Annotated in this window: 442 protein-coding genes, 9 tRNA genes, 2 other RNA genes and 1 pseudogene (2 of these 454 running past the window's edge); 182 read left to right on the top strand and 272 right to left on the bottom strand. The window is 65.1% G+C overall.

Going from position 1 to position 450,834, the window contains the following annotated elements; all coding sequences use genetic code 11:
- Window positions 1-263 carry the 5' end (the start) of a squalene/phytoene synthase family protein gene (locus NV382_RS02525; RefSeq protein WP_260598978.1) on the bottom strand. The gene continues 430 nt to the left of window position 1, outside the view, so the window shows 263 of its 693 coding nt (coding positions 1-263); its start codon is at window positions 261-263; the stop codon falls past the left edge of the window.
- A gap of 86 nt (window positions 264-349) precedes the next feature.
- On the opposite strand from NV382_RS02525, the gene NV382_RS02520 reads away from it, so the two are divergent.
- The 3 genes from NV382_RS02520 to NV382_RS02510 are packed head-to-tail and all read left to right on the top strand — an operon-like array spanning window position 350 to window position 3,716.
- On the top strand, window positions 350-2,446 hold the full coding sequence (locus NV382_RS02520) for a TadE/TadG family type IV pilus assembly protein (protein WP_260598977.1): 2,097 nt from the start codon (window positions 350-352) through the stop codon (window positions 2,444-2,446).
- The gene (locus NV382_RS02515; RefSeq protein WP_260598976.1) at window positions 2,446-3,036 is read left to right on the top strand and encodes a TadE/TadG family type IV pilus assembly protein; all 591 of its coding nucleotides are present in this window, start codon (window positions 2,446-2,448) and stop codon (window positions 3,034-3,036) included. The genes NV382_RS02520 and NV382_RS02515 overlap by 1 nt, the downstream gene beginning before the upstream one ends.
- Before the next feature lie 8 nt (window positions 3,037-3,044).
- On the top strand, window positions 3,045-3,716 hold the full coding sequence (locus NV382_RS02510; protein WP_260598975.1) for a TadE/TadG family type IV pilus assembly protein: 672 nt from the start codon (window positions 3,045-3,047) through the stop codon (window positions 3,714-3,716).
- Between the two features lie 55 nt (window positions 3,717-3,771).
- Here NV382_RS02510 and NV382_RS02505 read toward each other — a convergent pair whose 3' ends face one another.
- Both NV382_RS02505 and pdhA read right to left on the bottom strand, forming a co-directional pair.
- Window positions 3,772-5,223 (bottom strand): pyruvate dehydrogenase complex E1 component subunit beta, encoded by a 1,452-nt coding sequence (locus NV382_RS02505; protein ID WP_260598974.1) that lies wholly within the window; start codon window positions 5,221-5,223, stop codon window positions 3,772-3,774.
- Entirely contained in the window at window positions 5,223-6,278 is a 1,056-nt protein-coding gene (gene pdhA, locus NV382_RS02500) for a pyruvate dehydrogenase (acetyl-transferring) E1 component subunit alpha (protein WP_260598973.1), read from the bottom strand. Before pdhA ends, NV382_RS02505 begins: the two co-directional genes overlap by 1 nt.
- A gap of 149 nt (window positions 6,279-6,427) precedes the next feature.
- Here pdhA and NV382_RS02495 point away from each other — a divergent pair, with 149 nt between their 5' ends.
- The 3 genes from NV382_RS02495 to NV382_RS02485 all read left to right on the top strand — a co-directional run bounded on the left by NV382_RS02495 (window position 6,428) and on the right by NV382_RS02485 (window position 10,188).
- Entirely contained in the window at window positions 6,428-7,732 is a 1,305-nt protein-coding gene (locus tag NV382_RS02495) for an MFS transporter (protein ID WP_260598972.1), read from the top strand.
- Window positions 7,729-8,649 (top strand): cysteine synthase A, encoded by a 921-nt coding sequence (gene cysK / locus NV382_RS02490; protein ID WP_260598971.1) that lies wholly within the window; start codon window positions 7,729-7,731, stop codon window positions 8,647-8,649. The genes NV382_RS02495 and cysK overlap by 4 nt, the downstream gene beginning before the upstream one ends.
- 162 nt (window positions 8,650-8,811) lie before the next feature.
- Window positions 8,812-10,188 (top strand): cell wall hydrolase, encoded by a 1,377-nt coding sequence (locus tag NV382_RS02485; protein ID WP_260598970.1) that lies wholly within the window; start codon window positions 8,812-8,814, stop codon window positions 10,186-10,188.
- A 184-nt stretch (window positions 10,189-10,372) separates the two neighbouring features.
- On the opposite strand, the gene NV382_RS02480 is transcribed toward NV382_RS02485, so the two are convergent.
- The 5 genes from NV382_RS02480 to NV382_RS02460 all read right to left on the bottom strand — a co-directional run bounded on the left by NV382_RS02480 (window position 10,373) and on the right by NV382_RS02460 (window position 13,820).
- Window positions 10,373-12,175, bottom strand: a complete 1,803-nt coding sequence (locus NV382_RS02480; RefSeq protein ID WP_260598969.1) for an acyl-CoA dehydrogenase C-terminal domain-containing protein — start codon at window positions 12,173-12,175, stop codon at window positions 10,373-10,375.
- 21 nt (window positions 12,176-12,196) lie between these two features.
- Window positions 12,197-12,616: a MerR family transcriptional regulator gene (locus NV382_RS02475; RefSeq protein ID WP_418066746.1), complete on the bottom strand. Its 420-nt coding sequence runs from the start codon at window positions 12,614-12,616 to the stop codon at window positions 12,197-12,199.
- Window positions 12,617-12,637: 21 nt separating this feature from the next.
- Window positions 12,638-13,138, bottom strand: coding sequence for a hypothetical protein (locus tag NV382_RS02470; RefSeq protein ID WP_260598968.1), 501 nt, complete (start codon window positions 13,136-13,138; stop codon window positions 12,638-12,640).
- Window positions 13,135-13,497, bottom strand: a complete 363-nt coding sequence (gene hisI, locus NV382_RS02465) for a phosphoribosyl-AMP cyclohydrolase (RefSeq protein ID WP_260598967.1) — start codon at window positions 13,495-13,497, stop codon at window positions 13,135-13,137. Before hisI ends, NV382_RS02470 begins: the two co-directional genes overlap by 4 nt.
- Before the next feature lie 74 nt (window positions 13,498-13,571).
- Window positions 13,572-13,820, bottom strand: coding sequence for a DUF7218 family protein (locus tag NV382_RS02460; protein ID WP_260598966.1), 249 nt, complete (start codon window positions 13,818-13,820; stop codon window positions 13,572-13,574).
- Between the two features lie 133 nt (window positions 13,821-13,953).
- Between NV382_RS02460 and purF the strand changes: the two genes are divergently transcribed.
- Both purF and NV382_RS02450 read left to right on the top strand, forming a co-directional pair.
- Window positions 13,954-15,423 (top strand): amidophosphoribosyltransferase, encoded by a 1,470-nt coding sequence (gene purF / locus NV382_RS02455; protein ID WP_260600279.1) that lies wholly within the window; start codon window positions 13,954-13,956, stop codon window positions 15,421-15,423.
- Between the two features lie 135 nt (window positions 15,424-15,558).
- The gene (locus tag NV382_RS02450; RefSeq protein WP_260598965.1) at window positions 15,559-16,266 is read left to right on the top strand and encodes an SDR family NAD(P)-dependent oxidoreductase; all 708 of its coding nucleotides are present in this window, start codon (window positions 15,559-15,561) and stop codon (window positions 16,264-16,266) included.
- Window positions 16,267-16,389: 123 nt separating this feature from the next.
- Here NV382_RS02450 and NV382_RS02445 read toward each other — a convergent pair whose 3' ends face one another.
- The 3 genes from NV382_RS02445 to NV382_RS02435 form a co-directional block, all read right to left on the bottom strand.
- On the bottom strand, window positions 16,390-17,652 hold the full coding sequence (locus NV382_RS02445; RefSeq protein ID WP_260598964.1) for an SAM-dependent methyltransferase: 1,263 nt from the start codon (window positions 17,650-17,652) through the stop codon (window positions 16,390-16,392).
- Window positions 17,653-17,695: 43 nt separating this feature from the next.
- Window positions 17,696-19,069, bottom strand: a complete 1,374-nt coding sequence (locus NV382_RS02440) for a cryptochrome/photolyase family protein (RefSeq protein ID WP_260598963.1) — start codon at window positions 19,067-19,069, stop codon at window positions 17,696-17,698.
- 83 nt (window positions 19,070-19,152) lie between these two features.
- Complete coding sequence (locus NV382_RS02435) at window positions 19,153-20,046, bottom strand: histone deacetylase family protein (RefSeq protein ID WP_260598962.1); 894 nt, start codon at window positions 20,044-20,046, stop codon at window positions 19,153-19,155.
- Window positions 20,047-20,106: 60 nt separating this feature from the next.
- Here NV382_RS02435 and NV382_RS02430 point away from each other — a divergent pair, with 60 nt between their 5' ends.
- From NV382_RS02430 to corA, 8 genes are all read left to right on the top strand, one after another.
- Window positions 20,107-21,081: an alpha/beta hydrolase gene (locus NV382_RS02430; RefSeq protein ID WP_260598961.1), complete on the top strand. Its 975-nt coding sequence runs from the start codon at window positions 20,107-20,109 to the stop codon at window positions 21,079-21,081.
- A 114-nt stretch (window positions 21,082-21,195) separates the two neighbouring features.
- Window positions 21,196-21,678 carry an RNA pyrophosphohydrolase gene (locus NV382_RS02425; RefSeq protein ID WP_260598960.1) on the top strand — a complete coding sequence of 161 codons (483 nt, stop codon included), beginning with the start codon at window positions 21,196-21,198 and terminating at the stop codon, window positions 21,676-21,678.
- Between the two features lie 88 nt (window positions 21,679-21,766).
- Complete coding sequence (locus NV382_RS02420) at window positions 21,767-22,660, top strand: DUF481 domain-containing protein (RefSeq protein ID WP_260598959.1); 894 nt, start codon at window positions 21,767-21,769, stop codon at window positions 22,658-22,660.
- A 290-nt stretch (window positions 22,661-22,950) separates the two neighbouring features.
- Window positions 22,951-24,159 carry a hydrolase gene (locus NV382_RS02415; RefSeq protein ID WP_260598958.1) on the top strand — a complete coding sequence of 403 codons (1,209 nt, stop codon included), beginning with the start codon at window positions 22,951-22,953 and terminating at the stop codon, window positions 24,157-24,159.
- Window positions 24,156-25,178 carry an arginine N-succinyltransferase gene (locus NV382_RS02410; RefSeq protein ID WP_260598957.1) on the top strand — a complete coding sequence of 341 codons (1,023 nt, stop codon included), beginning with the start codon at window positions 24,156-24,158 and terminating at the stop codon, window positions 25,176-25,178. Before NV382_RS02415 ends, NV382_RS02410 begins: the two co-directional genes overlap by 4 nt.
- Window position 25,179: 1 nt before the next feature.
- The gene (locus tag NV382_RS02405; protein WP_260600278.1) at window positions 25,180-26,433 is read left to right on the top strand and encodes an N-succinylarginine dihydrolase; all 1,254 of its coding nucleotides are present in this window, start codon (window positions 25,180-25,182) and stop codon (window positions 26,431-26,433) included.
- Window positions 26,434-26,498: 65 nt separating this feature from the next.
- The gene (locus tag NV382_RS02400) at window positions 26,499-26,720 is read left to right on the top strand and encodes a hypothetical protein (protein WP_260598956.1); all 222 of its coding nucleotides are present in this window, start codon (window positions 26,499-26,501) and stop codon (window positions 26,718-26,720) included.
- A gap of 62 nt (window positions 26,721-26,782) precedes the next feature.
- Window positions 26,783-27,751 carry a magnesium/cobalt transporter CorA gene (gene corA / locus NV382_RS02395; protein WP_260598955.1) on the top strand — a complete coding sequence of 323 codons (969 nt, stop codon included), beginning with the start codon at window positions 26,783-26,785 and terminating at the stop codon, window positions 27,749-27,751.
- A 17-nt stretch (window positions 27,752-27,768) separates the two neighbouring features.
- On the opposite strand, the gene NV382_RS02390 is transcribed toward corA, so the two are convergent.
- The 7 genes from NV382_RS02390 to tssK all read right to left on the bottom strand — a co-directional run bounded on the left by NV382_RS02390 (window position 27,769) and on the right by tssK (window position 38,170).
- A complete protein-coding gene (locus tag NV382_RS02390) occupies window positions 27,769-28,626 on the bottom strand; it encodes an HpcH/HpaI aldolase/citrate lyase family protein (protein ID WP_260598954.1) in 858 nt (285 codons plus the stop codon).
- Window positions 28,627-28,791: 165 nt separating this feature from the next.
- The gene (locus tag NV382_RS02385) at window positions 28,792-30,621 is read right to left on the bottom strand and encodes a serine/threonine-protein kinase (RefSeq protein ID WP_260598953.1); all 1,830 of its coding nucleotides are present in this window, start codon (window positions 30,619-30,621) and stop codon (window positions 28,792-28,794) included.
- On the bottom strand, window positions 30,618-31,379 hold the full coding sequence (locus NV382_RS02380; RefSeq protein WP_260598952.1) for a PP2C family protein-serine/threonine phosphatase: 762 nt from the start codon (window positions 31,377-31,379) through the stop codon (window positions 30,618-30,620). Before NV382_RS02380 ends, NV382_RS02385 begins: the two co-directional genes overlap by 4 nt.
- A complete protein-coding gene (gene tagF, locus NV382_RS02375) occupies window positions 31,376-31,903 on the bottom strand; it encodes a type VI secretion system-associated protein TagF (RefSeq protein WP_260598951.1) in 528 nt (175 codons plus the stop codon). Before tagF ends, NV382_RS02380 begins: the two co-directional genes overlap by 4 nt.
- Complete coding sequence (gene tssM, locus NV382_RS02370) at window positions 31,873-35,409, bottom strand: type VI secretion system membrane subunit TssM (protein ID WP_260598950.1); 3,537 nt, start codon at window positions 35,407-35,409, stop codon at window positions 31,873-31,875. The genes tagF and tssM overlap by 31 nt, the downstream gene beginning before the upstream one ends.
- Before the next feature lie 2 nt (window positions 35,410-35,411).
- The gene (gene icmH / locus NV382_RS02365) at window positions 35,412-36,833 is read right to left on the bottom strand and encodes a type IVB secretion system protein IcmH/DotU (protein ID WP_260598949.1); all 1,422 of its coding nucleotides are present in this window, start codon (window positions 36,831-36,833) and stop codon (window positions 35,412-35,414) included.
- A complete protein-coding gene (gene tssK, locus NV382_RS02360) occupies window positions 36,830-38,170 on the bottom strand; it encodes a type VI secretion system baseplate subunit TssK (RefSeq protein WP_260598948.1) in 1,341 nt (446 codons plus the stop codon). Before tssK ends, icmH begins: the two co-directional genes overlap by 4 nt.
- A 135-nt stretch (window positions 38,171-38,305) precedes the next feature.
- Here tssK and NV382_RS02355 point away from each other — a divergent pair, with 135 nt between their 5' ends.
- The gene (locus tag NV382_RS02355) at window positions 38,306-39,748 is read left to right on the top strand and encodes a M23 family metallopeptidase (RefSeq protein WP_260598947.1); all 1,443 of its coding nucleotides are present in this window, start codon (window positions 38,306-38,308) and stop codon (window positions 39,746-39,748) included.
- A 235-nt stretch (window positions 39,749-39,983) separates the two neighbouring features.
- On the opposite strand, the gene NV382_RS02350 is transcribed toward NV382_RS02355, so the two are convergent.
- Genes NV382_RS02350 through NV382_RS02335 form a run of 4 tightly spaced genes read right to left on the bottom strand, consistent with a single transcriptional unit; the run spans window position 39,984 to window position 53,888 of the window.
- Entirely contained in the window at window positions 39,984-40,799 is an 816-nt protein-coding gene (locus NV382_RS02350) for a CPBP family intramembrane glutamic endopeptidase (RefSeq protein ID WP_260598946.1), read from the bottom strand.
- A gap of 41 nt (window positions 40,800-40,840) precedes the next feature.
- A complete protein-coding gene (locus NV382_RS02345) occupies window positions 40,841-43,969 on the bottom strand; it encodes a CHAT domain-containing protein (protein ID WP_260598945.1) in 3,129 nt (1,042 codons plus the stop codon).
- Window positions 43,966-52,080, bottom strand: a complete 8,115-nt coding sequence (locus NV382_RS02340) for a two-partner secretion domain-containing protein (RefSeq protein ID WP_260598944.1) — start codon at window positions 52,078-52,080, stop codon at window positions 43,966-43,968. Before NV382_RS02340 ends, NV382_RS02345 begins: the two co-directional genes overlap by 4 nt.
- 35 nt (window positions 52,081-52,115) lie before the next feature.
- Window positions 52,116-53,888, bottom strand: coding sequence for a ShlB/FhaC/HecB family hemolysin secretion/activation protein (locus NV382_RS02335; protein WP_260598943.1), 1,773 nt, complete (start codon window positions 53,886-53,888; stop codon window positions 52,116-52,118).
- A 362-nt stretch (window positions 53,889-54,250) separates the two neighbouring features.
- On the opposite strand from NV382_RS02335, the gene NV382_RS02330 reads away from it, so the two are divergent.
- The 3 genes from NV382_RS02330 (at window position 54,251) to NV382_RS02320 (ending at window position 56,342) form a co-directional block, all read left to right on the top strand.
- Window positions 54,251-55,225: a glycoside hydrolase family protein gene (locus tag NV382_RS02330; RefSeq protein ID WP_260598942.1), complete on the top strand. Its 975-nt coding sequence runs from the start codon at window positions 54,251-54,253 to the stop codon at window positions 55,223-55,225.
- Complete coding sequence (locus tag NV382_RS02325) at window positions 55,222-55,755, top strand: hypothetical protein (protein WP_260598941.1); 534 nt, start codon at window positions 55,222-55,224, stop codon at window positions 55,753-55,755. Before NV382_RS02330 ends, NV382_RS02325 begins: the two co-directional genes overlap by 4 nt.
- A gap of 98 nt (window positions 55,756-55,853) precedes the next feature.
- Window positions 55,854-56,342, top strand: a complete 489-nt coding sequence (locus tag NV382_RS02320; protein ID WP_260598940.1) for a hypothetical protein — start codon at window positions 55,854-55,856, stop codon at window positions 56,340-56,342.
- Between the two features lie 61 nt (window positions 56,343-56,403).
- On the opposite strand, the gene tssH is transcribed toward NV382_RS02320, so the two are convergent.
- From tssH to NV382_RS02270, 10 genes are all read right to left on the bottom strand, one after another.
- On the bottom strand, window positions 56,404-59,004 hold the full coding sequence (gene tssH, locus NV382_RS02315; RefSeq protein WP_260598939.1) for a type VI secretion system ATPase TssH: 2,601 nt from the start codon (window positions 59,002-59,004) through the stop codon (window positions 56,404-56,406).
- The gene (gene tssG, locus NV382_RS02310; RefSeq protein ID WP_260598938.1) at window positions 59,001-60,035 is read right to left on the bottom strand and encodes a type VI secretion system baseplate subunit TssG; all 1,035 of its coding nucleotides are present in this window, start codon (window positions 60,033-60,035) and stop codon (window positions 59,001-59,003) included. The genes tssH and tssG overlap by 4 nt, the downstream gene beginning before the upstream one ends.
- A complete protein-coding gene (gene tssF / locus NV382_RS02305) occupies window positions 59,999-61,876 on the bottom strand; it encodes a type VI secretion system baseplate subunit TssF (protein ID WP_260598937.1) in 1,878 nt (625 codons plus the stop codon). Before tssF ends, tssG begins: the two co-directional genes overlap by 37 nt.
- 15 nt (window positions 61,877-61,891) lie before the next feature.
- Complete coding sequence (tssE, locus tag NV382_RS02300; protein ID WP_260598936.1) at window positions 61,892-62,425, bottom strand: type VI secretion system baseplate subunit TssE; 534 nt, start codon at window positions 62,423-62,425, stop codon at window positions 61,892-61,894.
- A 3-nt stretch (window positions 62,426-62,428) separates the two neighbouring features.
- Window positions 62,429-63,214 carry a type VI secretion system accessory protein TagJ gene (locus tag NV382_RS02295; RefSeq protein ID WP_260598935.1) on the bottom strand — a complete coding sequence of 262 codons (786 nt, stop codon included), beginning with the start codon at window positions 63,212-63,214 and terminating at the stop codon, window positions 62,429-62,431.
- 26 nt (window positions 63,215-63,240) lie between these two features.
- The gene (locus NV382_RS02290; protein ID WP_260598934.1) at window positions 63,241-63,735 is read right to left on the bottom strand and encodes an Hcp family type VI secretion system effector; all 495 of its coding nucleotides are present in this window, start codon (window positions 63,733-63,735) and stop codon (window positions 63,241-63,243) included.
- Window positions 63,736-63,789: 54 nt separating this feature from the next.
- Window positions 63,790-65,283, bottom strand: a complete 1,494-nt coding sequence (gene tssC, locus NV382_RS02285) for a type VI secretion system contractile sheath large subunit (protein ID WP_260598933.1) — start codon at window positions 65,281-65,283, stop codon at window positions 63,790-63,792.
- A gap of 36 nt (window positions 65,284-65,319) precedes the next feature.
- Entirely contained in the window at window positions 65,320-65,862 is a 543-nt protein-coding gene (gene tssB / locus NV382_RS02280) for a type VI secretion system contractile sheath small subunit (protein ID WP_260598932.1), read from the bottom strand.
- Between the two features lie 85 nt (window positions 65,863-65,947).
- Window positions 65,948-66,961: a type VI secretion system protein TssA gene (tssA, locus tag NV382_RS02275; protein WP_260598931.1), complete on the bottom strand. Its 1,014-nt coding sequence runs from the start codon at window positions 66,959-66,961 to the stop codon at window positions 65,948-65,950.
- Window positions 66,962-66,992: 31 nt separating this feature from the next.
- Window positions 66,993-67,763 carry an OmpA family protein gene (locus NV382_RS02270; protein WP_260598930.1) on the bottom strand — a complete coding sequence of 257 codons (771 nt, stop codon included), beginning with the start codon at window positions 67,761-67,763 and terminating at the stop codon, window positions 66,993-66,995.
- A gap of 193 nt (window positions 67,764-67,956) precedes the next feature.
- Here NV382_RS02270 and NV382_RS02265 point away from each other — a divergent pair, with 193 nt between their 5' ends.
- From NV382_RS02265 to tagH, 3 genes are read left to right on the top strand one after another with little or no spacing between them, the layout of a single operon-like run.
- The gene (locus NV382_RS02265; protein WP_260598929.1) at window positions 67,957-69,915 is read left to right on the top strand and encodes a type VI secretion system Vgr family protein; all 1,959 of its coding nucleotides are present in this window, start codon (window positions 67,957-67,959) and stop codon (window positions 69,913-69,915) included.
- Window positions 69,912-70,490 carry a DUF6931 family protein gene (locus tag NV382_RS02260; protein ID WP_260598928.1) on the top strand — a complete coding sequence of 193 codons (579 nt, stop codon included), beginning with the start codon at window positions 69,912-69,914 and terminating at the stop codon, window positions 70,488-70,490. Before NV382_RS02265 ends, NV382_RS02260 begins: the two co-directional genes overlap by 4 nt.
- A complete protein-coding gene (tagH, locus tag NV382_RS02255) occupies window positions 70,487-71,983 on the top strand; it encodes a type VI secretion system-associated FHA domain protein TagH (RefSeq protein ID WP_260598927.1) in 1,497 nt (498 codons plus the stop codon). The genes NV382_RS02260 and tagH overlap by 4 nt, the downstream gene beginning before the upstream one ends.
- Window positions 71,984-72,080: 97 nt before the next feature.
- Here the strand turns inward: tagH and NV382_RS02250 are convergent, their stop codons facing one another.
- The gene (locus tag NV382_RS02250; protein WP_260598926.1) at window positions 72,081-72,713 is read right to left on the bottom strand and encodes a TetR/AcrR family transcriptional regulator; all 633 of its coding nucleotides are present in this window, start codon (window positions 72,711-72,713) and stop codon (window positions 72,081-72,083) included.
- Between NV382_RS02250 and NV382_RS02245 the strand changes: the two genes are divergently transcribed.
- Window positions 72,703-73,803 (top strand): alpha/beta hydrolase family protein, encoded by a 1,101-nt coding sequence (locus tag NV382_RS02245; protein WP_260598925.1) that lies wholly within the window; start codon window positions 72,703-72,705, stop codon window positions 73,801-73,803. The genes NV382_RS02250 and NV382_RS02245 overlap by 11 nt on opposite strands.
- 200 nt (window positions 73,804-74,003) lie before the next feature.
- Here the strand turns inward: NV382_RS02245 and NV382_RS02240 are convergent, their stop codons facing one another.
- The 7 genes from NV382_RS02240 to NV382_RS02210 all read right to left on the bottom strand — a co-directional run bounded on the left by NV382_RS02240 (window position 74,004) and on the right by NV382_RS02210 (window position 81,331).
- Entirely contained in the window at window positions 74,004-74,741 is a 738-nt protein-coding gene (locus NV382_RS02240) for an acid phosphatase (protein WP_260598924.1), read from the bottom strand.
- On the bottom strand, window positions 74,738-75,799 hold the full coding sequence (locus NV382_RS02235; protein ID WP_260598923.1) for a phosphatidylinositol-specific phospholipase C1-like protein: 1,062 nt from the start codon (window positions 75,797-75,799) through the stop codon (window positions 74,738-74,740). The genes NV382_RS02240 and NV382_RS02235 overlap by 4 nt, the downstream gene beginning before the upstream one ends.
- 70 nt (window positions 75,800-75,869) lie before the next feature.
- Window positions 75,870-78,875: a TonB-dependent receptor gene (locus NV382_RS02230; protein ID WP_260598922.1), complete on the bottom strand. Its 3,006-nt coding sequence runs from the start codon at window positions 78,873-78,875 to the stop codon at window positions 75,870-75,872.
- A gap of 90 nt (window positions 78,876-78,965) precedes the next feature.
- Window positions 78,966-79,859, bottom strand: a complete 894-nt coding sequence (locus NV382_RS02225) for a FecR family protein (protein WP_260598921.1) — start codon at window positions 79,857-79,859, stop codon at window positions 78,966-78,968.
- Entirely contained in the window at window positions 79,856-80,392 is a 537-nt protein-coding gene (locus NV382_RS02220; RefSeq protein WP_260598920.1) for an RNA polymerase sigma factor, read from the bottom strand. The genes NV382_RS02225 and NV382_RS02220 overlap by 4 nt, the downstream gene beginning before the upstream one ends.
- 206 nt (window positions 80,393-80,598) lie before the next feature.
- Window positions 80,599-80,991, bottom strand: coding sequence for a barstar family protein (locus tag NV382_RS02215; protein ID WP_260598919.1), 393 nt, complete (start codon window positions 80,989-80,991; stop codon window positions 80,599-80,601).
- A 263-nt stretch (window positions 80,992-81,254) separates the two neighbouring features.
- A tRNA-Arg gene (locus tag NV382_RS02210) sits at window positions 81,255-81,331 on the bottom strand.
- A gap of 80 nt (window positions 81,332-81,411) precedes the next feature.
- Between NV382_RS02210 and NV382_RS02205 the strand changes: the two genes are divergently transcribed.
- Window positions 81,412-81,930 (top strand): hypothetical protein, encoded by a 519-nt coding sequence (locus NV382_RS02205; RefSeq protein ID WP_260598918.1) that lies wholly within the window; start codon window positions 81,412-81,414, stop codon window positions 81,928-81,930.
- Between the two features lie 51 nt (window positions 81,931-81,981).
- Here the strand turns inward: NV382_RS02205 and NV382_RS02200 are convergent, their stop codons facing one another.
- Genes NV382_RS02200 through hemB form a run of 4 tightly spaced genes read right to left on the bottom strand, consistent with a single transcriptional unit; the run spans window position 81,982 to window position 86,250 of the window.
- Window positions 81,982-84,201 (bottom strand): fused MFS/spermidine synthase, encoded by a 2,220-nt coding sequence (locus tag NV382_RS02200; protein WP_260598917.1) that lies wholly within the window; start codon window positions 84,199-84,201, stop codon window positions 81,982-81,984.
- Window positions 84,198-84,734, bottom strand: a complete 537-nt coding sequence (locus NV382_RS02195) for a GNAT family N-acetyltransferase (RefSeq protein ID WP_260598916.1) — start codon at window positions 84,732-84,734, stop codon at window positions 84,198-84,200. Before NV382_RS02195 ends, NV382_RS02200 begins: the two co-directional genes overlap by 4 nt.
- On the bottom strand, window positions 84,731-85,261 hold the full coding sequence (locus NV382_RS02190) for a GNAT family N-acetyltransferase (protein ID WP_260598915.1): 531 nt from the start codon (window positions 85,259-85,261) through the stop codon (window positions 84,731-84,733). The genes NV382_RS02195 and NV382_RS02190 overlap by 4 nt, the downstream gene beginning before the upstream one ends.
- Window positions 85,258-86,250 carry a porphobilinogen synthase gene (gene hemB, locus NV382_RS02185; RefSeq protein ID WP_260598914.1) on the bottom strand — a complete coding sequence of 331 codons (993 nt, stop codon included), beginning with the start codon at window positions 86,248-86,250 and terminating at the stop codon, window positions 85,258-85,260. The genes NV382_RS02190 and hemB overlap by 4 nt, the downstream gene beginning before the upstream one ends.
- A gap of 76 nt (window positions 86,251-86,326) precedes the next feature.
- Between hemB and NV382_RS02180 the strand changes: the two genes are divergently transcribed.
- A complete protein-coding gene (locus NV382_RS02180) occupies window positions 86,327-87,220 on the top strand; it encodes a diacylglycerol/lipid kinase family protein (RefSeq protein ID WP_260598913.1) in 894 nt (297 codons plus the stop codon).
- A 128-nt stretch (window positions 87,221-87,348) separates the two neighbouring features.
- Here NV382_RS02180 and NV382_RS02175 read toward each other — a convergent pair whose 3' ends face one another.
- From NV382_RS02175 to NV382_RS02150, 6 genes are all read right to left on the bottom strand, one after another.
- On the bottom strand, window positions 87,349-88,806 hold the full coding sequence (locus tag NV382_RS02175; protein ID WP_260598912.1) for an MATE family efflux transporter: 1,458 nt from the start codon (window positions 88,804-88,806) through the stop codon (window positions 87,349-87,351).
- A gap of 123 nt (window positions 88,807-88,929) precedes the next feature.
- A complete protein-coding gene (locus tag NV382_RS02170) occupies window positions 88,930-91,620 on the bottom strand; it encodes a valine--tRNA ligase (RefSeq protein WP_260598911.1) in 2,691 nt (896 codons plus the stop codon).
- A 130-nt stretch (window positions 91,621-91,750) separates the two neighbouring features.
- Window positions 91,751-93,796, bottom strand: coding sequence for an alpha/beta hydrolase family protein (locus tag NV382_RS02165; RefSeq protein ID WP_260598910.1), 2,046 nt, complete (start codon window positions 93,794-93,796; stop codon window positions 91,751-91,753).
- Between the two features lie 168 nt (window positions 93,797-93,964).
- Window positions 93,965-94,489: a DUF2497 domain-containing protein gene (locus tag NV382_RS02160; RefSeq protein ID WP_260598909.1), complete on the bottom strand. Its 525-nt coding sequence runs from the start codon at window positions 94,487-94,489 to the stop codon at window positions 93,965-93,967.
- Between the two features lie 55 nt (window positions 94,490-94,544).
- The gene (locus tag NV382_RS02155; RefSeq protein WP_260598908.1) at window positions 94,545-96,053 is read right to left on the bottom strand and encodes a TolC family outer membrane protein; all 1,509 of its coding nucleotides are present in this window, start codon (window positions 96,051-96,053) and stop codon (window positions 94,545-94,547) included.
- Between the two features lie 9 nt (window positions 96,054-96,062).
- A complete protein-coding gene (locus NV382_RS02150) occupies window positions 96,063-96,728 on the bottom strand; it encodes a protein-L-isoaspartate O-methyltransferase family protein (protein ID WP_260600277.1) in 666 nt (221 codons plus the stop codon).
- 167 nt (window positions 96,729-96,895) lie between these two features.
- On the opposite strand from NV382_RS02150, the gene NV382_RS02145 reads away from it, so the two are divergent.
- Both NV382_RS02145 and NV382_RS02140 read left to right on the top strand, forming a co-directional pair.
- Window positions 96,896-96,969: transfer RNA gene (locus tag NV382_RS02145), tRNA-Cys, on the top strand.
- A gap of 68 nt (window positions 96,970-97,037) precedes the next feature.
- Window positions 97,038-97,781: a hypothetical protein gene (locus tag NV382_RS02140; protein WP_260598907.1), complete on the top strand. Its 744-nt coding sequence runs from the start codon at window positions 97,038-97,040 to the stop codon at window positions 97,779-97,781.
- A gap of 3 nt (window positions 97,782-97,784) precedes the next feature.
- Here NV382_RS02140 and NV382_RS02135 read toward each other — a convergent pair whose 3' ends face one another.
- Entirely contained in the window at window positions 97,785-98,198 is a 414-nt protein-coding gene (locus tag NV382_RS02135) for a (deoxy)nucleoside triphosphate pyrophosphohydrolase (protein WP_260598906.1), read from the bottom strand.
- Window positions 98,199-98,254: 56 nt separating this feature from the next.
- Between NV382_RS02135 and NV382_RS02130 the strand changes: the two genes are divergently transcribed.
- Both NV382_RS02130 and NV382_RS02125 read left to right on the top strand, forming a co-directional pair.
- On the top strand, window positions 98,255-98,440 hold the full coding sequence (locus NV382_RS02130; RefSeq protein WP_260598905.1) for a Flp family type IVb pilin: 186 nt from the start codon (window positions 98,255-98,257) through the stop codon (window positions 98,438-98,440).
- Window positions 98,441-98,552: 112 nt separating this feature from the next.
- Window positions 98,553-98,729 (top strand): Flp family type IVb pilin, encoded by a 177-nt coding sequence (locus NV382_RS02125; RefSeq protein ID WP_260598904.1) that lies wholly within the window; start codon window positions 98,553-98,555, stop codon window positions 98,727-98,729.
- Between the two features lie 98 nt (window positions 98,730-98,827).
- Here the strand turns inward: NV382_RS02125 and NV382_RS02120 are convergent, their stop codons facing one another.
- Genes NV382_RS02120 through NV382_RS02105 form a run of 4 tightly spaced genes read right to left on the bottom strand, consistent with a single transcriptional unit; the run spans window position 98,828 to window position 102,656 of the window.
- On the bottom strand, window positions 98,828-99,775 hold the full coding sequence (locus NV382_RS02120) for an acetyl-CoA carboxylase carboxyltransferase subunit alpha (RefSeq protein ID WP_260598903.1): 948 nt from the start codon (window positions 99,773-99,775) through the stop codon (window positions 98,828-98,830).
- Window positions 99,776-99,788: 13 nt separating this feature from the next.
- Window positions 99,789-100,673 (bottom strand): tyrosine-type recombinase/integrase, encoded by an 885-nt coding sequence (locus NV382_RS02115; protein WP_260600276.1) that lies wholly within the window; start codon window positions 100,671-100,673, stop codon window positions 99,789-99,791.
- A gap of 53 nt (window positions 100,674-100,726) precedes the next feature.
- Window positions 100,727-102,538 (bottom strand): hypothetical protein, encoded by a 1,812-nt coding sequence (locus tag NV382_RS02110; protein WP_260598902.1) that lies wholly within the window; start codon window positions 102,536-102,538, stop codon window positions 100,727-100,729.
- Entirely contained in the window at window positions 102,519-102,656 is a 138-nt protein-coding gene (locus NV382_RS02105) for a hypothetical protein (RefSeq protein WP_260598901.1), read from the bottom strand. The genes NV382_RS02110 and NV382_RS02105 overlap by 20 nt, the downstream gene beginning before the upstream one ends.
- A 121-nt stretch (window positions 102,657-102,777) precedes the next feature.
- On the opposite strand from NV382_RS02105, the gene NV382_RS02100 reads away from it, so the two are divergent.
- Genes NV382_RS02100 through NV382_RS02090 form a run of 3 tightly spaced genes read left to right on the top strand, consistent with a single transcriptional unit; the run spans window position 102,778 to window position 104,584 of the window.
- Complete coding sequence (locus NV382_RS02100) at window positions 102,778-103,329, top strand: shikimate kinase (RefSeq protein ID WP_260600275.1); 552 nt, start codon at window positions 102,778-102,780, stop codon at window positions 103,327-103,329.
- The gene (aroB, locus tag NV382_RS02095) at window positions 103,326-104,426 is read left to right on the top strand and encodes a 3-dehydroquinate synthase (RefSeq protein ID WP_260598900.1); all 1,101 of its coding nucleotides are present in this window, start codon (window positions 103,326-103,328) and stop codon (window positions 104,424-104,426) included. Before NV382_RS02100 ends, aroB begins: the two co-directional genes overlap by 4 nt.
- The gene (locus tag NV382_RS02090; RefSeq protein WP_260598899.1) at window positions 104,426-104,584 is read left to right on the top strand and encodes a DUF2256 domain-containing protein; all 159 of its coding nucleotides are present in this window, start codon (window positions 104,426-104,428) and stop codon (window positions 104,582-104,584) included. Before aroB ends, NV382_RS02090 begins: the two co-directional genes overlap by 1 nt.
- Before the next feature lie 43 nt (window positions 104,585-104,627).
- Here NV382_RS02090 and NV382_RS02085 read toward each other — a convergent pair whose 3' ends face one another.
- From NV382_RS02085 to radA, 5 genes are read right to left on the bottom strand one after another with little or no spacing between them, the layout of a single operon-like run.
- On the bottom strand, window positions 104,628-104,960 hold the full coding sequence (locus tag NV382_RS02085) for a DUF423 domain-containing protein (RefSeq protein ID WP_260598898.1): 333 nt from the start codon (window positions 104,958-104,960) through the stop codon (window positions 104,628-104,630).
- Window positions 104,957-106,726, bottom strand: coding sequence for a cation:proton antiporter domain-containing protein (locus NV382_RS02080; RefSeq protein ID WP_260598897.1), 1,770 nt, complete (start codon window positions 106,724-106,726; stop codon window positions 104,957-104,959). Before NV382_RS02080 ends, NV382_RS02085 begins: the two co-directional genes overlap by 4 nt.
- Window positions 106,726-107,163, bottom strand: coding sequence for an iron-sulfur cluster assembly scaffold protein (locus tag NV382_RS02075; protein WP_260598896.1), 438 nt, complete (start codon window positions 107,161-107,163; stop codon window positions 106,726-106,728). The genes NV382_RS02080 and NV382_RS02075 overlap by 1 nt, the downstream gene beginning before the upstream one ends.
- Window positions 107,160-107,726 carry a CvpA family protein gene (locus tag NV382_RS02070; RefSeq protein ID WP_260598895.1) on the bottom strand — a complete coding sequence of 189 codons (567 nt, stop codon included), beginning with the start codon at window positions 107,724-107,726 and terminating at the stop codon, window positions 107,160-107,162. Before NV382_RS02070 ends, NV382_RS02075 begins: the two co-directional genes overlap by 4 nt.
- A 60-nt stretch (window positions 107,727-107,786) precedes the next feature.
- Window positions 107,787-109,163 (bottom strand): DNA repair protein RadA, encoded by a 1,377-nt coding sequence (gene radA, locus NV382_RS02065; protein ID WP_260598894.1) that lies wholly within the window; start codon window positions 109,161-109,163, stop codon window positions 107,787-107,789.
- A 127-nt stretch (window positions 109,164-109,290) separates the two neighbouring features.
- On the opposite strand from radA, the gene NV382_RS02060 reads away from it, so the two are divergent.
- On the top strand, window positions 109,291-109,716 hold the full coding sequence (locus NV382_RS02060; protein ID WP_260598893.1) for an endonuclease domain-containing protein: 426 nt from the start codon (window positions 109,291-109,293) through the stop codon (window positions 109,714-109,716).
- A gap of 85 nt (window positions 109,717-109,801) precedes the next feature.
- On the opposite strand, the gene NV382_RS02055 is transcribed toward NV382_RS02060, so the two are convergent.
- Window positions 109,802-110,506: a glutathione S-transferase N-terminal domain-containing protein gene (locus NV382_RS02055; protein WP_260598892.1), complete on the bottom strand. Its 705-nt coding sequence runs from the start codon at window positions 110,504-110,506 to the stop codon at window positions 109,802-109,804.
- Window positions 110,507-110,575: 69 nt separating this feature from the next.
- Between NV382_RS02055 and NV382_RS02050 the strand changes: the two genes are divergently transcribed.
- Window positions 110,576-111,724, top strand: a complete 1,149-nt coding sequence (locus NV382_RS02050; protein ID WP_260600274.1) for a glycosyltransferase family 4 protein — start codon at window positions 110,576-110,578, stop codon at window positions 111,722-111,724.
- A 149-nt stretch (window positions 111,725-111,873) separates the two neighbouring features.
- On the opposite strand, the gene NV382_RS02045 is transcribed toward NV382_RS02050, so the two are convergent.
- The gene (locus NV382_RS02045; protein WP_260598891.1) at window positions 111,874-112,197 is read right to left on the bottom strand and encodes a DUF2218 domain-containing protein; all 324 of its coding nucleotides are present in this window, start codon (window positions 112,195-112,197) and stop codon (window positions 111,874-111,876) included.
- Window positions 112,194-112,820: a PadR family transcriptional regulator gene (locus NV382_RS02040; protein WP_418066745.1), complete on the bottom strand. Its 627-nt coding sequence runs from the start codon at window positions 112,818-112,820 to the stop codon at window positions 112,194-112,196. Before NV382_RS02040 ends, NV382_RS02045 begins: the two co-directional genes overlap by 4 nt.
- Before the next feature lie 146 nt (window positions 112,821-112,966).
- Here NV382_RS02040 and NV382_RS02035 point away from each other — a divergent pair, with 146 nt between their 5' ends.
- The 6 genes from NV382_RS02035 (at window position 112,967) to NV382_RS02010 (ending at window position 117,734) form a co-directional block, all read left to right on the top strand.
- Window positions 112,967-114,283 carry a replication-associated recombination protein A gene (locus NV382_RS02035; protein ID WP_260600272.1) on the top strand — a complete coding sequence of 439 codons (1,317 nt, stop codon included), beginning with the start codon at window positions 112,967-112,969 and terminating at the stop codon, window positions 114,281-114,283.
- On the top strand, window positions 114,267-115,631 hold the full coding sequence (locus NV382_RS02030) for a serine hydrolase domain-containing protein (protein ID WP_260598890.1): 1,365 nt from the start codon (window positions 114,267-114,269) through the stop codon (window positions 115,629-115,631). Before NV382_RS02035 ends, NV382_RS02030 begins: the two co-directional genes overlap by 17 nt.
- Window positions 115,628-115,969, top strand: coding sequence for an MmcQ/YjbR family DNA-binding protein (locus NV382_RS02025; protein WP_260598889.1), 342 nt, complete (start codon window positions 115,628-115,630; stop codon window positions 115,967-115,969). Before NV382_RS02030 ends, NV382_RS02025 begins: the two co-directional genes overlap by 4 nt.
- Window positions 115,918-116,826 (top strand): hypothetical protein, encoded by a 909-nt coding sequence (locus NV382_RS02020; RefSeq protein WP_260598888.1) that lies wholly within the window; start codon window positions 115,918-115,920, stop codon window positions 116,824-116,826. The genes NV382_RS02025 and NV382_RS02020 overlap by 52 nt, the downstream gene beginning before the upstream one ends.
- 123 nt (window positions 116,827-116,949) lie before the next feature.
- Window positions 116,950-117,513 (top strand): DUF3617 domain-containing protein, encoded by a 564-nt coding sequence (locus tag NV382_RS02015; protein WP_260598887.1) that lies wholly within the window; start codon window positions 116,950-116,952, stop codon window positions 117,511-117,513.
- Between the two features lie 145 nt (window positions 117,514-117,658).
- A tRNA-Thr gene (locus NV382_RS02010) sits at window positions 117,659-117,734 on the top strand.
- 113 nt (window positions 117,735-117,847) lie between these two features.
- On the opposite strand, the gene NV382_RS02005 is transcribed toward NV382_RS02010, so the two are convergent.
- On the bottom strand, window positions 117,848-118,273 hold the full coding sequence (locus tag NV382_RS02005) for a polyhydroxyalkanoic acid system family protein (RefSeq protein WP_260598886.1): 426 nt from the start codon (window positions 118,271-118,273) through the stop codon (window positions 117,848-117,850).
- A 298-nt stretch (window positions 118,274-118,571) separates the two neighbouring features.
- Between NV382_RS02005 and NV382_RS02000 the strand changes: the two genes are divergently transcribed.
- Window positions 118,572-118,757 carry a hypothetical protein gene (locus NV382_RS02000; protein ID WP_260598885.1) on the top strand — a complete coding sequence of 62 codons (186 nt, stop codon included), beginning with the start codon at window positions 118,572-118,574 and terminating at the stop codon, window positions 118,755-118,757.
- Here the strand turns inward: NV382_RS02000 and NV382_RS01995 are convergent.
- On the bottom strand, window positions 118,729-119,079 hold the full coding sequence (locus tag NV382_RS01995; protein WP_260598884.1) for a hypothetical protein: 351 nt from the start codon (window positions 119,077-119,079) through the stop codon (window positions 118,729-118,731). The genes NV382_RS02000 and NV382_RS01995 overlap by 29 nt on opposite strands.
- 38 nt (window positions 119,080-119,117) lie before the next feature.
- Between NV382_RS01995 and NV382_RS01990 the strand changes: the two genes are divergently transcribed.
- Window positions 119,118-119,423, top strand: coding sequence for a hypothetical protein (locus NV382_RS01990; RefSeq protein WP_260598883.1), 306 nt, complete (start codon window positions 119,118-119,120; stop codon window positions 119,421-119,423).
- Window positions 119,424-119,553: 130 nt separating this feature from the next.
- Here the strand turns inward: NV382_RS01990 and NV382_RS01985 are convergent, their stop codons facing one another.
- The 5 genes from NV382_RS01985 to NV382_RS01965 all read right to left on the bottom strand — a co-directional run bounded on the left by NV382_RS01985 (window position 119,554) and on the right by NV382_RS01965 (window position 121,801).
- Window positions 119,554-120,021 carry a hypothetical protein gene (locus NV382_RS01985; protein WP_260598882.1) on the bottom strand — a complete coding sequence of 156 codons (468 nt, stop codon included), beginning with the start codon at window positions 120,019-120,021 and terminating at the stop codon, window positions 119,554-119,556.
- 112 nt (window positions 120,022-120,133) lie between these two features.
- Window positions 120,134-120,298 carry a hypothetical protein gene (locus NV382_RS01980; RefSeq protein WP_260598881.1) on the bottom strand — a complete coding sequence of 55 codons (165 nt, stop codon included), beginning with the start codon at window positions 120,296-120,298 and terminating at the stop codon, window positions 120,134-120,136.
- Window positions 120,299-120,758: 460 nt separating this feature from the next.
- On the bottom strand, window positions 120,759-120,983 hold the full coding sequence (locus NV382_RS01975; RefSeq protein WP_260598880.1) for a hypothetical protein: 225 nt from the start codon (window positions 120,981-120,983) through the stop codon (window positions 120,759-120,761).
- A gap of 2 nt (window positions 120,984-120,985) precedes the next feature.
- The gene (locus NV382_RS01970; RefSeq protein WP_260598879.1) at window positions 120,986-121,360 is read right to left on the bottom strand and encodes a hypothetical protein; all 375 of its coding nucleotides are present in this window, start codon (window positions 121,358-121,360) and stop codon (window positions 120,986-120,988) included.
- Between the two features lie 3 nt (window positions 121,361-121,363).
- Complete coding sequence (locus tag NV382_RS01965) at window positions 121,364-121,801, bottom strand: hypothetical protein (RefSeq protein WP_260598878.1); 438 nt, start codon at window positions 121,799-121,801, stop codon at window positions 121,364-121,366.
- A 153-nt stretch (window positions 121,802-121,954) separates the two neighbouring features.
- Here NV382_RS01965 and NV382_RS01960 point away from each other — a divergent pair, with 153 nt between their 5' ends.
- Complete coding sequence (locus tag NV382_RS01960) at window positions 121,955-122,206, top strand: helix-turn-helix domain-containing protein (RefSeq protein WP_260598877.1); 252 nt, start codon at window positions 121,955-121,957, stop codon at window positions 122,204-122,206.
- Between the two features lie 95 nt (window positions 122,207-122,301).
- Here the strand turns inward: NV382_RS01960 and NV382_RS01955 are convergent, their stop codons facing one another.
- Both NV382_RS01955 and NV382_RS01950 read right to left on the bottom strand, forming a co-directional pair.
- Complete coding sequence (locus tag NV382_RS01955) at window positions 122,302-124,686, bottom strand: putative bifunctional diguanylate cyclase/phosphodiesterase (protein ID WP_260598876.1); 2,385 nt, start codon at window positions 124,684-124,686, stop codon at window positions 122,302-122,304.
- 4 nt (window positions 124,687-124,690) lie between these two features.
- Entirely contained in the window at window positions 124,691-126,355 is a 1,665-nt protein-coding gene (locus tag NV382_RS01950) for a ShlB/FhaC/HecB family hemolysin secretion/activation protein (protein ID WP_260598875.1), read from the bottom strand.
- Window positions 126,356-126,533: 178 nt separating this feature from the next.
- Here NV382_RS01950 and NV382_RS01945 point away from each other — a divergent pair, with 178 nt between their 5' ends.
- Window positions 126,534-128,618 carry a FecR family protein gene (locus NV382_RS01945; RefSeq protein ID WP_260598874.1) on the top strand — a complete coding sequence of 695 codons (2,085 nt, stop codon included), beginning with the start codon at window positions 126,534-126,536 and terminating at the stop codon, window positions 128,616-128,618.
- Window positions 128,619-128,745: 127 nt separating this feature from the next.
- Window positions 128,746-130,968: a putative bifunctional diguanylate cyclase/phosphodiesterase gene (locus NV382_RS01940; RefSeq protein ID WP_260598873.1), complete on the top strand. Its 2,223-nt coding sequence runs from the start codon at window positions 128,746-128,748 to the stop codon at window positions 130,966-130,968.
- Between the two features lie 71 nt (window positions 130,969-131,039).
- On the opposite strand, the gene NV382_RS01935 is transcribed toward NV382_RS01940, so the two are convergent.
- Window positions 131,040-131,171: a hypothetical protein gene (locus NV382_RS01935; RefSeq protein WP_260598872.1), complete on the bottom strand. Its 132-nt coding sequence runs from the start codon at window positions 131,169-131,171 to the stop codon at window positions 131,040-131,042.
- A 177-nt stretch (window positions 131,172-131,348) separates the two neighbouring features.
- Here NV382_RS01935 and NV382_RS01930 point away from each other — a divergent pair.
- Together NV382_RS01930 and NV382_RS01925 are read left to right on the top strand one after the other, a co-directional pair.
- Window positions 131,349-131,975 (top strand): annotated as a pseudogene (locus NV382_RS01930) (SOS response-associated peptidase).
- A gap of 130 nt (window positions 131,976-132,105) precedes the next feature.
- A complete protein-coding gene (locus NV382_RS01925) occupies window positions 132,106-132,918 on the top strand; it encodes a hypothetical protein (RefSeq protein ID WP_260598871.1) in 813 nt (270 codons plus the stop codon).
- Between the two features lie 40 nt (window positions 132,919-132,958).
- Here the strand turns inward: NV382_RS01925 and NV382_RS01920 are convergent, their stop codons facing one another.
- The 3 genes from NV382_RS01920 to NV382_RS01910 are packed head-to-tail and all read right to left on the bottom strand — an operon-like array spanning window position 132,959 to window position 134,905.
- Window positions 132,959-134,227 (bottom strand): Y-family DNA polymerase, encoded by a 1,269-nt coding sequence (locus NV382_RS01920; RefSeq protein ID WP_260598870.1) that lies wholly within the window; start codon window positions 134,225-134,227, stop codon window positions 132,959-132,961.
- Entirely contained in the window at window positions 134,224-134,652 is a 429-nt protein-coding gene (locus NV382_RS01915) for a LexA family protein (protein ID WP_260598869.1), read from the bottom strand. Before NV382_RS01915 ends, NV382_RS01920 begins: the two co-directional genes overlap by 4 nt.
- Window positions 134,653-134,701: 49 nt before the next feature.
- Window positions 134,702-134,905: a hypothetical protein gene (locus tag NV382_RS01910; protein WP_260598868.1), complete on the bottom strand. Its 204-nt coding sequence runs from the start codon at window positions 134,903-134,905 to the stop codon at window positions 134,702-134,704.
- A gap of 375 nt (window positions 134,906-135,280) precedes the next feature.
- On the opposite strand from NV382_RS01910, the gene NV382_RS01905 reads away from it, so the two are divergent.
- The 5 genes from NV382_RS01905 to NV382_RS01885 all read left to right on the top strand — a co-directional run bounded on the left by NV382_RS01905 (window position 135,281) and on the right by NV382_RS01885 (window position 137,630).
- Complete coding sequence (locus NV382_RS01905; protein WP_260598867.1) at window positions 135,281-135,433, top strand: hypothetical protein; 153 nt, start codon at window positions 135,281-135,283, stop codon at window positions 135,431-135,433.
- A 340-nt stretch (window positions 135,434-135,773) separates the two neighbouring features.
- Window positions 135,774-135,896, top strand: coding sequence for a hypothetical protein (locus tag NV382_RS01900; RefSeq protein WP_260598866.1), 123 nt, complete (start codon window positions 135,774-135,776; stop codon window positions 135,894-135,896).
- Window positions 135,893-136,135 (top strand): hypothetical protein, encoded by a 243-nt coding sequence (locus tag NV382_RS01895; protein WP_260598865.1) that lies wholly within the window; start codon window positions 135,893-135,895, stop codon window positions 136,133-136,135. The genes NV382_RS01900 and NV382_RS01895 overlap by 4 nt, the downstream gene beginning before the upstream one ends.
- 348 nt (window positions 136,136-136,483) lie before the next feature.
- Window positions 136,484-137,161, top strand: coding sequence for a PEPxxWA-CTERM sorting domain-containing protein (locus NV382_RS01890; protein WP_260598864.1), 678 nt, complete (start codon window positions 136,484-136,486; stop codon window positions 137,159-137,161).
- A 310-nt stretch (window positions 137,162-137,471) separates the two neighbouring features.
- Window positions 137,472-137,630: a hypothetical protein gene (locus tag NV382_RS01885; protein ID WP_260598863.1), complete on the top strand. Its 159-nt coding sequence runs from the start codon at window positions 137,472-137,474 to the stop codon at window positions 137,628-137,630.
- Window positions 137,631-138,402: 772 nt separating this feature from the next.
- Here the strand turns inward: NV382_RS01885 and NV382_RS01880 are convergent.
- The 4 genes from NV382_RS01880 to NV382_RS01865 all read right to left on the bottom strand — a co-directional run bounded on the left by NV382_RS01880 (window position 138,403) and on the right by NV382_RS01865 (window position 142,167).
- Window positions 138,403-139,524 (bottom strand): acyltransferase family protein, encoded by a 1,122-nt coding sequence (locus NV382_RS01880; RefSeq protein WP_260598862.1) that lies wholly within the window; start codon window positions 139,522-139,524, stop codon window positions 138,403-138,405.
- Window positions 139,525-139,641: 117 nt separating this feature from the next.
- Entirely contained in the window at window positions 139,642-140,337 is a 696-nt protein-coding gene (locus tag NV382_RS01875; RefSeq protein WP_260598861.1) for a DUF1996 domain-containing protein, read from the bottom strand.
- Window positions 140,338-140,404: 67 nt separating this feature from the next.
- Window positions 140,405-140,905 carry a DUF1996 domain-containing protein gene (locus NV382_RS01870; protein WP_260598860.1) on the bottom strand — a complete coding sequence of 167 codons (501 nt, stop codon included), beginning with the start codon at window positions 140,903-140,905 and terminating at the stop codon, window positions 140,405-140,407.
- A 2-nt stretch (window positions 140,906-140,907) separates the two neighbouring features.
- Complete coding sequence (locus NV382_RS01865) at window positions 140,908-142,167, bottom strand: hypothetical protein (RefSeq protein WP_260598859.1); 1,260 nt, start codon at window positions 142,165-142,167, stop codon at window positions 140,908-140,910.
- A gap of 350 nt (window positions 142,168-142,517) precedes the next feature.
- Here NV382_RS01865 and NV382_RS01860 point away from each other — a divergent pair, with 350 nt between their 5' ends.
- Window positions 142,518-142,946, top strand: a complete 429-nt coding sequence (locus tag NV382_RS01860; RefSeq protein WP_312026774.1) for a J domain-containing protein — start codon at window positions 142,518-142,520, stop codon at window positions 142,944-142,946.
- On the opposite strand, the gene NV382_RS01855 is transcribed toward NV382_RS01860, so the two are convergent.
- The 5 genes from NV382_RS01855 to NV382_RS01835 form a co-directional block, all read right to left on the bottom strand.
- Window positions 142,947-145,808: a hypothetical protein gene (locus NV382_RS01855; RefSeq protein WP_260598857.1), complete on the bottom strand. Its 2,862-nt coding sequence runs from the start codon at window positions 145,806-145,808 to the stop codon at window positions 142,947-142,949. It lies immediately after the preceding gene.
- An 89-nt stretch (window positions 145,809-145,897) separates the two neighbouring features.
- Window positions 145,898-146,197: a lysozyme family protein gene (locus NV382_RS01850; protein ID WP_260598856.1), complete on the bottom strand. Its 300-nt coding sequence runs from the start codon at window positions 146,195-146,197 to the stop codon at window positions 145,898-145,900.
- The gene (locus NV382_RS01845) at window positions 146,197-147,582 is read right to left on the bottom strand and encodes a hypothetical protein (protein ID WP_260598855.1); all 1,386 of its coding nucleotides are present in this window, start codon (window positions 147,580-147,582) and stop codon (window positions 146,197-146,199) included. Before NV382_RS01845 ends, NV382_RS01850 begins: the two co-directional genes overlap by 1 nt.
- Complete coding sequence (locus tag NV382_RS01840; RefSeq protein ID WP_260598854.1) at window positions 147,582-148,244, bottom strand: hypothetical protein; 663 nt, start codon at window positions 148,242-148,244, stop codon at window positions 147,582-147,584. Before NV382_RS01840 ends, NV382_RS01845 begins: the two co-directional genes overlap by 1 nt.
- Window positions 148,245-148,254: 10 nt before the next feature.
- Window positions 148,255-148,551 carry a hypothetical protein gene (locus tag NV382_RS01835; RefSeq protein WP_260598853.1) on the bottom strand — a complete coding sequence of 99 codons (297 nt, stop codon included), beginning with the start codon at window positions 148,549-148,551 and terminating at the stop codon, window positions 148,255-148,257.
- Window positions 148,552-148,870: 319 nt separating this feature from the next.
- Here NV382_RS01835 and NV382_RS01830 point away from each other — a divergent pair, with 319 nt between their 5' ends.
- Window positions 148,871-149,002: a hypothetical protein gene (locus NV382_RS01830; protein WP_260598852.1), complete on the top strand. Its 132-nt coding sequence runs from the start codon at window positions 148,871-148,873 to the stop codon at window positions 149,000-149,002.
- Window positions 149,003-149,048: 46 nt separating this feature from the next.
- On the opposite strand, the gene NV382_RS01825 is transcribed toward NV382_RS01830, so the two are convergent.
- From NV382_RS01825 to NV382_RS01775, 11 genes are all read right to left on the bottom strand, one after another.
- Entirely contained in the window at window positions 149,049-149,327 is a 279-nt protein-coding gene (locus tag NV382_RS01825) for a hypothetical protein (protein ID WP_260598851.1), read from the bottom strand.
- The gene (locus NV382_RS01820; RefSeq protein WP_260598850.1) at window positions 149,308-149,541 is read right to left on the bottom strand and encodes a hypothetical protein; all 234 of its coding nucleotides are present in this window, start codon (window positions 149,539-149,541) and stop codon (window positions 149,308-149,310) included. Before NV382_RS01820 ends, NV382_RS01825 begins: the two co-directional genes overlap by 20 nt.
- Window positions 149,538-149,792: a hypothetical protein gene (locus NV382_RS01815; RefSeq protein ID WP_260598849.1), complete on the bottom strand. Its 255-nt coding sequence runs from the start codon at window positions 149,790-149,792 to the stop codon at window positions 149,538-149,540. Before NV382_RS01815 ends, NV382_RS01820 begins: the two co-directional genes overlap by 4 nt.
- Window positions 149,792-150,217, bottom strand: a complete 426-nt coding sequence (locus tag NV382_RS01810; RefSeq protein ID WP_260598848.1) for a DUF5681 domain-containing protein — start codon at window positions 150,215-150,217, stop codon at window positions 149,792-149,794. Before NV382_RS01810 ends, NV382_RS01815 begins: the two co-directional genes overlap by 1 nt.
- Complete coding sequence (locus NV382_RS01805; protein ID WP_260598847.1) at window positions 150,214-151,713, bottom strand: AAA family ATPase; 1,500 nt, start codon at window positions 151,711-151,713, stop codon at window positions 150,214-150,216. Before NV382_RS01805 ends, NV382_RS01810 begins: the two co-directional genes overlap by 4 nt.
- Entirely contained in the window at window positions 151,710-152,675 is a 966-nt protein-coding gene (locus tag NV382_RS01800) for a DUF7146 domain-containing protein (RefSeq protein ID WP_260598846.1), read from the bottom strand. The genes NV382_RS01805 and NV382_RS01800 overlap by 4 nt, the downstream gene beginning before the upstream one ends.
- Window positions 152,675-152,959 carry a hypothetical protein gene (locus NV382_RS01795; protein ID WP_260598845.1) on the bottom strand — a complete coding sequence of 95 codons (285 nt, stop codon included), beginning with the start codon at window positions 152,957-152,959 and terminating at the stop codon, window positions 152,675-152,677. Before NV382_RS01795 ends, NV382_RS01800 begins: the two co-directional genes overlap by 1 nt.
- Window positions 152,956-153,216, bottom strand: coding sequence for a hypothetical protein (locus NV382_RS01790; RefSeq protein WP_260598844.1), 261 nt, complete (start codon window positions 153,214-153,216; stop codon window positions 152,956-152,958). Before NV382_RS01790 ends, NV382_RS01795 begins: the two co-directional genes overlap by 4 nt.
- On the bottom strand, window positions 153,216-153,407 hold the full coding sequence (locus NV382_RS01785; RefSeq protein ID WP_260598843.1) for a hypothetical protein: 192 nt from the start codon (window positions 153,405-153,407) through the stop codon (window positions 153,216-153,218). Before NV382_RS01785 ends, NV382_RS01790 begins: the two co-directional genes overlap by 1 nt.
- A gap of 202 nt (window positions 153,408-153,609) precedes the next feature.
- The gene (locus NV382_RS01780; protein ID WP_260598842.1) at window positions 153,610-153,777 is read right to left on the bottom strand and encodes a helix-turn-helix domain-containing protein; all 168 of its coding nucleotides are present in this window, start codon (window positions 153,775-153,777) and stop codon (window positions 153,610-153,612) included.
- Window positions 153,778-153,925: 148 nt separating this feature from the next.
- On the bottom strand, window positions 153,926-155,083 hold the full coding sequence (locus tag NV382_RS01775; RefSeq protein ID WP_260598841.1) for a tyrosine-type recombinase/integrase: 1,158 nt from the start codon (window positions 155,081-155,083) through the stop codon (window positions 153,926-153,928).
- 189 nt (window positions 155,084-155,272) lie between these two features.
- On the opposite strand from NV382_RS01775, the gene NV382_RS01770 reads away from it, so the two are divergent.
- The 13 genes from NV382_RS01770 to NV382_RS01710 all read left to right on the top strand — a co-directional run bounded on the left by NV382_RS01770 (window position 155,273) and on the right by NV382_RS01710 (window position 165,761).
- Window positions 155,273-155,968, top strand: coding sequence for an endonuclease/exonuclease/phosphatase family protein (locus tag NV382_RS01770; RefSeq protein WP_260598840.1), 696 nt, complete (start codon window positions 155,273-155,275; stop codon window positions 155,966-155,968).
- A complete protein-coding gene (locus NV382_RS01765; protein ID WP_260598839.1) occupies window positions 155,968-158,253 on the top strand; it encodes a patatin-like protein in 2,286 nt (761 codons plus the stop codon). The genes NV382_RS01770 and NV382_RS01765 overlap by 1 nt, the downstream gene beginning before the upstream one ends.
- A 144-nt stretch (window positions 158,254-158,397) precedes the next feature.
- Window positions 158,398-158,757: a hypothetical protein gene (locus NV382_RS01760; protein WP_260598838.1), complete on the top strand. Its 360-nt coding sequence runs from the start codon at window positions 158,398-158,400 to the stop codon at window positions 158,755-158,757.
- Entirely contained in the window at window positions 158,754-159,428 is a 675-nt protein-coding gene (gene pyrF, locus NV382_RS01755; protein WP_260598837.1) for an orotidine-5'-phosphate decarboxylase, read from the top strand. Before NV382_RS01760 ends, pyrF begins: the two co-directional genes overlap by 4 nt.
- 39 nt (window positions 159,429-159,467) lie before the next feature.
- On the top strand, window positions 159,468-159,677 hold the full coding sequence (locus NV382_RS01750) for a hypothetical protein (protein WP_260598836.1): 210 nt from the start codon (window positions 159,468-159,470) through the stop codon (window positions 159,675-159,677).
- Between the two features lie 40 nt (window positions 159,678-159,717).
- The gene (locus tag NV382_RS01745) at window positions 159,718-160,356 is read left to right on the top strand and encodes a phosphoribosylanthranilate isomerase (RefSeq protein WP_260598835.1); all 639 of its coding nucleotides are present in this window, start codon (window positions 159,718-159,720) and stop codon (window positions 160,354-160,356) included.
- Window positions 160,357-160,421: 65 nt separating this feature from the next.
- Entirely contained in the window at window positions 160,422-161,666 is a 1,245-nt protein-coding gene (trpB, locus tag NV382_RS01740) for a tryptophan synthase subunit beta (protein WP_260598834.1), read from the top strand.
- A complete protein-coding gene (locus NV382_RS01735) occupies window positions 161,663-161,860 on the top strand; it encodes a hypothetical protein (protein ID WP_260598833.1) in 198 nt (65 codons plus the stop codon). The genes trpB and NV382_RS01735 overlap by 4 nt, the downstream gene beginning before the upstream one ends.
- Complete coding sequence (trpA, locus tag NV382_RS01730; RefSeq protein ID WP_260598832.1) at window positions 161,857-162,657, top strand: tryptophan synthase subunit alpha; 801 nt, start codon at window positions 161,857-161,859, stop codon at window positions 162,655-162,657. The genes NV382_RS01735 and trpA overlap by 4 nt, the downstream gene beginning before the upstream one ends.
- Window positions 162,654-163,511: an acetyl-CoA carboxylase, carboxyltransferase subunit beta gene (gene accD, locus NV382_RS01725; RefSeq protein ID WP_260598831.1), complete on the top strand. Its 858-nt coding sequence runs from the start codon at window positions 162,654-162,656 to the stop codon at window positions 163,509-163,511. The genes trpA and accD overlap by 4 nt, the downstream gene beginning before the upstream one ends.
- 47 nt (window positions 163,512-163,558) lie before the next feature.
- Window positions 163,559-163,942, top strand: coding sequence for an endonuclease domain-containing protein (locus NV382_RS01720; RefSeq protein WP_260598830.1), 384 nt, complete (start codon window positions 163,559-163,561; stop codon window positions 163,940-163,942).
- Window position 163,943: 1 nt separating this feature from the next.
- Entirely contained in the window at window positions 163,944-165,251 is a 1,308-nt protein-coding gene (locus tag NV382_RS01715) for a bifunctional folylpolyglutamate synthase/dihydrofolate synthase (RefSeq protein ID WP_260598829.1), read from the top strand.
- Between the two features lie 72 nt (window positions 165,252-165,323).
- Window positions 165,324-165,761 carry a DUF6628 family protein gene (locus tag NV382_RS01710; protein WP_260598828.1) on the top strand — a complete coding sequence of 146 codons (438 nt, stop codon included), beginning with the start codon at window positions 165,324-165,326 and terminating at the stop codon, window positions 165,759-165,761.
- Between the two features lie 28 nt (window positions 165,762-165,789).
- Here NV382_RS01710 and NV382_RS01705 read toward each other — a convergent pair whose 3' ends face one another.
- The 4 genes from NV382_RS01705 to NV382_RS01690 all read right to left on the bottom strand — a co-directional run bounded on the left by NV382_RS01705 (window position 165,790) and on the right by NV382_RS01690 (window position 168,362).
- A complete protein-coding gene (locus NV382_RS01705) occupies window positions 165,790-166,179 on the bottom strand; it encodes a hypothetical protein (RefSeq protein WP_260598827.1) in 390 nt (129 codons plus the stop codon).
- 21 nt (window positions 166,180-166,200) lie between these two features.
- Entirely contained in the window at window positions 166,201-166,533 is a 333-nt protein-coding gene (locus tag NV382_RS01700) for a hypothetical protein (protein ID WP_260598826.1), read from the bottom strand.
- Window positions 166,534-167,868, bottom strand: a complete 1,335-nt coding sequence (locus tag NV382_RS01695; RefSeq protein WP_260598825.1) for an AmpG family muropeptide MFS transporter — start codon at window positions 167,866-167,868, stop codon at window positions 166,534-166,536.
- Window positions 167,869-167,933: 65 nt separating this feature from the next.
- Complete coding sequence (locus NV382_RS01690; protein WP_260598824.1) at window positions 167,934-168,362, bottom strand: response regulator; 429 nt, start codon at window positions 168,360-168,362, stop codon at window positions 167,934-167,936.
- Between the two features lie 273 nt (window positions 168,363-168,635).
- On the opposite strand from NV382_RS01690, the gene NV382_RS01685 reads away from it, so the two are divergent.
- A complete protein-coding gene (locus NV382_RS01685; RefSeq protein ID WP_418066784.1) occupies window positions 168,636-169,868 on the top strand; it encodes a pseudouridine synthase in 1,233 nt (410 codons plus the stop codon).
- A gap of 3 nt (window positions 169,869-169,871) precedes the next feature.
- The gene (gene rsmD / locus NV382_RS01680; protein WP_260598822.1) at window positions 169,872-170,408 is read left to right on the top strand and encodes a 16S rRNA (guanine(966)-N(2))-methyltransferase RsmD; all 537 of its coding nucleotides are present in this window, start codon (window positions 169,872-169,874) and stop codon (window positions 170,406-170,408) included.
- 1 nt (window position 170,409) lies between these two features.
- Here the strand turns inward: rsmD and NV382_RS01675 are convergent, their stop codons facing one another.
- From NV382_RS01675 to NV382_RS01650, 6 genes are all read right to left on the bottom strand, one after another.
- Window positions 170,410-171,762: an MFS transporter gene (locus tag NV382_RS01675; protein ID WP_260598821.1), complete on the bottom strand. Its 1,353-nt coding sequence runs from the start codon at window positions 171,760-171,762 to the stop codon at window positions 170,410-170,412.
- 175 nt (window positions 171,763-171,937) lie between these two features.
- Entirely contained in the window at window positions 171,938-173,590 is a 1,653-nt protein-coding gene (locus NV382_RS01670; RefSeq protein WP_260598820.1) for an inorganic phosphate transporter, read from the bottom strand.
- A 128-nt stretch (window positions 173,591-173,718) separates the two neighbouring features.
- Window positions 173,719-174,360, bottom strand: coding sequence for a class I SAM-dependent methyltransferase (locus NV382_RS01665; RefSeq protein ID WP_260600271.1), 642 nt, complete (start codon window positions 174,358-174,360; stop codon window positions 173,719-173,721).
- Between the two features lie 25 nt (window positions 174,361-174,385).
- Window positions 174,386-175,624, bottom strand: coding sequence for a BtaA family protein (locus NV382_RS01660; protein ID WP_260598819.1), 1,239 nt, complete (start codon window positions 175,622-175,624; stop codon window positions 174,386-174,388).
- 348 nt (window positions 175,625-175,972) lie between these two features.
- The gene (locus NV382_RS01655) at window positions 175,973-176,371 is read right to left on the bottom strand and encodes a GFA family protein (protein WP_260598818.1); all 399 of its coding nucleotides are present in this window, start codon (window positions 176,369-176,371) and stop codon (window positions 175,973-175,975) included.
- A gap of 97 nt (window positions 176,372-176,468) precedes the next feature.
- A complete protein-coding gene (locus NV382_RS01650; protein ID WP_260598817.1) occupies window positions 176,469-179,327 on the bottom strand; it encodes a TonB-dependent receptor domain-containing protein in 2,859 nt (952 codons plus the stop codon).
- Window positions 179,328-179,613: 286 nt separating this feature from the next.
- Here NV382_RS01650 and NV382_RS01645 point away from each other — a divergent pair, with 286 nt between their 5' ends.
- From NV382_RS01645 to NV382_RS01630, 4 genes are all read left to right on the top strand, one after another.
- A complete protein-coding gene (locus NV382_RS01645) occupies window positions 179,614-179,859 on the top strand; it encodes a hypothetical protein (protein ID WP_260598816.1) in 246 nt (81 codons plus the stop codon).
- 269 nt (window positions 179,860-180,128) lie between these two features.
- Window positions 180,129-182,450: an ATP-dependent helicase gene (locus NV382_RS01640; RefSeq protein ID WP_260598815.1), complete on the top strand. Its 2,322-nt coding sequence runs from the start codon at window positions 180,129-180,131 to the stop codon at window positions 182,448-182,450.
- Window positions 182,451-182,698: 248 nt separating this feature from the next.
- Window positions 182,699-182,977 (top strand): hypothetical protein, encoded by a 279-nt coding sequence (locus tag NV382_RS01635; protein ID WP_260598814.1) that lies wholly within the window; start codon window positions 182,699-182,701, stop codon window positions 182,975-182,977.
- A gap of 105 nt (window positions 182,978-183,082) precedes the next feature.
- Window positions 183,083-183,550 (top strand): acetylxylan esterase, encoded by a 468-nt coding sequence (locus NV382_RS01630; protein WP_260598813.1) that lies wholly within the window; start codon window positions 183,083-183,085, stop codon window positions 183,548-183,550.
- Between the two features lie 48 nt (window positions 183,551-183,598).
- On the opposite strand, the gene NV382_RS01625 is transcribed toward NV382_RS01630, so the two are convergent.
- Entirely contained in the window at window positions 183,599-183,946 is a 348-nt protein-coding gene (locus tag NV382_RS01625) for a hypothetical protein (RefSeq protein WP_260598812.1), read from the bottom strand.
- A gap of 296 nt (window positions 183,947-184,242) precedes the next feature.
- On the opposite strand from NV382_RS01625, the gene NV382_RS01620 reads away from it, so the two are divergent.
- The 3 genes from NV382_RS01620 to NV382_RS01610 all read left to right on the top strand — a co-directional run bounded on the left by NV382_RS01620 (window position 184,243) and on the right by NV382_RS01610 (window position 188,638).
- Window positions 184,243-185,511, top strand: a complete 1,269-nt coding sequence (locus NV382_RS01620; protein ID WP_260598811.1) for a ferritin-like domain-containing protein — start codon at window positions 184,243-184,245, stop codon at window positions 185,509-185,511.
- Between the two features lie 79 nt (window positions 185,512-185,590).
- On the top strand, window positions 185,591-188,149 hold the full coding sequence (locus tag NV382_RS01615; RefSeq protein WP_260598810.1) for a hybrid sensor histidine kinase/response regulator: 2,559 nt from the start codon (window positions 185,591-185,593) through the stop codon (window positions 188,147-188,149).
- A 66-nt stretch (window positions 188,150-188,215) separates the two neighbouring features.
- Window positions 188,216-188,638: a response regulator transcription factor gene (locus NV382_RS01610; RefSeq protein ID WP_260598809.1), complete on the top strand. Its 423-nt coding sequence runs from the start codon at window positions 188,216-188,218 to the stop codon at window positions 188,636-188,638.
- Between the two features lie 16 nt (window positions 188,639-188,654).
- Here the strand turns inward: NV382_RS01610 and NV382_RS01605 are convergent, their stop codons facing one another.
- Both NV382_RS01605 and NV382_RS01600 read right to left on the bottom strand, forming a co-directional pair.
- Complete coding sequence (locus tag NV382_RS01605) at window positions 188,655-189,050, bottom strand: response regulator transcription factor (protein ID WP_260598808.1); 396 nt, start codon at window positions 189,048-189,050, stop codon at window positions 188,655-188,657.
- Between the two features lie 99 nt (window positions 189,051-189,149).
- On the bottom strand, window positions 189,150-191,012 hold the full coding sequence (locus NV382_RS01600) for an ABC-F family ATP-binding cassette domain-containing protein (protein ID WP_260598807.1): 1,863 nt from the start codon (window positions 191,010-191,012) through the stop codon (window positions 189,150-189,152).
- 76 nt (window positions 191,013-191,088) lie between these two features.
- On the opposite strand from NV382_RS01600, the gene NV382_RS01595 reads away from it, so the two are divergent.
- The 9 genes from NV382_RS01595 to NV382_RS01555 all read left to right on the top strand — a co-directional run bounded on the left by NV382_RS01595 (window position 191,089) and on the right by NV382_RS01555 (window position 202,321).
- Complete coding sequence (locus NV382_RS01595) at window positions 191,089-191,547, top strand: GreA/GreB family elongation factor (protein WP_260598806.1); 459 nt, start codon at window positions 191,089-191,091, stop codon at window positions 191,545-191,547.
- 1 nt (window position 191,548) lies between these two features.
- Window positions 191,549-191,728 carry a hypothetical protein gene (locus tag NV382_RS01590; protein ID WP_260598805.1) on the top strand — a complete coding sequence of 60 codons (180 nt, stop codon included), beginning with the start codon at window positions 191,549-191,551 and terminating at the stop codon, window positions 191,726-191,728.
- Between the two features lie 188 nt (window positions 191,729-191,916).
- Complete coding sequence (locus NV382_RS01585; protein WP_260600270.1) at window positions 191,917-193,041, top strand: BaiN/RdsA family NAD(P)/FAD-dependent oxidoreductase; 1,125 nt, start codon at window positions 191,917-191,919, stop codon at window positions 193,039-193,041.
- Between the two features lie 130 nt (window positions 193,042-193,171).
- Entirely contained in the window at window positions 193,172-194,899 is a 1,728-nt protein-coding gene (locus NV382_RS01580) for a DEAD/DEAH box helicase (protein WP_260598804.1), read from the top strand.
- A gap of 135 nt (window positions 194,900-195,034) precedes the next feature.
- Window positions 195,035-195,502 carry a YaiI/YqxD family protein gene (locus NV382_RS01575; RefSeq protein ID WP_260598803.1) on the top strand — a complete coding sequence of 156 codons (468 nt, stop codon included), beginning with the start codon at window positions 195,035-195,037 and terminating at the stop codon, window positions 195,500-195,502.
- Window positions 195,503-195,609: 107 nt separating this feature from the next.
- Complete coding sequence (locus NV382_RS01570) at window positions 195,610-196,815, top strand: efflux RND transporter periplasmic adaptor subunit (protein ID WP_260598802.1); 1,206 nt, start codon at window positions 195,610-195,612, stop codon at window positions 196,813-196,815.
- Window positions 196,816-196,822: 7 nt separating this feature from the next.
- Window positions 196,823-200,014: an efflux RND transporter permease subunit gene (locus tag NV382_RS01565; protein WP_260598801.1), complete on the top strand. Its 3,192-nt coding sequence runs from the start codon at window positions 196,823-196,825 to the stop codon at window positions 200,012-200,014.
- Window positions 200,015-200,130: 116 nt separating this feature from the next.
- Window positions 200,131-201,654: an efflux transporter outer membrane subunit gene (locus tag NV382_RS01560; RefSeq protein ID WP_260598800.1), complete on the top strand. Its 1,524-nt coding sequence runs from the start codon at window positions 200,131-200,133 to the stop codon at window positions 201,652-201,654.
- Between the two features lie 10 nt (window positions 201,655-201,664).
- Window positions 201,665-202,321, top strand: coding sequence for a GNAT family N-acetyltransferase (locus tag NV382_RS01555; protein WP_260598799.1), 657 nt, complete (start codon window positions 201,665-201,667; stop codon window positions 202,319-202,321).
- A gap of 10 nt (window positions 202,322-202,331) precedes the next feature.
- On the opposite strand, the gene NV382_RS01550 is transcribed toward NV382_RS01555, so the two are convergent.
- The 9 genes from NV382_RS01550 to NV382_RS01510 form a co-directional block, all read right to left on the bottom strand.
- Entirely contained in the window at window positions 202,332-202,685 is a 354-nt protein-coding gene (locus NV382_RS01550; RefSeq protein ID WP_260598798.1) for a phasin family protein, read from the bottom strand.
- Window positions 202,686-202,758: 73 nt separating this feature from the next.
- Window positions 202,759-203,784 carry an alpha/beta fold hydrolase gene (locus NV382_RS01545; protein ID WP_260598797.1) on the bottom strand — a complete coding sequence of 342 codons (1,026 nt, stop codon included), beginning with the start codon at window positions 203,782-203,784 and terminating at the stop codon, window positions 202,759-202,761.
- Between the two features lie 92 nt (window positions 203,785-203,876).
- Window positions 203,877-205,154 carry a Xaa-Pro dipeptidase gene (locus NV382_RS01540; RefSeq protein ID WP_312026763.1) on the bottom strand — a complete coding sequence of 426 codons (1,278 nt, stop codon included), beginning with the start codon at window positions 205,152-205,154 and terminating at the stop codon, window positions 203,877-203,879.
- Window positions 205,155-205,458: 304 nt separating this feature from the next.
- Window positions 205,459-206,076: a DUF4142 domain-containing protein gene (locus NV382_RS01535; RefSeq protein ID WP_260598796.1), complete on the bottom strand. Its 618-nt coding sequence runs from the start codon at window positions 206,074-206,076 to the stop codon at window positions 205,459-205,461.
- Window positions 206,077-206,162: 86 nt separating this feature from the next.
- On the bottom strand, window positions 206,163-207,560 hold the full coding sequence (lpdA, locus tag NV382_RS01530) for a dihydrolipoyl dehydrogenase (protein ID WP_260598795.1): 1,398 nt from the start codon (window positions 207,558-207,560) through the stop codon (window positions 206,163-206,165).
- Window positions 207,553-207,816 carry a hypothetical protein gene (locus NV382_RS01525; RefSeq protein ID WP_260598794.1) on the bottom strand — a complete coding sequence of 88 codons (264 nt, stop codon included), beginning with the start codon at window positions 207,814-207,816 and terminating at the stop codon, window positions 207,553-207,555. The genes lpdA and NV382_RS01525 overlap by 8 nt, the downstream gene beginning before the upstream one ends.
- Complete coding sequence (locus NV382_RS01520) at window positions 207,813-208,202, bottom strand: acyl-CoA thioesterase (protein ID WP_260598793.1); 390 nt, start codon at window positions 208,200-208,202, stop codon at window positions 207,813-207,815. Before NV382_RS01520 ends, NV382_RS01525 begins: the two co-directional genes overlap by 4 nt.
- Window positions 208,195-208,437 carry a hypothetical protein gene (locus NV382_RS01515; RefSeq protein ID WP_260598792.1) on the bottom strand — a complete coding sequence of 81 codons (243 nt, stop codon included), beginning with the start codon at window positions 208,435-208,437 and terminating at the stop codon, window positions 208,195-208,197. Before NV382_RS01515 ends, NV382_RS01520 begins: the two co-directional genes overlap by 8 nt.
- A 1-nt stretch (window position 208,438) precedes the next feature.
- Window positions 208,439-209,749 (bottom strand): pyruvate dehydrogenase complex dihydrolipoamide acetyltransferase, encoded by a 1,311-nt coding sequence (locus tag NV382_RS01510; RefSeq protein ID WP_260598791.1) that lies wholly within the window; start codon window positions 209,747-209,749, stop codon window positions 208,439-208,441.
- A 140-nt stretch (window positions 209,750-209,889) separates the two neighbouring features.
- Between NV382_RS01510 and NV382_RS01505 the strand changes: the two genes are divergently transcribed.
- A complete protein-coding gene (locus NV382_RS01505; protein ID WP_260598790.1) occupies window positions 209,890-210,345 on the top strand; it encodes a universal stress protein in 456 nt (151 codons plus the stop codon).
- On the top strand, window positions 210,345-211,634 hold the full coding sequence (locus tag NV382_RS01500; protein ID WP_260598789.1) for a M28 family peptidase: 1,290 nt from the start codon (window positions 210,345-210,347) through the stop codon (window positions 211,632-211,634). The genes NV382_RS01505 and NV382_RS01500 overlap by 1 nt, the downstream gene beginning before the upstream one ends.
- A 244-nt stretch (window positions 211,635-211,878) precedes the next feature.
- On the opposite strand, the gene NV382_RS01495 is transcribed toward NV382_RS01500, so the two are convergent.
- The 4 genes from NV382_RS01495 to NV382_RS01480 all read right to left on the bottom strand — a co-directional run bounded on the left by NV382_RS01495 (window position 211,879) and on the right by NV382_RS01480 (window position 214,993).
- Window positions 211,879-213,105 (bottom strand): RcnB family protein, encoded by a 1,227-nt coding sequence (locus NV382_RS01495; protein ID WP_260598788.1) that lies wholly within the window; start codon window positions 213,103-213,105, stop codon window positions 211,879-211,881.
- 113 nt (window positions 213,106-213,218) lie between these two features.
- Window positions 213,219-213,701 carry a GAF domain-containing protein gene (locus NV382_RS01490; protein ID WP_260598787.1) on the bottom strand — a complete coding sequence of 161 codons (483 nt, stop codon included), beginning with the start codon at window positions 213,699-213,701 and terminating at the stop codon, window positions 213,219-213,221.
- Between the two features lie 189 nt (window positions 213,702-213,890).
- Window positions 213,891-214,316 carry an alternative ribosome rescue aminoacyl-tRNA hydrolase ArfB gene (gene arfB, locus NV382_RS01485; RefSeq protein WP_260598786.1) on the bottom strand — a complete coding sequence of 142 codons (426 nt, stop codon included), beginning with the start codon at window positions 214,314-214,316 and terminating at the stop codon, window positions 213,891-213,893.
- An 11-nt stretch (window positions 214,317-214,327) separates the two neighbouring features.
- The gene (locus NV382_RS01480) at window positions 214,328-214,993 is read right to left on the bottom strand and encodes an RluA family pseudouridine synthase (protein WP_260598785.1); all 666 of its coding nucleotides are present in this window, start codon (window positions 214,991-214,993) and stop codon (window positions 214,328-214,330) included.
- A 46-nt stretch (window positions 214,994-215,039) separates the two neighbouring features.
- Between NV382_RS01480 and NV382_RS01475 the strand changes: the two genes are divergently transcribed.
- Window positions 215,040-215,822 (top strand): M15 family metallopeptidase, encoded by a 783-nt coding sequence (locus tag NV382_RS01475; protein ID WP_260598784.1) that lies wholly within the window; start codon window positions 215,040-215,042, stop codon window positions 215,820-215,822.
- 53 nt (window positions 215,823-215,875) lie between these two features.
- Here the strand turns inward: NV382_RS01475 and wrbA are convergent, their stop codons facing one another.
- Together wrbA and NV382_RS01465 are read right to left on the bottom strand one after the other, a co-directional pair.
- Complete coding sequence (wrbA, locus tag NV382_RS01470; protein ID WP_260598783.1) at window positions 215,876-216,478, bottom strand: NAD(P)H:quinone oxidoreductase; 603 nt, start codon at window positions 216,476-216,478, stop codon at window positions 215,876-215,878.
- A 75-nt stretch (window positions 216,479-216,553) separates the two neighbouring features.
- On the bottom strand, window positions 216,554-217,270 hold the full coding sequence (locus tag NV382_RS01465) for a pirin family protein (RefSeq protein WP_260598782.1): 717 nt from the start codon (window positions 217,268-217,270) through the stop codon (window positions 216,554-216,556).
- A gap of 123 nt (window positions 217,271-217,393) precedes the next feature.
- Here NV382_RS01465 and NV382_RS01460 point away from each other — a divergent pair, with 123 nt between their 5' ends.
- Window positions 217,394-218,308, top strand: coding sequence for a LysR family transcriptional regulator (locus tag NV382_RS01460; protein WP_260598781.1), 915 nt, complete (start codon window positions 217,394-217,396; stop codon window positions 218,306-218,308).
- Window positions 218,309-218,523: 215 nt separating this feature from the next.
- Window positions 218,524-219,231: a response regulator transcription factor CtrA gene (gene ctrA, locus NV382_RS01455; RefSeq protein WP_260600268.1), complete on the top strand. Its 708-nt coding sequence runs from the start codon at window positions 218,524-218,526 to the stop codon at window positions 219,229-219,231.
- Window positions 219,232-219,436: 205 nt separating this feature from the next.
- On the opposite strand, the gene NV382_RS01450 is transcribed toward ctrA, so the two are convergent.
- The 3 genes from NV382_RS01450 to NV382_RS01440 all read right to left on the bottom strand — a co-directional run bounded on the left by NV382_RS01450 (window position 219,437) and on the right by NV382_RS01440 (window position 222,460).
- Window positions 219,437-219,760 (bottom strand): GIY-YIG nuclease family protein, encoded by a 324-nt coding sequence (locus NV382_RS01450; RefSeq protein ID WP_260598780.1) that lies wholly within the window; start codon window positions 219,758-219,760, stop codon window positions 219,437-219,439.
- A gap of 73 nt (window positions 219,761-219,833) precedes the next feature.
- A complete protein-coding gene (locus tag NV382_RS01445) occupies window positions 219,834-221,510 on the bottom strand; it encodes an amidohydrolase (RefSeq protein WP_260598779.1) in 1,677 nt (558 codons plus the stop codon).
- 95 nt (window positions 221,511-221,605) lie between these two features.
- A complete protein-coding gene (locus tag NV382_RS01440) occupies window positions 221,606-222,460 on the bottom strand; it encodes an NAD(P)-dependent oxidoreductase (protein ID WP_260598778.1) in 855 nt (284 codons plus the stop codon).
- A gap of 58 nt (window positions 222,461-222,518) precedes the next feature.
- On the opposite strand from NV382_RS01440, the gene NV382_RS01435 reads away from it, so the two are divergent.
- Complete coding sequence (locus NV382_RS01435; protein ID WP_260598777.1) at window positions 222,519-223,757, top strand: threonine ammonia-lyase; 1,239 nt, start codon at window positions 222,519-222,521, stop codon at window positions 223,755-223,757.
- Between the two features lie 113 nt (window positions 223,758-223,870).
- The gene (locus tag NV382_RS01430) at window positions 223,871-224,650 is read left to right on the top strand and encodes an arginyltransferase (protein WP_260598776.1); all 780 of its coding nucleotides are present in this window, start codon (window positions 223,871-223,873) and stop codon (window positions 224,648-224,650) included.
- Window positions 224,651-224,675: 25 nt separating this feature from the next.
- On the opposite strand, the gene NV382_RS01425 is transcribed toward NV382_RS01430, so the two are convergent.
- The 4 genes from NV382_RS01425 to NV382_RS01410 form a co-directional block, all read right to left on the bottom strand.
- On the bottom strand, window positions 224,676-225,488 hold the full coding sequence (locus NV382_RS01425; RefSeq protein ID WP_260598775.1) for a transglutaminase family protein: 813 nt from the start codon (window positions 225,486-225,488) through the stop codon (window positions 224,676-224,678).
- Window positions 225,488-226,423: an alpha-E domain-containing protein gene (locus NV382_RS01420; protein WP_260600267.1), complete on the bottom strand. Its 936-nt coding sequence runs from the start codon at window positions 226,421-226,423 to the stop codon at window positions 225,488-225,490. The genes NV382_RS01425 and NV382_RS01420 overlap by 1 nt, the downstream gene beginning before the upstream one ends.
- A gap of 16 nt (window positions 226,424-226,439) precedes the next feature.
- Window positions 226,440-227,939, bottom strand: coding sequence for a circularly permuted type 2 ATP-grasp protein (locus tag NV382_RS01415; protein ID WP_260598774.1), 1,500 nt, complete (start codon window positions 227,937-227,939; stop codon window positions 226,440-226,442).
- Between the two features lie 105 nt (window positions 227,940-228,044).
- Window positions 228,045-230,069, bottom strand: coding sequence for a protein-disulfide reductase DsbD family protein (locus tag NV382_RS01410; protein WP_260600266.1), 2,025 nt, complete (start codon window positions 230,067-230,069; stop codon window positions 228,045-228,047).
- 72 nt (window positions 230,070-230,141) lie between these two features.
- Between NV382_RS01410 and NV382_RS01405 the strand changes: the two genes are divergently transcribed.
- Window positions 230,142-231,812 (top strand): alkaline phosphatase family protein, encoded by a 1,671-nt coding sequence (locus tag NV382_RS01405; RefSeq protein ID WP_260598773.1) that lies wholly within the window; start codon window positions 230,142-230,144, stop codon window positions 231,810-231,812.
- A 9-nt stretch (window positions 231,813-231,821) separates the two neighbouring features.
- Here the strand turns inward: NV382_RS01405 and NV382_RS01400 are convergent, their stop codons facing one another.
- From NV382_RS01400 to NV382_RS01375, 6 genes are all read right to left on the bottom strand, one after another.
- A complete protein-coding gene (locus NV382_RS01400) occupies window positions 231,822-232,754 on the bottom strand; it encodes a polysaccharide lyase domain-containing protein (protein ID WP_260598772.1) in 933 nt (310 codons plus the stop codon).
- A gap of 185 nt (window positions 232,755-232,939) precedes the next feature.
- Window positions 232,940-235,072, bottom strand: a complete 2,133-nt coding sequence (locus NV382_RS01395) for a LamG-like jellyroll fold domain-containing protein (RefSeq protein ID WP_260598771.1) — start codon at window positions 235,070-235,072, stop codon at window positions 232,940-232,942.
- 116 nt (window positions 235,073-235,188) lie between these two features.
- Window positions 235,189-237,882, bottom strand: coding sequence for a methionine synthase (metH, locus tag NV382_RS01390; RefSeq protein ID WP_260598770.1), 2,694 nt, complete (start codon window positions 237,880-237,882; stop codon window positions 235,189-235,191).
- Between the two features lie 139 nt (window positions 237,883-238,021).
- A complete protein-coding gene (locus NV382_RS01385) occupies window positions 238,022-239,068 on the bottom strand; it encodes a homocysteine S-methyltransferase family protein (protein WP_260598769.1) in 1,047 nt (348 codons plus the stop codon).
- Between the two features lie 71 nt (window positions 239,069-239,139).
- On the bottom strand, window positions 239,140-240,081 hold the full coding sequence (gene metF / locus NV382_RS01380; RefSeq protein WP_260598768.1) for a methylenetetrahydrofolate reductase [NAD(P)H]: 942 nt from the start codon (window positions 240,079-240,081) through the stop codon (window positions 239,140-239,142).
- Entirely contained in the window at window positions 240,078-241,034 is a 957-nt protein-coding gene (locus NV382_RS01375; RefSeq protein WP_260598767.1) for an ArsR/SmtB family transcription factor, read from the bottom strand. Before NV382_RS01375 ends, metF begins: the two co-directional genes overlap by 4 nt.
- 128 nt (window positions 241,035-241,162) lie before the next feature.
- Between NV382_RS01375 and NV382_RS01370 the strand changes: the two genes are divergently transcribed.
- From NV382_RS01370 to NV382_RS01360, 3 genes are read left to right on the top strand one after another with little or no spacing between them, the layout of a single operon-like run.
- A complete protein-coding gene (locus tag NV382_RS01370; RefSeq protein WP_260598766.1) occupies window positions 241,163-241,453 on the top strand; it encodes a hypothetical protein in 291 nt (96 codons plus the stop codon).
- Between the two features lie 23 nt (window positions 241,454-241,476).
- Window positions 241,477-241,671, top strand: coding sequence for a hypothetical protein (locus NV382_RS01365; RefSeq protein WP_260598765.1), 195 nt, complete (start codon window positions 241,477-241,479; stop codon window positions 241,669-241,671).
- Window positions 241,668-242,609 carry an aldo/keto reductase gene (locus tag NV382_RS01360; protein WP_260598764.1) on the top strand — a complete coding sequence of 314 codons (942 nt, stop codon included), beginning with the start codon at window positions 241,668-241,670 and terminating at the stop codon, window positions 242,607-242,609. Before NV382_RS01365 ends, NV382_RS01360 begins: the two co-directional genes overlap by 4 nt.
- Window positions 242,610-242,659: 50 nt before the next feature.
- On the opposite strand, the gene NV382_RS01355 is transcribed toward NV382_RS01360, so the two are convergent.
- The 8 genes from NV382_RS01355 to NV382_RS01320 form a co-directional block, all read right to left on the bottom strand.
- On the bottom strand, window positions 242,660-244,882 hold the full coding sequence (locus tag NV382_RS01355) for a S9 family peptidase (protein WP_260598763.1): 2,223 nt from the start codon (window positions 244,880-244,882) through the stop codon (window positions 242,660-242,662).
- Window positions 244,883-244,909: 27 nt separating this feature from the next.
- Window positions 244,910-246,349, bottom strand: coding sequence for a DUF418 domain-containing protein (locus tag NV382_RS01350; RefSeq protein WP_260598762.1), 1,440 nt, complete (start codon window positions 246,347-246,349; stop codon window positions 244,910-244,912).
- A 50-nt stretch (window positions 246,350-246,399) separates the two neighbouring features.
- Window positions 246,400-246,963: a DNA-3-methyladenine glycosylase I gene (locus NV382_RS01345; RefSeq protein ID WP_260598761.1), complete on the bottom strand. Its 564-nt coding sequence runs from the start codon at window positions 246,961-246,963 to the stop codon at window positions 246,400-246,402.
- A 32-nt stretch (window positions 246,964-246,995) separates the two neighbouring features.
- Window positions 246,996-247,733, bottom strand: coding sequence for an energy transducer TonB (locus NV382_RS01340; protein ID WP_260598760.1), 738 nt, complete (start codon window positions 247,731-247,733; stop codon window positions 246,996-246,998).
- Between the two features lie 258 nt (window positions 247,734-247,991).
- On the bottom strand, window positions 247,992-248,381 hold the full coding sequence (gene rplS / locus NV382_RS01335; protein WP_260598759.1) for a 50S ribosomal protein L19: 390 nt from the start codon (window positions 248,379-248,381) through the stop codon (window positions 247,992-247,994).
- A gap of 1 nt (window position 248,382) precedes the next feature.
- A complete protein-coding gene (trmD, locus tag NV382_RS01330) occupies window positions 248,383-249,111 on the bottom strand; it encodes a tRNA (guanosine(37)-N1)-methyltransferase TrmD (RefSeq protein WP_260598758.1) in 729 nt (242 codons plus the stop codon).
- Entirely contained in the window at window positions 249,108-249,485 is a 378-nt protein-coding gene (locus tag NV382_RS01325; RefSeq protein ID WP_260598757.1) for a type II toxin-antitoxin system VapC family toxin, read from the bottom strand. The genes trmD and NV382_RS01325 overlap by 4 nt, the downstream gene beginning before the upstream one ends.
- On the bottom strand, window positions 249,482-249,757 hold the full coding sequence (locus tag NV382_RS01320; RefSeq protein ID WP_260598756.1) for an AbrB/MazE/SpoVT family DNA-binding domain-containing protein: 276 nt from the start codon (window positions 249,755-249,757) through the stop codon (window positions 249,482-249,484). Before NV382_RS01320 ends, NV382_RS01325 begins: the two co-directional genes overlap by 4 nt.
- Before the next feature lie 82 nt (window positions 249,758-249,839).
- Here NV382_RS01320 and NV382_RS01315 point away from each other — a divergent pair, with 82 nt between their 5' ends.
- Window positions 249,840-250,745 (top strand): NAD(P)/FAD-dependent oxidoreductase, encoded by a 906-nt coding sequence (locus NV382_RS01315; protein WP_260598755.1) that lies wholly within the window; start codon window positions 249,840-249,842, stop codon window positions 250,743-250,745.
- Here the strand turns inward: NV382_RS01315 and NV382_RS01310 are convergent.
- The 5 genes from NV382_RS01310 to ffh form a co-directional block, all read right to left on the bottom strand.
- On the bottom strand, window positions 250,742-251,065 hold the full coding sequence (locus NV382_RS01310) for a DMT family transporter (protein WP_260598754.1): 324 nt from the start codon (window positions 251,063-251,065) through the stop codon (window positions 250,742-250,744). The two genes, NV382_RS01315 and NV382_RS01310, sit on opposite strands and share 4 nt — an antisense overlap.
- A gap of 55 nt (window positions 251,066-251,120) precedes the next feature.
- Window positions 251,121-251,633 carry a ribosome maturation factor RimM gene (gene rimM / locus NV382_RS01305; RefSeq protein ID WP_260598753.1) on the bottom strand — a complete coding sequence of 171 codons (513 nt, stop codon included), beginning with the start codon at window positions 251,631-251,633 and terminating at the stop codon, window positions 251,121-251,123.
- Window positions 251,596-251,721 carry a hypothetical protein gene (locus NV382_RS01300; RefSeq protein ID WP_260598752.1) on the bottom strand — a complete coding sequence of 42 codons (126 nt, stop codon included), beginning with the start codon at window positions 251,719-251,721 and terminating at the stop codon, window positions 251,596-251,598. The genes rimM and NV382_RS01300 overlap by 38 nt, the downstream gene beginning before the upstream one ends.
- Window positions 251,722-251,778: 57 nt before the next feature.
- Window positions 251,779-252,288 (bottom strand): 30S ribosomal protein S16, encoded by a 510-nt coding sequence (gene rpsP, locus NV382_RS01295; RefSeq protein WP_260598751.1) that lies wholly within the window; start codon window positions 252,286-252,288, stop codon window positions 251,779-251,781.
- A 119-nt stretch (window positions 252,289-252,407) separates the two neighbouring features.
- Window positions 252,408-253,922, bottom strand: a complete 1,515-nt coding sequence (gene ffh, locus NV382_RS01290; protein ID WP_260598750.1) for a signal recognition particle protein — start codon at window positions 253,920-253,922, stop codon at window positions 252,408-252,410.
- A 338-nt stretch (window positions 253,923-254,260) separates the two neighbouring features.
- Here ffh and NV382_RS01285 point away from each other — a divergent pair, with 338 nt between their 5' ends.
- The 4 genes from NV382_RS01285 (at window position 254,261) to NV382_RS01270 (ending at window position 259,037) form a co-directional block, all read left to right on the top strand.
- Complete coding sequence (locus NV382_RS01285) at window positions 254,261-255,880, top strand: putative bifunctional diguanylate cyclase/phosphodiesterase (protein WP_260598749.1); 1,620 nt, start codon at window positions 254,261-254,263, stop codon at window positions 255,878-255,880.
- 73 nt (window positions 255,881-255,953) lie between these two features.
- Window positions 255,954-257,312, top strand: a complete 1,359-nt coding sequence (gene mtaB / locus NV382_RS01280) for a tRNA (N(6)-L-threonylcarbamoyladenosine(37)-C(2))-methylthiotransferase MtaB (protein WP_260598748.1) — start codon at window positions 255,954-255,956, stop codon at window positions 257,310-257,312.
- Window positions 257,309-258,238 (top strand): signal recognition particle-docking protein FtsY, encoded by a 930-nt coding sequence (gene ftsY, locus NV382_RS01275; protein ID WP_260598747.1) that lies wholly within the window; start codon window positions 257,309-257,311, stop codon window positions 258,236-258,238. Before mtaB ends, ftsY begins: the two co-directional genes overlap by 4 nt.
- Before the next feature lie 163 nt (window positions 258,239-258,401).
- A complete protein-coding gene (locus NV382_RS01270) occupies window positions 258,402-259,037 on the top strand; it encodes a septation protein A (RefSeq protein WP_260598746.1) in 636 nt (211 codons plus the stop codon).
- A 133-nt stretch (window positions 259,038-259,170) separates the two neighbouring features.
- On the opposite strand, the gene NV382_RS01265 is transcribed toward NV382_RS01270, so the two are convergent.
- Both NV382_RS01265 and pspF read right to left on the bottom strand, forming a co-directional pair.
- Window positions 259,171-259,782 (bottom strand): superoxide dismutase, encoded by a 612-nt coding sequence (locus tag NV382_RS01265; RefSeq protein ID WP_260598745.1) that lies wholly within the window; start codon window positions 259,780-259,782, stop codon window positions 259,171-259,173.
- A gap of 66 nt (window positions 259,783-259,848) precedes the next feature.
- Window positions 259,849-260,895 carry a phage shock protein operon transcriptional activator gene (gene pspF / locus NV382_RS01260; RefSeq protein ID WP_260598744.1) on the bottom strand — a complete coding sequence of 349 codons (1,047 nt, stop codon included), beginning with the start codon at window positions 260,893-260,895 and terminating at the stop codon, window positions 259,849-259,851.
- 168 nt (window positions 260,896-261,063) lie between these two features.
- Between pspF and NV382_RS01255 the strand changes: the two genes are divergently transcribed.
- The 9 genes from NV382_RS01255 to NV382_RS01215 all read left to right on the top strand — a co-directional run bounded on the left by NV382_RS01255 (window position 261,064) and on the right by NV382_RS01215 (window position 264,210).
- Complete coding sequence (locus NV382_RS01255; protein ID WP_260598743.1) at window positions 261,064-261,198, top strand: hypothetical protein; 135 nt, start codon at window positions 261,064-261,066, stop codon at window positions 261,196-261,198.
- A 78-nt stretch (window positions 261,199-261,276) separates the two neighbouring features.
- The gene (gene pspA / locus NV382_RS01250) at window positions 261,277-261,945 is read left to right on the top strand and encodes a phage shock protein PspA (protein ID WP_260598742.1); all 669 of its coding nucleotides are present in this window, start codon (window positions 261,277-261,279) and stop codon (window positions 261,943-261,945) included.
- Window position 261,946: 1 nt separating this feature from the next.
- Window positions 261,947-262,213 carry an envelope stress response membrane protein PspB gene (pspB, locus tag NV382_RS01245; RefSeq protein ID WP_260598741.1) on the top strand — a complete coding sequence of 89 codons (267 nt, stop codon included), beginning with the start codon at window positions 261,947-261,949 and terminating at the stop codon, window positions 262,211-262,213.
- Between the two features lies 1 nt (window position 262,214).
- Window positions 262,215-262,595, top strand: coding sequence for an envelope stress response membrane protein PspC (pspC, locus tag NV382_RS01240; protein ID WP_260598740.1), 381 nt, complete (start codon window positions 262,215-262,217; stop codon window positions 262,593-262,595).
- Between the two features lie 30 nt (window positions 262,596-262,625).
- Entirely contained in the window at window positions 262,626-262,922 is a 297-nt protein-coding gene (locus tag NV382_RS01235) for a hypothetical protein (RefSeq protein ID WP_260598739.1), read from the top strand.
- Between the two features lie 12 nt (window positions 262,923-262,934).
- On the top strand, window positions 262,935-263,231 hold the full coding sequence (locus tag NV382_RS01230; protein ID WP_260598738.1) for a hypothetical protein: 297 nt from the start codon (window positions 262,935-262,937) through the stop codon (window positions 263,229-263,231).
- 12 nt (window positions 263,232-263,243) lie between these two features.
- Window positions 263,244-263,516: a hypothetical protein gene (locus NV382_RS01225; protein ID WP_260598737.1), complete on the top strand. Its 273-nt coding sequence runs from the start codon at window positions 263,244-263,246 to the stop codon at window positions 263,514-263,516.
- 18 nt (window positions 263,517-263,534) lie between these two features.
- Window positions 263,535-263,777, top strand: coding sequence for a hypothetical protein (locus tag NV382_RS01220; protein WP_260598736.1), 243 nt, complete (start codon window positions 263,535-263,537; stop codon window positions 263,775-263,777).
- Window positions 263,778-263,802: 25 nt separating this feature from the next.
- A complete protein-coding gene (locus NV382_RS01215) occupies window positions 263,803-264,210 on the top strand; it encodes a SufE family protein (RefSeq protein WP_260598735.1) in 408 nt (135 codons plus the stop codon).
- A gap of 26 nt (window positions 264,211-264,236) precedes the next feature.
- On the opposite strand, the gene NV382_RS01210 is transcribed toward NV382_RS01215, so the two are convergent.
- The 13 genes from NV382_RS01210 to NV382_RS01150 all read right to left on the bottom strand — a co-directional run bounded on the left by NV382_RS01210 (window position 264,237) and on the right by NV382_RS01150 (window position 275,337).
- Entirely contained in the window at window positions 264,237-264,641 is a 405-nt protein-coding gene (locus NV382_RS01210) for a hypothetical protein (RefSeq protein WP_260598734.1), read from the bottom strand.
- 74 nt (window positions 264,642-264,715) lie between these two features.
- A complete protein-coding gene (locus NV382_RS01205) occupies window positions 264,716-265,033 on the bottom strand; it encodes a (2Fe-2S) ferredoxin domain-containing protein (RefSeq protein WP_260598733.1) in 318 nt (105 codons plus the stop codon).
- Entirely contained in the window at window positions 265,015-265,560 is a 546-nt protein-coding gene (locus tag NV382_RS01200) for a J domain-containing protein (protein ID WP_260598732.1), read from the bottom strand. The genes NV382_RS01205 and NV382_RS01200 overlap by 19 nt, the downstream gene beginning before the upstream one ends.
- A gap of 42 nt (window positions 265,561-265,602) precedes the next feature.
- On the bottom strand, window positions 265,603-267,576 hold the full coding sequence (locus NV382_RS01195) for a hypothetical protein (protein ID WP_260598731.1): 1,974 nt from the start codon (window positions 267,574-267,576) through the stop codon (window positions 265,603-265,605).
- A 52-nt stretch (window positions 267,577-267,628) separates the two neighbouring features.
- An RNA gene (rnpB, locus tag NV382_RS01190) (RNase P RNA component class A) lies at window positions 267,629-268,003 on the bottom strand.
- A gap of 200 nt (window positions 268,004-268,203) precedes the next feature.
- Window positions 268,204-268,890 (bottom strand): N-acetylmuramoyl-L-alanine amidase, encoded by a 687-nt coding sequence (locus NV382_RS01185; RefSeq protein ID WP_260598730.1) that lies wholly within the window; start codon window positions 268,888-268,890, stop codon window positions 268,204-268,206.
- Between the two features lie 120 nt (window positions 268,891-269,010).
- Complete coding sequence (locus NV382_RS01180; protein ID WP_260598729.1) at window positions 269,011-269,853, bottom strand: CheR family methyltransferase; 843 nt, start codon at window positions 269,851-269,853, stop codon at window positions 269,011-269,013.
- Window positions 269,850-270,926 (bottom strand): chemotaxis protein CheB, encoded by a 1,077-nt coding sequence (locus tag NV382_RS01175; protein WP_260598728.1) that lies wholly within the window; start codon window positions 270,924-270,926, stop codon window positions 269,850-269,852. The genes NV382_RS01180 and NV382_RS01175 overlap by 4 nt, the downstream gene beginning before the upstream one ends.
- 12 nt (window positions 270,927-270,938) lie before the next feature.
- The gene (locus tag NV382_RS01170; protein ID WP_260598727.1) at window positions 270,939-271,304 is read right to left on the bottom strand and encodes a response regulator; all 366 of its coding nucleotides are present in this window, start codon (window positions 271,302-271,304) and stop codon (window positions 270,939-270,941) included.
- 68 nt (window positions 271,305-271,372) lie between these two features.
- Window positions 271,373-271,804 (bottom strand): chemotaxis protein CheW, encoded by a 432-nt coding sequence (locus tag NV382_RS01165; RefSeq protein WP_260598726.1) that lies wholly within the window; start codon window positions 271,802-271,804, stop codon window positions 271,373-271,375.
- Window positions 271,801-274,110 (bottom strand): chemotaxis protein CheA, encoded by a 2,310-nt coding sequence (locus tag NV382_RS01160; RefSeq protein WP_260598725.1) that lies wholly within the window; start codon window positions 274,108-274,110, stop codon window positions 271,801-271,803. Before NV382_RS01160 ends, NV382_RS01165 begins: the two co-directional genes overlap by 4 nt.
- 66 nt (window positions 274,111-274,176) lie before the next feature.
- Window positions 274,177-274,818 (bottom strand): histidine phosphotransferase family protein, encoded by a 642-nt coding sequence (locus NV382_RS01155; protein ID WP_260600265.1) that lies wholly within the window; start codon window positions 274,816-274,818, stop codon window positions 274,177-274,179.
- A 114-nt stretch (window positions 274,819-274,932) separates the two neighbouring features.
- Window positions 274,933-275,337 (bottom strand): M67 family metallopeptidase, encoded by a 405-nt coding sequence (locus tag NV382_RS01150; protein WP_260598724.1) that lies wholly within the window; start codon window positions 275,335-275,337, stop codon window positions 274,933-274,935.
- Window positions 275,338-275,354: 17 nt separating this feature from the next.
- Here NV382_RS01150 and NV382_RS01145 point away from each other — a divergent pair, with 17 nt between their 5' ends.
- The 4 genes from NV382_RS01145 (at window position 275,355) to mtgA (ending at window position 279,644) form a co-directional block, all read left to right on the top strand.
- Complete coding sequence (locus tag NV382_RS01145) at window positions 275,355-276,305, top strand: RluA family pseudouridine synthase (RefSeq protein ID WP_260598723.1); 951 nt, start codon at window positions 275,355-275,357, stop codon at window positions 276,303-276,305.
- 53 nt (window positions 276,306-276,358) lie between these two features.
- Entirely contained in the window at window positions 276,359-277,261 is a 903-nt protein-coding gene (gene rpoH, locus NV382_RS01140; RefSeq protein ID WP_260598722.1) for an RNA polymerase sigma factor RpoH, read from the top strand.
- Between the two features lie 24 nt (window positions 277,262-277,285).
- A complete protein-coding gene (locus tag NV382_RS01135) occupies window positions 277,286-278,665 on the top strand; it encodes a flavin monoamine oxidase family protein (protein WP_260598721.1) in 1,380 nt (459 codons plus the stop codon).
- A gap of 217 nt (window positions 278,666-278,882) precedes the next feature.
- Window positions 278,883-279,644, top strand: coding sequence for a monofunctional biosynthetic peptidoglycan transglycosylase (gene mtgA / locus NV382_RS01130; protein ID WP_418066735.1), 762 nt, complete (start codon window positions 278,883-278,885; stop codon window positions 279,642-279,644).
- A gap of 133 nt (window positions 279,645-279,777) precedes the next feature.
- Here the strand turns inward: mtgA and NV382_RS01125 are convergent, their stop codons facing one another.
- The 7 genes from NV382_RS01125 to NV382_RS01095 form a co-directional block, all read right to left on the bottom strand.
- Window positions 279,778-280,101 (bottom strand): YbaB/EbfC family nucleoid-associated protein, encoded by a 324-nt coding sequence (locus tag NV382_RS01125; RefSeq protein ID WP_260598720.1) that lies wholly within the window; start codon window positions 280,099-280,101, stop codon window positions 279,778-279,780.
- Window positions 280,102-280,117: 16 nt separating this feature from the next.
- Window positions 280,118-281,788: a DNA polymerase III subunit gamma/tau gene (locus NV382_RS01120; RefSeq protein ID WP_260598719.1), complete on the bottom strand. Its 1,671-nt coding sequence runs from the start codon at window positions 281,786-281,788 to the stop codon at window positions 280,118-280,120.
- 226 nt (window positions 281,789-282,014) lie between these two features.
- Window positions 282,015-282,112: signal recognition particle sRNA small type (ffs, locus tag NV382_RS01115), an RNA gene on the bottom strand.
- A 42-nt stretch (window positions 282,113-282,154) separates the two neighbouring features.
- Window positions 282,155-282,445 (bottom strand): hypothetical protein, encoded by a 291-nt coding sequence (locus tag NV382_RS01110; RefSeq protein WP_260598718.1) that lies wholly within the window; start codon window positions 282,443-282,445, stop codon window positions 282,155-282,157.
- A gap of 121 nt (window positions 282,446-282,566) precedes the next feature.
- The gene (locus NV382_RS01105) at window positions 282,567-282,875 is read right to left on the bottom strand and encodes a 2Fe-2S iron-sulfur cluster-binding protein (RefSeq protein WP_260598717.1); all 309 of its coding nucleotides are present in this window, start codon (window positions 282,873-282,875) and stop codon (window positions 282,567-282,569) included.
- Window positions 282,872-283,981, bottom strand: a complete 1,110-nt coding sequence (locus tag NV382_RS01100) for a cysteine desulfurase family protein (RefSeq protein WP_260598716.1) — start codon at window positions 283,979-283,981, stop codon at window positions 282,872-282,874. Before NV382_RS01100 ends, NV382_RS01105 begins: the two co-directional genes overlap by 4 nt.
- Window positions 283,978-285,093: a cysteine desulfurase family protein gene (locus NV382_RS01095; RefSeq protein WP_260598715.1), complete on the bottom strand. Its 1,116-nt coding sequence runs from the start codon at window positions 285,091-285,093 to the stop codon at window positions 283,978-283,980. The genes NV382_RS01100 and NV382_RS01095 overlap by 4 nt, the downstream gene beginning before the upstream one ends.
- Window positions 285,094-285,161: 68 nt before the next feature.
- On the opposite strand from NV382_RS01095, the gene NV382_RS01090 reads away from it, so the two are divergent.
- Complete coding sequence (locus tag NV382_RS01090; RefSeq protein WP_260598714.1) at window positions 285,162-285,818, top strand: alpha/beta hydrolase; 657 nt, start codon at window positions 285,162-285,164, stop codon at window positions 285,816-285,818.
- 126 nt (window positions 285,819-285,944) lie between these two features.
- Here the strand turns inward: NV382_RS01090 and NV382_RS01085 are convergent, their stop codons facing one another.
- The 3 genes from NV382_RS01085 to NV382_RS01075 all read right to left on the bottom strand — a co-directional run bounded on the left by NV382_RS01085 (window position 285,945) and on the right by NV382_RS01075 (window position 288,796).
- Window positions 285,945-287,384, bottom strand: a complete 1,440-nt coding sequence (locus NV382_RS01085) for a carbohydrate porin (RefSeq protein ID WP_260598713.1) — start codon at window positions 287,382-287,384, stop codon at window positions 285,945-285,947.
- Between the two features lie 40 nt (window positions 287,385-287,424).
- Complete coding sequence (locus tag NV382_RS01080; RefSeq protein ID WP_260598712.1) at window positions 287,425-287,613, bottom strand: LPXTG cell wall anchor domain-containing protein; 189 nt, start codon at window positions 287,611-287,613, stop codon at window positions 287,425-287,427.
- Between the two features lie 214 nt (window positions 287,614-287,827).
- Window positions 287,828-288,796, bottom strand: a complete 969-nt coding sequence (locus NV382_RS01075; RefSeq protein WP_260598711.1) for a threonine ammonia-lyase — start codon at window positions 288,794-288,796, stop codon at window positions 287,828-287,830.
- 137 nt (window positions 288,797-288,933) lie between these two features.
- On the opposite strand from NV382_RS01075, the gene NV382_RS01070 reads away from it, so the two are divergent.
- Both NV382_RS01070 and NV382_RS01065 read left to right on the top strand, forming a co-directional pair.
- A complete protein-coding gene (locus NV382_RS01070; protein ID WP_260598710.1) occupies window positions 288,934-290,157 on the top strand; it encodes a type III PLP-dependent enzyme in 1,224 nt (407 codons plus the stop codon).
- Window positions 290,158-290,263: 106 nt separating this feature from the next.
- Window positions 290,264-291,313 (top strand): 1,9-bis(guanidino)-5-aza-nonane synthase, encoded by a 1,050-nt coding sequence (locus tag NV382_RS01065; protein WP_260598709.1) that lies wholly within the window; start codon window positions 290,264-290,266, stop codon window positions 291,311-291,313.
- Here the strand turns inward: NV382_RS01065 and NV382_RS01060 are convergent, their stop codons facing one another.
- Complete coding sequence (locus tag NV382_RS01060) at window positions 291,314-292,627, bottom strand: methyl-accepting chemotaxis protein (protein WP_260598708.1); 1,314 nt, start codon at window positions 292,625-292,627, stop codon at window positions 291,314-291,316.
- Window positions 292,628-292,763: 136 nt separating this feature from the next.
- Here NV382_RS01060 and NV382_RS01055 point away from each other — a divergent pair, with 136 nt between their 5' ends.
- Entirely contained in the window at window positions 292,764-293,189 is a 426-nt protein-coding gene (locus NV382_RS01055; protein ID WP_260598707.1) for an MAPEG family protein, read from the top strand.
- Between the two features lie 61 nt (window positions 293,190-293,250).
- On the opposite strand, the gene NV382_RS01050 is transcribed toward NV382_RS01055, so the two are convergent.
- From NV382_RS01050 to NV382_RS00995, 12 genes are all read right to left on the bottom strand, one after another.
- Complete coding sequence (locus NV382_RS01050; protein WP_260598706.1) at window positions 293,251-295,137, bottom strand: XrtA/PEP-CTERM system amidotransferase; 1,887 nt, start codon at window positions 295,135-295,137, stop codon at window positions 293,251-293,253.
- Window positions 295,138-295,280: 143 nt separating this feature from the next.
- On the bottom strand, window positions 295,281-296,819 hold the full coding sequence (xrtA, locus tag NV382_RS01045; protein WP_260598705.1) for an exosortase A: 1,539 nt from the start codon (window positions 296,817-296,819) through the stop codon (window positions 295,281-295,283).
- The gene (locus NV382_RS01040; RefSeq protein WP_260598704.1) at window positions 296,816-298,030 is read right to left on the bottom strand and encodes a TIGR03087 family PEP-CTERM/XrtA system glycosyltransferase; all 1,215 of its coding nucleotides are present in this window, start codon (window positions 298,028-298,030) and stop codon (window positions 296,816-296,818) included. The genes xrtA and NV382_RS01040 overlap by 4 nt, the downstream gene beginning before the upstream one ends.
- Entirely contained in the window at window positions 298,030-299,103 is a 1,074-nt protein-coding gene (locus NV382_RS01035) for a FemAB family XrtA/PEP-CTERM system-associated protein (RefSeq protein ID WP_260598703.1), read from the bottom strand. Before NV382_RS01035 ends, NV382_RS01040 begins: the two co-directional genes overlap by 1 nt.
- Window positions 299,100-299,981, bottom strand: coding sequence for an XrtA system polysaccharide deacetylase (locus NV382_RS01030; protein ID WP_260598702.1), 882 nt, complete (start codon window positions 299,979-299,981; stop codon window positions 299,100-299,102). The genes NV382_RS01035 and NV382_RS01030 overlap by 4 nt, the downstream gene beginning before the upstream one ends.
- 2 nt (window positions 299,982-299,983) lie before the next feature.
- The gene (locus NV382_RS01025) at window positions 299,984-301,318 is read right to left on the bottom strand and encodes an AAA family ATPase (RefSeq protein ID WP_260598701.1); all 1,335 of its coding nucleotides are present in this window, start codon (window positions 301,316-301,318) and stop codon (window positions 299,984-299,986) included.
- Window positions 301,319-301,431: 113 nt separating this feature from the next.
- Window positions 301,432-303,039: a hypothetical protein gene (locus NV382_RS01020; protein ID WP_260598700.1), complete on the bottom strand. Its 1,608-nt coding sequence runs from the start codon at window positions 303,037-303,039 to the stop codon at window positions 301,432-301,434.
- On the bottom strand, window positions 303,036-303,965 hold the full coding sequence (locus tag NV382_RS01015; RefSeq protein WP_260598699.1) for an AAA family ATPase: 930 nt from the start codon (window positions 303,963-303,965) through the stop codon (window positions 303,036-303,038). The genes NV382_RS01020 and NV382_RS01015 overlap by 4 nt, the downstream gene beginning before the upstream one ends.
- Window positions 303,962-305,482, bottom strand: coding sequence for an XrtA system polysaccharide chain length determinant (locus NV382_RS01010; protein WP_260598698.1), 1,521 nt, complete (start codon window positions 305,480-305,482; stop codon window positions 303,962-303,964). Before NV382_RS01010 ends, NV382_RS01015 begins: the two co-directional genes overlap by 4 nt.
- Window positions 305,483-306,124 (bottom strand): XrtA/PEP-CTERM system exopolysaccharide export protein, encoded by a 642-nt coding sequence (locus NV382_RS01005; RefSeq protein ID WP_418066733.1) that lies wholly within the window; start codon window positions 306,122-306,124, stop codon window positions 305,483-305,485.
- A gap of 90 nt (window positions 306,125-306,214) precedes the next feature.
- A complete protein-coding gene (locus NV382_RS01000; RefSeq protein ID WP_260600513.1) occupies window positions 306,215-307,459 on the bottom strand; it encodes a pyridoxal-dependent decarboxylase, exosortase A system-associated in 1,245 nt (414 codons plus the stop codon).
- Between the two features lie 11 nt (window positions 307,460-307,470).
- Window positions 307,471-308,967, bottom strand: a complete 1,497-nt coding sequence (locus tag NV382_RS00995; RefSeq protein ID WP_260598697.1) for an AMP-binding protein — start codon at window positions 308,965-308,967, stop codon at window positions 307,471-307,473.
- A gap of 131 nt (window positions 308,968-309,098) precedes the next feature.
- Here NV382_RS00995 and NV382_RS00990 point away from each other — a divergent pair, with 131 nt between their 5' ends.
- The 3 genes from NV382_RS00990 to NV382_RS00980 are packed head-to-tail and all read left to right on the top strand — an operon-like array spanning window position 309,099 to window position 310,869.
- Window positions 309,099-309,371, top strand: a complete 273-nt coding sequence (locus NV382_RS00990; RefSeq protein ID WP_260598696.1) for an acyl carrier protein — start codon at window positions 309,099-309,101, stop codon at window positions 309,369-309,371.
- Between the two features lie 23 nt (window positions 309,372-309,394).
- The gene (locus tag NV382_RS00985; protein WP_260598695.1) at window positions 309,395-310,105 is read left to right on the top strand and encodes a hypothetical protein; all 711 of its coding nucleotides are present in this window, start codon (window positions 309,395-309,397) and stop codon (window positions 310,103-310,105) included.
- Window positions 310,093-310,869 carry a hydrolase 1, exosortase A system-associated gene (locus NV382_RS00980; protein ID WP_260600512.1) on the top strand — a complete coding sequence of 259 codons (777 nt, stop codon included), beginning with the start codon at window positions 310,093-310,095 and terminating at the stop codon, window positions 310,867-310,869. Before NV382_RS00985 ends, NV382_RS00980 begins: the two co-directional genes overlap by 13 nt.
- Before the next feature lies 1 nt (window position 310,870).
- Here the strand turns inward: NV382_RS00980 and trxB are convergent, their stop codons facing one another.
- Window positions 310,871-311,836 (bottom strand): thioredoxin-disulfide reductase, encoded by a 966-nt coding sequence (gene trxB / locus NV382_RS00975; protein WP_260598694.1) that lies wholly within the window; start codon window positions 311,834-311,836, stop codon window positions 310,871-310,873.
- 493 nt (window positions 311,837-312,329) lie between these two features.
- Between trxB and NV382_RS00970 the strand changes: the two genes are divergently transcribed.
- The gene (locus NV382_RS00970) at window positions 312,330-312,941 is read left to right on the top strand and encodes a peptidylprolyl isomerase (protein WP_260600511.1); all 612 of its coding nucleotides are present in this window, start codon (window positions 312,330-312,332) and stop codon (window positions 312,939-312,941) included.
- Window positions 312,942-313,121: 180 nt separating this feature from the next.
- Here the strand turns inward: NV382_RS00970 and NV382_RS00965 are convergent.
- The 3 genes from NV382_RS00965 to NV382_RS00955 all read right to left on the bottom strand — a co-directional run bounded on the left by NV382_RS00965 (window position 313,122) and on the right by NV382_RS00955 (window position 315,676).
- A tRNA-Met gene (locus NV382_RS00965) sits at window positions 313,122-313,198 on the bottom strand.
- 55 nt (window positions 313,199-313,253) lie between these two features.
- Window positions 313,254-313,763 (bottom strand): 2'-5' RNA ligase family protein, encoded by a 510-nt coding sequence (locus tag NV382_RS00960; protein ID WP_260598693.1) that lies wholly within the window; start codon window positions 313,761-313,763, stop codon window positions 313,254-313,256.
- The gene (locus tag NV382_RS00955) at window positions 313,760-315,676 is read right to left on the bottom strand and encodes a potassium transporter Kup (protein ID WP_260600510.1); all 1,917 of its coding nucleotides are present in this window, start codon (window positions 315,674-315,676) and stop codon (window positions 313,760-313,762) included. The genes NV382_RS00960 and NV382_RS00955 overlap by 4 nt, the downstream gene beginning before the upstream one ends.
- Before the next feature lie 206 nt (window positions 315,677-315,882).
- Between NV382_RS00955 and ald the strand changes: the two genes are divergently transcribed.
- The 3 genes from ald to NV382_RS00940 all read left to right on the top strand — a co-directional run bounded on the left by ald (window position 315,883) and on the right by NV382_RS00940 (window position 318,231).
- Complete coding sequence (gene ald / locus NV382_RS00950) at window positions 315,883-316,992, top strand: alanine dehydrogenase (protein ID WP_260598692.1); 1,110 nt, start codon at window positions 315,883-315,885, stop codon at window positions 316,990-316,992.
- 68 nt (window positions 316,993-317,060) lie between these two features.
- Window positions 317,061-317,137 (top strand) — tRNA-His (locus NV382_RS00945).
- A gap of 41 nt (window positions 317,138-317,178) precedes the next feature.
- A complete protein-coding gene (locus NV382_RS00940) occupies window positions 317,179-318,231 on the top strand; it encodes a Glu/Leu/Phe/Val family dehydrogenase (protein ID WP_260598691.1) in 1,053 nt (350 codons plus the stop codon).
- A 184-nt stretch (window positions 318,232-318,415) separates the two neighbouring features.
- On the opposite strand, the gene NV382_RS00935 is transcribed toward NV382_RS00940, so the two are convergent.
- A complete protein-coding gene (locus tag NV382_RS00935) occupies window positions 318,416-319,165 on the bottom strand; it encodes an HAD-IIB family hydrolase (protein ID WP_260598690.1) in 750 nt (249 codons plus the stop codon).
- 105 nt (window positions 319,166-319,270) lie between these two features.
- Here NV382_RS00935 and ccmC point away from each other — a divergent pair, with 105 nt between their 5' ends.
- From ccmC to NV382_RS00905, 6 genes are all read left to right on the top strand, one after another.
- Window positions 319,271-319,993: a heme ABC transporter permease CcmC gene (gene ccmC / locus NV382_RS00930; RefSeq protein WP_260598689.1), complete on the top strand. Its 723-nt coding sequence runs from the start codon at window positions 319,271-319,273 to the stop codon at window positions 319,991-319,993.
- 100 nt (window positions 319,994-320,093) lie between these two features.
- Window positions 320,094-320,540 carry a cytochrome c maturation protein CcmE gene (gene ccmE / locus NV382_RS00925; RefSeq protein WP_260598688.1) on the top strand — a complete coding sequence of 149 codons (447 nt, stop codon included), beginning with the start codon at window positions 320,094-320,096 and terminating at the stop codon, window positions 320,538-320,540.
- Window positions 320,537-322,564, top strand: a complete 2,028-nt coding sequence (locus tag NV382_RS00920; RefSeq protein WP_260598687.1) for a heme lyase CcmF/NrfE family subunit — start codon at window positions 320,537-320,539, stop codon at window positions 322,562-322,564. The genes ccmE and NV382_RS00920 overlap by 4 nt, the downstream gene beginning before the upstream one ends.
- On the top strand, window positions 322,561-323,088 hold the full coding sequence (locus NV382_RS00915) for a redoxin family protein (RefSeq protein WP_260598686.1): 528 nt from the start codon (window positions 322,561-322,563) through the stop codon (window positions 323,086-323,088). Before NV382_RS00920 ends, NV382_RS00915 begins: the two co-directional genes overlap by 4 nt.
- Window positions 323,085-323,492 (top strand): cytochrome c-type biogenesis protein, encoded by a 408-nt coding sequence (locus NV382_RS00910; protein WP_260598685.1) that lies wholly within the window; start codon window positions 323,085-323,087, stop codon window positions 323,490-323,492. The genes NV382_RS00915 and NV382_RS00910 overlap by 4 nt, the downstream gene beginning before the upstream one ends.
- A complete protein-coding gene (locus tag NV382_RS00905; RefSeq protein ID WP_260598684.1) occupies window positions 323,453-324,121 on the top strand; it encodes a tetratricopeptide repeat protein in 669 nt (222 codons plus the stop codon). The genes NV382_RS00910 and NV382_RS00905 overlap by 40 nt, the downstream gene beginning before the upstream one ends.
- 130 nt (window positions 324,122-324,251) lie before the next feature.
- On the opposite strand, the gene NV382_RS00900 is transcribed toward NV382_RS00905, so the two are convergent.
- The 13 genes from NV382_RS00900 to NV382_RS00840 form a co-directional block, all read right to left on the bottom strand.
- Complete coding sequence (locus tag NV382_RS00900; protein WP_260598683.1) at window positions 324,252-324,476, bottom strand: DUF3072 domain-containing protein; 225 nt, start codon at window positions 324,474-324,476, stop codon at window positions 324,252-324,254.
- A gap of 59 nt (window positions 324,477-324,535) precedes the next feature.
- Window positions 324,536-325,255 (bottom strand): type II secretion system protein N, encoded by a 720-nt coding sequence (gene gspN / locus NV382_RS00895; protein WP_260598682.1) that lies wholly within the window; start codon window positions 325,253-325,255, stop codon window positions 324,536-324,538.
- Window positions 325,252-325,731, bottom strand: a complete 480-nt coding sequence (gene gspM, locus NV382_RS00890; protein ID WP_260598681.1) for a type II secretion system protein M — start codon at window positions 325,729-325,731, stop codon at window positions 325,252-325,254. The genes gspN and gspM overlap by 4 nt, the downstream gene beginning before the upstream one ends.
- Window positions 325,728-326,822 (bottom strand): type II secretion system protein GspL, encoded by a 1,095-nt coding sequence (gspL, locus tag NV382_RS00885; RefSeq protein ID WP_260598680.1) that lies wholly within the window; start codon window positions 326,820-326,822, stop codon window positions 325,728-325,730. The genes gspM and gspL overlap by 4 nt, the downstream gene beginning before the upstream one ends.
- The gene (gspK, locus tag NV382_RS00880; RefSeq protein ID WP_260598679.1) at window positions 326,819-327,799 is read right to left on the bottom strand and encodes a type II secretion system minor pseudopilin GspK; all 981 of its coding nucleotides are present in this window, start codon (window positions 327,797-327,799) and stop codon (window positions 326,819-326,821) included. Before gspK ends, gspL begins: the two co-directional genes overlap by 4 nt.
- The gene (gspJ, locus tag NV382_RS00875; protein ID WP_260598678.1) at window positions 327,783-328,409 is read right to left on the bottom strand and encodes a type II secretion system minor pseudopilin GspJ; all 627 of its coding nucleotides are present in this window, start codon (window positions 328,407-328,409) and stop codon (window positions 327,783-327,785) included. The genes gspK and gspJ overlap by 17 nt, the downstream gene beginning before the upstream one ends.
- Complete coding sequence (gene gspI / locus NV382_RS00870; protein WP_260598677.1) at window positions 328,406-328,750, bottom strand: type II secretion system minor pseudopilin GspI; 345 nt, start codon at window positions 328,748-328,750, stop codon at window positions 328,406-328,408. The genes gspJ and gspI overlap by 4 nt, the downstream gene beginning before the upstream one ends.
- A gap of 295 nt (window positions 328,751-329,045) precedes the next feature.
- Window positions 329,046-329,546: a GspH/FimT family pseudopilin gene (locus NV382_RS00865; RefSeq protein ID WP_312026761.1), complete on the bottom strand. Its 501-nt coding sequence runs from the start codon at window positions 329,544-329,546 to the stop codon at window positions 329,046-329,048.
- A 1-nt stretch (window position 329,547) separates the two neighbouring features.
- The gene (gspG, locus tag NV382_RS00860) at window positions 329,548-329,985 is read right to left on the bottom strand and encodes a type II secretion system major pseudopilin GspG (protein WP_260598676.1); all 438 of its coding nucleotides are present in this window, start codon (window positions 329,983-329,985) and stop codon (window positions 329,548-329,550) included.
- A gap of 113 nt (window positions 329,986-330,098) precedes the next feature.
- Entirely contained in the window at window positions 330,099-331,325 is a 1,227-nt protein-coding gene (gene gspF, locus NV382_RS00855; RefSeq protein ID WP_260598675.1) for a type II secretion system inner membrane protein GspF, read from the bottom strand.
- A gap of 77 nt (window positions 331,326-331,402) precedes the next feature.
- Window positions 331,403-332,911 carry a GspE/PulE family protein gene (locus NV382_RS00850; RefSeq protein ID WP_260600508.1) on the bottom strand — a complete coding sequence of 503 codons (1,509 nt, stop codon included), beginning with the start codon at window positions 332,909-332,911 and terminating at the stop codon, window positions 331,403-331,405.
- Between the two features lie 280 nt (window positions 332,912-333,191).
- A complete protein-coding gene (gene gspD, locus NV382_RS00845; RefSeq protein WP_260598674.1) occupies window positions 333,192-335,399 on the bottom strand; it encodes a type II secretion system secretin GspD in 2,208 nt (735 codons plus the stop codon).
- Window positions 335,396-336,226, bottom strand: coding sequence for a type II secretion system protein N (locus NV382_RS00840; protein WP_260598673.1), 831 nt, complete (start codon window positions 336,224-336,226; stop codon window positions 335,396-335,398). Before NV382_RS00840 ends, gspD begins: the two co-directional genes overlap by 4 nt.
- A gap of 151 nt (window positions 336,227-336,377) precedes the next feature.
- On the opposite strand from NV382_RS00840, the gene NV382_RS00835 reads away from it, so the two are divergent.
- Window positions 336,378-337,025, top strand: a complete 648-nt coding sequence (locus NV382_RS00835; RefSeq protein ID WP_260600507.1) for a prolyl hydroxylase family protein — start codon at window positions 336,378-336,380, stop codon at window positions 337,023-337,025.
- Window positions 337,026-337,071: 46 nt separating this feature from the next.
- On the opposite strand, the gene NV382_RS00830 is transcribed toward NV382_RS00835, so the two are convergent.
- The 5 genes from NV382_RS00830 to lon form a co-directional block, all read right to left on the bottom strand.
- The gene (locus NV382_RS00830) at window positions 337,072-339,861 is read right to left on the bottom strand and encodes a TonB-dependent receptor domain-containing protein (RefSeq protein ID WP_260600506.1); all 2,790 of its coding nucleotides are present in this window, start codon (window positions 339,859-339,861) and stop codon (window positions 337,072-337,074) included.
- Between the two features lie 94 nt (window positions 339,862-339,955).
- Window positions 339,956-341,581: a hypothetical protein gene (locus tag NV382_RS00825; protein WP_260598672.1), complete on the bottom strand. Its 1,626-nt coding sequence runs from the start codon at window positions 341,579-341,581 to the stop codon at window positions 339,956-339,958.
- 461 nt (window positions 341,582-342,042) lie between these two features.
- A tRNA-Val gene (locus NV382_RS00820) sits at window positions 342,043-342,117 on the bottom strand.
- A gap of 133 nt (window positions 342,118-342,250) precedes the next feature.
- Window positions 342,251-342,523 carry an HU family DNA-binding protein gene (locus tag NV382_RS00815; RefSeq protein WP_260598671.1) on the bottom strand — a complete coding sequence of 91 codons (273 nt, stop codon included), beginning with the start codon at window positions 342,521-342,523 and terminating at the stop codon, window positions 342,251-342,253.
- Window positions 342,524-342,683: 160 nt separating this feature from the next.
- Window positions 342,684-345,080, bottom strand: a complete 2,397-nt coding sequence (gene lon, locus NV382_RS00810) for an endopeptidase La (RefSeq protein WP_260598670.1) — start codon at window positions 345,078-345,080, stop codon at window positions 342,684-342,686.
- A gap of 100 nt (window positions 345,081-345,180) precedes the next feature.
- Between lon and NV382_RS00805 the strand changes: the two genes are divergently transcribed.
- From NV382_RS00805 to NV382_RS00790, 4 genes are all read left to right on the top strand, one after another.
- A complete protein-coding gene (locus NV382_RS00805) occupies window positions 345,181-346,866 on the top strand; it encodes a M1 family metallopeptidase (RefSeq protein WP_260598669.1) in 1,686 nt (561 codons plus the stop codon).
- On the top strand, window positions 346,839-347,099 hold the full coding sequence (locus tag NV382_RS00800) for a hypothetical protein (RefSeq protein ID WP_260598668.1): 261 nt from the start codon (window positions 346,839-346,841) through the stop codon (window positions 347,097-347,099). The genes NV382_RS00805 and NV382_RS00800 overlap by 28 nt, the downstream gene beginning before the upstream one ends.
- On the top strand, window positions 347,099-347,740 hold the full coding sequence (locus NV382_RS00795) for a hypothetical protein (RefSeq protein ID WP_260598667.1): 642 nt from the start codon (window positions 347,099-347,101) through the stop codon (window positions 347,738-347,740). Before NV382_RS00800 ends, NV382_RS00795 begins: the two co-directional genes overlap by 1 nt.
- 711 nt (window positions 347,741-348,451) lie before the next feature.
- Window positions 348,452-348,793, top strand: a complete 342-nt coding sequence (locus NV382_RS00790; RefSeq protein ID WP_260598666.1) for a hypothetical protein — start codon at window positions 348,452-348,454, stop codon at window positions 348,791-348,793.
- Between the two features lie 45 nt (window positions 348,794-348,838).
- Here NV382_RS00790 and NV382_RS19610 read toward each other — a convergent pair whose 3' ends face one another.
- The 6 genes from NV382_RS19610 to NV382_RS00760 all read right to left on the bottom strand — a co-directional run bounded on the left by NV382_RS19610 (window position 348,839) and on the right by NV382_RS00760 (window position 354,592).
- Window positions 348,839-349,210: a GNAT family N-acetyltransferase gene (locus tag NV382_RS19610; RefSeq protein WP_335342360.1), complete on the bottom strand. Its 372-nt coding sequence runs from the start codon at window positions 349,208-349,210 to the stop codon at window positions 348,839-348,841.
- A 340-nt stretch (window positions 349,211-349,550) separates the two neighbouring features.
- Window positions 349,551-350,813: an ATP-dependent Clp protease ATP-binding subunit ClpX gene (gene clpX, locus NV382_RS00780; RefSeq protein ID WP_260598664.1), complete on the bottom strand. Its 1,263-nt coding sequence runs from the start codon at window positions 350,811-350,813 to the stop codon at window positions 349,551-349,553.
- Window positions 350,814-350,900: 87 nt separating this feature from the next.
- Window positions 350,901-351,593 (bottom strand): ATP-dependent Clp protease proteolytic subunit, encoded by a 693-nt coding sequence (locus NV382_RS00775; protein ID WP_260598663.1) that lies wholly within the window; start codon window positions 351,591-351,593, stop codon window positions 350,901-350,903.
- A 99-nt stretch (window positions 351,594-351,692) separates the two neighbouring features.
- A complete protein-coding gene (locus tag NV382_RS00770; protein WP_260598662.1) occupies window positions 351,693-352,631 on the bottom strand; it encodes a glycosyltransferase family 2 protein in 939 nt (312 codons plus the stop codon).
- A 109-nt stretch (window positions 352,632-352,740) separates the two neighbouring features.
- Window positions 352,741-354,444, bottom strand: coding sequence for a trigger factor (gene tig, locus NV382_RS00765; protein WP_260598661.1), 1,704 nt, complete (start codon window positions 354,442-354,444; stop codon window positions 352,741-352,743).
- Between the two features lie 63 nt (window positions 354,445-354,507).
- Window positions 354,508-354,592: transfer RNA gene (locus NV382_RS00760), tRNA-Leu, on the bottom strand.
- A 160-nt stretch (window positions 354,593-354,752) separates the two neighbouring features.
- Between NV382_RS00760 and NV382_RS00755 the strand changes: the two genes are divergently transcribed.
- Together NV382_RS00755 and NV382_RS00750 are read left to right on the top strand one after the other, a co-directional pair.
- Window positions 354,753-354,926 (top strand): hypothetical protein, encoded by a 174-nt coding sequence (locus NV382_RS00755; RefSeq protein ID WP_260598660.1) that lies wholly within the window; start codon window positions 354,753-354,755, stop codon window positions 354,924-354,926.
- A 23-nt stretch (window positions 354,927-354,949) separates the two neighbouring features.
- A complete protein-coding gene (locus NV382_RS00750) occupies window positions 354,950-355,135 on the top strand; it encodes a hypothetical protein (RefSeq protein ID WP_260598659.1) in 186 nt (61 codons plus the stop codon).
- A 333-nt stretch (window positions 355,136-355,468) separates the two neighbouring features.
- Here the strand turns inward: NV382_RS00750 and NV382_RS00745 are convergent, their stop codons facing one another.
- From NV382_RS00745 to gatC, 7 genes are all read right to left on the bottom strand, one after another.
- Complete coding sequence (locus NV382_RS00745; protein ID WP_260598658.1) at window positions 355,469-356,020, bottom strand: hypothetical protein; 552 nt, start codon at window positions 356,018-356,020, stop codon at window positions 355,469-355,471.
- A gap of 152 nt (window positions 356,021-356,172) precedes the next feature.
- Window positions 356,173-356,460, bottom strand: a complete 288-nt coding sequence (locus NV382_RS00740; RefSeq protein WP_260598657.1) for a hypothetical protein — start codon at window positions 356,458-356,460, stop codon at window positions 356,173-356,175.
- An 80-nt stretch (window positions 356,461-356,540) separates the two neighbouring features.
- Window positions 356,541-357,140: a hypothetical protein gene (locus NV382_RS00735; protein WP_260598656.1), complete on the bottom strand. Its 600-nt coding sequence runs from the start codon at window positions 357,138-357,140 to the stop codon at window positions 356,541-356,543.
- A 105-nt stretch (window positions 357,141-357,245) separates the two neighbouring features.
- Entirely contained in the window at window positions 357,246-358,724 is a 1,479-nt protein-coding gene (gatB, locus tag NV382_RS00730; RefSeq protein WP_260598655.1) for an Asp-tRNA(Asn)/Glu-tRNA(Gln) amidotransferase subunit GatB, read from the bottom strand.
- On the bottom strand, window positions 358,721-359,131 hold the full coding sequence (locus NV382_RS00725) for a hypothetical protein (protein ID WP_260598654.1): 411 nt from the start codon (window positions 359,129-359,131) through the stop codon (window positions 358,721-358,723). Before NV382_RS00725 ends, gatB begins: the two co-directional genes overlap by 4 nt.
- A gap of 1 nt (window position 359,132) precedes the next feature.
- Window positions 359,133-360,617: an Asp-tRNA(Asn)/Glu-tRNA(Gln) amidotransferase subunit GatA gene (gene gatA / locus NV382_RS00720; RefSeq protein ID WP_260598653.1), complete on the bottom strand. Its 1,485-nt coding sequence runs from the start codon at window positions 360,615-360,617 to the stop codon at window positions 359,133-359,135.
- Window positions 360,618-360,732: 115 nt separating this feature from the next.
- Window positions 360,733-361,020: an Asp-tRNA(Asn)/Glu-tRNA(Gln) amidotransferase subunit GatC gene (gene gatC / locus NV382_RS00715; RefSeq protein ID WP_260598652.1), complete on the bottom strand. Its 288-nt coding sequence runs from the start codon at window positions 361,018-361,020 to the stop codon at window positions 360,733-360,735.
- A gap of 133 nt (window positions 361,021-361,153) precedes the next feature.
- Between gatC and NV382_RS00710 the strand changes: the two genes are divergently transcribed.
- The 4 genes from NV382_RS00710 to NV382_RS00695 all read left to right on the top strand — a co-directional run bounded on the left by NV382_RS00710 (window position 361,154) and on the right by NV382_RS00695 (window position 365,150).
- Complete coding sequence (locus NV382_RS00710; RefSeq protein WP_260598651.1) at window positions 361,154-362,257, top strand: DUF3089 domain-containing protein; 1,104 nt, start codon at window positions 361,154-361,156, stop codon at window positions 362,255-362,257.
- Window positions 362,254-362,718, top strand: a complete 465-nt coding sequence (gene ruvX, locus NV382_RS00705; protein WP_260598650.1) for a Holliday junction resolvase RuvX — start codon at window positions 362,254-362,256, stop codon at window positions 362,716-362,718. Before NV382_RS00710 ends, ruvX begins: the two co-directional genes overlap by 4 nt.
- A 225-nt stretch (window positions 362,719-362,943) precedes the next feature.
- On the top strand, window positions 362,944-363,933 hold the full coding sequence (locus NV382_RS00700; RefSeq protein WP_260598649.1) for an aspartate carbamoyltransferase catalytic subunit: 990 nt from the start codon (window positions 362,944-362,946) through the stop codon (window positions 363,931-363,933).
- Window positions 363,930-365,150 carry a dihydroorotase gene (locus NV382_RS00695; RefSeq protein ID WP_260598648.1) on the top strand — a complete coding sequence of 407 codons (1,221 nt, stop codon included), beginning with the start codon at window positions 363,930-363,932 and terminating at the stop codon, window positions 365,148-365,150. The genes NV382_RS00700 and NV382_RS00695 overlap by 4 nt, the downstream gene beginning before the upstream one ends.
- A gap of 36 nt (window positions 365,151-365,186) precedes the next feature.
- Here the strand turns inward: NV382_RS00695 and NV382_RS00690 are convergent, their stop codons facing one another.
- The 3 genes from NV382_RS00690 to NV382_RS00680 are packed head-to-tail and all read right to left on the bottom strand — an operon-like array spanning window position 365,187 to window position 367,841.
- Complete coding sequence (locus NV382_RS00690; RefSeq protein ID WP_260598647.1) at window positions 365,187-366,554, bottom strand: SPOR domain-containing protein; 1,368 nt, start codon at window positions 366,552-366,554, stop codon at window positions 365,187-365,189.
- Between the two features lie 16 nt (window positions 366,555-366,570).
- Window positions 366,571-367,116, bottom strand: coding sequence for a hypothetical protein (locus NV382_RS00685; RefSeq protein ID WP_260598646.1), 546 nt, complete (start codon window positions 367,114-367,116; stop codon window positions 366,571-366,573).
- An 11-nt stretch (window positions 367,117-367,127) separates the two neighbouring features.
- The gene (locus tag NV382_RS00680; protein WP_260598645.1) at window positions 367,128-367,841 is read right to left on the bottom strand and encodes a ParA family protein; all 714 of its coding nucleotides are present in this window, start codon (window positions 367,839-367,841) and stop codon (window positions 367,128-367,130) included.
- Window positions 367,842-368,016: 175 nt separating this feature from the next.
- Between NV382_RS00680 and NV382_RS00675 the strand changes: the two genes are divergently transcribed.
- Window positions 368,017-369,015 carry an SPOR domain-containing protein gene (locus tag NV382_RS00675; protein WP_260598644.1) on the top strand — a complete coding sequence of 333 codons (999 nt, stop codon included), beginning with the start codon at window positions 368,017-368,019 and terminating at the stop codon, window positions 369,013-369,015.
- A gap of 22 nt (window positions 369,016-369,037) precedes the next feature.
- On the opposite strand, the gene NV382_RS00670 is transcribed toward NV382_RS00675, so the two are convergent.
- Window positions 369,038-369,424 (bottom strand): lysozyme inhibitor LprI family protein, encoded by a 387-nt coding sequence (locus NV382_RS00670; RefSeq protein ID WP_260598643.1) that lies wholly within the window; start codon window positions 369,422-369,424, stop codon window positions 369,038-369,040.
- Window positions 369,425-369,555: 131 nt separating this feature from the next.
- Between NV382_RS00670 and NV382_RS00665 the strand changes: the two genes are divergently transcribed.
- Window positions 369,556-370,206 carry a DUF1287 domain-containing protein gene (locus tag NV382_RS00665; RefSeq protein ID WP_260598642.1) on the top strand — a complete coding sequence of 217 codons (651 nt, stop codon included), beginning with the start codon at window positions 369,556-369,558 and terminating at the stop codon, window positions 370,204-370,206.
- Window positions 370,207-370,489: 283 nt separating this feature from the next.
- Here NV382_RS00665 and serB read toward each other — a convergent pair whose 3' ends face one another.
- Window positions 370,490-371,371 carry a phosphoserine phosphatase SerB gene (serB, locus tag NV382_RS00660; RefSeq protein ID WP_260598641.1) on the bottom strand — a complete coding sequence of 294 codons (882 nt, stop codon included), beginning with the start codon at window positions 371,369-371,371 and terminating at the stop codon, window positions 370,490-370,492.
- Between serB and miaA the strand changes: the two genes are divergently transcribed.
- From miaA to NV382_RS00635, 5 genes are all read left to right on the top strand, one after another.
- A complete protein-coding gene (gene miaA / locus NV382_RS00655; protein WP_260598640.1) occupies window positions 371,364-372,296 on the top strand; it encodes a tRNA (adenosine(37)-N6)-dimethylallyltransferase MiaA in 933 nt (310 codons plus the stop codon). The genes serB and miaA overlap by 8 nt on opposite strands.
- Window positions 372,297-372,362: 66 nt before the next feature.
- Window positions 372,363-374,111 carry an acetolactate synthase 3 large subunit gene (locus NV382_RS00650; protein ID WP_260598639.1) on the top strand — a complete coding sequence of 583 codons (1,749 nt, stop codon included), beginning with the start codon at window positions 372,363-372,365 and terminating at the stop codon, window positions 374,109-374,111.
- Window positions 374,111-374,626 carry an acetolactate synthase small subunit gene (gene ilvN / locus NV382_RS00645; RefSeq protein WP_260598638.1) on the top strand — a complete coding sequence of 172 codons (516 nt, stop codon included), beginning with the start codon at window positions 374,111-374,113 and terminating at the stop codon, window positions 374,624-374,626. The genes NV382_RS00650 and ilvN overlap by 1 nt, the downstream gene beginning before the upstream one ends.
- Before the next feature lie 124 nt (window positions 374,627-374,750).
- Complete coding sequence (ilvC, locus tag NV382_RS00640) at window positions 374,751-375,770, top strand: ketol-acid reductoisomerase (protein ID WP_260598637.1); 1,020 nt, start codon at window positions 374,751-374,753, stop codon at window positions 375,768-375,770.
- Between the two features lie 80 nt (window positions 375,771-375,850).
- Entirely contained in the window at window positions 375,851-376,489 is a 639-nt protein-coding gene (locus tag NV382_RS00635) for a YceI family protein (protein WP_260598636.1), read from the top strand.
- A gap of 30 nt (window positions 376,490-376,519) precedes the next feature.
- Here NV382_RS00635 and NV382_RS00630 read toward each other — a convergent pair whose 3' ends face one another.
- The gene (locus NV382_RS00630; protein ID WP_260598635.1) at window positions 376,520-376,933 is read right to left on the bottom strand and encodes a BLUF domain-containing protein; all 414 of its coding nucleotides are present in this window, start codon (window positions 376,931-376,933) and stop codon (window positions 376,520-376,522) included.
- Window positions 376,934-377,209: 276 nt separating this feature from the next.
- Here NV382_RS00630 and leuA point away from each other — a divergent pair, with 276 nt between their 5' ends.
- Window positions 377,210-378,874 (top strand): 2-isopropylmalate synthase, encoded by a 1,665-nt coding sequence (gene leuA / locus NV382_RS00625; RefSeq protein WP_260598634.1) that lies wholly within the window; start codon window positions 377,210-377,212, stop codon window positions 378,872-378,874.
- 122 nt (window positions 378,875-378,996) lie between these two features.
- Here the strand turns inward: leuA and NV382_RS00620 are convergent, their stop codons facing one another.
- From NV382_RS00620 to folE, 3 genes are read right to left on the bottom strand one after another with little or no spacing between them, the layout of a single operon-like run.
- The gene (locus tag NV382_RS00620) at window positions 378,997-379,341 is read right to left on the bottom strand and encodes a dihydroneopterin aldolase (protein WP_418066806.1); all 345 of its coding nucleotides are present in this window, start codon (window positions 379,339-379,341) and stop codon (window positions 378,997-378,999) included.
- A 10-nt stretch (window positions 379,342-379,351) separates the two neighbouring features.
- Entirely contained in the window at window positions 379,352-380,101 is a 750-nt protein-coding gene (locus tag NV382_RS00615) for an SDR family oxidoreductase (protein ID WP_260598632.1), read from the bottom strand.
- Window positions 380,102-380,106: 5 nt separating this feature from the next.
- Window positions 380,107-380,727, bottom strand: coding sequence for a GTP cyclohydrolase I FolE (gene folE / locus NV382_RS00610; RefSeq protein ID WP_260598631.1), 621 nt, complete (start codon window positions 380,725-380,727; stop codon window positions 380,107-380,109).
- A 91-nt stretch (window positions 380,728-380,818) separates the two neighbouring features.
- Here folE and NV382_RS00605 point away from each other — a divergent pair, with 91 nt between their 5' ends.
- The 3 genes from NV382_RS00605 to NV382_RS00595 all read left to right on the top strand — a co-directional run bounded on the left by NV382_RS00605 (window position 380,819) and on the right by NV382_RS00595 (window position 384,251).
- On the top strand, window positions 380,819-383,593 hold the full coding sequence (locus NV382_RS00605; protein ID WP_260598630.1) for a TonB-dependent receptor: 2,775 nt from the start codon (window positions 380,819-380,821) through the stop codon (window positions 383,591-383,593).
- 86 nt (window positions 383,594-383,679) lie between these two features.
- Window positions 383,680-383,880, top strand: coding sequence for a hypervirulence associated TUDOR domain-containing protein (locus tag NV382_RS00600; RefSeq protein WP_260598629.1), 201 nt, complete (start codon window positions 383,680-383,682; stop codon window positions 383,878-383,880).
- Between the two features lie 41 nt (window positions 383,881-383,921).
- Entirely contained in the window at window positions 383,922-384,251 is a 330-nt protein-coding gene (locus tag NV382_RS00595) for an SWIB/MDM2 domain-containing protein (protein ID WP_418066724.1), read from the top strand.
- Between the two features lie 33 nt (window positions 384,252-384,284).
- Here NV382_RS00595 and NV382_RS00590 read toward each other — a convergent pair.
- From NV382_RS00590 to NV382_RS00570, 5 genes are all read right to left on the bottom strand, one after another.
- Window positions 384,285-384,361: transfer RNA gene (locus NV382_RS00590), tRNA-Arg, on the bottom strand.
- A gap of 344 nt (window positions 384,362-384,705) precedes the next feature.
- Entirely contained in the window at window positions 384,706-385,209 is a 504-nt protein-coding gene (locus NV382_RS00585) for a DUF1178 family protein (protein WP_260598628.1), read from the bottom strand.
- Complete coding sequence (locus NV382_RS00580; protein ID WP_260598627.1) at window positions 385,206-386,027, bottom strand: carbon-nitrogen hydrolase family protein; 822 nt, start codon at window positions 386,025-386,027, stop codon at window positions 385,206-385,208. Before NV382_RS00580 ends, NV382_RS00585 begins: the two co-directional genes overlap by 4 nt.
- The gene (gene grxC / locus NV382_RS00575; protein ID WP_260598626.1) at window positions 386,024-386,281 is read right to left on the bottom strand and encodes a glutaredoxin 3; all 258 of its coding nucleotides are present in this window, start codon (window positions 386,279-386,281) and stop codon (window positions 386,024-386,026) included. The genes NV382_RS00580 and grxC overlap by 4 nt, the downstream gene beginning before the upstream one ends.
- A gap of 31 nt (window positions 386,282-386,312) precedes the next feature.
- Window positions 386,313-387,041, bottom strand: coding sequence for a ComF family protein (locus tag NV382_RS00570; protein WP_260598625.1), 729 nt, complete (start codon window positions 387,039-387,041; stop codon window positions 386,313-386,315).
- Window positions 387,042-387,083: 42 nt separating this feature from the next.
- Here NV382_RS00570 and NV382_RS00565 point away from each other — a divergent pair, with 42 nt between their 5' ends.
- Window positions 387,084-387,920 carry a class I SAM-dependent methyltransferase gene (locus tag NV382_RS00565; protein WP_260598624.1) on the top strand — a complete coding sequence of 279 codons (837 nt, stop codon included), beginning with the start codon at window positions 387,084-387,086 and terminating at the stop codon, window positions 387,918-387,920.
- Window positions 387,921-388,109: 189 nt separating this feature from the next.
- Here NV382_RS00565 and NV382_RS00560 read toward each other — a convergent pair whose 3' ends face one another.
- From NV382_RS00560 to NV382_RS00525, 8 genes are all read right to left on the bottom strand, one after another.
- A complete protein-coding gene (locus NV382_RS00560; protein WP_260598623.1) occupies window positions 388,110-388,499 on the bottom strand; it encodes a response regulator in 390 nt (129 codons plus the stop codon).
- A gap of 55 nt (window positions 388,500-388,554) precedes the next feature.
- Window positions 388,555-390,873 carry an ATP-binding protein gene (locus tag NV382_RS00555; protein ID WP_260598622.1) on the bottom strand — a complete coding sequence of 773 codons (2,319 nt, stop codon included), beginning with the start codon at window positions 390,871-390,873 and terminating at the stop codon, window positions 388,555-388,557.
- Between the two features lie 197 nt (window positions 390,874-391,070).
- Window positions 391,071-392,483 carry an EAL domain-containing protein gene (locus NV382_RS00550; RefSeq protein ID WP_260598621.1) on the bottom strand — a complete coding sequence of 471 codons (1,413 nt, stop codon included), beginning with the start codon at window positions 392,481-392,483 and terminating at the stop codon, window positions 391,071-391,073.
- A 417-nt stretch (window positions 392,484-392,900) separates the two neighbouring features.
- Window positions 392,901-394,388 (bottom strand): flavin-containing monooxygenase, encoded by a 1,488-nt coding sequence (locus NV382_RS00545; protein WP_260598620.1) that lies wholly within the window; start codon window positions 394,386-394,388, stop codon window positions 392,901-392,903.
- An 84-nt stretch (window positions 394,389-394,472) separates the two neighbouring features.
- On the bottom strand, window positions 394,473-398,744 hold the full coding sequence (locus NV382_RS00540; RefSeq protein WP_260598619.1) for a translocation/assembly module TamB domain-containing protein: 4,272 nt from the start codon (window positions 398,742-398,744) through the stop codon (window positions 394,473-394,475).
- Entirely contained in the window at window positions 398,744-400,816 is a 2,073-nt protein-coding gene (locus NV382_RS00535; protein ID WP_260600504.1) for a BamA/TamA family outer membrane protein, read from the bottom strand. Before NV382_RS00535 ends, NV382_RS00540 begins: the two co-directional genes overlap by 1 nt.
- A gap of 111 nt (window positions 400,817-400,927) precedes the next feature.
- On the bottom strand, window positions 400,928-403,051 hold the full coding sequence (locus tag NV382_RS00530; RefSeq protein ID WP_260598618.1) for a malate synthase G: 2,124 nt from the start codon (window positions 403,049-403,051) through the stop codon (window positions 400,928-400,930).
- A gap of 220 nt (window positions 403,052-403,271) precedes the next feature.
- On the bottom strand, window positions 403,272-403,718 hold the full coding sequence (locus NV382_RS00525) for a MarR family winged helix-turn-helix transcriptional regulator (RefSeq protein ID WP_260598617.1): 447 nt from the start codon (window positions 403,716-403,718) through the stop codon (window positions 403,272-403,274).
- 194 nt (window positions 403,719-403,912) lie between these two features.
- Here NV382_RS00525 and hppD point away from each other — a divergent pair, with 194 nt between their 5' ends.
- The 4 genes from hppD to NV382_RS00505 all read left to right on the top strand — a co-directional run bounded on the left by hppD (window position 403,913) and on the right by NV382_RS00505 (window position 407,746).
- Window positions 403,913-404,974 (top strand): 4-hydroxyphenylpyruvate dioxygenase, encoded by a 1,062-nt coding sequence (gene hppD / locus NV382_RS00520; protein ID WP_260598616.1) that lies wholly within the window; start codon window positions 403,913-403,915, stop codon window positions 404,972-404,974.
- A 134-nt stretch (window positions 404,975-405,108) separates the two neighbouring features.
- Window positions 405,109-406,404 carry a homogentisate 1,2-dioxygenase gene (gene hmgA / locus NV382_RS00515; RefSeq protein WP_260598615.1) on the top strand — a complete coding sequence of 432 codons (1,296 nt, stop codon included), beginning with the start codon at window positions 405,109-405,111 and terminating at the stop codon, window positions 406,402-406,404.
- A 44-nt stretch (window positions 406,405-406,448) separates the two neighbouring features.
- Window positions 406,449-407,156 carry a guanitoxin biosynthesis heme-dependent pre-guanitoxin N-hydroxylase GntA gene (gene gntA / locus NV382_RS00510; RefSeq protein ID WP_260598614.1) on the top strand — a complete coding sequence of 236 codons (708 nt, stop codon included), beginning with the start codon at window positions 406,449-406,451 and terminating at the stop codon, window positions 407,154-407,156.
- Window positions 407,153-407,746, top strand: a complete 594-nt coding sequence (locus NV382_RS00505; RefSeq protein WP_260598613.1) for an urea carboxylase-associated family protein — start codon at window positions 407,153-407,155, stop codon at window positions 407,744-407,746. Before gntA ends, NV382_RS00505 begins: the two co-directional genes overlap by 4 nt.
- A gap of 138 nt (window positions 407,747-407,884) precedes the next feature.
- Here NV382_RS00505 and NV382_RS00500 read toward each other — a convergent pair whose 3' ends face one another.
- The 3 genes from NV382_RS00500 to NV382_RS00490 form a co-directional block, all read right to left on the bottom strand.
- Window positions 407,885-408,319, bottom strand: a complete 435-nt coding sequence (locus tag NV382_RS00500; protein WP_260598612.1) for a hypothetical protein — start codon at window positions 408,317-408,319, stop codon at window positions 407,885-407,887.
- Window positions 408,316-409,071 carry a prepilin peptidase gene (locus tag NV382_RS00495; RefSeq protein WP_260598611.1) on the bottom strand — a complete coding sequence of 252 codons (756 nt, stop codon included), beginning with the start codon at window positions 409,069-409,071 and terminating at the stop codon, window positions 408,316-408,318. The genes NV382_RS00500 and NV382_RS00495 overlap by 4 nt, the downstream gene beginning before the upstream one ends.
- Before the next feature lie 138 nt (window positions 409,072-409,209).
- Complete coding sequence (locus NV382_RS00490; RefSeq protein ID WP_260598610.1) at window positions 409,210-410,982, bottom strand: sensor domain-containing phosphodiesterase; 1,773 nt, start codon at window positions 410,980-410,982, stop codon at window positions 409,210-409,212.
- A gap of 173 nt (window positions 410,983-411,155) precedes the next feature.
- Here NV382_RS00490 and NV382_RS00485 point away from each other — a divergent pair, with 173 nt between their 5' ends.
- Complete coding sequence (locus NV382_RS00485; RefSeq protein ID WP_260598609.1) at window positions 411,156-412,349, top strand: acetyl-CoA C-acyltransferase; 1,194 nt, start codon at window positions 411,156-411,158, stop codon at window positions 412,347-412,349.
- A 264-nt stretch (window positions 412,350-412,613) separates the two neighbouring features.
- The gene (locus NV382_RS00480; RefSeq protein WP_260598608.1) at window positions 412,614-412,838 is read left to right on the top strand and encodes a hypothetical protein; all 225 of its coding nucleotides are present in this window, start codon (window positions 412,614-412,616) and stop codon (window positions 412,836-412,838) included.
- A 57-nt stretch (window positions 412,839-412,895) separates the two neighbouring features.
- Here NV382_RS00480 and NV382_RS00475 read toward each other — a convergent pair whose 3' ends face one another.
- The 4 genes from NV382_RS00475 to NV382_RS00460 form a co-directional block, all read right to left on the bottom strand.
- Window positions 412,896-413,276 carry a hypothetical protein gene (locus NV382_RS00475; protein WP_260598607.1) on the bottom strand — a complete coding sequence of 127 codons (381 nt, stop codon included), beginning with the start codon at window positions 413,274-413,276 and terminating at the stop codon, window positions 412,896-412,898.
- A 25-nt stretch (window positions 413,277-413,301) separates the two neighbouring features.
- Window positions 413,302-413,943, bottom strand: a complete 642-nt coding sequence (locus NV382_RS00470; protein ID WP_260598606.1) for a hypothetical protein — start codon at window positions 413,941-413,943, stop codon at window positions 413,302-413,304.
- Between the two features lie 95 nt (window positions 413,944-414,038).
- Window positions 414,039-414,497: a GNAT family N-acetyltransferase gene (locus tag NV382_RS00465; protein ID WP_260598605.1), complete on the bottom strand. Its 459-nt coding sequence runs from the start codon at window positions 414,495-414,497 to the stop codon at window positions 414,039-414,041.
- Between the two features lie 14 nt (window positions 414,498-414,511).
- Window positions 414,512-415,000 carry an SH3 domain-containing protein gene (locus NV382_RS00460; RefSeq protein ID WP_260598604.1) on the bottom strand — a complete coding sequence of 163 codons (489 nt, stop codon included), beginning with the start codon at window positions 414,998-415,000 and terminating at the stop codon, window positions 414,512-414,514.
- 100 nt (window positions 415,001-415,100) lie between these two features.
- On the opposite strand from NV382_RS00460, the gene NV382_RS00455 reads away from it, so the two are divergent.
- Both NV382_RS00455 and NV382_RS00450 read left to right on the top strand, forming a co-directional pair.
- A complete protein-coding gene (locus NV382_RS00455; RefSeq protein WP_260598603.1) occupies window positions 415,101-416,099 on the top strand; it encodes a 2-hydroxyacid dehydrogenase in 999 nt (332 codons plus the stop codon).
- 42 nt (window positions 416,100-416,141) lie between these two features.
- Window positions 416,142-416,540, top strand: coding sequence for a GFA family protein (locus NV382_RS00450; protein ID WP_260598602.1), 399 nt, complete (start codon window positions 416,142-416,144; stop codon window positions 416,538-416,540).
- Between the two features lie 6 nt (window positions 416,541-416,546).
- On the opposite strand, the gene NV382_RS00445 is transcribed toward NV382_RS00450, so the two are convergent.
- Both NV382_RS00445 and NV382_RS00440 read right to left on the bottom strand, forming a co-directional pair.
- Window positions 416,547-417,047: a DUF2243 domain-containing protein gene (locus NV382_RS00445; RefSeq protein ID WP_260598601.1), complete on the bottom strand. Its 501-nt coding sequence runs from the start codon at window positions 417,045-417,047 to the stop codon at window positions 416,547-416,549.
- A complete protein-coding gene (locus NV382_RS00440; RefSeq protein WP_260598600.1) occupies window positions 417,044-417,247 on the bottom strand; it encodes a hypothetical protein in 204 nt (67 codons plus the stop codon). The genes NV382_RS00445 and NV382_RS00440 overlap by 4 nt, the downstream gene beginning before the upstream one ends.
- 116 nt (window positions 417,248-417,363) lie before the next feature.
- On the opposite strand from NV382_RS00440, the gene NV382_RS00435 reads away from it, so the two are divergent.
- From NV382_RS00435 to acnA, 3 genes are all read left to right on the top strand, one after another.
- Window positions 417,364-417,540 (top strand): hypothetical protein, encoded by a 177-nt coding sequence (locus NV382_RS00435; RefSeq protein WP_260598599.1) that lies wholly within the window; start codon window positions 417,364-417,366, stop codon window positions 417,538-417,540.
- A gap of 1 nt (window position 417,541) precedes the next feature.
- Window positions 417,542-418,168 (top strand): nucleotide-binding protein, encoded by a 627-nt coding sequence (locus tag NV382_RS00430; RefSeq protein WP_260598598.1) that lies wholly within the window; start codon window positions 417,542-417,544, stop codon window positions 418,166-418,168.
- 228 nt (window positions 418,169-418,396) lie between these two features.
- Window positions 418,397-421,081 carry an aconitate hydratase AcnA gene (acnA, locus tag NV382_RS00425; RefSeq protein ID WP_260598597.1) on the top strand — a complete coding sequence of 895 codons (2,685 nt, stop codon included), beginning with the start codon at window positions 418,397-418,399 and terminating at the stop codon, window positions 421,079-421,081.
- A gap of 229 nt (window positions 421,082-421,310) precedes the next feature.
- On the opposite strand, the gene NV382_RS00420 is transcribed toward acnA, so the two are convergent.
- Window positions 421,311-422,717 carry an amino acid permease gene (locus tag NV382_RS00420; RefSeq protein ID WP_260598596.1) on the bottom strand — a complete coding sequence of 469 codons (1,407 nt, stop codon included), beginning with the start codon at window positions 422,715-422,717 and terminating at the stop codon, window positions 421,311-421,313.
- Between the two features lie 72 nt (window positions 422,718-422,789).
- Here NV382_RS00420 and NV382_RS00415 point away from each other — a divergent pair, with 72 nt between their 5' ends.
- The 4 genes from NV382_RS00415 to NV382_RS00400 all read left to right on the top strand — a co-directional run bounded on the left by NV382_RS00415 (window position 422,790) and on the right by NV382_RS00400 (window position 425,511).
- Entirely contained in the window at window positions 422,790-423,941 is a 1,152-nt protein-coding gene (locus NV382_RS00415; protein WP_260600503.1) for an isovaleryl-CoA dehydrogenase, read from the top strand.
- A gap of 11 nt (window positions 423,942-423,952) precedes the next feature.
- Window positions 423,953-424,501, top strand: coding sequence for a pseudouridine synthase (locus NV382_RS00410; protein ID WP_260598595.1), 549 nt, complete (start codon window positions 423,953-423,955; stop codon window positions 424,499-424,501).
- 133 nt (window positions 424,502-424,634) lie between these two features.
- Window positions 424,635-425,123, top strand: coding sequence for a ferritin-like domain-containing protein (locus NV382_RS00405; RefSeq protein WP_260598594.1), 489 nt, complete (start codon window positions 424,635-424,637; stop codon window positions 425,121-425,123).
- Between the two features lie 112 nt (window positions 425,124-425,235).
- Complete coding sequence (locus NV382_RS00400) at window positions 425,236-425,511, top strand: hypothetical protein (protein WP_260598593.1); 276 nt, start codon at window positions 425,236-425,238, stop codon at window positions 425,509-425,511.
- Window positions 425,512-425,632: 121 nt separating this feature from the next.
- On the opposite strand, the gene NV382_RS00395 is transcribed toward NV382_RS00400, so the two are convergent.
- The gene (locus NV382_RS00395) at window positions 425,633-426,916 is read right to left on the bottom strand and encodes a DEAD/DEAH box helicase (RefSeq protein WP_260598592.1); all 1,284 of its coding nucleotides are present in this window, start codon (window positions 426,914-426,916) and stop codon (window positions 425,633-425,635) included.
- Between the two features lie 196 nt (window positions 426,917-427,112).
- On the opposite strand from NV382_RS00395, the gene NV382_RS00390 reads away from it, so the two are divergent.
- Window positions 427,113-427,466 (top strand): hypothetical protein, encoded by a 354-nt coding sequence (locus NV382_RS00390; RefSeq protein WP_260598591.1) that lies wholly within the window; start codon window positions 427,113-427,115, stop codon window positions 427,464-427,466.
- A gap of 55 nt (window positions 427,467-427,521) precedes the next feature.
- Here the strand turns inward: NV382_RS00390 and NV382_RS00385 are convergent.
- Window positions 427,522-427,596, bottom strand: a tRNA-Gln gene (locus NV382_RS00385).
- Window positions 427,597-427,652: 56 nt separating this feature from the next.
- The gene (locus tag NV382_RS00380; RefSeq protein WP_260598590.1) at window positions 427,653-428,750 is read right to left on the bottom strand and encodes a branched-chain amino acid aminotransferase; all 1,098 of its coding nucleotides are present in this window, start codon (window positions 428,748-428,750) and stop codon (window positions 427,653-427,655) included.
- 101 nt (window positions 428,751-428,851) lie between these two features.
- Between NV382_RS00380 and NV382_RS00375 the strand changes: the two genes are divergently transcribed.
- Window positions 428,852-429,340: a MarR family winged helix-turn-helix transcriptional regulator gene (locus NV382_RS00375; RefSeq protein ID WP_260598589.1), complete on the top strand. Its 489-nt coding sequence runs from the start codon at window positions 428,852-428,854 to the stop codon at window positions 429,338-429,340.
- A gap of 259 nt (window positions 429,341-429,599) precedes the next feature.
- Here the strand turns inward: NV382_RS00375 and NV382_RS00370 are convergent, their stop codons facing one another.
- From NV382_RS00370 to NV382_RS00350, 5 genes are all read right to left on the bottom strand, one after another.
- Window positions 429,600-430,361, bottom strand: a complete 762-nt coding sequence (locus NV382_RS00370; protein WP_260600502.1) for a pyrroline-5-carboxylate reductase family protein — start codon at window positions 430,359-430,361, stop codon at window positions 429,600-429,602.
- A 35-nt stretch (window positions 430,362-430,396) separates the two neighbouring features.
- Window positions 430,397-430,900 (bottom strand): type III secretion system chaperone family protein, encoded by a 504-nt coding sequence (locus tag NV382_RS00365; protein ID WP_260598588.1) that lies wholly within the window; start codon window positions 430,898-430,900, stop codon window positions 430,397-430,399.
- A gap of 91 nt (window positions 430,901-430,991) precedes the next feature.
- Window positions 430,992-431,264, bottom strand: a complete 273-nt coding sequence (locus tag NV382_RS00360) for an accessory factor UbiK family protein (RefSeq protein WP_260598587.1) — start codon at window positions 431,262-431,264, stop codon at window positions 430,992-430,994.
- A 21-nt stretch (window positions 431,265-431,285) separates the two neighbouring features.
- Window positions 431,286-431,837, bottom strand: a complete 552-nt coding sequence (locus tag NV382_RS00355) for a TspO/MBR family protein (RefSeq protein ID WP_418066721.1) — start codon at window positions 431,835-431,837, stop codon at window positions 431,286-431,288.
- Window positions 431,838-431,947: 110 nt separating this feature from the next.
- Window positions 431,948-432,691 carry a TlyA family RNA methyltransferase gene (locus NV382_RS00350; RefSeq protein WP_260600501.1) on the bottom strand — a complete coding sequence of 248 codons (744 nt, stop codon included), beginning with the start codon at window positions 432,689-432,691 and terminating at the stop codon, window positions 431,948-431,950.
- A gap of 252 nt (window positions 432,692-432,943) precedes the next feature.
- On the opposite strand from NV382_RS00350, the gene NV382_RS00345 reads away from it, so the two are divergent.
- Entirely contained in the window at window positions 432,944-433,615 is a 672-nt protein-coding gene (locus NV382_RS00345) for an RBBP9/YdeN family alpha/beta hydrolase (RefSeq protein WP_260598585.1), read from the top strand.
- 19 nt (window positions 433,616-433,634) lie between these two features.
- Here NV382_RS00345 and NV382_RS00340 read toward each other — a convergent pair whose 3' ends face one another.
- From NV382_RS00340 to NV382_RS00320, 4 genes are all read right to left on the bottom strand, one after another.
- Window positions 433,635-434,339 carry a helix-turn-helix transcriptional regulator gene (locus tag NV382_RS00340; protein WP_260598584.1) on the bottom strand — a complete coding sequence of 235 codons (705 nt, stop codon included), beginning with the start codon at window positions 434,337-434,339 and terminating at the stop codon, window positions 433,635-433,637.
- Window position 434,340: 1 nt separating this feature from the next.
- Complete coding sequence (gene dxs, locus NV382_RS00335) at window positions 434,341-436,266, bottom strand: 1-deoxy-D-xylulose-5-phosphate synthase (protein WP_260598583.1); 1,926 nt, start codon at window positions 436,264-436,266, stop codon at window positions 434,341-434,343.
- Between the two features lie 631 nt (window positions 436,267-436,897).
- Entirely contained in the window at window positions 436,898-437,365 is a 468-nt protein-coding gene (locus tag NV382_RS00325) for a Fur family transcriptional regulator (protein ID WP_260598582.1), read from the bottom strand.
- Window positions 437,366-437,423: 58 nt separating this feature from the next.
- Window positions 437,424-437,813 (bottom strand): MerC domain-containing protein, encoded by a 390-nt coding sequence (locus tag NV382_RS00320; RefSeq protein WP_260598581.1) that lies wholly within the window; start codon window positions 437,811-437,813, stop codon window positions 437,424-437,426.
- A gap of 119 nt (window positions 437,814-437,932) precedes the next feature.
- Here NV382_RS00320 and NV382_RS00315 point away from each other — a divergent pair, with 119 nt between their 5' ends.
- The 4 genes from NV382_RS00315 (at window position 437,933) to NV382_RS00300 (ending at window position 441,503) form a co-directional block, all read left to right on the top strand.
- Window positions 437,933-438,970 (top strand): COX15/CtaA family protein, encoded by a 1,038-nt coding sequence (locus NV382_RS00315; RefSeq protein ID WP_260598580.1) that lies wholly within the window; start codon window positions 437,933-437,935, stop codon window positions 438,968-438,970.
- A gap of 277 nt (window positions 438,971-439,247) precedes the next feature.
- Window positions 439,248-439,727, top strand: coding sequence for a 50S ribosomal protein L13 (gene rplM, locus NV382_RS00310; RefSeq protein WP_260598579.1), 480 nt, complete (start codon window positions 439,248-439,250; stop codon window positions 439,725-439,727).
- Window positions 439,727-440,284 (top strand): 30S ribosomal protein S9, encoded by a 558-nt coding sequence (gene rpsI, locus NV382_RS00305; RefSeq protein WP_260598578.1) that lies wholly within the window; start codon window positions 439,727-439,729, stop codon window positions 440,282-440,284. Before rplM ends, rpsI begins: the two co-directional genes overlap by 1 nt.
- A 181-nt stretch (window positions 440,285-440,465) precedes the next feature.
- A complete protein-coding gene (locus NV382_RS00300; RefSeq protein ID WP_260598577.1) occupies window positions 440,466-441,503 on the top strand; it encodes a glycosyltransferase family 2 protein in 1,038 nt (345 codons plus the stop codon).
- Between the two features lie 268 nt (window positions 441,504-441,771).
- Here NV382_RS00300 and NV382_RS00295 read toward each other — a convergent pair whose 3' ends face one another.
- The 4 genes from NV382_RS00295 to NV382_RS00280 form a co-directional block, all read right to left on the bottom strand.
- Complete coding sequence (locus tag NV382_RS00295; RefSeq protein WP_260598576.1) at window positions 441,772-442,554, bottom strand: metallophosphoesterase family protein; 783 nt, start codon at window positions 442,552-442,554, stop codon at window positions 441,772-441,774.
- The gene (locus NV382_RS00290) at window positions 442,551-443,393 is read right to left on the bottom strand and encodes a diacylglycerol/lipid kinase family protein (protein WP_260598575.1); all 843 of its coding nucleotides are present in this window, start codon (window positions 443,391-443,393) and stop codon (window positions 442,551-442,553) included. Before NV382_RS00290 ends, NV382_RS00295 begins: the two co-directional genes overlap by 4 nt.
- Before the next feature lie 24 nt (window positions 443,394-443,417).
- Window positions 443,418-444,101: a Fe2+-dependent dioxygenase gene (locus NV382_RS00285; RefSeq protein WP_260598574.1), complete on the bottom strand. Its 684-nt coding sequence runs from the start codon at window positions 444,099-444,101 to the stop codon at window positions 443,418-443,420.
- 73 nt (window positions 444,102-444,174) lie between these two features.
- On the bottom strand, window positions 444,175-446,664 hold the full coding sequence (locus tag NV382_RS00280) for a TonB-dependent receptor (protein WP_260598573.1): 2,490 nt from the start codon (window positions 446,662-446,664) through the stop codon (window positions 444,175-444,177).
- A gap of 284 nt (window positions 446,665-446,948) precedes the next feature.
- Between NV382_RS00280 and NV382_RS00275 the strand changes: the two genes are divergently transcribed.
- The 5 genes in view from NV382_RS00275 to NV382_RS00255 are tightly spaced (at most 38 nt apart) and all read left to right on the top strand, a layout consistent with a single transcriptional unit that may run on beyond the window.
- Entirely contained in the window at window positions 446,949-447,398 is a 450-nt protein-coding gene (locus NV382_RS00275) for a MarR family winged helix-turn-helix transcriptional regulator (protein WP_260598572.1), read from the top strand.
- A complete protein-coding gene (locus tag NV382_RS00270) occupies window positions 447,391-448,467 on the top strand; it encodes an HlyD family secretion protein (protein ID WP_260598571.1) in 1,077 nt (358 codons plus the stop codon). The genes NV382_RS00275 and NV382_RS00270 overlap by 8 nt, the downstream gene beginning before the upstream one ends.
- Entirely contained in the window at window positions 448,454-450,073 is a 1,620-nt protein-coding gene (locus NV382_RS00265; RefSeq protein WP_260598570.1) for a DHA2 family efflux MFS transporter permease subunit, read from the top strand. The genes NV382_RS00270 and NV382_RS00265 overlap by 14 nt, the downstream gene beginning before the upstream one ends.
- Before the next feature lie 38 nt (window positions 450,074-450,111).
- Window positions 450,112-450,372, top strand: a complete 261-nt coding sequence (locus NV382_RS00260) for a hypothetical protein (protein WP_260598569.1) — start codon at window positions 450,112-450,114, stop codon at window positions 450,370-450,372.
- A 38-nt stretch (window positions 450,373-450,410) separates the two neighbouring features.
- A protein-coding gene (locus NV382_RS00255; protein WP_260598568.1) for a winged helix-turn-helix domain-containing protein crosses the window boundary here: on the top strand, window positions 450,411-450,834 show its beginning. Its footprint extends 701 nt past the window's final position; only the first 424 of its 1,125 coding nucleotides appear in the window; it begins with the start codon at window positions 450,411-450,413; its stop codon lies off the right edge, out of view.

Here is a 450,834-nt window from a genome sequence, read left to right as displayed (position 1 = left end):
AACACGTGCGCGGCCAGCGCCTGCAACACCGGCTCGGCCGGCGGCGGCGCACGATCGAGCCGCTCCAGCGCCTCGTACCACCACGTCAGCCGCATCTGCCCCACCATCGGCTCACGCGTCGTACGCAGGATGCGGCCCAGCACGTCGTCGAGCGCGAACAACGCGGCGACGGCGGGTCGGACGGAGGCGGGAGCGTAGGAGAGCGCCAGCAGCCGTTCGGGATCTGTTGCGCGCTCGTCGGCTGTGTTTCCAAGCGTCGTCAAGGCGATCTTAATCCTCTTGTTTGATAGCAGGTTATCCGGCTGCACTTAGATGGCGGCCGGTTACTCTATCGTACCTGGGATTGTGTATGCGGGATACCAACAGCCGGCGCTCGCCAACCACCTTTCTCGGCCGGCTGGCGCGTGACCGGCGCGGCAATACGCTGGCGCTCGCGGCAATGGCCGTCTTTCCGCTGCTCGGCATGATTGGCAGCGGGCTCGATATGGGCCGAGCGTATCTCGTCAAGGCGCGCCTGCAGCAGGCGTGCGACGCCGGCGTGCTTGCCGCGCGCAAATCGATGACCGGCACGACGCTGGACACGGCGGCGCGTACTCAGGCGACATCCTTCTTCAACATCAACCTGAACGCCGGGCCCTACCCCGCCAATGCCGACGGCACACCCGGCACCGGGCCGCACGGTTCGACTGTCCAGCCGATCGTGGTCTCGGATGTAATCGCGCATAACGCAGTGACTGGTACTGACATCCCCACTGGCACGGTGCACGGCGTTGCCGCCGCCACCGTGCCGATGACGATTATGAAGCTGTTCGGGACGGACAGCATCTCGCTCAACGTGACGTGCGAAGCCGAACTCAACGTTTCGAACCAGGACATCCTGTTCGTGCTCGATACGACAGGGTCCATGGCGTGTCTGCCGGGGGACAGCGTCTCCACGTGCGACAGCTACGTGGGGAGCAACACTACCCAAAGCAACGGAATTTGGCTGACGAGGGAGAAAGACAACTCTCGTATCGATGTACTGCGGGCTGCAGTGAAGAGCTTCTATGCTGCCGTCAACAATGCCAAGGCACCGGGCTCCCGACTCCGAATCGGGTTCCTCCCGTATTCGAGTGGCGTCAATGTCGGAGATGTCCTGCCCTCAGGTACGCTCGATAACGGTTTGATTACTTATGCGAGCCGTCTTGCCAACTTCTCCACGTCAAAGCACTCTCCCAGCGTGACATCGTACGGCAATTACGACACTGTCGAGACCTACAATAACGGTACGGCGCTCAACGCCGCCAATTGCACGAGTTACACGACCAACCAGGCTTTTTCAGGCTACAATCCAACCGCCGGACCGCCGACTTCGGTGATAACAGGCGGCAACACTCCTGCGAATGTCACGACCTACGAATACAAGTACAATTCCGGCAAAAAGAACAACGAGAGCGGAACTGCGACGTGCAAGCGTGACCGGCGGACTGTCACAACGACTTATACTACCCGCTGGGCGTTCACCAATTGGACATACACGTCCGCACGATCCATGCCGGTCGCGAATTACGTCGCTGGCTCGCAGATGATCGTGCCAGCGCTGACATCAACCTCGACCGTCCCATCGACTGGGTCTGGGACACCTCCGCCTTATTCCCCTCTTGAGTTAGCGGACATGACAGCGGCCGGATCGACCACCGGAATGACCGCCATCAGTTCCGCTTGGGACGGGTGCATCGAGGAACGGATTACCGGAAGCGCGGATATCAACGGCGCTGCCAATTCCGCGTCGACGCGCTGGCGTCCAGCCTGGCGCGACATTGAGTACAGCCGAACGGCCTTTACGGCCCAAACCACTTCATCTTCCGATTCGGGAGATTTTTACCGCGCTTCGCAAGACACAACGGGATTAAGCGAGACCTCATATTCTTGCCCGAAGGCAGCGGCACTGCCTGAGGAACTATCTGCCGCGCAGGTCGGCGCTTACGTCGATGCACCGGATTTCGTGGCGCATGGGCGTACCTATCACGATATCGGTATGATCTGGGCTGCGCGTATCATGTCGACCACCTCGGTCTTCTCAGCGCTGCATAGCGGCGCGCCCAACGGAAAGCCAATAAGTCGCAACATCATCTTCATGACCGACGGCGATATGAAGCCTACCGCGCAATCGTATAGCCCTTATGGCATCGAGAAGGTCGATCGGCGGGTTATGGGGCCAACAGCGACCCTGAATGATACGACACTCAAGACCGCGCACAATGCCCGCTTTCTTGCCGCCTGCCAAGCAGCGCAGGATAACGGCGTGAATGTCTGGGTGGTCGCCTTTGGACAGACGATGACCACCGAACTCAGAACCTGTGCGAGTAGCGATACGCAAGCCTATGAGGCGCTGAATGCCGCGAGCCTCAACTCTGCGTTGGCACAGATCGCTCAGCGTATCGCCGATCTCAGGCTTACATCGTGATGCTGCATCGGCTCGCCTTATTGGCCCGGGCGCGTCAGGGATCGGCTGCTACCGAATTCGCGATCGTGGCGCCGGTTTTGATGCTGATGATCATAGGGTTGTTCGATCTCGGGCACAGCATGTACGTCACCGCCGTGCTGCAGGGGGAACTCGAGCGCGCCGGCCGCTCCTCGTCGTTGCAGTCCGGAACGAGCAGCACGACTGCGATCGATAATTCGGTCAGCAGCATTGTACGCAACCTCATCGGCAGCGGTGCGACATTCGTATCGCAGCGGCTCAACTATTCGACCTTTGCTGCGGTAGGCACACCCGAAGTTTTCGTCGATAAAGTGCCGAAGAATAACAAGTACGATCCCGGCGAATGTTTCGAGGACGTCAACGGCAACGGGCAGTGGGACGCCGATAGTGGCAAAACCGGTCAGGGCGGCGCGAATGACGTCGTGGTCTACAAGATCACTGTGACGTACCCACGCATGTTTCCAATGGCCGGCCTTTTCGGCTGGAGCCCCAACCAATCGATCACGGCATCGACGGTGCTGCGCAATCAGCCGTACGCGACCCAGGCCATTCCCGTCGTTGCCAAGTGCTAGGAGGCACCGTGTCGCTACGTTTCATCATGCTACGCTCGCTGGCAGCTGAAAAAAGCGGGATCGCGCTGATAGAATTCGCTTTCGCCGCGCCATTGTTGATGGTGCTGGGCATGTACGGGCTTGAGACTGCGAACCTTGCCATCATGCGTATGCGAGTTAGTCAGGCGGCGGCGAACCTGGCGGACAACATCTCGCGGATGGGCGCTATGGACACGCTTGGTGTCAAATCGATCCGCGAAGTGGACATCAACGATAGCTTCGCCGCACTGCGCAGCCAGTCTTCAAGCTATAAGCTGACGACTTACGGCCGTGTGATCCTGTCGAGCCTGGAACGCAACAGCGCTGGCGGGCAGTGGATCCATTGGCAACGCTGCCTGGGCAAGAAGCAGTGGGCGTCTAGCTACGGCGTCGCCGGAAACGGGTCGAGCGGTACCGGATTTGCGGGCATGGGGCCTACTGGGCAGCCCAAGATAACGGCGCCCGATAAAAGCGGCGTGATGTTCGTCGAGATCGCTTTCGATTACCAGCCGCTCTTCAGCAACTCACTACTCGGCGAGCAGACGATCCAGACCAAATCGGCGTTCATTGTGCGCGACCAACGCGACTTTACCGACGCGAAGAACCCGTACAATCCCTCGCCGTCCGCCACCGCCGCATCGTGTACCTTGTACGAGGAATAAGGCCCCGGCTTGTGCTTACGGGGCCGGCATCCGCCAGCCCCGGATACCTTGCCACCTAGCGGTATGTCACCTTCTTCACCGCCTCGACGATCTTCGCCGAATTGAGCAACGCCAGCTTCTCCAGATTGGCCGCATACGGCAGCGGCACATCCTCGTTCGCCACGCGCAGCACGGGGGCGTCGAGATCGTCAAAGCCTTCTTCCATGCAGATCGACACGATCTCCGAGGCGATCGAACAGGTCGCCCAACCCTCTTCCGCGACGACCATCCGGTTTGTCTTCTTCAGGCTCTTGAGTACGGTCGCCTTGTCGAGCGGGCGCAGCGTGCGCAGGTCGATCACCTCGGCATCGATCCCCTCGCCGGCCAGCTCTTCCGCTGCTTCAAGCGCCAAGCCAACGCCGATCGAATAGCTCACGATCGTCACGTCGCTGCCTTCACGCATGATCCGCGCCTTGCCGATCGGCAGCACGTAATCGTCGAGCTTGGGCACTTCGAACGTGCGACCGTACAGCAATTCGTTCTCGAGGAACACGACCGGATCCTGGCTGCGGATCGCGGCCTTGAGCAGCCCCTTGGCATCCGCCGCATCATACGGCGCAATGACGATCAGGCCGGGAACGCTGGCATACCACGGGCCGTAATTCTGCGAATGCTGCGCGCCGACGCGGCTCGCCGCGCCGTTGGGGCCGCGGAACACGATCGGGCAGCGCATCTGCCCGCCGGACATATAGTTGGTCTTCGCCGCCGAGTTCACGATATGGTCGATCGCCTGCATCGCGAAGTTGAACGTCATGAACTCGACGATCGGGCGCAGTCCGCCCATCGCCGCGCCGGTGCCGACGCCGGCAAAGCCATATTCGGTGATCGGCGTGTCGATCACACGGCGGTCGCCGAATTCCTCGAGCAGCCCCTGCGTCACCTTGTACGCGCCCTGATATTCGGCGACTTCCTCGCCCATCACGAACACGCGGTCGTCGCTGCGCATTTCCTCGGCCATCGCATCACGCAGCGCTTCGCGCAGCGTGATCTTGACCATCTCGGTGCCCTCGGGGAGCGCGGGATCGGCGATCTCGGCGCCATGCTTGGACGCTTCGAACAATTGCTGCGCGCCGCTCTCGACCTTGGTCGGCGTGGTGCCTTCCGGCTGGTTGGCGGCCTGGTCGGCGGGCTGCGCTTCCTTGGGCTGCGCGTTGGCGGAGTCGCCGGCACGTTCCTCGGTCTTGGGCGCTTCGGCAGTCCTGGGCGCTTCGGCCGACGCATCCTCGCCCTCGGCCAACAACGTCGCGATGACGGTGCCGACCTTCACATTGTCGCTACCTTCAGCGATCAGGATCTTGCCGATCGTGCCTTCGTCGACCGCTTCGAATTCCATCGTCGCCTTGTCGGTCTCGATCTCGGCCATGATGTCGCCGGATTTGACGACGTCGCCTTCCTTGACCAGCCATTTGGCAAGCGTGCCTTCCTCCATCGTCGGGGAAAGCGCGGGCATTTTGATTTCGATCGCCATCAGTAGGTTTCCACCAGCACGTCGGTATACAGTTCAGCGGCATCCGGCTCGGGTGCGGCTTCGGCAAAGTCGGCAGCGTCGCTGACCTGACGACGGATTTCCGCGTCGATCGCCTTGAGATCGGCCTCGGTGACCCCCTCCCCTTCGAGCAGCTTCTTGCAATGCTCGATCGGATCGGATTTGTCGCGCACCGCCTGGACCTCTTCGCGCGACCGGTATTTGGCCGGATCGGACATCGAATGGCCGCGATAGCGATAGGTCTTCATCTCGAGCAGGATCGGCCCCTTGCCGGCGCGCACCCAGGCGAGCGCCTCTTCGGCCGCGCCGCGGCACGCCAGCACGTCCATGCCATCGACCTGGATGCCCGGAATGCGGAACGATTCACCGCGCTTGTACAGCTGGTCCTCGGCCGACGAGCGATTGACGCTGGTGCCCATGGCGTACTGGTTGTTCTCGATCACGAAGATGATCGGCAGCTTCCACAGCTCGGCCATGTTGAACGATTCATAGACCTGGCCCTGGTTCGACGCGCCATCGCCGAAATAGGCCATCGCGACCCCGCCATCATTGTTATACTTATGCGCGAAGGCCAGCCCGGTGCCGAGCGAGACCTGCGCGCCGACGATGCCGTGCCCGCCGTAAAACTTCTTCTCGGTCGAGAACATATGCATCGAGCCGCCCTTGCCGCGGCTGATGCCGGCCCCGCGCCCGGTCAATTCGGCCATGATCACCTTGGGATCGATACCGTAGGCCAGCATATGGCCATGGTCGCGATAGCCGGTGATCACGCTGTCCTTCTCGCCGTCGAGCGCCGACTGCAGGCCGACCGCGACCGCTTCCTGGCCGATATACAGGTGGCAGAAGCCGCCGATGAAGCCGAGGCCGTAGAGCTGGCCGGCCTTTTCCTCGAAGCGGCGGATCAGCAGCATCTGCTTGTAGAGTTCGAGCAGCTCGTCCTTCGACGCCTTGTACGGCTGCGGTTCGGCGGGTCGCTCGCGGTTGTGCGCGGGTGGTCCGGCGGTCAGGTCGGCTGGTCGGGCGGGGGCTTTGGCCACGTGTGGGAACCTCGTTTCCTTGGGGAGGAGGGGCGCGTATAAGCCCGTTCCTGTCGAGACATCAATCGTGCGCCTCGTTACAGAAGTTTTACCGCCCCAAGCAATCCGTGATTGCCGCGTCGTCGCCACCCCGCCTAAAGCCGGTAGCGATGGACACCGCCCCCCACCCGCTCCGCATCGCCAATTTCCGCGCCTATTGGGTCGCGCGCTTCACCATGACGATCGCGCAGAACGCGATGATCATCGTCGTCGGGTGGCAGGTCTACACGATCGCACGCGAAACGATGACGGTGCCGCAGGCCGCCGCACAGCTCGGGCTGATCGGCCTGCTGCAATTCCTGCCGCTGTTCCTCAGCACGCCGATCACCGGCTATGTCGCGGACCGCTTCGATCGCCGCTGGATCGCGCGGATCACCGTCGCCATGCAGTTAACCTGCGCGTTGATCCTAGCGATCGCCACCTATGAAGGGTGGATCTCGCTCCCCGTCTTGTTCTCGGTCGCGGTGCTACTCGGGCTGGCGCGCGCCTTTGCCGGGCCGGCGTTCGGCGCATTGGCCCCCAATCTGGTGCCGCGGGAAGTGCTGCCGACCGCAATCGCGTTGTCGTCGATCTCGTGGCAGGTCGGCACGATCATCGGGCCGGCGCTGGGCGGCTTTGCCTACGCGCACACGGCGACGCATTCGGGCGCCTATTGGCTGGCCGTCGCCTTGTTCGGCATCGCGCTCGCCTGCCTGCTGCTGATCGGCAAGGTGGCGCAGCCGCCGCGCTCCACCGCGCGCCCGATCAAGCAGATCATCGACGGCCTGAAATATGTCGGCCAGAACAAGCTGGTGCTCGGCACGATCACGCTCGACCTGTTCGCCGTGTTCCTCGCCGGCACCAATGCCTTGCTGCCGATCTACGCCAACGACATCTTCAAGGTCGGCGCGGCGGGCCTCAGCTGGCTGGCGGCGGCACCGGCGGCGGGCGCGGCATTGATCGCGATCTTCTTCTCGATCCGGCCGCTCAAGACCAATGTCGGGCCGAAGATGCTCGTGTCGGTGCTGATCTACGGCAGCGCCACGGTGCTGTTCGGCGTCGCGCACATCATCATCCCGGCCTACGACTTCCCGGTCGCCGTCGGCGCGCTGGCGGTCGCGGGTGGTGCGGACATGTTCTCGGTCTATATCCGCCAGTCGCTGATCCAGCTCTACACGCCGGACGAGATGCGCGGTCGCGTCGGCGCGGTCTCGCAGCTGACGATTTCGGCCTCCAACGAACTGGGCGAGGCCGAATCGGGCTTCCTCGCTTCGATGCTGGGCCCGGTCGGCGCGGTGCTGGTCGGCGGCGGCGGCGCGATTGTAGTGACCATCCTGTGGACCTATCTGTTCCCGAGCATCAGGCGCGCCAAGACGTTCGATCCCCCGACCACCCGGCAGGATGCCGCGGACAAAGAGATGGAGGCAGTATCATGAAGGCCAACACGATCCTCGATACGATCGGCAACACCCCGCACATCCGCATGCAACGGCTGTTCCCGGGTACCGAAGTGTGGATCAAGTCCGAGCGCTCCAATCCCGGCGCCTCGATCAAGGATCGCGTCGCGCTTGCCATGATCGAGGCGGCGGAACGGTCCGGCGACCTGCGGCCCGGCGGCACGATCATCGAGCCGACCTCGGGCAATACCGGTGTCGGCCTGGCGATGGTCGCGGCCGTCAAGGGCTACAAGCTCATCCTCGTCATGCCCGAAAGCATGTCGATCGAGCGCCGCCGCCTGATGCTTGCCTATGGCGCGACGTTCGATCTCACGCCGCGTGAGAAGGGCATGAAGGGCGCGATCGAGCGGGCGCTGGAATTGATCGAGCTGACGCCCAACAGCTGGATGCCGCAGCAATTCGAGAATCCCGCCAATATCGACGTGCACGTGCGCACCACCGCGCAGGAGATCCTGACCGACTTCGCCGAGACGCCGATCGACGTGATCATCACCGGGGTAGGCACCGGCGGCCATATCACTGCCGTCGCCGAAACGCTGAAGAAGGTCTGGCCGAACCTCAAGGTCTATGCGGTGGAACCCGCCGCTTCTCCGGTCATCTCGGGCGGACAGCCCGGGCCACACCCGATCCAGGGCATTGGCGCAGGCTTCGTGCCCGCCAACCTGCACACCCAGTCGATCGACGGCTCGATCCAGGTCGATGCCGTCGTGGCCAAGGACATGGCGCGCCGTGCCGCGACCGAGGAAGGCATGCTGGTCGGCATCAGTTCCGGTGCGACGCTGGCCGCCATCTTGCAGAAACTGCCCGATTTGCCCGATGACGTGCGCGTGCTCGGCTTCAACTACGATACTGGCGAGCGTTACCTCTCGGTACCGGATTTCCTGCCGGAGAGCTGATGCCGCGGCTCATTAGCTGAGTCCACTTACGGGACGTGGCCTGGGGGCCGCGTCCCGTTTTTACTTTGCGGCATTCTGGGGTAAGGGCCGTCGCCCGTTGTGGCAGGAGCCCGAATGTACCGTTTTCCGCTGATTTTCCGACCGCGCTGAAGCATCGTGCTCATGTCCCCGACTCCCGCGGCGGCGCCTGCCGTGTCCGCCCCGATGCGCGAGGCGCGGATTCTCCGCATCCTGCTGATCGTCGTCGCACTGCTCGCCGTGGCCGTTCCTGCGCTGATCGTGACGTTTGCCCCGCCGCTGCCGCCCAGGCGGCATGCCGTCGTTCGCGCGCCGCAGCGCGTCGTCCCGCAGGCGGAATTGCCCGCAGTGGAGCCGCTCAAATATCAGGATCTGGCGCCCGCGGACGCACGTAGCTTCAACGAAACGGTGCCGTTCTCGACCGATCCCAACCCGGCGGCACGGCCCTTCATCCTGTCGGGCACCCCGGATGACCGCGCACGCGCGATCGACTGCATGGCGGTGGCGATGCTCTACGAGGCCGGCGACGACACGTTGGGACAGCGCTCGGTCGGCCAAGTGATCATCAATCGCACGCGGCATCCCGCCTTCCCGAAGACGATCTGCGGCGTGGTGTTCCAGGGGTCGGAACGCTCGACCGGCTGCCAGTTCACCTTCACCTGCGACGGCGCGCTCGTCCGTCATGCCTGGTCCGACGCCGCGTGGCTGCGCGCGCGCGAAACGGCGACGCTGGCGCTGACCGGCAGCGTCTTCAAGGCGGTCGGCTATTCGACGCATTATCATACCGACTGGGTGGTGCCGTATTGGCAGTCGAGCCTGGACAAGGTCGCGCGTGTACGCACCCATCTGTTCTTCCGCTGGACCGGCTGGTGGGGCACCCCGCCCGCCTTCCGCCGAACCGTATCCTCGAGCGAGCCGGTGATCCCGGCGCTCGCCTTCTACTCGGAGGCCCATCGCCTGGCTGCCGGGCTGGGCGAAGCGGATACGCTGGCCGACGACGCGACGGTCACGGCCGGAGGGTTGCCGCCGGCCTTAGCGACAGACAATAACAGCTTCCTCGTCACGCTCGATCCCGACATGCCTGCCGACCTCTTTTCGCTCCTGGCGGCGCGGACGTGTGGCGTCCGGGATTATTGCAAGTTCATGGGCTGGCTCGACAAGGCCAAGACGCCGAGCACTCTGCCGCTACAGCCCACGCAGATCGCGTCGCTGACGTTCAGCTATCTGCGCGACCGGGCACGCGGCTATGACAAGGCGCTGTGGAACTGCGTGCAGCTGAAGCGCCCCGACAAGACCCAGTGCATGAAATTGCAGATGCTGCCCGCCGCACGCCAGACCGAGACGTTCAAGCTGGAGACCCTACCCGGCACCGGCATCGCCGTGCCGGTCGGCACCGCGCCAGCCAAGCCGGACGCGGGCGGGCTGACCGGTGTGCGGCGACGCGTCGAGATGACCGCCATGCCGCCGAAGCCGGCGCCCACGCCACGCCCAGTAGCGACGCCGGTGCCGGATAACCGTTGAGTTCAAATTGAAAGGGCCTCACCCCCGTTCGTCCTGAGTAGCCATCGAGTAGCGCGAAGCGCGTATCGAGAGGGCGTATCGAAGGACATGCGGCGTGCGCTCCGCTACGATCCCTCGATACGCCCTCTGACTTACTCGCCCTCCACTCCGCACGAACGGAAAGTGAGGTTATCCTATTTTACTCTCAGGCCGCCTGGAACATCTCCACCGGCAGCGCCATCAATGCCTCGCTGCCACCCTCGATCTTGCGACGCAGCGAGCCCGCATCCGGCAGGATACGCTCCGCAAAGAAGCGCGCGGTGACCAGCTTGGCGTCGAGGAATGCGGGATCGCCCTCGCCTGCCGCCTTCAGCTTGACCGCCGCACTCGCCATGCGCAGCCACATCAGGCCGGTCGCGACCAGCCCCATGATCTGCATATAGCTGTACGCGCCGGCGCCGACATTGTCGGGGTTCTGCATGCCGTTCTGCATGAACCACATCGTCGCCGCCTGGAGCTGGCCATTGGCCTTTTCCAGCTGCTCGGCGAACACCGCGGTCTCCGGCACGGCCTTGGCAGCGGCGACATCCTCCGCCACGACCTTGAAGAAGGCCTGCACCGCACGACCGCCGTTCAAGGCGAGCTTGCGGCCGACCAGATCCATCGCCTGCACGCCGTTGGTGCCCTCGTAGATCATCGCGATGCGGGCATCGCGGACATACTGCTCCATGCCCCATTCGGCGATATAGCCATGGCCGCCATATACCTGCTGCGCATTGGTGGCGATCTCATAGCCCTTGTCGGTGCCGTAGCCCTTGATAACCGGGGTCAGCAGTCCGAGCAGGTCACCGGCTAGCTGCCGCTCCTCCTCGCTGGTCGCGGCATGCTCGAGATCGGCCTGCAGTGCCCCCCACATGCATAGCGCACGCAGGCCCTCGGTCATCGCCTTGGATTCCATCAGCATGCGGCGCACGTCCGGGTGGACGAACAACGTATCGGCCTTCTCGTTCGGCTCCTTGGCACCGGTCAGTGACCGGCCCTGACGGCGATCATGCGCATATTGCACGGCATTCTGGTAAGCGACTTCGGCAATGCCGAGGCCCTGCAGGCCAACGCCCAGACGGGCCGCGTTCATCATGATGAACATCGCGGCCAGGCCCTTCATCTCCTCGCCGACCAGCCAGCCGGTCGCCCCGTCATAGTTCATCACGCAGGTCGAATTGGCATGGATGCCCATCTTGTGCTCGATCGAGCCGCAGGTGACGGCGTTGCGCGCGCCCAGCGACCCATCGTCCTCGACCATGAACTTCGGCACGACGAACAGCGAGATGCCCTTCGAGCTTTCCGGCGCCCCCGGCGTCTTGGCGAGCACCAGGTGGATGATGTTCTCGGTCAGGTCATGCTCACCGCTCGAGATGAAGATCTTGGTGCCGGTGATCGCATAGGAGCCATCGGCCTGCGGCTCGGCGCGGGTGCGGATCAGGCCGAGGTCGGTGCCGCACTGCGGCTCGGTCAGGTTCATCGTCCCGCCCCATTTGCCGCTGACCATGTTGGGGACGTATTTGGTCTTCTGCTCGTCCGTGCCCTTGACTAGGAGCGCGGCAATCGCGCCGTGCGACAGGCCGGGATACATCGCGAACGCCATGTTGGCGGAGATCATATATTCCTGGAACGCGGTCGAGACGACGTGTGGCATGCCCTGCCCGCCGAATTCCTCAGGCGCGCTGAGCGTGCCCCAGCCGGATTCGACGAACGCGTTATAGGCTTCCTTGAAGCCCGCCGGCGTCGTCACGCTGCCATCGTCATGGCGCTTGCAGCCTTCCTGGTCGCCCGAATAGTTGAGCGGGAACAGCACTTCGGCGACGAACTTGCCGCCTTCCTCCAGCACCGCATCGACGACGTCGGGCGTGGCATTCTGGAAGCCGGGCAGGTTTGCATAACGATCGAGCCCCACGACGTGATCGAGGATGAAGCGCGTGTCGCGGACGGGCGGCGTGAACTGGGGCATGGTGGTTCCTTGGGATGGTTCTTATTGGTCGATGACGGAAATGAAGTCGTTCAGCTCGGCGATCGCCGCGTCCAGATCGCGCTTCTGCGCTTCGAGCAGCGCCACGCGGTCGCGGCACCGTTCGATCGTGACGGCACGCTGCGAGCGGCGACCGTCGCCCAGATCGTACAGGTCGATCATCTCGCGGATCTCGGTCAGCGAAAAGCCTACGCGCTTGCCACGCAGGATCCAGGCGAGCCGCGCACGGTCGCGATAGGAATAGATCCGCGTCGTCCCACGCCGCTCCGGCGCGATCAGCCCCTCGTCTTCGTAGAAGCGCAATGCCCGTGCCGTGACGCCGAATTCGGCCGAGAGATCGGAGATGGAGAAATGGTCACGATCGTCACCGGGCGGGACGACGACATAAGCGGGAGCATAGCCAGCGGTCGACATGGCTCCCATGTAGTCAGCTTTACGTGAACGTCAATTGCCGCCGCACAACATCCTGCCGTTCGCGTCGCGCAAGCTCGATGCCTCCGACACGCTGTCGCTCAGCCGATCGACGCGCAGCCCGGCGATCGAGGCGCGGCCGTCGCACAAGGCGGCGCAGGCATCCGGCACCTGGCCCGGGAAGACGATGCGATCGCCTTCGAACCGCGCATCGAAGCTGCAGCCGCTGACCGCCGGAAACGTCACGCCCAGCCGCTCGCCATCCTGCGTGACGACCCCGCTGCCGCCACAATGCTGCTCGCCATAATCGACCACCAGGCCGATGCGGTAGCTGTCGCCACGCGGCACCACGCACAGGCGATCCGTCTCGCGTTCATACAGGCCGGCAACGTCGCTATGGTTCGGATCGGGGATGACGCCGGCCTGGATCGCCGCCGCCTCGAGATCAGAGGATGGCGCGTCCGTGACCGTATTTGCCGCCTGAGGCTGCTCGGAGCACGCCGCCAGCAGCAGCAGCCCCAGCAGTATCCTCATGCGACCGGGCTCAACGCATCGCCCTCGATCCGGCGGAAGAAGCAACTGCGCTGCCCGGTATGGCAGGCCGGGCCATCGGCATCCACGATCAGCCACACCGCGTCCTGATCGCAATCGATCCGCAGGTCGACGACGTGGAGCACGTTGCCCGAGCTCTCGCCCTTCTTCCACAGCCGGCCCCGGCTGCGCGACCAGAAATGCGCCTCGCGCGTCGCGCGCGTCGCAGCGAGTGCCTCGGCATTCATGTGCGCCAGCATCAGCACCTCGCCCGAGCGGCGATCGGTGACGACGGCGGTGATCAGGCCGCTGGCGTCATACTTGGGGTTCAGCACCAGGCCGGTATCGCGCGGGTCGGTCATGGCGGCGGTTTAGCGCGGTTGGCTGGGGCCGTCACTTCCTTCTCCCCTCCCTTCCAGCGAGGGGAACAGCAAGGTCACCCCATTCGGATCGCCTTCACCAATGCGGCCTTGTCCATCTTGGACCTGCCGGCAACGCCGATCTCCCGCGCTTCCTTCAGCAGATCGGCCTTGCTGCGATCTTCCAGCTCGCTGCTGCGATGGTCCAGCGTTCCCGCGGCCTTGGCATTGGCGATTCGCGCCGCCTTGCCCTTGGAGGCGCCATCGCGCAGCAAATCCTCATACAATTTGTCGTCCTTGACGGTCGGTCCGTGATCCTTGGCCATGCACATCACCTCCTTGGCAGACACCAAAAACCGCCGATGCGACAGTTCGCTCCGGCATATCTTACAAAAGCGCGACAAACCTGGATTGCATCCCTATATGCGCTTCGACGCTATTCACCCCGCTAAGGGCGCCATGCTGACAACCAGTCCATTCGACGTCCCCGCAGACGGGGACAAGCTGCACGAAGAGTGCGGCGTCTTCGGCGTTTCCGGCAGCGAGGGCGCTGCCGCGCTCGTCGCGCTCGGGCTGCACGCTTTGCAGCATCGTGGCCAGGAAGCCGCCGGCATCACCAGCTTCGACGGGCACGATTTCCACACGCATCGTGCGATGGGCCATGTCGCGGGCAATTTCGACCGTGACGAGATCATCTTCGCGCTGCGCGGCAACGTCGCTTGCGGCCATGTGCGCTATTCGACCACCGGCGAGACGGCGCTGCGCAACGTGCAGCCGCTATACGCCGAACTGGCTAGCGGCGGTTTCGCCATCGCGCATAACGGCAACATCTCGAACGCGCTGCGCATCCGCCGCGATCTCGTGCGGCGCGGTTCGATCTTCCAGTCGACCTCGGATACCGAGACGATCATCCATCTGGTGGCGACCAGCCATTACCGGACGGTCGTCGACAAGTTCATCGATGCGCTCAAGCAGGTCGAGGGCGCCTATTCGCTTATCGTGATGACGCCCGAAGGCATGATCGCCTGCCGCGATCCGCTCGGCATCCGGCCGCTGGTGATGGGCAAGCTCGGCGACGCGGTGATCTTCGCCTCGGAAACGGTCGCGCTCGACGTCTGCGGCGCCGAGTTCGTCCGCTCGATCGATCCGGGCGAGCTGGTCATCGTCAAGGGCAGCGAGGTCACCTCGCACCGCCCGTTCGGCAATGCGGCACCCCGCCCGTGCATCTTCGAGTATGTCTATTTCTCGCGCCCGGATTCGATCTCGGACGATCGCAGCGTCTACACCGTGCGCAAGGCGATCGGCGCGCAACTGGCGATCGAAAGCCCGGTCGATGCCGACCTGGTGATCCCGGTGCCCGATTCGGGAACGCCGGCGGCACTCGGCTATGCCCAGCAATCGGGCATTCCGTTCGAACTCGGCATCATCCGATCGCATTATGTCGGCCGCACCTTCATCCAGCCGTCGAGCGAGGTCCGCCATCTTGGCGTCAAGCTCAAGCACAACGCCAATCGCGCGCTGATCAAGGGCAAGAAGATCGTGCTGATCGACGATTCGATCGTGCGCGGCACGACCAGCCTGAAGATTGTGCAGATGATGCGCGATGCCGGCGCGGCCGAGGTGCACATGCGCATCGCCAGCCCGCCGACCCGGCATAGCTGCTTCTACGGCGTCGACACGCCGGAGCGCGGCAAGCTGCTCGCCGCGAACATGAACATCGACGAGATGAACACGTACATCCAGGCCGACAGCCTGGCGTTCGTCTCGATCGACGGACTGTACAAGGCTCTGGGCGAGCCGCAGCGCAACGCGATCTGGCCGAGCCACTGCGATGCCTGCTTCACCGGCGATTATCCCACCACGCTGACCGACCAGGACGATGTGGTGCAGATCGACCAGTTCGCGCTGCTGGCCGAACGGGTCAGCTAATCGAAATAGGCGTCATGCTGAACTCGTTTCAGCATCCATGCGCGGTCGGAGCCTCAATGACGGTGTCCGTGGAGTAGCCGACCGCGCCTGGATCCTGAAACGAGTTCAGGATGACGGTCGCATATAGGACTCCCGATGACCGACCTCCCCCTCGCCAACCAGATCGCGCTCGTCACCGGCGCCAGCCGCGGGATCGGCGCGGCGACCGCCAAGGCACTTGCTGCCGCCGGCGCCCACGTGGTGCTCACCGCGCGCACGGCCAAGGGCCTCGAGGAGGTCGAATCCGCGATCTTCGACGCCGGTGGATCGGCCACGATCGCACCGCTCGATTTGACCGAGACCGACAGCATCGCCCGACTGGGCCTCGCCATCGGTGAACGCTGGCCGCAACTCGACATCATGGTGCTGAACGCCGGGATGCTCGGCAGCCTGACACCGGTGCCCGCGATCGACGCCAAGGAATTGGCGCAGGTGCTGACGCTCAATGTCAGCGCACAGGCGGCGTTGATCGCGGCGTTCGATCCGATGCTGCGCAAATCGGCACGCGCAAGGGTCATCGGCATCACCTCCAGCGTCGGGCGCACCCCGCGCGCCTATTGGGGCCTGTACGGCGCCTCCAAGGCAGCGTTCGAGGTGCTGGTCGCGGCCTATGGCGAGGAGATGGAGCGGATTAGCAACATCCGCACCGCCATCCTGGATCCCGGCGCAACACGCACCAAGATGCGTGAACGGGCCTATCCTGGCGAGGATCCGGCATCGGTCAAGGAACCGGCCATCGTCGCCGACCGCATCGTCACGCTGGTGCAGGAAGACTTCCCCACCGGCCATTTCGAACGCGTCTAACTCCTCCCCGGCACGGGGAGGTGGCGCGCATAGCGCGACGGAGGGTGCTCTCCCCAAGCGCTGCCGCTGCCGGCCCACCCCCTCCACCAGCTGCGCCGGTCCCCCTCCCCGTTCCGGGGAGGATTAAGCTTTCACCAAAGTCACTTGCGCGACATCGATCCCACCACCTCTGAACCCGCCCTCGCAATACATCAGGTAATAGCGCCACAGCGACACGAAGTGCGCGTCGAACTCGGGCGGCAGCTTTCCAGCCTCCACCGCCGCATCGAACGCCACCCGCCAGCGCCGCAACGTCTCGGCATAATCCTGCCCGAACGTCACGCGATCCTGCCAGCTCAGCCCATGCTGCTCCGCCAATGCGCGGAAGCGGCTCTCCGACAGCAGCATGCCCCCCGGAAACACGTAACGCTGGATGAAATCTATATTGCGCGCATAGGATTCGAAGATCGCATCGTCGATCAGGATATACTGGATCGCCGCACGCCCGCCCGGCTTCAGCGCCCCGGCCACCGCCTGCAGATAGGCCGGCCAATATCGCTGCCCCACCGCCTCGACCATTTCGATGCTGACGACCGCGTCATACTGCCCGCCGACGTCGCGATAATCGGTGAGCGACACCGTCACGTCATCCAGCCCGGCCGCCGCCATGCGCGCATCGACCGCCGCTTTCTGCTCCGCCGACAGCGTAATGCCGTGTACCTTGCGCCTAGCGCGCGCGGCGAGCTCGGCAAACGATCCCCAGCCGCTGCCGATCTCCAGGATCGTGTCACCGGCCGATGTTGCCGTCCGGTCGAGCATCGCCTTCAGCTTGACCGTCTGCGCATCCTCGAGCGACTGTTCGGGCGCGGTGAACATAGCGCTTGAATACGTCATGCTCGAATCCAGCCACAAGGCGTAGAAATCATTGCCTAAATCATAATGGAACTCGATGTTGCGCCGAGCGCCTTCCTTGTGGTTGCGGCGCAGCCAGTGCGTGATCCGCCCGACCAGGCGCTTGAAGCCCCCTGCCCGCGCCGTTTCGCCCAGCGACACGGCGTTGCGCATGAACAGGTCGAACAACGGCACCGGATCGGGGCTAGACCAGTCGCCATCGGCCCAGGCGCGGTACCATCCGGCCGAACCGCCGGTCACCAGCCGCACGATCGCGCGCCAGCTGGGCATGTCGACCACCACCGCCGGCCCCGGCGCGCGGCCGCCAAGCAGACGGTGCGTGCCGTCGGGCAAAGTCGCCGCGATCGAGCCACTCTGCAGACCGGCATCGATACGGTCGAGGATGCGGTGGAACAGCCGGTTGAAGCGGTTGAGCAGCCAGTCACCCTTGCGTGCCGGGCGCCTGCCCGGCCCGGCCCCAAAGCGGCGCCCTCGATTGGGTGTGATCGCGTTCATCGGCGGCCTCTTGCACCGAGGCTCCGCCGACGAAAAGCGATTTTCACCGCGTCCGCGCCAACGCCGCCAATGCTCGCTCCCGCCCCTCGCGGTGCCCAATGATCTTCGCCGGATAGCTGGCCGGGCGACCGCCGAAGGCGTCCGGATCGTGGATCGCGTCGTCGCCGAGCGCCGCCAGCTCGGGCACCCACGCGCGGATATAGCCCGCGGCATCGAACTTCACCGATTGCGTAAGCGGCGCCATGATGCGCGAGAACATGTTGGCATCGATCCCCGTGCCCGCGGTCCATTGCCAATTGACCGTGTTCGATCCGTAATCCGCACAGCACAGGCAATCCCAGAACCATTGCTCGCCGGTCCGCCAGTCGATCAGCAAATGCTTGATTAGGAAGGAAGCGGTGATCATCCGCACGCGATTGTGCATCCAGCCGCTGGCCCACAATTGCCGCATCCCGGCATCGACGATCGGATAGCCCGTGCGCCCTTGCTGCCACGCCCGCAGGTCGGCATCCGCCTCCGGCCCGCTACGCCAGGCGAGGCGATCGAGGTTGGGGCGCCCGTTCTGCCCCGCGTAATCCGGATATTGTAGGATGACGTTCTGGGCATAATCGCGCCAGGCGATCTCCTTGAGGTAGGTCGTCGTTTCGCCTCTGGCCTTGGTCACGTGATGCCATACCGTCGCCGGCGAAATCTCCCCGAAATGAAGGTGTGGCGACAGCCGCGACGTCAGTTCGTCGGACGGCAGGTTGCGGCCGGCATCGTACGCGCCGGCATGGTCGTGGAAGTTGGCGAGCCGCTCCTGCGCGCCCTCCTCGCCCGGCGTCCATTCCTCGGCAAAACCGGTCGCCCAATTGGGCTTGGTCGGCAGCAGGGTCCAGTCGTCGAGCGCGTCGCTTTTCGGCCAGTGCGTCGGCGCGGCAATGCGCTCGGGCGCCGCGGCGGGCGGCGGCGGCGGCATATGCTCGCTCAGCGCGCGCCAGAACGGCGTGTAGATCTTGTACGGCTGCCCCGACCCGGTGGTGATCGTGCCCGGCGGCGCCAGATAATTGCCGTCATGGCACACCAGATCGAGCGTGCTGGCCACCGCCTGTTCGGCCTCGCGCCACCACGGTTCGTAGTGCCGCAGGCAATGCACCCGCTTGCTCCCCGTCTCCGCCGCCAGCGCGGCCAGCACGTCAGCCGCCACCCCGCGCCGCAGGATCAGCCGCGAGCCCTTGATCCGAAGCGCGAGATCGAGCGAGGCCAGGCTGTGATGCAGCCACCAGCGCGACGCCCCACCCATCCTGCGCTCGCCGGGCGTCTCGTCGTCCAGGATATAGACCGGGATAACCGGCCCTACCGCCGCGGCGGCGATCAGCGCGGCCTGATCCCACAGGCGAAGATCACGGCGCAGCCAGAGCAGGGTCGGTTCCGGCATCACGCATCATCTCCATCCTACACGTCGCGCCTCAGTCGACGGGCGCACAACGCATGACGGCGGACTTGTTCCTGCCATCGCGATCAGCCGCGGGCGGCGAATGCCTGCCCCAAGGTCAGCATGCTGCGCACATGCCGCCCCGCCACCTCCATCGCGTCGGCACCATAGCCGCCGCCAACCGTGCTCGCGAGCGGCAGGGCACGCTCGATCGCCAGCCGCGCGATCAGTCGCTCCCGGCGCTCCAGCCCGCCCAGGGTCAGCGCGAGCCGACCCAGCCGATCGCCCTCATAGGGATCGACCCCCGACTGGTACAGGATGAGGTCCGGCGCGAAGTCGTCGAGCAACGGCACCAGCGTGGTCTCCAGCCTCTCCAGATACGCCGCATCGCCCATCTTGTCCGGCAGCGGCACGTCCAGCGTCGAGCGTGCCTTGCGCACGGGGAAGTTCTTCTCGGCATGGATCGAATAGGTGGCGATCGTCGGGTGACCGGCGGTGAGCGCGGCGGTGCCATCACCCTGATGCACGTCGCAATCGACGATCAGCGTGCGGATACCCTCCGCCGCCAGCTGCACCGCCGCCACCGCCAGATCGTTGAACACGCAAAAGCCCGCCCCCGTATCGGCCAGCGCATGATGACTGCCGCCGGCGCTATTGACGGCAAACCCCCGCTCCAGCGCCAGCCGCGCGGCAAGCCAGGTGCCGCCGGGCACCACCCGCGACCGACGCGCGACCTGCGGCGTTACCGCAAACCCGATCCGGCGTTCCTTCTCCGGCGGCACGCGCGCCTCCAGCACCTCGGCGACATAAGCGGGGTCGTGCACCGCCTCCAGCCACGCGACCGGCGTCGGCTCGGGCGTGAACCAGTCGACATTCTCGGCGCGCAGCAGATCGCGGATCAGGCCGTTCTTGTTCCATTGATAGGTGCTGCGCGGCGGCGCGGGTGCGACATAATCGGGGTGGTGGACGATCGCGATCATGCCGCTTACCTAATCATCGACGAGCCGCCGCGCCACTCGCTGCGCACAGGAGAGCAGTGCATGACCGATCCCTATATCCGTCCCGATACCAAGGCCTTCCTCGGCTTTCTCAACAATATGCCGGGGCCCAGGATGCACGAGATGGATCCGGCGACGGCGCGGGCGCAATATCTGGCGATGAAGGATATCGCCGATCCGCCGATCGGTGATCTGGGGGCCAGGCTCGACCTCGTCATCCCCGGCCCGGCCGGAGACATCCCCGCCACGTTGTTCGATGCCCGCGCCAATCGCGCACCCGGGCCGGCGGTCGCCTTCTACCATGGCGGCGGCTTCGTGATCGGCAATGTCGCGACCCATGCCAGCTTCTGCGCGGCGATAGCACGAGCGCTCGATCTGCCGGTGATCTCGATTGATTATCGCCTCGCGCCCGAGGCCCCCTGGCCCGCCGCCCCCGACGATTGCGAGGCAGCGACGCGCTGGATCGCCGACAGCCCGGCGGCGCTCGGCCGCGCGGTGACCAGCCTGATCGTGTGCGGCGACAGTGCCGGGGGCAATCTGGCGATCGTCACCGCGATGGCGTTGCGCGATGCGCCGGCCCGGGTGCCGGTGATCGCGCAACTGGTCTTCTATCCCGCCACCGACAGCAGCGCCGAATATCCTTCCTTTGCAGAGTTTTCCGACGGTTATCTACTGACGCGCGCGAGCATGAACTGGTTCGGTGCGGCCTATGCGGCCGAAGCAGAACATATACGCTCCTCGCCCTTACGTGGTGACTTGGCCGGACTGCCGCCCGCTGTGGTGATCACCGCCGGCCTCGATCCGCTCCGCGATCAGGGCCGCGCCTATGCGGCCGGGCTGACCAATGCCGGCGTGGCAGTGGTTTTTCGTGAGGCCAAGGGGAACATCCACGGCTTCATCACGCTCCGCCAGGCGATCCCCTCGTCCAGCGGCGACGTCGCCGGCGCCTTTGCCGCGCTGAAGGCACTCGTCACGGAGGCGGAAGGCGAGCGGGTCATGGCCCAGGCCGCAGCTTGAGCATCGCCTAAGTACTCCCGCGAAAGCGGGAGCCCGAAGCCGCAAACGTGGCGCTTGTCGCCCTGGACCCCCGTTTCCGCGGGGGAACCCATATGAAGTTCGAAGGATAAGAACATGAACCACGCCAACCTCCCCTATCGCCCCTGCGCCGGCATCATGTTGCTCAACGCCCAGGGCAAGGTGTTCGTCGGGCAGCGCATCGATACCACGCTGGAGGCGTGGCAGATGCCGCAGGGCGGGATCGACGATGGCGAGGATGCCGAGACCGCCGCGATCCGCGAACTGGGCGAGGAGACCGGGATCCCCCCCGACAAGGTCGCCTTGCTCGCGGTCGCCCCGCAGGAGCTATATTACGACCTGCCCGAGGACATGATCGGCAAGGTCTGGAAGGGCAAGTATCGCGGCCAGGCGCAACGCTGGTTCCTCTACCGCTTCCTCGGCGACGATGCGGATATCGACATCACGACCAAGCATCAGGAATTTCGGGCCTGGTCCTGGATCGACCCGGCGGACCTCCCGGGCGTGATCGTGCCGTTCAAGCGCGATCTCTACCAACAGGTGCTGGCCGCGTTCGCCGATCATCTGCCGCCGCGGTAGGAGGATGCAGCGACCAGACGAGCCGCTTGCGCGATATATCGGACAATTGGCAGTTACGCCGTCCTGCCCGCCGCGCTATCGATGCCGCATGCGTGCGCCCTTCATCGTCCTGCTACCGCTGCTGGCCCCATTGTTGCTCGGCAACACGGACATACCGCCAGCGGTGCGCGCGATGCTGGATGCCGCCATCGCCTCGGGCAACCCGTCCGAGGTGGCGATCATCGAGAAATATGCGCGCGGTGCTGCCCCCGACAGCGCGGACGCGATCAGCGTGGTGGCCAACAATTGGCGCGCCGAGCGCGAGGCGGTGCGCGAGGCCAAGCTGCGCGATGCCGGCCCGTTCGATCTGTGGACCGGCAATGCCGAACTGGGCGGCTATGTGTCGACCGGCAATACCGAGAATATCGGCGTCAGCGGCGCGGTGAACCTGACGCGGGAATCGCTGCGCTGGCGCCATAAGCTGCGCGCGGCGGCGGATTATCAGGAGAGCCTGGGGCTGGCCAGCCGCGAGCATTATCTCGCCGCCTACGAACCCAATTTCAAGTTCGGCCGGCGCGGCTACCTATACGGCGCGGCGCAATATGAAAGCGACCGCTTCCTCGGCTATTACGATCGCTACTCGGCCTCGATCGGCGCCGGCTACAACGCGATCAAGGGGCCGGCGGTCACGCTCGATCTGGAACTCGGGCCCGCGTTTCGCCGCACCGACTTCACCGATGCCACGATCGAAAGCAGCGTGGCGGCGCGCGGCTCGCTCGATTTCGACTGGAAGCTGTCGCGCTCGGTGACGTTCAGCCAGGATGCCTCGGCCTATGTGCAGCAGTTCAACAGCACCCTGTCTGGCACCACCGCGCTCAACGCCAAGCTCATCGGCCCGCTCGCCGCCAAACTGTCTTACACGGTGCAATATGAGAGCATGCCCCCGGTCGGACGGGTCGGCACCGACACCACCAGCCGCGCGTCCCTGGTGTATAGCTTCTAGCACGCGTCCACTTTACGTGATCGCCTGCGCTAACCAGTACCCCGGCGACGGCCGGGGTCCAGTAGCGGCACAGACGAGACGCGCGCTGCGCTCGATCATTTCCGCCGCTACTACTGGACCCCGGCCTCCGCCGGGGAACTGGAGCTAGATAACCAAGGGGACTCACCTCACCCATTAACCTGACGTCATCATGCTCTAGAAGCCCGACATAAGGCTCGATCATACCAAGCGCCCCCGCGACGATCCCGGAGGGGGTGGAGCGACACCCCCCGACCGGCTAGGCTCCCCCGATGACCGGCCTCTCCCCCACCGAACACGACATCCTGAACACCGCCCGCGCCCAGCCGATGCTGGCGCAGGTGGAGGATTGGGCGGCAATCAATTCCGGCACGCGCAACCTGGCCGGCCTCGCCCAAATAGCGGAACGGCTGACAGCCGCCTTCTCGATCCTGCCGGGAGCGCTTGAGTTGGTCGCAGCCGCACCAGCCGAAAGCGTGGCGGCAGACGGCAGCGTCTCCGAGGTCGAGCACGGCCAGCACCTGCATCTCGCCGTCCGGCCTGGCGCACCGCTGCAGATGCTGTTCACCGGGCACATGGACACCGTCTACCCGGTCGATCATCCGTTCCAGACGCTGACCTGGCGCCCAGATGGCACGCTCAATGGGCCCGGCGTCGCCGACATGAAAAGCGGGCTCGCCATCATGCTGGCCGCCTTGACCGCGATCGAGGCATCGCCGCTCGCCGCCCGAATCGGCTATGAGGTGGTGATCAATTCCGACGAGGAAACCGGCTCCTTCTCCTCCGCTGCCCTGATCGCCGCGGCGGCACGCGGCAAGGCGGCGGCGCTCACCTATGAGCCGGCGTTGCCCGATGGCACGCTGGCAGGCGCGCGCGGCGGCACCGGCAATTTCTCGATCGTGGTGCGTGGCCGTGCCGCGCATGCCGGGCGCAATCCCGAGGATGGGCGCAACGCGGTGGTTGCCGCGGCCGATATCGCGCTGCGGCTCAACAAGGCGCGCGGCCCTCGCCTTGCCGTCAATCCCGCGCGGATCGAGGGCGGCGGGCCGAACAACGTCGTGCCCGATCTTGCCGTGCTCCGCGTCAACTTCCGCCCGGCGACGCAGGACGACATCGCCCGGGCCCAAGCACAGATCGACAGCGCCGTGGCGATGGTCGCTGCCGAACATGACGTGCATGTCTCGGTGCATGGCGGCTTCAACCGGCCGCCGAAGCCGATCGATGCCGGAGCGGCACGATTGTTCGACCTCGTGCACGCCAGCGGCGCGGACCTCGGCCTGCCGATCGCCTGGCAACATACCGGCGGGGTGTGCGACGGCAACAATATCGCGGCCTGCGGCGTCCCCGTCGTCGATACGATGGGCGCCCGCGGCGGCGCGATCCATTCCAGCGACGAATATCTGATCCCCGATAGTCTGGGCGAGCGCGCCGCGCTCTCCGCCCTGACAATCGCGCGGATCGCAACACGAGGTGGCCTGTGACGTTCCGGATCCGTGCTGCGCGCGATGGCGACCTGCAGGCGCTGTACGAAATGGCCAAGCTGACCGGCGGCGGCTTCACCAACCTGCCGGCGGATCGCACCTCGCTCAAGGCCAAGCTCGAGCGCAGCCACGAGGCGTTCGCCCGCGACGCCGCCGATGGGCAGATCGTTGACGAATTGTTCGTGCTGGTGCTCGAGAATAGCGAGACAAATGAGGTCCGCGGCACCTGCCAATTGTTCACCCATGTCGGGCAGCGTTACCCCTTCTACAGCTACCGCATCGGCACGCTGACGCAGCACAGCAAGGAACTCGGCCGGACGTTCCGGGCCGACATGCTTTCGCTCTCGACCGATCTCGAAGGCTGCAGCGAGGTCGGCGGGCTGTTCCTCCACCCGGGCGAGCGCGCCGGAGGTCTGGGCATGCTGCTCGCGCGCAGCCGCTACCTGTTCATCGCCCAGCACCGCGCGCGCTTCGCCGAGCGGATCCTCGCCGAACTGCGTGGCGTGATCGACGAAGCGGGCGGATCGCCGTTCTGGGACGGCCTGGCCGGCCGCTTCTTCGGCATGAACTTCCAGGACGCCGATCATTTCAACGCCATCCACGGGCACCAGTTCATCGCCGATCTTTTTCCCAAGCACCCGATCTACACCGCCATGCTGAGCGAGACGGCGCGGGCCGCGATCGGCTTACCGCATCCAAGCGGCCGTGCGGCGATGCGCATGCTGGAGAATGAAGGATTCGCGTTCGAGAATTACATCGACATCTTCGACGGCGGCCCGACGATGACGGCACGCACCGGGCAAGTCCGCTCGATCCGCGACGCGGCACCGGCGCCGGTCGCCGCGGTCGGTGGCCAGGGGGGTGCCAAGGCGCTGGTCGCGACCGGCATGCTGGCCGAGTTCCGCTGCGCCTATGGCGAGGTACGGCAGGATGCCGGCGGGATCGCGATCGACGGCCAGTGCGCCGACGTGATCGACGTACGGCCGGGCGATGCGGTCCTGCATGTCGCGCGCTTCTGACATGCTGACCGAGATCAACTTCGACGGCCTGATCGGTCCGAGCCACAATTATGCCGGCCTCAGCCCCGGGAACCTCGCCGCGACCGGCAACGCCGGCCGGGTGTCGCAGCCGCGCGCTGCGGCGCTGGAGGGTATCGCCAAGATGCGCGCCAACATCGCGCTCGGCCTGACGCAGGGCATCCTGTTGCCGCATGCGCGGCCCGATCATCTTTGGCTGGAGCGCCTTGCCACCACCTATGCCGAAGCCCCGGCCCACCTGCAGGCGCAGGCCATGTCGGCATCCGCCATGTGGGCGGCGAACGCGGCGACGGTCTCTCCCGCGCCCGACAGTGCGGACGGGCGCTGCCACCTGAGCGTCGCCAACCTCGTCACCATGCCGCATCGCAGCCACGAATGGCCGGAGACGCTGGCGCAATTGCGGCTGGCCTTCGCCGACCCGGTGTTCGCGGTGCATGGCCCCGTCCCCGCCCCGTTCGGTGACGAGGGCGCCGCCAATCACATGCGGCTCTGCGCTGCGCACGACCAGCCGGGCGTGGAGATCTTCGTCTACGGCGTGTCGGGCGGCCCCTACCCCGCACGACAGCATCGCGAGGCAAGCGCGGCCGTTGCGCGGCGGCACCGGCTCGATCCGGCCTATACCTTGTATGCGGCGCAGTCCGAGGTGGCGATCGCCGCCGGTGCGTTCCACAACGACGTGGTGGCGGTCGCCAACGAACGCGTGCTGTTCGCGCACGAACAGGCGTTCGCCAACCCGCAGTCGCTCTACGCCGATCTGCGCGCGGCGCTGCCCAAGGTGGAGATCATCGAAGTACCTGCCGCGCACGTCAGCCTTGCCGATGCCGTGTCCTCCTACCTGTTCAATGCTCAGCTGGTCACCTTGCCCGGCGGCGGCATGGCGCTGATCCTGCCGCAGGAAGCACGCGACAATCACGCGGTATGGCGCTGGCTGCAGGCGCTGGTCGCGGGCAACGGTCCGATCCGGCATCTGGAGGTGGTCGACGTCCGTCAGTCGATGGCCAATGGCGGCGGCCCCGCCTGCCTGCGGCTGCGTGTCGTCGCCGATCCGATCAGGGTCGATCCCCGCTTCCTGGTCGACGGCGCGAAGCTCGATCGCATCGCAGGGGTGGTCGAGCAGCATTGGCCCGAGACGATCGACCCCGGCATGATCGGCGATCCGGCCCTGGTCGGCACCGTCGAACGAGCCCGCCTCGCGCTCCTGGAGGAGCTCGATATCGTCGAATTAATTTACAGGTAACCATCTTCGCCGGTGCAGTATCGGCGGACTTCCCCATTTGGCGCGAGACTTGCTCTTTGCATGCCATGTGGAAGAAGATCGCTAATTTGTTCATCATAAAAACCAAGTTCGAGGCCTTCCTCGTCATCTACGGCCTCGGTTTGGGATCGGTCGAACGCGGCGTCCACTATCTGCAGCAATATCCCGGCTATGGCGGCTGGATGCTGTTCGCCGTCTGCCCGATCGCCGTGTTCATGGCCGGCGCGCGCATCCTCGACTCCATCGAGCGGGAGCATGACGATCGCTGAGCGCTGGACGCCTTGCCCGCACGCGCTTAGTCGGGCGACAATTCCTGTATGAGGTGCCCCCCTTGAGCGTCGTTGCCGCCTACCACTACCGCGATGGCAAACGTATTCGCGACATCTCGATCGACGAACCCTCGCCGTGCGGCGGCGATACGTCCGAATTCGTCTGGATCGGCCTGTTCGAGCCCGCCGACGACGAGTTGATGAAGCTCCAGGACAAGTTCGGGCTGCACCCGCTCGCGGTGGAGGATGCGTTGAAGGCGCATCAATTGCCCAAGGTCGATATCTATGGCGACCAACTGTTCGTCATCGCGCGCACCGCACATCTCGATGGCGACAAGATCGCCTATGGTGAAACCGCAATCTTCGTCGGGCGCAACCACATCATCACCGTTCGGCACGGCTCGGCGCGGGCGCATAGCGAGCTACGCCAGCACCTCGAAGCGTCGCCCGCCTTGCTCAAGCTCGGCGTCGATTACGTCCTGCATGCCATCATCGACTTCATCGTCGACGGCTATCAGCCGATAGTCGATGCGATCGAGGAGGAAGTGCTGCAGACCGAGCAGCATGCGATGAACGCCTCGCTGGCGGCCGACGAGACCGCGCGCCTGTTCGCACAGCGTCGCGAGGTCATACGGTTCCAGCGCATCATCGGTCCGATGGGCGAAGTCGCTAACAAGCTCGCCAATCTCGACATGCCATGCATCGATGCCGAGGCCAGACCCTATTTCCGCGACGTGCTGGATCACGTGCGGCGCGTCGAGAACATGGTCGGCGGCTTGCGCGACGCGTTGACGTCCGTGTTCGAAGTAAGCGCGCTCCTGGAGCAGCAACGCCAAGGCGCGATCACGCGCCAGCTCGCAGCCTGGGCAGCGATCCTGGCCGTTCCGACCGCGATCGCCGGCATCTATGGCATGAACTTCGAATATATGCCCGAACTGCACATGCACTACGGCTATCCCGTGGTTGTTGCCGTGATCCTGGTCCTATGCACCGCGCTGTTCCTTCGCTTCAGGCGCACCGGCTGGCTATAACGGCGGCACTTCCCGGATCAGCCGCGCGCGAGTATGGCGCGCGCCTGTTCCAGGTGCAGCAGTTCCACCATCCGGCCATCGAGCCTGATCGCGCCCCTGCCCGCATTCTCGGGCTGCGCAAAGGCAGCGACGATCCGCGCCGCATCGTCAAGCTGCGCCACCGACGGCGCAAAGGCGCGGTTGCAAATGTCGATCTGGCGGGGATGGATCAGCGTCTTACCGTCAAATCCATATGCCACAGCCAGCGCACATGCCGCGGTAAATGCCTGTTCATCCTCGAAATCGTTCGACACGCCGTCGAGCACGGTCAGGCCGTACGCACGGGCGGCGATCACCGTCTGGGCCAGTGCCGGCCGTATGACGGGCGATGCGGGTTCCGCTGCGATGCCGATTTCCTTGGCAAGATCGTTTGTGCCGAGCACCAGGCAGGCGAGCGCGCTGTCCTTCGCGCAGGCCGCAATCTGCGCGATGTTCAGGATCGCTGTGCACGTCTCGATCATCGCCCAAAGCCCAACGGGACTGGCCATGCGATCGAGCTGCAGCTGACAGGCGGCTATGTCCCCCGCCCCCTGCACCTTGGGAACGAGGATGGCATCGGGCGCCGCCTCGACCACCGCAAGCAGGTCGTCGCTACCCCATTCGGTATCCAGTGCGTTGATCCGGATCACGATCTCCCGCGATCCAAACCCGCCAACCTGCACCGCCTCAATTGCCTGGCGTCGCGCCTCTAGCTTTGCCGCGGGAGCGACCGCATCTTCGAGATCGAGGATCACTGTATCGACCGGCAAAGTTCGCGCCTTGGCAATCGCGCGCACATTGGAGGCCGGCATGTACAAGGCGCTACGACGGGGCCGCGGGGAGAAACGATCTGGCATGAAGACCTGATCGCCGCTCAAGTGCCAGCGCGCAAGTCCCAGCCGACGGCGAAGGAGGTACGCCGAATGCCAGTGGCTAGGCGAGCCGGCAGCTTGGCGATGCAAATCAGCGCCGCCGCCGACGTTATCGTATTCATCCCCGACATCGCCGCTGCCAAGCTGGCTTCAGTCCTTTACGTCGTTGACCGACTTGAACCACACCATGTCAGCCTGCCAGCCACGTTCCGCGGCGAGCGAAACAAGCTTGTCTCGCCATGCCGCATCACGCGCGCCGAGCGAGGGCGCCACGATCGCAGGATCGAACGGCCCCGTACCGCTCACCAGCAACAACCCCGACCAGCCTTCATGATCCAGATCGATTTGAAGCCGATACCGGTCCCCGCCAAGATCAGTGATCGGCAGCCCGTTGCGCGATTGCTTGACCTGCGCGGCGAACGCGGCGCGGCTTGGGATGAGCATGTCGATCTTGCCCGAAGGTTCCAGCCCGACAAGCGTGAAATCGCGCGTCGGATCGGCGACGGCGATGCCGATCACCGCGCTGGCGGCGATCGTTCCCGGGTAAGCCGAGTCAGGCGGTTGTCGACGCATCTCAAATCGCCGTTGCGCGACGTTGAGGCGATTGCCGTCGCGCGCACTGATCTGGCGATAGGCATCGAGTGCGGCGCACCCAGCCTGCGTGATCGGCGACACGTCCGAGAAGTCGAGATCGGCGGCGCCGACACCCTGGGAGGCAAGCGCGTGACTTATCTCGGCCTGTGCCATCGATGGGTTGCCAGCAACACCGGTCAGCGCGATCTTCGTCTGTGGGGTGCCGGGCTGGATTCCGGCTACCCGCAGCCAGGTGCAGTTTACCGAGGGCAAAGCCGAATTGATCGCATTGCGCGCCACCTCGACCGGATCACGCGCCGCGACGATTGCCGTTGGTGCAGCGGCCCCAGGGCTCTTCTCGCGGACCAACAGGAATGCCGCGAGCGCGGCAAGGATCACCAGCACCACGCCCGCGCCGATCGCGATCGGCATCCAGCGCGGCATCGCCTTAGACACCGGTGCAACCGTCATAGGCGAATCGATCGCCGCGAGTTCTGCCAGCACCGCATCCATCGACGCCAGACGTTGATCCGGATCGGCGCGGGTCATTTTCTCGAGCAACGGCCGCAGAGTGTCCGGCGCGGCGGACAGGTCCGGCCCGGCGCGGCGCTTGTCGACCGCATCGACCAGCGACCCGCCGAGCCCGACATCGCGCCCCTTGGCCACTGCCAGGATCACCAGCGCAAGACTGTACACATCGGTCCACGGCCCCAGGCGCCGGTTGAAATCACCCAATTGCTCGGGCGCGACATAGCCGAGCTTGCCGGCGAACCCGTCGCCGACGATCGTCGCCGTGCCGGGATCGAGATCCTTGGCGATGCCGAAATCGATAATTTTCGCGCGGGCCAGCTTGCCGTCGCCAAGCAGGACGTTGTCGGGCGAAATATCGCGATGGATCGCGCCCAGCGCATGCGCCGCGCGTAGGCCGGATGCCAGGCGTTGTAGAAGCGCGGCAAGCTCAGCCGGCGTCGCGGAGATCGTGCCGAGCACATCTGACAGGTTGGTGCCGTCGATATATTCGGTGACGATGTAGAGCACGCCGAGCTGTGGCTCCTGCGCCAGCACGCGATACTGCACCACCGCCTCATGGTGCAGCCGCGTCAGCGTCTTGGCCTCGCGGCGGAACAGCGAGATGACGTTGGGGTCCGCCGCCAAGGACGGCAGCATCACCTTGATCGCCACGCGCTCCTCGGTAATCGCATTGGCGCCCTCGAACACCTCGCCCATGCCGCCGCGCGCGATGAAGCGCTTCACCTCGAAGATATGGTTGAGGATATCACCGATCTTTATCCCCTTCGCAGCCGACACGGGCAGCGGCTGGACCGGCGCGGCGGGCTCGAACACGGTGCGATCGGGATCGGCCGATGGTACGAACACCGTGCGGCCGTCTTCCTCCTCCCCGCTCACGAGAAGGCGCCCGGCAGCGCGAAGGTCAACAGGGTCGCTTCCTGCACGCCGACCACCAACGCCGTGACATTGTCCGGCGCGCCGCGCTCCAGCGTCAGCGCGATCAACTGGTCGAGCGTCGCCTGCTTGTCGCCGTGCGCCAGCAGTTCGGCCAGCTCGGCGTCGGGCACCTGCCCGGTCAGTCCGTCGCTGCACAACAGGAACACGTCGCCCGGCTCGACCGTATCGACGACGACGTCGACTTCGAGTACGCCCTGCACGCCAACCGCGCGCGCGAGCACATGGCCGCGCGGATGCGACGCCGCCTCGTGCGGCTGGAGCAGCCCGCGATCGACCATTTCCTGCACCTGCGTATGATCGCGCGTCAGCTGGTGCAGACGGGAATCGCGGAACAGATAGATCCGGCTGTCCCCGACCCACAACACGCCGAAACGGCGATCGCGGATGAACAGGGCCGCGACGGTCGAGCCCATCTGCTGCCCGCGCGCCTGCGCTTCCTGCCAGATGCGCGCATTGCCGGCATGGATCGCACCGGCGATCACGTGACATGCCTCGTTGAACCCGGCGGGCAGCTCGGCCCCGGCAAGTACATCGGCTAAGGTGCGCGACGCCCAATCGCCATGCGCATGCCCGCCCATTCCGTCGGCCACCGCCCACAGGCCGTCCGCGGCACGCGTGCAATAGCTATCCTCATTGGCCTCGCGCACCATCCCGACATGCGTCGCGACCACTGCCTCGATGCGCAGCGGCGCGTTCACGACACGGTCTCCGCGCCACGCAGCATCGTCGCGATCAGATCGTCGGGGCGTTCGCGGGAGAGCGTGGCGGCGGCAAAGCCTTCGCCGCCCAGGGTCCACCAGCGTGATTCGCCCTGGTCTTCCGTCGTGTCGGCTAGCACCGCAGCGCGATCGACTAGTTGATCGGCGGTCCAGCCGCCGCCGATCGCCTCGTACAGCAACGTTTCGCACGCCTCGGCCGCGTCCTCGCCACCGCCGCCCACCGCAAGCAGCAGCGGGAAACGTCGGCCGGCGGCGTCCTGCGACGGTGCCAGCGCGCCCGCCATCGTCGAGGTGACGAAGCGCCAAGGCGGCGCATTTTCGTAGCGCTCGTCGAAAGCTTCCCCGGCGCTTTCTTTTGCCGCGACCAAAGAGGCCGACAGCCAGCTGTCGAGCGCATCGCGCTCGTCGGGCGCCCAGCCGCGCGACACGAAATCGCCATGCGCCGGCAGCTTGCCGAATAGCAGCACGCCGCTCACAGCGCGCTCGGGCAGCGGAACGACCATAAACCGCCGCGGCTGAACGGATTGCGCTCGCTCGGCAGCCCGATCAGCAAAGTCGCGCCGCCGCTGCCGGTGCCGAAGCTCGCCTTCATCGCCTGCGGTCCCGCATTCTGCTTCACCGCCTTGTCCATCAGCCGGAACACCGCCCAGGGGCCCTCCGCCTCGAACCGCGCGATCTCGGCCCCCGGCGCCGGCTCGCCGCCCGCCGCCGCTGCCGGCCCGGGTCGATAGAGCACGACGGAAGCCTCCGGGAGCCCGCCGCTCGCCGACCACAGCAACGGCTTGGCGCCATTGGCCGCCGGCGTGAAGCGATAGCGCGTGCCCCCACTCGCCACCTCGACCATGCCGACATCGTTGCCCCAGGTCGCCACCGACACCTTGATCGGCAGCCCCCCGGCGAGCAGATCGCGCAATTCTCCGGCCTTGGCGAACGCCTCCGGGCTCGACGGGTTGAGCGCCGCGGCGATCGGATCGTCGCTGCGCCAGCGCCACACCGGCCCGCGCGTCTCGAGCAGCGGCTTCAACCGAGTCTGCGCAAAGCCATCGATCACGCCGCCCATCCCGAAGACGCGCAGCACGTCAACCATGGCTGCGTCCGCCGGGGCGGCACCGAAGAAAGGGTAGTGCTCCTGGGCAACCTCCCGGCATACTGGGAGGACGCTTTGCGCATAGGCATCGGACACCGCGCCGGTCGCTGCGCCGACCTGCGCCGAGGCGCCGCCGCCGGTGGTCGCGGCAACGAAATCCTGCAGTTGCGGTGGCGCGCCGGCCGCCGCCGCCCGCACCGAGGCCATGGCGGTGGCCATCTGCGCCTGGGTCGCGTCGGCCCCGCCGCCGCCGCCGACCGATTGCGCCGCCATCACCGCTTGGCCCGCCGATTTGAGCGCGGCGACGAACTCATCGACCGGCGCCGAGCCGCGGCCATCGCCGGCATATTCCTGCAACGGCTGGAAATAGGCGCTGATCTCCTCGCCGGCGTCGATCCCGGCGGCGCGATCACGCCCCGCTTCTTGCGCGAACCGCCCGACCCGTGAGCGGTTCAAGGCATAGCGCGTGGCGCGCGCGACGCCGGCCTTCGCGCCACCCTCGAACAGCGTGTTCTTGCGCAGTTCGAGCAGCACGCGTTTCAGCGGCGACGGGCTCTTAGTGAACGCGCCGAACGCCACGGGATCGCGGAAATACGGCCCCGGCTGGAGCGATTTCAGCACGCCTTCCCATGCCGCGATATAATCCTTGGCATACAGCCCGGCGACGCCGGGGCGGACATTGCTCATCTCCTCGCGCACGCTGCCGGTATCGGCGTCGCCGCCCAGCACCCACAGATCGCGCTTGAGATCCTGCTGCACCGTCGCCAGCCCGACCATATACGCGCGCTCGTACCCGTCGCGGGTGAAGAAATACGGGATCCGCGTCGACAACACCTGCTTGGGATTGGCGAAGGCCAAAGCATCGCCCTGCGACAGGATATTGGCCACTTCCCACGGTGCGCCCGCGCTCGCCGCCTTCTGGCGCAGCACGGCATAGGCGCGATCGGCCAGCGACAGCGTCTGCACTGCGGCGCGCGCCTGCACCACCAGCGGGCCGTCGAGCGGCGGTTTGCGGTTCGGCCAGACGCTGGCCATGTCGGTATCGCCGAGCAGGGCATCGAGATGCTGCGCGAGCTGGCCGCGCTCGCCCTGGCTGTCGGCGCCGGGGAAGACCTCGGTCGCCCAGTCGTTGGTCACCCAGGCGCGCACCGTCCTGGCATCGAGCGGGCCTTGCTGACCGAGCATGAGATAGACTTTGAGCGGCTCGTACAGGCGCATCGGATCGCCGCCATCGGCCTTCATTGCCGTCTCCAACCGCAGCAGCAGCCGCGGCAGCAGCACGCGGCGCAGCGCATCGCGGTACGTCTCCTCCGCCTCGCGGCTGAGGCCGGACTGGTACAGGCCGAAGGTCATGGCGAGCGGCGGCCCGCCCGAGGTGCGCGCGGCGAACCCGCGGGGGAGCGCACGCAGCGCGTTCAGGCCTGGCAGCGCGGCGCGCAGGTCCGCATCGCCGTCGCGCACTTGGCGCAGATCGACGCCGGCCTCGCGGAACTGCGCTTCGGCCGCCGCGGTCTGGCGCGCCAGATCGTCCTGGAAGCTGCGGTTCTGCGCATAGCTCACGCCCCAGGCGGTCAGCAGCAGCGCGCCGACGATGCCGATCGCGCTGATCGCGCCGATCAACCGCCCGCGCAGTCGCGCCTTGGCGCCGGGGTCGGTGGTGACGAGGCCAGCTTCGGGGAACATCACCTCGCCGAGCAGGCGGTTGAGAAAATAGGCCCGGCCGCTCGAGCCGCCGGGGGCGCTCTGCACCGGCTGGTCGTAGACCTCGGCCATGCCGGCCATGATGCGATCGAGCGGCGTGCCTTCCTGCATGCCGCTGGTCAGGTAGAAGCCTCGCAGCACGCCGCCCGGCTCGTCCCCGGCGACAAACGCCCCGTCGAGGAAGCGCATCAGCCGCGCCCGCAACGAGCGCAGCTGCGCCGGCAGCCCCAGCATCAGGGCGCGGCGGCGGGGGTCAACTTCGTCGTAAAGACGCTTGGCCTGGCGGTCGGCGATCGCCTGCGCCATTTCGTCGAACGCGCGCGCGAGGGTGTCGGCATTGGCCTTGCCGTCGGCGAAGGTCAGCGTGCTGCCCAGCACCGCGCGCCGCCCCTCGACATCGAGATCATCGAAATATTCGGTCATCCCGGCGAGCAGATCGGCCTTGGTCAGCACGACATAGACCGGCGCCGCGACTTCCAGCGTACGGCGCAGTTCGACCAGCCGGCGGCGCACCGCGCGGGCGTGGGCGTCGATCTTGGCGCAATCGCTGCGGATCAGTTCATCGACGCCGATCGCGACCATGATCCCGTTGATCGGCTGCAGTGGCCGATGCCGCTTGAGCAGACCGAGGAACGCGTTCCACCCGGCAGCATCGATCGTATGATCCGAATCCTGCGTCGTGTAGCGCCCGGCGGTATCGACCAGCACCGCTTCGTCGGCGAACCAGAAATCCAGGCTGCGCGTGCCGCCGACGCCGCTCACCGCCTGCTCGACAAACGGGAAGCGCAGGCCCGAATTGAGCAAGGCCGTGGTCTTGCCCGCTCCCGGCGGCCCGATGATCATGTACCAGGGCCGGGTATACAGATAATCGCGCTTCTTGCCCGCCGCGCCCTTCAGCTTGGCCAGCGCCTCGCCCATCCGCTGCCCGAGCGCGCGGCTCTCGGCATCGGCCGCATTCGGTCCGGCCAGTTCCGCCGCGATCGCATTGGCGGCACGCCGCCTCTTGCGCAGGCGCAGATAGACCGCGAGCAGCCAGAGCGCGACCACGCCGAGCGCAAACGCCACCCGCACCCATACCGGCCGCATCCAGCCGACGAACAAGGGCAGCCCCAACGCAAGCAGCGCCGCGAGCAGGATCGTGCAGGTGATCGTGACCACCCACCAATTGCCGAACAGGACCTTGAAGACCCTGCCGAAGAAACGCTGGATCGCCCACCGCATGCTCAATACCGCCGTGGCACGATGATTTCGACGCGTCGGTTCTGGGACTTGCCGGCCGCATTGTCGTTGGAGGCGATCGGCACGGTCTCGCCCAGTCCCTTCGTCGTCACCCGCGCGGGATCGCTGAGATCGGTGCGAACCAATTTGCCGACCGTCTCCGCGCGCGCCTGCGAGAGCGCCATATTGTCGGGGAATTGCAGCGACGCGACGCGGTCGCTGTCGGCATGGCCTTCGATCGTCACGCTGCCCTTTTCCTCCTCGATCGCCCGGCCGATGCGGTGGAACAGCGGCTCTCGCCCGGCCTCCAGCACGTCCGAGCCGGAGCGGAACAATTGCCCCACGGTGGTGCGCACGCGCACCGTCTGCGCATCCTCCTCAACCGTCACCAGCCCTTCGCGGATTTCCGGTTCGAGGAAGCGCTTGAGCTTGCTCGCCTGCGCGCTGTCGGCCTGCGCGATCCCGCCGCCGGGCCGCGATAGCGTCAGCCGCTCCGATGGGCGGATCGCCGCCAGCCGTTCCGACGGCGCATCGGCATTCGACATCAGCAACAGCTTGAAGACGATGAAGGCGAGCAGCAAGATGCCGGCGGCGATTGCCGCGACCAGCGCGATGATCCCCCAGAAGCTCATCCGCCCGAGCGGCGCATTCTCGCCCTTCCAGCGCGGTGACAGCTCGGTCGCCGAGAGCGAGCGGACATGCGGCAACGCGCCCTGCAGCCGCGTCATGATCTCGTGCAACCGCCGCCGCCCGTCAGGCATGACGCGAAACCGCCCCTCGAACCCGGCGGCCAGACACGCGTGATACAATTCGATCAGGTCGGCATTGTCGTTCGGCGTGCGCAGCATGTCGTCGACCAGCTGCCAGAAACGATCGCCGCCGATATTCTCCTGAAAGAATTGCACGACCATCGATCGCCGTGCCCATTCCGCGCCGTCGGTGCCGATCCCGGGCAGGTTCTGCGCGACATCGTCGGTCGTCGCGCACACGGCATATTTGGCCCGCTGGCGCTGTTCCTCGGAATAATGCGGCGCGATCGCCTGCTCGAACCGCGCGATTGCCTGGCTGGCCTGGCGGTGAATTTCCGGCATGGCGAGCCGCACGCGCCCGCTGCGCACCCCAGCGACCAAGGCCAGCACTGGTTCGGCCTCTGCCAGCATGACGTTGCGTACCGTGCGCGGCGTCGCCGGCAACGGCACGTCGTCCTCGGCCAGCCGCGACGGGGCAAGCCCGCCACCCTGCGGGCCAAGGCCAGCGCGCGATAACGGCGGCGGTGCGCCATAGCCGGGATCTGCCGCATAGCCCGGCGCGGCGGGGGCGAAGGGCGATGCCGGCGGCGGCGCTACGCCCTCATTCTGGCGCAGCCCCTGCAACGGCGACGGGCGGAAGACGGTCTTGCCGTTGCCCTGACCGTCGTCTCCGCTCATCGTCCGGCCTTCTTCACGCACCACAACTCCATCTTGAGCTGCGGCCAATCACCCGCGACATGCAGCCCGAGCGCGGGCGCGCTGGCAAAGTCGCGCCAGTCGGGCACGCCGCGATCGAGCTCGAAATAGACGTAGCCCGGCAGCACGCGCAGCTGCGGCGGCGGGGTCGGCGTGTGGCGCAGTGGTACGCCCGGCAGCGCCGAATCGACGATCTGCCGCATCTTCTGCACCGTTCCTATCTTGGCGACCGAGGGAAACAGCCCGCGTATCTCCTCGATCGGCGCGGCGGCGGCCACCGCCAGGTAGAAGTAGCCCGTGACGAACAGATTGTGATCGGTAATCTTGGAAACGTACGCCCCCGGCCCGGCCAGTTCGAGCGGCAGCTGCACCGCCGAACGATCGAACATCGCCGACAGCATCGATTGCAGCAAATCGATCACCGGCTCGAAACAGGTCTGCGGGTTTTCGTGATCGTAGCGCGGCAATGGCGGCGGGCGCCGATCGGGGCGGATCAACGTGGCGAGTTCGCCGGCCATTGCGATCAGATTTTCGTAGAGCCGCTCGGGATGGACCATCGGCAAATGCTGCAGATGCTGCAGCACGGCCAGCCAGCGATTGAGCGCCTGGAGCAGCAGGAAGCTGACGAACGTGTCCGATCCGCCATCGGTCGCCTCCACCGCGCGCAGCGCCAGCTCCTCGGCGCGCTGTTCGGCGCGTCCCGAAATGTCGGCGAGCGCGCCGCGCAGCCGCACCGCGGCGGCGACGTCCAACGTCGGCGGGATATAGCGATCGTCGAACATCAGCCGGCGGTTCTGCATCTCGCGCACCCGGGCCAGCCCCAGGGTAACCCGGCCGTAAACCTGATCGCGAGTCACACCGAAGCGCAGATTGGGCAAGCCGAACTCGATCGGCTCCGAAGTGCGATCGTCCGAAAAGGCGTCGGCGACCTCGAACTCGGACACCAGGTAACGCGCCTCCAGCGCGCCGCCCTCCGCCTCACGAAACTGCACTGCGCCCGCCTGCTGCGCCGGCAACGTCAGCGAGACGACCGCATCGCGCGCATCGCCCGGCACATCCAGCGGTGGCGGCGGCGGGAGATCGCCAGGGATCGCGAACGGCGTGCCATCCGGCATCACGCCCGCGGCGCGGACAATGCCGAACTTGCCCAGCGACGCCAGATCCTCGTCGATCACCAATTCGGTCAGGCCCCAGGGCCAGGGGCGTACGGCATCGACTCGCGCGCGAATCTGTTCCTCTAGGAATCGATCCTGCGCCTGGAAGTGCTGCGGTCGCAGGAACATACCTTCGTGCCAGCCGACACGATTCTTGCCAGCCACTGTTTCGCCCCTGCCACCTTGCGATCCGGGGCAATCGGCGCCCCGTCATGCTTGGCGCCGGTTATTGCCGCCGCTCGCCAAACAGGCAATAGCTTTCTCTTCGGATCAGCGACCGACCGGCGACAGGGGGCAAAGTTGGACCAGCGCGAGGAACCGTCCTTCGATCCCCGCCAATGGGACAAGCCGGTGTCGGGCAAAGAGCCGGTTGCCGACTCGCTGTCGTTCGATCCGCGCAGCTGGGTGACGTCTCCACCGCCACCGCCTCCGACTTCGCGCCCAACGCCGGCCCCGCCGGCACCCCCTTCCCCACCTGCGCGCTCACTGCCGCCGAAGCCATCGCCGCATGCTCGTGCCGGACTGGCGAGTGCTGCATCGCTGGCGATTCTTGCGCTCGGCGGCATCGCGGCCTTCGTCTCCCGCCCCGCGGGGACATCCATATCCGTCGTGCCCCAGGCACTCCCCAAAACGCAGACCAAGAATGCGACCGCGAGCGAGCGCACCCTGATGCTGTCGAGCGCGGCAGATATCGTCCCCAGCCTGCGCGCCTCCGGCATTGCCAACGACGACGCCACGCGTGCGGGCACGCGCGCCGCGGCGGCGCTGGGGGCCAACGCCGGCGACATCCGCCTGATCTTCGACATGGTCGGCACGGCCGGCGCCGCGACGCTCGCCAGGCTGGAGGCGACGCACGACGATGGCAGCGGTGTGACGCTGGTTCGCGCGGCCGATGGCAGCTTCGCCGAACAGCGCCAGGCGGCGCACCTCGTGACTAAGCTCCAGGTCGTGCGCGGCGAACTGGACGCGGAGAGCTTCTACAGTTCGGCGGTGGCCGCCGGGATCAACGACAATCTGGTCGGCGACTTTGCCAATGCGTTCGTCTTCGACTTCGACATGCAGCGCGAAGTTGCCCCGGGCGACATCTTCGAGGCCGGGTTCCAGCAGCGCTACAACCAGGCGGGCGAGCCGGTCGGGTTGCCGGTGCTGGTCTATGCTGCGCTCAACACCGCAGCCAAATCCCGCGCGCTGTATCGCTTCACGCAGGCGGGCGACAAGCAGCCGGGCTGGTATGACAGCAATGGCCGCAGCACGGTGCGCACGCTGATGCGCACCCCGATCGATGGCGCGCGGATCTCCTCGGGGTTCGGCTTTCGCGAACATCCGGTGCTCGGCTTCGTCAAGATGCACAAAGGCACCGATTTCGCCGCCCCGACGGGCACGCCGATCTTCGCCTCCGGCGATGCCGTGGTCGATTTTGCCGGCCCCAAGGGCCCCAATGGCAATTTCGTGCGGCTGCGCCATGATAATGGCTGGCAGACGTTGTACCTGCACATGAATCGCATCTGGCCGGGCATCGCTCCCGGCGTTCGCGTGACGCAGGGTCAGCAGATCGGCGAGGTCGGCACCACCGGCCGCTCGACCGGCCCGCATCTTCATTATGAAGTCCATATCGACGGGCAACCGGTCAACCCGCTGAGCATCGAGACCGGCCAAGGCAGCCGCACGCTGGCCGGGGCAGCGCTGGCCGATTTCCGCCGCCTGCGCGACAAGATCGACGCGCGCCGGGCAGAGAGCGATTAGCGGCGATGAGGTGCGGTCGGGCTGGCGGCACCCTTGCTTCTTTCATGCCATCTGGCCGGCTCAGCGGTTGCGGGCTGGCTTGCCGCAACACCACCGTCACCCCGGACCTGTTCCGGGGTCCACCGTGCCGCACGCTCTTCCCTTAGGCCGCTGGACTAGTCGAAAGCCGCTTGGTGGCCCCCGGAACAAGTCCGGGGTGACGATTAGGGGATGGCTTTGACACCGCGCCTCGACGTTACCGAGGTCGTCGCCTGGAGATCACCAACGGGGCGAAGATCGCCAGCAAGGCAACCATCATCGCCATGCTGGCATTCAGGCCTTCCGTCGAGCCGCCCCACAAGGCCGAGCCCACCAGGTCGAGATCGAGGATCGACCCGAAGCTGCTCACCCCAGGATTGGGCTCCAGACCCAGCAGCAATTGCTCGGCGCCATTCCATCCCAGGTGCATCCCGACCGCCGGCGCGATGCCGCCCGCGCGCGCGGCAAGCAGCCCAAATACCAGCCCGCCGAGAAACAGATTGGCGAGCGCCAGCGGATCGCGCGCGCCACCCAGCACATGCAACGCCGCAAACCCTGCGGCGACCACCGGCACCGCCAGCCTTTGGCCCCAGACCCGTACCACTAAGGGTTGCAACCAGCCGCGAAAATAGGCTTCTTCCGCGATCACCTGCAGCGTGACCGTCAACAGGCCGAGCAGGATCGCGCCGCCGACCGATGGCGCTCCCCCGGCGGGCACCAGTCCGCCGGCGATCCACGCCAGCGCCGAGGCCGCGAGCAGGCCGGACAAGCCGATCGCCGCGCCCAATGCCAGCATCGCCGCCGGCCGTTCGCCTCCCGCGAGCGGCGATATACCGGTTACCGCCCCGCCGCCGATCGCCACCAGCAGCATCGCGCCGAAAATCGCCGCCGTGAACACGGTTTCGATCCCCATCGGACCCAGAGAGCCACCGGTCGAAATCACCGTCTCGACCAGCATCGGCCCGAACGCGATCAATATGGTGGCGACGGCAACGCCGGCCGCCGCCCACGCCGTGGCAACCGCTTTGCTCATCGCAGCGGGCGCCTGGACCGGGGGCGTCGCTGACATGCGATTCAGCGACTGGCGGCGATCGCTGGTGCGGGCGTGCGCGGCGACAGCATCGTCTTGCTGCTGTCACCGACCAGGAAATAGGGCGCCCAGTAGAAAGGATGCGAATAGTCCGGCTGTGCGATCAGATCGCGCTGCGCGTCCTGCAACGCCGCGCCGATCGGCTTCGTGCGGCCGGATTCGTAGAACACGCGCATGAACTCCTCGCTCTCATGCTCGGCCGACACCTGCCAGTATGTCGCCAGGACCGACCGCGCATTGGCGGTCAGGAAGGCACGAACCAGCCCTTCGAGCGTCGATCCGGCCTCTTCCTGGCCCGACTGGCGCGCCAATGCCTCGTCGCGCACACCGCTTGCCGTATCGCAGGCTGACAGCACGACCAGATTGGCATCCAGGTTGAGTGCGGCGATCTCGGAAAAGCTCAGCAGGCCGTCCGATGCGGCATCGCCGAACGAGGTGACCAAAGCCGGCGGCGACATCGCGCAGCCCCATTGCCCCTCTTCCAGCCCGTGGGTCGCGAAATGGAGCACCTCATATTGGTTTAGGTCGCCGCGCGTATCGAGTGCGGTATCGTTGAACGCCGCACCGATGATCTCCGGCGCACCCGTCGCACCAAGCGCTTGGGCGGCAATCGTCAGTTCGCGGCTGCTGATCGGCTGGAAGGCGCGCGACAGGCTGCTCAGCCGCCCGAAATCGACCGAGCAGGAATAGCCGACCTTCACCATTCGCCCCGTCAAATCGGCTACGACGGGCGGCGGCATATGCTCGCCAAAGCCGAGGAACGGGCGCGTCGCGCGTGACGCCGGCCGCGCGCGCGCGGCCAGGAACGAGCGCGGCGACAACGCGGTCGAGATCGTCGCCTGCCCGGCAAGGAACTTGGTCTGCGAGAAATCGAACGGCGATGGGCGCACCGCATTGCGGTCATAGCGCGTGACCAGTACACCGATCGGCAGATGCTCGAGCGGTCCGGACGGGTCGACTACCAGCCCGGGCGCCGCGTTCAGCACCGCTTCGGCCGGCCCCGCGATCAGCCGGAACAAGGCATAGGCGCCCGCATCGTCGAAGGGTACCAGCTTGCCGTCGCCCAGGCGCGCGTCGATCGAGGCACGCACACGCTCGGCGAGCGCCCCGACCGCCGCCTTGGACGCGGCGTCGGGGGCGATGGCATAGGCGAACATGCGGTCGCCGGTGATCACCATGCCGTAAACTCGGCGGTTGAGCGTGGCGATCTTGAGGAACACCTCGCCCGGCTTCAGCGCTGCGCGTACCTCCTCCAGGGTTGCGGGATGATCGTCGACCGTCTGGTAGCGCGGGTTTTGCGCCAGTTGCGCGTCGACCACGAACAGGCGCTGCTCCGCGGTGGTGCGTGCGCGCTGCAGTTCATCGTCGCTCGTGCGGACGATATCCGCCTCCGGCCCAGCGGCAATGGCGTAGCGCAACCGCGTCACCTCGCGCTCCAGATCGGCGCGTTCGCGCACCAGCGCGCCCAGCGCCGGATCCTCCGCCACCACCGATTGCAGCTGATTGATCTGGCGTGCGACGGAAGGCTCACCGGTGGCTTGCACCGCGCGGAAGAAGCGGGCGAAGGTGTCGGCGCGCGGCGTGGTCGACGCCTCTTCGACCAGCAGGTCGAGATACGCCTCCATGCCGTTCGAGCCGGCCAGCGCGTCGCCATTGGAGTCGATCATCGCATCGATCGCGCGGGCATATTCATCGCGGACCGCAGCGTGCGAGGCACCGCTACCGGCGAAGATCGAGGCCCGCTCCAGCTGCGCCTGGGCGATCATCGGTTCCGCGCCGGTACCGGCGGTCGCCACTGCGCCCCGGCGCATGTCGACCAGCGCCTCGTCGAACGCCGAGAGCGCCTGTCCCGTGCGTCCGCCGCGTGCCAGCAGGCGTGCGCGCTGGCGGTCGATCTTGGCGCCGAGCCAGAGGATCTGCGAACGATCGATCCGCTCATTTTCCAGCGGGCGATAGCGGCGCGCCGCAAGCTCGATCGCGGCCGTGGCGCCCTTCTCGTCGCCCAGCGACAGCAAGGCGATGCTGCGCGCCCAATTGGCTTGCGCATCCAGCACCAATTGCGCCAGTTCCCCGGTATCGGGCACCGCGATGGCGCTGACGGCATCACCGGCGCGCGTGCGCGGCTGGTTCAGCTGCCGCAATGCGGACGGATCCATCAGCGGCTGTACGGCCAAGACATCGCTGCCGCCCTGCCGATCGAGCAGGGCGATCGCCTCGCGGAATTGATGGCGATTGATCAGGTCGAGTGCCCGGTAAGCATCGCGTTTGCGCGTCAGGAACGGCGTCTGCGCGCTGGGTGATGCCATGAACACCGAATCGGCCTGGAGGAAATGCTCCTGCGCCGCATCGGGAAAGCGGATGTTGGAATCCGCCAGCCCCGCCTCGAGCAGCAACTCGGCGCGGGTCGCCGGGTTGGCATCGGCCGGCAGGCGGCTCAACGCGTCGTTCAGCACGCGCGAGGCATCGACGTTCAGCCCCTTGTGGTTCAGGTTGATCCCCTCAGCCAATGCCGCCGCCGGGCTGAAGCGTACCGCCTCCGTCGTGGGTGCCGCTGCCACCGCTTCGGGGGCGATCTTGCTCAGATCCACCGCGGTCGAGACGGTGCGCATCACGTCCGCGCTCGGTCGCTTCCGCCCGCTGAGGATCGCCAGCGCTTCCTCCAACTGCGCAAGCGCCGCTGGCGTGGCATCACCGATCAGGACCGACTCGCCGATCCGCAGATCGATGCGAACGGTGGGGATCGACAACAGGGTGTTGAAGCAGCGGCGCACCTGCGCCGGACCGGCGGCAATCGCGACAGGCTGCGCCGTGCCGCACGTCAGCGCCGCATCGATCGGCTTGATCGCGACATCCGTTGCGGGAACGATGCGGATGCTTCCCAACGGGCGGCTGGCGCTCACGCCACGGCAGGTGATGGTGTAGGCGCGGGCGAACGGATCAGGAACCGTGGGATCACGCCATTCGCGCGACGCGACGCACGGTTCGCCCCCCGCAGCACGGCCCAGGCTGATCGTATCGGGCCGATCCGGCAACCGCGCGACGGCGCCATTGGGCACGGCCAGCGTGGCAATGCCGGCAAGCAGGAAAGACGTACCGCGCCTACGAACGATCACTGTGCCGTCTCCCCAGCGGTGGCGGCACAATCGCCATCACCCTCCTCGCACGACGCGCGCGGTCCCATCGTCGCCAGCCCGGTCAGCAATTCCTCGTTGCTGCCGCTGACCACCGGATCGAACGGCACATCGACCGATTCCACCGATCCGAACACATCCTGCTGCGTGGTCTCGAACACTTGCAGCGTCGGCTGGATCACGATCGCCGCCAGGCAACCCGCGCCCGACCCGACCAGGCACCCGTTGAGCCGCGTGGTAGCCGGATTGGCCGTCCCCAACGCGATGATGCCGCCGCCGAGCAGCGCAGCGGCGGTATCGTTGACGCCGTTGATCGTGCCGAAGCCGGCAAAGGCGTTGCTTTGCGGCGACTGCGGCAGCAACGTCAGCGCCGGGCTGACCGGCGTGCCGGCCGGGCCACCAAGCACCAGGCCGCTATTCTGCCCTGCGGTGCCCGTATTCTGGAACAGCGCGTAATCGCCGTATCGAACGGTCAAGCTGCGCGCGGATACCGTGGTCGGCGCGTTTACCTCGTAGAATCCGCCACCGATGACCGGGTTGTACAGCGACGAATTGGCGTTGCCGACAAAGCCGCCCACCACGGCATCGAGCGACGCGCCGCTCAGCGCATCGATGAAGCCCGGTGCCACGCCCACTGCGATGCGTCCGCCGCGCAGTTCCAGGTCCGCACCATCGAACAGCAATCGCCCGCCGGCACTGTTGGTGGCAACGACGTTGATCTCGCGCGCCATGCCGGCTTCGCTGGCATCCCCGCCGAGCCGGAAGCGCCGCCCGGCCCCCGCACCGCTGACCACGCCCCGCACTGCGATCGCCCCCGTGCCGAGCATGTCGACACTGCGCCGCCCGGCATCGGCATCGAAGGCCAATGTGCCGATCTCCACCGCACCGCTGCCCTGGCGGAAGGTCAACGCATCCGCCTCGACCAGATTGACCTCGGCAGCGGACAGGCGGAAGCCGTCGCTTGCCGTGGCGTCGCCCAGCCGCAGAGCGCCATCGCCCCCGCGGGTCTCGAACGCCACGCTGGCCGCACGCTGAACGCCGTTCAGCGTCGCATCGGCAGCGCGGATCGTGAGCGTCGGTCCGGCGACGAGCTGCCCGAGCGTCGCCAAGCCGGTGGCATCGATCGACGCCGCACCCGCCGCCCGGCCGCCGCCCAAGGAGACGTTGCCACCCTTGATCGTCAGCGCGCCGTCCGTGTCCAGCCCGTTCACCTGGACGTTGCCGACCGCCGTCACCAGCGCATCGCCAGTGGCGCGAAGCCCGCCTGCGGTGAGCCCCGTTCCCGCGTCCAGCGTCAGCGTGCCACCGGCAATCACATCACCCGTGGTGAGCGCCCCGCGCGCCTTGATCAACGCCGCACGGGCCGCGTTCAACGTGCCGGTCATGTCGACCTCGCCGCCGCTGATCGTCGCCTGCCCGGCCGCGCCGACCGCGCCCAGTCGAACCAGCGCGCCGCCATCGACCGTCAGGTCACCAGCGGTGCTGCCGAGCAGTGCCCGATCGGCGGTGAGGCCGGTGATATCCCCACTCGCCGTTATCGCCAGTGTTGCCCCAGAGGCATTGTCGATCCGAACGCCGCCCGTGCTGGTGATCGTCCCTGTGCCACCGGCCACCAGCCGCCCGACCGCCACGGCCTGCCCGCTAAGAGTCGCTGCCGTCGCCGCCTCGATCGTGTCCACCTCCAGGGTGCCGCCCTGTGCCGTCGCTCTGACATCGCCGGCCGAGGATCGCAACGCGGCAAGCTTGATGCTGCCACCGCCCACGCGCGCGGTGCCCGTGCTGCGATAGCTGCCGCCCTCCAGCCGGGCACCGGCATCCACGTCGATGGCGGCCGCCGTTACGCCAGCGGTCGTGATAGCCCCGCCCGACGACAGCCGCGTCGCGCCGCTGGTCGTCACGTTGCCGGTGCGCAGTGCACCCGTCGTCAGCGCCACGCCGAGATCCCGCGCGACGATATCGCCAGCGGTGAACGTGCCGTCATGGCGGAAGGTATCGGTCGCACTGACGCTGTTGTCGGCTGCCGTCACGATCCCGCCGATCGCGCCCGCACCGATCGTGCCGAATTCGACCGTAGCACCGCTGCCAGCGCGCAGGCCCAGCGCACCACTTCCATTGTCGATCGTCGTGCCCGCCAGCGAAATCGGCCCGGCTGCGTCGATCAGCATCGCGCTGGCGCCACCCGCCACGTTGCCAAGCAGGCGCAGCTGTGACGCGGCGCTGATCCCGCCGCTGCCGGCGGTCAGTGCGATCTGGCCGCCGGCGCTTTGCGTCACCGGTGCGCCACCCAGCACGATGCTCGCTCCGCGTACGGTGTAGTCGCCACCGGCCGACACCGCCTCGACCAGAGTGGCGGTGCCCGCGGCCTCGACCGCCAGCGTGCCGGAGACGGTTGCCGCGCCGAGTTGCGCCGCCCCCTTGCTGGAGACCAGGCGCGCCGATCCGCCAGAGACCGTCAGCTTTGTCACCAACGCATTCTCGACCGCGCGGGCGTCCAGCGCGGCGGCGATTACCGGACCCACGCTGAGTGCACCGGTCGTCGCCTCCAGTGTCGCCGCGCCGCCTGCTGTGATGCTGCCCAATTTCACGTCCGTGCCCGACGCCCCGAAGGCGCCGTCGGCCCGCATCGCGCCGCCGGTAATCGTGCTGGCCGAACCAAGCGAGATGCTGCTGCCGCTCAGGTCACCCGTGCGCAGCCCCAAGGCGCCTCCCGTTAGCGTGAGCGCACCAGCGGCATTGACCGCACCGCCGATGCTCGTCAGCCCGGTAGAGTTCAACGTGACAATGCCCCCGCGCACGTCGCCGTCGATCCGCAGGTCGCCGCTATCGGCAAACAGGTTGATCAGGTTGGTGCCGACATCGATGGAGGTGATCTGAATCGAATCGGCGCGCAGCGACAGCGGCCCGCCGGTCAACGCGCCGAGCCGCACCGCTTCGCCGATATCCACGGTGAAGCCGCTGCCGGCGCCGACGGTCAGTTCGATCGTACTGCCCGGCGCGTACCCGGTCAGGCTGCCATTGGGCGCAAGCACGACCAGATCGACGGCGCTCCGGACGAACGGCGCGCGAATGTCGCGCGACGAGGCCAGCCCCACCGTGCCATCCGCGGTAAGGCCGCCCGCGATCAGGATGTCGGCCGGATTGGTCTGCGTGGTGATCGTCGCCGTGCCCCCGGCCGTCACGCTCGCGAGTTGCACGTTACCGATCGAGCTGATCGTCACCGCGCCTGCGGAGCCGGTCGTGGTGATCGCACCCGTGGTCACGCTGCCGGTGCCGGAAAGTGCGGTCAGCGTCACCGGGCCGGTGGCGGTGATATTGCCGCCGCTGATGCCCGTCGCTGCCGCGCCGATCGACTGCACCGTCACCCCAGAACCGGCAATGCTCGCAAACTGCACCGCGGCACCCGACAAGTCGACCGTCCCTCCTGCGGTGATCGCGCCGGTCGACACGGTGCCGTCCAGCGCATCGATAAGCACATTGCCGGTGTCCGTCGTGATCGCACCGGTACGCACCCCACCGGTACCGCCGAGCAGCGTCGTGCCCTGCGCCAGCGACAGGTTGCCGGTGGTGATCGCCCCTGTCAGCCGCAGGCCGTCGTTGATCTGCAGCGACCGCGCATTGACCGCGCCGAGCGTCACGTCGCCGGCCGAATGCAAGATGACGTCGGACTGCCGTGCCGTGCCACCGTTCAGCACGCTATCGCTTGCCAGCAGGATACCGCCGCCGACCGCATCCAGCGCCAGCGCTTCGCCACCGATGCCGTCATTGTTGGCGGTCAGCACCAGGCCGGCCTGCCCCGTCAGCGGCCCGGTCGTGCTGCCGATCGCCACCGCACCCCCTGCGGTCTGCGCGCCACCCAGGGTCACCGTCCCCGCGGTAACGCGGTAATCCGTTCCCGCCGTCACACCACCGGTCAACAGCGCCGCGCCGGTCGCGGCAGAGATGGCGACGCCGCCCGTTCCGCCATCGATCAGCCCGGCAATCGTCACGTCGCCCGACCCAGCCGTCGCCGACACACCGCCGCCGCCGCGCACCGACGCCGCGGTCAGTGCAGCGGCACTGGTCAGCGTGGTCAGGCCGCCGCCGGCGACTGCACCCGCCCCCAGCGCCCCGCTGGTCGACGTCAATGACACCGCGCCAGCTGCCGACCGCACGTCGGCCAACGCAAGTGAGCCTCCGGATAGCGATACACCGCCCGTGCCGCCATCGATAAGGCCGCCGATCGTCACGGCGCCGGCCGCCGACCCACTAACCCCGGCACCGCCACGCACGGCGGCAGCCTCCAGCAAGCCGTTGCTCGTTAGCGTGGTCAGCCCAGCACCATCGATCACGCCCGCGCTCAGATCGCCGAGCGTTGCGGTCAGCGACACAGCGCCGCCAGTTGCCTGCACACCACCAAGCGCCAGCGCGATACCTGAAAGCGACACGCCGCCCCTGCCGCCATCGGTGAGCCCGGTGATCGTCACGGTGTCTACCGCAGTTCCAAGCACCCCGGCGCCGCCGCGCACGGACGTTGCGTCGATGGCACCGGCACTGGTCAGCGTCGTGAGCCCCGCCCCGTCGATCGCGCCGGCTTTCAGCAGGCCGACGGTGCTCTCGAGCGTCACCGGGCCGCCAACTGCGCTCACGCCGGCCAGGTCGAGCGTCGCGCCCTTCAGCGACACGTCCCCTGTGCCGCCATCGACCAGGCCGGTGATCTTCACATCACCCGCCGCCGTCCCAAGCACGCCAGCACCGCCGCTGACAGACGTCGCGTTGATCGCGCCCGTGCTGGTCAGCGAGGTAAGTCCCACCCCATCGATCGCGCCAGCCTTCAACAGGCCGACCGTGCTCTCCAGCGTTACCGGGCCGCCGGGGGTGCGCACATCCTGCAGATCGAGCGCCGTCCCGGTCAGCGATATGATGCCCGTGCCGCCATCCACCAAGCCGGTGATCTTGACGTCCCCCGCTGCCGTCCCGCGCACGCCAGCGCCGCCACGCACGCTGGTCGCGCTGAGCGTATCGCTGCTGGTCAGCGTGGTCAGCCCCGCGCCATCGACCGCGCCGGCCTTCAAGATGCCGCCGGTGCTCGTCAGCCGTACCGCACCGACCGTCGAGCGTATGCCGCCCAGGTCGAGCGACTGCCCGGACAGGTCGACGGCACCGCCGGCCACGATCGGCCCCGTCCAGGTCTGCGCGCCCGTCGTCGTCGCGGCAAAGCTCCCGCCGCTCGACGCCGCGCCGATCTTCAGCGTCGCCGGCGCGACCGCCGCGCCGATGCTCACCGCACCACTCGCGACCAGGCTGCCGATCTGCAGATCGCCATCACGATCGATCGTCACGCTGCGCCCGGCATTGCGTGCCTGGACGAGGCCGGTGATCGTCGTGCCACCGGTACCGCTCATCGCGATATTGCCGCCGGCATCCACCGTGTTCGCGCTCAGCAGCCCGGTGGAGATCAACGTCACCGAGGTATCAGAGATCAGGTCGTCGGCGCTGATCCCCGCTCCGTTGAGCAGCAACGCATTCGTCAGACGCAGGTCGCCCACGCTGATCGCGCTGGTGCGCGCCAACCCGTCGGCAAATTGTTCGGTGCCGACCGCGCCGCGCAAGCCGCGAGCGGTGACGCTGCCGAGCGTCACGCTGCCAGCGGCACTGCCCGAGCGGATCTGCACGTCCGATTGCCGCGCCTGACCGCCGAGCAGGAAGGATGCGGGTGCGAAGTTGATCGCCCCGTCGGGCGCGGTGTCGGCGATCGCCAGCGTCAGCGCCTCCCCGCCCGTGCCATCATCGTTCGACCGCAGCGTCAGCGCGCCGCGCCCGGTGATCCCGCCCGCGCCGCCGGTGATCGTCACGGCCCCGTTCGCCCGCTGCATCACCGCATCGGTCGCGCCGAGCGTCACCGTGCCGCCGCTCACGCTGTAATTGCCGCCCGCCGTCACCGCGCCGAAGACCGATACCAACCCCTGCCCGCCATCGACGATAACGTCATCACCGGCACTCAGTGTCGTGGCAGTGATGCCGGTGCCGACCAGGCTGACGGTAGCCCCCGCCGACGCCCGCGCGATGGTCAGCGGGCCGCCAAGCGACGTCACCGACAGATTGCCGGATGCCGCCAGTTGCGCGCCGGCCGGGGTGAAGCCGACGACCCCGCCCACCCCCGCCTGTGCCGTCAGCTTGCTGCCGGTGCTGGCGACGTCCGCCAGCGTCATGCCGTCAGCCGTCAGAATGATTGCGCCTGCCGCGCGCACGACACCCGGCAGCGACAGCGTCGTCCCTGCCGTGGCGTCGAGCGTTCCGCGCGCGGTTATCGCGCCGCTCAGATCCTGCGCGCCGCTCGAGATCAGCGAGATGTTCCGCGCGGTTACGTCGCCCGACGTTTTGATGGAGGCGACCGCCGCCACGGTCGTGCCGATCGTCAGGTCACGACCTGCGTTGATCTTGCCACCGATCGAGACCGCGCCATCGCGCAGGATCTGGATATCATTCTGCGATCCCCGCGCGGTCACCGCGCCGTCGATCGTCGTCGTGCCCGTTCCGGACAAAGCGACGGCACCGTTCGCATCGATCGACTTGACCAGCATGGCACCGGCACCCGCCAGCGTCACGCCACCGTCGGCCGTCAACGCGCCCGCAGTCAGGGCGCCCGACTGCAATGAGAGCGCCGATCCGACGTTGACATCGCCCAGGGTCAGCGGCCCCGTAATCGACAACCCGTTCGTGAAGTTCGCAGTGCCAATGGCGCCCCGCAAGGCGCCGGCGTTGACATCGCCCAGCGCGACGGCGTTCGTGGCCGCCCGCACCCGGATCTGCACATTCGCCTCGCCGTCCGATCCACCCGACAAGGTCGTGCCCGGCCCGAATGCGATGTCGCCACCGCTCGTCCCGGCGGTCGCCAGCGTCAGTGCGCCGGTGCCGTTGCCGTTTGCATCCGCAACCAACGTCAAGTCACCCAGCCCGGTCAGCGTACCGTTATTGGCTGTGACGCTGATGTCGCGAAGGGCCGCTTGCCGAACTTCCTTGTTGGCGCTGCCGAGCACCACGCCCGTGCCGCTGACCACATAGTCGCGATCGGCGGTGACCGCCCCGGAGATGGTGGCCGTCCCGTTCGCCGCAACGATGATATCGCTATCGCTGCCATCGGTCGTGAGCGATCCCGATACAGTGGCATTGACGATGCCCCCGGTCTCCACGGCTGTGCCGCCCACCGTGACGCCAGCAACGGCGTTGGACGGCTTGCCCGCGACCAGCACGATGCGGTGGTCCGAACCTTCCGCCGTCAGCACCGTCGCTTCGACGTTGAGCAGCGCATCGGTTACCGAACTACTGGTTGCCATCGCAAACAGCACATCCCGCCCCTTCACCGTGCCACGCACGATCTGGCTTGTACCGCCAACCGAAGTGCCCTTGTTGAGCGTGACCGACAACGGACTGCCGGTGTTGTAATCCAGCGTGACATCGCTGGCAGTGACGAAGGCGAGATCCTGATCGTTGGCGGTCAACGTGCCGCTCGATTCGATCTTCGGCGCGACCAGGATCAGACCGCGATTGCCACCCTGCACGGTGATGCGCGCATTGCTCTCCACCGTGATCCCGCCGGTAAGGCTGTCCGCGCCGTCAAAGCGATAATTGCCGTTGGTAGAATTCAGGAAGGTGTTCTTCGGGTCCAGCGTGGTCAGCACCAGCGAACCCGTGCTGATTTGCGCACCGTTTCCGATTGTTATGCCGCGTGAGTTGAACACCCACACTGCCACGTTGGAGTCGGAACGCAAATTGCCGCTGATCTTCGAGGTGTTGCCCGACATGTCGCGATTCAGGACGGCGATATTGGTCTTGATCGGTAGGCCAAGGTCGTCCTTGAAGTTCACGGTCGATCCGTTGGCGATATTGAACCCGTCCCAGTTGATAATCGTGCCCGTGGCGTGCAGATCGACGGTCATCGTGTTGCCGGACGTCTTGATCTCGGCCGCGCTTCCAAACGGCGTGGTCCCGCCTGGCGTCGCCTTCCCCGGCAGCGTCTGCGCCACGGCACTGCCCACAATCAGGCATCCGCTGGCCAGCGCGGTAGTAATCGCCAACGAGCGGCGGATAGTACGGCGATGCTTGGACTTCAGCATGGAAGAACTCCCTGTAATCTACCGTATCGGTCTATTTATCGCGCCCGATCAGCGAATTGTGCAGTCAACGACACTAATAAACGGTTTGGCGGCCGGTCGTCGAGTCGCGATGCTTTGTCGAGCGGGCGGGCATAGGTGACCTCGAGCACGGCAAATCCAGGCAATGACAGGCGCAACCCACCGCCAAAGCTTCGGAACGTGCGCGAGCGATCTTCCCGGCTTCCTTCCAGATTACGCAGATACACATAGTCGTAGAAGCCGAACAATTGTGTGCCGATCCGTGTCGACAGCGGTACGTCGCCCCTGACCTCGCCGCGCCCGGCGGCGGCGCGGTCGCCGGTGCTGATGCCGGGATCGTAACCACGGCCGATCGTCAGATTGCCGACCGAATATTGTTCGAAGTTGAGCAGCGGATCCTTGCTCCATTGCCCCTGCGCCTGCCCGGCGATGCTGAAGATCGGCCCGAGCGCGACCATCGTGTCGGCAGACGCACGCACCACCAAGGCGTTGGGGTCGCCATTGGGCCTTGAGGTCAGCCCGCCAGTCCGAAAGCCCTGCTTGCTCGCATCCAGGATGTCGAACCCCTTGCGGATTTGCAGCGAGCCACCGACCGAGAAGCCGGTCTTGCCGTCCAGCCGCAGGCTGCGATGATCGGCATCGACCCCGACAAAGCCGATGCGCAGCTTGTCGATGATGAACGGGCTCGCCGCATCGCCCAAGCCGAATAGTGAGCGCTGATTGACGTAATCGAACCCGGCACTGGCATGTACATTGGTCCGCAGGGTTCGCACGAGCGGCCGCGCGAGATCGAACCCGGCAATCAGCGTCCGGGTCCGCACCGGATCGCTCTCGCCCAGATCGGGGTGCGACCAGGCATAGGTAAAGCGCGCGCCGACCGTCGCGCCGTCATCGCCAATGCCCATCACATGACCCACCTGCGCTACGATCTGCTCGCGGAAATCCGCCGTCGAGGACAGGCCGACATAGGTAACATCCGCATGTCCGGTGAGACCGTAGAATTCGGCGCGCAAATAGCCGGTTTCGCGGCCGGTCAGCCTGGAATTCTGATTCTGCACATTGCCCAGCACGGCAAACCGTCGTGAGGCCACGGTCAATTCACCGATTACGTCGCCTTGCTCGGTGCCCGCGGGACGCAACGACAATTGCACTTCCAGCCCCGGGATATCGCCGGCCAGCAGCAGCAGCCGTTCCGCTTCGCGTTCGTTGAGCGGGTCGAGTGCCTGGATCTGCGCGATCCGACGGCGCAGGATGCTCTCATAGGCACCGGCCGAACCCCGCACGCGGATCTCGACGATGCGCGCGGTCACTACCTGCAGTTCCAGCGTGCCGCCGGTAATTTCCTGTGGCGGGATCTTTACCGAGGCGACCCAGCCGGCACTGCGCAATGCCGCGTTGGCGCGGTCGCGGATCGCGCACACTTCGCTCAACGGCCGCTCGCCATCGGGCACCGTCACCCGAGCGAGCGAGCGGGCGATCTCGGGCTGCACCGCGCTGCCATCGGGCCGCGTGAAGTTCAGCCTGGTGATCGTCAGCTTCAGCGGCGATCCGTCGAACGGGCACGGCGCGAGCTCCAGTGCACGGCTGGCATCCACGCTGGCAGCAGATGGCTGGCGCGTCTCGGGCGGCGGCGGGCTGACTTCCTGGCGCGACGGCAGCGCCACTTGTGGCTGCGGCAGCTGCGGCGGTGGTGCGGGCGTCTGCTGCGCCTGCGCCATGACCGGTGTCAGCGCAGCCGCAATGATCGTGCCCGATCCGAGATACATCGTCTTCAGCGACGTTTTCGACACCATCCACCCCCTGTTGTTCGCCCCACCGACCCGGCGGCATCCAACGCCGACCGAACCGACCATCCAGTACCGCCCGCCAGCCGGATCGTGCCTCGCGCCACCTGACGCCCAATGTGCGCCAGCGATACGATCCCGAAAACCCCGGTCGGTCGGCAAAGTCCGTGCAATCCTGCGCGGTTGCAATAGCCGCGTCCAACTGCCTTGAACAGGTTGGACGATTAATCTTGCGGCCACTATTTTGTCCGAGCATCTTTGCTCCGAACCGGGCTTTGCGCACGATGAGCTGTAACATTGACGGCCTAGGGATGCTTGCCGAATGCCTCGATCAGCGGCAATCTTGATGGACTTCAAGGAGACGCACCATGCAGATGCTACGGATCGGCAGCAGAGGCGACGAAGTCCGGACTCTGCAGACCCTGTTGCAGCGTTACGACCCGCAATTGTCGGCAGACGGCGTCTTCGGGCCGCAGACCGAACGCGCGGTCAGGCTGAGCCAGCGCCGCAACGGCCTTTACCCGCCGGACGGGATCGCTGGGCCAATGACGATGGGAGCGCTGACCGGTACGACGATCGGCGGCCCGACTAAGAGCGTTCCGATCCCGACAGCGAGGTCGGCGGCGGTACGATCGGCCAACGCCGCGGCAGCCGCAACCTCGCGCCCCATCGCGCCCGGCAACGGCGATGCCGGGCCGCTGAAGGCTGCGGTCGATCCCGCGCGCGAACGTGCCCGCACCGCGCCGATGCCGACCGGCGTGGCGTCACCGGTTGCCTCGATGATCACCTCGCGCGCCGGACGTCATTTCATCATCAGTCACGAATCGCAGCGCAACGTCAGCAATCGCCTCCATCATCCGTCCGCGGGCAGCGGCGTCACGATCGGCCCGGGCTATGATATGAAGGATCGCACGGTCGCCGAGGTCACGCGCCATCTGGTAGACATCAACGTGCCGCGCGATGCCGCCGCCAGCGCAGCCCGAGGGGCGGGCAAATCCGGTGCAGAGGCCGCGAGCTTCGTAAAGGATAACAAGAGCTTGCTCAACCTGAGCACCGATCAGGAAGCAGCATTGCTCGCCCGCATCGTCGGTGATTACGAGGCGAAGGTGAAGCGCGCGATCAAGGTGCCGTTGCACCAGCAGGAATTCGATGCGCTGGTCTCCTACGCGTATAATCCGGGCGGCGGATGGCGGCGGACGACGACGTTGGTCAACGAGGGCAAGCCGCATGATGCGATGGTGGAGATCAAACGCCACGTGAAGTCGAAGGGCGAGGTGATCCGCAGTCTCGTGACCCGGCGTGATGCCGAGAGTCGCATGTTTTTGTATGGAGAGTATCGATGAGCGTGATCCGGTTACTGGCAGGTGCCGCCATATTGCTATCGGCGTGCGGCGAACAAAGCCAAGCGACGCCATCGGCCAATGTAGGGATCGCCGATGCCTCGGCAGAACCTTCCGCGAGCCCGGGCGCGGGCACCTTGCCTGTGAACACCGCCAACGAAGCGGTCGTCGATACGCCGGCCACGGAGATGACGAATGCATCGGCAGGCGAAAGTTCGGACCGCAGCCATGCCACCGTCGTCGGCGCTCTGCGCACAGCATTGGTCGGGGCGGCCACGCTGGATGGCGCGCCGATCACCGACGTTACGCTGCGCTCCCGTTGCACCACAGCCTTCGTGACTGCCAAAGGCACGACGGCGATCGACTGGAGCAAGGTCGGCAACTTTGCCGGCCGCATCGACGGGAAGCAAGCTGTTCTGCCGATCAGCGACGGCGGCGCGGAACATCTGTTTGCGATGCCGGAAGGCGATGCGTTCCGCGGCGTCGATGGCAGCATGGGGTTGCTGGCGGACGAATGCGGCGGTCCGATGTGAGTGGGCTGTCCGGAGATTAGCGGACTGGTCGCGAAATGCCGGGGCGGCCAGCATTGTGCCTAGCCCGTTGTTTGAAGAGCTGAAATGGAACGACCCTGATGCTGCTTCAACCGGCGATTGCTGCCGCTGCGATCTTGCTGATGGGCTGCGGTCAGGATGGCGACACGACAGCGGCCGAACGCTTAGCGGCGCCTGTTGCGAGCGCTGTTGCCGCGGCGTTTGCCGCGGTCCCGGCCGTGGGAGATGCACCGACGCTCGACCGCACCAATCGGACCGGCGCGGCCGTGCTGCGCCCGATCCTCCTTCAGGTCGGTCAGATCGACGGCCAGCACATCACCGACTTCCGGCTCGTCGACCGCTGCCACACGGCCTTTGTCGCCGCCGGCACGACCGTGACGATCGACTGGTCGAAGGTCGGAAACTTTGCCGGCCGCGACGAAGCCGGGCGGACGATCCTCGATATTGACGATGGCACGGGATCGCATGCCATCTCCGTCCCGACCGGCAACCATCCCGAACCGCTCGGCGACGCCGCCGCGCGGGTCGACAGCGCCCTGTCGCTGATCGCCGGTTCCTGCGGCGGCTAACCGAGATGAGATGGTGTTGAACCATCACACACCGCGCCAAGTCGGGTGACGGCCCGCGCCCTTACGAAAACGCGTAGGCCAGCCCATCCTCTTCCGCGCGCACGGCAACCGCGGTAACCTCTTCGCCCGCCACCTGCCGTTCCAGCAGCGCCACCGACATGTCGGGCAGCATCGTGTTGGTCAGGATCGCGTCGATCATCCGCCCGCCCGACGCGACCTCGGTGCAGCGCGCGACGATATGCTCGACGACATTCTCGTCATAGGATAGCACGATGCCGTGATTGTCGCGAACGCGCCGCACGATGCGGTTCAGCTGCAGCCGCACGATCCCGCCGAGCATCATCGGGCTCAGCGGATAATAAGGCAGCACCAGCAACCGCCCGAGCAATGCCGGGGGAAACACCTTCAGCAGTTCCGGGCGCAGCGCCGTCGCCAGCCCGTCCGCATCGGGCGCCATTTCCTCGTCCTCGGTCAGGCTCATCACCAGATCGGTGCCGACGTTGGAAGTGAGCAGGATCACCGTGTTGCGGAAATCGATATGCCGCCCCTCGCTGTCGTTCATGAACCCCTTGTCGAAGACCTGGAAGAACATCTCGTGCACGTCGGGATGCGCCTTCTCGACCTCGTCGAGCAGCACGACGGAATAGGGCCGCCGCCGCACCGCTTCGGTCAGCACGCCGCCCTGCCCGTAACCGACATAGCCAGCCGGCGCGCCTTTCAGCGTGGAGACGGTGTGCGCTTCCTGGAACTCGCTCATGTTGATGACGATCATCGATTCGTCACCGGAGAAGAGCAGCTCGGACAAAGCATGCGCCGTCTCGGTCTTGCCCACGCCCGATGGCCCGCACAGCATGAACACGCCGACCGGCTTTGACGGATTGTCGAGTTTGGCACGGCTGGTCTGGATGCGCTTGGCGATCGCGTCCATCGCATGATCCTGCCCAATCACGCGCGCCTTCAGTTTGTCGGCAATGGTCAGCACGGCGCGGATTTCATCCTTGACCATGCGGCCAACCGGAATGCCGGTCCAGTCGCCGACCACCGAGGCGATCGCATCCTCGTCGACCACGCCGAACACCATCGGCGTATCGCCCTGCACGTCGCGCAGCGCGGCCAGCGCGACCTCCAGGCCGCCCGGCGCGCCGTCCTCGGCCAGTGCATCGCGCGCCGCGCGCACCGCCTCCAGCGCGTCGCTTTCCGCCGCCCATTTCGCCTCGATCGCCTCGACGTCCGCGAGCGCCGCGGCGATCTCTTCCTCCAGCTTGGGCAGACGATCGTCGGCGCGGTAGCGCCCCGCAGCCTCGCGCTCGACCACCTCGCGCTCGACCTCGAGCAGTTCCAATCGGCGACGGCGATCCTCGACCGGCGCCGGGGTGGCATGCTGCGACACCGCGACGCGCGCGCACGCCGTGTCGAGCAAACTCACCGCCTTGTCGGGCAATTGCCGCGCCGGCACGTAACGCTGCGACAGCGTCACCGCCGCCGCGGCCGCCGCATCGAGCACGACGACCTGGTGATGCGCCTCCATCATCGGTACGACCGAACGCAGCATGGCGATCGCGTTCGCCGTCTCGGGCTCGCCGACATCGACCGTCTGGAAGCGGCGGGTCAGCGCCGGGTCCTTCTCGAAATATTGCCGATATTCGGCATAGGTGGTTGCCGCGATCGTCCGCAGCCGCCCGCGCGCCAGCGCCGGTTTCAGCAGATTGGCGGCATCGCCCGTCCCGGCCTGCCCGCCTGCGCCGACCAACGTATGCGCCTCGTCGATGAACAGGATCACCGGCGTCTCGGCGTTTTCGACCTCGTCGATCACGGCGCGCAGCCGTTTCTCGAACTCGCCCTTCACGCTGGCACCAGCCTGCATCAGCGCGATGTCCAGCGCGCGCAGCGTCACGTTCTTCAAGGCGGGCGGCACATCGCCATCGGCGATACGCCGCGCAAAGCCTTCGACCACCGCGGTCTTGCCGACGCCGGCCTCGCCGACCAGGATCGGATTATTCTGCCGCCGCCGCAGCAGCACGTCGATCACCTGGCGGATTTCTGCATCGCGCCCGACGATCGCGTCGATCTCGCCGGCGTGCGCGCGCGCGGTCAGGTCGGTAGAATAGGCCGCCAGCGCGCCGCTGCCCGCCGCCGCCGGCGCACTGCCCGGTTCGCTCAGCGGCAAATCGGCCGCCTCGGTCGTCTCCGTCGAACCGCTGACCAAGGCGTCGAACTCGTCGCCGAGCCGATCGACCGCAATCTTGCGCCATTCGCCGCTGATCTCGAACAGCGCGTTGCGCAGCGTCGGCGTGCGCAACATGCCGTACAGCAGATGCCCGCTGCGTACCCGCGCCGCGCCGAATTGCAGCGAGGCGTAAAGCCAGCCCTTCTCGATCGCTTCCTCGATCTGCGGCGCGAAATCGGAGATGGCGGTGGCGCCGCGCGGCAGCGCATCCAGTGCCGCGACGACATCGCCGGCAAGCCGCGCATCGTCCACCGCAAAGGCGCTGCGGATCACCGCCCAATCACCGCGCGGATCCTGGATGAGGACATGCACCCAGTGCACCAATTCGACATAGGGATTGCCGCGCATCTTGCAGAAATTGGTCGCGGTCTCGATCGCCTTGCGCGGTGCGGTATCCAGGCGGCCGAACAGAGCGGTACGGCTGATCTCGGTCATGTCATGTCCCCCAATATGCTGCGGTTTTTGGCACGTTTCGTAAGATGCGCGTCCGCCCGGATGCGGTCGCTCTGCGGCGGCGCGAGCCAGCCGGTCCAGCCGAGCCGGGCGCGCCCATCGAGCTTGGCCGGGCGCGCATGCCGCTCCGCCATCTCGATCGTGAGATCCCATTCGAGATGGCTCGGCGCGAAGGAATCGAGCGCTTCCGACGCGATCTTGAACCGAGCGCCACCCGGCAGCAGCGCCTCGAACGCGCGCATCGATTCCGCACGGACCACGACACGAAATGCATCCGACGCCACGCGCACGCGCTTGCCCGCCATCATGTCGGTGCCTAGACCGCAAAAGCTGCGCCCCAGCCTGGTCTGATCCTCGTCATCGATATCGCGCCAGCGTGGCTGATATTCCAGCACCTTGGCGGATTGGCCGAGCAGATGGCTGAGCGCATCCTCGATCCCGCCGGCGCTACGCCGTGACGCGTACAAGGCGGCATAATGCAGCCGCGCTACTGCCGGGAAAGCGGCGTTCTTGCCCACCCCCTCCGCCGCGCCGGTCAGCCGCCCGATATAGCCGGCAAAGCGATCGTCGGCCGGGCGGTCGGCTTGCGCGGTCGGTTGCGACTCTGCCCAGGCACGGTAGAAGAATTGCAGCATCCGGCTGGCCAGCAGATCGAGCCAGCCCCCGAACGGCCGAGTCTTGGCATAGCGCCGCTCGAAATCGGCGAACTCGGTGAGATGCGACGGCAGCGGCCCCATCGGCCCGGTCAGCCCGAGCCAGAAACCGGACACGCGCGCCCGGTCGCCCTCTACCTCGACGCTGTCCAGTGTGGAGTCAGGAAAGGCCAGGCTCGGCACCTGTGCAAGATCCGCGATGCTCTGCGCCGGACGCCGCGCACGGCCAACCCGCGGCAGATGCGGGGCGCGCGCTTCTGCACCGCGTACGATCGGGAACAGCCCGAAGCGTCGCGCATCATCCGCCGCTTCCCGGAGGAAACTCAGATGGTGTGCTGGCGGCCTATCCTCGGCGGCCATTGGACGAACTCCCCTTCGGACGGACTATCGAAATGCGTCTCGGTGAACGAATTGATGCTGGCGAATTCGGCAAGGAAACGCTCGAGCACCGCGCCGAACAGGAACATGCGCCCGCGCTCGAACGCGGCATCGTCAAGCTTCACCCGGATGCGATGCCCGCGCGCGATCGCCATCCGGTCCAGCCCGGGGACGCGCCGCGCGACCTTGGTCGAGCTGATCGCCAGCACGCCGTCGATCTGCCGACGCAGCGCGGCATCATCCTGCCAGCCATACAATGCGAGGTGATCGCGTAGCACCTGCGGGTCGCTGCCCTCCTCCGGCGCCAGCGTGGCATAGTTCGGCGTGAGGTGCCCGATTACGCGCCACGCCGCATCGCCGAGGCCGAGCGGCGGCCGCGGCCGGGTCGGCGCGCGCAGCACGGTCACCGCGCGCGCCGGGACACCGGAGACCACAAAGTGGGCGTCGCCGCGGAAGGTGAGCAATTCCGGGAGTTCGCGATTGGTGACAAGCGCGCGCACCCCAAGTTCATGCACATCGTCGAGCCGCGCGGCATTGCCCGGCGCGGTCAGGCTGATCCAGCTCTCCGTGCCGACATATTCCTGCCGCCGCCGCAAACGCTGCTCGCGCGTCGACAAGCGGCGCGCACGCAGCTGCGTGGTGTAGAACAATGCCTCCTGCCAATCGTACAGCAAGGCACCGAAGGCGTAGAGCGGTGCAACCGCCCGCGCCTCGACCGATCCACGCGCATAGGCCTGCACGTCGAGGATACGGTACACCTCGAAATCCAGCGGCCGCGTGCGATCGGGAATGACGTGATGTTCGTGCTCGAAGCGCGACACCTGCACGCGACCGAGTTGCTTCTCGAACAGGTTGATCGCCGGCGTTGCGAACAGGCGAAAATTTCCAGGCTCCAGCGCATTGTGCAGCGCCGGCGCCGAGCGGCCGAACAGCAGGACGACATCGCAGGCGCGCGGGCTCTGCTTGAACGCCCGCGCAAGATCCTTGAGGTCGATGAACAGGAAGCGTTCGGGGCAGGCGAAATATTCCGCCAACAGGCGATAGCCACGGAACGAGCGCTGCTCGGTCGGCAGCAACGCCTGATCGTCCTCGAAACCGACCTGCCCCGGCTGGGGCAGCCGCATCCAGCCCTCCGGCCCCGCCGCGGCATCGGCCGAGCGCGCGATCACCGCCAGCGTTTCGCCGGCGATCTGGCGATACATCTCGCCCGGCACCGCTTCCGAGCCGGCAAGATAGATCGGCAACGACGCCGGCAGCACCTTGGGCAGGTCGACGCCCGCCGTCGCCTCGAAGCGCAACCTGAGCCCGGCCTCGGCGCGCACGTTGGCCGAGGTCGCGAACGGCGCTACCGCGGCGCGGCTCGACAAATATTCCACCTGCGTGATCTTGAGCGGCCACAAGGTCACGTCATGCCCGGTGCGGAACTGCGCCGGCGTGCCGCCTTGCTCGCTCGCCGTTGCGGTCAGCTCCGTGCCCTTGGGCACCTGATGACCCTTGATCAGGATCGGATCGCCTTCCTTGGGCTCGAACCCGGCGATGCAGATCGACGGCATCGGCGCCAGATAATGCGGCTGGATCGCGTGCAGCAGATGCTGCGTGAATTCGGGATATTGATCGGCGAGCTTCAGCTGCACGCGCGCGCCGAGAAACGCGACGCCTTCCAGCAACCGCTCCACATACGGATCCGGGTCGGTCGGCGTCTTCAGCCCGAGCCGACCGGCGACCGTCTCATGCTCCTCGCCGAACGCACGCGCTTCCTCGCGGAGGTACGCCAGTTCGTCATTGTAGAAGCGGAGCAGCCGCGGATCCATGCCCGTGCTCACGCCGACCGCACCACTTTATTCACGCACGTTCACCGCAGTGGTCTCGGCTTCCACTTCGGTGCGGAACTTGACCGGCATGGTCTGCGCCGCGGAGGTGATGTCGCCCTGGATCAGGAAGGTCAGCGTGTGCGGCTGGTTCTCGTCCTCGACCGGATCGACCGTCAGGCTGTCGCCGCGCATCCGCGGTTCGAACAGCCGGATCGCCTTGCGGATCTCTCGCGCCCGCGCCAGCACCGCACGGCGGTTTAGCGTGCGCCCGGCAAGATCGGTCAGCCCGTAATTGAGCACCGATCCCTGCACCTGCGGAAAGGGTTCGAGGTCGATCAGCGATTCGAGATTCGTGGTGTTGAGCAGCCACGCAAGATCGCGGCGAATGGTCGCTCGAAGCGCTGCCTCGTTGAAGCGCTCGAGCTTCGGCACCGAATAATGCCGGAACTTCTCCTGCGCGACATCCGGGGTCTCGTTGGCCGCATCGCGCAAACCGGAAATTTCGAGATCGGCGACAAGCTTGTCGAACAGGGTCGGGGTCAGCCGCTGGGTAACTGCCATAAATTAGGCGAATTTCAGCAGCCGCAGCGACAGCAGCCCTTGCTCCTCGCCGGTCGACGTCATCCACAAATGCTGGCCCGAGCCCGCACTGCCCCACGGCGCATCGCGCCAGCTGGTCGCGCGGGTCAGTCGCTCGGCGGGATCGGCATCGACATCGAGACCGGGATAGCGCGCCGGCAGCAATGCAGCGACCGACTGGCCGCTCTTGAAAGCGATCTGCACCGGATACCAGACGAGGTCGCGCAGATCCTTCGGCCCTTCGCTCTTGATGTGATCGATCGCATCGAACCCCAGCAAGCCATAGCGGCCGGCGATGATCGCCTCCACGCACGGGCCGAACCGACCGTCGCCATCGGCGATCCAGTCGAACGCGACATCGTCAAGCACGCCTGGCGTGTCGGGCGCGGCATCGAATGCGGCATCCCGCGCCGCTTCGCCTTCGGCAACGCGATCATTGGAAAAATGGTGGATGGCATCGGCAACGCCGTGCAGCCAGCCGGAACCGCCATGTACCGTGGCGACGGTGCGACCGGCAAACACCTCGGTCCGCTCCCGCTCCGCCTCGATCGCCTGTCCATAGACGACCGACAGCATCTGGGATTCGGGCGACAGCTGCGCCAGCGTGTTCATCTGCAGCTTGGCCTTGTCCCACTCACCGGCCAGCGCCAGCAATTGGAACAGGAACATTCGGGCCGCCGCATCGCCCGGCTTGGCACGAACCACCTCGACGAGCGCCTTGCGCGCACCGTCGAGGTTGCCCGATTTCAGGAGGTCGTCCGCGTCGTGCATCGTTGCTCCTTCGCGGACGGACCCGATCAGCCTGCTTCGTTCTGACGGATGTCGTAATATGCCGTAACGACGCCGCCGTCCTTGCCGCCAGCCGCATTCTGCGCCTGATAGTCGAAGGTCACTTTGGCGCAGTTGAACGTCACCGATTCCATGATCGAGTCGCCACCCGACGAACCCGAATTGTGGATGTCGGAGATGATGATGTCTTCCAGCTTGATCTTGTAATAGGTCAGCGGATTGGCGCCATCACCGGCCTTCTGCGAGTAGATCACCGCTTCCTTGATGTGCTTGCCCGAGGCGCAGGCCTTGAACAGCAGCGGCGACGACTTGTCGACTTCCTTCTGGATGCGGATGTCGGAAATTTCCGCCTTGCCGGCACCACCGCCGGCGCCGCCAGTGTGGAACGAACCGTGCTGCACTGCACCAAAGTCGAACGAGATGATATCGATCTCGTCCTGGTGGTTCTTCTTGCGCGACTCGCCGTTCACACCATCAATTTTCAAGAACAGATCAACAGCCATGACTATCTCCTCTATCTCATAGGGGCTTCTTTGTTACGCCTATGTTACGTTGAATTACCCGTTCGACTTGGGCAATCTAGAAACCATGCTGAGGGCGATGTCCATCCCTTCTAGCTGGTAGTGCGGAACAAACATAAACTTACCAAGATAGAAACCAGGATTGGACTCGTCCGCCACGACCTCGATCGCGGCGTTCTTCAGCGGCAGTCGCGCCTTGGTTTCTTCACTCGACGTCGATGGCGAACCATCGACATATTGCAGCACCCAATTGTTCAGGTCCCGCTGAAGTTGATCCGCCTCGCGCGTGCCGCCCACCCAGTCGCGCACCATGCACTTCAGGTAATGCGCAAACCGGCAGCTGGCGAAGATGTACGGCAAGCGTGCCGACAGATTGGCGTTCGCCGTCGCATCCGCCCGGTCATAGGTCTTCGGCCGATGCAGCGTCTGCGCGCCGATGAACGTCGCCTGGTCGGTGTTCTTGCGGTGGATCAGTGCCATCAGCCCGGCGCTCGACAATTCCGCCTCGCGACGATCGGAGATGGCGATCTCCGTCGGGCACTTCAGGTCGATCCCGCCCTCGTCGGTCGGGAACATGGCCGTCGGCAGATCCTCGACCGTACCGCCGGATTCCACACCACGAATGCGCGTGCACCAGCCATACGTGTTGAACGCCTCGGTGATCCGCGTGCCCATCGCATAGGCCGCATTGATCCACAGATGGTTATCATGCTCGCCATCGGTTTCTTCCTCGAAATCGAACCCTTCCACCGGCTCCGATTTCGCACCGTATAGCGGACGACCGAGGAAGCGCGGCATCGCCAGCGCCATGTAGCGGCTGTCCTCCGACGCACGGAACGACCGCCATGCCAGGTAGTCCGTCGCGTCGAACAGCTTGCTGATGTCGCGCGGGTTGGACAGCTCGGTCCAGCTTTCCATGCCGAGCAATGCCGGCGCAGCAGCGGCGATGAACGGTGCGTGGCTGGCCGCGCCGATGCGCGCCAGGCCCTTCATCACTTCCAGGTCGGGCCCGGAATGGTCGAAGGTATAATCGCAGACGAAAGCGCCATAAGGCTGGCCGCCGAGTTGGCCGAACTCGGATTCGTAGATCTTCTTGAACAGCGGACTCTGGTCCCATGCCGCGTCCCGATATTGGCGGAACATCCGCCGGCATTCTTCCTTCGACATGTTCATGACCCGGATCTTCATGTCCTTGCCGGTCGACGTGTTCATGACGAGGTAGTGCAGTCCGCGCCAGCCGGATTCCAGCTTCTGGAATTCCTCGTGGTGGATGATCTTGTTGACCTGTTCGGTCAGCTTGCGATCGAGCGCGGCGCGCATCGCGTCCACCGTGGCGAACACGTCGCCACCGATCATCGCGGCGTTGGACAATGCCTGTTCGGCCAAGGTCTGCACCGCTTGCTCGATACGCGTCTTGCGCACGTCGTCGGCGGGCTTGAATTCCTTCTGCAGCAGCGCGGAAAAGTCGTCGAGCACGACCTCCTGATCCTGTGCCTGCGATCCTGCCTGGGAGAGCGCCTCTTGCGCCATATCGTCGTTCCAATCCGGTGTTGAAAGTTGATGCGCTTAGGTGGTCGGCTGCTCGGCCCCGTGCTCGGCAGCATCGTTCGCCGCGCCATCTGACTTGGCGGCCGACAGTGCCGACAGCAGCGCCGGATCCTTCAACACCTTGTCCAGCAGTTCCTGCGCACCGTTCTTACCATCCATATATGACAGTAAATCTTCGAGCTGCGTGCGCGCCTCGAGCAGCTTGGCGAGCGGCTCGACATTGCGCGCGATCGATCCCGGCGTGAAATCTTCCATCGAGTTGAAGGTTAGATCGACGGCCAGCTTGCCATCGCCGGACAGCGTATTATCGACGTTGAAAGCGGCGCGCGGCGCGATCGCTTCCATGCGCTGGTCGAAATTGTCCATGTCAAAGTCGACGAATTCGCGTGCTTCCGCTGCCTTGCGCTCGACATGGCTCTTGCCCGACAGGTCCGACATCACGCCCATCACAAAGGGCAGTTCGATCTTCTGCCGCGCGCCATAGGTTTCGACTTCGTATGCGATGTGCACACGTGGCGCCCTGTTCTCACGAATGAACCGCTGCCCGCTCTTGATTGCCACCCTAACGTCCCCTTCGATTTAAAAAATCGGCTTAGCCATAATACCCAGAAACGAATTTAGCTCCAACCGAAACGACTTTGTTGCACTACATGTCCGAATAGCCCGAATCGTCTACCCGGGCGACCAAGACGGCGCCGACATCGCTGACGCTGCTCGGCGCGATATCCTTGAGGATCGCCATGAAATCCATCGAGATCCAGCCACGGATGCGGCGCAATGCGATCGGGATTGGACTGGAAGGCTCGCGGCGCTGATAATAGTCGCCGATCGCATCCAGTGCCCGCATCACGTCTTCACGACTGTCGATACGGCCGGGCGCACGGGCCGAGTTGCTGCCGGCATCGTCGCTTTCGCTGACGTCTGCTACGTCGCTGTCCGCCTCCGGCGAGACGCTCGCGCCCATATAGGGCAGGATCGCTCGTCGGATCGCGGCAATTGCCTCGAGCGTCGGCGCGAAATTGGTCCCCAGATCGCCGGTCGCCGCAGCATGCACGCTCACCACCGCATCGGCCCGCCGCAATGCATCGTCGATAGCTTCCAGCCGCGACACGATCGCCTGCAGCGTTTCCAGCGACGTGTCGGCCATCGCGGCACGAAACATCCCGAAGCCCTCGGCGCTCTCGCCGTCACGCGCAAAACGGGCAAAGTCGTCGCCCGAATAGCTGCCGAGCCTAGGATGTTCGATCAGCATGGTCTGCTGCAACGGCCGCAGGAACTCGGCGATCCGCGTGAGCGATTCACAAGCGCCCTTGCGTCCTTGCAGCCCGTATTCCTCCAGCGTCGGGTGCACGCTGTCCCAATATTGCTCGAACAGGCCAGCGAGCAACGCACAACCCGTCTCGACCGTCTCGAGCGATCCGATACGCGTACCGGCGCGCGCCATGTAGACGGCCAGCCACACGTCCTTGGTGCGTGCGCTCTGCGCCTCGATCAGCCTGAGCGTCTCGCGCCAGTCGACATTCTCGTCCAGTTCCGACGAATAACCCTGCGTCTCGAACGCCTGCTCGATTGCCTGCCGCTCGGCATCATAGGACAAGTCCGGCCCGGCCGGCGCGTCGTCCGACACCGGCGCCAGCAAAACGCCAAGGGCCGTGCTCACGGTCGTTTACCTTTGCGAGCCACCATTATGCTCAGGGCAGCAGTGCGGCTTCGACGCGGCGGTTCTGCGGGTCGCTCGCGCGGTGTCCGCTGAGCGGCACATCCGGCCCAACCCCGCGCGCCACCAGCCGCGACCGGTCCACGCCGCGTGATGCCAGGAAATCGGCCACTGCCTGCGCACGCCGCGCCGACAATGCCATGTTGAGCGCCCGCCCGCCGCGCAGATCGGTATGACCTTCGATGACGAAGCGCTTGCCCGACAATTCCGGCCGCAGCATCGATTGCGCGAAGATCGCCGCCGACGCCCTGCCCTCGCTGCTGATCGTCGCAGAATTGAGCTCGAAACCGATCATCAGGTCGGCGCGGCGTGCCGTACCGGCGGCGCCGTTGCCATATTGGCGCGCCTGCGCTTCGCTATAGGCCGGCTTCGCCGAGTTCCGCGCCATCCACGCCGCCTCACGCGCCGAGCTGCGCCGTCCGGCGTCACCACGATAGTCGCGCCGACCTGCCCGGGCGGGTGTCGCCACGGCATTGGCGCGCGGCGCACTGATCGACGGACCATTGTTGTCGGCCGACGGCCTTGCCAGGCGGAATCCCTTGGTTGGAGGCGCGTCGCGCGTGACCGTCGCCTCGTCCGATTCCGGTCCGCACTTGCCGGTGAAGGTGCACACATAGCCCTCGACACTCGGGAGGGGCTTGGATTTCGGCTGCTCGGCCAATGCCGGCATCGCCAGCATGACCGATCCGGTCAACGCCAACCGTAACGATAGGAAGCCCATGTCGTATTCTCCGACCGACAGCACCACGCTCTATTCACTTAGCCTAAGCGCAACGTCGTGAAGCTGCAAGTTGGCATGATTAAGCGACCGTCAACAATAGTGTTTTAGCGGTGTCACCAGTAAACGCCGATCGTGGTTGTGCGCTTTCAGCGGCCTCTGTATTGACGATGCCGTACAGTGTCCGCCACGGTCACTACCGGTGCGAAGGAGTCCGATGGTGTCAAGCGCGACATCCCGTTTGACCCAGATGTCGATCGATGTCGGCGAACAGGTCGTACTGGAGCGAATCGAAAGCACGGAGGCGTTGAGCCGCCCTTTCCTGGTAACAGCCCAGATCATCTCGCCATTAGAGATCGATCTGCAGCCGCATCTCGGCAAACCGACCGCCCTGACGGTGCTCGAAGACGATCAGGTGCTGCGGCACTTTCATGGTCTGATCGTCTCCTCGGAATATGGCAAGGAAAGCACGAGCGGCCATCACTATCGTCTGACGCTGCAGCCCTGGACCTACTTCCTGTCACAAAATCGTGACATGGCGATCTTCCAGGATCTGACTGCGGTCCAGATCATCAAGCAGGTGTTCGAAGCCGCCGGCGTTTCGGACGTCGACTATTCGCGCCTGAGTAAGCCGCGGGTCACGCGCGGCTATACGGTGCAGTATCGCGAGAGTGACTTTACCTTCGCCTCCCGGTTGATGGAGGAAGAAGGCATCTATTATTACTTCCGCCACGATGCCGATCGGCACGTGATGGTGTTGTGCGAAGGGCCGCAGGGCCACAAGCCGGGCACGCCCGCCAAGCTCGAATACAATCCCAATTCGGTGTCGGTGTTCGCGGCGGAATCCACGGCCCGCTTCACCAAGCCGGCATCCCACCTGCAGAGTTTCACCGAGCGCGTGACGACCAGCGCGGAAAGCAAGGTCACTTACCGCGACTTCGACTTCGAATCGCCCGATAAGCCGTTGACCGCCGTTCATGCCGCCGAAGGAAACCACCCGCGCGACGATCGCGAGATCTTCCTGTATCCGGGGCGCTACACGCGCGAGAAGACCGGGCGCGAGGACCAGGAAAAGACCGGACAGGACCGCAGCCGCACCATCCTGGACGGGCTGCGCGCCAATCGCCGGGTCTTTTCGGGCACGTCGCAGGCGAGCGGCCTGTCCTGCGGGTCGACGGTCTCGGTTACCGGGCACCCCGCGGACCGGATGAATGCATCCTACCTGATCACCTCCACCTATCACAGCATCGCCGCCGAAACCTATCGTTCGGGCGAGCAGGAAGACGAAGTGGAGTATAACGTCCGCTTCGACGCAATCCCGGCCGATACCGTGTTCCAGGCGCCGCAGACCACGGAGCGGCCGGTGGTACAGGGCCTCGAATCCGCGATCGTCACCGGGCCGGCCGGCGAGACGATCTACACCGACGAATATGGCCGGGTGAAGGTACGCTTCCACTGGGACCGCGGTACCACGCCGGGCGAGAAATCCACCTGCTGGATCCGCGTGTCGCAGACCGGCGGGCTCGGCAATCTGATCCTGCCGCGTGTCGGGCATGAAGTGCTCGTCGATTTCCTCAACGGCGATCCCGATCGCCCGCTGGTCGTCGGGCGTGTGTTCAACAAATCGCACATGCCGATCTACCCGCTCCCGGCGAACAAGACGCGCGCGCTGTGGCGGACGCAGCGCTACGGCGATGCCGGCCAATATCCCCAAGCACGCGCGCTCGACACCGGCGCGCCGGGCGCCAACGAGATCCGCTTCGAGGACAAAGGCGGGGTCGAGGAGATGTTCGTCCACGCCGAACGCGACCAGAACGTGCGCGTCCGGTTCGATCAGACGCATCATGTCGGCCATTGCCAGGAAGAGATTGTCGGTCATGACCGCAAGTCCGAGATCGGCAATGACGAACATGGCAAGATCGGCAACAATCGCCTGACCGAGGTCCATATCAACGATACGCTGAAGGTCGGCCAGACGTTGGTCGTGCAAGCCGGACAAAGCATCCTGATCGAGGTCGGGCAGTCGCGCATCTTCATGACGAAGGACGCGATCAGCATCAGTGCCGACAACGTCTACATCACCGGTAAGCTCGATATGCTGGTCCGGGGGATGAACACCGTCGTGAAGGCGGGTGCGCAGCTGTTGCTCAAGGGCGTCAAGACGATGATCAATCCATGAACCCCTGGCCTGCGATCAAACTTACCCAGGCGCGGCAAGTGGCGTTGCTGCTGGACGGCGATCTGGACGAGAGCGAATTGCCCGACGACGCGATCGACGTTCAGGCCGGCTATGTCGCGATCAAAGGGAACGGCAGTGCAGCCGATGCGGTCGATTATATCGGGCACGCGCTGCCTCGGCTGGAGGCAGTGGCGTGGGCGGCGCAGGTGCTCGACCGCGAATCCCGCGTGCGTGAATTGCCGGTGCGTGACCGGCTGGCGCTCGACCATGCGCTGCGCTGGCTCGACGAGCCGAGCGACGCCAACCGCCGAGCGACGCAGGTCGCCGCGCTGGCGGCCAATCCGCGCAGCGCCGAACATCGCCTCGGCCTGGCGGTATATTATTCGGGCGGATCGATCGCCGATCCGGGCATGCCGCCTCTGCTCGCACCACCCGAGGCCTGCCTGCGTTACGCCGTTGCAGCAGTAAAGTCCGCGGCGTTTCGGACGGACGCACCCGCCACGGTCCTCGGCAGCGCCTTGGCGCTGGCCGAACGTGCGGCGGAAGGCGGATTGCCGGCGCTGACAGCGGCATGACTCTGACCCTCGCGATCCGCAATGTCGCCGGGCTCGACAATGGCATGCCGGTCGAGTTCGTCCTGCATCGCCGCGGCGCGGTGATCGGCCGCTCGCCGACCTGCGACTGGAGCCTGCCCGACCCACGCAACCACATCTCGTCGCGGCATTGCGAAGTGGCGTTCGATGGGCAGCATTATGTCCTGACCGATCTCAGCACCAACGGCACCTTCCTGAACGGCGCCAGCGAACGGCTCGCTTCACCGCACCGGATTGCCGAGGGCGACGTGCTACAGATCGGCCAATATGAAGTGGGCGCCAGGCTCAGCGGCCAATCGGCAATCCGCGATGAAGAACCGCCCGCAGCGCAGCCCTGGCGTGGCTGGGACGACGGTGCTGCCGTCGCCGAACGCCCAGCCGCGTCGCCCTCCGGCTGGGCCTCGCCTGCGCCGTCCCCGTCTGGTGCCAGCGCCGGCTGGCAACCACAGCTTGGCCCGTCACTTGCGCGCACCGATCAGCCGCGCGTGTCGCCATCGCCCGTGTCCGGTGGCTGGGCCGCCCCCGTTGCGCCGGTGGAGGCGCCGGTCTCCTCGGCCTGGTCCGCCCCGATCCCGGCGGCGGAACCCGCCTCGGGCTGGTCGAGCGCCGCGCCCGATCGCCCGTCCGCCCCCTCCCCCGACGACGTGTGGGGGCGCATCGCCGAAGGCAATGTGGTCGATTGGGCACGCGGCGGATTTGGCCAGCCGGTCGAGCCGCCCCGCGACCCGCTGGGTCTGGCGCCGCCCGCCGCGCGCGCCGCGCTGCCGGCGGAGACGCCGCAGATCGCACGTTTCGGCGCCAACGATGGCTGGGGCGCGCCTGCTTCGCCAGCCGAACCGGCAGTACCTACACAACAATCCCCGACACCGCAGTCCCCGCCGCCTGCGCCAGCGGCTCCCGCCGGTGCCGAGCAGCTTGTCAGCGGGGCTGGCCTGGCGCCGACGCAGGTCGAGGATCACTCGCCCGCGCTGCTCGCCCGCAGCGGTCGCCTGCTGCACCGGCTGGTCGCCGGCCTGGTCGTGATGGTCGAAGCGCGCGCCCGGGCCAAAGCCCAGCTCGGCGCCGAGACGACCGCCTTCAATCCGGCCGGCAACAATCCGATCAAGTTCGCGCGGACGCCCGAAGAAGCGCTGGCCATGCTGCTCAATCCGCCACAGCGCGGCTTCATGGACGCCGAACGCGCGATCGAGGATGCCTTTGTCGATCTTCAATCGCACCAGATGGCCACGCTCCGCGCGATGCAGGGGGCGCTCAAGGCAACGCTCGACCGCTTCTCGCCCGCCGCGATCCGCAGCCGCGCCGAGTCGGGCGGGCTGCTCGAACGCATCCTGCCCGGCGCGCGCGATGCTGCGCTATGGCAAGCTTATCAGAAGGAGTTTGGCGGCGTCGCCCAGGGTTCGGACGAGGCCTTCATGGACGTCTTCGCCAAGGAATTCCGCCGCGCCTATAACGATCAGGCCCGACGGGAGGGCTGAGGCGGCAGGGTGCGAACAGAGCGATCCGCTCCGTCATTGGTTCGCCAACACGGACGAGCCGGCTGATATCACAGCCCAACAATCACAGCTTGAACGGCTAATCTTGGCGAATTGCGGCGACAGTCCCAGGCGGCTGTCCGCGGCGTAAACCGTCGATCAGCAGGTCCAAGATTCGCCCGACATGCGCCGTGCCATCCTCGCCTGTCGCCATGGCAAGATTCCCGATCGCGCGCAAAAGGTCATAAGGCTCGACGTCGTCCCGTCCTTCCCCCGCTGCGGCCGCTGCACCCAGCAGGCAGGCAAGTGCGGGCTCGAAGTGAGCACGGAAATAGGCCGGCAGCGCGTCGAACGCCGGATCGCCAGAATGGAGTGCTGCCGCGAGCCCCTTCTTCGTGCCCAGGAATTGCGCGTAACGCTTTAGCCAGCGTTCCAGCGCTTCTCCAGGTCCATAGCGCGCAGCCAACGTCGCGGCTTCTGCCGCGCACGCATCGACCTCGCGGCGAAACACCGCCGCGATCAAGTCAGACCGCTTTGGAAAGCGGCGGTAGAGCGTCCCCATCCCAACCCCGGCGCGATCCGCGATCTGCCTGACGGTCGCATCGACGCCCTCCTCCGCAAAGAGAGATTTGGCTGCTTCCAGCACGGCATCCTCATTACGCTGAGCATCAGCACGCACCCGCCGCTTTGGCGCGGCTTCTGCATCACCGCCGGCTTCCACAATGTCCGTCAAAAAACCCATCCGTCAGAAAGTACTTGCCATGCGGAGCATTGCTCCGCAGATAGCAAATGCGGAGCAACGCTCCACTTGCCGTGATAGCCAACTCCTGCCGGCTTGCCAACAACGAAGCGAGATTCGACCCATGAACAACCTTATCGACAAGGCGCGGCATCTCCCCATCAACGCAGCGGTCGCCACGATTTCGATCAGTCCGGTGACGCTGCCGATGCCCGGGCGGGACCAGCCACTCGAGCTCCGGATCACCGCGCCGGCGACCGGTCGTGACCTTCCCCTCATCCTGCTGTCGCACGGCCATGGTCCGTCGCTCTACATCGCGTCGAAGGACGGTTATGGCCCGCTCGCGAACTTCCTGGCAGAGCATGGCTTCGTCGTCATCCAGCCGACCCACGCCAATTCTAAGGTCGGCGGCCTTGCCCCTGACGGTCATGGCGGCCCTCTTTTCTGGCAGGAACGCGTCGAGGAACTGACCTGCATCGTCGATCAGCTGCAAGCCATCGACGCGACAGTGCCGGTGCTCACTGGCCGAATGGATCGCGAGCGGATTGCCGCTGTCGGTCACTCGCTGGGCAGCCACACTGTCAGCCTGCTGCTCGGGGCGAGATTGACCTCCCCCGACGAACCGGCTGCCGGGCGCGACATGCGGGAGCCCCGCATCAAGGCCGGCGTGTTGCTCGCCGGGCTGGGCCGCGGGGAGGATCTCGATGGACCCATGGGGCTGCGCTATCCCGCACTGAGCCTCGGCTTTTCACCCATGACGACCAAGTCCCTCGTCGTGTTCGGCGACGAAGACGTCAGCCCGCACCTGACGACCCGCGGCGCCGACTGGCATGCCGATCCTTTTCATGCTCCCGGCGCCGACAGCCTGCTTACCTTGTTCGGGGCCAAGCACGGGCTGGGCGGTATTGCCGGCTATGATGCCAAAGAGACGGACGATGAAGATCCTGATCGTCTCGGCACGACGCAACGCATGACGTGGGCATATCTGCGTTCTGCTTTATACCCCGGCGACCCCGCTTGGCAGAACGCATGTCTAGCCCTGAAGGATGAGGCGGCCGAGCTCGGCAAAGTGGATCACAAGTGAACTTGAGCTCTTATCGCAATTCGACAGTGACAGGCTTGTCGCTGTCCTCAACTTGCCGCCACCGGCGGAGTTCTGAGTTCCCAAGTTCGGACGTTCATTCGCGGAGATTTCCGGCTAATGCGTCCCGCTTGCGGACCGGCCGCAGGAACCGTGACTGCCCGTCTGACGTGACGCTGCGATAGTCCGGATGCCCGTGCCACTCAGTCCGCCTTTGCCTCGCGAGAGCAGCGATCTGGGTTCGGAGACGATGCGACGCCCCGCAGCGCCGCTAGCTCCGCGCGCGCGGCACCCGCGTCGGCGCGAAATTCCGGCGTGCTATGCCAGGCGGCGACCAATGAGCTACCCGCTAAAAATCCCGCCTCCACCGCGCTGCGGCTATGCGATCCACAAATGAAACGGCTTTCGCCATAGATCCGACCGCGCCGCAGGATTGCGGTTGCACGTTCGGGCACGAGTTCGGCAAGCACGAGAGCCGTCGACCAGCCGGTCGAGGTGTGGCCAGAGGGATAATCGCCATTGCGCGCCAGATGGTCGGTCTTTGCCTCGCAGATCGCGCCGGGCTGGTCGAGATAGGGACGTCTCACCGCAAAGCCGCTCTTTGCGCCGCCGACCATGCCACCATCATTCATGCGCGCAAACAGCGTTGCGAGTTTGGGCGCGCTCCTGGCGTCGAGCTTCATCCCCAGCGCACAGGAAAAGACCGTGAAGCGGTCATCGGTGACGTCGTCGCTCGCCAGCCGCCAGCGGTCGCTTCCCTGCAGCGCGCGCGTTGCGCGAGAGGTCGCCAGATCGTCGGCGGCGCGCGGTGATCCGACACGCGGCGGGGCCGGGAGCACCTGCAGGAGGTCCGGGACCGGCTTGCCGTCGAGATAACCCGGCAGGGGCTGGTCCGCCGCTGCCAGCAGCAGCGCCACAAGCGAGAGCACAGCCGCCTTCACTTGCCGGCCTCCAGATTGCCACAGCCGGCCGGTCGCCGGACGGGATTGCAGCGCGCCACAAGGCCTCCGGGAGACTGCACGCGATAGCCGCCAGCGAACCGTGGATCGGCCCAGAGATAGTCGGTTGACACGAATTGCGCACCGCCCGCCAGCGCTGCGTCGCGTGGCCGCGTGTCGTTGGCGCGCGCCTCGCTCGTGTTCGCGTCGGCGCGGGTGCGGACGAGATACCCTGCCGTCACGTCGCGGCGGATTCGTTCGGCATCGCCGATCGGATCGTTGAGCGTCAGATAGGCGGCGGCTGGCGATTGCTCGTCCGTGTTGATGAAGAACACCCGTCCCTCCAGCGATTTGCGCGCACCGCGATAAACCGCGACCTTGGCCGGCGGCTCGTCGAGCGCGAACAGGATTTTGCCGCGCGACGCTTCTAGCAGCGGCCAATTACCGGCCAGCACCGCATCACGCAGCGTCGGAAACTTGCCCTGGACATCGTCGGGCGTGATCAGCTTGTCCGGCTTCAGCACCGACCGTATCTCGGCGTCGAGCGCATCATAGGCAGCCGCGTCGAACGGCAGCGCGTCGATGCCGCCCCGCGCGGCATTCTGTTCGTCCTTGGCATTGAACATCAGCAGGATCGGCACGTGGCGCGGATGGGCATCGGACCACGCGCGGATCGCCTGCAGGCACTCGGTCAACAGGACGCAGCTCGACCCGTTGTCGATGCCTGGAATGTGCAGCACCTTGAAGCCGCGCCGGCGCAGTTTGGGATCGCTCGATCCACGCGCATAATGGCCGCCCGCAGGATCATAGTTTACATCGAGCTCCAATTGCCTGGCGCCGGCATCGAGTTGCTCGGCGAGCGGGCGGTGCGCATAGTCGAGCGCATCCGCCATCTGCGGATTGGTCGCACGCAGCTTCGCCATTGTCTCCGTCGGCATGGCCAGCTTGTAGCTGTTATGAGTGCCGATCACGGCAATGTCGTTGATGCGTGGAGGTGGCTGCTCCTGGGCGGCGGCCGGCGCGGCGAGTAGAAACGCGACGCTGCCGAGGGCGGTACGCATGGTCATCTCCAAGCAAGCTCCCCTCCCTGCGATCAGGGAGGGGAGCATCAGAACGTCATCGAACGCGCGCTCAGAATTCCGCGCTGAAGCCGAACGTGAAGGTGCGGCCGCTGGTGGTATAGACCTCGGGGCGCATGGCATCCATGTTGGCGAACTGCTGGATCGGCTCGTTCGTCAGGTTGATGCCCTCGGCGATCAGGCGGATGCCGGGGCGCAGGTTGAAATGCGCCTGGAAGTCGACATTGTTGGTCGCCTTGATGCCGCCACCCGAATTGGCCAGCGCATTGCCCGCCCCGGTCAGGTAGCGACTGCGATACGCATCGGAGACGCGCGCGCCCCATACCGGATTCTCGTAATACAGCGTCGCGTTGAACGCCCATTTCGAGAGATTGTCGAGCGGCAGCACGCGCGAGCTGGTCACCCCGCCGGTGGTGTAGAACGCGGTACGTTTCCCTTCGAACCACGTGCCATTGGCAGTGACGCCGAGATTCTTGAGCGCGCCGGGCAGGAACGTGAAATCGTGCTGAAACGCTACCTCGACGCCCTTGATGTCGGCGCCCGGCCCATTGATCGGCTGGCTCACGTCATATGGCGTATTGGCGTCCTGCCCCTGGATCAGCAGCGACAGCGGCAGGCCGCTCTCGCCATAAGGGATCTGCTTCGACGAGGAGGTGATGAAGCTATCCATGCTCTTGTAGAACGCGCCGATCGAGGCGAAGCCGTGCCGGCCCATATACCACTCGACCGACCCTTCGACCGATGTTGCCTTATAAGGCTTGAGGAATGGGTTGCCGAGGGTCAGCGAGCCGCCATTGGGCCGGGTGGTGATCGATCCCGCCGCGGCGAGATCGCCCAAGCCCGGACGGTTGACGTTGCGGCTGGCGCTGAGGCGCACCACCACGTCCTCGGCCACGTCGAGCGCGACATTGGCTGCGGGCAGCCAACCCTTGCTGTTGGTCTCGATCACCACCGGTACGAAGCCGGCGCCGGTCGCAAGGTTGCCCGATGAGGTCAGGTCGGTGGAATAATAGCGCAGGCCGGCATTGGCGCGCAGCCGCATACCGGCCACCTGCGTGTCGAGATCGAGCTGCGCGAAGCCGGCCCAGGTATCTTCGTCCACGCGATAATCGCTGCCGGCCTGCAGATTGGCCGCGGTCAGATTACGCTTGTCGCCGATCAGCGCATAGGTGCCGTCGACATTGCCCACGATATATTGGAGTAGCGTGTCGACCGGCACGGTATGCTTGAGATCGTTGGGGATCGGCGTGACCGTGGGCACATTGTGGAACACCTTGTTCGCCGAGGTATAGCCGCTGTTGACGAACGCCTTGTATTCGCCGCCGATCTTGAACGTCAGCGCGTCGTCGAGGCGATAGGCAGCGTCGAGCTTGCCATTCTTGTAGCGACTGGTGACTTCGTTCTCCTGCACGTCCAGCCGCTGCAGCGCCCAATTGTTGGGGTCCGTCAGGTTGATGCCGTAGCTGTTGACCGGAATGGTCGGGCGGACGTCGTAGCTGAACGCCGTGTTCTTGGCCTCCATGAACACCTTGTCGAACACCGGCTGCGCGAAGTCCGATTCCTCGAAGCCGCCGAGCGCGTGGATCGTCAGGCGATCGCTGACGTCCCAACTGGCATTGGCGACTGCCTGGTAGAAGTCGGTGTGGTTCTTGACGATGTGATGTTCCGACCGCAGGTCGATGCCGGTGAAGCTCGCCGCGCGCAACGTGTTGCTGTCGTCGATCACCGCGCTGCGGATGATCTGCGTGCCGCCGATCGAGGTGCCGGTGAGCGGATTGGCGCCCGCAGTGGCGAGTGCATAATCGTCGCGCCTGTCCCACAGCCGGCCGTAGAGCAGATCGACGTCGAGCTTGAAATTGTCGCCCGGATGATATTGCAGCGCCGAGGTGACGCCGAGCCGCTTGCGATCGGTATACCAGCTCGACGGCGACTGGGCGGTCGATTGCCACACGCCGCCGAGCAGCTTCGTGCGCGTCGCGGCATCGATCTCGGGGCCGATATTGGCGGCGTTATACTTGGTCAGTCCCCAGCCCCAGTTGCGATAGCCATATTCGTTGCTGCGGATGTTGCTGTAGGCGGCGGAGACCAAAACGCCGAGATCGCCCCAACGGCCCGATGCCAGACCGACCAGCCGCGGTGTTACGCCATTGGTGTTGGTGTTGGTCTGCCCCTTGGCGGAGACGACGAACTTGCTGCCCGTATAATCGAACGGCTTGGCGGTGGTGAGCTGCACCGTGCCGGCGATGCCGCCCTCGTCCTGCTCGGCAGAATAGGATTTCTGCACCGCGACGCGGCTGAACAATTCCGACGCGAACAGGCTATAGTCGAACGAGCGCGAGCGCGAGACGTTGCCGCGATTGTCCATGCCCGATGCCGTGTTGCCCAGCACTTCCATGCCGTTCAGCTGCGTGCGGGTGAAATCGGCGCCGAGCCCGCGCAACGCGATCTGGCGGCCCTCGCCGGTGTCGCGCGTGATGGTGATGCCGGGGATACGCTGCAGCGATTCCGCCAGGTTCAGATCCGGAAAGGCGGCGATATCGGTGGCGACGATATTATCCTGCGCGCCGACCGCGCCGCGCTTGAGCTGCAGCGCCTCGGCGATGCTCTGACGATAGCCGGTGACGACGATCTCGGATCCGGCCTCTTCCGCATTGACATTGCCCCCATAGGACCCGTCCTGCACCGGCGCAGCCGCCAGCGCCGCTGGCTTCGCGATCGGACGCGCAGCCAACGGCTTGGGCGCGCGTTTCAACACCGCCATGCTGCCCCGCACTGCGACCACCAGATCGGTGCCGCGCAGCAGCTGGTTGAGCGCCTCGCGGGAGGTGAAGGCGCCCCGCACCCCGCCAGTCCGCCGCCCGGCCACCACTGCCGGCGCGGCGACCACCTGCATTCCGCTGACGCGCGAAAATTGCGACAATGCTGCGCGCAGATCCGATGCCGCGATGTCGAAGCGCATCGCACTTCCGGCGACAGGCTCGGGTCGGGCCTGGGCAGCGACCGGCATTGCCAGCGCGACCGCCAGCGACAGAAACGAAACCCCCTTAAGATACGTCATGTTTTCCCTCCGCTCGACGCACATGCGCCACGAAGCAGAAGACGGGCGCGATGCCGGATCAGGACAAAAGAATTTTGTTGCACTGCAGCGTCATTTAGAAGGCAGTTTCGCGTCACCCTTGCCCGCTGCGACCAGGCGCAAACTGCCGCCGTCCCCGATGACGTCGAAGCCATAGACCTCACCGATGGCCTCGAGCAGGTCAGCAGCATCGTCGAGCTTGAAACGGCCCGACAGTGGCAGGCTGGCAAGATGCGGCGGTGGCGGTTCAATCAGCGGCCCGCGCCGGCGGTTGAGCTGCTCGACCAGCTCGCCGAGCAGCATGTCGTCGGTATCGACCCAGGACTGCCGCCGGTCCTGCTGCGTTGCATCGAAGCGCGTTGGTGCGGCGACCGCGCCCTGTACGAAGCTCGAACGCCAGCCGGCTGGTACGTCGACGCCGCGACTGCCGCTTGCCTTGTCCCCAAACCGAACCCGGCCACGATAGACGGAAAGTTTCACGGCGCGCGCGCCGATGTCGATCGAGAAGGCAGTGCCGAGCACGTTCGTACTCGACGCGCCTGCCCGCACGACGAAGGGCCGATCACGGTCATGCGCGACATCGAAATACGCCGCGCCACGGCGCAGATCGACCACACGCGCCCCGTCGTTGATGCGGACGTCGAGGCTGGTCGCGCCGTCGAGGTCCACGCGCGAGCCGTCGGCGAGGTTGACCGCGCGTTGTTCGCCCCTTTGTGTCTCGATATGCTGGACGATGGCGGCTGCAGGTTGAAGCACCCGCCCCTGCCAGAACCCGAGGCCCACCGATGCCACCAGCACGGCACTGATCCCGGTACCGACGACGCGTCGGCGCGTCTCGCGCATCCCGCGTAGCGCTTCATTCGAGAGGCGGCCTGTCGCCGCTACGGCTGCGAGCGCCTCACCGAGGGCGGGGTCATCCAGAATCCCGGCATCTGCCGTTTTGTGCGGCGCGGCGCGGCGTGTCATGCGGCGCCCCCTGCCGGCAACCCACGGCGCTCCAGCGCGTGCCGCAGATCGGCTGATGCGCGCGTGCAATGCTTGTCCACCGCGGCGATCGTCATGCCGAGGTCGGCCGCCACGACCGCGCCGGACATCCCGTCCAGCCGACGCCGGAGGAAAATCTCGCGACGCAGCGGCGGCATGACCTTGAGCGCGCGGATCAGTATCTCGACCCGCTGCCGATAATCGAGCATCTCTTCCGCGCGCGGCAGCGGGCACGCTATGTCCTCGACGAGTTCGGCCCCCGCCGGTTGCGTGCGCAGCCCGCGAAAATGGTCGCGCACCAGGTTGCGTGCAACGGCGAAGCAGAAGGCGGCCGCGTCGGCAACGGGACGGGTACGGCGATAATCGTACATCCGGAGATACGTCTCCTGGACGATATCCTCGCCCAACGCCTGGTCTCGCAACCGTCCGTTGACGAAGCGATGCAAGGCCTGCCGCAGTTCGACTTCCTGCGCAGTGGCCGCACGCCGTTCCGTGACCGCTGAGACCTGGTTCATCAGACCGACCGCCGCGGCAAGGACCGCGCCGGCCGCTTCGGCATACGCTTGTTGTTATGCCCACAGATCGGAGGTTGGCGCCGGTTCACCGCGCGGCGTTACGGGTGGGGTGTGAAAGCCCGATGACAGCACTGCGTCCGTCCGGCTTGCCGGCGAGTACAGCGGCTCAGGATCTCACCATGAGGAGTGATGATCGTTTCGCATCATCAGGCAGCGACGAGTTCTATGTTCGGGTGTTCAGCGATGATCGCCACGACGATCTCGAAATAGGTCTTCCCGCGGCCTTCGTCGAGCGCCTCGAGCTGACCGGCAGCCAGTTTGGCGTTGTACAATTCCGGTCGGTCTAATTTCCCCTGGAGGAAGGTGCGCGTAACCTCGACACCGAGTCTCGCCCGGCTTTGATCGATGTCCTGCCAAACCAGCCTGATCGGTTCGCCTCCGCTGATCGCTCCGTAGCCGCCGCGCAGCATGTCATCGAATGCGTCGAGACTTTCGCCGAGTGTCCAGCCCTCGCCGGACATGAAAACTCGGTTGATCTCGTCATAGAAAGACGGGATATCATGAATATGGGTGCCGATGATGGTCAGCATCTTCGTCATGGTTCACTCTCTGCTCGGCTCAGGTCCAACCGCTACTTAATGCCGGAGCTCAGTGCCCCCATCGGCGCGTTGCACAGCACGGGCGCATGGATCGCGCAGCGCTGGTCTGCTCGGAACGGACTCGCCGCCTTACGTCGCGGCCTTCAACCCAGACTATCGCGCTGCCGCCGATCGTCGACCCGGTGCTTGCATGGTGGTTTTCTGGTGCAAAAAAGCCGGATCATCACTGACCCGGCCCTTGCCCGCGAGATCGCGGAAATAAGTGGTGCACCCAGAGCGATTCGAACGCCCGACCCTCAGATTCGTAGTCTGATGCTCTATCCAGCTGAGCTATGGGTGCGTGGAGGCGGTTCTCTAGTAGCGGATTTCGATGGGCGCAAGCGTTGCTTGTACCTTTCTGCACGCATAAGGCGATTTATGATGATCAGCCCGTCCTTCCGCCTTCGCCTGGCAGCGCTTTGCACCCTGCCTTTGCTCGCCACCGCCTGCGCCGAGCAGGCCAGTGGGCGCTTCCCGTCGCTGCTGCCCCGCCCGATCGAAAGCCGCAGCGACGCCGAGCCTGTCGTGGCGATACCCGTCGCCGCGCCGGACCCGGCGCTGGATGCAACGATCGCGAAGATGTTGGCGGCTGTCGCCACTACCAAGCGGGACTTTGCCGTTGCCGCCGCGCGGACCGACGCGGCAGCCAGGCGGGCGAAGGGCGATAAGGTAGGCGGTGAGCAGTGGATCGAGGCGCAGACCGCGCTGGCCGAACTGGACGTGTATCGCGCAACGAGCCTCGGCCTGGTCACAGACCTAGAGGAGGCAGCACTCGGGCGCGCCGCCGACGCGAAGCCACCCTACCCTGCACTAGAGGCGGCACAGGCCGCCGCACAGGCGGAGCTTGATGCAGAATCTGCGCATATCCAGCGACTGCAAGCGTCTCTACCCGAGGCCTAGAGCCCAGTGATCGGGATTGATCCACGACCATCCCGATCAAATGGATCTCCTCTACTGGAACGCCTTCATCAGCGGCAGGATGGTAGAATAATCGTCGCTCCACGGCGTGAAATGCGGATAGCGCGGCACCGGCTCCCAATGCGCGCTGCGGCGTCTCAGCACTGCGATCGTCTCCGGGTCGCGCGACAGCGCCAGCCACACCGACGCCGTCTCCGCCAGAGCCCTCCCGCCCGCGTCGGGAATGTAGACCAGCTTGGCCGCGCTCCACCCGCCTGCGACCGCGGCGGACGACACCACCGGTTCGAGATCGAGGAACCGGTTCGAGATGTGAACCAGCAACACACCGCGCGGCGCGAGCACGCGGGCATAGGTGGCGAACGCCTCCTGGGTCATGAGGTGCATCGGCACCGAATCCGACGAAAAGGCATCCAGCGTCAGCAGATCGAGCGATGCCGCGCGCGTCGCCTGCAGGTTGAGCCGTGCGTCGCCGATCACGATCCTGGGATCGGGCAGGCAGTGCTTGAGGAAGGTGAACTGACCGGTATCACGCGCGATCCGCACCATGGCCGGATCGATTTCGTAGAAGCGCCAATACTGGTCCGGCCGCGCATAGCAGGCAAGCGTACCCGAGCCGAGCCCGACCACCCCGACCCGGGCGGTCGGCCCGTATAGTTCGGGCAGTGCGAGCATCGCCTGCCCCACGCCTGAACCGTGCACGTAATACGTCGTCGGCGTACGCTCGCGCGCCTCGCTGCCGATTAGCTGCGTCCCATGAACCGTTGTGCCGTGCGCAAGTTGCCGCACCTTGCGGTCGCTATTGACGGTATAGACGCCGAAATAGCTGCGCACGCGTGCATCGGGCTGGAACGAGATCTGGAGCGAGCGATACCCGCCGAACAGCATCAGCGCCCCCGCCAGCACGACCACGAACGCGGCGCGCTGGCCCATCACCAGCAGCCCGGCCACGACGATCGCCAGGAACACGAAACCGGGCGCCGGCATGGCATCCTCGCTCGACACTGCGGCGCGATGCATCACGAACGCCAGAAGCAGTGCCATGACGAGCGCGATGACCAATGTCATGATCCGCTGGCGCTGTGCGGTTCCGGCCCACAAGCGTCGGATGGGATCGATCAGGAAGCCCTGGGGCACCAGCGCGCCGGATGCCAGGATCAGCAGGGGATATTCATAGGTCCAGTCGAACACCAAAGGGGAGACCAGGGCGGCGAAAACGCCACCCAGCGCACCGCCAACCGACATGGCGAGGTAGAAACCGGTCAGTCGGTCAGCCGCCGGCCGCAGCCGGTACATCGCGGTGTGCAGCGCGACCGAGGCCATGAACAACAGGACCAGGGCCAAGCCGGCATTCTGATACGGCTTCTCCTGGTATCCGCCGATCATCACGCCGCCGAACAGCAGGATCGTCACCGGCGCGATGCGCGTCAGGATGTCGGCCAGGGCGCGATTGGCGGCAAAGGCGACAGTGAAGCTGAGCAGGTAGAGGCCGAGTGGCATCACCCATAGCAGCGGCATCGCGACGATATCCGTGGTGATATAGGTCGAGGTGGCCAGCATCAGCCCCGAGGGCACGAAGGCCAGCGCGATCCACAACAGCACGCGCGACCGCGGCGGCGCCTCGCTGGACCGGGCCGTGGGGGCCTCCGCGGCCGCTTGCTTGGGCACCATGAACACGCAGACCGCCACCAGCATCACGACCAGCACATAGCCACCGCTCCACAGCAGCCGCTGGCCGTCGAGCGCCAAGCTGGGCTCGACCAACAGCGGATAGGCAATCAGCCCGCCGAAACTGCCGAGATTGGACGCGGCGTATAAGGCGTACGGATCGCTGCCATCGCTCGAGACGCTAAACCAGCGCTGCAGCAACGGCGCCTGGGCCGAGATGGCGAAGAATAATGGCCCGATCGATGCGGCGAGCAGCCACGGCACCCACACGGCCGGCTGCGCATCGACCGGCAGCTGCATCTGGAGCAACCCGAGCGGCAGCCAGTACATTGCCAGCACGAGCACGGCGAGATGGACATAGCCCTGGGTGCGGGGCGCGAGACGCCCCAGCCAGTGGGCGTATGCGTAGCCGCCGAGCAGCAAGGCCTGGTAGACGAGCATCGCCGAGTTCCACACCGCCGGCGCGCCGCCGAGACGGGGCAGCGCCATGCGCGCGACCATCGGCTGGACGAGGAACAGCAGGAACGATCCCGCCAGGATCGCGGCGACGAACGGGGCGCGGCTGGTGCCACGCTTGGTTTCGATCATAAAAAGGGCCGATCGATTTGATAGAGGATGTGGCGCCGCAGCGGATGGCCGGCAGCAAGGGCTGGATGATCGAAGTCGCCGTCGACAAGCCGTGTCATGCCGAGTTTCTCCATCAATCCCCGGCTGCCCGTATTGTCGGGCACGGTCATCGCGAAGACGCTAGGCCAGTCGGTGGTCGTCCAGGCCCAGTCGAGGCAGGCTGCAGCGCCCTCGTGCGCATAGCCGCGGCGCTGATGGCCGGGTGCGATCCCCCAGCCGATCTCAGGCAATCCTGCGATCGGCGTACCCGCCGGGCCGGGCTTGATCCCGCAATAGCCGACGAACGCCCCGCTCGTGCGATGCTCGATGACCCAGAAACAGGCACCGAACGTCCCCAGATACGCATTCTGTCGCGCGGCCGCCGCTTCGGCATCCGCCAGTGACATGGCCGGGCCGAGAAAGCGCATGAAGGCGGGGTCGCTACCCATCGCATGATAGGATGGCACATCGTCGTCGCGCCAGGCGCGCAGGGTAAGCCGGCCGGTCTCGATCATGCCGGGCGCGTGATCTCGTAGGTGACCGTGGCGCGGAGCGGATCGCCGATCGCGAACATGGGATGGTCGAAGTCGCCGTCCGCCACGCGGATCATGCCAAGGCGGTGCATCACCCGCTGGCTGGCGAGGTTACGCGCTGCGGTAATGGCGATGATGCGGTTCTCCGTCAGGTGCGCCCAACCCCAGTCCAGGCTCGCCTGCGCTGCCTCGGTCGCACAGCCATGGCCCCAGGATTGCCGTGCGAACACCCAGCCGATCTCCAGCTGCCCCTCGATCGGCGATCCCGGATTGCCGCGCTTGAGGCCGCAAAAGCCGAGCATCGCATCATCCTCTTTCCGCTCAACCACCGAGAATCCAAGTCCTTGGGGCCGGACCGCATCGTGGCGTGCCAGGATCGCCTCGGCCCCGGCCGCGTCGCATACCGGTGCCAAATTCTCCATCACACGGGGATCGCCCCACATCGCATACAGCGCAGGCCGGTCCGCCGGCGTCGGCGCGCGCAGGATCAGGCGCGCCGTCTCGATCACCGCCCGAGCAAGCGCGCGGCATGCGCCGCATGATAGGTCAGCACGCCCGAACAACCCGCGCGCTTGAAGGCCATCAGCGTTTCCAACACGACCGCGTCGCGCTCCGCCGCGCCTGCCGCCACAGCCGCCTCGATCATCGCATATTCACCCGACACCTGGTATGCGAACACCGGTACCTTGAATTCGCTCTTCACCCGCAAGATGATGTCGAGATAGGGCAACCCCGGCTTGACCATCACGCTGTCCGCGCCTTCCGCCAGGTCGAGTGCGACCTCGCGCAACGCTTCCTCGGCATTGGCAGAGTCCATCTGATAGGTCTTCTTGTCGCCCTTGAGCAGACCGCGCGAGCCGACCGCGTCGCGGAACGGGCCGTAAAAGCCACTGGCGTACTTGGCGGCATAGGACATGATCTGCACATTGATGTGGCCCGCACCTTCCAGCGCGTCGCGGATCATGCCGATCCGGCCGTCCATCATGTCCGACGGGGCGATGATATCGGCGCCGGCGGCCGCCTGGTTGAGCGCTTGGCCGACCAGCATCTCGGCCGTCGAATCATTGTGCACATAGCCGGCGTCGTCGAGCAGGCCGTCATGGCCGTGCGCGGTATAGGGATCGAGCGCGACATCGGTCAGCACCCCGACCTCGGGCACCGCATCCTTGAGCGCGCGGATCGCACGGCACATCAAATTGTCGGGGTTGAGCGCCTCGTCGCCGCGATCGGTGCGCAGCTGCGGTGGCGTGTTGGGGAACAGCGCGATGCACGCAATACCCAGATCACGCGCTTCCTTCGCCCGCGCCACGATGTGATCGACCGACCAGCGCGACACGCCCGGCAACGAGGCGATCGGCTCCTCCACTCCCTGCCCTTCGGAAATGAACAGCGGCCAGATCAGGTCGGCCGGCGTCAGGACGGTCTCGGCGTGCAGCCGGCGGCTCCAGGTGGAAGCGCGCGAGCGGCGCAGGCGTAAAGCGGGGTAAGCAGCGGTCATGCCGGGCTTTTGCGCGCGCGCTGCAAAACGCGCAAGCGTTACGCCCCCGAAACCGAACCTTGGGCGTTACCACCGCATGACATCCGCTCCTGCTACCATCCGTTCCGCCGCCATGATCGTCAACACCAAGTCTCGCAAAGGCCAGGCGCAGTTCGCCGCGGCATGCAAGGCGATGGATGCGCTCCCCTACCCGGTCGATGCCCGCGCCGTGCCCGACCCGGACAAGTTGGAAGACGTCGTGCGCGACGTATTGTCGCAAAAGCCCGATCTGGTCATCCTTGGCGGCGGCGACGGCACGGTCAGCGGCCTGGTCGACCTGCTGGTCGGCCAGAACGTGATCCTGGGCGTGTTGCCGCTAGGCACCGCCAACAGCTTCGCGCGCACGCTGGGCATTCCGCTCGACATCCCGGGCGCGGTCGAGGTGCTGAAGTCCGGCGCGCCGAAACGCATCGACCTCGGCATGATCGACGACGATTACTTTGCCAACGCCGCGGCGCTCGGCCTGTCGCCGCAAATCGCCAAGACGATCCCGCACAACCTGAAGAAGGTGCTCGGCAAGGTCGGCTATCTCGGCTGGGCTACATGGCAATTCGCCAGCTTCAAGCCTTTCACGCTGATCGTCGGCGAAGGCGCCAGTGCCGAGCGGCTGCGCGTCGTCGAAGTGCGGATATCCAACGGACCGTTCCACGGCGGCACCGAGATGGTGGATGCAGCCGCGGTCGATTCGGGGGAGATCGTCGTTCAGGCGGTCTGCGGCCACGTGAAAAGGCGTCTCGTGAAGAACTGGGCGGCGAGCTTCTTCCGGCTCGAAGCACGTCATGAGGATACCCGCGATTTCAAGGGCAAGAGCCTGCGCATCGCCACCGAGCCGCCGATGCCGATCTCGATTGACGGCGAGGTGCTGGCAATCACGCCGATCACCGCCAAGGTCGCCGCGGGCGTGATCGAGGTGATGGCGCCGGCTTCGTAGCCCCCATTCCGTCATCTCGGACTTGATCCGGGATCCAGCGTGCAGGCCAAGCGACGCTCGCCCCTCTTGCCCCTTCCCCAGCGGCTTGATGGATCCCGGATCAAGTCCGGGATGACGAGTTGGTAAGGTCAGCCCGTGGGCTGCAGCCGGCCCGCCGGCTCGCCCACGGCATGCGCATTTTCCTCGCCGTCACCATCGTCGGGCGGCACGATCAACGTCTCGCGCCGCCAGCTCCCACGCCGGTAGAACCATATCGCGCACACCAAAGATACGGCCGAGCCGATCGGGAACGCCCACCACAAGGCATCCGCCCCCATTGCCGGACGCGCCAGTAGCGCGAAGCCGATCCGCACCGGGTACAAAGCGATCGCCAGGATGATCAGCGGTGCCAGCGTCGATCCATTGGCGCGCACGGTCGAGAACAACACCATCGTCGCGCCGAACATCACGAAGGTCCAGCTGGCGATCAGCTGGATATGCCGTGCGATCGGGATCGCCGCGCTGTCCGCGCCGACGAACAAGGCCATTACCGGACGGTCGAACAGGATGATCGCGGCGATCACCACCAGGGTGATGATCGTATTGTAGAGGATGCCCGAGCGCGTGATCGAATCCACCCGCTCCCATTTGCCTGCACCGATATTCTGCGCCGCCATGCTCGAGACGGCGACGCCGATCGCCATCGCCGGCATCTGGATATAGGTCCATAATTGCTGCGACACGGCATAGGCCGCGGCGGTATCCACGCCCAGTCGGTTGACCAGCCCGACCATCGTCAGCCCGGCGGTCGACATGACCAGCATCTGCGCGCCCATCGGCAGACCCTTGCTGACGATCGTCCGCACCAGCGCGCCCTCGGGCAGCAAATAGCGCAGTTCCGCACCCCTCAGTCGGATCGGCAGGTCGCGGGCATAGACATAGACGATCAACCCGACGGTCGAGATCAGGGCTGCGACCAACGTCGCGGTGGCGGAGCCGGCGATGCCCATCTTGGGGAACGGCCCGATGCCGTCGATCAACAATGGGTTGAGGCTCGAATCGATGATGACGCTCAGCACCATGAACCAGAGCGGCGTCACCGAATCACCCGTGCCGCGCAGCCCCATCTGGATCAGTACGCCCAGCATCGACAGCGGCAGGCCGAGGAAGATCACGCGCAGATAGGCCAGCGCCAGCGGCTGCGCCTCGGGCGGCGTGGCCAGTAGATGCAGGATTTGGGGCGCGAACAGCCAGCCGAGCACAGTAATGACGAGCGCGCCGCCGACCACCAGCCCAATCGCCGAGCCGAACGCCCGCCTGGCGCCCTCGATATCGCCGCGCCCAACCGACTGGCCGACCAGGATCGTCGCCGCCATGCCGAAGCCGAATACGGCCGAGAACATCAGGAACATGATGATGTTGGCGTTCGACGTCGCCGCCAGCGCGCCCTCGCCGAGAAAGCGCCCGACCCAGATCGAATTGATCGAGCCGTTGAGCGACTGCAGGATGTTGGAGGCGAGCGTCGGCAGCGCGAAGGCAAGCAAGGTCGCGCCGATCGGACCGACGGTGAGGTCGCGCTGGCGCTTGGAGGTAGGAGCCGTTGCCATCTTACCGCGTCGCTCCATCCCGAACCGTCACCCCAGCGGAAGCTGGGGTATCAATGAGGCACGCGCCCCGCTCACCCCACGAAGATCCCAGCTTCCGCTGGGATGACGGCATTGAAAACAGGCTCAACCCAGCCGCGCCAGCGCCGCGCCGAGCCGCTCCGCTTCCGCTGCCTTGTCGGCATGGTCGGCCTTGGCCTTCTCCACCGCTTCCGGCTTGGCCCGCTCGACGAAGCTGGCATTGCCCAGCCGCCCAGCCAGCGTGTCGCGCTCCTTCTCGACCGCCGCGATCGCCTTGGTCAGCCGCGCCTTCTCCGCGTCGAGATCGATCACGCCATCCAGCGGAATGATGAACGTCGCTTCCTCGGCGACGACCTGGATCCCGCCCTGCCCGGCAAAATCGCCTTCCGCCAGATCGACCCGCGCGAGCCGCGACAGCACCGCCGCGTTGCGCGCGAGGCGCCCCTGCGTCAGATCGCCGGCGCCGCGGACATGCATCGGCAGCTTCGCCCCCGGCGACACGTTGAGCTCGACGCGCGCCGCCCGGATGTCACTGACCAGCGAGATCAGCCAGTCCACTTCCTGCGCCGCCGCCGGATCGATCGCGCGCGCATCCGCCATCGGCCACTTGGACACGATCAGGTCCGTCTCGCGCGGGCCCATCTTGGACCACAATTCCTCGGTGATGAACGGCATGAACGGGTGCAGCAGCACGAGCAGCTGAACGAGCACCCAGCCCGCCACCGCACGTGTCTCGTTCGCCTCGGGTCCGGTCGCCGGCGCGTCCATCTGGCCCAGCACCGGCTTGATCAGCTCGATATACCAGTCGCAAAAACGGCTCCAGCCAAACTGGTAGATCGCATTGGCCGCGCCGTCGAAGCGGTAATCGGCCAGCGCCAGATCGACCGCCTGCACCGTCTGTATCGTCTCGGCGATGATCCAGCGATTGACGGCAAGCTCGGCCTTGGGCGCCTCCAGCGTGGTGCTGGCCCCAATGCCGTTCGACTGGCAGAAGCGCGCGGCGTTCCACAGCTTGGTGGCGAAGTTGCGATAGCCCTCGACGCGCTTCTCATCCATCTTGATGTCGCGGCCCTGGCTCTCCATCGCCGCCATGAAGAAGCGCAACGCATCCGCGCCATACTGGTCGATCAGCCCGAGCGGATCGACCGTATTGCCCTTCGACTTGGACATCTTGGCGCCATCCGCGGCGCGGACCAGGCCGTGCAGGTAGAGCGTGCGGAACGGCACATCCTTCATGAAGTGCATCCCCTGCATCATCATGCGGGCGTCCCAGAAGAACAGGATGTCGAAGCCTGAGATGAGCACGTCATTAGGGTAGCGGCCGTGCAGCGTCGGATTGCTGTCCTCGGGCCAACCCATCGTCGCGAATGGCCAGAGCGCGGAGGAGAACCACGTGTCGAGCACGTCGCTATCCTGCTCGAGCGTCACGTCCGGCCCGGCCTGCGCCTGCGCGTCTGCCTCGCTCAACGCGACGTAGATCTGGCCATCGTCACCAAACCAGGCCGGGATCCGGTGACCCCACCAGAGCTGGCGCGAGACGCACCACGGCTGGATATTCTCCATCCAGTTGAAGAACGTCTTCTCCCACGTCTTCGGGACGATCCGAATCGCGCCCGAGCGCACCGCCTCGATCGCCGGCTGCGCCAGCGTCTTGGCGTCGACATACCATTGGTCGGTCAGCCACGGCTCGATCACCACGCCGGAGCGATCGCCATAGGGCGTCTGGATCGTGCGCGGCTCGGCGTCGTGCTCGGCGCCGTCCTTGTCGACATAAGGAACGAGGAAGCCCTCTTCCTTCAGCCGCGCGACCACCGCCTTGCGCGCGTCCGCGGTCGATAGGCCGAGCAGCTCGGCCGGGATCAGCCCGTCCGACACCTGCGTCACGCTCGCCTTGGCATCGAGCATGTTGAGCATCTCGCCCGCCTTGAGCCCCGCGCGCTTGCCGACTTCGAAATCGTTGAAGTCATGCCCTGGCGTAATCTTCACCGCACCCGAACCCAATGCCGGATCGGCATGCTCGTCCGCCACGATCGGGATCAGCCGGCCGGTGATCGGCAGCTTGACCTTCTTGCCGACCAACGCCGTGTAGCGGGCATCCGTCGGGTGCACCGCCACCGCCATATCGGCGAGCATCGTCTCGGGGCGCGTCGTCGCCACCTCGATAAAGCCCGATCCGTCTTCCAGCGGATAACGCAGCTTCCAGAAGCTGCCCTTGATCTCGCGTGTCTCGACTTCGAGGTCGCTGATCGCGGTACCGAGGCCTGGATCCCAATTCACCAGCCTTTTGTCGCGGTACAACAGCCCTTCCTTGTGCAGGTCGACGAACACCTTCAGCACGGCCTTGGAGAAGCCCGCGTCCATTGTGAAGCGCTCGTTCTTCCAGTCCATCGAGCAGCCCAGCCGGCGGAGCTGCTGGGTGATTGTCCCGCCGCTCTCTTCCTTCCACGCCCACACCTTTTCGACGAACTCTTCGCGCGTGAGATCGGTACGCTTCTGGCCCGCCGCGCCCATCTGCCGCTCGACCACCATCTGCGTGGCGATGCCGGCATGATCGGTGCCGACCACCCACAAGGCATCCTTGCCCTTCAGCCGCGCGTGGCGCGCGAGGATGTCCTGCAACGTATTGTCCAGCGCGTGGCCGATATGCAGATTGCCGGTGACGTTGGGCGGCGGATTGACGATGGTCCACGGCTCCGCCCCCGGCCGGTCGGGGCGGAAGCTGCCGCTTTCCTCCCAATGCGCATACCAGCGCGATTCGATTTCGGCGGGGTCGAAGGTCTTGGGGAGCTCGGTCATGCGGGTGGCTTTAGCCAAGGCTCCCACATTCGTCACCCCGGACTTGTTCCGGGGTCCACCGTGCCGCGAATAAACGGCCGAAGATCGTGCGGCGCCGTAGACCCTGGAACAAGTCCGGGGTGACGGAATGCTATTTCGCGGGGGCCTTGGTATACCGATCCATCCACCCGAGCACCTCGCCATACCATTGCCGCGAGTTGTTCGGCTTCAACACCCAGTGGTTCTCATTCGGGTTGACCAGCAACCGTGACGGAATGCCCTTGCGCTGCAAGGCGGTGAATGTCGCTAACCCCTGCGTGTAGGGGATGCGGTAATCCTTCTCGCCGGTGATCACCAGCATCGGCGTCTTCCACCTGTCGACGTAATTCACCGGGTTCCATTTCTCGAACGCCGCCGGATCTTCGTAATAGGCCTTGCCGCCATGTTCCCACTCGTCGAACCACAATTCCTCGGTCTCGTAGGCCATGGCGCGCGCATCGAACACGCCGTCATGCTGGACGATGCACTTGAAGCGATCGGGCCACTGGCCTTCGAACCAGTTCATCATATAGCCGCCATAGGACGCACCCAAGGCGCAGGCATTGTCGGCGTCGAGCCAGCCGAACTTGTCCGTCGCCGCCTTCAGGCCCTTCTGCAGGTCCTCCAGCGGCCAGCCGCCCCAGTTGCCGCTGATCGCATCGGTGAACTTCTGGCCATAGCCGGTGGAGCCATGGAAATCGACGGCGACGAGGCCGTAGCCGGCGCCCGCGAACACCGCCGGGTTCCAGCGATACGACCAGCTGTTGTTGCTCGACCCTTGCGGCCCGCCATGCACCATATAGGCGACCGGGACCTTACCGGTGCCGCCGGCCGGCTTCACCGCATAGCCCCACACGGTATCGTCATCGGCGCCCGTGAAGTTGAAGCGGGTGACCGTCGGCATCTCGATCCCGGCCAGCTTGGCGGCGTTGACGGAGGTCAGGCGCACCGGCTTCTTGCCCGACAGGCGGTAGAAATCGTCCGGCGCGGTCAGGCTGTTCATCGCGAACACCACCCCCTTGGCCGTCGGCACTACGCCCGACACATGCCCGCTTTGGGTCAGCCGCGTCACCTTGCCGCTCGCCGTATCGACGGCGAAGGCGGGTGTTTCCTGCGTATCGTCGGCGGTGACGTAGATCGTCTTGCCGTTCTGGCTCCAGGCGATCGACGCGACCGAGCGATCCCAGTCCTGCGTCAGCGCACGCACCTGCCCGCTGGAGAGATCGCGCACCATCAGCACCTGCCGGTCTGCTTCGAAGCCCGCGCGCGCCATCGCGAAATAGGCCAGGAACCGGCCATCCGGCGACACCGTCGGCAGATTGTCGGTGCCCTTGTTCGTCGCGGTCAGGTTGACGGGTGCCGCCGAGCCATCCGCCGGTACGGCAAAGATATCGAGATTGGTCGACAGCGGCTCGATGCGGCCCGCCTCGCGCAAGGCGAAATACACCGTCTTGCCATCAGCGCTCCAATCGACCTCCTCGGCACCGCCAAACGGCTTGGACGGCGCATCGCCGATCAGCGCACCGCCGATCGCTGTGCCGTCCCCCGGCGCACCATCGGCACCAAGCGGCAGCACGAACAATTGCGAGCGGTCGCCATTGCTCCACGTGTCCCAATGCCGCACGAACAACTGATCGTACGTCCGCCCCTCCCCCGCCAACGGGTCTTTCTTCACCAGAGCCGGCGCCAGGCTGGGCGCGCCTGGCTTTCGGTCGGCCCAGACCAGGATCTTGTCGCCGCCAGGCGCCACCTTGAAGCCGCCGAACCCGCCCTGAAAGCCGGTCAGCTTCCTGGCGTTGCTGCCATCCACGCCGATCGACCAGATCGCATCGTCGCCGCCCTTGTCGGATTGGTAGTAGATCGTGCGACCATCGGCGGACATTTGCGGCGAGGTCTCGTTGGCGTCGGCCTCGGCCGCGAGTTTCTCCGGCTTGGCGCCCTTGCTGGAGAGATCCAGCCGCCACAGATCGAACCTCCCCCTGTTCGCCGCAAGATCCGTCTCGCGCTGCTGCCACACCAGCCAGCGACCATCGCGCGAGGCCACCGGCGACGAGACGCGCGACAACGAAATCACGTCGTCGATGGTGAGTTGGCGGGCAGCGGCTGGAGTGGCGGCGGCAGCGATCGCGAGGACACTCGCGGAGAGGATCGTCTTCATGGATCGGAGGTGTAGAACGGATCGGGCCGAAGGAGCAACGGGCGTCAATTCGCTAACCTGTTCTCCCGCGAAAGCGGGAGTCCAGGGTTCCAAGCGGTGTCGCGGGTGGCTATGAGCCCCCGCGTTCGCGGGGGACCAGGTGTCGTTCGAACGAAGCCGTCGGCGTGGCTATTGCTGCCCGGTAATCCGGGCGATTTCCTGCGCCACCATCTGCTCGACCATGCTCGGTAGATTGGCGTCCATCCAGTCGCGCAGCATCGGTCGGATCATCTCGCGCACCAAGCCCTCCAGCGTATCCGATCCGGACACTTCGGGCTTCACCACCATCCGCGACAAAGCTTCCAGCGGCCCCCGCGTGGCCTGTGTCGCCTGGGGCGACAGGATCGGCTCGACCGATGGTGCAGGCGGCGGGGCGGAGGCTACGGGCGCCGTGGCTTGGGCGGGCGTGTAAGCAGGCGGGGATTGCGGCATTCTGTCCTCCTCGCCACGAAAGGGATCGCTCAGTTCGAGGATCTCGTCATGCCCGAAATCGTCACGCAACTGGTCGATATCGGCGCGCGGCCCCGAGGACATGCGCGCCGGCTTGCGGATGCCGCGCGCCGCGGCGGTCGCTGCATCACCCTCTTCGGCGATGATGCGTTTGATCGAGGACAGGATGTCCTCCATCGAAGGCTCGGCGCTGACATCCCCCATCGACAAACCCTATCAACAATTGCCGCAATCCGGCCGACCGCTCGTCAGCGGCCCGTTAAGGACGTTTGCTTGGCGCGTTTACCGCGTCCCTGTCAACCGGAGTATCCAGAATGGGATCGAGCGGGCGCGTGACTTCCGAACCCTGCGGCTTTGATTCGTTGGTTCGGGTAGCCACCGGCTGCGGGTCGACATCACGCCCACGGTCGGACCAGCGGTTCTTCACACGGTCGTAATTGGTCACCGGATTGTAGAGCGCGCCGCCCTCCAGTCCGAGATCGTCGGCTTCGGCGCGGCCCATCGCCGCTTGCAACGCAAAGCGCGCGACATAGGAATCGCGTCGTGCGGTGACCAAGGTCACTTGCGAGTTGAGCAACTCCTGCTCGGCGTTGAGGATGTCGAGGATCGTGCGATTGCCCACGCTGTTCTCGGCCCGCACGCCTTCCAGCGACAGGCGGTTGGCTGAGACCGCGGTTTCGGCCGATGCGATCACCTGCTCGGACGATTTCCACACCGCATAAGCGGCGCGCGTATTGGCGACCACTGCGCGCTCGGCTTCGGTGACCTGCTCGATCGATTGGCTGCGTCGCGCCTGCGCCTGGCGGATCTGCGCGGCGGGGCGGCCGCCCTGGAACAGCGGCAGCGTCAGCGACAGGCCGGCCGTGCCGGTCGTGCCCGACTGACTGCCGACATCCACGCCACTGCCGGCGCCGAGCGATCCGAGATAGTTGAAGTAACCCGCCCCCAGCACGACCCCGACGCGTGGCGAGCGGCTGGCGCGGGCCACGTTGATGTCGAACGCCGTCGCATCGCGCGACCGTTGCGCCGCGAGCAAGGAGGGATTGTCCTGCAGCGCAACCTCGACCGCCTGGTCGACGCCGGCCGGTGTGCCAGGCACCGGCGGTGGCGTGTCCAGGACGCCCGGTTCATCGCCGACCAGCCTGATATAATTTTCGCGACTGGAGATCAGGCGCGCCTGCGCGGTCTGCAACTGCGCGCGTGCAAGCGCCAGGCGTGCCTGCGACTGGGCAACATCGGTCCGCGTCAGATCGCCGACCTGGAAGCGGTCGTTGCTCGCCTGCAGGTTGACGTCGAGCACGCGCACATTCTGCGTGTTGAGCCCGACGATCGCCTCGTCGCGAATGACGTCCATATAAGCGCCGACCACGGCGGTGAAGAGATCGGATTCGGCACCACGCAGGCCGAAGCGTCCGGCATCGACGCGCGTCTCCGCGGCGCGGATCGAATTGCGTACCGCGCCGCCGGTGAAGATCGGGACCGTCAATTGCGTATCGGCATTCGTGCGCCGATCCGGCGAGTTGATGCTGTTGGTGCCCGGCCCCTGCAGCAGCGCCTCGCTATACCCCCCGGTCAGATTCAGTGCGGGCCGGCCGTCGGCGCGCGCGATCGGCACGTTCTCGTCGATCGCGCGCACGTTCGCGCGTTCGGCGGTGAGCGTGGGATTGGTGTTGTACGCCTTGAGCAACGCATCCTTGAGCGTTTCGGCGCTGACCGGGGCGGCGATCAACAACAAAGCCGATCCGGCAAGCAATTGGGTCCGTCGCATCGGCATCTTTCAGAAGGTGAACGTCTTGACGTGGGCAAAGCCCGGTAGCGGTACGCAATCGATATCGGCAAAGGGCAGCAACGCGAAACCGCCCGCAGACCGGCGCCCCGCCGCCAACCGCGAGATGCCAGCTTCGGCGAGGCCAGCGACCATCCGCCCTTCTGGCTTGAGCTGGGCGATCAGTGCGTCCGGCACCTGTTCGATCGCGCCATCGACGAAGATCAGATCGTACGGCCCGCTTTCGGCGTGGCCAACCTCAAGCGATCCCTCGACGATCTCGACCCGTCGCTCATGCTCCAACGCCGTCCGCGCGAGCGCCGCAAGCGCGGGATCGCTTTCCAGCGCGACCACCGAGGCGACGATCTGCGCCAGCACCGCGGCGGTATAGCCCCCCGCTGCACCCACCACCAGCACGTGATCCGTCGCCAGCAACTGCGCCTCGGTCAGCATCCGGCCGGTGGCGATCGGCAGGTTCTGGTACCGGCCGCGGCCGAGCGGCAACGCCGTGTCGCGGTAGGCCATGTCCCGCGCCGCCTCGGGCAGATATTGCTCGCGCGGCACGCGGGCCATGACCGCCACGACGCGCGCGTCGCTCACCGCATTGGTACGCAGCTGGCTGGCAACCATCGCGTGGCGCATGGCAGCCTGATCGGCAAAATTCTCGGTCGTCATCATCATCGGCCTATCTGTCGCATAACTGTTTTAGTCGTGCAATACACTATTATGTCCGCGCAACATGTATCGCGCCGCCGCCGCCGCGCCAAGCGACCGATACGTCAAAAAACGCGGCAATGGTTGACAGCAAGCCCGTGCCTTGTGCATTGCGCCGCCTCGCTTGGCATGGCCCGATGGCGGAGTGGTGACGTAGAGGACTGCAAATCCTCGCACCCGGGTTCGATTCCCGGTCGGGCCTCCAAGCGATTACTATAGCCAAGTTCACCGGCGCGTTGCGGCGCACAATCGCACCAGCTAGGCGTGCCTCCGATGTCCGCGGCGTCCTTCCAACCATCCTCCCCCCGGCGTCGCGCGACGTCGATCGCTTTGGCCGTTGCTGCGCATCTCATCGTGCTGCTGCTGATGCTGAAGCTCGCGCCGGACCCTGATCGCCCGCGTGATGCGGATCGTCCGCTCTCCACCTTCCAGGTCCTGCCCGAACCGCGCGCGGTGAAGACGCCGTCGCCGGGCGCCGTGGAAAAGGTCAAGCGCCCGAGCGGTGGCGCGCCGCGTCCTGCTCCCAAGACGCCCGATGCCCCAGCCTCGACCGCACCCGTGCCCCCGACCCCGCCCTTCCCGGAACTGATCGGCGGCAAGGAAATGTTCCAGGCAGCCGACGTCTCGAAGATCGCAGCGGGCAAGGGCAGCGCCGCCAGCGGCACCGGTGAGGGCAAGGATAGTGGCGCTGCCTATGGGCCTGGGGAAGGCCCGGGCGGCGAGCGGCTATACAATGCCGAATGGTATCGCGAGCCGACGAGCGCCGAGTTGGCCTTCTACATGCCCCCCGGCACGCGCCAATCCGGCTGGGCGCTGATCGCCTGCCGCACGGTGGAGCGATACCATGTCGAGAATTGTCGGGCGCTCGGCGAATCACCCGTCGGGTCCGGCCTGGCCCGGACGCTGCGACTGGCCTCGTGGCAGTTCCTCGTCCGACCGCCGCGCGTCGGCGGCAAGACGCTGATCGGTGCGTGGGTGCGCATCCGCTTCGATTTCACCGTGAACAAGGCCGACTGAGCCTCACATCAAGGCTTCGATCACCGGGATGAACGGCGCGTCGGCAGGCGGCATCGGCAGCGTCCGCAACGCCGCCGCACTCGTCCAGCGCAGCGCGACCGCATCCAGCGCCACTGGCTCGCCCGACCATTTGCGACATGCATATAACAGAAGCAGCAGGTGCCCCTCGCCATGCGCGGCGCTAGCAAACGTCAGCGGCATCAGGTCCTGGGGCGCGACGACGATGCCCAGTTCCTCCATCAACTCGCGGGACAATGCCGCCTCCGGCGTTTCACCCGGCTCGATCTTGCCCCCGGGGAATTCCCACAGTCCAGCCAGCTGTCGTCCGGGCGGCCGCTGCTGCACCAGAACGCGACGCTCATTGTCGATCAACGCGGCCGCCACGACGGGGAACAGGTGCGTGGGTGCTTTAGACATGCCTTAACCCTTCCACATTACCTCCCCAAAAAGAAGTACCGGGCTTGGGGCACCAGATGATCGCGCGTTTCATGAAAAAGCTGGCGCGCGACCACAGCGGCGGCACAGCGATCGAATACGGGCTGATTGCGGCACTGATTGTGATCGCCATGATCGCGTCGTTAGCAGAGGTCGCCAATACGACCACCACGATGTGGAACGGCGTTAATACGAAAGTCGACCGAGCAGTCACCTACCGCTGAACCTGCCGCATTGCGGCTTAAGCCTTTGTCAACGTTCGGCCGCTACGCCGACCCTGTCGATCCGGTCTTCCGGTTCGGCCGGGTACTGAAGACATAAAACTGGAGACCGGAAATGCAGAAGATTCGTAACTTCATCAAGAACAGCAAGGGCGCGACCGCCATCGAATACGGCTTGATCGCCGCACTGATCGCGGTTGCCGCGATTGCCGCGATGCAGGGCCTGGGCAACCAGCTCAAGGCGACCTTCACGAAGGTCAACACGTCGATGGGCGGTACCGCGCCGTCGTAAGACAAGCGCACGTCGCAAACGATCGGGGCGGCGGAACCAGGTTCCGCCGCCCTTTTGTTGGTGACTGACAGATGCTGCCGATTGTAGTCTGGCCGGCGTTACAACCGACCCATTGTCAAAAACTTCTCGCGCCTCGAGCGGCGCAATTCAGCGGGCACCATGCCGCTCAATTCCGCCAGCGCATCGCCAATCGCACTACCCAGCGTAGCAATCGCCGCCGCCGGGTCGCGGTGCGCCCCGCCCAGCGGCTCCGGCACGATCGTATCGATCACCCCCAGCCCTTTCAGATCCTGCGCGGTCACCTTCATCGCCTCCGCCGCGTCCGCCGCACGATCGGCGGTACGCCACAGGATCGACGCGCACCCCTCGGGCGAGATCACGGAATAGATGGCGTGCTCGAACATCAGCACCCGGTTGCCCGCGGCCAGCGCGATCGCGCCGCCCGATCCGCCCTCGCCCACTACCGCCGCGACCATCGGCACGCCGAGCGCCAGGCATTGTTCGGTCGACCGTGCGATGGCCTCGGCCTGACCGCGCTCCTCGGCCTGAATACCGGGAAAAGCCCCCATCGTATCGACCAGGGTGATGACCGGCAGGGCGAAGCGATCGGCCAGTTGCATCAGCCGTATCGCCTTGCGATAACCTTCCGGCCGACCCATGCCGAAATTGTGCTGCAGCCGGCTGGCGGTGTCGTCGCCCTTCTCATGCCCGATCACCATCACGCGCTGCCCGCGAAAGCGCGCAAGGCCGCCCAGGATCGCTTGGTCATCGCCGAACGCGCGATCACCCGCCAGCATGGTGAAGTCGTCAAACAGCCCGGCGACATAATCCTTGAAATGCGGCCGCTCGCCATGCCGCGCCACCTGCGTCTTCTGCCACGGCGTCAGCCGCGCATAGGTGTCGCGCAACGCCTTGTCGGACTTGGCCTGCAGCCGCCCGACCTCCGCGTCGACGTCCACCGTGCCGTCGGCGGCGGTTTCGCGTAGATCGTCGATCCGCCCCTGCAGATCGGCGATCGGTTTTTCGAAGTCGAGAAAGCTTGCCATAAGCCGCAGGCGGTTAAGCCTCTCCCTTGGTGCCGTCAACGCGTGGCATGCGCTGCGCATCGCTCAATGGGTGGCGCGTGTTGACCAGTTCGACCAATCGCGCGCTGTCGACATGCGTGTAGATCTCGGTCGTGGCGATATCGGCATGGCCCAGCATCGATTGCAGCGCGCGCAAATCCGCCCCACCTTCGAGCAGATGCGTGGCAAAGGCATGGCGCAGCACGTGCGGGCTGACGCGCTCGGGCGGTATCCCCGCTTCCGCCGCCAATGCCTTCATCAACTGATACAGCCGCACGCGCGACAGATGCGCCTTACCGGACGGAAACAGCCATGCCCGGTCCTGCGCGAGCGTATCCCGCCAAGCCGCCACCGCCGCCCGCGCGCGATCGGAGATCGGCACGAGCCGCTCGCGCCCGCCCTTACCGCGCAGGATCAGATACGGCCGGTCGGGCGCGATCGCGTTGCGCGGCAAGGAGACGAGTTCCGTCGCGCGCAGCCCCGAACCGTACAGCAGCTCGACAAGAGCAGCGAGCCGCAGGTCGTTAGGGTCGAGCGGATCGCGCGCCAGCCGTGTGGCGATCGCCGCGAACAGCCGATCGACATCCGCATGCTCCAGCGTCTTGGGCAGCGCGCGGGCAGTGCCCGGCCGGGGTAGCGCGCTGCCCGGATCGTCGGCGCGCAGGCCCTCGTCTGCCAGGAACGCAAAGAAACGCCTGAGCGCCGCCGACTTGCGCGCCACGCTGGAGCGTGACAGCGCCAGCCAATGCTCGCCCAGCCGCGACAGGTCGGCAACGGATGCCGCCCCCAGCCGGCGGTCCAGAAAGTCCGATGCCAGCGTCAGATCGCTACGATACGCCGCCAGCGTGTTCTTCGCCGAGCCGGCTTCGGCCGCCATCATCTCGAGAAAGCGCTCGATCAGCGCGCGATCCTGCAGCCCCTCGATGGCGGCGCTCAAAGCCGCGCGATCGCCTCGGCGGCGATCATCCGCGCCTGCCCGCCCAGCCCCACGGCGCGCATCGCGCCGATGATGCGGTATAGCGCCTCGGGCGGCACGCCGCGCCAGTCGCTCGTCTGCATGGCAATTGCCGCCAGCAGCACGACCAAGCCCGGCTGGTCCAGCCGGGCCGCGCGATCGATCGCCCTGGTCCAGCCATTCTCCGCACCGACCTTGACGTCGAGTGCCTCGGCGCCACGCGAAATATCGTCACGAGACAATCGCCCGAGCCCGGCGAGCCCGGCAAACAGCATCCGCTGCTTCAGCGCATCGTCGGAATAGGCGCTCACCTGCCGATAAGGCATTTGCGGCGCGACGTCCGGATTGGCCAGCAACAGCATCGCCCAGGCATCGCTGCCCTGCTCGGCCCGCTCGCGCCAGCGCAATGCCGAGCGATCGAGGCCCGCCGCGAGCATCGAGCCCACGAGCCGCCCGACATCTGCCTCGGCGGTGTCCACTGGCACGCGCGCGGCGGCGCGGGCGGTCAGGATCAGCCTGGCATAGCGGCCATCGGCGGTCTTGGGTTCGTCCCACAAGCCGCGCAGCGCGGTCATCCGCTCGGCGCGCGTGCCTGCCGCATAGGCCGTGCGCAGATCGCGCGCGACGCTGATCTCGGCCAGCGACTGATCGTCATCGGCATCGATCGCGCCATACAGATCGACCAAGGCTGCACTCGAGAGAACCCCACGCGCCGCTGCATAGTCGGCCGGCGCAATGCGATCGCGCACGGACAGCATCGGCGACAGCGCGCGCCACGATTGTACGTGCGGCGCGACCGTACCGAGCAGGGTCTCCGGGATTGCTGTGCCGGTCGCCAGCGCCAGACCGAAGCGCCATGCCGTCAGCTGATCGACGCCGGCCCATTCGACCGTGATCGCCTGCCGCCCGCTCGCTCCCATGCCGGCGACCTTGCGCGCGAGCAGCATGTCGATGCCGCGCGCGACACCCTTGCGTTCCAGCGCCTTCATGATCGGCGCGGAAGGTTGCGCGGCAAGCCCCGCGCACATGCCCTTGGCCAACACCCAGCCGCGTTCGCCCGCCAGCGCCGCGCCGCCGTTCACCGCCGGGCACAATGCGCCCGGATCGCCGGTCGCGAGTGCCGCCTGCATCATGACCTGGTACAGTTTCGGCGTGTAATGCTCGGGATCGACCGACTCCGCCACGGCCCGGCCGGCCACCGATTCGCCCATCCGCAGCAGCAGCCATGCACGCTCGGCCGCGAAATCCGCACCCCCGACATCCGCCGGCGTATCGACGCGCGACATCAATGTCTTGCGCAGTGCGATGGACAGCCAGCGCGAGGCGATCGGCGCATCCAGGCGGCGCATCAACGTCTCGGCGAACACACCGTTCACACCGCGGAACGCATCCGGGCCCAAAGCCCCCTCGGCCGGCCCGGCAGGGCCGACCCTGGTCAGCGATCGCCGTGCGGACAAGGCAGCCTCGTAGCGCGCCTTGGCCTGAGCCAGCGCCGCTGCCTGTGCTTCGGCCAGCAACGCGTCGGCGGCGGGATCGGCAGGCGCGTCGTCACCGCCGGCCTCCGGCGCGGAAGGTGCCGCCGGTCGGCCGAGTGTCGTCGGCGCAAGAGTCAGCCCACCGGGCGCGCGCGGCCCCGGTGCTGTGGTGGGCTGCGGCGCGGGCGGCGCAACGGGCTCGTTGAACCCCGGCGGCAACAGTGATTCGGGACTGTCCTGCGCCAGCGCGATGCCGGCACCGAGCACGCAGACGGCAATCGCCGCCGCCGCAGTCTTAGTTCGAAAGATTCGCAAGCGGCACCACTTTCTCGACGCGCACCGGCGGCTTTTCATTGGCCATACCGGACAGCACGAACAGCCCGCCGATGACCACAACCAGAACGACGATCAGCGTAACCACCAAACGAGACATGACAAAACCCTATGAGACGGACACGACGAGCGAACAGGATAGATGGCGGATCGACAATTATGCGGCCGCCGCGCCCAAGCCTTTTGCCGCAGAGGCAGGGTGCCTGTATAGCCCCGGCGCGATGTTGCAAAGCAATCCCCCTCCCCGGCCTGCCAAGGATGCGGTGGCCGCCCGCCCGATCGTGCTGATCGGCCTGATGGGTGCGGGCAAATCGACCGTCGGCCGACGCCTGGCAGCGCGGCTCCGCCTGCCGTTCGTCGATGCCGATAACGAGATCGAGGCGGCCGCCGGAATGTCGATCGCCGATATCTTCGAGCGCTTCGGCGAAGCGCATTTCCGCGATGGCGAACGCCGCGTCATCGCGCGGCTGATCGACGGCACGCCGAAGGTCATCGCGACCGGCGGCGGCGCGTTCATCAACGATGACACACGCGCGCTGATCCTGGAGCAAGCGGTGGCGATCTGGCTCGATGCCGATGCCGCGGTGCTGGCCGACCGCGTCAAGCGCCGCGATACCCGCCCATTGCTGCGCGGCAAGGATGCCAAGCAAGTGCTGCTGGAGCTCGCCCGCAAGCGCAACCCGGTCTATGCGCTGGCACCGATCCGCGTTTCCAGCCACCACGCGCCGCACGACCAAACCGTGACCGCGATTCTGAAGGCGCTCGGGCTATGACGACCATCACCGTGGCCTTGGGCGATCGCAGCTATCCCGTCATCGTCGAGAACGGCCTGCTCGCCCGCGCCGGCGACCACCTTGCGCCATTGTCGCGCGGACGCACGATGGCGATCGTCACCGATGAGAACGTCTTGCCGCATCTCGCCACGCTGCAAGCCGCGCTGCACGATGCGGGGGTGGCCAGCGAGGCGATCGTGCTGCCGCCCGGCGAAGGCACCAAGAGCTGGGCGATGCTGGAAACGCTGACCGATCGCCTGCTCGCGCTCGGCATCGAACGCGGCGATCATGTGGTGGCACTGGGCGGCGGCGTGATCGGCGATCTGGTCGGCTTTGCCTGCGCGATCCTCAAGCGCGGTTGCGGCTTCGTGCAGGTGCCCACCACCTTGCTGGCGCAGGTGGATAGCTCGGTGGGCGGCAAGACAGCGATCAACACGCGCGCCGGCAAGAACCTGATCGGCGCGTTCCACCAGCCCGCTCTGGTGCTGGTCGATCCCACCACGCTCGACACGCTGCCGCCGCGCCAGGTACGTGCCGGCTATGCGGAAGTGGTCAAATACGGGCTGATCGACGATCCCGATTTCTTTGCCTGGTGCGAGGCGAACGCGCCGGCGCTGATCGCGGGGGATCCGCAGGCGCGCAACCATGCGATCGCCCAAAGCATCGCCGCCAAGGCGCGGATCGTCGGCGAGGACGAATATGAAACCAAGGGCCGACGCGCGCTGCTCAACCTCGGCCATACGTTCGGCCATGCGCTCGAGGCGGAAGCCGGCTTCTCCGATCGCCTGCTTCACGGCGAAGGCGTCGCCGCCGGCATGGCGCTTGCCTACGCTTTCTCCGCCGAACAGGGCATCTGCCCGCCAGAGGATGCCGCGCGCGTGCGCACGCACCTGGCCGAGGTCCGGCTGCCCGATGGTCTTGCTGCGGCGAACAGCCGGCAAAGCGGCGGCGAACTGGTCGCGCACATGATGCACGACAAGAAGATGAACGCCGGCACGCTGCCCTTCCTGCTCGCACGCGGAATCGGTCGGACCTATGTCGACAAGCAGGTCGATCTCGCAACCGTCGCCGCCTTTCTCGATCGCCAACCCCGCTGATGCCGCGCGGCGTCGCCAAGGCCGATCTGCCGACCAAGATGTGCCCGGCCTGTCAGCGACCCTTTGCGTGGCGCAAGAAGTGGGAACGTGACTGGGACAATGTCGTCTATTGCTCGGAACGCTGCCGCCGCACGCGCAACAGCGCACCGGCGGCTTAAACCGCTATTCCGATATAATCCGTTGCTTCAAGATCATCCGACGTCAGCCCCGCGCGGCAATCCAGGCGAGCCACAGCCATCCGCCAATCAGCAACGCGCCGCCAATCGGGGTAACCGCCCCCAGCCAGCGCGGCAGTCCCAGCGCCATCAGGTACAAGGTGCCGGCAAAGATCGCGCCGCCGGCCAGGAACAACAACGCCGGCCCACGCGCTTCTAACCGCAGCACAGAAAGCGCCGCGACCGCATGCAACAGCTGGTATTGCGCGCCCGTCTTCAACCATTCCTGCGCCGCCCCGCTCGCCCCATGCGCGCCGAACGCCCCCGCCCCGACCGCCAGCGCACCCGAAAGCGCAGCGAGAATCACGATCCAGTTCATGTCGAAGCCTCTTCCGTCAGATCGGGCCGCCTATCCTGCGTGATGATGCGGTCGCGTGCCGCATGCAGATCGCCACTCTCGGATTGCGCCTTCAGCCGCTCCTTGTCGCGCGCACGGTAATGATCCTCGGTACGGTCGATCTCGGCTCCATCGATGCCGATGCTCTTCATCGCCATGCGCGCCATCTTGATTGCCGATTCCAGCACCTCGCGCACCACCCCATCGGCATGCGCGCCGCGCAGCTTCACCAACGCCCGCCGGTCGAACGCCCGCACGAAGATGCCCGCTTTGGGAAAGGCTTCGTGCACCGCATCGATCAGGTCGGGCGACAATTGATCGCCGTCGATGCAGAACATGATCAGTTCGGCCTCGGCCGCCCCCGCCTGGCGCAGCAGGTCCATCCGCGTGCCATCGCCATAATAGACCTTGGCGCCGAACCCGCCGGCAATGTCGATCATCTCGATATCGGTGTCGATCAGCGTCACTGGTATGCCCTGCGCGATCAGCATCTGCGCCACCGTCTGCCCGAACCGCCCATAGCCTACGATCAGCGCGTTGGCGCCGTCCGCCACCGGCCCCTCGCGGTCGCTGGTGTCGATCGGTTCGGCCCGGATGCGTTGCGTGATCGTCATCAGGAACGGCGTCGTCGCCATCGACAGTGTGACGATCGCCCCGAACAGGCTTGCCGCCTCCGGACGAATGAGCAGCGCATTCTGCGCCTGCGCGAATAGCACGAAGCCGAATTCGCCGCCTTGGCTGAGCAGCAGCCCCAGCGCCAGTGCGGCGCGCCATTTCATCTTGAACGCCATGCCGATGCCGAAGATGATCAACGCCTTGGTCGCGATCAGCACCAGCGCCATGCCGGCGACGAACAACGGCCGGTCGGCAATCGCCTGCAGATCGAGCATCATGCCCACCGCCAGGAAGAACAGGCCGAGCAGGATCGAACGGAACGGCTCGACATCCGCCTCCAGTTCGTGCCGGTACGGGCTGTCGGCCAGCATCACGCCGGCGACGAAAGCGCCCAAAGCAGTCGACAGCCCCAGCGCTTCCATGATCGCCGCGGCGGCGATCACCGTGAACAGCCCGGCGAACACGAACATCTCGCGCTCACCGAGATTGCCGATCACGCCAAACAAGGGCCGCAGCAAATACCGTCCGGCCAGGATCAGCCCGCCGACCGCGAGCAGGGTATAGATGAACAGCAGCCAACCCGGCGGCCCCGCGGCATCCGCCGGATTGCGCGACATGACCGCGACGATGGTGATCAGCGGCACGATCGACAGATCCTGGAACAGCAGGATCGAGAAAGCCCGCTCGCCAAACGGCGTGCGCATGCGGCCGGCGGATTGCAGCATCGGTAGCACCTGCGCGGTCGACGACAATGCCAGCGGCAGCCCCAAAGCGAGCGCCGCGGCGATCGACGAGCTGGTCGCCAGCCACACCACCAGCGACACGGCCACGCCGCACAGCACGACCTGCAGCGCGCCGAGCCCGAAAATCTCCTGCTTCATCCGCCAGAGCCGCGTCGGGTTCAGCTCCAGCCCGACGATGAACAGCAGCAGCGTGATACCCAGCTCCGCCACGCCGATCTTGGCCTCGGCATCGCCAACCAGGCCGAGCACGTGCGGACCGACCACCGCGCCCGCCACCAGATAGCCCAGCGTCGCACCCAGCCCCAGGCGACGGAAGATCAGCACGAACACGAGCCCCGCGCCGAGCAGGACGACCGCATCGCGCAACAGTGACGTCGTCGCATGATCCATCAGGAAACCGCCCGTGGCGTCTGCGCCTGCGCGGCAGCCTCCGCCGCGGCCTCGAACGCCAGCCGGATCGAGGCGTGGCGGGCGCTATGCGGCAGCGCCGGCTGGAACAGGTCGAACCCCGCCCAATCGGGCAGCGCCCCCTCGCCCGCCAGCCACGCGGTCAGAGCGTCGCGTGCCGCGGCCAGCTCCTCGGGGGTCTTGCCGATCACATCCGCCGACAGCAGCGACGACGAAGCCTGCCCCAGCGCACAGGCGCGCACCAGCATGCCGACCTCGCTCACCCGCCCGTCATCGCCCAGGTTGATGTCCACGGTCACGCGGCTGCCGCAAATCGGCGAGCGCTTCTCGGCCGATCCCATCGGCTCGGCCAGTCGCTCCTGATACGGGATCGTCGCCGCCAGCCGCAGGATCTCTTTATTGTAGAGCGGCGCGTTCATGGCCGATCCTCCGTGACATTGTCCGCCTCGATCGCATTGTCGCGCGGGCCGAACACCGGCTGACCCTTGCGCCGTCGATCGACGAAATCGGCGATGCTCGCGCTGGTCCAGTTGAGCAACGGATAGGTCCGCGATTGCGTCAGCCAGAAGGGGCGTTTCGCCGGACCGCCGCTCACCGTATCGGTCACCAGCACGACGAGCAGGAACAGCAGGCTGGACAGGATCAGCCCCTTGATTGCCCCAAAGCCGAAGCCAAGCGCGCGATCGAGCGGCCCGAGTACCGAGGTCCGCGTGCGGTCACCGATTGCCGACGCCACCATCCGGCCGCCGAAATAGGTGATGCCCGCGATTAGCGCGAAGGCCAGCACCGCCGCGCCCGATACGGTGCCGACCACACCCGACAGCGCGGACGACACCGGCGTGTGGAACAGCTTGATCGCGAACACGATCGCCACCCAGGCGAACAGCGACAGCACTTCGCTGACGAAGCCGCGCATCAGCCCCATCCCCGCTGCGCCCAGCACGGCGATCAGGACAAGGATGTCGAGTGCGGATAGTCCCATGCGTCTGCCTTAAAGCCCCGAGCCAAGTGGCAGACAGATAGAGGCGAGAGCGCGAACGCGCTACCCACGCCCGAGCATGTGATCGACGAAAGCGCCGAGCGTCCGGAACCCGGTCAGGCTGAGCGACGTCTTCTCCCCCACCAGCGCCGAGGGCACCAGGGCGCGCTCGAACCCCAATTTGCCTGCCTCCTTGAGCCTGAGCGCGCCATGCGCCACCGGCCGCAGCTCGCCCGACAGCGCGATCTCGCCGAAAGCCACCGCATCGACCGGCACCGGCCGCTCGCTGAGCGCAGATACCAACGCCGCCGCCACCGCCAGATCGGCCGCCGGATCCTGCACGCGATATCCGCCGGCGATGTTGAGATACACTTCCGAGGTCGAGAAACTGAGGCCACAGCGCGCCTCGAGCACCGCCAGCACCATCGCCAGCCGCCCCGCATCCCAGCCGACCACCGCCCGCCTGGGCGTCGCGCCGCTCGCCAGCCGCACGACCAGTGCCTGGATCTCGACCAGCACAGGTCGCGTGCCTTCCAGCGCCGGGAACACCGTCGTGCCCGTCACGCTCTCGTCGCGCTGCGTCAGGAACAGCGCCGAGGGATTGGCGATCTCGGCCAAGCCTTCCGCGACCATCGCGAACACGCCGATCTCGTCCGTCCCGCCGAAGCGGTTCTTGATCGCGCGCAGGATGCGATATTGATGGCTGCGCTCGCCCTCGAAGCTCAGCACGGTATCCACCATATGTTCGAGCACGCGGGGTCCCGCGATCGATCCGTCCTTGGTGACATGACCGACCAGCACCACCGCGGTGCCACGTTCCTTGGCGAAGCGGATCAGTTCCTGTGCCGAAGCGCGCACTTGGCTGACGGTGCCCGGCGCGCCTTCGATCAGGTCGGAATGCATCGTCTGGATCGAGTCGATCACCAGCAAAGCGGGCGGATTGCCCTGCCCGAGCGTGGTGAGGATATCGCGCGTGGAGGTCGCCGCCGCCAATTGCACCGGCGCATTCCCCAGCCCCAACCGCCGCGCCCGCAACCGCACCTGGTCCGCCGCTTCCTCGCCCGAGACATAGGCGACCGACAGCCCGGCAAGCGCCATCTTCGCTGCCGCCTGCAGCAACAATGTCGACTTGCCGATCCCCGGATCGCCGCCGATCAGCGTCGCGGACCCTTCGACGAACCCACCACCCAGTGCGCGATCGAGCTCGGCGATCCCACTCGCCATCCGCTCGGGCAGCGCGATCTCGGCATCCAGCCCGACCAGCTGGAACGATCGCCCGCCTGATTGCAGGTTATGCTTGGCCTGGAACGGCGTGACATTCCCGCCGCCCGCCTCTTCCACCAGCGTGTTCCATTCGGAACAATCGGCGCACTGCCCCGCCCAGCGATGCGACACCGACCCGCAGGATTGGCAGACATAGCGCTTCTGAGGTTTTGCCATGCGGAGCGACGTAGCAGAAAGAGAACGGGAGGGGAACACCCGCAACGCACTCTTCCTGTTCCCCTCCCTGAAAGGGAGGGGTTAGGGGTGGGTTGGCGAGCGAAGCTTGCCCCTCTACGCTTGTTCGATGCGGCGCGTATCGAAACAGATGACGGCCCGGGCCCGGGAGCTACGCCGCGAGGCCACTCCTGCAGAGCGCGCGATCTGGCGCTTGATCTCGCACTACCGCCCGGCCTTCACACGGCAGCTCTCAATCGACGAGCGCTACATCATCGATCTCGCCAACCGCACGGCGAAGCTGGCGATCGAATTCGATGGCAGCCAGCATCTCGACCAAGCTGACTACGACGCGGAACGTACCGCCTATCTTGAAGCGCGAGGATGGCGCGTCATCCGGCTCTGGAACAGCGACGTCCTCGCCAATCCGGAAGGAGCCGCGGAGCATATCCTGCGTGTCGCCGCCGAGTGCCTCGGCGGCACCCACCCCCAGCCCCTCCCTTCCAGGGAGGGGAGACCAAGAACACCCCGATCGCGACGCAATTCCCCTTCCTAAAAGGAGAACGAACGGCAGCTGCCAGCGCAACGCGATCCCCCTCCCTGAAAGGGAGGGGCTAGGGGTGGGTGCGAGCGCAGCAAGCCTACGCCCGCGCCGGTATCTTCAACCCCCGCTGCACCGCCGGTCGCGCCAGCCCCCGCTCCAGCCACGCGCCGACATGCGCGAAATCCTCGAACCTCACCAGCTCCCGCGCCTCGTAGAAGGTGATCAGATTGTTGACCCACCTGATCATCGAGACATCGGCGATCGAATAATCCTCCCCCAGGAACCACGTCTTGCCCGCCAGCGCCGCGTCCATCACCCCCAGCAGCCGCTTGGCCTCGTCGACATAGCGTGCCAGCGGCCGCTTATCCTCCCAGTCCTTCCCCGCGAACTTGTTGAAGAAGCCGAGCTGCCCGAACATCGGGCCGACCCCACCCATCTGGAACATCACCCATTGCACGACGTGCCAGCGATCCGCCGGGCCCTGGCCCAAGAACTTGCCCGTCTTTTCGGCCAGATACAGCAGGATCGCGCCGCTCTCGAACAGCGCCAGCGGCTCGCCTCCCGGCCCGTCGGGATCGATCATCGCCGGGATCTTGCCGTTCGGATTGAGCGAGACGAACGCCTCCGATTTCTGATCGTTCTTCGCGAAATCGACCAGATGGGGCTCATAGGCCAGCCCGGTCTCTTCCAGCATGATCGATGCCTTCACGCCGTTGGGCGTCGGCAGCGAATATAATTGTATGCGTGTCGGATCGGCCGGCTGCCAAAGCTTCGTGATCGGGTAAGCGGACAGGTCGGTCATCAGCAACTCTCCACGGCGATTTCGCAAAGATAGTCACATCGCATCGCATTCGCTATGCCCCCGCGCACCATGCAACCGTCCGACCTCCGTATCGCTCTTTTCAGCGGCAACTATAATTATACGCGGGATGGCGCCAATCAGGCGCTGAACCTGCTGGTCGGTTACCTGTTGTCGCAGGGCGTGCATGTGCGCGTCTATTCGCCGACCAGCAAGCGCCCGGCCTTCGCACCCACCGGCGACCTGGTGAAGGTGCCCGCGATCAAGCTGCCCGGCCGCGCCGAATACAAGATGGCGCCCGGCCTGCCGCGCAGCATCCGGCGCGACATCGCCGACTTCGCGCCGAACATCATCCACGTCTCTGCGCCGGAAATGCTCGGCCACCGCGCGGTCAGCTACGCGCGTGCGCACAACATCGGCTCGGTCGCGTCGCTGCATACGCGGTTCGAAACGTATCCCGGTTATTATGGACTGGGGTTCGTCGTGCCATTGATGATCCGGCTGCTCACGCGCTTCTACAATCGTGTCGACCAGATCGTCGTGCCCAGCCCGAGCATCGCCACCTTGCTGCGCGAATGGGGCGTGAGGACGCCGATCCGAATCTGGTCGCGCGGCATCGACCACGATCGCTTCAAGCCCGAACGCCGCGATCTCGCCTGGCGCCGGTCGCTCGGCATTGCCGACGACGACAAGGTGATCGGGTTCCTCGGCCGGCTGGTGAAGGAAAAGGGCCTCGACGTGTTCGCCGACGTGGTCACCGAACTCAAGCGACGCGGCGTCGCGCACCGGGTGTTGATCGTCGGCAAGGGCCCGGCACAGGATTGGTTTGCCGAGCGCGTGCCCGAGGCGGTCTTCGCCGGCTTCCTGTCGGGCGATGATCTCGGCCGCGCGGTCGCCTCGATGGATGTGTTCTTCAATCCCAGCGTGACCGAGACGTTCGGCAACGTGACGACCGAGGCGATGGCGGTCGGCGTGCCCGTGGTGGCGGCGCGCGCGACCGGCGCAGTCGACCTGATCGAGGACGGCGTTGATGGCTATCTCGTCCCGCCACGCGACGTGAACGCCTATGCCGACGCCCTCGCCGCGCTCGTCGAGAATGACGAAGCCCGCCGCGCGGCGGGCGCGGCGGGCCATGCCAAGGCGGCCGGCTATCAATGGGACAAGGCGAATGCGAGCGTGATCGACGCCTATCTCGAGGTGCTGAAGCGGCGGGCATGCTAGCACCCGCACTCCATGAACATCACCCCGCACCCATAAACGACGCCCCACCCCTAATCGTCATCCCAGCGAACGCGGGGATCCAGAGCGGCAAAAGTAAACATCGGCCGTCATGACCCGACTCCCGCCGTCCAAACCCACGACCGCGCCGATCACCCCGCCCGCCAATCGAACGCCAACGGCGCCTCCCGGAACGCAAACCGATCCAGATGCCGCGCCACCGCCCCTTTCAGCCCCTCCAGCTGCCCATCGGACGAGGCATCGATCCGCACCGCCAGCGCGTCCGTGCCGGCATCGAACGTCACCAGCCCATCGCCCGGAAAGTCGGCGCCGCGCGCATCCTTGGGAAACACTATCGTGCCGTGCTCGGGGGTGAAGTCGACCGCCAGATTGTGCTGCCAATGTTTGCACAATTGCTGGAGGTATTTGCTTCCGTGCGTCGTCGGCACCGATGCGATGGCATGAACCGCGCTCATTTCAGACGCTCGATCTTCTGGGCGACCTCGTCGAGCAGGGCCGCGACCTGGTGCAAGGTGTCGGCATCGTCCTCCGTGGCGAGGCGCTGGTGCAGCACCTGCCGCAGATTGCCCATCGCACGCCGGATCGGCCCGCCATCGGTGCGCTGCCGCTCGGCGCCGACCTCGGCCAGCCGCGCGAACAATGCCTCGACCTCCACCTCGCGCTCGGTCAGCAGCGCCTGGCCGGCCGCGGTGATGGCGAACTGCTTCTTGGCGCCATCGGCCTTCTGCTCCTCGATCATGCCCATATCGTCGAGCATGGTGATCGTCGGATAGATCACGCCCGGGCTTGGCGCATAGGCTCCCTGCGTGCGTGTCTCGATCTCGCGGATCAGGTCGTAGCCGTGGCGTGGCTGTTCCGCGATCAGCTTGAGCAGCACCAGCCGCAACTCGCCGGAATCGAACATCCGCCGACCCCGGCCCGCCCCGCGTCCGCCGCCACGGCCATCATCGTCACCGCCCCAGCGCACGCTGAAGCCACCGCCGCCAAAGCCGCGCCCACCAAATCCGCCGTGCCGCATCGCATGGCGCATATCGTGATTGCCATGACAGCCGCGGCCACCTCTTTCAAAAATCACCATCTGGATCATCCTTTTCATATTACGATATGCGCAAGATATATCTTGAATGATTTTGTGCAAGACCTTTGCTCGACAAAAATCGTCGTCCCGAGCTTCACCAGCATGACGGGTGGTGAGCGGCGCGAAACAACCCTATCTTGCGCGCAATGCCCGACCTGTTCGCACCCTTCGATCCCCCTGCCCGCGAGGCCCATCCCGAGAATGCGCCGCTGGCCGATCGCCTGCGCCCACGCACGCTGTCGGAGGTGGTCGGCCAGGATCACATCACCGGCCCGGAAGGCGCGATCGGCCGCATGGTCGCGGCCGGGCGCCTGTCCTCGATGATCCTGTGGGGGCCGCCCGGCACCGGCAAGACGACGATCGCACGATTGCTCGCCGATGCGGTGGACTTGCGCTTCGTCGCCATCTCCGCCGTCTTCTCGGGTGTGGCCGATCTCAAGAAGGCCTTCGCCGAAGCCCGCGACCATGCCAAAATCGGCAAGCGCACGCTGCTGTTCGTCGACGAGATCCACCGCTTCAATCGCGCGCAGCAGGACGGGTTCCTGCCCTATGTCGAGGATGGCACCGTCACCCTGGTCGGCGCCACCACGGAAAACCCGTCGTTCGAACTGAACGCCGCCGTGCTCAGCCGCGCGCAGGTCTTGATCCTCCACCGCCTCGATGCCGCGGCGCTGACTTTGCTGCTCGATCGCGCGGAGCAAGCCGAGGGCCGGCCGCTACCGCTCACCAGGGAAGCGCGTGACGCGATGGTCGCCCAGGCCGATGGCGATGGCCGCTTCCTGCTCAACCAGGCGGAAACGCTGTTTTCGGTCGATCTGCCCGAGCCGCTCGATTCCGCCGGCCTGTCCAATTTCCTGCAGCGCCGCGTCGCCGTCTACGACAAGGATCGCGAGGGCCATTACAACCTCATCAGCGCGCTGCATAAATCGATCCGCGGCAGCGATCCGCAGGCCGCACTCTATTATCTCGCGCGCATGCTCACCGCCGGCGAGGAACCGTTGTTCCTGCTCCGCCGCCTGATCCGTGCCGCGGTCGAGGATATCGGTCTCGCCGACCCCAATGCCCTGGTTCAATGCATCGCCGCCAAGGACAGCTATGATTTCCTCGGCAGCCCGGAAGGCGAACTGGCGATCGCACAAGCGTGCCTGTATCTCGCCACCGCGCCCAAATCGAACGCCGCGTACAAGGCGCAGAAAGCCGCCTGGCGCTCCGCCAAGGAGACGGGCAGCCTGATGCCGCCCGAAAACATCCTCAACGCCCCCACCAAGCTGATGAAGGATATCGGCTACGGCAAGGGCTATGCCTATGACCACGACACGGAAGAAGGCTTTTCCGGCGCCAATTACTGGCCCGCGGAAATGTCGCCCCAGACCTTCTACGAACCGACCGGCCGTGGCATGGAAAAGCGCATCGCCGAACGCATGGCGTGGTGGCAGGAGATGCGGGATGCACAAGACACTTAGCCTGATCGCACTCGTGGTGGCCGCCCCCGCCACGGCACAACAGATCGCCCCGCCCGCACCAACCCCGTACCACCGTGCAATCGCGGCCGGCTACAAGGCGGCGCTTTATTGTGCCGGCATCTTCAATGGAGGGCGCACTCCTGCCCAGATCGATGGTCAGGAATTACGTGGGATCTACCCCGAGTACGATCAGATCGTGCCGACGCTCAAGGCCGAGATAGATCCGCGCGCCGCCACTGTCAGCGTCGCCTTCGATGCGATACTGCCGCCACGTATGGCATCCTGGACTTCGGGCGCCGGCTGCACGACTTGGCCGATCGGGTACACGCCACCCGTGGTTCCCCTCACCCATGCCACACCGCCAAAGCCAAAGGGTGCCGATCCGCGCCCATGGCCGATGGGTGACGCCGGCATAGCGCCGCGGCCATCGCCGACACTGGGCACCGCTGTCGGCGCGGCGTTCGATCACGCGACTTATGGCAAGGGCGACACCGTCGGCGTGGTCGTATTGAATGACGGCAAGATCGTTGCCGAACGCTATGCCGAGGGCTTCGGCCCTTACGTTTCGAACCGTACATGGTCAGTCGGCAAGAGTATCGCCGGCAGCCTGCTCGGCATCGGACTGGCGCGGCACGCGCTGACGCCCACGACACGGCTGGCGCTATGGGACAAGATGGGCGACCCGCGCGGGGCGATCACCTATGACGATGTTCTGCGCATGGCGAGCGGGCTGCACAGCGATACGGCGGGCAATCGCACGGATGCGGTCTATTTCGGTGGCACCGCCGTCAGCGAACAGGTGCCCTCCTGGGCGCTTGAGGCTAAGCCGGGCAGCCGGTTCCGCTATGCCAACAACGATATCCTGCTGGCGATGCTGTCGCTGCACGTCGTGGAAAGTGGCGAGGCTTTCTCGGCGTTCCCGGCGCGCGCGCTATTCGCGCCGCTCGGCATGAGCCATACCGTCGCGGAACGCGACTGGCTCGGCGATTTCGTGATCTCCAGTCAGATCTGGTCCACCGCGCGCGATCTTGCCCGGCTCGGGCAGTTCTGGCTGCAGGACGGCATATGGGCCGGCAAGCGCATCTTGCCCGCTGGCTGGATGACCTACATGACCACGCCCAGCGGCCCGCAGCCCGAGAGCGGCCCCGGCTACGGCGCGACGATGTGGCTGTTTGGGCCCAAGCAAGGCCTGCCCGAGGGCAGCTACGCCGCCCAAGGCAATCGCGGTCAGTACGTGATGGTCATTCCCTCGAAGAAGCTCGTCATCGTGCGTCGCGGCGAGGATTCCGGTTCCGCGCGCTTTGACATCGCCAAGTTCGCCGTCGACGTGACGGCAGCGATCAAGTGAACGACTGGGCGGAAGTCGTCGCCTTTGCGCTCACCTTGCCCGACACGTACATGGATCCATTTTACGGCACCCCCTGCCCCAAGGTGAACAAGAAGGCGTTCGTCTCCCCTGGCGGGGAGGCCGGCAGCTTCCACGTCATGTCGCCGCACGAGGAAAAGGCGATCCTCCTGGAAACCGATCCCGACACCTTCTGGCAGACGCCGCATTACGCCAACTGGCCCGGCCTGCTCGTGCGCTACGGCGCTACCGATGCGGAGCGTGTGAGAGACGTGATCCGCCGTGCCTGGTGGGACCGGGCGACCAAGACACAACGCAACGGCTACGGAGCGCGTCCCTGACGCGCTTCCGCCATTTCGCCGCGATCGACTGGTCGGGTGCGGTCGGGCCGCGTCAGAAGGGCATCGCCGTCGCTTTATGTGGCCTTGGCCACGAAGCACCGGCGTTACTGGTGCCGGACGGTGGCTGGTCGCGGCAGGCCGCGCTCGACTGGATATTAAGCGAGTTGCCGGCCGACACGTTGGTCGGGCTCGATCTCGGCCCGTCTTTGCCGTTCGTCGACCGCGGCGCCTTCTTCCCCGGCTGGCAGGATAGTCCCGGCGATGCGCGCGCCTTATGGGCGCTGATCGAGCGCATTTGCGCGGACGATCCGCATCTCGCCGCGTCGAGTTTCGTCGATCATCCCGAGGCATCGCGCCACTTTCGCCGGCATGGCGGCCGCAAGGGCGAGTTCTTCGACGGTCGCGGCCGCCTGCGCGCGACGGAAGAAGCGCAGCGCCTCCAAGGGCTGAATCCCTATAGCAATCTCAACCTGGTCGGCGCGGCGCAGGTCGGCAAATCCAGCCTGACCGGCATGCGCGTCCTCCACCGGCTGGACGGCAAGCTGCCGATCTGGCCGTTCGACGAGTCCCACACCGGCTCGCTGCTGGTCGAGCTCTATACCAGCATTGCCGCGCTCGCCGCCGGTCGGCCGCGGGGCCGCACCAAGATGAAGACGTTCGCAGAACTGAACGTCGCGCTGGCGGCCCTCGGCAGCGCCCCATTCAGAGGCGACGGGGCGATCGACGACCATAGCAGCGACGCCATCCTCACTGCCGCCTGGCTGCGCGTCAGCGCCGAGCGTCCCGAACTCTGGCAGCCCGCAGGATTGACGGCGCACATTGCCGCTACAGAGGGCTGGACCTTCGGCGTGACCTGAGGTCCGCCGAGCATCCATGCCGCGGAGGATTCTGCCTCGGATCGGCGCATGACGGCTATACTCCCCGCGTTACGCAGGTAGAACGATCCACGTTACTCGCGCTTTCAACAGGGAGAGAAAAGCATGAAGCGTCTGACGATCGTTCTGCCGGCCATGGCGATGCTGGCGGCCTGCAACTCGAAGCCGACCGTCCATGCGGAGAATGCCTCCGTGGCCGACGTCGCGGCGGCGACCAAGGATGCCGTCAAGCTCGAACCCGGCAAGTGGGAGACGAGTGTCGCGATCCTGTCGATCGAGGCACCCGGCCTGCCCCCGCAGGCGGCAGCGGCGATGAAGCAGCAGGCGCAAGCGCAGAAAGTCGAAACCTGCCTCACCCCCGAACAGGCGGCCAAGCCGCCGCAGGACATGCTCGGCATGGCCAAGAACTGCACCTATGAGAAGTTCGAGATGAGCGGCGGCAAGATGAGCGGTTCGCTGGTGTGCAAGAACATGCCGGGCATGCCGACGGGCGAGATGCGCGCGTCCATGTCGGGTAAGTTCGCCAGCACCAGCTACGACGTGACGAGCGAGGCGACGATGGACATGCCAGCAACGCCGGGCGCACCTGCCACGGGCGGCAAGGTGACCACCAAGACCCAGGTGAGCGGCAAACGCCTGGGCGCCTGCGACGCGCCGAAGGCGGGCTGAGGCCGGGTCTCAGACCGCGCAGGCACACCGTCCGCCGTGCTAGCGGACGGTGTGCCAATACGTCCAAGCCCGGTTTTACCTTGACGCCGGATGGACCGGATCGATAATCAGCAAACCCGCCGAGTGACGCGGCTTTCGGATGGCTGCCGGTTTAGCTCAGTTGGTAGAGCGCCAGTTTTGTAAACTGGATGTCGCGGGTTCGATTCCTGCAACCGGCACCAACCCTCGCATGCTAAGCACTTGAAACTTCGCTGATTTTAGCTTTCCGCGACTACGGCGTCCCCTCACCCGCTCCCACATATCGTTCTGGTCGTGAGCGAATGATGGCGAACAATCACAGCGTTCGCGTCGATAGAGGCGAGTTCATCTCGCTTTGCGTCCGTGGCGATTCACTATCCCAGCCGGGCCGTGGCAGGCGATGGCCGACTCCGGTCGCACGGCCAAATGATCCCGTTGGCTTTGACAGCATTTTCTCCGCGCTGGTTTTCACAAATTCGCCGATTGGGCCGGCCATCATAGACAGCATCATTGGGATCTTCACGGTCCCGCGCACCGTTTCGTCATGGATCTCTAACTCAGCGGCAATTTTCTGGCTCATGGCCTTGATCGATAGCGTAAGCCGATCTTCGCTCAGCCACTCCGGGTCTACCGTGCCGCCGCCGGGTATATGGGCCGCAAGCTTTGGTAGCCCGCCGTCGATCCTTCGCCGAGCCTCTGCCTTTCCCAAGCTGTGTGGTATGTCGAACTGTAAATCGGCCATGAAAGGATACTCGCGGGGGAAGGGCGACGCGGTAGCCTTCAGACTAGGGTGCCGCAAGATCGTGAAAACCCGAGCTGGTTACGTCATAGGTCGGCCGGCGCAGGTCAGCGGAGGAAGTAGCCGTCATTCGCTCCCCAGGGGCACAGGCCGCTATTGGAGTTTGCTCGACCTCCTCTAGTCATAGGTCAGGCAGGATACTCCCCTACGATACCCAGCGGGTCCACATGAGCCGTTGCTTTCACTGGGCCGGTGATTATCGGCGAACGCTTCGCATGAATTAGACGCTGGATAAGACCACATGACTGCAGCCGAAACCTACCGTGCGAATGCCGCCGAACAACGAGCAGCTGCCGAAAAGGCTACGCTGGCCAACCGCCGCGATATGCACCTCCGCTCGGCCGAGACTTGGGACGCGATGGCCGAGCACACTGAGGACACGGCGGCAAAGGCAGTCGTCAACGCCGCCGCAAAGGCTGGTAGCTAACGGCTGCCATCTGCTCGCCATCCCTTGCTTTACCCGTCCCAGGCGGCCTATTCTCGCCGAACAGGGCCAGGCGGCGATCGGTTGCAAAACGACCGAGGCCCGGCGTGTCATCGGTGACGGCATCCAGATCCTCAACGCTTGGCGCCACCGGGAGCCACATCCTCGTGGGTTTCCATGTGCTCTCGACGTACTGTTCGCCGGTGGTTTCGCGCTCGATGTCGGTTGGGATAGGTGATGGTCGCTCTCCTCCCTTCAGCAACTGTCGGTGCTGCAAGGCGTCCTCCATGGGTAGCCAGCTCACGCTCTTGGCGAGGAACTGCAAGGGCCCATATGCCACGTCAGACAACAGGAGGCGGGAACATGGCTCACACGATCATTTACGAGAAGGCGGGGGTTGAGATTGGCCGAGAGGTGATCCACGTCAATTTGGCTGCCGCTCAGGCGTTTGCAAACGACATGGTCGCTACCGGTGAGTATGACCGAGTCCAGGTTCGCGACGAAGCAGACATGACCCGCACACCCGACCTCAAGGATGCGCTTGCCCGGCTCAAGGCGTTCCGCGCCACGCGGAATGCCGGCGACGTCATCGACGAGGGAAGTGGGCTGACCGCGAACGACATCGACGTGGTCACCGGTTTCGTGACTGAATGTTCCGCGAACGACTGATGTGTGACCGCGCGCGTGCCGTGGCGATTTAGTCGACGCGATCCACTGATGGCGAATGCTACACTTTTCCTCCGAAGGCAAACGGTTCGGCTTTGGGATCCGGCGAGCCGCGGGGAAATAGCGAAGCCATTCACGAAACGAACATCGCCTCTACGATCGCCTGCATCAGCACACCCCTCGGCACTGGTACACTCACCGACGTGTAGCCCTGGTTCGCCGCCCGCCGCGTCCCATACAGCCCGATCCATTGCCGCCCATGCTGCCGCCAGGCGCGCTGTAGTGAAGGCACAGGCAGCAGTACGCACGTCGCCGCTGGCGCATACGCATAGGCAATGAAGTCGCATGCGAGGGGCTTTTGCACCCAGCCTGGCGACTGCCGCCCCTCGTCGGACCAGCGTTCCAACAGCACGTCCGGCCAATCCTGCGTGCGGATCTTCTCGTCCACCGTGAAGGTGCGCCCGCAAGCCAGGGTTAGCAGCCGATCGATCCCCGCACGCTGAGCGCATCCATCCTGCGCGATCGCGACCGCCGACATCAATGTCGGGAAAACCTGACGGTAGATCGGGATCAACCAATCAGGCCCATACTCGGCGGACACTTCGTGGCTGTCCCGAAACTGATGGACACGCGGCCAGCCCGCCGATCGCGATCTGCGAGCGACGGGTTAATGCTGCTGGCGCCGGGGCAATGCCGACGGCCATGTCGCGGGACTAGTCGTGGGCGTTCTCCTGATCGAAGCTGTCTTCGGCGTCATCCGGGTCACCGGGATAACCAAGCCAGCTGCTATTTTGGCTGTGGAAGTCGTCTTCGCCCATTGAGCCGTCCAACTCGTCTCCGTGCAGCTCGAAATCAGGATCGCCGTCGATCTCGTCCATCCTGTCGATCATGCACTCCGTGAGCCGCGCCAGGGCCGCCCGCGGCAGAGATGGCATGATCCTCAGCAGCTCAGCAGCCGATGGCATGTCGTTGGGTCTTGACCAACGGCGGTGACGTGCGCGCCGCCAGCCGACACGTGGCGGGGCTGGCAGGCGTGCTGGTATGGAGGGATGCGCCATGGTCACGCCCTCCCAGCTGTCGTGGAGTAAACATCGGCGCCATGCCGTAACTCCCAAGTTGCCCCCCGAGCTTGCTCCTGGGTTGCTATCCTCCGGCGTATGTCTGCGACGGATCCAGTCATGATCATGCATTGGAAGTCGCAAGTAGGACACGCCTTTGCGCACCCAGGCTCGGCACACACCAGCTTCGGGGTGATCTCGCCACTGCTGAGCCTCCGCTGGCGACGCTCCAGTGCGGCTTCGGCTTTGTGTAGATCATCCAGCGTCCAACGGAAGTCGCTCATAGCGCTGTTTCCCCATTCTGCCGGCGCTCGAGAGTCCATCGAACCGCCTCAACGCGATCAGGCTGGCCGACGATCTGCGCCATGACCGGGGTGAGCTGGTCCGCCGCGCAGTCCTGCACAACCAGCCACAGCTTGCGGCCGGAGGCGAGCGCGTAGCCGCCGCCGATCGCGACTAAGGCGTGCAGCCATGCGGCGGGGTCGAAGGTGGGTTGCGTCGCCATGCTCACGCCTCCATCGCTTGGAGAGACCGAATAGCGGCCAGCATCAGGCGAGCATTCCAGTCCAGCCCGCTGTCCTTCCGGTCGATTGCGGCAAAGTCGCCTTGAGTGACCGCTTCGTCGTCCTCGCGCCCGGAGACGCTGTTATACATCGCGCACCATAGCTGAAGCATGGCCCCACGTGCCGTTGTCGCAACGGCGGCACGGATTGTTTCTTCCGCTTCGTCGATAATGGCCCACATCTCACGTTCGCTCGGACCGTAGCCGTTCACTACCGGTCCGTTGTTATCCGGCAGGGCGTTATAGGCGGCATAGGCCTGCTCGCGACACGCCCAAGCCGCTTCGATCGCAGCGTCGCCGCGCGGTGTGTGGAGGACCATCGCTCAAGCCCCCGCCGCCAGCAGCCGTCGCATGTCGTCCATCACCTGCTTGATGAACGGTCCGCCCCACGAGGCTGTGAAGCCGTCTCCTTCGATCTCCAGCACATGCTCCAGCTTCCACAGAAGCGCTTGATTGTGCGGAGCGGGCATCTCCAGAAGCAGGTCTTGCGCCGCGACGAACTCGTTGGTGATACGGTCCATCTCATCGTCGGCCGCGCCCTTCTGTTGGAGGGACGGCAGCGCCTTGTAATGGGCCCATGCCGTGTCCTGGCGCAACTTCAGCGCGATATACCGCTTCATGGCAGCATCCCAGGGTACGCTCTTCGACATAGACGTCGCAATTGCGGGGCTGGCGCCGAGTGAAATCAAGGCAGGGGCGGCAAATGCAGCGCCGAGTATGGCGCGTCTGGACGCAGTGGTGCTATGGGTGGTGTCAGCCATTGTCGATCTCCTTACGATCGGTTGAGGTCAGGCCGGGTTCGGAGGGCTCAATCTCCTTGCCCGGCCGTTGACTGTTACTATTTGTATCACCAGTCGCTGGCGTTCGCAAGCGTTCGCCGTGGCTCGCGGCGAAATAAGTGGTAGGGTGCGCGAATGGGTCTGTCAGTCGCACAATGCCGCGCCGCCCGAGCGCTGCTCGGCTGGTCCGCTTCCGATCTTGCCGCTGCTGCCGAAATCAGCGCGATCACCGTTAAAAGGTTGGAAGGCGGACGCTTGGTCAGCGCCGCGTCCGAGCAGACGATTATTGCGACATTCACGAAAGCCGGAATCGTCTTCATCAACGCTGGAAACACGTCGTCTAACGGCGGCGATGGCGTTCGTTTTGCTGCAAGCCTGCCGGACTGATTACAGCAACGATATGTGATCGGCCCTGGCGCGCTTCAGGCGCCCGGCTGGATAGCTACTGGCGGCACTATGGGATGGGGAGTGCCGCTAGGGAGCTATCCGGCCTGTCGCCGCAAGTGGTGCGCAGCTACTTCAGCGGAGGCGTTAGAGTACGGATCCGCCCCGTCCGCTGAGCCCCCCTGAGCAGCTTCAAGAAGGCCGATCAGGTCGCCAAGCGGTACTGGACGACTGATGAGATACCCCTGAATAAGGTCGCAATCAGACGCCGCGAGGAATTCGCGGCAGGCGACGTCCTCCACGCCCTCTGCAACGACCTTCAAGCCCAGATCATGTGCCAGCTTGATGGTGGAGCGAACGAGCACCGCGTCGTTATGGTTCTGGTGCGCAAATTGAACGAAGCTCCGATCGATCTTCAATTCGTTCAGCGGCAGTTGCTGAAGATATGTGAGGGTCGACTGTCCGGTACCATAGTCGTCCAGAGACACCGCAACCCCCAAGTCGCGATAGCGGCGCAGTGCGGCGATCGCAGCAGCCGGATCCGACATGGTAGCAGACTCAGTGACTTCGAAGATCAGCGAAGTTGTCGGCGCGTCGAATGATGCGAGGGCGCGTTCAATTTCGGCATTAAACGATTGAGACGATAGCAGTTTAGCGGAAATGTTTATCGCCGCCGCGACATTGTGTCCGCGCCCGCGCCAGACTTGAAGGTCTGCTAACACTCGCTTCAAGACGTAGATCGTTAATGGCGCAATGCGGTCGGTCTGCTCGGCGAGGGGAATGAAAAGATCGGGGCCGATAAAGCCTCGTATCGGGTGCTTCCATCGCACCAGCGCCTCCACACTGGTGATGCGCTGCTCCTTCAGGTTTAGCTTCGGCTGATAATAGACGTCTATCTCGCCGGCGGAAATGGCTTGGTCGAGCTCACCCATAAGCGATATCGAGCGTTCCACATCCGCAAGGTCTGTAGTCGCAAGACGCCAGAAGGTGCCCTCAACCTGTGCTTGGTCAGCTGCCATTGCCGCATCTGCGAGCAAGCGGTCCAAGCCTTGACGAGCGCCTTGCGCCACGCCGATCGTCGTGGTGACGTCCACCCTGCGGCCCGCGACTTCTACTGGTTGGATGAGGATTGCTCGCAGGCAACTCATCGAGTCTTCGATCGGCTGCTCTGCCGATAGCGAGACCCCAAGCTGACGATTGCTGATGCGGTAAACCCGCGCGTCTTCACTGGATAGGCGGAGGCGCTCTGCCAGACGGACAACTACGTCGCTTGCCGCTTGAGACCCAAGGACTGCGTGGAGACTCTCGTAATTCCCGATCTCCGCTATCGCAACGGCAATGGCCCGCTGATCGTCAACAGAGTATTGCCAGGCGCGGCGATTGGGTAGGTTCGTCGCATCGTCAGTGGTGCGCTGGAGATCGAACCGGCGCAGTACATCGCGGCCGAGACAAGCGGCCGACGCTGTTCCGATTGCCATCAGCGCAGCCGCTATTGGGTAGACCACCTGGAACGCGTGTTGAGCAAGCAACGCCACGCTGATCAACACCGCAGCGCCAAGGGCCGAGATGAGCATAATCCGCCCTGTGGAACGTTGGCGCACGATCAAGCCGGCGAGCATCAGGGCAAGCACAATCGCTACTGCAACGCTGCCCCGTACGGGTATTCCGCGGATCAGCGTCTCCGCCGCCAGCGCCTGCACGATCACACCGGGCAGCACTCCCCAGCTGGGCGTGCCGTACCGGTCCCCCATCTCAACTGCGGTCGCGCCGATCAAAACGTCGCGTCCGCGGACGAGCTTGGGGTCGAACTTGCCATCGCGCACCGCGACGAAGCTCAAGCGTGGAATAGTCTTGGGATCGATGGACATGTCGATGGGAAACAGCGCGTCAGCGACCCCCGATCTTCCTGCGATGTAGCTGGACAGCGACGGGCGAGGCACGCCGGCCGTCATTGTAGCGAAAGGCATGTCTCGGACCGAACCATCCAGATCAGGCGCTATGCTCACCGATACGAGGGCGGCATGTGGTCGAAGAAGCGGCAGCGGCAACGCGTCGATTGTTCGCACGTCATCCGCGCTGCGTTGCTGACCAAAGGTCGGCAAGGCCACCCGGCCGCCAGCATTTGAGATTGCAGCGGCAAATGCCCTGTCCCCAGCCGCGTCCGAGGTGGAAGAGAAATCGACGTCGAACACGATCGATCCCGCACCTGCACTGCTAAGGCGATCAACGACACGCGCGTAATTGTCGCGCGACCAAGGCCAACGCTTGATCGCGGCGGTGCTCGCAGCATCAAGCTCGACGACCACCACATTGCCACTTGCCTGCCGGCTGACCACTCCTGATCTAAGCCCGTCAAGCGAGCGGTCCGCAGCAGCGCCGAAGCGAGTTGCCGCCGTCGTAATACTCACGAACGCGGCGCCAAGGAGTATCAGGCCGGAAAAACGCTTCCGAATATTTCCCCATTTATTCAAATGGTTGTCCATTGTCTCAAATACTAACTGAGAGGCGCAGGGAGAGCCGCGAACGTCGATTGCCGGTATCGAAACGGTCGGCATTCATTGGTAACGCAAGCTCGATCATGCCGTCTAACCTGCCCTTCCCCATGCGAAGGCCACTTCCAGAGGAAAGCAAGGATCCGCCCCCAAACCCTCGACGCAGATTGCCCACGTAACCGCCATCCACGAAGCCGTAGATCTGCAATCGGTCGATCACGGTCGGTAGTACGCGGCCAAGGTCTGCGCGCACTTCCGCAGATCCCAGAATACCGCTGTCGCCGGTCCGCTCAGCATAGTCGTAGCCCCGCCCGAAGGCCGGGCCCCCTGCCCCGATCTCAGCTGATGCCAACAGCGGGCGAGAAGCAAGCTGCCCAGCGGAAGCCAGCACGACGCTGATCCGCTTGGTGACCTTACGCGACCAGTCGACGCTGTAGGTACCAGCTACGAAACGCGCGTCACCATCGCGGCGGGACAGCAAGGCATCTTCTTGATGGCTAGCGCCTGCAACTGGTAGCCCAGCTATAATCGCTAACTCGCTACGGACCACGCCGCCTGCCGCGCGGGCATTACCACCCAGTGTTCCGGTGAGCGTCGTGATCTTATCCCTCCGCAGCCTGGTCCCGAGAAGGGTCTGGCTGCTCGACAGGGTGCGAACCTCAAGATTGGCCCACAAACTGCGTGTTCGGCTACGCAAGATTGGCACTGAGTAGCCCATCGCCAGATCCCAGCTCGTGCCGATAACATCCAGCGGCTTCAACGAAGCTCCAGGATGCGCGCGGCCGTACGATCCCGATACCGTCACGGTCGACCCTGCCGAACCCAGTGGGCTGGTATAACGCCCACGCAGGAAGGCGAACTCCGATGGCTGAACAGGCGTCAACGCCGCGATCACACCAATTTCATCGCCTGAGCGTAACACGCCGCGGAGGTTGCCTAATATCGTTGACCGAATTGGGCCGACTTCTTTACTGCCACGGTTGTCGAGCTGAACGTACGCGCTCGCCCGATCCTGAGCGATGGTCACTAGCAGGATGCCGAAGCCATCTTGGCGAACGAACTTGGTATCCGTGACCGTGACGCCAGGAATGTCACTGACCAATCCGATCGCCCGCTCCAGCGTGTCCTTTCGAACCACTTGCCCCGCCAGCGCGGTTGTCAGAAGCTTGTCAGCGTAGGGGTTCGCTGTGCCGATCACACGAACGGCATCGATCCGGCCCAAGTCCAAGGCTACTCGCAACACGCCGGAAGCGATATCCTGAGAGCTGATCGAGGCGGTGGCAAAAGAGAAGCCACGGCTCCGTGCCTTGGCCGAAACTCGGCTCAACAGATCGGTGAAGTCCTGCGTTAGCAGTGGTTTACCAACGTAATCTACGATGATGTCCGCAAAGACCTGTGAGGGAATTGCACTCTCGGCGCCCCCAATTACGATAGCGGACGCGACGTGCGGCCCCGTCGGCGCTATCCCGATCCTTGTTTCCTGTGAAGACGGGGTCATGGTGGCGGGCGCTTGAGCCGGATCTACTTTCTCAGCGACATTCGGCAGCGCCTGTTCAGCGATTGTCGGGTCCGCTCGGTCCAGCCTTACCTGCCCAGCGGCATGCGAAGGCGAAAGCATCAGCCCCGCACCAACCAGCACTACATTCAAAAGCCGACGCATCTACTAGTCTCTCCGCACTACCTGGACGCGATAGGCTTTAAGCGTTTGCAAATAGTTATCTGGCTGATGTGCCTAAGATTCTGTTTACCGACCTGTTAAATCAATCGGAGAAGATACTCTGTCACAGGGCCCTGGATGGGCGACGCGAGAAATCAGTTTCGGCGCCGGAGAGTTCTGCATGCGCAAGCACCTTGTTTTTCTGTTCGGCGCAAGCTGTTCGACCGTGGCGATGGCTGAGCAGCCAGCCTGGACAATCAGCGAAACATCTGGCCCGGTGCAAATTTTCCGAAGCGGCATTGTTAAGACCGCCACCAGAGGCATCACCGTTGCAGCCGGCGATACGGTGAAAACCGGCCAAGGCGGACGTTTGGTGCTCGTGCGCGGGTCCGAGTACATGATGGTCGCGCCAGCCACGCAGTTGCGTCTTCCGCAAGCTCCGCCGCGCTCGGGCGTGACACAGGTGTTGGAGGATTTCGGCAACGTTGTCTTCATGATAAAAAAGAAACTTACCCCACATTTCGAGGTAAAAACTCCGTACCTGGCTGCCGTCGTGAAAGGCACCACCTTCTCGATCGGCGTGAACAGCAAGGGTTCTTCCGTCCAAGTGCTGGAAGGCGCTGTTGATGTCGCCACCATTGACGGCGGCGCTCACGATCTTGTCCGGCCCGGCGGGATCGCGCTGATCGGGGCCGGCGACCTCTATCGGCTGCAGATCGAAACCAATGGTGTGACAAAGACGCTTGTTTCGCCCGACGCGCCCAACACCCCTGCCCCGCCAGCACCTCCTTCGTCGGGGCCAACGCCAACAGCAGATAGAATAACGCCAACACCCGACACGAGCCCCGTGGCAAGCCAACAGACGGTCCTGCCGGCCGTATTCGAAGCTCCTGTGTCACTTTCCGAAACCACAAACGGCCTAGTCTCCGGAAGCATCGGCACACCAGTCGAGATCGCGGCCACGGCTGCTGACCTGCCAGAACTCGCCGTTGCCTCTCGCATGACGACGGAGGCTTCCACATCCGCGGTCAAATCTGTCACCAGCGCGCAGGCAGTAATCGCGGTGCAGGATACGCAGCAGGCAGCCGGCCAAGCCCTGGGGGATAGCGCCGCTGCTGCCCAGACGGCAGCAGCAGCTAAAACTCAGGCGGACAATGCCGCGCAAGAAGCAGCACTCGCGGCACAGCGCTCAGCGGACGATGCCGCGAAGGCAGCGTCCGACAAGACACAAAGAGATGCGGCCGAAGCTGCGGCAAAAGCGACGGCCGATGATGCCACTAAAGCCGCTGCCGCTGCTGCGGCGCAAGCAGCACGTGCTCAAGAGGAGAGCGCTGCCAAGGCGACCGCACAGGCCAACGCGGTTGCAGCCGCAGCAGCAGCGCAACGGGCAGCCGAGGCTGCAGCGAGTGCTGCTACAGACAGTGCTGCTGAAGAAGCAGCCAAAGCTGCGTCTGACGCTTCCACCGCCGCCGCCCTTGCCGCCGCCAGAGCATCGGAGGATGCTGCTGCTGCGGAAGTTGCGCGAGCCAATCAGGCCGCGCTTAACGCAGTTGCGCAAGCCGCAGCGGAGAAGGCTGCTCGCGATGCAGCAAAGGCAGCGGAAGATGCCCGATCGAGCACAGATGCCGGCGTGATTGCAGCCGCAGACAAGGCCGCCAAGGACGCAGCGAAAGCGGCGCAGGACGCAGATAAGGCAGCCCGCGAAGCTGCGAAGGCAGACAGCGACAAGGCAGCTAAGGAAGCAGCAAACGCGTCTGCCCGTGCGGCGGCCGAAGCGTCTAAGGCAGCTGAGAAAGCTGCAAGAGAAGCAGCCGATAAGTCGAACAGGGATGCGGATAAGGCCGCAAAGGATGCAGCTAGAGAGGCAGAGAAGGCTGCAAGGGATGCCGCTAAGGCATCTGAGGATGCTGCACGAGCCGCGGCCGAGCAGGCGAACAAGGAAGCAGCCAAAGTAGCGTTGGACAGAGAAGCTGACCGTGCCGCTAAGGACGCAGCGAAGGCCGCCGACGAAGCAGCCAAGGCGGCCTCCGATAAGGATTCCAAGGACGCCGAGCGGGCCGCGAAACAAGCAGCGGATGATGCTGCAAGGGCTGCTGCAGAAGCGGCGAAGCAACAGGACAAGGCCGCTAAGGACGCGCAGAAGAGCGCGGAGGATGCCGCGAAGGCTGCTCAGAAAGCGGTCGAGGACGCTGACAAGGCTGCGAAAAAGGCGACCGACGACGGGTCAAAGGCCGTCGAAGATGCCCTGAAAAAAGGGCCTAAGTGACCGACGCAAGTGCTACCAGGATGACGAACTGCTTAACGCAGATCACGTCCTGGTAGGTCGGCTGGCGTAAGAACGGCGTAGTTGCCCCCTATAACGCCGTTAGTAGTAAGCCGGATGGGCAACAATCATGTCGAAGCGCGAGCGCGCGCTCCTTGGAACGACTTGGACCGACCGCCCACCCCGGAAAGCCTTCTTCTATAACGTTACAGTAAGGCTTTCCGGCCAGACGGGCGCAGAGGAGAATTCTGTGCGACTATCGATATCGGCGCGGGTTTCGATGGCGTGTGCGCTGGTCATCCTGCTGTCCATGATGCTGCTCGCGATCGGCCTCTCAGTCGCTAATGAAATCCACTACGCAAATCAGCGGGTCACCCTTCTTAGCCAGGCGCTTCAAACCGAAGACCAGCATGATCAGGCGCAACGGAACCTGCGCCTGAACGTCGGCGAAGCCACGCGCGATGCTGAGCACGGTGCGCCGGTTTCAGCATCGCGCTGGGCTGGGCTCTGGCAGCAGGCAGCGGACTTCGAGCGCCTATCCTCATCCATGACCACATTGTGCCTAAGGTCGGAAGCAGGCACTGCATCGATTGCAATCCGAGAGACCCGGCGAGCCGCTGTCGCTTTTGTCCACCAATCCAGAAGCCTAATAAGCACCGCGCGCACTAACCCTGCCCGACTAAAAGCTGCAATGCCGCAGTTCCTTTCTTCCTTGAGGAAGTTGGAGACGAGCCGCAGCAGTGCACGGGAGCTACTCGCGACCGAAATCGGTCTCGCTGCCGAACGGAACGGGAGAGAGAGCCGGCAGAACATCATAGCAGTACTTTTGGGCGGCTTCGCCATTGTGGCGCTCATATTCGCGATGACGATCTGGCTGCGCCGGCAATTACTGATCCCCATAACCGTGATCGCTGAGCGCCTCCGTGAGTTCAAACTCGGCGGAGGCGATGGTGAGGTACCCGGGCTAAAGCGAGCGGATGAACTCGGAGATCTTGCGCGTGGGCTGTTCGCCTATCACGCCGCCGTCAACGATCGTCGGGCTGCCGAACGGCGAGCCGAGTTTCTTGCTCATCACGATATGCTGACCGGCTTAGCCAACCGTCTGCTCTTTGAAAGCCGGCTTGCGCACGAACTCTCGCGCAGCGAACGAACGGGTGACACAGTGGCTGTCTTGGCAATAGACCTTGATGGCTTCAAAGCGATCAACGATCAACTGGGCCATGCCGGAGGTGACCGGGCGCTCAAGCAAGCGGCGGAACTTCTGTCGGGCTGTGTACGCAGCGATGATCTCGTAGCTCGTATCGGCGGCGACGAGTTCGCCATTATCCAGGTCGCTCATGCGCAGCCTGCGGCAGCTGAAGCGCTGATCGCCCGCGTCTTTAAAGCGCTCAGCGCTTCGACCGACGAAATACACATTCAGATGAGCATTGGAGTAGCTTTGTCTGAACCGAAGCAAACTGGCGAGGAGTTACACGAGCTAGCCGACTTGGCCCTATATCGCGCCAAGGCCGACGGCAGGAACACTGCGCGCTTTTTCAACGAGCACCTTAAACAGGAGGAGAGTGTCCGGCGCCGGCTCGCGCGAGATCTGGAGGAAGCGTTCTCGACGAAGCAGTTGCACTTGGCATACCAGCCGATCGCAAACGCAGCATCAATGACGATCGTAGGATACGAAGCACTGCTCCGCTGGGATCACCCAACCTTGGGCGAAATCCCACCCCACATCTTTATTCCAGTGGCAGAGGCCACGGGCTTGATACCCTCGATCGGATCCTGGGTCATTGATCAGGCTCTCGCAGAGGCCTCGACTTGGGATCAATCCCTGTCACTGGCGATCAATCTTTCCCCGCTACAGTTTCGATCGAACGGTTTGGCCGCTGAGATAGTGAATGCAGCCCATGCCTGGGACGTGCCACTCAGCCGTCTGGAGCTAGAGGTCACAGAAAGCGCGACGCTTCTGGGTCAACAACGAGGCAACGTACTAAGAACGCTAAGCACCCTTCAGGCCGTCGGCGTCCGAATTGTCATGGATGACTTCGGAACTGGCCACTCTTCTTTAAGGAACCTGAAGGACTTTAGCTTTGACAAGCTCAAGCTGGATCGAAGCTTCATCGCCGAGATGCTCGATCAGCCGTCCTCCGCCTCCATCGTCAAGGCAACCATCGGCCTCGGAAAAAGCTTAGGACTGACTATCGTAGCCGAAGGAGTAGAATCAGAAGGCCAGCTGGAGAGGCTACGCCAATGGGGCTGCAATCAAGTACAAGGCTACTATATAGGACACCCGGCTAAATTTGGCGCTGCAACAATTCGTACAATGCCTAAATACGATTTAGCCGACCGTCAGTACCATTAACGCAGAGAGAGCTTGCCCGAAATCACGAACAGGCCAAGATTTAATGGCTATTGAGTAGGGCTTACATCAACTCAGCTACCGAGTTGCTGCCCCGGCGGTAGCACGAGCGTATGCTCCAGTTCCTCCTCCTGAATCAGCAGCAACCAATCGCCCTCGAAGCCCGCTAGATCGTGTGGCAAGGTCTGTTCAACATGATTCGTCATGCCGGGATAATAGGGGAACGCCGATGCCGAGGCCAATACACGAATGACACGCGCTGGGGAGAAGCTGCACGCCGTCGAGAGGCGTGAACCAACGTTCGGGCGGCGGGCGCTTTATGGCGCGCTAATCACGCTCGCGGGACTTGCCGTCGCGGTGCCACTCTTCGGCTTCTTCTCGTAATGTGCAACCGGGCCCGTATGCTCGGCGAGGCGGAGACGATCATCGAGCACTTCAAAGCCGGGTGGATCACTGGCAAGCCGATGGATAACCGGTTTGATCCCGTCGAGCTGCGTCCCACGGAACGGGCGTATGTCATCCGCCAGCATGAGGGTAAACGCGGCCTAGACGTTATGCCCTGGGACGTGCTGGGTGGCGCCGCGAGATGGACGATGACGAACGTCCGCAACCTGACGTTGCCGCAATGGAAGGGGCTGGCTTCGAAACCGAAGCAGCGCTGCCTCGTGCCGCTGACGTAATTTTGTGAATGGACGCCGGAGAGACACGACCTGCAAGACGGCAAGAAGCCGCTTAAGGGCGAGATGTGGTTTCAGGTTATCGATCAGCCGATGTTCGCTGTTGCCGGATTCTGGCAGCGCACGAAGGAAGGCTCCGGTTTCACGATGGTGACCTGCGATGCGAACGCGCTCGTCGCGCCGATTCACCCGAAGGCAATGATCACGGTCCTGCATCCTGACGATCACGAGCGATGGCTGACTGGCAGCTATGATGACGTGAGAGGGCTGCAATGCCCATATCCCGCGGCGCAGATGACGGTGCGGGGGCCAGTGTTTCCGACGCGAGGGTGATTGGTTTGAAAGGGAGAGTGCGCGACTGTCGATTTGAGGCAAGCCTGTTATGCGTGTAGTTATTGATACCAATCGGATGCGTAAGCCTGAGCTTATGGCCTACTTAATGCTTAGCCCTAACAATAGGGCTGTGATCAGCGACTTTGCATCGGTTGAGAGCTACAAGGCGGAAAGCGTTGACAGCGTAATCGAGCACTTCAAAGTCGTTGCGTCTTTTCCGCGTCAGATTATTATATTGTTGGGCACCCAACTAATCGGGACCTTAGATCCGAACGACGGACCGGTTTCTGATCGGATGATCGACTTAGAGCAAACCTCGCAATTTCCGTCGTTCAGCATCGCGATGGCAATGGCCCACCATGGCGATCCCGGGATTATTGCTCAAATTGTAGAGCGTCGGCAGTGGGCGCAAGACCACCTGAGTGTGATGGCAGATCGAGTAGATAGCCGCGAGACGATGGCTACCGTGCGCAAACTCTTCAGTCCTGATCAATGGAAGACGTTCGCTCGCGGCGAGCCTTTTACGACCACAATGCAGGGTCTCTTCCACGCTGCGATCCTAACGACGGCGGAGGCATTTGCTACCGGCCATCCATCGGGATTGGCTCTGCCGACTGCGCCAGCGCTTCACGATCATTTCGTATTCCGCCTAGCCCTGTGCCATGTCATCCACTTGATCGATATGGCAGGGGGCGGAACCGTCACTCGAAATGCAAAACAGGCGCTGAATGATCGTGTTGACGTATTCCACGCTGCATATGCGACGTACTTCAATGGCCTGATGACCAGCGACGAGCGCGCGGCGCGGACCCATATTCATGCTAGGAAGGCCCTTCGGTCGCTCGGGGCGACGTTGGCCGAGGACTATGCCGATTCAATGCAGGGAATGGTTGTCGACCTCATCAATGATCGGCGTGCTAAAGCAGGAATGCCCCTCCTATAGCCGCGATGATCGCGAGCCTGTCAGATTAGCCTCCTGTAACTTAAGCCCGGACTATCGGCACCTCAGCGATGCTCGTCGTCCACGCCGGCGAGCGCATCTCCGATCGCAACTTCCACTCGCGCCTGAACCCCTGTGACGCCGTGACCGCCGTCCACTTGCCAAACCGCCCGTTGATCTCGTCCAGCGCGCCCATCAACCGGTCCCGCTTGCCCGTATCATCCTCAAACAACGTCCGCGGTCGCATATCTTCAGCAACCAGGTCGTCGAGCATGATGCCGGCCTTGGTGTACGCGTAGCCGTCACGCCAAGCCCGTTCAGCCGCTCGCCGCGCCGCTGCAATCAGCTCTAGGGTATCGCTAGTCATAGGGTGCAGCGACACCGTCCGTGATCCGCCATATTGCGGCCGCTCAGGCTTGTGCCGGTTGGTGTGGAAGAACGCCGTCAGCCGCGCCGCCACAAGCCCGTGATTACGCAACTTCTCGCCAGCCCGCATGGCATATTGGCTGAGCGCGCCCATCATGCCGTCGAGCGTCGTCACCGGCGCGCCGAACGATCTCGTCACCGCCATGCCCTTCCGCTGGGGCCCGACCGTCTCAACGGCATTAGAGGGCACGCCACGTAGTTCGGCCACCAACCGTTCAAGCACCACCGTGCCTACCGCCCGCGCCTGCTTCATTGGCATGTCGCGCAAGCCGCCGGCCGTTGCGATGCCAAGGCCCTTCAGCTTGAGCGCGGTCGCGCTGCCGACCCCCCACACGTCCTCGACCGGGAAGGCGTGCATCACCAGCCGTCGGATGTCGTCGCCACGTAGATCAGCGACGCCGTCGAACCGCGGGTCCTTCTTCGCCGCGGCATTGGCCAGCTTCGCCAGCGTCTTCGTTCCGGCAATGCCTACGCAGGTTGGAATGGTCGTCCACAAGCGCACCTGGTCGCGCATAGCGTGGGCGTGTGCCACCAAGTCCCGGTCCTCAAACCCGCCAAGATCAAGGAACGTCTCGTCGATCGAGTATATCTCGCTGTCACGGGCGAACGCGGCACAAGCCGCGACTACCCGGCGCTGCATGTCGCCATACAGGGTGTAGTTCGACGATAGGACGCGAATGCTGTGCTCGCGCACCTTGTCGCGCAGATGGTGGATCGGATCGCCCATCTTGATCCCCAGCGCCTTCGCTTCAGCTGACCTGGCTATGGCGCACCCGTCGTTGTTCGACAGGACGATCACCGGCACACCGATTAGGCTGGAGTCGAACGCCCGCTCGCACGAGACATAGTAGTTATTGCAGTCGATCAGCGCGATCGGGGCGCTCATGCCATCTTGCGGGCCACGCCGACGACGACGCCCCAGATCTCCACATCCTCGTCGACCAGGATCTGCGCGAAGCCCTCTGCTTCGGGCACGAGCCAGTGGCGGCCATCGACGAATTGCAGGCGCTTCAAGGTTCGGTCACCGTGAACCAGCGCAACGACAATGGCGCCCGATCGAGGTCTCTTGGCCCGATTCACGACGATCAGGTCGCCGTCGTTGATGCCGGCACCAGCCATCGACACGCCATCCACTCGCATGATGTAGCTGGCAGCGGGATGCTCGACCAGCCAAGCACCGAGATCGATCGGCTCCTCCATGTCGTCTTGGGCAGGTGAGGGGAAGCCCGCCGGGGTTCGGCAGAGGAATAGCGGCACCTCGCGCGGCACCAGCTCGTATGGGATCTCGTGGAGCTTCAGGCCATTCGACAAGCGAACGTGTGCTGGGCGGGTCAGTCGGCGGCCATTAAGCGGGTCCACCCTAGAGGATCGACGCGAATAGGAGCTGATCGTGCTGTGCACCGAGAGCGCTTCGTGCTTCCTGGGCAGCGCCGACAGCCTGGCGATAATGCACCGTGCCGAACCGCTCTGCTTCATCGAAGCGCACAGGCGCCCATTCCTCAGTTGGATAGCAGGCATCGTAAATCGCGCGCGCAGCCGCGCGCAGTTGCAGATCGTGCTGCATGTAATCCTCCAGCAATGTCCTATCACCGCGTCGGCGGCGTGCCCCAGCTACGCGCATCGCCGTCCGGTTCGCAAGAACATTGCAGGAACAGGCGAGCGGTGCGAAGGGAGCGCGGTGGATCAAAAAGGGCAATCCAATGAATGACAACGCACCCGATTCGGAGCCAACGGTAGCGTTCGGGCGATGGCTACTCGATCAACGAGACCGAGGTGACTGGGTCGATGGCCTAGCCGACGCCGCGCGGGCCGATCGCACGTTCCCAAAGAACGGTGACCCGGAAGCGGTGCGATCGCACCTGCGTAGGCAGCAGGCGGATGGCGACACCTTTCAGGCCGTGGAAGACGCCGAGAACGATTGGCAAAGCCAGGAACCGCGATGATCGACAACCAGCGGAAGAATACAAGGCGTTGGTTAAAGGTCGCAATTGGCGCCCTGGCTGTGACGATCGTCGGGGTGCTGGTCGCCAACCACCTGCAGATCCAACTAATCAGTAACGTAACCAACTGGATTGCAGGCTTGGCTGGCTAGCTCGGCTACGTCGCTCGATCTCCCCTAGAGCCAAAGTTGCGGCTTTAATCCGCATCGTCAATCCCGTAGGCGGTCGGGATGAGCAACCGAGGAAATAAACGCCCAAGCGCAGCCGCGAAGATCATCTTCGCGTTGATCGTAGCGACGGCACTCTATTTCGCTTGGATGGGCCTTCGGGCTGTCCGGAAAGAGCCACACGTGCCGGTGAAGGGAAGCCAAGCGTTGCCCGCGCGTGCTGCTAGCATGAACCCAAACCAACCCGCACCGTAACGAGCGAAGTCGAGGTTGAAGATAGATGGACGGACGGAACTACCGGAACTGGACCGATGACGAGGTTGCGATGCTTCGTGTGCTTCTTGCCGAGGGATCGACAATCGAGGATGTCGCGGACGAACTGGGGCGAACTTTGATCGGCGTAAAATACAAGGCGCGGGCACTCGACATACCGATTGACGCGCGGTGAGCGACAGCATTCCGACCCCTTCGACGCCGCGCGACATCCTGGCCGAGATCCTCACCGGCGCAGCTGGTAGCAAGGCGGCCAAGTGGCGGAAGGCGGTTGGCGAGGTCGAGAAACTGTCCCTCGCGTTCAACATCCGAACGAACTGGGCGATACACCCGACCGGCAGCCCTGCCGATCTGGCGGCGATCGACAAGGCCGCAGAGGTGGTGCGCGCTGCGCACCCCTATGTCGCCGGGTGAGGCTCGGCACAGTTAGACACGATCAGCTCGCCTGCACGCGTTCCTGACCCACCGCTCGCCGTAGCGATCGTGTAAGTCGTCTCGACATCGATCATGTGGAAGCGCCCCAACACGTCGCGCGCGGCTGGCGTGGCGTTGATCAGCCTCTGATCTGGCCGCAATTAAGAGCAACAGAAGATGCCCCAAAACGGGACACTTGAACCCCTTTTTACCATCCATTGGCAAATCGTGCGAAAAAGGGACGGCGCCACAACTCAGCTTGTTGACCGCTAATCGGGCCCGGCGTACCGAAAAGATTAACAGCAGGTTAATTGCCAAGTTGGCTCACGGTAGGATAGGGAAACTTTAATGAAGAAAATGATGGCAACCGCGCTGGTCGGTGCTCTAACGCTTAGCGCAGCCCCAGCCTATGCGGGTACGTTTCTGGTCGAGGTGGGCACGAACCTAGGCAGCCCGAATGGCACAGGCAGCGGTGTGGATCAGCCCAAGTTCCGCGTGACTAACACCACCGCTGGATCTGACACAACACCGTATCTCACCAGCCTTGCACTTACGCTCGATGGTGGCTCGATCTACAACATCACGAACATCGACAACTTTGGTGGTGGCTCCATCAACGGCGGCACCGATAATTCACCAGGTGTCGGAACGCCTTCGGAGACGCTGCTTCCTTCCAAGGCGGCGACGCTGACCTACGGGGCGACTAACTTCGATCCAGGCGCCTACTCTGCATTCCGCGTGAACTTCGGCACCACTGCCAACCCAAGTGCCAGCGTCGATTTCCGCAACGTTCTGTTCAATGGCGCCAATACGCTGACGGGCACGTTCAGCGATGGATCGATCGGTCGCGTTAACTTCAGCGGTAGCACCACCGCTGACCCGGCCTCCTTCTCCTTCAACTCCGTCGCTGCTACCGGCGCCGTCCCTGAGCCAGCCACGTGGGCTATGATGATCCTCGGCATGGGTGCAGTTGGCTTTGCCATGCGTCGTCGCAGTGCAGTCAAGACGACCGTCAGCTACGCATAAGCATCACTTCGTCACGCGATAGAGAAGCCGCTGGCCGAAAGGCTGGCGGCTTTTTTGCTATTCGGGTTGGAGTACCGGGAACACTCTTTGATAGGTGTTGCCATGCCGGGGCAGCAACGCGCGCAATCCCCTGACGTAGGTAAATCGCTTCCGGCACAGCAACGGGCTCTGCTACCACGATCGTTGCTACTTTCAACCAACATCGCGTTTCGTGAAAAGCAGGCCGCTTAGCCTATAGCTCCGTGCACTGTTACTCGGAGGCTAGAACAGGAACGTTGCATATCAACCTGAGCAGGCCCACCACGTCCGCATGATCGACAAGGCGGCGCTAAATATTGCCCTGACCCGGCTGAAGGCGTTCCGGGCGGCGCAGCAACTTGCCGGGCTCGTTCATGAGCCAAGCGGCTTGACCGCGACCGATCTCGACGTCGCGATCAAGGAATTGGAGAACTCTGCCGCTCTGCGATGACGTGTTGCGAATCGACCGACCCGCGCGCACCATGCCGGTATGATCGGATGGGTCACCGACGAAGAGTTCATCCGCGAGATGGCCGATGGCGTTTTGCTAGCAGCATTTCAGCGGACGGACGGGACTGGCGCAGAGGCTACGCGGCTGCTGGGAGAGATCGAGCGACGCGGGCTGGATATCTAGCGCAATTCACCTTGTCTGTTTGGTGGCGTATTGATCTTAGCGCCTTTGCGTGCTGAATTTGCGGTCCAGCCGTGCACAAGACTCCAATTGCTGCGCTGCTGAGTAAGGGGGCGGCCCGTCTGGGCGTTGCAGGCATCGACGGGCCGCCTTTGGTTTGTGCATGCGACGGGTCGCCTCGGACGACCATGCGCTGCGCTATCGATACCAAAAAGGGACGAAACAGTCAGCGGCGCCAAATTCGACGGTGCTCCGCGTCGAGCCGATGGATTGCTTTCGGTTAAATCTCTCTTAAGATGAGGTTGTCGGACTCAAAGGGCCTGCCAGCTCTGAGCCCGACCCGGACGGCTCGCATGGCACTTTTACCCTTAGTCGGCGCGCGGGCCGTCCTCATCCAGCACCGCAGCACGATGCTGATCGGAATGCCGATGCAGAGGCTACCCTAAGCGCCACCATCTCTTTCGCCTCGCCCTCGAAGGCCGGAAGTATGCACCCCAAGCCTTCCGGCGCCGACGTTTCTCTGCGCCGGCCATCCAGATGGATAAGCCCAGAAGCGGCATCAGGGCGACTAATACGATAATCAAGGGGTCCATCAACTTTGACCTAACGCCCCAGAATATATGACCGCTGCTCCATCAGTTCGGCGCGGGTTGTCCGGCTGACGTAGCAGCCGCATGACCGGACGCTCTACATACAGCCAGCTTAGCCATCCGCATCCGCATGCGATTGCGAAGGTAAGCAGCCCAAGAGCGAGGAGCGGCAACCCAGGCCAATACCACATCAATAATTGCTCGATCGGCCAAGCGTAGAGATAAACGCCATACGAAATATCATTCCGGTTGTTGATCCGGTTAAGAACGCCAACTTTGCCTTGGGCCACGGCAAATATGATGTAAGCGCCAAAAGTCGCGACTGCTGGCTCTGCCGCCCACGGGATGAACAGGGAGCCGAACAAAACTATGGCGGCGATCGCGACCGCTTCCCGAGTGAACTTTATGGAATCACGATAAAGAAAAAAGACGCATCCCATTAGGTAAATGCCAGTCAACCGCCTAGAGGGTCCGGGATTACCCAATACGGCATCAATGTGATGGACGCCCCAGCCTCCCTGCCAGAATGTAGACGGGATAATTTGATAAAGGGCGAGACACCCCACAGCGAGCGCAACAATAACTCGGGGATATCGGAAAGCTCCCATCAGGCCGAGGGCGAGCACTAGAAGGTAGCACCGAAACTCGTAGGCAATCGTCCACATTGCATCGTTGAGCACCGGAACACTTGACCCGACGAAGGAACCGGGCACGACCGGGGGCTGGAGCAACGCCATCCACACCACCGATTTGATCCAGGTTGTTAGGTGGGCAAGGGCGGCACTGCCGCCACTTAGCGGAGCGACAAGCGCGAACGATAGGAATGAGGCAACGATGAACGCCGGATAAAGCCGAGCAATGCGCTTGCTGAGGTACGGCCAAACCTTCGGTAGTTTGAGATAGCTCCCCAGAATCAGATAACCGCTGATGAGGAAAAAGGCGTCTACAGCTAACTCGCCAAAGGAAATCGTGCCGAAAAACCGTGTCAACAGTTCGCGGTTTCGATTGCCATCCACCAGCTCGGGCGTGTGTGAAACGATGACGAGAGAGGCGAAAAAAAGCCGTAGAAACCCAAAGGCGTTCTCGTGGTTACCGAAGCGCTTGATACCGGCCGAGCTCTGCATAAGGCCGATCCGCTCTTGATGATTGCCATTGTTACTGGCTTATCCCAGAGCGGGCCTAACCTGTCCAGCCAACCGCTGTGCCGAACGGGACATCCTTCATCCCGAATACCAGGGCATTCACATCGGCCCGTGGATGGTGCCGTGCGCCGCCTCCATCGTCATCTTGGGGCGTGGCGTCTTGGCATGTTGCGTTTGAATGATGTTCGGATCGGGGGTCAGCCCCGTCCCGTCGCCTAGTACGCCAGCTGAGCAGTTCAGCATCAGGTCGATGCAGTTGTCAGTCCAGATCTTCTTAATCGCCTGGTTGCCGGCGTCGAGAATGTCGAAGTGGAACGTCGTACCCGGGCGCATGATGGCCATACCCGGCATGCGGTCACTCGACAGATACCACGTCTGCTGGTTGGCGGCCCACGTCCCCGTCTGATTGAGCGTGCTATCAATGGGATAAAGCACCTGCGCCTCGTACGTGGGAATGAGATTCGGGTGCGTCTTAGGACAGAATTCTCCAACACCGTTCACCTTGAGCGTGTCGGCCATGTGGCTCCGATGGTTTGCGCTATCGAGATTTACCCCATCCCAGCACGGGGGCATGTGAGCATCCAAATCGAGGTAGTATTTGACGCCGGTCTGGCCGCCGGGGATGACGATCGAGCCGCACGATGCGGCTGCTGTCACTAGGTCGGAACCATATTCCCCGCTAAAGCCGCCACTATTCTCGTTACTGTACGCGATGCATTTGAAGCGCACGAGGCCAGTAGGCGACGTGCCGGTAATCATGTCGCGCCCGGAGATAAGCCGGATGCCGTTCGGCAACGCTACGCAATTCCCGACAAACAAGGTGTTCCCGCGCGTGCAATATGCACTCGTTTTGGGAAAGCGCTTATAATACGACCACCGACTGAGGCCAGATTAGTTTTGCGTTGACGCCTGGGCCGTCGATCACTGCCGGCAGCCAGTATGCGGATCTCCACAGTTTGTTGACGCAGGTACTTTCACCGGTTGTGCGCAGTGACGTGTAGGTCGAATTGGCGTCAGTCCCAACGTTCCCGAAGAAGGTGTGTGGGTGTGCCTTACCCGGCTTGCCAGGACTGACGATCGGGTCGTCTGCGGCCGAATGCGTCGGGAAGCAGTTAATACGCCACGCGCCGAGATTATCCGGAGCGGCCGATGGCGGGGGGCCGCTAGGGTCGGTCTTGCGCAACCCGCCGCCTACGGCCGTGCTCAGACCGTCAGCGATTGCCGGCTGCGGCCCAAATTCATTCGCAAGCACAGGCGCATCGCTGCCGTCTTGCGCGACTGCATTGGCCGGGCGCCCTTGACTGAACGCCGGGGCGGCAGACAGGGCGAACAGCAACGCCGCGAGAATTGTTGGCTTGCGCATAATCAACTCCACTTTCCATAGTCGGTGATAGTGACAGGAGGGCCATTGTTGTCGTTGTATTTCACGAAGAAATACATATTCGCCGCGGACGCCGTGGCAAACGTGCGCGCCGCTCCGCCGTTCTTCGATGCCTGAACGTCAATCTTGGTTGGGTCGTCTGCGTTCGCCACCAGCTTCAGACGGAGGGTGTCGCCGTTCGTGAGGGTCGGGAAACTGCTGACCTGAACCCCGTTGACCTCGACGTACGCAACGCTAGTCAGCAGTAGCCTTACACTTGCGGCGGTCGTTGCGCTGGCCATCCCCGTTACAAATGCACCGGCTCCGGTTCCGATCGTGAGTGTCAGCTCCGCCCCAATGCCGCGCGCGATGGTGCTGTACGCGTACTGATCGCCGGCGCCGGGGTAGAGCTGCGTTGTCGTCCGGTTAGTATCGGTGAGCCCGATCGCGGCATCCTTCGTCGCCGGATCAAACGCGGCGGGTGCGACCACAGGCGCAGCGAGTGTGTCGATGAAGTAGTTGCTGTCAGGCCCCGCTACACTATCCGCCAGCCGTACGAAGCGCGAGCGCATGCGAAACGGACCCGGCGCTGGCTGATTGACAAGGCCCGCGATCGTGTAATCCTCCGCGTCCGCAAACGCCATCAGATCCGCGATCTCCGCCGATCGACCTGCGCTGTAGGCAAACGCGCCAGACGCGTTGTAATCCCACTCGACCACGGCCTTGAACAGCGTCTTGTCGAACGGCGGGCCGGGGATCTCCATCTTCACGCGCGGCGGGTTCGTGCCGCTGACGAAGTTGTCAGGAATGGAAAGCACGGGCGCGGGCGTTGCTCCTGCTACCGGTGCCGCTGCAACCGTGACCACCGCGCTGTCCGCAAAGATGCTGGTGCCAGCAATATACACCCGCAGCTTGTAGGCGCCGACAGTCGCCCACTGGATTGAGCCGGCCGAGGCGTCCGCGAAGTCTGCGCCGTCCTTGAACAGGCGGCGCGTTCCGATGCTTCCGTTCTCCACCACGCCGGGATCGAGCGCTGCGACCTCGCCTACCTGTGGCGTGCCGTCGCTGATGATTGTGGGCTGCGTGGTGAAGGCGGGGGCTGGGGTGGGCGTAGCAATTGCAGCGATACGGACCTTAAAGCCGGCGATGATGTCAGCAATGGTGTCGTTCGGATTATACGCCAAGGGCGCAGCGCCTGCAGCCGTAATCCGCGCGTTAAGTCCGGCGAGGATTTCAGCAACCGTGCCGTTTGGATTGTAGGTCAATCTACGACACCTTCCCGCGCAGCGCTGGCAAGGTCGAACTGCAAAGATGTGTGGAGAGCGGTAAGGTTATCGGGCAACGGCAAAGCACTCTCCAGAACAGGAGATGTGCCCCGGAGCAGGCGTCAGCATCCGATGCAAAACACTACCGGATGAGGGCAGTTCTTACAAGAGGCCTATAGCGTTACTTCGTGGTTATGGCGCGATGCCACCTTGTCTGTGGTTCACCGGATCAATGATATCGATGATGGTGTCTAAAGCTCGCACCACATACGCAGGATCGACGCTGCGCACTGACCATCAGGATTTTGCGTTTCGGCGCCGGGTGAAAGATTATCGACAACTTGTTGCACATGGCGTCAGTGGCAACATGCGAGATAGCACAGTTGATAGCCCCAACGACCCGGATTGTGATACGCACAGGTCGGATGCCAGCTCCCTATGAAACGCTAGGATTACAGCCGGGGGCTGAGCCAGAGGTCGTTGAGGCCGCGTATCGTGCCCTGATGAAGAAGTACCATCCCGATCGATGGCGCGGCCCACCAGATGAAGGCCATGAGCGTGCCCAAGCGATCAACGCTGCGTACTCCGCCATCAAAACAGGCATCGACGTTGATCAATACGCACATGATGCGACGAGGGACGATCCCGCTCCTCAACAGGCCCGTTCGCACTCGGTCATTCCTCCCCCGATCAATGTCGGGCAACGCTTAGCTTGGGCATGCGGAATATCCGTCGTCATGCTGGCTTTGGCCGCGATGATCGCAACCGCCGGAGGATAGCTACTCGTCCGATGGGCCGCCGATCGACGCGATGACTGATGGGACAAGGCGCCCTGCCTGCACGGCAGCCACGAGTTGTCGGATCAGACCATCCGCTGCCTCGTCTGACTTCTGTGCCGATGCCGCAGGCGCTCGCGCGGCCGCGTCCCGTGCTGCGCTTTTGGCCGTGAAGCCGGTCATACCTGCCAGCGTGCGCTGCGCCTCAGCAGTGGCGCGGGCCTGCTTGACCAAACCCGTAGCCACGTCAATCGCCGGCCCAGCCAGCGGTATGCCCGAGAACTTGGCAGCCATCGGTGTCAAGAACCGCATCAGCTTGAACGCCGAGCCACTTGGGTTCGTCGTGTTCTGGATCGGGATGGTTGCCTCACCAATTACCCGCCGCAGGCTCATCAAGCGGTTAAAGTCAGCTTCATCGAGCAACACTTTTAGCTTTGGGATGCCGAACCTGACGATCTCACTGTTGAGTTTCGCGCCACTGATCGACCCGAGGGAGCCGCCGCCGATGTTCGCATTCACCGTGTAGGCCTTCTCGAATAGTTGCCCCAAGCCCTCTGCCTGGACGGCTCGCCACCCGGCCTTGCTCTTGTCTGTCGGATCGGAAAGCAGCAGCGCCCTGATCCGCTTTAGATTGCTTATCTCGCCCGCAAAGATCTCCCTCATGGCATGATCGGGCATGACGAGGTCTGTCTTGGTGCCCTTGCGCCAATCGACTAGCCGCTGGACTACATCCTTTGCGGAAAACGTCTCCTTCTGTGCGACCACCGCGCTGCGGGCCTGCTGCAGTTTAGCGCCGACCGGCCCCGTTGCATCAGATCGCGCTGCACTCTCGATCGCCGCCTCTACCGCGCCGTCTATCGCGCCCTTTACTGCCTGCGACAGCTTCCGGGGGCCATCCACCGCGTACTGCGCGCTGATCGCCTGCCGAAACGTCTCGGCGTTAGCGACGGTGAGAGCCTCGGGAGAGCCGTAGAACTGAATCTTGCGGCCGTCCGACAGCTTTACCGTGGTAAGCCCATCCTCCGCAGTGACGGCTTCTTTCCCCAGCAGCCCATATCGTGCCATCTCCTGGCGCACGACATTCTTCACGCCGTCCGGTACGTCCGCTTCCACAAGCACGCGCTTGGCCGCATCTACGATGGGTTCAGCTTTGAGCGGCAACGCGCCGCCGCCCATCGACTCGGCCTCCCTGTATAGCGCATTGATCCCCGCCTTCCCTCGGTCACGCAATTCGCGCAGGGCATCCTTGACGGCCTGCCCTCGCTCTGTGCGGGCGGCATAGGTCGGGCCAAACGCTTCTCGCAACTGCGTTACCGCCGTTTTGATCTTATCGGCCTGATCGGTGAGGAAGATCCGCGCCTTGTCGCCGTCACGCGACGCTTGTGCCCGCAGGGTCTGTTCCGCGTCCTGCGTTGCAAAATCCTGTGTGGCCTGCCCCCGCGTAAGCGGGATGCCAAGTGCTTCCGCCTCGCTAGTGCGGTCTAAGGGGGTGCGGCCGCTGACGGCGGAAGCCTGGTCGAATGGCGCAACTGGCGTCAGGGGCGCCTGCTGAACCCCGCGCTGTGGCGACCCACCCAGATCAGCACGATCAGCCGGCACGTCGAGACGTGCGGCGACATCCGGATCAACCGAGCGAGCGGCCGTAACGTTCTCTCCCGCTGCTGGAAGTTCGTCCTGTATCTTGCCAAAGGCGGAAAGACCGGCACCTTCGCCGTTCGGCTCGATTTGCGCGTTGGCAGCCGCAGGATCATCTATGCCCTGTCTCACGCGTGGAGTCGCTGCGACCGGCTCGGGTACAGGCGGGGGCGAGGACGCTGATCGGTCCGCCGGCAGGCCAGCACCAGGTGTCGCCGCATCGGCATATGCGCGTTTGATCTCCTCCGGGGAGAAGCCATGACGCGCGACCATTTCCTGCCCCTCTTCGGTCAGTTCATCTGCAGCGCCAATTAGAACCTCCTTAGGGGTCGACGCTGGAAGCTCGGCAAGCCGGCCTCCGGTACGCGCCAACGTCCGCTCGGCACCTACAGCACCTGCAACACCTGCCCCTCCGCCAAGGAGACCAGCCGCCATCTGTCCGGCCGGGCCGAATCCCTCTCTACGGGCAAGGTCAGCAGAACCGCCTCCAGTCGCGCCGGATACGAAGTCGGTGACCGGCGCCGACGCAACGGCACGGCCAACCGCACCTGTTAACCCCCGCGCGCCCGCCGCCAGACTTCCTGCGCCGTAAGTCACCATGCCACCCGTGGCGCCGCGGCTGATTGCATCTATCGTGCGCTCGGTCTCGAACTGCGGTTTGGGCAGCCCTAGCGCGTCCGCCAGGTTGATGCCCGGATCGTTGGCCATCGCAAGCGGTTGGCCGGGCAACTTCTGCGGAATGCCCGTAGCGTTCACCAACGTGTTGAGCGGGTTCATAACGAGGCCCGCTACGTCGCCGACGCCTTCGATTATCGAGCGGGTGCCCAACCCTAGCCCCCGCTTCACCTCTTCACCCGTGGTCATCGGGCGCCATGGGTTGAGCCGCGCACCCCGGGGGGTGGAAACCAGGCCGTCTTGCAGATCCTGATCGATCTGGTGCCGCTGCTCGACCGTCATCCCGCTCTCGAGATTGTTATAGGCTTGGATGACTCCAGCAGGCAGCGCCGGCGCTGCGGGCTTGCGCCGAAGGGCTGTTCCCGGCGGCAGGAGAATGCTGCCAGCATTCACATCATGCTCGTATTGGGCCGATTGCTCGGGCGACATCCTGCCGCTCCGATAGGCCGCATACACATTGGCCAAGCTGGGTCCGTCGTCCTGACGCCGCCGAGCCTTTGCCCGGTCGTAGGTCGATGGACGGGAGGCGCTGTCGTCACCGGCGACCCGCTTCACATAGGAACGCGTGATCGGGCCATGATTCCGTCGATCGGTTCCACCGTGATACTCGGCAACCGCAGCCTCTGCGCTTCCCCCGTTCCGGCTCATCCCCTCTTGAGGATATACCCAGCAGCCAGGGCGGCGTTCTGCGGGCTCGCGTAAGCATCGACCCCGTACTTTTTGAGAACGGCGGCGCGGGTTGATGGGATGATCTGGTACACCGAGCGGGCGCCAGCCGAGGATACTTGATCGGCATTGCTGCGCTCCCCTCGCGTTCGAATGCCGGACAACAGGCCGGCGGGCAGCTTCAGCTGCTGCTCTACGTCACGATCGAGGACGTCATACAACGGATCGCGGAACGACGTGCCGCCTGCACGAGGCCGCGCCTGACTATTGCCAGCCATTACTTTGCAAACTCCATGTAGGAGCGCGGCGGCATCGTTCGCCGGCCTGCCGCCGCGGTGCTGCGCTTCTGATAATCGACGAAGCTCGTGCCTCTGGGGATCTGCACGCCATTGACGTAGAGATCGCGCTTGGCGTTGCCGAGATTGCCGTTTCCGGCGATCCATTCAGCACGGCTATTGTCGTTCTGTGATTGAATATCCTGGAGCTTCGCCATCCCACGTAGCCACGATACCAGGTACTCACGTGGCGCACCCGGTGAAGGAAAGCCCTTCATCGCCAGCTTGATGTCATGGTCGCTGGCGGGGCCTGGCGGCAACGACTTGATCGCAGTGCTGTTTTTCAACTGCTCGTAGCGTGACCGGAGAAGCGACACGCTATCCTGCGCACCGAACACGCTCTTGCCAGTTTCCGCCAAACCCGAGAACATGCCCCCGCGCGCGGGTGACGCTGCGAACTCGTCAGCAAGCCGTCGCGTCTGCTCGGCGAGCGCAGCGTTGCTGGAACCCGACACCACCGCGTTGTTCATGATCGCGACCGATCCTGGGTCAGGCTGGATCCCGGTCTGCGCCAGCTCGTCCAGCTTGATCTGGACGTTGCTTTCCAGCGTGTCGCGGGCGAGATCGACCTGCGCTGCCCTGGTCGAAATCATACTGGTGATATTGCGGCGATTGGCTTCGTCGTTGGCCAGATTGGATTGGTAGACCGGCGCCGCATATTCAGCGTCGGTGGTTGCCTTAGACGCCTCCGCCGCCGCCTTCTGCATCGTGGCAGGCAGCAGCTGTTCGGCACGCGCGTCCTCGCCCAACGCGTTCGTTGTATCACCTAGCTTCTCGGGGCCCACGATCGCGGCCAGCAGCCCGTGGATGTGCGCTTCCGCCCTGCCGGGGTCGTCGTCGAGCATCTGAAGCATCTGTTCGTCATCCGATGCGTCTTCGCCCGCGCTCTTCGCGGCGTCGATGTGACGCTGGATGACGTTCTTTGCGAGGTCCGGACGCTTGTTCTTCAGAGCGAATTGGACCTGGCTCATCGCGCTAAGCTGGGATTTCTGGGCTGCGGTGCCGCGCATGTTCCAGTCCGCCAACACCGGCTCTCGCAGTTCCGGGAACGTGGATATCAGGTTCGCGGCGCCCGCTACGGTTGGCGCGGCATGATATTTGTCCATTGCCGCGGCGAGCGCCTGCTGCCGTTGCTGGCCGCGGGCTTGGTCATTGGCCGCGAACACCATCTGCTGCTCGGTCTGCTGGTTAGCCAAGCGCATAGCCTGCGTCTTGAACTCGCCGGCCTTCCGCTCAAGATCCTGGCCGACGTAGTCAGGCACCAGTTGCTGTGCGCGGAGCATGGGCGTCGCAAAATCAATCGGCCCCGTGAAATCCTGGATAGGCATCAGAAAATGCTCCCCAGGGCCTTAGTGATGCCGCTGGCGCTTCCGCCCCCGGGTAGGAACGACGAGGCCGCCTTGTCCAAGAACCCGCCAACGTTGTTGATCATCGAAGCATTGATGCCACCCTTGTTCAGGTAGTTGCCGGCCTTCGCCTGGCCGATCTGCCCCATGAGGTTCGTCACGTTATCCGTGGTGTTCGCGCCGGTTTGCGTCACGGTTCCCTGAGCGCCGAGCCCAAGCTGAGCCATGGTGCCGAAACCGGAAAGCGCCTGCTGATAGTACTGGGCGAGGATTGCGGGGCTGAGTTGGCCAATCGCCCCGGCCGTGTTGCCGCCCCTAACACCACCGGAGGCTGATGCCGTTTGCAACAGGTTCTCGTTCGCGTCGTCCAAGGACTGCTGATAAAACGGGGAGAGCTTCAGGTTATCGACCGCGGTGCCTTGAGCACCGGCACCATTGGTGCCCAGAAGGTCGCCGAACCCGCCGATCGCTTTTACCCCCGCTTCGGTGAACGGCATGTAGTCCGTGCGGATCTGCTGCTGAAACGCGTTCTGCGTGTCGATGCCGCGGTTCATAGCCGCGACCATGGCGTCCGTAGCTTTCTGGCTCGCCTTCTTCTGAGATCCGCCTGCGAACAGACCTGCCACTGCCGAGAATAGTCCCATGTCGCTCTTCCTAGTGAATTGTTGGGATGATGGGGTCGCCAGGGACACCCAGAAGGATCGAAGCGCAGGCCATGCCCTTGCTCGTGCGAAGGTCCGGCCCACCGTCTGCGGCAATGCTGACCAGCAGCCGCGCGATCTCGTCCGCGGACAATTCGCAACGGTGCGCGATCGCGGACGCGAGCCAATTAACGGTGAGGTCGTCAGCCTGAGCAGCGCGGTCGATGGCGATGCTTTCGCGCAGGCACGTGAACAGGCTTGGCTTACCGACGGCAGCGAGAGCTCTGTTAATTTCGGTAAATATGCCCATTAGCGGCGCCCTGATTCGGCCGGCAGGCTATGAGCTAGATCGGAAATCAGGCGGTTCTTGATCGTGATGATGCTGGTCAAAGCCACGGCACACCCTCCCAACAGGAGTAGTGCCCCGGAGCAGGCGTCATCATCCGATTAGAAAACAGTACCCCAAAGACGCAGCTCTTACAAGCGTCTGCGATTCTATCTCGTATTATTTCTGCCGCAGCCTGTGTACTTCTAATCAGAGCACGCTGCGGAGGAGAACGACGATGGTACCTAGGCGCCTGCCTTATGAGTTGCTCGTAATCGGCGCACTGTCACTTGGTAGCTCTGACATGCCGAAGACGTTCCACGCCAGTGATGCCGATCGGTTAGACGTCGCCGACGTGAATGCCCGAAATGCTATCGCCCGTATTGATGCGCTGGAATCTCGCGTCGACGATCTAGAGAGTAAATTGGAGATGTAGAGACCGCGTTGGCATCGCAACGAGCCACGAGGCGGTCGCTGCCTAGTCAGTTCGTCTGGAACTCGGCTGCTTTGTGTGCCGCACGCACGAAGCGTACGACAATTAGCTTCTGGTTCCGTTCGAGGACCGGCATCGGTGCCGGCTCATCGTCGTGCGTGAATACCACTTGCACACCGGGATACACGCCAGCCACTCCAGCTTCGAGCTTTCCCAAGCGGCGGGTCATATTCGTCATCGTCATTGTTGATCCTTTCGAGCGTCGTCGCCGGGCAACCGGCAGGTCAGAACCGTTGGTGCCGCGGGCATCAAAGCGAATGGCGCTCACCTCTCTCCGCAAGCCACGCCAGCGATCCCTCATCTACGCCGCTGAGATCCGGTGGGCCCAGAAAGCGGGCAGCTGCGTCATCCTCCATGTCGGCCAGCCTGTGCTGATCAGCCGTAAGCGGTTCGCCCCACCAGCGCTGTATCGGGAGCGGCAGAACGACAGCGCGCGCCTGTTCCAGCAGGCCAAGCCGGCGGCCGAGTGCAGTCTTGGTCATGACATATGCTCGTCAAGAACGGCGGCTACCCGGTCGGGTTCGAACCGCATTGCCCAGGCGACTTGCTGCGCCGGCGACCACCCAGCCCGAACTGCGACATGGCTGACACGATCGCTGTCGGCGTAGTTGGCGGCCAACGTGGACATGCGGGTCATGAAGGTCTTGGCATCGTCGGCCATCTGCTGTTGCTGTTGATCTGGCGTACCCGCGCGTTCTTCCAGGCGGCGCACTCGTTCAAGAGATCGGGTCATCATTTCACCTCCAATGCAGCGATGCGACGTTCCAGGTCGCCGGTCTCGACGATGTTCTTGTGTGCGGTGAGCAAGGTCATCACCCGGCCGGCTTCGTCTGGACTGATCTCGCCAGCCGCGACGGCGCTCAGCACCGCAGCTGATGCATCGACGAGATCTGCCGCGGTTGTAATCGGCGGCAGATCGACCGTGATCGGCGAGTCCTTGCGCGGCGGGACCAGACGCTCGAGGCAAAGACGCAACGCGACCGTGTCGCCTTCAAGCGCCATCTCGATCGCCTTGCGGGTGAGCGCCTCGCCCTCGCCATTGAGCAGCGCCTCCGCTGCCAGCGTGGCACGGGAGCGGGCGCCCTTAGGCTTGCCTGGGTTGCCCGGCTGGAAGGGACGGCCGCGCGTAATTTCGCCGTCGTTACGTGGCTCAGTCATCTGTCGAAATCCACATCATCGCCAGTTTCACCCGGTGCCAAGATCATCCCCCGTGCAGATCGAACGGGGCCACGTTCAGGAAATATGACTTTGGCCTTTGCCAACGCGGGGTTGCCCTGCCCCACCTGAGAATGACCGCCAGCATCTGCCCCACCACCCCCACCCCCTAAGGGGGGCGGGGTGGGGCGGGGCGCCGGTGATGCCCCACTTACCCCACCTTGCCCCGCCCCACTTCGCGAAGGTGGGGCAACCCCATCGACAGCCCATTCGCCGACTTCTACGAACTTCTTGTCTTCGCGCTTCTCGGGGCAGCGTTTCTCCACCACGATCAACGCACCATTCGCGATCCACTGGCGCAACAGGGCGTTGATACGCGCGCGGTCCCCCTTGGCGGTCGAGCTTGGGTCCAACCCCATCACTTCGGCGACGGCGATCCCTACCCAGTTCTTGGCCTGGCTGCTTTCCTTCCAGGTTCCCGCGTCAACGCTCTGCTGGACGCGGCGAAGATGATCAGGGGTTACGCCATCGAAGGCATCAGGCGGCGTCCAGCGCGTCACAACGCCGACGCTGTCGCCCTCGTCGCCGAATGGGTCCTCCTGACCCGTCGAGTTACCGACGTTCTGAGACGCGAGCCGGAACCACTGGGCTTCCTCCGCGGGTGCGCGGTTCGCCTTGTCGTCCTGCACAGTGAACAAGCGGCGGCGCTCGGCATCCTCGGCAATGCCGAACCGCTGCGCCTCATCCTTGTCCATGCGATTAAGCACCAGCGTCACGCGCGCCGCGGACACCAACGCGCTGGCACCGCGGGAGGACTCCGCCGTCACCTTCTCGTTGCCGAGCTTCTTGGAATGGTGGACCAGCACGATCGCGCAGCCCGCCCGCTTGGCGATGCCGGCCCAGGTCTTCACCACCGCGTCGATCGCGCCATTATCGTTCTCGCTGACGCCATGGGACGAGACAAAGGGATCGACGACCAGCACGTCGACCTTCCGCGCCAGCAACTCAGCGACTAGCCCTTCGACCACGGGGATGGCGATGCGGTAGCCGTCCCGGTCCTCGATCGCAATGCGCAGCTCGGCACCTTCGGGCCCACTATCAAGGAAGATACGGTCTTCGCACGATGCTTGATCGACACGGTGGAACATCGCCGCTGCCACCAACTGCATCTCAAGTTCCGCCAGCCCGTCCTCAAGGTTCCAATACCAAACCCGCTTCGGTCCTGCCCATACCGTCTTGCCGAGGATGTCTTGCCGGCCGCTCGCCAGCGACAGGAGCATGGATGCCACGAAGGACGACTTCCCGACGCCACCCGGCGCGACGATGGCGGACACGGTGCTGAGAAGCAGCCAGCGTCCCCATACCCAAGGGCGGCGGGGCAAGCTGCGATGATCTGGCCAGCGGAAGGGCGAGGCTGTGATCTTGACCGGCTCAGCGGCAGGGGCCCCCGCAAACGGCTCGGCGGCGTCAAAGCGCGCACGGAGAGAGGTGGCGTTCATCGGCGCCCCTCCATCAGCTCGGCATTGAAGTCCTTGAAGCCGGACGTCGGCCGCATGATCCGCACCTTGCGCCCTACTGCAGCGAAGGCATGTGCGGCCTTGGTGGCCGCTGCCTCCCCCGGCGCATCGCCATCGGCTCCGATCACGACAGCACGGGTCACGTCCGCCAGTTCCATGCGCGGGAGCATGGACGTTCCCGCAGATACCCACACCGACCGGCCCAACGCTTGGGCAAGCGTCAGCCCATCCTCAAGGCCTTCGGTGACGACCAAGCTGGCGACTGGCGCTCCAAGCTGGATGGCACCGCCAGCGACACGACCGAGCGACAGCTTCACCTCGGCAACGTCCGCCTTCCGCCCTTCCTCGGTCAGGAACGTGCGCTGGATACCGGTGAGATCCCCGTTGGGCGCGCACACTGCCGCGACGAGGGCGGGACGGCGGCCCTGCTCTTGGGGATACCGCAGCCGCGCGAACCGCAGGGTATGCGGCAGTTCCATGGTGATGCCGCGCGACCGCAGATATGCTTCGGCTGGTGTCCCGCTGATTGGCGTCGCCTCATTCCAGATCGACAGTGCTGCCTTCGACCAACCGGCCTTTGGCGTTGCCACCACACGTTGCTGTTCCAACTCGCGTAGGGCGCCGCCGTCCAGCATCTCGATCGCTGGCAACAGCTTCACGCTGTAGGCGCGCTGCACGAAGTCGAGCACGTCACCCTCGGCACCGCACCCGAAACACTGGAAGCGGCGATCGTCGGCGTAGATCGTGAAGCTGGGCGACTTGTCGGGGTGAAAGGGGCAGCACCCCTTCAGCTCACGGCCGGCACGCTGCAGCTTCACGCCGGCCTGCGCCGCCACGCCCGAAACAGGGAAGCGGTCGCGGATGTCGGCACAGATGCGCGGCAGGTCGGTCACGCGGTTCCTCTCACCTTCTCGCCCATAGGCGGCGTAGGGATCTATCAGCATCAGAAGTCTCCTGGCACTGAGGGGAGGCCAACGTCGGGACATCCGTCCTGCACCGCGCTGTCGCTCACAGCGACGTTGCAGATGCCGCCATAGACGTCGCGGTTGAGCGCATAGGCGGCTGTGATCGCGTCGGCACCGCGCGCGAAAGGCCCATGCTGCTCGCCCCAAGAGTTGCCGGAGGCGGACTCGTGCGACACGTGGAAGCCTTCCATGCTATCGCCATAGACGTGGACTGTGCCGCGGTCCTGACGGTGCGGAACCTGCATAGGGAGAACGCGGCTCATGCTGCACCGCCCGGCCGATATGGCCTATACGGCATCCCGAGCCGCTTGATGCAGATCGGCATGCCGAAGCGGCGGAAGGCGGTGACAGCGACGGACTGCGCGTGATAGAACGGCAGCCCTTCCTTGTGCCAACGAGCCCTGCGACCTGTAGGGCAGGCGCGGCCATAATCGGCCACCTGCCAACGATCGTCCGTCACCTGTAAAAGGACGAGCGCGCGCACCGGACCACGTGCGATTGGGTATATGACCGCGCCCATTATGCCGTCTCCAGCATGTTGGCCGTGACCATCACGAAGCCCTCGTCACGCCCGATCGCTTCGCACGAACCAGCCGTGACGATCAGCCATTTACGCGATTCAGCGTCAGGGCACCGGTCGACCAGCAGTTGCAGGGCGACAAGATGCGGCGGCAAACTGAACATGTCAGCCAGGTTACGAGGATCAGCCATGCGACATCCCCCACGCCATTTCGGCCAGCAGTTCCGCACGAGATCCGATGATCCCGAGGAGACGAAGCCGTTGAATACGGAGCTCGGTAGTGCTAATTCCGACCATGCTGCTGTTGAGCAAATTCGTGGAGGGTCGGACTGTGGCGGTCCGGCCCTTTCGCGTCTTAGGGGCGACGCTGCCCGCTGTGCTGAGCATCGCTGATCACGCCGCCTGATCGACGAGTGCGCGAATGCTGTCGGTCTTTACGAGCGTGCGGCGACCGATCTTGACGGTCTTCAGCGACCCTTCGTTGATGAGCCGGTAGATGGTGGTGTGTCCGATGCCGAGCGCGGACTTTGCATTTTCAATCGTGACGGTGATCGGGTCCATTTGTTGCCTCCCGAATGCCGGGAAATTCCGGCGGGCAACGAACCAGCTACACCAGAATTTCAGAAGCCGGGTTGGGGCTTAGTTGGGGTAGCAAAATGCAACTTAATCTCGGCACACCTGACTGCAAATGCGTGGCCTTGACCACCGTCTAGGTTACTTGGGCGGGTTCAGTTACGAATGCGCCCCAAGCCTCCAGCAGCGTCCGACGCATCTCTAGGAACGTCGTCCGCTTGTAGGCGCGGATAACCTTATCTGGCACAACGTGCGCCAGAGCCGCTTCGGCAACCGCCTCGGGGATCTCGTGCATTCGTTCAGCAGCCCAGTCGCGGAACGAACTGCGGAAACCATGGGGCGTAAAGGGCTGCTTGTCGTCCTTCAGCACCTTCGAGAGCGTCATGTCTGAGATCATGGTGCCCCGCGTCGAGGGGAACACGAACGCCTCCGACTTCCGAGCATCAGCGCTCTGCAACTGGCGGAGAAGCGCAACCGCCGCTGTGCTTAGCGTGACGGTATGTGGCTCACCATTTTTCATCAGCTCGGCAGGCCTATTCCAGTTGGCTGCGTCCAGATCGAAGTGCCGCCAACGCGCGGAACGCACCTCGCCCGATCTCGCAGCAGTCAAGATTTGGAACAGCAAGGCATTGCGCCCCGTCGTCGCCGCCTTCGATCGCAGTTCGGCGACGAACGCCGGCACGTCAGGATAGGGCATCGCAGCATAGTTGCCCCCCTTTGCCTGCTTCGACAAACCGACGGTGACTGACTTGGTGGGAGCTTCCGCCGCTCGCCAGCCTTTCGAATGTGCGAAATTGAGAACCGCCCTTACCCTCACTTTCACCTTACGTGCCGTCTCGGGAATTCGTGTCCAGATCAGCGCTAGCATGTCGCGGATGTGCCCGGCCTCGATTGTGTCCACCCGCAGGTTACCCAAGCTTGGATAGGCGTATGTCTCCAGCGACGTTAGAAACTCCGCTGCGTTCTTCGCCGACCAGCCAGCCTTCAGCGCTTCGTGCGTGGCTTTGACCGCATCTCGGAACGTCGGTGCAGGTCGCTTGTCCCGATCGCGTTCTGCTATGGGATCGCGGCCGTTGAGCGCATGCTTTCGTAACTCGACCGCCCGCTCCCTCGCCTCGGCTAGAGACAGGGCGGCGATGGAACCCAGGCCTATGTCCCGACGCTTACCGGATGTCTGGACACGCAGCATCCAAGACCTGGCCCCACTCGGCTTGACAAGCAGGTACAGACCGGCGCCATCTCCGTGGCGGCCAGGCTTGGCGTTTTTCACTGCGAGAGCATTCAATTTGCCCATAGCGATCCCTCATCCGCTCCCACACCTTTGCGCGGCTGGCCGCGAACGTCAACGAACAAATGCGAAACGCAGGAGCGGAATCAATCGGGAACACCAAGGGCGCAGCGAACAAAGACGAATACCGGCGAACAAGAAGTTTTATTCCTGCAACCGGCACCAATCCACTTATTCGGCGTTCCGCATTTTCAGATGATTAAGGTCGCCAGTTACAACATCCACAAGGGCATCGGTCTTGATCGCAGGCGCGATCCGGCTCGCATCCTTGAAGTGCTGCGCGAGATCGACGCCGATGTCGTGGCGCTGCAGGAGGCGGATCGCCGCTTCGGTGCGAAGGCCGGAGTCATCCCGCTGCACGCGCTGGAGGAACATTCGCCCTGGAAGCCGATCTCGTTCGGCATGCGCGCGAGCAGCATGGGGTGGCATGGTAATGTGCTGCTCGTGCGCAAGGATGCGGTGGTGCTCGACAGCGAGGCGATCCACCTGCCGGCACTTGAACCGCGCGGCGCGGTGATGGCCGACGTGCGCGTGCGGGGCACCGCGATCCGCGTCGTTGGCATGCATCTCGATCTCTCGGGCCTGTCGCGTAGGCGCCAGGCGCACGCGATCCTGACGCATGTCGAGGCCTGCGTCGAACGTCGCCCGACCGTGATGATGGGCGATCTCAACGAATGGAGCGCCGCTGGCGGTTGCCTGCGCGATTTCGGCAAGGATTATGCCTTTGCTCCGACGGACCCCAGCTTCCACGTCCGCCGCCCGATCGCACGGCTCGACCGCATCATGGTGTCGCGCGACTTCACGGTGATGGAATGTGGCGCGCACCACAGCGCCGCTTCGCGCAAGGCATCGGATCATCTGCCGATCTGGGCGGTGCTCGAACCCGCCTGATGCGTGAAAAGGAACTCCGCCTCGCGCTCGTCTGCTATGGCGGCATCAGCCTGGCGGTGTACATGCACGGCATCTCCAAGGAGATCTGGCGCCTCGCTCGCGCCAGCCAGGCTTTTCACGCCGGCGAGACCCCCGCGGCAGGCAGCCAGAACATCTACCGCGCCTTGCTGCAGGAGATCGAGGAGGAGACCGGCATCCGCGTCCGCGTGCTGGTCGATATTATCGCCGGGGCGAGCGCGGGTGGCTTGAACGGCGTCTTTCTGGCGCAGGCGATCACCACCGGGCAGAGCCTCGAGCCGCTCACCGACCTGTGGCTCGACTCGGCCGATGTCGAGGCGCTGATCGATCAGGATGCGGCACCGCATTCCAGCTTCTCCAAGGCCTGGGCCCTCCCCCTCGTCTGGGCCGCGGCGGGACGCAGTGCGAGCAAGGTCGACGAGACGGTCGATGCCGAAACGCGCGAGGAAGTGCGGCGCAAGCTGTCTCACTTCATCCGCTCGCGCTGGTTTGCCCCGCCTTTTGGAGGCGAGCGATTTACCGGCTTGATCCTGGACGCGCTGGAGGCGATGGCGAACGGCCCGCGGGGTGCGCGCCTGCTGCCCGAAGGACAGCCGCTCGACCTGTTCGTCACCGTCACCGACTTTCGCGGCCACCCCGAACGGCTGAGCCTGCATTCGCCCACCGAAGTGGTGGAGACCGAGCACCGCCTGGTCGTCAACTTCACCGATCACGGCAAGCCTGGCGACACGCTGGCCGATCCGGCCGAGTTGGCCTTTGCCGGTCGCGCCACCTCCAGTTTTCCCGGTGCCTTCCCGCCCTTCACCGTCCGGGAGCTCGATGCCGTGCTGGAGAAGCGCGCGGTCGCATGGCCGGGGCGGCTCGACTTCCTGAAGCGAATCCTGCCGCGCCGGTTTGCGGTCAATGCGGCGGAAGATGCCGTGCTGATCGACGGCTCGGTGCTCGCGAATGCACCGTTCCGCCCGGCGATCGATGCCTTGCGCGAACGCCCCGCCCGGCGCGAGATCGATCGTCGCTTCATCTATATCGATCCCACGCCCAAGGGATATCTCGGCGGTGGCGGACGGGCCTTGCCCAGCTTCTTCGAGACCATCATCGGTGCCGCCTCGCAATTGCCGCGGCAGCAGCCGATCCGCGATAATCTGGAGGCGCTTGCCGAACGGTCGCGGCGGATCGAACGCATGCGCAGCATCATCGCCGCGCTCCGCCCGGAAGTGGAAGCGCAGGTCGAGGCGCTGTTCGGCTACACATTGTTCCTCGATTCACCGACCACCACGCGGCTCGCCAGCTGGCGCAATCGTGCGCAAAAGGCCGCGGCGACCAAGGCCGGCTACACCTATGCCGCCTACGCCCATCTGAAGCTGACCGGCGTGATCGAGCTGATCGTCCGGTTGCTCTACCATGCCGGCGACGAGCCTGGCCCGGGCCAGTGGGAACGCATCCAGCGCCGTATCGACCCAGCGGTGGCGGCGCGCGGCCTGGACACGAGCGGCCCGAGCGTCGGCAAGGGCGCCAGCGGCACGATCGCGTTCCTGCGCGCGTTCGACCTCGGTTTTCGCATCCGCCGCCTGCGAATCCTCGCCCGCCGCCTCGGCGACCTCGAGATCGACGGCGCCGGGCACGATTTCGGCGATCTGCGCGAGGCGATCTATGAAAGCCTTGCGGCCTATCTCGATCGCAAGCGCACCGATCTGCACGCGCACCTGCAGCCCGATGTCCGCGCCCGGCAGGACGATGGCGACGCATTGCTCGACAAGCTTGCCGCTTCGCTCGACCTGCAGCGGCTCGACACCGAGACGGATGCGCGGCTTGCCGCCGCCTTTGCCGCCTTGCCCAAGGAGACGCGACGCCCTGTGCTGCTGACCTATCTCGGCTTCCCTTATTTCGACGCCGCCACGCTGCCGCTGCTGCAAGGCGAAGGACTCGACGAGTACGATCCGATCAAGGTCGATCGGATTGCGCCGGATGACTCAAGGTCGATCCGCGGCGGCGGTGCCGAGGCGACCTTGAAGGGCATCCAGTTCAACAATTTCGGCGCCTTCTTCAGCCGCGCATACCGCGAGAACGACTATCTCTGGGGCCGCCTCCACGGCGCCGAACGGATGATCGACATCCTGATCTCGACGCTACCGGAAACGATCCGCCTGAAAGCGGGCCGCGTCGCCGCCATCAAGCGCGCCGCCTTCCTGGCGATCATCGACGAGGAAGCGTCAAAGCTGACCGCGAGCCACGGCCTGATCGAGACCCTGCGGACGGAAATCGGCTAACGTGGTCCACAAGTGACGCTCTCGACATAACCGGGTGTCGTTCGCTCCTTCTCCGACGAGAACGGAAGGTGCGTGGAAGCGCCCGGCAAAATCCTGCGGCAAGCCACACTAGCCAACGCGCCTCCCCCACGTTAGCCTGCCGCCATGCAATTCCTCAAAATCCTCTTCTGGTGTCTTCTCGCCTTTCTCACGGCGATATTCACCATCGGCAATTGGACCACGGTCCAGATCAAGCTTTGGGGTGGCCTGGTCGCGGAGGTAAATCTACCGCTTCTGCTGCTCGTCATGTTCCTGCTCGGCCTGCTGCCCATGCTGCTCTACCATCAGGTGGTGCGCTGGCGCTTGCGGCAGCGCCTGAGCGCGGCGCAGGGCGCCGTTGAGACGCTACGCAGCACCGGTGCATCGACAGTCGTCGCCGTGCGGCCGCCGCTGCAGGCGGACCATGCGCCGGCGGTTCACTCTGGGGAGCATACGTCCACCCTCCCCTCCGGCGTGGCCTCATGAGCAACCGCATCTATGTCGCGCTCGACACCCCCGATCTGGCCAAGGCGAAGGCGCTGGCCAACCGCGTCCACCATCATGTTGGCGGGATAAAGCTCGGCCTGGAATTCTTTATGGCCAATGGCCGCGCCGGCGTGCGGGAGATGGCGGACCTCGGCCTGCCGATCTTCCTGGACCTGAAATTGCACGACATTCCCAACACCGTCGCCAAGGCGATCCAAGCGCTGCGCCCGCTCGAACCCGCGATCCTCACGGTGCATGCGGCAGGCGGACAGGCGATGCTGGAGGACGCCAAGGCGGCAGCGCCGACCGGCACCAAGGTTGTCGCGGTCACCACGCTCACCAGCCTCGATACGACTGATCTGGCCGCGATCGGGCAGCACGGAGACCCACAGGAACAGGTTCTGCGTCTCACCGAACTCGCCAAGGCGGCCGGCCTGGACGGCGTGGTCTGCTCCGGCGCCGAAGTTGCCGCAGCCAAGAGCGTCTGGCCGCGCGGCTTCTTCGTCGTGCCCGGCGTCCGTCCCGCGGACGGAAAGGCAGGCGATCAGAAACGCGTGGTCACCCCGCGCGCGGCGCTCGATGACGGCGCCTCGATCCTCGTAATCGGGCGGCCGATCACGCAAGCCGAAGATCCCGATCTCGCCGCGCGTTCCATCGCCGCCACGCTCTAATCAGTGCCGGCCAAGATAAACCGCCTCCAGGGCCACGTAATGGTGGACGCCGTGCGCGCCGCGGCCCGGATCCACAATAGCAGCTGGGAAGCGCTCGTCCCCGACAGCTTCACCGTCAATCTGGCCGCCGAGATTGCCGAGGAGCTGGCTTATGTCGAAATGGCGGCCGCCAAGCAGCGGCTGCGCGATCACATCTGCGAGACCTATGGCATCTCGATCCGCGAACTGAGCAGTCTGGCTATGCCGTGATGGCGTTTGCTTTTGCCGCGCTCAGACCGGACAGGACCTTATGACCACTCAAGCGAAAATCTGCGGCCTGTCCACGCCCGAAACGCTGGATGCCTCGATCCGCGCCGGTGCGAGCCATGTCGGCTTCGTCTTCTTCCCGCCATCGCCGCGCAACTTGAGCCGGGAGCGCGCTGCGCAGCTCGCTGCGCGCGTGCCGGGGCACGTGGCGCGCGTTGGCGTGTTCGTCGATCCCGACGACGCGCTGCTCGATGCGTCGATCTCGGCTGGTATGCTGAACGCACTGCAACTGCACGACACCACGCCGGCCCGCGGCGCACACATCCGCGCCGCCACCGGCTTGACGATATGGGCGGCGGTCGCAGTCAAGCAGCGCGCCGACCTCGACAAGGCGCGGCTTTACGCCGGCGCGGTGGACCGCATCCTCTACGACGCCAAGACCCCACCCGGGGCCTCGCTTCCAGGCGGCATGGGCGTCCGGTTCGACTGGACCCTGCTCGACGGCTTCCGCCACCCGCTGCCCTGGGCACTGTCCGGCGGGCTTGACCCACACAATGTTGCCGAGGCGGTCCGTCGTACCGGTGCCGAACTGGTCGATGTCTCCTCGGGCGTCGAAACCGCGCCCGGCATCAAGGAGGTGACGAAGATACAGGCGTTCCTCAAAGCGTTGGAAGAACGCTAAACATCCGTTCACCGTGATGGTGAGTGTTACTCGACACGAACGGGAGGAATGGTAAAGCCCTCCCCATGAACGCCCCTGACACGCTCACCCCCAATTCCTACCGCGCCCAGCCGGACGAGCGCGGCCACTTCGGCGCGTTCGGCGGTCGCTATGTCGCCGAGACGCTGATGCCGCTCGTTCTCGAGCTCGACCAAGCTTACCGGGCAGCCAAAGATGACCCCGCCTTCGCCGCGCAATTCGAGGATATGCTCGAACATTATGTCGGCCGTCCGAGCCCACTCTATTATGCCGAGCGCCTGACCGACGCGCTGCGTGCGTCTGCCCCCGATGGCAAAGGCGCGGAAGTCTGGTTCAAGCGCGACGAGCTCAATCACACCGGCGCGCACAAGATCAACAATTGCATCGGGCAGATCCTGCTCGCCATGCGCATGGGCAAGACGCGGATCATCGCCGAGACCGGTGCCGGCCAGCACGGCGTCGCCACCGCCACGGTGTGCGCGCGCTTTGGTCTGCCGTGCGTGATCTACATGGGCGCCAAGGATGTCGAGCGGCAGGCGCCCAACGTGTTCCGCATGAAACTGCTCGGCGCGGAAGTGCGCCCGGTCACCAGCGGTGCGCACACGCTGAAGGACGCGATGAACGAGGCGATGCGCGATTGGGTCGCCAACGTCCACGACACGTTCTACATCATCGGCACCGCCGCCGGGCCGCATCCGTACCCTGAGATGGTGCGCGATTTCCAAAGCGTGATCGGCACCGAAGCGCGCGCGCAGATGCTGGGCCGCATCGATCGCCTGCCCGACCTGCTCGTCGCCGCGATCGGCGGTGGATCGAACGCGATCGGCCTGTTCCATCCCTTCCTCGACGATGTCGACGTCAAGATGCTCGGCGTCGAAGCGGCCGGCCACGGCCTCGACAAGGAACATGCCGCCTCGCTCGCCGGCGGCTCGCCCGGCATTCTGCACGGCAACAAGACCTATCTGCTGCAGGACGAGGATGGCCAGATCACCGAGGCGCATTCGATCTCGGCCGGGCTCGACTATCCCGGCATCGGGCCCGAACATTCGTGGCTCCACTCGATCGGCCGCGTCGAATATACCTCGGCCACCGATATCGAGGCGCTCGACGCCTTCCAGTTGCTGTGCCGCACCGAAGGCATCATCCCCGCGCTCGAACCGTCCCATGCGATCGCCGCCGTGGCGAAGCGAGCGCGCGAGATGGACCGCGACCAGATCATCCTCGCCAACCTGTGCGGGCGTGGCGACAAGGATATCTTCACTGTCGCCCATGCGCTGGGAGTCGAGATGTGATCAGCGCCCGCAATCTGTTACTTGGTATCGTGCTCGGCGCGGTCGTCGCGCTGATCGTCCAACTGATCGGCCAGTACGGCTTGGCGCTTGGCCAGTGGACCGTCCGCGGCCCGCGTGTTGGCGAGGCGCTCATCACCGGCGCGCTAATCGGTGCCGTATCGCAGCTCGTCGGCCAGACGCGAGGGCGCCGATGACTCGCCTCTCCGCCGCTTTCGCCAAGAGCCACCCCGCGCTCGTCACCTTCGTCACTGCGGGTGATCCGACGCCGCATGCCACTGCCGCGATCCTTGATGCCTTGGTCGAAGGCGGCGCGGATGTGATCGAGCTCGGCATGCCGTTCACCGATCCGATGGCCGATGGCCCGGCGATCCAGGCCGCCAACCTGCGCAGTCTGGCCGCCGGCACTAAGACCGCCGATATCCTGGCGATCGCCAAGACCTTCCGTGCGCGCCATCCGGAAACCCCGCTGGTCCTGATGGGCTACGCCAATCCGATGACGATCCGCGGTGCGGACTGGTTCTCCGCCGCCGCGCGCGATTCCGGCGTGGATGGTGTGATCTGCGTCGACATCCCACCCGAGGAGGACCAGGAACTCGGCCCAGCGCTCCGTGCCGCCGGCATTGACCTGATCCGCCTCGCCACACCCACCACGGATACCGATCGTCTGCCTGCCGTTCTCGATGGCGCCAGCGGGTTCGTCTATTACGTGTCGGTCGCCGGCATCACCGGCCTGCAACAGGCGGCACAATCCTCGATCGAGGATGCAGTCGCCCGGCTCAAGGCCGCCACCGACATTCCGGTCGCGGTCGGCTTCGGCATCCGCACGCCCGAACAGGCGGCGGCGGTCGCCCGGGTCGCGGACGGCATCGTCGTCGGCTCGGCGATCGTCGATCTCGTCGCGGAACACGGCGCAGGTGCGCCCGCCGCCGTCCGCGCCTATATTCAATCTTTGTCGACGGCGATCCACGCCGCGGTCAGGGAAGTAGCATGAGCTGGCTCAACAACGTCCGTAACGCGCTCGCCTATGTGGTGCCGGCGAAGAAGGAAACGCCCGACAATCTTTGGCACAAGTGCAAGGGATGCGGGCAGATGGTGTTCCTGAAGGAGCTGGAGGAGAACATGCACGTGTGCCCGCATTGCGAGCATCACGAACGCATCGGCCCGATCGCGCGCTTCAAATACACGCTGGACGAGGGCAGCTATCAGATCATCCCGCTGCCCAAGGTGCCGGACGATCCGCTCAAGTTCCGCGACACCAAGAAATATGCCGACCGCATCAAGGCAGCGCGCGCCGCGACGTCCGAGGGCGACGCGCTGATCAACGCCCGCGGCACGATCAACGGGCACAAGGTCGTCGTCGGCGTGCAGGATTTCGCCTTCATGGGCGGGTCGATGGGTCTGGCCGTCGGCGAAGCCTTCATCCGCGGCGTCGAGAATGCGATCGAGGATCACTGTCCCTATATCATCTTCACCGCAGCGGGCGGCGCGCGCATGCAGGAGGGCATTCTCAGCCTGATGCAGATGCCCCGCGCCACCGTCGCCATTGCCATGCTCCACGATGCGGGTCTCCCCTATATCGTCGTGTTGACCGATCCCACGACCGGCGGCGTGACTGCCAGCTACGCGATGCTTGGCGACGTGCAGATCGCCGAGCCCAAGGCCCTCATCGGCTTTGCCGGCCAACGCGTGATCGAACAGACGATCCGCGAAAAACTGCCCGAGGGGTTCCAGCGCGCCGAATATCTGCTCGATCACGGCATGCTCGACATGGTCACGCACCGAAAGGACCTGCGCGCGACGCTCGCCAAGGTCGTGGACTATCTGTGCGTGAAGCAGGCGGCGTAGCGCTATAAAGCCCTCTCCCCTACGGGGAGAGGGTTGGGAGAGGGGCAGTGCCGCAGACCGACAAGCTGTTGCTGGAGCGCGCAAAGTCGATGCGCACCATCATGACCCAACCGGAGCGCGAAATCTGGACCGCCTTGCGCGGTAAGCGCTTCGAGAACACGAAGTTCGTGCGGCAGGTCGTGATCGGCCCATACATCGCCGATTTCGTTGCGAGATCCGATAAGCTGATCCTCGAAATAGACGGCGACACGCATACCGACGCCGAGCAGGATACGCGGCGCACCTCTTGGCTGGAAGCTCAAGGATATCGCATCATCCGCTTCAACAATAATGACGTGATGCATAATATGGAGAGTGTGCTGGAAACGCTCGCGCTAGCACTTGCTGCTGCCCCTCTCCCAACCCTCTCCCCAAAGGGGAGAGGGCTCTAAGATGCCCGACCACGCCACCTCCTCGTCGCCTGCCGTCCAGCACCAGCTCGACCGACTCTGGGCACTTTCCCCGGGCGCCGACATCCTCGGGCTGGAACGCATCACCACTTTGCTCGCGCGGCTTGGCGATCCGCAGGATCGCCTCCCGCCGGTGTTCCACGTCGCCGGCACCAACGGCAAGGGCTCGACCTGCGCGTTCCTGCGTGCCGCGATCGAGGCTGCCGGCCATGTCGTACACGTCTATACCAGCCCGCATCTCGTCCGCTTCAACGAACGTATCCGCGTCGCCGGGCAGTTGATCGACGATGATGCTCTGGCGTCGCTGCTCGCCGCAGTGCTCGACGTTGCCGACGGCATCGGCGCCAGCTTCTTCGAAGTGACCACCGCCGCCGCTTTCCTGGCCTTCAGCCGCACCCCTGCCGATGCCTGCATCATCGAGGTCGGGTTGGGCGGTCGACTGGACGCCACCAACGTGGTGCATCCCGTCGTCACCGGCATCGCGCAGCTCGGCATCGATCATCAGAGCTTCCTCGGCGACACATTGCTTGAAATCGCCAGCGAGAAAGCAGGCATCGCCAAGGCCGGTGTCCCGCTCGTCACGATGGATTATCCCCGCGCCATCCGCGAGCGGATCGCAACGATCGCAAGGCAAGCGGGCGCGCCGGTGCTCGCGCGAAACATCGCCTGGACCAGCGAAACCGCGCGCGACGCCGTGAAGTATAGCGAGATCGGCTTCACGCTCATCACCAACCGCCCTCGGCTGGTCGGCACGCATCAGTCGCGCAACCTTGCCCTCGCCATCGCCATGCTACGCCACCAGAAGGCCGTCGACATACCGGATGTCGCATTGCGCGCCGCCGCCGACTGGGCGCATTGGCCGGCACGGCTCCAGCATCTCGGGCCAGGCCCGCTCGTCGCGCGCCTTCCGTCCGGCAGCGAGATCTGGCTGGACGGCGCGCACAATGCCGCCGCGGCACGGCCGCTCGCCCAATCGCTCGCCCGCATCGCCCGCGATCGGCCCGTCACCCTTGTCACCGGCATGCTTGCCAACAAGGATGCAGCCAGCGTGCTGCGCGAATTGGCGGCGCAGGTCGATCATGTCATCGCCGTGCCGGTCCCCGGCCATGCCCATCATGAACCAGCGGCGCTGGCGGATATCGCCCGCATCCTCGGCCTGTCCGCCGAGACCGCTCCTTCGTTCGACGCCGCAATAGACACCTTGCGCGATGCCCCGCGCTTCGTGCTGATTGCCGGCACATTGTACCTCGCCGGTGAAGTGCTCGCCGCGAACGACGAGCCGCCGACCTGATTCCTTATTGATATTGACTTGCAATAACGAAGCGCCGACGCTGCTTGCATCAGCCGCGGAGTCGCCCTCGTCATGACCACTGTTCCAAACGCCCAGCCCACGGTTCATCCGCTGCCGCACGCCCTGCCGGGCTGCGCCAATGCCTGCCTCGCTTTGTTCGCGATCCGGCGAATGGGCGCCGGCGGCCTGGCGGACGCGCATGCCGCACACGCCTTTGTCGGTGCCTTCGGGGAGAGCTTCCGCCGCCCGCTCGTGCTGATGCGCGTGTTGATGGCGGAGCTCGCCGCCACCTCGACCTGCCCGATCGCGATTGCCCCCTGCTGCTGCGCCCGAATGACACCGGCGGAGAATGCGTTGATGGTGGTGCTCAGCCATCGCGAGGCGGCGCCGCTCGGCGCAAGACTGCTGCTTCGCGATCTCCTGGGGGTGCGCCACGTCGATGGCGTGCTGGCCAGCGCGAAGGCAGCAGCGCAGGCGTTCGCGGATGCCGGTCGGCCGATTTCGGCGTAGCGCCCGACCTCCGTCCGGAGCGACGTTGCTAGGCGCGCAATTCCGCCAGCCGTGCCATCGCCCAGCGGTACATATCCGCCTCCGCCGCGCGCTGCTGCCGGTCGAGCCGCTTCATCCGCGCCTCCACTTCCTCCAGCACGCCGCGCGCTTTCTTGTCCCAGCCCTCGGCGATGAGCAGCGCCGCATAACGGCAGCGCGCTTCCTCGCCCGGCAAGCGCGTCACGACATCGGCATACAAGGCCAGTGCCTCGTCCGTGGGCCCGAGCGCCTCCAGGATCCGCGCGCGCAGCAACGCCTGGCGGTCCTTGTCACCCTGGGAATGCGCTGGCGGCAATGCGTCCAGCGTGATCAGGGCGTCGGCTGCCGATCCGGTCTCGAATTCTGCGCGCGCGATCTTGGCACCAGTGTGCAGGTCCAATGGCCCGCGCTGCACCGCCTCTCAGTAGAGCGGCAGCGCCTCGTCGAAGCGGCCCAGCCCGGCCAGCGCATCGCCCAGCCTGATGCGGTTCGCCGCCGTATCGGCGAGATCCAGCGCGTCGCGCGCGCTGCGTACCTCGCGCTCGGGATCGAGCTTGGCCACGGCCTTGGCCCGCGCGGTACGCACGTGGCGGTTGCCGTGCAGCCGCGGATAGACCTCGATCACCAGATAGGCGATCGTGCTCGGCCCGGGCAGGAACATCAGCGCCATGATCCACAACTGGTTGCGGCCGTTGCGGATCACATCGATGATCAGCATCACCTGCACCGCCAGGATCGCAAGATAGACAATCATTCAGTCGCCCCCTGTTCGAACGTCGCCCTCCCCCGCCGTGCCGGCATCGCCGATCGAGCGATCGACCAGCCCGCTGCGCATCATCCACCAGAACAGCAGCACCCCGGGGAAAGCCAATACGGTGGTCAGCAGGTAGAAGTTCACATAGCCGAACGCCTCGACCAAGCCGCCCGCAGTCGTGCCGGTGACGAACCGGCCGACCACGCTCGATGCCGCCGAGATCAGCGCATATTGCGCGGCGGTGAAGCGCAGGTCGGTCAGCGCCGCGAAATACGCCACCACCACCACACCGCCAAAGCCGCTGGCGAAATTCTCGAAACCGATCGCACTTGCCATGCCGATGTTCGAATGCCCTGCCGCTGCCAGCCCGGCAAAGCTGAGGTTCGACAAGGCCATCAAGATCAGGGCAAGCAGCACGGATCGCTTCATCCCCATCTTGGCGTACAGCGCGCCGCCGACGAAGATGCCGACCAGATAGGCGATGAACCCGATCCACACGTCGTAGAATGCGATCTCGTCATTGGTGAACTTCAGATCGTCGAACAGCAGCCGCAACGTCAGGTTCGCCAGCGTGTCGCCGATCTTGTGGATCAGGATGAAGGCCAGCACGATCAGCGCGCCCTCGCGCGCGAAGAACTGGACGAACGGCCCCCAGATGGCACGGAAGAACGGCGCCGGCCCGCGTCGTCCGTCGCTCGGTTCCCGGTGCCGCTTCGGCTCGCCGACGATCAGCGCCGCGATCACCGCCGGCAGCGCGAGCGATGCGCAGGCCAGGTAAGCGAGTTCCCAGCCGCTGCGCGCGGCGATCACCAGCGCCAGCGCACCAGCGCCTGCCGATCCGATCCGCCAGCCATATTGCGACATGCCCGATCCCACGCCCAATTGCCTGGGCTCGAGGATTTCGATCCGGTACGCATCGATCACGATATCGAACGTCGATCCCGCCACGCCGACCAGGATCGCCGCGACTGCCGTCGCCATGATGTCCGCCTCGGGATCGATCAGCGCAAGATTGGCCACTGCCGCTACGACCAGGATTGCCGCAACGATCATCCACGATACGCGCTGTCCAAGCCGCCCGAGCAACGGCAGCCGGACGCCATCCACCACCCACGCCCACAGCCATTTCAGGTTGAACACCAGGAAGGCGAGGCTGAATGCGGTGACGGTCTTCTTGTCGATGCCGTCCTGCGCCAGCCGCGTGGTCAGCGTCGCCCCAATCATAGCATAGGGAAAGCCTGAGGAGATACCCAGCGCGAGCGCGGCGAGCGGGGCCTTCTCGACATAGGGCTTCACCCCGCCCCACCAGCCCGCGCCGGTCGTCATATCGGTCATTCGTCGCTCGCTCCCCGCATCATGCGGCGGAGCCTAGACCAGCGGCGCCAAGAATAAACCCCTGCTTACGCCGTCTCGAACAACCGGAACCCCGCAGGCAGGCGCTTCGGCGGCTTGCCGTCCAACACCCCCTCAACGGCCCTGATCGCGGCGAGCAACGTGCGCTGCGCATAGGGCTTGTCGAGGCACGCGACGGCCACGGCGCTAGCCTCCGCCGGACACTCTCCGGTGACGAACATCACGGGGATGCCGGCCTCCTGCGCCGCCCGCGCGACATCCAGGCCGCTGCCATCGGCCAGATTCACGTCCACCAGCATCAGGTCGATTTCGCCGGTATCCCGGATCACCACCATCGCATCGGCAACCCGGTCGACGGTGGCGACGATCTCGAACGCCTCGTCGCGCAAGAAATGCTCGGTGTCGAACGCTACCAGCGGCTCGTCCTCGACGATCAACAGCTTCGTAATGCGCCGTGTCTTCTTGCCGAAGAGCATTGGTGCGAGACCCGCCTTTGCCTTTGAGTTCGAGGCACAATGCCCCGAACCTCGTTACGCCTGCGTCTCTTAACGCGCCGCCTTAACCTTGGTCGCAAGTTTTTTTTTCGAGTCAACGCGCGATTACGCTGTATCAGCGCAGTCGTGCCAGATTCACCCGCCTCCCCCACCGCCGTCCACCAAGACGAGCAACGTCCCGTCCGCAAAGACGAACAACGTATCGCCAAGCTGCTCGCGCGCGCCGGCATCGCCTCGCGTCGCGAGATCGAGCGCATGATCGCCGATGGCCGCGTCGCGCTCAACGATGTCGTCATCGACACACCCGCGACGATCCTGAAGTCGCTCGACGGCGTCACGGTCGATGGCGTGCCGGTCGAGGCCCCTGCCGCCGCACGCTTGTTCCTCTATCACAAGCCCAGCGGCCTGCTTGTAACCGAACGCGATCCTGCCGGGCGGCCGACGATCTACGACAAATTGCCGCGCGACCTGCCGCGCCTGGTTCCGGTCGGCCGCCTCGATCTCAACACCGAGGGGCTGCTGCTGCTCACCACGGATGGCGAGTTGAAGCGTCAGTTGGAACTACCTTCCACCGGCGTCGAGCGTGCCTATCGCGCCCGCGCCTATGGCGACATCACGCAGGCGCAACTCGAAGAGCTGATCCATGGCGTCGAGATCGAGGGCGTGCGCTACGGCGCGATCAACGCCAATCTGGAGCGCCGCACCGGCGCCAATGTTTGGATCGAGATGATCCTGACCGAAGGCAAGAACCGTGAAGTGCGCCGCGTGCTCGAATATCTGGGGCTAAAAGTCAGCCGCTTGATCCGTACGCGCTACGGCCCGTTCCTGCTCGCCGATCTGCCGCCGGGTGGGATCGGCGAGGTGAAGGGCCATGATGTCGCCGCGTTCCGCAAGAACCCGACGCGCAACCCGCCACCCGAACGGCTGCGCCGCGATGAGAAGTTCAGCGAACGACCCAAGCCGACCCCGGTGCAGGCCAACACCGCACGGCCGCGGCCGGACGGCCCGCGCCCGGCCGCCACGCCGGCGCGCAAGCCAAGTCCGGTGCAAGCCGGCAAGCCCGCCACCCGTATCACGCGCGAGACGGCGTCCGCCGCGGATCGCGCCGCGTTCGTCGACAATCCCAGCCGCGGCACCCGCGCTGGTGGTCGTCCTGCCAAGCAGCCCGTCAAGACTGCCGGCTGGCAACCCTCGACCGACCAGCAGCCGCGCGAGGCGACACCGACGCCCGGCGCCGTGCGTCCCAAACGCTTCTACGACGCCAAGCCACCGCGTGCCCGTGAGGGCTCACCCGCAGGTGGTGCCCCGACGGGCCGGCCCGCGCGCGTGTTCAATCCCGAGCTTGGCCGCAACGTCCGCGCCAAGCCGGCCCGGCCCGCGCGTGACACAAGCGAAGCCTCACGCCCGTCGCGGCCTTCTTCGCGTCCCACGCCCAAGGGCGGCGGCAAGCCGACCGGCGGCAGCTCCACACCTCGTACCCGGAAGTAAGCTATGCGTATCATCTCAGGCCAGTGGCGCGGTCGTCCGATCGTTGCCCCCAAAGGCGACGCAACCCGGCCCACCGCCGACCGTGCGCGCGAGACCTTGTTCTCGATGCTGACCAGCCGCCTGGGCAGCTTTGCCGATCTGGCGGTTGCGGATCTGTTCGCCGGCTCCGGCGCGCTCGGCCTCGAAGCATTGTCGCGTGGCGCCGCCTCCTGCCTGTTCGTCGAACAGGATAAACCCGCGCTCGATGCCCTGCGCGCCAACCTGGCCAAGCTCGGTGCCAAGGGTGACGTGCGGGCACAGTCGGTTATGGCGCTCGGCCTCGCGCCCAAGCCGCTCGACCTGATCCTGATGGACCCGCCCTACGGCACCGGCGCCGGCGCCGTGGCGCTCGACAAGCTTTCGCGTCTCGGCTGGACCGGTCCTGCGACCTGGGTCAGCATCGAAACCGGCAAGGACGAGACGATCGAGGTCGACGGCTTCGCGATCGACGTCGAACGCAATTCCGGTAAGGCCAAGCTGACGATCTTGCGCGCGGTCTGACTTATTTCCCGTTCGTGTCGAGCAAAGTCGAGACACCCCGCGCGCCCTTAGCCGTGTGTCCCTGGACGTCGCTCGGGACGAACGGCGAGGGCGCCGCACGCAATAGCATCAGCCCCACCAGGCTCAACACTCCCGCCACCACCAGATACGCCCCCACCAGCCCCAGCCCGCCGCGCTCGGCCAGCGCCTGCGCGGCGATCGGCGCCAGTGCCCCGCCAAAGATTCCGCCCAGGTTGAAGCTGATCGACACGCCCGAATAGCGCACGCCCGGCGGGAACAGGGATGGCAGCCAGCCGCCGAGCGGCCCGTAGCAAAAGCCCATCGCGAACAGCGAGAGCGCCAGCCACGCAAAGACGACCCACAAGGATGCCGCACCCAGCATCGGTCCCATCAGCACTCCGGACGCCACGCAGCCGACGAACCCCCAGCGCAACATTGCCTGCGCGCCACCGCGATCGGCCAACACCGACGACACGATCACCCCCAGTGCCAGGAACAGGATTGCGGCGATCTCGAGCCCCAGGAACGCCTGCCGTCCATGGCCCAGCGTCGTCGTACCGTAACTGAGCGCAAAGGCGGTCGTGAGGTAGAACAGGGCAAAGCACGCGATCACCCCGACCGTGCCCAGGATCGTCGGACGCAAATGCGTGCGGAGCAGCTCGGCGATCGGCACCCGCGCCAGGCCATGATGCGCCGCCGCCTCGCGGAAGGCCGGCGTCTCGGTCAGCTTCAACCGCACCCACAGGCCCAGGCCGACCAGGATCGCACTCGCCAGGAACGGCACCCGCCAGCCCCAGTCGCGGAACTGATCGTCGGTCAGCAATGCCCCGAGCAGCAGGAAGAAGCCGTTCGCCGCAATGAAGCCGATCGGCGCGCCCAAGGGCGGGAACATGCCATAGCGGTTTTCATAGCCGGGCGGCGCATTCTCCACCGCCAGCAGGCTCGCCCCGCCCCATTCGCCGCCAAGGCCGAAGCCTTGCGCAAAACGCAGCACGCACAGCAACAGCGGCGCAACCCAGCCGACCTGCGCATAGCTTGGCAGGAACGCGATCGCGACCGTCGCCCCGCCCATCAGCATCAGCGATCCGACCAACGTCGATTTGCGCCCCAGCCGATCCCCAAAATGCCCGAACACCGCCGCCCCCAATGGCCGCGCGAAGAAGGCGAGCCCGAAACTGGCATAAGACAGCATCAGTTGCGCCGACTGGCTCTCGGTCGGGAAGAATAGCGGCCCGAAGACAAGCGCCGCGGCGGTCGCATAGATATAGAAGTCGTAGAACTCGACCGAGGTGCCGATCAGGCTCGCGGCGAGGATCCGGCGATGCGCCCGCATCGGACTGGCGGTAGCTGTCATGCCGCTAGGGATTTGCGCCGGAGTAGCCTCAGGTCAACCCCGCCTATCTTACACTGTTCCCCGGCGAAGGCCGGGGCCCAGTAGCGAGGCCGATGCAACTACGCGCAACATGTGCCAACTTCTGCTCACCAACTGGACCCGCGCCTTCGCCGGAGAACATCGTCGCCCGCGTTGGTCAAGCCCCGCCGTTCGCCCGCACCAGGCTCAGCAGCAACCAGTACAGCCCGCCCGACAGCAGCATCGCCGCCGGCAGCGTCATCACCCAGGCAAGCGCCATGTTGCGGATCGTCCGCACCTGCAGCCCCTGTCCGTTAGCAACCGACGCACCCGCCACGCCCGAGGTCAGGATGTGCGTCGTCGATACCGGCAGGCCGAAGCGCTCCGCCATCAGGATCACCGATGCGGCGACCAGTTCGGCCGATGCACCCATGCCATAGGTCATGTGGCTCTTGCCGATCTTCTCGCCGACCGTGATCACGATCCGCTTCCACCCGACCATCGTGCCCAGGCCCAGCGCAATTGCGACCGCGACCTTCACCCACAAGGGGATGAAGCGCGTGCCCGATTCCAGCTTGTCCTGATAGTCGCCGATACCTTTCAGTTCCGCGGCCGAGAAGCGCGTTTCCTTGTCCTCCGCCTTGGTCATCAGCTTCGTGGTGTCGAGCAGCAGGTACATGTCGTTGCGCACGTTGTGCGTGGCTTCGGCCGGCACCTTGCTCAGCGCACCATAGCCGCCGACGCGCTGGGCAAGATCGCGCGACACGGTCTCGACCGCGCCATACACTTCCGGGCGGTCGACCTGCTTGGCCTGCAGCGCGTCGGTGAGCACACCGCGCGCCGCCACCAGCGGAATGTCCAGCCCACGCGACTTGGCGTCGAACGTCGCGCTGACCGCATTGGCGGAGGCGACGAACGCCGGCGTGGCACTGTCCGGCAAGGTGCGGTTGAGCGCATAGGCGGTCGGCGCGCAGCCGATCAGGATCAGCATGATCAGCCCCATGCCCTTCTGCCCGTCATTACCCCCATGCGCGAAGCTCACCGCGGTGCAGGTAAAGATCAGCAGCGCGCGGATGCCTTTGGGCGGCGGCGCGCCCTCGGCCGGCTGCTCGTACAAAGCAGGCTTGCGAACGACCATCTTCATGGCGAACAGCAGCACCATCGCGGCGAAGAAACCGATCAGCGGCGCCATCCACAGCCCCGTCAGCACCTTGGTCGCCTGGCTCCATTCCACGCCCGCCGTGCCGCCGGCGCTGCCGCCTGTCAGCATCTGGTTGGCAAAGCCAACGCCCAGGATCGATCCGATCAGCGTGTGGCTGGAGGAATTAGGCAGCCCGATATACCAGGTCGCCAGGTTCCACAGCACCGCCGCCAGCAACAGCGAAAAGATCATCGCGAAGCCGCCGCTGCTGCCCACGTTCAGGATCAGGTCGACAGGCAGCAAGGTGATGATCGAATACGCCACGGCACCGGTGGAGAGCATGACGCCCAGGAAGTTGAAGAACCCCGACCATACCACCGCGGCATAGGCGGGCATGGAATTGGTGTAGATCACCGTCGCCACCGCGTTGGCGGTGTCGTGGAAGCCGTTGACGAATTCGAACCCCAACGCGATCAGCAGCGCCAATCCCAGAAAGGCGAAGACGCCCAGCGCCAGGCTCTCGCCCACCTGCCGCGTATCCACGAACACGCTGTAACCGGCATAAGCGAAGCCGCCGAACAGCGCGACGAGGAACAGAGTCCGAGCAATCGGCGGAACGGGTCGATCGAACCGCGAGTGATGGGGCGCGTCGTGGGGCGACGTTGAAGCCGCGATAGCGTGTGTGGCCATGATGATTTCCCTTCGCGGGTGTTCGTGACAGCTTCATGACAGTACGATGACAACGTTCGCGGCGGCCCGATCTCAACCATCGGCCCGCCACTTATTCCAGTCACCCGGGTTGAACCCGGGGGCAACGATCAGGACGGCACGACATCCCGCTCCAGCCGCCCGGCCCAAGCATAACCCCGGTAGCGCGGCGTGAAGGTCGCGCGCCAGGCCTGCCGCGCCGCCACGTCGTGCAGCGCCGCCGCCAAATCAGCCCGCGGCGTCACATCGAACTTCCCCAACCACGCGAACAATCCGCGCCGGAAAACCGCCGGCAGCCGCTCCTGTTGCCCGAAGTCGACGCAATCCACTCGCCCGCGCGCGACCGCCGCGGCCTGCGCCAGGGCAGCGCGCCAATCGGGGATCATCGAGAGCGTATAAGACATCATCACGCGGTCGAACGTCGCCTGCCCGAACAAGGCGATGGGATCGAACCCGGTCGCGTCGCCCTGGGCCAGGATGATCCGGTCGCTGAGTCCCGCCCGGGCGACATTCGCCCGCGCGGTGGTCAGCATCTCTTCGGAAAGGTCGATCCCGAAGCAGCGCGCCCCCGGCCACGCCTTGGCCACCGCGATCAGGTTGCGCGCCGTGCCGCAACCGATCTCGATCACGCTGCCGCCCCCCTCCTCGCCGGTGCCGAGATCGAGCTCGGCGATCAGCCGGTCGCGCCCGAGCAGGTAATATTTGCGCGTCAGATCATAGAAATGCCGTTGCCGCGCATAGATCGCGTCCATCCGCGAGGCGTGATCCACCACGCGCTCAACCCTTCAGCACGTACAGGTGCACGCCGCCATAGATCGAGGATCGATCGCGCGCGGTGTAATCCAGCGAGTCGGCCTCGCGATATTCCCAGCGATCGAGCAATTCGTCCGCCACACGCCCGGGCAAGAGGCTCGGCGCGGCTGCGGTACGGAAAAGAACGCGCGCGCCGGGCTTGGCGGTGCGCGTGATTTCGGACCACAACGTGTTCAACTGCTCGTCGGTCATCCAGTCCTGCGCGTCGAGCAGGATATAACGGTCACGGCTTGCCGCGGGTAGCGCCGCCAGATGCTCGGCAAGGTTGGCATGCAGCACGTCGATCCGCCCGGCACGCGCGGCGATATCGGCATGATGCGCCGGATCGAGATACGGCGGCACCGACTGCCCCTCGCCCGGTGCATAGCGCCGCCCGAACGCCTGCTGCGCGAAATAATTGTCGCTGACCGGGAAGTCGCAGGCCAGTTTTTCAAGCCGGCCACGCAACACCGCACGGATGCCGCCGGGATCGTCGTTCGACAGCGCGGCATATTGCGCCGGCGGGATGCCCAGCCCGAACAACGATGCCGGCTGGTCCATCAGCCAGCGCACGAAGCCCTTGTCGAACACCGGCGCCAGCCGCGTCTCGAACACCCGCCGCTGCTCCTCGATCGTCGCCGCGGCCAGCATCTCCCGTGGATCGATGCCGTACAGCCGCGCAACCAGATGGGCCGTGCCGATGAAGCCGCCGAGCAGCCCGCGCTTGTAGATGTTGGCGGCGAACCCGCGGATACGCCGCCGGCCCATCACGTCGCGGCCTTCCCAGTAACGCTGCGTCACCTCATCGAGATGCGGCCGCAACTGCTGCATATAGACGCGCACGTTGGCGCGATCGTCCGCCTCGCCGAAGAAGCGGTGGAATGTCGCATGATCCGGCAGGTGCAGAGCGGCAGCGATCTTCAGCCGGTTGAGCGCGACATGCGCGGTGTTGAGATCGACCGCGGTGATCCGCGCCGGATCGGCGGTCAGATACGACAGCACGTTGCACCCGCCGCTGGCGATCGTCACGACATGGCAATCGGGCGTGATCGCCAGCGCCTCCATGTCGACGACCGGGTCTTCCCAGATCTGCGCATAGACCAGCCCGCGAAACGCGAAAGTGAAGGCGCGTTCCAGCATCCCCGCCTTGCTCGCCCCGTCATGCTGCTGGACTGCCGCGCCGACCTTCGCCGTCGTCGCCCGATGAAGCTTCAAGCCCGCCATGCCGCGTACCCCTTGTGGTTCGCGTCGCCGCTACGGCGTTTCCATGACTCCGCCGTGACGGCCAGCGCTTGGGTCGGATCTTATTCTGGCCCCGGCACCATCAGCACAGCACTTTCCGCCTGCTTCTGCATCGAAGATCCGGCCACTCCAACGTCTGGGTCCACCAACCCATGATCCATAGACCGAGCCGCCCTGCCTTCACCCCGAGAGATACACCACATTGTGCTCCTGCGGATGCAGGAGCCCAGGGTACCAAGCGCAGCATATGTGATTCTGGCCCCCTGCTCTTGCAGGGCCGCATGAGCGGACCGACTTCAAATACGACACAGGGCCGAATATCGGCCGCCCTTAGCTGCCAGGATATCTCGCAAATTCGGGAAGACCCGACACATCCGCCATCCACGGCAGGCGCTCCGCGACCTGGATGTGCGCCGCCGGCGGCATGTCGGCTGCGGCGTCCAGCGTCGTAGACTGAATGTCGATGATCCCGGGAAGCATCTGGGCGTTGGTATAGAACAGCCCGGTGCCACACATGCCGCAGAATTGCCGCCGTCCGCTGTGCGACGATTCGTAGGTCACCGGCGCACCGATCACCGTCACCTGATCCTCCGGGTACGCGATCCACCCCACCATCGGTGCCCCCGCGCTGCGCCGGCAATCCTCACAATGGCACAGTGCATGATGCAGCGGCTCCCCCGCCGCCTGATAGGTGACCGCCCCACAGTGACACCGCCCCGTCGTCGACATGATCCACTCTCCCTATTCCCGATTTGTTCCACAAGTCGGGGCCCGGGACAAGTGCTGATTCCCCGCCTGCGGCTTGTTCGCAGGCGGGGAGGATCGACTACATTTTATAGGACAACCGGACATAGCCGAACCGGCCCGGCACGTCGTACGTCGTCGGATCGTAATTGTTCAGGCTGCAGCTATAGCAGGCTGGCGGATTGCTGTTGAACAGGTTGTTGACGCCGAGCGTCAACGCAATCCGATCCTGCATCCAGCTTGGGCTGAACTGTACTTGCGCATCTCCATAGAGGCGGCTCTTCATGCGGTTCGGGCTGTTGTCGGGTTTCACGTCGTCGACACCATCGATATACCGTCCGGTGATCGACGCAGCGATGGGCCCTACTGCCCAGTCGATCGTGGCCTGCCCCTTGAACTTGGGATAGGCCTGGTCGGGGCTTCCGCGCTCGGTGCCGGTATATTCGGTGGTGGTGCTGCCTGTCGTCGCCGGCACCGTTTCCGAATATTTCAGCAGGTAGTTGCCCGCGGCATACAGGCCAAAGCTGCCCGCGCCGGTCTCCGACGTGCGCAGGTTGAACGTCGCATCGATGCCCTGCGTCCGGATACCGCCGGTATTCAGCAGCACACCGTTGATCGACGAGATGATCCCGCTTGGTGCACGACGGATCGCAGCGCAGCTCAACGCGTCGGCGACTTGCGCGCAACGGTCGAGCAGCACGTCCGCGCCGATCGATGCGATCGCGCCCTTCACCTTGATGTCATAGTAATTGACCTCCAGGCTCAGCGTGCGCAGCGATCCGCCGCGTGCCCAGGCCGGGCTGTATGCCCCACCAAACAGGATCGTGCGCGCCGTTTCCGGCTGCAAATCCCGGTTGCCCCCGGTCAGCACCGGCAGCTGGCCGTTCGGCTCCTGATAGCTGCCGCTCACCGGCACGCCATTGGCCACGCAATTGGCGCGCACCGTCGCTGATGCCTGATATTGCGATCCGGCGATGTTGGAGCAAGGATCGGACAGCGGCTGATCGAAGCGCGACTGCGCACCGTACAATTCGCCGATCGATGGCGCCCGCAGGCTTTCGGCATAGGAACCGCGCAGCAGCAGGTCGCTGACCGGCTTCCATAGCACGCCCCCGGTCAGCGTCGTGTTGCCGCCGAAGGTCGAATAATTCGAATGGCGCGCCGCACCGTTCAGTTCCAGCGACTGGAAGAACGGCACGTCCTTCAACAACGGCAGCCGCAGCTCGCCATACAGCTCGTCCACGTTGAACTGGCCGCTCGCCGCCTGCGCCGGGATGTCGGCACCGAGTCCGGCCTGGATGACCGGATCGGGTACGAAATTGCCCGACTGGAAGCGATGCTCATAGCCGATCGCGATGCCCACCGGCCCGCCCGGCAGGTCGAACAATTCACCCGTCAGGTTGGCGGTATAATCGTCGAGCCGCTGCGAACTGCGCGAGCGTTCGTCGAACCCGACATAGGCCAGCATCTCAGGGGTGATCGATCCCACACCACCAAAGAAATTGAACGGCACGCACGGCCCGGTGCAGTCGCTGACCGGCCCAAGCGCTTGCTGCAGCCGCGCAACGTTGACGTTGCCGGTGAATAACTGATGCGCGTCATTCTGCCCGACCGAGGCGTTGGCATCCCAATACCAATTGCGCCCGAACATCTGGAACTTGCCGTCCAGCGTGCCGGTGACCGACATGGTGTCGACCTGCTGGCTGTAGGTACGCTGCCCAGCCTCGACCAAGCGGCGGTACACCGCGGTATAGTTCTGCCCCGGCACCAACGTAGCGCCGAACGGATTGTACGGATTGGTGACGTCGACCGAAATCGTGTCGAGCAGATTGCCGTTGCCGACATCTGGCCCGATGCCAAGTGGCAGGAACGCCGCTCGGTTCTGCGAATTGCGGCGGTTGTACACCGCCTTCACGCGCAGGTTGAGCGCATCCGAGAACTCCGCGCGCGCGTTGACGAAGCCGCCATAACGCTCGTTCGGTGTCAGGAAGTAATTGAGCGGCGCGAAATTGTACCGATCGGCAGGCAACAGCAACTTGAAGTCTCCGGTTGCTAGTGTCGGATCGTAAACCGGGCGTCCAGCTACCGGTCCACGCAATGTGAGATTCTGCCCATTAACGACAAAACGCCCCAGCGGCGTGAAGCTCGAACACCCGCCGATCGGCTCGGCACAGCTCGCCTGTCCGGGATTGGGAAATTGCGAAATCGAGCGGTCGCTGGCGCGCACGTCCTGCTGCTTGGTATAGAAAACGCCCGCATCGACATGCGTCTGCGGCCCGCCAAAGCCATAGCTCAGCTGGTAATTCTGCGTCTGCCCATCATCCTTGCCCAGGAACTGGCCATATTGCGCCGACGCGCTCAGCCCCTTCTGCCCGGACTTGGTGATGATGTTGACGACGCCGCCGATCGCGTCCGAACCATAGAGCGCCGACGCCGCCGATTGCAGCACCTCGACGCGGCCGATCATCACATCGGGAATCGAATTCAGGTCGACCGTGCCCGGAATGCCGCTCGCACTCGCGCCGTTGACGTAGCGCATGCCGTCGACCAGCACGAGCGTCCGCTTGGCGCCCAGATAACGCAAGTCGATCGCCGCCGATCCCGCGCCGACCCCGCCGCCGTCGGGTGGGTTGCCGAGATTGCCCGAATTGTTGAACTTGGTGTTGAGCCCCCCCGACGAGCTCGGCAGCCGCTGCAGCACGTCGGCAATCGAGGAAAGCCCGGTTTTCGCGATTGCCGCCTCGTCGACGACGACCACCGGCTGCGGCTGTTCGGTCGGGTCGCGGCGGATGCGCGATCCGGTAACGACGATGTCGTCGGCCGCCACTGTCTCCACCGCAGCATCGCCCGCTGGCACGGCCGTTTGCGCGTGCCCGATACCGGCCGCCAGCATCGCCATCGGCAGCATCGCACCGCAGCGCAAGATCGTCTTGTAGCGCATAATTTCCCCACATCTGATACCCAGGAACATAGAAGATATCGCAACGCAGCAGGCTGACAATCGCAATACTGCGCGCCGAAGCCCATCGCCAATCGAATGTTGCAAGCTGTTACAGGAATGCAACAACCCGCTGCCCACGCTGAAAGCGCGCCTTCACGGCGCCGATAGTTCTTTTTCCTACCAACCGAGGGGATTATCAAATACGCAGATCCTCCGATGTCATTCGGCGCCGCGTCCGGCGCGGCAATGGGGATCGTTCGAAGACCTGGAAACTGGGAGACCATTGATGAAGAAGTTCGTGACCCTGTCGCTCGTGGCCGCTGCCGCGCTGACCGTTGCTGCCTGTGGCGACAAAGGCGCCGACAACAGCGCGACGTCGATCGACAACACGACCGTGCTCAACTCGGAAGATGCGCCGCTCGAGAACTTCAACGCGGAAGATACCGCGCTGAACACCGGCGACAATGTCGCGCTGGACGATGCGAACAGCAGCGTCGAGCTCAACGACACGGCCGGCAACACCGGCGAATAAACCGCACTCGCTAGCCGGCAAGTGAGGGCCAGCCGCCTGCGAGGGTGGCTGGCCCTTTTTCGTTTCAACAGCCGGCGCCCAAGCCCAACTAGCGTGCCGACAAGCAAGACTTTATTTCCGATCGGCTAAGTAGGAATTACATATTCCTGCGTCAGGTTTGCTCCCTGGACGGCCTCGGCCCGACACGCGTGTCGGGCCGTTGTTGTTGGAGCACCGAAGAGCGCACGCCAAGGTTGCCCTGCCGCCTCGCGTTCCCTACCTGTTCACGAATGTCCTCCGCCCCGACCCACGCCCCCGAACCGCCGTACCTGCGCGGCCTGAACCCGCCGCAGCGCGAAGCCGTGCTCACTACCGAGGGTCCGGTGCTCGTCCTCGCCGGGGCCGGCACCGGCAAGACCGCCGCGCTCACCGCGCGCCTCGGCCATCTGCTCTTCACCAAAAAGGCCTGGCCATCCGAGATCCTCTCGGTCACCTTCACCAACAAGGCCGCGCGCGAGATGAAGCACCGCGTCGGCAAGCTCGTCGGCGACGTGGTCGAGGGCATGCCCTGGCTCGGCACCTTCCATGCGATCGGCGCCAAGATGCTGCGCCGCCATGCCGAGCTCGTCGGCATGCAAAGCAACTTCACCATCCTCGACACCGACGACCAGCTCCGCCTGCTCAAGCAATTGATCCTCGCCGCCGATATTGACGAGAAACGCTGGCCCGCCCGCGCGCTCGCCGGGCTGATCGACGGCTGGAAGAACAAGGGCCTCGTTCCTGCAGACATCGACGCCGGCGAAAGTGAGCTCTATGCTAATGGTCGCGGTGGCGAGCTGTACGCCGCGTACCAGACGCGCCTCATCGCGCTCAACGCGTGTGATTTCGGCGATCTGCTGCTCCACATGCTCGTCATCCTAAAGCGCGACCGCGAAGTGCTCGCCGACTATCAGCGCCGCTTCAAATACATCATGGTCGACGAATACCAGGACACCAACAGCGTCCAGTATCTGTGGCTCCGTTTGCTCGCACAGGAACGCAAGAACCTGTGCTGCGTCGGCGACGACGACCAGTCGATCTATTCCTGGCGCGGCGCGCAGGTCGAGAACATCCTGAAGTTCGAAAAGGATTTCCCCGGCGCGAAGGTCATCCGCCTGGAACAGAATTACCGCTCAACCCCGCACATTCTCGGCGCCGCCAGCGGCGTGATCGCCAACAATAGCGGCCGCCTCGGCAAGCAATTGTGGACCGAGCTCGACGTCGGCGAGAAGGTCAAGGTGCTCGGCGTCTGGGACGGCCCCGAGGAAGCGCGCCGCGTCGGCGAGGAGATCGAGACGTGCAAGCGCGCCGGCAAATCGCTCGACGACGTCGCCATTCTCGTCCGCGCCCAGCACCAGACGCGCGAGTTCGAGGACCGCTTCATCTCGATCGGCATGCCCTATCGCATCGTCGGCGGTTTTCGCTTCTACGAACGCGCCGAAATCCGTGACGCGCTCGCCTATCTCCGCGTCGTCGCGCAGCCCGCCGACGATCTCGCCTTCGAACGCATCGTCAACGTGCCCAAGCGCGGCCTTGGCGACAAGGCAGTGCAAAAGGTCCATCAGCTCGCCCGCGCCACCGGCGTCCCCCTCACCACCGCCGCCGCGCGCATCCTCGACACCGACGAGCTGACCGGCGCGGCGCGCAAGTCGCTCGGCAATCTCGTCGGCGACATGGCGCGGTGGCGGGCGCTGGCGGGCGAACTCCCCCACCCCGATCTCGCCCGCCAGATCCTCGACGAGAGCGGCTATACCGGCATGTATCAGGCGGAAAAATCCGCCGAAGCCGCCGGCCGGCTGGAGAACCTCACCGAGCTCGTCCGCGCGATGGAGGAATACGAGAATCTCGGCGCGTTCCTCGAACATGTCAGCCTCGTCATGGATAACGAGAGCAATGCCGAGGATCCCAAGGTCACGATCATGACGATCCACGCCGCCAAGGGCCTGGAATACGACACCGTCTTCCTGGTCGGCTGGGAGGAAGGCCTGTTCCCCTCGCAACGGTCATTGGACGAAGGCGGTCTCGCCAGCCTCGAAGAGGAACGCCGCCTCGCCTATGTCGCGATCACCCGCGCGCGCCGCAAAGCGGTGATCATCCACGCCGCCAACCGCCGCATCTACGGCCAGTGGACCAGCAGCATCCCTAGCCGCTTCGTCGGCGAATTGCCCGACCATCATATCGAGCAGGAAACCACCATGTCGGGCGGCGCCAGCCTGTGGCAGGCCAATTGGAGCGAACGCGCCGACCCCTTTGCCGATGTCGCGCGCGGCGCCGGCCGTGGCCCCGGCTGGCAACGCGCGGCCGGTGTGGGCGGCGGCATCGACCCCGCCAAGCCCGGCGGCAGTTTCACCAGCCGCACCTTCTCCCGCGAGCCCAGCCGCGTGGTGGAAGCCCGCGCCTCGGCCGTCAGCCTCGGCAACAAGGGCCGCGACGATGTGTCGGTCGGCATGCGCGTGTTCCACCAGAAGTTCGGCTATGGTGAAATCGCCGAGATCGAAGGCAACAAGCTGGAGATCGATTTCGAGAGCGCCGGGCGCAAGCGGGTGATGGACAGCTTCGTGACGGTAGGCTGAGTAGGTCGGTCCCGCAGCCGTCACCCCGGGCTCGACCCGGGGTCCAGCTTCTTACTTCTTAGAGGAAGTCGCAGGACCGTTGGTCGCGCTAAGTGACGTAGGAATCGCTCTCGCGCCGATTGAGCGCAGCAGGCCACCGGTCCACCCAACATGTACCCCAGCCTACACCCGCATTCAGGAACGATATCGCCGCCACCGCGTACCCCTCTCCGCATAGCCCATCCCGGGCTCCCGAAAGGAACGTTCGCATGAAGATCGCCCATCTGTTCGCCGCCGCCCTGCTGGTCGCCGGCGTCGGCGTATCGGCCGAGGCATCCGCCCAGCGCTATGACGGCGGCTACAATCAGGACATCCGCTACGATCGCGGAGACCGGCACGATCGTTATGATCGCCGTGATGGTCGCTACGACCGCCACGACAATCGTCGGTGGGATCGCCGCGATCGCCGCAACTGGCGTGGCCACCGCGGTCGCAACAACTGCCGCATCGTCTATCGTCACCACCAGCGCTACACCGTCTGCCGCTAAGCCGACGTTCAAGGGAGGGGAGCGTTCGCGCTCCTCTCCAACAATCGGCGCGCCGCGGCGCCCGGGCATCTTCAAATAACGGGTTCGGCGCGTCACATTCGCCCGATGACCGCCTCAGCCGCCCCTCGCCCGCCCGCCGATCCGCCCTCCTCGCCCGAGGATGACGATTACGCGCTCACCTTCACCCCCGCCCCGTCGCTGACTGCGCGTCACGATGGCTGGACCGAACAGCGCCAGTGCCGCTTCATCCTGCTGCTGCGCGAGATCGGCGTGGTCGATCGCGCGGCAAAGGCTGCCGGCTGCTCCGGCCAGTCCGCCTACAAATTGCGCAACCGGCCTGGCGGCGAGGATTTCGCCGCCGCCTGGGATCGCGCGCTCGCCGAGGCCTGCGACCGTGCCTTCGATCTCGCGCTGGACCGCGCGACGAACGGCGTTACCGTGCCGCGTTTCTACCGCGGCAACTTCACCGGCACCACCACGCACCGTCTCGACAACCGCCTCGCCATGGCGGCGCTCACCGCTGCCGATCGTCGGCCGCGCATCGATCGCAAAATTGGCAAAGGCGAAACATGAGGCGCGTGCAGAGAAACTTCCTCAACTTCGCCGCCTCGATTGTAGCGGTCAGTCGGGCTCGACCGCCATCAATGTCGTGTCGGCATATTTGAAGCTGCCGGTCTCGAACAGCGGGCTGACGCGAAACGCCCGCGGCGTCAGGCGCAGCGCGTTGAGGCCGACCAGCTTGAACGTGCCGATCTTCGGCTCCTTGGGCGGCTTGCCGTCGCGCGCGATCACCTCGGCATCGACGAACAATTCGTCATGCTTGGTATAGATGACATGCGGCGCGAGCGTCATCTCGATCTTGTTGTATGTCGCGGCGATGCACATCTTGCGCACGATCGCCTCGAACACCGTGGGGGTGGTCGTCGGCACGATGGCGGCGGGCCGCTCAGCGGTCATGGTATCGGTCATCCCCTTGATCTAGCGTTTGCGCTGCACTGCAGCAAGAAACTTTACGGTAAACGCTGTCTTTCCGAGTTGATCTAGTCCTGCGGGCTGTCGCATTGCCTCGCACATCATAGCCTCCAGAGTTCCCAAGCCAACAACATCCTCAGGGATAAAGGCGCAGCTAAGTGGTTTTTGCCTTGATACATCAACACGATGTCCGCCAGGAACACCGGCGGTTGCCCGCTCGCTGAAACGGATAGTTCAGCGCAAGGTGCGGCCTTGGCAGCAGCCGCATGATCCAACGAGCAAGGCCGAGCACGATGACAATTCCCTCTCTGTCGGTCGCCGACGGTCCGCTGTCCGCCCCGCCGGAGCCGGATATCGTCCTCGGCACGCGCGAGCAGCTCCTCCATCTGCTCGCCGAGGCAGCGGAGATCGAACATACCTTGATGTGCAGCTATCTGTATGCCGCCTTCAGCCTCAAACGTGCCGGCGAAGCCGGCGTCTCGCCGGCGCAGGGCGCGGTGCTGGAGCGCTGGCGCAAGACGATCATCGCTGTCGCCGTGGAGGAGATGGGCCACCTCGTGATCGTGGCCAACCTGACCGTCGCGGTCGGCGGGCGCCCGCACTTCGCGCGGCCCAATTTCCCGATCTCCCCGGACTATTTCCCCGCCTGCGTTGCGGTACGGCTGACAGCGTTCGACGCCGAGACGCTGGAACATTTCATCTTCCTCGAACGACCACAAGGCGTGGAGGGACAGGATGGCGACTCCTTCGAACAGCAGGATTATAGCCGCGACCAGGCGCGCATCGGGCTGATGCCGAGCGCACAGGACTATGCCACGATCGGGCATCTCTACGAGGCGATCCGCGCCAATCTCGTGGCGCTGGAGCGCCAACTCGGCGGCGACATGCTGTTCCTCGGCGACGCAGGTGCGCAAGTCGGTCGCGACGTCATCGATCTGGAAGGCGTCATCCCGATCCTCGACCTCGAGGGCGCTACGGAAGCGATCGATGTGGTGATCGAACAGGGCGAGGGATCGTCCACCGAGCAAGAAGAGTCGCACTACCGCCACTTCCTGGCCATTCGCGACGAGCTCGCCGAGATGACCCGCAACGATCCCGGCTTTGCGCCGGCATGGCCGGTGGCGGACAGCCCGGTGCTGCGCCGCCCGGCCGAGCCGAACGGCACGCTGTTCGTCGATCATCCCGCGGCGACGGGGCTGCTCGATTTCGCCTGCGCCAGCTACGGCCTGCTGCTGCGGCGCCTCGTCCAATGCTTCGGCCGTACCGGCGCCAACCGGGCACAGGAGCAGAAGCTGCTGATGTCCGCGGCCATCGACATGATGCATGTGCTGGGCGACGCTTCCTCGCTGCTCGCCCGGCTGCCCGCCAGCACGACCGAAGCCGATGTGCATGCCGGCATGACGTTCACGATGCTGCGCGGCATGGAGCCGCTGCTCCCTGGCGAGCCGGAGCGTCGCATGCTCGCCGAGCGCGCCGCCGATCTCGCCCGCGCCGCCCGCCACGTCATGCCGGACGCCGCAGGTAAGTTGGACAAGATTGGGGAGACGCTCAAGACGCTCTGAGCTGCGCCAGCCCCAAAGGGTCGACGGTTAGCAGTACGGTAATCGTCCGGTCGTAGAGAGATAATGGTCAGGAGCATCCATGTCCCTTCTACGCGCGCGTTCCTTCTATCTGGTGATACTCACCTTCGGGCTGCTGCTGTGCTGTGGGTTCGCAGTGACGGGATTGCAGTGGCAGCAGGATCGCTCCGACCGGTTGGTCAACCACACGGTCCAGGTGCAGGCGCGCCTGGCGCAAGCGCGGATCGCCAGCCTGCGGGCCGAACTCAGTCGCCGCGGCGCTGTGCTGACCGGCAACCCACAGGACCTGGCGGCGGTGGATATCGCCCGCGCCGAGACCCGCACGCAACTGGCCGCGCTCGCCGACATGACGGAGGACAATCCACGCCAGCAGCTCAACGTCCGCGCACTGACCGACGTGATCGACTGGCGCTTTGCCGACATGGATCGAACGTTCGAACTGCTCCGGCAAGGCAGGATCAATGAAGCGGCAAGCCTGATCGACAGCCCGGCCAATCGCAATGCCAGCACCGCCATCACCGACACGATCACTCGCATCAACGACGAGGAAGCACGTCTGTTGAAGCAACGTGCCAACCGCTCGCTCAGCCTGGAGCGCCTGGCCAAGGCGGTCCTTGGCGTCAGCGTGGTGATGATCCTGCTGTTGGCGGCGTTGGTCTGGCACGATCGCATGCTGCGGCTGCGCGCGCTGGGCGATGCCAATAACCAGCTCGCCGAAGACATCCAGAAGCGCGAACTCGCCGAAGCGCAATTGCAGCTATTGGCGAACAACGCCACCGATGCCGTATTCCGTGTCTGCCTGGATGGAACCTTCGACTACGCATCACCTTCCACCCAGCAGGTGTTCGGCATCGATCCGGCGCTGGTGGTCGGTCAAAATGTCATGCTCGGCGTCCATCCCGAGGACGAAGCTGTGCTCTCGAGCGGGCTGGAGCAGCTGTGCAGCGGAGAGCGCGACCGCATGCTGATCACCTACCGGACGATCATGCGTGACGTGCCGGGAACATGGCGTTGGGTGGAATCCAATGTCGGCCTGGTCCGCGGGAAGGACGGGCAGCCGCTCGAAATCATCTCCGCCGTGCGCGACATTACCAAGCGCAAGGAGCTCGAACTGGATGTGGAGGCGGCCCGGCAGCGGGCCGAACTGGCAGTCCAGGCAAAATCGACCTTCCTCGCCAATATGAGCCACGAGATCCGCACGCCGATGAACGGCGTGATCGGTTTCACCGAGTTGCTTCTCACCGGCAAGCTCGCCCCGGAACAGCGCCGTCAGGCCGAACTGATCGCCGATTCAGGACGTGCGATGATGCGGTTGCTCAACGACATCCTCGATCTGTCGAAGGTCGAAGCGGGGCAGATGCGCATCGCCAGCGAAGCGTTCGACCTGCGCCATGCCCTGCACGCCTGTGTGCGGCTGGTCACGCCGGCAGTGGAGCAAAAGGGCTTGGCGCTGCATCTGGAGATCGCCGATGCGCTCCCCCGGATGATCAAGGGCGACGGGCTCCGGCTACGCCAGATCATCCTCAACCTGCTCGGCAACTCCGCCAAGTTCACCCCGCAGGGATCGATCACCCTGCGCGCGGCGCCGATCGAAACCGCGGAAGGTGCCAGCCTGGCAATCGAAGTGGAGGACACTGGCATCGGCGTCGACCCGGATCGCCAGGCCGCAATATTCGAGACGTACGTGCAGGCAGAGGCAGGCACCGCCGCGCGTTTCGGCGGCACCGGGCTCGGCCTGCCGATCAGCGCGCGCCTGGCCGAATTGATGGGCGGACGTCTGGAGATCACCAGCCAACCCGGGCGCGGCTCGTGCTTCACGTTGACCTTGCCGCTGGTGGCCAGCGACGCCGCGCCCCTAGCCAACGAGCCAGCCGCCCCGAGCCGCACGCCGGAAGCCCCCGTTCGCGGGCGTGCCCAGGAACGCCGTCGCGTGCTGGTCGCCGAAGACCATGACGTCAATCAGCTGCTGATCATGGCCATGCTCCGACAGTTGGGCTGCGAACCGGTCATCGCGGCCGATGGAGCCGCGGCCGTCGCCATGATCGAGGCATCCCGCGCGGCAGGCGAACCGTACCATCTCGTGCTGATGGACATTCAGATGCCGATTGTCGACGGCCCCGAAGCTACCCGACGTCTGCGGGCGCTCGGCATCACCGCCAGCGAACTGCCGATCGTCGCGCTGACCGCCAATGCCTATGCCGACGATATCTCCGCCTGTCTGGCAGCCGGGATGCAGGATCACCTTGCCAAGCCGGTCACCCTCGCCAACCTTGAGCATGCCTTGCATCGCTGGGGCAACCTCCCGACCCCGTCGCCCGCCTCGTCCGCCACAACGGCTGCCTTCGGTCCCAGTGCCAAGCTGCGCGAACGCTATCAGCTCCGCAAGGACGAGGTGCTTCAAGCGCTCGACGAGTTGGTGCGCAAAGCGCAGTTTTCGGACACCGAGCTCACCGATGTAGCAGGGCTGCTGCACAAGCTCGCCGGCACTGCGGCAATGTTCGACGACGCCGCGCTCGGCGAACTCGCCCTCATCCTGGAGGAAGGCATTGGCGACTGGAGCGCTGACACCCGTGTCGGAAACATCCGCTTGGCAGTAGAAGCGATTCGCGAAGCGGCTTAGGCGCTCCCGTCGTTCGGGATTGCGAAAGGATTACGCCTTAGCAACGACCATCAAAGGACTTATTAAATGGCACGGATCATCATCGCGGACGACGACGAAATCGTAGGTGAGATCGTACGCGATACCCTGCTCGCCAATGGGCACGGTGTCGGGTTGGTCACCGACGGGGACGAGGCGCTACGTGTCGTCAAGGCGCGCCGGCCCGACCTGCTCATCCTCGACTGCAACATGCCGGGCACCTCGGGTGTGCTGGTGCTGCGCGAATTGCGCAACACCCCTGCCTTGTTCGATCTGCCGGTGATGATGCTGACCGCGCGACGCAGCTCGCAGGATGTCGATCTCGCCATGTTCGCCGGCGCGGACGCTTACGTGAAAAAGCCGTTCGATCCCGAGGCTTTGGTCTTCCAGGTCGAGGAATTGCTCGCAGAACGCGAACGGGCAAACGCGATCCTGGCAGCCGACGCACGAGGTTCGCGAACCGGACGCTGACGCGGCTCGGCGCTACCTAGCGGATCTTCCTGCTGGCGGCGAAGCTCTTCCTGTCCAGCGCGGCGGCAACGCGCTGCACCAGATCCTCCGGCGTAAACGGCTTCACCAGAAAATCATCGGCTCCCGCTTCGATCGCCTCGTCTTCCAGGCGCTTGCCGCGCTTGGCCGTCAGCATGAGGATCGGCGTCAGATAAGTGTCCGGGCTGCGACGCAGCCGGTTGAGGATCTCGATCCCCTGCATGCCGGGCAGCGACCAATCAAGGATCACCAGCTCGGGTTTCTTGAACGCGATCGTCTCGTACGCCAGCGTCCCGTGGCTGACGACACCCACCAGATGCCCGGCCTGGGTCAGCACATCCTTCACCAACTCGCCGGCCAGATCGTCGTCTTCAACGCAGATGATACGCGCCATGATTCTTTCCGCCTACCGGGACGACGGTCTCACCGTCCGCAAACCTTGTATGGCCAAAGGGTTAACAATCCCGCGGGGTCGCCATACCCGCCGAGACGATCAAGCTGCCTGTTCCACCGCTTCGCTGGCTTCCAGCCACGCCGCTTCTGCCGCTTCCAACCGCGCGGCGACATCGGCCCGACGGCGGGACAGCTCGGACATCGAGAGCTTGGCAAGGTTACCTTCGGCGGCAGACGGATCGAACATCGCCCGGTCGATCACGCTGCGCTCCGCCATGAGCTTGACGGTCATCGCCTCGGCATCCTGTGCCGCCTTGCGCAACTCGGCCGTTTTCTCGCGCGCCGCCGCGGCAGCCTTCTTGTCCTTCTTGCCGAACTTCTGGCCGTCGTTCTTCGGCTGGTTCTTGCCCAGGATGAAGTCGGTATAATCCTCCAGGCTGCCGGCATATTCGTTGGCCTGGCCGGCATCGACCAGCACGAGCCGGTCGGCGGTGAGCTCGATCATGTGCCGATCGTGGCTGACGATCACCACCGCGCCGGTATAGGCGTTGAGCGCCTGCACCAGTGCCTCGCGCGCATCGACGTCCAGATGGTTGGTCGGCTCGTCGAGGATCAGCATATGCGGCGCATCGCGGGTGATCAGCGCCAGCGCCAGCCGCGCGCGTTCGCCGCCCGACAGCTTGCCGACCTTGGTCGTCGCCTTCTCGCCCGAAAAGCCGAACCGCCCGAGCTGCCCGCGCACCGCGGCGGGCGTCTTGCCCTTCATCAGATGCGCCATATGCTCGACCGGCGTGTCCTCGGTATCGAGTTCCTCGACCTGATACTGCGTGAAATAGCCGACGCGCATCTTGCCCGACACGGCGATCTCACCATCCATCGGCGTCAGCTGCGCGGCGAGCAGGCGCGCGAGCGTGGTCTTGCCGTTGCCGTTGCGGCCCAGCAAAGCGACGCGATCGTCGGGATCGAGCCGCAGGTTCAGCCGCTGCAGGATCGGCTTGTTCTCGGTATAGCCGACGCTCGCCATATCGAGCGTGACGAGCGGCGGCCGCAACTCCTCCGGGTTCGGGAACTCGAACGACAGCGTGGGATCGTCGGCCATCGAGGCAATCGGCTGCATCTTGGCGAGCATCTTCTGGCGCGACTGCGCCTGCTTGGCGGTCGAGGCGCGTGCGGAATTCTTGGCGATATATTCCTGCAGCTTGCTGCGCTGCGCATCCTGGCTCGCCTTGGCCGCGGCGAGCTGCGCCGCACGCTCGGCGCGCTGGCGCTCGAACGAATCGTAGCCGCCCGAATAGAGGAACACCTTGCCGCCTTCGAGATGCAGGATGTTATCGACCACGTTGTTGAGCAGATCGCGTTCGTGACTGATAATCACGATCATGTTTGGATAGGCCTTGAGGAAATTCTCCAGCCACAAGGTCGCTTCGAGATCGAGATGGTTCGACGGCTCGTCGAGCAGCAGCAAGTCCGGCTCGGAGAAGAGCAGCGCCGCCAGCGCGACGCGCATCTTCCAGCCGCCCGAATAGCTGTCGAGCGGGCGGTTCTGCATTTCCTCGTCGAAGCCCAGGCCCACCAGGATGCTCGCGGCGCGTGCCGGCGCGGTATAGGCGTCGATCGCCATCAGCCGCTCGTATACTTCGCCGAGCCGATCGGGATCCTCGCAGGTCTCGCTTTCGATCAGCAGCGTGGCGCGTTCGCGGTCAGCCTCCAGCACCGTATCGATCGGCGTGGTCTGCCCATGCGGCGCTTCCTGCTGCAGGTAACCGATGCGGGTCTTCTTCGGCATCTCGATCTCGCCATCATCGGGCTCGAGCTGTCCGATCATGACTTTCATCAGCGTGGATTTGCCCGCCCCGTTGCGGCCGATCAGCCCGACGCGGCTCTTGGGCGGCAGCGAGGCGCTCGCGCGGTCGAGGATCATGCGGCCGCCAAGCCGCACCGTGATACCATTGATATTCAGCATGGGCGCGCCCCTAGCACAGCACGGCGCTTGCCCCAAGAGCCGCGGGGCATCACATGGGCATGATGAGAAAAGTGCCATGAGCGTCGCATTTCGCCGCGAGAGCGACGAGGAACACAAGGAACCGAAGTTCGAGATTCCGCTACCGGCGGGCCCGAACCTGGTCACCCCGCGCGGGCTGAAGCTGCTGGCCGCGAAGGTCGCCGAGATCGAGGCCGCCGTCGCCGCAGCGCCCGACGACGAAACGCGTGCCGCCGCCAAGCGCGAACTGCGCTACTGGCATACGCGCCAGACCACGGCCGAGATTGCGCCACCACCTGAACCCGGCGTGGCCGGCATCGGCTCGCGCGTCACCATCCGCATGAACAAGGCCGATCGCATCGTCGAGATCGTCGGCGCGGACGAAGCCGATCCGACCACCGGGCGCGTCGGCTTCCAGGCACCCTTGGCGCATGCGCTGATCGGCGCAGAAATCGGCGAGCAGGTCGAGTTCAACGGCACGATGATCGACGTGCTCGATATCGCGCAGGGAGATTGAGATGGCCGAAGCATTCGCACGACACCGTCAGCCGTGGAAACAGGACGAGATCCAGAAGCTCCACACGCTGGCCAAGAAGGGCATGGGCCTGAAGGCCATCGCCAAGGCACTGACCCGCACCGAGGAATCGGTGAAGGACAAGGCCAAGGAAGACGGGCTAAACATCGCGAAGCTGCGTTGACCTTCTTGTTCCCCGGCGGAGGCCGGGGCCCAGTCGGCAAGGTGGTTGTAACCACGCACAGCGTTCGCCAATTGCCGCCTCGGGACTGGACCCCGGCCTCCGCTGGGGAACCCGTTTGCTAAGGCCGGCCATTGCCCTCACCCCTCCCCTATGACGCGATCATCCTCGGCGCCGGCGCTGCCGGCCTGATGTGCGCCGCCACCGCGGGCCAGCGCGGCAAGCGCGTGCTGCTGGTCGATCACGCCGACGCCCCCGGCAAGAAGATCGTCATCTCCGGCGGCGGACGCTGCAACTTCACCAACCTGCACACCGCCCCCGAACGCTACATCTCCGCCAACCCGCATTTCGCCAAGTCAGCGCTCGGCCGCTACACCGCGCAGGACTTCCTCGCTTTGGTCGAGAAACACGGCATCGCCTGGCACGAAAAGACGCTCGGCCAATTGTTCTGCGACGGCTCGGCCAAGCAGATCGTCGCCATGCTGCTCGACGAATGCGACGCCGGAAACGTCGAGCATGTGCTCGGTGAATCGATCGGCACGATCGACCATGCCGATGGCCTTTTCCGCGTAAAGCTCGGCAGCCGCGAGGTTAGCGCGACTTCCCTCGTCCTCGCCACTGGCGGCCCGTCGATCCCGAAAATGGGCGCGACCGGCTTTGCCTATGACGTCGCGCGCCAGTTTGGCCTCAAGGTCGTCGAGCCGCGCCCAGCGCTCGTGCCGCTTACCTTGGGCGGCGATCAAACCCTGTTCCGCGATCTCTCCGGTGTCGCTACCGAGGTGGTCGCCAAATGCGGCAAGACCACGTTCCGCGAAGCCGCATTGTTCACCCATCGCGGCCTCTCGGGCCCAGCGATCCTGCAGGTTTCGAGCTATTGGCGCTCTCAGGAAACGGTCGGCATCGATTTTCTTCCTGGGGCGAAGCCCGGCTGGCTCACTGCTGCCAAGCGCGCCAAACCGCGCGGCCAGTTCACCGCCGCGCTCGCCGCCGCACTACCCGGCCGCCTTGCCGAGACCCTCTCAGAACGCCTTGAAATTTCGGGGGAATTGCACAATATCAAGGACGGCATTTTGAAAGATGCCGAGCGTCGCCTGGCCGATTGGCGCTTCACCCCCAACGGCACCGAAGGCTATGCCAAAGCCGAGGTCACGATCGGCGGAATCAGCACCGCCGAGCTGTCATCGCAAACAATGCAAGCCAAACGCGTACAAAACATGTATGCGATCGGCGAAGCGGTCGATGTCACAGGGTGGCTGGGCGGCTACAACTTTCAATGGGCATGGGCGAGCGGATGGGCCGCGGGCCAGTCCATCTGATATTGCCGGCGTTACCGTTCCCCCGCGTAGGCGGGGGTCCAGACCGCCAAACACGACACCGCTCGTGACTCTGGGCCCCCGCTTTCGCGGGGGAACCGGTATCGGGCCATAATAGATAACCGAGACCAACATGCCTTTTTCAGCACTTCCCCCGCTTCTCACCGAAGCGCTCACCGAACGCGGCTATGCCGCCCCCACCCCGGTCCAGGCCGGCGTGCTCGAGCCCGAAGCGGTCGGCCGCGATCTGCTCGTCTCGGCACAAACCGGCTCGGGCAAGACCGTCGCCTTCGGCCTCGCCATGGCGGCGCAGTTGCTCGATGAAGACGGTCGCCTCCCCCAGAAGGGCCCGCTGGCCCTGGTCATCGCGCCGACCCGCGAACTCGCGCTGCAGGTCAGTCGTGAGCTGATGTGGCTGTACGCCAAGACCGGCGGTCGCATCGTCACCTGTGTCGGCGGCATGGACGCCTCGAAGGAGCGCCGCGCGCTCGCCCACGGCGCGCATATCGTCGTCGGCACGCCGGGCCGCCTGCGCGATCACTTGGAGCGTGGCGCGCTCGACCTGTCCTCCTTGCGCGTCGCCGTGCTCGACGAGGCCGACGAGATGCTCGACATGGGCTTCCGCGAGGATCTCGAGCAGATCCTTGACGGCACGCCGACCGAGCGCCGCACGATGATGTTTTCCGCCACGATCCCCAAGACGATCGCCGCGCTTGCCAAGCGCTACCAGCGCGACGCGGTGCGCATCTCGACCGTCGGCGAGGATCGCGGGCATGGCGACATCTCCTACCAGGCAGTGACCTGCGCGCCGGCCGATATCGAGAATGTCGTCGTCAACCTGCTGCGCTTCCACGAAGCGGAAACCGCGATGCTGTTCTGCGCGACGCGCGACAATGTCCGCCATCTCCATGCCGGGCTGATCGAGCGCGGATTCAGCGCCGTCGCATTGTCCGGCGAGCATAGCCAGAACGAGCGCAACGCCGCGCTGCAGGCGCTGCGCGACCAGCGCGCGCGCATCTGCGTCGCCACCGACGTGGCCGCGCGCGGCATCGATCTGCCGACGCTCAGCCTCGTCGTGCATGTCGAACTGCCGCGCGATGCCGAGACGCTGCAGCATCGCTCGGGCCGCACCGGCCGCGCTGGCCGCAAGGGCACGGCGATCCTGATCGTCCCCTATCCGCGCCGCCGCCGCGTCGAATCGATGCTGAAGGGCGCCCGGATCAATGCCGACTGGATCAACCCGCCGACGCTGGACGACATTCGCGACAAGGATCGTGAGCGCCTGCTCACCACGCTGATGGAAGAAGTCGAGATCGACGATGACGATCGCGCGCTTGGTGCCAAGCTGCTCGAAACAAAGAGCGCCGAGGATATTGCCGCTCTGCTCGTCCGCGCGCACCGTGCGCGTATGCCGGTTGCCGAGGAGCTGATCGGCTCCGGCAAGGAAGCGCCGGGCTCCGCCCCGCGCAACGACGGACACCGTGAAGGCTTCGAGGACATCGTCTGGTTCCGCATGGATATCGGCCGCCGCCAAAATGCCGATCCGCGCTGGCTCCTGCCGCTGATCTGCCGTCGCGGCCACATCACAAAGAACGAGATCGGCGCGATTCGGATCTCGGCCGGCGAAACGATGTTCCAGGTGCCGCGCGCCATCGCTAACAAGTTCGCCGCCTCCGTCGCCCGCACCGCGAACTTCGAAGGTCAGGACGAGAATGCGATCCGCATCGAAGCGGTCGAAGGCGAACCCCGCGCGGCCGAGCATCGCCCACGCCTGACGCCAAGCGCGCGCCCCAGTGGCCCGGCGCCGACGCGGCATGCGCCAAAGCAGGGCTATCGCCGGACCAACGACCGGCAGCGGTAACCCCTCCTACTACCACCCGGGCGGACGCCGGGGTCCAGTCGCGAAGGTTGAAGTAATGAAGCGCAGCACGCGCCAACCCTCGTCTCCCGACTGGGCCCCGGCTTTCGCCGGGGTAGTGCTTACGGAGAGAGGGCAGTGACGAACACTCTCCGCATCCTCGTCGATGGCGACGCCTGCCCGGTCAAGGACGAGATCTACCGCGTCGCCTATCGCACCGAGATCCCGGTCACCATCGTCGCCAACAGCCACTTCCGCGTGCCCGCCCACCCGCTGATCGACCGCGTCGTGGTCAGCGACGGCTTCGACGCCGCCGACGACTGGATCGCCGAACAGTCGACGCCGCGATCGATCGTCATCACCGCCGACATCCTGCTCGCTGACCGCTGCCTGAAGGCCGGGGCGACCGTGCTCTCTTCCACCGGCAAGCCCTTCACCAATGCCTCGATCGGCGGCGCTATCGCCACGCGCGCGATCATGGCCGATCTGCGCGCTGGCGGAGACGCGATCGGCGGCCCCGCCCCGTTCTCGAAAGCGGATCGTTCGCGCTTTCTGTCGGCGCTAGACGCAGCGATCGTCCGCCTGCGCCGCGAGGCACCCATTTGACCAGCATTCGCCGCAACTTAGGAACGACAACGCACCTATCGTGTTTGACGTCGGGCAAGCGGGCTGCCATCGCGGGGCCAGCGACTATCATGCGGTGGAATTCCCGAATGCTCCTGCGCCCTATAGCGCCGACCAAGTCTGTATTGCTTGTCACGCTCCTCACCCTGGCCGCATGCGGCGGCGGCGAGAAGGCGCAGGAAAAGGGCGGGCGTGGCCAGACGGGCACACCGGAGGTCGGCTATGTCGTCGTACAGCCGACATCCGTCCCGCTGACCACCGAACTTGGCGGCCGCACCGCCGCGTTCCAGAGCTCCGAGGTCCGCCCGCAGGTCTCGGGCATCATCCGCCGCCGTTTCTTCACCGAGGGATCGATCGTCCGCGCGGGACAGACGCTCTACCAGATCGATCCCAGCCTCTACGAGGCATCGGCCAACGAAGCCCGCGCCAACCTCGCCAGCGCGTCGGCCAATGCGCAAGCCACAAGGATCCGCGCCGAGCGCTACAAACCGCTCGCCGCGATCGAGGCCGTCGCGCAGCAGGATTATACCGACGCCACCGCCCAGGCCAGCCAGGCAAGGGCCGCCGTCGCGCAGAGCCGCGCCCAGCTCGAAACCGCCCGCATCAATCTGCGCTTCACCAATGTGCCCGCGCCGATCACCGGCCGCATCGGCCGTTCGCTGTTCACCGAAGGCGCATTGGTCACCGCTAGCCAGGCCGACCCGCTGACCACCATCTCGCGCCTCGATCCGATGTTCGTCGACATCCAGCAATCCAGCGCCGACCTGCTGGCGCTACGTCGCGCCCTGGCCGCAGGCGGCGTCGTGCCATCCAGCGCAATGGTGCGGCTGAAGCTCGAAGACGGCAGCGTCTACGGTCAGACCGGCCGCGTTGAGTTCGCCGAGGCGTTGGTCAACGAAAGCACCGGCACCGTCACATTGCGCGCTCGCTTCCCCAATCCGCAAGGCTTGCTGCTGCCCGGCATGTTCGTGCGCGCGACCTTCGCGCAATCGGTCGACAACAACGCCTTCCTCGTCCCGCAAGCCGGCGTTAAGCGCGACCCCAAGGGCGGCACCACCGTGCTGCTCGTCGGTCCGGGCAACAAGGCGATCGAACGCAAGATCACCGCCACCCGCGTAGTCGGTCCCAACTGGGTCGTCACCGAAGGCCTCAAGCCCGGTGACAAGGTGATCACCGAGGGCACCGCGCGGGCCAAGGCGGGTCAGCCGATCAAACCGGTGGCCGCCGGCTCCGCGCAGCAGTTCAAGAAACCACCAGCCAAGGGCGAAGCCACATCCGCGCAGACCAAGGGCTGATCGCGGCATGATCTCGCGCATCTTCATCGATCGGCCGATCTTCGCCTGGGTCGTCGCGATCATCATCATGCTGGGCGGGATCGGCGCGATCTACTCGCTGCCGATCGAGCAATTCCCCGACGTCGCCCCGCCCAACGTCAACGTCCGCGCGACCTACCCCGGCGCCTCGGCGGAGACGCTGGAGAACAGCGTCACGCAGGTCATCGAACAACAGCTGACCGGCATCGACGGCCTGCTCTATTTCAGCTCCAGCAGCTCATCGCGCGGCTCGGTGACGATCACCGCGACGTTCGAGAAGGGCGTCGATCCAGACATCGCGCAGGTCCAGGTCCAGAACAAGGTGCAGCAGGCGATCAGCCGCCTGCCCCAGCAGGTCCAGCAACAGGGCCTGACCGTCACCAAATCGAACCCCGATTTCCTGCTGCTGGTGGCGATCTACGATTCGACCGACCGGCTGACGAACCAGGACGTGTCCGATTACCTGATCGCCAATTTCCAGGATCGGCTCGGCCGCATCCCCGGAGTCGGCGACACCAACGTGTTCGGCTCGCAATATGCCATGCGCATCTGGCTGCAACCGGACAAGCTGGCCAGCTACTCACTGATCCCGTCGGACATCATCAACGCCGTCACCGCGCAGAATACCGAGATCGCCGCCGGCGAGATCGGCGGCCAGCCTATGCCGGACTCGCAGATGCTCAACGCCACCGTCACCGCGCAGTCGCGCCTGCAGACGCCGGCGCAGTTCGCCGCCATCGTGGTCAAGACCGCGCGCGATGGTTCGGTCGTCCGTCTGTCGGACGTGGCTCGGATCGAGCTCGGCGCGGAAAGCTACGGCGTCGTCAGCCGCGTCAACGGCCATCCCGGCGCCGGCATCGCCGTGTCGCTCGCGCCTGGCGCAGACGCCCTGACCGTGTCGGATCTGGTCAAGCAGGAGATCGAGACCTCGGCCAAGTCCTTCCCGCCGGGCTTCCAATTCAACTTCCCGCGCGATTCGACCGACTTCATCAATCTATCGATCGACGAGGTCGTGAAGACGCTGATCGAGGCGATCATCCTCGTCGTCATCGTCATGTTCGTCTTCCTGCAGAGCTGGCGCGCGACGCTCATTCCGACGATCGCCGTTCCCGTGGTACTTCTCGGCACGGTCGGCGTCTTCTATCTCGCCGGCTTCTCGATCAACACGCTGACCTTGTTCGGCCTCGTCCTCGCCATCGGCCTGCTGGTCGACGATGCGATCGTTGTGGTCGAGAATGTCGAACGTCTCATGGACGAAAATCCGGACATGAGCCCGCGCGACGCGACGATCCAGTCGATGAACGAGATCACTGTTGCGCTCATCGCCATCGCGCTGGTCCTGTCGGCAGTGTTCCTGCCGATGGCGTTCTTCGGCGGTTCGACCGGCGTGATCTACCGGCAATTCTCTGTCACGATCGTCTCGGCGATGATCCTGTCGGTCGTCGTGGCGCTCGTCCTCACCCCGGCGCTCACCGCTACATTGCTCAAGAAACGCAGTGACGAGAAGCAGGACGGCTGGGTCGCGCGCAAGACGCAGCCGGCCAAGGACTGGTTCAATAACAATTTCGAGCGCACGACCGAGAAATACGTCTCGGCGGTCGGCACGGTCGTCAACCGCAAATGGCTGTTCCTGCTGATCTATGCCGGTGTGGTCGCACTTCTTGCCGTGTTGTTCCTGCGGTTGCCGACGGGCTTCCTTCCGACCGAGGATCAGGGCGGCGCGCAGATACAGTTCAACCTTCCCCCCGGCGCCACCCAGGCGCGCACCGTGGCCACGCAGAAGGCGATCGAGCGCTATTTCATGACCAAGGAAAAGGCGAACGTGAAGGTACTCTTCACGAACGCCGGCGGCGGCGGCGGCGGCGCCAGCGGGCAGAATACCGGTCGCGGCTTTATCGCCATGACCGATTGGGCGGATCGCAAGGGCAAGGAAAACAGCGCGCAGGCGATCACCCGCCGTGCCTCCCAGGCCTTGGGCGGGCTGCGCGATGCCGAGATCTACGTCACCGTGCCGCCAGCCGTGCGTGGCCTCGGCCAGTCCGCCGGGTTCACGATGGAGTTGCAGAACAGCTCGGGCATGAGCCGCGAGGAGTTCAAGGCGGCGCGCGACAAGCTGATGGCCGCGGCCCGTGCCGATAGCAATCTGCAGGCGATCCGTCTGACCGACCTCGAGGATCAGCCGACGCTCCGCATCGACATCGACCAGGCCAAGCTCAGCGCGCTGGGGCTGAGCCAGGCCGACGTCAACGCGACGCTGTCGACCGCCTGGGGCGGCCGCTACGTCAACGATTTCAACGATCGCGGTCGCGTGAAGCGGGTCTATGTCCAAGGTGACGCCCCTTACCGCGCCAGCCCGGATGATCTGCGGCAATGGTACGTGCGCACCGCCGATGGCCAGATGGCACCCTTCTCCTCCTTCTCGACCATCTCCTGGGGCACGGCACCGCCGTCGATGGCGCGCTTCCAGGGCGTGCCCTCCTACGAAATCTCCGGCCAGCCGGCCGAAGGGCAGAGTTCGGGCGACGCAATGAACCGCATGCAACAGCTTGCATCAGAAATCCCCGGTACCTCGGTCGCCTGGGCCGGCCTGTCGTTTCAGGAACGTCTGTCCTCGGGCCAGGCGCCGTTCCTCTACGGCATCTCGCTGCTCGTCGTGTTCCTCTGTCTCGCCGCTCTGTACGAAAGCTGGTCGATCCCGGTCGCGGTGCTGCTCGTCATCCCCTTGGGGCTGGTCGGCGCCGTGTTCGCGGTGACGCTGCGCGGCCTCGAGAACGACGTCTATCTCCAGATCGGCCTGCTCACAACGATGGGGCTGGCGGCCAAGAACGCGATCCTGATCGTCGAATTCGCCGAACAGGCGGAAAAGAAGGGCAAGCGCATCATCGAAGCTGCGCTGGAGGCCGCTCGCCTCCGCCTGCGCCCGATCCTGATGACCAGCCTCGCCTTCATCTTCGGCGTGCTGCCGCTTGCCATCTCGACCGGTGCCGGCGCGCAGAGCCGTGTCGCGATCGGCACCGCGGTGATCGGCGGCATGCTGACCGCCACGATCCTGGCGATCTTCTACATCCCGCTCTTCTTCGTCCTCGTGCGCCGCGGCACGCGCGACGTGCTCAAGAAGATCCACCACGATCACAGCGAACCCTCGCACCCCGGCGAACCCAAGCCGGAGCCTGCGGCATGACCACCATCCCCCCCGTAGCCAACCTCTCCCCCGTTCGTCCTGAGCTTGTCGAAGGACCTGCCTTACGCGCCAGGCCAGCCCCACGTGCGTCGACAAGCCCAGCGCGAACGGTGCTGATGCTGCTGGCAAGCGCGACACTCGGCGCCTGCTCGCTCGCGCCCAAATACGTCGAGCCCGCCCTCCCGGTCCCTCCCTCCTGGCCTGTCGGTGACGCTTATCTCAAGCAAAGCGAGGCCACCCTCCCGGCGGTGACCTATCGCGACATCTTCCGCGATCCCCGCCTGCAGCGGATCATCGAACGGGCTTTGATCAACAATCGCGATCTGCGCGTCGCCGCCGCCAACATCGTCGCTGCCCGTGCGCAATACCGCATCCAGCGCGCCGAACAGCTGCCGCAGGTCAATGTATCGGCAGGTTTCACGCGTTCGGACTCGGGCACGGGCAACAGCCGCAACAGCAATCAGAACAATACCGGCAGTACCGGTGGTACGGATGGTAACGGGGGGACGGATGGTACCGGTGGCAACGGTGGTACCAATATTGGCCAGTCCAGCACCGGCGGCGCCCGTTCCGCCTACAGCACCGATCTCGGCATCACCGCGTTCGAGATCGACTTGTTCGGCCGTCTTCGCTCGCTCAGCGCTGCCGCACAGAACCGCTATTTCGCGACTGAAGCCGCCGCTCGCGCCACACGGCTGACGCTGGTCGGCGATATTGCTACTGCCTGGCTCACCTATGCCGCCGACCGCAGCCTGCTCGCCATCGCGCAGGATACCTCGGCCAGTGCCGAACGCAGCGTGCGGCTCACCGATGCGCGCCGCCAGGGCGGCGTTGCCCCACGAACGGATGTCGACCAGGCACGGCTCGTGCTCGCCCAGGCGCAAGCCGATCTCGCCGAGCAACGCACTGCTTTGGCGCAGGACGTCAATGCGCTGCAACTGCTCGTCGGCGCCCCGGTCGATGCCGGCTTGCTGCCGCAGACGATCGAGGAAGCCTCGACCACGCTCGCCGAACTTCCCGCCGGGCTCGATTCCGGCGTGCTGCTGCGGCGCCCCGACGTGTTGCAGGCCGAATACGAGCTGCGCGCCACCAATGCCGAGATCGGCGCAGCGCGTGCCGAACTGTTCCCGCGTATTTCGCTCACCGCCGTGCTCGGCCTCGCCAGCAGCTCGCTGGGCGGCTTGTTCAGTGGCAATGCCTTCAACTATTCCGCCGGTCCGTCGGTCGACTATTCGATCTTCCGTGCCGGTGCGGGGCGCGCCAACGTGCGCTATACCGAGGCGCAGCGCGACGCCGCTCTGGCCAGCTACGAACGCGCGATCCAGAGCGCATTCCGTGAAGTATCCGATGCGCTGGCGCGGCGCGGCACGATCGCCGAACAGACCCGCGCCGCCCGCTCGCTCGCTGCCGCGGCCGATGACAATTATCGCCTGTCGGATGCACGCTACCGCGGCGGGATCGATACCTTCCTGCAGAGCCTCGACGCACAACGCTCGCTATATTCCGCACGACGCCAGCTGGTCACCACGCAGCTGACCGGCGGGACCAATCTTGCGGCTTTGTACCGCGTGCTAGGCGGCGATTCACAGCTCGAGCCCACGCCAAACGGGCCCGTGCCGGCGCGGTCACCCGCACCCTGATGCTGCAGACATGCTGCACGAATGCTTTGCGCAGCAGGGGCATCATCGCGATCGCTCGCGGCGTGCCGGGTACGGCATGGGTGACAATGCAGCCGCGGCATGTCAGCTTGGCTGGCGACGGGCTGGGGAAACGATCGACATGAGCTACCGCATCCGACGTTTTCGCCCCGCCGATCGCGATGCCATGCTCGCCTTCGCGGAATCGCTCCCCGAACATGATCTGCTGTTTCTCGGCCGCGATCTGCGGCATCCGCGTGTCATCGATGCGTGGCAGGTCGCGATCGAGGAAGGCTGGATCGACAGCCTGGTGGCAGAGGATGACGGCGAATTCGTCGGCACCGCGGCGCTGGTGCGCGACCCGCTCGGCTGGAGCGCGCATGTCGGCGAGATCCGCCTGCTCGTGGCGCCGACCAAGCGGGGTGCCGGTCTGGGTCGCGATCTACTCGAGGCGATCCTTGCGGTGGCACCGGAACGCGGGGTCGAGAAGCTGACCGCCCAGATGACCCCCGACCAAATCGGCTCGGTCATGCTGTTCGAAAGCCTCGGCTTCCGCGCCGAGGCACTGCTCAAGAACCACGTCCGCGACCGCGACGGCAAACCGCACGATCTCGCCATCCTCGCACAGGATGTGGTCAGCCTGGTCGGAACCCGCGCCTCCGACCTCTAGCCGGATACGGTCACTCGGTATCGCGGCGCAATGGCGCCACTGATTCCTGCCCGATCTTGGCGATCAACTCCCCGATCTCCTTGGCCTGGGCCATGTTCCGCGTGCTCTGCTCCTGCAGATAGGCACTCTGCACCTTCAAGACCTCCCCCAGATCCTTCGCCGCGGCCGCCGCCCGCATCGCGGCGAACGCCTCGCGCGCATTCTGCTCTGCCTGGTCCAGCAGCTTCATGCTGACCGTGGAACCACCTTCGGCCACTTTGGCGCCCGATTGACGCATCGCTTCGCCGGCTTTCTTGACAGGATCGACGATCTTCTCGTGAATCGTGTCCTTCATCTTGTCCGTCGTGTTGCGTGTGTCGCCCATCATCCTGCTCCTCTTTCCGCAGTCGATAATCCACCATATCCCGAGCGAATCGTCTACCGCGTTTGCCGGATTCCTAGCTGCTCGGCCGCTTGAGCGCGCTCATTAACGCCGCCTCGAACCGTGCCGGCGCCTCGACCTGCGGCGCATGCCCAAGCCCCTCAAGCTTGACCAGCACCGCATTGCGCATCCGTTGAACGGCTCCGGGCGCATTCGCCGGAATGGCGGTGAGGAATTTCTGCAGCGATGGTGGCGCCTGCTGGCGACCGAAGGCGGTGCGATCAAGCGTTCCGATGATCATTGTGGTCGGCGGCGCGATCCGCTCGAACTCATGCGCGACCGGCTGCGTACGGATCATCTCGCTGGTCTTGGCCTGCGCCAATGCCACGGCGTCGCGCCCGCTGCCGGTGTACATGCCCGCCAGCATCCACACCCAGCGATCGTAAGCCGGCTTCCATGTGTCGTGGTAGTAATTACTCTGTTGATAGGCCTTGATCGAGGCGAAGCTGGTGCGCTTCTCGCTCGCCCACAAGGCATCCACGTCGGTATAGGGGACGCCTTCCTCGCTGCGATCCTTCAGCCCGATCGGGTTGACCAGGACGAGCTTGTCGACGGCCGCGGGAAACATGATCGCGTAGCGCATCGCCAGCATGCCCCCCATCGAATGACCGACGATGGACGCCCGCTGCACACCACGCGTGACGAGCAGCCGATTGGTCAGCGCCGCCATCATCTCCAGGCTGTATTGCGCCGCCCGCGGCTTGGACGATTTGCAGAAGCCGATCTGATCGGGAATGATCACCCGGAAGCCTGCCGCCGCCAGTGCCCGGGCGCTGCCTTCCCACGTCGCCCCACAGAAGTTCTTGCCGTGCAGCAGCACCACGGTACGGCCATTGGGACGATCGGCGGCGATATCCATGAACGCCATGCGCGCGAGCTCGCCGACCACGTCCACCGTCATCGTCTGCACCGGCCATGGATAATCGAACCGCTCGAGGTTCGAACCGAAATCTCGCGCCGGCGGTGCCCCGGCTGGCACCGGGGCTGCGCCGGTCAACGCGAGCGCCGCCAACGCCGTCAGCCAGAAACCCCGATCCGCCATGTCCCACCCCGCCCCTATAATCGGCGCGCAGTCTAGCGGTGGTTAACGCCGCATGCACTGACTTATTGCGGATTTGCGGCGCAACGCTGCGGTCACTTCACCTGTACGCCGCCCTTCACCACCGCGGTAACCTTCTCGAGCACGCGCACGTCACGAAGCGGATCGCCATCCACGGCGACGATGTCTCCATGGCGCCCGACCGCAATCGCCCCGACATCCTCGGTCTTGCCGAGCGCCACCGCCGCATCGGAAGTCGCCGCGCGGATCGCCTGTAGCGGCGTCATGCCCCATTCGACCATCTTGGCGAACTGCCGGCCATTGTCGCCATGCGGGTAGACGCCGGCGTCGGTCCCGAAGATCATGTGCACCCCGGCCCTCACCGCACGCTGGAACGTCTGGCGCTGCTTCAGGCCGATGATCTTCTCCTTGTCCAGGCTCTCCTGCTCGGTGCCGTTCGCCGTGCCCGTCGCCAGGATGTAGTCGTCGTTATAGATGTCCATGTCGAACCAGGTGCCGTGCTGCACCGCCAGCTTGATCGTCTCGTCCGAGGCAAGGCTGCAATGCTCGATCGTATCGATACCGGCCAGGATCGCCGCCCGAATACCCTCGTCGCCATGCGCATGCGCTGCGACCTTCAGGTGCAGCATATGCGCCTCGTCGGCGATCGCCTTCATCTCCTCCAGGCTGAGTTGCTGCCCGCCAACGCTGTCACCGAGCGAGAACACCCCGCCCGTCGCGCAGATCTTGATCACCTGCGCCCCGTATTTATGCAGCCACCGCACCTTCGCCCGCGCTTCCGAAGGAGAATTGACCACCGATGGCGCCTGCTTGTCCAGGCTCGGCGGCAGGCTGTTGTCGTCGCAATGCCCCCCGGTCGCGCCGATCGCATAAGTGGCGGTCGTGATGCGCGGACCGACCGCCCACCCCCCGTCGATCGCTTCGCGCAGACCGACATCCTGGAAGTCGGCGGACCCGACATTGCGCACCGAGGTGAATCCAGCCTCCAGCGTCTTCTTGGCATTGGCGACGCCCACCGCGCTCCAGAAGCTGTCGGTATATTGCAGCCCCCGATAGCCACCGATCTCGGCCAGGGACGTCAAATGCACATGCATGTCGATCAGCCCCGGCAGGATCGTCTTGCCCGCCAGATCGATGTGACGGACATCGCCACCGAACTTGATCGTGCGCGCGTCGGCCACCCCCGTGATACGTCCATCCACGATCGTCACTGCCGGATTGTCAATCGTCTTGCCGCTTAACACGTCCACCATCCGGTCGGCGGTGACGATTACCGTATCAGCCGATGCGGGTACCGCCGCCAGTGCCCCAAGCATGGCGACCGGCGCCAGCAGCGCGCGAAACTTACTCATGATGCGATCCCCTTTGTTGGGCGCACATTGCGGTGCGCAACACACCCTTGTCCAGTGACTTGCGTGTTCTTCAAAGGCTTCCCGTCACCTTCGCCGCCCCGGACGAAAGCCCATTTCACCCTTCGCGCCCAGCTTGTCGAAGCCCATCCAGCGCGCGCGCCCCGTCCTTCGACAAGCTCAGGACGAACGGGTAGCGTTAGGCTCACCGCTTAAGTCGCAAGTTTCGCCGACCGCCACCGGCCCAACAAAAAAGGCCCCGGCACATACGTGCCGAGGCCCTCCTCTTCACTTAAAAGCGAAAAGCTTACATGCCCTGCAGCATGGTTAGGTGACCCTGCACGACCGGTGCGGTCGAGGTCGCGAAAGTCTTCAGCGCCGCATCGTCGCCGCTGGCTTCATAGCCTTTCAGCGCGACCAAGGTCTTGCCGTGCGCCGCCAGCTGCTGCGTCTTGTAGGTCGAATCGAAGTCGGCACCCGAAGCTGCTTCCAGTGCAGCGATGTTCGCCTTCTGCTCGGCGTTCATCGTCGGATCGGGCTTGATCGTGCCGGCAGCTGCCTTCAGCTTCGCAGTCGATGCCGTATGATCCTTGATCATCTGCGCCGCGAACTTCTTCACGCCAGCGTCAGTCGCCTTGGTGCCGGCCAGCTTGGACGAAGCGATCTCATACGCATCGCTTGCTGCCGCCGTATTGGCGAACGCCTGCGCCGTCATCGGAGCAGTTGCTGCCGTGTCGTTGGCGACCAGCCCGTTGTCGGCCATGGCATTGGCGTCTTCGGCGGTCATGTCGTTCGACAGCATCGTGTCGTTGGTGCCACCGATCGTCGGATCGGTCGTCACGATGTTCCCCGTGGCGCTATCGCCGTTGCCGCCGCACGCCGCGAGCGCGAGTGCCGATGCGACGATAAGAAACTGTGCTTTCATGGTATTTCTCCTCCTGCTTCCGCGCAACAACGCCGCGCGGATGGGTGCGTTCCTCAAAGGTCCGCAATTAAGCCGCTTGCCCCGGGTCAGATGTGCAACGCTTTGCCGTATGCCGCAAGCACGCTCTCATGCATCATTTCGCTCAGCGTCGGGTGCGGGAACACCGTCTCCATCAATTCCGCCTCGGTCGTCTCCAGTGTCTTGCCGATCGTATAGCCCTGGATCAATTCGGTCACTTCGGCGCCGATCATGTGCGCACCGAGCAGCTCTCCGGTCTTGGCATCGAACACCGTCTTGACGAAGCCCTCCGCCTCGCCGAGCGCGATCGCCTTGCCGTTGCCGATGAACGGAAAATTGCCGACCTTCACGTCATACCCAGCGTCCTTCGCCTTGGCTTCGGTCAGTCCGACGCTCGCGATCTGCGGGTGGCAATAGGTGCAGCCGGGAATGTTGCGCGGGTCCATCGCATGCGGATGTCCACCGGCGATCGCCTCGACCGCGATCACGCCTTCATGGCTGGCCTTGTGCGCCAGCCACGGCGGCGCAGTTATATCGCCGATCGCATACAGGCCGGGCACGTTGGTCTGGCAATCCAGGCCGGTCTTCACGAAGCCTCGGTCCGTCTCGACGCCCAGCGCTTCCAGCCCGACATCCTCGGTATTGGGCACGATGCCGATCGCGACGATGACATGACTGAACTCGGCATTGGTGACGGTGCCGTCCTTCGCCTTGATCGCCGCCGTCACGCCGTTCGCGCCGATGTCGAGCTTGTCGATCGCCGTCCCGGTCAGGATCGTCATGCCTTGCTTCTTCAGCGCTTTCTCCAGGAAGGTGGAGATATCGACATCCTCGACGGGCACGATCCGGTCGAGCATCTCGACCACTGTCACCTCGACACCCATGTCGTTGTAGAAGCTGGCGAACTCGATCCCGATCGCGCCCGATCCGATCACCAGCAGCTTGCTCGGCATTTCAGCAGGCGTCATTGCGTGGCGGTACGTCCAGATGCGCTTGCCGTCCGCCTTGGCATACGGCAACTCGCGCGCCCGCGCGCCGGTGGCGACGATGATGTTCTTGGCGGTCAGCTCGGTCGTCTTGCCATCGGCGGCAGTGACGGTCAGCGCACCCGGCCCCGTCAGCTTGCCCGTGCCCATGTGCACCGCGACCATGTTCTTCTTCATCAGGTGCGTCACGCCCTGGTTGAGCTGCTTCGCAACGCCGCGCGAACGCTTCACCACAGCATTGAGATCGGCGGTGATGTTGTCGGCGGCCAGGCCATAATCCTTGGCATGCTGCATATAGTGGAAGATCTCCGCCGAGCGCAGCAGCGCCTTGGTCGGGATGCACCCCCAATTGAGGCAGATTCCGCCCAGCAACTCGCGCTCGACGATCGCAACCTTGAGGCCAAGCTGGCTCGCACGGATCGCCGCGACATAGCCGCCAGGCCCCGAGCCGAGCACGATGAGATCATAGGAATCAGCCATTTATCCACTCCAGGCCCGTGGCCCATTGCCGTTGTGCGTACCGATGGTCCTTTGCGCGGACATCGGGATCGTCAAGTATGTGATAGATATTCATTGGAACGTGGAATGACACCCGGTGGCGCCGCTCGTTCCACTTCATGGAAGCCAAGGTAAGCCAACGCGAAGACAACGTAACCGGATTGCGCCCGGCGATTTCGAGTGCGAGCAGACGTTTGAACTGCCGCCGCCAAAATGCATCGACGTCGCTCGCCGTCATGCCGCAGCCGCAACCAACGTCATCGGCCGATCGTCAGCCCCCATCGCCACCAACGTGAACCTGCCTTCTGCCGCCTGCGAGCCGCCCTCACCGTGCCGGTCGCGTCGCCACACCATCACCGCCACCGTGATCGACGTCCTCCCGGTCGCGACGATCTCGGCGTGGAACGACACCTCGTCCCCTACCTGCACGGGTGCCTTGAACGAGAATCCGTTCGCCGCCACGACCGGGCAACGTGCACCCGAGAAACGTGACGCGGCCGACCCCGCGGCCAGTGCCATCTGCCCCATCAGCCACCCGACGAAGATCGTGCCGTAAGGATTGGCATCCGCCGCCATCGCCGTCGCGCGGATCGCGGGGATAGTGTCGGGTGGGCCGTCACTCATGCGGCGCGCCATTCACGCCGTCACTCTTCATCGGCCCGCGTCCACGATCCAGCGACCATGCCCGGCGCAGCGGCCGCACGCCTATCGCCACCACTACCGCCGCTACCACCCAGGCAACCAGCGAGATCGACTCACGCGCGTTCGGCACTGCCCAGGAGGCCAGCGACGACAGCAACAGGGTCGCCAGGATGCCGAACAGCATGTGCAGAAGCTCGATCAGCGTCCGCCAGGGCATGTCAGGCGAGCATCCCCAACGGGTTTTCGACCAGCGTCTTGAACGCTTGCATCAGCGCCGCGCCGTCCGATCCGTCGATTGCGCGGTGATCGAAGCTGCCGGTCGCCGACATTACCGCCGCGATGCCGAGCGCATCGTCGATGATGTACGGCCGCTTCTCGCCAGCGCCGATCGCCATGATCATGCCCTGTGGCGGGTTGATCACCGCGTCGAAATTCTTGATCCCGAACATGCCCATGTTGCTGATGCTGGCCGTACCGCCGGTATATTCCTCGGGCTTCAATTTCTGTTCGCGCGCCCGGGCGGCGAGATCCTTCATCTCGGTCGAAATCGCCGACAGCGACTTGGTATCGGCATGCGTGATCACCGGGGTGATCAGTCCGGAAGGCGCGCTCACCGCAACCGAAATGTCGGCACGCGAGAAGGTGATCAGCTGATCGGGCGTGAACATCACGTTGCACGTCGGCACCTGCATCAGGCTCACCGCCAGTGCCTTAATCAGCAGGTCGTTGACCGACAGCTTCACGCCGCGCGCTTCCAGGCTCTTGTTCAGGTCGGCGCGCAGCTTGAGCAGCGCGTCGAGCCGGATATCCAGCGTCAGGTAGATATGCGGCACCTGCTGCTTCGATTCGGTCAGGCGGCGCGCAATCGTCTTCCGCACGTTGCTGAGCTTGGCCGCCTCATGGGGGATGTCGGGGATTGCAGCAGCCTTGGCCGCGACGGGCGCAGATGCGGCAGGTGCCGGTGCTGCCGCCACCTCCGGCGCCGAGACAGCCGCCTGCGGCGCAGTCGAGGCAGCGCCTTGCTTCGCGCCGTCAAGATCCGCCTTCACGATCCGGCCATTGGGACCCGACCCGGTCAGCGCGGAAAGCTCGATATTCTTCTCCGCCGCAATGCGTCGCGCCAGCGGGCTGGCCTTGACGCGCTCACCCGTTGCAGCGGGAGCCGTCTGCACTGGCGCAGGCTCGACCGCACGTGCCGCCTCCGGCGCGCGCGCCTCTTGCTTTGGTGTCTCTGCCTTGGGTTCTTCCTTCGCGACAGTAGCTGGCGGCGCGGCATCCGCGCTTTCGCCTTCCTGCGTCAGCGTGGCGATCACCGTCCCGACCTTCACATTGTCGGTACCTTCGGCGATCAGGATCTTGCCGATCACGCCTTCGTCGACCGCCTCGAACTCCATCGTCGCCTTGTCGGTCTCGATCTCGGCCATCAGGTCGCCGGACTTGACGCTGTCGCCTTCCTTGACCAGCCACTTGGCCAGCGTGCCCTCCTCCATCGTCGGCGACAAAGCTGGCATCTTGATCTCGATCGGCATGGGATTCCTTTGACGCATTCCTGGGGAGGAGATGATTCCGGTGCGGCGGCGATCCTTCGCGCCCGACACCGCGATGGTCAAGACCGCACTCTTGCGCGCGCCGCCGCATAAAGGCACCTATGCGCCACAAGGGAGTGGAAATGCGCATCTATCTGGTGGTGGTCGATGAAACGCCGGAGGCCGGTATCGCGCTCCGCTTCGCCGCGCGCCGCGCGGTCAAGACCGGCGGCGGGGTCGAGATCCTCACCCTTCTGCCGCCGGCCGAATTCGGCCCGTGGGGCGGTGTTCAGGCAACGATCGAAGAAGAAGCGCGCCTTCATGCCGAGGCGCTCGTCGCGGGCGCGGCGGGCACGCTGATCGAGGAATCCGGCCTGCGCCCCTCGATTACGCTGAAGCAGGGCGACGGCCCCAAGATCATCCGCGAGATGATCGCCGCCAACCCTGACATTGCCGCCCTGGTCCTCGGCGCCGCGGCGATCGGCGCGCCCGGCCCCCTCGTCGCGCATTTCGCCGGCACCGATGCTGGCGCCCTGCCCATCCCGCTCATGATCATCCCCGGCTCGCTTACCCGCGACGATATCGACAGGCTCAGCTGATGAAATACCTGCCCCTCATGACGCTCATCCTCGCCGCGCCTGCTGCAGCCCAGGACCAGCCCAGCCCTGCCCGGCTGAAGGCGGATGTCGAGAAGCTCGTCTCGTTCGGCACGCGGCACACGCTGTCCGCGCAGGACGATCCGGCACAAGGCATCGGCGCCGCCCGCGCCTGGGCCGGCGGCGAGCTCACGCGCATTGCGGACGCCTGCAACGGCTGCATCGTCGTGTCGAACATCGCCCGGACCATGGTGTCGCCTCGGACCCCGGCGGGCGCGAATATTGTCGACGTGCTCGGTTTTCAGCAGGGTAGCGATCCTAAACGCGTCGTGATCGTCGGTGCGCATATCGACAGCCGTGTTACCGATGTCATGGATGCCAAGGGCATTGCCCCCGGTGCCAACGACAATGGCTCGGGCTCGGCGCTGGTGCTGGAAGCCGCCCGCCTGCTGTCGCAACAGAAGTTTCGTGCGACGATCGTCTATGTCTTGTTCTCGGGCGAGGAACAGGGGCTGCTCGGCGCGCAATTGCTGTCGGAAACCGCGCGCGACAAGGGCTGGACGGTAAGCGCCATGCTCAACAACGACATCGTCGGCAACAGCCTCGGCCAAGGCGGCGTGCGCGACGCGGCGCGCGTGCGCGTCTTTTCCGAAGGCATCCGCATGTCGGAGGACCTGCCCGCCCAGATCGCCCGGCGTGGCAATGGCGGCGAGGATGACGGTCCGTCGCGCACTTTGGCCAAGGCGATCGACGGCGTGGCCGGCAAGATCCCCGGCGGCCTCGACGTGTTCGTCGACCGCCGCCCCGATCGCTTCGGCCGCGGCGGCGATCACGAGCCGTTCCTCAAGCTCGGCTTCCCCGCCGTGCGCTTCAGCTCATCGGTCGAGAATTGGGACGCCCAGCATCAGGATCTGCGCACCGAGAAAGGCGTCACTTACGGCGACACGATCGACCGGATGGACTTCACCTATCTGGCCAAGGTGACCGCCATCAACGTCGCGACGATCCGCCGCCTTGCCGCCGCACCCGCGGCCCCCGACAAGGTGACGATCGCCGGCGACCTCTCGCGCGATACCAATGTCAGCTGGGCGGCCATTCCCGGGGCAGTCGGCTACCGCGTCCGCTGGCGCCGCTCGGACGCGCAGGACTGGACGGGCACGCTGGACGTGAAGACCACGCAGACGGTGCTCCGCAACGTGCCGGTCGACGACCACCTGATCGGTGTCGCATCGCTTGCCGCCGACGGCGCGGAAAGCCTCGTCACCTTCGGCGAACGCGCCCGTCGGCAATAACGCATGGCGGCTCGCCTCGGGTAGCGCGCATGGCTCTTAGACTGTAACGAACAAGAACAAGGCCTTAGCGTCACCCCGGACTTGTTTCGGAGGTGCACCGTGCCGCACCCTCAACGTTCAGCCATCATAACTTCGGAAAGCCGCTTGGTGGACCCCGGAACAAGTCCGGGGTGACGTTTCTGGCTATTGGAGGCGCATCTACAACCCGCGCCCCCCCCCCAAACCAACGCCCACCCGCCCCCAATCAGCGGCAGGCGCAATCGCAGGTGCACTGCACGCGCACCTTGGACCGGGGCTTCCAGACCTTCTTCGGCGCCCGCCACACCTTGCGCGGCGCGGCGTAGCTCGTCTCGACATATTCGGTCGTCGTCGTGGTCACCGTCTCTACGGGCGCTGACACCGTCACGACAGTAGTGGTCGCCGGCGGGTACCAATAGCCGCCGCTGACATAACCGCCCTGCTGGCGATATCCCGAATTGTAGCTGCTGGTATAGCCGCCGCTCTGCACCACCTCGGCTGGCGGCGCATACGCGACCGGCGGCGCGGGATAACCAGCGCCATAGCCGTTGGCATAGCGCCCGCGATCCTCCGACTTGTCGATCGCATACCCGGCCGCTGCGCCGACGCCTGCGCCGATCAGCGTGCCCGCCAGCCGATTGCCGCGCCCGGCAATCACGTTGCCAGCGACCCCGCCGACCACGCCACCGATCACAGCGCCACCGAGGCCGTCATCCGGTCGCGCGACATAGGCTTGCTCGTCATAGCCACCCTGATCGTAGCCCCCGCCACCATAGGCATAGGCACCATCGTCATAGCCGTAGCCATCGTCGTACCGGTCCCAATTGACCCCGCTGACCGAATCCCAGACCTGCCCGCGGCTGTCCATCAACACCGCATCGTCATAATAGCGCGTCCAGCTATAGCCATAAGGCGGCGAGGACAGGCCGTAGGACGAATAATCGCTGATGAAGAAGCTCGGCTGGATCCAGTAGCTCGGCAACACCCAGCCGCGCGTCGGGCGATGATAGCCGTTCCAGCCGCCCGGCGCATTGTAGCCGGCATGCCAATGGCCGTTCACGTTGCCGCCCCAACGCGGCGGACGCTGATGGTTGTTCCAATTGCCGGGCTTCGGCCCCTGGCCATTCCAACCCGGCGTGGGGCCGTTGCCGTTCCACTGGCCAGGCCGCGGGTGGTTGCCGTTCCAATTACCAGGCTTCTGGCCGTTCCAATTGCTTGGCGGCGTCGGGCGCGGCGTGTTCCAATTCCCCGGTTGCGCCGGACGTGGCGCATTCCAATGCGTCGACTGCGTGGATCGCGACCCGCTCCAGCTACCCTGGCTCGACATCGATCGCTGGCCGCCCGTCGAGACGGAATGGCTAGTCGCGCCGCTGCTCCCGAGTCGCTGCGCTTCCAGCGGTGCTGTCGACACCAGCAGCGCCCCGGCAAGTGCAGCAAAAGTGAGAGTTCGCATGGTAGACGCTCCTGGCATGACGCGGCAGCCCGTCAGGCGCCACAGCAAATATTAACGCGTCAGTTACCATTTCGTCGCGTTTTTTGCCAGATGCGTCGCTGTCCTAAAACGGATCAGCCCAAGCGCGGCGCCAGCAAGGCAACCAGTGCCTCGCACCCTGCCGCATCGTCGGCATCGAACCGCGCCGGCTCGGGAGAATCGAGGTCGAGTACCCCGATCAACCGACCATCGGCGACGATCGGCACGACCAGCTCAGACCGGCTTGCCGCATCGCAGGCGATGTGCCCAGGAAAGGCATGCACGTCCTCCACCAGCTGCGTCGTGCGTGTTTCCGCCGCCGTGCCGCACACGCCCTTGCCCATGTCGATGCGGATGCATGCGACCTTGCCCTGGAACGGCCCGAGCACCAGCTCGCCATCGATCGCGCGGTAGAAACCTGCCCAATTCAGATCGGGGAGGTATTCCCACACCAAGGCGGCGGCATTGGCCATGTTGGCGATCGCATCGGGCTCGTCCGCAGTCAGCGCATCGAGCGCCGACAGCAGATCGCGGTACAGATCGGCCTTGGAGCCGGCGGAGATATCGAACTGATACATGCTTGTTCCTACGTTGATCGCCGGACGGGCGCGTTTGCTACGTGTTCCTTGCCAACTTCTTCCCCGGCGAAGGCCGGGGCCCAGTAGCGGAACGGGCGGAAGCCGCTGCTACGCTCACTTACTTCTACCACCCCGCCTGGGCCCCGGCCCCCGCCAGGGAACGGCCCTGTCACAGACAGCCAAACCCTATCAGTCCAGCGAAACCCGCCCCCGTCCCGCCTTCACGCCCGATCTCTTCACCTTGCCATCCACGCGCCGCGTGGCCGATGCCTTGGTCGGTCGTGTCGGGCGACGCTTCTTCTGCACGATCGTCGCCTCCTGGATCAACGCCACCAACCGCGCCCGCACTTCCTGGCGGTTGAGCAGTTGCGAGCGTGTGCCTTCGCTGCGCAGCACCAACACACCATCGCGCGTCAATCGCGACCCCGCCAGCGCCGAAAGCCGTTCTTTGACCGCCTCCGGCAAGCCGGGGGAATTCGCCACGTCGAAGCGCAGGATCACCGCGCTGTCGGTGGTGTTCACATGCTGCCCACCGGCACCGCCGCTGCGCGTCGCGCTTTCCTGCAGCTCGTCAGAATCGATCCATATCGAACGCGTGATCTGGATGCCGGCCATGTCGGGCTCGCTTAGTCGCCCTGCACCGGTGCCAGCGCGAAGCCAGCCTCGGCAAAACGCTCGGGCAGCGGCGCAACCGCGACGATCGGGTCCTTGCCTGCGCGCGGAACGGTCAGCGCCGCGGCGTGCAGCAAGGTGTGCTTGCCGCCACTGCCATAGATCGGATCGCCGACCACGGGAGCACCCAGCGCTTCGGCGGCATGCACGCGAATCTGGTGCGTGCGTCCCGTCTCCGGCGTGAACTCGACGAACGCGCGGCCATCCTTCACCTCGATCACGCGCCAGCCGGTCCGCGCCGCCTTGCCGGCCGGGTCGCCGCGCATTCGCCAGCCTTCCTCCGCCGTGCTGGTCTTGGACAAGGCCAGGTCGATCGTCCCGCTCTCGCCCTCCGGCACGCCGTCCAGCACCGCGAGATAGCGCTTGATCACCAGCCCCTGCTCGAACGCCTGCTGCAGCCGCGCATGGGCCTTTGGGTTGCGCGAGAGGAGCAGGCAGCCCGACGTATCGCGGTCCAGCCGGTGTACCGCGTGCGGCCAGCGCCGGAACCCGAAGGTCAAGCCGTCGAGGTGGTTTTCAAGGCTGAGCGAGCCGTCACGCGGCCGATCGACCGGCAAGCCGGCGGGCTTGTCGATGACCAGCGCTTCGCCGTCGAGGAAGAGAACATGATTTACGAGCATGGCATGCCCTTGCCACTCCCCGCGCCGTCATGCCAGAGAAACACCGGTGCCGCGCTTCCTCAACTTTGTCATCGGCACATGCGGCTGGATGCTCGGCATGGCGCCGGCGCTCGCGCTCGCCGCGCCGATCGAGCTTTGTCCGGGGCAGATCGCCGAGACCGGCAAGGATGGCCGCGTGTTGGGACATCTGCCGTACGGCGAGGGCGCGCAATACGACATGGTCGATGCGCCGCCCGGTTTCGCCTTGGGTGGCCCGTGCCGGCTGCAGCGCGCCGCGGCCGCCGATCTCACGCGGCTGTTGAGCGCAGCGAACGCCGTGCCGGACGTCGCCGGCACCTTGCGCGGTGTCTCCTGCCATCGCTCGATCGCATATCAGCGCCAGGTATTCTGCGGGCGGATCGGCGCTGACCAACGCTTCGCTACCGCCGCCGAGCGCGCCCGCGTCGTCGCGCCGCCGGGCTATAGCGAACATGCCACCGGCTACGCGCTCGATTTCGGCATTCGTCCGTCGCCCGATTGTCCCGACGTCGATGCCTGCATCGTCTGGCAACCCGCCGGTCGCTGGCTGATCGCCCATGCGCGGGATTATGGCTTCGAACTGTCCTTCCCCCCCGCCAATGCGCAAGGGGTCAGTTGGGAGCCATGGCACTGGCGCTGGGTCGGCACGTCGGCGAGGTCACCGGGTGCAACCGCCGCCCGCGCCGTCTTCGCCCGGGCCGCATCGAATTACCCGGCCATCCCGGGCTTGTTCATCAAGCCGCCACGTGTCGTGCCGACGCTACCGCGCCCGCTTTTCCCGCTCGCCTTCCCGCGCCTGCCGGGCGCTTAAGGCAGCAAAACGGCCGAGCGGCAACCCGCCCGGCCGTCTTCGCTGCTGCTCGATCAGCCGAACTGCTTGGCCGCGACCTCAGCGATGCGCTTGCCCTGATAGCGTGCGCCATCCAGCTCTTCCTGGCCCGGCTGGCGGCTGCCGTCGCCGTCCGAGATCGTCGTCGCGCCATAAGGTGATCCGCCGCGCACCTTGTCGACGCCCATCTGCGCCTGGAAGCCGTAATCCAGCCCGACGATCGTCATGCCGAAGTGCAGCAGATTGGTGATGATCGAGAACAACGTCGTCTCCTGCCCGCCATGCTGGCTCGCAGTGGAGGTGAACGCGCCACCGATCTTGCCGTTCAGCGCACCGCGGAACCACAGGCCGCCGGCCTGGTCGAGGAACGAGGCCATCTGGCTCGGCATGCGGCCGAAGCGCGTCGGCGCACCGATGATGATCGCATCATACTGCTCCAGCGCGTCGACACTTTCGATCAGCGGGTGCGCGGTGTCTGTCTTGAAGCCGGCGGCCTGCACGACGGCGTCGGGTGCGGTTTCGGCGACGCGACGGATATCGACCTGGGCCCCGCCGGAACGCGCGCCTTCGGCAACGGCATCGGCCATCTGTTCAATATGGCCGTAGGACGAGTAATAGAGGACGAGAACTTTGGTCATGGACGTTTCCTTTGTGGGAGGGGCAGCAACAAGGGCCGTCATGCCAGCCTGCGCCGGCATGACGTTTCGATATACTTACTCGCTGTCGACCAGCACGATCTCGGCATCTTCGAGCGCCTTGATCTCGACGGTCTGGCCGCCTTCCAGCGCCGCGCCATCACGCGGGCCGAATCGCACGCCATCGATCTCCAGCGCGCCCTTCGCCGCGACGAGATAGGCATGCCGTCCCGTGCCGACGATGTGCGTGACGCTCTCGCCCGCCTTCACCGTCGCACCCAGCACACGGGCATCGGTCCGGATCGGCAGGGCATCGACGTCCTCCGGAAAGCCGCTCGCCAGCACGACGAACTTGCCGTCGCGTGCTTCCTTGGGGAACGGCTTGGCACCCCAGCTCGGCGCGCCGCCGGTCCGCGATGGCTCGATCCAGATCTGGAACAATGTCGTCGTCTCGGGCTCCAGGTTGAATTCGGCATGCCGCACGCCGGTACCGGCACTCATCACCTGCACATCGCCAGCGCCGGTCCGGCCCTTGTTACCCATCGAATCCTGGTGCGTGATCGCGCCGCTGCGGACATAGGTGATGATCTCCATGTCCTTGTGCGGATGCGCCGGAAAGCCGCTGTTCGGCCCGATCTCGTCGTCGTTCCACACGCGGATCGCGCCCCAGCCCATGCGAGCGGGATCATAGTAATTGGCGAACGAGAAGTGATGGCGCGCGTTCAGCCAGCCATGGTCGGCATGGCCCAGGCTGTCGAACGACCTTTTTTCAATTTTGCTCTTGGTATCGATCATGGCGAAGTCCTCGCTAACAGTTGTTGCCGCCAAGATAGTGGTTTTGATTAGGTCGTAAACGGAAACGCTGGAAACCAATCGTTTCACTTGGTAGCTTGCGGGACCAAGAGAAAGGACTCGATCATGCGCCTGCCGGACCTCGAAGCCTGGGCGATCTTCGCGCAAGTGGTCGAGCATCGCTCGTTCAGCGGCGCGGCAGAGACGATCGGCGTGTCCAAGGCCACGGTGTCCAAGGCGATCACCCGGCTGGAGGCGCATCTCAACCAGTCGCTGTTCCACCGTACCTCCCGCCGCCTGACGCTGACCGAGAGCGGCAAGGCGCTGGCCGAGCATGCCGCGCGCATCCTGGCGGAGGCGAACGCGGCGGAGGAAGCCGCGCGCGACGCCGCTACCGCGCCCAGCGGCCTGGTCCGCCTGACCGCGCCGATGACGCTCGGCCTGCTCCACGTCGCGCCGCTCGTGACCGAATTTCTGGCGCAGCATCCCGGCATCGAGATCGATCTGAACCTCACCGACGGCAAGGTCGACATCGTCGCCGACGGCTTCGACATCGCGCTGCGCATCGCCGATCTGCCCGATTCCTCGCTGCGGTCGCGCCGCCTCGGCCCCGTCAACGCACATATCATCGCCGCGCCAGCCTATCTGCAGCTACACGGCCGCCCGACCCACCCTGCGCAACTCGGCGAGCGGCCATGCTTTGCCTACACCAACGTCACCGGCCCCTGGCGCTTCCGCGGCCCCGATGGTGGCGAGGCGGCGGTACGCCCGACCGGCCCGCTGCGCACCAACAGCGGCGACGCGCTGTTGCCCGCGCTCCGTGCCGGGCTCGGCATCGGCATCCTGCCCGACTTCATCGTCGGCCCGGATCTGGCGAGTGGCGCGCTGGAAGCGATCCTGACCGACTGGACCTTGCCGCCGATCGCGCTCCACCTGCTCACCCCGCCGAGCAATCTCCGCCCCGCCCGCGTCGAGACGTTGATCGCCTTCCTGGCCGAACGGATGCGCAGCGTCTGCGCGGCAGATGGATTTGGCAGCTGACGCGTAGCGCGTTGTTTACCACTTCAGGCCAAAAGGGCTCTCATCGCACAGGTGATTCGCGGCGCCGACCGAAAGAATTGCCCGCGACTCGCGGAACTAGGCCGCTTAATTCGAAATTAACCTTTTGCGTTCATCCCTGATGAGGTTAATGGTTTATGCGCGATAGCGATCAGCAACAGGCTGATGGCGACGCGTCTGGACAGGGGACGGCCAAGATGCGCGTACTGTTGATCGAAGACGAGCCCTCGACCGCCAAGGCGATCGACCTCATGCTCACTGCCGAGGGTTTCATCGTCTACACGACGGACCTTGGCGAGGAAGGGCTCGATCTGGGAAAGCTGTATGATTACGACATCATCCTGCTCGATCTGAACCTGCCCGACATGCACGGCTATGACGTGCTCAAGAAGCTCCGCGTCGCCCGCGTGCAGACGCCGGTGCTGATCCTGAGCGGCATCAACGAGATGGACAGCAAGGTCCGTTCGTTCGGCTTCGGCGCCGACGATTACGTCACCAAGCCGTTCCACCGCGAAGAACTCACCGCGCGGATCCATGCCGTCGTGCGTCGCTCCAAGGGTCACAGCCAGTCGGTCATCCGTACCGGCAAGCTCGCGGTCAATCTCGATGCCAAGACGGTCGAAGTCGATGGCAGCCGCGTCCATCTGACCGGCAAGGAATACGCGATGCTCGAGCTGCTCAGCCTGCGCAAGGGCACGACGCTGACCAAGGAAATGTTCCTCAACCACCTGTACGGCGGCATGGACGAACCCGAACTCAAGATCATCGACGTGTTCATCTGCAAGCTGCGTAAGAAACTGAGCCTCGCCTGCGATGGCGAGAATTACATCGAGACCGTCTGGGGCCGCGGCTATGTGCTGCGCGAACCGGACGAAGTCGGCATGCCGGTCGCCGAAGTCGCCTGATCGATCGAATAGGGCTGCTGCCGCGGGCAGCAAAGGCCGCGGCATCGGGGGGTGCCGCGGCCTTTTGTTTGGGGGTTAGGGCCTGAACCACGTCCCGCCGTCATCCTGAACTCGTTTCAGGATCCAGGCGCGGCCACCCACCACATGGACACGACCCGTGGGTCGATCAACCGCGCCGCGATCCCAAAGCAATCCCGGTGCGACGTCACCTGGTGATCCGCGTCGGCGACAAAGGTGCCAGGCCGAAATCCAGCGCCAAGTCACGCCAGGTCGGATTAGTCGCTTCGATGAGGTTGATCTTCCATGCACGATGCCAGTTCTTCAACTGCTTCTCCCGGGCGATCGCAATGTCCATCGTCTCGGCGTGCTCGATCAGCACGAGCCGCTTGACGCCGTAGCGTTTGGTAAAGCCCTCGATCAGTTCGTCTCGGTGCTGCATCATACGTCCGACCGGCACCGAGGTTACGCCGACATATAAGGTCCCGCGCTTTTGGCTGGCGAGTATGTAGACAGCGGGTTCACGCTCCATATACGTCGCCCTTGCATCAATTGACCGCGCATGGATGCTGAAACAAGTTCAGCATGACGTTACGATTCGCCCCTCACTTCCGCGACCAAACCTTCGCCCCGCCGACCCAGGTCTCCTGCACCTTCGTGGTCCGCAATTCGGCCGGTGAAGCCAGCAGCGGATCGCGATCGACGATGATGAAGTCCGCCTGCTGCCCGACCGCCAGCCGCCCGAACTTGTCTTCGGCAAACCCCGCATAGGCCGCCCCTTGCGTGAACGCCCACCACGCCTGCTCGCGCGTCACCGCTTCCTCCGGCCGCCAGCCGCCGAACGGCTGCCCCGTCGCATCGGTGCGCGTGAACGCCGCGGCCCAGCCGGCGAACGGATCGGGGCTTTCCACCGGATAGTCCGATCCGAAGGCCAGCTTGGCACCGTTCTTCAGCATCGTCGCCCAGGCATAGGCGCCGGTCAGTCGCGCTGCGCCCAGCCGCGCCTCGGCCATCGTCCGATCGCTCGTGGCATGCACCGGCTGCATCGAGGCGATCGTGCCGAACTTGCCGAAGCGCGGCAGGTCGATCGGATCGACGATCTGCGCATGTTCGATCCGCCAGCGCCGATCGCCCTTATAGGTATCGGACATCGCCTCGATCGCGTCCAGCGCCTGCGCATTGGCCTTGTCGCCGATTGCATGCACCGCGACCTGATACCCCTCGAGCGACGCCCGGCTCATCAGGTTGCGGATCACGTCCTCGGCCATGAAGCCGAGGCCGCTTTCCTTGGGCGCGTCGCTATACGGCGCCTTCAGCCACGCGCCGCGCGATCCAAGCGCACCATCGGCGTACAGCTTCACACCACCCAGATGCAGCTTGTCGCCGTACAGCCACGGCGTTCCCCCGCGCCCGCCGACCTGCACCGCAGTGTCGACACTGCTCGCGTAGCTCATCACCCGCACCCGCATCGCGCCGAGATCGCCTATCCGGCGATAGGCGAGCCAATCGTCGAGTGAGGTCCCCATGTCCGCAGTCGCGGTGATGCCGAAGCCGAGCAGGATCGTCTGCGCCTTGATGAAGGCGGCATTCCTGTCCGCCGGCAGCGGCTGCGGCACCGCTTTCTCGATCAATTGCTGCGCGGCATCGACGAACACGCCGTTCGGCAGCGTGCCCGTCTTCTCGATCCGCCCGCCCGCCGGCGAGATGCTGCGCGCGGTGACGCCCGCCACCTTCATCGCGGCGGAATTCGCCCAACCGGCATGACCATCCGCGCGCGCGAGCCAGATCGGCTGATCGCCGGCAATCCCGTCGAGATCGGCAGCGGTGGGAAACCGGCCCAGGCCCCACGCCTCCTGGTTCCAGCCGCCCCCCAAGATCCATTTGCGATCGGGATTGGCCTTGGCATAAGCGGCGATCTTCGCCTTGGCTTCCTCCAGCGTGCGCGTATCGGACAAGTCGAGCGCCAGCGCGCGGAAGCCCAGTTCCATGACATGGCCATGCGCGTCGACGAAGCCGGGCAGCAATGTCCTACCCTTCATGTCCGCGCGCCAATCCAGCTTCTCGGGCCGCTTGTCGCCGCGCTGGAGCAACCGGCTGACCTTGCCCTCGGGCGTGATCAGCAGGCCGGTGAACTGGATCGGCTTGCCGTCCTTGTCCATCGTCACGCCGTTGACATTGTCGACCAGGGCATCGGCGAGGGCGGGGGTTGCGAAACTCAGGGCGAACGCCGCGAGCACTGCCTGCACCACACGCTTACCGTCATGCTGAACTTGTTTCAGCATCCAGGCGCGGTCATCTGCCACACGGGCGACACGCATGAGGCAAGTGGCCGCGCATGGACCCTGAAACGAGTTCAGGGTGACGGTCGTGCAACGTTTCACTTCGGCAATCTCCTGACGAGCGCGCTCGTATCCTGGCGGGCGCCGCCTATCCGCTGCACCTCGGCATAGAATTGATCGACCAACGCCGCGACGGGCAGCACCGCGCCGTTGCGCTTAGCTTCATCCAGCGCCAGCCCCAAATCCTTGCGCATCCAATCCACCGCAAAGCCGAAGTCGAAGCGGTCCTCGCCCATCGACTCCCAGCGATTGACCATCTGCCAGCTCTGCGCCGCACCGCCCGATATCGCCTCGAACACCTTGGCGAGGTCGAGTTCGCTTGCCTGCGCGAATCGCAGCGCCTCGCTCACACCCTGCAGCACGCCGGCGATGGCGATCTGGTTGACCATCTTGGTCGTCTGCCCCGCCCCCGGATCACCGACATGCACGATCCGCGCGGCATAGGCGGCCATGATCGGCTCCGCTTTGGCCAGCGCTTCGGCCGATCCGCCGCACATGATCGACAGCTTGCCGTTCTCGGCACCCGCCTGCCCGCCTGATACCGGTGCATCCACCGATAATGCCCGCGCACTTGCCAGCCGTCGTGCGATATCCGCCGACACGGTCGTGTGGTCGATGAACACCGCGTCGTCGCGCATCACCGCAAAGGCGCCCTCGGCCCCGAGGGTCACCGCAGCCAGATCATCGTCGTTGCCGACGCAGGTGATCACCGCATCCTTGCCCATTGCCGCCGCGGCCGGCGTATCGGCGACCTGCCCGCCATAAGTGTCCGCCCAGGCATCCGCCTTGGCGCGCGTGCGATTATAGACGGTGACGTCGTGCCCGGCGCGGACGAGATGCCCCGCCATCGGCGCGCCCATCACGCCGGTTCCGATGAATGCGATTGTTGCCATGGCTCTTCCGATAGTCAGTGTTCCTTCGCTGCGCCAGATGGTCTAGTCGGCTTGATCTATGGCAAGTTATCCCCTCCCCACGCCGCCTCATGCTCCCGTGACCATCCAGGACATCCGCGACGCGCACGCGCGCATCGCCGATCAGATCGTCCGAACGCCGACCTTCATCAGCCGCACGCTCTCCGAACTTACCGGCGCGACGGTGTATCTGAAGTTCGAGAATCTGCAGTTCACCGCCGCCTACAAGGAGCGCGGCGCGCTCAACACGTTGTTGCAGCTGCCCCCCGGCACGCCGGGTGTCATCGCCGCATCGGCTGGCAATCATGCGCAAGGACTCGCCTATCACGCCAATCGGCTCGGCATCCCGGCGACGATCGTCATGCCCACCAACACACCGACCGTGAAGGTGACGCAGACCGAAGGCCATAAGGCGACGGTGGTGCTGTACGGCGAGACCTTCGATGCCGCTTATGCCCATGCCCGCGAACTGGAGGCGGTGAATGGCCTCACCTTCGTTCATCCCTTCGACGACGTTCGGGTGATCGCCGGCCAGGGCACGGTGGCGATCGAGATGCTCGAAGACGTCCCCGCGATCGATCTGCTGCTCACGCCGATCGGCGGCGGCGGGCTGATTTCCGGCATGGCCACCGTGGCGCGTGCGGCGGACAAGCCGATCGAAGTAATCGGCGTCGAGGCGGAGCTATTCCCCTCGATGTACAACCGCATCAACGGCACCGACATGCCCTGCGCGGGCGACACGCTGGCGGAGGGTATCGCGGTCAAGGAACCCGGCGGCATCACCTCGCTGATGGTCGCCGATCTGGTCGACGATATCGTGCTGGTAAGCGAACGAAGCCTGGAACAGGCGGTCAGCCTGCTACTGCAGATCGAGAAGACCGTGGTCGAAGGCGCCGGCGCCGCGGGCCTGGCGGCCTTGCTCCAGCATCCCGAAAGTTTCCGCGGCAAGACGGTGGGTGTCGTGCTGTGTGGCGGCAATATCGACACGCGGCTGCTCGCCAACGTCCTGCTGCGCGATCTCGCCCGTTCCGGCCGCCTGGCGCGCCTGCGCATCCGTCTGCAGGATCAGCCCGGCGCGCTGTTCAACGTGGCGCGCATCTTCGATCAGCAGCGCGTCAACATCATCGAAGTCTATCACCAGCGCGTGTTCACCACGCTGCCCGCCAAGGGGCTGATCACCGACATCGAATGCGAAACGCGAGATCGGGCGCATCTCGACCGCCTCACCGCAGCTCTGACCGAGGCGGGCTACGAAGCGAGCCCCGTCGAACTCGCCTAACGCGCGACCGCGTTAACGATCAATGATGGTAAACGACCTTTTCATCATTTTAAAAGCGACCCATAGATGTGAGCGGTCGGGTCAGCACCCGGTTCGCTTTTGGGAGTTCCGGCGTGACTGCGCCTTTTCGTTTTCCGCGCTTCTTCGTGACCAGCCCCTCGCCGTGCCCGTATCTGCCGGGCCGGCAGGAGCGAAAGGTTTTCACCGAACTTAACGGTCCCCACGCCGCCGAACTGAACGACGCACTGGGCCGGATCGGCTTTCGTCGCAGCCAGTCAGTGGCTTATCGTCCCAGTTGCGCGTCTTGCGTCGCGTGCGTGTCGGTACGAGTCGTGGCGTCGGAGTTCGTCGCCAATGCAACCCAGCGCAAATTGCTCAAGCGTCTCGGCGCGCTGGAGATTACCGCCTGCCGCCCCTGGGCGACGGACGAGCAGTTCCAGCTGCTGCGCGGCTATCTTGCCGCTCGCCACCCCGGCGGCGGCATGGCGGGAATGGACGAGGGCGACTATGCCGACATGGTCGAACATTCGCCAGTCAACAGCTTCATCGTCGAGTATCGCGAACCGGCGCAAGACGGCCGCCAGGGGCGTCTGATCGGTGCCTGCCTGACCGATCAGCAGGCGGATGGCCTGTCGATGATCTACAGCTTCTTCGATTCGGACGTTCCGGGTCTCGGCAACTTCATCATCATGGATCACATCCTGCGCGCGCGCGCCGTCGGTCTGCCGTATGTCTATCTCGGCTATTGGGTGAAGGGATCGCAGCGCATGGAGTACAAGACGCGCTACCGCCCGCTCGAAGTGCTTGGGCCACGGGGCTGGAGCCTGTTCCAGGACGAACCGGTGGCGGCCCCGATCAGCGTTCAGGCTGCACTGGAGAAGGAACTGGCCTGACGGCTCCTCCGGCAGCTGATCCACGTCACCCCTCGGTGGGCGCTACCGTGACGTCCACATCCATCTGCTCTCGGCCCTCGCCGAGCCGCGATCCGGCAACGGGCGCCGCGCCGGCGGCGTCGAGTGCCACCGCCACTCGCACATAGGCCTCGTCGGCCGATCGTCCCGCGCAGGGATCGAATGCAACCCAGCCGAGACGTTCGACATAGGCCTCGGCCCAGCCATGCGGCGCCGGGCGATGCTCGCCGCCAAAGGCATTCCGGCTATAACCCGAGACATAGCGCGCTGGCACGCCCAGCGACCGCGCGCCAGCGACGAAGATATGCGCCATATCGCGTGGCGTCGCCTTGTCGGCGGCGAACGCCGTTGCCGCGGTCTGCCCCGCCACCGGTCGCGCGCGATCCTCCTTGAAGCGCGCATGCAGCGCCAGGTTCAACCGATGCATCTGGTCGATCAGATCGCGGCCCCCCTCCACGGCGGCCGCGGCAAAATCGACAATCGCCGCGTCCGCCAGCGTCAGCGGTGTGGATCGCAGGTATAGTGCCGGTGGTAGCCCTTCGTGCGCGCCGTGCACCACGCCGTCGGTACTGTTGGTCAGCACCTCGCCCGTCACCTCGATCTCGATGCTGTCGATCGCGCCGGCGACGTATAGCATCGTCACCTTGTTGCCGAAGCCATCGCGCCCCGGGCGCAGCCGTGCGTCGCAATCGACGTGCAGGTTCCAGCTGGCCACCGTCTGGTCATCGGTATCCTCGGGCGTCAGGCGCAGCATCTGCGTCAGCCGGCCTTGCGGGGCGGAGAAGCGATACGTCGTGCGATGATCGATCGACAGCCGCATCAGCCGAACTTGAACTGGCGGCCGATCGCCGCGTGCAGCAGGTCGTTTTCGGCCAGGAAGGCGCGCAGATATTGATGCAGCCCGCTGACGATCACCTCGCCAGTGCGCGTCTTCCCCATCCGCGTGTTCCTGAGGCGCGCCATGCGGTCCGCTTCGCCGTGCAGCCCGGTACGCTTGGCAAGTAAGCTTAATATCTCCACTGTCTCCTCCACCGAAGCCGCCAAACTTCGCGGCAGTTCCTGGCGGGCGATCAGCAAGTCGATGACATTCGCCGGCCGCAGCCCTTCCGAATACAGCCAGCGATACGCGGTCACCGCGGATACCGTTTGGAGGATCGTGGTCCATTGGTCGCGATCGACCACCCCGCCGACGCGCTCACCCTCAGGAAGCAGCAGGTGATATTTTACGTCGAGCAGTCGCGCGGTGTTGTCCGCCCGCTCGACTGCCTGCCCGAGGCGAATGAACTGCGTCGTCTGGTTGCGCAGCATCTTGTGCACCGCCCCCTCGAACCCGCGCGCTTCCGTCTGCACCGTCTCGACCAACTTGAGCGTCGCCTGTGCTCCACCGGCACTCGCATGCCGATCGAAGATCAGCCAGGCGCAATTGACCGCTGTCCATGCCTCGCGCGTCAGCGCAGTGCGCACCGCGCGCGCATTGTTGCGCGCCATGTCCAGGCAGCGGACGATCGAGCCTGGATGGGTGCTGTCGGTGATCAGGAACCGCGCAACGTTTTGCTGGCTCACGCCCGCTCCCGTCGCCTCGAACGCCGCATCCGTCTCGGTCACGCGTAGCGCGCTGCGCCACGCCGCCTCGCCCGCCGGCCGCGGCGACAGCACATCGAGCCGAACGGTTGCCTCGACCAACCGCGCTACGAAATCCGCCCGCTCGATATAGCGCCCGAGCCAGTACAGCGACGATGCAGTCCGGGACAACATTAGCATGCCGGCGCCCTCACGATCCCTGCCCCTGCGTCATCGTGCCCATGGTTTGTGTCATCTGCCCAGGCTCCAGCCGCTGCGCCTGCCCTTCCATCAGCACGAAACTGTCCTTGGTGCCGCCGCCCTGGCTCGAATTGACCACCAGTGACCCTTCCTTGAGCGCCACGCGGGTCAAACCGCCTGGCACTACTTGCACGCCCTTCGATCCCGTCAGAACGAAGGGACGGAAATCGACGTGGCGCGGCGCCAGACCGGCATCGCACAAAGTCGGCACGGTCGACAGGGCGAGGGTCGGTTGCGCGATATAACGTTCGGGCTGGGCGATCAGCGCAGCTCGGAAGTCCTCGATCTCGCGAGAAGAAGCCGTCGGCCCGACCAGCATGCCGTAGCCGCCCGAGCCATCGACGAGCTTGACCACCAACTGCTCGAGATTATCGAGCACGTACCGCAGCGCCTGCGGTTCACGGCAGCGCCACGTCTCGACATTGGGGAGCTTGGCCTCGCCACCGGAATAGAATTTCACGATGTCGGGCATGTAGCTGTAGATCGCCTTGTCGTCGGCGATGCCATTGCCCGGCGCGTTGAGAAGCGCGACGTTGCCCGCGGCGTAAGCGGCAATCAGACCCGGCACGCCCAACGCCGAATCCGGCCGGAACACCAACGGATCGAGATAGTCGTCGTCGATCCGCCGGTAGATCACATCCACCCGAACCAGACCGCCGATCGTGCGCATCCATACCACATCATCGTCGACCAGCAGATCGGCCGCCTCGACCAATTCGATACCCATCGAATCTGCCAGGAAGCTGTGCTCGTAATAAGCCGAATTATAGTGGCCGGGTGTCAGGACCACGCACACCGGGTTCGACGCCCCATGCGGCGCCACCGACTTCATCGTTTCCAGCAACCGGTCCGGGTAGCTATCGACCGCTGCCACACGAAATTCGCGGAACAGTTCGGGGCACAGCCGCAGCATCGCCTCGCGGTTCTCCAGCATGTAGCTGACGCCGGAGGGCGTGCGGGCATTGTCTTCCAGCACGAAGAAGTCGTCAGGCCCGGTGCGCACCAGATCGATCCCGCAGATATGCGCCCAGATGCCGTGCGGCGGCCGCATGCCGGCGATCTCAGGCCGGAACTGCGCATTGCCGAAGATCAGATCCGGCGGCAGCACGCCCGCGTCGAGGATTTTCCTTGCGCCGTAAATATCGTCGAGAAACGCGTTGATCGCCTCGACACGCTGCACCAGTCCTTCGGACAGGCGCTGCCACTCATCGGCCAGGAAGATACGGGGCACGATATCGAACGGGATGATCCGCTCGCTCGCGTCGCTCTCCCCGTAAACGGCGAAGGTGATGCCCAACTGCCGGAACGTCGCTTCGGCGCTCTGCTGGCGGCGGCGGAGCTCCTGCGGCGGCGTATCTTCGATCCACCGCCCAAGCGGTGCGAGTTCCTTGCGCGGCACCATGCCGCCCCCAATCCCCATGATCTCGTCGAACGCGCGCTCTATCCCCATCTGTTTCGTAATGCCCCCATATCGCATGTGGTTCCATGCTGTGCCATATCGCTGCGCCGCACAAGCACCCGCGGCACCCAGGCTCCATTTGCCGGGCGCGCGCCGCTAGGAGCCAAGCTTCGCCAGCATTCCCGGCGTAAGAATCTGCGGCAGCACCTGTGGCATAGCGGCGCCGGGTGCATAGTATAAGTATAGCGGGACACCCGCGCGGTTGTGCGCCTCGATGAACCGGCCGAGCACCGGATCGCCATCAGTCCAGTCGCCGACCAGCACCGCAACCTTGTTCTTCGCAAACGCCGCCTGCGCGGTCTTGGTGTCGATCGCCGCTGCCTCGTTGACCTTGCACGTCACGCACCAATCGGCAGTGAAGTAGGCGAAGACCGGCCGCTTCTCGGCGCGCAGCGCGGCAAGCCGTGCTTCGCTGAACGCCTCGCTCCCCGCCATCTGCACCGGGCCAGCCGAAGCGCGCTGCATCAACATGGCGGCCGCAGTCGCCGTGACCGCCAGCGAGATTGCCGCAACCGGCCCGAAGCTCAGCCCCCGCCCCTGCCGGCGTCCCGCTACCCACAGACTCAGCCCGATCAATAGCGCCGCCCCGAGGCCGAGCGTCAACCCATCGACGCCGGCCTGCCGCCCCAGCACCCAGGCGAGCGCCAGTGCGGTCAGCCACATCGGCACGCTCAGCACATGGCGAAACGTCTCCATCCAGGCACCCGGCCTCGGCAAGCGCCCCCGCAACCTCGGGATGAAGCCCAAGGCCAGGAACGGCAAGGCCAGCCCCCACCCCAATCCGGCAAATACCGCCAGCGCCGCTGCCCAGGGCAGCACCAAAGCCGCGCCGAGTGCGGCCCCCATGAACGGCCCGGTGCATGGCGTCGCGACGAACGCCGCCAGTGCCCCGGTTGCGAAGGCGCCGCTTACCCCGCCACTGGCACCGACAAAGCGCGGCGTGGGGATCTCGAACAGTCCGGCAAGGTTGAGCGCCAGCCCGACCGTCAGCAACAATAGCAGCACGACCACGCGCGGATCCTGCAGCTGGAACGCCCAGCCGACGGCGGACCCGCCCGCGCGAAGCCCGAGAATCAATGCGCCCAGCGCCACGCACACCGCGATCACGCCACCCGCATAAGCGAGCGCCTCGCGCCGTGCCGCGGCCTCGTCCAGATGCCCACGCGCCAGGCTCAGCGCCTTGATGCTGAGGATCGGGAAGACGCAAGGCATGACGTTGAGGATCAACCCGCCGAGCATTGCCCCCCCGAACGCGATCAGGGCTGCCAGCCACATCTCGCCGAGGGGAGCGCCACGTGCGCTCGCCACGGTGCCGGGCAGTGCCGTCACCGACAATGCACGATCCGGCGCGATGCGCAGCACGCCATCCAATTGCTGGCCACCCGCCCTTGCCTTGGTCGCAATCAGCACGCGGTCGCCGTCGCGCGAGATCGTCTGCGGTGCGGCATTGTCGATCACCCCCGACGTCACCGGGAAGAAATAGCCGCCAGCCAGCGGCGCGGCCGCGGGATATGGCACCGCGATCGTCGCCACCCCGTCCGCCGCCTGCCAGGTCGCCTTCGTGTCCAGCGGCTTGGGTATCGCCTGCCGCCATGCATCGAACCGTTTCCGCACGCCCGGCGCGACATTGCCGTCACCAACCATTAGGTCGAGCGCCAGATCGGCATTCTCCGGCACGCACAACGCCTTGGTGCACACCAGATAGCTCATCTTGAGCCGCACCGGCAGCTTGGTCCCCGCCGCCAGTCCTGCCGGAATGGTCAACGTCACGAGGGGCGCATAGGGCTTCTCATAGACATAGTTCATCAGGCCCGCGATCAGCAGCGTGCCCGGCACCGGATAGGCCAGCACGCCCGCGATGACGCCCTTGGGCAGCGTCCAGGTCAGCGTCGCGGGAAATCCTGCATCGCCCGGATTGGACCAATAGCCATGCCAGTCGCGCTCGGGCCGGGTCTCGAGTGCCAGCGTGACGCGCGATCCTGCCGCCGGCTGTGGGCTTTCCGCCACCAGCCGGATCGCCAGATGCTGTGTGGCGCCCATCGACGGCTGCGGGTACGCCGCTGCCGACCCGGCCAGCATTATCGTCAGCAGCGTCACGATCGTGACCCATAAACCGCGCATCGGCATTCTTGTCCCTATCATCGCCCTCGCGCATAGCGGGGCGACAGTGGAATTGCACTCGAAGGAAATCCCATGAAATCCATGGCCGCCATCATCGCTCTGGCGCTTGCCGGAACGGCGCCAATCGTCCCCGCGTCCGTTGCGGCGCAGGGCGCGCCACGAACGCTACCGGTACCGACCGCACCGGGTACGCCAAAGGGACCGCCCAAGCTGATCGTCGTCGTATCGGTCGATCAATTCTCCGCCGATCTGTTTGGCGAATACCGCGCCAGCTATAGCGACGGCCTTGCCCGCCTGCTGAAGGGCGGCGTGTTTCCCTCGGGCTTCCAGAGCCATGCCGCCACCGAAACCTGCCCCGGTCATTCGACCATCACCAGCGGCTATCGCCCGGCCCATACCGGCATCATCGCTAATAACTGGATCGACCAGGCGGCACTCCGCGCCGAAAAGACGGTATATTGCGCCGAGGACGAGACCGTCCCCGGCAGCACTTCATCCAATTACACCGTGTCCGACAAGCATCTGAAGGTGCCGACGCTCGGCGAGCGCATGAAGGCGGCCGACCCGCGCACGCGGGTCGTGTCGGTAGCGGGCAAGGACCGCGCGGCAGTGATGATGGGCGGCCACAAGGTCGACGAACTATGGTGGTGGAACGGCAAGGCCTTTGTCAGCTATGCCGGTCGCACGGAGCCTGCGGTCGTCGCGCGCGCGAACACCACCGTCGCTGCGCTCGTGGCCCGAGCGCAAGCACCGCTGGCGGTCACCGCCAACTGCATGGCACGCGACAAGGCAGTCGCACTCGGCGGGGGCAAGAGTGTCGGCACCGGCCATTTCGAACGCGCCGCCGGTAATGCGAGCGCGTTCCGCGCAAACCCAGCTTTCGATGCCGCGATCTTGGCGCTCGCCGCCGGCTTGGTACAGGACATGAAGCTCGGCCAAGGCCCCGCCACGGACATCATCACCGTCGGCGCATCGGCAACCGATTATATCGGACACACCTACGGCACCGAGGGCGCCGAGATGTGCCTGCAGATGGGTGAGCTCGATCGCAATCTCGGCGGCTTCTTCGCCGTGCTCGATGCGACCGGCGTGGATTACGAGGTCGTGCTGACCGCTGACCATGGCGGCAACGACATCCCCGAACGCGAAGTGCTGTCTAACATCCCCGAGGCGCAGCGCGCTGCGCCCGTGCTGGCACCTGCGGCCATGGGCAAGGCGATCGCCGACAAGCTCGGTATCGCCGCGCCCCTGCTGTTCGGCGACATTCCCAATGGCGACGTCTGGCTATCCACTGCGCTCACCCCGGCACAACGCAAGGCCGTGCTCGCAGAGGCAGTCGCCCGCTACAAGGCAATGCCGCAGGTCGCCGCCGTGCTCACCGCTTCGGACATCAAGGCGACTCCGATGCCCAAGGGTCCGCCGGCGGCATGGACGCTCGCCGAGCGCGCGCGTGCCTCGTTCGATCCCACGCGCTCGGGCGACCTGCTGGTGTTCCTCAAGCCGCGCGTTACGCCGATCCCCAATGCCGCCGGCGGCTATGTCGCCACGCATGGGTCGCCCTACGATTATGACCGTCGCGTGCCGATCCTGTTCTGGCGCGCAGGGATGACGGGCTTCGAGCATCCGGGTGGCGTCGAGACCGTCGACATCGCGCCAACGCTTGCGCGCACGATCGGGCTCAAGCTGCGCGGCGTGGATGGCCGCTGCCTGGATCTCACCGCAGGCGGCGCTTCCTGCAGGTAAGGTGCCGGCTCAGCGCGTCTCGAACGCCCTGATGCCGGCACCCAGCCGGTTGGCGCCGAGCGCCAACCGGTCGCGGCCATAGTTGGCGACGAACACGGGGCTGCGGGTCTCGCCGGGTGCCAGGCCGGCGGTATTTGCCTCGACCCTGAGCCCGGTCGAGGGGTATTTCCGCTGCTCCGCCGCGACCACGACGAAGCCGGTCCAGTTCTCCTTGTTGCGGCCCTGCACCATCGTGTTGCGCGCGATCACCCCGGTGCCACCTTCGGGCAGGTCGATCATGTAATTGGTTTTCTTGCCGCCGGTATCGTCGAAGCTGTTGTCGGTGATCGACACGTTGGGCACGCGCAGCTTGACGTAATGCCCGCCGGTGCCGCGCTCGAAGCGCGAATTGGTGATCGTCACCGATCCCTGATTGGCGAGGTAGATCGAATGCGCACAATCAACCGTCTCGTCGCACTGCCCCAGGCCTGAAAAGGTCGACCGGTCGATCACGATCCGCTGCCCGGTCGGCTCGCCGCCCAGAATTCCCTCCTGGCTGTCGAGGAACATCGAATTGCGCACTGTGAGGTTACCCATCTCGGTACGGATGCCGGCGCCATTTCCGTCATCTACTCGCATGCCGCGGAACACCAGTCCGTCGACAATCGATTCCTGCCCGCGCAGCACGAACGCTGCCTTGCCCTCGCAGGTCTCGCCTTCGAAGATCGCCGTCCCCGGCTGCACCGCCTTGAACGTGATCCGGCCGCCGGCCTGAATGGTGCATTGGTGGTAGGTGCCCGGCGCGATCAGGATCGTCGCCGTACCCATGCGCACCGCGCCCACCGCATCGTCGATCGTGTTGAAGCCCTGCCCCGTCTCGGCAATGACGAACGGCGCGCGCGCCTGCTGGGCGGCGGCGGGGACGGTCAGCGCAAGAGCGAGTGCAGCAAGAGATAGACGCATGCGGAGAACTCCTTCCCCTCCGGTCTGGAGTGACGGGCGCAGCGTCGGAAGAGGAAAAGCCGGTTAACGGCGACGATCGGGCCACCGGGGGGTTACCGGCGGACCCGGTCGTTTCAAAAAGACACGCTTTGTCGGCGCTATAGGAAGGTAGCTGGGGAGCGGGCCGTCGCCCGCTCCCCGCCTCCTCACTTCGGTGCGCGCGCCGTCAGCCACTGTGCCGGCAACAGCGGCTTGGGCACGATGCGGATTTCGCCGATCGCCCCCAGGAAACCGCCGCCCGGGCTGGCCAGGTTCGAGGCGCCTGCACCGACGACCCACGGCAGGCCATTGTTCGGCAGGCCGACGGCGTCCACGGCGTTTCGCAAGACCGGAGCACCCTCGATATACATCGTGATCGTCTTGGCCACAGGATCGTTGACGAATGCGAGATGCATCCAGCGATCGACGATGATTTCGCCCGACCAAGCGGTCCGCGACCGTACCGGGCCGGCGGCGGTAAACGAAGGCACTTCCCACTGGATCTCGCGCAGGTTGGACACGGCAAACTGGATCGGCGGCGAGTCTCCATAGCTGCCAGACCAGCCCGGAATGGCGTCGCGGCGGCCGCCGCGCGTCATCACGTTCATCCAGGCATTGTTCGTCGCCGTCCAATCCTTGGCGATCTTGACGAACGCTTCGATCGTATAGCCCTGCTCGAACGCATCGTCGTTCATCTGCGCGGCGACGTCGGTCAGGAAGTAGCTTAGCCGTGGCGCATTGCTCGTGTTGGAGAACACCACCGATCCCGGCGCGGCCGACAGGTAATGGTGATCGTCGCTCCACGTCAGGTCCGACGCCTGCGCTGTGTTGGTCGCCGGCACATTGAGCGCCGCGCGCTTCAACGGATTATTACCGCCCGAAGCATCGGCGATCACCTGGCCGACCGGCACGGCGGCGCCATTGGTGCCGCCATAGAAGCGCCAGTGCGCCGTCGTACCGGCGATCTTGACATAATCCTCCGCGCTGGCGGCCGGCGCGGCCGGCGGCACGGGGACCGCCGTGAAGCCGTCCATGATCATCTTGGTCGTCGCCGCGGTGAGCGACAGGTTCGACGCTGCCGCCGCCTTGAAGGTCGGGGCGAACCGCTTGAAGCGCTCGGCAAAGTTCATGCTGACGGTGAACTGGTGATTGTCCTCGGTCAGCATGGCCTGGTCGAACGCGTTCAGCGTGTCCTTGGGCTTCTGCGGCACCCAGGGCGAGAAGGACAGAGCGTGGATCTTGTTGTTGGTCAAATCGAATTCGTAGAAGCGCATCAGGCCGTTGCCGCCCTGATAGGCCATCTGGTAATCGACCACCATCTCGAGCACATCGTTGCCGAAATCGTTCTTCTTGGTCAGCCGCGACGAACCGTGGATATGGCCGTTGAGCGTCATGAAGATCTGATCGTTGGTGCGGATCAGATTTTCCCACAGCATCTTGCCATAGTCGCCCTCGAGTGGGCTGACTGCGTCATTGGCGATCCCGAGCAATTCGTGATTGACCAGGATGCACGGCAGCGTCGGATTGGCGTTGAGCACGTTCTGCGCCCAGATGATCCCGGCCTTCGACGTGCGCCACGACATAGCGAGGACGAGGAACTTCTGCCCCTCGGCCTCGAACGTGTGATATTCGTGGAAGCCGCTGCGATGGCGCCCACCGAACGTCTTCTGGCGCGCCGCGCGCTCGGTCGGAAACCATTTCAGATACGGCTCGTCGGCGAGATTACGATCGGCATCGGTGCCGACATCCGGACGTGCCGAATCGTAGCCTGCATCGGAGCGGACGTCGTGGTTACCGGCGACCACCGAATACGGCAGCTTCGCGTCTTCCAGCACCTTCATCGCGGTGTCGGCGACCTTCCACTGTTCCTCGACGCCGACCTGGTCGACGACGTCGCCGACATGGATGACGAACGGGATTTTGAGCGCCGCGGCGTTCTTGGCCAGCCACTGCGTCTGGGCGAGATAGGGTTCGCTGCCATAGAGGCGCTTGAACTGGTTCCCGGTGCCTTCGGTGGCGTAGCGCGAATAGAATTGCGTGTCGGGCAGCACGGCAAGGCCGAAGCTCGACACCTGCACCGAGGCGGCCGGGGTCGGCGTGGGGGTCGGGCTGGGGGTCGGCGTCGGCAGCGGGTCGTCATCGTTGCCGCACGCGGCGAGCACGCCGGTCATGCTCATGGCGGACAGCAGCGAGCCCCACTTCATGATGTTACGGCGGCTGTGCTGCGCGGCGGCGAACTGATCGATCGGCGACGCCGTCGGATCAATATCGCCGCGCACGTCTTCTGGCTTGTCACTCATGGTCACGACCCTCTTGTGGTGAACCCGCGCCCTATCTCCGGCCCGTGACAAAGATGCTCAACCACAATGACAGTGCGGTCATTTGTTAGTTATACTTATATGACAATTGCTGCGGCTCAGTCGAGATTGGGCCTCAGCCAGCGTTGCGCGGTTGGCAGATCGACGCCCCGCCTCTCGGCATAATCCTGCACCTGATCGGGGCCGACACGCGCCACACCGAAATATTCCGCCTGGGGATGCCCGAAATAGAAGCCGCTGACTGCTGCCGTCGGCAGCATGGCAAAGCTGTCGGTCAGCGTGATCCCGGTGGCGTCGGTAGCCCCCAGCAAGTCGAACAACATCGGCTTCTCGCTGTGGTCCGGGCAAGCTGGATAGCCCGGCGCCGGGCGGATGCCGCGATATTGCTCGCGGATCAGCGCCTCGTTGGTGAGTTGCTCGCCCTCAGCATAGCCCCACAAGGTGGTGCGGACATGTTGGTGCAGCCGCTCGGCAAACGCCTCGGCCAGGCGATCTGCCAGTGCCTTGAGCAGGATGTCCTGATAATCGTCATGCTGCGCCTTGAAGCGGCTGAGATGCTCTTCGATGCCATGCCCGGCAGTGACCGCAAAGCCGCCGATCCAGTCGCCCTGCGGATCGATGAAGTCGGCGAGACACATGTTCGCCCGCCCTTCGCGCTTGGCGACCTGCTGGCGCAGGAACGGCATACGCACCGTTTCCCGGCTAGCGGGATCAAGCGAAGGAATGCGAAGATCGGCGGGGAACGACGCACCGTCGGGGCTTCGATGGCTTTCCGACGGGTTGGTGTAGATGAACACGTCATCCCCATCGCGGTGACAAGGCCACAATCCAGCCACGCCCTTGGCCGTCAGCCACTTCTCCGCAATGATCTGGTCGAGCATCTTGTGCGCATCCGCAAACAGCGACGTCGCACTTTCCCCCACCACCTCATCGGTCAAAATCGCAGGATAATTGCCCGCCAACTCCCAGGCGCGGAAGAACGGCGTCCAGTCGATGATCTCGCGCAGGTCGGCCAGGTCCCAATCGTCGAACACATGCACGCCGGGCTGTTTTGGCGCTGGCGGCTTGATCGCCATGTCGGCTGGGAAAGCATTGGCGCGCGCCTCGGCGATCGGGACGAGCGCGCTTTGCCCCTTGTTGGCGCGCGCGAGGCGCACTGCCTCGTAATCGTCCGCGGTCTTCTGCACGAACTCGTCGCGGATCGTATCGCTGACCAAGGTCGAAGCGACGCCGACGGCGCGGCTCGCGTCGAGCACGTGGACCACCGGACCATCATAGGCCGGCGCGATGCGCAGCGCCGTATGCACTTTGGACGTCGTCGCGCCGCCGATCAGCAGCGGCATGGTCATGCCGGCGCGCTTCATCTCCTCGGCGACGGTGACCATCTCGTCGAGGCTCGGCGTGATCAGCCCGGAGAGCCCGATCATGTCGGCGTCATTCTCGTTCGCCGCCTTGAGGATATCGCTCCACGGCACCATCACGCCCATGTCGACCACGTCGAAGCCGTTGCACTGCAGGACGACGCCGACGATGTTCTTGCCGATATCATGCACGTCGCCCTTGACGGTCGCCATGATGATCTTGCCCTTGCCGCGCGCGCCGGGCTCTTTGGCCGCTTCGATGAACGGCAACAGATGCGCGACCGCCTTCTTCATCACGCGCGCGCTCTTCACCACCTGCGGCAGGAACATCTTGCCCGAGCCGAACAGGTCGCCGACCACGTTCATCCCGTCCATCAGCGGCCCCTCGATCACCTCGATCGGCCGCGCGAATTGCTGGCGGCATTCCTCGGTATCGTCGACGACATGCGCGTCGATGCCCTTGACCAGCGCATATTCCAGCCGCTTGGTCACCGGCAGCGAGCGCCACTCCGCCGCCGCCTTCTCCGCCACCGCATCGGTGCCGCGAAACCGCTCGGCGATCGCGATCAATCGCTCCGTCGGCGTCTCGTCGGGTTTGCGCTGCGGCCGGTTGAGGATGACGTCCTCACACGCTTCGCGCAGTTCTGGATTGATATCGTCGTAGATATCCAGCTGCCCGGCATTGACGATCGCCATGTCGAGCCCGGCGGGAATGGCGTAATACAGGAACACCGAGTGCATCGCGCGGCGCACCGGCTCGTTGCCGCGGAACGAGAAGCTGAGGTTGGACAGGCCGCCCGAGAAATGGACGTGCGGGCAACGCTGCCGGATCTCGCGCACCGCCTCGATGAAGTCGACGCCGTAATTGTTATGCTCTTCGATGCCGGTGGCGACCGCGAACACATTGGCGTCGAAGATGATGTCCTCGGGCGGGAAGCCGATCCCCATCAGCACGTTGTAGGCGCGCTCGCAAATCTCGATCTTCCGCGCCTGCGTGTCGGCCTGCCCGGCCTCGTCGAACGCCATGACGACGACGGCGGCGCCGTACTGCATGCACTTTCGCGCTTCGTAGAGGAACTTCTCCTCGCCCTCCTTCATGCTGATCGAATTGACGATCGGCTTGCCCGAGACGCATTTCAGCCCCGCCTCGATCACCGACCATTTCGAGCTGTCGACCATGAACGGGATGCGCGCGATATCCGGTTCCGCGGCGATTAACTTGAGGAACGTGGTCATGGCGTATTCGGCGTCGAGCAGCCCCTCGTCCATATTGACGTCGAGCACCTGCGCGCCGGATTGGACCTGCTGGCGCGCGACTTCCACCGCCGCAGGGTAATCCCCCGCCATGATCAGCTTCTTGAAGCGCGCCGAGCCGGTGACGTTGGTGCGCTCGCCGATATTGACGAAATTGGTGGCGGAAATGGTGGTCATGGTAACTTTCTTCTCCCTCTCCCCTGCGGGGAGAGGGTCGGGGAGAGGGGCAGTACGGAGAGGTGACGCTTGCGACTGCCCCTCTCCCGCGCTTCGCTTCACTCGCTTGCCCTCTCCCCGGAGGGGAGAGGGAGATAGGTCAAGCCGCCATCGTCATCGGCTCCAGCCCGGCCAGCCGTGTCTTCACCGGCGGCACAGGTACCACCCGCGCCGGAAGCCCCTGCACCGCCTTGGCCATCGCCGCAATATGCGCCGGCGTAGACCCACAGCAGCCGCCCAGCACATTGACCTGCGCATTGGCCGCCCATTCGCGCACCAGACCCGCGGTGGTCGAGGGCTGCTCGTCATATTCTCCCAGTTCGTTGGGCAGGCCGGCATTGGGATAGACCATGATCAGCGTGTCGCAGATGTTCGACAGGGTGCGTACGTGCGGCCGCAACTGCTCCGCGCCGAACGAGCAATTCAGCCCGATCGTAATCGGCCGCGCATGCCGCACGGCATGCCAGAACGCTTCCACCGTATGCCCGGAAAGGTTGCGTCCGCTGAGATCGGTCAGCGTCATAGACAGCATGATCGGCACCTCACGACCCAGCGCGTCCGCTGCTTCCAATGCGGCCATGATCCCGGCCTTGGCGTTCAGCGTGTCGAACACCGTCTCGATCAGGATGAAATCCACCCCGCCTTCGAGCAGCGCATCGATCTGCTCGCGGTACACGTCCTTCAGGTAATCGAAGGTGATCTCTCGGAAGCCGGGATCGTTAACGTCCGGGGATAGCGACAGCGTCTTGTTGGTTGGCCCGATTGCGCCTGCAACGAAGCGTGGCCGGCCGTCCTTAGCGGCATAGTCGTCCGCCAGCCGCCGCGCGATCTGCGCTGAGGCAAGGTTGATCTCGCGCACCAGATGCTCGGCGGCATAATCCGCCTGGCTGATCAGGTTCGCGCTGAACGTGTTGGTCGAGACGATATCCGATCCCGCGTCGAGATATTCGCGCGTGATCGTCTCCGGCACCTCGGGCTTGGTCAGCGCGAGGATGTCGTTATTGCCCTTTTGGTCCTTGAACAGGCCAAGATCGCCGGCATAATCGGCTTCATCGAGCTTCCAGTTCTGGATCTCGGTGCCGAACGCGCCATCGGTGATGAGGACGCGCTTGGCGGCTTCGGCCAGGAATGTTTCGCGGATCGTCATAACTTCTGTTCCCTTGTGCCCCCGCGAAGGCGGGGGCCCAGTCTGGGCCCCCGCCTTCGCGGGGGCACATTTTACGCCGCCTCGGCCTTCACCCCGGCCTGTGCCCTAACCCCCAGCATATGGCAGATCGCATAGGTCAGCTCGGCGCGGTTGAGCGTGTAGAAGTGGAACTCCTTCACCCCACCGGCATACAGCTTGCGGCACAACTCGGCCGCCAGCGTCGCCGCGATCAGTTGCCGCGCTGCGGGCAGATCGTCCAACCCCTCGAACAAGCGCGCCATCCACGCCGGCACGTCGGTGTTGCACATCGCCGCCATCCGCTTGACGCTGGCGAAATTGGTCACCGGCATGATGCCGGGCACCACCTCACCGTCGATGCCCGCTTTGGCCATCGCATCGCGGAAGCGGAAGAACGTCTCGGGCTGGAAAAAGAATTGCGTGATCCCGCGCGTCGCCCCGTTATCGAACTTGCGCTTGAGATTATCGAGATCGTGCGCCGCATGCGGCGAGTCCGGATGACATTCGGGATAGGCCGCAACCGAAATCTCGAACGGATGCAGCCTGCTGAGCCCCGCGACCAACGCCGCGGCATTCTCATAGCCACCGGGATGCTGCGCATAGGCCTGGCCGCTCGTCGGGCTGTCACCGCGGAGCGCAACGATATGCCGCACGCCGGCCGCCCAATATTCGCGCGCCACGTCGTCGATCTCGTCCTTGGTCGCCTCGACACAGGTCAGATGCGCCGCGGCCGACAGCGACGTCTCACGCTGGATGCGGGCCACCGTGGCATGCGTCCGCTCGCGCGTCGAACCGCCGGCGCCATAAGTCACGGAGACGAAGCGCGGGCCCAGGGGCTCGAGCGTCTTGACCGACTCCCACAGCGTCTCTTCCATCTTCTCGGTCTTGGGTGGGAAGAACTCGAACGAAACCGCCGCGTCGCCCGCCAGATCGGCGAACAGGGGGGCATCCAAAGCGCGCCGCGCCTCTTCCAGTTGCGAAACCGAGATCGTCATGCCGCCCGTACCTCATGCAATTGCTCGGCGCCTTTACGCGCGAGCCATAATTTTACCGTGAGCTCGCCGCCCTCCAGCGTCTCCGTCCGCGCCGACATCAGCCCGGCGGCGGCGAACCAGGCGGCGATCTGCTCGTCCGAGAACCCCAGCCGGGTATGCGCATCCCGTGCGCGAAGTTCTTCGCGATCGTGCGCTGCGAAATCGGCGATTAGCAGCCGACCACCCGGGCTCAGCACGCGCGCCGCCTCGGCGATCGCCGCGCCCGGCTGCTGCGCAAAGTGCAGCACGTGATGGATGATCGCCGCATCCGCCGCGCCGTCGCCGAGCGGCAGCGCGTACAGATCGGCCTGGCGCAGTTCTGCCTCTACCCCGCGTTCGGACAATTTCGCGCGCGCCAGGCGCAACATTTCCGAGCTGCGATCGATGCCGAGCGCCTGCCTGGCCTTGCCGCCGAACAATTCCAGCATCCGCCCGGTGCCGGTACCGATGTCGATCAGCTGCCCGATCGGCAAATCGCCAAGAACCTCGGCGATCGCCGCCTCGACCTGCTCCTCCGCGACATGCAGCGAGCGAATGGCATCCCATTGCCCGGCATTGGCCTCGAACCAGCCTGCCGCCGAAGACGCGCGATCCGCCCGCACTGCGGCTAGCCGCGCCGCATCCGCCACTGCCCAGTGATCGGCCTCGATCAGGTTCCACGCATCCAAAGCCGCAACCACGGGGGCCACCTTGCCCTCGCCGCCTAGGCCGACGAACACCCAGCTGCCCTCCTTGCGCCGCTCGGCAAGCCCTGCGTCGCACAGGATCTTCACATGGCGGCTCACGCGCGGCTGGCTCTGCCCGAGCACCTGCGCCAGCTCGCCGACGGACAGCTCCATCGAACGCAGCAGCGCCAGGATGCGAAGCCGCGTCGCATCGGCAAGGGCGCGAAATATATCGAGGGCTACAGTCATCGCCGAGGAGATATAAAGATATCTTTATATGAGGTCAACGCACGATGGTTGCGAACCCATTTTCGTCTCGCTAGCGTTGGCGGCGAACGATCACCTGACAATTACGTCGTCTTTTTGAGGAGAAACCCATGAAGAAGTTCATCGCCCCCGCCCTGGTTGCCGCTGGCGCGGCGTCGCTCGCCGCCTGCTCGCCCGCCGCGCAGAACGAAACCGCACAGGCTGCCGATACGGTGAGCGCGGACGCCAATGCGACGTTCGGCGAAGCAATCAACGATACCGATGCCGCTGCGGATCGCGCGTTCGGGTCGGCCGAAGCGACGATGGACAACAGCGCCGCCGCGATCGGCAACGCCGCCGACGATGCCGCCGACACGACCGGCGCTGCGTTGAAAGACGCCGGCAACGCGATCAAGAACTGAGTTCGGGCGGGAGGGGAATGCGCATGACGATCAAGCCCGCGGCTGTCGTGGTCGCGCTTCTCCTCCTTGCCGCCTGCGGCTCGACCGACGACGCGCCGGGCGCGGTCAGCCAGAGCGAGCAGCAGCAATTGAACGACGCCGCCGCGTCGCTCGATGCGAATAGCGTCGATGCCAATGCCGTCAGCCTGGACGGTGAAAACGAGAGCCAGCCACAATGACCCATCTCCGCCGCCTCGGCGCAACCGATCTCCACATCGCGCCGCTGGTGCTTGGTGGCAATGTGTTCGGCTGGACCGCCGATCGCGACGCCAGCTTCGCCGTGCTCGACGCGTTCGTCGCCGGCGGGGGCACGCTGATCGATACGGCGGACGTCTATTCCGCGTGGATCCCCGGCCATCAGGGCGGTGAATCCGAAAGTATGATCGGGGAATGGCTCAGTGCCAACGGCAAACGCGCCGACGTACTGATCGCCACCAAGGTTGGCATGCTGGGCGAGGAGAAGCTCGCACCGGCACATATCGCCGCGGCCTGCGATGCGTCGCTCCAGCGGCTCGGCATCGACACGATCGATCTTTATTTCGCGCACCAGGATGACGATACCGTTGCCCAGGAAGACGCGCTTGCCGCGTTCGGCAAGCTGATCGACGCGGGCAAGATCCGGGCGCTCGGCGCATCCAACTTCCATGCCACGCGGCTGAAATCCGCCAATGATGCGGCCAAGGCGCATGGTCTGCCGCACTACCATGTGCTGCAGCCCGAATATAATCTCGTCAGCCGCCACAAGTTCGAAGGCGAGCTGCAGAATTACTGCGTGACCAACAATATCGGCGTAGTGCCCTATTATGGGCTCGCTTCGGGGTTCCTGACCGGCAAATATCGCTCCGCCGACGATCTTGGAAAGAGCGTGCGTGGCGGGCGGATGAGCGCGTTGCTGGAAGGCAGCGGCAAGGACGTGCTCGCGGCAATGGACGGCGTCGCGGCGGAGACTGGTGCCAGCCTGGCGCAGATCGCGCTCGCGTGGCTGGCCGCGCAACCGGGCGTCACGGCGCCGATCGCGAGTGCGACGAGCGTGGCGCAGGTGGAAGATCTGCTCGGCGCGATGACGCTGGAGTTGAGCGCCGATCAGCTTGAGCAGCTAAGCACGGCCGGCGCCTGACCTCACATCCGTCATCCTGACTTCAGTCAGGATGACGGATGTGAGGAAAGCTACTTCTCCAGGCGGCGGTCATAGAAGTCCAGGATCGCCGTCCACAGATGCTCGCCGACCTGCGGCCCCGACACGCGGTGCGTGAAGCCGGGATAGAACATCATCTCGAATGGCGTCGCCGCGGCTTGTAGCCGGGCCGCCAGTGCGGTCGAATTCTCGAAGAACACGTTGTCGTCGGACATGCCGTGGATCAGCAGCAGCGGATCGCTGATCTTGGGCGCGTCGATCAGCGCGCTCGATGCCGCGTAGGCGGCTGCATCCTTCTTCGGATCGCCCATGTAGCGCTCGGTATAATGCGTGTCGTACAATTCCCACTTCGTCACCGGCGCACCCGCCACGCCCGCAGCGAACGTCCCCGGTGCCGCCTCCAGCATCTTGAGCGTCATGTAGCCGCCATAGGACCAGCCATAGGTGACGATCTTGTCCGGCGCGACGAACGGTTGCTGCTTCAGCCACTTGGCGCCGAGCAGCTGATCCTCGACCTCCACCGCGCCGGCAGCGCGATACAGCTGGCTCTCGAAAGCGACGCCGCGATTGGCCGATCCGCGATTGTCGATCATGAACACGATATAGCCGCGGCTCACCAGATATTGGTGCAGCGGCGAACCCCAGTTGCGGCTGACGGTCTGCGAATGCGGGCCGCCATAATGTTCGAAGAATACGGGGTAACGCTTGCCGGGTTCCAGTGGGGGCGTGATCATCTCCCAATATAGCGTCGAGCCATCGGCCGCCTTCAGCGTGCCGAACTTCGTCGATTGATGGTGGGTGACGAAGGAAAAATAAGGGTGGCCGGCGACCAGCGCATTCTGGTTTACCCAGGACAGCCGCTTGCCCGCCGCATCCGCGAGGTACACCTGTGTCGGCTGATCGGGATTGGAACGTGAAACGATCATCCGCGTCGCCGCACCATCCATCGTCGCACCGTTCCACCAGCCCGGCTCGGTCAAGCGCGTGACGACGTTCGGATGCGCGATGTCCACGCTGTAGAGATGCTTCTCCAGCACGCCATCCTTGTTGCCGGTGAAGAAGATCCGTCCCTTGGCCTGATCGACGCCGGCGAGATCGTTCACCACCCACGCGCCCTTGGTCAATTGCGTCCACTTGGCCCCGCTCAGCCGGTAGAGGTGCGCATAGCCGTCACGCTCCGATGACCAGATAAGGCTGCCGTCGTCGAGCAGGCGATAGGCGTCGGTCAGGTTGACCCAGCTGTTGCGCCGGGCTTTCTCGGTAAACAGGATCGTCGATCTACCGGTCGCGGGATCGACCTTGAGCATGTCGAGCACGGTCTGCGAGCGGTTCTGCCGCTGCACCAGCAAGGCCTTGCCGTCCGGCGCCCAATCGACGCGCGCCAAATATATGTCGCGCTCGCTGCCCAGATCGACCTTCACCCTGCCCGTCCCGTCCGGCTTCATCACGTACAGGTCGACCAGGACGTTGGGCTTGCCCGCCGCTGGGTAGCGCTGATCGTATGTCTTGGTCCCTTCCGCGCCGATCGCCGCACGCGTGGCGATGCCGACCGGTGCCTCGTCGAACCGCTCCACGGCGATCATCCGGTCACCGGGTGACCACCAATAGCCGGTGCGCCGATCCATTTCCTCCTGTGCGACGAACTCCGCCTCGCCCCAATGCACCGTCTCTCGACCATCATCGGTCACGGTCCGCGGCGCACCGCCAAGCGGTTGCACGACCAGGTTCTGATCCCGCACATACGACACAAAGCCGCCGCCCGGGCTGATCTTGGGATTGAGTGCACCGCCGACATTCTGCGTCAGCCGCGTGACGGTGCCGTCGAGCCCGGCGAGATACAAATCGCCATCGATCGGCACGAGGATGGTCTTCCCGTCGGGTGACCATTCATAGGAGACGATGCCGGTCTTGCCGCTGATGCTGCGATCGCGCTCGCGCTGCATCTTTTCGGCTTCGGAGAGTTCCGCGCCGCTGCCGACCTTCTTGGAATCGATCAGCATCCGCTCCTGCCCGGTACGGGTATCGAGCGCCCATAAATCAAAGCGTTGCTTCTCGTCGGCGCGCGGCCGAAGCGAGGTCAGCAAAGTGCCGTCGGGCGACAGCTTGAGCGACTGCGGCTGCGCGCCGGAGAGATCGGGCGAGCCGAACACGCGTTTCAGCGTGAGCTGACTTGGCGCGGACACGCGATCAGCGGCCAAGGCGGGGGTACCCGCGCAGGCCAGCATTGCCCCCGCCAGAAGCCATGATTTCGTCATCTTTCATCTCCGTCCCGACCCGCGGTTTCACGCGGCAGCTATACCGCCGGCCGAGGAATTGTCGCTCACTATCGGCCGCCGACGCCACGGCAGCGCCCGGCGTGCGACGAGCGAGCGCCATGCCCATTCGACCGGGGCGATCGCAAAATGCCGCAGCCACATATTGGCTAACCAAAGCAGGGCAATGTCGATCGCCAGCGCGGTCAGCATCATCACCGCCCAGCCGGTCTTACCATACAGGCCAAGCGCGAACGGCGGATACAGGATCCACAGGCAGATGATCGTCTGCAGCACATAGAGCGTCAGCGCCGCCCGCCCCGCGGCCACGAACGGCCGCAGCAAGGCCGCGCCACCAATGCTCATGATCATGAGATTGACCAGGCCGATATGGCCGAATGTGGTCGCCAGCCGCAGCACCTCGCTAGCGGCGTCGATCAGGTGCGGCTGATCGTCGAAGCGAGTCGCCCAATAGGCGCCGATGGCGCGTCCGCTCAGGCCGACGGCATAGGCCATAACCGCCATCACCGCATAGAAACGCCGCGACCGCCGACCTTGGATGATGCCCCATTTGAACAAGGCAGCACCGATCAGCATCGTCCCTGCGGCCTCCCAGACGAACAATGGTTCGAGCATCACGCTGTCACCGATCCCGTCCGCCACGCCCCAGATGAACAAGATACCGGTCCGGGCATCTTGGGCCCAACTGCCAAAAGTGCCGGTGGCGGCGGAGCGATGCCGGTCCTCGCGCGAAATGCGGCGTTTCTGGTCGTTCTTCTGCTTCAGCCCTTCCGCCCTGCGCTGGGCGAAAGTCTCCACTTTGCTCTTCTCCATGGGCGTAAGCTTCTCGCCCGCGGCAAGCCTGGCCTCTAGTGCCGGAACCTCGATGCGCGCCTGCTGCGCCATATGGACGCCGATGCCGCCGCCGAGCAGTTGCAGCATCGCCATGACCAGTCCGAGCATAAGCAATGCCCTGGGCTCAAGCCGGCGAAACAGGAAAGCGACCATCGCGGCGATGCCGTAGGTGTGCAGGATGTCGCCGGGCCAGAGCAGGATAAATAGGTGCACCAAACCAAACAGGAACAGCACGACATTGCGCCAATAATAGGCACGCAAGACGCGTAGCGGGCCAAACAGCGTGTCGGCGGCGACGCTCAGGAAGCTGGGATAGTCCGGCGGCGGCGCCAGCTTTGCCGCCGCACGCTCGGTCAGGATCACCATGCCGACGCCGAACAGCATCTCCAGCAGGCAGCGCGCCGTGCCATCGGCCAACACCTCGCGCAGCCACCAGGCGATTTGATCCGCGGTCGTCCAGCCGAGGTGGCGGATATCCGTGGATGACGCCCAGAACGATCCGCCCATGTCGTTGATGTTCATGAACAGGATGCCGAGGATGGCGATCCCGCGCAGGATGTCCAGCGTGGCGATGCGCGGGGCGCCGTCGGGCTCGGTGGTGGTCACCATATTCATCGGTAGCGTGATGGCGGCACGCCGCGGTCTGGAACAGTGATTTTTATAGTTCAGGCTGGCATCTCATTGCTGCGGTGCCGCCAGCACGTCGCGAGATGATCGTCGACCACACCACACGCCTCCAGCCAGGCATAGACGATCACCGGCCCGACGAACTTGAACCCGCGGTTCTTGAGTGCCTTGGACATGTCCTCGGACAGCGGCGACTTGACCGGCACGTGCACGCCATCACCGACGACCGGCGCGCCACCCGCCATCCCCCACACGAACTCCGCGAAATCCTCGCCAGCCGCCTGCATTGCGAGATAGGCGCGGGCATTGCCAATCGTGGCGACGATCTTCGCGCGCGATCGGATGATACGCTCGTCGACCACCAGCCGGTCAATACCCGCCTCGTCGTACTCGACAACCTTTTCCGGATCGAACCCGGCGAACACCTCGCGAAAGGCATCGCGCTTCTTGAGGATGATGCTCCACGACAAGCCGGCCTGGAAGCCGTCGAGCTGCAGCTTCTCCCACAAGGCTCGCGAATCGCGTTCGGGCACGCCCCATTCGGTGTCGTGATAGGCGCGCATCATGTCCGAGCTTTCGGCCCAGGGGCAACGGTTCCGCATGCACGCAAGCCTATACCGCAAGCCTGCCAGGCTCAATCGTTGAGCTCGTTGATCCAGCTGTAATCGTGCACCAGCACCGATGCCACCGGCCGGCCATCCTCATCAAGCGACGGTTTAAAGCGGAAGCGCAGCTCGATCAGTTCGCAGGTGCGGACGTCGAGCGCACGGCTGCCGCTGGAGCGCATGATCCGGCATTGGGTCGCGCGTCCGGTCGCTGTCACCACGTACCGCACCCCCACGGTGCCACCGATGCCGGCGTCGGACAGGTCGCTGGGATAGTCGCCGCGCTTCATGCCCTTGGTCTGCCGCGGGGGGATTTCGCGACCGCCATCGCCGTCGCCATCGCCATAGCGCCCGCTACCCGTCCCATTGCCGATGCCGCCGCTTCCCGTACCGGGGCCGCGCACCTCGGCGTTGCCCGACGTCGACTGGTTGCCGATGCCCGGTTTTTCGGCAGCGACGATCGTCGGCGGCACCGGTGGCGGGACGATTGGCGGTGGAGCGACGAGCTCGGTCGCCTTGGAGCGCAGGTTCGGTGGCGATGCGGCGCCTTCGGCCTTCTTGCTCACCACGCGGTGCGGCTTGATCTTTTCAGGGGGCGGCGGTGGCGGTGCAGGAAGGACTGTGAAGGTCTCGAGCGTTTCGTTGACAGCTTGTGGGAAACCAACCGCCAGGCCGGCGATCAGGGCATAGCCGATGATCGCCTGCAGCGTGATCGCGATGAGCGCGCCGCGTACGCGATCGGCGCGCGATGATTGAACGAATGCCATCCTTGCCTTCCTGCCGGCTGAACGCGGCGGAAGCTATTAGGGTGCAGCAGATGAACCCGCGCCAACCGTCACCCCGGACTCGTTCCGGGGTCCACCACGCCGCTTATTCCGACGACCGAAAGCAGAACGCCGACCCTGCGGCACCGTAACCCGGGAACAAGTCCGGGGTGCCCGTTGGGATATCATCACCGCCCAAAACGCAAAAGGGCGCGGAGACCATCGTCTCCGCGCCCTGTCGCCAGCTCAATACCGGTTCGATTACTCGGCGGCGGTTGTCTTGGCCGGGCGCGTGTCGCGGCGCTCGGCGATACGCGCCGACTTGCCGGTGCGTCCACGCAGGTAATACAGCTTGGCGCGACGCACGGCGCCCTTGCGGACGACTTCGATGCTGTCGATGTTCGGCGAGTAGAGCGGGAACACGCGCTCGACGCCTTCACCGAAGCTGATCTTGCGCACGGTGAAGTTGCTGCCCATGCCCTTGTTCGAACGCGCGATGCACACGCCTTCGTAGTTCTGGACGCGGGTACGCTCGCCTTCGACCACCTTCACGCCGACCTTCAGCGTGTCGCCGGGGCGGAATTCCGGGATTTTCTTCGTCTCGAGAAACTTGGCGATGTTCTCGGCTTCGATCGTCTGGATGAGATTCATCTCATTCGTCCTTCTTCTGTCGCGCGCCAGAGGGCGACTGGACCCGAGCACCGATATGGCGCTCCCAAAGATCCGGCCGCCTTAGCCGTGTGTCGGTCTCGGCCATCGACTTTCGCCAGCCTGAGATCCTCGCATGATCCCCCGATCGCAACACTTGCGGGATCGTGCGCCCTTCCCATTCTACTGGTCGGGTGTACTGCGGGTATTCGAGCATGCCTCCTTCGAAGCTCTCGTCCACGCCGCTAGAAGCCGCGCCCATTACGCCGGGAAGCAGCCGAATGCAAGCGTCGAGCAGCACCAAGGCACCCATCTCGCCGCCGGATAGGATATAGTCGCCGATCGATACTTCCTCGACCTGCCGGCCTTCGAAGATGCGTTCGTCAAAGCCTTCAAAACGACCGCACAGGATGGTGACGCCCGGACCGTGCGCCAACGCGCGCACCCGCGCCTGCGTCAGCGGGGCACCTCGGGGGGTCATGGCGAGGATCGGAGCCCCGGAGGACACGCTGTCGATCGCGGCCGCCAGCACATCGGCGCGCAATACCATCCCTGCCCCGCCCCCGGCCGGCGTGCCGTCGACGGTGCTGTGCTTGTCGGTCGCAAAATCGCGAATGTTGACCGCGTCGAGCGACCACTTCCCCTCCCCCAACGCCCGCCCGGCGAGCGAGGTACCGAGCGGCCCGGGAAACATGTCGGGATAGAGCGTCAGGACGGTAGCGGCGAAGGTCATAAAGTCCAGTTCTCGACATTCAGGCCAGGCACGTCGGCAAAATCGTCTGCATTGTTGGTGACGATGATCGCGCCAAGGCTGAGGGCGTGCGCCGCCAACAGCCGATCGAAGCGCGCACGCTTGAACGGCAGCCCTGCATAGGCGCGGGCGGCGCCCTCGTCGAAGGCCATGATCGGGATCACCCGGGTAAAGGCATCCAGTACTTCAGGCGTCGGGGGTTTGCCCACGAAGGTGCCAACGGCGATCTCTGCAAAGCTGATAGCAGAGATCGCCACGTCGCCGGGATAGCAGGCGGCCAGTCTGTCATTTAGCCGTGAGCGTAATCCCGCCATTGCGTAAATAGCCATATCCGCGTCGATGAGGAATTTGGTCACGCGTCGCGTTCTGCCAGCCGCTTTGCAGTCGTGCTGGGCCGCTCATCAAAGTCGCCATGCGGGATCAGCTTTGCGCCCGGGGCCTTTCCCGCAAATCCGCTAATGTCGATCGTGCGCCGCGGCGCATCGACCGCTTCGACCCTGAACGACATAGGCGCGTCTTTGACCATGCGGACCTCGGTGCCTTCCGGAATGCCCATGCCCTTGGGCAGCCGCAAGGCAACGGAGTTGCCCGACTTGAATGTGGTTCCGCGATAAGCGTCGTCGTCCATACCATCCTCCGTATACACGGAATGTATATACGCCTGATTGCCGTGTCAAGGAACAACGCCCCGCGCCGCGCGTAGCGCGATCATGGACGATTGCATCATTATCGGGGCCGGCCCGGCCGGGCTCACCGCCGCTATCTATCTCGCACGGTTTCACCTTTCCATCCGACTGTTCGATTGCGGTAGCAGTCGCGCGGCGTTGATCCCGTGCACGCACAATCACGCTGGCTATCCCGCAGGCGTGAAAGGCACCGAATTGCTGCGGCTGATGCTGGAACAGGCCGAGAAGTATGGCGCGACGCGCGAACAGGCGGAGGTCACCGCGATCCTGCCGGTCGAGGGCGGGTTCGAGGTTCATATCGGCGATCGCATCGTCCAGGCACGTACCGTTTTATTGGCAACCGGCGTGGTCAACAACCGGCCGAAGATGGATGACGCAGAGCATGACGCGGCGCTCGAGCGTGGATTGCTACGGTATTGCCCGATCTGCGACGGCTATGAAGTAACCGACAAGCGTGTCGGGGTGATCGGCACCGGCGATCATGGCATGCGCGAGGCGATCTTCCTGCGCGGATATACGAGCGACGTGACGCTGATCGCGCCAGGCGCGGCGCATGAGTTGGACGACACCTGTCGCGCAAAGCTGGACGATGCAGGGATCGTGCATGTCGATGGGCCGTGCACGCCGATCCAGATTGCGGGTGATCAGATCTCGGTGACGACCCCGGGTGGTATGCTGGAATTCGACAGCATCTACCCGGCACTGGGTTCGGTGATCCGGTCCAAGCTGGCGGTTGCCGCTGGTGCCAACGCGTCGGAGGATGGGTGCCTAGAAGTGGACGAACACCAGCGCACGAGTATCCCCGGCCTGTTCGCGGCGGGCGATGTGGTGAAAGGGCTCGACCAGATCAGTCACGCAATGGGCGAAGCTGGCGTGGCCGCGACGACGATCCGTAACTTGCTGGCGGAGCAACGCCCGATCAGGCGTTAACTGGTGGTCGTCAGTCGCAACCCCACGGCGCCGACCAGCACCAATGCGATGCACAGCACTTGAACCATCCCGAGGCGCTCGCCGAATATCACGAGCCCCAGCAACGCCGCAGCGACGATGCCCACGCCAGCCCAGACGGCGTAGATGACGCCGATCGGCAGCACCTTCATGGCCGGAGACAGCGCCCAGAAGCATGCCGAGTAGCACGCGATCGAGAGTAGCCCCCAATGCCATTTGGCAAAGCCGTCGGATAATCTAAGTAAAAACGTGCCTGTAACTTCCAGCGCGATGGCAGCGGCAACAAACAGCCAGGCACTCATCCTAAAGAACTCCGCGCATCACGACGATCAAGAATGACGTAGGTCTTGCGGGGCGTCAAACAATCCACGCCGGATCGACCAGCATACGATCGCCGTTCCAGTCGGGCACGGCCTCACCGTTCATCGGCACCATGAAGCGCTTGCCTGTAGGTCGTTCGACCTCGATCACATCGCCCGCGCCGAAATCATCTATGGCGACGACGGCGCCGAGTGCCTCGCCGTCCGTAGATATGACGGGCAAGCCGAGCAGGTCGGTGTGATAGTATTCCCCGTCTTCCAGCGGCGGCAAGGCGGAACGGGGAACGGTGAGTTCCATGCCGCGCATCGCTTCGGCGGCATTGCGGTCAGTCACTTCGGCAATGCGGGCGATCGTCCCGTTGCTGCCGTGGCGCGTGGATTTCAGCGTCAGCGCGCCGCCATTGAAGATCTTGTAGCTGCCAAGATCGTCGCTGAACACTTTCAGCCGGACTTCCCCGGCCACACCGTGCGCGCCGATCACGACCGCGAGCGTAACCGGCGCATCTGCCCGGTCAACCGGTGGCTGAGCCGTCGTTTTCGGCGGGAGCATCGTCTGATCCTTCGGCGGGATCGGTGGCGGAGACGCCCTGGTTGTCGGCGTCGTCGTCATCGGTTGGTTCTGGATCGACGATGGGCATCACGCACTCCTGCACTGTTGAAGGTGCTGGAACGCGCGATGCCCATGTTGGTGCCGTTTAGGCTTGGGTCGTCGGTTCGGCGTCGGTCGCTTCGGCGACGGCATCGCCTTCGGCGGTCGGCGTCTCGGTCGCTGCTTCGACTTCCGCTGCCATCACGGCTTCGGTCTCGGCCTGAGCTTCAGGCTCTGGTGCCGGCTGCGCAGCGGCTTCCGCCGCGGCGGCGGCAGCAGCCTCGGCCTTGGTCGCACGCTCGTCGGCGCGCTCGACGGCCTTCTCGCCCGGCTTGCCCTTGTTCGGGTTGCTGCGCGCAGCACGTTCCTTGACGCCGGCGGCATCCAGGAAGCGGGCGACACGATCGGTCGGCTGGGCGCCGACACTCAGCCAATGCTTGGCACGATCGCCATCGAGCACGATGCGCTTCTCGTCGTCCTTGGCGAGCAGCGGGTTATACGTGCCGATCTTCTCGATGAACTTGCCGTCGCGCGGCGCGCGGGCATCGGCCACGACGATCTTGTAGTACGGACGCTTCTTGGAACCGCCACGGGTAAGGCGAATGCTGACTGCCATGATATTCTTCCTTCGTTGATTTCGTCACCCCAGCGCAGGCTGGAGTATTTTGGTTGTTAATGGAGCGCCCTTGCCGCTTGAGATCCAGCCTTCGCTGGGATGACGCTTCGGGTGCGGAGTTATTTCTTTAGAAGCTTGTCGAAGCCGGGGGGTAGCTTGGCGTTGCCCCCGCCGAGACCGGGAAGCCCGCCGCCGCCGGCGCCGCCGAGCAAGCCGCCAAGGCCCCCTAGACCGCCGGCACCACCCATGCCGCCATCCCCGCCGCCGCCCATGCCGCCCTTGCCAAACATGGCGCCCAGGCCCTTCAATCCGCCCATCTTGCGGATCTTCTTCATCGCCGATGCCATTTCCATGTGCATCTTGAGCAATTTGTTGACGTCCTGCACGGTCGTGCCGCTGCCCTTGGCGATGCGGATCTTGCGCTTGGCGTTGATCAGCTCGGGCTTGGTGCGCTCCTTCTTGGTCATCGAGGTAATCATCGCGTCCATGCGCAGCAGGATCTTCTCGTCGACATTGCCCGCGGCCATCGCCTGTTGGGCTTTCTTCATGCCTGGGATCATGCCCGCCAGCGCGCCCAGGCCGCCCATGCGGCGCATCTGCCCCAGTTGGGCGCGCAGGTCGTCCATGTCGAACTGACCCTTGGCCATCTTGGCGGCCATCGCCTCGGCTTCGCCCTGCTGCACCGCTTCCGCCGCACGCTCGACCAGCCCGACCACGTCGCCCATGCCCAGGATCCGGCCGGCAACACGCCCCGGATGGAATGCCTCCAGTGCCTCGAGCTTCTCGCCGACACCGGCGAACTTGATCGGCTTGCCGGTGACGGCACGCATCGACAGCGCGGCACCACCACGCGCATCGCCGTCCATGCGCGTCAGCACGACGCCGGTCAGTGGCACCTGTTCCGAGAAATTCTGCGCGACGTTGACCGCATCCTGCCCGGTCAGCGCATCGACGACGAGCAGGATTTCCGCGGGCTGCGCGACATCGGCGACGGCGCGCATCTCGTCCATGAGCGCCTGATCGACGTGCAGGCGGCCCGCCGTATCAAGCATCAGCACGTCATAGCCCTGCAGGCGCGCGGCCTGCAGCGCACGGCGCGCAATATCCACCGGCTGCTGCCCGGCGACGATCGGCAGCGTCTGCACGTCGGCCTGCGTGCCCAACACGGCAAGCTGTTCCTGCGCATTGGGGCGATTGACGTCGAGCGACGCCATCAGCACCTTCTTGCGCTCGCGCCCGCCGCGGCCACCGCTCAGGCGCAGCGCGATCTTGGCGGTGGTCGTGGTCTTGCCCGAGCCCTGCAGGCCGACCATCATGATCACCGCCGGCGGCGTGACGCCCAGTTCGAGTTCGGCCGCGTCGACATTCTCGCCACCGAGCATCTCGACCAGCGCGTCGTTGACGATCTTGACGACCTGCTGCCCCGGCGTGACGGACCGCAGCACGTTCTGGCCGACCGCCTGCTCGGTCACCTTGTCGACGAAATCGCGTGCCACGGGCAGCGCGACGTCGGCTTCGAGCAAGGCAACGCGCACTTCGCGCATCGCCGCGCGCACGTCCGCCTCGGTCAGCGCACCGCGGCCGCGCAACCGATCGAACACACCGCCAAGGCGATCACTCAGGCTATCGAACAATCCAAAACCTTTCCTTGCGACCGATGCGCCCCGGGCTAAACGCAAAACACGCCGGCGGACGAAACCTCGTCGGCCGGCGTAGCCCTTGGGCTGCCTTTGCGCTTCGTCCGAGACGAGCGATCGGGTGGGTTGCTAGCGGAAGCAGGGGTGGAATGCAACCGTCGAAGAGGGTGTCAGCCACCTCGGCAACCTCGGGCTTGTTCAGGCATGAAAGCTCGGTGTTGGACAAGCGCATGGCCTGAACGCCTACCCCGTACAAGGCCCGACACGCCTTAACTCGATTTACACCTGCGTTATGGCACTGGGTCCGCTTCGATCAAACCCAAGGCCCGCAACGCATGACGCTGGATGGCGACGACCTCACTCTATCTCCGGGGACGGGGCGTGGAACGCTGCTCAACGACGCGATCACCTTTGCGGCGATCCTGCTCTTCGTCGGTATCGCCAGCGTCGTCCTCTCCCTCTCGTTGCAAGCCTATTCAGGGAATGGCGAGAGGGTCAATCACACGTTGGTGGTGGCACTGCTGCTCAATGTGGCACTCATCCTGTTCGGCTGGCGTCGTCACCGCGATCTGTCGCAGCAAGTGACGGTGCGTACCGCCGCCGAGGAACGGGCGCATTCCCTGGCCTCGAAGGATCCGCTGACCGGCTTCCTCAACCGACGCAGCCTGGCCGAAGAAGGCGCAGCGATGTTCGTGCGCGCGGAGAAACGCCGCAAGGCGATGGCGCTGATCATGCTCGATCTCGACCATTTCAAGACCGTCAACGACATGCACGGCCATGCCACGGGCGATGCGCTGCTGAAGCTTGTCGCGGCCGATATAGCAGATGCCATGCCGGCCATCGCACTGACCGCGCGTCTGGGCGGCGACGAATTCGCCTGTGCTTTCCTGTTCGATGCCGAGCATCCCGATACGGTCGAGCGGGTCGCCGAGCGCCTGGTCAGCCGTCTTGCCCGGCCGCTGCACGTAAATGGGTTGCAGCTGCATATCTCGGCAACGATCGGCATTGCTCGGTCCGATTTCGACTGCAGCAGCATCGATGCGCTCATGCGCGCGGCGGATATCGCGATGTATGCGGCCAAGAATGCCGGTCGCAACCGCTATGCCTGGTTCGACCGATCGATGGAACGCGATCTGCAAGCGCGCAGCGACCTGGAAAGCGGGCTGCGCTTGGCGATTCCACGCTGCGAGATCGTGCCATATTTCGAGCAGCAGGTCGATCTCGCCACCGGTCGGCTGACCGGTTTCGAGGTCCTGGCGCGCTGGGAACATCCGACGCGCGGCCTGATCGGACCGGACACCTTCATCCCGATCGCCGAACAGACCGGCATGATCGCCGAGATGTCACTGTCGATCATGCGGCAGGCATTCCTGGCCGCCAAGGATTGGGATGCGCGGCTGTCGGTCTCGGTCAACATCTCGCCATGGCAGTTGAAGGATGCGTGGCTGTCGCAAAAGATTATCAAGGTGCTGACGGAAACCGGCTTCCCGGCCAGCCGGCTGGAGATCGAGATCACCGAAAGCTCGCTATTCGACAATTTGGCGCTGGCGCAATCGATCGTCGGCAGCCTCAAGAACCAGGGCATCGCGATCGCGCTGGACGATTTCGGCACCGGCTATTCGTCGCTCGCCCATCTGCGCGCGCTGCCGTTCGATCGGATCAAGATCGACAAGAGCTTCATCATGTCGATCGCCGAGAATGCGGAGAGCGCAGCGATCGTCAACGCCATCACGCGGCTCGGCGAAAGCCTGAACCTGCCGATCACGGCGGAGGGGATCGAGGATGCGCGGATCGAGGAACGCCTGCGCGCGCTGGGCTGTGCCAAGGGTCAGGGATATCTGTATGGGCAACCGCTGAGTGCGATCAACGTCCGCCGCCTGCTGGCCGAGAAGCGCCTGCTGCGGGTCGTGCCGAGCGAGCGGGCGTCGGCCACCGTGGCACGCGCCGTCGGCTGAACGATCAGGCGCTGGCATCAACAGGCCCCTCGCGTCGTAGACTTCGCGGCGGTTCGCAACTAGATCACCGCGCATGCTCAGCTCGCCGGCCGCGGTACGCGCCGATCCCGACATCATCAGCCTCGGCTGCCGCCTGAACATCGCGGAAAGTGAGACGATCCGTGCGCTCGTCGCTGGGCGCGACATGGTGGTGGTGAACAGCTGTGCCGTGACCAACAACGCCGTCCGTGAGACACGCGATCGCATCCGTAAGGCACGGCGCGAGCGCCCTGGCGCGGAGATCGTCGTTACGGGCTGCGCGGCGCAGATCGATCCGACGGGGTTTGCGGCGATGCCGGAGGTCGATCGGGTCATCGGAAACGCCGAGAAATTGTCGTATTCAGCTTGGAAGGCTGCTGCACCGGTCGTGGTGGGCGACATCATGGCCGTGCGTGATACGGCGCCGCATCTCGCCGCTGCATTTTCCTCACACGCCCGTGCGTTCGTTGAGGTGCAGAATGGCTGCGAACATCGCTGCACTTTCTGCGTGATCCCCTTCGGCCGCGGCAACAGCCGCTCGGTCCCGGCAGGCGCGGTGGTCGAGCGGATTGCCGGTCTGGTCCAGGGCGGGCACCGCGAGATCGTCCTGACCGGGGTCGACCTGACCAGCTACGGCCCGGATCTGCCCGGCACACCGACACTGGGATTGCTGGTCGAACGCATCCTCCGGTTCGTCCCCAAGCTGGAGCGTCTGCGCCTTTCCTCGCTCGATGGCATCGAGATCGACGAACGGCTGTTTGCGCTGATCACGCAGGAGCCGCGGATCATGCCGCACGTCCACTTGTCGCTACAGGCAGGCGACGACATGATCCTGAAGCGCATGAAGCGGCGGCATTCGCGCGCGCAGAGCGTCGCGCTGGTCGAACGGCTGAAGGCCGCACGGCCCGAGCTCGCGATCGGCGCGGACCTGATCGCCGGATTTCCGACCGAAGACGCGGCGATGTTCGCCAACACATGCGCGCTGATCGACGATTGCGACATCGTGCATGGCCATATCTTCCCTTATTCGCCGCGCGACGGCACGCCCGCCGCGCGGATGCCGCAGGTGTCGCCTGCGGTGCGCAAGGAGCGCGCGGCGAAGCTGCGCGAGGCGGGCGCACGGCGGCGGGCTGCCTGGCTACGCGGCATGATCGGCACGACACAGCAAGTGCTGGTCGAGCGGCCCGGTGACCGCGGGCACACGCCCAATTTCGCCGAGGTGCGCTTTCCGCTTGGATTTGATGAGGCACACGCCCCCATTCCTATTCGCCCTGAGCCTGTCGAAGGGCGTGTTCCACCTATCACCAGCGCAGATGAGACACGTGCATCGACAAGCTCAGCACGAACGGGCTTGGTAATACCCGTGACCATCATCGCTGCCGACGAAACCCGACTGACAGGATTACCCGCATGAGCACCGCCTGGCACGACAAGCTGCTCGGCGGCTTCAAGCGTACCTCCGATCGGCTGATCGGCAATCTTGCGGGGCTTGGCGCCGCCCGGCTCGATACCGCGACGCTCGATGATATCGAGGAGGCGCTGATCGCCTCGGACCTCGGCCCCGAGACCGCCGCGCGCATCCGTGCGCGCCTGGCGGAGGGCAGTTTCGAGCGCAACATGGAGGAGCTCGGCATCCGCCTGATCGTGGCGGAAGAGATCGAGAAGGTCCTCGCCAAGGTGGCAAAGCCGCTTGAGATCGAGGCTTTCCCGCGGCCGCAGGTGATCCTCGTCATCGGCGTCAACGGCTCGGGCAAGACAACGACGATCGCCAAGCTCGCGCACCTACTAATGGAGCAGGATTATGCGGTGATGCTGGCAGCCGGCGACACGTTCCGCGCCGCCGCGATCGGCCAGCTCGCCACTTGGGCCAAACGGGTCGGCGTGCCGATCATTTCGGGCAAGGAAGGCGGCGACGCGGCGGGAATCGTCTACGAAGCGGTCAAGCAGGCGACGGCGATCGGCACCGACGTGCTGATCGTCGATACCGCTGGACGGTTGCAGAACAAGCGCGAGTTGATGGATGAACTGAGCAAGATCCGCCGTGTCCTGGGGCGCCTCAACCCCGCCGCGCCGCATGACGTGGTGCTGGTGCTCGATGCCACCACCGGCCAGAACGCGCTCAGCCAGATCGAGGTGTTCAGCAAGGATGCCGGGGTGACTGGTCTGGTCATGACCAAGCTCGACGGCACGGCGCGTGGCGGCGTGCTGGTCGCCGCGGCGGAGAAATACGGCCTGCCGATCCACGCAATCGGGGTCGGCGAACAAATGGGCGATCTGCGCCCGTTCGATCCGAACGAGGTGGCGCGGATCATTGCCGGCGTGGAGCGGGTGCAGAAGTGAGCGGCTCCGTTCCCGCTCACCTCGAATACCACCCCGGCGAACGCCGGGGTCCAGTTGCGCAAGTTCTCGTAACGGCGCGCGCGCGCCAAATTACCTCTGTCTCCCGACTGGACCCCGGCGTTCGCCGGGGTGGTAGTTGCGGCAGGGCCAGCCGGAAATAGTCATGAACACTGCCCCTGCCCGTCCCCCGATCTCGACCGGCCTGCGCCTGGCGATCGATATCGGCCCGCTTGCCGTGTTCTTCCTCGTCAACATGTTCGCGCCCGGTATTGCGCTGACTAAGCTTCTCGCTGCGACGGTCGCCTTCATGATCGCCAGCGCCGCGGCGATGATCGTGTCCAAGGTAAAGACCGGACACATTTCACCGATGCTGTGGATCTCGGGCACCCTGGTGCTCGTGTTCGGCGGGCTGACGCTGTATTTCCACGACGGCACCTTCATCAAGATGAAGCCCACCTTCGTGTACACGATGTTCGCCGCGATCCTGGCTTACGGTCTGGCGACGCGTAAGCCGCTGCTGCAGATGCTGTTGGATACCGCCTATCCAGGGGTCAACGCCGAAGGGTGGCGCAAACTGACGCGCAATTGGGCGATATTCTTCGTGCTGATGGCGCTCCTCAACGAATATGTCTGGCGGACATACGCGCCGCTGCCGGATTCCGACACTAAGGTGTGGGCCGGTTTCAAGTTGTGGGGTGCAGTGCCGCTGACATTGATCTTCGCGTTTGCCAACGTGCCCATGCTGCTGAAGCATGGATTGAAGGTCGCGGACGATCTGCCGGTGCCGCCGGAGGGCTGAAGCTCCTCCCCGGCACAGGGAGGTGGCGCGCGCTAGCGCGACGGAGGGGGTGGGCGGCTACGCTACGGTTGCGTTGCCGCCCCCCCCTCCACCAGCTTCGCTGGTCCCCCTCCCCGCGCTGGGGAGGATGATTTTAGCCGACCGCGCTGTCGTAGATCGCGCCAGCCGCATCCCAGTTCACGACGTTCCACCACGCCTTCAGATAGCCCGGCCGATCGTTCATGTAGGTGAGGTAATAAGCGTGTTCCCAGACGTCATTGCCCAGGATCGGCGTGCCCTTGTCCTTGGCATCGTCCATCAGCGGATTATCCTGGTTCGGCGTCGAGACGACCTTCAGCGCGCCGCTTTCGTCGGCGATCACCCATGCCCAGCCCGAGCCGAACTGGCCCGCGCCCTTGGTGTTGAAATCTTCCTTGAGCTTGTCGAGCCCGCCATAGGTCTGGATTGCTTCGGCGAGCTTGCCCGAGGGCTGAGTCGATCCTTCAGGTCCCATGATTTTCCAGAAGAAATCGTGGTTCCAGAAGCCACCGCCATTGTTGCGCACCAGCGGCGGCAGCGTCGAGATCATGCCGAGGATCTCCTCGATCGTCTTGCCTTCCAGCTTGGGGTCGGCAGCGACGCCTTCGTTGAGCTTGGTCGTGTAGGCGGCGTGATGCTTGTCGTGATGGAACGTCATCGTCTCCTTGGAGATCGTGGGCTCCAGCGCGTCATACGCATAAGGCAGCGGGGGAAGTTCGAAAGCCATGGGGATCCTCCATCAGATGGTCGACTGGGCAACGCCCTGCTTGGCGAAATGGGTCCCACCGACTCGTTACGCAACCGATTCCGAAGGCCCGGCTGAAATTAGCCCGTGGCGCTTCAGGGCGTGGCGCAACTGATCGTAGCTGAGGCCGAGCGCCTCAGCCGTGGTGCGCTGGTTGAAGCGGTTCTCCGCCAAAGCGCGCTCCAGCAGTTCGCGTTCGAAGCGCGCGATGCGGGTCTTGAAATCGCCGCCTAGTGCCGGAGTGGAAGTAGCAGCGATCGCCGTCTCCACCGACCCCGCGACGGCTGCCGGAGAAGCAACGGCGGGCGCGATGCTCGCCGGCTGATAGGGCGAATGAAAAGGGTCGAACTCGATATGTTCGATCGGCCCGACATGCTCCCAGCGATAGACTGCACGTTCGACCACGTTGCGGAGTTCGCGGACATTGCCCGGCCACTGATACTGCACCAGCGCATCGATCGCGCTTGGCCCAAACCCGTCCCAGGCGTCGCGACCGAGTTCGGCCGACATGCGCCGGCCGAAATGATCGGCGAGCACCATCACGTCGCCGGGACGGGCACGCAGTGGCGGCAACGTGACGACCTCGAACGAAAGCCGGTCGAGCAGATCGGCGCGGAACTGATGCCGCTCGACCTTCGCCGGCAGATGCTCGTTGGTGGCCGCGACGATGCGCACATCGACGCGCAGTGGGCGCGACGAGCCGATCCGCGTAATCTCGCCATATTCAACTGCACGGAGCAGCCGCTCCTGCGCGCCCATCGAGAGCGTGCCGAGCTCGTCGAGGAACAGCGTACCGCCATCGGCTTCCTCGAACCGCCCCACCCGCGCCTTGGTCGCGCCCGTGAAGGCGCCCGCCTCATGGCCGAACAATTCCGCCTCGATCAGCGTCTCGGGCAACGCCGCGCAGTTCATCACGACCAGCGGATGATCCCAACGCGGGGACAGGCGGTGCAGCCGCTCGGCGACCAGTTCCTTGCCCGTCCCCCGCTCGCCGATCACGAGCACCGGACGGTCCAGAGCGGCAGCACGGCTCGCACGCTCCAGCACGTCCAGAAAAACGTTCGACTGCCCAATGACCTGTGTTGTCCGCTCCATTCCCAAAGCTTGGCGTATTTTCCCAAGCCGTCGCAAGCGAGAAATGCACTGCTACGCGTAGCTGCAGCAGAAACGGCGGAAAACCGCCATTCCGAAAACTGGCACGCTCCCTGCAAAGCTTCAGGCAATCGTCAGATCGACGAGCCGAAACACTCAGGAGTAATCACCATGTTCGCACAGACCACCGACCTTCGCCGTAACGTCGCCGCCATGTTCTTCGCCGTCCTGTTCAGCTCGGTCACCGTGCTAGCAGCGGTTGGCCCCGGGCAGGCCGCGACGCCCAGCATCGCCACGGCCGCTTGAGCCGAGGCGAGCCGGGCGGGATGCCGACCCCGCAGCCCGCCCGGCAAGAATTCCAGTCAGCTTGAAGGACCGATATCCATGGGCATTTTCTCCCGCACCCGCGACATCGTCGCCGCCAACTTCACCGACCTGCTCGACAAGGCAGAGGATCCGTCGAAGATGATCCGCATGATCATCCTCGAAATGGAGGAGACCCTGGTCGAAGTCCGCGCCTCTGCCGCGCGCACCATCGCCGATCAGAAGGAAATGCGCCGCCACATCGACAAGCTCGGCAAGCTGCAGGACAGCTGGACCGAAAAGGCCGAACTGGCGCTGTCCAAGGATCGCGAGGATCTCGCCAAGGCCGCTCTGGTCGAGAAGCAAAAGGCGGCCGACATGGCCGGCCAGCTGACCGCCGAGATCACCGTGCTCGACGATGCCCTGCGCAGCGCCGAGGAAGACATCGCCAAGCTCCAGAAGAAGCTGAGCGAGGCACGGACCCGGCAGAACCAGATCGTCACCCGTCTGGAGACGGCGCACAACCGCTTCAAGCTGCGCGAGATGTATGCCGGCCAGAAGGTGGAAGACGCGTTCTCGCGCTTCGACATCCTGGATCGACGGGTCGACATGGCCGAAGGCCGCGCCGAAGCAGCGGGCCTGGGCGGCGCACCCAAGACGCTGGACGAAGAGATCGCCGAGTTGAAATCGGCCGAGAAGGTCGATGCCGAACTGGCGGCGATGAAGGCCCGTATCGGCCGGGACGGTTGAGATGGAAGACATCTTCGTACCGCTGATCGCGATCACCTCGCTCTTCATCGGGATGCCGTGGATCATCCTCCACTACGTCACCAAGTGGAAGCAGGCGCCCAAGATCACGCAGGAAGACGAAGGCCTGCTCGACGAGCTCTACTCGCTCGCCCGCCGGCTGGAAGACCGCCTGCACACCGTCGAGCGCATCGTCGCTGCCGACAATCCCGACTGGAAGCCCGCCGCGCGGGTCGACCAATCGGACGACTATCTTTCGAGGAGGAACTGAAATGTCCGCCAGCCGCACCAAATTCTACGTCGACAAGCAGAACCGCAAATGGCTCGGCGTCTGTGCCGGGATCGCCGACTATACCGGGGTCGATGTCACCTGGGTCCGCGTCGGCACCGTGGTCTTGACACTCGCCGGGGGCTTCCCCTGGACGCTGATCGCTTATTGGCTGGTCGCCTGGATGGCCGACAACAAGCCCGCCGGCCTGTACGAAGACCGTGAGGAACAGAAGTTCTGGCAGGGCGTGCGCTCCAACCCGAAGCGCTCGACCGCGGAAATCCGCTCCAGCTTCCGCGACATCGATCGCCGGCTCGCCGACATCGAGATGCATTACACCAGCCGCAACAGCCGGTTGGCCAACGAGATCGACAGCCTGCGCTGAGGCGCAGGCTAGTCAACGGGGAGAAGTCGCATGAATTGGGGATTGTTGATACCGATCGTGGCGATCAGCTGCGGGCCGATCGCCTGGGTGCTGACCACCTGGATCCGTGCCCAGCACGGTTATCCGCTGGAGAGCAAGAAAGGCGAGCTGATCCGCCGTGACGGCGATCTCTCCACGATGCGCAAAGCCGAGCTGCTGGCCGCGGAAAACGAGCGGCTGAGCGGGCAGGTCGCCCGCCTAGAGGAGCGGATCGCGGTGCTGGAACGCATCGCTACCGATCCTGCCGAGCGCACCGCCCGCGAGATCGACGCGCTACGTGGCCGCTGAGGAGGATGTAAGATGTTTGAATTGCTCAGAGACAATGGCTTTACTGTCTTCATGATCGCCTTAGTGGTGGTCGGCATTCCGGTGATCGGCGGTCTGCTCCACGAGACCTACAAGGTAACGCTCAAGCATCGCGAGAAGATGGCCAATGCGCTGAATGCGCAGGCGGCCGAAAAGGCGGCGCAATATGTCGCGCAGAACGAGCGCCTGGAACAGCGGGTGCGCGTACTGGAGCGGATCGTCACCGACGGCGGCATCGACGTCGCTCATGAGATCGACCGGCTGCGCGACGACCGCGCGCCACTTAACTAGGAGCGTAGTTACATGGATAATCCGTTCGCCATGGTGGTCGCGATCATTCTGATCGTCACCGTCGGCAGGGTGCTGCAGGCACGCTATCGCCACGAGCATCGCGACGACGCTACCGACACGTTCCGCCCGGCCACTGCCGCCGCTGATGCCGAGAACCAGCGGCTGCGTGAGGAACTGAAGTCGATGAAGGAGCGGCTGGCCGTTCTCGAACGGCTCGCCACCGACAGCAACGATAGCGGCGCCCGGCTCGATCGCGAGATCGAACGCCTGCGCGACCGCAGCTAACCCCAAGGAGCAGGGATCATGACCGACCCCAACCTTTACATCACCTTGGCCAGCGCGGCACTCGCCGGCCTGGCGATGCTGACCTTCGCCGCACTGACCGGCTGGCGCGGCTGGCTGCAGCTAAAAGCGCAGGAATTGCATGCCAGCGGCGACATGCCGCGGCAGCAGGCACTACCCAATGCCAGCGCTCGGATCGAGATCGCCGATCTCAAGGAACGCATCCGCAAGCTTGAGGCGATCGCTGCCGGGGTGGACCTGTAGGGTCCACCCTAGTACCGGACGGACCATGCCCAGTCTGTCCGACCTCCAAGACGAATATAGCTTCCTCGACGCCGATGATCGCTATCGCCTACTGATCGATCTGGGACGCGATCTGGAACCGATGCCGGAAGCTCTAAAGACCGAGGCGACGTTGGTGCGGGGCTGTTCCGCGTCGGTATGGGTCTATCCGATGGTGCGCGACGATGGCACGCTCCACTTCCTTGCCGACAGCAACGCCGCGATCACCAAGGGGATCATCGCCCTGGTATTGCAGACCGTGCAGGATCAGGCGCCCGCCCCGATCCTCGCCACCAGCATCGACGACGAGCTCGCACCGTTCGATCTCAAGAACCAGCTGAGCTCCAACCGGACCCAGGGCATTCCGAACATGATCGCGCTGATCCGCCAGACCGCCGAGCGTTACGCCGCCTGACTGCCGGCATCGTCACAAGGCTGCGATCAGCGCGGCGCCTTGGGCGGGCGCGGGTACGGGGTGAATTTCTCGAGGCTCACCGATCCGTCGGTGAAGCGCGTGCTGCGATCGAGCAGGTTGACGATATCGATGCTGCACAATTGGCTGGTATAGACCTTGTTGACCATGATCTGGTCGTCATCGAGGAACGACGCCCCATTGGGCCGGTTGACGTAGATCGTGCCGCCATTGGTCGTGTAGACGATTGCCGTCTTGTCGACGATCTCGCTCGCCCGGATGTTCCGCAGCGGTATGCAATTGACCGGTTCGCCGGCCGTTCGCCCAGCGAGGATCTTGGCCAGTCGCGCGTCGGGCGTCAGGCGCTCACGGGCCTGAGCAAGCCCCGTCGACAGCAACAGCGCGCTACCGACAACAAGATGAAGGATCCGCATAGCATTCTCCCAAGCAGGCCGACAGCGTAACAGGCGCCGCTGAATAGCGGCTGAATTCCCTGGTACTTAGGAGATCAACGCTGCTCCGGGCGTAGGGTTGCCGTCACCTCGGCGACATCGGCGCCGGCGGGAACCAGGCTCCAGTTGTGCGGATCGCTGCCGCGCAGCACGGTGACTGCGCCCTTGGGACAGATGCCAAGGCATTTAACCTCGACAATGCCGAGCGCCGCCTTGCGCCCCTTGGCGAGACCAAGCTCGCGCCGCATCGCCCTGCCGAGCGTCGTCTTGCCTTTCGGGCCGAAGCCGCCGCCCAGTTTCTTTGAGCATTTGCCGCACACGAGCAGCGTGTCCGACCAGTTGGACGGGACAGCCCTCAAACCGCGGGCTTCCACTCCCGCATCTCCTCGGCCACGCGCAGCACGTCATAAGCCGCCTGCACCTCCCGGAAGCGCCTGGCCGCCTCGGCGTCGCCGGGACGTAGATCGGGATGGCTGTCCTTGGCCAGCTTGCGCCAGGCAAGCTTCACCGCGGCGAATTCCACATCCGGCTCCAGCCCCAACAAGTCGAGCGCGCGCATCTCGTCTCGCGAGCGGCTGCCGTCGCCGGGCCCTGCCCAACTATTATGCTTCGATTCGGTATAGCCGTCCGCAGTTTGCGTTTCGGCGCGCTCGCGCTCGGCGGCTTCCTCGGCGGTCAGGCCTTCGAAATAATTCCACCCGCGATTATACTCGCCGGCATGCACCTGGCAGAAATACCAGCGTTCGGGGCTGTTGGGCGATTTGGGCGCGGGGCAATCGCCCTTTTCCTCGCAGCCATGCCGATCGCACAGCCGCACGGTCACCGCTTCGAAGCCCGACTCGCCGTAGCCACGCCAACGGGGAAAGCCCCAATCTGCTGATCTTGAAGAGGAACGCGCCATCGCGCACGACATAGGCCGCGTGGATGATAGCGCAAGCAGATGTCACCCGGGCGCGTTACCGGGCATGACGAACCGGATGCCTTGCTCGACCCCGCCGCAGCCCAGGCCACCATCGGGACGGAAGCTTTTTTCGAACCGTCCTCCGCTCAGCACGCCGGCGCCCGCCTGACTGAAAACGAACGGCGGATAGGAAGCGACGACGCGCAGATTGACCACTTTGCCTTCTGCCGAAACATCGGACTGGGTCCGGACCCACCCCTCGAAACCCCACAGCGCTGCTTCCATGGGGAAACTGCTGCTGCTCACGTTGGCGCCCAGAAATCGCGGGGCTGAATCGACCAGTGCACATTGCCGTGCCGACAGGCCGGAACTGGCAAAGGCCGCGCTTGCCGCCGCTGGGTTGCCGCTGTCCTGCTCCAACGATGCGAGCCGCACCAGAGCGCCGACCTTCAACGGGTGGTTTGCCGGCAATTCGGCATCCGCACCCACCGCGGTTAGCAATGCGCGCGAACGGGCATCATTCGCGCGTACCGCATCCGCCAGCAGCAGGCGGATCGCATTGCGTGCGGTGGGATCGCTGGCATAGGGTTCCGTGGGCAACGCCGGAGTCACCAACCGGGCATAGCCTTTCGGATCCCACCGCTGGGCCAGACTGTTGCTCCAGACGCGAGATTGGATGGCCAGCCGTGCCGCCGGCGGCACGCCGTGTGCAGATGCGATGGCGAGTTCCCGCTGCGCGAAAGCGAGCGACTCCTCGCGGCCGACCACAACGTCGGCCGTTAACAGATGCAAGATCGGCACCAACGCCAGCGCATCCTTGCCACTCGCCGTCTCGGCCGTCGCCAATTGCGTCCGCAATCGCGGCAGCACCGCTGCGTCCGCTCCGGCCAGCATCTGGGGCGGATCGACATGCTTCGTGCTCAGCCAGCTACCCAGTTCCCCGTCGAGGAAGGTCTGTATCGACGGCCGCTCAAAGGCGGTGGAGCAGCGCAGTTCCACGCGCACGTGGTTGCGAAAGAAAACCGGCGTCGCCTTCACCTTCTCCGCCGTCCAGGACCAGTTGCGCGCCTGGCGAGCGAATTCCAGCGCCACCTGCCCGCCGCCCGCGGCATAGACCGGCAGGCTATGCGGCACCGTCCCGTCATCGGCAACGCTGAATTCGATCACCGCGACGTCAGCCGGTTTCAGTCCTGCCTCTCCGCCGCATTCCGGCATCTTCATGCCATCGGCGGGATCGAAGCTGCCCTTGGGCAAGCGGCCAGCGCCAGTCATCGCCATGTAGCGGCGTGCATCGTCCTTCTTGCCGGCAAGCAGCGCTGCAATCGCATAGTTCGACCGCACCGTGACATCGTCGAGCCCGGTGCGGGAGGTCAGCCCGCCGAGCAGTTGCACGGCGGCGGCGCTTTGCACGCGAGAGGCTTCGAACGCGCCCTGGTTCAGCAGCAACTGGCCGTAGACGCGCTTGAAGATCGCCTTGACCGTCGGATCGGCCTTGATCGTCGCCAATGCCGTATCGGCACGCACGACCGCTGCGGCGGCGACGGCTGGATCGACGAAGGTCGCGGTCTCGATCAGTCCGCGCAGGGTGGCGAGCCGCTCGGTGGAGTCTGCCGCCAGGGGTTCGGCATGGGCATAGGCATCCGCAGCGCTGGCGTAATCGAGCGATGCCTCCGCGATGCGGCCGAGCGTCATCAGGGCGCTGTAGCGATCCGGAACTAACGACGTATCGGAGGTCGGCAGCCCCGCCAGCCCGCTTCGTGCCGCCGCCACTGCGTCGTCCATCCGCCGCAAGGCCAGCAGCACGCCGCTCTTGCGCACGCGGACGATGGCGAGCGTCCTCGGGTTCTTGGCCACCCGGCGTTCCAGCGCTTCCCACGCCACCAGCGCGGCGGCGTTGTCACCCTTGTCGCTGAGCGCGGTCGCCGCATCGAAATCCTGTTGCGCTGTCGTCGCCGCTTGTTGCGCGGTGGCGGCGCCCGTCATGGCGATCGCCGCGATCAGCATTGCCTGTTTCACGACTCCGTCCCCTTCACCCCACATCCGGCGAAGCTATCGCCGGGCAGCGTGAAGCGCCAGAGGGTCTGTAAGCCGGGTTCTGTCCACCCGTTTGACCGGGATGGGCGACCATTCCTCTAGGCCCGCATTTGCATGCGGGCTCAAGCGACCAACCCGGGCGACGAGCAGCAACGATGCTCATGTGCCGCCCCTATTCGGTCTTGCTCCCGGTGGGGTTTGCCGTGCCGCCCCTGTTGCCAGGCGCGCGGTGCGCTCTTGCCGCACCCTTTCACCGTGGCGTCGCCTAAGCGGTCGCCGTCTGCTCTCTGTGGCACTTTCCCTGGCCCCTCTTGCGAGAAGCCGCCGGGCGTTACCCGGCACCGTCGTTACGCGGAGCCCGGACTTTCCTCGCGTGTCCAAAGACACCCGCGGTCGCCCGACCCTCTGGCGAGCGGCGTCCTAGCGACGTCCTCTACTCGTGTCGAGCGGCGTTGCTGGCGGAGACCTTCCGCTTTTTGAGCGTCACCCCGGACTTGTTCCGGGGTGACGAGAAAGGAAGATGGTAAATCTTGGCCGGTGCTGCCAGTCGACTTGCCGCCGGTGCCAACGCCCACACCGGACTCCGCTGAAGCAAAGTACCACCGTTCCTCAATCACCCTGCGGCTTGGGCAACAGCAAGGCGAGCAGGATGCAGCGGCATTCGGCGTCGATCTCGCCGTCGATCAGCTCGGGCCTAAACCGGCGCTGGAAAGCCACCACCGCCGCCAGCTTGTCCGCCACGTCGTAGCCGAAACGTTCCAGCGCGAGCAGGAAGCCGCCGTCGGTCCAGCCGGGATCCATGAGGTTCTTGGTCGGGCGCGGCAAAGCCAGGCGGACCTTGGCGAGGCGCGCCCAGGGGAACAGTTCGCCCGGATCCTGCTTGCGCGTCGGCGCGATATCGGAATGCCCGACGACGTTACCGCGCCCGATATCGTAGCGCTGCTTGATCTCGGCGATCAGCGGCAGCAGCGCGTCGATCTGTTCCTCGGCAAAGGGGCGATAGCCGAATTCATGGCCGGGATTGACTATCTCGATGCCGATGCTCGCGCTGTTGACGTCGGTGATGCCGCGCCAATGCGAGCGGCCGGCGTGCCAGGCGCGCTTGTCCTCGGCGACCATACGCAGCACCACGCCATCCTCGTTGACGAGATAATGCGCGGAGACCTTGGCGAGCGGGTCGGTCAGGCGGCGGATCGCCGCCTCGGCGCTTTCCATGCCAGTATAATGCAGCACGATCATCGTGATCGGCAGCAGGCGTTCGTCGAAATTGGGCGATGCTGTGTCGATCATCGTCATGCTTCTTCCAGCTCTGCATCGGCCACCACGGTGTTCACGAGTGGCGTTGTTACCTGCCGACTTAGCACAGACAGTCGTCGAGGATAGCCGCACCCCGCGGCCGCACGCCCCTCACCCCAGTCAGGCGGTCACTTCGTAGAGGCCGCGATAGCGCGTCGAGGGGCGGAATGCCTCGGTCTGCCCGATCACCGTCTCGCCCGCACCCAGCACGAGCAGGCCGCCCGGCCGGATCGCGGTCGCCAGCCGGTCGAGCACCTGGCGGCGCAAAACCGGCGTGAGGTACAGCAGGACGTTGCGGCACAGCACGAGATCGAACTTGCCCACCGGCAACAGATCCGCGACGAGATTGAGCCGGCGATAGGAAATCTGCCGCACCAGATCGCGGCTGGCCACCCAGTCGCCGGCATCGGTATCGAACCATTGCAGCATCCGCTTGACCGGCAGTCCGCGCTGGATCTCGAACTGCGAATAGCGCGCGGCGCGGGCGCGGGCGATCGCCGCTTCCGAGACGTCAGTGGCGAGCAGTTCGGGCCGGCGCCCGCCGGTGGCCGCCACCTGTTCGCTGAACAGCATGGCGAGCGACAGCGGCTCCTGCCCGACCGAGCAGCCGGCCGACCAGACGCGGACGTTACGGGTGGGTGCTTCCGCCGCCATGTCGGCAACGGCCGCCGCCACCATTTCCAAAACCGCAGCGTCGCGGAAGAACGAGCTTTCCTGGTTGAGAAGTGCGTCGACCACGCGGTCGATCAGCACATGATCGGTCCCCGCCAGGATTTCGCTGGCCAGCGTATCCAGCGTTTTCAGCCCACGGTCGCGCAGGATCGGCTGCAACGCGGTCTCGATCCGCCAAAATCGCTCCGGGCCGATCTGCTGCCCGGTGTTCCGTTCCAGCAATGCCGCCACGATCTGGAAGGCGCTTCCGGGCCGATTGTGGTCCACCGGCCGATGGGCGTGCGCGATCATGACGGCCGCTGCCGCGTCGCGATCAGCTGCCCGATCTGCTCGGGCGGCAGGATCGCACTCGCACGGCCAGCGCCCGCGATCGTGCCCGGCATGCCCCAAACGACAGAGCTCGCTTTGTCCTGCACGATCACACTGCCGCCAGCCTCGACGATGTGGCGCGCGCCATCGCTGCCATCGCTGCCCATGCCGCTCAGCACGACGGCGAGCGCACGCGATCCGTACACCTCGGCCAGGCTTTCGAACATCGGGTCGACCGAGGGCATACAGCCGCTACGAACCGCTTCGTGCGTCAAGCGGATCGAGGCCTCCCCGCCGCCCAGGCTAACGACGCGCAGATGGGCGTCGCCCGGCGCGATGATCACGCGGCCTGGGCGGATGCGGAGCCGATCGACCGCGATGTCACAGGGCCGGCCGGCGAGCACGGCAATTTGTGCCGCGAAATACGGCATGAACGATGTCGGCAGGTGCTGTGTGATCAGCATCGGCAGCGGGAAAGCAGGCGGTATGTGCTGGAACAGCTGGCTGAGCGCGTGGATTCCGCCGGTCGAGGCGCCGATCGCGACGATATCGAAACCGCTGACCGCGATAGACGCCGGCGCCGTTGGCGCCGGCTCCGGCAGAGGCGCCTGCACCTCGAACAAGCGCGATATCTTGTCGATCAGCACTTGAGCGAAACGGCCGGCGAACGCCCCGCCGCCGGGCTTGATCAACGTATCGGCAGCCCCTAGCGCAAGAGCCTGCACCGTCGTCAGGGCGCCCTCCCTGCAAGTGGAGGAGACGATCAGGATCTTGGCCTGGTCGCTCGCGGCAAGCAGATCGGGCAAGGCGCTCAGCCCGTCAATGCCCGGCATCTCGATATCGAGCAGGATGGCATCGACATGACGGTGGCGCAGAAACTCTATCGCGGCCGTCACGCTCTGGACGGCTCCGGCCAGCACGAACCGGCCACTACCCTCGATCGCGCGCCCGATCACCGCGCGTGCCACCGCCGAATCGTCGACGATCAGGATGGCGGGCCTGGTGCCGGATGCGGACGGCGCGGAGGCGCCCGTCGAGATGGGCTGGATCGACATCGATCGGCCCCGTCAGGCCATGCCGACAATCTGCAATTTACTCTCCAGCGTCTCGCGATCGAACGGCTTCATGACATACTCGTCCGCGCCCGCCTCGATCGCCGCACGGATGTGACCCATGCCATTTTCCGTCGTGCAGAACACGACCTTGGGGCGGCTGGTAACCGCACTCACGCGCAGGGCGCGCAGGAAATCCATGCCGCTCATCACCGGCATGTTCCAATCGAGCAGGATGACGTCGGGCGCGGACACGAGACAGCTGTCGAGCGCTTCCTTGCCGTCGCCGGCTTCCGTCACCTTGAAATTGAGGGTCTCGAGAATGTGCCGGGCCACCTTGCGGATCACCTTCGAATCATCGACCACCAGACACGTCTTCATGTGCACATCCCGCTATTGGCCTGATCGACCTGCCCGAAATACGTAAGCTTCACGTTAATCGCCTGGCCTCAGGCAGCGAGGGTGACGATGCCGGGCAGCAAGGCCCGCAGATCGATCACCAGAACGGCCTCACCCCCGCGTTCGATGACCCCGCAGCCGGTGTCGCTCCAGCCACCATCCAGCACGATCCCAGATGCCAGCGGCAGAAGGTCGAAGGGCGCGACATCCTCCAAGGTATCGACCAGCACCGCGTAATGATGCCCGTCAACCGGCGTGATGACCGCACGCGTCGGCTGCCGTTCGGCCGGCGGAAGGTTCAGGGCGGCGTGCGTATCGATCACCGTGACGACACGGCTGCGCAGCGCCGCAAGCCCCAATACTTGCGGCACGGTGCGCGGCACCGGCACCACGGCGGTAATATCGACGACGGATTCGACCTGCGAGGATTCGATCGCCACCGTTCGTCCGGCGATCTGGGCGATCAGGAACAATCCGCTCATCGAACGCCTCCTGCACAAGCGGCGAGCGCCGCCAGAAGCCCCGCACGGTCGTAGCGGTAGATGCTGCCGTCGTCGGCACCTTCCCGCTCGTGACGCAATCGAACGATCGGCGCGGCGATGTCGGGTGCGACATCGTCGTCCATCGACAACACCACGGCGGCGTCCTCCCCCTTTTTCAGCCGGTTCGCGACGCGGTATCCAGCACTTGCCAGCAATGGCTTCAGGAACGTCGTCATCCACGCCGATTCCGCCCCGCCGATCAGGCACAGAGGCGGCGCTTCGTCGTATACCTTCTCGCCGTGCACCGCGAACAGCCAGTGGACGTCGAGCATTTCGATCTGCTCGCCGTCGATCACCACGACGCCCGCCACCAGCCCGATCTCGCGCGCCGGCGCCATGGCCTCGGGGAGATCGACGATGTCGAACGCCTGGGCGATGGCGTAGCCGACCTCCGACACGCCATCGCGCAGCCGCAGCACGAACAGGTCCGTCCGCTCGCCGAGATCGGCGATCGTGGCCAGCGGCATTATCTTGCCGTCGGTCGACAGGCGCCATTGCCCTGCGGCGAAGCGGATGGCGTGCGCCGGTACCGGCTCCACGCGATCGATCACCGCCAGCGGCACCACGCGCCGCACCCCATCGAGATCGGCGAACAGCAGCGCCGACGCGGTCTCGGCCGCTTCCTCCTCCTCGACATCGTCGCCAAGCGCCTCGCGCGTGAATTCCAGCCCCACGGCCGATGCGATGCCCGAACAATCGAGCAGCAACATCGGCAGACCACTGTCGGGCAAGGTCTGCCCGGCATAGATGCCGCTGGCCATCACGGCCGGCGCGGCGGGCTTGATGACCAATTCCTCGTTGTCCAGCACGGTATCCACGGCGAGCGCATAACTGCCACCGACGACGCTGACGATGACCAGCATCGTCGGTCCGTCGCAACTGCGCGGCAGCCCCATGACGCCGCCGAGATCGACCAGCGGCATGCGTCGATCGCGTACCGTGGCCGCCGGCGTGTCGCCCAGCATGTCGACGCGGATCGCGCCATTGCCGGTGCCGCCGCGCACGGTGACGATTTCTTCGATCGCCTGGCGCGAAATGGCGAAGCGCTGGTCCCCTACCCCGACGCCGATCGTCGAGATGATCGACAGCGTCAGCGGCACATGGATGGAGAGCCGCAGTCCCTTGCCGACATTGTTGTCGATTTCGATACGCCCGCCGATCTGCTCGATATTGGCGCGGACCACGTCCATGCCCACGCCGCGCCCGGAAGTGGCGGTGACCTCGTCCTTGGTCGACAGCCCTGCCTCGAACACCAGGTCGAGCTTGGCCTTGTCGCTCAGCGCCTGCAGATCGCGCAGGCTACGGCCAGTGGCGGCGACCTTCTCGATCAGCCGCTCGACATCGATGCCGCGGCCGTCGTCGGCGACCTCGATGATGATCTGATTGCCGGATTGCCGCGCGAACACGGTAAGCCGACCATTTTCGCGCTTGCCTGCGTGTCTACGCTCGGCAGCGCTCTCGATGCCGTGGTCGATGGCGTTACGGATCATGTGGCCGAGCGGATCGCGGATCATCTCGATCATCTCGCGATCGAGCTCGACATCGCCGCCCTCGATCGTCAGTGTCACCGCCTTGTTCAGTTCAGCCGCAGTATCGCGCACCATGCGGGGCAGTGCCGAGAACAAGGCATCGACCTTCTGCATGCGCGTCCGTGTCACCGTATCGCGCATTTCGGCCACGGTCAGCGACAGGCGCTCCAATGCCGCTTCCACCGCGGGATCGGCGCCGTCGTCACGCAGTCTCCGGGCGAGTTCGTTGCGCGCGAGCACCATGTCGGACATGCCGGACATCATCCGATCGAGCAGATCGACGTTCAGGCGGACGCTGCGCGTCGGCTGGCGCTGTGCCGTCGGCAGCGCGGCGGGTGCGATCGCTGCTGCGCCTTCATCAAGTGCCGCGATCAGCAAATCCTCACCCGTATCGTCGAACGACACACCGGCATCGATCGCTTCGACGATCTCGCCGATGCGATCGACGATCGCCAGCACGGCATTGACCAACCGCGTGTCCGGAACGCGCGCGCCGGATCGCACCGCCGCAAGCACGTCCTCGGCAGCATGGCTCAGGCGGGCGAGCCGCGGAAGATCGAGGAAGCCGCAACTGCCTTTGACGGTGTGAACGAAGCGGAATATCGCATCGAGCCGCTGGCGGTCGGACGGATCGCTTTCCCACGCGACGATTTCCCCGGAAAGCGCCTCAAGCGTCTCCCGTGTCTCCGCAATGAATTCCTGAAGCAGATCGTCCATGAGCCCCCGCCGATGCGGGAGGACCATTGGACGCCAAGTGGTTAAGGCGAGGTTAGTCGGCGGCGCTCAGCTTTTGAACGTCACGCCGAACAGCAACACCGCTTCGTCGGGCGCGGACACCTGGACCGTGCCGCCGGCTTCGGTCAGCAGCGCCTGGACGAGATGGGCGGCCGCCGCGCGCGGGGTCACGACCGCGTCGCCGCTCGTGCCGGTCAGCGCACCGCGGAGTTCCTGATCGAGCACAATGCGCGGGCCATCGGCACGCACGACGATCTCCACCGCGCCGCCGACGCTCTCGGCGCCGATATCGAGCCTGCCGCCGCGGATCAGCGCGTCGCCCGCGATCAGCGCCAGGTTGAGCAGCACCTTGATCGCAGGCTTGGGCAGCGTGGTATCCTCGACCAGCCAGCCGAGCTTCACGCGGTGGTTCTCACCGAACAGCCCCTCGATCGCGGCCCGCGCCTCGCGCGCATCGACCATCTCGCCGAACCCGCCGGCCGCGCCGAAGGCGAGCCGGAAGAATTTCAGCTTGTTGGCGGATGCCTTGGCGCTTTCGTTGAGCAGTTCCAGGCACCGGGCGCGCATGTCCGGATCATGTTCGTCGGCGAGTAGCTCCAGCCCGTTGTTGAGCGCGCCGACCGGACTGAGAAGGTCGTGGCACAGGCGCGAACAGAGCAGGCTGGCGAAGTCGACCGGGCTGATGGTCATTGTCATGGGGTCCGCTTCGGGAAGGAATGTGATCGCTCTTCTGGCGGCGCGCGCGCGGCGACGCAACCCACAGCGGTCGAGAGAACGGTGAAGCTCCCGTGTAACGCGACGCGATCAGGATTGCGAGGTCACCACATCGAACTCTACCGCCTCGAACGCGCCCGGCTTAACCGTCCGCCAGGCGCGCGCATCCTGCCCCGCCAAAATCAGCCACACCGCGCCGTCGCCCATCGCACCGGCGGCGTCGGTCGCCGACGGCTCGGCCCTACCCGTTGGGTGTGAATGATAGTGGCCGATCGGCGCACTGCCGCCGGCTCGTGCACGACGGTGGGCGGCAAACAAGGCCGCGGGGTCGATCTCGAACGCGCGCGCCGGGTCGGGTGCCACGTTGGCGCAAGGCTCGGCCGCGGCGATCAGTGCGCTGGTGCCGAACAGCAGACCGCACACTTCGAGCCCGGGCGCTGCCTGTGCCTCGGCCAGCAGCCGCCCCAGCAAGGCGCTTGAAATTTCCAGCGTCATGCCCACATCGCTAGAACATGAGCCGGGGGGTTTCCATCATCGAAGCACGCATTTCCGACACGGCCGATGGCTGGCGTCTGGATCGTGCGCTTGCGGACGCGGTACCGACGCTTTCGCGCGAACGGCTGAAGGTGCTGATAAACGGCGGTTCGGTGAGCGACGGAGCGGGCGCCTTGTCGCGCGATCCATCGCGCAAGGCTGCGGCCGGGACATTATTTCACGTTGCCGTGCCCGATCCGACGCCAGCGCATAACGTGGCGCAGGATATCGCGCTCAACATCGCGTACGAGGACGAGCATCTGATCGTCATCGACAAGCAGGCCGGGCTGGTCGTGCATCCGGCAGCGGGCAATCTCGACGGTACGTTGGTCAACGCGTTACTCCACCATTGCGGCGGCAGCCTGTCCGGCATCGGCGGGGTCGCGCGGCCGGGCATCGTGCACCGGATCGACAAGGATACGTCGGGGCTGATGGTCGCGGCGAAGACGGATCGTGCCCATGAGGGCTTGGCGCGGCAGTTCCACGATCACAGCATCGACCGCCGCTACAAGGCGATCGTTTCAGGCAAGCCCGCGCCGCCGGCCGGCAAGGTCGATGCGCCGCTCGCGCGCTCGCCCAGCAATCGCAAGAAAGTGGCGATCGTCGAGGGCGGCAAGCGCGCAGTGACGCATTTCAGCACGATCCGCACCCTGAAGAATGCGGCCTTGGTCGAATGCCGGCTGGAAACCGGACGGACCCATCAGGTGCGCGTGCACATGTCGTCGATCGGTCACCCCTTGCTGGGCGACCCGGTTTATGGTAGAACAAAACAAGTTCATCGGGAGCTATTGGAAACCCTGCATTTCCATCGCCAGGCGTTGCATGCGGCCCGACTTGGGTTCATTCACCCCGTGAAAAGCATCGCTTTGGCGTTTGAAAGCGAAATGCCGGACGACATGCAGGAACTGTTCAACTCACTTATCGTATAGCTAGTCGGGATAGTGCCGCAGTGCGGCATGCCCAATCAAAGGGAGATCAAGTCATGGCCAAAAGCAACCTGCCGGCCACGGTCCCCGCTCTTGGCGGCGAGGCGAGCCTCAACCGCTATCTGTCGGAAATCAAGAAATTCCCCATCCTCGCGCCCGAGCAGGAATATATGCTCGCCAAGCGCTTCGAGGAACATGGCGACACCGATGCTGCAGCGCAGCTGGTGACCTCGCATCTGCGCCTCGTGGCGAAGATCGCGATGGGCTATCGCGGCTATGGCCTGCCCACGTCGGAGCTGATCTCCGAAGGCAATATCGGCCTGATGCAGGGCGTGAAGAAGTTCGAGGCCGATCGCGGCTTCCGTCTCGCTACCTATGCCATGTGGTGGATCCGCGCTTCGATCCAGGAATATATCCTGCGCTCGTGGAGCCTGGTGAAGATGGGTACCACCGCGGCGCAGAAGAAATTGTTCTTCAACCTGCGCCGGATGAAATCGAAGCTCGACGCGTTCGAGGACGGTGATCTGACGCCCGAGCATCTGACCAAGATCGCCACCGATCTCGGCGTGACCGAAGCCGAAGTGACCAGCATGAACCGTCGCATGGCGATGGGCGGGGATACTTCGCTCAACGTGCCGATGCGCGAGGATGGCGACGGCCAGTGGCAGGATTGGCTGCAGGATGATGCGCCGTTGCAGGACACGGTTGTCGCCGAAGCGCAGGAAGCCGATGTGCGGCACGAAATGCTGACGTCGGCGATGGAAGACCTCAACGAGCGCGAGCAGCATATCCTGACCGAGCGCCGGTTGACCGACGATCCCAAGACGTTGGAAGAGCTGAGCCAGGTCTATGGCGTCAGCCGTGAGCGTGTGCGTCAGATCGAAGTGCGCGCATTCGAGAAGCTGCAAAAGGCGATGATGCGGCTAGCTGGCGATCGCCGCCTGCTGACCGCCGCCTGATCCGGTGCCCGCCCCCGCTTTCTCATGATCGTCGTGATCGGTGGCGGGGCGGCGGGCATTGCGGCCGCGCGAACGCTATGGGACGCAAACGCCGATGTATTGCTGGTCGAGGCCGGTGGACGGCTCGGCGGGCGGGCGCATAGCTTATTACTGCCCGCCATGGCGCCGGTCGGCTCTGGAGCTGTTCCCCGGCGAAGGCCGGGGCTCAGTAGCGATGGCGGCAGCAACGACGTCCCGTCCTTAGATCATGAACGCTCCGCGACTGGGCCCCGGCCTTCGCCGGGGAACGCGGAGGCGCCTGCCGATACGCTACTCACGGTAGACGCCGGCTGCGGCTGGCTCCATTCCGCGGGTCGCAACCCCTGGACCGATCTCGCCGAACGCTACGGCTTCACCGTCGATCGCACGCCCACCAACTGGACGACGCAGTGGCGCGATCTCGGCTTTCCCCCCGAGGATCAGCGCTCCTTCCGCCAAGCGTGGCAGCGTTGGGAGGAAACCGCGTACGCCGCGCTCGGCGGCTCCGACCGTCCGCTCTCCGACTTCATCGCCCACGGCGATCGCTGGCGTCCGATGATCGATGCCGTTTCCGGCTATGCCAATGGCGCACCGCTGAGCGAGGTCTCGCTGCACGATTGGGCCGCCTACGAAGACGCGGTGACCGAGGATAATTGGGTGATCGAACAGGGCTATGGCACGGTGGTGGTACGCCATGCTCTGGGGGTGCCGGTTCAGCTCAACACCATCGTGTGGCGTGTCGATCATCACGCCCGCACCCTCCGCCTCCATACCGAACGCGGGACGATCGAGGCCGATCAGGTCATCGTCTGCGTGCCGACCACCGCCTTGGCGAGCGAGGCGCTGCTGTTCGACCCGCCATTACCAGCCAAGCACGACGCCGCCGCGGCGTTGCCGCTGGGCCTGGCCGACAAGGTGTTCCTGCACGTGGCCGGTGGCGGCCTGCCGGAAAACGGTCACCTGATCGGTAATCCTTACAGCGGCAAGACCGCCAGCCACCGTCTGTCGCCATTCGGCTGGCCGCTGATCGAAAGCTTCTTCGGCGGCGAATGTGCCGAGGCGCTGGAGCAGGAAGGTGACGGTGCAGCAGCGGATTTCGCGATCGGCGAGTTGGTCGCGCTGCTCGGGTCCGACTGGCGCCGGCGGCTAACGCCGCTTGCCGCGACCCGCTGGCGCGCCGAGCCGCATATCCATGGCGCCTATTCGCACGCCCGGATCGGCGCGGCAGCGCAGCGCGTGGTGCTGGCCGAGCCGATCGACGAGCGGCTGTTCTTCGCCGGTGAGGCGTGTTCGGCGCAGGATTTCTCGACGGCGCATGGGGCGTATGCGACGGGCGTGGCCGCGGCGGAGGCGGTGTTGGCGCAGCGGAAGGTCTTGCACCCCTAGCCAAAGACGGTTCGTCACTCCGGACTTGTTCCGGGGTCCACCGTGCCACATGCTTTCAAGCCAACGATTTGGCGGAGGGTGGACCCCGGAACAGATCCGGGGTGACGGTGACGAGTTCTTGGCACAGCGGTCCCGCGTCCGCACAGAGCGATCAGGCGAAGATGATGGGCAACAAGCCCCCTTCCCCAGTCGTCCCTAATCCGGCACTCGTTTGCCGATGAGCGACCGTCCCGCCCCGTATCCTCCCGCCAGCGTCACCCCCACCGACCGGGCGGAAGCGCCTGCCAGGCGCCGTCGTCCATTCGTGCGCCGCCTGCTCGGCTGGATCGTTAGGGCAGTGTTGTGGTTCCTGCTCGTCTCGGTGCTGTGGGTGCTGGTCTATCGCTTCGTGCCGCCGCCCTTCACCTTCACCATGGCCGGCGACATGCTGGGCGGGCATAGCGTGACCAAAAAATGGGTGCCGCTGTCGGCGATCGATCCCGACATGCCGCGCGCCGCGATTGCGGGCGAGGATGCGCGCTTCTGCCTGCACCACGGCTTCGATTTCACGGCGATCGCCAACGCCGCCTATCGCAACGCCAAGGGCGGACGGATCCGCGGCGGATCGACGATCAGCCAGCAGACCGCCAAGAACGCGTTCCTGATCCAGGGCGGCGGTTATGCGCGCAAGGTGCTGGAGGCGTATTTCACCGTCCTGATCGAGACATTGTGGGGCAAACGGAGGATTATGGAGGTGTACCTGAACGTCGCGGAAACCGGCATCGGCACCTACGGCGTGGAGGCGGGATCGATCCGCTATTTCCGCCACGGCGCCGGCACGATGACGCCGGCGGAGGCGGGGCGGCTGGCGGCGATCCTGCCGCTGCCCAAGAAACGCGCGGCCAAGGCCCCGCGCGGCTTCACGCGGCGGCATGGCAATGCGATCACCCGGCGCGTGGGCGTGGTGCGCAACGATGGCCTGGACGGGTGCTTGCGATAGTCCGCAATTGCAGTTCAACCGTCACCCCGGACTTGTTCCGGGGTCCACCAAGCGGCTTTCTGCAGCAACCGATCTAAAGCGCTGAGCTGGCGGCGCAGTGGACCCCGGACCAAGTCCGGGGTGACGAAGGGTGTTAGAAAGGCAGCTTGAACCCTGGCGGCAGCGGCATGCCGCTGGTCAGCTTGCCCATTTCGGTGTTGGAGGCGGTGTCCGCCTTGGCGCGGGCATCGTTGAACGCAGCGACGATCAGGTCCTCGAGCATCTGCTTGTCCGCCGGCACGATCAGCGAATCGTCGATCGCGATGCCGATGATGCGGCCCTTGGCCGATGCACGGACCTTCACCAGCCCACCGCCGGCGGCACCTTCGACCTCGATCCCGTCGAGATTGGCCTGCGCCTTTTCCAGCTCGGCCTGCACGTTCTGCGCCATGGCCATGATGTCTTCGATGCTCTTCATGCGAACTTCCTCTGGTTCAATTACTGGACTGCGCGGCGATCAGCCGGTCGAGCTCATCCTCGGGCAGCACTGCCTCCGGAAACGCGTCGAACGCCGCCTTGACCACAGGGCTGGCAAGAATATCCGCGCGCAGCCCTTCGCGCGCCTCGCCGCGACGTTCCTTGATCGTCGGCGCGCCGGGCGCGTCCTCGGTAGTCACCTTCCAGGCACGGCCGGTGCAGTTCTTCAATTCGACGGTCAGGTCGCGCACCATGTCGGCCGGCAGCGGCCGTGCTGCGCTCAGCACCAGCTCGGGCGGGGCGATGCGGATCACGCTGGCGCTACGCTCCAGCTTAACCGCCAGCCCGAATTCGCCGCTTTTCTCGATCGTGGCGATGATCTCCTCGATCGTGCTGGGCAGAGCGGGTTCCGCCGATGCGGTCGGTGCGGACGTCGGCACCGAGGTCGCGGCGGCAGGCGCCGCGATCTGCACCGGACCGCCGGCCGCCAATTGCCGCGCCAGCTCGCCCGGATCGGGCAATTGCGAGGCATGGACCACGCGCAGCAGCGCCATCTCGCACGCCTCGATCGGCAGCGCTGCGCGGGCGACCTCGTCATGCCCCTTGAGCAGCAATTGCCATAGCCGGTGCAGCGCGGCGAACGACAAAGCGGACGCCCAGGCTTCCTGAGCCTCGCGCTCCTCGTTCGCCTGCCCCGCCTCGGCGGCAGTGCCCAGCTTGACCAATGTCACGCCGTGTACCGTTTCGAGCAGCGCGCGCAGCACCGCCTGGGGATCGACGCCGAGGTCATATTGCCGCCGGAGCGCAGCCAGTGCGCCGAGCCCGTCGCCGACCAGCAACAACCCGAGCAAATCGCGCACCGCGCCGCGATCCGACAGGCCGAGCATGTCGCGGACCGCAGACGCCTTTACCCCGCCGCCTTCGATCCCGGCATGCGCGATCGCCTGGTCTAGGATCGACAGGCCGTCGCGCGCGCTGCCTTCCGCGGCGCGCGCAATTAGCGCCAAGGCCGCGGGCTCCGCTTCAACGCCTTCCGCTCCCGACACGCGGGTGAAATGCGCCGCCAGCATTTCGGCCGAGATCCGCCGCAGGTCAAAGCGCTGGCAGCGCGACAGCACCGTCACTGGGACCTTGTTAACCTCGGTCGTCGCGAACAGGAATTTCACATGCGCCGGCGGCTCTTCCAGCGTCTTCAACAGCGCGTTGAACGCGTTCTTGGACAGCATGTGGACTTCGTCGATGATGTAGATCTTGAACCGTGCCGACACCGCCGCATAGCGCGAGGCATCGATGATCTCGCGTACGTCGTCGACGCCGGTATGGCTGGCGGCATCCATCTCGATCACGTCGATATGCCGCCCCTCGGCGATCGCGCGGCATGGCTCGCACACGCCGCACGGGTCGATCGTCGGACCGCCCTGCCCGTCCGGGCCAATACAGTTGAGCGCCTTGGCGATCAGTCGCGCGGTGGAAGTCTTGCCGACACCACGGACCCCGGTGAGAAGGAAAGCGTGCGCCAGTCGGCCGCGCTTGATCGCATTGCCGAGCGTCGTGACCATTGCATCCTGGCCGATCAGCTCGGCAAAGGTCTGCGGCCGGTATTTGCGCGCGAGCACGCGATACGCCTCGGCCTGCTGTGGCGCTGGCTCGCCGAGGTCGAAGGATGGGAGATCGCGGGAGTCGGACATTGCCGACTATCTAGGGGGCGATCGCGCCGGATGGTAGGAAAAGGTTTCGCTGGCGGGACGAACGCCAGCCCCACGTCATCCCGGTCTTGATCCGGGATCCAGCTTCTTCTTCTGGACGTCGGTGGTGAGTGAGGCGCCGCGGCAAAGCCGCGTCGTCGGCCGGGGCAGCAGCCCCGCCGGCCGCGCTTGTCAGCGCGGCGCGATGCAGTCGCGCTCTCGCTGACTGCGCGGTGGAAGCCGGAACGACCCGTGGCGAAATCGTTGTGGCTGCTTCCTTCCGGATCTGACCAGGTTGGCGACGACCACGTCCGCCCGACTTCCAAGAGCGCCTCTAGGGAAATCGGGCGGTGTGATCAATCCCCGCGATTAACGGCGATAGCGAACCGAGCGGCAGCTGCGGATCTTGCGGCCACCGCGCCAGCGGTTGGTGCACACCTGGCGCGTGCCCCAGCGGTTGCGACCATTGCGATAGCCACGATTGCCGCGGAAGCCGCGATCGTCGCGCCGAACGACGGTGCGCTCACGGACGATGACACGCTCCTGGACGGGCGCAACAGTGGTCGTGGTAACGGTCGCGACCGGTGCGGCAACCGCGGTGGTCGGAGCAGTGGCAGCCAGGCCGAGCAAGCCGGCGGCGATCATTGCGAACATCTTCATGAATTTCTCTCCTCCAATACCGGGCATCGAACCCGGCACGGAAGCGTAACGGTCGCTCTTCGTTACTGTTCCAATGCGGTGAACGGTCCGTCGCAGTTCATCGCGCAGGTCGGCGCAGCCGTCATCCGGGGATGCGCACCGTCAGCGTGTCCCAAGTTCGCTCGAGCCGGATCTGGCAGGCGAGACGACTGGTACGTGTCGCGCCGGCGGCAAAATCGAGCATGTCCTCCTCGTCCTCGCTGGCGCGCGGCAGCCGGGCGAAATCCTGTGCGGCGACGATCACATGGCAGGTCGAGCACGCCATCTGCCCCTCGCACGTGCCCTCCAGTGGCTGGCCATCCGCCTGGGCGAGATCGAGCAGGCGATCACCGGGGGCACCATGCATCTCGCGGATCGTGCCGTCCGTGGCGATGAAGCGGATGAGGGTCATGCCGCGATCCGCTGCGCGTCGGCGGCGGCCATAATGCGGTCGATCGCCGCGCTCAGCTCCGCCTCGGTCGTATAACGCCCGAACCCCAAGCGGATGCTGGAGCGCGCCTGCGCGTCGCTCAGCCCGATCGCGCGGAGCACGTGGCTGGACCGCCCCGAGCCGCTGGCGCAGGCCGAGCCGGCGGAGAAGGCGATGTCGCGCAGGTCCGACATCAGGCGGGCGACGTCGAGACCCTCGCGGCGGATGTTGAGATTGCCACGGTAGCGCGCATCGGCAGCACCGTTGAGCTGCCACCCCCCGTGAGCGCGATCCCGGTCGAGCAAGGCGATCGCGGCACCCCACAGAGCTTCGACATGGGCAGCATCCCCTTCCCGCCGCTCCTCCATCAGCCGCGCCGCGACGCCGAACCCCACGCACAAGGCCGGCGACAAAGTACCCGATCGACCGCCAGCCTCTTGCCCGCCGCCGTGCAGCAGCGGATCGAGCACCACGCCATCTCGTATCCACAACGCGCCGACGCCCTTCGGCCCGTGAACCTTGTGCCCCGAAATAGCGACCAGATCGCACGCGGCCGGAATCGACACGCGGCCATAGCCCTGGACCGCGTCGCACAGCAGCAAGGCGCCGGCCGCATGCGCCAACGCCGCCAGTTCCGCGATCGGCTGCACCACGCCGATCTCGTTATTGACGAGCATCGCCACGACGAGCGCGGTGCCGGGGACGATCGCGGCCGACGCTGCGGCAAGATCGATCAACCCGTCCGCCCCCACCGGCAGGATCACGACGTCCCGGCCCTCCCCCGCCAGCGCCTTCACGGTATCCAGTACCGCGGCGTGCTCGCTCGCCAGCGCCACGATCCTCCCTGGGCCCACCCCCTTGATCGCCCAGTTGAGCGCCTCGGTCGCGCCGCTGGTGAAGGACAGGTGCCCGCCCGGCGGCAGCAGCGCCGCCACCTGCGCCCGCGCATGCTCGACGGCCGCCTTGGCCTTCCGCCCCGCGGCATGCGGCGAATGGGGGTTGGCAAAATTGTCGCGCAGCCACGGAAGCATCGCCTCGAACGCCTCCGGGGCCAGCGGCGTTGTCGCCTGGTAATCGAGATAGATCATGCCACGAACCGCTGCTTCGCGCGCGCCACGCCGCGCCACGCGGCGATGAAGGCGCGCACCTCTTCCTCGCTGGTCGTCCGGCCGAAACTCGCGCGCACCACCTCGCGGCGCGCCGCGTCCGACAGGCCGATCGCGCCCAGGACATGGCTCGGCTTCATACTGCCCGAGGCGCAGGCGCTGCCGGCCGAGACGGCAAAACCGGCGGCATCGAAGTCGATCAGTTGCACGAAGCTCGCTACCCCCGGCATGCGATAGGCGCCGATCGCCGGATGCCGCGGCGATCCGCCGCAGATCACCTCGCCGCCCGAGCGCACGACGGCATCGTCGAGCACCGCCCGCAGCCGCACCTGCTCCGCCAGCGGCTCGGCCTCGCCCAGCGCAGCGGCATAGCCAATCGCCGCGGGCAAATTCTCCGTCCCTGGCCGATATCCCCGCTCCTGCCCCCCGGTCGGCGACAGGCTGCCCAGATCGCGCACCAGCAATGCACCGATGCCGGGTGGCCCGCCGCGCTTGTGCGCCGAGAGCGCAACGAAGTCGGCATGTTCCGCCACCTCGGCATCTACCCCGACCGGCATCTGCGCCGCGTCGACCAACAGCAGCCCGCCCGCCTCGTGCACGGCCGCAGCGATCGCGGCGATCGGCTGGCGCACCCCCGTTTCGCTATTGGCCCATTGTACCGTCACCAAAGCGCGTCCGCCGGCGACGAGCCTCGCCCGCAGCGTCTCGATCGACAGCACGCCATCGGTGCCGACCGGCAGGACGATCGCCTGGGGATCGGCCCAGCGCATCACCGCGTCATGCTCCACCGCGGTGATGATCCGGGTGGTTGCGGCGGCCCGCTGCAAGGCGATCGCCAGCGATTCGCTCGCGCCGCTGGTGAACAATGTCTCGCCGGTCCAGCCATAAGCGGCGGCGACGGCGCGGCGCGCCTCCTCCAGCGCCGCCTTGGCCGCGCGCCCCTCGGCGTGCGGCGATGACGGGTTGGCCCAGTGCGCCATGCCATCGGCCACCGCGGCGCGGGCGCACGGCAGCATCGGCGTCGTGGCGGCATGGTCCAGATACACTCGGGCGTGTGTTGGATCGGGCAGGAGTCGTTCCAATTGCGAAAACATGTCTGCTGCTTATATAGCGCGCACATTCCAGCGCTCCACCCGAGCGCCCAGATTAGTCAGCAGGTCCCATGCCAGAAGTCATTTTTCCCGGCCCCGAAGGCCGTCTCGAAGGCCGCTTCTCACCGGCGCCGCGACCCCGCGCGCCCGTTGCGATGATCCTCCACCCGCACCCGACGGCCGGCGGCACGATGAACAACAAGATCGTGCAGGAACTCTACAAGACGTTCCAGCGCCGCGGCTTTGCCACCTTGCGCTTCAACTTCCGTGGCGTCGGCAAGAGCCAGGGCACGTTCGACAACGGCATCGGCGAACTCTCCGATGCGGCATCCGCGCTCGATTGGGTGCAGAGCTTCCACCCGGAGGCCTCGACCACCTGGATCGCCGGCTTCAGCTTCGGCGCGTGGATCGGCATGCAATTGCTGATGCGCCGCCCGGAAATCCGCGGCTTCATCTCGGTCGCCCCGCCCGCCAACATGTACGATTTCACGTTCCTGGCACCATGCCCGGCCAGCGGCATCATCATTCAGGGCGAGAATGACGAAGTGTCGCCCCCGCTCGCCACGCAGAAGCTGGTCGATAAGTTGCGCACGCAGAAGCACATCACGATCCACCACGACACGATCCCCAAGGCGAACCACTTCTTCGAGCATGAAATGCCCGATCTGATGGGGAGCGTGGACAAGTATCTCGATATGCGGCTGGATCCGAACAGCCCCATTCGCTGAACGAATTCCCTCTCCCATCGGGAGAGAGAGGGAGCGCGTACCGCGGATGGGTGAGGGCGACGATTTGCCCGATCACCCTCATCCGGCGCTACGCGCCACCTTCTCCCAAAGGGAGAAGGATTTGGATCACAGCGTGATCGCCGCTTTCAGCCCGATGACGGCAACGTCCTTGGCCGAACGCACGCCGCCTGGATGGTGGATGACCTGCACGTTTGGCTGCAGGTCGAGCCAGGCCGTCGGCTGGATGCCGTAATAGAGTTCGGCGGCATATTCCGCATCGCGCACCGGCACGTCGCCCAATGCCCGGTCGCCCGCCGCCGCACGGCCGTTGACGTTGGTGCGCGCGACCGCCAGCCCCAGCACGTCGCCCGGCACATGCCGGTTCAGCCCCTTGTAGAACAATCCGAGCGACACCTGGTTGTCGGTGACGGAAGTGGCGCGATCGGCCTGCGTCACGTTGGCGAACATGCCGAGCCCGGACATCGACTTGCCGTCCTTCGACGTGCCCGTCAGCTGCTGCTGCACGGTCGCATAGACGCCGTAGCGGCTCGAATGCCGGAGCGGGGCGACGCCAGTGATCACGACCGGCCGGCGATTACGGTCGAGCAGCACATCGCCGCCGTCCGCCGTGCCGATCCAGCCGCCGAACTTGTACGATCCGACATGCCCGTCATCGCCGCCCTTCGCCCATCCAGCCTCGATCGGAATCAGCACGCCGGTCGCGCCCTTGAAGTGGCCGACGAAGAAATTGGTGTTCAGGTTGCGCGGGTTGATCTCATAGGCGGCGGTCTGGACGTAGAAGCTGTCCTTGATATCGACATGCAGGCGTGCGCCCCACTGGCTGACCGGCCAGTTATACCAATAATCGCCGACCAGATTGCCCGGCTGCGACCCGCAGAAGCTGAGGTTCTGGAAGTGGCAGGAGAACACCGCGAAATCCTCGCCCGGATTGGTGCGGCCGAGCTTGATCTCGACGTTCGGGCCGATCGTCTGTTCGTACCAGAACTGCGTCAGCCGCACGGTCTGCCCGCGGCCATAGACTTCCTGTACCTGCTGTAGCGCGCCGAGCCCGGCGTCGCTGGTCAAGTCCTGGCCACGCCGCCAGGTGACGGTCGCCTGGAACGCGCCCCCCTCCATCCCGGCGACCTTGTCGAGATCGAGCAGCACGCCGACATCGAACTGTCCGGTCTCGCGGAACAGCTTCCGCTCGCCGCCGGCGACATTGTAGCCGCTTTCCGAGGCATAGCGCGCCGACACGCCGATGCCGCGTTCGCCCAGGCGGGTGCGGATCTGTTGCCAATCGCTGATCAGCCCCGGTGGCGGCGTGCTCTGCGTGTCGCCTACCAGCGCCGAGGGGGAAATATCGCGCATCCGATGCGGGTCGATGCGGCGCTGCTGCGTCTGCGTTGAGCTCTTCTGGGTATTGGTCGCGGCCGCCGGTGCCGGGTCGGCGGCGGCATCGGCGGGGGGCGCCGGCGCGCCGAGATCGACCTGGGCGTGCGCCGTGCCTGCAAGCGTAAGGCCAAGTATCAACGACGCCGAGCGCCATGTCGAAATGCGGTTCATATCCTTACCCTTCCTTAGGCGAAGCCGGGGGCAGCCGGTGCTAGCGGCCCGCGGTCCAGATCAACACATTGGCGAAAAGCACGATGGCCATGACCAGCATCAACACGCCTTTGGTCCGGTCGCGCCGCTTGACTAAAAGGTACACGCCGCCGCCCACGCAGGCGAACGCACCCAACATGGCAATGGCAGGCGCCGCGGCACCGATTCCGGTCAGCGTTTCGGTGTTCATGGCACGCCCCTAGCGTCACGTTTGGGGGTAAGTCGAGAACCGTCCGTCGCAACGGATCGACGCCAACGAATGCTAATCCTCCCCCGCCAGGGGGAGGTGTCACCGAAGGTGACGGAGGGGGAGGATGCGAAACAGCGGTGGCTCTTACATCCCCCACCGTCAGGCTTCGCCCGACTCTCCCCTGCCGGGGGGGAGCATGACGAAAACCAGTGCGTCAGTTCTCGCCGGCCAGTACCCGGCCATATGCCACACGATCGACATTGCCGCCCGATAGCAGCACCAGCGTTCCCGCCGTCGCTTCCACCTTGCCCGCAAGCAACGCCGCCAGCGCGACCGCGCCCCCCGGCTCGACCACCAGCCGCAGCTTATCCGCCGCCCAGCGTTGCGCGCGGCGGATCTCCTCCTCGCTTACCGCCACCCCACGCGAATCGCGCCGCGCCAGGACGTCGAAGGTCAGCGGCGACACACGCAGCGTCTGCAGCGCATCGCACGCCGTCTTCGGCGGGTTGGGTCCGACTTCCTCGATCCAACCCGCTTCGAGCGATCGGCGCATATCGTCCCAGCCTTCGGGCTCCACCACCATGATCCCGGCCTCCGGCAGTGCCAACGCGATGCCTGCCGCCAGTCCGCCGCCACCACACGGCACCACCACCTGCGCGACCGGCCCCAGCCCCAATGCTTCCATCTGCGCCGCGGCCTCTATCCCGGCACTGCCCTGCCCTTCGATCACCCAGGGATCGTCGAAGCTCGGCACCAGCACGGCGCCGCGTGCCTCCGCCAAACCGGCCGCGATCGATTCGCGGCTTTCGCTCAGGCGGTCATAGCTGACGATCTCCGCGCCCAGCGCCAGCGTGCCTGCGCGCTTTGATTCCGGGGCATCGGCAGGCATGACGATCAGGGCCGGCATGCCCAGCCGCTTGGCTGCCCAGGCGATCCCCTGCGCATGGTTGCCGGAGGAGAAGGCAACCACCCCTTTACCCCGCGCTTCCGGGTCGATCGCGGTCAGCCGGTGCCACGCCCCGCGCAGCTTGAACGCGCCCATCGGCTGCAGACATTCGCACTTGAAAGCGACGGCTAAGCTATTGATTTGCGATACGAACAATGGCGTTGGCGGCACCACCCCGGCGATCTTGGCGGCAGCATCCCGCACCCCGGCCCGCGTCGGCTGTCTTATAAATGTCACTTTCTGTCTCCCGGGGTCTGATACCGCTTTACATCCAAAGAAGCGGACCCTATTTCGCCCTTCCGCTGCCCCATGGGACTTCCAACCGCAAGGCAGTGTTTCGTGAACTTGTCTACGGACATTGGAGGTCCCTTGAATTGCACAAGCATCATAACGCGCTGGGGTTAGCGACCACCCATTCGACCGTGTCCCGCTCGGTCGGCGAGATCGCCAACACTAAGCCGGTCCAGCCGGTGACCCTGATTCGCCCGCACGCCGCGGCGCGCGCAGCTCGATTCTTCGTGGAGAAGTTTCCGGGGCGCTCGCTATATGCCGTAAAGGCCAACCCATCGCCGGACCTGCTTCGGGTCCTGTGGGATAATGGTATCACGCATTACGACGTGGCCTCGATCGCCGAGGTTCGGCTCGTCGCGCGCACGCTGCCGGATGCCACGCTGTGTTTCATGCACCCGGTGAAGGCCGCGGAGGCGATCGAAGAAGCGTATTTCACGCATGGCTGCCGCACGTTCAGCCTCGATTCGCTGGAAGAGCTGGAGAAGATCCAGCTTGCCACGCGGCATGCCGAGGACCTGACATTGTGCGTGCGCCTGCGCGTATCGTCGGAACATTCGATGCTGAGCCTCGCCTCCAAGTTCGGCGCGGCCCCGCATGAGGCCAAGGAGCTGCTGTTCGCTGCGCGCCAGGCCGCGGATGCGCTCGGCATCTGCTTCCATGTCGGTTCGCAGGCGATGACGCCGGAGGCATATAGCAGCGCGCTGGAGCGCGTCCGTGCGGCGATCGTCGAGGCGGCGGTGACCGTCGACGTGATCGATGTCGGCGGCGGCTTCCCCTCGTCCTATCCGGGCATGGAGCCGCCCCCGCTCGAGCGCTATTTCGAGACGATCCACCGTGCGTTCGAGTCGCTGCCGGTCAGCTATTCGTCCGAATTGTGGGCCGAACCGGGCCGTGCCTTGTGCGCCGAATACAGCTCGATCATCGTGCGCGTCGAACGGCGCCGCGGCGACGAACTGTACATCAATGATGGCGCGTATGGCGCGCTGTTCGATGCGGCGCATATCGGCTGGCGCTTCCCGGTCGAGCTGCTGCGGGAGCCGGACAGCCGGGCCAAGCCGATGCCGTTCAGCTTCTACGGGCCGACCTGCGACGACATGGACCATATGGTCGGGCCGTTCATGCTGCCCGCCGACACCAAGGCCGGCGATTATATCGAGATCGGCATGCTCGGCGCTTACGGCAGCGCGATGCGCACCGCGTTCAACGGCTTCGGCTCGGACGAGACGGTGATCATGCACGACGAACCGATGGTGTCGCTGTACGTCGAGGCCGACGATGAGGTCGCCTCGAACGTCGTCACCCTGTAACGAACGATCCACATGAGATTGCGACGGGGTGCCTTCGGGCGCCTCGTTGCTGCTTGGGTTTCCGCGTCCCCTTCGAACGACGGCGGCTGACTATCGGAGTCTCTCCATGACCGAACCTCTTGCCACCAACCGCAAGGCCGAACTGCTCTCGACCCAGGTCGAGCATATCGACATCACCAGCTTCGACGCGCGCCCCATCGTGGACGCGATGAAGAAGATGAGCTTCACCAGCCGCGATCTCGGCCGCGCGACCGACATCTACAACCAGATGCTGGCCGACAAGGATTGCTCGATCTTCCTGGTCATCGCCGGATCAACCTCTGCCGGCGGCTGCATGGACCTGTATGCCGAGCTGCTGCGCAACAACATGATTGACGGCATCGTCGCCACTGGCGCGACGATCGTCGACATGGATTTCTTCGAGGGCCTCGGCCACAAGCATTACCAGGCGCTGGAAGTGCCGGACGACGACACGCTGCGCTCGCTGCTGATCGATCGAATCTACGACACGTACATCGACGAGGAGCAGCTCCAGCACGTCGACCACACGATCTTCGAGATCGCCGAGACGCTCGAGCCCCGGCCCTATTCGAGCCGTGAGTTCATCCGCGAGATGGGCAAGTATCTGGTCGAACATGGCAAGAAGGAGAACAGCCTGGTCAAGCTCGCTTACGAGCATGACGTGCCGATCTTCTGCCCGGCATTCGTCGATAGCTCGGCCGGCTTTGGTCTGGTCAAGCATCAGGTCGATGCGGTAAAAGCCGGCAAGCCGTACATGGTGCTCGATGCGATCGCCGATTTCCGCGAGCTGACCGAGATCAAGATCAAGGCGGGCGTCACCGGCCTGCTGATGATCGGCGGCGGTGTGCCGAAGAACTTCATCCAGGACACGGTGGTTTGCGCCGAGATCCTGGGTCATGACGACGTCCAGGTGCATAAGTACGCGGTGCAGATCACCGTAGCCGACGTGCGCGACGGGGCTTGCTCGTCCTCGACGCTGCAGGAAGCGGCATCGTGGGGCAAGGTCAACACCGGGATCGAGCAGATGGTGTTTGCAGAGGCCGGCAGCGTGATGCCGCTGCTGGCGTCGGACGCCTATCATCGCGGCCTGTGGAAGGACCGCGTCAGGCGTCGCTGGGGCGCCAGCTTCGACTGATCACGCCGCGGCGGCGACCTCGACGAAGGTCGCCGCCCGCTGGTGCAGCCGGCTCGCAGAGCCGGCTAACGTTTGCGACATTGCGTCGAGCACATCGGCGTCGCCACCAATCGCCGCTGCGCCGTCGCTGATCTGGCGAATGCGGGTACCCATGTCGGCGCCTGCCTCGACCGATTGATCGACGCTGGCGGCGATGATGCGGGTTGCCTCATGCTGCTGATCAAGCGCGATATCGATCGACAGCGAAATCTCGGCAATCGCGGCGATCGCCTGTTCGATCCCACGATGTCCATCGACGACATGATCGAGCACGTTGTGCACCTCGCCGACATGGCGCGCGATATCGCGTGCCGCGACGCTCGTCTGTGATGCCAGCGCTTTCACTTCGTTGGCGACGACGGCAAAGCCGCGCCCGGCGGCGCCTGCACGCGCCGCTTCGATCCCCGCATTCAGCGCGAGAAGATTGGTCTTGGCCGCGATGCTCTGGATCAGCGCGAGCATATTGTCGATCGCACTGGCGGTGGTGGTGAGCGCCGCCATGCGGGCGCCCGCCGTGCCGACCGCGCCCTGCGCCTCGCCACGGATCCGGCGGGCGTGCTTACTTTCCTCGGCGATGCGATCCAGGGATGTTTCCAGCCCACGTCCGCCGCGCGAGATATCCCTGAGCGCGGCCGCCGTCTGACCGGCGGCAATGGCAACCGATGCCGCTTCCCCGGACGTATCGACGGCGCGCGTCGCAAGCTGGCGTGCAACCTGCCGTACCTTTGCCGAGACACCGCTGAGCTCGGCGGACAATGCCGAGATGTCGGCCGTGAATGCACGACTGGCAACATCCAGCCGCTCCGCCCGTGCGACCCGATCGCGCGCGACGTTGGCATCGCGCTCGGCCGCCAGCCGTACATAATCGCGATGGTCAATGATCTCGTGGAATTTTCCGGAGCGCGTCAGGATCAGCCCATCGTCACCGCCGGCTGCCGCATAAACTTCGAGCAATCGCTCAATCGGTTGCTGCTCGTCGGCGCAGGGGCAATCCCGGACGAGTGTGTGTAGCGATCCGCCAATGCTGGGGTTCTGCATCAGCGCGTGACCATAGGGATTGAACAGGATGCTGCGCACATCCAGTTCGCGGATGATTCCACGCGGCTCGCCGCCGGAAGCTACGACCGGCAGGGAGCGCATGTTGGGGTAGCGACGGAACAGATCGACCACAGCGGACAACGGTGCGCCCTGCTCGACCGTGACGTGGCGGCCGACGCCGGTGCCAAGCGCAGGCTGCGATATGGCGGTAATCAGCGCGGCAGGATCGAACATCATGCGCCGGACCTAGGGGCACGACAGTAAACGGGAAGTTAGGGTTTGATGACGCAACGATGACAGTGGTGAATTCCTCTTCACCATTGCCGTTTGCTGAGCCATCGGGCAGCCTGCGCGAGCTTAGTTGGGGGACGAGATGCAAAGCGAGATATTGAGGCCGGTCGTCGTCCTGATCGCCTGGACGTTGATCATGCTGCTGTGGATGCTAGCGACCCGCATGCCGGCCATGAAAGCGTCCGGCATCGACCTCAGTCGACTGGTCGGCACCAAGGCGGCGGACGCCGACAAGGGGCTGCCACGCAAGGTCCAGTGGAAGGCGCACAATTACAACCACCTGATGGAGCAGCCGACGCTATTCTATGCGGTGTGCGGCGTGATCGCGCTGAGCGGGACGGGCGACGGCGCAAATGCCTGGATCGCCTGGGCCTATGTCGCACTCCGAATAGCCCACAGCATCTGGCAGGCTACGGTCAACAAGGTGTCGATGCGCTTCGTGCTGTTCCTGGGTTCATCGCTTGCGCTGGCTGCGCTGACGCTGCACGCGGCAATCGCGGTGTTCTGACCACAGAGCTTCCGTACCTCTTATTGGTTCATCCCATCCGTTCGTGTAAAGTCATTATGCTTTAGCCGAACATGCGCTGCATCGATCGCTCCAACATCACGAGCTGCCACAAGGTCCGCCCATGCTCGGCACGTCCGGCGCGGTGGTCGGCAGCGAGCGTGGCGATAGCGCGCGGATCGAACCAATTGGCCAGCACTCGCGATTTGGCGAGCCCCGCCGCGTCGTCGGCCAGCGCGCCGCGGAACCAGGCGCTGACCGGGGTCACGAAGCCCATCTTGCGACGATACAGAATGTCGCTTGGCAGATAGCGCTCCATCGCCTTCTTCATCAGCCACTTGCCCTGCCCGCCCCGCAGCCGCATCGACACCGGCAGACTGGCGGCGAATTCCACCAAGCGATAATCCAGCAGCGGCTCGCGCGCCTCAAGGCCGACCGCCATGCTGGTGCGATCGGTCTTGGTCAGGATGTCGCCCGGCAGCCAATGCTGGAAATCGGCATATTGCGCCCGATCGATCGCATCTCGCGCCGGCGCATCGCGCATCGATCGCACATAGCGATCCTCTGCGCGGTGCCCGTTCAACGCGCGTTTGGCGCCGTCGGAGAACAGCAACGCGCGCTGCTCGGGCGTGGTCACCCCGACCGCCCGAGCATATGCCTCCGCCCCATCTTCACCAAGCGCAAGCAAGGTCGTCTTGGCGCGCAGCGACTGCGGCGCCCAGTCGGCCTTGGGGTAGAATCGCCCGAGCGTCCCGAACAGCCTTGCGCGCATGCCCGGCGGCAGCAGCCCGCGGATCCGCTCCTCGGCATGCTGGAACTTGTAACGGCGATACCCCGCCATCGCCTCGTCCGCCCCATCCCCCGACAGCGCGACGGTAACGTCCTCACGCGCCAGTTCACATACGCGATAGGTGGCAAGCGCGGAGGCATCGGCGAACGGTTCGTCGAACGCCGCAACCAACGTGTCTATCAGCGCAAAATCGTCCGCGGCAACCACGCGCTCGCGGTGATCGGTGGCGAAGCGGGCCGCGACCTGTGCGGCATAGCCGCGCTCGTCATGTCCCGCCTCGTCGAACCCGATCGTGCAGGTCTTTACCGCCTTGGACGATGCCTCGGCCATGAACGCGACGACCGTCGAGCTGTCGACCCCTCCCGACAGGAATGTCCCCAGCGGCACGTCCGACACCATGCGCGATCGCACTGCCTCGCGCATCAGCGCGACCAGTTCCTCCTCCAGCGCCTTGGCCGACCCGGTGGCTCGTCGCGAGAAATCCACGCCCCACCAGCGCGACGGCGCCGGCACCGCCTTGCCGCGCTCGATCAGCAGCGAATGGCCGGCCGCCAGCTTCCTGACTCCCGATACGATACACGCGTCGTCCGGCACATAGCCGTACGCCATATAGTCCTCGACCGCGCGGATGTCCGGTTCGCGCCTGAGCAGTGGATGCGCCAGCAGGCCTTTCAGCTCGGACGCGAATGCCACGCCGCCATCCGACAGTTCGGCATAATGCAGCGGCTTCACGCCCAGCCGGTCACGTGCGAGGAACACGCACTGGCGCCGCGCATCGTGCAGCGCAAAGGCGAACATGCCGTTTAGCCGATCGAGCATCGCCGGTCCCCAATGGGCCCAGCCATGCAGTAGCACCTCGGTATCGCCCGAAGTGACGAACACCGCCCCGAGCGCCTGCAACTCGGCACGCAACGCGGCGAAATTATAAATCTCACCGTTGAAGCTGACGGTCAGCGCGCCATCGGCGCTCCCCATCGGCTGCGGCGATCCGGCGACGTCGATGATCGACAGGCGCCGATGCCCCAATCCGACGCCGGGGGCGGTCCACACTCCTGCCCCATCCGGCCCGCGATGCGCCACCGCATCCGCCATCGCGCGGATGCGGTGCGGATCCACCGGTTTGGGCGTGGCGGGATAATAGAGACCGGCAATGCCGCACATTCGATAGGTATCCCGATCTCGCCTTGAAAGGCATCGTCACCCCGAACTCGTTTCGGGATCCAGGCGCGGTCAGATGATCCACGGACCACGTCTATTTGGCTCATGACCCCGTCTGGCCCCCGAAACAAGTTCAGGGTGACGGACTAAGGAGCAGGCATCCCAGCCGCGCGATCCGCCAGGGTCTCGATCGGCCCTAATGCGGCCAGGAAGCGCATCAGCACCATGCGCGTGTCCACCCCCGGGCGCACCTCGGCGGAGATATGCACCGCCACCGCCCGCTGCGTGCCACCAAACAGCTTGGCGCGCAGGGTCTCTATCTTCACGCGACGGTCGTTGTGCGTCAGGACATCCCCGACGCGGTACCACGTCACTACCTGCCGCTCGGTCGGCCCCGGCGCGGTGATCCGCATCGCTGCACCGCCCGCGAGATCGGGCAGATTGTCGATCCGCACCCAGACATCGTCCTCACGCAATGCGCCGGTGCCGAACGACACCAGTTCCTTGCCTTCATGCTGGCTGCCATAGACGGCCAGCGCCAGATCGACCGCGTTGCCGCCCGCATCTACGTAGCGGCCGATCAAGTAGTGATCCGCCCCCGGATAATACGGCGACCAGGGCGCGCGCGTGCTCAGCGCGCCGCGGTGCCAGCCGGGCACTCGGGGCAGGCTGATCGTGTCCGGCAGCACTTGCGCGCGACCGGCGATCGCTGCCGACCATGCCGGGGACGCCGCCGCAACCGTCAGGATCAGCGCACCCGCCAGCAGCGGATCGATGCGCCGCTTGGGACTGGCCTGTAGCCGGGCGGGGTCGAACACGGCGTCATCCGGCGCGCGATCGAACCAGCGCCAGCCAATCGCGATCACCGCCGCCATCACAAGCCCGAAGAACACCCATCCATAGACAATGTGGTCCATGCCGGTCGCGCGCTCGACCGAGGTCAGGTGTGCGGCATAGATGGTACCGAAGGCGCGCAGGCCGTTGGCGATGATCGGGACGACAAGCGCCATTGCCATGAAGGCAGCGCGCCTGCCCCACGACACGAAACATACATTGGCGACCAACGTGCCGTAAGCGACCATCGCGATGACGAACTTCGCGCCCGAACAGGCCTCCGCCACTTCGAAATAGCCGTTGGGGATGGTGATCAGCACGCCATCCACCTGCGCCGGCACGCCGAACAGATGGAGCAGCGGCATCGTCATCTCGACGGTCAGCGTCTGCAGCGGGCCTTCGAGATCCTCGCCGAACGGGACCAGGAAGACGGCGTAGCAAAGCGGAAACAGCACCCCGCGCGCGACGTTCGGGCCCAGCAATGTGAGGACGGCACCTTGCAGCATCATCACCAACCCCAGATGCCGCGCCAGCGCCACGCTCGCAGCATCACCCAATAGCCAGCCGAAGCCACCGGCGAACACCAGCAGCAGCCCCGGCCACCAGGCGACGGGCGTCAGCTCGGCGAGCTGCGCACGACGCTGCCACACCAGCCACCCGATCACCGGTGCGATGAACAGGCAGTGCCCGAAGGTCGTGCTGGTCCACCAGATATGGGCAAGATCGCCGGCGTCGCGACGGAACAGCACGATCAGGACAATCGCCACCGCCCCAAGCAAGGTCAGTTGCTGCCGCCATGCGGTGTCTAGCCCGCGGGTGGAGAAAGCGCTTTGCGAATAGGCGATTGTCATGCTGCCGAACGCTCCGCCAGCGGCGGTGCTGCGCCGACGCCCATAATTGTCTCCAGCGGTGCCAGACGCGCTGCCCAGCTATAGCGTTGCTGCACCCGCGCCCGCGCGGCATGACCGAGGCGCTCCGCCGCATGCGCATCGGCGAGCAGCGCGCTGATCTCCGCCGCGATCTCGTCGGCGGTCGCGCCAACCCGGATCGTGCCGCCATGGTCGATACCCTCGGCGGCGGCCTCGGATGCGACCACCGGGCGGGCCATCGCCATGGCTTCCAGCACCTTGTTCTGCACTCCGCGCGCAAGCTTCAGCGGCGCGACAACGACCGAGGCGGCCGACAGCCAGCCGCGCACGTCGGCGACTTCGCCGGTCACGCAAACGCCGGGCAGCGCCCCCAATGCCGTCACCGCGTCGGTCGGCGCACGGCCGACGATGGTGAAACGGGCATCGGGATTACCTGTTAGGATGATTGGGAAGATCGTTCCCGCAAACCATCGCACGGCTTCAACATTCGGCGCGTAATCCATCTGCCCCGTGAAAACGATCAAGGGCCCGGTCTTGGCGGGCCGATCGAACGCCGCAGACGGATCGAAGAACGCAGTATCTACGCCGTTCTCCACCGCAAACACTTGGCTGACCCCCGTTGCCTGGCGAAACAAAGCGGCTTCGGACTCGCTGACGAACAGGCTTGCATCAACGCGCGCCGCGACGTCGCGTTCGAACGAGCCCAGCAAGCGCGCTTCACGGCGCATCATCCAGACCTTTGGCCCGCGGGCACCGGCGCCATAGGCGGCGAACTTGGCCGAATCCATGTCAACGAAATCCATGATCACCCGGGGTTTGGCATCCCAAGGTAGATACTGCGCCATCTGGCCGGAGAAGACGTAAATCGCTTCGATATCCTCGCGCTCGAGCATCGCTGCCACCGCCGCGTGCACCTGCGCATCGTCGAACGCGGTGAGCGATACGGGCTTGCGTCGCAGCAGCGCCTGCACTGCGGCCACTGTCCGTGATTTGCTGCGCCGCACGACCGACCGGCTATCGGCAAATAGTGCCAGTGCGGCGTCATGTTGCAGGTCCTTGGGGTCGTCAGCGAACGCGATCAGGTGTACGCGTCGCCGCGCCGCCAGGAAGTTCAGGATGTTGAACCCACGGATCTTATCGCCCCGATCAGGGGGATACGGCACTCGGTGTGCCAGGAACAGGATATCGCCCATCAGCCGAGGCCGCGCGCGATCGGCGGGCCGATCAGGTTTGCAGCCCAGAGCGGCAGTTTCTTCCACAGCGCGATCTTGGCCTCGTAACGCGGGTTCAGCGGATTGATCTCGCGCGGCGCCTGCCCCGGCGCGGTGCGCTTGGCATAAGCAAGCGGGCGCGGCTCGAAGCCCCAGTTCTTCTTGAACGCCGCCGGACCCGTTCCTGCCTTTGAACGTCCGAAATCAAACCGTCCACAGCCGCGCTGGCGGGCGTGCGCCATCAGCGCAAAATACATCCGATCATTGGCGCGCAAGCCCCGCGCCGCATCGATACCGCCGCCCCAATAGGGATAAACGGTTCCGTTGAAATACAGGCTCAGCACGCTCGCCACGGCTTTGCCGCTCGACCGTACGGTAAGGATGTCGACATCCCCCCCAAACGCCTCCAGCACCTCGCGGAACAGCCGCGCCGGGAACACCGGCGTGCCGAGATTGCGCACCGACTCGGCATAGACGGCGTAATGTGCCCTGCGATCCGCCTCCGAGCGCCCGACAGAGACGGCGAGATCGGCGGCCAGGCTCTTGCGCACCTCGGCGCGCTGCTTGCGCGGGATCGCGAGCAGTTCGGCCTCATCATCCGCGGCCAGCGGGCGCGAGAAGCCGAGATAGGTCGCGTCGTCGCGATGCCACTCCGGGCCTTCGGCGGGTCCGCCGCGCAATTCGAGCGTCGGGCAGCGCAGGTTCTGCGCCAGTCGCCAACCCTCCTCACCCAAAGCGCGGACCACGCCTGGGTCATCCGCCAGGATGCCACCATCCACCGCAAAGCCGTTCGAGACCAAGGCGCGGCCGAACAAAGGTGAGGAAAGCTCGGTCAGCGGCAACAATCCGGCGATCGATCCATCGCCCTGCTCGGCGATAAGCGTATGGCACCGCTGGCGGCATGCCCGCGCCACGGCCAGGCTCCATGCGGGGAGATGAAACGGGGTTCCCCTCGGATGCGCCCGCACCCAGGCGGTGATCCGCGCATGCTGCTCTGCCGCGTCGAGATCGACCGAGCGCAACGCTACCGATCTCGTCAGGAGCGGCATCGTCATGCTGCCCGCCTGTCCGCCTCCGCCATGGGCCGGGGTGTGATCGGCAGCGACACCACGGCCCGTGCCACTACCTCGTCCATCCGACCCCATTCATGGCTCGCGATCAACGTGCGCAGCTTCCCCGCCATTGCTCCCAGACGACTGTAATGCCGCAGCCTGGAGCGCAGTGGCGCAGCGCGGACACGCGGCTGGCCCGGATCGATCTCCCAGGGGTGGAAATAGAACACCGCGGGACGGCCATCACCCGTCACCTGGCGCACGGCAAAGTTCATCAGCCCGGCCGGCAAAAGGCGGAAGAAGCCGCCCCCGGTCGCCATCCGGCGCCCGGGCAGGTCGGCGACCGTCACCGGCACTTCGACAAGCGGCGAGTCGGCGAGCGGCCGAAAGGCATAGCGCGGGGCTTCGGGCCAACCGTAATGGTCGTGACGGATCGGAGCGACGCTGGACGAATAGGTATAGCCTGCCGCCGCCAATTCGGCGTGCGCCCAAGGCGTGCGGGTATCGATCGAGAAGCTCGGTGCGCGATACCCCGTCACCGCGACGCCGCCAGCATCCTCCAGCACCTGGCGCGCCTTGGCGAGGTCGGCGCGGAACATGGCCGGGTCCATGGTGAAAACGCGCTGGTGGTCCCAACCGTGGCTCGCCAGTTCGTGGCCGCCGGCGACGATCCGGCGCATCAAGGCGGGAAAGCGTCGTGCCACCCAGCCCAGCGTGAAGAAGGTCGCCGTGACGCCACTCTCGGCGAACAAGGCCAAGACTGCGTCAGTATTGCGTTCCACCCGGCTTTCGAGCGAATTCCAGTCCGCCTTGTCGATGACCTGCTCGAACGCGCCAACCTGGAACCAATCCTCGACATCGACGGTGAGCGCATGGCGCATGATCAATGCGCCGCCGCATACCGCAGCGATACGGCGTCCGGGGCAGCTTCACCCTCGACCCAATCGACCAGCAGCGTTAGCACGCGCCGCAACGCCGCCTCCTGCTCCTCAATGCGGCCTTCCAGCAACGCGATGCGCTGCGCTAGGGCGTCGTTCTCTGGGTCCGTCTCAGGTGCCAATGCTTCGGGCAGCGCCGTAACGGGCACCGTCTCGATCACCGGATCTTCGGCAAGCTCTTCGATCAGGAGATCGTTGGCCGGCGGCTCCATCGTCCTTGCTTCAACGATCGGCACGTCGATCTGGCGCGCCGAGCGGATCGGTAGCGGCTCGGTGGGTGGCGGCACATGGAAGATCGGCAGCGGGCGCAGTGGCTCGACCGACGCGGCAGCCGCCATCTTTTCTTCCCGCATAGGCTCGATGGCGGCGGGATCAGGTTCAGGGATCGGTTCCGCAACAGTTGCTGACGCCGTCATCGGTACCAGAATCGGTGACTCGCTGGGCGCGGCCGCGTTGCGCGGCATCGGCACGTCACCAGCAATATCGGCGATCACCGCCTCCACCGAATCGCCGTCGATCACGTCGAGTTGCTCGATCGACCCGAACAGCATCACGCGTCCGGCCAATTGGTTCAGCCGACGCGGCACGCCGTCCGACCCGTCATACATGGCGCGGTACGCATCGGGCGTGAAATGAGGATTGCCCTGCCAGCCGACCACGTTCAGCCGGTGCAGCATGTACGGCTCGACCTCTTCCGGGCCCATCGGATCGAGATGGTGCATGGCGATGACTCGCTGGCGCAATTGCTCCAGCCGATCCGATCCGTGCAAGCGTTCGCGGAACTCCGGCTGGCCGAGCAGGAAGATCTGCAGCAGCGCATGCCCGCTGGCTTGAAAATTGGACAGCATGCGCAATTCCTCGAGCGACGCGACCGGCAATGCCTGTGCCTCGTCTACGATCAGCAGCGTCCGCCGCCCGGCGCGGGCCATGGCATGCAGCCCGCGCTCAATCATGGTCAGCAGTTGCGCCTTGCTCAGGCCGCCAGCCTCCACGTCCAGGCCGCCGGCGACCAGCCGCAGGAGATCATCCGCCTCGATCTGCGTCGAGACGATCTTGATTACGTGCAGACGCTCGCGATCGATCGTCTCCATCAAATGGCCGACCAAGGTGGTCTTGCCAGCGCCGATGTCACCGGTGATCACGATGAAGCCTTCGCCCTGGCTCAGGCCGTAGCCCAGATAGGCCATCGCCTTGCGATGCGTGGCGGTGTCGAACCAGAAACGGGGGTCCGGCGTCAGCTGAAACGGGCGGCCGCTCAACCCATAATGGTCATCGTACATCGTCGTCACCTTGCACGCGCATAGGATATAGTCACCTCGGCATGTGTAATCGCAATGGGTTAACCGATCGTTCACCGATGGAGGCGGGCCAGGAGCGAAGGGTAGACGCCACTCTAGAAGCTGTAGCGCACCCCGACTTGCGCCTGCGCGGAGGTCTGATCGTCCAGCCCTTCCTGGCTAAAATTGTAGATGCCCGCTGATACCGTCGTCCCGATCCGCCCAAAATTGCGGTAGTAGAGCCCGGTGGCCCCGACCGAATAGACGCCGGGCGCCACCTCGATGCCGCTCTGGTAATAATTGGCGAACACGTTGGCGTCGACGCCGGAATTGGCGTCGAGCGTGGCATTGAAGAATGCCTGCGCGTAATAGCTCTCGTCCGTCACGCCATAGACCGTGTAGGTCGTACCCTGCGGCGCGTACAGCCGCCGTTTCGCATAGCCCGCGCCTACACCGAAGCTCACCGGCCCGCGATTGGCGCTGATCACTGCATCGATCCCGCGTGCGCGGTAGCTGGCGGTCGAAATTGACTGGAACACGCTGTTCAGGCAGCCGCCCGCCTGTTCGTTCGATTGACCGAACGTGCAGCCGGAGAATTGCTGGCCGAAGGCGTCGCGCTGGTCGATGAAGCTCGCCGGCAGGCTGGCTATGCCGTCGCGCAGCTGCCGTCCGAATGTGTCCACGCTGTCATACACGCCGACCTGGACGCCGATCGAGCGGCTCGCCGCATAGCTGATCGAGCCGGTATAGGTCGTGCCGCCATAGCGCTTGCCGACCCGGCCCTCCACCGTCGTGCGCGTGCTCGGCTTCCACACCAGCCCGGCATCGTAGATCAGCCCGTCGGTCTCGTACGCGATCCGCCGCGGTGAAGCGTTGTTGGTGACGTACCGCCCATTGCGGTCGACTACCGGCACGCCGCCTGCATCCAGCACCGGATCCTTCTGGCTGACCTTGATCTTCTCGTAGCCCACGCCCGCCCGCACCGCGAGCGTCGGGGATACCGGCAGCACGGCATCGCCGCGACCATAGGTTCCCTCGTAGCGCTGCTTCAGCTGGCTGGCATTCTCGCGCTCGTAGGCGCCGCTCACCGTCACGCCGACCGGCAGGACGGTGCCCGCCGCGGTGCTGATCGAGGCCTGAAGCTGGTGCCCGGCCGATTCGTCGAAATTGTCGAGCCGGCGGCTACCGGGCGGCAGCGCGGTGTTGCTCGGTTCCTCGACCTTGGTGTAGCCGAAGCGATAGCTGGCACCGACACTTGCCGGGCCGACATTCGTCGAGACAGTCGGGCCGGCATAAGCTGCATAGACCTGGCTAGTGTTCTGCACGTTACCCGCCAGAACGGCTGGTGCCGCGCCGCGGATGTCGGACCTGGCACGGGTCGCCAGCGCCCCGCCCTCGATGCTGATCCCCGGCGCGACCTTCACCGCCGCCCGCGCCAAACCGCTGTGGATGTCGTCATCGCCGACATCCTTGTCCCAGCTGAAGCGCCGTTCGTAGCGATAGCTGATCTGCACCTCGGCATTGCGGCTTTGGATCGAGGCGTCGATCCCGGCCGATGCCGTGCTGTAGGTCAGCACGTCGCCCGATTGCAGATCTGCGGTGAGCACCTGGCCGAGCTCGATATAAGGGGTTACCTGCGCGCGGCGATCGCGTGCGGACGCGGGGGTCGCCCCAAGCACGACGATGCCGCCCGCCAGCACCGCAAAGGTCGTCGAGCGCATCATCTTGCGTCTTCCTGTGGATAATAGCTGCCGTAGCGACGCCCGCCCGGCGCATAGGAAACCGAATTGAGCACCAGCTGGATGTGCTCGCAGCCGTCAAGTTCGGCGACCGCCTCGCGCAGATCGCTCTCCCCGGTACGGTCAGCGCGCACGACCAGCATCACCTGCCCCATCAGCCCGGCGAGCACCGACGCCGGCGAGGCGGCGAGCGCGGGTGGCGAATCGAAGATCACGATGCGCTGCGGGTCGGCGGCAAGCAGCGCCGCGATCAGTTCGTGCGTTCGCGCGCTGGAGAGCAATTCTGTGTCGGTGTTCGACTTGGTACCCGCGGGCAGAAGGCTAAGCTGCGGAATATCGGTATCGACGATGAAGCGTTCGACGTCGAGCACGGGGGCCGCCAGCGCATCGAGCAGCCCCAGCCCCTCGTGGAGCCCCAATCGTCCCATCACGTCCGGCTTGGCAAAGTCGGCATCGACCAGCAGCACGTTGTTATCGCGCTCCGCCGCTAGCGAGATAGCGAGATTGACCGCGCAATAAGTCTTGCCCTCCCCGGCATTGGCCGAGCACACTAGGATTGTGCGTGCCTTTGCTGCATCCTGCGTGCGCAGAACGCGCGCGGTGATCAGCAGCTGCCGCTTTACCTGGCGGAATTCCTCCACGAGAGCGTCGATTGTCGCGCCCGGCACCAGCAAACCCTTGTCCGCCAGCATGCCACGGTCGATTGCGGCTACCGGGCTGCCGACGCGCGGCGGCGCGGCAGGTGGCGCATCAACTGCCGCTGCCGGCGCCGTTGGAGCGACCTGCTCGGGCTGCAGCACCAGTTCGGGCTCGGGCAGCGGCGCGCCGCGGCCACGTAAATGAGCGTCGAAATCATACACCTCAGCGGCCCGTTCGAGCAGCGAAGGCCGCACCTTGCCCATCTCGGTCATGCCGCAATTCCCCGTGAGACCATCTCAACGCCGAGAAGCGCCACATAGGCGACGACCAATGCCGCCGATCCGCCGCCGAAATAAGCGAGCTTGCGGCGCCGTGCAGTTGTCTGCGCTACCGTCACCATCTCGCCAATCGCGCCGATAACCGGCAGGCCGGTGGCCCTTTCGAGCCGTCCTGCCGTCGCGAAGGTCATCTTCAATTGCCCCATCGCGAACGCCGCACCGATGCCGCCGAGAATCGCCGCGAAGAGCACACCGGTCAGCAGCAAGGGGCGATTGGGGGCACTCGGCACGCGTGGGCTGGTCGGCGGATCGATCACGCTGAACTTGATCGCGTCGGTCTGCGTCTGAGCCTGGCCGCGCAGCTTGATGTCTTCGCGATCGGCCAGCATCTTGTCGTACTGGTCCTTCAGCACGGCATAGTTACGCTCGATCTCGCTCTGCTGCGCGGCGACCTCGGGATCGGCCGACAGCTTGGAGTTGATCGTGTCGAGATCGTTCTGCAGCTGCGACTTGCGCATCGTCAGCGCAGCGACCTGCGATTGCTTATCGGCCTGCATCGATCGCAGCGACAGGTAGAGCGGGTTGGGCGATCCCCCGCCTGCCCCGCCCCCGACCAGCGGCTCGCCGCGTGCCGCCGCAGTCGCCGCCGCCAGCTGCCCACGCAGGGCCACCATGTCGGGATGATTGTCGGTATAGCCGCGACCGCGCGCCTCGGCGATCTGGCCCTGAATCGCCGCAAGACGAGCGCGCGCCGGCCCCGCGGAAGACGTACCGCCCATACCGGCCACGCTCTGCGGCGTGCCCGCCATCTGACCGTTCACCGCCGCTAGGCTGGATTGCGCGGCGGCGAGATCGCTCTCGACCTGCGCCATCTGCGACCGCGCCGTGCCCATGCGGTCGGTCAGCGATCCAGTGCCGGGCAGCGAGCCCATATAGCGGTTCTGGAAGTCGGTGCGTTTTGTCTCGGCGTCCTGCAGCTGCTTCTGCCGCTGCTCGAGCTGTGCGTCGAGGAAGCGCAGCGTCTGGCTCGTCTCGTCGCGATCGCCGGCAAGGTTCTCCTCGACGAAGATGTCGATCAGCTTCTGCACCACCGAGCGCGAGATCTTCGGGCTCGAACCCTTGGCGACGATCTCGAACAGATTGTCCTGCTGCGCGGTTACGGTGATCGCCTTCTGCAAGCCCGCAACGCGGTCCGCAACGTCGCGATCAGTCTGCACTGTATTGGCGAGATCGGTGCCGCGCACGACCTTTTCGAGATTGACCGCGGAGGTCAGGGTCTGTCGGATGCGATCGACATCCTTCTGCTGGTCGAGCGCGGTGATGCCGACCTTCGAGGGCAGGATCGTCTGCATCTGCACGAACACGCGCGCGCGCGATTCGTAGCTGCTGGGAATCTGTGACACGATCAGCCAGCCGAGGATCGCGATCCCCCATGCGACCGCGAGCGCCAGCCAGCGTCGCGTCCAGATCGCATGCAGCGCCAGCCGCAGTTCGTCGTAGAGACCGTTCATTTAGAACATGCTTTCCGGGATGATGATCACGTCGCCCGGCTCCAGCCGCACGTTGGCGCGCGAATCGCCGTTCTTCAGCAGGCTGGAGAGGCGGACATTGTATTCCACCTGCTTGCCCGTCGCCCGGTCGTAGCGCACCAGCCGCGCCTTATTGCCGGCGGCATATTGGCTGAGCCCGCCGACCGAGATCATTGCGTCGAGCAGGGTCATGTTCGCGCGGTAAGGGATCGAGGCTGGCTTCTCCGTCGCGCCGACGATGCGCACCTGCTGGCTGAACGTGCCGGAGAAGTTCTCGACGATCACCGAGACGATCGGGTCCTTGATATATTCGCCAAGCGCGATCTTCATGTCGTCGGCTAGCATCGCGGGCGTCTTGCCGGTCGCGGGCATATCGCTGATCAGCGGCGTGGTGATGCGGCCGTCGGGGCGCACCTGGACCTTCGCCGACAGTTCGGGGTTGCGCCACACGAAGATGTTGAGCTCGTCGAGCGGGCCGATGATATATTCCTCGCCCGGCTTCTCCTGCGTCGAGACGAAGCTTGCCGGCGGCAATTCGGCCCGGCCGCCGCCGCTCATGCAGCCAGAGACCAGATTGGCCATTGCCAATAGCGACAGCGCCTTGAAACCGGTACCACCAAGCATCGCACAAACCTCCTGCCGCGGTTCGATCGCCGGAATGATCCTCCGGCGGTTTGCGGCTAAGGTCGGGCTATGCGGCCAGTCCGGTAAAAATTACGTTAGGAACGACGCAGACGGGGTTTGACCTGGTTGATTGGCAACCACCTCTGCCGGCACGGGATGGCCAAGAAAGCCGTGCGGGCTGGCCGACAGCCCATAAGCGCCGGCCATGAACACGGCGATGACGTCACCCGGCCCGGCGATTGGCAGCGTCACGCGATCCGCCAGCCGATCGAGCGGGGTGCATAGACAGCCGACCACGCTGACCGTCTCGCTCGGCGCCCCTGCCCTCGCCGTCGCAACCGCCACGGGATAGTTGCGCTTGATCACCGTCCCGAAATTGCCCGAGGCGGCGAGTTGATGGTGCATGCCACCATCGACCACCAAGAACGTCTCCCCCCGGCTTTCCTTCCGTTCGATCACGCGGGTGAGATACACGCCGCACTCACCGACCATGTACCGCCCCAATTCGATCGCGAAGCGCGTATTGGCCAGCGGCTCCGGGCGCTCCCCGAGAACTGACGCCAGTGCGCCGCCGATGGCTGGCAAATCGATGCCCCTGTCGCCGGAAAAGTACGGGATGCCGAAACCGCCCCCGAGGTTCACCAGCGGCGGGGTCGCTCCGACGGTCGCCGATAATTGCGCCGCCAGCGCAACGGTCGCCGCCTGCGTCTCGATGATCCCCGCCGTGTCGAGCGATTGCGATCCGGCAAAGATGTGCCAGCCGCGCCAGTCGGCGCCCGCCGCTCGCAACATCGCCACCACGCCCGGCGCTTCCGCCGCATCTATCCCGAACGGTGAGGCACGGCCACCCATCTTCATACCCGATCCGCGTAGTTCGAAATCGGGATTTACACGTACGGCGAGGCGGGGCGTGATGCCTAGCCGCTCGCCTGCCGCCAAGGCACGCACGCACTCGCCGGGAGACTCGAGGTTGATCGTCGCACCTGCTCGGATCGCCGCCTCCAACTCCCAGTCCTTCTTGCCCGGCCCGGCGAAGCTGATCGCTTGTCCCGGCTTCATGTCGAGCGCGACAGCCAGTTCCCCGCCCGATGCCACGTCCAGCCCGTCGACCATCGATCCCACCGCCGCCACCATCGCCGGCAGGGGGTTGGCCTTGATCGCATAATGCAGGTCGATGCCCGGCAGCACTGCCCGCAGCGCCGTGATGCGGGCTCGCACGATGTCGAGATCGTACACGAACAACGGCGTGTCATGCGTCATCGCCCACTCCTCAGCCGAGCGCCCGGCGATCGGCAGCGGCTGCGCTGATCCGAAGTCGTCGGGGATCGCTCCCATCGGCTTTGCGGTCACGTAAATTCGCCTTTCAATACAGCACGATCCAGCTTGCCGTTTGCATTGTGTGGCAAGCTCTCCCGCCATTCATAGCGGCTGGGCTGCATGAAGCTCGGTAGCTCGCGCCGTAGCCGCTCGCGCAGCGCCGGCTCGACCGAACCATCGCCGCGCGCAACCACGACGATCGCCTGCCCCAACCGCTCGTCGTTGATGCCGAGAGCCACCGCCTCCGCCACCTCGCCGCCCGCCAGCACCGCCTCCTCGATCTCCGTCGGGCTGATGCGGTTGCCGGCCGACTTGATCATCTCGTCCTCGCGACCGACGAAGCGGAACAGGCCGTCTTCGCCCTCGATTACCGTGTCGCCCGACCATACGGCCTTGCCGCTCGACTCCGCCCAGGCCGGCGCGTCGCGAAAGCGCAGCGCCGTGCGCTCCTCATCCTGCCAATAGCCTTGCGCCACCAGCGGGCCGGCATGGACGAGTTCCCCCGCCTCGCCCGGCGCGGCGCGCGATCCATCGGAGCGGGTGACCATCACTTCGGCGAAGGGGATGGCCTTCCCCATGACGTCGGGATGCGCATCGACCAAAGAAGGCGGCAGATAAGTCGAGCGGAACGCCTCGGTCAGTCCGTACATCGGGTAGATATCGGCGACCGGGAAGCGCTCACGCAGCCCGACGATCAGCCGCGGAGTCAGCGCACCGCCCGAATTGGTCAGACGCCGCAACCTTGCGGCCGTCTCCGCTGGCCAGGTCGCCTCCAGCAACTGCACCCACAAAGGCGGCACGCCGGCCAAGGTGGTCGCGCCGATGCGGTCCACCGCCTTCACCACGTCGCGCGGCGTCAGGTAATCCAGCGGGGCATAGCAGGCACCCGCCGCCCAGGTCGAAAAAGTCTGGTTCTGCCCATAGTCGAAGCTGAGCGGCAGCACGCCGAGCACGCGGTCTGCGGGCATGATGTGCAGGTAACGCGCAACCGAGATCGCGCCGAGCCACAGATTGGCATGGCTCAGCATCACGCCTTTCGGTCGCCCGGTCGAGCCAGAGGTATACAGGATCGCCGCGAGATCTTCCGGCTCGGCCGATGATGGTGGCGTGGCATCGGTGGCGACGAAGGCGTCTTCCAGCACCAGGCGGCAGTTCCTCGGCACGTCCCCGACCTCCAGCGAAGCAGCGCGCGCTTCCTGCGTGACCATTACGGACGCGCTGCTATCGGCCAGGATATGCGCCACTTGCGCTCGCTTCAGCATCGGGTTGATCGGCACATGCACCAACCCGGCCCTGGGGGCTGCCATCGGCAACACGCATGCCGTGCGCGTCTTGGGCAGCCACGATGCGACGCGGTCCCCTCGCCGAAGTCCCAGCCCCGCCAGCCACGCGGCGATCTGCCCGGTCAGCAACTCCAGTCCGGGGAAATCGAGCGCGCCCGCCTTGTCCAACAGCGCAACGTCGTGCGAGGCGCCGCGACCGGCCAAGGTGTCGATCGGACGGGGATGGGGATCGAGCGGGATCATGCCATGCCCTTACCGCGGATCGCCTCAGTCGGCGAGCGCCTGTCCCCGGATGGTGCACTGCACCCGTTCCCCTTGGCATCGCCGCTGCCTTTCTCTACGGCCGCGGCAGAAAACGGCCAAGCGAGGGCGACGTGCTGCCAGACGATCACAACGAAGTCGATGCGACGGTGCGCGCCGTTCTAAAGGACGTGCTTGGACTGTCGCAGGAGCGGGTCGACGCTTTCCGCAGCGAGACGCCGTTGTTCGGCGCGTTGCCGGAGCTCGATTCGATGGCAGTGGCCGGGTTATTGACCGAGCTCGAGGAGCGGCTTGGCGTCCTGATCGAGGATGACGAGGTCGATGGCGAAATGCTCGAGACGTTCGGCGCCTTGGTTCGCTTTGCCGACGCCAAGGCGCTCATCTGACAGTAAGCGGACATGACCGGGTCATGAGTCCGATGACCTATGCCTGGCAAGGCGGCAGCGAGACGCTGTTGCGCTTCGGGCCGAAGAGTGGACCGCTGGTCCTTGCGGCCATGCCGCCGTTCGAGGAGGCCAATCGCACCCGCGCCTTCATGGTGACGGTATTGCGGGCGTTGGCAGAGCGTGGCATTTCCAACGCGCTGCCCGATCTTCCGGGGTCTGGCGACTCGCTCGTTCCAATAGAACAGGCGGCGTTGGGCGACTGGCGCGCTGCCTTTCGCGACGCAGCGCAGGCGCTGCGTGCCGACCACGGATCGGTCTACAGCTTTGCCATTCGGGGCGGTGCGCTGCTCGACACGCAGGCGGATCTGGCCGGCCGCTACCATTTTGCGCCGATGACAGGCGCAAAGCTGGTGCGTGAGATGCTCCGCACCCGGCTTGCTGCGGCCAAGGAAGCGGGCGAGCATTTCGATGCCGGAGCGATCGAGCCGCCCGGTGCGCCAATCGAGCTCGCCGGCAATCGGCTGAGCCGGACACTGCTTGCCGATCTGGCCGCGGCGGTGCCGGCCGCAGCCGGCACCATTCGCACAGTTCGGCTGGAAACCGATGCCCAGTCGGCCGACCTCAAGCTGGCCGGTGCGCCGTTGTGGCGTCGTGCGGAGCCCGGCAACGACGCTGCGCTCGCCGCGCTGCTGGCCGAGGATATCGCCGCATGGGTGGTCGCATGCGGCGGGTGATCACCTTTCCCTGTGGCGGCGAGATGCTGGTCGGCACGCTGGATGAAGCGGCGGGTACCACCGGCCTGTTGATCGTGTCCGGCGGCAACGAGATCCGCATCGGTGCGCATCGTGGCATGGCCGCACTCGCGGCCAACCTGGCGAGGTCGGGCACGCCAGTGTTCCGGTACGATCGCCGCGGCATCGGTGATTCATCCGGCGAGAATGAAGGGTTCGAACGTTCCGCCGAGGACATGGCGGCGGCCCTCGCTGCATTCCGTGCCGCGGTACCGACGGTGGCCCGCATCGTCGGGTTCGGCAATTGCGATGCGGCGACGGCACTTGCCCTGTTTCACCGGCAGGCGGGGATCGATGCGCTGGTGCTCGCCAATCCTTGGACGATCGACCGGGCCGACGACTTGCCGCCGCCGGCGGCGATCCGGGCGCGGTATGTCGAGCGGTTCAAGGATCCGGCGACCTATCTCCGGCTGCTGCGTGGTGGGGTAGACGTTCGCAAGCTTTTCAGAGGCTTGCGGCGGATATCGGAGCGCCGGTCGCAAGAGGGCGACGCGCTTGCCGTCCGCCTTGCAGCCGCTCTTGCCGGCACCACGCCGGTCACCATCGTGCTCGCGGAAAAGGATGCGACGGCGATCGCCTATGCGGACGTCATGCATGCCACCGACCTCCCGGTCACCACCCACATCATCGATACCGCGTCGCACAGCTTCGCCCGAGGCGAGGACCAGGCCGCGCTGGAGGCGATCCTGCGCGGCGTGCTCGGCTGAGTTACTCGGCGGCTTCGGCCAGCTCGAACTCCACTTCGCCCAGGAAGCGTTCGGCATCCAGCGCGGCCATGCAGCCGGTGCCGGCGGCGGTGACCGCTTGGCGGTAGACCTTGTCCATCACGTCGCCACAGGCGAACACGCCCGGCACCGAGGTGCGCGTGCTGCCGGTCTCGACCGCGATATAATGATCCTCGTCGAGATCGAGATGGCCGCGGAACAGCTCGGTCGCGGGGTGATGACCGATCGCGACGAACCCGCCCTCGACATCGATGCGCGACATCTCGCCGGTGACGGTGTCGCGCAGGTCGAGCGCGACGAGCCCGGACGTGCCGCCGCCATCGACGAACTCGGCGACTTCCTTGTTCCACATCACGGTCACGCCCTTGTGCGCGAACAAACGCTCCTGGAGGATCTTCTCGGCGCGGAAGCTGTCGCGGCGATGGATCAGCACGACGTCGGGCGAGTGATTGGTAAGGTACAGCGCCTCCTCGACCGCGGTGTTGCCGCCGCCGATCACCGCGACCTTCTTGCCGCGATAGAAGAAGCCGTCGCAGGTGGCGCAGGCGCTGACGCCCTTGCCCTTCAGCGCATCCTCGCTGTCGAGCCCGAGCCATTTGGCCTGCGCGCCGGTGGCGACGACCAACGTGTCGCCTTCATAGATGTCGCCGCCGTCGCCGATCAGGCGGAACGGCCGGCGGGTGAGATCGACCTCGACGATCGTGTCCCACATCAGCCGCGTGCCGACATGTTCAGCCTGGGCCTGCATCTCCTGCATCAGCCAGGGGCCCTGGACCACATCACGGAAGCCAGGATAATTCTCGACATCGGTGGTGGTGGTGAGCTGCCCGCCCGGCTGGATGCCCTGCACGACGATCGGCGCCATGCCGGCACGCGCGCCGTAGATGGCAGCGCTGAGGCCGGCCGGCCCGGAGCCGAGGATGAGCATCTTGGTGGTGTGCGTGGTCATGAAGGTGTCCGTCGTGGCGAAGCGGCGCTTCTAGGGGGCGCGTGGCCGACCATCAACATGGGAGCGGCGTGGGGCGGGTTAAAGGGCAAGCGGCTTGTTCAACCATGTGGTTGAGCGACGTTTGGCGCTGGTGTTGTTCAACCCCGCGGTTGAGTGTGCATCTCGTTGATTTCGTTACGGATCGCCGCGCGAATGTTGAGAAGGTTGAACGCCGGGCGGGGTTGTCTTGGGTCGACTCGATCGTTGCGATTGGCGGGCTGGAGGAGGGGCTGCGGGCTCATGGTTTGAAGGTACGATGGTGGGTCGTTGTAGGACAGCGGAAAAGCTGTGTCGCTTGTGATTGGATTGGTGATGCGGTGTGCCGGGTAACTACCGCCATCGCACCTGGGCCCCGGCCCTCGCCGGGGAGCTTTAGAAGTACGTTGGGCAGAAGTTGGGGGTTGCCAAGTTGGGCTGGATGACGCGCAATGGGTGAGGCTGAGGTGTGGAGATGATGATGGTTTACTTGTTCCTGGCGCTGGCCGCCCAGGCTGTACCGGCACCGACGCCGCTGCCGCCACCGGCGGTGCCCCCTGCCCCGGCTACGGTTCGCGTGGTGCTCGATACCGCGGACGGCCGAATCGTGCTGGCGTTGAAGAAGGAACGCGCGCCGATCACCACCGCGAACTTCCTGAGATATGTCGATCAGAAGCGGCTCGACGGGATCGGCTTCTATCGTACCGCCAAGGGGGGGCCGGGGTTCGGCTTCGTGCAGTTCGGAGTGCAGAACGCGCCCAAGCGGGTGTTGCCGCCGATCAAGCACGAGCCGACCACGCAGACCGGCATCAAGCATCTGAGCGGCACGATCTCGATCGCGCGCTATGCACCGGGCACGGCGAGCGGCGACTTCACGATCATGGTGGGGGATCAGCCGGGGCTGGATGCCGATCCGAGCCAGCCGGGCGACAACCTGGGCTATGCCGCCTTCGGGCACGTCGTGGAGGGCATGGAGGTGGTGCAGCACATCCTGGATGCGCCGACATCGGCCACGGCGGGCGACGGCATGATGAAGGGGCAGATGATCGTGCCGCCGGTGCTGATCCGGTCGGCAAGGCGGGTGCCTTAGCGGACCTTACAGGACCCGTTGGGGTTGAGCATGCCTCAAGCTGTGGGTCTTTGGGTGTAAGCGGGGCGTAACTGCGCGCAGCATGCGCCAATGGTCGTGTCGCTACTGGACCCCGGCCTTCGCCGCGGAGCAGTGATGTCGCCGCGCAACTGCGGGATGGTACTGGAAAACGGTCGCGAGTGGTAGCGAAGGAGGGACTTGAACCCCCGACCCCAGGATTATGATTCCCGTGCTCTAACCAGCTGAGCTACTCCGCCCCATACGGGCTACGCACTCGCGAGGCGCGGGCTATAGGAAGGGTGTCCGGGCCGGTCAAGCGAACATGTGACGCGACAGCTTTTCCCAGGGTCCGCCGCGATACCACCAGGTCGCCAGCCCGACGATCGGCGCGGCGCGGGGGCGGAAGTCCGTTTCGAGTTGCGCCTGGAGCAATTTGGCCTGCGCCGGCTCCACCTTGTTCTGGATCGTGACGTGTGGCCGCCAGCCTGCCGCATCCTGCGGCGTGAGCATCGAGGAGAAAGCGTCGGCGAGGGAATCGCGGATAGCGGCGAGTTCGGGCGATTCGATGCGGAACGCCACGCCGCGCCCGAGCGACATCAAGCCGGCGATGCGCGCGACGGGCGCAGCGATACCGCGGGTTTCGGCCGCGAGCCGCTGTTTCAGCTCGGCCTCCAGCGATGGCGCCAGATGGTGGAACATCGTCAGATGCGCGGCGAGCTGGTTGCGCTCGGGCGGGAAGTGCGCCCGCCGCAAGCCGTCGAAATAGGCAGTGTCCGCCTTGCCGAACAAGGCCGTGACGATAATCGGTGCGGGCTCGGTCAAATCTCGACCTGGCTGCCCAGCTCGACCACGCGGTTGGTCGGCAGGCGGAAGAATTCCATCGCGCTTTCCGCGTTGCGCAGCATCCAGGCGAACAGCTTTTCGCGCCAGATCATCATGCCGGGCCGATCGGAGGCAAGCAGCGTCTGCCGCGACAGGAAGAAGCTGGTATCCATCATGCGGAAATCGGGGCCGCATTGGTGGATGCGCGAGAGTGCGGCGGGCACGTCCGGCTCCTGCATGAAGCCGTATTTCAGCACCATGCGGTGGAATCCGTGGGTGAGATCCTCGAGATGGCAGCGGCCGTCATCGGGATAATAAGGCTCGTCCATGATCTTCACGGTCAGCAGGATGATGCGCTCGTGCAGCACCTTGTTGTGCTTGAGATTGTGCAGCAGCGCATGCGGCACGCCTTCGGCCGACGAGGTCATGAACACCGCGGTGCCCGGCACGCGGGTGGCGGCGGTGGCGGCGGACTGGATGAACACCTTGATCGGCATCGCGCCCTCGCGCAGGCGATCGATCATCAGCTGCCGGCCCTTCGACCAGGTGGTCAGGAAGGTGAAGATGATCAGGCCGGCGAGCAGCGGGAACCAACCGCCGGCCGGCACCTTGGTCAGGTTGGCGGCGAAATAGGCGCCATCGACGATGAAGAAGATGGCGAGCAGCGGGATGGCGTAGATCCTCGGCCAATTCCACAGCTTGAACAGCACGACGGCGAGCAGGCATGTGTCGATCAGCATCGCGCCGGTAACGGCGATGCCATAGGCGGAGGTGAGGTTGGACGAGGTGCGGAAGAACATCACCAGCAGCAGCACCATGACCAGCAGCATCCAGTTGACGAGCGGGATGTAGATCTGCCCGGCGGTTGCGGCACTGGTATGTTCGATGCGCAGGCGCGGCATGAAGCCCAATTGGATCGCCTGCTGCGTGACCGAGAAGGCGCCCGATATGACCGCCTGCGAGGCGATCACCGCCGCGCAGGTGGCGAGCACGACGAGCGGCAGCTGCAGCGCTTGCGGTGCCAGATTGTAGAACGGGCTGGCCAATGCGCCGGCACCCTCACGCGACAGCAACGCCCCCTGCCCCATGTAATTGGCCATCAATGCCGGCAGCACGAAGAACAGCCAGGACACGCGGATCGGATTGCGCCCGAAATGGCCCATGTCCGCGTACAGCGCCTCGGCCCCGGTGACGGCCAGCACGACCGAACCCAGCGCCAGGAACGCGCGCAGCGGATCGCTGTAGAAGAATTGCACGGCATAATGCGGCGAGAAGGCGGTCAGGATCTCGGGCGTCTTCACGACGCTGATGATGCCGAGCGTGGCGATGACGGCGAAATAGACGAGCATGATCGGCCCGAAAAACAGCCCGACCTTGGACGTGCCGCTGCGCTGGATCGAGAACAGGCCGATGATGATCACGACCGCGATCGGCAGCACGAGGCCGGCAAAGGCCGGCGCCGCGACCGCGAGCCCCTCGACCGCGGACAGGACCGACACTGCGGGGGTGATCATGCTGTCGCCGTAGAACAAGGCAGTGGCGAACACGCCGAGCAGGATGATGCCCTTGGACCAGCGCTTGATCTTGGTACGGCCGGAGATCAGCGCGAGCAGCGCCAGGCTGCCGCCCTCGCCCTTATTGTCGGCGCGCATGATGATCGAGACGTATTTCAGCGAGACGACGATCATCATCGACCAGAACATCAGGCTGACGACGCCCCAGATATGCAGCGGATCGAGCGCCAGCGGATGATGGCCGGCAAAGGTTTCGCGGAACGCATATAGCGGGCTGGTGCCGATATCGCCGAACACCACGCCGATCGCGCCGAGCGACAATTTGATCAGGCCGTCCTTGTGGTGGCCGCCCGAGGCGCCGAGTTGCGCGCCGGCGGAACCGACGTCCTGCGCGGGGATGACATCAGTGCTGGCGGGCGCGCTCACAGGCCCGACGATCGCATCCGGGTTACGTCATCATCTATCATCGAACGGCACCACGCCCCTGTGGGAACAAAGATTTACCCCAAGGTTGCGCGCCTTACACCTCCCCGCTTGCACCCGCAACGGGACAAGTGGCAGGGGTAATGTTACGATAGTTGCAAATGAAACCGGAGTCTTGAGCGATGCGCGTCGGTGTTCCCAAGGAAATCAAGAATCACGAATATCGTGTCGGCCTGACCCCGCCTGCCGTGGTCGAGCTGGTGGCACAGGGCCATGAGGTGGTGGTGCAGACCGGCGCCGGGCTGGGGATCGATTTCGAGGACCAGCATTATATCAATGCCGGCGCGACGATCCTGCCCGATGCGGCGTCGGTGTTCCGCCAGTCGGACATGATCGTGAAGGTGAAGGAGCCGCAGGCGAGCGAGATCGCCTTGCTCGAGCCGCGGCACCTGCTGTTCACCTATCTCCATCTGGCCGCGGACAAGCCGCAGGCCGAGGGGCTGATCAAGTCGGGCGCGACCTGCATCGCGTATGAGACGGTGACCGCGAACGATCGTTCGCTGCCGCTGCTCAAGCCGATGAGCGAAGTCGCCGGGCGCATGTCGATCCAGGTCGGCGCGCATTATCTGGAGAAGGAACAAGGCGGGCGCGGCGTGCTGCTCGGCGGGGTGCCGGGCGTGGCACCGGCACGGGTGGCGATCCTGGGCGGCGGCGTTTCCGGCGTCAATGCGGCGCAGATGGCGGTCGGCATGCGCGCCGACGTGACGATCTACGACATTTCGAACGCCCGGCTGGCCGAGCTCGACATGTTCTTCTCCAGCCAGATCAAGACCGCTTATGCCAGCCGGGCGGCGATCGCCGCGGCGGTGAAGAACGCGCATCTGGTGATCGGCGCGGTGCTGATCCCCGGCGCCGCAGCGCCCAAGCTCGTCACGCGCGAGATGCTGAAGACGATGAAGCGCGGCAGCGTGCTGGTGGATATCGCGATCGATCAGGGCGGGTGCTTCGAGACCAGCCATGCGACGACGCACGAGGATCCGGTGTTCGAAGTCGACGGCGTAATCCATTATTGTGTCGCCAACATGCCGGGCGCGGTGGCGCGAACCAGCACCTTTGCGCTCAACAATGCGACCCTGCCCTTCGTGCTGAAGCTCGCCAATCTGGGTGCCGAGGCAGCGATGGCGGCGGATGCGCATCTCGCCAACGGGCTGAACGTTTCGGGCGGCAAGATCCGGCACCGGGCGGTGGCGGACGCGCTCGACCTGCCGTTCGACGCCTGGCAGGCGGCCTAATCGGCGGGCGGGCCGCGGTGTAATCTTGACGCGGCCGCCCGCCTGCGGCTAGGGGCGCTGGCTCTGCGGCGATCGTAGTTCAATTGGTTAGAGCGTCGGCTTGTGATGCCGGATGTTGCGGGTTCAAGTCCCGTCGGTCGCCCCACTCCCTTTCCCCGAGCACCCTCCTTCCTTGCGAGAGCTATCATGACCAGCGGCTGGGGCTTCCCCGACTTCGACGACCATGAGGGCGTGCACCTCTTTTCCGATCCCGCAAGCGGCCTGCAGGCGGTGATTGCGGTGCATTCGACGCATCTGGGCCCTGCGGCCGGCGGCGTGCGCTTCTGGCATTATGCCGACAGCGACCGGGCGATCACCGACGCGCTGCGCCTGTCGCGCGGCATGAGCTTCAAGAATGCCATGGCCGGGCTGCCGATGGGCGGCGGCAAGGGCGTGGTGCTGGCCGACAAGGCCGGCGACGCGATCACGCCGGCGCGGCTCGAGGCGTTCGGGCGCGCGGTCGAGTCGCTGGGCGGCAAATATGTGACGGCCGAGGATGTCGGCATGTCCGAAGCGAGCATGAAGGTGATCGCTACGCAGACGCGCCACGTCTCCGGCCTGCCGGTGGCGGCGGGCAGCGCGGGCGGCGATCCCGGGCCGTATACGGCACACGGCGTGTATCTTGGCGTGAAGGCGGCGGCGCAGCGTGGACTGGGTGTCGATTCGATGCACGGCGTGCATGTCGCGATCCAGGGCGTGGGCAGCGTCGGCAGCGGGCTGGCCCGGTTGCTGGCGCGCGACGGCGCTCGCCTGACGCTGGCGGACGTCAATGCCGACCGCGCGGCCGCACTGGCGGCGGAGCTTGGCGGCGAGACGGTGTCGGCAGACGCGATCCTGGGCGTCGCGGCGGATGTCGTCAGCCCCAATGCGCTGGGCGCGATCTTGACCGAAGAGTCGATCGCGGCGCTGAGGACCAAGGTGATCGCCGGCGGCGCGAACAACCAGCTCGCCACGCGCGAGGATGGCGCCCGGCTGGCCGAACGCGGCATCCTGTATGCGCCGGATTATGTGATCAACGCCGGCGGGATCATCAATGTCGGGCTCGAATATCTCGGGCAAGGCGACGAGAACGAAGTGATGGCGCGGATCGAGCGCATCCCGGCGCGGCTGGCCGAGGTGTGGGACGAGGCCGACCGCAGCGGCGCGCCGAGTTCGGACGTGGCGGATCAGATTGCGCGGCGGTTGATCGGGCGGGTCTGAGGCTCGGCCGGTCAGCCCTGAGCTTGTCGAAGCGCGTGTTTTGGACAGGTCCTTCGACAGGCTCAGGACGAACGGGGGTTTGGGGCTGACGTCGCGGCCGCTACGTCTTGACGCAGGCTTCCGCTACTTGGCCAGAAGAAGCTGGACCCCGGCTCAAGGCCGGGGTGACGTTTAATAGTTCAACTCAGTCGCGCAGGAACGCCAGCATGGCGGTGATCGCGGTCATGGTCTCGGCGGGGTCGCGGACGGTGATCGTGTCGATGCCGGCCGCCTTCACCGCATAATCGTTGCCGCCCGGGTAGATCGCGTCGCCCAGGAAGATCATGTCCGCGGTGGCGATGCCGGAATGTTCGGCGAGCGCGCGCATGGCGCTGGCCTTGTCGGTACCTTCGCGCGTGATGTCGATCGAGGTCGAGCCGCCGACATTGACGGCGAAGCCGGGCAGTTGCGCCTGGACGATCTTCTGCATCTGCTTGCGCTTGGCAAAATCGGGATCCCACGCCTTCTTGGCGTCGATCGGTGCCTCCTGCCCCAGCCCCGAAAAGGTGATCTGGCTGCCGCGATCCTCGATCTTGTCGCCCCAGACCTGTTCGTCGGCGAAGCCCGCTTGCTGCACGGCATCGTCCAGCGCGTGCACGATGCGGTCGCGCTCCTCGGGGCTGAAGATATCGGCATAGACCTGCTGCCACTGGCCGTCTCGGCAGCGATACAGCTTGGTGCCGGTGGTCGGCATGATGAACAGGTTGGCGAGATCGGCGTGCGCGGGAAGCCGCGCGACGATCTGCTTGTCGAATTGCGGCCAATCGCCGCCGGAGATGACCGCGACCGCCACGTTTGCGGCGAGATCGGCCAACAGCTTGGCCATGGCGGGATCGAGTGCCTGCTTGCTGTCGGCAAGCGTGCCATCGAGATCGAAGGCGACCAGTCGTTTCATGTCGAACTCCCATAAGGCGCGGCGCGGCGACCGCCGCCTGTGCGAAATATGCCCTGGCGGTCCGCGGTTGAGTAGCGCCTCAAGTCGCAGTACAGCGTGGCGTCTGTGCCCAGCATTCACGCCCTTGCCAATCCCGCCCGGTTCCTGAGGATCGCGCGGCCGATGACGCCGATCCTGTTCTGGACCGGCTTGGCACTGATCGTGGTCGGATCCTGGGCCGGGCTGACGCTGACGCCGCCCGACTATCTGCAGGGCGAGACGGTCCGGATCATGTACGTGCACGTGCCAACCGCCTGGCTCGGCATGGGCGGCTGGAGCGGCATCGCGGTGTCGAGCATCGTTTTCCTGGTGTGGCGCCACCCGCTGGCATCGATCGCGGCGCGCGCGATCGCCTTACCGGGTGCGGTGTTCGCCGCACTGTGCCTGATCAGCGGATCGATCTGGGGGCGGCCGACCTGGGGGACGTGGTGGCAATGGGATGGCCGGCTGACCAGCATGCTGCTGCTGTTCTTCGTCTATCTCGGCTATATGGCGCTGGCGCGGGCGGATGCCGACCAGGGCGGCGATGGCCGTATCCCGGCGACGTACGGTGTCGCCGGATCGGTGCTGCTGCCGATCATCCGCTATTCGGTGGTGTGGTGGAACACGCTCCACCAGGGGCAGAGCATCGGGCTCACCGGCTCCAGCATCGCGCCGTCGATCCTGTGGCCGTTATGGCTGACGCTGATCGGGTTCAGCCTGTTCTTTGCCGGCATCGTCGTGATGCGGATGCGCACGATGCTGGCGCTGGCCAAGACCGAAGCGCGGCAGCGGCGGATGGCGCGATGAACCACTGGCTGTTCGTCTATGCTGCCTACGGCCTGGTCGGCGTGGTCGGCGGGGCGCTGGCGCTGGTCAGTTACCTCGCGATGCGGCGGGCGGAGCGGCGGTGAAGCCCAAGCAGCAAAGATTGATGCTCGTCCTGCTGGCGATCGCCGCGGTGGCGGGGGCAAGTGGCCTGGCGCTATCGGCGCTGAAGGATCAGGCCGCCTTTTTCTATGCGCCGGGCGACGTCGCCAAAGCGGGGCCACCGGTCGGCCGCGCGGTGCGGCTGGGCGGGATGGTGCAGCGCGGATCGATCCGCAAGCAGGCGGACGGCGTGTCGATCCGCTTCGTCGTCACCGATGGCGTGGCGACAGTGCCGGTACGTTTCCGCGGCGTGACGCCCGATCTGTTCCGCGAAGGATCGGGCGTGGTGGCGGAGGGCATGTTCGAGGCTGGTGGCGCGTTCGTCGCCAGCAACCTGCTCGCCAAGCATGACGAGCGCTACATGCCGCCGCAGGCCGCACGGACCGACAAGGGCGTGATGCACGAGACGAAGACGCTGCAGCCATGATCGCCGAAGCGGGCCTTGCCGCCTTGTGGCTGGCGGCAGCGCTGGCGGCGCTGCAGCTGGCGCTGGCGGTCATCGGCTTGCGATTGAACAAACACGTTCGTCCTGAGCTTGTCGAAGGGCGTGCACCCGAGAAGCCGGCCGCTCACCTGGATACAGGTGCTTTGACAGGCTCAGCACGAATGGGTGAAGTCGCTAAAGAGATCATGGCGGCGGTGCGCCCCGTCGCGGTCGTGCAAGGGGTGCTGACCGGCCTGGCGATGATCCTGCTGATCGCGGTGTTCGTGCGATCGGACATGTCGGTGCTGCTGGTTGCCGAGAACAGCCATTCGGACAAGCCGATGCTGTACAAGATCGCCGGCGCGTGGGGCAACCACGAGGGATCGATGCTGCTGTGGGTAACGATCCTGGGGCTGGCCGGGGCGACGGTGGCGACGATCGAGCGGCGGCTGCAGGCACGCACGCTGATTGCCACGCTGGGCGCGCAGGCGGCGATCGCGCTCGGCTTCTATGCCTTCCTGCTCTTTTCCTCCAATCCGTTCGCGCGGCTGAACCCGGCGGCGCCGGATGGGCGGGGATTGAACCCGCTGCTGCAGGACCCGGGTTTGGCGTTCCACCCCCCTACCCTGTACATCGGCTATGTCGGCATTTCGGTAGCGTTCTCGTTTGCGGTCGGCGCGCTGGTCACGCGCGACGTGGGGCCGGCATTCGCACGGGCGATGCGGCCCTGGGTCTTGGGAGCGTGGATCTTCCTGACGCTGGGTATCACGGCGGGATCCTATTGGGCCTATTACGAGCTCGGCTGGGGCGGCTGGTGGTTCTGGGACCCGGTCGAGAATGCCTCTCTCATGCCATGGCTGGCGGCGACTGCCCTGCTCCATTCGGTCAGCGTGCTGGCGACGCGCGATGGCCTGCGCGCCTGGACGGTCATGCTGGCGGTGGTCGCGTTTTCGATGTCGATGGTCGGCACCTTCCTGGTGCGATCGGGCATCCTGACCAGCGTGCACGCCTTTGCCGTCGATCCCTCGCGCGGCAGTTTCATCCTCGCCCTGCTGGCGATCTATATCGGTGGGGCGCTGGTGCTGTTCGCCTTGCGCATCGGCACGGTACGGCAGGGCACGACGTTCGATCTGGTCAGCCGCGAAGGCGCACTGGTGGCCAACAACCTGTTGCTGTCGGTGATCCTGGGCATCGTGCTGATCGGGACGCTGTACCCGATCGTCGCGGCGGCAATGGGCGTGCAATTGTCGGTCGGGCCGCCCTTCTTCGACAAGGCGGCGGGCCCGGTGGCATTGATCCTGGTGACGGTGATGGCGGTCGGGCCGCTGCTGCGCTGGCGCCGTGACGATGGCCACGTGGCACTCGAGCGCATGATGCTGCCGATCGCCGTGGCGGCATTGGCGATGGCGGCGATCTTTATCGCCACCGGCGGGATCGGCATCCTGCCGTTCCTGGGACTGGGGCTTGCCGCCGGTCTTGCCGCCGCCAGCGTCGCGCCGTTGTGGAAGCGCAATTTGCGCCGGACGCCGCTGTTCACCTGGGGCATGGTGATCGCGCATCTGGGGATCGCGGTGAGCCTGGCGGGGATGGCATCGGACAGCGCCTTCACCAAGGAGACCTTGGTTGCCGTGCGAGTGGGCGAGCCGAACCGCGTGGGGCCGTTCCTGGTGCGGCTGGACGGTATCTCACCCGCGATCGGGCCGAACTGGTCGGCATTGCAGGCGCGGTTGAGCATCCGGCGTGGTGACGACGGCGCCTGGTTCTATCTGTATCCGCAGTCGCGCTATTTCTCCTCCCCCGTCACGGTGACCAGCGAATCGGCGATCGCGACGCGGTGGAACGGGCAGCTGTATACCGTGCTCGGCCAGTCGGATGGCGAAGGCCGGTGGCAGTTGCGGCTGTGGTGGAAGCCGTTCGTGACGTTGATCTGGGCCGGCGGCGCGCTGATCGCGATCGGCGGCATGCTGTCGCTGATCGGGCGCGTGCGGCGCGAGCGCAGGGTTGCCGAACGGGAGGCATTTGCATGAAGCGCTGGATGATCTGGTTGCCGCTCGGCGCCTTTGCCTTGGTCTTCGCGGTGGTGGCGAGCGGGCTGATCCGCCCGGCCGACCGCACCGTGCGATCGGCGATGGTGGGCAAGAGCGTGCCGACTTTCTCGCTGGGCGCGATGGTGCCGGGCAAGCCGGGTCTTGGCAGCGCGGTGTTCGCGCAGGGGCAGCCGCGGCTGCTCAACGTCTTTGCCAGCTGGTGCCTGCCGTGTATCGCCGAAGCGCCGATGCTGATGCGGCTGCGGCGGATGGGCGTGCCGATCGACGCGATTGCCATTCGTGATGCGCCGGCCGCGGTGCAGGCGTTCCTGAGGCGCAATGGCGACCCGTACAGTCGCATCGGCAATGACCGCGAGAGTTCGGTGCAGCTGGCGCTGGGATCGTCGGGCGTACCGGAGACGTTCGTGATCGACGGGCGCGGGCGGATCGTGCTGCAGCATGTCGGCGACGTGCGCGAAGAGGACATACCGGAACTGCTCGCCGCGCTGGAGAAGGCGCGGTGAGATGGCGCGCGGCGCTCTTGCTGGCGTGCCTCTCGGCGCCCGCGCTGGCCGACAGCAGCCAGCCGGCGGCGGCCTATGCCGATACGCAGCTGCGCGATCCGGCCAAGGAGGCAGAGGCGCGCGGGCTGATGGCGACGCTCCGCTGCCTGGTGTGCCAGGGTCAGTCGATCGCCGATAGCGATGCCGAGATGGCGGGCGACATGCGCGCGCTGGTGCGGCGGCGGATTGCCGCGGGCGAAAGCGCCGAGACGGTGCGGGCGTCGCTGATCGCGAGCTACGGTGATTATGTGACGTACGATCCGCCGTTCAGCGCGGTGACGGCGCCGCTGTGGCTGATGCCGCTGGTGCTGCTAGGGCTGGGCGGATGGCTGGCGCGCGGCTTGTTCCGTCGGCGGCGCGGCTGATGGGCTGGGTGGCGCTTGCCCTGGTCGGGGCGGTAGCTGCGGGGTTGCTGCGGCTGATCGGTCTGCCGCGCGGCTTGTGGGCGTTTGTCGGGGCGGCACTGATGCTGGGCGCGGCGGCATATGCCTTGCAGGGCGAGCCGTTGCTGCCGGGCCATGCCGTCAAGGCCGATGCCGATCCGATCCAGGTCGATCCCGCCATGCTGGCGCTGCGCGACGACATGGTCGGGCGGTTCCGCGCCGATACGGCGTATCTGATCGCCTCCGACGCGATGCTGCGCTCGGGCGATAGCGGCAATGCGGTGAAAGCAGTGATCGGCGGGCTGCACCATTATCCAAGCTCGATGGCGCTGTGGACCGGGCTGGGCACGGTGCTGGCGACGCATGATGGCGGACGGGTGTCGCCGGCGGCGCTGTTCGCCTTTTCGCGGGCGATGCGGCTGGCGCCGGAGCACCCGGCGCCGTTCTTCTTTGCCGGGCTGGCTTATGTGCGCGCCGGGGAGTTCGCCAAGGCGCGGCGGTATTGGGCGCGGGCCCTGGCGGTAACGCCGGCGGGGGTTTCTTATCATGGCGCAATCGCCGAGCGGGTGGCGTTGCTGGATCGGTTCCTGGCGGTCGAGGCGGCGCAGTAGCGCTGCACTGTTCCCCGGCGGAGGCCGGGGTCCAGGCGGATAGGTCGCTGTAACTGAGCGCAGCGCCTGTCGCTTGCGTTTCGCTACTGGGCCCCGGCCGTCGCCGGGGAACAGTGTTGAAACGTGGCGATTAGCTATCGGTGCCGCGCCCGGTCTTGCCTTGCAGTTCGTCGATGCGCTTCGAGGCGTCCGCCTTGTTCAGCGTGTCGTCGAATTCCTCATGCGCCTCTTCGCTCAGCGTCTTGAGGTAGCTTGCCTGCGCGCCGGTCATCGGCTCGCCGCCCGTGGTCCAATCGTCCGGGTCCTTCTCGGCATTGCCGGTGGGATGATCCTTGGGGTTCGTCTGGTCGGTCATGTGTTGCTCCTTCACCGGGTTCAACACATCTGTTCTTATCTTGTTCCAGAAATCCGAGGCTATAGCGTTCCTTCGACGGCCAGCGTGTAGCCGGCCGCGCTCTGCTGGAAGCCGCTTTGCAGGAGTTGTGCGGCGGCGGCGGGATCGCTCGGGCGCACGCTCATCTCGGCGCGGAAGCGGCCGGTGGGCCACAGGCGGATCGCCGCCGCTTCGCTGCCCGATTGGCTGGCGAGCGGCAGCAACAGCGCGCCGGACTCGCACTTGGCGATGCCGCTGAGGCCCTGGCTGAGCGCGACGCCGCCGATATCGCCCGACAGGGTTGCCCGCACCCTGCCCTCCGCGCGCTGGCAGATGCCGTCCTGGAAGCGCACGGTGACATCGTCCATGTCGATCGCAGTCACCGGTACCGGGGCGAAGACGGTGCCGGCGGAGAGGGCGGCGGTCATGTCGTCGAGGCCGAAGCTGTGGCGGCTGATGCCGACCGCGCCGCGCAGCGCCTTGGTGCTGCCGCGGCTGTCGAGCGAGACTTTCGCCCGCCCGATGAGCAATTGTAGCGGGGAGAGGCTGGCGTTGAGATCGCCGACGGCGAGCTCCCCGAACCGCGCCTCGGTCAAGGAGCCGGACCAGACGCTGCCGCCGACCGCCCGCGCTGTAAAGCCGGTATCGTCGAGGCCGATCCAGCCCAGCACCAGCCGCATCGGCAGGAACGCGATCAGCGCGACCACGAAGGCGGCGGTGAACAGCAGACCAGGCCCGGTGGCGAGGCGAATACGTCTCATATCCCGCGCGCCTTCAATGTCATCTGCACCGCCACTGTCTGGTCGCCATTGTTGGTGACGTTCAGCTGATCGACCAGGATGCCCGAGCCCTCCAGATCGCCGATCCAGCCGAGCAGCGCACCGGGACGGGCCGAGGCTATGGCGATCTGCACCCGATCATTGCCGACAGGATTGGCGAGCGACAGCGGGAACCCGGCGTCGTTGGCGCGGGCGCGGACGATCGCGTCGAGCGGCCCGCCGAGCGCCGCCGGGCGGTTGCGTTGCAGCGCCTGCAGCACGGCGAGGCGTGCCTGCGTCTCGCCCATCCTGACGACCGCGCCGGCATGCCGCTCGCGCGCGGACGACAGTGCGTCGCTGACCGGCCGGATGATCCCGCCCCACACGATCGTCAACATAGCGAGCGCCGCCATGACGATCAGCATGCGCTTTTCGCGCAGCGAGCGTTGTTCGAACAGCGTCTTGAGACTGGCGATCATCTTGGGCTTACCGTGATCTGGCCGGAGACGCGGCCGTTGACCGATTCCAGCGTGCTGAGCCGCGCGGTGAAGCCCTGTGCCTCGACGCGGCTGCGCAGATCGACCGCCGGCCCCTCACCCGCCATGGACACGGTGGCGCGCAACTCGCCATTGGGATCGAAGGCGAGCGCCGTGACTTCGGTGCCGGGTACGGCGCGGACGGCGGAGAGCAAGGCCGCGCTGGTGCGGCTGAAGCCGAACCCGCCACCACGCAGCCGCGACAGCCGCTCGTTGAGCTGGCGGTCGGCATCGTTGACCGTCTCGCCACGCGGCAGGCCCTGGCGAGCAAGCTGCTCCGCCCGCTGATCGAGCGCGTCGGCGGCGAGATTGTACTTCAGGATGGACACCAGGCTGATGATCAGCGTGACGGTGAGGATCGCCAGCGACAGCCAGGCCAGCCGGCGTATCAGCGACCAATCGATGGCAAAGCGCCGGCGCCGGGCGAACGCGCCCTGGCGCAGGTCCAGTGCCGGGCTTGCGATGGCCGCGACGATCGCTGCCTCCAGTTCGTCGCGGGCGAGCGTGGCGGGGGCGACTCCGCCGGTCACCAATTCCGTCAGCCGCGCCTCGTCGGCAAAGCCGCTGGTGGCGCCACGCACGACGCCCTCGCCGCCGAGATCGGCACGGACATAGCCTTCTTCGGGCCGCGGGAGCAGCATCGGCGCGGGCAGCAGGGCGGCGGGATCAACACCGTTGGCAGCGAGCGTCGCCAGCCAATGATGCATCTGCAGCGCGGAGACGACGCCGATCGGCCGCTCCACGATGCCGCCTTCGCGCCCCACCGCGACATGCAGATCGGCGATCGGCGACGCGCTGGCATCGGCGGCGAGGATGCGCGCGGCCGTAACGGACTGGGCAGGAGACCGATCGGGCAATTCCGCCCAGTGCAGGGTCACCGCGTCTGCGGGCACCACCGCGACCGGTGGCGGCGCATCGGGATCGAGCATGTCGGGAAAGCCGTCGCCGCGCCCTTTCACCACGTCGTCGGCAATACGCAGCCAGCGCCACGGCAGATCCGCTGCCGGCAGGAAGAGGACGAGCGTGTCGCTCACGACGGTTCACCCCAGGAGCGCGACACCAACCGCGCGGGCAAGGTGGTGGCATCGATGGTCGATTGCTGTTCGAGATCGGCGGCGCCGAGCGCGACATCGACCTGCAGCGCGAACCAGCGGGTCGTGACGCCGGTCTGTGCCTTGGCATTCTCGTCGGCAGTGACCGAGGTGAGCGCCGGCAATTTCCAAAAAGCCTCAGTGGTCTCGAAGCCGGCGGGCGGACGCTTCAGAAGCATCTGACGCGCACTCTCGACGCCCAGCGTGTCGGGCAGCAGCATTGCAAACAAGGGGGCCTGCTCCGGCAAAAGCGTATTGACGTTGATCGTCGATGGCTTTGCCACCGGCAGCGTGCATAACCAAGGGCGAACCTTGGCGTAAACTTGCGGGGTAACGCCCGAGACGGCGCGCAGCTCGCTGACGTCGGTCATCAGCGTGTTGGCGGTGCGGTATGGCGTGGCGGCGCCGGTATAGGCGCCGTCCTCCGCGCCCGACGGCAAGGCCGCGCCGTCGCTGTCGATCCAGTCGGTCGTGGCATCGGCGATGCCGCCGGCGAGCGCGGCGGGCACGCCGACCAGCCGCATCAGCCGGGTGAACTGCACGGTCGCAGGCGCGTAGGCGGTATAGATGGCGGGTTCGTTCTGGACCACCAGGCCGTTCAGATTGAAGCAATTGCCGCCATCGCGCACGCGCGCCGTGGCGAGGCCGCCGGGCACCGGCAGGCGAAACGGCGTACCGCTCCAATTGCCCGCCAAGGTCACGCGCTTGCCCGCCTTGCCAAGCATCGAATTGATGCGGGACAGCGCCAGTGTCTCGGCGGCATAGCCGTAAGCGCGCGCCTGCTCGCCCGCCGCGGCGTTACCCGCGAGCCTGGTCGACAGACGGAGCTTTTCGAGCGCCGTGGCGGCAAGCACCGAGATGACGGCGACCAGCAACAACACCGTCAGCAGTGCCGCGCCGCGTTCACTTTCCCGCATCATTGCCCCCGATTGTCGGGCGGTATCCGGTACCGACGAGGAACAACTGGCGGAATTCGGTGCCGTCGGTGCGGATGATGCGAAGCTCCAGCGCCTGCGGCAAGGGCGCGCGTGGCGTGCCCTGCCAGCGATCGCTCCAGGCGCCGTCCAGCCGGTAGCGTAGCCCCACGGCGCGCACGTTGCCGAGCAATGCCGCAGGCGGCAGCGGCTCGGCACCATCGAGCATCGGATAGGCGATGCGCTCCAGCGTGTCGTTCGAAACGCGATATTCCACCTTCTGCTCGCCGGCGCGGCGGGCCTCGTCGAAATTGCTCCAGCCGCCGCGCACGAGCCGCAGCATCGGTGCGGCGTTCGATCCAGCCTCGCCGGTAAAGGCGGGTACGAGATCGCCCGCTTCATTGCGCGTCGCGCGCAGCGTCGCCTGGGCGAGATCGGCGGACAGCGCGGCGGCGACGCGGTTGAGCGCGGAGATGTCGTCAAGCCGCGCGCCGGTGGCGCCCTGCGCGTTCACGCTGAACGCGAGCAAGGCGACACCGGCGGCCGACAGCATGCCGAAGATCAGGAACGAGATCATCACCTCGATCAGCGTGAAGCCGGATTCGCTGCGCTTCATGATACGGTGACCGGGGGTGGATTGGGCGGCCGGACGACCGACAGCCGGCCATGTACCGTGCCGTTGGCATCGGCCACCGCGACCTCGATGCGCAGGATGCGGACGTCGCCAGTCGGCTGCGTCACGCGCGTCCAGGTCCAGGCGCGGCCGCCATTCTGCTCGACGCCCTGCGTCTTGCCGATCGCTGGCGGCTGCGGATCGGTGATCGCCTCGATCGCAACATTGCGCGCAACCATCTGCGCGACGAGCGTGGAATCGAGGATGCCGGCGCCACGGATCGTCGCGCCTTCGAGGCGGATCAGGGCCATGGCGGCGAGGCTGAAGACGGCCAGGGCGACCATCATCTCGATCAGGGTGAAGCCGTGCTGTTTGGCGCGCTGCGGTGCTTCTGCAGAGGCAGGAGCCCAGCGGCGCGGGCGCAGGGTTGTGTTACCGCGGGTTCCAACGTTCTCGGGATCGTTGTGGTGATGTGCGAGACCATCCGCTTCGCCGTCACCCCGGACTTGTTCCGGGGTCCGCCGATCCGCAAAATCAACGGTCGGCGAGAATGCGGCATGGTGGACCCCGGAACAAGTCCGGGGTGGCGGGTAACGATGCGAAGCTGCTGCGTTCGCAGGAGCACGGCAGTTGTGGCTTTCAAGCACCGACGCTGACCGATCCGTCGATGCCGATGCGGACGATCTCGCTTTCGTCGCCGCGCGTCAGGCGCAGTTCGAGCGAGCGATCGGCCAGGCCAGTGGAATCGAACACGACGCGGTCGCGCTCGGCGGTGAGCGTCGGGCGCACGTCCTGGCCCCAAGGGGAAACACGGAGTGGTTTTTCGGCGATTGCGCGCCACTGCCCGCCGGCGCGTTCGTCGAAGCCATAGCCGCCGGTCGACACCCAGACGCTGACCGGACGTGCATCGACGATCGCGGAATCATGGGCCGCACGCGTTCGCGCGGCGAACCTGGTCGCTTCGTCGAGCAATCGCCCGCGCGGATCGGGCATCGACAGCACGGCGATCGCCGAGGCCAGGCCGATGATCGTGATCACGACCATGAGTTCGACCAGCGTGAAGCCGTTCTGCAAGCAGCGCTGCACGGTCGTGAAACCGTCGGCATGACGCTTCAGGAGGATGGCGCGGCGATCCTCCACGTCATTCCCAGCTGGTGATGTCGGCGTCGGTGCCCTCGCCGCCTTCCTTGCCGTCCGCACCGAACGTCCAGATGTCGACCGAGCCATGCGTGCCCGGCGAGGCATATTGGTACGGCCGATCCCAGGGATCGTTGGGCAGCTTCTTGAGATAACCGCCCTTCTGGTAGCGCGCCGGATCGGACATGCCGGACGGGGGCGTGATGAGCGCGTTCAGGCCGTCGGCGGTGCTCGGGTAGTTGAAGTTCTGCAGCTTGTACATTTCGAGCCCGCTCTCGATCGTGGCGATATCGCTCTTGGCCTTTTCGACCCGCGCGCGGTCGCCGCTCGGCAGCACGTTGATCGCAACGATCGTGGCGAGCAGCCCTAGGATGACGATCACGACCATGAGTTCGACGAGGGTGAAGCCCTTTTCACCGTCATCCCGGACTTGATCCGGCATCCAGGCGCGGTCATTCGCCTCACGAACACCGTCACTTTGGCCACTGGCCGCGCCTGGATCCTGAAACGAGTTCAGGATGACGGCAGATACTGGACGAAAACGCATGACAAACCTCATTGGCCGGCAAGGGTGTTGAGCTGCAGGATCGGCAGCAGGATCGATAGCACAATCGTGGCGACGATACCGCCCATCAACACGATGATCGCCGGTTCGAGCAGCGACAGAGCGGTGGTGGTGAAGCGATCGAATTCGCGTTCGAGATAGTCGGCCGCTTTCTCCAGCATCTCGTCGAGCCGCCCGGCCGCCTCCCCGCTGGCGGTGAGATAGGTGAGCAGCGGCGGGAAGACGCCGGCGCGGCGCATGGCGGCGGACAGGCTGCCGCCGCCGCGAATCGAATCGACGATCTCGTCCGAGGCGGCGCGCAGACGGCGGTTGTGGATCGTGCCGGCGGTGAGCGTCAGGCCTTCCAGCAGCGGCAGGCGGCTGGCGACCATCGTCGCCAGCGTGCGCGCCATGCGCGCGGCGTGGAGATCGCGGATCAGGCGGCCGAGCAGCGGCACGCGCAGGATCCAGGCGTCGAATGCCAGGCGGATCGAGGGTTGTTTCAGCGCCTGCCAGGCAAGCAGGGCGGCACCGACCATGCCGAGCAGCAACACCCACCAATAGGCGACCAGGAAGTCGGACAATGCGATGACCAGGCGGGTGAGCAAGGGAAGTTGCTGGCCGACCGTGTCGAATTGCTCGACGACCTGCGGCACGACGAATACCATCAGCGCGGTGACCACGCCGATCGCGACGATCGACAGGATCGCCGGATACGCGAGCGTGGTGATGATCTTGCCGTTGATCTCGGCCTGACGCTCGAGGAGTATCGACAGGCGTTCGAGGATGATCGGCAGCGAGCCCGAGCGTTCGCCGGCCGAGACCATCGCGCGGTACAGCGGCGGAAAGCTCTTGGGTTCGCGGCCCATCGATTCGGCCAAACGTCGGCCCTCCATCACCCCGGCATGGACGTTGGCGACGATCGCGCGGACCTGTTCCTGCTCGGTCTGGCGGGTGATCGTGCGCAGCGATTCCTCGAGCGGCGAGACCTGGTTGAGGGTGGCGAGCTGGCGGGTGAACAAGGTGAGTTGCTTGACGCCCATCTTGTTGCGGCGGAACGAAAGGCCGGTGACCAGGGGCTTGCCGCGTGGCGGCTCGCCGGAGCCGGGCTCGATCCGGACCACGTACATCTTGCGCCGGTCGAGCGCGATGCGGGCGGCCTCGATCGAATCGGCGGCGATATGGCCGCGCTTCTCGGCACCGGCGGTGTCGATGACCAGATAGTCGAAATTAGGCATGCCCCACCCCCATGTGCTCCCGCGAAGGCGGGAGCCCAGGCTGGGCCCCCGCCTCCGCGGGGGAACAAGGAAGCGCGCTATGCACCTGCCTCAGGCTCCACCACCAACGGTGCTTCGACATCGGCCATGTCGCGCCGCGAGACGCGCACCGCTTCCTCGGGCGTGGTCAGGCCGTCGCGGACCAATTGCCGCGCCGCCGAGCCGAGATTGGGCGAATGCAGGAAGGCGTGGCGGGCGATGATCGATTCGTCGCCGCCATCGTTGATCAGGCGGCGGATCGTGTCGTCGATGCGGATCGCCTCGAACACGCCGATGCGGCCCTTGAAGCCGGTCTGCGCGCAATGTTGGCAGCCGACCGGCTGGTAGACGACCGCGCCGGGATCGAAGCCGAGCAGCGCCGAGACGGAGCCGCTTGCCTGGACCGGGCGGCGGCAATGTTCGCATAATTTGCGCACCAGGCGCTGCGCGATCACGGCGCGGAGTGTGGAGGCGAGCAGGAACGGCTCGATCTTCATGTCGCGCATACGCGTGATCGCGCCGACCGCGTCATTGGTGTGGACGGTCGACAGCACGAGATGGCCCGTCAGCGAGGCCTGGACGGCGATCTCGGCCGTCTCGCGATCGCGGATTTCGCCGACCATCACGACATCCGGATCCTGGCGCAGGATCGCGCGCAAGCCGGCGGCGAAGGTCAGGCCGACCTTGGGATTGACCTGCGTCTGTCCGATGCCGTCCATGGCATATTCGACCGGATCCTCCACCGTCAGGATGTTGCTGCTGCCGTCGTTGAGCGTGCGGAGCGCCGCGTAGAGCGTGGTCGTCTTGCCTGAGCCCGTCGGCCCCGTGACGAGCACGATGCCGTTCGGCTCGCTCAGCGCTTCCTTCAGGATCTTGTTGATCGCCGGCGACAGGCCGAGCACGTCCATGTCGATGCCGGCATTGTCCTTGTCAAGGATACGCAGCACGACGCGTTCGCCAGCCCGGCTGGGCAACGTCGACACGCGAACGTCGAGCAGCTTGCCGCCGAGCGTGAGGCCGATACGGCCATCCTGCGGCACGCGGCGCTCGGCGATGTCGAGGCGCGCCATGACCTTGATGCGGCTGACCACAACCGGCGCAACGTGCGGCGGCATGCGCAATGTCTCACGCAGCACCCCATCGATGCGCATGCGCACGACGAGACCGCTCTCGTATGGCTCGACATGGATGTCGGACACGCCATTGCGGGCGGCGTCGGCGATGATGCCGTTGATCAGGCGGATCGCGGGCGCGTCATCAGCAGTGTCGAGCAGATCGTCGGCGCTGGGCAGGTCACCGGCGAGCAGATCGAGTTCGTCGCCCAATCCCAACGTGCCCGCGGCGACGGCAGCCGCCTGGCCATCCATGGCGTAGCGATCGGAAAGCAGGCGGTCGAACGCCTCGGGCGCGACGAATTCGACATCGAACGGGCGCGCGAGGTGGCGGCGCAACTCCAGCAGCACCTTGGGATCGGAGCCTTCGCGCATGGCGATGGCGGCGTGGGTGCCCTCCCCCGCCTGCAGCACGACCCCGAAGCGGCGCGCGAAGGCGTAGGGGATGGCGAGCATCTCGAGCGGAAGGATTGGCGCTTCGGCGGCCAGGATCAGGGGGTCCTGCAGGGCAATGGCGGCGGCGCCCATGCTCAAGGGTTGCGCGTGATCGTCGCTCGGGCTGAACTCGACGTCGGTGACCGTCATGCTGACGCTCCTGATCCTTGTTCCCCGGCGTAGGCCGGGGTCCAGGTGCGAAGGTGATCGTTGGCAGGCGTCGCGTCGGCCAACTGCCGTGCCACGACTGGCCCCCGGCATTCGCCGGGGAACTCAATCCCGTGCTGGGCGGCCACGTACATCACGGGCGCTTGCGCCGGATGATGACCGACGAGCTGCGCTGCACCGGCACGGCGATACGCGGATCCTCGATGCTGCCGTCCTGCCCGGCGGGCGGGAGCGGTGCGGGGGCGCCGAGATAGTCGCGCACCAACTGGTCGATGCTCGGCTCGACGTCCGGCTGCTGCCCGGCCTGTTGCAGGCGCAGATAGCCGTAGCGCTGCTCGGTCACGCGGCGCTGATCCTCGGCCGAGCGCAGGATGGTCGGGCGAATGAAGATCATCAGGTTGGTCTTGGTGCGCTGCTTGGCCTTGGAGCGGAACAATGCGCCGACGCCGGGCAGATCGCCCAGCAGCGGGATCTTCTCGATCGTACGACGTTCGTCGTCGCTCAGCAGTCCGCCGATCACCGCGATCTGGCCGTCATCCACGGTCAGCGTCGTCTCGACTTCGCGCTTGTTGAGGATCAGGTCGCTATTGTCGCCGCTGACCGGGCCGGCGATGCTGCTGACCTGCTGGTGCAGGAACAGCTTGATCGTGCCGGAGGAATTGACCTGCGGCTTGACCTCCAGCTGGATGCCGACATTCTCACGCTGCACGGTGCGGAAGGCATTGTCGAAATTGTCGCTCAGCGCCTGGCCGGTGGTGATCGGGATTTCCTGACCCACCAGGATGCGCGCTTCCTGATTGTCGAGCGTGGTGAGCGACGGCGCCTGCAGCAGGTTCGACGTCGTGTCGCTCTTCACCGCGTTGATGATCGCGCCGAAGATCGCATCCTTGCCGATGTTGAACGCGCCGCCGCCGAAGCCGCCGGTCGCGCCGAGGATCGACTGGATCGCCGACTGGGCGAGCGAATCGCTGACCGCGCTGTTGGTGGTCGTCGTCACGGTGCCGCCGTTGACGGTCGTGGTCGTCGTGTTCAGCTGCCGCGCGCCGATCGCGCCGGCGATCTGCAGCAGGTTGGGCGCGGCATTGCTGTACGTGCTGGCGAAGCTCGGAATGCCGCTGCCGGGCAGGCCGGCGAGCAGGAACTGCACGCCCAGGCGGCTGGCGGTGGCATCCGATACTTCGGCGACGATCGCCTCGACCAGCACCTGTTCGCGGCGCGTGTCGAGCTGGCGGATGACGTCGGACAATTGCCGCTGCACCTCTGCCGGGGCAGCGATGACGATCGCATTGGCGCCGGCAAAGCGCGTGACCACCGAAGCGGTGCGGCCACCATCGGCGACGATCGCCGCCTGGCCCGTACCGCCCGTTGCAGCGCTGGACTGCTGCTGCTGGGGTTGCGCCTGCTGCTGGATGTTGCTCGGCTGGTTGGCCGCGCTGTTGCCGGTGCCGCCGAAGTTGGACCGCGACAGCTGGTTGGATTGCGTCGGCTGGCTCGGTTGCTGCCCCACGAGCTGTTGCAGCACCGGGAGCAATTGCTCGGCATCGGCGTTTTCGAGGAACTGGACCTTGATCTCGGTACCGTTCTTCGCGCGGGCATCGAGATCCAGCGCGACGGCGGCGAGGCGCGAGACCGAGGCGGCGTCGCCCCGCAGCGCGACCGCATTGGAGCTGGGCACGGCAACGACGCTGACCGTGCCGGTGCCGCCACCCTGCCCGCCCGGCTGGCCACCGCCGGTGGCGAGCGCGGTGAGCGCGGTGGCGATCTCGCGCGCCCCGGCATTCTTGAGCGCGATCACGCGCGTCGAGGCGTTGTCGGTGTCGATGCGGCGCACCACTTCGCGCACGCGGCGGACATTGTCGGCGAAATCGACCACGACCAGGCTGTTGCCGCCGCGATTGGCGGTGACCGAGCCTTGCGCGCTAACCAGCGGGCGCACCGTCTCGACCGCGGAGGTGGCGTCGATCGAGCGCAGGCGGATGATCTCGGTGACGAAGCTGTTGCGTGCCGCGCCGCGCGAGCCGATCCGGCTCGGCTGCGAGGCGGCATTGTCGGTCGGCTGGACACGGAACACGCCGCCTGCGCTCGGCACCGCGACCAGGCCATTGGCGCGCAAGGTGGAGAGGAACACTTCGAAATATTCCGAGCGGCTGAGCGGCCGATCGGTGACCACCGTCACCTTGCCCTGCACGCGATTGTCGATGACGAAAGTGCGCCCGGTCACCTTGGCGGCATCGGCGATGAACGCCCGGATATCGGCATCGCGGACGTTGAGCGTGGTCTGCGCCACCAGCGGGCCGGCCAGGCATGCGGCCAGCACCGGCGCGAGAATCAGTTTTTTCATTTGCCCGCTATCGTAAGGGAAAGAGGAAGCGTGTTCGTGCCGCGTTCGACCGTCAGCGACAAGGTGCCGCCATTGCCGAATTGCGGCGCCAGCCGTTCGAGGTCGCCGGGGCCGGAGACCGGGCGACCGCCGATGACGGTGACCACGTCACCATCCTGCAGCCCCGCCTGGCGGAAGGCGGCGCCCGATCCTTGCGCACGCACGACGAGCCCGCTGACGCGGCCGCCATCGACGCGCGGGATGAACCCGATATCGCTCTGCAACTGCGCCAGCGTGACGCCTGCGCCCGGAGATGCCGGCGGCGTGCCGGGCGCCGCGGGGGCGCCGGACGTGGGCGCGGCAGGCGGCACGCCGCCCGACTGATCGATGAACAGATCCTCGCTGGTGCCGCCACGATCAATCGTGACGTGATCGAACGCCACCGATTTCAGCCGGACACCGGGGATGATCTCAGCGCCGACCGCCACGCTTTGCTGTATACCGTCGGGACCGGCAATGATTGCCGAGCCGCCGCCGACGGCCTCGTCGATGCGCGTGCCAAACAGGGTCAGCTGCAACGCGGTGACCACGGCCGGGCCGGCAGGTGTGCCGGTCACGCGGAAGAAGGGATCGAACCCGTGCAGGATCGCGGACGGCGAGCCGGCGACGCCGGGCTCGACCGGGCGCCAGGCACCCAGCGGGCCGACCGGCGTGACGATGACCCACAAGAGCCGGGCGCACTGCACCGCAAGGCCGGCGAGCAACAGCAGCTCGAGTGCCGAATACAGGTTGGTGCGTGGCAGCCGCCGGAGCAAACGGCGCGCGCGAGCATCGAGTTCGAGCCGCATTACGTGAGTATCCCCCGGGGTGACGATCCTGCTAGGCTGCCATTGTTACAGTTGCGCGGCACTGGTGTGAACCTTTTGCGCCAGCAGTACAGGTGATCGTGCAGGCTGGCGAATCTCGCGGCGATCCGGCAAAGCTGTGCCGGTGAGCGACATGCCCGATTTCGGCTCCGGCCATCCATCCGACGCGCTGGTGGCGCATTTGCGGGCGCAAGCCGGCGTGCAGCGCGTGCCCAGCCCCAAGCTGACCCTGTTCCTGCGCAAGGGCTTTCTGGAACCCGACCTGTGCGCCGCGATCGTGGCGCAGGTAGAGGCGCAGCGGCGGCCATCCACGCTATCCGACCCTAATGGCGATGCTGCGTTCCGCACCAGCGAGACGTGCGACCTCGACCCCGCCAACCCTGCGGTGATCGAGGTGGACGCACGGATCCGCGCCTTTACCGGGCTGAACCCCGCGCATGGCGAGCCGATGCAGGGGCAGCGTTATGCCGTGGGGCAGGAGTTCAAGGGGCATACCGATTATTTCGAGCCCGCCGGTGTCGACTATGCGCGCTATTGCAGCGTCGCCGGGCAGCGCACCTGGACAGTGATGATCTATTTGAACGAACCCGAGGCGGGCGGCGCGACGCGCTTTAAGACGATCGACAAGATCGTGCAGCCCGAGGTCGGCAAGCTGCTCGCCTGGAACAACCTGCGCCCGGATGGCACGCCGAACCCCGCGACGATCCATCAGGGGATGAAGGTGCGCGCCGGTGTGAAATACGTGATCACGAAATGGTTTCGCGAGCGCGAATGGGGTTGAAGCGTTGAAGCTGTCCCTCCCCCGTCCGGGGGGAGGGACAGTTGCATCAGAACGTGGTGCTGATGCCGGCCGAAAAGATCCGGCCGAGACGGTAGCTGTTGGCCAGCACGCGCTGACCGTCGCCGAAGGTCTGACCTTCCTCGAAGCGCGTACCGGTGAGGTTGCGCGCCTCCAGCTTCAGCTCCCACTGACCGCCGCCCAGCTTGAAGCCCTGACGCGCCACGAGATCCAGACGGATGCCGGGCTTCTCGACGATATCGGGCTGGAAGCCGACGCCGCTCAGGTTGGACGGTCCGCGATTGGTCACGCGGTCGCTGGCATAATTGAACAGCATCGTGATCTGCGACAGCGAGGCCGTATCTTCGAGGCCAACCTGCACGTTGACTAGGTGATCAGACTGCCCGGTGAGCGACGCGCCATCGCGGAACTGCAGCGACGCTGGGCCAAAGCCAGCCTGACAGCTACCCAAGGTCTGACTGAGCACGTTCGGCGCGCAGGAATCATCGGCGGTGATCGACGATTTCGAGTAGGTGTAGTTGGCGATGAACAAAGCGCGGCGTGTCGCAAAAAAATCACCGCCGAGCGTATCGAGCGGGAAGTATTTCTGCAGTTCGATTTCGCCGCCGTAGAGCTTGGCCTTGGGCAGGTTGGTGAAGCCGGTCTGCAAGCGATCGTCGGCACCGGTGTAGAAGCCGACCTGCTCGACCGGATTCTTGATGTGCTTGTAGAAGCCGCCCAGGGTGAAGCGCTGGTCACGCCCAAAGAAATACTCGTAACGGGCTTCGAAATTGTACAATTCCGAGTCGCTCAAGTTCGGGTTACCGAAAAACAGGCGATCCGATTCCGGGTCACGGAACTGCTGCGGTGCGAGTTCGCGGAATTGGGGCCGCGAAATCGTCTTCGATCCACTCGCGCGCAGCTGCATGTCCGAAGCAAAATTCCACGTCACCGTCAGCGCGGGCAGGAAGTAATCGTTCTTCAGACGGGTGGTCGTCGCACCGATCGGGGTCACGTCCTCCTTGGCCGTTTCATATCGCACGCCGGCTGTCGCACGGACGCCGTCGGTGATCTCGGCTTCGGCTTGACCGTAACCAGCATGGATCGTGAGGCCTGCATCATAGGCATAGGCCCCCAGCGGCGTGCTAAACTGCAACTGGATCTGGTTGGCGGCGATTGAATCGACCGACAGCAGATAATCGGGGCGTAACAGATTGTAGGGATAGCCGGGCGCCGTACCGCCGCCACGCGCCGTCTGGTAATTGAATTGCAGGCGGGTCGAGGTGCGATCGGTGTCGGAATAATAATAGCCGGCCGACAGCGTCACCGGACGACCGATATCCAGCTTGTAGCTGAGATCGCCCTGCCCGCTGTACAGATTTTCGCTCAGCCTGCTGAAGATGATCGACGCGAAGGGCGAGAAGCGCTGCGTCACCTGATAGGCGCCGCCGCACTGGAAGCCGCCGACGCCCGGACGCTCCGTCACCGTGATCGGCAGGCCGGTCGTGGTGGTAGGCGAGCACAAATAATCGAACTGGCGCTCGTACGGGGCATTGCGCTTCGAATTGGCATAAGCACCGCGGACGTCGAGGTGCAGATCATCGGTCAGCTTGAACTCGCCGACGGCCTGACCTTCGACCAGTTGGCGCTCGAACCAGTTGGTGTTCTGCTGGAGACGCAGGCCGCTCGAATTGTTGTATACGGTCGCGCCCGAGAGGCGCCCCTGCTTGAGCGTGTCATGAATGTAGACGCCGGTCGCACGGATCGTGTTCGGGCCGAATTCATAGCCAATGCCGAGCAGGCCATTGGCGACGATCCGGTTGTCAGTCAGCACCGTGCGGAAATCGTTGCGGAGCGTGCCGTCTGGCGAGACCGAGTCCTGCTGCGTCGTGGCGCGGGTACGGAAGGTGTTGCTCGCGCTGGCCGAGGCGATGAAGCCGAGACGATCGCCACCGATGTCGAACACCAGGCCACCGCTCGCTTCGCCCGAGAAATTGGCCGGCAGGTTCTTGTTACGCTGCAGCAGCGTGGTGCTGGCGTTGCTGAGCGTCGCGACCTGATCGCTCGGGATGATGCCGCTCCCGTCCGCCGCGTTCTTGATGAAGCCGGGCACCTTGCGCGTCCCGTCATCGAAACCGAGCCAGTCATGGTCGCCGCCGTAATAGGTGTAGCCGAGACCGCCCGTCGTCCGGGTATCGGCGGCGACCGAACCACCGACCGAGATGAAGCTTTCGGTCGGGATCGCCTTGGTCGTGAGATTGATCACGCCGCCACCGAATTCACCCGGATAATTCACCGAATAGGTCTTCTGGACCAATGCGGACCCGACGATGCTGGTCGGGAAAATGTCGAGCGGCACCGAGCGGCGCAGCGGCTCCGGGCTTGGCAAGGGCGAGCCGTTGAGCATCGAGGATGAGTAACGATCGCCAAGACCGCGAACGTAGACGAACCCGCCGCCCACGACGCTGAGGCCAGTGACGCGAGACAGCGCGCCGGCGATGTCGCCTTCGCCGGTGCGGGCAATATCGGCGCCGGAAAGGACGGAGATGACCTGCGGCGTGGCGCGGACCGCGTTAGGGATATTACGCCCGACGACGACGATGTCCTGCACGTCGTCGGCATTATAGCCCGGGCTCGAAACCTCGACCTCCTGCTGCGGATCGCCGGCCTGCTGCGCTGCGCCCGTGACGTCCGATGGCGCGGCGTTGGGCATGGAAGGCTGCGCGGCAGGCGGGGGGGTCGACGGCGCCGGAGGGGGCGCGCTCTGCGCTAGGGCAGCAGGTGCCACCAGCGTGGTTGTTACAAGAAGAAGCGTTGCGAACGCGCGGCGCTGCAGCATGGCGTGAATTCCCGTGTCGATTGTCATAAACAAATGCCGGGGCGGCGCCCTGAGGGCCGCCCCGGCATCATTGCTCATCGTAGCGCCGCCCGCCTCAGCGGCCCTGGCAGCCGAAGTAGACCGAGTTGAACACCGGCGGGCCCTGATCCTGGATCGCAGGATTGGCCGGACGGATCGTCGACGGCACGCCGCCATTCGCGGTTTCCTGAGCGACCAGGTTGATGCAGGCGCTACCAGCCGGCGTCTTCACCACGCCGTTGACGAAGGTCATGTCGGCGCCGCCGCGCAGGCGGATCGCCGCTGGGACGTTGGTTGCCGTCTGGATGAACGTGAAGTTGGCGTACCGGCCCCAGGTGCGCGGGAGAAGGTCTTCGGCGCCGTTCGAGTCGATCTCGGTGGCGAACGAGTCTGCCGTCGCGCCCGACACCTTCTGTGCCGCGATCATGAACTGCATGAACCCACGCCAGCCATTGTCGACGTCGAAGCCGTCATCGTCCGCCCCGGTCACCGCAATGTACTTCACGTTGGTGGTGCCGCCGAAGATTTCGATGCCGTCATCGGCCGAGTTGTGGCTCTGGATATGGTCGAGCACAGTGCCCGAACCGGTCGCGCCCAGAGTCAGCCCCTGAAGCTCGTTGCCGTCCGAAATCGCGATGCCGCTGTAGCGGATCTGGACATAGGACATCTGGCCGCTGCTGTCGGCTTCGTTGGTGCCGCCATAGAAGCGCTGGGTCACGCCTTCGATCGCCTGCTGGCAGGGCGTCGGGTTCGTGCCGCCGGTGCCCGTCGCGCAGACCGCGGTGGTCGAGCGACCGAGCAGGATGATCCCGCCCCACTGGCCCTGGGTCACATCGCTGACGCCGTTGGCGACCAGGTTCTGCTGCGACGTGAAGACGATAGGCGCGTCACGCGTGCCGATTGCCTGGATCTTCGAGCCGCGGTTGACGAGCAGCAGGTCGTTGGTGGCTTCGCTGGCATCGGCCGCGATCACAGCGCCGGCAGCGATCGTCAGCGTAACGCCCGCGCCGCCGGTTGCACCGAGATCGGTGCCGACTTCGGTCTGACCACGCAGCCGGTAGAACACGCCCGCAATCTTCGGCAGCGTCACGTCGGTCGTGACCGGCAGGATGCGGCAGATGCGGAAGCCGGTGGCAGTGGTGCCGATGGTGAGAAGTCCGTCGTCAGCAGTGCCCGTCGGGCAAGCAGCGGTTGCGCCGCCCGCGCCGACCGAAGGTACTGCCGCACAGGCCGTGCTGGTGCCACCAAAGTTCGCGCTGGTCGAATTGCAGGTCCAGCCCTGGAACGCGGTATCCGTCGGGCCATTCAGCGCGCCGACGAAGTTGGTGCTGGTGAAGAAGGGGTTGATCGTGGAGGGATCGGCAGCGGTCGCCAGCGATGCCGCTGCGACCGGGTACACGCCGTTCAGGCTCGCGCCGGTGCCGTTCACATTGTTGTTGGTGCCCGCATTGACGATCGCGAACTGCTCTTCAGCGGTAATGGTTGTCCCGCTCTGGGTCGTCGGCGCCGCAAATTGCGCGGCAGTGATGCCGGCCGTCGGCGTTGGCGTCGGCCCAGGAGTCGGCGTGGGGGCCGGCGCCGGCGGGTTGATGATGACGGTACCAGCGCCCGGCGAGGCGACATCGTCGGCACCGCAACCAGCGAGCGCGAGGCTCGAGCAGGCGGTCAACATGATCGTGCGAATGCGCTGGTAGCTGGCCATGAAATTCTCCGAGTCCGGCTTGGTCGCCGGGTTGATCCTGCGGGCGAATGCCCTGCGGTCGACTCGGATTATCCCCCTGCCGCCCCGCTGACCTGCCGATAGGCGCGCCTCATGACGAGCAGACGCGGTTTTGAAGACTGTAACATGACGTACTAGTTACGGATTTGTGGCAGTTGTTACGGATGCATTACAGGTGACGAGTGCGTCGATTGAGATGGTGATGATTAAAGCCGGTTGCCGCAGCGTCATATACTGACACAACTCACACACCGTCGTTCACAGGTGCGGTGGCGGTGCCCTCACCTCGGTAAGGATCAGTCAGTCGCGCCGGAGGTCGGTTACCATGGATCTAATCCGCAATCGTCCAACGGTCCATTAGTGCGGCTTACCACCATATCGTGGGGATACCTGCCAGACGCCAAAAACCCGCCTGTCTTGCAACAAGCGGGTCCGTGGAATTCTGGTGGGCGCGACAGGGATTGAACCTGTGACCCCACCCGTGTGAAGGGTGTGCTCTACCGCTGAGCTACGCGCCCAAGCCCGCCGTCAAGCGAACCGGAAGCGGGCCTTTAGGCGGCGCTCTGCCGCCTGTCCAGCCCGTAACGATGATCCCCGTCCTTGTGTCGTCCGGTATGTCGACCTCAGATGGCAGAGACGGGGATCACAGACTTAGTTGACCGAATCCTTCAGGCCCTTGCCGGCCTTGAACTTGGGCTGGGTCGATGCCTTGATCGACATCGGCTCGCCAGTGCGGGGGTTGCGGCCGGTGGATGCCTTGCGCTTGCTGATCGAGAAGGTACCGAAACCGACCAGGCGCACTTCGTCACCCCTTTTCAGCGACGCCGAAATAGCCTCGAACACGGCCTCGACCGCCTTGGTCGCATCGCCCTTGCTCAGGCCGGACGTGTCCGCCACCGATCCGATCAGTTCCTGTTTGTTCATGCCTACAGCCCCCGGTTTATCGTCGAATGAAATGATTCCCGGTGCGAAGCCGGTTGCTCAGTAAGGCGGCTTCCACCGAGGCTGTCAAAGCAAATTGCGTCGCACAGCCGCGGAAAACTGTCGATCTGCGGCACACCTTCGCTGGCGTGCCGCAGTGCGATCAATGGTGCAGTTCGCCGCCGGCAGGCGTGACGCCGGCTGGTGGCAGCGCCGCCAGTTCGTCGGCATCGGTCCAGTCGATCGCGGTAAGTGGCTCGATCAGCGCCAATTTGAGCACCTCATCGACATGACCGACCGGAATGATCTTGAGACCGTTCAGGATATTGGCGGGGATTTCCGCCAAATCCTTTTCGTTCTCCGCAGGGATCAGCACGGTGGTGATGCCGCCACGCAGCGCCGCCAACAGTTTTTCCTTCAAGCCGCCGATCGGCAGCACGCGGCCGCGCAACGTGACCTCGCCGGTCATCGCAATCTCGCGGCGCACCGCGATACCGGTGAGCGTCGAGACGATCGCGGTGACCATGCCGATACCAGCCGACGGGCCATCCTTTGGCACCGCGCCCTCGGGCAAGTGGATGTGGATGTCCTTGCGGTTGAACAGCGATGGCTTGATGCCATAGCTCGGGGAACGTGCCTTGACGAAGCTGAGCGCGGTATCGATCGATTCCTTCATCACGTCGCCGAGCGTGCCGGTCACCTTGGCAGCGCCCTTGCCGGGTACGGTAACGCTCTCGATCGTCAGCAATTCGCCGCCGACCTCGGTCCACGCAAGCCCGGTGACCGCGCCGATCTGGTTCTCCTCCTCGCCGATGCCGTAGCGATACTTCTTAACCCCGGCGAAGTCGGCGAGGTTGTTGGGCGTGACGACGACATTGGTCGCCTTGCCCTCGAGTATCTGGCGCAACGCCTTGCGGGCTAGACGCGCGATCTCACGCTCCAGCGTCCGCACACCGGCTTCGCGGGTGTAGAACTGGATCAAGGCGCGTAGCCCGTCGGGGGTCAGCTCGAATTCGCCCGGCTTCAATCCGTGCGCCTCGATCTGCTTTTCGATCAGATGGCGCTGCGCGATCTCGACCTTCTCGTCCTCGGTATAGCCCTCCAGCCGGATGATCTCCATGCGGTCAAGCAAGGCCTGGGGCAGATTGAGCGAGTTGGCCGTGCAAACGAACATCACGTCAGACAGGTCGAAATCGACCTCCAAATAGTGATCCTGGAACTTGGCGTTCTGCTCCGGATCTAGCACTTCCAGCAGTGCCGAGGCGGGATCGCCGCGGAAATCCTGGCCGAGCTTGTCGATCTCGTCGAGCAGGAACAGCGGATTGCTGGTGCCGGCTTTCTTGAGGTTCGTCACGATCTTGCCGGGCAGTGAGCCGATATAGGTGCGGCGGTGGCCACGAATTTCTGCTTCATCGCGCACACCGCCCAGGGATTGGCGGATGAACTCGCGGCCGGTGGCCTTGGCGATCGACTTGCCGAGGCTGGTCTTGCCGACGCCCGGAGGGCCGACGAGGCACAGGATCGGGCCCTTCAGCTTGTTGGTGCGGGCCTGTACCGCGAGATATTCGACGATGCGGTCCTTGACCTTCTCCAGGGCGTAATGATCCTGGTCGAGCGTGGTCTGCGCGGCGGCGATATCGCGCTTCACCTTGGACTTCTTGCCCCAGGGCAGGCCCAGCAGCACGTCGAGATAGTTGCGGATCACGGTCGCCTCGGCGCTCATCGGCGCCATGGTCTTGAGCTTCTTGAGCTCGGAGGTCGCCTTGGTGCGGGCTTCCTTGCTGAGCTTCAGCAGCGCGATCTTCTGGGTCAGCTCGGCGATCTCGTCGCCCTCGCCTTCCTCGCCCTCGTTGCCGAGTTCGCGCTGGATCGCCTTCAACTGCTCGTTGAGGTAATATTCGCGCTGCGTCTTTTCCATCTGGCGCTTGACGCGGCTCTTGATCTTCTTCTCGACCTGCAGGACGCCGAGCTCGCCTTCCATGAAGGCGAACGCCATCTCCAGGCGCTTGGCGGGATCGTTTTCGACCAGCAATGTCTGCTTGTCGGCGACCTTGACCGAGATGTTGGCGGCGACCGCATCGGCGAGGCGCGAGGCATCCTCGATCTCGTTGAGCTGTACCGCGGTCTCGGCCGGCAGCTTGCGGTTGAGCTTGGCGTAGTTCTCGAACTGATCGACGACCGAGCGCATCAGCGCCTGGACCTCGTTGCCCTCGGCGACGAGCTCCTCGACCGGCAGCACGGTGGCGGTGAGATAACCCTCGGCATCGCTCAGCACGTCGAGCGAGGCGCGCGTCTTGCCCTCGACCAGCACGCGCACGGTGCCGTCGGGCAGCTTCAGCAATTGCAACACGGTGGCGGTGACGCCGAGATCGTACAGATCCTCACGGTCGGGATCGTCTTCGGCAGGATCGAGCTGCGCGACCAGGAAGATTTCCTTGTCGGCGTTCATCGCCGCTTCCAGCGCCGCGACGGACTTGTCGCGGCCGACGAACAACGGCACGATCATATGTGGGAAGACAACAATGTCACGCAGCGGCAGGACGGGGTAGGACTGGCTCATGAATACTCCGGAGGCGCCAGAACGCGGCGCCGTTCCCGTCTTATATGGTGATCGTTGCCGATCCATCAATCGCGCGATGCACGTGTTGGGACGAAGCGTCATGGCGAGCTGCGCGCTGACGCTGATCGCCGCCGCGCCGGTCAAGAAGGGCGAGCCGCCGCTCACCGCGCAGACAATGCGCTCGGGCGGGCCGATCGATGCCGATCAGGCCAAGCTGAGGTTCGATTCGGCCGATCTGGCGTTCGAGATAGTGCCGGCCGAGCAACGGCTGCAGGGCGTCGCGACGCTGACCTTCACCGTCAAAGCGGCGCTCAGCCTGTTGGTGATCGATCTCGACCGCAACCTGCCGGTGGACAGCATCGCGATCAACGGGCGCAAGCTGCCGCGATCGGCCTCGCGCAACCCGGAGGGGCGGCTGACGATCACCCTGCCCCGCATGGTCGCCGCGGGCGGCACTCTGGTGGCGAGGATCGCCTATGGCGGCACGCCGCATGTCGCGGTCAACGCGCCGTGGGACGATGGCGTGGTCTGGTCGACAACGAAGGACGGACGGCTGTGGTTCGGCACGACGGCGGAGGGCTATGGCTGCGACCTGTTCTGGCCGTGCCTGGATTTTCCGACGGGCGAGCCGGCCATGGTCGATCTGCACATCACCGTGCCGCCGGGCATGAAGGCACCATCGAACGGCAAGCTAATCGGCGTCGCGACGTTGCCCGATGGCCGCTCGACCTGGCATTGGCGCGCACGGCAGCCCAATACCTATGGCATCGCGCTGAACGTCGGCCCGTATGAGGAGCTAAGCGGGAGCTACAAGAGCCGTTTCGGCAATACGATCCCGATTCACTATTGGTACCTGCCCGGCGAGGAACGGGACGCGCGGCGATTGTTCGCGGAGTTCGCGCCGACGCTCGACTTCTTCGAGAGCGTGGTCGGCCCGTACCCGTTCGGCGACGAGAAAGTCGGCGTGGTCGAGACGCCCTATAAGGGCATGGAGCACCAGACGATCAACGCTTACGGCAACGCCTATGCCAAGGCGCCCGAGGGGTTCGACTGGCTGTTCCACCACGAATTTTCCCACGAATATTTCGGCAATCAGCTGACTGCCGCGAACTGGGACGATTATTGGCTGCACGAAGGCTATGCCAGTTACATGCAGCCGCTCTACGGCCGCTGGCGCGAGGGCGAGGCACGCTATGCCGCGATGCTCGATCAGCAGCGGAGCAAGATCGTCGGCGCACAGCCGATCGTCTCCGGCCGGATCCGCACCGAGGAGGAGGTGTACGAGGCCGGCGGCCCGGGCACCGACATCTATTACAAGGGCTCCTGGATATTGCACACGCTGCGCGGGCTGATCGGCGACGCGGCGTTCCAGGAGGTCACACGGCGGATCGTGTTCGGCAGCGCCGATCCCAAACCAGGCGGCTTCCGCCCGCGCTTTGGCTCGACGATGGAATTCGAGGCGCTGGTCGCGCGCGTGACGCGCAAGGATTATGGCTGGTTCTTCGATACCTATCTGCGCAAGGCGGCCTTGCCCGACCTGATCGAGACGCGGGCGGGCGGCGCCTTGTCGCTTGAATGGCGCGCACCCGATGGGCTGCCCTTCCCGATGCCGATCGAGGTGCAGGTGGATGGCACGACCCGGCGGCTGGCGATGAGCGGCGGCCATGCCACCTTGGCCGTGGTGCCCAGTGCGCAAGTCGTGATCGATCCGTTCGCTCGCGTGTTGAAGCGTTCGCGGGCGATCGAGGAGTATCAGGCATGGCAGGCAAGCGAAAAGGCGAAGTGAACCTCTGGCCGGCGCGGGCGGCGGAGATGGCGGCGATCTTCATGGTCGGCGACGGGCTGCTCGGGCTGCTCCAGCCGCGGCGCCATGTTGAGCTGTGGGACCAGCAAGCGCTGGGCGCCGAGCGGCTGGTGGCGCCGTTTCGGGAGCGACCGGGGCGGCGGCGGCTGTATGCGCTGGTGCAGATCGGCGCGGGGCTGGCGCTGGCCGCGCGGCAGCGGCGGGGCGAGCGGTGATGCGGGGCACCCGGCTTTTCGCGGTCGCGCTGGCTATGGCGGCGGCAGTCCCGGTATCGGCGCAGCGCGGCGACGTGCCCGATCCGGCCGACCCTTATGTCCATCGGCAGACCGGCATGTCGTTCCCGGCGCATGTCGGATCGGCGATCCGGCATCAGGTCGTCCGGTACAGCGATGATGGTGCGGATAGCGGCATCGGCTATCAGATCACCCGCGCCGGCGAGTCCGGCAATGGCGGCATGGTCGCCTATCTTTCCGTCTTCGTCTATCCGGCGCGCGCGCCGAGGCCCGGGGCGGCGGGCGATGCCGCCATGGCCGAACAAAGCTGCGCCGCGACCTTCGAAGGCATGAAGCACGACATCCTTGCCCGCGAGCCGACCGTCACCGTGCGGGTGGAGGACCGGATCGAGGCGACCGCCGCTGCGCGCCCGTTGAGCGGGCGGCGGATCGTCTATGAGGGCGGCAAGGCGCCGTTTGCCGGCAAGGAGCAGCCCGTGCGCGAAGAGGCGCGGCTGTTCTGCCTGCCGGGTGGAAAGTGGCTCGTTTCCTACCGCATCACCTCGCCGGCTGGGGTCGCTGCGGATGCCGATGTGGCTCGGGTGGTGGCTGCGCTGCGCTGGCCGGCGGGGTTGGTTCGTTAGTTTGGGGTGAGGTGATCGCTTGTGGGGAGCGGCGTAGCGGAGACGATGAGATCGCTTCCCTACCCGTCACCCCGGACTTGTTCGGCAACTATCCCTTTCAGACAAGGCTCGTCATCCCCGCGAAGGCGGGGATCCATAGTGGCGGGCTTAGCGGCTGAAATGCAGACGTTCGAGTATATGGATCCCCGCCTACGCGGGGATGACGGCGAATTACTTGGTCGAGCGGTACAACCGCCGACGTGTTCCCGGGTCCACGGTGCCGCGGGGCTGCAGAGCGTTGAGGATGCGGGACGGTGGACCCCGGAACATGTCCGGGGTGACGTTTTCAGTTGGCGAAGGAGTTCTCGCGTCGGAAGGCGTAGCGAAGGACAGGCGTGACGCGCTTCAAGGTGCTTCGATACGAGCCCTCGATACGCGCTTTGCGCTACTCGGTCTCTACTCAGCACGAACGGGGAGGAAGTTATCAAGCTCTAGGATCGCGAGCGCTGATATTGGAGCGATCCGTCTCATCCGTTCGTGTCGGGCGAAATCGAGACACCTTCGCCTGGGATGGTGTCTCGACTTCGCTCGACACGAACGGCGTCATGGCCTGGCCTATGGCCCCTGGCCCCTTGCTTTCGCAGGGGAACGGAAGAGGCTGGGTGGCAGCCGGTACGATTATGCGCGGCGGCGGGGGTGGATCGTGGCAGGGGGACTGGGAAGGATATTGCCATGGCCAAAGCCGACCGACTTGCCCAAACCGATCAGCGCCGTGCGGAGCTCGAAGCGGAATATCTCGCCACGCTCGCTGCTGCACTCGAAACCTGTGCCGCCGGGCGCTGGGGGTTGTTCGGGCATCGGCCGGACAAGCAGAGTATCGCCAGGTTCGCGCCGCTGATCGATGACCTGGGCGATCTGGCCGCGGCGATCAACAAGATGCGCGACCAGCTCGATCTTGCGCCGTTCACGCTGCACGATGAGTTCATCGCATCGCGCGGCGTGGCCAGCCCGAGCGCGGTGGGGGAGCCGAAACAGGCCAAGGCGTGGCTTGAGCGGCTGGCGACGGCAGGGTGAAGGCCCCGGGGGGCTGGAAGCGCGTGACCGAGGAAACCGAGCGGATTAGCCCCGGCGCATCGACCAGAAGCGTGGCCCGCCGCCGGGCACTATCCACTCGGCACTCACCTGGAAGCCGAGCGCGCGGTATAGGCCCAGATTGCTTTCGGTCGCGGTCTCCAGATAGGCCGGCAAGCCGCTGCCAGCAATACGATCGAGGCCGGACCGGATCGCAGCTGCGCCATAGCCCCTGCCCTGCGCGGCGGGTTCGCAACCGGCGATGTGCAGATACCAGTAATTCCCAAGGGGAAATGCGCCTCGATTGCGCTTGATACCGCCAGCGCGCGGGGGAGCGCTCTGCCGAAGGTAGCGAGCATCGGCAACGCCTGACGTAGCATCGCCAATCCACCGATGCGCGCCTGCCCCGGCCCGCGCCACAACGTCGCGGCCTCGCCGCCGACGGTCACCAATGGCATGCCGGCTAGAGTGTCGACGTCGTAGATCAACCGGAACAACCGCGGGAGTCGCTTGGCCCGTAACGCTGCATCGGGAAAGATGAAAGACATTGCCGGATCGTCGGCGAAAGCGCGCGCAAGCATCGCAGTGATGTGGTCGCGGTCGTTGTAACCGGCAGTAAGAACGGCAGAAATATTCGCGCTCATGCAAACCAACGATCGGCGAATTTACGCTGCCAGCGCGGTAGGCCGATACAACGACAGCGAGAGCTTGTCATGAGCAAGTCCGACTGGACCCCGGTATTCGCCGGGGTCCGCGGGTATCAGGCGGCGCCCGACTTTTCCTTCTTGGCGTAGACGCGGATCGGTTCCTTGCGGCCTTCGATCACGTCGCCGTCGATCATCACTTCGTCGACCGAATCCATGCCCGGCAGATCGAACATCGTGTCGAGCAGGATGCTTTCCAGAATCGAGCGCAAGCCGCGGGCGCCGGTCTTGCGATCGATCGCCTTCTTGGCCACCGTCACCAGCGCGTCGTCGGTAAAGCCGAGCTTCACGTCCTCCATATCGAACAGCTTCTGATACTGCTTGACCAGCGCGTTCTTCGGCTCGGTCAGGATCGTCACCAAGGCCGGCACGTCGAGATCTTCCAGCGTCGCGATGACCGGCAGACGGCCGACGAATTCCGGGATCAGCCCGAACTTGAGCAGATCCTCCGGCTCGACCGACTTGAGCGTCTCACCCGTACGACGCTCTTCCGGCGACGCAACGTACGCGCCGAAGCCGATCGACTTGCCCTGCAGACGATCGCCGATGATCTTCTCGAGACCCGAGAAGGCACCGCCGCAGATGAACAGGATGTTCGTCGTGTCGACCTGCAGGAATTCCTGCTGTGGATGCTTGCGCCCACCCTGCGGCGGGACGCTCGCGGTGGTGCCTTCCATCAGCTTGAGCAACGCCTGCTGCACGCCCTCGCCCGACACGTCGCGCGTGATCGAGGGGTTCTCGGCCTTGCGGCTGATCTTGTCGATCTCGTCGATATAGACGATGCCGCGCTGCGCCCGTTCGACGTTGTAGTCGGAGGCCTGGAGCAGCTTGAGGATGATGTTCTCAACATCCTCGCCGACATAGCCCGCTTCGGTCAGCGTCGTCGCATCGGCCATGGTGAACGGCACGTCGAGGATGCGCGCCAGCGTCTGCGCCAGCAACGTCTTGCCGCAACCGGTCGGGCCGACGAGCAGGATGTTGCTCTTGGCGAGCTCGACATCGGCACCCTTCTGGCCGTGGTTGAGGCGCTTGTAATGGTTGTGCACCGCCACCGACAGCACGCGCTTGGCGCGCTTCTGGCCGATCACGTAATCGTCGAGCACGTCGCAGATTTCCTGCGGGGTGGGCACGCCGCCATCCTTCTTGGAGACCAAGGCGGACTTGGTTTCCTCGCGGATGATATCGTTGCACAGCTCGACGCATTCATCGCAGATGAACACGGTCGGGCCGGCGATCAGCTTGCGCACCTCGTGCTGCGACTTGCCGCAGAACGAGCAATACAGGGTGCTTTTCGAATCGCCGCCGCTCAACTTCGTCATTCAATCCATCCTTCGCGCCGATACGCGCGCTAGTGCGGGCGGCCATGATAGGCCGCCCGCCTTCGATCCTACAATAGCAATAACGCCTTAAGAAGCCGGCAGAACCGGCGTGCCACCGGTTTCGTCGATCACCGCGGGGCGCTTGTCGAACACTTCGTCGATCAGGCCGAACGCCTTGGCCTCTTCCGCTTCGAGGAAGGTGTCGCGGTCCATGGCGCGCTCGATCTCCTCGATCGGCTTGCCGGTATACTGGGCGTAGAGCGCATTCATCCGGTTCTTGATGCGCTGGATTTCCTGCGCCTGGATCTGGATGTCGCTGGCCATGCCCTGTGCCCCGCCCGACGGCTGGTGGATCATGATGCGCGAATTGGTCAGCGCGACGCGCATGCCGGGTTCGCCGGCGGCGAGCAGGAAGCTGCCCATCGAGGCGGCCTGGCCGATGCACACCGTGCCGACGCGCGGGCGGATATATTGCATCGTGTCATGGATCGCCATGCCCGCCGTGACGACGCCGCCCGGCGAGTTGATGTACATGAAGATGTCCTTCTTGGGGTTCTCGGACTCCAGGAAGAGCAGCTGCGCGGTGATGACCGAGGCCATATGGTCCTCGACGCCGCCGGTGATGAAGATGATGCGCTCACGCAGCAGCCGCGAATAGATGTCGAAGCTGCGCTCGCCGCGGTTCGACTGCTCGATCACGATCGGCACGAGGCCGCCGGTGATCGGATCGGTGCGGAACCCCGGAGGAGCGAAATTGCCGGTTTCGAACGGATTATACATGAAAGTCGTCAGTCCTTATGCCCCAGATGCCTGGTCGAGCGCCGGTGGAACGGCACCGGCGTCGGCGAAGCCAATACATCGGCGCTGCGCGAAACGAGTTCAAGCCCCGTCGCCCGAGCCCGGCGCCGGATAGGCGAGATAGGCCAGCCGCCGCATCTCGCGCCGGCCACGCACCACGGTATCGAGGATCAGCCCGGCGAACAGGTTGAGCGCGGCAAGGATGCCGAGCCCCGTGACCAGGATCGCGGTCGGGAAGCGCGGCACGAGGTGCGTGTGCAGATACGTCATGACCAGCGGCACAGCGAGGATCACCGCGATCGCGGCGAGCACCGCGGCGATGATACCGAAGAACAGCAGCGGCCGCTCGATGCGGTAGAGCGTGACGATGGTGCGCAGGATGCGGAAGCCGTCGGAATAGGTGCTGAGCTTGGACACCGATCCTTCGGGGCGCGCGACATAGGCGGTCTCAATCTCGCCGACCGGCATCTTCAGTTCGAGCGCGTGGACGCTGATCTCGGTCTCGATCTCGAACCCGGCGGAGAGCACGGGGAAGCTCTTGACGAAGCGGCGCGAGAAGACACGGTAGCCCGAGAAGATATCGGTGAAGCTGCGCCCGAACAGCCGTGCGAGCAGGCCGGTCATTGCCTTGTTGCCGATCTGGTGGCCGCGGCGATAGGCGTCGCTTGCCTGCGTGACGCGCGAGCCGACGACCATGTCGAGCTGCTCTGTCAGCATGCGCGCGATCAGCGCCGGCGCGGCCGAGGCATCGTAGGTCGCGTCGCCATCGGCCATGACGTAGATGTCGGCATCGACATCGGCGAACATGCGGCGCACCACCGCGCCCTTGCCCTGGATACGCTCGATGCGGACGGCGGCGCCCGCCCCGCGCGCGACCTCGATCGTGCGATCGCTGGAGTTGTTATCGTAGACGTAGATGCGCGCGGCCGGCAGCGCGGCGCGGAACGCCGCCACCGTCTGCGCGATGGCGGCTTCCTCGTTATAGCACGGGAGCAGGACGGCGATGGTGGGATTTGACACTATCCGCCGCCCTTTTCTGCCGTGCCACCATCATCCGTTCCCCCTGAGCTCGTCGAAGGGCGTGCACGGGGCACGTGCTTCGACAAGCTCAGCACGAACGGATGTGGGATCAGGCCTGATCCGCCGCCGGCTTCTTGGCGCGTGGCTTCTTCACCGGTGCGTCGGCCGCTTGCGTGCCCTCGGCAGCCTCGGCTGCGACCGGCGACGACGTGGTCAGCTCGGTTGCCGCGTCGACAGGTGCCGCCGTCTTGGCCTTCCGGGTCGCGGCCTTCTTCACCGGCTCGGCCTGGACGAGGTCGTCGCCCGGTGCCGCCGGCTCGATATCGGCATCTTCCAGCTTCTTGGCAGCGGCCTTCTTGGCCGGCTTGGGCTTGGCTTCAGCGTCGACCGCGGCTGCGTCACCTTCGGCGACATCGGCCTGCTTAGCCTTCTTCGCCTTTGGCTTGTGGTTGTCGTGATCGTGCGTGTGCGTACCGGTCGAGAAACCCTCGTCCGACTCGATCGCCGCTTCCAGCTCTTCGCGAGTCACTTCTCGATCGCTGATCTCGGCCTTGCCGAACAGGAAGTCGACGACCTTGTCCTCGTAGAGCGGCGCACGCAGCTGGGCGGCGGCCATTGGCTCCTGCTGGACATAGTCCATGAAGCGCTTGCGGTCCTCCGGGCCATATTGCTGCGCGGCCTGCGCGATCAGGCGCTGCATTTCCTGGTTGGAGACCTCGACGCCGTTGGCCTGGCCGATTTCCGACAGGAGCAGCCCCAGGCGCACGCGACGCTCGGCGATCTTGCGATAATCGTCGCGCTCGGATTCCATCTCGGCGAGCGCGCCGGCGGGATCTTCCTCGTGGCTGGCTTCATGCTCGAGCTGCGACCAGATCTGGCTGAATTCGGCCTCGACCATCGACGGCGGCACGGGGAAATCATGACCCTCAGCCAGCTGATCGAGCAGCTTGCGCTTCATATAAGTACGCGTGAGACCGTTCAGCTCCTGCTCGATCTGGCCCTTCAGAAGACCCGACAGCTGCTCCAGGCTCTCGAGCCCGAGCGACGTGGCAAGCGTGTCGTCGATCGCCGTCTCGCCGGCGACCTTCACGGCCTTGATCTTGAGGTCGAACGTGGCGGGCTGGCCGGCCAGTTCCTTGACCTGGTAATCGGCCGGGAACGTCACTTCGATCTGCGTCTCGTCACCGGCCTTCACGCCAACCAGCTGATCCTCGAAGCCCGGGATGAGACGACCCGTGCCGATTTCGACCGACATGTCCTCGCCAGTGCCGCCATCGAAGGCGACATCGTTCACCTTGCCGACGAAATCCATCTCGACCAGATCGCCGGCCGCCGCCGCATGGCCCTCAGGCGCATCCTCGAAGCGCTTCTGCTGTTCGGCGAACTTCTGCAGCTGCGCGTTCACCGCGGCCTCGTCCGCCGGCACCGTCAGGCGCTCCAGCGTCAGGCCTTCGATCGCCGGGGTCGGCACGTCGGGGAGCACTTCCAGCTCGACCGTGACGTCCGCGTCCTCGCCCGGCGCATAATCGCCCAGGCTGACCGACGGCTGCATCGCAGGACGGATGCGCTGCTCGGCGATGAGCTGCTGCACGCCTTCCTGGATCGAGCTGTTGAGAGCATCCTGCATCAGCGATTCGCCGTGCATCTTGCGCACCAGGTTCGCCGGCACCTTGCCGGGGCGGAAGCCGGGCATGCGCACTTGCGGCGCGACGCGCTTCAGCTCGGCATCGACCTTCGAGTCGATATCCTTGGCGGTGATCTTCAGCGTGTAAGCGCGCTTCAGGCCTTCGTTCAACGTCTCGACAGTCTGCATTTCAACTCACGCCTTTTCAGGAATTTCTTGTTGCGGCTCCCTCCGCGCTATCGCGCGAAGGACTGGTGCGGGCGAAGGGACTCGAACCCCCACATCTTGCGATACTTGGACCTAAACCAAGCGCGTCTACCAGTTCCGCCACGCCCGCACTTAGGACACCGCAGGTCGGCGGCGTCTATACCAATCATCATGGTCGGGGCAAGCCAAGTTGCGCATGCCGCATCATGGCATAGCGGGACGGCCCCGGCACAAGCCCGGCAACCGCCCCCGCCCTCGCGCGTTGGAACAGGCAGACAAGGAGAATGATCATGGCCAGCACGCCCACCGAGCTTCCCCCGCAGCCGAGCCAGCCCGCCCAGCCGGACCCCGCGCCATCCGAGCTGCCGCCGACGCAGCCGGACATCGACATTCCCGATCCGTCGCCGGCCACCACGCCCGATATCGCACCCGGCCAGCCGGTCGGCGGCACTGCCTTTTCCTGACCCGACTATTCAAGGAACGACCCATGATCGACCAGACGACCCCGAACGGCGCCGATGAAGATGGCCGCAGCGATCTCGAGCAGATGGTAGAAGCCCGCAAGGACGCGGTGGAGCGCGGCGAAGGCGGCCCACCCGACGAGCTGGAGGGCGTAGGCGGCGAAGGCGGCGCCGGTGGCGTGGTCAAGAACCAGGAAGGCAACGACCAGTAAGGAGCGCTTGCCGTTACCCCGGACTTGTTCCGGGGTCCGCCCTACCGCAAGCCTTACGCTCAAGGCACTATCCTAGTCGCAAGCCGCCTGGCGGCCCGCGGAACAATTCGGCAACTATCCCTTTGAGACATGGATCGTCATCCCCGCGAAGGCGGGGATCCATAGTGGCAGGCTTAGCGGCTGAAATGCAGACGTTCGAGTATATGGATCCCCGCCTACGCGGGGATGACGGCGAGTTACTTGTTCGAAGGGTACAACCGCCGAACAAGTCCGGGGTGACGGTAGAGAGCTTGGCCGCACCTACGGTGTAAGTGGCCGGCCGCGTCCACTCAGTCAGGGTTTGACCGTACCGGCGGTGGTGGCGATCGGCGCCTGGGCGGAGGCGGCAGTTGCTGCCGGGGCATCCATGCCGGCGCGGATGAACAGCGTTTGATTGATCTGTTCGAACGCCTTTTGATACACCGCCGGATCAAGGATCGGCTCTTCGTCCTGTACGCCTGCGCCATAGGCGTTGGAGCTGACCTTGCCCATCACGAAGCTCAGGCGAACGCGGGCCAGCTTGGGCGTGCGCTGTTCGATGAAGGCAGACACGATCGGCGACTTCTTCGATTTACCAAAGCCGGTGAACAGATTGTAGGTCAGCTTGCCCTTGGTGGAGGCGACGCCCGTGATCAGGCCGGTATCCTTGTCCGCTGCCTGGATGCGGTAACCGGAATCCTGCAGTACCGACATCACGGCACCAAAGGCCTGCTCCTTGGTCGTTTCCAGATCACGTGCCTGCAGCTGCTGCAACGCCAATGGCGACAATTCCGGGGCCTTCTTCGCAATCGCATGCGGCGCGGCCATCAGGCCAAGGCAAACGGACGCTAACAGATACTTGTTCACGACTTTCCCCCTGTTAAATTAGAACGAGCTGCTACGGCTTCTGAAATCGCTGACGACGCGGTTCGCATCGAACTTGATGATCAGCGTCATCGTCCGGCTAGACTGGCTGGAATTCGACTTCTTCGATCCGAAGCCCAGGCCGCCGCCGCCCCCTACGCCACCGCCGCCGCCCCTAGCAGCAGACCGATCGAGAAACCGGACGATTTGTCGTAACTGACCGTCGCCTGGCGATCATAGACCCACATTTCCTGGCCCGAGCCATCGAGCGTGGTGATGTTGGGCGCACCGAACGCCTCGATGATCTCGGCCTCGGTCGTGACGCCAACCTTGACGTTCATCTGCACCATGCCGTGCGTGAGGCTGTTCTTCTCCTCCTTGTCAGACGCAGCAGTCGGCACCGGCAGCAGCACAAGAGCGGCAGTAATCGTGTGACGAATCATGACGTAAGTCCCCCTTGAACGGTGCCTACCAGATCGAAAGCATGCAGGAGAGATGGATTCGCCTTCACATCACTTGATCTTCAAACGGCTGACAGGTGTTCGACCGTCGAGGCGGCGATCGCATCGAGAATTACGGTCGCATCGACACGCGGATCGCGATGATCGAACACCAGCTTTTCTTCCGAAGTCTGCGACCGTTCTGCACTCGACGGCGGCTTTACATGCCAGGTCAACCTGATCGTACCCTTGGCCTTGGGCGCCTTGCCCAGCCCCATCCACGCCGTACACAGCGACATGGCGGCACCATCGATGCTGAGGCGGACGACCGTCTTGGCGGCGGCCGATGCGTTCGCGACATCGCCGCCAGCTTGCACCGCGCGGCCGGCCGCGGACAAACGAGCCGCGATCGCCGCGCGAATCTGTTCATCGCGCGGCATGGCAATCTGATGCCACTTCAGGTCGCCATTGGGTGCACAGACCATGCCGGAGCGCACGCTGCCGATCTTGATCGTCGGGTCGATGTTCACGCGGATGTCGCTGACGATCACCGGGGAGGAGACCTGGCCGGAGGTCGAAGGATCGACTGATGCCGACGAAACGACGGTTTTACCATGCACCACCGGCACTGCATGTATCGACAGCAACACTGCCAAAGCAGGCGCAAACACAAAGCGCGGCATCAGATCCCCCCAATGCCGCGTATCGCCCCCGATCACGGCAAAATCAGGTTATCCAGATACGCCATTGCTGCGCAAGCTGCTTTGTCGACAGCGGCGCACGTCGCGTCAGCCCAATGCCTTCTTCAACAGATCATTGACCACGCCCGGATTGGCCTTTCCGCCCATTGCCTTCATCGTCTGGCCGACGAAGAAGCCGAACAACTTGTCCTTGCCGCCACGATAATCGGCGACCTTGTCGGCGTTGGCGGCCATGACCTCGGCGATGATCTTCTCGATCTCGCCGGTGTCGCTGGTCTGCTTGAGGCCGCGTTCCTCGACCACGTCGGCGGCACCCTGCCCGGTTTCGAGCATGATCTCGAACACTTGCTTGGCGAGCGTATTCGACAGCGTGCCGTCGGCAATCAGACCGAGCAATTCGGCGGCACCCGCCGGCGTGACCGGCGAGGTCGCGATGTCCTTGCCGAGGCGATTGAGGGCGCCGAACAGTTCCGACGTTACCCAATTCGCCGCCGCGACGGGCTTGGCGCCGGTTTCTAGCAGCGCATCGAACCAGCGGGCATTCTCGACTTCGGCCGTCAGCACCGCCGCGCCATATGCCGTGATGCCCAGCGCCTCGAAGCGCTTGCGCTTGGCATCGGGCAGTTCGGGCAGGCTCGCGCGGCATTCGGCGAGGAATGCGTCGTCCAGTTCCAGCGGCAACAGATCGGGATCGGGGAAGTAGCGGTAATCGTGCGCATCTTCCTTCGAGCGCATCGAGCGCGTCTCGTTGCGGTCGGGATCGTAGAGCCGCGTTTCCTGCACGATGCGGCCGCCATCCTCGATCACCTCGACTTGACGCTTGGCCTCCTGCTCGACCACCGCCATCACGAAGCGGACCGAATTGACGTTCTTCGTCTCGGTGCGCGTGCCGAGTTCCGGATCGCCAACCTTGCGCACGCTGACGTTCACGTCGGCGCGCATCGAGCCCTCTTCCATATTGCCGTCGCAGGAGCCGACATAGCGCAGGATCGAGCGCAGCTTGCGCAGATACGCGCCTGCTTCTGCGGGAGACGCGAGATCGGGCTTCGAAACGATCTCCATCAATGCGACGCCGGAGCGATTGAGATCGACGTAGGAGCGCGTCGGATGCTGATCGTGCATCAGCTTGCCGGCATCCTGCTCGACATGGATGCGCTCGACGCCGATGCGCTTGCCGCTCTGGTCGGGGTTCTTGTCGTCCAGGCTGATGTCAATCGCGCCCTCGCCGACCAAGGGATGGTACAGCTGGCTGATCTGATAGCCCTGCGGCAGATCGGCATAGAAGTAGTTCTTGCGATCGAAGCGCGACCATTTGTTGATCTGCGCGTCGATCGCCATGCCGGTGCGCACCGCCTGGCGGATGCATTCGCGGTTCGGCACCGGCAGCATGCCGGGCATCGCCGCATCGACCAGGCTCACCTGCGTGTTGGGCTCGGCACCGAAGGTGGTGGCGGCGCCCGAGAAGAGCTTGGCGTTCGAGGTCACCTGCGCATGGACTTCGAGCCCGACCACGACCTCCCAGTCGCCGGTATTGCCGCGGAGGGTGTATTTGGATGCTTCGGTCATCGCTTGAATTTCCGATGATGGATGTAATTGACGGTGGTGAGCAGCGCATTGCTGCCGAGCAAAGCGGCGACCCAGCAGAAGGCGAGCAGCCGCAGGATGATCACTTCGAAGCCGAGTTGCCGGCCCTGGCTATGCGCCAGCACGGCGCCGACCGCGCCGACGCCCAAGAACATCGCGCCGAGCCGGAACTCGCCGCGCAGGATCACGGTGTTGCCGACGCAGAGACCCAGGATGAAGACGGCGACGAAAAGGAAGAACCAGGCGAGCGCAACATGATCGAACGGGCGATTGTCGATCTCGGCCAGCGAATTGCCGATATAGGCGCTGAGGATCGCGCCGAACGCGACGTTCAGCGCATTCTGCCCCTCGCGCAGCACCTCGACATTGCTTTCGCGAAACCCGTCCATGTCACCACCACGCCTCGGCGCGCGCGGTGAAGCCGGCGCGCTGTTCGAGCGCCAGCCCGGCGTTGAGCACACCCTGTTCGTCCAGCGCCTTGCCGATGATCTGCAGCCCGAGCGGCAGACCGTGCGCGTCGAGCCCGCCCGGCACGCTCATCGCCGGCAGCCCGGCGAGCGAGGATGGCACGGTGAACACGTCGTTGAGGTACATCGCCAGCGGATCGGCCGACTTCTCGCCCAGCGCAAACGCGGCGGACGGTGCGGTCGGGGTGAGCAGCAGGTCGCAGCTTTCCCAGGCCTGGTCGAAATCGCGCGCGATCAGCGTGCGGATCTTCGACGCCTGCGTGAAATACGCGTCATAATAGCCCGCCGAGAGCACGTAGGTGCCGATCATGATGCGGCGCTTGACCTCCGGCCCGAAGCCGGCGGCGCGGGTTGCGGCGTACATGTCCTGCAGCCCCGCCCCCTCGGGCAGATCGCGCAGACCGTAGCGCACGCCGTCGTAGCGCGCGAGGTTGGACGAGGCTTCGGCGGGCGCAATGATGTAATAAGCGGGGAGCGCATATTTGGTGTGCGGCAGCGAGACCTCGACGATCTCGGCGCCGGCATCCTTCAGCCAGGCAATGCCCTGCTGCCACAAGGCATCAATTTCGGCCGGCATATTGTCGACGCGATATTCCTTGGGAATACCGACGCGCTTGCCCTTAAGATCGCCCGACAAACCCGCCTCCCACTGCGGCACGTCGAGCTGCAGCGAGGTCGCGTCCTTAGCGTCGAAGCCAGCCATGTTCTCCAGCATGATCGCGCAATCGCGCACGTCGCGCGCCATCGGCCCGGCCTGATCGAGCGACGAGGCAAAGGCGATCGTGCCCCAGCGCGAGCAGCGGCCGTAGGTCGGCTTGATGCCCGCAATGCCGGTAAAGGCGGCGGGCTGGCGGATCGAGCCGCCGGTATCGGTGCCGGTCGCCGCCGGGCACAGCCGCGCGGCGATTGCCGCCGACGAACCGCCCGAGGAGCCGCCCGGCGCAAGCGCGGCATTGCCGCCGTCGCTGCGCCGCCACGGCGAGATGACGTTGCCGAAGGCGCTGGTCTCGTTGGACGAGCCCATCGCGAACTGATCCATGTTGAGCTTGCCGAGCATGCCGGCGCCGGCATTCCAGAGATTGCCCGACACGGTGGATTCGTATGGCGGGGTGAAGCCTTCGAGCATCAGGCTGCCGGCGGTCGCGGGCACGCCCTTGGTGCAGAACAGGTCCTTCATGCCGATCGGCACGCCGGCCAGCGGCTTGGGCGTCTCGCCCGCGGCGCGCGCAGCGTCGGCGGCATCGGCGGCGGCCAGCGCGTGATCGGGCGTTTCGACCAGGAAGGCGTTGAGCACCTTGGCCGCGGCGACATTGGCGACGAACGCCCCGGCCACTTCGCGTGCAGAGAAGCTGCCGTCGCGCACGCCATCGCGGATCGCGGCGACGCCGAGGTTGGTGAGGTCGGTCATCGTACCCTGCCCTTCAGTTCCCCCGCGAACGCGGGGGTCCAGGGCCACACGCGGGGGAGTCTTTGTTTCTGGATCCCCGCTGGTGCGGGGATGATCGAATGCCGCTCTACGAACGTCATTCGATTACCTTCGGCACGGTGAAGAAGCCATGTTCGGCTTGTGGCGCATTCGCTAGCACCGCATCGCGCACGCCGCCATCGGTGACGACGTCGTCGCGCAAGCGCAGATGGTTCGGGATCACGGCGGTCATCGGCGCGACGCCGGTCGTATCGACCTCGCCCAGTTGCTCGATCCAATGCATGATATTGTCGAGCTCGGGCGCGATGCGCGCGGCCTCGTCCTCGGTGATCGCGATGCGGGCTAGGCTCGCGATCTTCTTCACGGTGGGGATATCTACTGACATGGCAGTGCGGCTAGCAGAGCGCGGCTTGTCGGCGCAAGCGTCGCGGCGTCCATGAGATTGCACGGGCACGCATCATCGTGCAGGCGGGTGCCGTCAGCATCGGCGACACGTGCCGATCACATTGGAGTCCCGCGTGGCCCGCAAGTTCCTCTACGTCATCGTCGTGCTGATCATGCTGACGGTCGGCGCCGCCTTTGCCTACCGCCTATGGGGCATGCAGATCATCCGCTGGTGGGCCGTGCCCACGGCGCAATTCCAGTCGCTGCCGCCGGTGGCGCCCAATGCCTATGCCGATCCCAAGATGTGGATCGCCCATCCGCGCCGGGTGACCGATCCCGCCCGCTGGACACCCACCGGCTATGGCGCAAACACGCACCCTGCCGCCGCCGTGTTCTTCATCCACCCGACCTCGTTCCTCGGCACGAAGCGCTGGAATGCCGCGCTCGACGACGAAGAGACCAACGCCCGGGCCGAGCTGTTCCTGCGCGGCCAGGCGAGCGCCTTCAACGAAGTGGGCGCGATCTGGGCACCGCGCTATCGCCAGGCGACGTTCGGCGCGTTCCTGACCGATGCCGCAGCCGCCAACCAGGCGCTTGCGCTCGCCTATGGCGACGTGTCGGCGGCGTTCGACCAGTTCCTGCGCGAGGCGGGCGATCGCCCGATCATCCTGGTCGGCCACAGCCAGGGCTCGCTGCATCTCACCCGACTGCTGCGCGAGAAAATCGCCGGCACGCCCGTAGCCCGCCGGATCGTCGCCGCTTACGTTGTCGGCTGGCCGGTGTCGCGGAGCGCCGATCTTGCCGCGTTGGGCCTGCCGGAATGCACCCGCGCCGATCAGGCGCGATGCCTGCTGTCCTGGGAGAGCTTCGCCGAACCCGCCGACACGGCCATGGTCAGCGAAGCATATGACAAGACGATCGGCTTCAACGGCCAGCCGCGGCGCGGCACGCCGATGGTGTGCACCAACCCGCTGACCGGCACCGGCAACGCCGCGGCCCCCGCGAGCGCCAATCTCGGCACGCTGGTTCCTGCCGCCGATCTCGCCAGTGCGACGATCGTCGCGGGCCGCGTGCCGGCGCGCTGCGATCCGCGCGGGTTCCTGCTGATCGGCACGCCGCCGGAGATCGGCCCCTATGTGCTGCCGGGCAACAATTACCACGTCTACGATTACGGCCTGTTCTGGGCGAACGTGCGCGCCGATGCGGCGCGGCGGCTGGCGGCGTTCGGCGCACGATGATCACGACCGACCGCACCCAATATCGCGATGCCCTGCCCGCCGCCGGCCGGCTGATCGGCCTCGATGTCGGCACCAAGACGATCGGCACCGCAATCTGCGACGCCGGGTGGAGCTTCGCCTCGCCGGCGCTACTGATCCGGCGCACCAAGTTCCAGAAGGACAAGATCGCGCTGGCCGCACTCATCGCGGAGCAACGCGTCGCAGGCATCGTCATCGGCCTGCCGCTGCATCTCGACGGGCAGGAAAGCCCGCGCAGCCAATCCAGCCGGGCGTTCGCCCGCAACATGGAGGATCTGAACCTGCCGATCCTGTTGTGGGACGAGCGTTTCTCCACGCAGGCCGTGACGCGGACGCTGATCGAGCAGGATGCCAGCCGGGCCAAGCGTGCCGAGCTGGTCGACAAGATGGCCGCGGCTTATATCCTGCAGGGTGCGATCGACGCCTTGGTGGCGGTGGGGTAGCACTCGCTCCCCAATGGGGTGCGAGAGCGTGTTCCCCGGCGGAGGCCGGGGTCCAGTAGCGGCACGGTCGAAAGACCGACGCGGCGCTCGATCATTTCCACCTTCGCTCCTGGGCCCCGGCCTTCGCCGGGGAACTGCTTGGTCGAGAGAGTCGCGGATGATTGTAGGTGCGCAGCCCATCACTTGCTTGCGCGCCTGCCCGCCCGCCATTACCGAACCCCTTTAATGCCAGCATCAGATCATAGCCCCGCTGCCTCCCTGCCAGGCCGCGCCGTATTCCCGCACCGGCACCTCACCGGCATTGCGGGCCTTGCCCCGCACGAAATCACGTTCCTGCTCGACGAGGCGGAACAATGGGTGGAGGCGAACCGCAGCCGATCCGGCAATGACGATCGGCTGCGCGGGCTCACGCAGATCAACGCTTTTTTCGAGAACAGCACGCGCACCCTGCTCTCGTTCGAGATTGCCGGGAAACGCCTGCGCGCCGACGTCGTCAACATGCATGCCGCCCAATCGAGCGTGAAGAAAGGCGAGACGCTGATCGACACGGCGATGACGTTGAACGCGATGCGCGCCGACGTGATCGTCATCCGCCACGGATCGTCGGGCGCGGTGCGGCTGATCGCCGACAAGGTCGATTGCCCGGTGCTTAATGCGGGCGACGGCCAGCACGAGCATCCGACCCAGGCACTGCTCGATGCGCTGACGATCCGCCGCCGCCGCGGCACGGTGCACAACCAGCGCGTGGTGATCTGCGGCGATCTGCTGCACAGCCGAGTCGCACGCTCGAACATCCTGGCGCTGACCGCGCTTTCCGCCGACGTCCGCGTGTGCGCGCCGTCCACGCTGATGCCCGCCGGGATCGAGCGCATGGGCGTGACGCCGTTCACCGATTTCGATTCTGCGCTGCAGAGCGCCGACGTGGTGATGATGCTGCGCCTGCAGAACGAGCGCATGGCCGGCGGCTTTGTCCCTTCCAACCGCGAATTCCATTTGCGCTACGGGCTGACGCTCAAACGCCTGGCGCTTGCCGCACCGGGCGCGCTGGTGATGCATCCCGGACCGATGAACCGCGGCGTGGAGATCGATTCGGCGGTTGCCGACCATGTGGATCAGTCGGCCATCACCGAACAGGTCGAGATGGGGGTCGCCGTCCGCATGGCGTGCCTCGACGTGCTGACCAGGCGCGCGCGCGGCGTGGAGGGTTGGGCATGACGATCGCCCTGATCAATGCGCAGCTCGTCTGCCCGGTGGCGGGCACCAGCAATGGTGGCGTGCTGATGGCCGACAAGCAGATCGTGGCCACGGGCACGTTCGCCATTCCGGAAGGCGCCGAGGTGATCGATTGCCGCGGCCGGACGCTGAGCCCCGCGATCGTCGATCTCGGCGTGTTCACGATCGACGTGCCGGCGTGCCACGCCGGCGGCATCGTCCGCGTCGGGCTGATGCCCGATCAAACGCCGGTGCTGGACGATCCCGGCATCGTGCAACGCGCGGCGCTGATCGGCCGCCCGGGCCTGTGGATCCACCCGATCGCCGCCGCGACACGGGGTCTGGCCGGCAAGGATCTGGCGGAGATGGCGATCAACCGCGATGCCGGCGCCAGGGCCGTCGGCACGGGCGAGCGCTGGATCGCCGATTCGGGCGTGATGCGCAAAGTGCTGGCCTATGCCGGTGATCTCGGGCTGACGCTGGTCGCCGAGGCGCAAGACGGCGGGATCGTTGGGCAAGCAGTGGCGACCGCGGGCGAGACGGCGACCCGCATGGGGCTACCGTCCGCCCCTGCGCTTGCCGAGCCGCTCGCCATTGCACGCGATTTGCTGCTGGCGGAGGAAACGGGCGCGAGCATCCACTTCCGCATCGTGTCGACCGCTGCCGGCTTCGCGCTGATCCGCGCGGCCAAGCGTCGCGGCGTGCGCGTGACCTGCGGCATCACGCCGGCGCACCTGATGCTTTCGGATATCGCGATGACCGATTTCCGCACCTTCACGCACCTGTCGCCCCCCTTGCGCGACGAAAGCGACCGCCAGGCCTGCCTCGCCGCGCTGCAGGACGGGACGATCGATGTGCTGTGTTCCGCGCACGATCCGCGCGGGCCCGAGGAGAAGCGCCTGCCTTATGCCGATTCGGCGCACGGCATGGCGGGGGCTGAAACGTTGCTCGCGCTGTCGCTCGGCATGGTGCGGGACGAGGTGATCCCGATCGAGCGGATGATCGCCTTGTTGTCGGTCAATCCGGCCAAGGTCCTGGGGCTGGATACCGGCACGCTGACGGTCGGCGCGCCGGCGGATCTGGTGCTGTTCGACGCCGGTGCGCCGTGGTTGATCGATGCCGACCGGATGGTCGCGAAGGCGGGGAATACCCCGTTCGACGGCCTGCCGGTGCAGGGCAAGGTGCTGCGCCTGTGGAAGGGCGGCACTGCGTTAGTGTGAGGCGATAGCTTTAGCTCAGACCGAACGGAGATTGATCTAGCGCGAGGCCAGCTGCGCGCTTGGCTTCACCCAGGCCGCCGTCTTGTCGCCGGCCCCGGCGCGGACGAAGCAATTGCCACCCTTGGCCTTGTAGTTCTGGCACAATTGCACGGCATCGCCGCGCGCGAAACCGCCGACTGACAGGCGGTAGAAGGTGCCGGCCTTGGTGCTTACCGGCACGCCCAATGGGCGCTGCCCGGCGAAGCCGGCATGCGCGCGCGATACACGGCCCCAGGCGTCGCGCGCTACCGCAGCATTGTCATAGGCGCCGAGCTGCACGAAGAAATTGCCCTTGGCGAGCGCACGCGATCCGGCACCCTCGGCCCCGGCGGTTTTCGCCACCTTTGTAACGGCGACGGCCTTGTTCTTCGTTGGCGTGGCGGCACCGGAAGCGATCTCGCGCTTCGTGCCGACGGCGCGCACCGGCGTGACGGGCCGCGCTTGCACCACTTCCTGGCGCGCGCCGAAGCTGACGTTGGAGACGGATGCCGCCACCATTTGCGGCTCCGCCGGCACCGGCGCCGGTACGTCGGCGGCCACCGCAGCGACTGCCTCGGGCTGTACCTGTGCACCCGGCATATAGCTCTCGACCGGTGCTTGCGCCGCAAGCGCAGTGCCGCCGCCCGTCGCGCTGAGCGCGAGCGCGATCGGCTGGCCGGGATCCTGTACCGGCGTCACGCCGAGCAGGCTGGCGACCTGGTCCGACGCTGAGGTCGGCTTGGCGAAGCTCGCCCATTGCGTGATCCGCGCGTCCACCTGGTCGGGCGCGACGTCCATCGCCACCACCGTCCGCGCGTCCGCCCAGCGGCCGGCCAGCGCCAGCGCCAAGGCGTAATTCTGCCGTGTCTTGGCATCGGCCTCCGGCGCGCGTGCCGCGTCGCTCAGCAACTCTACCGCCGCGGCAGGATCGCCGGCTAGCGCCATCGCCAGCCCGCGGTCGCTCACCGGGATCGTCCCGGCATGCGCGTCCAGCGTCCGCCGCGCGCCATCCCATTGCCCTTCGGCGATCTCGGCCAGCGCCAGATGCAGCGCTGCCTTGCCGTTGCTGGGATCGAGCGTGACCGCATCGGCAAAGGCCGAATGCGCGGAGGTGAAGCGGCCGGCCTTGAGATAGGCCTGGCCCAGCAGCACGCGATATTCGGCGACCTGCGGAGCATAGCCGACTGCCTGTTCGCCGGCCTTGATCGCGGCATCGAACTTGCCCTTGGCCAGGTTCTTGCGCGCGGCATCGAAGCTCTTGGCGCCCATCTTGTCGGCGTCGCGCACGCCGGCAATGGCGGTGAAGCCGCCGCTCGACACGCCGGCGACCGCGCCGGCCAGAACCAGGCCCGACAGGCCCATGGTGAACAATGCTCGGGTCTTCATGTGAAATCCCTATCCTTCAACGTGCCGCCCGCGTCGGCAGCTGGCTCAGCAGCGCGTCGACTTCGGGCAAGGTTTCTAGAAAGGCGTCGAGCGCCTCGGTAACGATCAGCTGCGCCGACCGGTGTTGTAGGGCGCTCGCCAGCCGCAGCTTGAGATGGCGATCGGCGTCGAGCCGCAGCGTGAACGCCGACTTGGCCTGCCCCTTGTGCTTGGCACGGGTCTCGCGCCCGATGCGCGTCGCGGTGGCGACGGAAATGGCAGGCTTGGCTGGTTCGACCGGCTTGGCCTCGTCCATCGACGGCGCCGGATCCGGCTCGGCGGGCGCGGGTTGCGCCGCGAACTCCTCCTGCAGCGCCTCGCGCTCGATCAGCACTGGCGGCACCGGAGCGACCGCTGCCTCGCCATCGCCCATGTCGTTCCAGCCGAGATCGTCCTGCGCCGGCCCGGACGCCGGTGGCGCACCGAAAACGCCGAAACCCTGCGGGCGCATCGCCGGACGGGCAGTGCCCTTGCGCGCGAGCAGCGTCGAGGACAGCGAGGCGAGTGGTTTGGGGGCGTTCATCTCAGCTCCCCTCACCCAACCACACGGCGGCCGAAGCCGCCGCCGGCAGTGCGCTGGGCAAAGCCCGGCGTCGCCGAGGGTGCCGCAAACACGGTGCGGCGGAAATTCTTCTCCAGTCGATCCGAAATGTACGACCACAAGGCCTGTACCTCGGCTGCCGACCGGCTCTTGGGATCGCATTCCATCACCGTACGGCCGTCGATCATCGATGCCGCAAAGTCGGTGCGATGGTGGAGCGTGATCGGCGCCACCGTGCCATGCTGCGACAGGGCGACTGCGGCTTCGCTGGTGATGCGTGCCTTGGGCGTCGCGCCGTTGACGACGAACAGCAACGGCTTGCCCGCCCGCTCGCACAGGTCGACCGTGGCACCGACCGCACGCAGATCGTGCGGCGAGGGTCGTGTCGGGATGACGATCAGTTCGGCCACCGCGATCACGCTCTGGATCGCCATGGTAATGGCGGGCGGCGTATCGATCATCGCCAGCTTGAAGCCTTGCTGACGCAGCGACTCGAGATCGGCGGCAAGGCGGGCGACCGTGGTCTGGGCAAAGGCGGGATATTCCGCGCCGCGCTCGTTCCACCAATCGGACAGCGAGCCCTGCGGATCGATGTCGATCAGAACGACCGGGCCGCATCCGGCCAGCTGCGCCTGAACGGCGAGATGCCCGGATAGGGTCGTCTTGCCCGACCCGCCCTTTTGTGATGCCATCGCGAGAACGCGCATGTTGTCCCCAACTTCCCCAATTCGAGGAAGGGAAATCGCACATCACTCGTCAAGATCGCGTTAATGCGCCGGGCGGGGCGCAACATGGCTAACGAATTCTTTGCCAAACCACGGCTACTAGGCATGATCCAATCACGGCTGCTAGTCACGGCTGAACGACGGAACGGAACAGCTCATGCCCCTACGCATCTCGCCCCGCGCGATCGGCCTTGCCGCCGTCCTGGCCATGGCGGGCCCCGCGCTCGCCGACGTCAAGAAGGGCATCGACCTGTGGAACGGCGGTGAGTATCGCAAGGCCGTCGATGAGTGGCGTCCCGCCGCGACCGCGGGCGACCCGCAGGCGCAGTTCAACCTCGGCCAAGCCTATAAGCTCGGCCGCGGCGTACCGGTCGACATGGCGATGGCGGAAAGCTGGTACCGCAAAGCGGCGCTGCAGGGCCTGCCGCAGGGCGAGGCGAATTACGGGCTGGCGCTGTTCGATCGCGGCGCGCGGCTGGAGGCCTTGCCCTGGCTGGAAAAGGCGGTTGCCCGCGGCGAGCCGCGGGCGCAGCTGGTGCTGGGCACGATGCTGTTCAATGGCGACAGCGTGGCCAAGGATTGGCGGCGGGCCTATGCGCTGATGCTGCGCGCGCAGGCGGCAAGCGTACCATCTGCGGCCAAGGTGCTGGCGCAGATGGACCAATATATCCCGGAGGCCACGCGCCAGCAGGGCATGGTGCTCGCGCGCGAATATGAAGCGCAATATCGCAAGCCCGAGCTGCCACCCGAACTGTCGGGCAGCGGCGAGAGCGTCGCCTCCACCGCGCCGACGATCCCAGCGCCGGTGATCACCGCTGCCCCGCCGCCGCGGCCGCGCACGCCAGTGGCCGCGACCCCTGCCCCTGCCTCTGCCCCTGCCCCTGTTCGCACGCCCTCCCCCGTTGCGACCCGAACGCCAACCCCGCGGCCCGCACCGGTGGCCACGGGCAAATGGCGCGTCCAGCTCGGCGCGTTCGGGGATCCCGCCAATGCGCGCAAATTGTGGGGACAGGTCGCGGCCAAATTCCCCGGTCGCCAGCCCTTCTACGTCAAGAGCGGCGCCATTACCCGTTTGCTCGTCGGCCCCTACGGCTCGAGCGCGGAAGCCAATCGCGCGTGCGCCGTGGTCAAGCCGTGTGTGCCGTCGGGAGGATGAGGCACCGGAGTACGATTGCCGCTCAGCGATACCGCTCCATGTAACGCACGCGTTTGATCGTCTCAGCAATCAGGCATTCGGCCCGGTCGTTCGGGTCCCTCCGCTTACCGCATCTCTGGTCGCGCACGATGATCCAGTTGCGCTCGTCGATCCGCAGGTTCGTCTTTCGCGCCGGAGACAGGCGCGCCATCAACCTTTTGTACGATGTGTTGAGCCGGGCATCCTGTCGGCGCAGTTCGCGCGCACTGCAGTCGAGCGCGGGAATGGCCGTCGTGCCGTGCGCCTCGCCATAGGTGATGCACGCCTGGTACGCAGGCGAGAAGCTCTCCGTCCCATCCTGGGCCGCGGCCGGACTGATCCCGGCTGCCGCCATGACGAGCGCCGCCAATCCCACGAGTGCCGATCGCATTACCGCTTCTCCTTACCTCACCAACGAGCGACAGCATCGTAGCTTGGATTGCGATCGCATCAACGCCATTGCGCCGGCGCGGGCGATGCCGTCATATCGCCGCGATGGTTGCACCGGTCGGGAGAGCGGCAATGATGTCTGCAGCAGCAGGGACGGAAAGCGGCATGGAGGCTGGCGGAAACCTGTCACGCCGTACCTTTGTACTCGGGCTTACCACCTTGATCCCGGCGGCCGGCCTTGCCGCACCCGCCCCCCGTCGATCCGCCAGGGCGTTGATCGAGGCGGCACGCGGCCAGGTGGGTGTCACGCTCCGTTACGATCCGAGCTATACGGCGCTCGCATTCCCGGGGGGCGACGTACCGCGCGCGAAGGGCGTCTGCACCGACGTGCTGATCCGCGCTTACCGCGATGCCTTCGGGCTGGACCTGCAGGCGCTGGTCAACGCCGACATGCGGCGCGGCTTTGCCGCCTATCCACGGCGTTGGGGGCTGAAGACCACGGACCGCAGCATCGACCATCGCCGCGTGCCCAATCTCGCAATCTTCTTCCTGCGTCAGCACGCCCGCCTGCCCATCCCGCAAGACCCGAATAGCTGGCAGCCCGGCGACATCTTCACCAGCCTGATCGATGGCCGCCTGCCCCATACCGGCATCGTCTCCGACCGGCGCCCCGGCGGACGGCCGGGTTGCGTGATCCACAATATCGGCAACGGCGCACGCGAGGAGATGGCCCTGTTCAGCCATCCGCTGACCGGCCGGTATCGTTGGGCGTTGAGCGGGTGAGTGCTCCGCAAGGGTCAAGAAGTCCGGCTGTTCGGACCGCTTAGATGTAGAGACGCCTGCGACTAGATCAGTGTCTCGACTTCGCTCGACACGAACGGTCTGTGCCAATGTCATAGCGCATCGCCCATGACCGAGCGCGCATCGTCGGGCGTCGATCGCCACGACTGTCACCCTGGACGTCTTCCGGGGTCCACCGTGCCGCAGGCTCCGCCTTCAACCACTATTCTCGGCACAAGCCGCTTGGTGGACCCCGGAACAGGTCCGGGGTGACGATTGGTGACGATTAATCCACGACCCAGTAAGCTCGCGGGATCCCTTGCGCGTAGAGCAAGGTCGTCAGGTCGCCATGATCGATCCGTGCCGCTGCCGCTGCGGCGACGATCGGTTTTGCGTGATAGGCGACGCCGAGCCCGGCGCGTTCGATCATCGCCAGGTCGTTGGCACCGTCGCCGACCGCCATCGTCTGGTGCGGCACGAGCCCCTGTTCCGCCATCGTCGCCAATAAGGTCTCCAGCTTGGTGTGCGATCCGACGATCGGCTTGGCGACCTTGCCGGTCAGCCGACCCCGCTCGACCAACAATCGGTTGGCGATCGCCCGGTCGAAGCCGATCTCCGCCGCCACGGGATCGGCGAAGCGCGTGAAGCCGCCCGACACCAGCACGGCATGCCCGCCGCGTGCCTTCATCGTGCAGACCAACGCTACCGCGCCCGGCATGATCGACACGCGGTCGCGCAGGCAGCGTTCGATCACCGCCTCGTCCAGCCCTTCGAGCAAGGCGACGCGCGCATCCAGCGCCGCTTCGAATTCCAGCTCACCGCGCATCGCGCGTTCGGTGATCTCCGCGATCTGCGGCTTGATGCCGGCATAATCGGCCAGTTCGTCGATGCATTCGACGGTGATCATCGTCGAATCCATATCGGCGACGATCAGCTTCTTCTCGCGGTGCCTGGCTGGCTGCACCACTATGTCGGTGGCGGGGAACGCACCTTCCAGAACGGTTCGTGCCGCGGCGGGTGCGATATCGAACGTCAGATCGGCGGCATGACCATCATCGATCCATGCAGTCGTGGTCGGCGTGCAGCCGGCCGCCGCCAACCGATCGCGTGCGGCGGAAATATCGCCCCCGGAAAGCCTCCCTGGTGCTATCAGCGTGGCGATGAACATAGGTGGTCCCCTTCCGAAGCTGGCGCTCATCGCAGGGCCGACAGCCAGCGGCAAGTCTGCGCTCGCGATGGCGCTTGCCGAGGCCCATGACGGCGTCGTCATCAATGCCGACAGTGCGCAGGTCTATGCCAATCTGCGCATCCTCTCCGCGCGGCCCAGCGCCGCGGACGAGGCACGCGTGCCACACCGGCTGTTCGGCTATATCGACGGGGCGGAGAGTTGCTCTGCCGCGCGCTGGGCAGCGGATGCGCGGCAAACGATCGCGCAGGTGCACGCAAGCGGCAAGCTGCCGATCCTCGTCGGCGGCACCGGCCTCTACATCCGCACTTTGCTCGACGGCATCGCGCCGATCCCGGACATCGACCCGGCAATCCGTGCCGAGGTCCGCGCGCTGCCCGTCGCCGAGGCACATGCCGCGCTCGCGATAGCCGATCCGGCTGCCGCCGCCCGTCTCGCCCCGGCCGATACCACGCGCGTGGCGCGCGCGCTGGAGGTGGTGCGTTCCACCGGGCGCACGCTCGCCGCGTGGCAGGCGCATCTCCAAGGGGGCATCGCCGCAACGATCGACCTGCGCCCCCTGATCCTGCTGCCCGATCGTGACTGGCTGCTCGCCCGCTGTGATGAACGTGCCGAACAGATGCTGGACGGCGGAGCGGTGGCCGAGGTCGAGGCGCTGCTCGCCCGCGCCGATATCACGCCCAACCTCTCCGTACGTCGGGCGATCGGCGTGCAGGAGATCGGCGGCTGGGTGACGGGGCGCACCACCCGATCCCAGGCGCTGGAGGCACTCCGTCTCGCCACGCGCCAATATGCCAAGCGCCAGTTCACTTGGTTTCGCAATCAACCTCCCACAACATGGCCAAGGTTGAACGAAACGTGCGCAGCAAGCACTTTTAGCGACATTTTAGTTCAAGACAAAGCTTGACCGGGCATCATCACTCCCCTAGCAGCCTGCTCTCCCCATTCCTTCATCGTCAATATCGAGACCGTCATGAACGCTGAGCAAAGTGGAGCCGATATCCTGGTCGAGGCGCTGTGCGATCTCGGCGTGGAGATCGTCTTCGGCTATCCCGGCGGCGCGGTGCTGCCGATCTACGATGCCCTGTTCCGCTCCGGTCGCATCAAGCACATCCTGGTGCGCCACGAACAGGCCGCCACGCATGCCGCGGAGGGCTATGCGCGATCGACCGGCAAGTGCGGCGTCGTGTTGGTGACGTCGGGTCCCGGCGCTACGAACGCGGTGACAGGCATTACCGATGCGTTGATGGATTCGATCCCGATGGTGGTGATCACCGGCCAAGTGCCGACCGCCTTGATCGGCACCGACGCGTTCCAGGAAGCGGACACGGTCGGCATCACGCGGCACTGTTCGAAGCACAATTACCTGGTCAAGAACCCGGCCGATCTGGGCTCCACGATCCATGAGGCGTTCCATATCGCCACGTCGGGCCGCCCCGGCCCGGTGGTGGTCGACATCCCCAAGGACGTGCAGGTCGCGACCGCGCGCTATGCCAAGCCGGGACCCATCAAGCACAAGACCTATCGCCCGCAGGTAAAGGCCGATCCAGCGCTGATCGAGCAGGCGGTCGACATGATCGCCGCGGCCGAACGCCCGATCCTGTACACCGGCGGCGGCATCATCAATGCCGGCCCCGCCGCCAGCCAGTTGCTGCGCGAGCTTGCCCGCATCACCGGCGCACCGGTCACGTCGACGCTGATGGGGCTCGGCGCCTATCCGGCGAGCGGCGATGCGTGGCTCGGCATGCTCGGCATGCACGGCACGTACGAGGCGAACATGGCGATGCACGGCGCCGACCTGATCGTCTGCTTGGGCGCGCGGTTCGACGATCGCGTGACCGGGCGGCTCGATGCGTTCAGCCCGCTCTCCGCCAAGATCCATGTCGATATCGATCGATCGAGCGTGAACAAGAACGTGCGCGTCGACCTGCCGATCATCGCAGATGTCGGCTTGGCGCTGGAGGACATGGTCCGCGTCTACAAGGCGCGGCGGCACCCCAAGCCCGATCTTGCCGAATGGTGGACGCGGATCAACGGCTGGCGCGCACGCGCCTGCCTGGACTTCCCTGAGTCCGCGACCGAGATCATGCCGCAGCGCGCGGTCCGCGCCTTGTGGGAGGCGACGCGCCGACACAGCCCGATCGTGTCGACCGAGGTCGGCCAGCACCAGATGTGGGCGGCACAGCATTACGGCTTCGAAGGCCCGAACAAATGGCTGACCAGCGGTGGCCTGGGCACGATGGGTTACGGCCTGCCCGCCGCGATCGGGGCGCAGCTCGGCAACCCCAATGCGCTGTGCATCGACATCGCGGGTGAAGCCTCGATCCAGATGAACATCCAGGAGCTGGCCACCGCCACGCAATATCGGCTGCCGGTCAAGGTCTTCATCCTCAACAACCAATATATGGGGATGGTGCGCCAGTGGCAGGAACTGACCTATTCCAGCCGCTATTCAGAGAGTTACAGCGATGCCCTGCCCGACTTTGTGAAGTTGGCCGAAGCGTATGGCTGGAAAGGCATCCGCATCGAGCATCCGGATCAGCTCGACGACGGCATCGCCGCGATGCTGGCACATGACGGACCGGTGATGGTCGACTGCATGGTCGCCAAGCTGACCAACTGCTTCCCGATGATCCCGTCCGGTGCCGCGCATACCGACATGATCCTGCACGTCAGCGAAGTGGAAGGCGAGATGGACGACGAAGCGAAGGCGCTGGTCTGATGCACATCAAGACCGAAGCCACTGCCCGTCACACGCTTGCCGTGATGGTCGACAACGAACCGGGCATCCTGGCGCGGATCGCCGGGCTGTTCACCGCGCGTGGTTACAATATCGAGAGCCTGACCGTGTCGGACGTCACCGCCGACAAGGCGGTCAGCCGCATCACCATCGTCACCACCGCGTCCGACCAGACGATGGAGCAGATCCTGGCGCAGCTCGACCGGCTGATCCCGGTGCACAGCGTCACCGACCTGACCGCGCTTGGGCCGCATGTCGAGCGCGAGCTGGCGCTGGTGAAGGTCCGCGGCACCGGCGATCACCGCATCGAGGCGCTGCGCCTCGCCGACGTCTACCGCGCCCGCGTGGTGGATGCGACGACGTCGAGCTTCGTGTTCGAAGTGACCGGCGGGCGCGAGAAGATCGACACGTTCATCACGCTGATGCGCGAAGTCGGCCTGATCGAAGTCGCCCGCACCGGCATCGTCGCCATCGCGCGAGGCAAGGAAGCCGCGTAGCCACATCCACACCGTCACCCCGGACTTGTTCCGGGGTCCACTTATCCACCCGCACCGCGGCCCTTGAGGCGCGGTGGACCCCGGAACAAGTCCGGGGTGACGATCGAACAAGAGGGAATTCAATATGCGTGTCTATTACGATCGCGACGCCGATCTGAACCTCATCACGGACAAGAAGATCGCCATCGTCGGCTACGGCTCGCAAGGCCATGCCCATGCCCAGAACCTGCGCGACAGCGGCGTCAAGGACGTGGCGATCGCGCTGCGCGAGGGCTCGGCCACGGCCAGGAAGGCGATCGACGCCGGCTTCGCGGTCAAGCCGAACAAGGAAGCCGCGGCCTGGGCCGACATCGTCATGATCCTGGCGCCGGACGAGCACCAGGCGGCGATCTATGCCGACGACCTGCACGATCATCTGAAGCAAGGCGCGACGATCGCGTTCGCCCACGGCCTGAACGTGCATTTCGGCCTGATCGAGCCGCGCGCCGATCTCGACGTGATCATGATCGCGCCCAAGGGCCCCGGCCACACCGTACGATCGGAATATGTCCGTGGCGGCGGCGTGCCATGCCTGATCGCGATCGACCAGAACAAGAGCGGCAACGCGCACGACATCGCTCTGGCCTATGCCTCGGGCGTGGGCGGTGGTCGCTCGGGCATCATCGAGACCAACTTCAAGGAAGAATGCGAAACCGACCTGTTCGGCGAGCAGGCGGTGCTGTGCGGCGGCATCACCCACCTGATCCAGGCCGGCTTCGAGACCTTGGTCGAGGCCGGATACGCGCCCGAAATGGCCTATTTCGAATGCCTTCACGAAACCAAGCTGATCGTCGACCTGCTCTATGAAGGCGGCATCGCCAACATGCGCTATTCGATCAGCAACACCGCCGAATATGGCGACATCACCACCGGCCCGCGCATCATCACGCCTGAGACCAAGGCCGAGATGAAGCGCGTGCTCGCCGACATCCAGTCCGGCCGCTTCGTCAAGAGCTTCATCCTCGACAACCGCGCCGGTCAGCCCGAACTGAAGGCGGCGCGCAAGCAGGCACTGGCGCACCCGATCGAGAAGATCGGCAGCGAGCTCCGCGCGATGATGCCGTGGATCGGCAAGAACGCGCTGGTGGACAAGGAACGGAACTGATCGTTTCACATTCATTGCTTGCAAGAAACGAGAGGACCGCGTCACAATTGGCGCGGTCCTTTTCTCTAGGAGCTTCCTCCATGCGCCTGCCCCACATCCTGCTCGCCGCCACCGCGCTCGTCGCCACGCCGATCATCGCCCAGCAGGCGATGCCGATGCCCGGCACAAAGAACGCCGCCTTGATCACCGGCGGCACCTACACCGCCGATCCCAACCACACCTTGGTCAGCTGGGAAGTGAATCATCTCGGCTTCACCCCCTATTTCGGCCTGTTCGGCGACATCACCGGCACGCTGACCCTCGATCCCAAGAAGCCGGCGGCGGCCAAGGTGAACATCACCATCCCGATCTCCAAGGTGACCACGGCCAATGCCGGTCTCACCGCGCATCTGCTGCGCGCGGGCAAGGATGGCGGCAAGCCCGACTTCTTCGGCCCCTCGCCCGCCGATGCCACGTTCGTTTCCACCAGCGTCAAGCCGACCGGTGCCGACAAGGCCCTGGTTACCGGCAATCTGACGCTGAACGGCGTCACTCGGCCGGTCACGCTGAACGTAACGTTCTACGGCGCCGGCAAGATGCCCGCCGCGATGGGCGGCAAGGAGAATGTCGGCTTCGAGGCGACCACCACGCTCACCCGGAGTGAGTTCGGCGTGCAGATGGCCATTCCGATGGTGTCCGACGCGGTGAAACTGAAGATCGCCGCCGCCTTCCAAAAGTGATCCGGGGCGCGGGGCGATCGGGTCTGCCGATCAGCCTCGCGCCGCGATCAACCCCAGGAAGTTCCCGCGCACCGATTCGGATGCATTCTCCAGCGCACGCCGCATCTGCTCGTCGAACGCGTCGGCATTGTCGCCCGGACGGCGCTGCGCCATCGTCCAGCTCCCGAACTGGCGCTTCTCGATGGGACGGTCGTGCAGCACGACGATCGCATGATGTCGCGGATCCTGCTTGATCCGCGCAAAGGTGGTACCGACGCTTTCTGCGGTTCCTTCAAGCACTTGCAGGAACCTTGTGTTATCGCTCCACAATAAACCGGTTACCCCGTCTAAAGCGTTGTTGTGCCGCGATTGTTCGACCACCTTGGCAACGTCGATCTGGGCACCCCTGGGATTGCTCGAGCTTACGTAGAGAAGCTGACGGAGCGGCGCGATATCGGTATCCATTCTGTGTATCCTAGCGGCAGATGATGAAATCTGCCTTAACGTCGATCATTCCTAGCCCCTTGCGCCTTCTGCAGCTTGCGCCGTCGAGTTGATGCGCGACTGGACAGCGCCGCTGCATGCACGCTACGAAAGGCTTATGATGCTCGGCACGCTTCTTTCGCTGCTGCGACTTACGCGCCCTTAGGCGCGCACTCCCGCATGCTCCGCGCATGCGATCCCGCCTAAGGGAACATGAAGCCGCTCGAAACGACCTCCAAGCATCCAGCGAGACCCATCATGCTGCGCGACCCCTCCGCGAAATACCGTCCTTTCCCGCAGATCGACCTGCCCGACCGGCAATGGCCGTCGCGCACGATCACCACGCCACCCCGCTGGCTCTCGACCGATCTGCGCGACGGCAACCAAGCGCTGATCGATCCGATGGATGCGGAGAAGAAGACACGGCTGTTCGACCTGCTGGTCAAGGTCGGCCTGAAGGAGATCGAAGTCGGCTTCCCTTCCGCCGGCGCCACCGAATTCGACTTCATCTCCGGTCTGGTACGGGGCGATCGCGTACCCGACGACGTCGCCATTCAGGTCCTGACGCAATCGCGCCGCGACCTGATCGAGACGAGCTTCGACAGCCTGCGCGGCAGCAAGAGGGCAATCGTGCACCTCTACAATGCGGTCAGCCCCGCCTGGCGCAAGATCGTCTTCGGCATGACGCGCAGCGAAGTGCGCGACATCGCGGTCGAGGGTGCCAAGATCGTGCGCGACTGCGCGGCGGCGCAGCCGGACACCGACTGGATATTCGAATATTCGCCCGAGACCTTCTCCACCGCCGAGCTCGATTTTTCGGTCGAGGTCTGCGCCGCCGTAATGGAAGTGTTGCAACCCACGCCGGACCGGCCGATCATCTTCAACCTGCCCGCGACGGTCGAATGTGCCACGCCCAACATCTATGCCGACCAGATCGAGTGGTTCGCGCTGCATATCCCGAACCGCGACAGCGTGGTCATCTCGCTGCACACGCATAACGATCGCGGTACCGGCGTGGCCGCGGCGGAGCTGGGGCTGATGGCTGGGGCCGACCGGATCGAAGGCTGCCTGCTCGGCAATGGCGAGCGCACCGGCAATTGCGACCTCGTCACCGTGGCGCTCAACATGTACACGCAAGGCATTGATCCGAAGCTGGATTTCTCTGATATTGATACGATTGTCAGCACGGTGAACTATTGCACCAACCTGCCCGTCCATCCGCGCACGCCCTACGCCGGCGATCTTGTCTTCACCGCCTTTTCGGGAAGCCACCAGGACGCGATCAAGAAGGGCTTCGCGGCGCAGGAAGCACGCAACGACACGCTGTGGGAGGTCCCTTATCTGCCGATCGACCCGGCCGATCTCGGTCGCAGCTACGAAGCGGTGATCCGCGTCAATTCGCAGTCCGGCAAAGGCGGGGTCGCCTGGGTAATTGAGCAGGACAAGGGGCTGAAACTGCCCAAAAGGTTGCAGGCAGACTTCAGCCGCCACGTCCAGGCGATGGCTGACGAGACCAGCCGCGAGTTGAACGCCGCCGACATCTGGAGCCGCTTCGAGGTCGCCTACCTGCCGAGCGGTCGCGATCGCTTCGCGCTGATCGATTATCAGGAAAGCCACGCCCCCGGCGGCATGCCCAGCACCTTCGCCGGCAAGGTACGTTTCGACGGCCAGGAACGCTCGATCAGCGGCCGCGGCAACGGGCTTATCTCAAGTGTTCTGGATGCGTTACGCGAGGATTGTGGCGTCGAGCTGGAAGTGGTGGACTATAACGAACATGCGCTCGGCCATGGATCGGACGCGCAGGCGGCGGCGTATCTCGAATGCCGCACACCATCTGACGCAATCGTGTTCGGGGTAGGCCTCGACACCGACGTCGCGACCGCCTCGGTGCGCGCCGTGCTGTCGGCCGCTAATCATATCTAAGACTGACTGTTCCCCGGCGGAGACCGGGGCCCAGGCGGACAGGTCGATGTAACGAAGCGTTACCGATACCACCATCGTTCCACGACTGTACCCCGGCCTTCGCCGGGGAACAGGCTAGGATTTCAATCGATCGAATTCCGCACCCGAACGATCTCACACCCGATTCCCGCATCCGGATAGATGTCGATCTTCATCGTCCGCACCCGTACCCGCCGCACCCGCACATCGCCTAGGCACAAGGCGGCGATCGTCTCGCACAACGTCTCCTGCAGCGCGAAACGCCGCGTCGCCGCCAGTTCCAGGATGCCCGCACGGACGAAATCGTAATCCAGCACGAGGTCGATGCGGTCCTCGTCCAGGGGTGCGGCATAATGGACAGTCATCTCGACCGACACGGTCACCGGTTGCGGCTCCGCCTCGTGCGGGTGGATGCCGAGCCGGATCATCACGCCAAGCCCGTCCAGCATGGTCGTGAACTCAGCCACGTGCGCGCTCGAACATCACGTCGCGGCCCAGTGGTAGAAAGCGTTGCCCGCCATCGACGAAGATCGTCTGGCCATGCAGGCCCCGCGCCTCCAGGAGGAAGGCGACTGCCGCTGCGATGTCCGCCGGATCGACGGCACGTTGCAGGAGATTGCGGCGTGACACTGCCTCGAACTCCGCCGCGCTCTGGTCGCCGCTCGGCAGCGACAGGCCGAGCGCCACCGCATTCACGCGCACGCGCGGCCCCAGCGCCTGGGCCAGCATCACCGTGGCACCGGCGAGCGCGGTCTTGCCGCCGGTATAGGAAAAGAAATCGGGGTTGAGGTTGGCCACTTTCTGGTCGAGCAGGTTGATCACCGCGCCGTCGCGCAGATCCTCCTGCCGCGCCAGCGCCGAGGCCAGCAGGACCGGCGCCGAATGACCGATCGCATAAAGCCGCTCGAGCAATGCCGGGTCCAGGTGTGGCGGCGTATCGTATTCGAACGCCGATGCGCTGTTGACCAGCCCGTCGATCGCCCTGCCCGCGATCTGCCGCGCGCGCGCGAACAGGTCGTCAATCGATGCCGTTTCGCCGAGATCGCCCTGTACGACGCCCAATGCGCCGATCTCGGTCGCCAGCGCCTCGGCCTCCGCTTGCGAGGTGCCGTAATGAATCACGATGCCGTGCCCGGCCGCGGCGAGCCGCCGGGCAATGATCGCACCCAGGCGCTTGGCGCCGCCGGTGACCAGAACGATGCGCGTCACTTGGCTCAGCAGCCCATCAAGGCGAGCACTTCCTTGCGGCTGCGCTCGTCATCGCGGAACACGCCCATCATCCGGCTAGTGACCATGTTAACCCCCGGCGTCCGCACGCCGCGCGCGGTCATGCAGGCATGACTTGCCTCGATGACCACGGCCACGCCGTGCGGCTTCAGATTGTCCCAGATGCAATCAGCCACTTCGGCGGTCAGCCGTTCCTGCACCTGCAGTCGCCGCGCAAAGGCATGCAGCACGCGCGCCAGCTTGGAGATGCCGACGACATGGTCACGCGGCAGATAGGCAATGTGCGCCTTGCCGATGATCGGCGCCATGTGATGCTCGCAATGCGACTGGAACGGGATGTCCTTCAGCAGCACGATCTCGTCATAGCCGCCGACTTCCTCGAACACGCGCGCCAGATGCAGCGCGGGATCCTCACCATAGCCGCTGCAATATTCCTTCCAGGCCCGTGCCACGCGGGCCGGGGTGTCGATCAGCCCCTCGCGCGTGGGATCGTCACCGGCCCATTCGATCAGCGTGCGAATGGCGTCCTGCACGGCGGCCGGCACCGGTAATTTGGTCGACGCAGCGACAAGATCGCCGCCCGTGGGATCGTCCGCACCCTCCGTCATGCATCGTTCCTCGGACGGCGCGGCGCAGTTGAGGCTACGGCAAGCGACGCTCGGTAATTGTTGGATCTCATAGAGCGACTGTCTCATTTAGGTGCCGACGCCGCAAGCCCGCATCAGCGCCACCGATATCGGATTGACGGCGCTGGCCGGCGGGCGCAGCTTTCGTCCGTTCATCAACGAACCGCGCCAGCCGACCAAGATCGGCGGCGCACAGGAGGGGATCATCATGAAGAAGTACGAACTGCTTGCGGCATCGGCTCTGGCGATGATCGCGGCCATGCCCGCGACGGCACAGGAATCCTCGCGGCCGCTCGCCGCGCCGGCGCAGGACGACAGCACCAGCCGCGACGATCAGGACGGCGACACCCAGGACCGCGACATCATCGTCACCGCCTTGAAGCGAGAACTGACGCTGCTCGATACGCCGGTCGCGGTCTCGGTCACCAGCGCGCAGACGATCGAGCAGGCGCAGATCCGCGACCTGATCGACCTTCAGTCCGTCGTTCCTTCGCTGCGCGTGGGGCAGTTGCAGAGTTCGGCCAACACCAATTTCATCATCCGTGGTTTCGGCAATGGCGCGAACAATGCCGGCATCGAGCCGTCGGTGGGCGTGTTCGTCGATGGCGTGTATCGCTCGCGCTCCGCGGCACAGATTACCGACCTGCCCAATCTGAAGCGTGTCGAAGTGTTGCGCGGCCCGCAATCGACCCTGTTCGGCAAGAACGCGTCGGCCGGTATCATCAGCATCGTCACCGCCGAACCCGCCTTCAAATTGGGCGGCTCGGCCGAGGCATCCTACGGGAATTACAATGCCGTCATCCTGAAGGGCGACGTCACCGGCCCGATCACCGACACGATCGCCTTCTCGCTGGCCGGCAATTACAATCACCGCGACGGTTACGTGCGGGATCTCGCGCTCGACGAAGAGACCAACAACCGCAATCGCTACGGCTTTCGCGGGCAATTGCTGTTCCAGCCGAGTTCAACCGTCAAGTTCCGGCTGATCGCCGATTACGACAAGGTCGACGAGAATTGCTGCGCCGTCGCCAACGTCATCGATGGCCCGACCGGCAATGCCGTGCGTGCGCTGGGCGGCCAGATTGATTCGGAAAACCCCTTCTCGTACGAGGTGTTCACCAACCGCCTCTCGACTAATAACATCAAGAATTACGGCGTGTCGCTGCAAGGCGATTTCGATCTCAACGATCAACTCACGCTGACCTCGATCTCGTCCTATCGCGGGGTTAAGCTGCGCACCGATCAGGATTCGGACTTCACCAGCGCGGACATTATCGGCAGCAACGCCAACCGCACGGATATCGACACCTATACGCAGGAACTGCGCCTCGCCTCCAACTTCGATGGTCCGCTCAACTTCCTCTTCGGCGGCTTCCTGTTTCATGAAAAGATCAGGGTCGAGGACGACCTGATCCAGGGCAGTCAGTTCCGCCAATACGTCAATCTGCTCAGCGGCAACGCCATTCCAACCGTCGAAGGCATTCTCGGCGTGCCTGTCGGCACCTTCTTCTCCCCCGGTAGCGGGCTGTTCGACAAGTTCCGCTACAAGGACAATTCCTTCTCGATCTTCGGGCAGGCGGACTACGAGATCACTGATGGCCTGACCTTCACCGCCGGGCTCAACTACACTCGCGACAAGAAGAAGGTCAGCTCTGACACGGTCAGCACCGATGCTTTCTCGGCGCTGGATTTCACCGCGATAGGTCGCCAGGTGCTGACGCAGCAGGCGCTCGCGACCACGGTCGGCCAGCTGCTCGGCCTGCCCGGGCAAGCCACTGCCGCGCAGATCCAGGCCTTCGCCGCGGCGCAGCCCGCCGGCTTCGCGCAAGTCCAGGCCGGTGCCGCGGCATTCGGCGCGGCCAACCAGTCCAACCCCGCCGTGAATCCGTTGCTCGCCTTGCAAGCATTGCAGTTCACGCCACCCTTCCTCAATTTTCCGAATGCGGTGGAGGACGGCCGGACCAATGACGACAACCTGTCGTACACGCTGCGCCTCGCCTACAAGGCAAACGCCAATCTCAGCTTCTACGCAACGCACGCGACGGGCTTCAAGGCGTCGTCGTTCAATCTGTCGCGCGACTCCCGCCCCCTCGCGAGCGACTTCATCCCCGGCTCGCCGGTGACGAATCCGGCGACCTCGCCGATCCGTGCTGCCGGCCTTGCGCTGCCCAACCTCAGCACCGGCTCGCGCTTTGCCCGGCCGGAAAAATCGAGCGTCTACGAGGTCGGCGTGAAGGGCCAGTACAACAACTTCGCCTTCAACGTTGCCGTATTCAAACAATATATCAAAGGCTTCCAGAGCAACGTGTTCACCGGCACCGGCTTTTCGCTCGCCAATGCCGAGAAGGAATCGGTGTTCGGCATCGAGTTCGACGGCAGCGTAACGCCGGTGCGCCCGCTGACGCTGAACCTCGCAGTCACCTATCTCGATCCGACATACGATTCGTTCGACACTGGCGGCGCGATCGGCCCGGCGCTGACCGTCGTGCCGACCAACCTGACCGGCACCCGCCCCGGCGACATACCCGAATTCTCGGTCTCCACCGGCGCCACGTTCACGCAGGAACTAACCCCCGACATCAAGCTGCTGCTGCGCGGCGACTGGCAGTATGAAAGCAACACGCGCATCGCCAGCGGCGTGCTGGATATCCGCCGCAAGGTTAGCCAGATCAACCTCGCCGCGACGGTCGAATTCGACAATGGTCTGCAGCTCTCGGCGTTTGGCCGCAACGTCAACAACAACCGCTATCTGACCTTCTACTTCCCCTCGGTTGCGCAGCAGGGCAGCATTTCGGCCTATCCCAGCCAGCCGCGCACCTATGGCATCACCGCGCGCTACAAATTCTAGCATGGTGGTCGCAGGGCGGAGCGGCGCGCGGACATGCAACGAATCCCGCCCTCCTGCGCTGAACCCCCATAGCCAGGAGGAATGCCATGACACTGAAAAAAGGTGATGAAGTCAGCTGGAAGTCGCACGGCGGCACCGCACACGGCGTGGTCGAGAAGAAGCAGACCACCCCGACAACGATCAAGGGCCACAAGGTCGCCGCATCCCAGGACAATCCCGAGTTCATTGTAAGGAGTGACAATGGCGGAAAGGCAGCGCACAAGGAGGGCGCGCTGAAGAAGGCGTAAACCGATGTCGGCTTGAACGGCACATCAGGAAGGAATTTTTAATGGCGAAGACCCCCACTAAGGCAGAGGCGCCCAAGAAGGCCGCGGCGCCCAAGAAGCCCGCTGCTGCCAAGGATGCAGCCCCCAAGACCGGCGGCATCCACGCCCCTGTACAGCCTTCTCCGGAGCTCGGCGAGATCGTCGGCAACGACAAGCTGCCTCGCAGCGAAGTGATCAGCAAGGTCTGGGTGTATATCAAGAAGCACGACCTCCAGAATCCCGAGAACAAGCGCGAGATCCTGGCGGACGACAAGCTGAAGAAGGTCTTCGGTCGCGACAAGTGCACGATGTTCGAGATGAACAAGTACATCTCGCAGCACGTTAAGGCGTAATGCGCCGCTCCCCGGGGGTGCTGCCTGCGATGGTGGTGCCCCCGGCGAGATTCGAACACGCGGCCTACGGTTTAGGAAACCGTTGCTCTATCCGGCTGAGCTACGGGGGCATCCTCGTCGCTGGTAAGCGGTAGCCACGGTGGGGTCAATCGGCCGACCGGGCGCGAGTTCATCTTCATCCATTATCACAAGTGGACGGTGCCACGTTCCTTGCTCCGCCGGCGCCCAGGCGGACAGGTGGCCGTTACAAAGCGCCGCGCCTCTCACGCATGTTCCGCGACTGGACCCCGGCCTTCGCTGGGGAACAAGTCAGCCGCTCACACTCAGCGTTCCTTAGCGACGGCAAGCCCAACGTACCGAACGTGCCGCTCATAACTCGACGCCGGCTATCCAGCGACGCTGCGCCCTGACCTCACATCCCCGTTAGGGAGATCAGCAAAAGCCGACAGCCGCGCTAATTCAACGCCTCAGGCGGCACCACCGGGACCAGCAACGGCGCGATCGCGACACCCTCGTCGAGCAGCGCCTCCGCTTCAGCGCGGGTCGATTGCCCGTGGATCGGCGTCGCTTCCTCCTTCCCGGCATGCATGGCACGGGCGCGATCGGCGAAGCCACGCCCGACCCATTGCGACGTTTCAAGCGCCTTGGCTTGCGCCTCGACCAGCGAAAGCAACGCCGCCTTCATCCCCTCTGCCGTGATTGCGGGCGGCACCCTGGACGGCACCGGCACCCGCGCAGCCGCTGGTTTCGAAACACCCTCCGGCGGGCGTACGCGTACTGCCTTGCTATTGCTCTTGGCTGCGACGTTCGGCGCCATCACCGCCTTGATCACGTCGCAATCGCCGCAAATCGGGCACGACACCAGTCCGCGTGCGCGCTGGTCCTCGAATCCGGCACTCGACCCGAACCAGGCTTCGAACACATGCGCATTATCGCATCTGAGATCGAAGACGATCACGCCAACGACACCGGCGGGATCGGGCGACGATGCTGCAGCACCGGGATGCGCCCGCGAACGTCCGCCACCCTGGCGGGATCGATGTCCGCGAAGCCCAGGCCCGCCCCCTCCCCCATGTCGAGCACGATCTCCCCCCACGGATCGACCACCAGCGAGTGACCGAACGTCTCGCGCCCATCCTCGTGCCGACCGGTCTGCGCCGCGGCGAACACCCATGCGCCAGCCTCGATCGCGCGTGCCCGCAGCAGGACGTGCCAATGCGCCACGCCGGTAGGCTTGGTGAACGCCGCCGGCACGCTGAAGATCGTCGCGCCCGCATCACTCAGCGCGCGGTAAAGATCGGGAAAGCGCAGATCGTAGCAGATCGTCGAGCCCAACAGCCCCAGCGGTGTTTCCACCACAATAGCGCTGCCACCGGGCGCGTAGGCAGCGGACTCGCGCCAGCTCTCCCCGGTCGGCAGGTCGACGTCGAACAGATGAATCTTGTCATAGCGCGCGCGAACAGCGCCGCGATCGTCGATCACGAAGCCACGATTGGCGAACTTGCCGTCGGGCCGGCGCATCGCCAGCGAGCCGAGCTGCACCCACAGCTTATGCTCGGCAGCGGCAGCCCGTACCGCCGACAGCACCGCATCCTGTTCTTCGGGGACGATCTTCGGCCCGCCACGAACACGGTCGCGATCGATCATGCCGGACATCTCGGGGGTGAACAACATCGTTGCACCGCCGACTGCTCCCTCGGCAATCGCCTCGCACAACCTGCCTGCATTGACCTCGGGATCGATCCCGCTGGTCATCTGCAGCACGGCCGCCTTCATGCCGCCAACAGGGCGTCCAGCTTTCCGGCGCGTTCGAGCGCAGCGAGGTCGTCCGATCCGCCGACATGCTTTCCATTGATGAACACCTGCGGCACCGTCGTGCCGCCGTTTGCGCGTGACAGCATCTCGCCGCGCTTGGGGCCACCCATCGTGATGTCGAATTCCTCGACCTCCACGTTCTTGGACGACAACAGCTTCAATGCCCGCGAGCAATACGGGCAGAAGGCTTTGGTATAGATTTCGACTTTGGCCATGTGCCTGAAATGTGGTGCCGAACCGCGCTTGTCAATCGTCGCCCGTCTCGGCCAGTACGCGCGCCCAGCACAGGATCGTCACGCTCGCGGCGCCCGCCCGCCGCAAGACGGCCGTACATCCGTCGCTGGTCGCCCCGCTGGTATGCACGTCGTCGATCAGCACCACCGCTTTGCCCGCCACCCGCTCCTTGTCGACGATGCGGAAGGCGCCTGCCACCGCCTTGGCCCGGCCACGCTGCCCCAGGCCCCTCAATGGCGGCGTCGCTTTCACGCGCCATAACGAATACGGATCGGTCGGCACGCCGCTCACCCGTGACAATGCCTGTGCGATCAGCGCCGCCTGGTTGAAGCCGCGCGACCAGATCCGCCAGCGATGCAACGGCACCGGCACCAGCAGCTCCGCCCCCTCCGGCATCAAACGCGCCATCGTCCGGGCGACCGTCTCCGCAAAGGCCGTGCGCCCGCCATATTTCAGCCGCAGCGCCACCGTCCGCGCGACATCGCCATAGGCGACGGCGGCACGCACCCCGGCATGGCGTGGCGGATGCGCCAGGCACGCGCCGCACAAGGCACCCGCGCCGCGATCATGCTCGAACGGCAGGTTGCAGCCCGCGCACCATGGCGGTCCCAGAAACCTGAGCGAGCCGAAACAGGTCGCACAGAAGCGATGATCCTCGATCATCACCGCACCACAGCCGGGGCAGCGCGGCGGCAGCGCGAGACCGGCGACATAGTGCAGAGGCTTGAGCAGCGGCGACACACGCTCTTGTCGCCGCGGCGCGCAAGCGGCACAAGCCCAGGCGTGACACCGCCCGAGATATTCGATCGCACGCTGCGCCGCCTGCGCCGCGACCGCGCCGCCGCCGGCTATGCCGATCACGCATTCCTGCGCGAGGCCATGCTGGAGGGCATTGCCGAGCGTATCGATGCCGTCACGCGCGACTTCAGCGATGTACTGGATCTCGGCTGCTTCGATGGCAGCTTCGTGGCACCCGCAGGTGCTACGATCACGCGCATCGATCCCGGCCGCGCCTTCGCCGCCGGTGTCGGCGGCATCCAGGCGGACGAGGATCGTCCGAGCTTCGCCGACGGCGCGTTCGACCTGATCGTCGCGGCCGGCACGCTCGATACCGTGAGCGATCTCCCGGGCGCGCTGGCGTTGGCGCGCCGCGCGTTGCGGCCGGACGGCCTGTTCCTTGGCGCGTTCACCGGCGGCAACACCCTGTCGACGTTGCGCGCCGTCTTACGCGAGGCGGAAGGCGACATGCCCGTCGCCCGCATCCATCCACAGGTCGATGTGCGCGCGGCCGGTGACCTGTTGATGCGCGCCGGGTTCGCGCTGCCGGTGGCGGATGTTGAAACGCTGACGGTGCGCTATGGCAACGTGTGGGGCCTGATGCGTGATCTCAGGGGAATGGCCGGCACCAACCTGTTACCCGGCACCCCGCCGCTGCGGCGCGACACGCTCTCCCGGATCGACCAGGCGTTCACCGCGCGCGCCCATCCTGACGGTCGTACCGCGGAACGTTTCGACATCATCTACCTGACCGGCTGGGCACCGGCGCCGAGCCAACCACAACCTGCGCGCCACGGCAGCGCGACGGCGTCGCTCACCGACGCGTTGAAAAGCCGCAGCTAGCAAATTCAGCCATCGTGCTCCCGGCGCAGGCCGGGGTTCAGTAGCGAAACACGAATGAGGGCAAGCAGGACTGCGTCAAAACTGTCGGGCCAGCATCCCGGTCGGCACGTTACACCAGCACGTATCCCGTTGTATTAAGCCAAGCGCTTATCGCGAACGGGCGCTCCTTCGCCCCCGCGCGTCCGAACGTCAGCCGATCAAGCCATTCCCCGCCGCCTTGGCCAGCATGCGGCCCATGGCGTCGAACAGCGCATCCATCGCCACCGGCTTGAACAACACGTCGTCTGCGCCCTGCGCCAGGCAACGCTCGCGCAGATCAACCGCCGTATCGGCCGTGACGACGATGATCGGCAAGTGCGCCTTGGCGTCGCCCCGCGCGCGGATATGCTGGATCGCGGTGAGGCCGTCCATGCCGGGCATCCGCAAGTCGACCAGGATAATCGCATAATCGTTATGCTCGATCAGCTGCAGCCCGATCTCTGCGCTCTCCGCGCCGGTCATGGTGGCGCCGGCGACATCCATCATGTCCCCCACCACCCGACGGTTCATCGGGTCGTCCTCGATGAAGAGGACTTTCATTGCCGGGCGGCCGATGGATCAATAACATTCGACATAAGTTCTTGACCCTATCGTCTCATGCCGCACGCGAAACAAGACGCTCCGGGGTCAGTTTTGAGGTCGGATAAATAATATCTGCCAAAGCGGTGCCCGGGACTGGCTTCGGAATGATGATATCGATGCCTGCCGCTACGATTTCCGCGCGTTTTTCGTCATCGAGGCCAGCCCAGAGCAAGGCGGTTTCCGCACCTGCCGCCTTCGCCGCGGTAGCAATCTCCGACAAAGCGGCCAAAGGATCGGGCGCGGCCTTGACCGTCGCGTCATCGATCAGCACTGTGGCGACTTGGCCGGCACCCAGCCGCTCCAATGCCGCATCCACCGTATCGGCGAACAGCACGCGACCGGCGCGCTCCTCCAGCAACGCGCGCAACATGCTGCGCGTGATCGGGCTGCGATCGAAGATAAGCAGCGCATTCCCGTCCTGTTGCGCAGCGACCGCCACGGGCAATTCCGCTGTGATCAACGGCAAGTCGACGGTGAACGTCGATCCTTCGCCCGCCGCGCTCCTGACGTGGATGTCGCCGTTCATGGCCCGCGCCAGGTTTCGGCAGATCGCCAGGCCCAGCCCAGTGCCCCCGAACTGGCGGGTGGTGCCGGCATCGACCTGACGGAACGATTCGAACACCAGTTCCTGCTTGTCTGGCGGAATGCCCAGGCCGGTATCGCTGACGGTGATGATGAGCCGCTCGTCGGCAGCCCGCGCACTCACCTCGACCCCGCCCTTGGCAGTGAACTTCAGGGCGTTCGACAGCAGGTTGAATACGATCTGCCGCAAGCGCGCGGGATCGCCCATGATCCAGCCGGGCGCCTCGTCGAGCAGCAGCGCAAAATCCACGCCACGCGATCTCGCTTGCTCCTGCCACATGCGGGAAACATCGGTCAGCGTCGCCGCCAGGTCGAACGGGATATCCTCGATCGTCAAGTTGCCGGTCTCCATCTTGGCCACGTCCAGGATGTCGTCGACCAACGCACACATCGTCACGCCGGCGCTATGCACCACGTTGATCCGCTCGCGGATCGGCGGGTCGAGCGTGCGATCCGCCAGCATGACCTGAGTCATGCCGAGGATGCCGTTCAGCGGCGTGCGAATCTCGTGGCTCGTCGTGGCGAGGAACTCCGTCTTGGCAGCAAGCGCCTTGCCCAAGGCGACGTTGGTGGATGCGAGATCGACGTTTGCCGCGCGCGTTTCGTTGCGGCTGCGCCGCAGCGTCCAGATGCCGAACGCCAGCATCCCCACGATCAACGCCACGACCGCCGCGATGCCGATCGCCACGTTCTGCCGCGTTCTGGCCCGCGCCCGCTCGTAATCGATATTGCGCTGTAACTCGTCCGCCTTCAGCTTGGCGATGCGAAGCTCTTGATTAGCAAAGTCGAATCGTGCCGCCGCCAGCGACGTGTTGGCCGAAGAGGCCAATTTGGATGTCTGATCGTCGAGCCGCTTGAGAGCCTCGAGGTGGAGCAACGCCTGCCGCTCGTCACCGACTTTCTTGAAGATCTCATACGCGGTTCTATGGCCTTCGCGCATTTCTAGGGTCGTCGTCGCTAGGTCCACCCCAGCAAAAGTACGATTGATTAAGCTGACCGCGCGCGCATCCTGCCCTCGGAGAAAAGCGGCGTTGGCGGCAAGCACCCAGAACTGGCTCCGAGCTACTGCAGCATCGGGATCTGCACTTATTATAAACCCTCGAGCAATGGTTTCATCGGCAGCATCTATTTGACCGCGCACTAGTTGACCGCGCGCGATGTTGCTAAGAACGCGAGCCTCCATGGCCGGGCTCTTCTGATTACGAGCTATTTCCAGTGCGCGGCGTATCTCCTTTTCAGCTTCGGCAACACGGCCAAGCTCTTTTAAGGCATTTGCTCTGTTGTTATAGATCACATATAGAAACTGGGGATCAGCCCGGTATATGTCCAACGCTTGATCATAATATTTTAGTGAGTTATTGTAATCTTTAGCTTCCTGATACAGCAAGGCTATATTGGACAGCGAAATAGCCTGTCTTCTGATGTCTCCTATATCGACAAATACATCATGCGCTTTCTGGTAATCATAAAGTGCGGCCGCAACCTTGGCATTAGCGGCGTTGATCCCTCCTCTGGATAAAAGCAAATCACCACTAAGCTTCGTTGCCGCCCCTGCATGCTGAACCATCTTTATCGCTGCGTCGATCAAGGTTGCGGCCTCGGGAAGGTTATTTAGACGCAGATACGCTTCACCTCGAAGCCACTGAGCGGTAGCAATGCTCACATTGCGTCGAGGGCCGTCCAGCCTAGAAGCCAGTTCTTCGGCAAGCCGGGCGCGCTGAGCGGTCTTTGCTGGGTCAATCAACATCATCGCTTTTGCGTCGGCGATTGCCGCGTCGAATCGCGCGCGAGCGTCTGCCGCGCGGCTCGCAACGGCTGAGGGAACAGCAGCGGATGTCACCGCGGCCGTCATTGAGAAGATCAACGCAATCAGCGCTAAGAAGGGCGGTCTCATACCACCAGCCTAGTCGTCATGCCTTAAAGCGGCGCTAATAGATCATAGCGCCTTCAGGCGCGCTTCCAGAAGCTTGGCGGGCGGCTGAACATGGATTCGGGATGATTGTCCGGAAGCTCCCACTGATCGTGCCGCAAATACTCGCGAAAAGCTTCGATGGAGATCGGCCGGCTGATCAGATATCCTTGCACCATGTCGCAGCCCATCACCGTGAGGAGCGCCATCGCCGCCTGGGTTTCGACGCCTTCCGCCGTGACTTCCATATCCAATGCGTGCGCAAGATCGATGGTGGACCGAACGATTAATGGATCGCGCTGACTGCTCGTCAAATTCAGTACGAACAACTTGTCGATCTTCAACTCGCGCGCCGGCAGCTGTTTCAGGTAAGCAAGTGACGAAAGCCCCGCACCATAATCATCGATCGCGATCGTGACACCGACCGCTGCTAATATCTGCAGATGAGCAATGGCCACATCCGGATCACGAATCACGGATGTCTCGGTGATTTCGAACCCTATTCTCGTGCTGCCCTCGCGTACCTTGCGACATGCCGCGTCGACGAATTCGGTGTCTGCGAGCAGTTGACCCGAGATGTTGATGAAGATCATCATATCGTGACCGTCCGCCGACAGACGCTTCTGATCTTCGATCACCTGATCCAGAGTCCAGAGCGTCAGCGGTCCGATCTCACCGATCTCTTCGGCCAACGTGATGAAGTCGCCGGGCGATATCAGGCCGCGTGTCGGGTGCTGCCAGCGCACCAGAGCCTCTGCACTGGCGACTTCCTGCCGCCGCACGTTAACCTTCGGCTGATATTGCAGAAACATCTCGCAATTTGCGATCGCCGGGGGAAGATCACGTGCCAGCGTCAAGCGGTCAAATGCCGGAGTACCCGCGGATAGATCGCGAATGACGATCCGCTTCTCCAAGCGTGCCTGCTCCAACGCGCCCTCAGCCTCCTCGGCCAACCGCACATCCTCCGTATGGCCGACCGGATCGGCCGCACCGGCCAACAGCATCTCGAAACCAACAGGCTCGCCTTCAAACTCTCGCACCCGGGCGAATGTCGCTCGCAACTCGTCGAGTGCTGCTTCCAAGTCGGCCAGTGCCCCACCTTCGAACGATATTTCCAGCGCCGTCCGGCCAATCGCTCTTACCCGCGCCCGCGGCAGCACCGCGACGATGTGTGCTTCGGCATCTGCCAACAGCCTGTTAGCGCCTTCGATACCCAATTGACGACGTAACGCCGCAAAGTTGCCGATCTCAGCCAAACAAAGGAAGCGCCACACCGGGTTTGCGGAATCTGCGAGGTGCCAGCTTTTTGATAGCTGTGTCGCCCCACCCCAGTCCGTCGCGCTGTCCCTACTTGGTTCGACTTCATTGGTGCCGACGCACGATAAGATCGGCGACCGCTCCGGCACCCAACCTTTCGTCTTGGCAGCAGAGGGTGGCAATGCCCGGACCATCGGGGATGCCTAGCGGATAAGTCCTGAAGAAAGCTTTAACCCCTTCCTGCCGGCGATTGTACCGCGAAGGAATCGATTGTCTGATGGTTAAAGATCAATTAACCAGTCAGAGCATCCAACTGGATGCTGATAAGGGAGATAACCCATGCTGAAGTTCCTTCTCTCGCTCATCTACGGCGACAACGCTCGTCCCTGGTAAGCGAATTCGTCGGTCCGGAACCCGCTAAGCCCTTGTTGCTTATCCGAGTTTGGCCACAGTGCCGGATCGACACCTAGCTCCTCGACGAAGCCCACACTGATTTCAGAAGTACATCGCCGTGAGCGAATCACCCTCGCTCTGTCGGCAATCCTGGCTGTTGGCCTCGTGTCGGAGCTGCGGCGGTCCGGCGCAGCAGCGTCCCCGGAGGCCACCCGGGGTCAGGCGTCGGCTGTCGCTCGCTTTTGGGCGTGCGTCGGAACGGGGTTCGAAAACTCCATCTCGATATCCACCGATCCGTATTTCAGCGTCACCAAGTCCTGAGCGTAATTTTGGTATAGCTTCCAGGGCCAGCGGTGGCCCTGCTTGGGAAACTTCTCCATCGCCCGCGTGACATAGCCTGAGGTGAAGTCGAGGAATGGCTGCGGCTTTAGTGCCTCCGCCCCGATCCGCGGCGTCGTCTGACGTAATCCACGCTTTTGCAACGTGTTTAGCAAGCGGCAGACATAGAAGCAGGTGAGGTCGGCTTTTAGGGTCCAGGATGCATTTGTGTAGCCAAAGGAATGTGCCAAGTTGGGTACGCCCGAATACATCATTCCCTTGTAATTATAGGTGCTTGCCAGATCGACCGGCACCCCATCCACTTCGAACGCCACATCGCTCAACAATTGTAACTCCAGTCCGGTGGCGGTTACGACGACATCCGCCGCGAGCTCACGTCCACCTTCCAGCAGGATGCCGCCGGGGGTGAAGTGGGCGATCCGGTCCGTTACCACCTCGGCGGCACCGCTTTTCAGCGCATCGAACAAGTCGGCGTCGGGCACCAGGCACAGGCGCTGGTCCCACGGATTGTAGCGCGGGGTGAAGTGCGTGCCGACATCGTAATCGGGGCCAAGATGCACGCGCACCATGGCGAGCAGTCGCTCCTTCACCTTCTCCGGTTTTCTGCGTGCCAGATTGAAGAAGAACATGCTGAACAGCACATTCTTCCACCGCGTGATCCCATAGGCCGCCTTCGCCGGCAGCTTCGCGCGCAGCCAATTGGCGAAGCGGTCCTCGCTTGGCCGCGAGACGACATAGGTCGGCGAGCGCTGCAGCATCGTCACATGGGCCGCGCTCTTGGCCAGTTCCGGCACCAGCGTCACGGCCGTCGCGCCGCTGCCGATCACCACCACGCGCTTGCCGGCGTAGTCCAGGTCGCTCGGCCAGTGCTGCGGATGGACGATGCGCCCGCCAAAGTCGGCCGCGCCGGCAAATTCCGGCGTGTGCCCCGCGGCATAATTGTAATAGCCCGAGCACATGAAAAGGAAGCTGCAGGTATAGCTGACCGGCCCGTCGGGTCCTTCCGCCTGCACGGTCCAACGCGCCTCGTCGGTCGACCAGGCGGCGGACTTTACATGCTGGCGATAGCGGATGTGCCGGTCGATGCCGTTCTCGCGCGCTGTCTGGGTGACGTAATCCAGGATCGCCGGACCATCGGCGATCGCCTTGGCCTGGGTCCAGGGTTTGAAGGAATATCCGAGCGTATACATGTCGGAATCCGAGCGGATCCCCGGATAGCGGAACAGGTCCCAGGTGCCGCCGAGCTGCGCCCTACCCTCCAGGATGACATAGCTGCGATCTGGGCAGAGCGTCTGCAGATGATATCCCGCGCCGATCCCCGACAGGCCGGCGCCGACCACGACTACGTCGAAATGCTCTGACGACATCCTCTTCTCCTGCACCGACGATAGGGCATGTGTCGGTTGCAGAGAAGGACCGATCGCCCCCTCCCCATGCGGGAGGGAGCCGGTCTAGAAGTCCTTCGAGTAGCGCAGCTGCACGTTCGATCCGCCGAACGATCCCGCCTGAGACAGGATGCTGATCGCCTTGGTCAGCGCGACCTGCAGCTGCGTGGCGGTGAAGCCGCGGGAATCCGTGATGATCTCGATATAGATGTCATCGGTCAGGTATTTGCCCGCCGCCAGGGCCGTACCGCGCCCGCTCGCCTCGTCGGCGCCCAGAATGCGCAGCCGGTCGATACCGGTGGCGGAGCGCAGCTTGCCGAGTGGATTGAGCCCGCCGCCCGAACCGCGCAGCGAGTTGAGGGCGGAGGCGAGCTGGATCGCCTCGGTCGCCGACAGGTTGGTCACTGAACTGCCGAACAGCAAGCGGCTCAGCACCTCGTCCTGCGGCAGCGTCGGGGTCGAGCTGAACGCGATCTGCGGGTTCTGCCCGGTGCCGGTGATGTTGATGTTGACCGTGATGCCGTTGGTCGTCGTGCTCGCCGTGATCGCGATCTGCGGATCGGTCAGCAGACCGCCATCGAAACGCACATCGCCCTTGGTGATCTCGAACCGCTTGCCCGAGAAGGAATAGGTGCCGCGCACCACCTGGATGCGGCCGACGACCTTGGGCGCAGCGGAAGTGCCGCCGACGCGCAGGTCCATCTCCCATTCCGATTCCAGCCCCATGCCGGACACGAACAGCTTGTTGTCGGCACGCACGCGCAGGTCGAGCTTGAACAGCCCGGCCGAAGCAACCGCGGGGCGGTCGGTCGGGCGGGTCACGAGATCGCTCTTGCGGCGAACGCCGGTCAACTCGGCGACCTCGGCCTGGCCCTGACGGATGATCTCGTAGCGCGCCTCAGGGATGATGAGATCGCCCTTGATCAGCCCGCCTGCGGCCTTGCTATTGGTGATCGCGATCGTGCCGCTGGCAGTCGCGCCAAGCGCATCGCTCTTGGCCAGCCGCGCGTTGTTCAGCCGCGCCTGGATGTTGATCGGGAAGCCCTCCGCCGCGGCAAAGCCGACCGAGCCCTGTGCCTGTACCGTGCCGTCACCCGCCTTGGCTTGCAGCTGCGTGATCTCTAGCCGCGAATTGTCGAACCGGCCGGCCAGCCGGATGTTCGTCAGGCGCGTGCCATAGCTTTCATTTTCATAGGCCAGCTTGTCCGCACGAATGACGCCGTTGAGCGTCGGCGCCTGCAACCGTCCACCAAAGTCCGCCGCGATAGCGATGCCGCCGGTCAGTTGCTGGTCGGGTTGCGCGGCAAGGCTGAACAGCACGCCGGCCGGGCCGTTATAGCGAATGCCCCCCGAGAGCGGCGCGGCGAGCAAGCGCTCGCTCCAGGAAGCACCGCCCGGGATCGGCTGCAGCGTCGCCACCATGCGCCCGACCGTGTTCGGCCCGCGCTTGACGAGCGCACGCGCATCGGCGCCGCTTTGCGCGAGCTTGCCGGCGAACACGATGTTCACGGGTTCGGAGACGGCGGACAGGCTGGAGCGCGTGAAGTTGGTGACCGTCAGCCGCGCATCCGCTACCGGGAAGGCAGAAGCATTGGCCTGGGTGAAGTCCAGGCTGCCCGTTGCCGTTCCGCCGAGCCCGAGATTGGGGATCAGCGCGTTGGCGACCGACAGATCGAGCCGGTCGAGCCGCACCTGCGCGGTAGTGCCGCGGCCAAAGGTGCCGGCGATGCGCGCGCTGCCCTGATCGAAGTCCAGCCGAGTGGGCAGCAAGCGATACCCTGCCCCCTCGATCTGGATCCGCGCCGGGGCCGCGGTGCGAAAGCCGATGCCGTTGGCACGACCCTGGATCGCCGCCAGCCACAATTTCGGGCTCAGGCGCGAATTGATCGCGATGTTGAACGGCACACCGTTCGATCCGGTGGCGACCGCCTGCGCGGTGCCGCTGCCGCCCGCATAATTGATTTTGGCCCGCGCCGACGAGAGCACCGTCGGCCCGTAGCGCAGGTCGGCGATCTGCACGTCCGCCCGCACCTGTGGCTGGTCGTACAGCACGATATTGGCAGCGACGATCGCGCGCCCGATGGTGAAGTCGGCAGCACCCGGGATCTTCGCGGCATAAGCCCGCGCGGCGATGTCGGCGCGCTGATACTTGCCTTGCGCCAAGAGATTGGCGGCGCCGGTGATGCCGGAACCAGCAAACTGCACGCGCCCGACAAACGGACCGGCTGGCGCCTGTTGCACACGGCCGCTGAAGTTCACGCCGGCGAACTTGGCGCTGCGGATGTCCACGGCCAGCACCGGGCTCGGGCGGACGATGACGTCGGCCGTGAACGGCCCGTAATTGGTCCCGCCGCTGGCGACGATGGCATAGGAAGTGCCGTTGCCGCGCACCCGTGCCTCGAGATTGACGAGGCCGACGCCGACACCCGGCCGTGGTGCGCGGAGCACGACGATCGGCGCGGTCGCGCTGCCGCTGATACGCGCGGTCAGGGGGCCGTACGCAGTCGAGTAAGCATCGGCATTGACCAGCAATGCCCCGCTCGGATCGTAGCGGCCGGAGCCGCCGTTGATGCGGAACTGCGGCGCGTTCATGCGCAGATTGCGGAAGGTGATGATCCCGCTGGGATCGTAGCCGACATCGGTACGCACCACGGCATTGCCGCCGAGGAACGAGCGGATGCCCGAATTGAAGATCTGTGAGGTCTTCGCCACCACACGTCCGGTGATGCCGAACCCGCCGCTCGGCACCGTCACCAGCTTGGCATTGGTGGTGATGTTGAGGATGCCGATGCTCTCCAGCCGATAGCCGTTGACCGTGCCGTTGAGCGCGCCGGTATAGCGGCCGGTCTGCATGTTGGCCGCGACGATCGCCGTCGCGTTGATACGCCGCGAGCGGATCTTGAGATTGTCGGACAGGATCTTGACGCCCGAAATCGCCAGATCGCCGTTGATCGTGACATTGTCCAGCAGATCGCCCGCCGCCGCGTTCAACCCGGCGATGCGCCGTGCTCGCGCCGCGATCGGCACCCGGATATGATCGGCATCGACCTTGGCGAGGCCCGAGGCATAGACATCGTCGACACGCGTTTCACCGAAGCCGATGCTGGCGGCCTTGATCACGTAATTGACCGTCGGGGTCGCGAACGCGCCGTCGAGTACGACGCTGGCGGCCACGTTGCGGCCATTGAGGTTGGGGAGGATCGCGCCTGGCGTCAGCAATTGTGCGTCGACCTTCAGGTTGCCGAAGCGGCTCGCCGCCATATCGATCAGCCCCTGCCCGGCCACCGCCATCGCATCCGACTTGAGCTGGAAGCGGGTATTGACCTTGCGCTGGTCGAGCGTCGCATCGATCGCCAGATCGAGCTGCGGCGCGGTGATCGCGGCGAGCGGATTGGTGGCGTCGGGCTGCTGCGCACGACCGGCGCGGACCTGCGCCACGCCCTCGGCCGGTGTGTCGGCATACAGTGCGGGATGCGCGTTGCCGCGCACCTTGAACGCGCCGCTGTTTGCCGTGAGGTCCAGGTTGGCGAGCGACTTGCCGCCCAGGGTGGCGATCGCCTTGCCGCTCCACGCCTTCCAGGTGCCCTTGCCGCTGACGGTGGCGTCGAGCGGCTGCTTCAGCCCGGCCATCATCGACACGACGCCATTTGCCGGGGCGGTCAGCCGCGCATCGACATCGAGCTTATTCTGGTCGGGCACGGCATCGAGCTTCAGCACCATGCGATCGCCACCGGCGATCCCCGGTCCGGTCAGCGCCAAGGCATTGGCCGAAATCTGCGCGCGTGCATCCGCAATGTGCACCGCGCTGTCGAAGCGCACGATATGCGGGCTGCCGGTAATCGCCTTGCCGACGACGAAGCGATCCACCGTCAACCGACCGACATCGATGTCGAGATCGGGCAGCAGCGGGGCGTTCGGGTCCGCCGGTGTCTGCTTGAGCTCGGGCGAGCGCGTGAGCGTGATCAGCTTGGCGCCAGCGGATTCCACCTGGACGTGATTGTTGAGGAACGCGAACGGCCGCCAATCGACATCCAGCCGCGGCGAGGTCAGGAACACGCCCCTGGGATCGCTGACTCGCACGTCGGTCAGCACCATCTTGCCGTAGATCGACCCATCGACCCGCCCGACCTTGATGTTGAGCCCCGACTCGGTCTGATAACCGCCGATAAAATTGGCGATGATCCGCCGGCCTGGATCGGTATCCACGCCGAAGAACAGCAAGGCGACCAGCACTATCAGGCTCAGGACCGCGATGCCGAGCCATTTCAGGATGCGCTGCCACAGCGGGCGCTTTGCGACCATGACGTTTTCGGTCGTTACGTGAGCCTCGTCGGCCATCAGAATGCTTGCCCGATCGAGATGTAGAGCGCGACCTTGCCGTCGCCCTCACGCGGGTTGAGCGGCGTCGCGACATCGACGCGCAGCGGCCCGAAATTGGTGTAAAAACGCCCGCCGATCCCCGCGCCGTAACGCAGGTCCTGCCCCTTGGGCACGATCCCCTCATAGGCATTGCCGCCATCGAAGAACGGCACGATTCCGAAATTGCCGAAGCGGTAGCGCGCCTCGAGCGAGAATTCGTTCAGGCTGCGCCCGCCGACCGGATCGCCGTTGGGATCGAATGGCCCCAGGCGCTGATAGCCATAGCCGCGCACCGATCCGCCGCCGCCGCCATAATAACGCCGCGACGGTGCCAGATCGTCGCGATCGATGCCGGGGATGGTGCCGGCGCGGATGCGGCCAGCGAGCACGATGCTGTCGCTGACCGGCTGGTAGATGCTGCCTTCGACGAGGACGCGTGCATAGGGTTTTACCCCACCGCTCACCGACGTCTCCGGGCTGAGGCTGAGCTTCAGGCGATAGCCCTTGGTCGGGTTGAGCAGGCTGTCGGAACGGTCGAACAATACCTGGCCGGGTAGCGCGAAGATGCCGTAGGTGCGGCGCTCGCGCTGCAAGGTGGTGAAATCGTACACGCTCTCGTTCGTGCCGGTCAGTTCGAAACCATAGGCATAGGTGAATTTCTTCTGCCAGATCGGCGTGGAATCATAGCTGATCCGGCCGGACAAGGTGCCGGTAAAGGCATCGAATGCGTCGTAACTCGAATGGTTGGCTGAGGCCGTCAGCGTGACCGTGCGATCGCGCCTGCCGGCATTGGAGCGGCGGAACGTGCCGCTTGCGCCCTGCTCCTGCGTGCCGGCGACGATCGTGCCGATCAATGCGCCTTCCGGACGGAAGATGTTGCGATGCGTGAACGATCCTTCGAGCTTGATCCCCTCGCCGGTCGAATAACCCGCACTGCCGGCCAGCGAGCGCGCCGGCCCCGCTTCCTGGCGCACCAGCAGATTGACCTGTTCGGTGCCGTCGGGACCCGGCGTGCCCGTGCGCTGCGGCTCGACCGATACGGTCGAGAACAGGCCGGTCGCCACCAGCGCCTGGCGCAGATCGTCGACCTTGCGATTGTCGTACAGCTCACCCTGCTTGAAGCGCGCGAGCACGCCGACGTGATCGGCATCGAACGCCAGCTTGCCCTCGGTCGAATAGGTTCCGAACGAGGCGCGCGGGCCGGTATCGACGGGCAGCGTGTAGTCGCCGGTCCACTTGGCATCGTCGAGCAGGATGTCGCGCTGGCCGAGCGCGACGAACGGATAACCCTGTTGCGGCAACTTGAGCGCCAGATTGGCTTCCGCGCCCTGGACCCGGTCGGCCTCGATCTTGTCACCCACCACCAACGGCAGTTCGCGGCGTAGCAGATCGGGCGGGGTCACCGGATCGGCGGTGATCGTTACCGAAGACAGCGTATAGACCTTGCCTGGCGTGGCGCTGACGATCGCCTTGATGCGGCCGTTCTTCCCCGCGGCGGGCGGCTGCTCGATCGTCGAGATCGCGGTGCCGTCATAATAACCGCGGCTCTTCATCAGCCGCACGGCGAGCGCTTCATCCTCGCGCCCGCGCGCCGAGATCATCGCGGCGTTGGCGGCCTTGCCGTCGCCGTCCTTGAGCGCGGACAGCGAGTTGAACAGGGCGGTCACCTCGATCTCGTCGAGTCCGCGCACTTCGGTGTCGTACCGGATCTCGACCGCCTTATCGTCGTCGATGTCGGCGACCTCGACCGGCGGGTTCGTATCGAACGTGCCGAGCGGCGGCAGCGGGTTTACCAGTTCCGGCTCCTGCGCGGCGACCGGCGTGAGGACGTCGCCTGGCGGTGTCGTTTGCGTGGCGTCCAGCGGCGGCGTCTGCGCCGTGGTCACGGGGGCGGGCATCGGCTCGAGCGGCGCGTTGATATCGTTGGAGAGCGGCGGCAGCGCCTGCTCGAACTCGGGATCGGTCACGATCGGCGCGTCGGCGTCCGGCGCGCTTGGCGGAGCCTGCTCGGTCGCGGGGGCGGTGGGTGTCGCCTGCGCGGCAGGATACATCCCCGCCAATGCCAACACGATCCAGCTAGACGTACACAACCCGATCAAAACGCACACTTTCCCTTCGGACAGCGGCTTTTACGGCCGTCTGCGCCCCAGATGAGCAGCCTGTTACACGTAACCTGGTTTAATTCCAGAAATATACCGAAGATCATCCGACGACTTCGCGCGCAGCCGATAGGCATGCAGCAACGGCTCGGTATAACCGCTCGGCTGCGCCGCCCCCTCGAACACCAGTGCGCGCGCCGCCTTATAGGCGAGACTGGTTGCCGCGTTACCGGACATCGGGCGGTAGAGCGGATCGCCCGCATTCTGGGCGTCTACCTTCCGTGCCATGCGCTCCAGTGCGGCATCGACATCCGCCGTGGTAACGACGCCGTGCAGCAGCCAGTTGGCGATGTGCTGCGAGGAGATACGCAGGGTGGCGCGGTCCTCCATCAGCCCGATATCGTGGATGTCGGGCACCTTGGAGCAGCCCACGCCCTGGTCGATCCAGCGTACGACATAGCCGAGGATGCCCTGGGCGTTGTTGTCGAGTTCGGCGCGCACCTCGTCCGCAGTCCAGTTGCGTCCCTGCGCCACCGGCACGGCGAGCAGGCGATCCAGCCTTGGCACCGCTTCCGACGCGATCTCCCGCTGCCGCGCGAACACATCCACCGCGTGATAGTGCATCGCGTGCAGCGTCGCGGCGGTCGGCGAGGGCACCCAGGCGGTGTTGGCGCCCGAGCGGGGATGCGCGATCTTTTGCGCCATCATGTCGGCCATGCGATCGGGCGCGGCCCACATGCCCTTGCCGATCTGCGCCCGGCCGGCAAAGCCCGCCGCCAGCCCGATGCGCACGTTGCGATCCTCATAGGCCTTGATCCAGTCGCTTGCCTTCATCTCGGCCTTGGGGATCATCGGCCCGGCGCGCATCGCAGTGTGCATCTCGTCCCCCGTGCGATCGAGGAAGCCGGTGTTGATGAACACGATGCGGTCCTTCACGGCATGGATGCAGGCCGCCAGATTGGCCGAGGTGCGCCGCTCCTCGTCCATCACTCCGATCTTGATCGTGTGGCGCATGAGGCCGAGCAGATCCTCCACCGCATCGAACAGATCGTTGGTGAAGGCGCATTCGTCCGGCCCGTGCATCTTGGGCTTGACGATATAGACCGAGCCCGCGCGCGAGTTGCGGAAGCGCCCAAGGCCGCGCAGGTCGTACAATGCGATCGTGCTGGTCAGGATCGCATCGAGGATGCCCTCGGGCGCCTCGATGCCGTCGGCCAGCCGCACCGCCGGCGTGGTCATCAGATGGCCGACATTGCGCACGAACAACAGGCTGCGCCCCGGAAGCGTGAGCGTGCCGCCCTCCACCGCCTCGTACACACGGTCGGCGTCCAACCGTCGCGTGAGTTGGCGGCCGCCTTTGTCGAACGTCTCCTCCAGATCGCCCTTCATCAGCCCCAGCCAATTGGCATAGGCAGCAACCTTGTCGCCGGCATCCACCGCGGCGATCGAATCCTCGAAATCCACGATCGTGGTGAGTGCGGATTCCAGAAGGACATCGGAAATGCCCGCGGGATCGGATGAAGCGATTGCCGAGGAAGGATCGACAGCCACTTCGATATGCAGGCCGTTATGCACCAGCAACAGCGACGCGCCGGCGCGGCCGATCAATTGTGCGGGGTTGGCCAGATCGGGCGTGCCACCGGCGAAGTCGCTCCAGCTGCCGTTCGCCAATGGCACCGCCGAATCGAGAAACGCCTTGGCATAGGCGATCACCTGGCCCCCGCGTTCTACGTCATAGCCGCCCGATTGCGGCGTCCCGGGCAGCACGTCCGTCCCGTACAATGCGTCGTACAAGCTGCCCCAGCGCGCATTGGCCGCATTCAGCACGAAACGCGCGTTGAGCACCGGTACGACGAGTTGCGGGCCGGCCATCGTCGCCACCTCGTCGTCGACCCGCTCGGTGGCGATCGTGAACGAGGCGGGCTCCGGCACGAGATAGCCGATCTCGCGCAGGAATGCTTCGTCGACCGGCTCACCCGCTACATAGCGCGCATCGATCTGCGCCTGCAGCCGATCGCGCACCGCCAGCAATGCGCGGTTGACTGGCGCGAACCGTGCGACAATCGCCGCCGCTCCCTGCCACCAGTCGCCAGCATCGATCTCCAGACCGGGCAGCACGGCATCCTCGACGAAGCGCACCAAGGGTTCGGCGACGGATAGGCCGGCACGATCGAGCATTTCGGGCATGGAAACTCCTTCGGGATTCGCAAACGAACGGCGCCTGGGGAGGACAATGGTCGCTTACGCAGCGCGCAGCGCAGCATCAAGCCCGATCACCCGAATACGCGACTCGCCCACCCCGCGAGCATCACCTCCGCGTCCTCCGCGCCTCTGCGCGAACCAACCTTCTATTGTTCGCGCAGAGGCGCGGAGGACGCGGAGAAGAATGCTGACGCTTCGCGTAAGGTTACTCTGGATCCAGCGCCGCCGCCGATGCTTCCAGCCGGTCGAGCACCGCGCGGAACGCGGTCAGTTCCTTTTCCCCGAACCCGGCAAAGATCCGCGCCTCCAGTTCCAAGGCCTTTGGCGCGACGCTTTCGTACAGATCCTGCCCCGCGGCCGTCAGCGACAACAGATGCGAGCGCTGGTCGTCCGGATTGGGCCGGCGGGCGATCAGCCCACGCTCGACCAAGGCGATGGCCGCGCGGCTGACCGTCACCTTGTCCATCTGCGTGGCGGCGCCGAGCGCCTGCTGCGTCATCCCCTCGCCTTCCGCGATCACCGCGATCAGTCGCCATTCCGGGATCTTGAGGCCGAACAACGCCTGATAGGCGGTCGCGATCGCCGACGATACGCGGTTCGAGGCGACGGAGAGGCGATAGGGAAGGAAATCGTCGAGTTTGAGCGTCGGCATGCCAGTCCCCACCCTTACCATTCGTCACCCCGGACTTGTTCCGGGGTCCACCGGGCCGCACGTCAAAGGCCGGTTCGTTTGCACCACGGTGAACCCCGGAACAAGTCCAGGTGACGATAGGGGTGCTAGACGCCCGCCCAACTTCCCGATATAGTAACATCTGTAACCAGAATGACGCATTGCGGAGAGACGCCATGAGCACCGAAAACCCGATGGGCCTGAACGGCTTCGAGTTCGTCGAATTCACCTCGCCAGATCCTGACGCGCTGGCCGATCTGTTCGTCAAGATGGGCTTCACGCATGTCGGCAACCACAAGTCGAAGAACGTGCGGCGCTATGCGCAGGGCGACATCAACTTCCTGCTCAACATGGACGAAGCGGGCCAGGCCGCCGGTTTCCGCAACGATCATGGCCCCAGCGCCAATGCCATGGCGTTCCGCGTCGCGGACGGGGAAGCCGCGCTGAAGCTCGCGGTCGAGCGCGGCGCGACGGCGGTCAAAGGCGAAGCCGGCCCCGGCGAGCTGGACATCCCGGCGATCGAGGGCATCGGCGGCACGAACCTGTACCTCGTCGATGAGAAGTCGCGCATCTACGAAACCGACTTCACACCGGTTCCCGGGGCCAGCGCCAATGACAACAGCGTCGGCCTCGATACGCTCGACCACCTCACCCACAACCTGCAGCGCGGCCGGATGGATCATTGGGCACATTTCTACGAAAGCATCTTCAACTTCCGCCAGATCCGCTATTTCGACATCGAGGGCCAGTCGACGGGCTTGTTCAGCAAGGCGATGACCGCGCCGGACGACAAGATCCGCATCCCGCTGAACGAAAGCCAGGACGAGCATTCGCAGATCGAGGAATTCATCAAGCATTATAACGGCGAAGGCATCCAGCACCTCGCGCTGACGACCGAGGATATCTTCAAGACCGTCGATACGCTGCGTGCCAACGGCGTCCGCTTCCAGACGACGCCGCAGACCTATTTCGACCTGATCGACAAGCGCCTGCCGGGCCATAACCACGACGTCGAGGAAATGCGCAAGCGCGACATCCTGATCGATGGTGCTCCGGAGACCGGCGGTGGCCTGCTGCTGCAGATCTTCACCGAAAATATGGTCGGCCCGATCTTCTTCGAGATCATCCAGCGCAAGGGCAATGACGGCTTCGGCGAAGGCAATTTCAAGGCGCTGTTCGAGAGCATCGAACTCGATCAGATCCGCCGCGGTGTGGTGCCGGGCGCGGTGGAGGCGTAACGCCTCTTAAGCTCCTCCCCTTCAGGGGAGGGGTTGGGGGTGGGGCGGTGCGTCAAAACCCACGCATGATCATGCGCCACGGCCCCACCCCAACCCCTCCCCTGAAGGGGAGGGGCTACGTAAGGACCAGAGCCATGACCGACTATATGACCGGCTTCGGCAACCACTTCGCCAGCGAAGCCGTGTCAGGCGCGCTGCCGATCGGCCGCAATTCTCCGCAGAAGCCGCCCTTCGGCCTCTATGCCGAGCAACTGAGCGGCACCGCCTTCACCGCGCCCCGTGCAGAAAACCGGCGCTCCTGGCTATACCGCCTGCGCCCCTCGGCAGCGCACCCCGCATTCAGCCGTTACCAGGGCGCCACGCTCTTCGCGCCCGGCACGAGCAAGGAGCCCTTCGCGCCCAACCGGCTGCGCTGGGGGCCACTGGATATCGAGCCGCAGGACTGGCTCGACAGCCTGACCACCATGGTGGTGGCGGGCGACGGACCGGCCACGCAGACCGGCGTGGCGATGCACGTCTACCGCGCGAACAAGGATATGGAGAACCGCGCCTTCGTGAGCGGCGACGGCGAATTGCTGATCCTGCCCGAACAGGGCGCATTGACGCTGCTGACGGAATTCGGGCGGATCGATGTGAAGCCTGGCGAGATCGCGCTGATCCCGCGCGGCATCCGTTTCCGCGTCACCCTGCCCGATGGCGAGGCGCGCGGCTATGTCGCCGAAAACCACGGCGCCCCGTTCCGCCTGCCCGATCTCGGCCCGATCGGCGCCAATGGCCTCGCCAACCCGCGCGACTTCGAGAGCCCGATCGCCTGGTTCGAGGATATCGAAGGCGAGTATGAGCTGGTGCAGAAATTCCTCGGCAAGCTCTGGATCACGCAGCTCGGCCGCTCGCCACTCGATGTCGTCGCCTGGCACGGCAATTACGCGCCGTGGAAATACGATCTGGCGCGCTTCAACACGATCGGCAGCATCAGCTTCGATCATCCCGATCCGTCGATCTTCACCGTCCTAACCTCGCCGAGCGACATGCCGGGCACGGCCAATGTCGATTTCGTCATCTTCCCGCCGCGCTGGCTGGTGGCGGAGAATACGTTCCGCCCGCCCTGGTTCCACCGCAACACGATGAGCGAGTGCATGGGCCTGATCACCGGCCAGTATGACGCCAAGGCCGAGGGCTTCCGCCCCGGCGCGCTCTCCTTGCACAACCAGATGAGCGGCCACGGCCCCGACGTCGCCACCTGGACCGCGGCGAGCAACGCCGAGCTGAAGCCGCACAAGATCGACGGTACGATGGCGTTCATGATCGAAAGCCGCTGGGTCTTCCGCCCGACCGAGTTCGCGCTGGAGACGAGCGCGCTTGACGAGGATTACGACCAGGCGTGGACTGGCTTTCCCAAAGCGACGCTGCCGACTGATCCTGATCAATAACAACGCCGGGAACCGACGTCTTCCACAAGAGTCTGTTCCCGACAATGCCAGCACCCGCAACTCCCCTCTTCAAATGGCAGCATGACGCACAGCTAGAGCTGGAAGCGATGATGCACGACCGTGTCGCCGAGGCGACCTTCCCTTGCGTCGGCGCGAAGGCCGCGTTGGCCAAGGGCACGCTGCACGTGCTTGCCTGCAACCGCATCGACAGCGGTTGGGACGATTTGCGCATTCATGACGGCCTGCTGCGCTTCGCCGAAGCCTATAAGGAAGAGCCGGCGCTGTTCCGTAGCTTCGCCGTGGTGTTCGAAGGCCCGGACGATCTCAGCGAAGCCGAGTTCGAGGTCCAATTGTGGAAGCGCGCACAATCGATCTCCGACAAGGATGTGTGGCGCGGGCAGCGCTATGACGACACTGTCAGCCACGATCCGGAGAGCCCGCATTTCTCGCTGAGCTTCGGCGGCGAGGCCTTCTTCATCGTCGGGCTCCACCCCAATGCCAGCCGCCCCGCGCGCCGCTTTCCGCGGCCGACGATGGTGTTCAACCTGCACGACCAGTTCGAAACGCTGCGCGCGCAGAACAAATACGAGAATATGCGCGAGAAGATCATGGTGCGTGACGAGGCGATTGCCGGCACGCGCAACCCGATGCTCTCACGCCATGGCGAGACCAGCGAGGCGCGGCAATATTCCGGTCGTGTGGTGGACGAGGATTGGAAGTGCCCGTTCCACTATGCCGGCACGCCGAAGTGAGCGACACGGTCGAAATCCCCGAACGTAGCGGTACTGCCTTTACGCTGAAGCAGGGCGACACGCTGATCGTGATCGATCCGCGTGGCGAACAGGTCGCCGATCTGCTCGCCTTCAATGCCGAGGATGTGGACGAGGTAATCTCCTCGGGCCGCACCTTCGATTACGCCGAGACGATCTATCTCACGACCGGCCACGAACTCTACTCCAACCGCAGCCGTCCGATGCTCGGCATCATCGAGGACACGGTGGGCCGGCATGATTTTCTGCTCACGCCCTGTTCGTACGACACCTTCCACCATTTCTATCCGACACTGCAACCGCATCGCGGCTGCTTCGGCAATCTGGCGGCAGCGCTCGAGCCGCACGGAATCGCGCCGGACCAGATCCCGACGGCGTTCAACTGCTTCATGAACGTGCCGATCGACGGCGAGACGGGTAAGCTCAAGGTGCTGCCGCCGATCAGCAAGGCCGGCGACCACATCGCCTTCCGCGCACATATGGACCTGATCATCGGCCTCACCGCCTGCTCGGCGCCGGACAGCAACGGCGGCACGTTCAAGCCGATCCATTACCGCATCGAGCGCGGGTAAGCGTTAGCGAGCTAAAGTCGCAACTTGTGATGGCTCGATATGCCCTCAGCGAGCACATCGATGGCGACGGGAAGCTCGTCCATGAACGCCGTGCGTTGCCGCTCGAGCACCGCCATCAAGTCCATCATCGCCAGCCCCCTATTTAGCGCAGCCGACGATCCCCGCCAGCGGCATCACTACGCTATCCTGCCCGGTGCGATCGATGCGTAGCGTCGCGGCACTCACTGCGGCGCCATCGGTCACATCGGCGCGCGTCTCGATCGTCATGTCGAGCGTTGCGCGTACGTCGCCGCCGGCATAGTCGGTCACCCCGGCAAAGCCGAAGCCGCCCGCACCGCTCTGCGCCGCCCGCGCTATATCGGTGATGGTGCCGTTCAGTGAGAGCCGCAATTGCGCCGGATCGGCACTGGCCATCGCCATGAACACCGGTTTTTCACCGCGCGTGAACAGATAGGCGGCGCATCCACGAGCGGGCATCTCCTGCCGCGGCAGTGCTGCGATGGGCAGGCCAGGGGCGGCCGCAGCGGGTGGTGTTTGGGCGGCGAGCGCCAATAGCAGGGCAATCGGCATCATGGCGCATAGCCTAGCAGGAAGAGCCATGCCGGGTAAGCCGCGATTGCCAGCAACGCGCCGAACGGCGCCTTGTCGTCCATCCGCGCGCTACGTCCGCTTGCCGTGCCGATCAGCACCAGCGCAAGACCGGTGAGCGCCGCCAGCAGCAATACCGCCGGCAGCATCGCCCAACCGAGCCACAGTCCGATCGCACCAAGCAACTTGGGATCACCACCACCCAGGCCGGCGCGACCACGCAGCGCCTTATAGCCGGCGCCGATCGCCCATAACGAAGCATACCCAGCGACACCGCCGATCAGCCGGTCCGTCATGTCGGGCGTCACGCCCAGCAACCCCGTCGCCACGCCGACCACCGCCAACGTCCCCGTCAGCCGATCCGGCAGCCAGAATGCGACGATGTCGAGCGCCGCAAGGGTGAGCAGCAGCCAGCCGAACACGGCGCCGGCCAATGCCGCGGGCTCGGCCACCGCCAGCCCCGCCACACAGCCGATCCACAGTGCGGCCAGCTCGATCTGCCAATGCATCGGGTCGATCGCCGCACCGCACCAACGGCACCGCCCGCGTGCGAGCGCCGCGCTCAGGAGCGGCACCAGGTCGCGGGCCTGCAGCGTCATATCGCAGGTGTCGCAATGCGATCGCCCGTGGATGACCGATCGCTCCTGTGGCCAGCGGATCACCAGCGTCGCGATGAAGCTGCCCAGCAGCGCACCAAGCAATCCCAGACCGACCGACCAGGCAATCATGTCAGTCATCGGCGGCATACAGATGCACATCCAGAGCCGGCGCGACGCACCCGGCCCCCTGAGAATGCGCCCGATCTTGGAGGAAACGATCCATCTGCGGAGCGATAGTGAAAGCGACGACATCCGTCACCTGCACTGTGCCGAGCGTCAGGCCGCCGCGCTCCCCAGTCCGGCCGTATCGCTCATGGCCATCCAGCCTGCGACATCGTCCATCTCCAGCGGTCGGGCGAAGAGATACCCCTGCGCTTCGTCGCAGCCCATGTCGCGTAGCAGATCGGCAGCGGCGGCGGTCTCGACGCCTTCGCCGACGACGCGGTAGCCAAGCCCATGCGACATGGTGATCATCGATCGTACCAGATTGTCGTCGCGCTCGCACCCGGCCCCCAATCCACGGACGAACGACTGATCGATCTTGACGACCTGCACCGGCAGGCGCTGCAGATAGGCAAGACTGCTATAACCGGTGCCGAAATCATCGATTGCGATCGTCACACCGCTTTCCGCCAGCAGCGTCAGCTGCGCCAAGGCGAGATCGGCGTTCCCCATCATGGCGCTTTCGGTGATCTCGAGTTCCAGTCGATCCGCTGGCACACGATATTTGAGCAGCATCAGTTGGACGCGGGCGGCGAAATCGGCTTCCTCCAGATTGGCCGCCGAGATGTTGACGGACAAGCGAAGGTCCAGCCCCGCGGCGCGCCAGGCGCCGATCTGGGCGACCGCAGCGTCGAGCACCCAGGCAGTCGTCGGCCCTACCATCGCCGTCCGCTCGATGATCGGGATGAATTCCGCAGGCGAGATGTCGCCCAATGTCGGGTGCTGCCAGCGCAACAACGCTTCGCCGCCATCGCATCGGCCGGTGGCAAGATCGATGCGCGGTTGGCACATGAGGCGCAGCTGCCCTGGATGGTCGATCGCCGATTCGAAGTCGCGCAACAGATCGAACCGGCGCGTCTGCGCGCCGTCCATGGCGGGGGAATGGAAGCTGACCGTCAGGTTCGCCGCGCGGGCATCCTGAGCGGCGCCATACGCCGCACGCAAGGGATCGGCAGCCGACCCGACACCGGTCACGAACGGTGCGACACCGATCGTGACCGTCATCACGAAACGGGCTCGTGCCGTCGCCCTGACGCCACTCAGTGTCGTGGCCAGGCGCATGGCATATTCATCGTCCTTCACGTCTGGCGGTGCGAGGAAAGCGAATTGGGTCGTGCCGATATGGTAAGCGGTACGCGTGGTGCCGAACATGCTGCGCAAGGCGGCGGCGGCTTCCTGCACGACGTCGTCGACAAAGGCCGGCCCCATCACACGCAGCCCTTGATCCAATTGGTCGCTGCGCGCGAGATCGACGAGCACGAGCAAGCGTCGCCGGCCGGGATCGTCACGCCCGAGATCGTCCAGATCCTCGAGCAGCTGGCTGCGATTGGGCAGGCCGCTTAGCGGATCGATCCGCCCGAAGGCATGCTGCAGCTCGATCTGCGACATCACGATATCGCCGAGATCACGCAGCGCGCGCATTTCCGCCTCGGTGGTTGCGCGCGGCTCGGTGCCGAGCACGCACAAGGCACCCAGCCCGTGACCTCCAGGCGTTACCAGCGGCACGCCGGCATAAAAGCGCACACCCGTCGCGGCGAGCGGGCTCTCGGCAAAGCAGTTATCCGACAAAAGGTCAGTAATGACGAGGGATTCGGTTCGTTCCGCGACCAGCGCGCACGGCGCCTTGTGCCGTGGGATCGACTGATGATCGACGCCGACACGCGACTTGAACCACTGCCGGTCGTGATCGGTCAACGACACCGCCGCGATCGGCAAGTTGAAGATCTGCGCCGCCATCCGCGTGATGCGGTCGAAGCTCTCGCTCGGCGGCGTGTCCAACAAGTTCAACTGATACAACGCATCAAGGCGCGCTTCTTCGCTTCGCATCACTCTTTCCCTTCTTCAAGGGGTTAGAGCCGCATCACTAAGCAAACGATAATTTCGCCCGAAACTATATTGATCCATTTTAACGCAATCAAGCGGCCATTTGCGGTCGGGTTTGTAAACGCAACCACGGCTCGCTAGATCGCGTCAGCATCGCACCTTGAAGGCCGCTAATCATGTCTCTCGCTCCTGCCGACCCCGTCGTAATCCTGTCCTATGCCCGCACACCGATGGGCAGCTTCCAGGGCGCGCTTGCCGGCGCCTCGGCGGTCGATCTCGGTGCGACCGCGGTACAGGCGGCAGTGGCGCGCGCCGGCGTCGAGGGTGACGATATCGAACGTATCTATATGGGTTGCGTGCTGCCCGCAGGCCTCGGCCAGGCCCCTGCCCGTCAGGCCGCGATCAAGGCCGGGCTGCCGCAATCGGTCGAGGCGACCACGCTCAACAAGATGTGCGGCTCGGGCATGCAGGCGGCGATCATGGGGGCCGAAGCGCTCGCCGCGGGATCGGTCGACATGCTGGTTGCCGGCGGCATGGAGAGCATGACCAACGCGCCCTACATCCTGGCCAAACACCGCGCCGGCGCGCGCATGGGGCATGACCGGGTGATGGACAGCATGTTCCTCGACGGGCTGGAGGACGCCTACGAACCCGGGCGCGCAATGGGCAGCTTCGCCGAGGAGACGGCGACCGAATATCAGTTCACCCGCCAGGCCCAGGACGATTATGCGATCACCTCGCTCGCCCGGGCTCAGGCGGCGCAAGGCTCGGGCGCGTTCGATCGCGAGATCGTCGCGGTCGAGATTACCGGCCGCAAGGGCACCGATACGATTGCCGCGGACGAACAGCCGCCTCGCGGCGTGCCCGACAAGATCCCGACGCTGAAGCCCGCTTTCGCCAAGGACGGCACGATCACCGCGGCCAATGCCTCCTCGATCTCGGACGGCGCCGCCGCGCTGGTGATGACGCGCCAAAGCGTTGCCGATGCCGCTGGCCTGACGCCCGTCGCCCGTATCGTCGGCCATGCCGCACACGCCCATGCTCCGGCCAAGTTCACCACTGCGCCGGTGTTCGCGATCCGCAAACTGCTCGACAAGACCGGCTGGAGCGTGGCGGACGTCGACCTGTTCGAGATCAACGAGGCCTTCGCCGTCGTCTCGATGATCGCGATGCGCGATCTCGACATCCCGCACGACAAAGTCAACGTCAACGGCGGCGCCACCGCGCTCGGCCATCCGATCGGTGCCTCAGGCGCGCGTATTTTGGCGACGCTGATCGCCGCGCTGCAGAACCGTGGGCTGAGCAAGGGCGTTGCGGCGCTGTGTATTGGTGGCGGCGAAGCAACGGCGGTGGCGGTGGAGCTGATCTAGGTCGTATGTAGCGAATGGCCGGAAGGGGTGGAAAGCAGACGTTGCTGACCGAGCCCCAGCGGCATACGCACAACTATGCGAACGTTGCGACATTGGCGGCTCGGACAAACCCCCGCTATCGAAATATTGAGGTACGTTCCTGAACAGGAAGCTCCTGTCGAGGACATCGAGCACTTCATAGTTGGGGCGACAGTAAGGCGGCAGCTTCTCCCGCTTCAAACGAGTCGGTTCGTACTGCGCGAGACTTACCAAACGCTCTCATGGATGAAGAGCTATATCCGATGCGAAGTGGATGAGCTGCGTGCGGGTTTCGCTCGCGAGGACAAGTCCTTCTATTTGGTCTTTCTGGAACATGCGCAGACAGGTGATCGCTCCGTTTCGTTTCGCCTCACTACAGCGGGGCTGGACGGGCATACCGAGTGGCTGATCACAATCCGCCGCGTCCGCTTTAATGACAGCCCCGAGCACTTCCTTTGCGCCGAATACTGACAGCAAAAGCGACCAAGCGCCGTCCTGCGATTGTATAAACATGGTAGATGATGGTGGTTAGCGGCCTTTCCCGCTAACGGTCAGCGATGCTGATTTAGACCGGAAACAAGAGCCGTCGCTTGCGGACGGAACCCTTTCGCTTTCCTCCAGAGGATCGAGAGAAAGGTAGAACGCCTCATCGTCAGTCCAGAGACATTTAACAAATGCGATTTGGTCCAGCATTGTTTCACTGGAAAACTCGTAACTGAAATTCGGAACGCCCCAAAGAGCCAACTCGTATCGATTTCCATCAGGACCTCGTGGAACGTCAAAGGTTAAGTTGAGCACCACATCCCATTCGTTCTCGCCTTGGCCTACAGTAAGGCTGATCAATCGGCCATCCCGAACAGTGTTAGCACCGTTTAGATAATTCACGACATCGTAATCACGCAACTTCACGCTGTATCCTCCTGGGGAAGCGGACCTAAGCTCGCCCTTGAGCTAAAATCGTCGATAATGCTTGAAATCCAACAGGCGCATACTCCCAGAAGCCCGACATCTCGCCTGAAAACCGCTGTTTCAGATCGGCCAGGACCGGCGCTGCGTCCGGTTTGGACAAGCGGACGAGCCATCGTTCCAACGGCATTTCGGCTCGCGCCGCGCCGCACAGCACACTTTCGGCGCCCGTACCGATCCAGCCATCATCCGCTTCAGCTAAATCGCTCGCGAGCGCCTGTTCAAACCACGCGTCCGTGAACGCCTCAATCACGCGTTGCTCGTTCGGTGCCCATGATCGCCACCCTGCCAGCGGGAGCTTGCCCAGCACGACCTCAGGATAATTGGCGTTTCTGGGATCGAAGACCGACACGTCTAAGATGCGTGGCAGCAGATACCGAAAGTCTTCCTTGTCGCCAATTGTCAGGAAGGCCCCGGACACATAGCGCCAGAGCGCCTGTCCGGTGATCCGTCGCAGCGGGGTCGTCAGCAGGACATCTGTGCCGCGTGTCGAGATGCAGCATGGGCAACCTTCGATCACCTTGGGAAGAGGTGAGTCGAACGTGCGATAGACTGCTTCCAGCGCTTCGCGAACGCGCTTATCCGCTTGATGTGAGGCCTCGTCGTTCACCGATTCAGACTGACGAACCAGGGGGTTCAACGCAACACCACAGATCGACGGAAGGTCCGCTACTGGGCGGAAGCTGCTGTTCGCCGGCCAGACGGTCAGCCCAGCGCCAGCGTGTAACAACGATTGAAGTCGGTGAGTTTGTAATCGCCGAACGGCCCGGATGGCACGAACCCGACAGCCTCGTACAGCGCCCGGGCCGGCGCGAAGGGGGCGTTCGTGCCGGTCTCCAGGCTCAGCCGCTGATAGCCCCGCGCCCGCGCCTCGGCGATCAGGTGCGCGAGCATCGCCGCCGCCACGCCGCGGCGTAGCTGGTCCGGTGCGGTGCGCATCGACTTCAGTTCACCGTGCGTCGCATCCAGCTCCTTGAGCGCCCCTAGCCCCAGCAATGTCTCGCCGTCCCATGCCGACCACAAGGTCAGCGCCGGATCCCGCAACCCGGTCAGGTCCAGCGCGAACACGCCGTCAGCGGGCGAAGTGGCGTGCGCCTCGCGCACATGCATATCGAGCAGCGCCAGCACCGCGGGATGCGTCAGGTCGTCGCGAACGATGCGCATGCCCTCGCCTGCCATCACAGCGTCTCGTTCGCGTCGACGCCCCATAGCGCGGAGGTCTCGACATAGCCGCCGCGCCCGCGCACGTCGAAATGGCACCAGCCGCGCGCACATTTGCTCAGCCGGCCGATGACGCCCGGCGCCGCACGCCAGTTCAGCCGTCCGGCGACACGCGGCGTGTCACGCAGCTCGGCCACCTGCTCGCGCACCATCGCGGTGCGTGTGTCGCTGATCAGCGCGCCGAGTATCCATCCGACCGTGCCGTCCGGGTCCTCGACCTTGTACCAGCTGCCCTTTTCGAACACCGCCAGCACGCGCACCGGCAGATCGGCGCGCTGGTACATCCAGCTTGCGGGATAGGTGCGTCCGGGGCCGGTCCGCATTCGCGCCTTGCCCGCCGCGATCGAGGCGAAATAGGGCGTCTTCTTCTGCACCAGCGCGCCCACTGCCGGCACGCTCAGCGCGATCGCCGCCCCTGCGATCGCCAGCCCGGCTCCAATACGCATTGCCTTGTCCTTCATGAATTCCGCAAGGCTACACTAACGCCCTGCGGCCCTCTGCTTCAACCGTGTTGACGCGCCGGTGCGACCGCGCCAAGCCTTCGATATGCCCGAAACGAGACGCTGCCCGCACCCAAAGGTGATCGTCACCCGCGAGCTCGCCGATCCGGTGACCGACCGGATGGAGCAATTGTTCGACACGACCAGCAACCGCAGCGATACGCCGCTCACCCGCGACCAGCTCACCGCCGCGATGCAGGGCTGCGACGTGCTCGTCCCCACCGTCACCGACGAGATCGATGCCGAGCTGATCGGTGCCGCCGGGCGGCGCCTGAAGCTGATCGCCAATTATGGTGCGGGGGTAAACCATATCGACCTGAAGGCCGCCCGCGCGCGCGGCATCATCGTCACCAACACGCCAGGCGTCCTGACCGAGGACACCGCGGACATGACGACGGCGCTGATCCTCTCCGTCCCCCGGCGCCTGGCCGAGGGGGAGAAGCTCGTGCGGTCGGGCGCTTGGACCGGGTGGAGCCCGGGCGGCATGCTCGGCCACCGCATCGGCGGCAAGGCGCTGGGGATCGTCGGCATGGGGCGGATCGGCCAGGCGGTGGCGCTGCGCGCCCGCGCGTTCGGCCTGTCGGTTCATTATCACAACCGCCACCGCCTCCCTGCATCGCTCGAGGGACAGCTGGCTGCGACGTGGCACGCCGAGCTGGACGAGATGCTGGCGACGATCGACATCCTGACCATCCACACACCGCTAAATGCCGACAGCCGCGGCCTGCTGGACGCGCGCCGCATCGCGTTGCTCCGCCCGCATGTCTACGTCATCAACGCCGCGCGTGGCGGGATCGTCGACGAGGACGCGCTGACCGATGCGCTCGAACAGGGCAGGCTCGCCGGCGCGGGGCTGGACGTGTGGAAGCACGAGCCGCAGATCGATCCGCGCCTGCTCGCGCTGCCCGGCGTCGTGATGCTGCCGCACATGGGCTCGGCGACGGTCGAGGGCCGCATCGCCACGGGCGACAAGGTGATCCAGAACATCCGCATGTGGGCCGATGGCCACCGCCCGCCGGATCAGGTGCTGGAGGGCTGGGCGTGACATCATTGCGGCAGGCGATCATCTCGGCATAGAAATGGGCACATGGTCGGTCATGTAGCGACATGCCAATGCGGCCAATTGCGCGCGCAATGCCACGGCGATCCGGTCCGCGTATCGGTGTGCCACTGCCTCGACTGCCAGAAGCGCACCGGCAGTGCGCTTTCCGTTCAAGCCCGACGGCAAGAGGAGCAGGTGGCGCTTTCCGGCGACTTCCGGGAATGGACACGGACGGCGGACAGCGGAAATCGCTCCACCTCGCGCTTCTGCCCGCACTGCGGCTCGACCGTGGCCTATTCCGGCGAGGGAATGCCGGGCTTCATCGCCATCCCGGTCGGAGCCTTCGCCGATCCACAATTCCAGCCCCCATCATTCTCGGTCTATGAAGAACGGCAGCACGGCTGGGTCGCGGTGCTCGGAGACCATGTCGAGCATATCGACTAGCAGCCGCTAGCGCGCTGTGGCCCCGACAGCGCGGACATCGCGTATCATCAGCCAACCGGTCGCGATGAGCGCGATGCCGGAGGCAAGGAAGACATAATCCCACACCGACTGGCCGAGGCGTTCATAGACGTGATGCAGGTTGAGGATATGGTGATCGATCAGCCCTTCGACGAAGTTGAAGAGGCCATACCCCAGCAGGATCGATCCGAGGAACGCCCGGCCGGAGAGCAGAACGTCGTCTCGCTTCACGGCCTGCCACAACATGCCGATCCCGATCGCCGTGGCGAGCCACACGACGGTGTGGAACAGGCCATCCCACACCATGTTCACCTTCGCCCCCACCAACGTATCGGTCGACACCTTGGCCGAGAGCATGTTGTGAATCTGAAAGATCTGATGGAACAGGATGCCATCGACGAAGCCGCCCATCCCGATCCCGATCATCGTTCCCGCCGCCGTCAGCGGCTTGATCGTCATTGCCTGATGGACCACATTCGCCTCCGTCACGGCGATACCCTGCGCACCAGAAACACTGCGGCGAGCAGGACGGGCACGGGCAGGAAGACTGCGCCCATGGTCGACCAGAAATCCGCTCCGAACACGGCCGCGCGCACATCTTCGGCGATGCGGCTGTGGCATAGCGTGCAGGCCAATGCCTGCGAAGCGCCCATAAATGGCGTCGCGAGCGCAAAGAGGGCGGCACCCATTCTCATGCGGCACCGACTATCATCGACACCGATTGTTCCGCTTGCCGCTCACCCGGAAACATCGCAGCGGCGCCTATGCGATTGCCCTTGCACTCGGCAGGCGAAGATCGCACATTATGGCCATGGCAACCAACGCCTCGGAGATCAGTGGCAAGATGGCCAAATCCGGCTCCAAATTCGCTGGCCGTAGTGCGGTGACCGGCGGCTTCGTGCTGAAGCCGGTGTCGCGGCAAGGCAGACTGACTCTGGAGCGGGCGCGCGCGATCGTGCGGCAGATCAACGAGCGGAAATAGCTTGGCGGTTCGTCCGGGTGCGCCGAGCGACGATGTCTTCATCAATTGCCCCTTCGATGCGGATTATGCGCCGATCTTCCGCGCCCTCATCTTCGCCACCTATGCCTGCGGGTTCCAGCCCCGCTCCGCACGCGAGCTCGACGATGCCGGGCAGACGCGGATCGAAAAGCTCTACCGGCTGATCGCCGAATGCCGCTACGGCGTCCACGATCTCTCGCGCACCGAGCTCGATCCGGTCAACAACCTTCCACGCTTCAACATGCCGCTCGAACTCGGCCTGTTCCTCGGCGCACGGCACTTCGGCGACAAGGAGCAAGGCCGCAAGCGCACCCTGATCCTCGACGTCGAGCAATATCGCTACCAGCGCTTCATCTCCGACCTCGCCGGCATGGACATCCACGCGCATGGCGGTGCCACAGCACGCGCCATCACCGAGCTGCGCGACTGGCTCGCCAACGTCTCACGCCGCAAATTGCCGAGTGCGGCGCAAGTGGTGCGCATCCACAAACAGTTTCTGGGCGACCTGCCGGCGATCGCCGCCGGCCTGGAATTCGATCCCGAGGCCATTCCGTACGTCGATTTCGAGGGCATGGTGGTTAGCTGGCTGCTGGAAGCACCTGCATCTTGATAGTGACCGGCGCCGTTTTGCACCCGATCGGCCGCAAGACAACCGACGTTGGTTATCCACCACCTCGTGCACGCAAAGCGAGCACGGCCGCCCTTCCCCCCGCGGCACCCCCTTGCTAAGGCCCTCCCGACTCTCGCCATTTCGCCCCGGCCAGAGGCGCGCGCATGCGGGCCTGTCCCGCTTCCCCGGCGCGCCCCAACCGGGCACCTCAAGGGAAGGACCCGCCCCATGACCGCCATCGGCCAGGATACACTCGGCACCCGCGCCACGCTCGACGTGAACGGCAAGCAGTATGATTATTACTCCCTGTCCAAGGCGGCGGAGCAATTCGGCGATATCAGCCGCCTGCCCTTCTCGATGAAGGTGCTTCTCGAAAACTTGCTGCGCTTCGAGGATGGCAAGACCGTCACCACCGAAGACGTTCAGGCGATCGTCGACTGGCAGCAGGAGCAGCGGTCGAACCGCGAGATCCAGTATCGCCCGGCGCGCGTGCTGATGCAGGATTTCACCGGCGTGCCCTGCGTCGTCGATCTCGCTGCGATGCGCGACGCGATCACCAAGCTTGGCGGCGATGCGGCCAAGATCAACCCGCTCGTCCCCGTCCATCTCGTCATCGATCACTCGGTGATGGTCGACGAATTCGGCACGCCCAAGGCGTTCGAGGATAACGTCGATCTCGAATATGAGCGCAATTTCGAACGCTACGAGTTCCTGAAATGGGGCAGCAAGGCTCTGGACAATTTCCAGGTCGTGCCGCCGGGCACCGGCATCTGCCACCAGGTGAACCTCGAATATATCGGCCAGGGCATCTGGTCGGCCGAGAGTTCGGGTGACAACGCGGACGGCCGGATGGTCGCCTATCCCGACACGTTGGTCGGCACCGACAGCCACACGACGATGGTCAACGGCATGGGCGTGCTCGGCTGGGGCGTCGGCGGGATCGAGGCCGAGGCCGCGATGCTCGGCCAACCGGTGTCGATGCTGATCCCCGAAGTCGTCGGCTTCAAGCTCACCGGCGCGATGGCCGAAGGCATCACCGCCACCGATCTCGTGCTCACCGTCACGCAGATGTTGCGCGCCAAGGGCGTGGTCGGCCGCTTCGTCGAGTTCTACGGCCCCGGCCTCGACACGATGACGCTCGCCGATCGCGCGACGATCGCCAACATGGCGCCCGAATATGGCGCGACCTGTGGCTTCTTCCCGATCGACGCCAAGACGATCGAGTATCTGCGCCTCACCGCGCGCTCGGAAGAGACGGTCGCGTTGGTCGAAGCGTACTGCAAGGCGCAGGGCCTGTGGCATGACGAGAACAGCGTCGATCCGGTGTTCACCGACACGCTGGAGCTCGACATGAGCTGCGTCGTGCCGAGCCTCGCCGGCCCGAAGCGCCCGCAGGACAAGGTCGCGCTGTCGAAGGTCGACGAAGTGTTCAACGGCGATCTGTTCAAGCTGTACCACAAGGATCGCCCGGCCCGCGTCGCGGTCGAAGGCCGCGAGCATGATCTGGGCGACGGCGACGTGGTGATCGCCGCGATCACCAGCTGCACCAACACCTCGAACCCGAGCGTGCTGGTCGCCGCCGGTCTGGTCGCGCGCAAAGCCAATGCTTTGGGCCTGAAGAGCAAGCCATGGGTTAAGACCTCGCTGGCGCCGGGGTCACAGGTCGTCACCGACTATCTCGACAAGGCCGGGCTGACCACCGATCTCAACGCAATGGGGTTCAACCTGGTCGGCTATGGCTGCACCACCTGCATCGGCAATTCCGGACCGCTGGCCACCGAACTGTCCGCCGCGATCAACGAGAACGATCTCGTCGCCGCCTCGGTCCTGTCGGGCAACCGCAACTTCGAGGGTCGCGTCTCGCCCGACGTGCGCGCCAACTTCCTCGCTTCGCCGCCGCTCGTCGTCGCCTATGCGATCAAGGGCAGCGTCACCACCGACATGGTCGAAACGCCGCTGGGGCAAGGCTCGGACGGCCAGGACGTATATCTGAAGGATATCTGGCCATCGAACGCCGAGATCTCCTCGGTCATGACCGCCAACATCGACGATTCCATGTTCCGCAACCGTTATGGCAACGTCTATGCCGGCGACACCAAATGGCAGGCGATCCAGGTCGAAGGCTCGGATACCTATACATGGCGTGCCGGCAGCACCTATGTCGCCAACCCGCCTTACTTCGAGGGCATGACGATGACGCCGGCCCCCGTGCAGGACATCATCGACGCGCGGCCGCTGGCGATCCTGGGCGATTCGATCACCACCGATCACATCAGCCCGGCCGGCAGCATCAAGGCGGACTCGCCGGCGGGCAAGTTCCTGCAGGAGCATCAGGTCAGCCGCGCCGATTTCAACAGCTACGGCGCGCGCCGCGGCAACCATGACGTGATGATGCGTGGCACCTTCGCCAACATCCGCATCAAGAACGAGATGGTCCCCGGCATCGAAGGCGGCATGTCGTCCTACAAGGGCGAGACGATTGCGATCTACGACGCCGCGATGCGCTTTAAGGCCGATGGCACGCCATTGGTGGTTATCGCCGGCAAGGAATATGGCACCGGATCGTCGCGCGACTGGGCGGCCAAGGGCACCAACCTGCTCGGCGTCCGCGCCGTCATCACCGAAAGCTTCGAGCGTATCCACCGCTCGAACCTGGTCGGCATGGGCGTGCTCCCGCTGCAGTTCGCCGAGGGCGTTACGCGCCAGACGCTCGGCCTCGATGGTTCGGAAAGCTTCACCATCACCGGCGTCGCCGAGATCCGGCCGCGTCAGGACGTGACCGTCACGCTGACCCGCGCCGACGGCTCCAGCGAGACGTTCGAAACGCGTTGCCGGATCGATACCGTCAACGAGCTCGAATATTTTCTCAACGGCGGCATCCTGCAATACGTGTTGCGCAAGCTGGCCGCGTAACTGGACGGGGCCGCGCACGTCGCGGCCCCTGCATCATCTGACGTCACCGTGGACTTGTTCGGCGCTTATCCGCGCCAAGCAAGTACCGTCATGCTGAACTCGTTTCAGCATCCAGGCGCGGTCATCCACCTCATGGACACCGTCCTTGTGGTCACTGACCGCACCTGGATCCTGAAACAAGTTCAGGATGACGATGGAACTTCGGATCGGTAATTAGCGGTGCGGCCGATCATCTCCCCGCCACGGCGCGACCCCGCGCATAGACGAAATAGACCACCAGCCCGGCCAGGTTCCACGCGCCGAACCATAATTGCGTGGTGAGTGGCAGGCTGAAGAACAGATACAGGCACCCGGCAATGCCGACCGGTCCCACGACCCAGGCGAGCGGCGTGCGGAACTTGCGCGCGGCATCCGGGTCGCGCCGCCGCATCACCAGCATGCACACGCACACCGCAATGAACGCCGCCAACGTGCCGGCATTGGCTAGCGCGGCGATCTGCTTGAGCGGCAGCACGCCGGCGATCAGCGCGACGATGACCGCGGTGACCAAGGTGATCCTGACCGGCGTCCCCCGCGCCGAGACGCGCGCGAGGCTCGCCGGCAACAATCCGTCACGCGCCATGACGAAGAAGATGCGGCTCTGCCCGTACAGGAACGCCAGCAGCACCGTCGGCAAGGCTATCACCGCCGACGCCGCCAGGAACATCGCCGCGCCGCCACGCCCAAGCTCGCGCAGGATCAGCGCGAGCGGCTCGGGGCTGTCGGCAAAGCGCGTGTATGACAGGGCGCCGACCGCGGCGACTGCGACCAGCATGTAGATCGCCACGCACGCCACCATCGAGCCGACGATGCCGATTGCCAAATCTCGCCCCGGATTCTTTGTCTCCTCGGCCGCCGTCGAGATCGCGTCGAACCCGTAAAAGGCGAAGAAGATGATCGCCGCCGCGGCCATCACGCCGCGCTCCGCACCATCGTCAGCCAACGCCTTTGGGAAGCCGTACGGCATGAACGGCTCGAGATTGGCCTCGTTAAAATACGGCAAGGTCACACCGACGAACACCGCCAGCGCGATCATCTTGACCACCACCAGCACCGCGTTCAGCGTCGCGCTCTCCTTCGTGCCGATCATCAGCAGCCCGGCGACCACCGCAATGATGAAGATGGCCGGCAGATTGACGATCCCGCCCAGTTCCGGCCCCTGCGCCAGGCTGAGCGGAAAGCCTACCCAGGCATGCAGCAGCGGCGCGGCATAGCCCGACCAGCCGACCGCCACGGTCGACACGACCAGCGAATATTCGAGCATCAGGCTCCACCCGACCACCCAGGCGATGATCTCGCCCAGCACGGCATAGCTGTAGGTGTAGGCCGATCCGCTCGCCGGGATCATCGTTGCCATCTCGGCATAGGCCAGGGCCGCGCAGGCGCAGATCCCGCCGGCGATCGCGAACGACAGGATCACGCCCGGGCCGGCCAGCCCTGCCCCCACGCCGATCAGCGTCAGGATGCCGGTGCCGACGATCGCCCCGACGCCCAGCGCCAGCAGATGCGGCCAGGACAGGGTTCGCGCCAGGCGCTGATGCTCGGGCTGATCCTCGCCCGGCACGATGATCTTCCTGCGCAACAGATCGCTCGTCATTGGCACCTCCGGATGGCTCGTCTAGGAGGAGGCTAACAGATCAAACATTGCCCGTGGAGAGCAGACTTGGACATGACCCTCGATTTCGCGCTTGGCGAGAATGCCGACATGATCCGCGACACGACCGAGCGCTTCTCGACCGACCGGATCAAGCCGCGTGCCGCCGCGATCGATGCCGACAACAAGTTCGATCGCAGCCTGTGGCCGGAAATGGGCGCGCTGGGACTGCATGGCATCACGGTAGAGGAGGAATTTGGCGGTCTCGGGCTTGGCTATCTCGAACATGTCGTGGCGATGGAGGAAGTCAGCCGCGCCTCCGCCTCGATCGGGCTCAGCTACGGCGCGCACAGCAATTTGTGCGTCAACCAGATCCGCCGCTGGGGCAATGCCGAGCAGAAGGCCAAGTATCTGCCCAAGCTGATCTCGGGCGAGCATGTCGGCAGCCTGGCCATGTCGGAGGCCGGCAGCGGTTCGGACGTCGTCTCGATGAAGCTGAAGGCGACCGCCAGCGGCAACGACCGTTATGTACTGAACGGCACCAAGTTCTGGATCACCAACGCGCCCGAAGCCGATACGCTGGTCGTCTATGCCAAGACCGATGCCGATGCCGGGGCACGAGGCATCACCGCCTTCCTGATCGAGCGCGGCATGGCCGGCTTCTCGGTATCCAACAAGCTCGACAAGATGGGCATGCGAGGGTCGGACACGGCGGAACTGGTGTTCGAGGATTGCGAGGTGCCGGCCGAAAACATCATGGGTCCGCTGAACGGCGGGGTCGGCGTGCTGATGTCGGGCCTCGACTATGAACGCGCGGTGCTCGCCGCCGGCCCGATCGGCATCATGCAGGCCTGCCTCGACGTCGTGCTGCCCTATGTCCGTGAGCGCAAGCAGTTCGGCAGCGCGATCGGCCAGTTCCAGCTGATGCAGGCGAAGATCGCCGACATGTACGTCGCGCTGAATTCGACCCGAGCCTATGTCTATGCCGTGGCGCGGGCTTGCGATGCCGGCAAGACGACGCGGTTCGATGCCGCTGGCGCGATCCTGCTGGCGTCGGAAAACGCCGTGAAGACCTCGCTGGAGGCTATCCAGGCGCTGGGCGGTGCCGGCTACACCCGCGAATGGCCGGTCGAGCGCTTCCTGCGCGACGCCAAGCTGTATGATATCGGTGCGGGCACCAACGAAATCCGCCGCTTCCTGATCGGGCGCGAGCTGATCGGCGGCTGATACCGCCGGCCATGTCGCGCCTCATCCTGTTCAACAAGCCGTATGGGGTACTCTGCCAGTTCACCGATCGCAGCACAGCGGGTTCGGTGCGGCCGACGCTGTCGCCGTATATCGACGTGCCCGGCGTCTATCCCGCCGGGCGGCTCGACCTCGATAGCGAAGGCCTGCTGCTGCTGACCGACGACGGGCGATTGCAGGCCCGGATCGCCGACCCGAAGTTCAAGCTGCCCAAGACCTACCTCGTGCAGGTCGAAGGCGACATCCAGGATGCAGCACTCGCCCAGCTACGCCAGGGCGTGCTGTTGAAGGACGGCATGACGCGGCCGGCAGAGGCAGCGCGGATCGTCCCGCCGGAGCTATGGCCGCGCGATCCGCCGGTACGCTTCCGCAAGAGCGTGGCCGACAGCTGGATCTCGCTATCAATCCGTGAAGGCCGCAACCGGCAGGTGCGCCGCATGACGGCCGCGATCGGCCACCCCACCTTGCGGCTGGTGCGGTGGCGGATCGGCGACTGGACGCTCGATGGCATTGCGCCTGGCGCGTGGCGCGAGGATCGTTGAGCGAAAATACTGGGAAGGTTCGCGAACGACGCGGAAATCTTCCATCCGGCACGGGAACGGTGATCGCCATTGAGCGGTTTGGGAAGGACCACAGGGCAATCTTGTCCAAGGTACGAAGAAGGATCGCTTCACCATGGCTGCCCCAGAAGATCTCAAGGAAATCTACACCGACGAGCTAAAGGATCTCTGGTCCGCTAACGACCAGATGAAGAAGGTGCTGAAGAAGATCACGTCGAAGGCGAGCGACACGGCGCTGAAGGAGATGCTGACCAACTCCCAGGCCGGGATCGAGAAGCACACCGACGTGCTGAAGGAGCTGATCGCGGCCAATGACGAGAAGGTCTCTAAGGAGCATTGCAAGGGCATGGAAGGTCTGGTGGCCGAGGCGACCAAGCACGTTCTGGAGGAAGGCCCCGACAGGGGTCCGCTGCTCGATGTCATGATCATCGCCCAGTATCAGCGCATGACGCATTACGGCATCGCCGGCTTCGGCACCGCTGCCGCCTATGCCGATGCGCTCGGCCTGAAGGACGATACCAAGAAGCTGAAGGAAGCCACCAAGGAGATCTATGGTGGCGACGAATACATGACCAAGCTCGCGGAGACGAGCGTCAACCTTTAGGCTGAAGACGCCTGAATTCGAGAGCCCGCCGGCCTTGCGGTTAGTGGGCTCTCGACGAGATCAGGGCACGCTGGCGCGTGCCCTGATAGCTTGGACAAGGACTTGACGAGCGATGACGACATACCCGTTGAGTGAGCCGGCCACCCTTAGCCGGACCGCCAAGGGCGGAAGCGAGACCGAGATCGTTGCGCGCGGATCGCTCTCCGATTGCGCCGACATCGTCGCGGACTGGTCGACCGAAGAGCGCGCTCTGGTCCGGATCGATGTCGACGATATGGCCTTGCGATACGGGCCCGAAGAGGTCGAGGAACTGCTGGCGTTTCTGCGCGAGGAAAGCGCCGGTCTATCGAACCAGGAAATATCCGAGATCGCAGATCCCGATCGCTGAAGTCTCAGCTGCGATCGGGTCCAGGTTAGCGCCGGCCGGCCGTTCAGCCTGAAGGCAGCGCGCCAGGGGGCGACCGGAAGTACTTCCAGAGTGCCTCCCGTTGCGCTGCTAACCCACGCGCTCAGGCGGCCTTGGCTGCCATGCGCGCGGCAAGCTTCTCTTCCTCAGTCCAGACCTTGCGCTCGCGCGGCTCCTTCGCCGGCTTGACCTGCTTCACTGGCCCGCCGCCCAGCACCGGAGCGCGCTTGGTCGAGTGCCGCGCGACTTCGCAATGCCATGGATGATCGTCCTGCACGGTGAGCGCCTGGCCGATCTCGCGCTCGACATCGTGCAGCCAGGCACGCTGATCGGCATCGCACAAGGTGATGGCGAAGCCACTGCGCCCGGCACGTCCGGTACGACCGATGCGGTGAACATAGCTTTCCGGCAGGCTCGGCAGATCGTGGTTGAACACATGAGTTACCGTGTCGACATCGATGCCACGTGCGGCGATATCCGTCGCCACGAGCACCTGCACGGTTCCGGCGCGGAACGCGTCGAGCGCGCGCTCGCGCTGTCCCTGCGACCTGTTGCCGTGCAGCGCCTCTGCCGTGATGCCGCCCTCGCTGATGAACGCGCAGACATCGTTGGCGATGTTCTTCTGCAGCGTGAAGACCACCGCCTGGCCCATGTCCGGCGTCCGCAACAGCGCCAGCAGCGCATCCTTCTTATGTGCCGCATCAAGGAACATCACCGACTGCTCGATCCGCTCGACCGTGGTCGATGGCGGCGCGATCTCGACCTTTGCCGGATCGCGCAGCAGGCTCTCGGCCAACGCGGCGATCGATTTCGGCATCGTGGCCGAAAACAGCAATGTGTGGCGATCCTTGGGCAGCGTCGCGACGATACGCTCGATCGGCTTGGCAAAGCCCATGTCGAGCATCTGGTCGGCCTCGTCGAGCACCAGCGCCTCGAGCGCGGACAGGTCGCACAGGCGCTGCTCGATCAGATCCAGCAAGCGCCCCGGCGTCGCGACGATGATGTCGACGCCGTCCTCGAGCGCATTGACCTGGTGGAACTGGCTGACGCCACCGAAGATCGTCGTCACGCGCAGTGCCTGGTGACGCCCGAAGCTCTCGAAGCCGGCGGCGATCTGCGACACGAGTTCGCGCGTCGGCGCGAGCACCAGCACGCGTGCACCGCTCTTGGGCGCCGGGCGGGGATCCGCCGCCAGACGATGCAGCAGCGGCAGCGCGAAGGCGGCGGTCTTGCCGGTGCCGGTTTGCGCCATGCCGAGCATGTCGCGCCCCTGCAGCAGCAACGGGATCGATTGCGCCTGGATCGGCGTGGGGTGGGCATAACCTTCCTCGCCCAGCGCGCGCAGCAGGGAGGGAGCCAAGGCGAAATCGGCGAAAGTCATGGTCATCGTGCAGGGCGCCTCCAGCGCTGAGCAAGGCTGCGCCGGGTCGGGCTTAGCGCTCTTGAGAGCGCGCGCCTCTAGGTTCTATGCTGCACTGCGTCAACGCTTACGCGAGGAAGTGTTCTTAGGTGGCCTTCCCCAGAGACGCTGGCTTCTGTGTCAATCGTCTCTATGGCCCGGACGGGCTAATTTGGAGTGGGCGATGAGCAATGCGACATGGGATGGCGCGCTGGTTCGGACATGGATCGAACGTCGCTTGCGTGCAGCAAGGCTGGATCAAGCGGCAGCGGACAAGCGCGGCTATGAGGCGCAGGACGACTATGACAAGGCCGCTGCCGAGGAATGGGTCTGCCGTACCCTCCAATCGGCGGATTGTGCGGACGATCAGGCGGCATTCGCCAAGCGGCTCAAGGAACTGATCGCCCAGGAAGACTATGCGGCGACGAGCATCTATGACGATCCCCGGTTCCAGCGGCACGTTCGCGGGCAACTGCGGCAGCTGGCGAAGATGACCAAGGCGAACGAGGGCTTCGACAAGACGCTTCGGTATCAATGAGTCTGTCGGGCCGGGCTGGCGCTGACCGCTCCACGTGCACCATCGACGATGGATTTGGCTGGGGCGGCAGGGTTCGAACCTGCGAATGGCGGCATCAAAAGCCGCTGCCTTACCACTTGGCGACGCCCCAACAGCGAGGCGTGCTTATAGCGGCGCCTTGCCGTTAGAAAAGCCCTGAACGTGATCTTAGTCGAGGAAGCGCAGCCAGCCGTTGGCATCGGGCGCGGTACCACGCTGAATGCCCACCAGCGCCTCGCGCAAGCGCATCGTCAATTGCCCGGGCGTGCCGTCCCCGATCGCGAACCTGCCCTCGGGCGAGGCGACGCTGCCGATCGGCGTGACCACCGCCGCCGTGCCACAGGCGAACGCCTCGGCCAGGCGCCCGCTTGCCGCATCCGTCCGCCACTGATCGATCGTATAAGGCTCCTCGCGCACCTCGATGCCCTGTGCACGCGCCAGGGTCAGGATCGAATCCCGCGTGATGCCGGGCAGGATCGTGCCGGTCAGCGCGGGCGTCGCCATGCTGCCGTCGTCGAACACGAAGAACACATTCATGCCGCCCAGTTCCTCGACATAGCGGCGCTCAACCGCATCGAGGAAGACGACCTGATCGCAGCCGTTGCGGATCGCCTCGGCCTGCGCGACCAGGCTGGTCGCGTAATTGCCGCCGCACTTGGCAGCACCAGTGCCGCCGGGCGCCGCGCGGGTATAATCCTGGCTCACCCAGATCGACACAGTCGGCGCACCGCCCTTGAAATAGGCGCCGACCGATGAGGCGAGCACCATGTAGAGATATTCGGCGCTCGGCTTGACGCCGAGGAACACCTCGCTCGCGATCATGAACGGGCGCAGATACAAAGCGCCGCCATCGCTCGTCGGGATCCAGTCGCTATCGACCTTCACCAGGCGCTCGATCGATTCCAGGAACACCGCTTCCGGCAGTTCCGGCATGGCGAGGCGACGTGCCGAATCCTGGAAGCGCCGTGCGTTCGCCTCGGGCCGGAACAAGGCGGTACGGCCGTCTTCCTGGCGATACGCCTTCATGCCTTCGAAGATTTCCTGCGCGTAATGCAGCACGGAAGACGCTGGATCCATCGTGAGCGGTGCGCGCGCGGTGATTGTCGCATCGTGCCAGCCCTTGTCGTCGCTGTACCGCACCACCGCCATGTGATCGGTGAACACGCGGCCAAACACCGGATCGACCAGCCGTGCCGCGCGCTCGCTGGCGGCCACGGGTGCGGCGTTTGGCTGGTAGGCGAAGGTCAGGCTGGCGTCGGCGGTCATCGCGTCCTCATCTGCATCCCGCCTTCATCTGTGTGCCGGCGTGTTATCTCAGCCGCAAAGGCGGTTGCGGACGACTAGGGCCGATGGCAAACCGGGTCAACATGGCCTCCCCCACCCCCTCCGCCTCGCCGCTGTTCCTGCGCGAGACCGAAATCCGCCGCGGTGTCGAACTGCTCTATTTCGGCAACAGTCATCTCACCCGCACTATCGACCGCGGATTGGCGGCCAAAGGATTGGGTCGCGCGCATCACCGCGCACTGTATTTCGTCGCGCGGCAACCGGATCTGACGGTCAGCCAGTTGCTCGGCCTGCTCGCGATCACCAAGCAATCGCTTGGCCGCGTGTTGAGCGAACTGACCGAGCGCGGCCTGATCGACATGCGCGCCGGCGACAAGGACCGTCGCCAGCGGTTGCTGCGCCTCACGGCCGAAGGCAGCGCATTCGAGAACGAATTGTTCGAGGCGCTGCGCGAACGCCTGTCGGGCGCTTACGCCAGTGCGGGTCAAAGCGCGGTGGGCGGTTTCTGGGCGGTGCTGGAGGGGCTGATCCCCGCTGAGGAACGTGCGCGGGTCGAGCGTCTGCGCGAGTGATGCGCCGGGCTGCTGGGTAGTGGCTGGAGATCGACCTGCCCCTCACCGTCGCCCCGACTTGTTAGACGGCTATCCCATTCGAGCATGAATCGTCATCCCCGCGCAGGCGGGGATCCATAAACTCGCTCGTCAAGACTTCAGCCGCGAAGTGAGCCGGTACGGATCCCCGCCCGCGCGGGGATGACGAGTGGTAAATGTCCGAGCGGTACAATCACCGACTTAGTGTAGCGGTCGGCGCCGCGCCAAAAACAAACGATCGCTACCGCGCCGCCGCGGCCATCTCGCGATTGCGACGCGCAGATGCCGCCAACGTCTCCCGCAGCAGAGTCTTCAGCGTATCGTCGCGATCGAGCACGTTGAGCCCCTCGCGGGTCGAGCCGCCTGGACTCGCCACCCGGTCCGCCAAGGTAGCGGCGCTCTCCGCCGCGGCGGCAGCCATCAGCCCCGTCCCCTCCACGGTCGCCACCGCCAAGCGTTGCGCCTGATCCGCGGGCAAGCCCAGCGAAACGCCGGCGGCCGCCAGCGCATCGATGAACCGGAACACGAAGCCCGGCCCACACCCCGACAGCGCCGTTACCGCATCGAACAGTTCCTCGTTGCCGATCCACTCCACCAGCCCCAACGGCGCCATCAGCGCCACCGCGTCGTCGCGCACGTCCGCTGCGACGCTGGTGGTATGAAGCGCGGTCACGCCCTTGCCGATCGCCACCGGCAAATTGGGCATCGCCCGGACGATAGCCTTGGCGGGCCACAAAGCGCCCAACGTGGCCTCTTCGACCCCTGCCAGGACGGACACGAGTAAGGCGGGCGCGAGGTCCGGTGCCTGTGCGTGGAAATCACGCAATTGCTGCGGCTTGATCGCCAGGATCAGCGTGTCCGGGTGATCGGCCGCGGGCAGATCGGACACCTGCCGGACCAGCCGGACGCCGGCCGCGATCTCCGTCGCCCCGCGATCGACCACGGTGATCGCCGTCGCGTCGATACCCGAGTGCAGCCAGCCGCGCAGCATGGCGCCGCCCATGTTGCCGCACCCGATCAGCCAGATCTTGCCGAGACTCACGCCTCGCCCTGGGTCTCGGTCATCGCTGCGGCGAGCGCTTCCTTCGGGCTCTTGCCGCCCCACATCACGAACTGGAACACGGGATAGAAGCGTTCGCATTCGTCGATCGCGGATTCGACCAGCAGCTCGGCGGCGCCGAGCGACAGCGTGCCGCCCTCGCCTTCGATCATCGCGGCGTGCCGGTACAGCAGGATGCCGCTGGACGACCACAATTCGAAATGGCCGACCCACAATTGCTCGTTGATCAAGCCGATCGCTTCATAGACCGCCGCGCGTCGTTCGTCCGTCACGCGGATGTCCGGGAAGGCGAGGAACTGCAAAACGCTGTCTTCGTCACGCCACAACGCGCGGAGTTCGTACGTCGTCCAGCTGCCCTTGACCTTGGCGATCACCTCGTCGTCGAGGCGCTCATGCTCCCAGCCATGCGCATCGAAATAGCTTTCGAGCATGTCGATCGGCGCAGCGTCGTCGCGGTCGTCATCCACTTCGTTCAGCGTCATGCGGCCTCCTTGCGGCGGGGGTGCCGCGTGTCACCACGCAGCGCAACCCGAGTCACCGCCGATGCCGGCCAAAAAGCTGTGGAAAAGATCGTCAGCCCTCCACGCCTGTTGGCTTCGGTGCAGCCGACGCTGCTTCCAGCGCTTCCACCCGCAGGCGCAACGCATCGGCATCGTCCCGGGCTGCGGCGGCCATCGCCTTCACCGCGTCGAATTCTTCACGCGAGACGAAATCCAGCCCGCCGATCCATTCCTTGGCCTTGCTGCGTGCGCCGGCTTCCGCCTCACGGCCGACACCGGCCAGCGTTCCGGCAGCGCCGTTGACGATCTTCACGAAGTCGTCGAATAACTTGTTGTCGGCTTGCATGGTATTTCCTTGGGTCTTGGATCAGAGATCAATTTGGGTGGTCGATGCTGGCGGCACAAGTGTATCGGCGGTCGGGTTCAACCGATGGATCTGGAAGGTCAGCGTGCCGGCGACCACTAGCCAGGCGAGATAGGGCACCATCAGCCACGCTGCCCCCGTCCTGATCCGGCCGAACAGGAACGTCGTTGCGAGCGCGAGCAAGAACATCACCACGACCGCAACCAACGCCCAGAATATTTGGTGCGCGCCGAAGAATAATGGAGTCCATGCCAGGTTGACGATCATCTGCACGGCGAACAGCAAGATCGCCCGGCCACGCAATCTCGACCCGCGCGCGTTGATGATCATTGCGAGGGCCAGGCCGAGCAGGACGTAGATGATGCTCCACGCTACGGGAAAGGCCCAGTCGGGCGGCGTGTGCGCCGGCTTGGCGAGCGCCGCGTACCAGCTATTCGCCGATCCAACAGGCACCAGCCGTGCAGACAGGAAGCCGAGCAACAAGAGCAACGGCACCGTCACGATGGCCCAGCGCAGAAACGCCAGCCGCAATTGCTGCTTGGAAGCGATTTCCATCAAACCATGTCGCCTTTCGATCCATGCGCTCCAGTCGATCGGCGGCGCCAGCGCAGGTATAGAAGAAACGCGGCGGAAAACGGCAAGTAAATTCTGCGCTGAGGCTCGGTTCAGTTACCGGCTGTTTTGGTGGCTGCGATCAGAAACTCGACATTACCCTCAGGCCCGGTGATCGGGCTCTCGACGATACCCGCAACCTGCCATCCGGCGTCCGTCAGCCAGTCACTGACCTCGCGGCAGACCCGGTCATGGACGACCGCATCGCGCACAACGCCGCCCTTCCCCACTTCCTCACGCCCCGCCTCGAACTGCGGCTTGATCAGGGCCATGAGCCGGGCATCGGGACCGGCAAAGCGCAGCGGCACGTCCAACACCTTGGCCAAACCGATAAAGCTCGCATCGCACACCACCAGGTCGATCGGCTCCGGAATGTGCGCCGCCGTCAGCACCCGTGCGCTGGTCTGCTCATGCACCACCACGCGGTCATCCTGGCGCAGCTTCCATGCCAGCTGGTTGGTTCCGCTATCCACGGCATAGACCCGCACCGCTCCCCGCGTGATCAACACGTCGGTAAAGCCTCCCGTGGACGAGCCCACGTCGATGGCGACCGCCCCGCTCACGTCCCAGCCGAAATGATCGAGGCCATGCGCGAGCTTGATGCCGCCGCGAGAAACCCAGGGATGATCGCGCCCGCGCACGTCGAGCAGCACGTCGTCGGCCAGCGTCTGGCCCGGCTTGTCGACCTTGCGGGTGCCGGCAAAGACGAGGCCAGCCATGATCAGCGCCTGCGCGCGTGTCCGGCTCTCGGCCAGCCCGCGTTCCACCAGCAGCTGATCGACGCGCATTTTCGCCATGTGTTCCCTCGCTTCGACGGCGGCTGTAGCAGCGCTGCGCCGACAACGCACCCGTGCCTTGGATGGGAGAGTCGCGCGGTGGAGCGGACGCCGCTCACCATTTATCGGACTGGCGCGGCGCATCTTCATCTCGGCGCAAGCCTATTGCCTACTAGCGCAGTAGGAATAGCTTCATGGGTGGAAGGCGTGGCCGTGCGGCGTCCCCTAGAGCACGCATGACCACGTCTTCTGCCAGCATCTGGAGACACGAACATGGGAAGCTTTTCGCCGTTCGATCCGGTTCAGCCGACGATCCTGACCGTGCCCGGCCTGGGCGGTTCCGGCCCTTCGCACTGGCAGACCTTATGGGAAAGTGCGCGGCCGGACACGGTGCGCGTCGAACTCGGCATGTGGAACACACCGCACCGCAATGCCTGGGTGACCAAGCTCGACCAGGCGATCCGCCAGGCGCAGGCGCCCGTCATCCTCGCCGCACACAGCCTGGGCTGCCTTGCCGTCGCCTGGTGGGCGGAGCTGACGCGCCAACCTTATGGCTGGCCGGTCGCCGGCGCCTTGCTCGTCGCACCCGCGGATGCCGATCGGCCATCGGCCCAGGACGAACTCAAGGCGTTCGGGCCGACACCGACCACGCCGCTGCCTTTCCCCTCGATCGTCGTCGCCAGTCAGGACGATCCGTGGATCGACATCGATCGCGCGCACAGCCTGGCGGTTGGCTGGGGCAGCCATTTCATCGATGCCGGCGCGCAGGGGCATCTCAACGCCGCCAGCGGGATCGGCTGGTGGAGCGAAGGACAGGAACTGCTCGACCGCGTCATCGCAGCCGCCAGCGACGGCAAGGGCCGCGTCCGCCAGCCCAGCGATGCGCGATCGATCCTGGCGATCAACGGCACCGACGCGGCACAGGAACATTATCTGAGGCGGTGACCTGCAAGGGTCTATCCCATCATCGTACAGCGAAGCGTAGTATCGTTGCCTCTGCCGGGCTACCGGTTTGGGCGTCGGTGAAGTTCCAGAAGCGTCCGCCATTTATCCCCACCGCGTAAACGCGCCCCGGCGCGGCAGTGCAATCCAGCGTGAACGTCTTGCGGTCGGCCGATTGCCGTGGCGTCTTGGCACAGTCCGGATAGCTGCCGTCATCGATCGTCACGAACGAATAGCTGCCGGTGCGCATCGGGCGATCAAAGGTGACACGGAGCACGAACGGCCCCGGTGCAATGTGCGCGCTCTCGCCAGGTTGCGCTGCAATGACCTTCGGCCGAGCAGATGCAGTAGGGGAGATCATACCAAGCAACGCGGCGGCGAGTGCGGCGCTGATCAGGGTGAACGAAGCCATGATGATCATTCCTTTCGCAGAGACCCCGCCGGCGGGTCGCTGGATCGGGAGATCTGCCCGTGCCTCTGCCGTCACATCGGGCGCCACCCCGATTTTTTCGTCACGATTTTCTTGGGGTATCTGGTCGCGTAGCAGCCTGGCCAGTTCCCGGCTGCTCCCCACGCCCGTCTTGCGTCGTGCTTCGCGCAGCCGCTCGTTCACGGCATGCACCGACACGTTCGCTTCCGCCGCAATGCTCTTCGCGGTGTGCCCCTCGGCCAATAGCAGCAACGTCGATCGCTCCGCATCCGACAGACACGCTGCATCGACCTGCATGTCAGGCCCGCGCGCCCTCGATCACACCCGCATCGTTGTGCCGCAATGCCTTCAGCACCGTCTCGACGATGCCATCCGCATCCAGCCCCGCGGCGGCATATTGTAGGTCGGGCTTGTCCTGGTCCTGGAATGTGTCCGGCAGCCGCATCGTGCGGATCTTGAGTCCGCCATCGGTCAGGCCCTCATCGGACGCCAGGGTCAGCACATGCGCACCCAGCCCGCCGATCGCGCCTTCCTCGATCGTCACCGCAACCTCATGCGTGGTCAGCAGCCGGCGGATCATCGCCTCATCCAGCGGCTTGACGAAGCGCAGGTCGGCCACGGTCGTGCTCAGCCCCTTGGCATCGAGCGCATCCGCCGCCTTCAACGCCTCTGCCAATCGGGTGCCGAGCGACAGGATCGCCACCTTCTTGCCGTCGCGCACGATACGGCCCTTGCCGATCTCGAGCCGTTCGGGAACTTCGGGCAAGGCGATGCCGATACCGCCGCCGCGCGGGTAGCGCACGGCGATCGGGCCGCTGTCATGCAGCACGCAGGTGTGCGTCATATGGACCAGTTCCGCTTCGTCCGCCGCCGCCATGACGACGAAGTTCGGCAGCGTGGCAAGGTAGGTCACGTCGAACGATCCGGCATGCGTCGCGCCGTCGGCGCCGACCAGCCCCGCACGGTCGATCGCGAAGCGCACCGGCAGGTTCTGGATCGCGACATCGTGCACGACCTGGTCGTAGGCACGCTGCAGGAACGTCGAATAGATCGCGCAGAATGGTCGCATGCCCTGCGCCGCCAGACCCGCAGCGAAGGTCACCGCATGCTGCTCGGCAATGCCCACGTCGAAGAAACGATCGGGATAGGTCTTGGCAAAGGCATCGAGCCCGGTGCCCGAAGGCATTGCCGCGGTGATGGCAACGATCCGGTCGTCGGTCGCCGCTTCCTTCAGCAGCTGCGCGCCGAACACATTCTGATATTGCGGCGGGCCCGGCGGTGCCTTGGCCTGCGTACCGGTGATCACGTCGAACGTCTGCACACCGTGATATTTATCTGCCGCCGCCTCGGCAGGGGCATATCCCTTGCCCTTCTTGGTCACGACATGGATCAGCACCGGGCCTTCCTTGGCGTCGCGCACATTCTCCAGCACCGGGATCAGGTGATCGAGATTGTGGCCGTCGATCGGCCCGACATAATAAAAGCCCAGTTCCTCGAACAAGGTACCGCCCGTAGCGAGGCCGCGGGCAAACTCCTCGGCCTTTTCAGCGGCGCTGTGGACGCGCTTGGAAAGCTTGCGCACGACCTTCTTGGCCAGGCTGCGGAAGGTCATATACTCGCTCGACGACACCATGCGCGCGAGATAGGCCGATAGGCCGCCGACGGGCGGTGCGATCGACATGTCATTGTCGTTGAGGATCACGATCAGCCGGTTGCCGGCGCGTTCGGCATTGTTCATCGCCTCGTACGCCATGCCGGCCGACATCGCCCCGTCGCCGATCACGGCAATGCCCTTGCCCGGCATGTCGGCCAGTTTGTTGGCGATCGCAAAGCCGAGCGAGGCGGAAATCGAGGTCGACGAATGCGCCGCGCCGAACGGATCATACTCGCTTTCGCTGCGCTTGGTGAAGCCGCTCAGCCCCCCGCCCATGCGCAACGTGCGGATCCGATCGCGCCGGCCGGTCAGGATCTTGTGCGGATAGCATTGGTGCCCGACGTCCCACACCAGCTTGTCGCGCGGCGTATCGAAGACGTAATGGATCGCCACCGTCAGTTCGACCACGCCAAGGCCCGAGCCGAGATGGCCACCGGTCACCCCGACCGCGGCGATCGTTTCGGCGCGCAGCTCGTCGGCAAGCTGGCGAAGCTCGGTGGGGGCAAGCTTGCGCAGGTCATCGGGAGTGTGGACCGTATCGAGCAGCGGTGTTTGGGTAACGTCTGACATTCGGGGGGTTTAGCCGAGCGCGAAACACCTGTCGATTGGCTGGTTCACCCCCCGCCACTTCTTGACGCTACCTGCACGCTAAGTGCAATTTGGCGAGATGGCCGCCTTTACCCATCGTCTCGCGATACGCGATGATGTTCCCGCCATCGCTACGCTGATGGAGCGCGCGATCGCATCGTTGCAACGCGCGTTCCTCTCGCCCGAGGAGATAGCGGCAAGCCGCCAGAGCATGGGGCTGGACACGCAGTTGATCGACGACGGAACATATTTCGTGGTCGAGGCCGAGGGGTATATAGCCGGCTGCGGCGGACGGAGCCGGCGCGCGACCCTGTATGGGGGCAGTCACAGCGTGGCGCTCCGCGACGATCGGCTCCTCAATCCAACGCATGAGCCGGCACGGATCCGCGTCATGTACACCGATCCGGCGTTCGTGCGACTCGGGGTCGGCCGGCTAATCCTGTCGCAGGCCGAAATGGCCGCGCGCGCCGCCGGCTTCGGGGCGGGCGGAAATGATGGCGACGCTTGCCGGCGAACCGCTCTATCTGGCGTGCGGTTATACGACGATCGAGCGCGTCGCCAGAATGTCAGCGCAGGGCGCGCCAGTACCGGGCGTGCGGATGGGGAAGAGGCTTTAGGATACGATATCGCACGCCGCGCAGGTGCCGCGTACCTCGATCACCGGGCGCACCGGCGAGAAGCCGGTTGCTTCGGCCGCCGATCGGACGCCGTTGGTGATCACGTCATTGTCGATATGCACGGTGTTGCCGCAGGAATCGCACACCAGGAAGATGCAGTCGTGCAGGCAATCGGGATGCGCATTGGCGACATAGGCGTTGGCACTCTCCACCTTGCGCGCAAGGTTCGACGCCACGAACAGATCCAAGATGCGATAGACGCTGTTGGCCGCGACCCGGCGGCCCTCGGCCTTGGAGACCGCTTCGGCAATGTCATAAGCAGAGGCAGGCTTGTCGAAGCTCGACAATGCCTTGAAGATCTGCGCGCGCATCGTCGTCCATTGTTCGCCGGATTTCTCCAGCGTCGCCTGTGCAGCGGTGGTCAGATCGGCGCCTTGCGGCTCGTGATGATGATGCGAGGCCATGATCCTAAGGTAAGCTCTGCCAGGGTCCGGGGCAAGCGCCGCCGGCGGATCCCGCTCCTCAGTTGACCGCGCGCCGATTGAGATCATGGCCGAGCGCGAGCAGGCCGACGCCAACCAACGTCCACAGCGTCTCACCGCCACTGCCATCATGCGGCAGCGACATCGCCCCCGCCATGATGCCCAGCCCCAATGCACCGACCGAGGCCGGCATCATATAGCCGTGCGCCGCGATGCCGCGACCAAGTGCCAGAATGCCGAAGCCGATCGCGATCGTCAGCCCGACCTCATGAAACAGGGGATTGAGCAGCCCGCCCGCCGTGGAAAGCAAGGCGAGCAACACCGCGCTGCTCAGGCAATGTACCATGCACAGGCCGGAAATGCCGATTGCCAGGCGATCGGCATGCGATTCGATCCAGCCGAGTGAGCGGGTGTGGAAATGCGACGTCATCGTGCAGCCCATATGCCATCGAGGCTGCTGGGTTACAATATATCATGAGCTTATTTTTTGCGTGATCTGTCGGAACGGGCCATCATGGACTGCCTGCCGCGGCTCCCGTAAGATGCGCCATGCTTCAAGCCACCACCTCCTCCACCACGCGTCCGCGCGCGATCTCGATCTGGCTGCTGATCGTCGCGGGCATGATCCTGGCGATCGTCGCAGTCGGCGGCATCACGCGACTGACCGAATCCGGCCTGTCGATCACGCAGTGGAAACCGCTGACCGGCATCGTTCCACCACTCACCGATGCACAGTGGCAGGCGGAATTCGCCAATTACCGCAAGATCCCCGAATTCACGCAGGTCAACAGCGGCATGACGCTGGCCGGCTTCAAGGGGATTTTCTTCTGGGAGTATCTGCACCGGCTGCTCGCGCGGGTGATCGGCATGGTGTTCGCCTTGCCACTGATCTGGTTCGCCGTACGGCGCCAGATTCCGCGCGGCTATGGCTGGCGGCTGACCGCGATACTGGCGCTGGGGGCGCTACAAGGCGCGATCGGCTGGTGGATGGTGAAATCGGGGCTGAGCGTTCGTACCGACGTCAGCCATTTGCGGCTGGCGACGCATTTGAGCACCGCGCTGGTGACGCTTGCAGGCACGGTATGGACCGCGCTCGACCTGCGCCAGCTTGCCGCCAATCCCCTCGCCCGCCCGGCGCGATTGCGACCCGTAGCGATCGTCGCCCTGCTGGTGCTATTCGTGCAGATCCTGCTCGGCGCGTTCACGGCCGGGCTCGATGCGGGTTATGCTTTCTCCAGCTGGCCGTTGATGGGCGATGCCTGGTTCCCGGCGGGCGGCTGGCATGAGGGATGGTCGGCCACGCGCAATGCGATCGACAATCCGATCGTCGTGCAATTCATTCATCGCTGGACTGCCTTCATCGCCGCGGCCGCGGTGATCTGGTTGGCGGTGCGTTCCTGGCGCGCCGGCAGCATGGGACCGGGCCACGCGATCATCACGCTGGTCGTGCTGCAGATCCTGCTCGGCATCGCGACGCTGATGAGTGGCGTCGAGATCGTCATCGCCGTGGCGCATCAGGTGAATGCGGCGTTGTTGCTGGTCGCGGTGGTGATGGCGGCACATCAGCTGGGGCGCCGGGCGGGCTGAACAGTAGGGTTCAAGCCCTGGCAACATCTCTCAGCAGTGCGTCATTCCCGCGGAGGCGGGAATCCATACGGGGCAGCGTCTCACTTCTGCAGCCGCCGTCAGAGACTATGGATCCCCGCCTGCGCGGGGATGACAAGCGCAGAAAGACGGCGGTACCCCAATACCCGTCAGCAAACCCGCCAAAAGCTTGACTTCGTGGCCCCTTACGATCATTAGCACCGTCATTCGCGCTGCCCGAAATGGCGGCGCGTTCTGTTTTAACACTGGAAGGTCTGCCATGAAGGCGCTGATGAAGACCACCAAGTCGGCCAAGCCGTACGAGGTGGAGAAGAAATGGCATATTATCGATGCCGATGGGCTGGTCGTCGGCCGCATGGCCTCGATCGTCGCGAACATCCTGCGCGGCAAGCATAAGCCGAGCTTCACCCCGCACGTCGATTGCGGTGACAATGTCATCATCATCAACGCGGACAAGGTCCGGTTCACGGGCAACAAGCTCAAGGACAAGATCTATTATCGCCACACCGGTTATGCCGGCGGCATCAAGGGCGTGGCCGCAGGCAAGATCCTGGAAGGTCGCTTCCCGGAGCGGATCATCGAAAAGGCGATCGAGCGCATGATTCCGCGCGGGCCGCTCGGCCGTGAGCAGATGCGCAACCTGCGCGTCTTCGCCGGCACCGAGCATCCGCACGCCGCACAGGACCCGCAGGTCCTCGACATCGGCAGCATGAACCGCAAGAACAAGGTGGGCGCATAATGTCCGACAACCGCCAGTCGCTTTCCGATCTCGCCGGCCTGACCAACCAGGAGCCGGCTACCCAGAATAACGGCGTGAGCACGCCGGTCCTCGCTGGTGACGAATATGCGCCGTCGGCGCCGGTCATCGAGCGTGAGCCGATGCCGCTGCGCGAGCAGATCATCGACAAGCAGGGCCGCGCTTATGCCACCGGTCGTCGTAAGGACGCCGTCGCTCGCGTGTGGATCAAGCCGGGTTCGGGCAAGATCACGATCAACGGTCGCGACCAGGAAACCTATTTCGCCCGTCCGACGCTGCGTCTCGTGATCAACCAGCCGTTCGGCATCGCCGAGCGTGATGGCGCGTACGACGTGATCTGCACGGTCAAGGGTGGTGGTCTTTCGGGCCAGGCCGGCGCGGTCAAGCATGGCATCAGCCAGGCGCTGACCAAGTACGAGCCGGTGCTGCGTGCCGCCGTGAAGGCAGCAGGCTTCCTGACCCGCGACAGCCGTACGGTCGAGCGCAAAAAGTACGGCAAGGCGAAGGCCCGTCGTAGCTTCCAGTTCTCGAAGCGCTAAGCTTTCAGCTCCTCGAACAACGCAAAAGGGCGGTCCGGCAACGGGCCGCCCTTTTCGTTGTCACCGCCCGCCACCGTCGGCGGCCTCTTGCCCAACACTTTATGTGCTATCAGGGGAAAATGCTCGGGCCTACGTCTAGGTAGTGTTCGTTGTAGCGTTAGCGTAAAGGCCTTGGATCCTCATGCCGCAGGTTTCCGTCATCATCCCGGTCTACAACCGGGCAGGCACGATCGGTGCCGCGGTGCGCAGCGTGCTGTCGCAGACCCATCGCGACCTGGAGCTCCTCGTCGTCGATGACGGATCAACCGACGACAGCGCCGCAATTGCCGAACGGTTCGGCGATGCGCGGGTGCGGATTATCCGGCTGGAGCGAAATTGCGGCATTCCGCAGGCGAGGAATGCGGGACTTGCAGCGGCGCGCGCGGAATATGTGGCGTGGCTGGACAGCGACGATGTGGCGAGACCGACGCGTATCGAGGAACAACTCGCCTATCTGATGGCGCACCCCGATGTCGCCTTCGTTGGCGCCTGCGCGGGCAAGATGGGGATCGAAGGCCGCGGCCGTCTGGGGGTGCGCGTGCCGCCGCTGGAGCATGAGGACATCGTCGCCTGGCTGCTGTTCCGATCGGCCTTCCAGAATTCGGCGATCACCGGCCGCACGGCGATCCTGCGGCGCTACCCGTACGGGTCGGACTTTCCGGTATGCGAGGATGTCGATCAGTTCCAGCGCATCACAGCCGACCATCGCACCGCCAACTTGCCCTCGGTGTTGATCGACCGGCGGTTGCACAAAGGCCAGACGATCCACGAACGCGTCGGCGACATGCACGCGCTGAAGCTGGTGCTATTCGCCAAGCAATTGTCTCGCCTGGGGTTGCAGGCAAGCCCCGACGAGGTGGCGAGACACGTCCAGCTCGGCTATCCGAAGATGTCGGTCGTCGCCGCCGATGCCGGCTATCTGCGTTGGGCCGAGGAATGGTTCGGGCGGCTGCGGTGCGCCAACCAGCGGAGCGGCATGGTGGACGAACAGGCGCTGCGGCTGGCGAGCGCGGTGTTCTGGGCACGCGCCTGCAAGGAAGCGGGGCATGTCATCGGCTGGTCGCGCGCGGGACAGATGTTCCTGGCCGGCGAGCCTGCGCGCGCCCTGGGTGCCGCGCGGGGGCAGCGCTGGTTGCGTAGCAGTTCGTGGGTTCGGGCGCGGTCTGCGTTGGCGGGCTGAGGGACCATCCCTTAGTTCGTGCCGCCCGCCGTCACCCCGGACTTGTTCCGGGGTCCACTTATCAGCCTACGCAGGCGATGGAGCCGTGAACGCAGAGCGTGCGGCACGGTGGCCTCCGGAACAAGTCCGGGGTGACGGCGTGGGGATTGAACATTTGCGTGTCCTAATCTCCGTTCGCCCTGAGCCTGTCGAAGGGCGAGCCACGGGCGTTCCGCATCGGCTCACGTGCTTCGACAAGCCCACGAACGGCTTCCACTAGAAGCGCCACTCAGGCCCCCGCATCCTCCACCGCATGTTCGCGCGGCAGCACGCGCGCCGGTTCCGGGCTCAGCGTGCGCACCACGACGTCGAACTTGCCGCCGTCGATGCGCACTTCGTTGAACGAGGGCGGTGTGTCGCGGGTGCGGCGGGATAGGGTGCCGGCGCCGATCATGCGGATGCGATGGCCATCCAGATCGTGCGTGATGTCGAACGGATCATGGACATGCCCGGTGAGCACCCCGGCCACCCCGGCCTCGGCGAGCGCCGCCAGCGCCTCGGCACCGTGCCGGGTGTCCGAGGTAGCGCGCGTATGGCCTTCGATCAGGGGGTGGTGGCAGGCGACGAGTACCAAAGCGTCCTGCGGTGCCTCGGCAACCAAAGCGAGCGCCTTGTTCAGCTCGCGCCGCGTCACATTGCCCTTCGACCAATCGAGCCGGAACTGGAAGCGTGCGGTGGTGACCAAGGGCACGATCGCGACGCCTGGCAGGTCGAGCGGCTTTTCGATCAACCGCTCGACCTTGTGGTAGCGGTGATACGGCCGCACGAACCGCGTGAACAGATTGTAGGCAGGCAGATCGTGATTGCCGACCTCGACTGTGGTCGGCACGGCGAGCCGCTGCAGCCAGGCGAGCCCGGCGTCGAATTCCGTGCGACGGGCGCGCATCGTCAGGTCGCCGGACATGATGACCGCGTCCGGGCGCTCGTCCTTGACCAGCCGTTCGAACCACGCGACCGCGGCTTCGTCCTCGCATCCGAAATGCACGTCGCTGACATGGAACAGGCGCATCAATCCCCCTTGGTGCTGTTGAACATGCGGCGGGTCATGCCGCCGCGAAACGTCGTGTGCGGCTCGAGCATCACCGGCTCGCCATCGAACAAGGCAAGCGTCGGCTTGTGCCCGGCGATGCGGAAGTGCTGCGTCGATACCGCGGTCACGGCCTCGGCGGCAACCCAGTCGCCGGTCAGCCACTCCCAGCCGAGCCGGGTGATCGCGCCCCATTCGCGCGCATCGATCGCCTTCAGGTCCAGCCGATCACCGAGCGAGCGCACGAAGATCGCCTGCGCACGATGCCGCAGCGCGGCCACACCCTCGATGCGGATGCCGCGTGTGAAAGTGCGCCGCCAGGCGAGCCGTACCGCACGCGCCAGCCCCCGCACCCGTCCGGCGCGCACCAGCTCGCGCGCCCGCACCCAGCTGGCGACGGGCCCGAGGATCAGGCCGACCAGCGCGCGGTGCGGCCCTGCCTCCACAAACGGCAGCGCGACCAGCGTGCCGCCCTGGTGCGCGGCGTGGATGATCGCCGCGGGATCGGCATCGCCGTGCAGCGTCTTGGCGAGCAGGTTCATCGTGCCGCCGGGCAGGATCAGGATCGAACCCTGCCACTCGGCCAGCGCAGAGATCGCCGCGTTGATCGTGCCGTCACCGGCGAACAGCACCGCGGTATCGACATTAGCCGTGTCGAGCGATGCCGGAGTCGGCAGATCGTCCTGCGGGAAGTGCGAGCGGCCGACGAGCGTCAGCCCGCGTTCGACGAACACGGCCTCGATCGCCTCGCATTTGGCTTCGCTGGTGGATCCCGACGACGGGTTGGTGACGAACCATAATCTGTTCATCGCCCCCGAACGCACGACCTGCGCTAAAGTCGCGCGACTTCAGGCTTCGGCCCAGCGCCGCAGCAGATTATGATACACGCCGGTCAGCTGCACGACGGCGGCATCCCCCTGCCCTTGCGCCATGGCTACCGATTGCACCGCCTGGTCGAGATCGAACAGGATCCGCCGCGCACCATCGTCGCGGATCATCGACTGGATCCAGAAGAAGGAGGCAGTGCGCGTGCCGCGCGTCACCGGCTCGACGCGGTGCAGGCTGGAGGCGGGATACAGCAGCAGGTGGCCGGCCGGCAGCTTGACCGACTGGATGCCGAAATTATCCTCGATCACCAGCTCGCCGCCATCGTAATCCTCGGGCGGCTCGAGGAACAGCGTGGCAGAGAGATCGCTTCGTATGCGGAAATCGGTGCCGCGCTGCATGCGGATCGCATTGTCGATATGCGTGCCGAACGCCTGGCCACCGGCATAGCGGTTGAACAAGGGCGGGAAGACCTTGGCCGGCAGGGCCGCGGCAACGAACAACGGCGTGTGGCCGAGCGCGTCGAGCACGATGCCGCCCGCCTCGCGCGCTTGCGGGCTGTCTTCGGGCAATTGTTCGTTGCGTTTGGCCAGCGCACTCTGCGCGCCCGAGGTGACGTTGCCGTCGACCCACTCGGCGCCATCGATGATCGCGCGCAGCCGCGCGACGCCGGCCGCATCCAGGACATCGGGGATCGCGGTCAGCATCGGTTGAGGTTCCGGGTCATTGCCATGGTGTGGCGCGATCGGGGGGCAAGCGCCACCCCGATCGCAGGCGGCATCAGAAGCTGTAGTACAGGCTGAACACCGCCGAGCGGTCTTCCCCCGGCACCGCCCAGCCATTGTTGCGGATGCTGGTGAAATAGCGCGTGTTGGTGAAGTTCTGCACGTTGACCTGCGCGGTCAGGCCGGGCGTGACGGGATAGGACAGGAAGGCGCGGTGCGTGAGATAGTCCTTGCTGTGGAACACCGGGGTCAACGCGGTGCCGTTGGCTAGGCCACTGGCGCCGGCGGCGATCGGCGTCACCAATGCGCTGTTGTTGAGCGCGAAGCTGCCCTGATAGGTCAGGCCGTAGCCGAGCTGGAGGCCGAATGGCAGCGTATAGGTGGTAAACAGGCTGCCCGAATGCTTGGGCGTGTTGTTCAGATGCTGCCCGGCCTGCGGATCGAGCACGGCGGTCGAGTTGCCGCACACATTGGTCGTCACCGGCGGCGTCGCGGTGTTGGTGGTCAGGCGGCCAGGATTGGCGAGGCAATAGTTCGACACGCTCTGCTTCACCTCGCTGTCGAGATAGGTGTAGTTAGCAAAGATGCTCCACGCCGGCGTGATGTTGCCGCTGGCGCCGAGCGCGATGCCATCGACCCGCGAATGCCCGTCGGTCACCGGCAGCGACGGCACGATCGGATCGTTGGTCTGCACGCGGTAATTGGTGCGATCGTTGCGGAACAGTGCGGCGGTCAGCTGCAGCCGGCGGCCGAACAGGTCGGCCTTGGCACCAATCTCGTAATTGACCGCCTTTTCCGGCTGGACGTCGCATGGATCGACCGAGCCCGAGGGCGCGGTGATCAGCGTGCCGCAACCCAGCCGCGCCGTGGCGGAGGTCGGCGTCGTGGAATTGCCGTAGGACGCGTACAGGCTGACCGTCTCGATCGGCTTGAAGTTGAGGCCGAGCCGGTACGAGAACAGGTTCTCGTCGCTGAACTGGTTGAGGCCCCGGGTGTAGGTGCCGAGCGGCGGCGGGTTGGGCGCCGCCTGGGTCGGCGTCGCGGTCGAATAGGTGTCGTTGCGGAAGCGCGCCTTGGCATGTTCGTAGCGCAGGCCGAAGCTGGCCTCGAGCTGCGGCACGATCTTCACGGTGTCGAACAGATAGGCGGCGGCATTGGTGCTGTCGCCCTGCGCGCGGCTGGCGCCGATGAAGTTCACCGGGCCGGTATAGGTCGTGTTGGGGTTGAAGATGTCGATGTTGGGCTGGGCGACGGTCGTGCCATCGGGGTTGCGCAGCACATTGCCGCTGACGATCGAATAATCCTCCTGCGTAAACGATACGCCGAGCACCGCCGTATGTTCGAGGCCGAACGTGTCGAACACCGCTCGCAGATCGGTCTGGTTGTACAGCAGCTGGTTTTCCTGGTCGCGGATGTTCCCGCGTGGGCCGCTCGGCACGTAGAAACCCGGCGTCGTGCAAGAAGCGCCGGTACCGGCGATCCCGGTTCCGGCGGTCGCCCCGGGCAGGCAATAGGTGCCTTGCGGGGCGCTGGTGCTGGAATATTGGCCGACACGCTGCCAGCGGCTGAGATTGCGGATCGACACCTTGTCGCTGAACGCATGATTGAAGCGTACCGTCGCCTGGTCGACCAGGATGTCCTGCTTGTCGAGGTTCTGGATGCCGTAATAATCGCTGTCATCGACGCCGGGCAGCGGGCCGTCGAAAAAGGCGTTGCGATAATAAGGCACGCCGTAGACGGGGACGTTATTGTCCTTCTGATGCAGATATTGGATGATCAGGTTGGTCGGGCTGTCGACCCCGATCATCACCGATGGTGCCACGCCCCAGCGCTTGTTCTTCTCGACGTCACGGCCCGGCACGTCGTTATGATGGTACACGCCGTTCAGGCGTACCGCGACGAGATCGCTGACGCGGACGTTGCTGTCGACCGTGGCGCGGTAATAATCGTCGGTGCCGACGCCCCCCTGCACGATCGTCAAATTCTCGCGCTGCGGCACCTTGGTCGCAAGGTTGATCGTGCCGCCGACCGAGCCCGCGCCGCTGAACACGCTGTTCGCGCCGTTATAGACCTCGATCTGCTGCAGGTTGAACGTCTCGCTGCGGCTGTACTGCGCGCTGTCGCGTACGCCATCGATGGTGATGTCGTTATTGGCCGAATAGCCGCGCAGGTTGATGCTGTCGCCATAGCCGCCACCGCCCTCGCCCGCACCGAAGGTGATGCCCGGCACCGTCTGCAGCACATCGCGCAGGGTGAGCAGGTTCTGCTTGCGGATCGTCTGGTCGCCGATGACGGTAATCGTCTGCGGCGTATCGATCAGCGCGCGCGTCGCCTTGGGGCTCTCGACTTCCTTGGTACGGGCGCCGCGGACGACGACATCTTCCTTTCCGTCATCCGAGCTGCCGTCGTTGACGCCGTCGTCGGCTGCGGCGGGCGTCTCCACGCCTCTGGCGGCGGCCGGCGCAGTGGCAAAGGTGCCGACGCACGAGAGTGCCAGGAACGCCGGCATGGCGATGGAGCGGCAGGTAGTCGGATCGGTACGCATCAATTCCCCCTCAGGTAGCGGAAAACGCGCTATTGCGAGTCACTCGCACTGTCAACGCTATTGCGACTAATTCGCACAAATCGAGCTGAGTTTCCTGGAGACGGAGCATCACGCCCGGGTTCGCCCCTCGTTCGTGTGGAGCGAAGTCGAGACACCATCCGGAGCGCAAGTGTCTCGACTTCGCTCGACACGAACGAATGGGAATGAGGTAATCCATACCGTCTGACGCCAACCCATGCTGCGGCGCAGCAAAGCCGCTTGCCGGAAGTAAGCATGCTTACTATATGCGCGGCATGGACAATGTCGGCTTCCTGATCAGCGACGTTTCGCGCCTGCTGCGGCGGCGTTTCGACGAGCGCGCGCGGCTGATCGGCGTGACGCGCGCGCAGTGGCGGGCGCTCACCACGCTCAGCCGCAACGAAGGGATCAACCAGGGCGGCCTGGCCGATCTGCTGGAGGTCGAGGCGATCACCCTGTGCCGCATGATCGATCGGCTGGAGGATGCCGGCCATGTCGAGCGCCGCCGCAATCCGGCGGATCGGCGCGCCTGGCAGATATTCCTGACCGACAAGTCGCGCCCCCTGCTCGACAAGCTCGGGGTCATCGCGGGCGGCTTGTTCGACGACGCGCTGGCCGGGATCGACGAGGATCGCCGCCGCGAACTGTCCGCCACGCTCGACGCCATCCGTCACAATCTCTCAGCGCCCGACATACAGGACCAGGCCAATGGCTGACGCCGACCCCCAGCAGACTCTCGCCGCCGAAACACCCCAGGTGACGATCAACACGCCGCCGGTGGCCAAGCGCCGTTGGGGCCGCACCGCGCTGATGATCAGCGTGCCGCTGCTCGTCATCTTGGTGGCGGTCTATCTCTGGGCGACCGCGGGTCGGTTCGTGTCGACCGACAATGCCTATGTCTCACAGGACAAGGTATCGGTTTCGTCGGATGTCGCGGGGCGGATCGTCGAGGTCGCGGTGCGGGAGAACCAGAGCGTCAAGGCGGGCGACCTGCTGTTCCGCATCGATCCCGATCCCTACCGCATCGCCGTCAGCCAGGCCGATGCCGCGATCGCCAATGCGCGGGTCGAGGTCGCCACGCTGCAATCCTCGTTCCGCGGCAAGGATGCCGACATCCAGGCGGCGCGCGACCAGATCCTGGCCGCCGAGCAGGATTACAACCGCCAGGCGGCGCTGATGAAGCAGGGCTTCACCACGCGCGCGCGGCTGGAACAGGCGCAACATAGCCTGCAGCAGGCGCGCGCCGCGCTCGGCAATGCACAGGCCGGCGAGGCAGAGGCCCGCGCCAAGCTCGAAACCGGCGGCGCGTCGGTTTCCCCGGCGATCGCCGCGGCGCAGGTGCAGCGCGCCAAGGCGGCGCTCGATCTCAGCCGCACTGCCGCCTACGCGCCTTATGGCGGCACGATCAGCCAGTCGGACCGGCTGCAGGTCGGCCAGATGATGGTCACCGGGCTCCCTGCCGTGTCGATCGTCAAGAGCAACCGATCCTGGGTCGAGGCGAACTTCAAGGAGACGGACCTCAACAAGATGCGGGTCGGGCAGCCTGCCGAAGTGACGTTCGACGCCTATCACGGCCTGAAGCTGAAGGGTCATGTGCAGTCGATCGGCGCCGGTACCGGCTCCGAATTCTCGGTGCTGCCGGCGCAGAACGCGACCGGCAATTGGGTGAAGGTGACGCAGCGTGTGCCAGTGCGCGTGGCGATCGACGAACAGAGCCCGCGCCCGCTGATTGCCGGCCTGTCGGCCGACGTGACGGTCGACGTCCGCGATCATGGCAACCGCTAACCCGGCGGGCGGCGCCGAGCCGCTTGCCGAGACGCCATCGACCGAAGCGGCCGAGCCGGCGGGCGAACGCGCCGCGCTGCACACCAGCAACCGGCCGTTGCTGACCGTCGGCGTGATGGCCGCGACGATCATGCAGATCCTCGATTCGACCATCGCCAACGTGGCGCTTCCGCACATGCAGGCCTCGCTCAGCGCCACCGCCGACACGATCACCTGGGTGCTGACCAGCTACATCGTCGCCTCCGCCGTCGCCATCCCGATGACCGGCTGGCTTGCCGACCGCATCGGCAGCCGCAACCTGTTCCTCTATGCCGTGGTCGGCTTCGTGCTCGCCTCGATGCTGTGCGGGCTCGCCATCAACCTGCCCGAGATGGTGGTCTTTCGCGTGCTGCAGGGCATTGCCGCGGCGTTCATGAACCCGCTCAGCCAGACGGTGATGATGGACATCAACCCGCCCTCCAAACAGGCAGGCGCGATGTCGATCTGGGGCATGGGCGTGATGGTCGGGCCGATCCTGGGGCCGGTGATCGGCGGCTGGCTGACCGACAATTACGATTGGCGCTGGTGCTTCTACGTCAACGTGCCGGTCGGCATCGCGACCTTCGCGATTCTTTGGGCGTTGCTGCCGTCGCGCGAGATCCGCCTGCGCCAGTTCGACCTGTTCGGCTTCTCGATGCTGGCGATCGCGATCAGCGTGTTTCAGCTGATGCTCGATCGCGGCCAGACCAACGACTGGTTCGATTCGTGGGAAGTGCGGATCGAGGGCATGGTCGCGCTGTCGGCCGCGTGGATGTTTGTCGTGCACCTGTTCACGGCCAAGAACCCGATGTTCGAACGCAGCCTGTTCGCCAATCGCAACCTGCTGACCGGCATCGGCTTCATGATCGTGATCGGCGTGCTGATGACCGCCTCGCTCGCCTTGCTGCCGCCGATGCTGCAGAGCCTGTTCGGCTATCCCGTGCTGGAAACCGGCATCCTGCTGATGCCGCGCGGTATCGGCATCGTCGCCAGCATGGCGGTGGCCGGGCGGCTGATGAAGCAGAATGTCGATCCGCGGCTATTGGTCGGCGGCGGGCTGATCATCGCGGCCTATTCCTTGTGGGACATGACCGGCTGGACGATCGAGATGGGCTCCACCCCGTTCATCGTCACCGGGCTGGTGCAGGGCGTCGGGTTAGGACTGATCTTCATCCCACTAAACATCATGGCCTTCGGCACGCTGCCGCCGCACCAGCGCACCGAAGGCGCGAGCCTGATGAACCTGTCGCGCAATATCGGCGGGTCGGTCGGCATCTCCGCCGTCACCGTGCTGCTCGCGCGCAATCTGCAGACCAGCCATGCCGAACTGGGCAGCCATGTCACTGCCGGTGGGCTCACCGCCGCTGATCCGCTGGTCGGCTCGATCCTCGGCGGCAGCACCGATGCGGCGCTGGCCATGGCCGACGGCATCGTCAACCAGCAAGCCGCGATGATCGCCTATCTCGACGATTTCAAGTTGATGATGATCCTCACGATGGCCGCGATCCCGCTGGTGCTGCTGCTCAAGCGACCCAAGCCCAAGCCACCTGGTGTGAAGGACGACGCGCCCGCCGTGCACTTCGACTGACCTTGCGCGCGGCCGGCGTTTTCGGCACGCCGGGCGCCATGGACCTGGACGCGCTGCTGCAGCATCTCTTTGCCACCACCGAACTCGACACGCTCGACGATGCCGCCTTCGAGCGCGGCGTCGAGCGGCTGGGCACCGCCTTCGGCACCGAGACGGAGCCGGGGCGGCGGTTCGCCTTGTGGTCGCTACTTCATGCGCTGGGCGATGCACCCGATCCGGCCGTCGCCTTCAAGGATCCACGCGAGCGGCGTGCAGCGGAGGATTACGCGCGTGCCGCCGATCGGGCGGGTCGACCCTGATCGAAACCCTGCCCCTCGCCCAGGCCCGCCGCATCGCGTTGGCAGCGCAGGGCTTCGGCCGCCCGCTTCCGCCGCGCGTTGGCCCGGTACAATTGCGCCGCACGATCGAGCGGCTGGTGCTGCATCAGATCGACAGTGTCAACGTATTGGCGCGCGCGCATTACCTGCCGGCTTTCTCCCGGCTGGGCAGCTACGATCGGGGCTTACTCGAGGCCGCTGCCTGGGGCGCCAAGCGCGAGCGCCGCTTGTTCGAATATTGGGCGCATGAGGCGTCCCTGCTTCCGCTCGACCTGCACCCACTGCTGCGCTGGCGCATGGCGCGCGCCGACCGTGGCGAGGCCGGCTGGAAGGCGATGCGACCCTTCGCCACCGAGCGGCGGGCGGAAGCGGAGGCGATCCTGGCGCGCATCCGCAGCGACGGGCCACTCGCCGCTTCGGATTTCGAGGAAGGCCGCGGCACGT

Origin of the sequence: Sphingomonas endolithica (assembly GCF_025231525.1) — a bacterium.
Taxonomy (GTDB): Bacteria; Pseudomonadota; Alphaproteobacteria; order Sphingomonadales; family Sphingomonadaceae; genus Sphingomonas; species Sphingomonas endolithica.
This window is presented reverse-complemented; position numbering and strand designations above follow the sequence as displayed.

Excerpts from the sequence above, each read along its gene's own strand:
- NV382_RS01565 (WP_260598801.1), top strand. The coding sequence starts at position 196,823 with ATGATCTCGCGCATCTTCATCGATCGGCCGATCTTCGCCTGGGTCGTC.
- NV382_RS01340 (WP_260598760.1), bottom strand. The coding sequence starts at position 247,733 with ATGGCATTCGTTCAATCATCGCGCGCCGATCGCGTACGCGGCGCGCTC.
- NV382_RS00495 (WP_260598611.1), bottom strand. The coding sequence starts at position 409,071 with ATGACTGACATGATTGCCTGGTCGGTCGGTCTGGGATTGCTTGGTGCG.
- NV382_RS01660 (WP_260598819.1), bottom strand. The coding sequence starts at position 175,624 with ATGGCGGGCTTGAAGCTTCATCGGGCGACGACGGCGAAGGTCGGCGCG.
- NV382_RS01285 (WP_260598749.1), top strand. The coding sequence starts at position 254,261 with ATGACGCTGGATGGCGACGACCTCACTCTATCTCCGGGGACGGGGCGT.
- NV382_RS01360 (WP_260598764.1), top strand. The coding sequence starts at position 241,668 with ATGACCCATCTCCGCCGCCTCGGCGCAACCGATCTCCACATCGCGCCG.
- NV382_RS00920 (WP_260598687.1), top strand. The coding sequence starts at position 320,537 with ATGATCGCCGAAGCGGGCCTTGCCGCCTTGTGGCTGGCGGCAGCGCTG.
- NV382_RS01880 (WP_260598862.1), bottom strand. The coding sequence starts at position 139,524 with ATGCAGAGCTCGGCCGGTATCAAGCGCTTCGGTAACCACGAGAACGCC.
- NV382_RS02225 (WP_260598921.1), bottom strand. The coding sequence starts at position 79,859 with ATGACACGCCGCGCCGCGCCGCACAAAACGGCAGATGCCGGGATTCTG.
- NV382_RS00540 (WP_260598619.1), bottom strand. The coding sequence starts at position 398,744 with ATGGCCGACGAGGCTCACGTAACGACCGAAAACGTCATGGTCGCAAAG.
- NV382_RS00970 (WP_260600511.1), top strand. The coding sequence starts at position 312,330 with ATGATGGTTTACTTGTTCCTGGCGCTGGCCGCCCAGGCTGTACCGGCA.
- lpdA (WP_260598795.1), bottom strand. The coding sequence starts at position 207,560 with ATGGCTGATTCCTATGATCTCATCGTGCTCGGCTCGGGGCCTGGCGGC.
- NV382_RS02495 (WP_260598972.1), top strand. The coding sequence starts at position 6,428 with ATGGACACCGCCCCCCACCCGCTCCGCATCGCCAATTTCCGCGCCTAT.
- NV382_RS01465 (WP_260598782.1), bottom strand. The coding sequence starts at position 217,270 with ATGATCGATACCAAGAGCAAAATTGAAAAAAGGTCGTTCGACAGCCTG.
- NV382_RS01175 (WP_260598728.1), bottom strand. The coding sequence starts at position 270,926 with ATGTCGATCCAGCCCATCTCGACGGGCGCCTCCGCGCCGTCCGCATCC.
- NV382_RS00340 (WP_260598584.1), bottom strand. The coding sequence starts at position 434,339 with ATGCAGGTCGATGCAGCGTGTCTGTCGGATGCGGAGCGATCGACGTTG.
- NV382_RS01355 (WP_260598763.1), bottom strand. The coding sequence starts at position 244,882 with ATGACGAAATCATGGCTTCTGGCGGGGGCAATGCTGGCCTGCGCGGGT.
- NV382_RS01630 (WP_260598813.1), top strand. The coding sequence starts at position 183,083 with ATGACCGCCTCAGCCGCCCCTCGCCCGCCCGCCGATCCGCCCTCCTCG.
- trmD (WP_260598758.1), bottom strand. The coding sequence starts at position 249,111 with ATGACCTTCGCCGCTACCGTCCTGACGCTCTATCCCGACATGTTTCCC.
- NV382_RS01760 (WP_260598838.1), top strand. The coding sequence starts at position 158,398 with ATGCAATTCCTCAAAATCCTCTTCTGGTGTCTTCTCGCCTTTCTCACG.
- NV382_RS00525 (WP_260598617.1), bottom strand. The coding sequence starts at position 403,718 with ATGCCGACGCTCAAACTCGACGATTTCCTTCCCTATCGCCTCTCCGTC.
- NV382_RS01700 (WP_260598826.1), bottom strand. The coding sequence starts at position 166,533 with ATGATTGTCTATCTTGCGATCCTGGCGGTGCAGGTGATGCTGATCATC.
- gspK (WP_260598679.1), bottom strand. The coding sequence starts at position 327,799 with ATGATGCGGGAAAGTGAACGCGGCGCGGCACTGCTGACGGTGTTGTTG.
- NV382_RS01350 (WP_260598762.1), bottom strand. The coding sequence starts at position 246,349 with ATGAATATGGTGACCACCACCGAGCCCGACGGCGCCCCGCGCATCGCC.
- NV382_RS01685 (WP_418066784.1), top strand. The coding sequence starts at position 168,636 with ATGATCGCCGATGGCCGCGTCGCGCTCAACGATGTCGTCATCGACACA.
- trpB (WP_260598834.1), top strand. The coding sequence starts at position 160,422 with ATGAACGCCCCTGACACGCTCACCCCCAATTCCTACCGCGCCCAGCCG.
- NV382_RS01900 (WP_260598866.1), top strand. The coding sequence starts at position 135,774 with ATGCTTCGTGTGCTTCTTGCCGAGGGATCGACAATCGAGGATGTCGCG.
- NV382_RS00400 (WP_260598593.1), top strand. The coding sequence starts at position 425,236 with ATGACGACATACCCGTTGAGTGAGCCGGCCACCCTTAGCCGGACCGCC.
- NV382_RS01905 (WP_260598867.1), top strand. The coding sequence starts at position 135,281 with ATGATCGACAACCAGCGGAAGAATACAAGGCGTTGGTTAAAGGTCGCA.
- NV382_RS01540 (WP_312026763.1), bottom strand. The coding sequence starts at position 205,154 with ATGAGTAAGTTTCGCGCGCTGCTGGCGCCGGTCGCCATGCTTGGGGCA.
- NV382_RS01820 (WP_260598850.1), bottom strand. The coding sequence starts at position 149,541 with ATGACCAAGACTGCACTCGGCCGCCGGCTTGGCCTGCTGGAACAGGCG.
- NV382_RS02295 (WP_260598935.1), bottom strand. The coding sequence starts at position 63,214 with ATGCACGACGCGGACGACCTCCTGAAATCGGGCAACCTCGACGGTGCG.
- NV382_RS01445 (WP_260598779.1), bottom strand. The coding sequence starts at position 221,510 with ATGCTGAAACAAGTTCAGCATGACGGTAAGCGTGTGGTGCAGGCAGTG.
- NV382_RS02170 (WP_260598911.1), bottom strand. The coding sequence starts at position 91,620 with ATGACCGAGCTCCCCAAGACCTTCGACCCCGCCGAAATCGAATCGCGC.
- NV382_RS01715 (WP_260598829.1), top strand. The coding sequence starts at position 163,944 with ATGCCCGACCACGCCACCTCCTCGTCGCCTGCCGTCCAGCACCAGCTC.
- NV382_RS01860 (WP_312026774.1), top strand. The coding sequence starts at position 142,518 with ATGGCGTCAGTGGCAACATGCGAGATAGCACAGTTGATAGCCCCAACG.
- pspA (WP_260598742.1), top strand. The coding sequence starts at position 261,277 with ATGGGCATTTTCTCCCGCACCCGCGACATCGTCGCCGCCAACTTCACC.
- NV382_RS00260 (WP_260598569.1), top strand. The coding sequence starts at position 450,112 with ATGGACCTGGACGCGCTGCTGCAGCATCTCTTTGCCACCACCGAACTC.
- NV382_RS01315 (WP_260598755.1), top strand. The coding sequence starts at position 249,840 with ATGGACGATTGCATCATTATCGGGGCCGGCCCGGCCGGGCTCACCGCC.
- gspI (WP_260598677.1), bottom strand. The coding sequence starts at position 328,750 with ATGGTCGCCCTGGCCGTCTTCAGCCTCGCCGCCATGGCCCTGATCCGC.
- NV382_RS02070 (WP_260598895.1), bottom strand. The coding sequence starts at position 107,726 with ATGGGACTATCCGCACTCGACATCCTTGTCCTGATCGCCGTGCTGGGC.
- NV382_RS01440 (WP_260598778.1), bottom strand. The coding sequence starts at position 222,460 with ATGGCAACAATCGCATTCATCGGAACCGGCGTGATGGGCGCGCCGATG.
- NV382_RS01185 (WP_260598730.1), bottom strand. The coding sequence starts at position 268,890 with ATGACGATGATCGACACAGCATCGCCCAATTTCGACGAACGCCTGCTG.
- NV382_RS00350 (WP_260600501.1), bottom strand. The coding sequence starts at position 432,691 with ATGGCGAAAATGCGCGTCGATCAGCTGCTGGTGGAACGCGGGCTGGCC.
- NV382_RS00650 (WP_260598639.1), top strand. The coding sequence starts at position 372,363 with ATGAACGCTGAGCAAAGTGGAGCCGATATCCTGGTCGAGGCGCTGTGC.
- NV382_RS00995 (WP_260598697.1), bottom strand. The coding sequence starts at position 308,967 with ATGATCCCGCTCGATCCCCATCCCCGTCCGATCGACACCTTGGCCGGT.
- pyrF (WP_260598837.1), top strand. The coding sequence starts at position 158,754 with ATGAGCAACCGCATCTATGTCGCGCTCGACACCCCCGATCTGGCCAAG.
- NV382_RS01690 (WP_260598824.1), bottom strand. The coding sequence starts at position 168,362 with ATGCTCTTCGGCAAGAAGACACGGCGCATTACGAAGCTGTTGATCGTC.
- NV382_RS01665 (WP_260600271.1), bottom strand. The coding sequence starts at position 174,360 with ATGGACGCGATCTATGCGCGGCAACGGCATTTCTATGATCTGACGCGC.
- NV382_RS01790 (WP_260598844.1), bottom strand. The coding sequence starts at position 153,216 with ATGGGCGCGGTCATATACCCAATCGCACGTGGTCCGGTGCGCGCGCTC.
- tssE (WP_260598936.1), bottom strand. The coding sequence starts at position 62,425 with ATGGCAGTTACCCAGCGGCTGACCCCGACCCTGTTCGACAAGCTTGTC.
- NV382_RS00675 (WP_260598644.1), top strand. The coding sequence starts at position 368,017 with ATGCCCCTACGCATCTCGCCCCGCGCGATCGGCCTTGCCGCCGTCCTG.
- miaA (WP_260598640.1), top strand. The coding sequence starts at position 371,364 with ATGAACATAGGTGGTCCCCTTCCGAAGCTGGCGCTCATCGCAGGGCCG.
- NV382_RS02085 (WP_260598898.1), bottom strand. The coding sequence starts at position 104,960 with ATGAACTGGATCGTGATTCTCGCTGCGCTTTCGGGTGCGCTGGCGGTC.
- NV382_RS00915 (WP_260598686.1), top strand. The coding sequence starts at position 322,561 with ATGAAGCGCTGGATGATCTGGTTGCCGCTCGGCGCCTTTGCCTTGGTC.
- NV382_RS02165 (WP_260598910.1), bottom strand. The coding sequence starts at position 93,796 with ATGAAGACGATCCTCTCCGCGAGTGTCCTCGCGATCGCTGCCGCCGCC.
- NV382_RS00535 (WP_260600504.1), bottom strand. The coding sequence starts at position 400,816 with ATGTATCCTGCCGCGCAGGCGACACCCACCGCCCCCGCGACCGAGCAG.
- NV382_RS01675 (WP_260598821.1), bottom strand. The coding sequence starts at position 171,762 with ATGACAGCTACCGCCAGTCCGATGCGGGCGCATCGCCGGATCCTCGCC.
- NV382_RS01935 (WP_260598872.1), bottom strand. The coding sequence starts at position 131,171 with ATGACGAATCATGTTGAACAGACCTTGCCACACGATCTAGCGGGCTTC.
- NV382_RS01835 (WP_260598853.1), bottom strand. The coding sequence starts at position 148,551 with ATGGGCATATTTACCGAAATTAACAGAGCTCTCGCTGCCGTCGGTAAG.
- NV382_RS01110 (WP_260598718.1), bottom strand. The coding sequence starts at position 282,445 with ATGAAGATGTTCGCAATGATCGCCGCCGGCTTGCTCGGCCTGGCTGCC.
- NV382_RS00450 (WP_260598602.1), top strand. The coding sequence starts at position 416,142 with ATGGTCGGTCATGTAGCGACATGCCAATGCGGCCAATTGCGCGCGCAA.
- NV382_RS00830 (WP_260600506.1), bottom strand. The coding sequence starts at position 339,861 with ATGCTGCAGCGCCGCGCGTTCGCAACGCTTCTTCTTGTAACAACCACG.
- NV382_RS01640 (WP_260598815.1), top strand. The coding sequence starts at position 180,129 with ATGTCCTCCGCCCCGACCCACGCCCCCGAACCGCCGTACCTGCGCGGC.
- NV382_RS01910 (WP_260598868.1), bottom strand. The coding sequence starts at position 134,905 with ATGCAGCACGATCTGCAACTGCGCGCGGCTGCGCGCGCGATTTACGAT.
- icmH (WP_260598949.1), bottom strand. The coding sequence starts at position 36,833 with ATGAGCGGAGACGACGGTCAGGGCAACGGCAAGACCGTCTTCCGCCCG.
- NV382_RS02420 (WP_260598959.1), top strand. The coding sequence starts at position 21,767 with ATGCGTGCGCCCTTCATCGTCCTGCTACCGCTGCTGGCCCCATTGTTG.
- NV382_RS00775 (WP_260598663.1), bottom strand. The coding sequence starts at position 351,593 with ATGTATAATCCGTTCGAAACCGGCAATTTCGCTCCTCCGGGGTTCCGC.
- NV382_RS00940 (WP_260598691.1), top strand. The coding sequence starts at position 317,179 with ATGACCAGCGGCTGGGGCTTCCCCGACTTCGACGACCATGAGGGCGTG.
- NV382_RS02430 (WP_260598961.1), top strand. The coding sequence starts at position 20,107 with ATGACCGATCCCTATATCCGTCCCGATACCAAGGCCTTCCTCGGCTTT.
- metF (WP_260598768.1), bottom strand. The coding sequence starts at position 240,081 with ATGACGATCTCGGTTTCGCAACTGGAAGAGGCGCGGCGCGCTTTGGAT.
- NV382_RS01050 (WP_260598706.1), bottom strand. The coding sequence starts at position 295,137 with ATGTGCGGCATTGCCGGTCTCTATTATCCCGCCACGCCCAAACCGGTG.
- NV382_RS01980 (WP_260598881.1), bottom strand. The coding sequence starts at position 120,298 with ATGGACGAGATCGACGGCGATCCTGATTTCGAGCTGCACGGAGACGAG.
- NV382_RS00355 (WP_418066721.1), bottom strand. The coding sequence starts at position 431,837 with ATGGAAATCGCTTCCAAGCAGCAATTGCGGCTGGCGTTTCTGCGCTGG.
- NV382_RS01605 (WP_260598808.1), bottom strand. The coding sequence starts at position 189,050 with ATGGCGCGTATCATCTGCGTTGAAGACGACGATCTGGCCGGCGAGTTG.
- hmgA (WP_260598615.1), top strand. The coding sequence starts at position 405,109 with ATGACCGACTATATGACCGGCTTCGGCAACCACTTCGCCAGCGAAGCC.
- NV382_RS00395 (WP_260598592.1), bottom strand. The coding sequence starts at position 426,916 with ATGACCATGACTTTCGCCGATTTCGCCTTGGCTCCCTCCCTGCTGCGC.
- rimM (WP_260598753.1), bottom strand. The coding sequence starts at position 251,633 with ATGCTCCCGCCGAAAACGACGGCTCAGCCACCGGTTGACCGGGCAGAT.
- NV382_RS00630 (WP_260598635.1), bottom strand. The coding sequence starts at position 376,933 with ATGGATACCGATATCGCGCCGCTCCGTCAGCTTCTCTACGTAAGCTCG.
- tagF (WP_260598951.1), bottom strand. The coding sequence starts at position 31,903 with ATGGTCGTTCCGCTGCCCGAGCGCGCTGTGAGCGGCGTGCTGCTATTC.
- NV382_RS02040 (WP_418066745.1), bottom strand. The coding sequence starts at position 112,820 with ATGGTGATTTTTGAAAGAGGTGGCCGCGGCTGTCATGGCAATCACGAT.
- NV382_RS01655 (WP_260598818.1), bottom strand. The coding sequence starts at position 176,371 with ATGTCGACGACGGGGCGGTGTCACTGTGGGGCGGTCACCTATCAGGCG.
- NV382_RS02390 (WP_260598954.1), bottom strand. The coding sequence starts at position 28,626 with ATGCCAGATCGTTTCTCCCCGCGGCCCCGTCGTAGCGCCTTGTACATG.
- NV382_RS01395 (WP_260598771.1), bottom strand. The coding sequence starts at position 235,072 with ATGAGTGACAAGCCAGAAGACGTGCGCGGCGATATTGATCCGACGGCG.
- NV382_RS02045 (WP_260598891.1), bottom strand. The coding sequence starts at position 112,197 with ATGAGCGCGGTTCATGCCATCGCATCGGTGCCGACGACGCACGGAAGC.
- tssM (WP_260598950.1), bottom strand. The coding sequence starts at position 35,409 with ATGCGGTGGGCGATCCAGCGTTTCTTCGGCAGGGTCTTCAAGGTCCTG.
- gspG (WP_260598676.1), bottom strand. The coding sequence starts at position 329,985 with ATGCCGGATCAAGTCCGGGATGACGGTGAAAAGGGCTTCACCCTCGTC.
- tssG (WP_260598938.1), bottom strand. The coding sequence starts at position 60,035 with ATGGCCGCCGAGGATAGGCCGCCAGCACACCATCTGAGTTTCCTCCGG.
- NV382_RS02230 (WP_260598922.1), bottom strand. The coding sequence starts at position 78,875 with ATGACGTATCTTAAGGGGGTTTCGTTTCTGTCGCTGGCGGTCGCGCTG.
- NV382_RS01950 (WP_260598875.1), bottom strand. The coding sequence starts at position 126,355 with ATGCGTCGGCTTTTGAATGTAGTGCTGGTTGGTGCGGGGCTGATGCTT.
- NV382_RS00620 (WP_418066806.1), bottom strand. The coding sequence starts at position 379,341 with ATGCTGGACGGGCTTGGCGTGATGATCCGGCTCGGCATCCACCCGCAC.
- NV382_RS02505 (WP_260598974.1), bottom strand. The coding sequence starts at position 5,223 with ATGGCGATCGAAATCAAAATGCCCGCGCTTTCCCCGACGATGGAGGAA.
- NV382_RS00440 (WP_260598600.1), bottom strand. The coding sequence starts at position 417,247 with ATGGGTGCCGCCCTCTTTGCGCTCGCGACGCCATTTATGGGCGCTTCG.
- NV382_RS01310 (WP_260598754.1), bottom strand. The coding sequence starts at position 251,065 with ATGAGTGCCTGGCTGTTTGTTGCCGCTGCCATCGCGCTGGAAGTTACA.
- NV382_RS01810 (WP_260598848.1), bottom strand. The coding sequence starts at position 150,217 with ATGACTGAGCCACGTAACGACGGCGAAATTACGCGCGGCCGTCCCTTC.
- NV382_RS00390 (WP_260598591.1), top strand. The coding sequence starts at position 427,113 with ATGAGCAATGCGACATGGGATGGCGCGCTGGTTCGGACATGGATCGAA.
- NV382_RS00560 (WP_260598623.1), bottom strand. The coding sequence starts at position 388,499 with ATGAAAGTCCTCTTCATCGAGGACGACCCGATGAACCGTCGGGTGGTG.
- NV382_RS00825 (WP_260598672.1), bottom strand. The coding sequence starts at position 341,581 with ATGGCCAGCTACCAGCGCATTCGCACGATCATGTTGACCGCCTGCTCG.
- NV382_RS01020 (WP_260598700.1), bottom strand. The coding sequence starts at position 303,039 with ATGATGCGCTCGACGACCTTTGCGGTGCTGGCGGGCGGCATCGTCGTG.
- NV382_RS01085 (WP_260598713.1), bottom strand. The coding sequence starts at position 287,384 with ATGAACCGCATTTCGACATGGCGCTCGGCGTCGTTGATACTTGGCCTT.
- NV382_RS00665 (WP_260598642.1), top strand. The coding sequence starts at position 369,556 with ATGATGTCTGCAGCAGCAGGGACGGAAAGCGGCATGGAGGCTGGCGGA.
- NV382_RS00580 (WP_260598627.1), bottom strand. The coding sequence starts at position 386,027 with ATGAAGGCGGCCGTGCTGCAGATGACCAGCGGGATCGATCCCGAGGTC.
- NV382_RS01595 (WP_260598806.1), top strand. The coding sequence starts at position 191,089 with ATGAGCGTCGCATTTCGCCGCGAGAGCGACGAGGAACACAAGGAACCG.
- NV382_RS02340 (WP_260598944.1), bottom strand. The coding sequence starts at position 52,080 with ATGCTGAAGTCCAAGCATCGCCGTACTATCCGCCGCTCGTTGGCGATT.
- NV382_RS01635 (WP_260598814.1), top strand. The coding sequence starts at position 182,699 with ATGAAGATCGCCCATCTGTTCGCCGCCGCCCTGCTGGTCGCCGGCGTC.
- NV382_RS00490 (WP_260598610.1), bottom strand. The coding sequence starts at position 410,982 with ATGCGAAGCGAAGAAGCGCGCCTTGATGCGTTGTATCAGTTGAACTTG.
- NV382_RS02325 (WP_260598941.1), top strand. The coding sequence starts at position 55,222 with ATGAGCGTGATCCGGTTACTGGCAGGTGCCGCCATATTGCTATCGGCG.
- NV382_RS01135 (WP_260598721.1), top strand. The coding sequence starts at position 277,286 with ATGATCGTCGTGATCGGTGGCGGGGCGGCGGGCATTGCGGCCGCGCGA.
- NV382_RS01610 (WP_260598809.1), top strand. The coding sequence starts at position 188,216 with ATGGCACGGATCATCATCGCGGACGACGACGAAATCGTAGGTGAGATC.
- NV382_RS01385 (WP_260598769.1), bottom strand. The coding sequence starts at position 239,068 with ATGACGATCCGCGAAACATTCCTGGCCGAAGCCGCCAAGCGCGTCCTC.
- tssH (WP_260598939.1), bottom strand. The coding sequence starts at position 59,004 with ATGACCGAGATCAGCCGTACCGCTCTGTTCGGCCGCCTGGATACCGCA.
- serB (WP_260598641.1), bottom strand. The coding sequence starts at position 371,371 with ATGTTCATCGCCACGCTGATAGCACCAGGGAGGCTTTCCGGGGGCGAT.
- NV382_RS00835 (WP_260600507.1), top strand. The coding sequence starts at position 336,378 with ATGCCCGATTTCGGCTCCGGCCATCCATCCGACGCGCTGGTGGCGCAT.
- NV382_RS02060 (WP_260598893.1), top strand. The coding sequence starts at position 109,291 with ATGCGGCGCGTATCGAAACAGATGACGGCCCGGGCCCGGGAGCTACGC.
- NV382_RS00315 (WP_260598580.1), top strand. The coding sequence starts at position 437,933 with ATGCTTCAAGCCACCACCTCCTCCACCACGCGTCCGCGCGCGATCTCG.
- NV382_RS02160 (WP_260598909.1), bottom strand. The coding sequence starts at position 94,489 with ATGGGGGATGTCAGCGCCGAGCCTTCGATGGAGGACATCCTGTCCTCG.
- NV382_RS01515 (WP_260598792.1), bottom strand. The coding sequence starts at position 208,437 with ATGCCCTGGCGGACGCTGATCGAGCTTCTGCACATGCTGTTCGGCATC.
- NV382_RS01795 (WP_260598845.1), bottom strand. The coding sequence starts at position 152,959 with ATGAGCCGCGTTCTCCCTATGCAGGTTCCGCACCGTCAGGACCGCGGC.
- NV382_RS01410 (WP_260600266.1), bottom strand. The coding sequence starts at position 230,069 with ATGCGCGGTTTATGGGTCACGATCGTGACGCTGCTGACGATAATGCTG.
- NV382_RS00545 (WP_260598620.1), bottom strand. The coding sequence starts at position 394,388 with ATGTCGTCAGAGCATTTCGACGTAGTCGTGGTCGGCGCCGGCCTGTCG.
- NV382_RS00905 (WP_260598684.1), top strand. The coding sequence starts at position 323,453 with ATGGCTGGCGCGCGGCTTGTTCCGTCGGCGGCGCGGCTGATGGGCTGG.
- tig (WP_260598661.1), bottom strand. The coding sequence starts at position 354,444 with ATGCAGACTGTCGAGACGTTGAACGAAGGCCTGAAGCGCGCTTACACG.
- NV382_RS01060 (WP_260598708.1), bottom strand. The coding sequence starts at position 292,627 with ATGATGTTCGATCCTGCCGCGCTGATTACCGCCATATCGCAGCCTGCG.
- NV382_RS01590 (WP_260598805.1), top strand. The coding sequence starts at position 191,549 with ATGGCCGAAGCATTCGCACGACACCGTCAGCCGTGGAAACAGGACGAG.
- NV382_RS00485 (WP_260598609.1), top strand. The coding sequence starts at position 411,156 with ATGTCTCTCGCTCCTGCCGACCCCGTCGTAATCCTGTCCTATGCCCGC.
- ruvX (WP_260598650.1), top strand. The coding sequence starts at position 362,254 with ATGATCACGACCGACCGCACCCAATATCGCGATGCCCTGCCCGCCGCC.
- leuA (WP_260598634.1), top strand. The coding sequence starts at position 377,210 with ATGCTGCGCGACCCCTCCGCGAAATACCGTCCTTTCCCGCAGATCGAC.
- NV382_RS01620 (WP_260598811.1), top strand. The coding sequence starts at position 184,243 with ATGACAATTCCCTCTCTGTCGGTCGCCGACGGTCCGCTGTCCGCCCCG.
- NV382_RS01975 (WP_260598880.1), bottom strand. The coding sequence starts at position 120,983 with ATGGCGACGCAACCCACCTTCGACCCCGCCGCATGGCTGCACGCCTTA.
- NV382_RS00935 (WP_260598690.1), bottom strand. The coding sequence starts at position 319,165 with ATGAAACGACTGGTCGCCTTCGATCTCGATGGCACGCTTGCCGACAGC.
- NV382_RS01695 (WP_260598825.1), bottom strand. The coding sequence starts at position 167,868 with ATGACCGATATGACGACCGGCGCGGGCTGGTGGGGCGGGGTGAAGCCC.
- NV382_RS01030 (WP_260598702.1), bottom strand. The coding sequence starts at position 299,981 with ATGCGCCATGCGCTCACCGTCGATGTCGAGGATTGGTTCCAGGTTGGC.
- NV382_RS00500 (WP_260598612.1), bottom strand. The coding sequence starts at position 408,319 with ATGATGCCGATTGCCCTGCTATTGGCGCTCGCCGCCCAAACACCACCC.
- NV382_RS01750 (WP_260598836.1), top strand. The coding sequence starts at position 159,468 with ATGGTGGACGCCGTGCGCGCCGCGGCCCGGATCCACAATAGCAGCTGG.
- NV382_RS02130 (WP_260598905.1), top strand. The coding sequence starts at position 98,255 with ATGATCGCGCGTTTCATGAAAAAGCTGGCGCGCGACCACAGCGGCGGC.
- NV382_RS02480 (WP_260598969.1), bottom strand. The coding sequence starts at position 12,175 with ATGCCCCAGTTCACGCCGCCCGTCCGCGACACGCGCTTCATCCTCGAT.
- NV382_RS01225 (WP_260598737.1), top strand. The coding sequence starts at position 263,244 with ATGGATAATCCGTTCGCCATGGTGGTCGCGATCATTCTGATCGTCACC.
- NV382_RS00370 (WP_260600502.1), bottom strand. The coding sequence starts at position 430,361 with ATGGGCGGCGCCATGCTGCGCGGCTGGCTGCACTCGGGTATCGACGCG.
- NV382_RS00380 (WP_260598590.1), bottom strand. The coding sequence starts at position 428,750 with ATGACCGCCGACGCCAGCCTGACCTTCGCCTACCAGCCAAACGCCGCA.
- NV382_RS01025 (WP_260598701.1), bottom strand. The coding sequence starts at position 301,318 with ATGTACGATGACCATTATGGGTTGAGCGGCCGCCCGTTTCAGCTGACG.
- NV382_RS01940 (WP_260598873.1), top strand. The coding sequence starts at position 128,746 with ATGTCGAAGCGCGAGCGCGCGCTCCTTGGAACGACTTGGACCGACCGC.
- NV382_RS01365 (WP_260598765.1), top strand. The coding sequence starts at position 241,477 with ATGACGATCAAGCCCGCGGCTGTCGTGGTCGCGCTTCTCCTCCTTGCC.
- cysK (WP_260598971.1), top strand. The coding sequence starts at position 7,729 with ATGAAGGCCAACACGATCCTCGATACGATCGGCAACACCCCGCACATC.
- ilvN (WP_260598638.1), top strand. The coding sequence starts at position 374,111 with ATGCACATCAAGACCGAAGCCACTGCCCGTCACACGCTTGCCGTGATG.
- NV382_RS01160 (WP_260598725.1), bottom strand. The coding sequence starts at position 274,110 with ATGGACGATCTGCTTCAGGAATTCATTGCGGAGACACGGGAGACGCTT.
- NV382_RS01920 (WP_260598870.1), bottom strand. The coding sequence starts at position 134,227 with ATGAGCGCCCCGATCGCGCTGATCGACTGCAATAACTACTATGTCTCG.
- NV382_RS01200 (WP_260598732.1), bottom strand. The coding sequence starts at position 265,560 with ATGGCGCGTTCCTCTTCAAGATCAGCAGATTGGGGCTTTCCCCGTTGG.
- NV382_RS01320 (WP_260598756.1), bottom strand. The coding sequence starts at position 249,757 with ATGGACGACGACGCTTATCGCGGAACCACATTCAAGTCGGGCAACTCC.
- NV382_RS01745 (WP_260598835.1), top strand. The coding sequence starts at position 159,718 with ATGACCACTCAAGCGAAAATCTGCGGCCTGTCCACGCCCGAAACGCTG.
- NV382_RS01265 (WP_260598745.1), bottom strand. The coding sequence starts at position 259,782 with ATGGCTTTCGAACTTCCCCCGCTGCCTTATGCGTATGACGCGCTGGAG.
- rplS (WP_260598759.1), bottom strand. The coding sequence starts at position 248,381 with ATGAATCTCATCCAGACGATCGAAGCCGAGAACATCGCCAAGTTTCTC.
- NV382_RS01005 (WP_418066733.1), bottom strand. The coding sequence starts at position 306,124 with ATGCTTGGTGGTACCGGTTTCAAGGCGCTGTCGCTATTGGCAATGGCC.
- NV382_RS02015 (WP_260598887.1), top strand. The coding sequence starts at position 116,950 with ATGAAGCGTCTGACGATCGTTCTGCCGGCCATGGCGATGCTGGCGGCC.
- NV382_RS00460 (WP_260598604.1), bottom strand. The coding sequence starts at position 415,000 with ATGCGTATTGGAGCCGGGCTGGCGATCGCAGGGGCGGCGATCGCGCTG.
- NV382_RS02030 (WP_260598890.1), top strand. The coding sequence starts at position 114,267 with ATGCACAAGACACTTAGCCTGATCGCACTCGTGGTGGCCGCCCCCGCC.
- NV382_RS02090 (WP_260598899.1), top strand. The coding sequence starts at position 104,426 with ATGCCGCGCGGCGTCGCCAAGGCCGATCTGCCGACCAAGATGTGCCCG.
- NV382_RS02115 (WP_260600276.1), bottom strand. The coding sequence starts at position 100,673 with ATGATGGCGGCCGAAGCCGGCTCGGCGAAGAACACGCTGGCGGCGTAT.
- NV382_RS01215 (WP_260598735.1), top strand. The coding sequence starts at position 263,803 with ATGCCCAGTCTGTCCGACCTCCAAGACGAATATAGCTTCCTCGACGCC.
- NV382_RS00275 (WP_260598572.1), top strand. The coding sequence starts at position 446,949 with ATGCGCGGCATGGACAATGTCGGCTTCCTGATCAGCGACGTTTCGCGC.
- purF (WP_260600279.1), top strand. The coding sequence starts at position 13,954 with ATGCTGACAACCAGTCCATTCGACGTCCCCGCAGACGGGGACAAGCTG.
- NV382_RS00750 (WP_260598659.1), top strand. The coding sequence starts at position 354,950 with ATGATCGACCAGACGACCCCGAACGGCGCCGATGAAGATGGCCGCAGC.
- gntA (WP_260598614.1), top strand. The coding sequence starts at position 406,449 with ATGCCAGCACCCGCAACTCCCCTCTTCAAATGGCAGCATGACGCACAG.
- trxB (WP_260598694.1), bottom strand. The coding sequence starts at position 311,836 with ATGACCACGCACACCACCAAGATGCTCATCCTCGGCTCCGGGCCGGCC.
- NV382_RS00265 (WP_260598570.1), top strand. The coding sequence starts at position 448,454 with ATGGCAACCGCTAACCCGGCGGGCGGCGCCGAGCCGCTTGCCGAGACG.
- NV382_RS01555 (WP_260598799.1), top strand. The coding sequence starts at position 201,665 with ATGCTGCACGAATGCTTTGCGCAGCAGGGGCATCATCGCGATCGCTCG.
- gspJ (WP_260598678.1), bottom strand. The coding sequence starts at position 328,409 with ATGAAGCGCAGCGAATCCGGCTTCACGCTGATCGAGGTGATGATCTCG.
- mtaB (WP_260598748.1), top strand. The coding sequence starts at position 255,954 with ATGCTCAGCTCGCCGGCCGCGGTACGCGCCGATCCCGACATCATCAGC.
- NV382_RS02440 (WP_260598963.1), bottom strand. The coding sequence starts at position 19,069 with ATGCCGGAACCGACCCTGCTCTGGCTGCGCCGTGATCTTCGCCTGTGG.
- NV382_RS00690 (WP_260598647.1), bottom strand. The coding sequence starts at position 366,554 with ATGAAGACCCGAGCATTGTTCACCATGGGCCTGTCGGGCCTGGTTCTG.
- NV382_RS01000 (WP_260600513.1), bottom strand. The coding sequence starts at position 307,459 with ATGGGAGCGATCCCCGACGACTTCGGATCAGCGCAGCCGCTGCCGATC.
- NV382_RS02000 (WP_260598885.1), top strand. The coding sequence starts at position 118,572 with ATGACTGCAGCCGAAACCTACCGTGCGAATGCCGCCGAACAACGAGCA.
- NV382_RS01090 (WP_260598714.1), top strand. The coding sequence starts at position 285,162 with ATGCCAGAAGTCATTTTTCCCGGCCCCGAAGGCCGTCTCGAAGGCCGC.
- NV382_RS00595 (WP_418066724.1), top strand. The coding sequence starts at position 383,922 with ATGGCGAAGACCCCCACTAAGGCAGAGGCGCCCAAGAAGGCCGCGGCG.
- hemB (WP_260598914.1), bottom strand. The coding sequence starts at position 86,250 with ATGACCGCTGCTTACCCCGCTTTACGCCTGCGCCGCTCGCGCGCTTCC.
- NV382_RS02235 (WP_260598923.1), bottom strand. The coding sequence starts at position 75,799 with ATGCGTACCGCCCTCGGCAGCGTCGCGTTTCTACTCGCCGCGCCGGCC.
- NV382_RS01800 (WP_260598846.1), bottom strand. The coding sequence starts at position 152,675 with ATGCTGATAGATCCCTACGCCGCCTATGGGCGAGAAGGTGAGAGGAAC.
- NV382_RS00285 (WP_260598574.1), bottom strand. The coding sequence starts at position 444,101 with ATGCTGACCGCGATCCCCGATGTCCTGGATGCGGCCGGCGTCGCGCGG.
- NV382_RS02140 (WP_260598907.1), top strand. The coding sequence starts at position 97,038 with ATGTCCGCGGCGTCCTTCCAACCATCCTCCCCCCGGCGTCGCGCGACG.
- NV382_RS02415 (WP_260598958.1), top strand. The coding sequence starts at position 22,951 with ATGACCGGCCTCTCCCCCACCGAACACGACATCCTGAACACCGCCCGC.
- NV382_RS02150 (WP_260600277.1), bottom strand. The coding sequence starts at position 96,728 with ATGATGACGACCGAGAATTTTGCCGATCAGGCTGCCATGCGCCACGCG.
- NV382_RS02485 (WP_260598970.1), top strand. The coding sequence starts at position 8,812 with ATGTCCCCGACTCCCGCGGCGGCGCCTGCCGTGTCCGCCCCGATGCGC.
- NV382_RS01650 (WP_260598817.1), bottom strand. The coding sequence starts at position 179,327 with ATGCGCTACAAGACGATCTTGCGCTGCGGTGCGATGCTGCCGATGGCG.
- NV382_RS01040 (WP_260598704.1), bottom strand. The coding sequence starts at position 298,030 with ATGGGCGATATCCTGTTCCTGGCACACCGAGTGCCGTATCCCCCTGAT.
- NV382_RS01035 (WP_260598703.1), bottom strand. The coding sequence starts at position 299,103 with ATGACGATGCCGCTCCTGACGAGATCGGTAGCGTTGCGCTCGGTCGAT.
- aroB (WP_260598900.1), top strand. The coding sequence starts at position 103,326 with ATGACGACCATCACCGTGGCCTTGGGCGATCGCAGCTATCCCGTCATC.
- NV382_RS01460 (WP_260598781.1), top strand. The coding sequence starts at position 217,394 with ATGCGCCTGCCGGACCTCGAAGCCTGGGCGATCTTCGCGCAAGTGGTC.
- NV382_RS01150 (WP_260598724.1), bottom strand. The coding sequence starts at position 275,337 with ATGACGCTGGAAATTTCAAGCGCCTTGCTGGGGCGGCTGCTGGCCGAG.
- NV382_RS01125 (WP_260598720.1), bottom strand. The coding sequence starts at position 280,101 with ATGAAGAGCATCGAAGACATCATGGCCATGGCGCAGAACGTGCAGGCC.
- NV382_RS01765 (WP_260598839.1), top strand. The coding sequence starts at position 155,968 with ATGCGTGAAAAGGAACTCCGCCTCGCGCTCGTCTGCTATGGCGGCATC.
- NV382_RS00740 (WP_260598657.1), bottom strand. The coding sequence starts at position 356,460 with ATGATTCGTCACACGATTACTGCCGCTCTTGTGCTGCTGCCGGTGCCG.
- NV382_RS00415 (WP_260600503.1), top strand. The coding sequence starts at position 422,790 with ATGACCCTCGATTTCGCGCTTGGCGAGAATGCCGACATGATCCGCGAC.
- NV382_RS02405 (WP_260600278.1), top strand. The coding sequence starts at position 25,180 with ATGCTGACCGAGATCAACTTCGACGGCCTGATCGGTCCGAGCCACAAT.
- NV382_RS00480 (WP_260598608.1), top strand. The coding sequence starts at position 412,614 with ATGAAGAGCTATATCCGATGCGAAGTGGATGAGCTGCGTGCGGGTTTC.
- NV382_RS01585 (WP_260600270.1), top strand. The coding sequence starts at position 191,917 with ATGTGCGCCGCCACCGCGGGCCAGCGCGGCAAGCGCGTGCTGCTGGTC.
- NV382_RS01450 (WP_260598780.1), bottom strand. The coding sequence starts at position 219,760 with ATGGAGCGTGAACCCGCTGTCTACATACTCGCCAGCCAAAAGCGCGGG.
- NV382_RS02135 (WP_260598906.1), bottom strand. The coding sequence starts at position 98,198 with ATGTCTAAAGCACCCACGCACCTGTTCCCCGTCGTGGCGGCCGCGTTG.
- NV382_RS01890 (WP_260598864.1), top strand. The coding sequence starts at position 136,484 with ATGAAGAAAATGATGGCAACCGCGCTGGTCGGTGCTCTAACGCTTAGC.
- acnA (WP_260598597.1), top strand. The coding sequence starts at position 418,397 with ATGACCGCCATCGGCCAGGATACACTCGGCACCCGCGCCACGCTCGAC.
- NV382_RS00980 (WP_260600512.1), top strand. The coding sequence starts at position 310,093 with ATGCGGCGGGTGATCACCTTTCCCTGTGGCGGCGAGATGCTGGTCGGC.
- NV382_RS01345 (WP_260598761.1), bottom strand. The coding sequence starts at position 246,963 with ATGCGGAACCGTTGCCCCTGGGCCGAAAGCTCGGACATGATGCGCGCC.
- gspD (WP_260598674.1), bottom strand. The coding sequence starts at position 335,399 with ATGAAAAAACTGATTCTCGCGCCGGTGCTGGCCGCATGCCTGGCCGGC.
- hppD (WP_260598616.1), top strand. The coding sequence starts at position 403,913 with ATGAGCACCGAAAACCCGATGGGCCTGAACGGCTTCGAGTTCGTCGAA.
- NV382_RS01805 (WP_260598847.1), bottom strand. The coding sequence starts at position 151,713 with ATGAACGCCACCTCTCTCCGTGCGCGCTTTGACGCCGCCGAGCCGTTT.
- NV382_RS01415 (WP_260598774.1), bottom strand. The coding sequence starts at position 227,939 with ATGGGGATAGAGCGCGCGTTCGACGAGATCATGGGGATTGGGGGCGGC.
- NV382_RS01775 (WP_260598841.1), bottom strand. The coding sequence starts at position 155,083 with ATGGGCAAATTGAATGCTCTCGCAGTGAAAAACGCCAAGCCTGGCCGC.
- NV382_RS00360 (WP_260598587.1), bottom strand. The coding sequence starts at position 431,264 with ATGCAAGCCGACAACAAGTTATTCGACGACTTCGTGAAGATCGTCAAC.
- NV382_RS00800 (WP_260598668.1), top strand. The coding sequence starts at position 346,839 with ATGGCAGGCAAGCGAAAAGGCGAAGTGAACCTCTGGCCGGCGCGGGCG.
- NV382_RS02205 (WP_260598918.1), top strand. The coding sequence starts at position 81,412 with ATGATCAGCCCGTCCTTCCGCCTTCGCCTGGCAGCGCTTTGCACCCTG.
- NV382_RS01420 (WP_260600267.1), bottom strand. The coding sequence starts at position 226,423 with ATGTTGTCCCGGACTGCATCGTCGCTGTACTGGCTCGGGCGCTATATC.
- NV382_RS02320 (WP_260598940.1), top strand. The coding sequence starts at position 55,854 with ATGCTGCTTCAACCGGCGATTGCTGCCGCTGCGATCTTGCTGATGGGC.
- NV382_RS00375 (WP_260598589.1), top strand. The coding sequence starts at position 428,852 with ATGGCCTCCCCCACCCCCTCCGCCTCGCCGCTGTTCCTGCGCGAGACC.
- grxC (WP_260598626.1), bottom strand. The coding sequence starts at position 386,281 with ATGGCCAAAGTCGAAATCTATACCAAAGCCTTCTGCCCGTATTGCTCG.
- NV382_RS01955 (WP_260598876.1), bottom strand. The coding sequence starts at position 124,686 with ATGGACAACCATTTGAATAAATGGGGAAATATTCGGAAGCGTTTTTCC.
- NV382_RS00555 (WP_260598622.1), bottom strand. The coding sequence starts at position 390,873 with ATGATGTTGATTGACCCAGCAAAGACCGCTCAGCGCGCCCGGCTTGCC.
- NV382_RS01155 (WP_260600265.1), bottom strand. The coding sequence starts at position 274,818 with ATGACCATCAGCCCGGTCGACTTCGCCAGCCTGCTCTGTTCGCGCCTG.
- NV382_RS00840 (WP_260598673.1), bottom strand. The coding sequence starts at position 336,226 with ATGCGGCTCGAACTCGATGCTCGCGCGCGCCGTTTGCTCCGGCGGCTG.
- NV382_RS01535 (WP_260598796.1), bottom strand. The coding sequence starts at position 206,076 with ATGAAAGCACAGTTTCTTATCGTCGCATCGGCACTCGCGCTCGCGGCG.
- NV382_RS01235 (WP_260598739.1), top strand. The coding sequence starts at position 262,626 with ATGAATTGGGGATTGTTGATACCGATCGTGGCGATCAGCTGCGGGCCG.
- NV382_RS01095 (WP_260598715.1), bottom strand. The coding sequence starts at position 285,093 with ATGTTTTCGCAATTGGAACGACTCCTGCCCGATCCAACACACGCCCGA.
- NV382_RS02220 (WP_260598920.1), bottom strand. The coding sequence starts at position 80,392 with ATGAACCAGGTCTCAGCGGTCACGGAACGGCGTGCGGCCACTGCGCAG.
- NV382_RS01255 (WP_260598743.1), top strand. The coding sequence starts at position 261,064 with ATGTTCGCACAGACCACCGACCTTCGCCGTAACGTCGCCGCCATGTTC.
- NV382_RS00550 (WP_260598621.1), bottom strand. The coding sequence starts at position 392,483 with ATGGTCCGGGCATTGCCACCCTCTGCTGCCAAGACGAAAGGTTGGGTG.
- radA (WP_260598894.1), bottom strand. The coding sequence starts at position 109,163 with ATGGCAAAACCTCAGAAGCGCTATGTCTGCCAATCCTGCGGGTCGGTG.
- NV382_RS00270 (WP_260598571.1), top strand. The coding sequence starts at position 447,391 with ATGGCTGACGCCGACCCCCAGCAGACTCTCGCCGCCGAAACACCCCAG.
- rpsP (WP_260598751.1), bottom strand. The coding sequence starts at position 252,288 with ATGGCAGTCAGCATTCGCCTTACCCGTGGCGGTTCCAAGAAGCGTCCG.
- NV382_RS01830 (WP_260598852.1), top strand. The coding sequence starts at position 148,871 with ATGCCGAAGACGTTCCACGCCAGTGATGCCGATCGGTTAGACGTCGCC.
- NV382_RS00755 (WP_260598660.1), top strand. The coding sequence starts at position 354,753 with ATGGCCAGCACGCCCACCGAGCTTCCCCCGCAGCCGAGCCAGCCCGCC.
- NV382_RS01100 (WP_260598716.1), bottom strand. The coding sequence starts at position 283,981 with ATGATCTATCTCGATTACCAGGCGACAACGCCGCTGGCCCCGGAGGCG.
- wrbA (WP_260598783.1), bottom strand. The coding sequence starts at position 216,478 with ATGACCAAAGTTCTCGTCCTCTATTACTCGTCCTACGGCCATATTGAA.
- NV382_RS01850 (WP_260598856.1), bottom strand. The coding sequence starts at position 146,197 with ATGGCTGGCAATAGTCAGGCGCGGCCTCGTGCAGGCGGCACGTCGTTC.
- NV382_RS01945 (WP_260598874.1), top strand. The coding sequence starts at position 126,534 with ATGCGCAAGCACCTTGTTTTTCTGTTCGGCGCAAGCTGTTCGACCGTG.
- NV382_RS01990 (WP_260598883.1), top strand. The coding sequence starts at position 119,118 with ATGGCTCACACGATCATTTACGAGAAGGCGGGGGTTGAGATTGGCCGA.
- gspM (WP_260598681.1), bottom strand. The coding sequence starts at position 325,731 with ATGATCGCCAGTCTCAAGACGCTGTTCGAACAACGCTCGCTGCGCGAA.
- NV382_RS00410 (WP_260598595.1), top strand. The coding sequence starts at position 423,953 with ATGTCGCGCCTCATCCTGTTCAACAAGCCGTATGGGGTACTCTGCCAG.
- NV382_RS01010 (WP_260598698.1), bottom strand. The coding sequence starts at position 305,482 with ATGAACGGTCTCTACGACGAACTGCGGCTGGCGCTGCATGCGATCTGG.
- gatB (WP_260598655.1), bottom strand. The coding sequence starts at position 358,724 with ATGACCGAAGCATCCAAATACACCCTCCGCGGCAATACCGGCGACTGG.
- NV382_RS01505 (WP_260598790.1), top strand. The coding sequence starts at position 209,890 with ATGCGCATCTATCTGGTGGTGGTCGATGAAACGCCGGAGGCCGGTATC.
- NV382_RS01545 (WP_260598797.1), bottom strand. The coding sequence starts at position 203,784 with ATGGCGGATCGGGGTTTCTGGCTGACGGCGTTGGCGGCGCTCGCGTTG.
- NV382_RS01105 (WP_260598717.1), bottom strand. The coding sequence starts at position 282,875 with ATGACCCTCATCCGCTTCATCGCCACGGACGGCACGATCCGCGAGATG.
- NV382_RS00685 (WP_260598646.1), bottom strand. The coding sequence starts at position 367,116 with ATGAACGCCCCCAAACCACTCGCCTCGCTGTCCTCGACGCTGCTCGCG.
- NV382_RS01600 (WP_260598807.1), bottom strand. The coding sequence starts at position 191,012 with ATGCTGAATATCAATGGTATCACGGTGCGGCTTGGCGGCCGCATGATC.
- NV382_RS02215 (WP_260598919.1), bottom strand. The coding sequence starts at position 80,991 with ATGACGAAGATGCTGACCATCATCGGCACCCATATTCATGATATCCCG.
- NV382_RS01580 (WP_260598804.1), top strand. The coding sequence starts at position 193,172 with ATGCCTTTTTCAGCACTTCCCCCGCTTCTCACCGAAGCGCTCACCGAA.
- NV382_RS00670 (WP_260598643.1), bottom strand. The coding sequence starts at position 369,424 with ATGCGATCGGCACTCGTGGGATTGGCGGCGCTCGTCATGGCGGCAGCC.
- NV382_RS01165 (WP_260598726.1), bottom strand. The coding sequence starts at position 271,804 with ATGAGCGGATTGTTCCTGATCGCCCAGATCGCCGGACGAACGGTGGCG.
- NV382_RS01405 (WP_260598773.1), top strand. The coding sequence starts at position 230,142 with ATGAAATCCATGGCCGCCATCATCGCTCTGGCGCTTGCCGGAACGGCG.
- NV382_RS00345 (WP_260598585.1), top strand. The coding sequence starts at position 432,944 with ATGGGAAGCTTTTCGCCGTTCGATCCGGTTCAGCCGACGATCCTGACC.
- NV382_RS00805 (WP_260598669.1), top strand. The coding sequence starts at position 345,181 with ATGGCGAGCTGCGCGCTGACGCTGATCGCCGCCGCGCCGGTCAAGAAG.
- tagH (WP_260598927.1), top strand. The coding sequence starts at position 70,487 with ATGACTCTGACCCTCGCGATCCGCAATGTCGCCGGGCTCGACAATGGC.
- NV382_RS00725 (WP_260598654.1), bottom strand. The coding sequence starts at position 359,131 with ATGGACGGGTTTCGCGAAAGCAATGTCGAGGTGCTGCGCGAGGGGCAG.
- NV382_RS02035 (WP_260600272.1), top strand. The coding sequence starts at position 112,967 with ATGCCCGACCTGTTCGCACCCTTCGATCCCCCTGCCCGCGAGGCCCAT.
- NV382_RS02055 (WP_260598892.1), bottom strand. The coding sequence starts at position 110,506 with ATGACCGACCTGTCCGCTTACCCGATCACGAAGCTTTGGCAGCCGGCC.
- NV382_RS01970 (WP_260598879.1), bottom strand. The coding sequence starts at position 121,360 with ATGGTCCTCCACACACCGCGCGGCGACGCTGCGATCGAAGCGGCTTGG.
- NV382_RS02080 (WP_260598897.1), bottom strand. The coding sequence starts at position 106,726 with ATGGATCATGCGACGACGTCACTGTTGCGCGATGCGGTCGTCCTGCTC.
- rpoH (WP_260598722.1), top strand. The coding sequence starts at position 276,359 with ATGGCCAAAAGCAACCTGCCGGCCACGGTCCCCGCTCTTGGCGGCGAG.
- NV382_RS02450 (WP_260598965.1), top strand. The coding sequence starts at position 15,559 with ATGACCGACCTCCCCCTCGCCAACCAGATCGCGCTCGTCACCGGCGCC.
- NV382_RS01490 (WP_260598787.1), bottom strand. The coding sequence starts at position 213,701 with ATGTATCAGTTCGATATCTCCGCCGGCTCCAAGGCCGATCTGTACCGC.
- NV382_RS02350 (WP_260598946.1), bottom strand. The coding sequence starts at position 40,799 with ATGAGCAAAGCGGTTGCCACGGCGTGGGCGGCGGCCGGCGTTGCCGTC.
- NV382_RS02155 (WP_260598908.1), bottom strand. The coding sequence starts at position 96,053 with ATGCGACGGACCCAATTGCTTGCCGGATCGGCTTTGTTGTTGATCGCC.
- NV382_RS01300 (WP_260598752.1), bottom strand. The coding sequence starts at position 251,721 with ATGCCCATCGTCGATCCAGAACCAACCGATGACGACGACGCCGACAAC.
- NV382_RS02460 (WP_260598966.1), bottom strand. The coding sequence starts at position 13,820 with ATGGCCAAGGATCACGGACCGACCGTCAAGGACGACAAATTGTATGAG.
- accD (WP_260598831.1), top strand. The coding sequence starts at position 162,654 with ATGAGCTGGCTCAACAACGTCCGTAACGCGCTCGCCTATGTGGTGCCG.
- NV382_RS00300 (WP_260598577.1), top strand. The coding sequence starts at position 440,466 with ATGCCGCAGGTTTCCGTCATCATCCCGGTCTACAACCGGGCAGGCACG.
- pspF (WP_260598744.1), bottom strand. The coding sequence starts at position 260,895 with ATGGAGCGGACAACACAGGTCATTGGGCAGTCGAACGTTTTTCTGGAC.
- NV382_RS01500 (WP_260598789.1), top strand. The coding sequence starts at position 210,345 with ATGAAATACCTGCCCCTCATGACGCTCATCCTCGCCGCGCCTGCTGCA.
- NV382_RS00280 (WP_260598573.1), bottom strand. The coding sequence starts at position 446,664 with ATGCGTACCGATCCGACTACCTGCCGCTCCATCGCCATGCCGGCGTTC.
- pspB (WP_260598741.1), top strand. The coding sequence starts at position 261,947 with ATGGAAGACATCTTCGTACCGCTGATCGCGATCACCTCGCTCTTCATC.
- metH (WP_260598770.1), bottom strand. The coding sequence starts at position 237,882 with ATGACCACCATTTCCGCCACCAATTTCGTCAATATCGGCGAGCGCACC.
- dxs (WP_260598583.1), bottom strand. The coding sequence starts at position 436,266 with ATGTCAGACGTTACCCAAACACCGCTGCTCGATACGGTCCACACTCCC.
- ilvC (WP_260598637.1), top strand. The coding sequence starts at position 374,751 with ATGCGTGTCTATTACGATCGCGACGCCGATCTGAACCTCATCACGGAC.
- NV382_RS01670 (WP_260598820.1), bottom strand. The coding sequence starts at position 173,590 with ATGGCCACACACGCTATCGCGGCTTCAACGTCGCCCCACGACGCGCCC.
- NV382_RS02425 (WP_260598960.1), top strand. The coding sequence starts at position 21,196 with ATGAACCACGCCAACCTCCCCTATCGCCCCTGCGCCGGCATCATGTTG.
- NV382_RS00325 (WP_260598582.1), bottom strand. The coding sequence starts at position 437,365 with ATGGCCTCGCATCATCATCACGAGCCGCAAGGCGCCGATCTGACCACC.
- NV382_RS02470 (WP_260598968.1), bottom strand. The coding sequence starts at position 13,138 with ATGAGGATACTGCTGGGGCTGCTGCTGCTGGCGGCGTGCTCCGAGCAG.
- NV382_RS02445 (WP_260598964.1), bottom strand. The coding sequence starts at position 17,652 with ATGAACGCGATCACACCCAATCGAGGGCGCCGCTTTGGGGCCGGGCCG.
- NV382_RS00365 (WP_260598588.1), bottom strand. The coding sequence starts at position 430,900 with ATGACGCTGAACGAAGTGGATGACGACCGCGACGACGCTGCGCCGATC.
- NV382_RS02475 (WP_418066746.1), bottom strand. The coding sequence starts at position 12,616 with ATGGGAGCCATGTCGACCGCTGGCTATGCTCCCGCTTATGTCGTCGTC.
- NV382_RS00680 (WP_260598645.1), bottom strand. The coding sequence starts at position 367,841 with ATGCGCGTTCTCGCGATGGCATCACAAAAGGGCGGGTCGGGCAAGACG.
- NV382_RS01625 (WP_260598812.1), bottom strand. The coding sequence starts at position 183,946 with ATGACCGATACCATGACCGCTGAGCGGCCCGCCGCCATCGTGCCGACG.
- NV382_RS00635 (WP_260598636.1), top strand. The coding sequence starts at position 375,851 with ATGCGCCTGCCCCACATCCTGCTCGCCGCCACCGCGCTCGTCGCCACG.
- NV382_RS01525 (WP_260598794.1), bottom strand. The coding sequence starts at position 207,816 with ATGACGGCGAGCGACGTCGATGCATTTTGGCGGCGGCAGTTCAAACGT.
- NV382_RS00795 (WP_260598667.1), top strand. The coding sequence starts at position 347,099 with ATGCGGGGCACCCGGCTTTTCGCGGTCGCGCTGGCTATGGCGGCGGCA.
- gatA (WP_260598653.1), bottom strand. The coding sequence starts at position 360,617 with ATGACCGACCTCACCAACCTCGGCGTCGCCGCGATCCGCGATGGCGTG.
- NV382_RS01785 (WP_260598843.1), bottom strand. The coding sequence starts at position 153,407 with ATGGCTGATCCTCGTAACCTGGCTGACATGTTCAGTTTGCCGCCGCAT.
- arfB (WP_260598786.1), bottom strand. The coding sequence starts at position 214,316 with ATGGCCGGCATCCAGATCACGCGTTCGATATGGATCGATTCTGACGAG.
- NV382_RS00735 (WP_260598656.1), bottom strand. The coding sequence starts at position 357,140 with ATGCCGCGCTTTGTGTTTGCGCCTGCTTTGGCAGTGTTGCTGTCGATA.
- NV382_RS01425 (WP_260598775.1), bottom strand. The coding sequence starts at position 225,488 with ATGCGGCTGTCGATCGATCATCGCACGACGTATCGCTTCTCCGCCCCG.
- NV382_RS00405 (WP_260598594.1), top strand. The coding sequence starts at position 424,635 with ATGGCTGCCCCAGAAGATCTCAAGGAAATCTACACCGACGAGCTAAAG.
- NV382_RS01615 (WP_260598810.1), top strand. The coding sequence starts at position 185,591 with ATGTCCCTTCTACGCGCGCGTTCCTTCTATCTGGTGATACTCACCTTC.
- NV382_RS00435 (WP_260598599.1), top strand. The coding sequence starts at position 417,364 with ATGGCCATGGCAACCAACGCCTCGGAGATCAGTGGCAAGATGGCCAAA.
- NV382_RS01645 (WP_260598816.1), top strand. The coding sequence starts at position 179,614 with ATGAAGAAGTTCGTGACCCTGTCGCTCGTGGCCGCTGCCGCGCTGACC.
- NV382_RS02330 (WP_260598942.1), top strand. The coding sequence starts at position 54,251 with ATGCAGATGCTACGGATCGGCAGCAGAGGCGACGAAGTCCGGACTCTG.
- NV382_RS00320 (WP_260598581.1), bottom strand. The coding sequence starts at position 437,813 with ATGACGTCGCATTTCCACACCCGCTCACTCGGCTGGATCGAATCGCAT.
- NV382_RS01965 (WP_260598878.1), bottom strand. The coding sequence starts at position 121,801 with ATGGCTGACACCACCCATAGCACCACTGCGTCCAGACGCGCCATACTC.
- NV382_RS02195 (WP_260598916.1), bottom strand. The coding sequence starts at position 84,734 with ATGATCGAGACCGGCCGGCTTACCCTGCGCGCCTGGCGCGACGACGAT.
- NV382_RS02520 (WP_260598977.1), top strand. The coding sequence starts at position 350 with ATGCGGGATACCAACAGCCGGCGCTCGCCAACCACCTTTCTCGGCCGG.
- NV382_RS01520 (WP_260598793.1), bottom strand. The coding sequence starts at position 208,202 with ATGAGTGACGGCCCACCCGACACTATCCCCGCGATCCGCGCGACGGCG.
- NV382_RS01435 (WP_260598777.1), top strand. The coding sequence starts at position 222,519 with ATGGCAAGTTATCCCCTCCCCACGCCGCCTCATGCTCCCGTGACCATC.
- NV382_RS00465 (WP_260598605.1), bottom strand. The coding sequence starts at position 414,497 with ATGCGCATCGTTCGCGACGACCTGACGCATCCCGCGGTGCTGGCGCTG.
- NV382_RS01495 (WP_260598788.1), bottom strand. The coding sequence starts at position 213,105 with ATGCGAACTCTCACTTTTGCTGCACTTGCCGGGGCGCTGCTGGTGTCG.
- NV382_RS02260 (WP_260598928.1), top strand. The coding sequence starts at position 69,912 with ATGAACCCCTGGCCTGCGATCAAACTTACCCAGGCGCGGCAAGTGGCG.
- NV382_RS00695 (WP_260598648.1), top strand. The coding sequence starts at position 363,930 with ATGACGATCGCCCTGATCAATGCGCAGCTCGTCTGCCCGGTGGCGGGC.
- NV382_RS01550 (WP_260598798.1), bottom strand. The coding sequence starts at position 202,685 with ATGGGCGACACACGCAACACGACGGACAAGATGAAGGACACGATTCAC.
- rplM (WP_260598579.1), top strand. The coding sequence starts at position 439,248 with ATGAAGGCGCTGATGAAGACCACCAAGTCGGCCAAGCCGTACGAGGTG.
- NV382_RS02125 (WP_260598904.1), top strand. The coding sequence starts at position 98,553 with ATGCAGAAGATTCGTAACTTCATCAAGAACAGCAAGGGCGCGACCGCC.
- rpsI (WP_260598578.1), top strand. The coding sequence starts at position 439,727 with ATGTCCGACAACCGCCAGTCGCTTTCCGATCTCGCCGGCCTGACCAAC.
- NV382_RS01080 (WP_260598712.1), bottom strand. The coding sequence starts at position 287,613 with ATGAACACCGAAACGCTGACCGGAATCGGTGCCGCGGCGCCTGCCATT.
- NV382_RS01015 (WP_260598699.1), bottom strand. The coding sequence starts at position 303,965 with ATGACCGAGATGGGCAAGGTGCGGCCTTCGCTGCTCGAACGGGCCGCT.
- NV382_RS01065 (WP_260598709.1), top strand. The coding sequence starts at position 290,264 with ATGACCGAACCTCTTGCCACCAACCGCAAGGCCGAACTGCTCTCGACC.
- NV382_RS01870 (WP_260598860.1), bottom strand. The coding sequence starts at position 140,905 with ATGCGCAAGCCAACAATTCTCGCGGCGTTGCTGTTCGCCCTGTCTGCC.
- NV382_RS00850 (WP_260600508.1), bottom strand. The coding sequence starts at position 332,911 with ATGCTCGCCATCCCCTACGCCTTCGCGCGCCGCTTCGGGGTCGTGCTG.
- NV382_RS02245 (WP_260598925.1), top strand. The coding sequence starts at position 72,703 with ATGTCCGTCAAAAAACCCATCCGTCAGAAAGTACTTGCCATGCGGAGC.
- gspN (WP_260598682.1), bottom strand. The coding sequence starts at position 325,255 with ATGAGACGTATTCGCCTCGCCACCGGGCCTGGTCTGCTGTTCACCGCC.
- NV382_RS02075 (WP_260598896.1), bottom strand. The coding sequence starts at position 107,163 with ATGAACGCGCCGCTCTACAATAAAGAGATCCTGCGGCTGGCGGCGACG.
- NV382_RS02290 (WP_260598934.1), bottom strand. The coding sequence starts at position 63,735 with ATGGCTGTTGATCTGTTCTTGAAAATTGATGGTGTGAACGGCGAGTCG.
- NV382_RS00530 (WP_260598618.1), bottom strand. The coding sequence starts at position 403,051 with ATGCCCGAAATGCTCGATCGTGCCGGCCTATCCGTCGCCGAACCCTTG.
- NV382_RS01710 (WP_260598828.1), top strand. The coding sequence starts at position 165,324 with ATGACCACTGTTCCAAACGCCCAGCCCACGGTTCATCCGCTGCCGCAC.
- NV382_RS01885 (WP_260598863.1), top strand. The coding sequence starts at position 137,472 with ATGATCGACAAGGCGGCGCTAAATATTGCCCTGACCCGGCTGAAGGCG.
- NV382_RS01510 (WP_260598791.1), bottom strand. The coding sequence starts at position 209,749 with ATGCCGATCGAGATCAAGATGCCAGCTTTGTCGCCGACGATGGAGGAG.
- NV382_RS01960 (WP_260598877.1), top strand. The coding sequence starts at position 121,955 with ATGGGTCTGTCAGTCGCACAATGCCGCGCCGCCCGAGCGCTGCTCGGC.
- NV382_RS02400 (WP_260598956.1), top strand. The coding sequence starts at position 26,499 with ATGTGGAAGAAGATCGCTAATTTGTTCATCATAAAAACCAAGTTCGAG.
- NV382_RS01770 (WP_260598840.1), top strand. The coding sequence starts at position 155,273 with ATGATTAAGGTCGCCAGTTACAACATCCACAAGGGCATCGGTCTTGAT.
- lon (WP_260598670.1), bottom strand. The coding sequence starts at position 345,080 with ATGAGCCAGTCCTACCCCGTCCTGCCGCTGCGTGACATTGTTGTCTTC.
- NV382_RS01480 (WP_260598785.1), bottom strand. The coding sequence starts at position 214,993 with ATGCTCGTAAATCATGTTCTCTTCCTCGACGGCGAAGCGCTGGTCATC.
- NV382_RS01230 (WP_260598738.1), top strand. The coding sequence starts at position 262,935 with ATGTTTGAATTGCTCAGAGACAATGGCTTTACTGTCTTCATGATCGCC.
- NV382_RS01815 (WP_260598849.1), bottom strand. The coding sequence starts at position 149,792 with ATGACCCGATCTCTTGAACGAGTGCGCCGCCTGGAAGAACGCGCGGGT.
- clpX (WP_260598664.1), bottom strand. The coding sequence starts at position 350,813 with ATGACGAAGTTGAGCGGCGGCGATTCGAAAAGCACCCTGTATTGCTCG.
- NV382_RS01845 (WP_260598855.1), bottom strand. The coding sequence starts at position 147,582 with ATGCCTATCCAGGATTTCACGGGGCCGATTGATTTTGCGACGCCCATG.
- pspC (WP_260598740.1), top strand. The coding sequence starts at position 262,215 with ATGTCCGCCAGCCGCACCAAATTCTACGTCGACAAGCAGAACCGCAAA.
- NV382_RS01375 (WP_260598767.1), bottom strand. The coding sequence starts at position 241,034 with ATGACTGTAGCCCTCGATATATTTCGCGCCCTTGCCGATGCGACGCGG.
- NV382_RS02100 (WP_260600275.1), top strand. The coding sequence starts at position 102,778 with ATGTTGCAAAGCAATCCCCCTCCCCGGCCTGCCAAGGATGCGGTGGCC.
- NV382_RS02435 (WP_260598962.1), bottom strand. The coding sequence starts at position 20,046 with ATGATCGCGATCGTCCACCACCCCGATTATGTCGCACCCGCGCCGCCG.
- NV382_RS01120 (WP_260598719.1), bottom strand. The coding sequence starts at position 281,788 with ATGTCCGACTCCCGCGATCTCCCATCCTTCGACCTCGGCGAGCCAGCG.
- rsmD (WP_260598822.1), top strand. The coding sequence starts at position 169,872 with ATGCGTATCATCTCAGGCCAGTGGCGCGGTCGTCCGATCGTTGCCCCC.
- NV382_RS01210 (WP_260598734.1), bottom strand. The coding sequence starts at position 264,641 with ATGCGGATCCTTCATCTTGTTGTCGGTAGCGCGCTGTTGCTGTCGACG.
- NV382_RS01145 (WP_260598723.1), top strand. The coding sequence starts at position 275,355 with ATGAGCCGGGGGGTTTCCATCATCGAAGCACGCATTTCCGACACGGCC.
- ald (WP_260598692.1), top strand. The coding sequence starts at position 315,883 with ATGCGCGTCGGTGTTCCCAAGGAAATCAAGAATCACGAATATCGTGTC.
- NV382_RS02180 (WP_260598913.1), top strand. The coding sequence starts at position 86,327 with ATGACATCCGCTCCTGCTACCATCCGTTCCGCCGCCATGATCGTCAAC.
- NV382_RS00815 (WP_260598671.1), bottom strand. The coding sequence starts at position 342,523 with ATGAACAAACAGGAACTGATCGGATCGGTGGCGGACACGTCCGGCCTG.
- NV382_RS01370 (WP_260598766.1), top strand. The coding sequence starts at position 241,163 with ATGAAGAAGTTCATCGCCCCCGCCCTGGTTGCCGCTGGCGCGGCGTCG.
- tssC (WP_260598933.1), bottom strand. The coding sequence starts at position 65,283 with ATGGCGCAAGAGGCGCTCTCCCAGGCAGGATCGCAGGCACAGGATCAG.
- NV382_RS01180 (WP_260598729.1), bottom strand. The coding sequence starts at position 269,853 with ATGATCGCGCACGCCCATCGGCCGGTGGACCACAATCGGCCCGGAAGC.
- NV382_RS01400 (WP_260598772.1), bottom strand. The coding sequence starts at position 232,754 with ATGCGTCTATCTCTTGCTGCACTCGCTCTTGCGCTGACCGTCCCCGCC.
- NV382_RS00985 (WP_260598695.1), top strand. The coding sequence starts at position 309,395 with ATGAGTCCGATGACCTATGCCTGGCAAGGCGGCAGCGAGACGCTGTTG.
- NV382_RS02515 (WP_260598976.1), top strand. The coding sequence starts at position 2,446 with ATGCTGCATCGGCTCGCCTTATTGGCCCGGGCGCGTCAGGGATCGGCT.
- ftsY (WP_260598747.1), top strand. The coding sequence starts at position 257,309 with ATGAGCACCGCCTGGCACGACAAGCTGCTCGGCGGCTTCAAGCGTACC.
- NV382_RS02175 (WP_260598912.1), bottom strand. The coding sequence starts at position 88,806 with ATGGCAACGGCTCCTACCTCCAAGCGCCAGCGCGACCTCACCGTCGGT.
- NV382_RS01570 (WP_260598802.1), top strand. The coding sequence starts at position 195,610 with ATGCTCCTGCGCCCTATAGCGCCGACCAAGTCTGTATTGCTTGTCACG.
- NV382_RS01270 (WP_260598746.1), top strand. The coding sequence starts at position 258,402 with ATGAACACTGCCCCTGCCCGTCCCCCGATCTCGACCGGCCTGCGCCTG.
- NV382_RS01055 (WP_260598707.1), top strand. The coding sequence starts at position 292,764 with ATGCAAAGCGAGATATTGAGGCCGGTCGTCGTCCTGATCGCCTGGACG.
- NV382_RS01780 (WP_260598842.1), bottom strand. The coding sequence starts at position 153,777 with ATGGACCCGATCACCGTCACGATTGAAAATGCAAAGTCCGCGCTCGGC.
- NV382_RS02050 (WP_260600274.1), top strand. The coding sequence starts at position 110,576 with ATGCAACCGTCCGACCTCCGTATCGCTCTTTTCAGCGGCAACTATAAT.
- NV382_RS00900 (WP_260598683.1), bottom strand. The coding sequence starts at position 324,476 with ATGACCGACCAGACGAACCCCAAGGATCATCCCACCGGCAATGCCGAG.
- ctrA (WP_260600268.1), top strand. The coding sequence starts at position 218,524 with ATGCGCGTACTGTTGATCGAAGACGAGCCCTCGACCGCCAAGGCGATC.
- NV382_RS00455 (WP_260598603.1), top strand. The coding sequence starts at position 415,101 with ATGCCCGAAACGAGACGCTGCCCGCACCCAAAGGTGATCGTCACCCGC.
- hisI (WP_260598967.1), bottom strand. The coding sequence starts at position 13,497 with ATGACCGACCCGCGCGATACCGGCCTGGTGCTGAACCCCAAGTATGAC.
- gspF (WP_260598675.1), bottom strand. The coding sequence starts at position 331,325 with ATGCCTAATTTCGACTATCTGGTCATCGACACCGCCGGTGCCGAGAAG.
- NV382_RS01560 (WP_260598800.1), top strand. The coding sequence starts at position 200,131 with ATGCTGCTGGCAAGCGCGACACTCGGCGCCTGCTCGCTCGCGCCCAAA.
- NV382_RS00420 (WP_260598596.1), bottom strand. The coding sequence starts at position 422,717 with ATGACGAGCGATCTGTTGCGCAGGAAGATCATCGTGCCGGGCGAGGAT.
- NV382_RS01840 (WP_260598854.1), bottom strand. The coding sequence starts at position 148,244 with ATGGGACTATTCTCGGCAGTGGCAGGTCTGTTCGCAGGCGGATCTCAG.
- NV382_RS01220 (WP_260598736.1), top strand. The coding sequence starts at position 263,535 with ATGACCGACCCCAACCTTTACATCACCTTGGCCAGCGCGGCACTCGCC.
- NV382_RS02105 (WP_260598901.1), bottom strand. The coding sequence starts at position 102,656 with ATGTCTCGTTTGGTGGTTACGCTGATCGTCGTTCTGGTTGTGGTCATC.
- xrtA (WP_260598705.1), bottom strand. The coding sequence starts at position 296,819 with ATGACAATCGCCTATTCGCAAAGCGCTTTCTCCACCCGCGGGCTAGAC.
- folE (WP_260598631.1), bottom strand. The coding sequence starts at position 380,727 with ATGACGGAGGGTGCGGACGATCCCACGGGCGGCGATCTTGTCGCTGCG.
- NV382_RS00700 (WP_260598649.1), top strand. The coding sequence starts at position 362,944 with ATGCCAGCATCAGATCATAGCCCCGCTGCCTCCCTGCCAGGCCGCGCC.
- NV382_RS00790 (WP_260598666.1), top strand. The coding sequence starts at position 348,452 with ATGGCCAAAGCCGACCGACTTGCCCAAACCGATCAGCGCCGTGCGGAG.
- NV382_RS02200 (WP_260598917.1), bottom strand. The coding sequence starts at position 84,201 with ATGATCGAAACCAAGCGTGGCACCAGCCGCGCCCCGTTCGTCGCCGCG.
- NV382_RS00600 (WP_260598629.1), top strand. The coding sequence starts at position 383,680 with ATGACACTGAAAAAAGGTGATGAAGTCAGCTGGAAGTCGCACGGCGGC.
- NV382_RS01170 (WP_260598727.1), bottom strand. The coding sequence starts at position 271,304 with ATGAAGACGTGTCTGGTGGTCGATGATTCGAAGGTGATCCGCAAGGTG.
- trpA (WP_260598832.1), top strand. The coding sequence starts at position 161,857 with ATGACTCGCCTCTCCGCCGCTTTCGCCAAGAGCCACCCCGCGCTCGTC.
- NV382_RS02005 (WP_260598886.1), bottom strand. The coding sequence starts at position 118,273 with ATGGCCGATTTACAGTTCGACATACCACACAGCTTGGGAAAGGCAGAG.
- mtgA (WP_418066735.1), top strand. The coding sequence starts at position 278,883 with ATGAGCGACCGTCCCGCCCCGTATCCTCCCGCCAGCGTCACCCCCACC.
- gatC (WP_260598652.1), bottom strand. The coding sequence starts at position 361,020 with ATGTCAGTAGATATCCCCACCGTGAAGAAGATCGCGAGCCTAGCCCGC.
- NV382_RS02120 (WP_260598903.1), bottom strand. The coding sequence starts at position 99,775 with ATGGCAAGCTTTCTCGACTTCGAAAAACCGATCGCCGATCTGCAGGGG.